Consider the following 461373-nt stretch of genomic DNA (forward strand, 5'->3'; position numbering starts at 1 on the left):
AGCCATCATCGCGTTTAATGCACCTAAAATAATAAATAATTTCATTGCTACCTCTCCTTATATAATTCAGTATTAATAAATGTTTAAATCCGAACACTCGAATAAAAGTATATGCATCTTGATTATTAACCTACATACTTAACAAGCTATTAAGTAATTATGTTTCATTGTTGCTTTTTAAAAATCAAATATGGATTCACCATTGCCAATGTCATCATCTGTCGCTAATCTTTGTTGTTGGTTTGAAGGTTGTGAATATGACTTATTATGATGATGTGCTGAATGCGTATTTACTTTACCACCCATCGCTTCAATTTCAGCAGCTGTCACTTGATGTGTTGACTGCGTAATTTGTGAATGTGGCATTTGATTATGGTTAGCAATACGATGATTCATTTGTTGTTCACCAATATGTGGTGTATTTGATGTTGAAGCATATAAAGATGTTAATATATGTATGGCATACATATGTTTTTCAAAGTCATGGTCATGCTGCGCCTGCTCTGCTTGTACTAATTCTTGCTCAATTCGTGCTATTAAAGTTTCTCTATTCACCATCTACGCCTCACTTTCACACCAATTAATTGGTGATTTTCCTACTGACTCTAAATAGGTATTCGCTTTGGAATACGGTTTTGATCCAAAGAATCCTCTATATGCAGACAGTGGACTAGGATGCACTGATTTTATAATACAATGTTTAGATGTATCGATAAGCTTTATTTTTTGCTGTGCAGGTTTCCCCCACAAAATAAAGACAACATGTTCTTTATAATCAGACACTGCTTTAATAATTTCATCAGTAAATGTTTCCCAACCAATATCACGATGAGAATTTGCTTCACCCTGTCTTACGGTTAAAACTGTATTCAATAACAAGACACCTTCTCTTGCCCAATCTTGTAAATGTGGTGTTTGTCTAACACATCCAATATCATCTGCTAATTCTTTATACATATTACGTAAAGATGGAGGGAATTTTGCGTTAGGTTGCACTGAAAATGCTAATCCATGTGCTTGGTTCGGACCATGATACGGGTCTTGTCCTAATATAACAACTTTGATATTTTCAAACGGTGTTAAATCAAACGCTTGATAAATATTTTCCCTATCAGGGTATACGATTGCAGTCGAATATTCTTTTTCTAAAAAATCATGCATAGCTTTAAAGTCATGTTTCGTTGTTATGTCATGAAAAATTTGCGACCATTCCATTCAATCTCACCTCAGGACATATTTTAACATATCACACTTATCTAAAGTGAATGACATTTTCAAAAGTTACAATAGTATGAATGATTCATTTCAACAATCATCAAATATTGAATGCTTAATATTTTTCAATTAGGTTAAAAATGATATGATGAATACAATATTATTATGTAGGAGTGAAGCTCAATGGCTTTAAAGAAAGTTTTAACAATTGCCGGTTCTGACACAAGTGCTGGCGCAGGTATGCAAGCAGATTTGAAAACGTTCCAAGAATTAGATACGTATGGCATGGTCGCTTTAACTGCCATCGTTACTATGGATAAAGATACATGGTCACACGATGTCACACCATTACCTATGGACGTATTTGAAAAGCAACTTGAAACGGCTTTATCAATCGGACCTGATGCTATTAAAACAGGTATGTTAGGTACTGAGGAGATAATCAAACGTGCTGGAGAAGTATATGAGGCATCTAATGCACAATATTTTGTAGTAGATCCTGTCATGGTTTGTAAAGGCGAAGATGAAGTGCTTAACCCTGGAAATACTGAGGCGATGATTAAATATTTACTACCTAAAGCAACGGTAGTGACGCCAAACTTATTTGAAGCGGGTCAATTATCAGGATTAGGTAAATTAAATTCAATTGAAGATATGAAAAAGGCTGCAACAATTATCTTTGATAAAGGCGCACAGCATGTCATCATTAAAGGTGGCAAAGCTTTAGATCAAGATAAATCGTACGACTTATACTATGATGGTCAAACATTTTATCAACTAACTACAGACATGTTCCAACAAAGTTATAACCATGGTGCTGGTTGTACATTTGCTGCGGCAACAACTGCATTTTTAGCTAACGGTAAGTCACCGAAAGAAGCTGTGATTAGCGCGAAAGCTTTCGTCGCTTCTGCTATTAAAAACGGTTGGAAAATGAATGATTTTGTTGGTCCTGTGGATCACGGTGCATACAACCGTATTGAACATATCGATGTTGAAGTAACAGAGGTTTAATGCTTCGTTCATAAAAAATAGATTAACCACACCTTATGATTTGATTGTCATTGCTGTGCGCCTGTAAAGTTAGCTTTTTGAGTCTAACTTTGGGGCTCAGTACACAATAAAGTCACTTTCGGTGTGGTTATTTTAGTTATTAAATACTTGTTTGATTTTCACAGTTAAATTGTGCAAATAAGTTTTGTAAGAAATCGTTATAGATAGTTTTATTTCAACATATGTATATAATATTCATTTACAGTGTCACGAATCAGTTATCCTAAAAAAACAAATCCTTTCGGAACTTTATTATGCCCTTGTTTAAACATAATGTTTTATCCCGCTCTACTAATTCTGCCATTTTTTTGAAATTAAAAATAACTTCTCAACGACTTTATAAAAATATATTCCTTTTAAAACATGATACATAAATAGTCTTAGTAAATTATACGTTCTATGTCTGATAAAAAGTTGATACTTAAGGTTGATGTCACACATAAAAATGTTATTTATAATATAACCATAGAGTAGCAAAGGAGGTAATATAGGTTATGATTATTTATCGACAGTATCAACATGAAGGCGCACCAGTTTATGAAATTATAACCAAAACGTTTCAGCATGTTTCAATTAAATGTGACGATTCATTTAGTGATACTGAAATATTCAAATTGCTCTCTTTATTACAAGACGATATAGATCATATGAAAGTTAGTTAAATTGACTAATCATTCCAATAATCCAGAATTTATTAAACATTGATATAGTTGTTATTATTATTTTAGATTAATGCATCCCCGTGCAAAGAAAGAAACGTAACCTATATTTATCTCTGTTCCCAATAATAATAACAATACATAACTGATATTAGCTGTCCTTTCATCTCCTAATTAATATGCGTTCATGCAGCTAATATCGGTTATTTTTTTGTGCTCAAAGAAATCTTTATTTTAATCTCTCCATCGTCATTAATTGCTATAATTTCTTGCTCGTGTTCTTCAATGAATTTGATATTTTCATTTATTAAAATAGGTTTAACATAGTTAATTTGACACTGGTTCGCCTCTAATGACATAGCCATCAACATCATTTGACTCACTAATTGTCCTGGCACAATCTCATTATGTATTGGATTATCATCATTTACGAGCGCCAAATATTCATTTATCCATATCTCATTAAACTTCATCTCTACTTCATCGCCTTAATAAAAGTTTGTGTAACCGTTATGACATGTTGATCATTTTTAGTTAATGTTAAAGCCATTGTATAACGTGTGATATTGCGAATCTGTCGGCATTCAATATCTTCTAAATGTCCTACATATATTGTGTCTACTTTTATCTTTTGAGTTTGATTAATTACTGATTTTGTTAAAATCAGTTCGCTATTTGCATATTTTTTAAATAAATCAAATTTTGACCATAATGACGCACACATTAATGGTGGTACTTCTTTACTATAAGGTTGGTTAAAACAATGATAATATGCAGCCACACTATCCTTAGAAAATGACACATTTAATCGCTGGTTAGAATCGAGTAAATAATGCTGCATTTCCTAGACCTCCCCCAATCCCCATAGATGCAATCATACTCTCTTTGTCAAACATATAAAATAATCGCGTCACTAATTGGGCACCGCTTGCACCGTATGGATGACCTGATGCTAATGCACCACCCCATATATTTAATTGCGTATTTGAAATATTTAAAGCTTGTTGGCAGGCAACCACCTGTGCACTGAACGCTTCGTTAATTTCAATGACTTCAATATTTTCTATCGTTAATTGATTTCTTTTTAGTAAGTTGGAAATGGCTGGTACTGGACCAATGCCAGGTAAATTAGAATCAACACCTACCGTAACACCATCTTTAAATAATAAACCATGATCGAAACCTAATTCGTATGCCATATCTTTTTCCATAATAAGCAATAGAACTGCACCATCATTTTTCATACAACTATTCGCAGCGGTAACGGTCCCACCTTTGATTACGGGCTTAAATCGGCCAAAGTTATCTTTCGGAATATGTGATTTTAGACTTTCATCAGTGTTGAATAGTTCTCCTTTAACGGTTATAGGTAATATTTCCTGAGAAATATTTCCATTCTTTACATTTTCCGCTGTCAGTTGATGACTTCGGTAAGCAAATTCATCTTGTAATTCTCTTGAAACACCATACATCTTGGCTACATTTTCAGCACCTTGAATCATTGATGGGTCGCTCATTTCAGGTGCAAATGATGCACGCTCATAAAACTCAGGTAATGCGGTTTCGTACACAGAATGCGGTCGTTTGATTTTCCAAGGTGCTCGACTTGTACTTTCAACACCGCCTGCAATATATACCTTGCCAGCTCCGGCTTGAATCATGCGACATGCATATTGAACACTTTCAAGTCCAGACCCACATTGCCGATCGATTGTGACGCCAGGTATTGAATCTTTGAGCCCCGCTTCAAGCAATGCTTTTCTTGCAATATTGCCACCATTCCCAACAACATTACCTAAAACTACATCATCTATTTTAGATATTACCTCTGGATACTTCTCTTTAAAATGTTGGAATAAAGGTTTGAGCAATTGTTCTGGCTCTAAATGTTTTAAAGTGCCACCATATTTCCCAAATGCAGTTCGTTTAGCTGCAACTATGACTGCTTGATTCATATTATAATTCACCTCTCAAATACATCGACATCATTTTTTCTCTAGCAATTTTACCACTTGCAGTGTAATACATCTTTTCTACATGATGAATCATCGATGGAATTTCATAGCGTTTCACTTTCTTATTTAAAAATTGTTTTACATTTTTATGTGTAAGTGTCACATCACCAGAATAAAGCAATACACCTATTTGACCAAAACGCTCATTTGGAATACCGATGATAATTGCTTCATCAATGCTCGACGATTGCGTTAAAAGGCGTTCAACATGTGCTGGATATATATTTTGACCACCAATAATTAACATATCATGTTGTCGTCCCGTTAAATATAAATACTGCTCTTTTACATAGCCATTATCATTAGTAACAAACCATTCATCATTATTTATACATTGTTCGCTTACATAGCCACTAAACATCATATTACTTTTTACACAAATAGTTCCTATACCATTGTGATCGTGATTCGTTGTTTTCAATTCCACATTTGGAAATAGCACACCTACAGATTCAACTGGTGCTTGCTGATTCAAGTTATAGCTGATAAAACTGGTTTCCGATGTACCAAAAAATTCAATCAAATTTATGTCATTTGCTTGATTTTTTATCTTTTTAAAAATAGAAGAATGCAGCTTATCCCCACTGCTAAAAAATGATTGGATTGTATGTTCATTGTTATAAACTAACAATAATGATTTAATCATCGTTGGAACAAGAAACATAGCAACTTTGTATGATGATATTTTACGACATTGATTAAGTAACCTTTCAGGATGAAAAGTGGTCTGTCCTATAAAAGTACGACCGGAACTTAAAGCAAACAATAACGCATATAATGTTAACGAGTGCGATAGTGGTCCGGGGGCTGCTATTGCATTTTCATTTTTTAACATCAACATTTCATTAACTTCAAAAGAAGCCAACCATGAATCTTCATCACGATAATATGCTTTTGGCAGTCCAGTTGTCCCTGAAGTAAAACCAATATGTAATAAATTGGGGTAGTGCTGTAATTGCGTTGAATCAATAAACATAGGTGAGTCTATATTCTGCATGAGACATGTATCTCCAATTACATCTTTAATACCATATTTTTCAATCAATTGACGATGTATAGTACTTTGCCATTTACCTTCCATCATCATAGGCACTTTATGTAAACGATGCAAAGCTAAATAACAAATAATACTTTGAACCGGTGATTTCATATTAATAGCAACAACAGGGTTAAGTGAATATTTCTGCAAAGATTCAACTGCGCTAGTGATGCGGGCATTTAGTTGACTATATGTAATTGTTTCATCATCTATATGTAATGCTATGTCATTAGGCTTATTTTGAGTATGTGTTTCCAACTGTTCTAAAATTACGTCCATCAATATCCCTCACTCAATGTAAACTTTATAATACATCTTGTTAACATTATATAATGAATAAGTATTTTTATCAGGTAAACCTGCCTATTATAAAAATCAAACTTAAGCCCTAGATAAATTTGATACTGTAGTACCATGTTTTTTATTAGATAAGACGATACTATATGTATATAGAGAAAAGAAGTTATCGCAATCGCAATAACTGACACAAATAAGTCACCCAATCTATTTAAGTTTGTGTTCTCTATAATAATATTGAAGGTTAGAGTCTCAATATTAATTGCGTTGGACAAAATACTCTAAGACATATTTACATCCTAACATTTCAATAGCAAGAGAATTTTAAGTATTCAAAGCTAAACATATGCTTTAAGTCCCCTCTTTCCCCCATTGCGATAATCATTGCAGTGGGGGTTTATGTATATACAAAAACTTTATTTCGGCTAATTACATTCCCTAATTTAAAAAGCACTTTAAAGTTAGTAGCGTTTACTAGCTTTAAAGTGCTTTTATACGATTGATTATTACTTATTTACTGAAATCTCTAATCTTTACGTTCTTTCACCCACCATAATGCTTCTTTTGGGTGTTCTGCATAATAAGCTCTATCTTGCTCGTTATCTACATTTGGATATGAACCTTTGAGAGATTTTCCTGCTGTGCTCAAATGTAAGAATGTGATCACTAAAAACCCAATAACACTGATTGCTGTTAAATAATACGCAGGTGCTAATGGATCACCAGTTTTCGCGACTAACCATGTTGCAACTAATGGCGTCGTACCACCAAATATTGAAACAGAGATATTAAAGGTTACCGATAAAGTTCGATATCTTATATGACTGTAAAACATTGTTGGTAAAGACCCTGGCATTGTCGCTTCGTATGTTGATAAGAAGAATCCTAATCCAAATATACCGATGACTATCACAACAAATGATTGTGAATGTAATAACATAAATGCGATGATACTAAATAATGTTAACCCGCCAGTACCGATTAGAAATACTTTCTTTTCACCTATTTTATCCGCTAACTTACCAAACATTAATGCTAATGGAATCATTATTGCCATGACACAAGTAATTAATACACTAGTTGTCGTTGCATCTAGTTTAATAACTTGTTCTAAGTAAGTTGGTAAGTATGCGGTTACCATATAGTTCGTAACATTGAAGAATACAACAGCTACAAAACACACAAATATATCTTTGTAATAAAATCTGATGATTTGTAAAAAGTTAATGTTGTCTCGTTCTGGTTGTGTTGCAACATCATTTTCGAAAACTGGTGATTCTTCAAGCTTACGACGTAAATATAAGCCGAATAATCCTAGGAATAAACCAAGTAAGAATGGGATTCTCCAACCAAATGATGCCATTTGTTCATCAGTTAAGAAGAAAGTGAGTAAGGCAATCATAATTGACGCAGCTATATAACCTGATAATGTCCCTATTTCTAATCCACTACCTAATGAGTTACGACGCTTATCTGGAGATGATTCGGCTACATATGTCATTGCCCCCGCATACTCTCCACCTGTTGAAAATCCTTGTAGTACTCGTGCAAGTAATAATAGTATTGGTGCCCAAAGTCCAATTTGATCATAACTTGGTAATAATCCAATGGTTAATGTTGAAAATGCCATTAAAATAATTGTTGATGTTAATACAACTTTACGTCCATATTTGTCACCAATAATACCAAATACAACACCACCAATTGGTCTTAATAAAAACGCAATGGCTAATGCTGCGAAAGTCAACATTTGTCGAATGTCTGCACTCTCTACTGGAGAGAAGAAGTTCGCTCCAATGTACGCAGTTGTATATGCATAGACACCAAAATCGAACCATTCCATTGCATTACCGATACCGGTTGCAACAACAGTCTTTTTAGCTTTCTTTGCATCCACCATGTTAATATTCTCTTTATTAAAATCCATGAATTCATACACTCCCTCTTGTATGTTTCATAATTATACGGAGTTAATTAGTTTTGTCAAATTTATAAGAATTTAAACTTTTATATAAATACAAAAGTATGTTTGTTCAAAAATTTCACTTTATCGAATTAAATTCAATGATTTTATACCCTCGTACATTTGAATTAAACAATAATAATTCTTAAATCATCGAACGATTAACTTTTTGGAATTATAACTAAAAATAGCGATAGCATACAACTTCATATAAGTCATATGCTATCGCCATTTTCGACATCGTATTTAAAGTAAGATATTCAATTGACTGCAAGTAATATGTCATCAGTCGGAGTTATTTGTATTAATATCAAATAATTAATTACGCAGACTTTTCTATTTAAACATACACGATTATTAATAAATATTTATTTTAAATTCCTAATCTAAAGCGAAATATTTCTATGTATAATCTAATATTTATAAATATGGATTTTAACCATGGTATTCTCTGTTTTAACAAATTTTATAATACGGTATTAATTTCTGATGGATCATTGATTATAAAATCTGGATTTGAATGAAGTAATGACCTTGCATCATGTGCTCCCCATGTTACTGCTGCAGATGGTACACCAGCATGTTGCGCCATCTCAACATCAAATGTTGAATCACCAATATAAACCGTTTGTTGGCTATTTAAATTGTAGCGTTGCACAATTGTGTGTATGCCTTCAGGATTTGGTTTATATGCACTTACTTGATCGGATCCAACAGCTTCAGTGATTAAATGATTTAACCCTATAGCCGATAAATTTCTTTCTAATACATCACTCTTCTTACTAGACACCACGAAAAGTTTTTTCCCTTGGTTATACAAACTTGTAATGGCTTCAGTTATACCCGCAAATTCATAAATATAGTCCTTTTCAATAGATTGATATGTATGTCTAAATGTATCGATTAACTTTGCTAATGTTGCTTCATCTAATGGTCGGTCTGCTAATTTTAAAAATGATTCTTCAATAGGTATTCCCATATAATGCGATATGTCTTGAGCTGATGGTTCTGTTAAACCACATGCTTTAAATGCACTTTGTGTTGCTACTTCACCACATTTTTTCGTGTCTGCCAACGTACCATCAAAATCAAAAATATAATTTTCAAACTTCAATATTAACACCCCTATTCGTTTATTATTGATATTATACTATAATTTATTATTTAAATAAAAAAATAATCGATAATATTTCTGCCTAGGCATCATATTATCGACTATCTTTGTTTTATTCTAAATTAGCATGATTTTGTTGCATCGTTTGTTCTGAAACATTCATTTCAGTCATCAATCCCATTACAACGCTATCTAAAAATAGTTGAGATGCTTGTTCAAACAAACTTCCTAACGGTTGTGCAGAACCATGTTCATCATATTTTGTACCTGCAGGCAAAACGATGTTCGTCCCAGCTAGATTGCCTATTGCAGAATCTTTATTTGTAGTAATTAATACGATGTCAGCACCTACTGATTTTGCTTTATCTGCTAATAATCTTAAATGTTCCGTGGAACCTGAACCAGAGATAATTACAAATACATCATTCGACTTAATCGCAGGTGTCGTTGATTCTCCAACAACATGTGCCTGTTTGCCGAGCTGATTTAAGCGCATTGCAAAACTATTCGCCACGAATCCTGAACGTCCTTTGCCAGCTACAAATATATGTTCAGCATGTAGTATTTTGGACGCAAACGTTGAAAACTCATCCGCTTCAACATGTGACAAAGTCATCTTTAATTCATCTAGAATTAATTGATAGTCACTAAATTTAGCCATATTACTTACCTTCGATTGCAGCGCGACATTGTTTTGCAGCTTCTACTGGATCATCTGCATTTGCGATTCCGCCACCAACAATAACAAGATCAGGACTTTCAGCGACAATTTCTTTAATTGTATCTGGTTTAATTCCACCTGCTACTGCAACTTTAGAATTTTTAATAACAGATTTAACGGTTCTTAAACTTTCTAATGGTGATTGCCCTTCTGCTTGTAAATCATAACCAGTGTGTACTGCAATATAATCAGCACCCATTTCATCTAGTTCTTTTGCACGTTTTTCTAAATCTTGAACAGCAATCATATCAACTAGTAATTGTTTATTATTTTTATGAGCTTCTTCAATAGCTGCTTTAATTGATGCATCTTCTGCAACACCTAGTATTGTAATTACATCCGCGCCAAATTTAATTGCTTGGCTAACTTCATAATCAGCTGCATCCATAATTTTCATGTCTGCTAATACTTTTACATTACTAATGTTGTCTGCCATATGTTTAACTGCTGGTAAACCTTCGTTGTAAATGATTGGCGTACCGATTTCTACGATATCTACATAATCTTTTACTTTATTTGCTAACTCAGCCGCGTCTTCTTTGTTTAATAAATCAATTGCTAATTGTAATTCCACTAAAAATCATCCTTCCAATGCTTTTTATCTTTCTATTGGAACCTTTCCCGAGGCATTTCTTAATTAAACATTGCAATCAATCCATTTCATCGACATGAATTTTCGCAACGTTTTTCGGGCAAGCTTCGTCGTCTAAATATATCTCAACATTCGGGTGTTTGTGAAGTAATGTGGCTGGAACATCAACAGAAATTTCCTGATTTAATAAATGTGTAATAGCAGCACGTTTCTTTTCACCAAATGCGAGTAAAATGATACGTTTAGCTTGAAGAATATTAGCAAGTCCCATCGAAATGGCTTGCTTTGGAACATCATCTTCGTTTTCAAAATATCGACTATTAGCCTTAATAGTACTTTCAGTCAAATCAACGATATGAGTAACGCTATCAAACGGCGTACCAGGTTCATTAAATCCAATATGACCATTTTCACCAATACCTAAAATTTGAATATCACGTTGACCTTGTTGTTCTAAAACGTCATTATATGTTGACGCTTCCGCATTCATATCATAGGCATCTCCATTCGGAATATGAATGTTCTTTCTATTAAAATAAGGGTATTGTTTGAAAAGCATGTCATCCATATAATAGTGATAACTTTGCGGATGTGATGCGGTTAAACCTACATATTCGTCTAAATTAAACGTGGATACATTGTCTACGTTTAACTGATTTTTATTTAATAACTTAACAAGTTGCTCATACAAATCTGTCATTGTGCCGCCAGTTGCTAAACCAAGTTTACAGTGCTGATTAAATGCCATCTCTTTATATAACTCACATGCAACATAGAATGATGCTTGTTTTTTTGAACCTAAGTTTAATACTTTCATTGTTTACATGCCTCCACAAATTTAATACATTTTAAAAACTTATGAATTCATTCATACACCATTAATATAGCATCATTTTTAATGTTTAACACTTTTCAAATTCCAACAATTTTTTTGATTTTTAAAAGTAAAAAACTAATGCTGTATGATTGCGTAATCCTGAGTCATTCAGCTTCATGAAAATTAATTTATAAATAATTGAGCAATCGTATACAATTATTGAATAGTTTTTAGTAAAATAGAAAGATAAACACATTGATAGTATAAGGAGTGAACGTGTTGGAACCAATTAAAGAACAAGAAGTTATAGATTTACTTGCTTCTTTTGAACATAAACCTGTGTATCTGCATGTTGAAACGACAAATGGGGCCTATGCGAACCATTTCGATCAACGTGTTTTTAATGCTGGTACTTTTTTAAGAAACATACAAGTAACATATACACATGCACAACTAAAAGGTGGTAATAAAGAACCTTATCGCATTGGTCTTAAACTATCAAATGGTGGTTGGGTTTATGTACAAGGTCTAACGCATTTTGAAATCAATGAGCATGATGAATTTTTAATTGCAGGTTTTAATTACGAAGGTCAACTCGCTGCAGCACTTCAAATTAGTGAGCGACCATTTAATTTATAGAGGAGGCATCAACATGACTGACGAAAGACATGTATTAGTAATATTTCCACATCCTGATGATGAAACCTTCTCATCTGCAGGCACATTAGCAAGTTATATCCAAAAAGGCACACCTGTAACATATGCATGTTTAACCCTAGGACAAATGGGCAGAAATTTAGGTAATCCCCCATTTGCAACACGCGAATCATTACCAAGTATTCGTGAGCGTGAACTAGAAGAAGCTTGTAAAGTTATTGGTATTACTGATTTAAGAAAAATGGGTTTACGTGACAAAACTGTCGAATTTGAACCCTATGAACATATAGATGGTATGATTAAATCTTTAATCGATGATACAAATCCATCATTGATTATTTCATTTTATCCTGGATATGCAGTACATCCTGACCACGAAGCAACAGCAGACGCTGTAATTCGAACGGTTGAACGCATACCTAAAGAAGAACGCCCTCGTTTAACTTTAGTTGCGTTCAGTAATGATGCAACCGAAGCACTTGGAGAACCTGATATCCAAAATGATATTACAGATTTTAAAGAACTTAAAATTAAGGCATTTGAAGCACATGCTTCTCAAACAGGTCCATTTTTAAAACAATTAGCAAGTCCTGAAATCGATGGTAAACAACACAGCTTTTTAACAGTCGAACCATATTGGACATATCACTTTAAATCTTAACGGAGGAAAAAAATGACTGAATTTGATTTATCGACACGAGAAGGTCGTTGGAAACACTTTGGTTCCGTAGATCCTATTGAAGGCACGAAACCTACTACTAAGAACGAAATGACAGATTTACAAAGTACACATAAAGATTTCTTATTTGAAATAGAAGAAGTTGGTATTAAAAACTTAGTGTACCCTGTACTTGTTGACCAGTATCAAACAGCTGGCACATTTAGTTTTTCAACAAGTTTAACAAAAGACGAAAAAGGTATTAATATGAGCCGTATTATTGAAAGTGTTGAAAAGCACTATGATAATGGTATTGAACTTGAATTTAATACACTTTATCAGGTGTTATGCACTTTACAAACGAATATGAAACAAAATGCGGCAGGCGTTGATGTTTCTGGGAAATGGTTCTTTGATCGCTATAGTCCAACCACAAATATTAAAGCAGTTGGTAATGCCGATGTCACTTATGGATTAGCAATTGACGGTGATAAAGTTACACGTAAAGAACTTACTATTGAAGCAACTGTCACAACGCTATGCCCTTGTTCAAAAGAAATAAGTGAATATTCAGCGCACAACCAACGTGGTGTTGTCACTGTTAAAACATATATTAATAAAGATCAAGACATAGTTGATGACTATAAAAACAAAATTTTAGATGCAATGGAAGCTAATGCAAGTTCAATTCTATACCCTATTTTAAAACGTCCTGATGAAAAACGTGTGACAGAGCGTGCATATGAAAATCCACGCTTTGTCGAAGACTTAATTCGTTTAATTGCCGCGGACTTAGTTGAATTTGATTGGTTAGAAGGTTTCGATATCGAATGTCGTAACGAAGAGTCTATCCATCAACATGATGCTTTCGCTAAATTAAAGTATCGCAAATAATATCATATGATTAATTCAAACGCGTAACAGTAGTTGCGCGTTTTTATTATACCTCCTAGAGTTGTATATCTCTTTTATAAATCTTCTCATTTGATGTGCCTGAGTCATAAATCAATATCCTAAGCTCTACAATGATATATTGGTAGTATTTGACTGAATAACTACTACCATTATAAATATAAAAATTTGTTGTTTTATAAATAAACACATCTTCTAGTTAAAAGAAGTAATTAAATATTATGTGATATAATTATAAAAAATAGATATAAGTGGTGTTGTAAATGAATTATTTTGTAGGTAATAGTTTAGGTGTTAATTTAACTGGGATAGAAAAAGCAATTATTAATCGTTTAAATTTATTTAAAGAAATGGGAAGACCAGCACAATGTGTATTTCTGTCATGGAATAGATATTTATATAGAAATGCCCAAAATTATATTACTAGCTCTGACTATATCAATATGTATGATTTCTTCCAAGAAGCAACATATTTAGAACGCAATGAACCATTTGACTGGTTGTCATATTGGACTGATGAATGTCATTATACTTTAAAACATGTTGAAAATAGTCATGACTTTAGAATATATGATCAAGAGCGTTTCTTAATGTATGCCCATTTTCAAGATCCTAAATATCGTATATTAGATTATGTGAATCATTTTGATAGTCAAAGACGAAAAGTAAAACGTGATTTTTATGATGTGCGTGGCTTTTTAAGTTGTAGTAGGATTCTTGTTGATAAACAACAAACATTATGTGAATTTTTCTATAATCCAGAAGGTGACACAAAATTAGAAAAGTATTTTTCTTACAAAGATGGCAAACCAGAAGTACAAAAAATTATTGTTTACTATGCTAACAAACAATATTTCTTTAATAATGAAACGGAATTAGGCGCATTTTTCATTAAACAACTATATCAACATGGGGATTTATTTTTCAGTGACCGTAATGTGTATACAGCACCTATTTTCAACTTAACACCTGAGTCAATCCCAGTAGTAGCTGTGCTTCACAGTACACACATTAAAAATATTGATGCATTAGATTCATCGCCATTTAAAAATGTCTATAAAGCGATGTTTGAAAATTTATCTCGATATCGTGCCATTATCGTTTCTACTGAGCAGCAAAAATTAGATGTTGAAAAACGTATTAACCATACTATTCCAGTTGTTAATATTCCTGTCGGCTATAGTGAAACAATTGATACACCAGTCCAAACATTAGATCAGCACAGTGTTAAATTAATTTCCGTTGCTCGTTATTCACCTGAAAAACAATTACATCAACAAATTGAATTAGTTAAACGCTTAGTCCCTTATGTACCGAAAGTAGAACTTCATATGTATGGTTTTGGTTCTGAAAGTAAAAAATTAAATGAATTGATACAAAAATACGGATTGGAAAATCATGTTTATTTACGTGGCTTTTTAAGCAATCTAGACCAAGAATACAGCGATGCTTACTTAAGTTTAATAACGAGTAACATGGAAGGTTTCTCGTTAGCGCTACTTGAATCTTTAGCACATGGTGTTCCAGTTATTAGTTATGATATTAAATATGGTCCTGGTGAATTAATTACTTCAGATTTCAATGGTTATTTAATTACTAAAAATGATGAAGATGCCCTATTTGATAAAGTAAAATATGTGATTGATCATCCTGAAGTACAACAACGACTGTCAAAAGGTAGTTTGGCAAAAGCGCAACAATATAGTAAAGCGTCGTTAATTAAACAATGGGACCAATTTGTTCGTCTAATATAAATGTACTTTACCTTTATTTTTATAAAAAAAAAGCATTTTCCTATGTCATCTAATCAAACTTGTCAGTTCTTATGAACGTGGATTGTTAAATAGATGATTTTAGGAAAATGCTTTTTTCTTTTGACTTAGTTTAAAATTTTTTGCCACTTTGTACTGATAGTAGTTGCATTGTACTGTTGTGCAGATTCTATGCTATTAATTGAAAATTGTTGCATCATTTGGCTATTATTTAATAATTGGTCAACCTTTTCAACCATTTGATTGATGTCACCTGGAGGTACTAAATAGCCATTAAATCCATCTTGAATCAGTTCTGATGGCCCATAATCTACATCATAACTGATCACTGGTGTACCTACTGAAAGCGACTCTAAAATTGCTAAGCCAAAACCTTCCATTTTACTTGTCGATAACATCAGTTCTGCTTTAGCAATCTCTTCATTAATATGCGCCTTAAAACCATGAAATTTAACATGTTCCGATAAATGATAACCTTCTACAAGTTGTCGATATTCTGACAAACCATTTCCATGTCCATAAATATTCAATTGAATTTTGGGATGTTTGGTTACTAATTGCTTGATCACTTCAATTTGATGTGTAATTTGTTTGTTTTCAACGAGGCGAGCAATTGATATGATATGATTTTTATCCTTTTGATTGATGTCAAATTGATACTTTAAGTTTGCCACGTAGCCAACCGGAATATTGATAACTGGTATTTTATTTTCAATATATTGTGAAATATCTTGGCATTGCTTTTCTGTTGATACAACAATCGCTTTATAACGTGTTAAATTATTAAACACTGTTTTATAAAAATTTTTTATATCATTACCGGTGCCGGATAAATGTGTACTGTGGAGCACAACAATAACTGGAATACTTTGATTTAATCCCGCAATAACATTTCCTAATTCATGAGGACGGTCTAATATGATTTGATCATTATTTTTACATAATTGATGGAGAAAATATTGAACTAATTCATCTTCTGTATCAAAAAATTGTTGATGCTGGTCTTCATTTAAGATAACCTTTGTGAGCGTGTTTTTCCCTTTTATATCGTCGAAATATTTTTGGATGACGATTTCCCCATTAGGTGTATAGTAATTTTCGAGTACAATCCGTTGTCCTTCACCTAAAATTCGAGAACAACTTAAAAAGCCTCTTCCATCATACAATTCACGTTTTACTTTTCTTCTTTTATGATCAAAATAATTCACATAGTTTAATTGATGATACTGTTTATCTAAAAAATGAGCATACATTATAAATTGCTCTTCATCATATATTCTGACATCATTTGAATTTTCCACAAATTTCAACGTGTACCTACATGACTTTTCCCAATACTGTATCCAGTTAACTTGCTTTGTCTTTTTATAATTGATTGCTTTTTGAAAATAGTCATACATTGTAAACAGATCATTTTCAATCTGATGTTGCTTCGCATATGTGTATGAATAAGGATTCCATTTAACATATACACATTTTGAAGATATGCCGTGTTGTTTGAACAACTTCAGTCTATTTATTTGTGCTTTTTCTACACCTGTAATTTTACTTTCTAAAATTGTTCCTAAAATGTAATTCATATTATCGCCTCATATAAGTTTTATTCCGTATCTTTATTGTTTATTTTATATGAAAAATACATCTATTGCATGTGTAATCATAAAAAAACCAGGCCACAAGGACCTGGGTCAAATTGTATTATTTGTTTTGTTTTTTGCGACGACCGAATAACAATAATGAACCTAATGCTGCGAATAATCCACCAAATAACGTTGCGTTATTTGAGCCGTTATTTTCACTACCTGTTTCTGGTAATGCTTTGGCTTTATTGTGATGGTCTTTAGTAGCACTCATTGGTTTCACAGGTGTATGTTTTCCTGCATCTGAATCTGAGTCGCTATCCGAATCTGAGTCGCTATCTGAATCTGAATCGCTATCTGAGTCTGAGTCACTGTCTGAATCTGAGTCGCTATCTGAGTCTGAGTCGCTATCTGAATCTGAGTCACTGTCTGAGTCTGAGTCGCTGTCTGAATCTGAATCGCTATCTGAGTCTGAGTCGCTATCTGAGTCTGAATCACTGTCTGAATCTGAGTCGCTGTCTGAGTCTGAATCACTGTCTGAATCTGAATCGCTGTCTGAATCTGAGTCGCTATCTGAATCTGAATCGCTGTCTGAATCTGAATCACTGTCTGAGTCTGAGTCACTGTCTGAGTCTGAATCACTGTCTGAGTCTGAGTCGCTGTCTGAGTCTGAGTCGCTGTCTGAGTCTGAATCACTGTCTGAATCTGAATCGCTGTCTGAATCTGAGTCTGAGTCACTGTCTGATGTATCTTCTTCGAAGTATCCATTATCAAGTGTGAAATCATCATGATCCGTAATTGTTACGTCAACTTCGCCACCATCTGCATCTTTATCATCTTCAGTTGTATTTGTACCTGTTTGTGTTAAGCCAGCAGGCTTTTCAAAAATAACTTTGTATTTACCGCTATCTAAATTATCGAAATGATATTTACCATTTTCATCTGTTTTAGTTGTTCCAATTACTTCGCCTTTTTCGTTTTGCAATGTAACTGTCACATCTTTAATACCCTTTTCAGTTGAATCTTGTTTGCCGTCTTTATTACTGTCGTACCAAACATAATCACCTAAACTATATTTTGGTGTTTTATAGAAACCACTGTCTAATGTCCAATTATCTGCATCTTTAATAACACCTGTTGTTGTTAAACCATTAGAATCTTTATCTTCAGCTGTAGTGTTTTTAACCGTTGGCGTGTAACCTGCTGGTGTTTCAAATTCTACTGTATAGTTACCATTATCTAAATCTGTAAATTTATATTTACCCGAGGCATCAGTAGTAGTTGTACCAATAACTTTTCCAGTACTATCTTTTAATGTAACCTTAACATCTTTGATACCAGGTTCATTAGCATCTTGGATACCATCTTTATTCGTATCTTCCCATACATAGTCACCAAGATTATATTTAGGTTCTTTATAAAAACCAGTGTCTAAAGACATATCATCTTTACCATTAATTTTAACAGTTACAGAACTACCATTTGAGTCTTTTTCACCATCAGTTGTTCCATTTTCTTTTGTTGGAAGATATCCAGCTGGCGTTTCGAATTTAACAGTATAAGTTTCTCCGTCTTTCAAACCACCGAATTCATAATGACCGTTAGCATCTGTTCTTACTGATTTTGTAGTACCGTCCGGGTAAGTTAATGTAACTAAAACGTTTGCCATTGGCTTTTCTTTTGAATCTGTACCTTGAACACCGTCTTTATCAACGTCTTCCCATACATAGTCACCAATTTTGTATAACTTTTCTTCAGGTTTAACAGTACCGTCACCACCACCAGAGTCAGTAGTTGATAAAATAGTATTAGTGTAACCTGCATATGATGAATAATTATATTTATTTGTTGTAGTCATTCTTACACCCTGTTGAACTGCTAAGTCATCCTCAGCACCCGGTGTATATTTACTAACAACTTTAACTATATATGCAGAATCAATGTCACCAAAATTAATATTAGCCATGTTAGTACCATAATTTTTATTAATAGTTACTGAATTGGTAACATCTTCATATTGACTATAATCATAAATTTTATTACTTTGAGGTAATTGTTGACCCGATGCAACTTTATAGACTTTAATTTCCGTATTACTATCAATTATAGTACTACCGTCTCCAGTATAATAATCACCATTATCTGCTACACCACCACTTTTTATAGTAACATTTGTGTTTTTAGCATTTAATTTTAATGGATTCACATAAATAGTCTGTTCTACCTCATGCTTAGTAGTATCTAAATGGCTAAATATAGATTGAATATTTGACTCATCTTTTACAATAGGTTTTTGATATTCAACTTTAACATTTTTACTAGTTTCTTTATCTGCTGTAGCAAATGTTAAATTTAAATTTGTTTCATTTGGGACTTCTTTCTTATCAATATATGAGTTTAGTTCTAATTTTGCATTGACATTCTCATATCTATCAACATAATCAGTAAATTTGTAAGTAATTGTTTTCGTATTTAAATCAAATGTTCCCTTCGCTATTACTTCACCTGATGGATCTGTAATATCAACTGGTGTGAAATCATCCGTAATATCTGAAGGAATTGTATGCTTATCATACTTTACTGTCATTGTATCCCCAGCTTTTACAGCATTATCAATTTTAAAATCGGATGTATAAATAATATGTTCACCGTCATGTGCTTGAATAACACCATCATCTTTAATACCTTCAGTAATCATCTGTTTCGTCACTGTAATTAAATCATTAACATTGTTTGAAGCAACTGCTGCTGGTTGTGCAACTGCAAAGCGTATTTTTGCGTTTACACGTTTTGGTGCAACACTTGTTGGAGCTGTAGCAACTGGTTTAGTTGAACGATCTGTATTGCTATCATTTCTAACTAATTCTTTTAATTTCTCAGGATTATTTTTAAGTTCTTCTTTTGACACATTTACTGGTTCTTTTGGATTAGTTGCATCTGTAACTTGATTGTCTACTTTTGAAGGCGTTGGTTGCGGTTGTGAATTTTCAATATTTGTAGATTCTTGAGGTGTAGTTGGTGTTGTTTGAATTTCACTTGTAGATGGTTTTGTAGTTACATCGTTATTTGTATTATTTGGCGCTTTCTTCTCTTCTAAAATAACAGATGTATCTTCTGTCGCAGTTTTATCAGTTGAAGGTTTAACATTTTCTTTTTCAATGTTTTGAGGCTTAGTTTCAGTTGAAGTTGTAGCATTATTTTGCTGTTGTTGAGTACTAGATGTAGTTGGTGCTTCTTTAGCTTCTTGGTGTGAATCAGTATTTGTTTCTTTCTTAATTGGATTTGTTAAATCATTTTTTTGTGTCGAATTATTTTCAGTTTCTGACACTACTTCTTTATTATCACTAGCCGATGCCTCATCTTGCTTAGCATTTTCTGTACTAGTGTTTTCAGCAGCTTTAGCTTCTTGGTTCCCTAGACCAAAAATCAATGTCGTACCTACTAAAATCGATGCAGTTCCTACAGTATACTTTCTAATCGAGAATTTGTTTAAGCGATTCGAAATCATACCCTTTTTTGTTATTGCCTTTTTGTTATCCCTGTTAATCATATAAATCTCCTTTAAAATATCAATATTTGCAAAAAACTAATATTTTTACATATAAAAATTTGTATTCCCATCGTAATACATTTTTAGATAAAGCACAATACTTTAAATAAATTTATTTATTTTCAACTGTTATTTTACACTTTGGTTTGAATAACTTAATTTTATTGATTTTTAATTATCTATTTACTTTTTATACTAATTGTTTTAAATGGTTTGAAACTGTGTTTAATTGTTTTTCTTATTTGTCTGTACTTTTAATATAAAGATGAATTAAATTTATGTTGATGTATGTTATATCTTTTAAAATATTGCACTATTTAATCTCAAACATAAGATACATTTCATAAATTTTGAAATAAAAAACCAGGCCTCACGGACCTGGTTTGGTTAAGCAAATTACTTATTCTGTTTTTTACGACGACCAAATAACAATAATGAACCTAATGCTGCGAATAATCCGCCAAATAACGTTGCGTTATTTGAGCCGTTATTTTCACTACCTGTTTCTGGTAATGCTTTTGCTTTATTGTGATGGTCTTTAGTAGCACTCATCGGTTTCACAGGTGTATGTTTTCCTGCATCTGAATCTGAATCGCTATCTGAGTCTGAGTCACTGTCTGAATCTGAATCGCTATCTGAGTCTGAGTCACTGTCTGAATCTGAGTCGCTATCTGAATCTGAGTCGCTATCTGAGTCTGAATCGCTGTCTGAATCTGAGTCACTGTCTGAGTCTGAGTCACTATCTGAGTCTGAGTCGCTATCTGAGTCTGAGTCGCTATCTGAATCTGAGTCGCTATCTGAATCTGAGTCACTGTCTGAGTCTGAGTCACTGTCTGAATCTGAATCGCTATCTGAGTCTGAATCACTGTCTGAGTCACTGTCTGAGTCTGAATCTGAGTCGCTATCTGAGTCTGAGTCGCTATCCGAGTCTGAATCGCTATCTGAGTCTGAATCGCTTTCTGAATCTGAGTCGCTTTCTGAATCTGAATCACTATCTGAGTCTGAATCGCTATCTGAATCTGAGTCACTGTCTGAGTCTGAGTCGCTTTCTGAATCTGAATCGCTATCTGAGTCTGAGTCACTGTCTGAGTCTGAGTCACTGTCTGAGTCTGAATCACTGTCTGAGTCTGATTCACTATCTGAGTCTGAGTCGCTTTCTGAATCGGAATCACTGTCTGAGTCTGAGTCGCTGTCTGATGTATCTTCTTCGAAGTATCCGTTATCAAGTGTGAAATCATCATGATCCGTAATTGTTACGTCAACTTCGCCACCATCTGCATCTTTATCATCTTCAGTTGTATTTGTACCTGTTTGTGTTAAGCCAGCAGGCTTTTCAAAAATAACTTTATATTTACCGCTATCTAAATTATCGAAACGATATTTACCATTTTCATCTGTTTTAGTTGTTCCAATTACTTCGCCTTTTTCATTTAATAAAGTAACTTTAACATCTTTGATACCTTTTTCAGTTGAATCTTGTTTGCCATCTTTATTACTGTCGTACCAAACATAATCACCTAAACTGTATTTTGGTGTTTTATAGAAACCACTGTCTAATGTCATATTATCTGCATCTTTAATGACACCTGTTGTTGTTAAACCATTAGAATCTTTTTCAGTATCATTTCCAGTAGTTACTGAAGTTGGTGTGTAACCTGATGGTGTCTCGAATTCAACTTTATAAGTTCCATTGTTTAAATCAGTGAATTGATATTTACCATTTTCATCTGTTGTTACTGTTTTTAAAACTTTGTCGTTTTCATCTTTTAACGTAACTGTTACACCTGAAATGCCCTTTTCATCTTTATCTTGAACACCGTTTTTATTTGTATCTTCCCATACATAGTCACCTAAGTTGTAAGTCGGTTTGTAGAAACCAGAGTCAATAGTATCGTTATCTTTATCTTTAATGACACCTGTTGTTGATGTACCATTTGAATCTATACCTTCATCAGTTCCTGAACCTACTTGAGTTGGTGTGTAACCTGATGGTGTTTCAAATTCAACTTTATAAGTTCCATTTTCTAATCCAGTAAATTGATATTTACCATCTTTATCTGTTTTAGTTGTTTGTAAAACTTCACCGTTTTCATTTTTCAATGTAACTGTTACGCCTGAAATACCTTTTTCAGTTGAATCCTGCTTACCATCTTTATTTGTATCTTCCCATACATAATTACCTAAATTATATTTTGGTGTTTTGTAGAATCCACTATCTAATGTCATGTTATCAGCACCATTAATAACACCTGTTGTTGTTAAACCATTAGAGTCTTTTTCAATATCGCTACCGGATGTTACTGTAGTCGGTGTATAGCCTTCTGGTGTAGTAAATTCAACTTTATAATTACCGTTATCTAAATCAGTAAATTTATACTTACCGTCAGCATCTGTTGTTACTGTTTTTAACACGTTACCGTTTTCATCTTTCAAAGTAACTGTTACACCTGAAATACCTTTTTCATCTTGGTCTTGGATACCATTTTTATTTGTATCTTCCCATACATAGTCACCTAGATTGTATTTAGGTTTGTAAATACCTAAGTCAGCAGATAAATTATCTTTGCCATTAACTGTAATAACTGATGATACACCGTTTGAATCTAATTCTTCATTATTACCTTGTTTTGAAGGGGTTACTTCATAACCTTGTGGTAAATTTGAAAATTCTACACGGTAATCTCCATTAGGTAAGTTTGGAATCAAGTATCCACCTTTGTCATCAGTAATTGTTCTTCCAACTTCTTTATTAGTTTTATTGTCATATGCAACCACTGTTACACCTTTTACTCCAACTTCCCCTAAATCTTGAACACCGTTTTTATTTGTATCTTCCCATACGTAGTTACCAATTTTATATACTTCTTGACCAGCGCCGCCACTTTGGTTATTAGTGAATCCTAAAGCATTACCAGTAGAAACGGATCTATTTCCATCAGAAGTCAAAGTTGCCATTTGAACAAGTGTTGGACTTTCACTAGTTGTATATTCAAATTTTGTATCCACCATAACTACATAAGAATTATTAATGCTACCAAAATCAACATTTACACTGTCATTAGCTCCGTATGTAATCTTATCTTTAAATTGTTCTGTTACATCTATTAGCTGATTTGTATTAACATCATAACCTTTGTTTAAAACATAGTCTTTTGGTGCTTGATAAATTTTAATTTTAGTTACATCTTTATTTATTTGACCTACATTGTCAGGATAATCCTTATGATAAGCTTCAACTTTTAATTTAGCATTTGTTAAAGATTTTTCCGATGGATTTACATAAACAGTCTGTTTATAGTAACCCGGGTCTTCTGCATTACCTGCGTGTGAGACAGTTTCAGTAAATGCTGAACCTATAGAATTATTATCTCTAGAAACATAATCTGGGTATTGAATGTTTGCAGTAGTCTTTGTTGTATCATTCCCAATCGTTACATTAAACTCAACATCGTTTTTACTAACTGGAATTGTATCAGCATCCATATAAATTGAATAATTAATTCCCATTTGTACAGAATTAAATCTATCGACATAATCTGTAAATGTATATGTAATTAAATTATTTGCAGTATCATGTTTTGCAGTTGCAATTGTTTCCCCATTATTTGGATCTTTTATATCACCAATATTTTTAATATCTTCTGGATTCAATCCATATACTTGTACTGTATCTGAGTATTTTATTGTGAAATAATCACCTGATTTAACTTTGTCATCAACTTTAATTTGTGATTTTAATGCTAGATAATCTTGTGGTGGTACGATTTTATTGTTTTTATCTGCATCAACGACAGTTAATGTTGTATTTGATGTGATTAAATCATTAACATTTTTAGAATCTGTTGATGATGGTTGTACTGCTGCCATACGCATTCTCGTATTCAAACGTTTAGGCGCTGTGCTTTTCGGCTTTATTAATTCTGAACTATTTGCATTGTCAGTATTATCTCTTTTTTCTTCTACATTTCTTACTTCTTCACTATTAATTTTTAAGTCATCTTTACTTACATTAATTGGTGCTGACGACATTGTTGCATTTGCAGTTGTGTTATCAGTATTTAATTGCTGTGAATTAACTGTAGTAGTAACTTGATCATCTGAAGTTGCATTATTATCATCAGTTTTTTTAACATCCGACGTTTGTAATTTTCCATTTTCAGATGGTTGAGAGTTATTATTTTTTTCTAAAGCGACACTATTTTCTACTCTAGTTACTTCTTTTTGATTAGCAACTTTATTAATATTCTCATCTTTTAGTTGCTCTGTATCAACTTTACTAGTATTACCGTCATTATTTAGTTGCCCTGTATCAACTTTTTTAGACACTTGATCATTATTTACTGATGTTGCATCTTCCTTCATTTCCTTGTTGGTTACTTCTGCAGCTTTAGCTTCTTGGCTCCCTATACCAAAAATTAATGTTGTACCTACTAAAATTGATGCTGTTCCCACTGTGTACTTTCTAATCGAAAATTTATTTAATCGATTTGATACCATGCCTTTTCTTGTCATTGCCGTTTTATTTTCTCTGTTTAGCATTAGATTACTCCTAATTCATCAAATTTTTAAATAATACAATTGTTTTAAATACAAAAATGTATATCAATATAGTATTACATTTTTAGATAAATCACAATACTTTAATTATTTTTCTTTATCGTAAAACGTTATTTAACATTTGTAGTTAAATAAAAGTTTTTATGAGTTTTGTAATTTTTATTTAATTATCATAAGAAATAGTATTATTTGCCCTTAAAATTAATATCTTAGCTTTTCTAATTCATAGACAATTACATTTCTGTAACAAATTAAATTATATCTATTCCTTAAAGATTTTTTGTTTTATATCTGGAAATTTCTAAACAGAAAAACCAGGCCACAAGGACCTGGGTCATATTGTATTATTTATTTTGTTTTTTGCGACGACCGAATAACAATAATGAACCTAATGCTGCGAATAATCCACCAAATAACGTTGCGTTATTTGAGCCGTTATTTTCACTACCTGTTTCTGGTAATGCTTTTGCTTTATTGTGATGATCTTTAGTAGCACTCATTGGTTTCACAGGTGTATGTTTTCCTGAATCTGAGTCGCTATCTGAGTCACTGTCTGAATCTGAGTCACTGTCTGAATCTGAGTCGCTATCTGAGTCTGAGTCGCTGTCTGAGTCGCTATCCGATTCTGAATCGCTGTCTGAATCTGAGTCGCTTTCTGAGTCTGAGTCGCTGTCTGAATCTGAATCACTATCTGAGTCTGAGTCGCTGTCTGAATCTGAGTCGCTGTCTGAGTCTGAGTCGCTTTCTGAATCTGAGTCGCTGTCTGAATCTGAGTCGCTATCTGAGTCTGAATCGCTGTCTGAGTCTGAGTCGCTTTCTGAATCTGAGTCGCTATCTGAGTCTGAATCGCTGTCTGAGTCTGAGTCGCTGTCTGAATCTGAGTCGCTGTCTGAGTCTGATTCACTGTCTGAGTCTGAATCGCTATCTGAGTCTGAATCGCTATCTGAATCTGAATCACTGTCTGAGTCACTGTCTGATGTTTCTTCTTCGAAGTATCCGTTATCAAGTGTGAAATCATCATGATCCGTAATTGTTACGTCAACTTCGCCACCATCTGCATCTTTATCATCTTCAGTTGTATTTGTACCTGTTTGTTTTAAGCCAGCAGGCTTTTCAAAAATAACTTTGTATTTACCGCTATCTAAATTATCAAAGCGGTATTTACCATTTTCATCTGTTTCAGTTGTACCAATGACTTCGCCTTTTTCATTTTGCAAAGTAACTTTAACACCTTTAATTCCTTTTTCAGTTGAATCTTGTTTGCCATCTTTATTACTGTCGTACCAAACATAATCACCTAAACTGTATTTTGGCGTTTTATAGAAACCACTGTCTAATGTCATGTTATCAGCGTCTTTAATGACACCTGTTGTAGTTAGTCCATCAGAATCTACAGCATCATCAGTTCCTGCATTTACAGTAGTTGGTGTGTACCCTGCTAGCGTTGAAAATTCTACACTGTAAGTCCCATTTCCCAATCCTGTAAACTGATATTTACCATTTTCATCAGTAGTAGTACGATCTAATTCTTTACCGTTACTATCTTTAAGAATGACATAAACACCTTTAATCCCTTTTTCATTGGCATCTTGTTTACCATCTTTATTTGTATCTTCCCATACATAGTCACCTAGATTATATTTCTTTTGGTCGCCATTAGCAGTTGATGAGCCGTTTACACTTGAATAACTGTTCGACCAACTGTATTTAGTTTTGTCTGTATCTAATGTATAATCAATTTTTCCATTATCTGTTGATGTATTATCTGGATAAGCAACTTGTTGAATAATATATTGTTTATTACTATTTGTTTGACCATTCATTAAATCAACTGTTGCAGTCTTATTATCATTGCTGTATGTGATTTTGAATTTATCAGTAACATCTATAAGTTTTGAAGTATCAGGTGTAAAGCTATCAACAAATTGATTTTGATCTGTCACTTCATAAATTTTAAAGTTTTTTGCATCTGGATTAAATTTATAACCTGTTAAAGTACTAACAAATGTTTCTTTTGTGTATGTATTTTTAGGTTGATTTACATAAACAGTCATATTTCGTGATAAATCTTCATTATTGATATAGTTTGTACTTGAAATAAGCGGTTGTGCTTTTTTATTACCATAATCGACGATGATTTCTTCGCTATACGCATCATTACCTAAAGTTACTTCCATTTTATAAGCAGTTTTATCAGTTGTTGCATTTTCACGTTTCGCAAATGCAACTTGTTCAAAGCTACCACTAACATTTGTATATTGATCCACATAGTTCGTAAAAGTATATGTTGTTGTGTTTGTTGTACTATCATAAATACCTTTTGCAATAATATTACCTTGGGCATTATATAAATTTTGAGTTTGTGAAGGTAATCTTACAGAACCCGGACGGAAATACTGTCCATATTTAAATGTAAATGTATCGCCCTCTTTAACAGAATCATCGATTGTGTAATTCGCTTTTAATTTTAAAACATCACTAGAAGTCGCCCAAAATTCAGTTTTACCTGTTGTAGAATTGACATGTCCTTTATCAATAGCAATATCAATATTTGAAAAATGAACTTTATCATTTACATTTGTACCTTGTTGTGGTGCTGCTACTGTGTTCACAGCCATACGGTTTAATGTTCTTGGTTTAATAGTCGTTGTTTTAGGAGTAGCTGAAACATCATTAGCCTGCGTTGAAATATTTTGAGCCGCTAAATTATCTTTATTTGCTGTCGCATCGTTATTTTTTTTAGTTGGTTGTGTAGAAGTTGTATTTTGAGGTTCTTCAGTAGTTTCTTTAACTGAAGTATTATCAGACTCATTTACTTTTGGTTGGTTTGACGTTGTACTTTGTTCAACATTATTTTGTTGACGACTATCAACTTTTTCAGTTGTTTTATTCTCACTTGGAGCTGTCGCTTCATTTTTTGATTGATTTAATTCTCCATTCGTATGTTCTGCCGCTTTAGCTTCATGACCACTTAACCCAAAAATCAATGTTGTCCCCACTAAAATTGAAGCAGTACCTACAGAATACTTTCTTATCGAAAATTTGTTTAATCGATTTGGTATCATGCCTTTTCTATTTGTTGCTGTCTTTTTATTATTCATTTAATAATACTCCTTTAAAATATCAAAATTTGATAAATATAATATTTTGCATATAAAAATTTCTGCCTTTCTATCTTAATACACTTTTCGATAAAGTACAATGTTTTAATTTTTTTCTTTTATTTTACAATGTTATTTATAGTAAATATTAATATGCATTTCAGATTAAGAATTGCAATTTTTAATACTTTTTTTCTTCCATTGTTTTAAATTATTTATCTATATTTTTAAACTTTCCTTTTAATCTAAGCTTGTTTTCAATTCGCTATTACATCTTATTTTATTTAATAACATTGCTCACAATAGTAAACTCAAAGGCTTACTATTGGTGCATTAGAACAAAAAATAGGCATGTGACTTAAAAGCATTCTCAATGAAATACCTTAAGCTACATACCTATTTTTAATGTATATTTACATATTTTTTAATTTATTTTAAATGTTCATATGGGCTATTATTCACAAAAGATACAATTTGATCGACAAATAATCTTGCTCGTAATTGGAATTCACTATCATTTAAGTAATATGAACCATCTTCATTTTTAGCAAAATCAGAATCATGTGTTGCTATTTGAGTTGGTACTGCAATGCCTAGTAAACTTCTGACGATTACTCTTAAATGTGACAATGGCTCTGAACTAACAATTCCACCACTATTTCCTATTAAGCCTACAGGTTTCATTTTAAAATAATCCATATTTAGATGATCTAATGCATTTTTCAATATTCCAGAATATGAACCATGATAGTTTGGCGTTCCTAATATTAAAAAGTCCGCCGCCATTGCTTTCTCTTTTAAATCTTTCATATTTTGTTTGATTTCATCAATAGACGGTGTTGTTCCTGAAAAATCTAATTGATTTAACGGTTTTTCTGCTAAATCGAATATTTCCGCTTCAATATCATGTGTTTTAAAATGCTCAGTTAAGTATCTTGCTAGTGCACTTGTATGTGAATTCACTTGTGCACTGCCAATAATAATTAATCCTTTCATATTTGACCCCTCTTTTTTATTAAACTTGTTGTTCACGTAATAATTTCATAATAGCTTTTCCAACACCACTATTTTCATTCGTATCTGTGACATATTTCGCTATTTTTTTAACTTCTTCAGCACCATTTTCCATCGCAACTGGATAGCCAACTTTCTCTAACATTGATACGTCATTTAAATTGTCACCTATTGCCATGACATCTTTCATTTCAATCCCTAATCTTTCGGCAATTGTTTCTAGCGCAATGCCTTTTTGTGCATCTGAATGCGTTATTTCTATATTTCCTCTCGAAGATGATGATATAGGTAAATTCGGAGATTCAGCTAAAATTTTACTAGCTTTGTCAATTTTTTCTAAATTTCCATCAAATGCTAATATTTTCATAATTAATTCACCAGGTATGTTTTCAATAGCATCATAATTATCAACAACTTTCAACGTACCATTATCTATGCGTCTTTGAATACCATTTTTAATACGCTCAACGTTTGCGTGTTGACCTGCACGCTCAGCAATATCTATGTAAATGTCTAAATCTCTTTGTGGATCTTCAGTATAAATCGCACGACTCGTGTATACTTGATAATAAATACCTGCATCTTTTAAAACATTTGTAATTTTGTGTACTAACGATTTATTAAGGTGTGAAGTGCTCATTACATTGAAAGTTTCATCACGTACTTCAGCACCATTCAAACAAATATATGGTACTGTTAAATCTGTGTCAGCAACTGGTGCTTGTGCTTCATAAAATGCTCGACCTGTCGCGATAACAACCGTTATCCCTTGTTCTTGAGCGTATTTAATCGCATCAATATTAGGTTGAGAAATTTCATGTGCTGCATTAAGTAGCGTGCCATCCATATCAGTGGCTATTAGTTTTATCATTATGTTACCTCGTTTCGTAAATTTAAAATCTTGTTCTTACATAAGAATATATACTCAGTGCACATACTTTTCTATTAACATTTATATTGTCATTAATTTATCATATAATGTAATTCTAACAAATTTTAATTAGTATGTACTATCGTCTAATTGGTGGATTTCTTATTGGCTCTTAAGTTTTTAAAAAATGTTGTTAATAATGTGCTACATGCTTCTTTAAGTACACCTTTATCAACAATTGCACGATGATTAAAATTAGATTGTTGCAATAAATTCATTAAACTGCCACTACAACCACCTTTAGGATCATCTGCGCCATAGACGACTCTTGGAATGCGACTCATTACAATTGTTCCTGCGCACATGACACATGGTTCTAAGGTTACATATAATGTGCAATCTTCTAAACGCCAACTACCTAACACTTTGGCTGCACGTTCAATTGCAATATGTTCAGCATGCGCCGTTGGTTGTTGTAGTGTTTCTCTTAAATTATGTGCTCTAGCGATAACTTCATCATCTTTAGTGATGATAGCACCTATAGGTACTTCGCCTAGTTGAGCTGCCTTTTTAGCTTCTTCAATCGCTAATGTCATAAAATATATATCATTTGTCATTTATGTCCAGATACCTCACTTATGGTACAATACTCAATGTCTATTTTAACATTTGGAGATGTGAATATGAACAAACCTTTTATAGCAATTGAAGGTCCTATTGGCGTAGGTAAATCTTCACTTGCACACAAATTAAGTCAAACTTTAGATTTTTATGAAGAAAAAGAAATCATCACAGAAAATCCATTTTTATCAGACTTTTATGAAGATATCTCTAAATGGAGTTTTCAAACTGAAATGTTCTTTTTATGCAATAGATATAAGCAATTTCAAGATGTAACACAACTAAATCAAGGTGTAGTTAGTGATTATCATATACATAAAAATAAGATATTTGCTAAAAATACTTTGAGTTCTGTTGAATTTCAGAAATTCAGTAAAATTTATGATATTTTAACTGAAGATATGATTATGCCGAATATGATTATCTTTTTAGATGCAGACCTTGATGTGTTAAAATCTAGAATTGCTAAACGTAACCGTAGTTTTGAGCATCAAATAGAAGATGAATATCTGTTAAAGTTAAAAAAAGATTATCGTGAGTATTATGAGTCCTTACAAAGCAATGGTTCAAATGTAGTTTTAATCGATACAACTTCTATTGATTTTCTAAAAAATGAACAAGATTACGAAGATATATTACATATTATATTACCTATGATAGGAGATATTACCAATGAATAATTACGGTATTCCACAAAATGCCATTATAACCATTGCAGGTACAGTTGGTGTTGGGAAATCAACACTAACGCAAGCACTTGCAGATAAATTAAACTTTAAAACGTCTTTTGAAAATGTCGAACATAATCCATATTTAGATAAATTTTACAGCGATTTTGAACGATGGAGTTTCCATTTACAAATTTATTTCTTAGCTGAACGCTTTAAAGAACAAAAGCGTATGTTTGAATATGGTGGTGGCTTTGTCCAAGATCGATCAATTTATGAAGATGTTGATATTTTTGCAAAAATGCATGAAGAAGAAGGCACAATGAGTAAAGAGGATTTCAAAACATATTCAGACTTATTTAATGCCATGGTCATGACACCTTATTTTCCTAAACCTGATGTAATGATTTATTTAGAATGTAACTATGATGAGGTCATTGATCGTATTATTGAACGCGGTCGCGAAATGGAAATTAATACAGACCCTGAATACTGGAAAAAGCTATTTAAACGCTATGACGATTGGATTAATAGCTTTAATGCATGTCCTGTGGTACGTATCAATATTAATGAATATGATATCCATAAGGACCCCGAATCTTTAAATCCTATGATAGACAAAATTGCTCGAATTATTCAAACATATCGACAAGTAGATACACGATAAAAGACTAAAGACATAGCGTATATGTTTATATTCAATGTATATTCCATAGATATCATCGATTACATTATCAATTCTATTGGTTACATTGATTCACATATACACTATGTCTTACTTTTTAAATTAAAGCTTCTAAAATATCTGCCGCACTATTTAAAATAATATCAGCTTCATGTAATTCTTCTTTTGTTGCAATACCTGTTAATACACCTATTGCCATACCTAAATTTGCATTACTAGCGGTTTTCATATCATTAGCAGTGTCTCCTACTATAGCTACTTTCTGAGGATCTACATTATATTGCTCAAATAAAGGCGATAATACTTTAGGATTTGGCTTCTCATAGGCATCCGCTTCGGTAGAAATGATCAAATCGAACAACGAGGTAGGATTGGTATGTGCTAAAAATTGTTCTACACCTTTTTTAGTATCACTCGTAACAATACCTAGTTGATAGCCTTTTGCTTTCAAATCGATAAGTGCTTCTTTAACACCTTCTACCCAATTAATTTCAGGAATACGTTCATCTACCAACTTTTGACTTGTTGACTTGGACCAGTCGGTTGTATCTTGTCCCGTCACATCATTAAATGCCTGAATAATTTGTTGTAAAGATCCTGAACCCATCACTGATTTTGGATCAATAGATTCTTTAATGACACCGAGTTGTCTTAAAGCAGCTTCTTTATTATGTACTGGAAAAGTCTCAAGCAATGATTGTACAAATCGTACCCCTATTTTTTCCCAACTTCTATCAAATTCAATTAACGTACCATCTTTATCAAATAATATCCATTCCATTAATATCAATACTCCTATTTATTTATTTCGTATTATGCTGATTCTATGATGTTCGTTATTCCCCTGAAAATGAACTCGTAGTATTGTTCTTTTTAAATATTGAATTAAATATAATAATAAGTGAAATCCCCTTCAATACTTAACAATAAACATTGTAAACTTAATTTATTACCATGCTTCGCTTCATTGAAAGGGATTTTAGTCATGATTAACTTTTACATTTTGTTTTCATGATCATATTCAATTTTTATTAATATTTTGGTACAACGACTCTCCAACCATTTTTATCTTCTAAAGTACCATTTTGAATACCAGTATAGACGTCGTATAATTTTTGAGTAATTTCACCAGTCTCATTATTATTAATAACGATTTCACGATCTTCATATCTCAATGTACCTACAGGTGAAATAACTGCTGCAGTACCACTACCAAATACTTCTGTTAACTCACCTTTATCATATGATTCGAATAATTCATCGATTGAAACGCGGCGCTCTTCGACTTCATATCCTAAGTTTTTAGCTAATTCGATAATAGATTTACGTGTAATACCAGGTAGAATACTGCCATTCAACTCTGGTGTAATTACTTTGCCATTTTCAACGAAGAAAATGTTCATGCTACCAACTTCTTCGATATATTTCTGTTCAACACCATCAAGCCATAATACTTGGTCATAACCTAATTTATTTGCATTAGTTTGTGCTAATAAACTTGCCGCATAGTTACCTGCAACTTTCGCAAAGCCTACACCGCCACGAACAGCACGTACATATTCATCTTCTACATAGATTTTAGTTGGTTTTAAAGTTTCACCACCATAATATGCACCTGAAGGAGATAAAATAATTAATAATTTATACTGATGTGATGCACCAACGCCAAGTACCCCTTCTGTCGCAAAAACAAAAGGACGAATATATAATGATTGACCTTCACCTTCCGGAACCCATTCTCTCTCTAAATCAACTAATTGCTTAAGTCCTTCTAGCAATTCACCTTCATTGACTTGAGGCATTTCTAAGCGTGCTAACGAGTTATTAAGACGCTTAAAGTTTTCATCTGGACGGAAAAGTGCAACCTCTCCATCTTTTTTATATGCTTTTAAACCTTCGAACACTGATTGTCCATAGTGAACACCTTGTGCTGCTGGCGAAATTTCAATTGGACCATAAGGTACAATCTTCAAATCATGCCATCCTTTATCCGCATCATAATCATAACTCAACATATAATCTGTAAAATACTTACCAAATCCTAATTGAGATGTATCTGGTTTTTCTTTTAATGTTTCGCGTAATTCAATTTTAACTGCTTGTGACATGGTGATTGCCTCCTAATAATATAGTATAAGAATTTGTTTAACATAAATTATAACAATCCCTATTTTACTGTTCAATAAATTTTCTAAAAATTCGAAATTAATTAACACTTTTTCAGAAAGCCTATATCTTTTAGTATAAACGTATTATTTTCATAGAGACAAGTAATCTGTGTTTGAATTATATCTTTTTAATACAAAAAACTCTTTATTTAAAAATGAACTAAGCTCGCGAATTCAATATGTATAATTAATAATATTAGAATTCATGCACTAGTTTATTAAAATAAAGAGTAATTTAAAATATCATTCCGTGTATTAAAGTGAATGGAAATGATTAGTTATTATTTTTAACAGTATCTTTTTGTTCAATAGCTTCTAACATTAATTTAGTCATGCTCACTAAATCATATTTAGGATCAAATCCCCATTCGCCACGTGAACAGCTTGTATCAATAGAATCCGGCCAACTATTAGCGATACCTTGTCTAATAGGGTCAACATCATATTCTAATTTGAAATCTGGGTAATATTCTTGTATTGCTTCTTTAACCATTTCTGGATCAAAGCTCATTGCACTTAAATTATAACCATTCCTTGTTTCTAATTTCGCATCGTCTGCTTCCATAAGTTTAATAATTGCATCAATCGCATCATCCATATACATCATATCCATATATGTCCCTTTATCTATGAAGCTTGTATAATGTCCTTCTCTTACAGCCTTGAAGTAAATTTCAACTGCGTAGTCCGTTGTGCCACCACCCGGTTCTTTAACATGCGAGATTAAACCAGGGAATCTAACACTTCTTGTATCTACACCAAATCGTGTGAAATAATATTGACACAACAATTCGCCAGCTACTTTATTTACACCATACATTGTCGTAGGTTGCTGAATCGTTACTTGTGGCGTATTAACTTTAGGAGTTGAGTCTCCAAATGCACCAATTGAACTTGGTGTGAAAAAGTGCAAATTATAAGTTCTTGCAGCTTCTAATGCATTCATTAATCCACCCATATTTAAATCCCAAGCAAGAATTGGATTTTTCTCAGCAGTTGCTGATAATAATGCTGCCATATGCATTAGACTATCCGCTTCAAAGTCCCTAACTAACTCAAACATACGGTCACGATCTGTTACGTCTAAGATTTCAAATGGTCCATTTTGTACAGGTGAGTCTGCTTCAGGTTCCCTAATATCTGTAGCAAGAACATTATCTGTCCCATAAATTTCTCTGCACTTAACAACTAATTCTGTACCAATTTGTCCTAATGCACCAGTAATCATAATTTTTTTCATAGAAATATCTCCTTTGTCTCTTCTATATAACCATAGTCCATCACAAGAGGACATAATATTCATTTTCATAATAATTATAATATAAAAGCGCTTTCTTGTATATATGACATGTACATTTTGCTGATATTTCTGTAAATGGAAATTCTAGCTGTATTAATTGATTTTAGTAATTTATAGCGTTTAATATTGCTAATTACTGTCAAATTAAATTTTTTATCCCTCAACTCTTAAACTCTGGATATCTTTCATTATATTAGCTTTTTTATAACCATGGATATCATGTAAAGCCTTATAAGCTTTAAATAATGTTTCATACCTTTGTACTTTTTCCGCTTCTGGATTAATTTCGTATAAAATTGGCTCTTTCATAGCATCAACTGCATCATTAATTGAATTATGTGCGCCACCACTGACTGCACCTAATATTGCTGCTCCTATTGCTGGTGCATACTCACTATCCATAACAATTAGTTTTTTATTCAGTACATTCGTATAGATATCCATCATAACAGCATTCTTTTTAGGTATACCGCCACATGCAAATACCTTTTCTACTTCCATATGCCAATCTTGATACTGTTGCATAATCATCTTAGTACCAAATGCTGTAGCTTCTAAATATGCTCTATAAATATCCTCATGCTTAGTTTGTAAAGTTAATCCAAAGATACAACCTGTTAAATTGCTATCACTTAATACACTTCGATTTCCATTATGCCAATCAAGAGCAATGAGCCCACTTTCACCTGGCATTTGATGTTTTATCTTTTCATTCATTAATTCAAATACAGTCATATTTCTATTTGCTGCTTCATCTACATATGACTTTGGTGCTTGCTTAGCGACATACTCAAACAAATCACCTACTGCTGATTGCCCCGCTTCATAAGCAAATAATTCTGGAATAATTGCTCCTTTTACAGAACCTGATATACCTGGCACTTGATGTTGCTTTTCATTTAACATAAGATGGCATGTGCTTGTTCCCATCACCATAGTCATTTCTTTATCTTTTTCAGATCCAATACCTAATAAACTAGCATGGGCATCAATAATAAAAGGACTTACCATAGTGTCTTTTGATAATCCTAATTTCTGTGCCATTTTATCATCCAGTTTCCCTACTGCTTCACCAATATTAACAACCGGTGCAGATACTTTATCTTGAATTACTTTTGATAATTTGGGGTCTACTTTATCAAACAAATCATAATGAAACCCTGTTTCTTCTTCCCAAAATGCTTTGAAACCTAATCCACAATTCGACCGTACATTTTTATTAGTTAATTTATTTACAATCCAATCGCCCGCTTCCATAATATAAGCCGTTTTTTCCATAATTTCTGGTGCTCGATTCATGACTTCCATTATTTTGGGAATCATCCATTCACTACTAACATTATATCCATAATGGCCTAACCACTTATTATTATTTTCAATAGCAGTTTGATATAATTTCTCTGCTTCTTTATATGCACCATGATGTTTCCAAAGTTTCACATACGCATGTGGATTGTTTTTAAATTGTTTTAAATTATGTACCGGGTTAAGGTTTTCGTCAGTAAAAATAATAGTAGATGAAGTAAAGTCTATACCAATACCTACTATATTGACTGGATCTATTTTTGATTCACGTACTATATATGATATTCCTTCTTCCATAATTTCTAAATAATCATTACTATTTTGAAGTGCATATGTATGTGGTATTTTTAAACCATTTAATTCACCCTCAATGACACCATGTGTATATGGTTTCACAAATTTTGATACTACTTGACCGTTAGTTGTATTAATTAAAAACACACGGCCTGAAGCAGTTCCATAATCAATTCCAATGCTATAAGACATCATGTTTCCTCCATATCGCTAGTTGCAGTTATTAGTTTTGCAAGCGTTTTCTTAAATCATACTCATAATAGGTTCTATTTTACAAGTATCACTAAAATTTTGCCAAAAAAAGAGCCCTCATACATTTACATATGGGGCTCCTCTAATTAATATTTAATTATTTATTTTGTATTGCATTTAACATTTCATTAACTGCTAATTTTCCTAACTCATTTGAAGCTAAAGGACTGTCACCTGTTAATAATTTACGATCTTTTAACGTTCTTCCTGTCATATCGTCGTTAACTACTTTTAAACCTTGTTTAGTTAATAAATCAGCAACTAACCATTTCAAACGTCCAGGTAAATAACCTATTTCAATATTTGCACCTTCATCTAATGAGTCAGGGAAAACACAAACAGAGTATCCTTCTAATGGAGATTTTTCTCTGTTAAGACCTGCTGAAAGTAGTGCGGCTGGTCCATGACATAATGTAACTATAAAGCGGTCATTTTCTAATGCCCAATCTAATGTTTGTTGAACGTCCTCACTTTCAGAAATACCAACAACTGCAGCATGCCCGCCTGGGATAAAGACAGATAAATAGTCTGAATCAGGTCCTAATTCATTTTTAATCACATCTGCTAATTTTTTTGGCTGTTTTAATTTTTCTTTCAATTTATTATAAGTGCTTATAACTGCCTCGTCTTCAGTTGGCATAGCCCATAATTCTAATTTAGCTGGATAACCAGATAATGTCGCAACATCAACGTCAAAACCTGCTTCCATTAAATGATGTAAAGGTAATAACATTTCAACAGGATGATTACCCGTAGAGAACATTTTTCCATTTTCCAATAATACATATCTCTCTTCAGCAGCAATCATCAATACTTTCCATTTACCATCTTTATAGGCACCTTTGTGTTCAACACCATCAAAATCTGTTTTAGGTGCTGTATATTGACTAAGGGAATATGGTGATGGGAAAAATGCGTTATCTTCTGCTTTATCTGGCGTTGGTTGCTTACTTAATTTATTTACATCTTGTGACATAGTTTATTCCTACTTTCTCTATATAGTTACTACTAGTATAGACATATGCTACACACTATAAACATGTATTACTATTAAAATGCTTATTATCAAAAATAATCAAAATGAATTTAATCGTAAAAATACAACTAAATTCTACAAGATGCTTTTAAAATTCAAACTTTAATGGTTGACAACACTAAACATTGTTATAAGAACTTACTGTTAATAAACTAAGCATTTATAAAAGAAAAAACCCACGACGATATTTGCCGTGGGAATAAATATATATTAAATTAAATCAAATTCATTTCTTTTCCTACTTTTTCATAAGCCGCAATTGCTTCGTCTAACATGTCTTTTGTATGTGCAGCTGTAGGCATATTTCTTACACGTCCTGTACCTCTTGGCACTGTTGGGAAAACGATAGATTTCACATAGACACCTTCGTCTTTTAAACGCTTACTAAATTCTTGAGTTGTTTTTTCTTCACCAATAATTACTGGTGTAATCGGAGTTTCTGACTCTCCTGTATCATATCCTAATTTTGACAATCCGTTTTTTAAATATTGTGCATTGTCCCATAATTTATCATGTAATTCAGTTGAAGCCATTAACTTTTTAACTGCTTCAGTGATTGCTTTAGTATCCCCAGGTGCTAATGATGTAGAGAATAAGAATGGTCGTGATTGTGCTTTTAACCAATCTATTAACTCTTTTGTACCTGCTACATAACCGCCAACGACACCAATTGCTTTAGAAAGCGTACCAATTTGGAAATCGATTTTATCTTGTAAACCAAAATGTTTAACCGTACCAGCGCCTTTGCCCATAACACCTGAACCATGAGCGTCGTCAACATAAGTTAATAAACCAAATTCTTCTGCAATTTCTACAATTTCAGGTAATTTAGCCACATCACCATCCATACTAAAAACGCCATCAGTGATATACATCACTTTATTGTATTGACCTGATTCAACTGCTTCTTTTGCTTTCGCACGTAAATCATCCATGTCTGAATGGTTAACTCGAATAATTTTAGCTTTTGATAAGCGACATCCGTCAATAATTGATGCATGATTAAGCTCATCTGATAAAATAGCATCATTTTTATTCATAACAGCCGAAATAGCAGCCATATTACAATTAAATCCTGATTGATAAGCTATTGCAGCTTCTGTTCCTTTAAATTTTGCTAGTGTTTCTTCTAATTCGTCGTGTAAATCTAATGTACCATTGATTGTACGAACAGCGCCTGCACCTACACCATGTGTATCAATAGCTGCTTTTGCAGCTGATTTCAAATCTTCATTTGTTGCTAGTCCTAAATAATTATTTGAAGATAAGTTAATGTATGATTTCCCATTGATTTTGATTTCTGGTCCGTTTGCACCTTCAATTGTATCTATTTCATTATACAAACCATTTTCTTTTAGATAATTTATATTTTCCTCTAAAAACTCATGTAATGATTGAACCACAGTATATAATCCCCCTTAAGTATTGTTTGGTAATACCTTTATCATACAGTAATTCTACATAACTTGAAAGCCTTATCATTCATAGATAAAATATCTCAAAGCAATCATTTAGTACGATAATTTCATAAAATGTTATACTATAAACAATATTTTAGAAAGTAGTGATTAGGGTGTTAGATTGGTTTCAACTAGCAAATAATAAAGAAAATAAAACAATTCAACTCAGACGTTATTTACACCAATATCCTGAGTTATCTTTTGAAGAATTTCAAACACATGATTATATTGTTAACCAATTAAGCCAGTTATCTTGTGATATTGAAACTCCTATCGGCCGCAATGGTATCAAAGCCACATTTAAAGGTTTGGGCACAGGACCTACCATTGCATTAAGAGCTGACTTTGATGCGTTACCTGTCGAGGAATTAAACGATGTGCCTTATAAGTCTAAAAATCCAGGATGTATGCATGCGTGTGGGCATGATGGTCATACAGCAATTTTACTTACCGTAGCAGAAATTTTAGATGAACATAAACATTTATTAGAAGGTAATGTTGTATTAATATTCCAGTACGGTGAAGAAATCATGCCAGGTGGTTCTCAAGAAATGATTGATGCTGGATGTCTGGAAAATGTAGATAGAATTTACGGTACACATTTATGGAGTGGTTATCCTACTGGAACTATTCATTCGCGTGCGGGGGCAATCATGGCCTCTCCAGATGAATTTAGTGTCACAATTAAAGGTCGTGGCGGTCATGGTGCCAAACCTCATGAAACCATTGACCCAATAGTAATCATGGCAGAGTTCATTTTAAGTGCACAAAAAATAATTTCACGTACGATTGATCCAGTTAAACAAGCTGTACTTTCATTTGGAATGATTCAAGCAGGCACCACAGATAGCGTTATTCCTGATCAAGCATTTTGTAAAGGTAAAGTTCGTACATTTGACTCGAAAATACAAGAACATGTCATGCATAAAATGGATAAGCTACTACAAGGTTTGGCAATTGCAAATGACATTGAATATGACTTGAATTATATTAAAGGATACTTGCCTGTCCATAACAACGAGAAAGCATATCAAGTTATTAAAGAAGCAACAAATGACTTACATGTACGCTTTAATGAATCAGATTTAATGATGATTGGAGAAGATTTTTCACATTATTTGAAAGTACGACCAGGTGCATTCTTTCTGACTGGTTGCGGTAATGAAAGTAAAGGTATTACAGCGCCACACCATAATCCCAAATTTGATATTGATGAAAAATCATTAAAATACGCTGTAGCTGTATTTTTGAAAATCATTGAATTAGAGCAAGTATTTAAAACAAATTAAGCATTTAAATTAATTGAAAGATATGAATCTGAGACATAAACTAATGTAATGCTCCTTCAAAGTAGACATTGAAAAATGAAAACTTTGAGAGGAGCATTTTACAATGTCCAAGGCTCAACAATTTTATTTAAACTGTATTATCAGTTATAAGTTTTATTAGTCAACCTCTCATCAATTATTGTTCTTCTAAATTGAACAGCCATTACAAAATTTACACATTAAAAAAAGACCCCTCGATTGAGGGATCTTCTTTTTATATAAAATCTAAGAAATTAGAAATTATTTAATGATTTCAGTAACAACGCCTGATCCTACAGTACGTCCACCTTCACGGATTGAGAAACGAGTACCGTCTTCAATCGCGATTGGAGCGATTAATTCTACTGTCATTTCAACGTTATCACCAGGCATTACCATTTCAGTACCTTCTGGTAAGTGAACAACACCAGTTACGTCAGTAGTACGGAAATAGAATTGTGGACGATAGTTTGAGAAGAATGGAGTGTGACGTCCACCTTCGTCTTTTGATAATACGTATACTTCTGCTTTGAATTCAGTATGTGGTGTAATTGAACCAGGAGCAGCTAATACTTGACCACGTTGTACGTCTTCACGAGCAACACCACGTAATAATGCACCAATGTTGTCACCAGCTTCAGCGTAGTCTAATAATTTACGGAACATTTCAACACCTGTAACAGTTGTTTTAGATGTGTCATGTAAACCGATGATTTCAACTTCTTCACCAACTTTGATTTGACCACGTTCAACACGGCCTGTAGCAACAGTACCACGACCAGTGATTGAGAATACGTCCTCAACTGGCATCATGAATGGTTTGTCAGAATCACGTTCTGGAGTTGGAATGTAAGTATCTACAGCTTCCATTAATTCTAAGATTTTTTCTTCGTATTGAGCATCGCCTTCTAAAGCTTTTAATGCTGAACCAGCGATTACAGGTACATCGTCACCTGGGAAGTCATATTCGCTTAATAAGTCACGAACTTCCATTTCTACTAATTCTAATAATTCTTCATCGTCAACCATGTCAACTTTGTTTAAGAATACTACTAATGCTGGTACACCAACGTTACGTGATAAAAGAATGTGTTCACGAGTTTGTGGCATTGGACCGTCAGCAGCAGATACTACTAAGATACCACCGTCCATTTGAGCAGCACCAGTGATCATGTTTTTAACATAGTCAGCGTGTCCTGGGCAGTCAACGTGAGCGTAGTGACGTTTGTCAGTTTGGTACTCAATGTGTGAAGTATTGATTGTGATACCACGTTCTTTTTCTTCTGGAGCGTTGTCAATCATGTCGTATGATTGTGCAACTGAGTCACCATTTTTTGCTAATACAGTAGCGATTGCTGCTGTTAATGTTGTTTTACCATGGTCAACGTGACCGATAGTACCGATATTGGCATGTTCTTTAGAACGATCAAATTTTTCTTTTGCCATTATAAAATCTCTCCTATTCTAATTAAAAATAATATTTAAATTTATCTCTCATGATAGTTTCTCACCATCATGAGAAATTATTTATAGCGATGCAAAAAGAATTTTACAATTCTTTTATAATGCATTCACCCCAAAAAATCAAACTATAAAGATGATAGCTTACATTTAAGCTCACCTTGTATTTTAACCTAGGCTAGCTAGTCAAAACAAGTTATATTATTCACCTTTATTTTTCTTGATAATATCTTCAGCGATTGATTTTGGAACTTCAGCATAGTGATCGAAGTACATAGTGTAAGTACCGCGACCTTGAGTGTTTGAACGTAATGATGTTGCATAACCGAACATTTCTGAAAGTGGTACATAAGCATTAACAACTTGTGCATTACCACGAGGTTCCATACCATCAACACGTCCACGACGAGATGTTACGTCACCCATGATATCACCCATGTACTCTTCAGGCATTTCAATAGTTACTTTCATCATTGGTTCTAAGATTACAGGATCACATTTTTTAGCAGCTTCTTTAAGTGCTAATGATGCAGCAATTTTGAAGGCCATTTCAGATGAATCGACATCATGGTATGAACCATCATATAATTTAGCTTTAACATCAATTAATGGATAACCTGCTAAGACACCATTTTCCATAGCATCTTTAAGACCAGCTTCTACTGATGGAATGTATTCACGAGGAACTACACCACCAACGATAGCGTTTTCGAATTCGAAACCTGCGCCTGTTTCGTTTGGTGTGAATTCAATGTGAACATCACCGTATTGACCACGACCACCAGATTGACGAGAGAATTTACCTTGAACTTGTGCAGATGATTTGAATGTTTCACGATATGAAACCATTGGAGCACCTACGTTACATTCAACGTTGAATTCTTTCTTCATACGGTCTACTAAGATGTCTAAGTGAAGCTCACCCATACCACCGATGATAACTTGTCCAGTTTCTTCGTCAGTGTGTGCATGGAATGTTGGGTCTTCTTCTTGTAATTTAACTAAAGCTTGAGTCATTTTATCTTGGTCAGCTTTAGATTTTGGCTCTACTGATAAGTGAATAACTGGCTCTGGGAATTCCATTGATTCCAAGATAATGTCATTTTTCTCACCACATAAAGTATCACCAGTACCTGTATCTTTAAGACCTACCGCAGCAGCGATATCTCCAGAGTATACAGTATCGATTTCTTGACGTGAGTTAGCGTGCATTTGTAATAAACGACCTACACGTTCACGTTTACCTTTAGTAGAGTTCTTAACGTATGAACCAGATGTCATTGTACCTGAGTACACACGGAAGAATGTTAATTTACCAACATAAGGGTCAGTCATAACTTTGAACGCTAATGCAGCGAATTCAGCTGAATCGTCTGCTTTCGCGATTACTTCTTCTTCAGGGTTGCTAGCACGGTGACCAATAATTGGTTTAACGTCTAGTGGTGAAGGTAAGTAATCAATTACAGCGTCAAGCATTAATTGAACACCTTTGTTTTTGAAAGCTGTACCACAAAGTACTGGGTAGAATTCTACGTTAGTAGTAGCTTGGCGGATAGCTTCTTTTAATTCAGAAACTGAAATTTCTTCGTCACCAAGATATTTTTCCATTAATTCGTCGCTAGTTTCTGCAACTGCTTCGATTAAGCTAGCACGAGCTTCTTCAGCTCTATCTAAGTGGTCTTCAGGAATTTCAATTTCTTCAATTTCAGTACCTAAATCATTTGTATATTTGAAACATTTCATTTCAACTAAGTCAATGATTGCTTCGAATTCGTCTTCCGCACCAATTGGTAATTGGATTGGAGCAGCGTTAGCTTGTAAACGATCATGTAATGTACTTACAGAGTATTCGAAGTTAGCACCTAATTTGTCCATTTTGTTTACAAATACGATACGTGGAACACCATAAGTTGTAGCCTGACGCCAAACTGTTTCAGTTTGAGGTTCAACACCTGATTGTGCATCAAGTACTGTAACTGCTCCGTCAAGTACACGTAATGAACGTTCAACTTCTACAGTGAAGTCTACGTGTCCAGGTGTATCGATAATGTTTACACGGTGACCTTCCCAAGCTGCTGTTGTTGCAGCAGATGTGATAGTAATACCACGGTCTTGTTCTTGCTCCATCCAGTCCATTTGTGAAGCACCTTCATGTGTTTCACCAATTTTGTGGATACGGCCAGTGTAATAAAGAATACGTTCAGTCGTAGTCGTTTTACCAGCATCAATGTGAGCCATGATACCGATATTACGAGTTTTTTCTAATGAAAATTCTCTAGCCATGTATTTTTTCTCCTTCCAGTTTATATTACTGAATAAATACGATAGATATGGCGATGCCCTAAGCATGAACGCTTAATGAAAATTCATTAATATAGAACACACTCAGGGTAAAAGCTTTTATCTTACCAACGGTAGTGAGCAAATGCTTTGTTTGCTTCAGCCATTTTGTGAGTGTCCTCACGTTTCTTAACGGCACCACCTGTATTATTTGCTGCATCTAAAATTTCGTTAGCTAAACGATCTTCCATCGTTTTTTCACCACGAAGACGTGCATAGTTAACTAACCAACGTAAACCTAAAGTAGTACGACGCTCTGGACGAACTTCTACTGGTACTTGATAGTTAGAACCACCTACACGACGAGCTTTAACTTCTAATACTGGCATAATGTTGTTGATTGCTTCTTCGAATACTTCTAATGCATCACGACCACTGCGTTGTTCAACTAGGTCGAATGCTGAATAAAGAATTCTTTGTGCTGTTCCACGTTTACCATCTAACATAATTTTGTTAATTAATTTAGTTACTAACTTAGAGTTATGAATTGGATCTGGTAATACGTCTCTTTTAGGTACTGATCCTTTACGAGGCATAATGTAAATCCTCCCTTCCTTATATTAAATATTTTAAGTTTAAGATTTAATTAAAAACTAAATTCTTAGTTTTTAGGTTTCTTAGTTCCGTATAATGAACGACCTTGTCTACGTCCGTCAACACCTGAAGTATCAAGTGCTCCACGTACAATATGGTAACGCACACCTGGTAAGTCTTTTACACGTCCACCACGTACAAGTACAACACTGTGTTCTTGTAAGTTATGTCCGATACCAGGGATGTATGCGTTAATTTCGATGTTGTTTGATAAACGCACACGTGCATATTTACGTAACGCTGAGTTAGGTTTTTTAGGTGTCATTGTACCTACACGAGTACATACACCACGTTTTTGTGGTGAGTTTAAGTCAGTAAATTTTTTCTTTTTACTGTTGAAACCTTTATTTAAAGCTGGAGAATCTGATTTTTTGATTTTGCTTTGTCTTGGTTTACGTACTAATTGGTTAATAGTTGGCATGTGATATGTCCTCCTCTCTTCACTTTTTAATCCCACACATCCAGGTGGTTCATTTTTAGGTTAAATAAAATTTAGTAAGTTAAACACTTACTAATTCTCATTTAATCAATGCTACTATTGTCGCATTGACGTTAATACCTACATGTTTACCCAAAGCATGTTTGCTTTTGAAAAAAGATACAGGTATATTTTTCTGATTGATTTGGCTTAACACGCGAGTCATTAAATATACTTCAACGTCTTCAGCAATAATCAAAGATGTAACTTGATCTTTCTTTAACGCTTTAAGCGTTTCTTTAAGACCAACTACAAAATGTTGTTTGTTAAAGCGTGCAACTTTTTCCTTAGACAATAATTTATCCTCCAAAGTTCTGCTTGCATCAACCTTTAATATATTAACATTGAACAAGAGAATTCGTCAACATTAAATCAAATAATTTACATAAAAATAACAAGAGGCTAAAGCCTTAGCCTCTGTTATATACTTGTTATTCCGTTACTTCAGTTTGAGATTCAACTTCTGCAACTGGTTTAGCTGTTTTTTCGTATTTTACGTCGCTATAACGTCTCATACCAGTACCAGCTGGAATTAGCTTACCGATAATTACGTTTTCTTTAAGACCTAATAAGTCATCACGCTTACCTTTAATTGCTGCATCTGTTAGAACTCTTGTTGTTTCTTGGAATGATGCTGCAGATAAGAAACTTTCTGTTTCAAGTGATGCTTTAGTAATACCAAGTAATACTGGTTTAGCTGTTGCAGGGCGCTTGCGGTGTTTAAATGCTTCTCTATTTGCATCTGTAAAGTTGTGAATATCAACTAATGAACCTGGTAATAACTTCGTATCACCTGCTTCGATAATTCTAACTTTACGTAACATTTGTCGAACCATAACCTCAACGTGTTTATCGTCGATTTCTACCCCTTGCATACGGTAAACTTTTTGTACTTCTTTTAATAAGTAGCTTTCAGTCGCGTTTAATCCAGCAACAGATAAGTAATTCTTAGGTTCAATAGAACCTTCAGTTAATACTTCACCACGTTGTACTGGTTGACCGATTTCTACAATAATTCTTGAAGTACCTGAAGCAAGATATGATCTTGTTTCATTAGCACCTTTAACAACAATTTCTTGTTGTCTATCTTTTGCTAATTTAATATCTTCTACGACACCTTCGATTTCCGTAATTACCGCTTGACCTTTAGGGTTACGTGCTTCGAAAATCTCTTGAATACGAGGAAGACCTTGTGTGATATCGCTACCTGCTACCCCACCTGTATGGAATGTACGCATTGTAAGCTGTGTACCTGGTTCACCGATAGATTGGGCTGCAATTGTACCAACTGCTTCACCAACTTCAACTTTTTCACCAGTAGCAAGGTTTTTACCGTAACATTTTTCACAAACACCGTGTCTTGCGTTACAAGTAAATGCTGAGCGAATATACATTTGTTCAATACCAGCATCTGTAATTTTCTTAGCAATTTCAGGTGTAATTAATTCATCAGGACGAATGATAACTTCATCAGTTTCAGGATGACGAATTGTTTCTTTAGAATAACGACCTTCAATACGTTCGATAAATGGTTCAATCATTTCTGTACCTTCTTTAATATCAGAAACTAATAAACCTCTATCTGTACCACAGTCTTCTTCACGAACAATAACATCTTGTGCCACGTCAACAAGACGACGAGTAAGATATCCTGAGTCAGCTGTCTTAAGTGCTGTATCGGCAAGACCTTTACGCGCACCGTGAGTTGAGATGAAGTATTCAAGTACTGTTAAACCTTCACGGAATGAAGATGTGATTGGTAATTCGATAATCTTACCAGATGGTGCGGCCATCAATCCACGCATACCTGCTAACTGTGTAAAGTTAGATGCGTTACCACGGGCACCTGAATCACTCATCATGAAGATTGGGTTAGTTTTATCAAGTGATTGCATCAATTCACCTTGAATTTGATCTTTTGCATCTGTCCAAATTTCAACAACTGCATTATATCTTTCTTCTTCAGTGATTAAACCACGATTGAATTGTTTTGTAATTCTGTCGACTAATTTTTCATGCTCATCAAGTATTTGTTGCTTATCAGGTAATACTACGATATCAGCAACACCTACTGTAATACCAGCTTTAGATGAGAATTTGAATCCTAAGTCTTTCATACGGTCTAACATCATTGATGTATCAGTGATGCTAAATCTGTTGAATACTTCTGCAATAATATTACCTAAGAATTTTTTGTTGAAAGGTTCAATTAATTCTTCATTTTCAAAGTATTCTTTTAATCCACCTTCACCTAAAGTTGTAGGATCGATGAAGTATCTGTTTGGTGTCTTTCTTTCTAAGTTTTCTTGCGTAGGTTCATTAATATAAGCAAATGAATCCGGAATGATTTCATTGAATATAATTTTACCTACTGACGTAGCAAGAATCTTTTTGTTTTGTTCTTCAGTAAATGTTGGGTTGTTGAATGAACTTGCATGTACACCAATTCTTGTGTGTAAATGTACAAAGCCATTTGCATATGCTTTTAACACTTCATTTGTATTATTAAAGATTGCGCCTGTATTTACTGCATCTTTTCTTTCTAAAGTAAGGTAATAGTTACCAAGTACCATATCTTGTGATGGTGTAACTACTGGTTTACCATCTTTAGGGTTCAAGATGTTTTGTGCTGCTAACATCAACATTCTTGCTTCAGCTTGTGCCTCTTTTGATAAAGGAACGTGAACCGCCATTTGGTCACCATCAAAGTCAGCGTTATAAGCTGTTGTTACAAGTGGATGTAGACGAATCGCACGACCTTCAACTAAAGTTGGTTCAAATGCTTGAATACCAAGTCTATGAAGTGTTGGTGCACGGTTAAGTAATACAGGATGTTCTCTAATTACTTCTTCCAATACGTCCCAAACTTCATCATCCATGCGTTCGATTTTACTCTTCGCATTTTTAATGTTAGTTGCAATTTCACGTTGAACTAATTCTTTCATTACAAATGGTTTAAATAGTTCAAGTGCCATTTCTTTCGGTAAACCACATTGGTACATTTTCAAGCTTGGACCTACCGCGATAACTGAACGTCCTGAATAGTCAACACGTTTACCAAGTAGGTTTTGACGGAAACGACCTTGTTTACCTTTTAACATATGAGATAAAGATTTTAATGGACGGTTACCTGGGCCAGTAACTGGACGACCACGACGACCATTATCAATTAAAGCGTCAACGGCTTCTTGTAACATACGTTTTTCGTTTTGAACGATGATACCAGGTGCACCTAAATCTAATAAACGTTTCAAACGATTATTTCGATTAATTACACGACGGTATAAGTCGTTTAAGTCACTTGTTGCAAATCGTCCACCATCTAATTGAACCATTGGACGAATTTCTGGTGGGATGATTGGAAGTACATCTAAAATCATCCATGAAGGTTTGTTACCTGAATTACGGAATGATTCAACAACTTCTAAACGTTTAATTGCACGAGTAAGTCTTTGACCAGTAGCTGATTCCAACTCATCGCGTAACAATTTAAGTTCTTCGTCAAGATCAATCTCTTCAAGTAAATCTTTAATACCTTCTGCACCCATTTTTGCAACGAATTGACCTGGGTATTTATCATAATAATCTCTGAATTCAGCTTCAGATAATAAAGTTTTCTTTTCTAAACCAGTTGGACCTGGATCTACAACAACATAAGAAGCAAAGTAAATAACTTCTTCTAATGCTCTTGGTGACATGTCAAGTAATAATCCCATACGACTTGGTATACCTTTGAAATACCAAATGTGAGAAACTGGAGCAGCAAGTTCAATGTGACCCATTCTTTCACGACGTACTTTAGATTTAGTTACTTCAACTCCACATCTGTCACAGACCATGCCTTTGTAGCGAACACGTTTGTATTTACCACAACTACATTCCCAGTCTTTTGTAGGTCCGAAAATTCTTTCACAGAATAGACCATCTTTTTCAGGTTTTAATGTACGGTAGTTGATTGTTTCAGGTTTTTTAACTTCACCAAAAGACCAAGAACGGATTTTTTCAGGTGAAGCCAATCCTATTTTCATATAATGGAAATTATTTACATCAATCAAGGAGCCTACCTCCTTCAATTTAGATTAGCTGTGCTATTTGATTGATTTGCATTTATTTAAAATGGCTTAAAGTACTAAACCGAATCATCAATAAAATTCAGCTTAGTATCTTTTTGCCTGTTTTGTAAATTGCGTATTAATCAGTAACTTCTTTTTGTGTTTCAGGAGCATCATTTTGTTGTAAATCTACTTTGCGTTCTACAACATCATCGTCATCAACGTCTGTCATTTCGATTTCATTATCTTGCTCATCCATAACTTTTACATCTAAACCTAAACTTTGTAATTCTTTCATCAATACTCGGAATGATTCTGGAACACTTGGTCTAGAGATGTTTTCACCTTTAACAATAGCCTCGTATGTTTTCACACGTCCTACTGTATCATCGGATTTGTAAGTTAAGATTTCTTGTAATGTGTATGCAGCACCATATGCTTCAAGTGCCCATACCTCCATCTCACCGAAACGTTGTCCACCGAATTGCGCTTTACCGCCAAGTGGTTGTTGTGTAACAAGTGAATATGGTCCTGTTGAACGCGCATGTAATTTATCATCAACCATGTGCGCAAGTTTCAACATGTACATTACACCTACTGAAATACGGTTATCGAATGGTTCACCTGTACGTCCATCATAAAGTACAGTTTTACCATCACGAGCCATACCAGCTTCTTCAATTGTTGACCATACATCGTCATCGTTTGCACCGTCAAATACTGGTGATGCAACGTGAATACCAAGATTTTTAGCAGCCATACCTAAGTGTAGCTCTAATACTTGTCCGATGTTCATACGAGATGGTACACCAAGAGGATTTAACATGATATCAATCGGACGTCCATCTGGTAAGTAAGGCATATCTTCTTCAGGAACAATCTTAGAAATGACACCTTTGTTACCATGTCGACCACACATCTTATCACCAACATGAATTTTACGTTTTTGAACGATATATACACGTACTAATTGGTTTACACCAGGTGATAATGTGTCGTCGCCTTCTTCACGATTGAATACTTTTACATCAAGAACGATACCGCCAGCGCCGTGAGGTACACGTAATGAAGTATCTCTAACTTCACGTGCTTTTTCACCAAAGATTGCATGTAACAATCTTTCTTCGGCAGTTAACTCAGTTACACCTTTAGGCGTTACTTTACCAACTAAAATATCTCCATCTTTTACTTCTGCACCAATATAAACGATACCACGATCGTCTAAGTTCTTAAGTGCACTTTCAGAAACATTAGGAATATCTCTTGTGATTTCTTCAGGTCCTAACTTAGTATCACGTGCTTCTGATTCATACTCTTCAATATGAATAGAAGTATACACGTCATCTTTCACAAGTCTTTCACTCATGATAACGGCATCCTCATAGTTGTAACCGTCCCAAGTCATGAAACCAACTACTACGTTTCTACCTAATGCCATTTCTCCTAATTCCATAGATGGTCCATCTGCTAAAATCTCGTTAAACTCAACAACATCTCCAACTGCAACGATTGGACGTTGGTTGTAACATGTACCTGAGTTTGAACGTTTAAATTTAGCTAATGGATAGCGATCTAATTCACCTTCATGCTCAACGCCGTTCTCTTCAACTAGACGACGTACAAGAATTTCATTAGATTCAACATGTTCAACACGACCTCTGTGCTTAGCTGTAATAGCTGCACCAGAATCACGTGCTGCAACGTGTTCCATACCTGTACCAACAAATGGTGCTTCTGGATTCATCAAAGGCACTGCTTGACGTTGCATGTTCGCACCCATCAATGCACGGTTTGAGTCATCATTTTCTAAGAATGGAATACATGCTGTCGCTGCTGAAACAACTTGCTTCGGCGATACATCCATATAATCCATTTTTTCTTTAGCCATAACTGTATTGTTACCACGGAAACGACATACAACTTCATCATCCATGAAACGACCATTTTCATCTAATTTAGAGTTTGCTTGTGCTACAACATAGCTATCTTCTTCGTCAGCTGTTAAATAGTCAATTTGATCAGTGATAGCATGTGTATCTAAATCAACTTTACGATATGGTGTTTCAATAAAGCCGAATTCATTTACACGTGCATAACTTGATAATGAGTTAATCAATCCAATGTTTGGTCCCTCAGGCGTTTCAATTGGACACATACGGCCATAGTGAGAGTAGTGAACGTCACGCACTTCCATTTGAGCACGTTCACGTGTTAAACCACCAGGTCCTAATGCTGATAGACGACGTTTATGCGTTAACTCAGCTAATGGATTTGCTTGGTCCATGAATTGTGATAATTGAGAGCTACCAAAGAATTCTTTAATAGATGCAATAACAGGTCGAATATTAATTAATTGTTGAGGTGTGATAGACTCAGTATCTTGAATTGACATTCTTTCACGTACAACTCTTTCCATTCTTGATAAACCGATACGGAATTGGTTTTGTAGTAATTCACCTACAGAACGTAAACGACGGTTACCTAAATGGTCAATATCATCTGTATATCCAATACCACTTAATAAGTTAAAGAAGTAACTCATTGAAGCGATGATATCTGCTGGTGTAATACATTTAACTTCTGAGTCAGGGAAAGCATTACCAATTACAGTTGTCGTACGACCTTCATCATCGTTAGGAACATATACTTTAATTGATTGAATTTCTACTGGCTCGTCTATAACGCTACCATGCAATTCAAACACTTCGCTGTTTGCGTTTGATTCAAGTACATCCATGATTTCGTCGATTTTACGACGATCAAGCACTGTACCTTCTTCAACTACAATTTCACCAGTTTCAGTATTCACAATTGGCTCAGCTAATTTTTGATTGAATAAACGATGTTTTAAATGTAATTTTTTGTTTGTTTTATAACGACCCACGCTTGCTAAGTCATAGCGTTTTGGATCAAAGAAACGTGAATACAATAGACTTTTAGCATTTTCAACAGTTGGTGGTTCACCTGGACGTAAACGTTCATAGATTTCTAATAACGCTTGTTCAGTGTTTTCAGTGCCGTCTTTCTCTAAAGTATTACGTAAATATTCATTGTCACCTAAAAGGTCAACAATTTCTTGGTCACTTGAGAAACCTAATGCACGTAACAATACTGTTAATGGTAGTTTACGTGTTCTATCAATACGCACGTATACAACATCTTTAGCATCTGTTTCATATTCTAACCATGCACCTCGGTTTGGAATAATTGTTGCATCATAGTTTTCACGACCATTTTTGTCGATTTTTTCATTGAAATAAACGGATGGTGAACGAACTAATTGAGATACGATTACACGTTCTGCACCATTGATAACGAACGTACCTGTATCAGTCATTAATGGGAAATCACCCATAAAGACTTCTTGTTCTTTAACTTCTCCTGTTTCTTTAATGATTAGACGCACTTTTACACGAAGAGGTGCAGCATAAGTAGCGTCACGGTTTTTAGATTCTTCTAAATCATATTTTGGTTCTCCTAAACGGTAATCCACAAACTCTAATGACAAATTACCAGTAAAATCTTCAATTGGAGAAATGTCTCTAAACATTTCGATTAAACCTTCTCTTAGGAACCACTCGTAAGATTTAGTTTGAATTTCTATTAAGTTTGGTAATTCTAATACTTCTGAAATTCTCGCGTAGTTTCTACGTTTACGATGTCTTCCATATTGGACAACTTGACCTGCCAAACAGATTCACCCCTCAAAAATTATGTGATCCGCTTTTAGCTAAATACCATAAGCATATTAATAAAAAGACAAAAAGAAAACGGCAACACTAATGATGACACCATTTTCGATTCTATATTTATTCTTAATTAACTTATCTATTTAACGTAAAAGTACACACTTATTGAACATAAATTTTTACATTAAATAACTATAACAGAATATCCATTTCATTTCAAGCTTTTATACTTCTCAGAATGTAATATCCTTTATCTTTATTTACCACTTCTACATTTCCAAAAAGTTCATTCATTCTTTTCTTTGCAGATGGCATACCTTGCTTCTTCTGAATTACAACAAATAGTTCACCGTTCGAGTCTAATCTATGTAATGCTTGCTCGAATATACGATGCACGGTTTCTTTCCCTGCTCTTATTGGTGGATTGGTTAAAATAAAATCAAAACTTTTGTCTTCCACAGCAGACAAAGCATCACTTTCCTTTACGATCACATTATCAATACCATTTAATTTTTTGTTTTTTTCAACTAAGGCTAGCGCTCTGTGATTAACATCTAGCATTGTAATTGAATGATGTGGTGATACTTTAGCAATCATCAAACCAATTGGTCCGTAACCACAACCAACATCGGCAATTCGCTTACTTGGACCAGGTGGATGCGCTTTCAAAAAAGTTTGAACAAGAACATCTGAACCATAATCTACTTTATCTTTCGAAAACACTCCGTTATCAGTTATTAAATCAATTTTATGATGGTTTAATTGATATTGAATACGTTGTTCATTGCTAATTACACTTGGATCTTCATCGTAATAATGACTCATTATTCCACCTCATCTTCACTTTGTAACTCGTCATTATAATTATAACATTTCACTTAGTCTTTAAATGAATAAAACCCCGTTATCAAAATAACGGGGTTTTAACTTCTCAAAGAATCATTATATTATAGCAATACTTGCTATAAAACTTTGATTATTAAGTTTAAGATACTTGAATTATTTTAATTCTACAGTAGCTCCAACTTCTTCTAATTGTTCTTTAAGTTTTTCAGCTTCTTCTTTAGGTAAAGCTTCTTTGATTACTTTAGGAGCTCCGTCTACTAATTCTTTAGCATCTTTTAATCCTAAACCAGTTGCTTCTTTAACAGCTTTAACAACTTTGATTTTAGATGAACCAGCTGAAGTTAACTCAACGTCAAATTCAGTTTTTTCTGCTGCAGCGTCAGCGCCACCAGCTGCACCTGCTACTGCTACTGGAGCAGCTGCAGTTACACCAAATTCTTCTTCAATTGCTTTTACTAAGTCGTTTAATTCTAATACTGACATTTCTTTAATCGTTTCAATGATTTGTTCATGATTAGCCATTTTATAATTCCTCCATTATTTTTAATTTTTTTACGCTAAAAATTATTCAGCGTTTTCTTCTTTTTGTTCTCCAATAGCTTTAACCGCATAAGCGAAGTTGCGTACAGGAGCTTGTAATACTGATAAAAGCATAGATACAAGACCATCGTGTGAAGGTAATGAACCAACAGTTTTAACTTCTTCTGCTGTAATAACATTGCCTTCCATAACGCCTGATTTAATTTCTAATGCTTCATGATCTTTAGCAAATCCAGAAATTACTTTCGCTGCAGCTACAGCATCTTCACTTGAAGTTGCAATAGCAGTAGGACCTGTTAAGAATTCATCTAAGCCTTCGATACCAGCTTTTTCAGCTGCACGACGTACCATAGTGTTTTTGTATACTTTATACTCAACACCAGCTTCACGTAATTGTGAACGTAAGTCAGTAACTTCAGCTACTGTTAATCCACGGTAGTCAACGATTACTGTTGAAACTGAATTTGATAGTACCTCAGCAATTTCATCAACTAATTGTTTTTTAGCTTCAATGATAGCAGACATTCAGACACCTCCATTTAAATTTTTGGTGCTTTTTTTAAAATTAATAAAAAAAGCACTTTCTACCCACGGCAAAAAGTGCTTGAAAGATCATAGATCATCACGTTCAAGTCAATTTTAGCCTCGGCAGGATAAATTTTAAGTTATAAATAACTCCTACTGTCTTAGGTAAAATAATCACAATAAGTAATATAACTTGGAAATTACTTATTGTCAATATATTTTTACAGACTGAAAGATATTTCTTTCAGCCTGTAATTGTTTATATCATTTATTATTTGAAACTTGCAGTATCAATTTTAACTCCAGGACCCATTGTTGTAGTTACAGCAACAGATTTGAAGTATGTACCTTTAGCAGATGATGGTTTAGCTTTAGCTAATACATCTTGTAAAGTATTGAAGTTTTCAATTAATTGTTCATCAGTAAATGAAACTTTACCAATTGATGCATGTACGATACCAGCTTTTTCAGCACGGTATTCTACTTTACCAGCTTTGATTTCTTCAACAGCTTTTTTAACATCCATTGTTACAGTTCCAGTTTTAGGGTTTGGCATTAAACCTTTTGGTCCTAATACACGACCTAATTTACCAACTTCACCCATCATGTCTGGTGTAGCAACTACTACATCGAAGTCGAACCAACCTTGTTGGATTTTTTGAACGTATTCTGCTTCACCTACATAGTCAGCACCTGCTGCTTCAGCTTCAGCAATTTTGTCACCTTTAGCGAATACTAATACACTTTGTGATTTACCAGTTCCGTTTGGTAATACAACTGCACCACGGATTTGTTGGTCATTTTTACGTGTATCAATTCCTAAACGGAATGCAACTTCAACAGAAGCGTCAAAGTTAGCAATGCTTGTTTCTTTAGCTAATTTAATTGCTTCTTCAACACTGTAGTGCTGAGTACGGTCAACTTTACTAGCTGCTTCTTGATACTTTTTACCTTTTTTAGCCATTTATAGTTCCTCCTTTAGTGGTTTTAGCGGAATTTCCTCCCACATTACTTGCTAGATGCAAGTTAAGAGCAGACAACAGAAGAATTAATCATATGAATAAATCAATCATTAATCTAGTCATTCAGATTATATTTATAATTCATCATTATTATCTCTGTTATCTGCTTCATCGTTTAAATCATGTAATCAAATTTAATATTCGTAAAATTATTCTACAACGATACCCATACTACGTGCAGTACCTTCGATAATACGCATAGCTGCTTCTTCGTCAGCAGCGTTTAAGTCTTGCATTTTGCTGTTAGCAATTTCGCGTACTTGATCTTTAGTTACTGTAGCAACTTTAGTTTTGTTTGGTTCACCTGAACCTTTTTCAATACCAGCTGCTTTTTTAAGTAATACTGGAGCCGGTGGAGTTTTTGTAATAAATGTAAATGAACGATCTTCATAAACACTGATTTCTACCGGAATAATTAAACCTGCTTGATCTTGAGTACGTGCATTGAACTCTTTACAGAATCCCATGATGTTCACACCTGCTTGACCTAATGCTGGACCAACTGGTGGCGCTGGATTCGCTTTACCTGCAGGAATTTGTAATTTAACAACTTTATCTACTTTTTTAGCCACGATGTGCACCTCCTTGATATCGTGATGTGGTCACAGGGCTCAGTTTTGCCCTCCCACTCTTAACATTTCGTGACGAAATGGGCGCTCTAAAAGCGCGACCACATAATTTTAACACTTTTCTAATTAAAAAATCAATACTCTTTTTTATCTTTTGGTTAGTTTAATAACTTTAATTGTTAATTAAAGCTTTTCTATTTGATCGAATTCAACTTCTACTGGTGTTTCTCGGCCAAACATATCTACTAATACTGTTAGTTTAAACTTATCTGTTTCAATTTCTTGAACTTCACCAACTTGATTCGCAAATGGACCTGATTTAATACGAACTTGCTCGCCAACTTCGAGTTCAACATCGATAGTCTTTTCTTTAAGACCCATTTGTTTTAAGATGAAGCGAACTTCTTCTGGTAACAATGGATTTGGCTTAGACCCTGCACCTGCAGAACCTACAAAACCAGTAACGCCTGGTGTATTTCTTACCACATACCATGATTCATCTGTCATGATTAATTCCACTAAAACATATCCAGGGAATGTTTTTTTAACAGTCGTTTTAGCTTTGCCATCTTTTACTTGAGTTTCTTCTTCTTCCGGTATGACTACTCTAAAGATTTGTTCAGTCATATTCATAGATTCTACTCTTTTTTCTAAATTCTTTTTAACTTTATTTTCATATCCAGAATATGTATGCACTGCATACCAACGCTTTGCGCCAACTTCTTCAGACATGTCTTCACTCCTCTAACCAAATAATAAATTTTTCAATGCTGTAATTCCTAAATCTAAGGCATAGAAAAAGACTAAGAAGAATATAACAGTAGAAACTACAATTACAGTATATTTAAATAGCTCTTCTTTCGTCGGCCAACTTGTTTTTTCCATTTCAGACTTAACGCCTTTAAAGAAACTTTCTTTTTTAGCCATCTGCTCAACCTCCAAATCCTTTGAACATATTATCAAAGTATTATTTCGAATGTATTTATTTCGATTCTTTATGAATTGTGTGCGCGTTACATTTTGGACAATATTTCTTTAAGGTTAATCTTGTTGCCGTGCCTTCTTGCTTAGGAACATTATAATTTCTATTGCCACAAGCTTCACAATTTAAAGGTATTTTCCTCACAATAATTCACCTTTATTCATTATAATACCAGTATACTATACATAAAATTTATAACAAATGTCAAACCATCAGGAAGTAACACGTTCTAATTCAATTCACGTCCTAAGACGCTTTTCAAATCATTTTGAAATAACGTTTTATTTTATTTTTACATCGTTGTATGGCATTATAAATCACTTTCTCTTTTACATGCATCAGTTGAGCAATTTCTCTCGGCTTATATTGTTCACACATTAAATACATGACATCTTTTTCAAATGCACTCAAATACTTAAACTGACGAATCAACTCTTTAATTGCTAATTTATTCAAATAATTGTTTTCAACATCATAACGCTTTATTGCACATGGATACGTAACTCTATATTCATTAATCAAATTATCCATTCTTTTATTTGTAGCTAAATATTTTCTCAAATAATCATACTTTACAGACGTAATTAAACATTGAACATAATTTGTGAAAGGCTGCTCTGCACTAAAATCAAATGTTTGGACCGACCTATACATCCGTATAAGTATTTCTTGATATAAATCTTCTAAATCATAATGATTAAATCCAAATGTTTTGATGCGCCGTATAATTAATGGTTGTAGATCCATTACTAACTTTTCGAAGTCTTTATCATTTATTGCATTGTTACGTTTGATTGTACTGTCTTGAGTTGTCAAATCATATTTCAAGTATTAAACTAACCCCTTCTATCTAAAATTTAAGGTTAGTTTAATATTGTTACATTCAAAATTTCAAGATGATGGAAATGTCATTTCTTATGATGTCCTCTTCGTATTTTTTCAAATTCTGCAAGGATTTCAGAAGATAACGGAATTCGAGTTCTTGGCTTGTTTTCACTTATATCATCTAATGATTTACTCACATCAATTTCATTTTCTTTTAAATCTCTCCACATTTCGCGAGATGATATTCTATATGCACCTGATCCAAAGATAGCATGTTGCTCACTCATATCACTTGTTACAACTGTAATATGCTTAGTGTGCTTGTCATAAAGTTCATAGACATAACGTTCTATGAAACTATCAGCTGTTTCTTTTTCCTTGGTAAAAATTGTTTTAACGCCATGATACATGTATTCTCTTTCAACACCCGATTGGTCATAAGCATCAAAAACACAAATAATTTCATCTGAAATAACTGCATTATAATTTGCAATTGTATCTATTAATTGCATTCTAGCTTCTTCTAAATTCTCTTTTGCAATGGCGCTTAGCGTTGGTGATTGTCCTATCATATTGTATCCATCAATGATTAAGTAACGTTCTTTCATTATATTTCTCCAACATCATGTCTTTTTCGAAATACTTCGTACATCATTAAACTTGCTGCAACCGAAGCATTCAAACTGTTTACATGGCCAACCATTGGAATCTTAATATAAAAATCGCATTTATCACTTACTAGACGACTCATACCCTGTCCTTCGCTGCCAATTACAATAGCCAATGACATGTCCGCTTCAAGATTTCTATAATCTGTTGCATTATTAGCTTCAGTGCCAGCTACCCAAAAACCATTATCTTTTAGTTCATCGATAGTTTTAGCTAAATTTGTCACTCGAATAACTGGTACATGTTCAATTGCACCTGTTGAGGCTTTTGCAACTGTTTGCGTTAGTGTAACTGAACGACGTTTAGGAATAATAACACCATCAACTCCCGTTGCATCTGCTGTTCTTAAAATTGATCCCAAGTTATGCGGGTCTTCTAAGCCGTCTAATATAAGCACTGTCGATAAACCTTCTTTTTCTTTTTGCTGTTTTAAAAATTGATCGAAGTCAGCATATTCATATGGTGCAATAAGCGCTGCAACCCCCTGATGTGGTGCATTTGCTAAAAAATCTAATTTAGATTTTGGTACAGTTTGAACAATGATTTTTTGATCTTTTGCATTTTTTAAAATTTCATTAATTTGTTGCTTTTTAATTCCTTCTTGAATCAATATCTTATTTATCGGATGCCCAGTAATAATCGCTTCTCTAACAGCATGCCTACCAACAATAACCGTATCTTCCACATTGTCACTACCTTTCGTTTACTATTGTTATTATTTCATTTAATAATGCCTCTAATCGTTCTTCTCTTTTTTCTAAATAAAGAAAACCTATCACTGCTTCTATCGCTGAACTTTTACGATATGTTTGAACATCAGTATTTTTAGCTTTAGTATGACTTTTCGCGTTACGCCCTCGTTTCAAAATATCCATTTCTTCGTCTGTAAACCATTCTTGCTCCATTAAATATTCTAACGTTTGCGCCTGACTTTTGGCAGATACATATTTTTTAGACATTTGATGTAGTTTATTAGGCTTACTTTTAAGCTTTAAAACGATATACGTACGTACATATTGATCTAAGACTGCGTCTCCCATATATGCTAAGGTCAATGGATTCAATAATTTAATGTGATTATCTTGTTGATTATCCACGTTTAAATCTAACCCCTTGAGGTGTGTCTTCTAATATAATGTTTTGTGATTTCAGCATGTCTCGAATCTCATCTGCTCGTGCAAAATCTTTGTTTTTCCTTGCTTCATTACGCTCTTCGATTAATTTTTCAACATCTTCATCTAATAATTCATCTGCTTTTTTAGATTTTAACGGTACACCTAAAACATCGCTGAAAATTTGATAAACTGCTTTAAATTTATCAATTACTTCTGTTGATGTTGTGTTCTCTAGTACATATTTATTTGCAAGTTTTGCTAAATCATACCAAGCTGTAATTGCATTAGCTGTATTAAAATCATCATTCATAACTGTTTCAAAACGATTTAAAATCGCATCAATTTGATCAATATATGTCTGTTGATTTTCAATATTAGTAGCAATTTGTGCGCGCTCTTCAATTAATTGATAACTATTGCGAATACGCTCTAGTCCACTACGTGCTGATTCAACCAATTCTAGATTATAGTTAATTGGACTTCTATAATGTACGCTAATCATAAAGAATCTTAATACATCTGGATCAACTTCTTTAATAATATCGTGAACTAAAATAAAGTTGCCTAGTGATTTACTCATTTTTTCATTATCAATATTAATAAAACCATTATGCATCCAATAATTAGCGAATGGCGCATGATTATGTGCTTCCGATTGTGCTATTTCATTTTCATGATGTGGAAATTGTAAATCTGAACCACCCGCATGTATATCAATTGTAGCTCCTAGCTCATGAAATGCCATTACAGAACATTCAATATGCCATCCTGGTCTCCCTTCACCAAATGGGCTATCCCAACTAATCTCGCCAGGCTTCGCTTTTTTCCACAATGTAAAATCAAGTGCGTCTTCCTTATGCTCTCCTGCATCTATACGAGCGCCCACTTTTAAGTCATCTATGGATTGATGACTTAATTTACCATAACCTTCAAATTTACGTGTTCTAAAGTAAACATCGCCACCACTTTCATATGCATAACCTTGATCAACCAAATCTTTAATAAATTGAATAATGTCATCCATATGGTCCATTACCCTTGGATTTGAAGTCGCTTTTCTAACATTTAAAGCACCAACATCTTCATGAAAAGCAGCGATATATTTTTCTGCAATTTCGGGAACAGTCTGATTTAATTCTTGAGAACGTTTAATTAATTTATCATCTACATCTGTAAAATTTGATACATATTCTACATTATATCCTTGGTATTCAAAGTAACGTCTCACTACGTCATAATTAATTGCTGGTCTTGCATTACCAATATGAATGTAGTTATATACCGTAGGACCACATACATACATTTTTACCTTTCCTGGTTCTATTGGCTTGAACACTTCTTTTTGACGTGTAAGCGTATTATATAATGTAATCATCTTGAATCTCTCCATTCCTAGTCTTTTCAAGTTGTCGTTCTAAATGCTTAATTTGTTCATAAATTGGATCAGGTAGATGGCGATGATCAAATGTTTTTCCAACTCGAACACCATCTTGCTTAACAATATGTCCTGGTATACCAACAACCGTTGAATAACTTGGAACTGATTGTAAAACAACTGAATTTGCACCAATATTTACATTTGAATTTATTTTAATATTTCCTAAAACTTTCGCACCCGCTGCTATTAAAACATTGTCTCCTATATCTGGGTGTCTTTTCCCTCTTTCTTTCCCTGTCCCACCAAGTGTCACGCCTTGATAGATTGTCACATTATCACCAATTGTACATGTTTCTCCTATTACAACGCCCATACCATGATCTATAAATAGACGCTTTCCAATTTTAGCACCTGGATGGATTTCTATACCTGTGAAAAATCTTGAAATTTGAGATATCGCGCGTGCTGCAACATATTTTTTTTGGTTGTATAACTTATGTGCAATCAAATGACTCCAAACTGCATGTAAACCTGCATACGTTGTAATGACTTCTAATGTTGAACGTGCCGCTGGATCCTGCTCAAATACCATTTTTATATCGTCTCTCATTCTTTTTAACAAGATCATTTCCTCCTCAATGATTGAACTACGTAAATACATAATTGAAGTACCTGCGAAATTAAATATCAAAAAAAGCACCACTAACATACAAATTGTATTGTTAGAGGCGCTTCCGCACGGTTCCACTCTGAATTTAGCGAATTACATTAATAAAATTGCGGGCGCTTCCAAATTATCAAGGAAACTAAGTCAACTTAATGCTCATCACTCTCATTATATATTTAATTCATTTTACGAAGGTGCATTCATTAATTTCTACGTTGTACTCACAGCAACCGTACACTCTCTGCATCGTATAAATTTAATTACTAATCCTTCGTTTTATATAAAGTACTCTATTCATATTGTTGTAATTTGTTAATACAACTTTATCATATGTGGTTACGTTATAAAATTCAAGTATATACTACCTTGATCTTGTCTATTTCATTACTTATATTGTTTTAAACGGTTTAGCACTTTTTCTTTACCAAGTACTTCAATTGTATTTGGTAATTCAGGACCATGCATTTGGCCTGTTACAGCAACACGAATAGGCATAAATAATTGCTTGCCTTTTATTCCTGTTTCTTTTTGAACTTCTTTAATTGTCTTTTTAATTTCAGCCGCTTCAAATGGTTCAAGTGCTTCTAATTTACTGAATAAGTGCGTCATTAACTCTGGTACTTGCTCTCCATTGATCACTTGTTGTTCTTCCTCACCAAGAGCTGGCATTTCTTTAAAGAACATTTCTGATAAAGGTACAATTTCACCGGCATAACTCATTTCTTTTTGATAAAGCGCAATTAATTTGCGTCCCCAAGATAAATCCTCTTCTGACGGCACCTCAGGAATCAAATTCGCTTTAATTAAATGAGGTAATGCTAATTGGAATACTGTTTCAGTATCTTTTTGTTTCATATATTGGTTATTAACCCATGCTAATTTTTGCTTATCGAAAAATGCTGGTGATTTTGATAAACGCTTTTCATCAAAGATTTTGATAAATTCTTCTTTAGAAAAGATTTCTTCTTCACCTTCAGGAGACCAACCTAATAACGCAATAAAATTAAATAACGCTTCAGGTAAATAACCTAAGTCACGATATTGCTCAATAAATTGTAAAATTTGCCCATCACGTTTACTTAACTTTTTACGTTCTTCATTAACAATTAATGACATATGACCAAAACGAGGTGGCTCCCAGCCAAATGCTTCATAAATCATAATTTGTTTAGGCGTGTTTGAAATATGATCATCACCACGAATGACATCTGAAATTTCCATGTAATGATCATCTATAGCTACTGCAAAATTGTACGTTGGAATGCCATCTTTTTTAACGATAACCCAGTCACCAATACCATTTGAATCAAATGAAATATTCCCTTTAACCATATCATCAAATGAATACGTTTGATTTTGAGGTACTCGGAAACGAATTGATGGTTGGCGTCCTTCTGCTTCAAATTGTTGACGTTGTTCTTCAGTCAAATGCGCATGTTGACCACCATAGCGAGGCATTTCACCACGAGCGATTTGCGCTTCACGTTCAGCTTCTAATTCTTCTTCTGTCATATAGCATTTATATGCTTTATCTTCTGCTAGTAACTGATCTATTAATGGTTGGTAGATATGTTGACGTTCAGATTGACGATATGGTCCGTAGCCATTGTCTTTATCTACAGACTCATCCCAATCTAATCCTAACCATTTAAGATTATCAAATTGTGATGTTTCTCCATCTTCTAAATTACGTTTTTTATCAGTATCTTCAATTCGAATCACAAAATCTCCGTTGTAATGTTTAGCATACAAGTAATTGAATAATGCTGTTCTTGCATTACCAATATGAAGATAACCAGTTGGACTTGGTGCATATCTTACTCTTATACGATCGCTCATTTTTTTCACTCCTAAATTAAATATCAGATTTTCAAGTTAGTTCATATAAATTGTTCATTTGCTATCTTCGACCGTCATAACAAATGTGTAACTCGTCTTATTGTTAAAACGAAACAATGCTTTTTAACATGACCTTAAAATAATTTCATTGTTTAATCATAACATAATTCCCTGGGTAATATGCTTAAATTTTAAATAGAAAGCAGTTGTTTTTTCAACACTTTAAAAAAGCTATCCCTAAGAATCAAGACTGCACTACATACGCATTTCAACGACTTAAAAATGAATATTATGTACTGTAAAATTAAACTTCAAATTAACTATTCAAATACGTTAAAATTGATTCTAATTTTGTATGTCTTGATTGCTATAAGAATAACTTTATTAATATCTAAAATTTAACACTTAATGAACTTGTTTCAATGATATGTTAGCACTATTTGTATTTTTTGATAACTGATATGTTTTGTATTTATTTATAGTTATACTTCAAATTACAAACTTCGCCATTTCATATACCTTTTAATATCTATTTTGTTTCCGTCAACTACAGTTTTTATAATGATACTGTATCTTCGATTTTTTTAGCAAAAACAATTCTTCCTGAAGATGTTTGCAATAAGCTCACTACTTCTAAATTGACATGACTGCCAATAAGATTTTTAGCATTATCAACAACTACCATCGTACCATCATCTAGATATCCTACTGCTTGACCAGGCTCTTTACCCATTTTTGTCAGTAAAATATGAAGTTGATCACCTTGATGTACATTAGGTTTGATTGCTTCTGATAAATCATTAACATTTAATGCTTTGATACCATGTACATGACATACTTTATTTAGGTTGAAATCTGTTGTAATAATACTTGCATGATATTGTTTTGCTAGTTTTAATAGCATTGTATCAATATCACTATGTGTTTTAGTTGGATGTATAACCTTTGTAGGATAGTCTAAATCATACAATTCATTTAAGATATCTAAGCCTCTTTTACCCTTTTCACGTTTAACACTGTCATTTGAATCTGCAACAATTTGTAATTCATTAATAACACCTTGTGGAATTAAAATATTGCCATCGATAAAACCGCAACGAATGACTTCTAAAATACGACCATCAATAATTGCGCTTGTGTCGATAATTTTTGGTGTAGCACTTTTAGTATGTTGTGACATGGAACGCGCTATATTCTCAGGTAAAAACATTAACATTTCATCTCGTTTTTTAAGGCCAAATTGGAAACCGAAATAACATAGTAATATCGTAATTATGACAGGAATGAAATGATTAAAAATAGAGTTGCCAATTGATTCCAATATAAACGACACCATAACAGAAATAAGTAATCCGATTATTAAACCTATTGTTGCGAATAGTATTTCAACAGCACTTCTACGCATAATAAAATGTTCTAAACCTATTATAGCGTTAGTAACTCGTCTAATAAATACACCAAAAATTAAGAACATAAAAATACTACCGATAATGCCATCTACATAGTGATTTTTTAAAAAGCTGGAGTTTTGTAATCCAAGATCATTTGCAATTTCAGGAATAATAATTATTCCTAATGCGCTCCCAATAATTAAGTAAATAATAATAACCATTAGTTTAACGATATTCACACAATGTCCTCCTTTCTTGATGTTTTATGAATGAAGAGCAAACGACAATGCTTCATGTACAGTAGTTACACCTATTACTTGTATACCTTCAGGATATGTCCATCCGCCTATATTATTTTTAGGAATAATTACACGTTTGAAACCTAGTTTTGCAGCCTCTTGCACGCGTTGTTCTATCCGAGATACACGACGTACCTCACCTGTTAAACCAACTTCTCCAATATAGCAATCTAATCCGTCGACAGCTTTATCTTTAAAGCTAGACGCAGTTGCTACAATTACACTTAAATCAACTGCTGGCTCCGTTAACTTTACACCGCCAGCTACTTTGATATAAGCATCTTGTTGTTGTAATAGATAATTTTCTTTCTTTTCCAAAACAGCCATCAACAAACTTAATCGATTGTGATCAATCCCTGTTGCCATTCGTCTCGGATTGTTAAAAGTCGTTGGAGTTACCAGCGCTTGAACTTCTATTAAAAGTGGTCTAGTTCCCTCCATGGTTGCAACAATTGTTGAACCTGGAACATTTGTTGAACGTTCTTCTAAAAACATTTCAGATGGATTATTTACACCTTTTAATCCACTTTGCTTCATTTCGAAGATTCCCATTTCATTCGTTGAACCAAAACGGTTTTTAACAGCTCGCAAAATTCGATATGCGTGGTGTTCATCGCCTTCAAAATAAAGTACAGTATCAACCATGTGTTCTAGCAATCTTGGGCCAGCAATTTGACCTTCTTTCGTTACATGACCCACTATAAAAGTTGCAATGTTCATTTGTTTAGCAATATTCATTAAACTTTGTGTACTTTCACGAACTTGTGAAACAGAACCTGGCGCAGAGCTGATTTCAGGATGATATATTGTTTGAATCGAATCCACTACTAGTAAATCAGGTTGTTCCTCTTTTACTGTTTGATAAATAACTTCAAGATCTGTTTCAGCTAATACTTGCAATTCACTTGAATCTTCATCTAATCGCTCTGCACGTAATTTAGTCTGACTAAGCGATTCTTCTCCAGTAATATATAGTACTTTTTTCTTTTGAGATAACGATGCACAAATTTGTAAAAGTAACGTTGACTTACCAATACCTGGATCCCCACCAATAAGTACTAACGATCCGCTCACAATACCTCCACCTAATACACGGTTAAATTCTGCTGAATCTGTTAACACTCTCGGCGTTGTTTCATGTTTAATACTATTTAATTTTTGTACTTTACCTACTAATTCCTTGGTTTTCACTCCATGTTTAGGATTGGCTGCTTTTTCAACAATTTCCTCCATTTGATTCCAAGCGCCACAATTAGGACATTTCCCCATCCATTTAGGAGATTGATAACCACAAGCCATACATTCAAAAATCACTTTTTTCTTGGCCAAAATTGCACCTCCACTTTCCTTTGAACAAATCTATTTTAAACGCACATTCCCATTATGACAAATTAAATGTGAGTTACATTTGTTTGTATTTTAACATGACTACTAACGCAAACTGTTTTATCATATTTATTTTTTATGAATATTATAAAATAAACTTACATCATGTTGATAGTAGGTATCTTTCAAAGATAAAATCTTAATAATTTCTTAGTAAACTCTTTTCTCTAGATTTATCACAATATTATATAGACCTATTTTATTTTGACGTAAGTTGCTAGTATCTTCAAACAAAAAACCTTTATAAAAATTCATACCTTTTTACTATCGCTGTATGCTCATTAACTTGTTTCATATAATTCTTAACTATCCTTTGATGATTATTTTATTAGGTTGTTTCGTTGGTGGATACTTTCACGAATTTCTATAGTTCAATGCTACTAAAAAACAGCCCAAAACTTTAATTTGTTTTGGACTGTTTTATAATTATGCTTGCGATGGTGTTTTAGTTTCTGAAGTTTGTTCAGCAATGTCATATTTAAACTCTTTACCATCATGATCTACTGTAACTTTCTTACCTTCAATTTGATTACCATCTAATATTAATTCACTTAAATTATCTTCGATAGTTTTTTGTATCGCTCTAATTAATGGTCTTGCACCATATTCTGGATCATATCCTTCTTCTGCGATTTTATCTTTCGCTTTATCAGTAACAATAATATTTATGTTTTGTTCGGATAATCGATTTGTTAATTTATTAACCATCATAGTTACAATTTCTTTTAATTCTTCTTTTGTTAGTTTATGGAATACAATGATATCATCTACACGGTTTAAAAATTCTGGACGGAATGAATTTTTTAATTCTTTTAACATCGTTTTTCGAATTGTTTCATAATCTTGTCCATCACTTGAACCACCGAATCCAGCAAATCGTTGATCTTGTAATTCTTGTGCTCCAACGTTTGATGTCATTATGATAATTGTATTTCTGAAATCAACTGTACGTCCTTTTGTATCTGTCAAATGTCCGTCATCTAAAACTTGTAATAGAATATTAAATACATCTGGATGTGCTTTTTCAATTTCATCAAATAAAATTACAGAATATGGTTTACGTCTAACTTTTTCAGTTAATTGTCCACCATCATCATGACCAACATATCCTGGAGGAGCACCAACTAATCGGCTCACTGCGTGTTTTTCCATAAATTCACTCATGTCTACACGGATCATCGCATCATCATCGCCAAACATTGATTCAGCTAAAGCTCTAGCTAATTCAGTTTTACCAACACCAGTTGGTCCAAGGAAGATAAAGCTACCAATTGGTCGTTTAGGATCTTTTAACCCTGCACGGGCACGTCTAACCGCTTTACTGATTGAATTAACAGCATCTTTTTGCCCAATAACTCTCTCATGTAATGTATCTTCTAGACTAAGAAGTTTTTCAGATTCTGTTTCGTTGATTTTAGTTAATGGGATACCTGTCCATCCTGCAATGACTTCAGCAATATCTTCTTCTGACAATGAAGTTGACATGCCATTTTGTGCGTTCTTCCATTCATTTTTAGCTTCTTCATATTGCTTTTCAAGTTTTGTTTGTTTATCACGCAGATTAGCAGCATTTTCAAACTCTTGAGCATGTACTGCGGCATCTTTTTCATTTTTAACTTTTTCAATTTCTTGTTCAATTTCTTTTAAATTATTAGGTGTCGTATGACTCTTAAGTCTTACTTTAGAACTTGCTTCATCAATTAAATCAATTGCTTTATCTGGTAAGAAACGATCTGAAACATATCTGTTACTTAATTTAACAGCTGCTTCAATAGCTTCGTCTGAAATATTAATACGATGGTGTGCTTCGTAACGATCTCTTAATCCTTTTAAAATAGCAACTGTATCTACTACTGAAGGTTCATCAACTTGTACAGGTTGGAAACGACGTTCTAAAGCCGCGTCTTTTTCAATATTTTTGCGATATTCATCTAATGTAGTAGCACCAATACATTGTAATTCACCACGTGCTAATGCCGGTTTCAAAATATTCGAAGCATCGATAGCACCTTCAGCACCACCAGCACCAACTAAAGTATGCAATTCATCAATAAATAGGATGACATTACCTGCTTGTTGGATTTCTTCCATAACCTTTTTCAGACGCTCTTCAAATTCACCACGATATTTAGTACCTGCAACTACTGTTCCCATATCTAAAGACATAACACGCTTATCTTTTAATGTCTCTGGTACCTCATTATTCACTATGGCTTGCGCTAAACCTTCAGCAATAGCAGTTTTACCAACACCTGGCTCTCCAATAAGCACAGGATTGTTTTTCGTACGTCTACTTAATACTTCAATTACACGTGTAATTTCTTTATCACGTCCTATAACAGGATCTAATGTACCGTCTTTGGCAATGACTGTTAAGTCACGAGCTAAACTATCTAAAGTTGGAGTATTATTTGACTTACTAGCTTGTGCATTTTTATTACTCATTTCAGGGTTTCCTAAAGCTTTCACAACTTGTGCACGTGCTTTAGTAATATTTAAATCTAGATTTGCAAAAACTCTTGCTGCAACACCTTCATTCTCACGAATCAAGCCTAATAAAATATGTTCCGTTCCAACAAAATTGTGATGTAATTTTCTAGCTTCATCCATCGATAATTCAATGACTTTTTTAGCTCTAGGTGTATAATGCAATGTACCAACATGATCTTGACCATGTCCGATTAATTTTTCAACTTCTTCAATTACTTTATCTTCAGTGATATTAAAACTTTCTAATACTTTTGCAGCAATTCCTTCAGGTTCTTTCATTAACCCCAATAATAGGTGTTCTGTTCCTATATTTGAATGATTTAAACGAATTGCTTCTTCTTGTGCATGTGCTAATACGCGCTGTGCACGTTCAGTTAATCTACCAAATAACATAAATAATGACCTCCTACTTTATATGTTCTCTTAGTATATCTGCTCGTTTTTCTTTTACAGATTTGTCATCTTCTTCATCTAATAAAAATGGTGACTGTATAGCTACCATCAATTCATTAAATTTAAAGTTTTGTAATTCAATGTAATTTAAATCTATACCAAGTTTAACTTCGCTTAATCTATAAGAAGCCTCTTCCATAGTTATCATTCTACAGTTTTGTAAAATACCTAGCGAGCGAAAAACACGGTCTTGTGTTTCTAGTTGATTATAAGTGTCTAACTTTTGTCGTATTTGTTTTTCTTCATGAATGATTTGATTAACAACTTCTGTTAATGTTTCTATGATTTCTAACTCAGATTTACCAAGTGTAAGTTGGTTGGATACTTGATAAGTATGTCCATAAACTTGCGAACCTTCACCGTAAATACCTCTGATTGTATATCCAAAACGATTAATGGTTTGAGCAATCCGTGTCATTCTTTTCATAATAGATAGACCTGGTAAATGTAGCATCACGCTTGCTCTCATACCAGTACCTATATTGGTAGGACATGTAGTTAAATAACCAAGTTGTTCATCATAACTTATATCAAGGCTTCGATCTAATTCATCATCAATTGATGAAGCTTGATTATATAAAGCCTGTAATGTCGTGTCAGTTCCCATAGCTTGAATACGAATATGGTCCTCTTCATTTATCATGACACTTAAAGATTCATCATCATTCACTAATACTGCGGCTGCTGGTTGTTTTATTAGTTCAGGGCTAATCAAATGCTTTGCAACCATTTTCATTTTACTTTGTTGATCCATTTGATCAAGACGCATTAATTCAAAATTTGGCAAGGCATCTTGTACCTCATTTATAACTCTAAATCCATCATTTTCAGTAGCATACATTAGTGGATGCACATGATTTTCTAAATTACGCGCTAACCGAATTCTAGAAGACATAACAATTGGTGTTTCTTCATTACTTTTCATCCATTGGCTGATATTATCATGAATATTATGCGTCATCATGTTGCACCTCACTCTCAGCTTTTAGTGCTTTAATTTCATCTCTAACAATGGCTGCTTCCTCAAAATCTTGGATTTCAACAAGTTTTTTCAAATATTCATTCTTTTCTTCGATTTTTCGCTTTAAAGCTATCTTTTTATGTGAAGAATGTGGTGTCTTTCCAACGTGCTCAAATTGTCCACCTTGAACTCTGCGGACGATATCAATGATGTCATCTTTAAATGTTGCATAACAATTAGCACACCCAAATTTACCAACATGTGCAATATCTTTCAAAGTCATGTGACATGATGGGCAACGTTTTTCTTCTTTAAACGCTACTTCTTGAAAATTGATGCCATGTTTCGTAGCTAAATGTTGTAAAATTTGCTTAACAACAAATGCTTCTTCGAAATTATCTTGATGTTCTTGATATTCAGGTTGTTCATTAGCTTGATTCCACGGATGGTGCCCCTCAGCACAAGTTTGACACACCATTTTTTCTTCTGTTTTATTTTTACTTGTAACTTTAACTTTTAATTCCGCTTCATTAAGTTGACAATTTTCACAAAGCACTTCAACACCTCATTTCATTTAGTAATAATTTATAACTGGTAACAAACGTTTTAAAATATTTGCTCTAATAATATCTCTAGAAACCATATCCATTGATAGCGTTTCTCTATCAATAACTGCTTGAATCATTTTAGCTTCACGTTCATTTATTAACATTTTATCTAAAAGCCCATCAATAATATAATAAGCTTGTTGTTGAGAAATAGAAGGTCCAATCAGCTGAAGCAAATGATTAATATAACCTGTTGCATCTTTATTTTCAATTTTAGTGATTCGGATGTAACCACCACCACCACGTTTACTTTCGATTTCATAACCATGTTCATTAGTGAATCGTGTTTTGATTACATAGTTTAACTGTGATGGTACGCAATCAAAACGCTGTGCGATATTCGCTCTCTGAATTTCAACGACATCCTCATTCGACTCTTCAAATAAACGTTTGATGTATTGTTCTATGATGTCAGACATATTGTGCATGTATATCACCCCTTTTTGACCTTCTTTGACTATATTATATGACCTATTTTGACCTTTTTCAATTAATTTGTTTTTATATTTTCAAAAATTTATGATGTTAGCCCTTCCATTTTATTGTATGATAGATTGTAGAAAAAACTAAAGGAATGAGAAATATATGCATATTCTAATTGGGATTATCGGAATTATCTTCTTTTTAGCACTTGCGTTTCTATTTAGCTCAGACAGGAAAAATATTCGCTGGAAATATGTAGGAATTTTACTTGCAATTCAGCTTATCTTTGCATTTATCTTGCTTAAAACTACAATGGGAATCAAGGTTATTGGTGGTATTTCGAACGGTTTTAACTACTTATTATTAAAAGCTGCAGATGGTGTTAACTTTGTATTCGGTGGTATTCAATATATCGATCCTAAGCAACCACCATTCTTCTTCAGTGTATTATTACCTATCGTATTTATTTCAGCGATTATCGGTATCCTTCAATACACAAAGATTTTACCTTTAATCATTAATGTTTTAGGATTCTTAATTTCTAAAATTAATGGTATGGGACGTTTAGAATCATACAATGCAGTTGCTGCAGCAATTTTGGGACAATCTGAAGTATTTATTTCAATTAAAAAACAATTACCATACATACCTAAGCAACGTTTATACACATTAACAGCTTCAGCAATGTCGACTGTTTCTGCTTCAATTATCGGTGCATACTTTACCTTAATTGAACCTAAATATGTTGTAACGGCTGTTGTCTTAAACTTATTTGGTGGTTTTATCATCGCTTCAATTATTAACCCTTATAAAGTTAATGAAGAAGATGACAAATTATTAGTTGAAGAAACTGAAGAAAGACAACAATCATTCTTTGAAATGCTAGGAGAATATATTTTAGATGGATTTAAAGTAGCTGTCATTGTAGGCGCAATGCTAATCGGTTACATTGCCATTATCGCTCTATTAAATGGAATTGTAAGCAATATCTTTAGTACAGTTTCAGGTGGCGCTATTTCTTGGGATTTCCAAACATTAATTGGTTTTGTCTTTGCACCATTTGCATTCTTAGTAGGTGTGCCATGGCAAGATGCAGTTCAAGCCGGTTCAGTTATGGCAACAAAACTATTATCTAACGAATTTGTAGCAATGCAAGCACTTGGTAAACTTAGTGATTTATCTGAACACGCAAAAGGTGTTACATCTGTATTCTTAGTATCATTTGCTAACTTTAGCTCTATTGGTATTATTTCAGGTGCGATTAAATCACTTAATGACAAAAAAGGAGATACAGTTGCCCGCTTTGGTTTGAAATTATTATTCGGTGCAACACTAGTATCTTTCATTTCAGCTGCAATCGCTGGATTCTTTATTTAACAAATACATCAACATCGAATTAACCCCTTCAAAATTTTGACTATTCTCAGTCTCTTTGAAGGGTTTTTTCTTATGTATATCTTTATCTTTTATCATTTTTAATTTTGACATAAAAAATAACTCCTCCAAAGCTAAGTTTGAAGGAGTAATTTTCTTCTCAACAAATCTATAAATATCAATAATTCGTTGATTTAGCATACATTAAGCTATGCTTTTTTTACAATATGATTAATAAAGTAATCAGTTACTCTATAGTCATCTGTTAATTCAGGATGGAATGATACGCCTAAATATTTACCTTGCTGGACAGCTACAATTTTCTCATTAACCTTACATAGGATATCTACGCCTTGACCTACTTTTTCAATATGTGGCGCTCTTATAAAGACACCTTCAATATCTGTAGCGATACCTTTAATATCTAATTCTGTTTCAAAGCTGTCAACTTGTCTACCGAATGAGTTTCGTTGTACAGTAATATTCAACTTGTTAAGGTATCCTTCTTCACCAACTATATCTTGCGCTAGAACTATTAATCCTGCGCATGTACCAAACATAGGTAAAGTTGAATTTTGTAAAGCCTCTTTAAATCCATATAAATTCATTAATCGACGTAACGTTGTAGACTCGCCACCAGGTAATATTAAGCCCTCGATTTCTTCTAATTGTTCAACTTTTTTAACTGCAATACCTTCATGACCACTTAATTCAATATGTCTAATATGTTCACATACTGCACCTTGTAATGCTAATACACCTATTTTCATATCTTACCAACCACGCTCTTGCATACGTTCTTCTAATGATAATTGATTGATATCTAAACCTTTCATAGCAGTGCCAAGTTCACTTGCTAATCTTCCAATTAGTTCATAGTCTTGGTAATGTGTTGTTGCTTGAACAATTGCTTTAGCAAATTTTTCTGGATCTTCTGATTTAAAAATACCTGATCCAACGAATACACCATCGGCACCTAATTCCATCATTAAAGCAGCATCTTGAGGAGTCGCAACGCCACCAGCTGCAAAGTTAACTACCGGTAAACGACCATTGTCTTTAATTTGTTTTAAAATTTCATAAGGCGCACCGATATCTTTCGCGAAAGTCATAATCTCATCATCATTCATTACAGTCAATCGACTAACTTCTGAATTAACTTGTCTCATATGTCTTACAGCTTCAACAATATTACCTGTACCTGGTTCACCTTTAGTACGTAACATAGCAGCACCTTCACCAATTCTACGCGCAGCTTCACCTAAATTACGACATCCACATACAAATGGTACTGTAAATTGATCTTTTCTTAAGTGATATTCCTCATCTGCTGGTGTTAACACTTCTGATTCATCAATATAGTCAACACCCATCGCCTCTAATACTCTTGCTTCAGTGATATGACCAATACGTGCTTTAGCCATGACTGGAATAGAAACAGCATTCATTACTTCTTCTACAATTTTAGGGTTTGCCATACGTGCAACGCCACCAGCAGCTCTAATATCAGAAGGTACTCGTTCTAATGCCATAACTGCTACCGCGCCAGCTTCTTCTGCAATTCTTGCTTGCTCAGCATTAACGACATCCATAATAACGCCGCCTTTTTGCATTTCAGCCATACCTCTTTTGACTCTGTCTGATCCAATAATTTTACTCATTATACATAAAACCCCTTTTCAAGTTGATTAAATACATTGTAATGTATAAACTGATATTTAAAAAGGTACAAAATAAGACAAATTTAGGAGGTCAGTTATAAAATTGAAAAACACTTTATACCATCAACTTTATGAAAAATTAAAAAAACAAATAATTGAAGGTCAATTTAAAGAAGGTGATAAATTTTATTCTAAAAGACAATTAAGCAAACATTTATCTATCAGCCAAACAACCGTAGAACATGCATATCAACTTCTATTAGATGAAGGTTACATTTATTCAAGACCTCGCTCTGGATATTTTGTGTCCGAAATTGAATCTTTAACAATTTTAAACAATCAACCTATCCCTTCTCTTTTTGATGATGATTCATATAAACCAAAAGCGAGTGATGAAGCTTATGATTATGCTTTTAATTTGGATGAAATAGATACGAAACATTTCCCTATAGAACTTTTCAGAAAGTATTCCAAAGATCTTTATGATACAAATCATTTAAATCAATTACGTAGAGGACACTTTCAAGGAGAATTACATTTGCGGTTTCAACTGGCATTTTATTTATTTACTAATCGTGGCGTAATTTGTGATCCTAATCAAATTATAATTGGTTCATCTACCGAACAATTAGTAAATCAATTAGTCGATTTACTTTATACTTCAACGTTTATTATCGAAAAACCTAGTTATCCACCAATCAAAAATATTTTAGATAAAAAACAAGTTGAATATGAACAAATTGAAGTTGAAGATAATGGAATAAACGTAGATGAAGTTATTAAATCACAAAAAAATATAGTATATATAACGCCTTCCCATCAATTTCCAACTGGATATGTAATGGATTTAAAAAAACGAACTCAATTAATACAATGGGCTCAAGAAAAAGAAGAACGATTTATTATAGAAGATGATTATGATTCCGAGTTTAGATATTTCGGTAAACCTATTCCAGCAATTCAAGGTCTATATTCAAGAGGAGAAAAAGTGATTTATATCAGTACATTTTCAAAGTCTATTTTTCCTAGCTGTCGTGTTGCATATATGGTGTTACCCTATTCTATAATGAAAAAATATCATTCTCAAAATCACATTGAAGGCAACACTGTACCTGTTCATATGCAAAACCTTATTGCAACGTTTATATCTTCCGGTGGTTTTGAAAGGCATTTAAATAAAATGAGACGAATTTATCGTAGAAAACTAACCTATATTTTAAAAAGATTAAAACCATACAAAGAGCAACTTGATATTCAAGGTGCTGAAACAGGTATGCATTTTACAATTACAGTAAAAAATGGATTAACATTACAAGAGTGTCTTGATAGAGCAAATAAAGTAAAGTTAAAATTACAAGTTTATAATTTTGATGATGACCAAGACTATAAGAAAACCCCTAAATTTATATTAGGCTTTGGCGGTATAGACGATGATGCTTTAAAACCGCATGTAGACGCTCTAATAAAATCATTAATTATAAAGTAACACTTCTTTGACAAAAGTTAGTGTTACTTATGCAATAGCTTGTCTATTGTATAATAATTAATTTCCTTTTTGTATCTCGATTTAAAAGATATTAAACATAAAACCTAAAAACAGCAGTAAGATGATTTATGATTAAAAACTATCTTACTGCTGTTCACTTTCTATAATACTTCTGAATGTCTTCACTTATACTTCTAGTTACAGATTTAGACAATCGAAAATGCACATTATTAAATTATCATTTCCAAAACTCAATGCGGCTCATCGCATCCATTTTTTTGCCTGGCAACGTTCTACTCTAGCGGAACGTAAGTTGGCTACCATCGTCGCTAAGAACCTTTCTTGACTTGTGACAATCGCTTGCTTCTTTCCTCTCCTTCGGCTCTCGCTTACTCATTTAGCTCTACTAAACTCGTTACGCTCTTTTCTTGTTTCGTCAGATTCAAACGTTTTCACTTCGCCAAGCCATTTTTCTTTGTGTTAACTTTTATTTTGACGTTTTAGACATAAAAAAAAAGAGACCTTGCGGTCTCAATGTGAAATGCTCCCTTCAAAGTAGACATTGAAAAAATGAAAACTTTGAAGGGAGCTTTATTTATGTCAATAAAACCTAAAGTAGACATAGATGTACTGCTATATATGTTTCAAGAATATGAAAAAGGCGTGTCGTTTCAATACTTAATCGATACATTACAATTAGATATTAATGTCAATACTTTGTATCCTAAGTATAAATATTATAAAACCCATGGTATTGAAACACTACTTACACAAAAACAATACAATCACTATTCAAAGGAACTAAAATTAAAAGTTGTAAATGAATATTTGAATTCAAATCAATCAACCCAAGACATCGCAATCAAATACAATATTCGTAGTTCGACACAAGTCAAAAATTGGATAAAAATGTATACTGTAGGAAAAGAGATTAAGAATCAATCTCCTAAAACTGGGGTGTATATCATGAAAGCAAGAAAAACCACATTTGAAGAACGTGTAACAATTGTTGAATATTACTTGAATCATAAACAATCTTATAGAGAAGTTGCAGAACACTTTAATATCTCATACGGTCAAATTTACCAGTGGGTTCATAAGTATCAAGCACATGGTAAAAATGGATTAGTAGATGGCAGAGGCAAAGGAAAACCCAAATCTATGATGACGCCAGAAGAACAAAAAGAAGCTGAAATTCAAGCATTAAAAGCACAAAATCGATTATTAGAGATGGAAAATGACGTTTTAAAAAAGTTTCAAGCATTGGAAAGAGAGATGATTCAAAGAGAAAACAAATCACGGCATACAAAACGATCGAAGCGTTAAAACATCAATACCCTATCCAACGCTTGTGTCGTATTTTAGGCATTTCTAGAGCGAGTTATTATAAGTGGGTACATTATCAATCGAGTGAACTTGAATTAGAGAATGAACAGCTTAAGCGAGAAATAGAATCAATCTATCATAAGTATAATGGTATTTATGGCTATCGTCGCATTTATATCTATATTCGCTTAAAACTAGGTAAACAAGTAAACCGAAAGCGAATTTATCGTTTGATGAAAGAACTTAATTTAAAAGCAGTAATACGTCAAAAGCGAAAACCTTATCGACGTTCAACGCCACAAATCACATCAGAAAATAAGCTTAATCGACAATTTGACATTGATACGCCAAATAAAGTTTGGTTAACAGATGTAACAGAATTTAAAATCAAAGAAGGTAGTAAGATATATTTGAGTGCCATTTATGACTTAGGTGCTAAACGTATTGTTAGTTATGAGCTAGGCCCTTCTAACAATAATCAATTAGTATTTAAAACATTCAATCAAGCGATAGAAAAAGTAGAAAATACCAAAGGTATTTTATTTCATAGTGACCGAGGTTTTCAATATACATCGAAAACATTTAAACATATGTTGGATGAATGTGGCATGATTCAAAGTATGTCACGTGTTAGCAAATGTATCGATAACGGTCCAATGGAAGGTGTATGGGGTACAATAAAAAGTGAAATTTTTAGAGGAAATAAGCACTTTAAATTTAATAGTGTAGAAGAAGCTACAAAAACAATTCATGATTTTATTCTTTTCTTTAATCATGAAAGAATTACATTAAAAATGGCTGATTCTGTATAACAACAAAACCAACCATTAATTTTAATTATTTAATTGTCTACTAGACTGGGTGCAGTTCAATGCGGCTCATCGCATCCATTTTTTTGCCTGGCAACGTTCTACTCTAGCGGAACGTAAGTTGGCTACCATCGTCGCTAAGAACCTTTCTTGACTTGTGACAATCGCTTGCTTCTTTCCTCTCCTTCAGCTCTCGCTTACTCATTTAGCTCTACTAAACTCGTTACGCTCTTTTTTTGTTTCGTCAGATTCAAACGTTTTCACTTCGCCAAGCCATTTTTCTTTGTGTTAACTTTTATTTTGACGTTTTAGACATAAAAAAAAGAGACCTTGCGGTCTCAATGCGGCTCATCGCATCCATTTTTTTGCCTGGCAACGTTCTACTCTAGCGGAACGTAAGTTCGACTACCATCGACGCTAAGGAGCTTAACTTCTGTGTTCGGCATGGGAACAGGTGTGACCTCCTTGCTATAGTCACCAGACATATGAATGTAGATTATACATTCAAAACTAGATAGTAAGTAAAAGTGATTTTGCTTCGCAAAACATTTATTTTGATTAAGTCTTCGATCGATTAGTATTCGTCAGCTCCACATGTCACCATGCTTCCACCTCGAACCTATTAACCTCATCATCTTTGAGGGATCTTATAACCGAAGTTGGGAAATCTCATCTTGAGGGGGGCTTCATGCTTAGATGCTTTCAGCACTTATCCCGTCCACACATAGCTACCCAGCTATGCCGTTGGCACGACAACTGGTACACCAGAGGTATGTCCATCCCGGTCCTCTCGTACTAAGGACAGCTCCTCTCAAATTTCCTACGCCCACGACGGATAGGGACCGAACTGTCTCACGACGTTCTGAACCCAGCTCGCGTACCGCTTTAATGGGCGAACAGCCCAACCCTTGGGACCGACTACAGCCCCAGGATGCGATGAGCCGACATCGAGGTGCCAAACCTCCCCGTCGATGTGAACTCTTGGGGGAGATAAGCCTGTTATCCCCGGGGTAGCTTTTATCCGTTGAGCGATGGCCCTTCCATGCGGAACCACCGGATCACTAAGTCCGTCTTTCGACCCTGCTCGACTTGTAGGTCTCGCAGTCAAGCTCCCTTATGCCTTTACACTCTATGAATGATTTCCAACCATTCTGAGGGAACCTTTGAGCGCCTCCGTTACCTTTTAGGAGGCGACCGCCCCAGTCAAACTGCCCGCCTGACACTGTCTCCCACCACGATAAGTGGTGCGGGTTAGAAAGCCAACACAGCTAGGGTAGTATCCCACCAGCGCCTCCACGTAAGCTAGCGCTCACGTTTCAAAGGCTCCTACCTATCCTGTACAAGCTGTGCCGAATTTCAATATCAGGCTACAGTAAAGCTCCACGGGGTCTTTCCGTCCTGTCGCGGGTAACCTGCATCTTCACAGGTACTATGATTTCACCGAGTCTCTCGTTGAGACAGTGCCCAAATCGTTACGCCTTTCGTGCGGGTCGGAACTTACCCGACAAGGAATTTCGCTACCTTAGGACCGTTATAGTTACGGCCGCCGTTTACTGGGGCTTCGATTCGTAGCTTCGCAGAAGCTAACCACTCCTCTTAACCTTCCAGCACCGGGCAGGCGTCAGCCCCTATACATCACCTTACGGTTTAGCAGAGACCTGTGTTTTTGATAAACAGTCGCTTGGGCCTATTCACTGCGGCTCTTCTGGGCGTTAACCCTAAAGAGCACCCCTTCTCCCGAAGTTACGGGGTCATTTTGCCGAGTTCCTTAACGAGAGTTCGCTCGCTCACCTTAGAATTCTCATCTTGACTACCTGTGTCGGTTTGCGGTACGGGCACCTATTTTCTATCTAGAGGCTTTTCTCGGCAGTGTGAAATCAACGACTCGAAGACACAATGTCTTCTCCCCATCACAGCTCAGCCTTAATGAGTACCGGATTTGCCTAATACTCAGCCTTACTGCTTAGACGTGCAATCCAATCGCACGCTTCGCCTATCCTACTGCGTCCCCCCATCGATTAAAACGATTATAGGTGGTACAGGAATATCAACCTGTTATCCATCGCCTACGCCTGTCGGCCTCAGCTTAGGACCCGACTAACCCAGAGCGGACGAGCCTTCCTCTGGAAACCTTAGTCAATCGGTGGACGGGATTCTCACCCGTCTTTCGCTACTCACACCGGCATTCTCACTTCTAAGCGCTCCACATGTCCTTACGATCATGCTTCAACGCCCTTAGAACGCTCTCCTACCATTGTCCAAAGGACAATCCACAGCTTCGGTAATATGTTTAGCCCCGGTACATTTTCGGCGCAGTGTCACTCGACTAGTGAGCTATTACGCACTCTTTAAATGATGGCTGCTTCTAAGCCAACATCCTAGTTGTCTGGGCAACGCCACATCCTTTTCCACTTAACATATATTTTGGGACCTTAGCTGGTGGTCTGGGCTGTTTCCCTTTCGAACACGGACCTTATCACCCATGTTCTGACTCCCAAGTTAAATTAATTGGCATTCGGAGTTTGTCTGAATTCGGTAACCCGAGAGGGGCCCCTCGTCCAAACAGTGCTCTACCTCCAATAATCATCACTTGAGGCTAGCCCTAAAGCTATTTCGGAGAGAACCAGCTATCTCCAGGTTCGATTGGAATTTCTCCGCTACCCTCAGTTCATCCGCTCACTTTTCAACGTAAGTCGGTTCGGTCCTCCATTCAGTGTTACCTGAACTTCAACCTGACCAAGGGTAGATCACCTGGTTTCGGGTCTACGACCAAATACTAAACGCCCTATTCAGACTCGCTTTCGCTACGGCTCCACATTTACTGCTTAACCTTGCATCAAATCGTAACTCGCCGGTTCATTCTACAAAAGGCACGCCATCACCCATTAACGGGCTCTGACTACTTGTAAGCACACGGTTTCAGGTTCTATTTCACTCCCCTTCCGGGGTGCTTTTCACCTTTCCCTCACGGTACTGGTTCACTATCGGTCACTAGAGAGTATTTAGCCTTAGGAGATGGTCCTCCCAGATTCCGACGGAATTTCACGTGCTCCGTCGTACTCAGGATCCACTCAAGAGAGACAACATTTTCGACTACAGGATTATTACCTTCTTTGATTCATCTTTCCAGATGATTCGTCTAATGTCGTCCTTTGTAACTCCGTATAGAGTGTCCTACAACCCCAACAAGCAAGCTTGTTGGTTTGGGCTCTTCCCGTTTCGCTCGCCGCTACTAAGGGAATCGAATTTTCTTTCTCTTCCTCCGGGTACTAAGATGTTTCAGTTCTCCGGGTGTGCCTTCTGATATGCTATGTATTCACATATCGATAACATGACATAACTCATGCTGGGTTTCCCCATTCGGAAATCTCTGGATCAAAGCTTACTTACAGCTCCCCAAAGCATATCGTCGTTAGTAACGTCCTTCATCGGCTTCTAGTGCCAAGGCATCCACCGTGCGCCCTTAATAACTTAATCTATGTTTCCATCCTACAGGAAACGCGTTATTAATCTTGTGAGTGTTCTTTCGAACACTAGCGATTATTTCTTATGAATTCAAGCTTATTTAAAACTCTTTATTCACTCGGTTTTGCTTGGTAAAATCTATTTTACTTACTTATCTAGTTTTCAATGTACAATTTCTTTTTAGTCAAGCGCTCGCATACTGCTTTGTTTTCAAAAAATCAAATGCTCATTTACAAAAGTAAACTCCGCTTTAATTTTTCTTAACGCATTGTCTGACAACCGCTTTCTTTAAAAAGAATAGATTGTCAAGCGCTCGCATAAGCAATATCACTTTAACCAAAAAATATTTGAATGTTAAATAAACATTCAAAACTGAATACAATATGTCACGTTATTCCGCATCTTCTGAAGAAGATGTTCCGAATATATCCTTAGAAAGGAGGTGATCCAGCCGCACCTTCCGATACGGCTACCTTGTTACGACTTCACCCCAATCATTTGTCCCACCTTCGACGGCTAGCTCCTAAAAGGTTACTCCACCGGCTTCGGGTGTTACAAACTCTCGTGGTGTGACGGGCGGTGTGTACAAGACCCGGGAACGTATTCACCGTAGCATGCTGATCTACGATTACTAGCGATTCCAGCTTCATGTAGTCGAGTTGCAGACTACAATCCGAACTGAGAACAACTTTATGGGATTTGCTTGACCTCGCGGTTTCGCTGCCCTTTGTATTGTCCATTGTAGCACGTGTGTAGCCCAAATCATAAGGGGCATGATGATTTGACGTCATCCCCACCTTCCTCCGGTTTGTCACCGGCAGTCAACTTAGAGTGCCCAACTTAATGATGGCAACTAAGCTTAAGGGTTGCGCTCGTTGCGGGACTTAACCCAACATCTCACGACACGAGCTGACGACAACCATGCACCACCTGTCACTTTGTCCCCCGAAGGGGAAGGCTCTATCTCTAGAGTTGTCAAAGGATGTCAAGATTTGGTAAGGTTCTTCGCGTTGCTTCGAATTAAACCACATGCTCCACCGCTTGTGCGGGTCCCCGTCAATTCCTTTGAGTTTCAACCTTGCGGTCGTACTCCCCAGGCGGAGTGCTTAATGCGTTAGCTGCAGCACTAAGGGGCGGAAACCCCCTAACACTTAGCACTCATCGTTTACGGCGTGGACTACCAGGGTATCTAATCCTGTTTGATCCCCACGCTTTCGCACATCAGCGTCAGTTACAGACCAGAAAGTCGCCTTCGCCACTGGTGTTCCTCCATATCTCTGCGCATTTCACCGCTACACATGGAATTCCACTTTCCTCTTCTGCACTCAAGTTTTCCAGTTTCCAATGACCCTCCACGGTTGAGCCGTGGGCTTTCACATCAGACTTAAAAAACCGCCTACGCGCGCTTTACGCCCAATAATTCCGGATAACGCTTGCCACCTACGTATTACCGCGGCTGCTGGCACGTAGTTAGCCGTGGCTTTCTGATTAGGTACCGTCAAGATGTGCACAGTTACTTACACATATGTTCTTCCCTAATAACAGAGTTTTACGATCCGAAGACCTTCATCACTCACGCGGCGTTGCTCCGTCAGGCTTTCGCCCATTGCGGAAGATTCCCTACTGCTGCCTCCCGTAGGAGTCTGGACCGTGTCTCAGTTCCAGTGTGGCCGATCACCCTCTCAGGTCGGCTATGCATCGTTGCCTTGGTAAGCCGTTACCTTACCAACTAGCTAATGCAGCGCGGATCCATCTATAAGTGACAGCAAGACCGTCTTTCACTTTTGAACCATGCGGTTCAAAATATTATCCGGTATTAGCTCCGGTTTCCCGAAGTTATCCCAGTCTTATAGGTAGGTTATCCACGTGTTACTCACCCGTCCGCCGCTAACATCAGAGAAGCAAGCTTCTCGTCCGTTCGCTCGACTTGCATGTATTAGGCACGCCGCCAGCGTTCATCCTGAGCCAGGATCAAACTCTCCATAAAAATTATGATGTTTGATTAGCTCATAAATACTAAATAATGTTTGTAACTTATAGTTACGTTTTTTGGAATTAACGTTGACATATTGTCATTCAGTTTTCAATGTTCATTTTCTTACCGACAAGAACTAATTATACATTTTATTAACGTTTAAGTCAATAATTTTTTTATCTTGTCTATTTTATTTTTTAATCAAAATTTGATTAAAAAACTGCCTGGCAACGTTCTACTCTAGCGGAACGTAAGTTCGACTACCATCGACGCTAAGGAGCTTAACTTCTGTGTTCGGCATGGGAACAGGTGTGACCTCCTTGCTATAGTCACCAGACATATGAATGTAGATTATACATTCAAAACTAGATAGTAAGTAAAAGTGATTTTGCTTCGCAAAACATTTATTTTGATTAAGTCTTCGATCGATTAGTATTCGTCAGCTCCACATGTCACCATGCTTCCACCTCGAACCTATTAACCTCATCATCTTTGAGGGATCTTATAACCGAAGTTGGGAAATCTCATCTTGAGGGGGGCTTCATGCTTAGATGCTTTCAGCACTTATCCCGTCCACACATAGCTACCCAGCTATGCCGTTGGCACGACAACTGGTACACCAGAGGTATGTCCATCCCGGTCCTCTCGTACTAAGGACAGCTCCTCTCAAATTTCCTACGCCCACGACGGATAGGGACCGAACTGTCTCACGACGTTCTGAACCCAGCTCGCGTACCGCTTTAATGGGCGAACAGCCCAACCCTTGGGACCGACTACAGCCCCAGGATGCGATGAGCCGACATCGAGGTGCCAAACCTCCCCGTCGATGTGAACTCTTGGGGGAGATAAGCCTGTTATCCCCGGGGTAGCTTTTATCCGTTGAGCGATGGCCCTTCCATGCGGAACCACCGGATCACTAAGTCCGTCTTTCGACCCTGCTCGACTTGTAGGTCTCGCAGTCAAGCTCCCTTATGCCTTTACACTCTATGAATGATTTCCAACCATTCTGAGGGAACCTTTGAGCGCCTCCGTTACCTTTTAGGAGGCGACCGCCCCAGTCAAACTGCCCGCCTGACACTGTCTCCCACCACGATAAGTGGTGCGGGTTAGAAAGCCAACACAGCTAGGGTAGTATCCCACCAGCGCCTCCACGTAAGCTAGCGCTCACGTTTCAAAGGCTCCTACCTATCCTGTACAAGCTGTGCCGAATTTCAATATCAGGCTACAGTAAAGCTCCACGGGGTCTTTCCGTCCTGTCGCGGGTAACCTGCATCTTCACAGGTACTATGATTTCACCGAGTCTCTCGTTGAGACAGTGCCCAAATCGTTACGCCTTTCGTGCGGGTCGGAACTTACCCGACAAGGAATTTCGCTACCTTAGGACCGTTATAGTTACGGCCGCCGTTTACTGGGGCTTCGATTCGTAGCTTCGCAGAAGCTAACCACTCCTCTTAACCTTCCAGCACCGGGCAGGCGTCAGCCCCTATACATCACCTTACGGTTTAGCAGAGACCTGTGTTTTTGATAAACAGTCGCTTGGGCCTATTCACTGCGGCTCTTCTGGGCGTTAACCCTAAAGAGCACCCCTTCTCCCGAAGTTACGGGGTCATTTTGCCGAGTTCCTTAACGAGAGTTCGCTCGCTCACCTTAGAATTCTCATCTTGACTACCTGTGTCGGTTTGCGGTACGGGCACCTATTTTCTATCTAGAGGCTTTTCTCGGCAGTGTGAAATCAACGACTCGAAGACACAATGTCTTCTCCCCATCACAGCTCAGCCTTAATGAGTACCGGATTTGCCTAATACTCAGCCTTACTGCTTAGACGTGCAATCCAATCGCACGCTTCGCCTATCCTACTGCGTCCCCCCATCGATTAAAACGATTATAGGTGGTACAGGAATATCAACCTGTTATCCATCGCCTACGCCTGTCGGCCTCAGCTTAGGACCCGACTAACCCAGAGCGGACGAGCCTTCCTCTGGAAACCTTAGTCAATCGGTGGACGGGATTCTCACCCGTCTTTCGCTACTCACACCGGCATTCTCACTTCTAAGCGCTCCACATGTCCTTACGATCATGCTTCAACGCCCTTAGAACGCTCTCCTACCATTGTCCAAAGGACAATCCACAGCTTCGGTAATATGTTTAGCCCCGGTACATTTTCGGCGCAGTGTCACTCGACTAGTGAGCTATTACGCACTCTTTAAATGATGGCTGCTTCTAAGCCAACATCCTAGTTGTCTGGGCAACGCCACATCCTTTTCCACTTAACATATATTTTGGGACCTTAGCTGGTGGTCTGGGCTGTTTCCCTTTCGAACACGGACCTTATCACCCATGTTCTGACTCCCAAGTTAAATTAATTGGCATTCGGAGTTTGTCTGAATTCGGTAACCCGAGAGGGGCCCCTCGTCCAAACAGTGCTCTACCTCCAATAATCATCACTTGAGGCTAGCCCTAAAGCTATTTCGGAGAGAACCAGCTATCTCCAGGTTCGATTGGAATTTCTCCGCTACCCTCAGTTCATCCGCTCACTTTTCAACGTAAGTCGGTTCGGTCCTCCATTCAGTGTTACCTGAACTTCAACCTGACCAAGGGTAGATCACCTGGTTTCGGGTCTACGACCAAATACTAAACGCCCTATTCAGACTCGCTTTCGCTACGGCTCCACATTTACTGCTTAACCTTGCATCAAATCGTAACTCGCCGGTTCATTCTACAAAAGGCACGCCATCACCCATTAACGGGCTCTGACTACTTGTAAGCACACGGTTTCAGGTTCTATTTCACTCCCCTTCCGGGGTGCTTTTCACCTTTCCCTCACGGTACTGGTTCACTATCGGTCACTAGAGAGTATTTAGCCTTAGGAGATGGTCCTCCCAGATTCCGACGGAATTTCACGTGCTCCGTCGTACTCAGGATCCACTCAAGAGAGACAACATTTTCGACTACAGGATTATTACCTTCTTTGATTCATCTTTCCAGATGATTCGTCTAATGTCGTCCTTTGTAACTCCGTATAGAGTGTCCTACAACCCCAACAAGCAAGCTTGTTGGTTTGGGCTCTTCCCGTTTCGCTCGCCGCTACTAAGGGAATCGAATTTTCTTTCTCTTCCTCCGGGTACTAAGATGTTTCAGTTCTCCGGGTGTGCCTTCTGATATGCTATGTATTCACATATCGATAACATGACATAACTCATGCTGGGTTTCCCCATTCGGAAATCTCTGGATCAAAGCTTACTTACAGCTCCCCAAAGCATATCGTCGTTAGTAACGTCCTTCATCGGCTTCTAGTGCCAAGGCATCCACCGTGCGCCCTTAATAACTTAATCTATGTTTCCACCATTTTTATAAGTCAAACGTTAACATACGGCTTCGTTTTCATTATTTTAAATACTCATTTACATAAGTAAACTCTGCTTTAAAATAATTTACTCATTGTCTGCTAAACGTTTTATTTTATAAAAAGATTTAAACACGTTATTAATCTTGTGAGTGTTCTTTCGAACACTAGCGATTATTTCTTATGAATTCAAGCTTATTTAAAACTCTTTATTCACTCGGTTTTGCTTGGTAAAATCTATATTTTACTTACTTATCTAGTTTTCAATGTACAAATAATGGTGGGCCTAAGTGGACTCGAACCACCGACCTCACGCTTATCAGGCGTGCGCTCTAACCAGCTGAGCTATAGGCCCATTTTTTGAATGCTAAATAAACATTCAAAACTGAATACAATATGTCACGTTATTCCGCATCTTCTGAAGAAGATGTTCCGAATATATCCTTAGAAAGGAGGTGATCCAGCCGCACCTTCCGATACGGCTACCTTGTTACGACTTCACCCCAATCATTTGTCCCACCTTCGACGGCTAGCTCCTAAAAGGTTACTCCACCGGCTTCGGGTGTTACAAACTCTCGTGGTGTGACGGGCGGTGTGTACAAGACCCGGGAACGTATTCACCGTAGCATGCTGATCTACGATTACTAGCGATTCCAGCTTCATGTAGTCGAGTTGCAGACTACAATCCGAACTGAGAACAACTTTATGGGATTTGCTTGACCTCGCGGTTTCGCTGCCCTTTGTATTGTCCATTGTAGCACGTGTGTAGCCCAAATCATAAGGGGCATGATGATTTGACGTCATCCCCACCTTCCTCCGGTTTGTCACCGGCAGTCAACTTAGAGTGCCCAACTTAATGATGGCAACTAAGCTTAAGGGTTGCGCTCGTTGCGGGACTTAACCCAACATCTCACGACACGAGCTGACGACAACCATGCACCACCTGTCACTTTGTCCCCCGAAGGGGAAGGCTCTATCTCTAGAGTTGTCAAAGGATGTCAAGATTTGGTAAGGTTCTTCGCGTTGCTTCGAATTAAACCACATGCTCCACCGCTTGTGCGGGTCCCCGTCAATTCCTTTGAGTTTCAACCTTGCGGTCGTACTCCCCAGGCGGAGTGCTTAATGCGTTAGCTGCAGCACTAAGGGGCGGAAACCCCCTAACACTTAGCACTCATCGTTTACGGCGTGGACTACCAGGGTATCTAATCCTGTTTGATCCCCACGCTTTCGCACATCAGCGTCAGTTACAGACCAGAAAGTCGCCTTCGCCACTGGTGTTCCTCCATATCTCTGCGCATTTCACCGCTACACATGGAATTCCACTTTCCTCTTCTGCACTCAAGTTTTCCAGTTTCCAATGACCCTCCACGGTTGAGCCGTGGGCTTTCACATCAGACTTAAAAAACCGCCTACGCGCGCTTTACGCCCAATAATTCCGGATAACGCTTGCCACCTACGTATTACCGCGGCTGCTGGCACGTAGTTAGCCGTGGCTTTCTGATTAGGTACCGTCAAGATGTGCACAGTTACTTACACATATGTTCTTCCCTAATAACAGAGTTTTACGATCCGAAGACCTTCATCACTCACGCGGCGTTGCTCCGTCAGGCTTTCGCCCATTGCGGAAGATTCCCTACTGCTGCCTCCCGTAGGAGTCTGGACCGTGTCTCAGTTCCAGTGTGGCCGATCACCCTCTCAGGTCGGCTATGCATCGTTGCCTTGGTAAGCCGTTACCTTACCAACTAGCTAATGCAGCGCGGATCCATCTATAAGTGACAGCAAGACCGTCTTTCACTTTTGAACCATGCGGTTCAAAATATTATCCGGTATTAGCTCCGGTTTCCCGAAGTTATCCCAGTCTTATAGGTAGGTTATCCACGTGTTACTCACCCGTCCGCCGCTAACATCAGAGAAGCAAGCTTCTCGTCCGTTCGCTCGACTTGCATGTATTAGGCACGCCGCCAGCGTTCATCCTGAGCCAGGATCAAACTCTCCATAAAAATTATGATGTTTGATTAGCTCATAAATACTAAATAATGTTTGTAACTTATAGTTACGTTTTTTGGAATTAACGTTGACATATTGTCATTCAGTTTTCAATGTTCATCGTGTAAAAATAAATGGTGGAGACTAGCGGGATCGAACCGCTGACCTCCTGCGTGCAAAGCAGGCGCTCTCCCAGCTGAGCTAAGCCCCCATAAAATGGAATTTGAGAAGTAATCGGGAAGACAGGATTCGAACCTGCGACCCCTTGGTCCCAAACCAAGTGCTCTACCAAGCTGAGCTACTTCCCGTTATTCAATTAATTTAAAAATGGCGCGCCCGATAGGAGTCGAACCCATAACCTCTTGATCCGTAGTCAAACGCTCTATCCAATTGAGCTACGGGCGCTAAAATGGTGCCGAGGACCGGAATCGAACCGGTACGGTGATCTCTCACCGCAGGATTTTAAGTCCTGTGCGTCTGCCAGTTCCGCCACCCCGGCAAAATAATGGAGCAGAAGACGGGATTCGAACCCGCGACCCCAACCTTGGCAAGGTTGTATTCTACCGCTGAACTACTTCTGCATTATTTTGCTAAATATAAAAATTAAATCGTAATGAGCCATAGAGGATTCGAACCTCTGACCCTCTGATTAAAAGTCAGATGCTCTACCAGCTGAGCTAATGGCTCAAAAGATGGTGCCGGCCAGAGGACTTGAACCCCCAACCTACTGATTACAAGTCAGTTGCTCTACCAATTGAGCTAGGCCGGCTATATGTAAGAATAAATGGTGGAGAATGACGGGTTCGAACCGCCGACCCTCTGCTTGTAAGGCAGATGCTCTCCCAGCTGAGCTAATTCTCCGATTTGTCATTTGCCTGGCAACGTTCTACTCTAGCGGAACGTAAGTTCGACTACCATCGACGCTAAGGAGCTTAACTTCTGTGTTCGGCATGGGAACAGGTGTGACCTCCTTGCTATAGCCACCAGACAAAATAACTTACTTATTTATGATACACGCTTAATTAATAAGGCGCAATAGTTAATTTTACACTTTGTTGTGAACTTTGTCACATCAGTTTTTAGTGTGTTTCGTCTGTTTTTGACGACTTTTATATATTACTTCATTCAATTGATAAAGTCAACACTTTTAATCAACTTTTTTATTCTTCAAAACTGACATTTCTCGTGCTCTCTAATTCATAACACTTTTAGTATTCTATCATACACATATGTACAAAACCATACACATTCTATACAATTTTAAAGTACTTTTATAGCTGATTAAGATAAATTATACTAATATAGAAATTTTTGTTATAAGATATCTCAATGTCTATCATTAACATTTCTCATCAGAACTAATCTATATACGTATCGTCATTTTCATCTAACAGCTAACTACCTTGTTTAACAGTCAAAAATAGCACCATTATCGTTAACTATTACTATCAAAAACATTCAAACACGAACTAATTACCATAATTAAGAAAACCCTCGCATACACATGTTGTATACACGAGAGCTCTTACTAACAATCAACGTCATTTATTTTTGTCTCATATAAGGGAATAATAATACGTCTCTGATTGATGGAGAGTCAGTTAATAACATAACTAATCTGTCAATACCGATACCAAGACCACCTGTCGGAGGCATACCATATTCTAACGCTTCAATGTAATCTTCATCCATTTCATGCGCTTCATCATTACCTTGCGCTTTTTCAACAAGTTGCGCTTCAAAACGACCTTTTTGATCAATAGGATCATTTAATTCAGTAAATGCATTTGCATGCTCTCTACCTACAATGAACAATTCGAAACGATCAGTAAATCTAGGATCTTCAGGATTTTTCTTCGCTAAAGGTGAAATTTCAGTCGGATGACCATAGATAAACGTTGGCTGAATAAGTGTTTCTTCAACTTTTTGCTCAAAGAATTCATTTAAAATATGACCATATTTCATTGTATCTTTAATTTCAATACCATGTTCCTTAGCTAAAGCTTTAGCTTCTTCATCACTTTTAACTTCATAAAAATCTACACCAGTAGCTTCTTTTACAGCATCAACAATATGCAAACGAGTCCAAGCAGATTCTAAATCAATCGTTTCCCCATTGTATTGTACTTTTGCAGAACCTAATACTTCATTGGCAATATGTCTCACCATAGATTCTGTTAAATCCATAATGTCATGATAATCTGCATATGCTTCATATAATTCAATCATTGTGAATTCAGGGTTATGTCTAGTTGATACACCTTCATTACGGAATACTCTACCAATTTCATATACTTTTTCAAGTCCACCGACAATTAAACGTTTTAAATGCAACTCAATAGCAATACGCATGTATAACGTTGCATCTAATGCATTATGATGTGTTACAAATGGTCTAGCAGCTGCTCCACCAGCAATTTGGTGCATCATAGGTGTTTCTACTTCCAAGAAACCTTTATTATTTAAATAATTACGCATTTCTTGAATGATTTTACTACGATTAATAAATGTACGAGTGCTATCTTCGTTCGTAATTAAATCTAAATATCTTTGACGATATCTCTGTTCAATATCCTGTAAACCGTGGAATTTATCCGGTAATGGTCGCAATGATTTAGTTAGTAGCGTGAATTTCTTCGCTTTAACCGATAATTCGCCAGTATTTGTTTTGAACATTACACCTTCAACACCAACGATATCGCCTAAATCAGCATTTTTCCATAAATCAAATTCGTCATCGCCAACTTGATCTTTACGAACGTATATTTGAATTTGTCCAGCTAAGTCCTGAACGTGTGCAAATCCTGCTTTACCTTTACCACGCTTAGTCATTAATCGTCCAGCTATAGCGACATGACTATCCGCTTCTTTTTCTACCAATTCTTCTTTAGAATACTGGTCCCACTCTTCTTTCAAATCACTAGATAAACCTGAACGGTCAAATTTAGAACCAAACGGGTCTATACCAAGATCATATAATTCTTGTAATTTTTGACGTCGAACCAACATTTGGTCATTCATTTCTTCTGACATAACTTTCTCTCCTTTAACTTGTTGTAATCCTTTAGTATTCCAACTGGTACACTCAAACATTTTCCTTTAAAGTTTTATAAAATATCAGACATTTTTGCTCAACATACATCTCTTTCGATGTTTCTAATACTTTACCATTAACCATTGCACCTTAAAGTTATGATGTGGCATGTTTTCTTATATTCATAACATCAATTTTATCACTTTTTTAATTTTACAAGAGGTTGTAAATGTAATAAAGCAATTTCTGTTTTCGTTTATGAATTACTTATTCATTTAAAATACGATTATCATTAATACAACCCTAAGTAAATGTATAAAAATTATCTTTCACAAACTTCAACAAAAGTCCAAATAAATTACAGCAATTTATCAAATATTGCTTACTTTGATTTTATGAAATAACTTAATTCTAACACATACTAAATCATCATATACTAATTCGAAATCAAATGCATTTAGAGATAATCAAAATGCCGAAACATCTCCAATAATCAATCATCTATTCCTAATAAATATGAATGTTCTCAACAATACATTATTTATATCGCCTTACACTGTCATCGACAAAAACTAAATCTTTCACTTTCAATTTCGAACGTGGTTCTATGACATTTGCTGCTATATCATTTAATGGGATTAAAACAAATGCACGTTCATTCATTCTCGGATGTGGCACCGACAGATTTGGTAAATCTATCATTTCTTCTCCATACAACAAAATATCCACATCTAAAGTTCTAGGACCCCATCGTTCCTTTCTAACACGGTGTAAACATTCTTCTGTCTTCAAACAACATTCCAACAGTTGTAATACTGTGAGTGTTGTTTGAATCTCAACACACAAATTTAAAAAGTTAGGTTGCTCAGTATACCCAACTGGTGCTGTTTCATAAATCGAAGAAATATTAGATACGTTAATACCATCATATTCATTCAAAATCTTTATAGCATCGTTTAACTGGCTTTCTCTATCACCAATATTACTACCTAATCCTAAGTATGCTTGAATCATTTATTCTCCCTCACAATTTCGATACCTACTCCATCATAATGACCCGGAATCGGTGGGTTTTCTTTAGTGATTCTCACTTTCGTTTCCATTACACGATTATATTGTGAATTTATACGATTTGCAATACGTTCAGCTAGATGCTCAAGTAAATTAACGGCCTTACCTTCCATAATTGATTTAACCTCTTCGAACACTTCACCATAATGAACTGTATCAATAACATTATCAGTACGACCAGCTTCAGATAAGTCTACTTTCAAAGTTACATCCACTTTGAAAATTTGTCCTATTTCATTTTCAGCTGATAAAGCACCATGATATCCATAAAAGCGCATACCTTTAAGAAAAATTGTGTCTTGCATTTTCATTCTCCTTTAAAAAATCTATACCTTTAGCTAATTTAGCATTCAACTCGACATTATGAACGCGTACTGCTCTAACGCCTTTCATAATACCATATGCAGTCGTAGCTGCAGTTACTTCATCTCTTTCAACCGGTGTTGTATCATAACCCATCATCTCTTTAGTGAAACGTTTCCGGCTTGTCGCTAATAAAACTGGATATTCTGTTGCAACAAGTTCATCCAGTCTTGCCATAACTTCGGCTTCTTCATTTCTAGTTTTAGCGAAACCTATACCTGGATCTAGCCAAATTTTATTTGAAGGTATACCAGCTATTTTAGCTTGATGTGCTTGTGCTAACAAAGATGTTAACATTTCTTCGACAACCGGTTCATCACGATTACCATTGCCATTATGCATTAAAACAATTTCCGCATCGTATTTGGCTACAACTTGAAACATGCGATGATCATAAAGGCCTGCCCATTGATCATTAATAATATCAACACCTAGCTTTAAACAAGCTTCAGCAACTTCACTACGAAAAGTATCAACCGAAATTTTTACATCAAAACCGACAATCGCTTCAACAACTGGTAATACTCTATTCAACTCTTCTTCCACAGTAATCATTTCATGGCCGGGTCTCGTTGAAACACCTCCAACATCTATAATGTCAGCACCTTCATCCATCATCGCTTTCACTCTAGTTACTGCTGATTCAACATTATTAAATTTTCCACCATCTGAGAATGAATCAGGTGTGACGTTTAATATGCCCATAATTTTTGTTTTAGTCATGTTAACCACCCTTTAATTATGTATTGTTTAACTCTAATAAAATTTACTCCTGCGATTTACTAGTTATTAGTATGTACGTTTATTATCTTATCATTCACTGGATGTTTTTATCAGAAAAATGTTTAATTTAACGCTCATATTTTTAAAATTATACATGGTAGAAAAAAAGAGCAAGTTATCTCAAAAAGATAGCTCACTCTTTTAAATGACATTAATTAGTCATCGAAAGAATATAAAGGTGTTGATAAGTAGCGTTCACCATTACTCGGCAATACTGTTACTACTGTTTTACCTTTTCCTAATTCTTTTGCTTTTTGAATGGCAGCATAAATCGCAGCACCTGATGAAATACCTGCTAAAATACCTTCCTCTTTAGCAACTCGACGAGACATTTCCATCGCTGTATCATTTCCTACTTTAATAATACTGTCATAGATTTCTGTATTCAAAGTACCTGGAATAAATCCAGCACCTAAACCTTGTAATTTATGTGGACCTGGCTCACCACCGCTCAATACTGGAGAAGCCTCAGGCTCTATAGCAACAATTTCGATGTTAGGACATTCTTTTTTCAGAACTTTACCTACACCAGATAACGTACCGCCAGTACCAACACCAGCTAGGAACGCATCGATAGTTTTCCCTTCAAATTGTTGTAATAACTCAGGACCTGTAGTTAACTCATGAACTTCAGGGTTCGCAGGGTTTTCAAATTGTTGTGGCTCGAAGTAACCATGTTCTTCTTTTAATTCTTTAGCTTTTTTAATTGCACCTTTCATCGCTTCTGATCCAGGCGTTAAGACTAATTCCGCACCGTATGCTTTTAATAAATTACGACGCTCTTGGCTCATTGTTTCAGGCATAGTAAATACTGCTTTATATCCTTTAGCAGCACATACAAATGCTAAACCGATACCTGTATTACCACTAGTTGGTTCTACAATTGTATCGCCAGGTTTAATTTTGCCTTCTCGCTCTGCTTTTTCAATCATTGCTAAAGCAATTCTATCCTTTACAGAACCACCTGGATTTTGATATTCCAATTTTACATAAACATCTGCTGCATTGTCATCTACTACATTTCTCAATTTGACTACCGGTGTACCGCCAATAATTTGAGTAATATTATCTACTGGTTTTTGTGCCATTAAGAACACTCCTTTTTAGTTAGTTGTTGAAATCTTAGTTTATTTATCGGATATAGAATTATTTTATCAAATAAATTCTAGAAAGCAAACAAAATTACTAAGGATTATACAACTATTTAGTTCTACATTTCACTAAACCGCTAAAAATAAACATTTTAGCGTATTGATTTAAATTAAATTACGCTAAACTTTCTAGCAACACGTTTAATTCTTCTTCAGTATATTTATATTTATTTCCACAGAAATGACATACTGCTTCAGCACCATGATCTTCTTTGATCATATTTTGAATCTCAGCCTCGCCCAATCCTTTAATAGCATTTAAAAATTTCTCATGACTACAATTACATTCAAATTGAACAGGCATTTTCTCTAAAATTTGCACATGGTCTTCACCTAAGATTTCGTTTAGTAATCCTTCTGGCGTTAATCCTTGTTCAATTAATTTAGAAACTGGTGTCATTTCACTAATTGCTTTTTCTAATTTTGAAATTGTTTCATCTTTAGCACCTGGCATAACTTGAATGATAAATCCTCCTGCTGCTTTAATCGTATTATCAGGATTTACCAATACACCAAGACCTACCGATGAAGGTGTTTGTTCACTTGTAGCATAATAATAAGTAAAATCTTCACCAAGTTCTCCTGAAACAATTGGACTTGCTCCAGAGAAATAGTCTTTCATTCCAACGTCTTTAACAACCATAATAGATCCATTTGTCCCTACTGCTCGTCTTACATCAAGTTTACCTTGCTCATTTAATGGAAAATGAGTTTGTGGATGGTCTACATAAGCACGCACCTCGCCTTTAGCATTTGCATCGGCAATAATTCGTCCAATAGGTCCTTGGCCATCTACAGTGACTGTTAATTTTTGATCACCTTTCAACATTGCGCCCATCATAGCTGTTGCTGTCATTGTTCTTCCCATTGCAGCAGATGCTGTCGGCCATGTATAATGTCTCGTTTGTGCTTCTTGAACAGTTTCAGTTGTCAAAGCAGCATAAGCCCTAATCTCCCCATCAAATGCTAATGCTTTAACAATATAATCGTGTGTCATTATTTCAATCTCCTCTATTACTCTATATTTTAAAAATTACTTTACTTCATAAAATGCAACAATTGTACTTATTCTACACCCATCATTCTAAATAATGAAGCAACTTGTTTGATTATTAATTATTCGTGCCATAATGGGAGTGGGACAGAAATGATATTTTCAAAAAATTTATTTCGTCGTCCCACCCCAACTCGCATTGCCTGTAGAATTTCTTTTCGAAATTCTCTGTGTTGGGGCGCCTGACTAGAATTGAAAAAAGCTTGTTACTAGCGCTTTTTCGTTCAGTCAACTACTGCCAATATAACTTTGTAGAGCATTGAACATTGTTTTATGTCTCAGGCTCGTATTCCTTAAATCATAAAAGTACCTCTTTCTATAACTTTATCATAGAAAGAGGTACTGAATATAATCGATTATTTATTGTCTGGGTGATTTGGATCGTAAGGTTTTTCGATATTTGGGGCTTGTCGATGTGCTGGTTCATCTTTTTCATCAGATTTATCAGCTTCTTTTTTATCCTCAGCAATATCTTTTTCTTCTTTACGATCTTCACTTTCGTCACGTTGTCCATCTTCTAATTGCTCTTTACGAATCTCTTCATAAGATTTACCGAATTTACCATCATTAAATTCAGAATCTTCATCTTTAACAACTTTAGCTGCATCATAATCAATTTCAGGTAATTTACCTTCGTAGAATAATGATTGAATTTGTTCAGCAACTAATGTTTCTTCTGTTAATAATGTTTCAGCAATTAAAATTAATTGTTCTTTGTGCTCTAATAAAATTTGTTTACAACGTTCGTATTGTTCTTTAACGATTCGTTGAACTTCTTTATCAATTTCATATGCGATTTGGCTTGAATAATTAGGCTCACCTTGCATATCTTTACCTAAGAATACTTGACCATTGCTATGACCGAACTGTAATGGCCCTAATTTTTTACTCATACCATATTGCGTAACCATTGAGCGTGCGATTTGTGTTGCACGTTCGAAGTCATTTGAAGCACCTGTTGATACTTCGTTAAAGTTAATATCTTCTGATACACGTCCACCAAGTAAACCACAGATTTTATCTAATAACTCTTGTTCAGTCATTAAGAAACGATCTTGTTTAGGTAGCATCATTGCATAACCACCAGCTTGTCCACGTGGAACGATAGTAACTTTATGCACTACTTCTGCCTCATCAAGTACCATACCGATAATTGTATGACCAGCTTCGTGATGAGCAACAATATTACGTTCTTTCTTAGAAATAACTCGAGATTTCTTAGCAGGTCCGGCTATAACTCTATCCGTTGCCTCTTCGATATCTCTCATGTCAATTTTCTTTTTACCTTCACGTACAGCAATTAAAGATGCTTCATTTAATAAGTTTTCTAAATCAGCACCTGAGAAACCAGGTGTACGTTGTGAAATCGCTTTTAAATCAACCGTTTCATCAAGTGGTTTATTTTTAGCATGAACATGAAGAATTGCTTCACGGCCTTTCACATCTGGACGACCAACTTGAATTTGTCTATCAAAACGACCTGGACGTAATAAGGCTGGGTCAAGGATATCAGGACGGTTTGTAGCAGCTATCATAATGATACCTTCATTTTCACCGAATCCATCCATTTCAACTAATAATTGGTTTAGGGTTTGTTCACGTTCATCATGACCGCCACCAACACCTGCACCACGTTGACGACCAACAGCATCAATCTCATCGATAAAGATGATACAAGGCGCGTTTTTCTTAGCATTATCGAATAAGTCACGAACACGGCTCGCACCAACACCAACAAACATCTCTACAAAGTCTGAACCACTAATAGAGAAGAATGGTGCGCCTGCTTCACCTGCAACCGCTCTAGCAAGTAATGTTTTACCAGTACCTGGAGGTCCAACAAGTAAGACACCTTTAGGAATCCTAGATCCCATTTCTTTGAATTTTTTATTGTCTTTCAAGAAATCAACAATTTCAATTAATTCTTGTTTTTCTTCATCTGCCCCTGCTACATCAGAGAAACGAACACGACGTTTATTATTATCGTACATTTTTGCTTTAGATTTACCAAAGTTCATCATACGACCGCCACTACCGCCACCTTGTGCTTGGCTTAGGAAGAAAATAAATAATAACGCTATGACTACAACTGGAATTAATGTTGAAAGTATACTCACAAAGACACTTTGTTTTTCTTCTTCTTTAATCGTTAATTTTACACCGTTTTGCTTTTTAGCAGCATCAGTAATTTTTTGTAATTCTTTTTCGTTGTTATATAAAATAGTTGATGAATAGTCTTCATCATTTTTCGTTTTACCACTTACCATATAGACATTTTGTTGTGGTTGGATTTCTAAAGTTTTAAGGTCACCTTTTTCCAACTTCTCAGTAAATTGATTATATGTAAGCTGTTTCGGCATATTTCCATTACCGTTTAAATATGAAAATAGACCAAAAATAATAACGCCTATTATTACGATAACTAGCACATTGCGAAAAGCTTTCTGCATGCGTCATTTCCTCCTACTTCCCATAATAAAACTAACAAAAATTGTAACATATGACATGTTTTATAAGCTAGTAATTGAGCTTAACATCAATGTCATTCACACCCTGTGTTAGTTTTATCAATCTCTATATTTTTCAACTTTTTAAGACATATGTCTTGTCTAAAATTAAATATATATGAAATACATTTTTCATATTTTTGAGTCTACACTATTATTTCTCAAACGCATAGTAATAATAACTGAAATCGATTAAAAAATTAATTTGAATACACTTCAGGTTTTAACGTACCGATATATGGTAAGTTTCGGTATAATTCACGATAATCTAAACCGTAACCAACAACAAATTCATCTGGTATTTTTTTACCTACATACTTAGCTTCAATGTCCGCTTTACGACGGTTTGGTTTATCTAATAAAGTAACTATTTCTAATGAATTAACTTTTCTAGATTGTAATAATTCAGTAATTGACTTAAGTGTAGTACCAGTCTCTAAGATATCTTCAATAATTAATACGTCTTTATTTTCAATAGAAGAACCTAAATCTTTAATGATTTGAACTTCACCAGTTGACTCAGTGCCTCCGTGATAACTAGAAACATCCATGAAATCAATTGATAAATGGGTATCAATTCGTTTAATTAAATCTGACATAAACATTGCTGAGCCTTTTAAGATACCCACGCATACTAATGGTTTACCTTGATAATCCTTTGTTAATTGTGCTCCCAATTCCTTACAGATATTTTGAATATCTTCTTCAGTTAACAATACTTCTTTCAAATCATTATGCATAACGCTATTCATCTCCATTTTTACTAATTATAATCCATTGTTTTATTGTTTGTTGTTGATATAAATCTCCTACCGCAATAATGCGCTGTTGTTTATCCAATACGATTGGCATTTGATCCCGAACCCACTGTTGCACTTTACAATCTATAAACAGGCGATTTACTTTCTTATAACCATCGCGCCCATTCAGTTTAAATGTATCGCCACTTTGTCGTGTTCTCACTGTAAGCGGAAATAAACATTTTGGTAAATTAGAATGTATCTCTAATCGATATTTGTTAAAAATATAATTACCTGGCTTTTCAATAGTTTGAACTCTAAAATATGTATCGCCATTATTTTTAGCCATTATTATTAATTTACCATATGCGATTTGAATTATCCATTTATCCGTGAGATTAATACTGAATTGTGCTTTCTTACTACTAAATTGTTTAAACCACTCTTCGTATGTTTTAGCACTAATATTAAACAACTCATAATACTTTGATAATAGGCAATCCAACACAACCATCTTTAATGAGTTTGGCAAGTTATTAAAAGCTTGCCTAGAAACCTCTAAATATTTTGACTGTTCATCAAACTTCACAAATTCTTGAATAAATTGTTTAGCTGAATATTGCAAAATATCATATTGTTCATCATGCCATTGTTTTAATTTTAATAAATGCGATACTTTAAGTTGATTATTTTCATCAATAGCTGGAATAATTCTATTACGAATATCATTTCTAACATATTTGTTATCTTTATTAGATTCATCTTCAAAATATGGTATATGATATCTCTCTTGGAATTGTTTTATTTCTTTTTTAGAGACAGCTAAAAGTGGTCGATAAATCTGATAACCATTTCGCTTCGACAACTCATCAAATCCTAGTTTATTACGCGTTGATTTCCCATTAAAAATGCGATACATAATAGTTTCTAATTGATCGTCCAAATGATGCGCCGTTAGCAATACATCCGCTTCTAATACATTCATCATTTCATCAAACCATTCGTAACGTTTAATTCGAGCTTCATTCTGAATGCTGTTATTTCGATTGAGACTATGCGACAAATCCAACTTTTTGATATGTAAATCGATGTGATGACGTTCGCAGTATGCTTCTAAAAATCTGGCTTCCTCGATTGAAGCTGACCTAACGCCATGATTGACATGTAAACATGTTAGTTTTCTATAACTATCTTTATAATCATTTAGTAGTTGATACAATAAACACATACTATCAATACCTGTAGAAACAGCGACAACAATATGGTCATCAACATGCCAACCATTACTATTTAACTGCATAACATCACCTCACTTTTACAATTTTCAAAAATGGTATAAGTCTTAGTTATATCATTACAAATAAAAGAGACTGCTCCTTATTTAAGAAACAGTCTTAGATTGTCTAACGCTGCAATCGATTATTCGATACGCATCATTCTAAATATATTCCTTATCGAAACAGTCTTTATTTATTTTAATTAACGTCTAGAACCTTTGCCACCGCGTCTAGATTCTGTTTGACGTTTGATTGAAGTTAATTTATCTTCACTATCTTTTAAGAAATTGCTTAATTTCTTTTCAAAATCTTCGGCTTTTTGCACTGGTTTTTGATGACTTGGTTTACTCGTATGTTGTCTACGTGGACGGTCTTTAGCTTTCTTTATTGAAAGACTAATTTTTCCATCATCAGCAATAGATAATACTTTTACGTCTACTTCATCACCAACAGAAAGGTGCTCTTCTACGTTTTCAACATAATTATCTGCGACTTCACTAATGTGAACTAAACCACTTTTTCCTTCAGGTAATTCTACGAATGCACCAAACTTTTTAATACCAGTGACTTTACCTTTAAGCTTATTTCCAACTTCGATTGACATATGTTAAATAAATCCTCCCGATTTGATTCGATTTTCCCTTATTATATCCTTGTTTGGATTTTTTCACAATGTCTATACTCGGATAATTTTGAATCAATTTGGATTTATTTTTTCGAAGATTTTGAGCTAGACGAATCTTTGTCTTCTGGCAACCTAAAAATCACTTCACCTTTGTTGCTTAAGTAATAATCATCACGCGCAATTTTTTCAATATAATCTTTGTCATTCAGATTATTCAACTTTTCTTTTAACGCAATTTCTTCATTTTGTTGCTTTTGAAACTGTGCTTCTTTCGCTTTTCGCTCCTGTGCATCAATATCATTGCGATGTTTTTGGACAACAAGCAAGATTGATAAAACAACAATTATCGCAAGTAATACACCCGCAAATACTGTAATACGCCTACGAACAACACGCATTTTCATTTTTTGACGTTGTTTTTTCTTGTTCTCTTGCGACGTGTACTGATTTTCTATATGTTCTACTTTATTTTTCATTGCTTGTCACCTCCAATTTACGCTTCTTCAAGTCGACGCTCTTCAATGATTTCATACATGCCCTTCGCGTTATCTTTAGATGCATGTTCATTTAATGCAGTTACTTTAACTGTTACTAATTTTTGACCAAAGCGAATCGTCAGCACATCTTCAACTTTAACATCCGATCCAGCTTTAGCAACATTACCATTTATTGTAATTCTACCTTGATCACTTACCTCTTTTGCTAGCGTACGTCGCTTTATTAACCGTGATACTTTTAAATATTTATCTAATCTCATGTATTACTCTCCCCTTTTTCTAGCCACTGCTTTAACGCGGCCTCATCAAATGACTTATCCTTCGTCTTCTCATATAAATTTAAAAAATGCTCTGCAAATACTTTTTCAAATTTAACTCTTGGCTGTTTACCTTCAGCATCTTTCGCCTTAGACCAAATTTCTTTTAAGTCATCGATAGTTTCAGCATTAGCATCACCAAATATGTGTGGGTGTCTACGAATCATTTTAGCATTAAGACTTGTAATCACTTCTTTAATGTCGATATACCCTTCTTTTTTACCAATACTAGTATGCAATAACACTTGTAATAAAATATCTCCTAGTTCTTCAATCATATGCCAATCATCTTCATTGTCAATAGCTTCGAACAATTCGAATGTTTCTTCAAGTAAATAACGCTTAAGTGTTTCATGCGTTTGCACTTTATCCCATGGACAACCTTTATTTTCATCAACTAAAGTATCAATCACTTCCGTTGCAAAATCAAAGTCATGATACAAATATGTCGGTGTTGTGATTTTTGGTACGAATACACTCGTCAAATTATTGAATGCATTTTCATCATGATCCAATTCATATAATGGGCATGTCACAACGTTATCCGCACCATCGCTTCGTGCACCAGTGACAATTTGAACAGGATAATCATCAGGATATCGTTCCATTAAAGTGATTTTCAAATTAGCAGCAATCATTGAACTATAAACTTGCGTAATCAATGTATGCGTTCTAACATTAAGTGTTACTTCTTGTAATGATGTCGCATCTAACAGTGTGAAGCCATCATTTGGATCTACATTAACTGCTTCAAACACATCATCAATAAAGCTTTTCCCACCTAAAACTTTCACATCTATATCAGTATTGTCCTTTGCTAAAGCCAGTAATTTCACTGTAGTTGTCTCAGCAACTCTAGGATGACCCGGAACCGCATAGACAATATCTTTTTCATTAGCAGCTTCAACCAATTGCGCCACAATATCATTATAGACATCTTCAAATTGGTCATGTGCTTCATAAACATGGTCAAAACTCTGAAATGTTAATTCATCTTGCAACGATTCTATAACTGGATGATCTAACGTTCTTGCATAAACTTTATCTTGTGTCATTAAAAATTTATATATCCCTAGCGGCAAATCATCAATGCCATAGTTTCCTAAGCCAACAATCGTAATGGTATGTTCCATCAACGTCTTCCTTTCTTAATTTGATACAACTTTGAACCAAATGGTAAATAAGTTAACTCTTTATATGTCAAAACATTAAATCTAAAAATATAGAAAAACAATGCAATGATACCTAATACTGCTGCACATAATAATTCAATGAGTCCAGTGATTCTACCGTGTGTTGTCACTATGTTTAACACGCATTGAACAACAATCGACATAAATACCATACCTAAAACAACATTGATAAAAAATCGTCTCATCGCATGTAAATGGTATTTTCTCGTGACAGCAATATGGATAATCGTACCGAATATAATTAATGATACAACAGTACTAATGCTCGCACCAATAATGCCACTTAAACGAATCAAAATGATATTAAGTATAAATTTAATAACCAATCCTGCCGTCATACCGACAAAAATTGGTCTCACAGCATGTTGAGCTTGTAATAATGCCATATCCATCATAATTAACGATACACAAATAACCGTAATCATATAAACGCTTAACGTTAAGGTTAAATCATTCGTCTTAAAAAATACACCGTTCATTAAAGGCAATAAATTAATTAATCCTATTCCCGCTGCTGTACTTATTAAAATCGTAATCTTTAATGACGCATTTGCATAACGATTCATAAGTACCTGATTATTCATTTTGATTGCGTCACTTAACAGAGGAATGAGCGCAAAACTAAATGTTGTAGTTACAATCAATCCCATCTGAATAAATGATGCACCACGGTCATAGACTCCTTTTTCAGTTATAGCAACATCGAATGGCACGCGTATCGCTTGAAGTGACTTAATAATAGTAACACTATCAATCACTTGCCATAAAATTACGATTAATTGACTGATAGCGAAAATCAAAACCGAAAGTGCGAACTGTTTCCAAACAATCTTTGCAGTGTTATTTACCATTTTAAACTTAAAAGGTCGGTGCGCTACTAAATAAATTGAAGAACCTAAAAAACCTATCGTTGATGCTAAAATAGCAATTGTACCCGCTTCATATATCGTCCAACCTCTATCTACAAAAATAACAATAGTAACAATGATAATACCTACTCGTATAACTTGTTCTATAACCTGGGAAATAGCCGGAACTGTCATATTATTTGCAGATTGATAATAACCTCTTAACACGCCAAGCATACCTATAAATATAAAGCTTAAACTTGCAGCTTGAATCATAGGTGTTAAATGGCTATCACCCATCATATGTGCAATATTGTTCGCAAACACAAAAATAGCAATAAATAATAACATACCAACTAATTGTATATAAGCGACTGCTTTTGCATATGCTTCGTCACTATGATACTTCCCTATATTTTGTGTAATTGCACTAGGAATGGCATTCATCGATAATATCATTCCTAATGCTACAATTGGATACACTTGTTGATATGCATACAAACCTGTATCGCCTAATATATTTTGATATGGAATTCGATATACAGCACTCAGAATTTTAATGACAATTAATGCAGCAGTTAACACGACAACGCCATTAAATGCTTCTTTATGCTTCATCACTGATTCTCATACTTTCTTCAATGCACTTAACTAAAAACTTCAAACTATCAAGCCATTGATTTTGTTTCGTTAAAGTAATTGTCATTGCATTATTTTGAACACCAACCTTCATTGTTCTACCTAAAGGTTGTGTTGCTTTGAACAGCACTTCGCCATCAATATTTTCAGTGGCTTTTACAGATAAATGAATATCAATTATTTTCCCTTTATCTTTAATCAACGTGATACCTGAATGTAATGCGTGTACTTTTATTTCCACTATATCAAGCAAACGTGCTACTTCAACAGGATAATCATTGAAACGATCAATTAATTCATCTTTTATGTCGATAATTTGATCAAATGTTTCAGTTTTTCTTAGCTTTTTATAAATTTCAATTTTAGCTTGTTCATTTGCAATATATTCTGTTGGCAAATATGCATCCAAGTTTAAATCAACTTCGACTTCTGGCACCTCAGATTCTGGTTCCTTAATACCACGTTTTTCATTTACAGCTTCTTCTAACATTTGACTGTACAAATCAAATCCAACTGTATCAATAAAGCCGTGCTGTTGTTTACCTAACAAATTACCAGCACCACGAATGTTCAAATCACGCATCGCAATCTTAAATCCTGAGCCTAACTCCGTAAATTCTTTAATCGCTTGTAATCGATCTTCTGCAGTCTCAGTTAGTACCTTATTTGCTGGATGTAAGAAGTATGCATAACCAATACGACTTGAACGACCAACACGACCTCTTAATTGATACAACTGACTCAATCCAAAGCGATCTGCATCTTCAATGATCAAAGTATTTGCATTTGGGACATCGACACCTGTTTCAATAATCGTCGTCGTTACTAAAATATCATATTCATTATTGATAAAACTTAACATCGTTTCTTCTAAATCGCGCTCTGTCATTTGTCCATGAGCAACTGCAATGTTAGCATCTGGCATTAACATCTGGAGTTGTTCTCGTTTTTCATAAATGGATTGCACTTTATTATAAAGATAAAATACTTGGCCATCACGGGATAGTTCTCTTTCTAAAGCTTCTTTGATAAAACTCATGTTCTGTTCTAATACATATGTTTGAACTGGGAAACGATTTTCTGGCGGCGTTTCAATCACTGACAAATCGCGCACACCTAGCATACTCATATGCAATGTTCTAGGTATTGGGGTTGCAGTCAATGTTAGTACATCTACATTATGTTTTAATGTTTTAATACGCTCTTTATGGCGTACACCAAATCGTTGTTCTTCATCTACAATCAACAGCCCTAAATCTTTATACTGTATATCTTTACTAAGTAATTTGTGTGTACCAACAACTATGTCAACAAACCCAGTTTTAAGTCCTTCCTTAGTTTGTTTTATCTCTTTTGGCGTTCTAAAACGACTCATTAATTGAATTTCAACAGGAAAATCTTGCATACGCTCAATTAACGTCTCATAATGTTGCTGAGCTAAAATAGTTGTAGGAACTAAAAATGCAACCTGCTTTCCTTCCATTACAGCTTTGAATGCTGCTCTCACTGCAACTTCAGTTTTACCATAACCAACATCACCACATAGCAAGCGATCCATTGGACGCGATTTTTGCATGTCATCTTTAATTTCATCGATAGATTTCGCTTGGTCAGGCGTAAGTTCATATGGAAAATCTAATTCAAATGTTGTTTGCTCAGCTGTGTCTTCCCCATATTGATAACCTTCTGCCATTTCTCTTTCTTTATATAAATCAATCAACTCTTCAGCAATATCTTCAACACTTTGTTGAACTTTAGCTTTTGTTTTTTTCCATTCACTGCCACCGAGTTTATTTAATTTTGGCGTCTTATCTTCCGAAGCTACATATTTTTGAACTTGATCCATTTGATCTACTGGAACAAATAGTTGATCCGTACCTTTATATTGCAATTTAATATAATCACGATGTATTTGCCCTACTTCGAGCGTCTCAACACCTAAATATCTACCAACACCATGATGCACATGAACAATATAATCTCCCACATTTAAATCTTGGTAAGACTTAATTTTTTCAGCATTTGAGATAGCTTTCGTACGTTTTCGTTGCTTTTTCTGTTTTGATTTAAAAAGCTCACGTTCAGTAATGACAACTAATCCCATATCAGGTAGTTCAAATCCTTCAGATAAACTGCCTTCAATAATCACTGCTTGCCCCGATGACATTGAGCGATGCAATTTTGTTATTGATGGAATATGCATTTCACTTAACATCGCTTGCATACGTTCAACTTTAGTTTCGGTTTCGACCAAAACCACGATATGATAATTTTGATTAACATATCGTTGAAATTCAGAACGCATAATGTCATATTGCCCATAAAATTGTTGGACAGGTTTACATGAAAATTTAATAATATGATTTAGTTTTATCGGCATTGTTGTAGCGAATAATGAAAAATAAGTGACAGGATAGCCTTCAATCAATGTTTCAAAATCATCATATTTTATAAAACTTTGTCCTATAAATCCATTACCACTTTCAATAACGTTGCTAATAAACGAATCAGACTCTACTGTTAAACTTTCTTCAGTTTCTTTAATACGATTAAATTCATCAACCGCAATGATTGCATCTTTTTGGAAATAATCAATAATTGTCGAAGGTGTTTCATACATAAACGCTACTAAACGACGTAGTATTTGATGATCAAAGTATGTACTTTCGAATAATTTAAAGCTTTCATACATTTCTTTCAGATCATTGCGCACTGATTTATCTATTTTGGGTCTTGTATTTTCATATGCAGTTTTTAACTCTTCTTTAAGATGGCTGATTACTTCTTCAGTAATGATATAATCACTTGCAGTTGTGATATCGACTTCTTCAATATTATCTTTGGAACGCTGCGTTTCAACATCAAAATCCCGAATAGAATCAATTTCGGTATCAAATAGCTCAATTCTGATTGGTTCCCCAATTAGCGGAAAGATATCGATAATACCTCCTCGCAATGAGAATTCACCAATATGCGATACCACAGATTCCCGCTTGTACCCCATATTAACTAATTTGTTAAGAAATTGGTCCACATCGATATCCTCACCAACACGCAATGTCATTTGGTGATTTTGCCACATTTCAACAGGAGTTAACCACTTTTTCAAACCATTTAAAGGAACGATAAATAACCCTTTCTTACCTTGAGCTAACGCAGTTAAAGTTCTAATACGTTCACTCATCAGTTGAGGGCTTTGTGTTGAAAACTCTTCGGTCATAATATCTTGCACAGGATACTTATACAATTCTTCAGCATCTACAAATTGAAGTAAATCTGTTTCTAATTTATCTGCTTGGTATAAATTATTGGTAATTAATAATAACTGTTGATTACTTTGTGCATATTTTTCAGCAATCATCGTCACTTTAGCTGACGGGGAAAGACCAGTTACTAGTGTGTTTGCTTGTCCAAATACCTGATTAAGGTCTTGAAAATGATTATCTTCTTTTATAAGCGTTGTCAATATTGTCATTATTTCACTTCACCATTAAATTCATTCATAACATGGTCAAATCGTGATGTTTCAACAAACTTTTCAATTGCGCGTGCTGCGTGTTCGATAACTTTTTCCATCGTTACCATTTCATCATTTGAAAAGCGTTGTAAAACATAATCAGGTACCGTCATACCATTCGTTGGTCTTCCCACACCAATACGAATACGTTTAAATTGGTCTGTACCAAGCATTTTAATAATTGATTTCATACCATTGTGACCGCCCGCACTTCCTTTTTGTCTTAAGCGAACTTGTCCTTGTTCTAAATCCAAATCATCATATAAGACAATTAAATCTTCTGGATTAACATTGTAATAATCCATAATCGGTGCAACTGCTTCACCTGACAAATTCATCATTGTCATTGGTTCGATGAATAACACTTTATCTCCGTTCATTCGTTCAATTGTATATGCACCTTTAAACTTTTGTTTATCTAATGAAAAATTATTTTTCTCTAAAATATAATCAACGACTTCAAAGCCGATATTATGTCTTGTAAGTTCAAAACGTTTACCTATATTACCTAGACCTACAATACATTTCATGCGTGTTTACCTCCAACATAATTGTTTCATTTATTATTATAATGACAACATCTATTTTCCGCCATTGCCATCAATTATCATTATTCTTTAGATTAGTAAGTATGTATTTTAAAATCAAGTACATTAAAATTTTTATGATGTATCATTGTTGAGTTTAATGTCTTTTACTCACTAAAATTAATTTAACTTTAGTACAAAGCAATAAAGTTTAATTAAGCTTTATAATAACACAAAAAGCACCATGCTTATATTAAAATAAGCACAGTGCTTGTTTAACAAAGTATAAAAACTTTATGGTAATCAGTTAAACTTACTCTTCAGTTTTCTCTTCGTCTTCTTTGCTTTCGCCAACAACTTCTGGTTCTTCAGTTTGTTGTTCGCCTTCCATAGCTTCGATTTCTTCTTCAGTTGGTTCTTCAGTTGGAGCAACTACTGTTACTACTGATTCAGCTGAATCGTTTTCGATTTTGAAGTCGCCAGTTACTTTAACATCAGCAACAGTTAAGCTGTCGTTAATGTTTAATTCAGTAATGTCTACTTCGATTGCTTCTGGAATATTGTCTGGAGTAGCAGTTACTTCTAAGTTGAATAATGGTTGTTCAACTACGCCGCCTTCTTTAGCGCCTACTGCTTCACCAACTAATTGAACTGGTACTTCAACAGTACGTTCTTCACTCATATTGATTGCTAAGAAGTCAATGTGAGTAATTTGGTTTTTAAGTGGATCGAATTGGTAGTCTGCAACCATAACTTTGATAGTTTTAGAACCAACGCCTAATTCGATAACACCGTTACGACCTACTTCACGGATAACTTTGATGAATTCTACTTCATCAACTTTAACTGACACGTTTTTAGTACCGTAACCGTATACTACTGCTGGTACTTTACCAGATTTTCTTAATTGTTTAAGATCTGAACGTGTTTGTTTACCTTGACGGATGATTGACTTTAATGAAGCCATTCTCATTTCCACCTTTCATTTTTGCTCAAAACGAGCACCTCACTTACCCATCAACATCATCGTTGCTTGCAAGTGTTTATTTATTCGTATAATCACGAACGAAACTATTATACACGTTTGGAATATGTTCGTCAAACGCCTTTTAAATATTAGTCAAATAATACGCTAACTGATTCTCTTTCGTATACACGAATGATAGCTTGTGCGATTAAACCAGCAACAGATAATTCTTTAGTGTTAGATGGTTTGCGATCTTCATCTAAATGAATTGAGTTTGTTACGATTAATTCTTTTATAGCAGAATTTTCGATACGTTCTTTAGCCGGTCCTGATAAAACAGGGTGTGTACAACAAGCATATACTTCTTTAGCATCTTTATCTTTTAATGCTTGTGCAGCTAAAGTGATTGTACCTGCTGTATCAATAATATCGTCAATAATAATTGCCGTACGTCCTTCAATCTCACCAACAATGTTCATCACTTCAGCAACATTTGGTCTAGGACGACGTTTATCTATAATTGCAATTGGAGTTTTTAAAATGTCAGCTAATTTACGTGCACGTGTAACACCGCCATGGTCTGGCGAAACAACGACACATTCTTCTGGGTTAATATTCGGATCATCTTTGAAATGTTTAGCAAGAATTGGCACACCCATTAAGTGGTCAATTGGAATATCAAAGAATCCTTGAATTTGTGGTGCATGTAAGTCTAACGCAATCATACGAGTTGCGCCAGCTGTTTCGATTAAGTTTGCAACTAATTTAGCAGTGATTGGCTCACGGCTACGGGCTTTTCTATCTTGTCTTGCATATCCATAATATGGCACTACAATATTGATTGTTGCTGCAGAAGCACGTTTACAAGCATCAATCATAATTAATAATTCCATTAAATGTAGATTCACAGGATATGATGTTGGTTGAATAATAAATACGTCACAACCACGAATACTCTCTTCGATATTAATTTGAATTTCTCCATCACTAAAACGTTTAACTGAACATTTACCTAGTTCAATTCCTACTTGGTCAGCAACTTCTTGCGCTAATGCTTCGTTTCCTTTCAATGAAAAAATCTTTAATGACGAATTCTTATATTCATTATTTAACATTTATAGTCCTCCAATTATTTACTTACGCAATTACTATTATATATAAAATGTAACTCCATTACTATGCGAATCATTAAATCATAAAGATTACATTAATATTACATAGGATTATCCTTTTATCCTAGCCATTTTAAATACGTAAATGATTATTTCCTATATCCTTCTTTTGTTGTTTGTCTTGCTCTTGCCACAGCTAAACTGTCATTTGGTACGTCATCTGTGATTGTGGAACCAGCTGCCACCAATACATCATCACCAATTGTTACAGGTGCTACTAAATTAACATTGCAACCTACAAATGAATCTTTGCCGACGATAGTTTTAAATTTATTTTCACCATCATAGTTAACTGTAATCGTTCCGCAACCAATATTAGTACGTTCGCCAATTACAGCATCGCCAATATAACTTAAATGTGAAACCTTGGCACCATCTTTAAGATCTGCTTTTTTAATTTCTACAAAATTTCCAACCTTAACATCTGCACCTAATTGCGCGCCTGGTCTCAATTGCGCAAACGGTCCGACCTTAGTATTCGCTCCTACGCTAGCATCATTAACAACAGACTGTTGAATACATGCACCATTTTCAATCGTACTATTGTTAATTTCAGAGTACTGACCAATAACAACATCTTCGCCAATTTCTGTACGACCATTAATTCGTACGCCTGGTTCAATGACTGTATCACTACCAATTGTAACGTCTGGACCAATATAAGTGCTGTCAGGATCGATGATTGTCACACCATTTAGCATGTGATAATGATTCGTACGACGTTGCATCGCATTCTCAGCCTGACTAAGCATTACACGATCATTTACACCCATGATTTCTTCAACATCATTGGTACGATAGACTTCTACGATGCCGCCATCATTTAAAATTAACGACAATACATCAGGGAGGTAATATTCACCTTGCGCATTATCATTTTTCACTTGTGTTAATTTTTCAAACAACGTTTTATTATTAAACGCAAAAATACCTGAACTAATTTCATTAATATCCTTTTCAGCTTGCGTTGCATCTTTCTCTTCAACTATGCGTTCTAAACGACCTGACGCATTTCGAACGATTCTTCCGTATCCATATGGTTGTTGAATCGATGCAGATAATACAGTTGCTTGAGCATTAGCATCCTCGTGATGCGCAATCAATGTTTCTAATGTTTCCTTTGTGATGAGCGGTGTGTCACCACATACAACGATCGTCGTACCTTCCTTGTCTTCTAAGTGTGATTTCGCCATTTGCACTGCATGCGCAGTACCGAGTTGTTCCTCTTGAAAACTGTATAAAGAACGCTCGCCTAAATGTCCTTTTACACTTTCAGCACCATGTCCTACGATGGTTACAACTTGATCGACACCAGAGCCTTTCACACTTTCCAATACATGTTCGACCATAGGTTTTCCAGCAACCTCGTGTAGCACTTTATACTTTTTAGATTTCATTCTTGTGCCTTTACCTGCTGCCAAAATTATCGCGTGTCTTCGCATGAACATTAACCCCCATTAAATTTTACACTTCGTCATTATTATAATTTAATCTGCAATACTCTTTCAACATATAAAAGGCATTGTTTTTAATTCGTTGTAATTTTAAAAACAACTTTTTCCTTACTTCAAAAATACGAGCATCATTCAAACGCAATTTTTATCAGCAATGTATCAATAATTTTCATATCATCATAATCTGTTAACATATATATTTATTAGCCTTTCATTTCATAAAATTAATATTAATACAAACTAAAAAAACTGCCGACAAAGCTTTATGCTTTATCGACAGTATCAAATCAACTTATTGCAAATGTATTACATCGCTAAATATAAAATTGATTAAGCTTCTTCTGAATCTTCTGATGTAGCGTTTTTATCTGGTACTACTTCATCTATTTCATCATATACTTTCATCACTGCATCTTGAATTTCTTGTCTCATATCTGAATTAATAGGATGCGCGATGTCGCGGAATTCACCATCTGGTGTACGTTTACTTGGCATTGCAACGAACAAGCCAGAGTTTCCTTCAATTACACGTAAATCATGAATTACGAAAGCTTCATCTAATGTAATGGAAACGAGTGCTTTCATTCGTCCATCTGTTTGTATTTTTCTAAGTCTTACATCTGTCACTTTCATGTAGTGAGCCCCCCTATAGTATATCTCTCTCTGTTTTATTTAGAAGCTTGATTAAACATATTAATCGAAAATTATAATTCCTTAATTTTACTTACTAATTCAATTTCTACTTTCACATCTTTTGGCAAACGCGCAACCTCTACACAACTACGCGCTGGCTTGTGTTCATTAAAATATTGACCATACACTTCATTTATTTTTTGGAAATCATTCATATCTTTAATGAAAATGGTCGCTTTCGCAACAGAATTCAAATCAGATCCTGCTTCTTCCAAAACAACCTTTAAATTTTCTAAAACTTGTTTTGTTTGTGCTTGAACATCAGCGCTTACGATTTTCCCATCAACATTCAATGGAATTTGACCAGAAGTATAAACCATACCATTCACAACTGTTGCATGCGAATATGGTCCAAGTGCTTCCGGTAATCTTGTTGTGTTAATGATTTTCATAATACTAAAACTCCTTTTATGAAAACTTAGATAAACTGTTGCCAGGTTCTACGTTAAACTCTTGATTATATTCATCTACATCAGATAATTTCACTAAGGAAGTATAATCTTCAATCAATCTTTGTTTAACTTCTTTTGATTCTACAAGTACTGATACCCCTTTTACATGGGCTTTAAACTCATTCATTAAATTCATAACACCATTGATAGAGCCACCAGCCCTCATAAAATCATCGACAACTAAAACATTTGAATTTTCTGCTAAAGTTCTCTTCGAAAGTACCATTGTCTCTATTTTTCTTGAAGATCCTGAAACGTAATTAATTGAAACTGTAGAACCTTCAGTCACCTTGTTGTCTTTTCTAATCACTACTACTGGTAAATTTAAAATATTAGCAACCGCATTTGCCAATGAAATACCTTTTGTCGCAATGGTAACAACAGCATCTAATTTTTCTTCCATGTAAATACTGGCAATTAACTTACCAACTTTGTTTAGTAGCGATGGATTACCTACCAAATCTGATAAAAATAAATACCCGCCAGGTAACAAACGTTCTTTCTCTTCTAATAGAGTAATGACCTCATTAACAACTTCAGTCGCCTCTTCTTTACTCATCATTGGTTTATACGTAACACCACCACTTGCGCCAGCAGTAGTAATTACTGTACCTAACTTTTCTTTTTGGAATGTATTTTTTATAATTTGGACATCTTCACTTATTGAAGACTTCGCCTGTTTAAATTTTTTCACAAAAAAAGTTAATGGAATCAATTTATTCGGATGGTTCATCAAATATTGCGTCATAAAAACAATTCTCTCGCTTCGTTTATATCTCATCTTTTCAACCCTTCTATCCTAATAGTCTAACTAAGTACACTTCATTACAACAACCGTTAACTGCATTATAAATATTTTTTGCTTGGCTTTCTTTTTGTGCTAGCCCATACACAGTCGGTCCGCTTCCACTCATTAACGCACCATCTGCACCACTTTTCAACATATTGTTTTTTAATTTATCGATTTGTGGGTGTTTTGAAACAGAAATTGGCTCTAATCGATTAGACAAACTTTGACATAATTGTTGATAATCTCGATTTTCTAAGGCCTCATAACACATTTTCGTATGTACGTCGTAACGCTTATCTAAATTAATCAACTTAAATATATCTGGTGATGATATGCCTAAGTTTGGTTTAGCAAGAATCACCCAAGCTGAAGGTGGTTTATTTAAAAACTCGATTTTTTCTCCTTTTCCAGTACATAGTGCAGTTTTATTATAAATACAAAACGGAATATCTGTCCCGATTTTACTGCCTAGTAGAGCCAATTCTTCCAAACTCGCCCCTATATTAAAAAGTCGATTCAATCCTCTTAACGTTGCTGCTGCATCAGCCGAACCTCCAGCTAAGCCAGCAGAAACAGGTATTTCTTTATCGATAGAAATTGTTACACCTTGCTTTAGTTGATATTGCTCAATAAATAGTTGCGCTGCACGATATGCGAGATTTTTATGATTAGAAGGCACATAATTATGTTCAATCTCAACAACTATCTTTCGATCTTTTCTTTTATGAAAAGTTAAACGATCATTTAAATCAACTGTTGTCATTATCATTTCAATCTCATGATAGCCATCATTTCTTTTAAAAAGTGTATCGAGCGTAAAATTAATTTTGGCTGGTGCCGTTTCATATATCATTTTTGCGCCCTCTTTTCGTTATCTTAATATGATGATTTTAACATAAAGAGAATTAATATTTGACATTTTAATTTGTTTTTTAGTGTTTTTTTAATAAAAAAGTAATTTTCTCCATCTAATTACTTAGTATTTACTTGTATTTGTGTTTATAAATACAATTATCCATTTACTGAAAAATCTATAAGCGAAACATCAGTGTTAAACATTTTGTAAATAAAAAGAGTATTGAACATAATGCCCAACACTCAAATAATTATCATAATATTTACTTCTTATACTAAGAAACGTCTAACATCTCTATATGTCTTATTTAGTGTGCAATTGATTCGTGATGATTATCCTCTTCAAATGAAACTTGAACATTTTCAGTTAACACATCAGTGTATGTATAAGATACTCTCTCAAAGTTGTGTTTGTCTTGATCTAACTCAACAATGAAAACTGACGGATATGTTTCTTTTAAAATTCCAGAACGTTTTATTGTTTTCTTACGGCCTCCATTGGCTTTCAGTACAATACGATTTCCTACATGACAATCAATAGAATTTTTGATGTCCAAAATTGATTTTGGCATATTGCTCCACCTCGCTACAAGTTACATAATACCATATTTGCAGCGTTTTCGTCAAACAAAATTTAAATTTTAACAATAGTGCTTTGCTTTGTCAATCATTTAATTTTCTAATTGAGGGAATTTTTTCTTTTCTTCATACAATTTAGCAAAATCTTGAATAGATAGCGTTTCACCGCGACGTCTTGGATCAATACCCGCTTGTTCTAACCATTGTATAATCACTTCTTTGTGTTGTTTACCATCTTTAAAATAATTTTGATAGTTATTGTTAATTGTCTTTCTTCTTTGTGCAAATGCTGCTTTTGCTAACTTAAAGAATGCTTCCTCGTTATCTACTGTTACTAACGGTTCAGTTCTCTGCATCAGTTTTACAACTATTGAATCAACATTAGGTGGTGGCATAAATACAGATTTAGGTACCGTTAATACTTTACTAGTCTCTGTATAGTATTGTACGACAATTGATAATGAACCATATGCTTTTGAACCTATTTCAGCATTTAAGCGTTCGCCCACTTCTTTTTGCATCATCACCACGTAGCCATCAATTGGTATATCTTGTTGCATTAAATTTAATAAAATTGGCGTCGTAATATAGTACGGCAGGTTTGCAACAACCATTATTTTTTCGCAATCTTGTAAATGATTTTCAACAGCTTCTTTAATATTCGCTTTTAAAATATCTTCATTAATCACCGTCACATTATCATAAGGTGATAGTGTATCATTTAATACCGGTATTAATCGTTGATCAATTTCAAATGCCAATACTCTTTTAGCATGTCTGGCCAATTGTTCTGTCAACGACCCCATACCTGGACCAATTTCAATCACCCCAGTTTGTGCATCAATATCACTTGCATCAATGATATTATTAATGATATTCACATCTATTAAAAAGTTCTGTCCTAAACTTTTTTTAAAATTAAAGCCATATTTATCTAACAACGCTCGCGTTCTTGATGGTGTTGCAATATCTTTATTATCCAACATTTTCACTTCCTCATTCATCTTCTAAAGCTTGCCTTACATCCGCTTCGGTATAACCAAATGCATTTAACTTTTTCAATAACTGCTTACCATTGGAATGGCCGATTCGCAATTTTCTACTTAAAATTTCTCTACGGCGCCTTGCATCTTTCCCAACGATTAACCCCAACTCTATTAGCACAGATTTATCAATTGATTCATAAGCTTCATCAAAGGGTGAACTAACATGCATTAACGCTTCTTTAATATCAATTAAGTCGGCATGTTCAACACCAATTTTCCCTTTTTTATTTTTAGCTTTTTCTCTATCAATATACGCATGTTTAACACCTTTGACATGTTCAGTAATTGTACTTCTAATTTTATCTCCTGGGAAATCTGGATCTGTTAATACAATAACGCCTCGACTTTGTTGAGCATTTCTAATTACTTCTAAAGTTTGTTCGTTGATGGCACTACCATTCGTTTCAATCGTATCACATTCAACAGCTCGTTTAACACGCTCAGTATCATCTCGTCCTTCTACAACTATAAACTCATTGATTTTCATTTAAAACGCCTTCCTACAATTCTTAATTTCAAAGCTCTAACCATCTCTATCGCACGTATTGCACATGCACGATATTTTAATTTAAAAAAGTGAGAAAGAACCATAGCATATTAAACGAATATAGCATCGTTTACATTTATGGCGGTGATCTTTCTCACTTTTAACTTTATGAATTTAAATTAAACAATTTCTCTGCATTTTTAGTTGTTTGTTCGCACACTTCTTCATAAGATAAGCCTTTTAATTCAGCAATTTGTTCAGCTACTAAAGTTACTCTCGCCGGTTCATTTCGCTTCCCTCTATATGGATGTGGCGAAAGATACGGTGCATCGGTTTCAACAAGCAATCGCTCCATTGACACATGCTTAGCAACTTCTTTAGGCTGTTTAGCATTTTTAAATGTCACTGGTCCACCTAATGAAATATAAAAATTCAGCTTATTAGTTACAATATCTGCAATTTCTGGAGAACCACTAAAGCTATGCATAATCCCGCCTACCTCTTCAGCATGCTCCTCCAATAAGATATCGATACAGTCTTGTGTTGCTTCACGGTTATGAATGATAATTGGTAACTTCAAACGCTTAGCTAAAGCAATTTGCTTTCTAAAAACTTCCTTTTGAACATCTGCAGGAGATTTATCCCAGTGATAATCTAATCCCATTTCACCAATACCAATCACTTTTGGATGCTGAGCTAAAGATTCAATCCACTCCAAGTGTTCTTCTGTAAAATCAATTGCGTCAACTGGATGCCAACCGATAATGCCATATAAAAAATCATACTCATCGATTAATTTCATCGCGCGTTCAATTGTCGATTTGTTAAAACCAACTACAAACATACGATCAACACCTGCTTCTCTAGCACGTGTAATCACTTCACTCAAATCATCATCGTATTGCTCATCATTTAAATGGACATGTGTATCGATTAACATAATTATCTCTCCTAATTTTTAAAAATACAGTTATTTAATCACTGCACCATTTGGAATTGCACTTGGTAAACTTACTAAGGTTAATACACCATCTTTTTCAGCAGATAATATCATACCTTCAGATTTTTGTCCCATTAATTTAGCTGGTTTCAAGTTAGTAACAACTGCTACTTTTTTACCAATAATATCATCTGGTGTATAGAATTTGGCAATTCCTGATACGATTTGTCTTTGTTCAGAATCTAAGTCTACTTGAATTTTTAAAAGCTTATCTGACTTCTTAACATGTTCAGCATCAATAATCGTTGCTGCCTTAATTTCAACTTTATCAAAGTCTTTAATATCAATTTGAGGTTTGCTAGGAATCTCTTCTTTTTCCTCTTCAGTAGCAGGCGGTTGCATTGATTCTTTGATATATGCAATTTCCGCTTCGCTATCCAATCTTGGGAAAATAGGTTTAGGTTGCCCAGTAACCATAATTGGCTCAGTAAGCACACCATATTGCTCTAAACTACTAAATTCCATAAATTGAGGATTGTTAATGTTCAATTGTTCAAAAATCTCTTTCGGCGCATGAGTTAAGAATGGACGCAATAATACAGCTGCATAACGAATATTTTCAACTAAGTGAGCCATAACATTGCCTAACATATCTTTTTGGCTATCGTCCTTAGCTAATACCCAAGGCGTTGTTTCGTCAATATACTTATTCGTTCTACTAATAAACTTCCATACCGTAGATAATGCCACAGAAAATTGCAAACTTTCCATGCTTTCAGTATAACTTTTCACTGTTTCTAAAGCCATAGCTTCCATTTCTTCATCTAATTCATGAAGTGGACCTTGATACGCTGGTAATTCGCCATCAAAGTACTTATTAATCATAGAAATCGTACGGTTTACTAAGTTTCCTAAGTCATTTGCTAGATCGAAATTTGTACGCTCAACAAATGCTTCAGGTGTAAATACGCCATCTGAACCAAATGGTAATTCACGCATTAGATAATAACGTGTGGCATCTAAACCATAGCGATCAATTAAAATATTCGGGTCTACGACATTACCTTTAGATTTACTCATTTTTCCATCTTTCATCAAAATCCAACCATGTGCAAAGACTTTTTTAGGTAACGGTAAGTCTAATGCCATCAATAAAATAGGCCAAATAATTGAGTGGAATCGCACAATTTCCTTAGCCATTAAATGAATATCTGCTGGCCAGTATTTGTTAAATAGTGACTCATCATCTGATAAATAGCCTAATGCTGAAATATAGTTAACTAACGCATCAATCCAAACATAAACAACATGTTTTGGATTAGACGGAACATGGACACCCCAGTTAAATGATGTACGAGAAACAGCCAAATCAGCAAGTCCTGGTTTAATGAAGTTGTTAATCATTTCATTTTTTCTTGATGGTGGTTGTATAAAATCTGGATTTTGGTCATAGAACTCTAATAAACGATCTGTATATTTACTAATATTAAAGAAATAACTTTCTTCTTTTACTAGTTCAACTTCATGTCCAGAATCTGGACTTTTACCACCAATAATTTTACCGTTTTCGTATTGTGGGTCTACTAATTGTGACTCTGTATAGTATGTTTCATCCGGAACAGAATACCAACCTTCATATTCACCTAAATAGATATCACCTTGCTTTAATAAACGTTCAAATACTTGCTCAACGACATGTTTATGACGTTCTTCAGTTGTTCTGATAAAATCATCATTTGAAATTTCAAGCTTAGCCCACAATTGTTTAATTCCAGCAATCATCTCATCCAAATATTCAATTTCTGTCTTACCAGCTTTTTGAGCTTTTTCTTGAATTTTTTGACCGTGTTCATCCGTTCCAGTCAAATAACGAACATCATATCCTTGCATTCTCTTATATCTTGCAATAACATCTCCAGCCACTGTAGAATATGCATGTCCTATATGTAAATTCCCACTAGGATAGTATATTGGGGTTGTTATATAAAATGTTTCTTTAGCCATAACTGTTCCTCCTCGTAATGTCTCACTTCAAATAATATCTAAGATTTCTATGCATTTCAACGGACGCGAACATTTATCTCGTCATCTCATTTTCATCTTATTCAATGTTAAGGTATTTATTACTTTCAATGTATTTATTTTACATTAAAAAACGTCGATGTCATCATTTTTTTATCATAGTCAACATCATTTTATCAGTATCAATGCAAAATGATAACTTACCATTTAAAATTACAGCTTGCGTTTATAAAATCGTTTAAAATTTCATATAATCGATAAAGTGATTAATTTATTTGATGGTAAATATTATATACTTCATTCGTTTTAAGTTGTCGTTCTTCAGCAACTTTTTTAATAGCTTGTTTTGGTTTCATCTGTGAAGTTTGAATATAATGATCAACATGCTCATTGATAGATAAATCATCAAACCACGATATCTCATTATTCGCTTTAGCACCCTCAATCAAGATAACAAATTCGCCTTTCAATGGTACATCGCCTTGCTGAATCAATGCTTGTAATTGTGTTACATCATCAGTTACAATTTGTTCGAACTTCTTAGTCAATTCACGCCCTAGTGATACTTGTCGTGTTGCATCTATCTTTGCAATTGTTTTTAATGTATCTGTCACACGATGCGGTGATTCGTATATAATTAATGTGCTATTTTCATGCATACGTTGCTCTAATACAGCACTTTTTTCTTTCTCTTTTCGTGGCAAAAATCCTAAAAATGTATATACATATGAAGGTAATCCACTAGCCATCAAAGCCGTCAGCCCAGCATTAGGTCCAGGCACAGTCTCTACTTTAATGTTAGCTTCTCTGGCTGCCACTACTAATTCGTATCCAGGATCACTAATTAAGGGCAATCCAGCATCAGATACGAGCGCAACGTCAAGACCTAATTCTAACTGTTCAATGATAAAAGCAGTCTGCTTATCTTTGTTATGTTCGTGATATGACTTTAATGGAGTTGGAATATCATAATGATTACACAGCTTACTAGTTACTCTAGTGTCTTCACAAGCAATCATATCAACACGTTTCAATACATCAACTGCTCTATAAGTAATATCTGCTAAATTACCAATTGGTGTGCCCACTAAATATAATACAGCCATACTATCGCTCCTTAATTAATCGCAATTTCTTTTGTCTGGTATAAGTTTTAATTTCATATTCACGCTTCAATGCTTCAGACTTTGTCTCATACATTTCTTGATAAACTAAATGCACCGGACGTCTTACTTTCGTATATTTGGCTCCTTGACCTCGGTTATGTTTTTCAACACGTGCATTAACGTCTTTAGCGTATCCTGTATATAAACTTCCATCACTACATTTTACAATATATACAAAATGACTATCCATAATATACTTCCTTCATTTCTTCGCTATAATTACCATCTTCATTATAAATATAAAATGGGGGCATGATTTCTAAACCTTGATTTCCACCTTTTCGACCTTCTACAACTATCGTTTGTGCCGATTTCCCTACTTTACTATATATAAAAACGACTTTCTTAGGTTCAATATTTACTTTTCTCATTTCAAACAAGACATCCATGAGTCTATCTGCACGATGTACCATATTTAGCCTGCCACCTTCTTTTAATAAATGACGGGCTGCAATCATGCAATCTTCAAGTGTACACATAATCTCATGTCTCGCTATCTTATGTGCTTCTTTTTGATGTTGGTGTTGCTGATTCTCTTTAAAATAAGGCGGATTACACGTTACTAAAGTATATTGTGAAGGTTTAAATACTTTAGTAACGTTTTTCAAATCCATGTGATGCATTGTTAAATATTCATCAACATCATTGAATTGAAATGTGCGTCGCGCCATATCGACAAGTGTTTTTTGAATCTCAACACCTTCTATATGTCGTGGATGTTTCGCAAACAATAACAAGGGTATCACCCCATTGCCTGAACATAAGTCCAACACTATATCTTTTGTTCTAGGTTTTGTAAAATGTCCTAACAACAAAGCATCCGTTGAAAACGAAAAAACATCATCATTTTGAATAATACTAAAATTTTCTTTGATTAGTTGATCAAATCGTTCATTCTCTTTTAACATTTTTAACTCCTATGAAGACAACCTTTTTCTATTGAGTAATTGAAATCTCTTTTTATATTATATGCCTATCTACATTCGATGTATTTTTGACTTTTAACAGCTACATTTTATAACTAATGATACTGCGTGCACACTTAATAATAACATTTAGTACCGCTATCTCTTATGCAATCACCAAAACTTTATACACAATTAAAGCCTGAAACATGCATTGTCTCAGACTTATCCAAACCATATTCATTTATAATTATAACACTATTTGAGTGTGCTTGATTAATCACTTAAAACTTCTAAACAGAACAGACAATCTTCACCATGTCGATGTTTTCCAAATAATTCGCCTTTACAAATATGAAATCCTTCTCCATACAATATAGCCAAATTATCTTTACTTGGTAATGGCTTTTTCACAGCTTTTGCTGGTTTTGAATTCGCAGTATCAATAGTAGTTGGTTCATCATTGCCCAACACCTTTTTCAAATTATCATTTTCAAGTTGAAGCGCTACATTTTCTTCTACTAATTCAACTGCAAGTGCCTTTAATTCTGAAGTTTCCTTTGAAAGTTGATTGACATTCATTTCTAAACGCATTATTTTTTCAAATATTTCATTGCGATCCAAATGTAATAATGCCTCCTTAATGCATAGTTTCTATTTCTTCTAATTTATATTCAAGTGGCTGTTCATGTCCCTCAAGCTTCACCTGCATAGAAATGTCTAATATATTTAAAGCAACTACTTTCCCGTTACCATCAGGCGTTTCAATTGCTTCACCGATATCAGGTAATTGCGCACGTACTTCCTCATAATAGTCATTTTCATATTTTAAACAACACATCAAACGACCACATGCACCGGAAATTTTAGTTGGATTTAATGATAAATTTTGATCCTTAGCCATCTTAATCGATACTGGTTCAAAATCACCTAAAAATGTAGAACAACATAACGATCTACCACAAGGTCCGATACCGCCAAGCAATTTGGCTTCATCCCTTACACCAATTTGTCTCAACTCGATACGTGTTTTTAAATGTTGCGCTAATATTTTTACTAATTTTCTAAAATCAATACGATCATCCGCCGTAAAATTAAAAATAACTTTCGATTTATCTAATGTATATTCGCAATTGACTAAACGCATGTCCAAACCTTGTTCTCTTACAATGTCTTTACATAGTATTAATGCATTTTCAGCATCGCGTTCATTACAATTAAATTTATCAATATCTTTGTCATCAGCAATGCGAATAATATTTTTAAGAGGTAACACAACATCCTCTTCAGCAATATCCATTAATGGATTTTTAACAATACCCATCTCTATGCCTCTTTTAGATTCGACAACTACCCAGTCATCTAACTCTACTTGTATATCATTAGGTGTATAATATTCTAATTTTCCCGCTTTTTGAAACTGAACACCTATTACATTTGGCATCTAACTCACACCCTTAATTACGATTTGTTCAAATACAAGCGTTGGATTTACATTTTGATTCAATTTCTTATGTGCTTCCGTCAGTTGATCAAACATCAAAATTAATTGATTAAACGACAACTTTTGCGCATATTGATCAATATCATTTTTTAAATCACTATATATTTGTTTATCCTCTACATTTACCTTTGTATGTATGATATCTTCGAAGAAACCATTCACAGCTGCAATAGTTAAAGATTGCAGTTTTTTATTTTTAGCCTGTTTCAATAAATCAATAATACCTATAAGTGCCATTGGCTTATTAGTAAGCAACAATTCACACCAACGTATAACTGATTTCCTTAATGCTAATAAATCAAATTCTTCATTTAAAGCCAGTGCATTATCTATTTGCGTAGTATAAGTACTAATCATTTCAGCTACTGGCTTAGACATGTCTTGTTCAACTAATCTATTTATAAACTTTTCTTTATCAATAGGCTTGAAATATACATGCTGACACCTTGAATGGATTGTGTCTAAAATTTGTTCAGGTTTTGTAGACAATAAAATAGCAATCGTATTGTCCGGTGGTTCTTCAAGAAATTTCAAGATACTGTTTTCCCCTTGAACAGTTAACTTTTCAAAGTCTTCAATGATGTACACTTTATTTGTGCTTTCTATAGGAAGTTGATTCATATGACGCACAAGTTGTTCAACTTGTTCTTTCTTAATTGCATTCTCAGTTGTTGATATATACATAAAGTCTGGATGATTATATGTACTAACCTTTGTTTCACATTGACTATCTGTTTGACATAAAATAAGCTTTGCAAAATTAATCGCAACTTGTTTCATCGTTTGTGCATCATCACCTTCAAATAAATAGGCATGCGATAATTTATTTGAATGATATGCATTCGTCAATTGTTGCTGTTCATCCATTCATTACAAACTCCCTTTTGCTTTTATATAAAAAGGTTGCCAAAGAGCAACTAATTACTGCAACAATAGCGACCATGATTTGTGATTATTCTTAGAACCACAAAAATCAAATCTATTGGCATCTGAACTAGTCGCAGTCAAGCAACCCAAAATTGTTAATAACTTATTAATACACTATTTTAAGTATCTCTAATTGATGATTGTATTATAGAATTAAAATTGATGGAATGCATCAACTGGCATAACAAATACAGTAGCACCGCCAACTTCAACTTCAACTGGATATGGAATGTACGAATCCGCACTGCCTCCCATAGGTGTAATAGGTGAAACCAACTGTTCTCTATTACCACACGTTTGATTAATCACAGACAATATTTCATCTACACGGTCATCATTGACACCACATAAGAATGTTGTATTACCTGCTCTTAAAAACCCACCTGTTGTTGCCAATTTTGTTGCTCTAAAGTTATTTTTAACAAGTTGATCTGCAAGTTCCTGACTATCTTGATCTTGTACGATCGCTATAATCATTTTCATTTTATAACACCTCTTCTAACAATTATATCATATCTTTTCTAAATATTTGATGATAGTTTGATACGTGTCTTCAACAACATTTTCAAGAGGTTGATCTGCATTAACGCTTTTGAACCGTTGTGATTCATTATGAATGATTTCTTGGTAACCTTCAATTACTTTTTCGTGAAACTTTAAATCTTCTTGATCTAATCTATTTTGATCTCTTGAATTTTTAATAATACGTTCGCGACCTACTTCAGCACTAACATTTAAATAAATCGTCAAATCTGGATATAATCCATTTATTGCAAATTCATTTAATGCTCTTACTTCTTCAACGCCAATCCCTCTAGCATAACCTTGATAAGCTAATGAACTATCGATATAGCGATCACACAACACAACCTTACCTTCTTTTAAAGCTGGTATGACCTTTAATACAAGATGTTCTCTTCTAGATGCAGCAAATAACATCGCTTCAGTTCTAATGTCCATATCATTGCCTTCTAATACAATTTTACGTATTTCTTCACCAGTAGGAACGCCGCCCGGTTCTCTTGTCATAATGACATCATAATCTTTTACTAATCTATGATAAACTTCATTAATTACAGTTGTTTTACCTGAGCCTTCTGGGCCCTCAAAAGTTATAAAAGCTGACATTTTATTCATCCTCAACTAAAATTTTATTATTTTTAATTCCTTCAACTATCATTCCAGTTTCCAGATATTCATTTACCAATTCTATCATATTTTCAGTTATTGTTTCTCCTTTGAAAATAATAGGAATCCCTGGCGGATACGGGACAATATGTCGCGCCAAAACTTTACCTTTTGCCTTTTTCAAATCACACCAAGTAACATATTCAAAGCGTTTTGGTTTATAGTTACCTTCAGTTGTTAAAAGTTGTGTTTGTTTAACTTTAGAAACTGATTTTTTCGGTAAAATCATATCTTCAATTTTACGTAAAAGCGAATCAAATAAATACGTATCATCATGATGCCATAACGGCAATATCGCTAATGCTTGATAGTCGTCCGCTAATTCTAAATAGATATGTGCATTCATAAACCAATTTTGAATATCATGACCTGTAAAGCCTTCATATTTTATCAACAGCTTCAACGGATCATCAACTTGAAGCATTTCAAAACCTTTATTCTCCAAACATTCGATTAATTGCGCTCTCTTAGCAAAAAACAAGGTACTATCATATGTTTTATAGAACTGGGCAGCTGACTCTAAACTAGCCATAATCAAATATGAAGGACTAGATGTTTGGAAGTAGCTTAGATATTCTATAATATTTTCTCTATAAGGTGCATTTTTATGAATATAAAGTACCGAGCCCATCGTTAAAGCTGGTAACGTTTTATGAAAAGATTGAACAACATAGTCAGCTTGATAATTTAATGTAGAATCTGGAAATCCTTGCAATCCAAAGTGCGCGCCGTGTGCTTCGTCAATGAGTACAGGAATATTTAATTGGTGCAAAGATTTGATAACCTCTTCTACATTAAATGTTTCACCGTAATAGTTAGGATAAGTCAACACAACAAGTTTGTGACCGTCATTATTCAAACGGCTTAAATTAACTTTATTATAATGATTCGTTAACGGACTTTGATGCGTTTCAATAAAATGCCCTTCTTGTTGGCTAATATCGAGCGCATGTAATACAGATTTATGTACATTTCTTGCCATTAAGATATCGCCTTTTTTCTGTGAAAAAGACTGGATGACAGATAATATTCCCGAAGTGGTGCCATTCACTAAGAAATAACCATCATAATCTGAATGTTTCTCCACCTGCTTCATACTTTTCAAAATGACTTCTTCAGGATGATGTAAATCATCTAATCCAGGTATTTCAGTTTTATCCATTGTCATTGATAATTGAGATAAATGACCGATAGTCATATTTTTATGACCCGGAACATGCAAAGAAATCGCTTCTTCTTGATTTAAACTTTCTAATTTATTTAAAATAGGTTGCTTCATGATATACGCTTCCTTTGTTTACAATGTTTTGGAATTAGTTACTTTCAAAAGTATTAATTATATAGTAACACTTCTTTGACAAAAGTTAGTGTTACTTATGCAATAGCTTGTCTATTGTATAATAATTAATTTCCTTTTTGTATTTCGATTTAAAAGATATTAGACATAAAACCTAAAAACAGCAGTAAGATGATTTATGATTAAAAACTATCTTACTGCTGTTCACTTTTTATAATACTTCTGAATGTCTTCGCTTATACTTCTAGTCACAGATTTAAACAATCAAAAGTGCACATTATTAAATTATCAATTTCACACTTCGCCAAGCCATCTTTCTTTGTGTTAACCTTTATTTCAACGTTTTAGACATAAAAAAAAGAGACCTTGCGGTCTCAATGCGGCTCATCGCATCCATTTTTTTGCCTGGCAACGTTCTACTCTAGCGGAACGTAAGTTCGACTACCATCGACGCTAAGGAGCTTAACTTCTGTGTTCGGCATGGGAACAGGTGTGACCTCCTTGCTATAGTCACCAGACATATGAATGTAGATTATACATTCAAAACTAGATAGTAAGTAAAAGTGATTTTGCTTCGCAAAACATTTATTTTGATTAAGTCTTCGATCGATTAGTATTCGTCAGCTCCACATGTCACCATGCTTCCACCTCGAACCTATTAACCTCATCATCTTTGAGGGATCTTATAACCGAAGTTGGGAAATCTCATCTTGAGGGGGGCTTCATGCTTAGATGCTTTCAGCACTTATCCCGTCCACACATAGCTACCCAGCTATGCCGTTGGCACGACAACTGGTACACCAGAGGTATGTCCATCCCGGTCCTCTCGTACTAAGGACAGCTCCTCTCAAATTTCCTACGCCCACGACGGATAGGGACCGAACTGTCTCACGACGTTCTGAACCCAGCTCGCGTACCGCTTTAATGGGCGAACAGCCCAACCCTTGGGACCGACTACAGCCCCAGGATGCGATGAGCCGACATCGAGGTGCCAAACCTCCCCGTCGATGTGAACTCTTGGGGGAGATAAGCCTGTTATCCCCGGGGTAGCTTTTATCCGTTGAGCGATGGCCCTTCCATGCGGAACCACCGGATCACTAAGTCCGTCTTTCGACCCTGCTCGACTTGTAGGTCTCGCAGTCAAGCTCCCTTATGCCTTTACACTCTATGAATGATTTCCAACCATTCTGAGGGAACCTTTGAGCGCCTCCGTTACCTTTTAGGAGGCGACCGCCCCAGTCAAACTGCCCGCCTGACACTGTCTCCCACCACGATAAGTGGTGCGGGTTAGAAAGCCAACACAGCTAGGGTAGTATCCCACCAGCGCCTCCACGTAAGCTAGCGCTCACGTTTCAAAGGCTCCTACCTATCCTGTACAAGCTGTGCCGAATTTCAATATCAGGCTACAGTAAAGCTCCACGGGGTCTTTCCGTCCTGTCGCGGGTAACCTGCATCTTCACAGGTACTATGATTTCACCGAGTCTCTCGTTGAGACAGTGCCCAAATCGTTACGCCTTTCGTGCGGGTCGGAACTTACCCGACAAGGAATTTCGCTACCTTAGGACCGTTATAGTTACGGCCGCCGTTTACTGGGGCTTCGATTCGTAGCTTCGCAGAAGCTAACCACTCCTCTTAACCTTCCAGCACCGGGCAGGCGTCAGCCCCTATACATCACCTTACGGTTTAGCAGAGACCTGTGTTTTTGATAAACAGTCGCTTGGGCCTATTCACTGCGGCTCTTCTGGGCGTTAACCCTAAAGAGCACCCCTTCTCCCGAAGTTACGGGGTCATTTTGCCGAGTTCCTTAACGAGAGTTCGCTCGCTCACCTTAGAATTCTCATCTTGACTACCTGTGTCGGTTTGCGGTACGGGCACCTATTTTCTATCTAGAGGCTTTTCTCGGCAGTGTGAAATCAACGACTCGAAGACACAATGTCTTCTCCCCATCACAGCTCAGCCTTAATGAGTACCGGATTTGCCTAATACTCAGCCTTACTGCTTAGACGTGCAATCCAATCGCACGCTTCGCCTATCCTACTGCGTCCCCCCATCGATTAAAACGATTATAGGTGGTACAGGAATATCAACCTGTTATCCATCGCCTACGCCTGTCGGCCTCAGCTTAGGACCCGACTAACCCAGAGCGGACGAGCCTTCCTCTGGAAACCTTAGTCAATCGGTGGACGGGATTCTCACCCGTCTTTCGCTACTCACACCGGCATTCTCACTTCTAAGCGCTCCACATGTCCTTACGATCATGCTTCAACGCCCTTAGAACGCTCTCCTACCATTGTCCAAAGGACAATCCACAGCTTCGGTAATATGTTTAGCCCCGGTACATTTTCGGCGCAGTGTCACTCGACTAGTGAGCTATTACGCACTCTTTAAATGATGGCTGCTTCTAAGCCAACATCCTAGTTGTCTGGGCAACGCCACATCCTTTTCCACTTAACATATATTTTGGGACCTTAGCTGGTGGTCTGGGCTGTTTCCCTTTCGAACACGGACCTTATCACCCATGTTCTGACTCCCAAGTTAAATTAATTGGCATTCGGAGTTTGTCTGAATTCGGTAACCCGAGAGGGGCCCCTCGTCCAAACAGTGCTCTACCTCCAATAATCATCACTTGAGGCTAGCCCTAAAGCTATTTCGGAGAGAACCAGCTATCTCCAGGTTCGATTGGAATTTCTCCGCTACCCTCAGTTCATCCGCTCACTTTTCAACGTAAGTCGGTTCGGTCCTCCATTCAGTGTTACCTGAACTTCAACCTGACCAAGGGTAGATCACCTGGTTTCGGGTCTACGACCAAATACTAAACGCCCTATTCAGACTCGCTTTCGCTACGGCTCCACATTTACTGCTTAACCTTGCATCAAATCGTAACTCGCCGGTTCATTCTACAAAAGGCACGCCATCACCCATTAACGGGCTCTGACTACTTGTAAGCACACGGTTTCAGGTTCTATTTCACTCCCCTTCCGGGGTGCTTTTCACCTTTCCCTCACGGTACTGGTTCACTATCGGTCACTAGAGAGTATTTAGCCTTAGGAGATGGTCCTCCCAGATTCCGACGGAATTTCACGTGCTCCGTCGTACTCAGGATCCACTCAAGAGAGACAACATTTTCGACTACAGGATTATTACCTTCTTTGATTCATCTTTCCAGATGATTCGTCTAATGTCGTCCTTTGTAACTCCGTATAGAGTGTCCTACAACCCCAACAAGCAAGCTTGTTGGTTTGGGCTCTTCCCGTTTCGCTCGCCGCTACTAAGGGAATCGAATTTTCTTTCTCTTCCTCCGGGTACTAAGATGTTTCAGTTCTCCGGGTGTGCCTTCTGATATGCTATGTATTCACATATCGATAACATGACATAACTCATGCTGGGTTTCCCCATTCGGAAATCTCTGGATCAAAGCTTACTTACAGCTCCCCAAAGCATATCGTCGTTAGTAACGTCCTTCATCGGCTTCTAGTGCCAAGGCATCCACCGTGCGCCCTTAATAACTTAATCTATGTTTCCATCCTACAGGAAACGCGTTATTAATCTTGTGAGTGTTCTTTCGAACACTAGCGATTATTTCTTATGAATTCAAGCTTATTTAAAACTCTTTATTCACTCGGTTTTGCTTGGTAAAATCTATTTTACTTACTTATCTAGTTTTCAATGTACAATTTCTTTTTAGTCAAGCGCTCGCATACTGCTTTGTTTTCAAAAAATCAAATGCTCATTTACAAAAGTAAACTCCGCTTTAATTTTTCTTAACGCATTGTCTGACAACCGCTTTCTTTAAAAAGAATAGATTGTCAAGCGCTCGCATAAGCAATATCACTTTAACCAAAAAATATTTGAATGTTAAATAAACATTCAAAACTGAATACAATATGTCACGTTATTCCGCATCTTCTGAAGAAGATGTTCCGAATATATCCTTAGAAAGGAGGTGATCCAGCCGCACCTTCCGATACGGCTACCTTGTTACGACTTCACCCCAATCATTTGTCCCACCTTCGACGGCTAGCTCCTAAAAGGTTACTCCACCGGCTTCGGGTGTTACAAACTCTCGTGGTGTGACGGGCGGTGTGTACAAGACCCGGGAACGTATTCACCGTAGCATGCTGATCTACGATTACTAGCGATTCCAGCTTCATGTAGTCGAGTTGCAGACTACAATCCGAACTGAGAACAACTTTATGGGATTTGCTTGACCTCGCGGTTTCGCTGCCCTTTGTATTGTCCATTGTAGCACGTGTGTAGCCCAAATCATAAGGGGCATGATGATTTGACGTCATCCCCACCTTCCTCCGGTTTGTCACCGGCAGTCAACTTAGAGTGCCCAACTTAATGATGGCAACTAAGCTTAAGGGTTGCGCTCGTTGCGGGACTTAACCCAACATCTCACGACACGAGCTGACGACAACCATGCACCACCTGTCACTTTGTCCCCCGAAGGGGAAGGCTCTATCTCTAGAGTTGTCAAAGGATGTCAAGATTTGGTAAGGTTCTTCGCGTTGCTTCGAATTAAACCACATGCTCCACCGCTTGTGCGGGTCCCCGTCAATTCCTTTGAGTTTCAACCTTGCGGTCGTACTCCCCAGGCGGAGTGCTTAATGCGTTAGCTGCAGCACTAAGGGGCGGAAACCCCCTAACACTTAGCACTCATCGTTTACGGCGTGGACTACCAGGGTATCTAATCCTGTTTGATCCCCACGCTTTCGCACATCAGCGTCAGTTACAGACCAGAAAGTCGCCTTCGCCACTGGTGTTCCTCCATATCTCTGCGCATTTCACCGCTACACATGGAATTCCACTTTCCTCTTCTGCACTCAAGTTTTCCAGTTTCCAATGACCCTCCACGGTTGAGCCGTGGGCTTTCACATCAGACTTAAAAAACCGCCTACGCGCGCTTTACGCCCAATAATTCCGGATAACGCTTGCCACCTACGTATTACCGCGGCTGCTGGCACGTAGTTAGCCGTGGCTTTCTGATTAGGTACCGTCAAGATGTGCACAGTTACTTACACATATGTTCTTCCCTAATAACAGAGTTTTACGATCCGAAGACCTTCATCACTCACGCGGCGTTGCTCCGTCAGGCTTTCGCCCATTGCGGAAGATTCCCTACTGCTGCCTCCCGTAGGAGTCTGGACCGTGTCTCAGTTCCAGTGTGGCCGATCACCCTCTCAGGTCGGCTATGCATCGTTGCCTTGGTAAGCCGTTACCTTACCAACTAGCTAATGCAGCGCGGATCCATCTATAAGTGACAGCAAGACCGTCTTTCACTTTTGAACCATGCGGTTCAAAATATTATCCGGTATTAGCTCCGGTTTCCCGAAGTTATCCCAGTCTTATAGGTAGGTTATCCACGTGTTACTCACCCGTCCGCCGCTAACATCAGAGAAGCAAGCTTCTCGTCCGTTCGCTCGACTTGCATGTATTAGGCACGCCGCCAGCGTTCATCCTGAGCCAGGATCAAACTCTCCATAAAAATTATGATGTTTGATTAGCTCATAAATACTAAATAATGTTTGTAACTTATCGTTACGTTTTTTGGAATTAACGTTGACATATTGTCATTCAGTTTTCAATGTTCATTTTTCTTACCGACAAGAATTAATTATACATTTTATTAACATTTAAGTCAACAACTTTTTAAAATTAATTTTCGTTAGTAATTCAAGTTATTTCTTAAGTTGAGTTGTTTTGTTTGCCTCAACAAATAAATACTATACAGGCTTTCAAACTGCTTAACAACAGTAAAAATTACACCTTTACTATCCATTCTGAACGCTCTCATTCTAAAAATCGAACTTAAAAAACCCCTACTTATAGATAGTACGTTTTTTAGAACAAGAAACAGGTTTTTCTCTAAATATATCAATCGAAAAAACCGCAAAACAGAACTTTATTTTTTTACCAGAAATTAAAAATAAATTTACAAGTTTTAAATAATCTCTCAAAACACCGCTTTACAGGCTGATTTAATAAGCTTTAGACCAAAGAAGTACAACTACTAAGCCAGCATCTATCATTTCAATTACAAAAGAATTTCATTTGCCTAGTCATTAACCATCAACCGCATTTATCAAATTAATAGCACCAACACACCACAACAGTATTCCTACTTCGATGATTCAATTCGAATCATTACTATTAGAAGTAACAAATCACAACCAATGGTTTGCTTCCTAAAGATTCCCCACCCCTCAGTAAAACTAGGTAAACCATGCCACCGTCACACCACAAATAAAGTAGTACACCACACCATAAAAAAAGCCACAATGATTACACTGTGACTTTTCTTACTATAGTATTAAATTCTAAAATGTTTAATAGAAGACATTACATTTCTGTTCTACCTGCGATTGCTTTAGATAATGTTACTTCGTCAGCATACTCTAAATCGCCACCTACAGATAACCCTTGTGCTAATCTCGTCACTTTGATACCTATAGGCTTAACTAATCTAGAAATATACATGGCTGTAGATTCCCCCTCTAAGTTCGGGTTCATAGCTAAGATTAATTCGCTAACTTCATCGTTTTTCAAGCGTTCAATCAATGAAGGAATATTAATATCTTCTGGTCCAATTCCATCCATAGGCGAAATAGACCCATGTAAAACGTGATATAAACCTTTGTATTCTCTCATTTTTTCCATAGCTATGACATCTTTGTCATCTTCCACAACACAAATAACTGAACGATCTCTTTGCTTATCTTCACAAATATAACATGGATCATTTTCAGTAATGTGACCACATACGCTACAATATGTTAATTCTCTTTTAACATCTACTAATGCTTTGGCAAACTGAACAACATCGTCTTCTTTCATATCTAAGGTATGAAAAGCCAGACGTTGGGCTGTCTTTGGACCAATGCCTGGCAATTTCATAAAGCTATCAATAAGCTTTGATATAGGTTCTGGATAATGCATCTATGATCACATTCCAGGGATGTTTAAGCCTTGAGTATGTTTACCTAAACGTTCTTGAGTAAGCTCATCAGCTTTATTCATCGCTTCATTAGTAGCTGCTAACACTAAGTCTTGTAGCATTTCAATATCATCTGGGTCTACAGCTTCTTCTTTGATTTCAACGTCGACAACTTCTTTATGACCAGTTACAGTAACTGCAACCATGCCACCGCCAGCTGTTCCTACAATACGCTCTTCTTTAAGTTTTTCTTGTTCTTGAGCCATTTTCTTTTGCATTTTTTGCATTTGTTTCATCATTTGTTGCATGTTTCCGCCACCGCGCATATTCCATTTCCTCCTTGAAAATCAATAAATATTTATCAATAAAATGATGTTTCTTTCATTATACATACGATTATATCGCTTGTCATGTATCACTCTTCATCTATCACATGTACAGTTTCTTCACCGAAAAGATCTTTTGCTTTTTGAGCAATATCTGTTTGTTGTGCTTGTTGCTTTGGCATATCATCGCCTTCGTTTTTACGATTTTGTAAATACTCCGTTCGAACTCTTTGCCATTGATCTGATGGTACACCAACAACTTTAACGTTTTTATTAACGATATTACATACAACACTTTCTATACTACTACGTTTCTCGTCGTCTTTATTGACGATTTCACAATGGATCTCTTCCTCAAATTTCACAAGTACGTGATCTTCACTTGCCGCCACAGGTTCCGAATTTTGCAATAAACTAACGAGTGATTTTTTATCATTGTTTTTGGCATGGTCAATCACTTCTTGCCAATGATCTTTCAACAATTTGATATCTGCCTTATTCGCTTTATCTAGCACTTTTGCAATTTGTTGCATTGAAAATGCATTTTTAGATTTTTGTATACCTCTCGCAGGCTTTTTCGAAGATTTTTGAGTAGGAGCAACACTCACTCCTTGTGCTTTTAGTGTTTTTAGTTCTTGCTCTAACTGTTCCATACGTTGCAACAATACATCTGTGTTTGGCGATGAAGCAATTTGTGCTGGTTCAGCTACATTCGCAATCACTTGTGGTTGACCCTTAATCTGCTCAGCTAATTTTACTAACAATACTTCAAAATGAACGTTTTGATTCACACTAAAACGAATCGACACTAATGTATCATTAATAAGATCAATCATTTGATATAACATATCTAATTCTAAGTTCATCAGTGCTCGATACTCAGTATCTTTCTCAGATGTTTTATTCATAATCGTATCTCTGACAAAATAAATCATATCATTTATTAGGCGATTCACTTCTTTACCTTCTGTTATAAACTGATGGTATTTTTTAAAAGATGCTTGTACGTCACCTTGTACAATATCATCAAACAAGTGATCCAACGCTTCATCATGAACGCTACCCGTAACATTTAGGGCATCTTGTAATGTCAATGTGCCATCGCCGAAAGCAATAGCCTGATCCATAATACTTAATGCATCACGCATACCCCCTTCAGACGCTTTAGCGATAAATGCCAAGGCTTCATCTTCACATTCAATTTGTTGTGCATCTGCTACAAATTTTAAACGTTCAACAATTTGATCTAGGCTAATTGCTTTAAAATCAAAACGTTGTGCCCTAGAAATGATTGTTGGAGGGATTTTATGTGGTTCTGTCGTTGCCAATATAAAAATAGCGTGTGCTGGAGGTTCTTCTAACGTCTTTAAAAGGGCATTAAAAGCACCTGTTGTTAGCATGTGCACCTCATCTATAATATAAACTTTATATTTCGATTCACTTGGTGCATATTTAACTTTGTCTCTAATATTTCTTATTTCATCAACGCCATTATTACTAGCAGCATCAATTTCTATCACATCTGAATTAGTCCCCTGCGTAATGCCTTTACAAATATGACATTCATTACAAGGTTCTCCATCAGTGCTATTTAAACAGTTGATTGCTTTAGCAAACACTTTGGCAATACTCGTTTTCCCCGTACCTCTCGGACCACTAAAAATATATGCATGCGACTGTTTTTCTTTCGAAATCGCATTGCGCAATGTCTTCGTGACATGTTCTTGTCCGACGACATCCTCGAAACTTTGGGGTCTGTACATACGATATAAGGCTTGATAATTCAAGTTAGCACCTCCATAAACAATTACCTTTCATTATAGCATGATAATACCTTTACTTCTTAAATGAACAATTAATAAAAATGTTCTGGAAATTTTACGATTCCGTGTGGTGCATCCGTCAAATTATCCCATAAATATTTTACAAGTAACGGTGCATCACCAGATTCTAATTTAATGTCATGCTCAGCAGCATTTTGATAACCCAACTTTTCAAAGTAGTCAAAACAATGGTCTACAACAACCGTACTATACTCTTGCGCTTTTGCACGCTCTTCTACTGCTTGAACCAAGCCACGACCTAATTTTTGTCCACGCAATTCAGGGTTGACTGATAAAGAAGCAATCGCCAAACCATAATACGTCTTATCATCACTATTCATTTCTACTTCAATTAATAAAACGTGTCCAACGACATCGTTATTTTCATTTTTCGCAATTACTTCTAATTCAAAATTATAGCAAGGAGATTTTCTTAAATGTTTTACTTTCGCACGTGCTTGCCAACTCGTTTCAGGATTATCATCAAAACTTTCTTCAATACTATTTAAAGATTTATCATAATCTAACTCTGTTAAAGTACTTAAATATATTTGCATATGTCCTCCGTAGGCATTTGATTGTCAATAATCATAACGTATCTCATTAATAATTCTATTGTAAGGTACTCCCCCTCATTTCACCATCATTTCTTTATCATCAAATAATAACTTCTTACTTTTTATATCCGTAAAAAATCATTCAAACTGCGCATCCATTCCACTTGAATCAAACTTCATATATAAAAAAGCTACTTCCCACAAACATGTTCCACGTATAATACGCTGAATTGTCTTCAAGAAAGTAGCTTCTATAATTATATATTTTCAACTCTTAATAATCGGTTTAATATTTTTAAAAATAAAAAACCGTGCACCTAAGCATCGAACGTAATTCACGAACGTAACCAAAGTCGTTAGCTAAATCTCGGCTACCCTACGGCACATATGATGATCCACTTAATGCTGCTTCCGTCAGGACCTGACATGGTTCATGGGTTCATATTGCATAGGACCGAAATCTTCAAACACTACGTGCTTTGGGCAGACTTCGCAAAAATACGGCCTCAACAAAGGATTTAAGCCTCGCATAAAGCGGATTTCGAGTACAGGGAACCGCTACCTCCCCACCTAGCACGGCAAGATATATATTACTATATTTTAATAGTTAATTGCAAGTATAAATCATTTATATCATTGTTTACTTTGTACGACGTCTTGAGAAGTCATTAAATTTAAATTCATTTGCAAGATGTTTTGAAATATTATATTGAAACGGCATTGTATTTTCTAAATACACAATACTTCGAACTGTTGCTGAATAAGCCACTGATACATCACCAAACAATTGATATGCTTGTTCATCAAACGGTTCAAAAGTAATAGACTTACTTGAATAACTAATATTAAGATTTAATACCTTTTCCAAATAATCATAAATAGAATCACTCGCAACATCATTACCTATGTCTGAAACAATCGACTTTAGAAAATAATCTTCATCAACAATCTTCACATGTTGGTTAAGCCGACGAGTTCTAACAATATGAATGAGTGATTCACTAGAATTGATGTTTAAAGCATGTTGAACTTCTGGCACTTCATGCGCTTCAACAACCTCATTCACAACAACTTCAGTTAAATATGCGACACCCATTTCTTCTTGCATTTCTTTAAAACTAACAAGTTCAGAAAATGGAAACTCTGTAACCTCTTGATAAATGACAAGTGACCCTTTACCATGAATCTTTTGAATCATGCCGTCTAATGCCAACAAATCTAATGCCTTACGCACGGTCTCTCGAGATGACTGGTACAATTGCACCAAATCATGTTCAGACGGAATTTGTTCACCATATTGAATCTGCCCGTTTAATATATCTTCTTTCAACGCCTCATAAATCTTCATAAACTTTTTTTGTTTCGCCATATAAACGCATCCACTCAATTTATTTTACGCGTTTGTTTCGATTACAATTGCACCAAACCCGCTTATCGTATTATTTTCCACTGTACCAGTTTGAATCACAACACGACCTTCGCACGCCAATCCTTCTGGCAAATCAACAGCCGATGCTGAGAAATTCGCAATTACTAGCCATTGTTGATTCTTATAATGACGTTCATAAACAAATAAATGATCATGATCCATAAAACGTGGCACAATGTCTCCATACGTAATAATATCATGCGTATGTCTTAATTGTATTAATTTTTGATACGTATAGAAAATAGAATCTTTATTCTGAAGTGCTTGTCTAACGTTGACCTGATGATAATTTTCCGAAATATCAATCCAAGGCTTACCAGCTGTAAATCCAGCATTAACATCATCACTCCATTGCATAGGCGTTCTCGAATTATCTCGTGACTTCTGTCCTAAAATCGCTAACACATCCGCTTCAGCATGCCCTTCACTTAACAACTGATGGTAGGCATTAATCGATTCAACATCACGATATTGTGCTATTGATGTAAAATGTGGGTCCGTCATACCAATTTCTTCACCTTGGTAAATATATGGCGTCCCTTGCAACATATGCAGTGCGATAGCTAACATTTTAGCACTTTGTATCCTCATCTCTTCCGACGTATCATCACCAAATCTAGACACTACCCGTGGCTGATCATGATTACACCAGAAAATCGCGTTCCATCCGCCACCGTCATAAATACCTCGTTGCCATTGCATCAGAATTTCCTTTAACTTATGAAAATCAAGCTTCGCATTTGTCCACTTTTCACCATCAACATAATCAACCTTTAGATGATGAAAATTAAAAACACTATTCAATTCTTGGCGTTCTGGCTGTGTATACTTAATACAATTTTCAATCGTCGTCGAAGACATTTCTCCTACAGTCATCATGTCAGTGTTACCAAACGTTTGACGATTTAATTCATGCAGAAACTCATGCACTCTAGGACCATCCGTATAAAATTCTTTACCTATTTTGTCAGAGTCCTTAAATTCACCTTTAGAAATTAAGTTAATGACATCAAATCGAAAACCATCAACGCCGAAGTCTATCCAATGATTGACAATGCGATATAACGATTGACGTACTTCCGGATTATCCCAATTTAAATCAGCTTGACTGACATCAAATAAATGTAAATAATATTCATCTGTCTCAGAATCATACTTCCATGCATTACCTCCGAATTTGGAATGCCAATTTGTTGGAGGCCCATCTTCAGATGCTTTAAAAAAGTAATAATCTCTATATGGATTGTCTTTAGATTTACGAGCCGCTTTAAACCATTCATGCTCCGTCGATGTATGATTGATTACAATATCTAACATCACTTTAATACCTTTTTCATGCGCAACATTAATTAACCTTTCAAAATCATCCATCGTACCGAAGTCCTCATTTATTTCTAAATAATTGCTTATATCATAAGCATTATCATTCATTGGCGATTCATACACTGGTGTTAACCAAATATAATCAACACCTAACAATTTGATATAATCTAATTTTTCTATAATACCGTTGATATCACCTATACCATTTCCTGTCGTATCATTAAATGACTTAGGATATATTTGATATACTACTGACTTTCTCCAATCTATTTCTTTCAACACACGATGACCACCTTATAACATAATAAAAGGCGTCCAAATAACGAACGCCCCTTTTTTATTTTATTAATCTTCAACAATTTCTTTTGCTTTTTGTTTACTAAAATTAGACATCACAATCGTTAATATACATGGTACAACAATTGCAATTCCTGTTACAACAAGATATACATGCCAAAATTCTTTTTGATTGTTGATTTGTCAATTTAAGTGCAACAGTTCATCACATAAAACTTCATAAGGAAACTTCCAATTTAAACACTTTCTTGGTCGATAATTAATTGAGTCTAATGCATAGTTAAGTTGCTCTTGATTTACTTTAGCTAAGTCTGTTTTCTTAGGGAAAAATTCTCTTAGTAAACCATTGGTATTTTCATTTGTACCTCTTTGCCATGCGGAATATGGATCAGCGAAGTAGACATTAATATTAAATTGGTTTTCAATATTTTGATAACAAGAGAACTCTTTCCCTCTATCGACAGTAATAGTTTTAACGGCACCTTTAGGTAGATGTTTGATAAGGTTATTAATTGCCGTCTCCATAGAATTAGAGGAACGATCAGGCATAAGTACACAATAATAATAACGTGATTTTCTTTCTGCGAAAGTAGCAATGCACCCTTTACTTTTGCCTCTGCTGGATACAATTGTGTCAGCTTCCCAATGACCGAATGTATTACGTTTCTTTATTTCCTTAGGACGTTGTGAAATAGGACGGCCAATATTAAACTTACCTCTAGTTTCTTTAGGTTTCTGTCTTTTTCCTTTTTGACGAAGGCATGAAATAAGTTCGAAATTAATCATATTAGAGTTAATCCATCGATAGATGGTTTTAAAACAGATTTGGTTTTGTAATAGACGACCTACGATTTGTTCAGGAGACCAGTGGCATTTTAAATAATATTTAATGATATTACCAAGTTCTGGAGTAAATCGAGTAGGACGACCACAAAGTTTTCTTTTGGTTTCATAATTTTTTTGAGCTGTTTCAGCTTGATATGACTGATTTAAATTATTCCTACTAATTTCACGTGAGATAGTAGATACAGATCGTTTTAATTTACGTGCAATAGATCTTAAAGAATAATTTTCTTGACGTAAAACCTCTATACGTGCGCGTTCAGTTAGTGTAAGATGGTTATAGCTCATGTTGGCACTCCTTGTATGTGTTTTTGTGGTTATTAACATCTTACAACAAAGTGCCAATTATGGGCATTTTTTATGAATTTTTATAGGTGTTGCACTTAATATTACAATCCGTCGAATTGAAATGAATGCCGGTACACCACCAACACCAACTTTTCCAAGTACATTATTCATACCAACGATTGCCCCTAATACACAAGACGTTGATATTGCGGCGATAAATGGATATTTTAAAGGTAAGTTCACACCAAACATGGCTGGCTCCGTAACACCTAACATACCAGAAATACAAGATGTTAATGCTAAACCTTCTTCTTTAACCATTTTACGTCGTTTATAGACAAACCATGCACCAAATGCTGCTGAACCTTGACAAATATTTGAGATTGCAACAATTGGCCATAAGTATGTACCGCCTAAACTGCTACCCATTAATTGGAAATCTACTGCTAAAAACATATGATGCAAGCCAGTAATTACAAGCGGTGCATATAGCAAACCATAAATTGCGCCACCTAACCAACCAGCATGTTGGAATATAAATGTAACACCAGATGTAATACCTGTACCAATCAATAATGCAACTGGTCCAATGATAATAAATGCTAAAAATCCAGTAACTAAAAGCGCTACGGGTCCAACGACCAACATTTTTATCGAATCGTGAACAACTTTATTTAATCCTTTTTCAATTTTAGCTAGAACATAAACTGCAATTAAAACAGGCAACACTTGACCTTGGTAATTCAACTGCTTAATCTCTAAGCCAAATAAATTCCACGTCGGAATATTACCTTTTGCCAAATCATACTGAGATACTAATTGCGGGTGCATTAAAATCAAACCTAAGACTAAACCTAGAATCGGACTACCACCAAATACACGCATACTACTCCAACCAATTAATGCTGGTAAGAAAATAAATGCCGTGTTTGCTATGACGTTTATCATATTTGAAATATCAGCTATTTGTGGATACATCACAATGAGTTCTTTCGGACCAAATAATCCTTTCATTGTAAGTAAATTATTGATCCCCATTAACAAACCAGCTGTCACAATCGCAGGTAATATTGGTATAAAAATATCCCCCAACAATTTAATCAAACGTTGTACTGGATTCCCTTTTTGCGCAGCTGCTTTTTTCGCTTCATCTTTAGAAGCTTCTTGAGCACCTGTTTCATCAATAAACTGCTTATACACTTCATCGACTGTTCCTGGACCAATGACAATTTGATATTGATGGTCTGCTTTGAACTGCCCTTTAACTAAAGCATTATTACTTAACGCTTCCTTATCAACTTTACTTTCATCTTTAAGTACTAAACGCAATCTTGTTACACAATGTGTTGCAGCTTCTAGATTATCCTTTCCCCCAATTGCGGTAACGATGGCTTTTACATCTTCTCTTTTTACAGCCATGAACTTCACTCCCTTAATGTCTTAAAAAGAGTATAACTTGTCTAGACAAGTTATGCAAAGGCTTTCATGAAAATATTTTAATATTTCACAATTATCTAGTTTAGATATTTAAGAAAATCAAATGGCTACGACTACATTTATAGCATGAATTTTCGCTACAATAGCATTATCCATAACCTCCAAACGCATACACTATGTTAAAGAATAAGCTGTATTATCATACCCATACCCAAATAGTAATTTCCATGCCCAAGCAAAGACTCCTACGTACATCACCAAATAAAAAAGACATTCAGCCATGTGTCATTCAAAAGCCAAATGTCCTTTCTATTTCAATGCCTTATCATTTCTATAGCCAAAAATACGACCCATTCAAAGACAAATAAAAAAGGTAAATACTCAAAATTTGAGCACTTACCTTCATTATATATAGTATTTAATATAAATATTGATGGCGGAGGAAGAGGGATTCGAACCCCCGCGAGCCGTTAAGCCCCTGTCGGTTTTCAAGACCGATCCCTTCAGCCGGACTTGGGTATTCCTCCTAAACACAATATTTATCATATATGAACGTTCTGTAAAAGTCAATATTGTTTTTAAGCATTACATGATTACCACAAATCATTGTCTTCCACTACAGTTGACCTATAAAACGAATGTAAAAAATCACTACTTATAATTAATCTATTAGTTGTCTTACAAACCTTTATTTTTAGGTTACAAAGATGGCATGTGACGTTGATAGATACTAAGTCGCTTCCTTTTCAATTCAGCACCATACAACGTCAACGCGAACATCATCATTGTCACACAAAGATTATACACAAACTTTACTCGCTAAATACTGATCTACTGCTTTCGCTACGCCTCTACCTTCTTTAATCGCCCATACAACTAAACTTTGACCACGTCTAGCATCTCCAGCAGCAAATACTTTTTCATTATTAGTTTGATAGTTTGTATCATCAGCCACGATTCGATTTCTATCCGTTTTAATGTTAAAAGCATTCGGTACTGTTGGTTCTGTACCTTCGAAGCCGATTGATAATAATACAAGGTCAGCAGGCCAAAATCTTTCAGGTCCTTCTTTCATGACCATACCATTTTCGCCTTGCTCTAAAATTTGAGTATACAAACCACGTATATGTCCTTTATCGTCAACATCGTAACGCATTGTTTGAACACCATATGCACGTGGTTCCTTACCAAACTTAGCTTCGTACTCTTGGTGCGCATAGTCCATTTTAAACACCGGCATTGCTAAAGGCCATGATGCATTTTCTGTAAACGTAATTGCTTCTGGCAATTTCGTATATTTATTAAATTGAACAATCGACTTACAATTTTCTCTTAATGCTGTCGCTACACAGTCTGCCCCTGTATCACCAGCACCAATGATAATGACATTCTTATCTTTTGCAGTTATTGTTATATCATCAATTTCTCCATTTAACAGTTGCGTTTGTTCAGTTAAATAATCCATAGCGAAATGTATACCATCACCCATGCGTCCTTCTAAAGGTAAATCTCTACCTTTTTGTGCACCAGTACATAATATAATGGCATCATACTCAGATTCTAACGTTGCTTTATCAATATCAACGCCTACTTCAACACCATTAACGAAAGTAATGCCCGCTTCTTCCATTAACTTAATACGACGTCGAACCACATCTTTATCAAGCTTCATATTAGGTATACCATACATTAATAAACCGCCTGATTCTCTAGCACGTTCATAAATAGTCACTTGATATCCTAGTAGATTAAGTTCTTCAGCAGCAGTTAATCCTGCTGGACCGCTTCCAACGATTGCCACTTTTTCATCTCTACGGCGACTCGGAACTTTCGGCGCTACCCAACCATTTTCAAAAGCTTCATCAATAATTGTGCGTTCAATACCTTTAATCGCAATCGATTCTCTATTAATCTTCATCACACAAGCACTTTCGCATGGTGCAGGACATACACGCCCTGTAAAGTCAGGAAAGTTATTTGTTTCGCTTAAGCGTTCATAAGCAGTTTTAAAATCTTGATGATACACAAAGTCGTTCCATTCAGGAATGTAGTTTCCAATTGGACAACCTATTGTTTCCCTACCATACTGTTGTCCGGTTTGACAAAACGGCGTTCCACAATCCATACATCGCGCACCTTGGATAGAGGCATCTTCTTTAGTAAATCGTTGTTGATATGCTTTATGATGCTTCAAACGGTCTACCAGTGATAATTCACCTAAGTACTGTTTGTCATACTTCATAAATCCTTTAAATTCACCCATCGTATCTCCCCCTTTCCTTAATACACAACGGCTGGTTTATGTTTAGCGTCGATTGTTTTACTGTCATCGTAAAATGCAGCTAACATCGCTTCATCTTCATTGTCATGTAATGATTTGTGCAAATGAATTTTTTGCATCATTAATTGATAATCTTTAGGAATAACTTTAACGACGACATCTTCAATGCGATCAAAGTGTTTTAACACATGAATCGCTCTCGTACTATTCGTATGTGACACATGTTCTTCCAGCATTTGCTTAATGAATGCTTTTTCTTCTTGGTGTTTAATCTTTGTAAACGAAAGCGTATCTAGTTGATTATTTTCAACAAAAGCTTCTACATCAGACGGGATAACGTAAGCAATACCACCACTCATACCTTGACCGAAGTTCTTACCTACATCACCTAAATTAATGACATGTCCACCAGTCATGTACTCTAATCCATGGTCGCCGATACCTTCAACGACAACATCTACACCACTATTTCTAATACAGAATCTTTCTCCTGCACTACCGTTAATAAATGCCTTACCACCTGTCGCACCATAGAATGAGACGTTACCAGCAATAATTTCATTTTGTCGTTCTTCAAAAGGTGCTTTGACAATGACCGTACCACCAGATAATCCTTTACCAACATAGTCATTCGCATCTCCAGTATGATGAATCATTAAGCCTTTCGGTGCATATGCTGCAAGACTTTGACCAGCATGACCATTCGTATAAACATTAATTGTATTTTCAGGAAGTCCTGCTTCTCCATATTGTTTCGAAATCTCACTACCTGTAATAACCCCTACATCACGTTGTTCATTATTTACTGTAAAGCTACCTGTATAGCGACGCCCTTCAGCAATATATGGCTTCGTTACCTCATATAAATTTGTTAAATCAAATCCATGCTCAAGATTATGATTTTGTTGAATTTCTTTTGTGTTTGGCCCATCGAAAGGACATAACAGTTTTTCAACATCAATACTAGCCGCTTTGCTATTCGCTTTTAATGTTGATGATCGTTGTAATAAATCAGTTCTTCCAACTAAGTCTTCTACACGTTTCAAACCTAAAGATGCTAAAATTTCTCTTAATTCTTGTGCAATAAAATGCATAAAATTAACAACATGATGTGCTTTACCTCTATATAAAGCACGTAAATCTTTGTTTTGAGTTGCAACTCCTACTGGACATGTATCTTTATGGCATACACGCATCATAATACAGCCCAACACCACTAATGGTGCAGTTGCAAATCCAAATTCTTCCGCTCCAAGCGCACATGCGTACGCTACATCTTTACCAGTTAATAACTTACCGTCTGTTTCTAACTTAACACGACTTCTTAAGTCATTTAGTTTTAATGTTTGATGTGTTTCTGCTAAACCAATCTCCCAAGGAACACCGGCATGCTGTATACTCGTTTTAGGTGAAGCCCCTGTACCACCATCGTAACCACTGATGACAATTTTATCTGCAAATGCTTTCGCCACCCCAGATGCAATGGTACCAACACCTGTTTTCGAAACTAATTTTACCGCGATATCTGCATCTTTATTCGCATTTTTCAAATCATGTATCAGTTGCGCTAAATCTTCTATTGAATAAATATCATGATGTGGCGGTGGTGAAATCAGACCGATACCTGGCGTTGACCCTCTTGTCTTCGCAATCCACGGATATACCTTAGTACCAGGTAATTGACCACCTTCACCAGGCTTTGCACCTTGCGCAACTTTAATTTGAATTTCTTTGGCATGTTGTAAATAATCACTAGTTACACCAAAACGTCCAGAAGCAACTTGTTTAATCGCACTTACTTTGTTGCTTCCATCAACTTGTACTTCATAACGTTTTGCATCTTCGCCACCTTCACCACTATTACTCTTTCCACCTAATTGGTTCATGGCTTGTGCTAACGTTTCATGTGCTTCCGCTGAAATCGATCCATAACTCATCGCCCCTGTATTAAAACGTTTGACAATGTCACTTACCGGTTCAACTTGGTCGATGTCAATCGGTGTACATGCTTTAAATTCAAGTAAATGTCTAATGTGATCTGTTCTATTTTTGTTTACCGCTTCAGAGTATGCTTTAAATTGCGCATAGTCATTTTCTTTACATGCGTGCTGCAATAAGAAAATAGATTCCGGATTAAAAGCATGATGTTGACCTTGTTGTCTCCATTGGAATGTACTACCTGATGCAAGATAATTATCATCACTTTGTTGACGTTCTTTATTTTCAGCATCAATTTGATCAATCGAAATACCAGATAACTTAGACTGTGTTCCAGTAAAATAACGATCAATCACATCATGAGACAAGCCAATCGCTTCAAATATTTGTGCACCTTGATAACTTTGCACTGTCGAAATTCCCATCTTCGCCATTACTTTAATAACACCTTCCGACAATACATCCGTATATGTCTTAACATTATCGACAACGGTGCCTTGTAACCCTTCTGTCAATGTCAGTTGTTCAACTGTACGTTGCGCTAGGTATGGCACAATTGCATTCGCTCCATATGCGAGTAAACAAGCAACATGATGCACTTCTCGTGTCTCACCAGATTTAGCGACTAAACTTGTAGACATACGTAAATCTGCTTTAATAAGTAATTGATGCACATGACTTATTGCGAGTAACATCGGCATTGCAAAGCCATTGCCATCAACTAATCCACTATCATCTAACACTAGAATTTGAGCGCCTTGCTTTACAGCATCCACTGCTTCTCGGCCTAATACTTCTAACGCATCTTCCAAATTCCCTTCATATACCGTTGATAAATATGTTAATTTAAAATGCTCCTGATCAATCGCTGCTAAGTGTGATTCATTCAATACCGGTCTTTTCAATTGAATACGATCTAAAACCGTTTCGTCAGGTGCTAGTAAGTTACCTTCGCCACCTAAATAAGAAAGTTCACTCGTTACGATTTTTTCACGATACGCATCAATTGGTGGATTCGTAACTTGTGCAAACAGCTGTTTAAAGTAATTAAATAGTGATTCTGGTCGCTCGTTCAACACTGCAATTGGCGCATCATATCCCATTGCACCGATAGGATCCTTCTTACCTTCTACAAGTTCCTGAATATACTTATGAATCTCTTCTTTCGTGTATGCAAATTGACGTTGTAATTTAAATAACGTCTCATCTTTCCATTGCGAATCTTGATACTGTATATTTTCAAAATCAAAATCAACTTTATGGTTATCAATCCACGCTTTATATGGTAATTCTCCGGCAATCGCACCTTTTAAATCATTATTTTCAATGACTTTATTCTGTTTAAAATCAACAAGCAATAACTTTCCAGGATTCAATTGACCTTTAAAAGCAACATTACTTTCAGGTACGTCCACAACACCCACTTCAGATGAAAAGACAATAAAGTTATCTTTAGTAATCGTATAACGACCTGGACGTAATCCATTTCTATCTGTAAGCGCGCCAAGTTTGTCACCGTTACAGAACGAAATCATTGTAGGACCATCCCACGGCTCCATTAAATAACTATAAAATTCATAAAACGCACGTACATTTGCATCATTCGCTTCATTATATAACCAAGGTTCAGGTATGAGTAGCATCGCTGCCTTTTCTGGCTCCATGGCTAACGATAAGAACTCTAGCGCATTATCTACAATAGCAGAGTCACTACCATCCTCATCGACAATTTGAAACACTTTATGTTGATCCTCACCAAATAATGTTTCGATTAATTTATGTTGACGTGCTCGCATCCAGTTCACATTACCTTTAATCGTGTTAATCTCACCATTATGCATTAACATACGGTTAGGATGCGCCCTTTTCCAACTCGGGAATGTATTCGTACTAAATCTCGAATGCACTAACCCTAGCTTTGATTGATATAAATCATCCGATAAATCTGTATAGAATTTTTTAATTTGGTCTGATCGTAACCAACCTTTATATACAATTGTTTTGCGTGATAAGCTCGTAAAATACAATTCTAAATCGCACTGAGTCGAATAGAACTCTAATTGTTTTCTCGCTAAAAACAAATGCTTTTCAACATCTTCAATGTCCCTAATATCAATAAACACTTGTTGAATGACTGGCATCGTATCTGCTACATGTTTAGCAATGGCATCTTTATTAACTGGTACATTACGATAACCAAGAATTGATAACCCTTCGCCTTCAAAATATTTTTTAAAAACTACTTCATGTTCAGAACCTAAAATGCGTTCTTTGGAAAAAAATAACCCCACGGCATATTCACCTTCACCTGGGATATCAAAGTCCGTTACATGTTGTTTGAAAAATGCAAAAGGTATTTCAGTCATAATACCTGCGCCATCACCAGTGATGCCATCTGCGCCGACCCCGCCCCTGTGATCTAAACGTCGCAACATTTCAAGCGATTTATCAATGATGTCGTGAGACCTTTTATTGTCCATATTCGCATAAAAACCAATACCACACGCATCATGTTCCTCACGATAGTCATATAAGCCTTTAATTAATTTCTCATTGTGCATGATGCACACCCCTTTTTTAGAATATTCTGATATTAGTTATTAATGATAATTACTATAATCTAAAAAATTTATCTGTTCAATATATAAAATAGAAGATATTCATCTAAAAAATAGAACATTTATCAATAATATTGCTATAATAGTTACAAAACACTCATTTTTGGAGGTGCCTATATCGCTATGGAAATTAAACAATTAAGATATTTTATCGAGGTCGCTAAAAGAGAACATATCTCCGAAACAGCACTTGAACTAAACATTGCTCAATCAGCGATAAGCCGTCAAATTACATTATTAGAACAAGAACTTAATGTGTCATTATTTAAAAAGCAAGGACGTAATATTACGCTCACATCTGAAGGGAAATTATTATTTAATGAAGCTCTGCGTATTATTGAACATTTAGATAGCACGATTGAACAATTTCAAAGTCATGGATTAACTAAAAATAAAAGCATCTACATTGGCTATAATGAGAGTGACGTATCCCACATGTTACTACCACTTATCCAAACGTTTCATTTACAAAATGATACACATGTCATCCCTAATTTATTAGAACATGACACAATTATAAATAGCGTATTAAATGGAAATATAGACATTGGTTTCACGGAACTTACACCAGAAATACGTAAACACAAACAATTACATATGCTACCTTTATTCGAAGAGCACTATCATTTATATGCGCCTTCAGACGATCCAATCACGATGGCGACACACCCACCATTAATTCAGTTTGAGCATAGTCATATTTATTGCTTGGGACCATTTGCCGAATCTGTAAAAAAACAATTGCGTAAGATTACTAAATCAGATGTATACACAATCAGTAGCCAACCACTTGCGCAGTATCTCCTTCGTCAAAAAGAAGGTTACATCATTTCATCACAAAATATACATTTACCAGAATCTAAATCATGTATAGATATAAAATTAGACCATACTGAATTAAAAAGAACGATATGTGCTATTACGAAAGAACCTTATACGAAGAGTGATATTGGTATCTTATTAACACTCATTCAACAATTAATGACTAAAACGTCTACATTCCATTAAGCCATTCGACTCTATCAATGATGATTTTCGTTATACATTTCACAGTAATATCTTTGAAAATAAAAAATTAAGGGCGTATAATCACCATATTAATTCATTCATAGAATTGGGGTTTTGTTTTTGAAATATAGAAATTTATTTACAAAGCCATTTAATATAATTTTAGGTTTGTTCTGCATCGCATTCATTGGTGCTATTTTATTCACATTCAATAATGAGAACTTTTACAACAAACCAATTGGTCAAATTATAGATGTCAAACATGTTTCTTCGACACCTACAAAAGATGCACAAAATAATCGTGATATTAAATATAAAAATCAATTAAAAGTCAAAATATTAAATGGTCAATTTGCTGGAGAAACGACGACGATTAATCATCAGTACGTCAAATCGCAAGCAGATTCTGAGGCATTTCGCACACACGAAAAAGTATTATTACATATTTCTAACAAGCCGAGTGATGCTTATATTATAGAAAAGAAGCGTGATACCTTAACGGTTATCATCACTGGTTTGTTCTTATTAACTGTATTATTGGTTGGTCGCAAAGTCGGACTGCAATCGATTTTATCGTTAATCTTGAATTCTATTGCCATATTAATCGCAATTTACATTCATATTCAACATAGCAATATTAATTTATTCTTACTCATGACCATTGCCATGATCTGTTCAACAATACTCACTTTATTGCTCGTTACAGGCTGGCATATGCGTACACTCATTACCATAGCCAGTACAATTATCGGAACTTTTTTGAGTATAGGTTTAACAGAATTAATCATATATATGACAGATGGTAAAGGCATTAAATATGAAACGATGAACTTTTTATCATTACCACCGAAAGATATCTTCCTAGCCTCAGTGTTAATAGGTTCACTTGGCGCTATTATGGATGTTGCAATTACAATTGCTAGTGGTATGCATGAAATTTTACAGCGTACGCCGCACATTTCAATGAGGAGATGGGCGCTTGCTGGGCGAAACATAGGCCAAGATATTATGGGAACAATGACTAACATCTTATTATTCTCATATTTATCCGGTGCACTACCTATGTTTTTAATCTTTTTAAAAAATGCCAATACAGTGACTTATACTATTTCGATGAATTGGTCGTTAGAAATTGCGCGCGCACTAACAGGCGGTATAGGTATCGTACTTACAATTCCTATCACAATATTGTTTATGGAAATATTTGAAACATTAAGGAGGGCGAAACAATGAATGCTGTATTTATATTGGCGTTATTGCTCCTCTTTCTGATGATAATTTTCGGAGGTAAAAAGGGATTCATCTCTTATTTAACCCTATTTTTAAATTTCGCTATTTTAATTATTAGTATTGTATTGATTATTTTTGGCGTACCGATTTATGTCGTCACATTCTTTTTCTGCATTATTATTGGCGCTTGTAATTTATTCGTACTCAATAGTTACAATGTTAAAACACAAGCTGCATTTATCAGCACTATCGTTACAACAATATTGTTGATTACACTCATTTATTTATCGGTCTACTTCGGTCATCTACAAGGCTTTTCAACCGAACAACAAGATGAAACATATGTGTATTCAATGAATATTGGCATTGATATGATTCAATTTATGGTGTTCACTATTATTCTTGCTGTTATTGCAGCTGTGATAGATTTAACGATTACCATTAGTTCACCCATTTATGAATTGCATCAAGTGAATCCAACACTTACGCAATACGAATTATTCCAATCTGGCATGCGTGTTGGTAGAGAAATTTTAGCGACATCTGCGAACACGATTTACCTTGCCTTTTTTGGTGGCCAACTTGCTTTATTTATTTGGTTTTTCAAACTTAAATATTCATTTGGTCATATTATAAACTCGAAAATATTTGCCCAAGAATTTATTTCTATTATTTTAGGCGGTATTGCCGTTGCAATCAGTATTCCGATTACGGCTTGGATTACGGCATTTTTAATAAAAAGACCATCTCGACAGCGCAAAAATGATGAGTCTATCAATTAATCGCAACTAGCAATATAACTTAAGGTAAGTGACCTGTGGATATATGTCAATTGTTCCCTAGGTCGCTTTTTACTATAGTAAATTGTCCGGTGGTCTATAACAAAAAGCACCTTTATTCATCATTAATTGTTGTGGTCGACGATGAGTAAAGATGCTTTTAAATTTAATTTATTTTATAGTTAGCGCCATAATATGAACAGGTCTTCCGACGAACATACTATCTCCCATATATTGATATCCTTGTTGGCGATAAAGTGCCATGGCATGTGGATTGTCAGTATTAACCGTTAACACAATCTCATTAATATCCTGAAATGTTGAAGTGATAAATGACGCCAATTTTTCCATTACCACTTTACCTATTCCTCTTTTACGATAACGTTGATCAACACTAAATGACCTGAAAAATACTGCATCTTGGTTATCGCTAAATGGTGCGACACCTTTTCCACGATGTAATGTAAAAAAGGCCACACATTGCCTGCCATCCATTACAACGATGGGATACCTTTCATTATCAGACATTGCAGCTGTAATATTTTCCTCTGGCGTTTTAACAAACTTCAAATCACTTTCACTTAATTGAAAAGCTTCTAACATCGAATAATCTTGTGGGACATAATGTCGTAACATGATGGTGTCATTATTTGTCATGTTTACCATCATACGTTTCAATCCAAACTTTGACAGCAGGCGCAATCAACGCATCATTATCTTTATCAATCCAGCGTATATCCGTAATTTCATTATTGATAGTTACGTTTTCCCAATCGATTTTGGTTAATGCGCGAAATCCATTTAACTCAGTTAACATATCCTGTTGTGGATATGCAGGACCTACAATTGTCCCGATATATTCAATTTCATCCATTGTTAATGTTAAATTTAATTCTTCTTTTACTTCTCTTAACAGCGCGTGTACTGGTGATTCACCTTCTTCTATTTTACCACCTGGGAAATAATACTTTTCGCGATTCCTTACTTGAACAAGCAATATTTTATCAGCTGTTTCTTCTACTAAACAGACACATTTAATCATCTTTGACACCCCAACTTTGTGAAATCAATTTTTCAAATTATACTGTACAATTATGTTATCATATATGAGTAGTTATAGCGCAAAACGTTAGCAATTCAGCGCACCCAATTATTCCATATAAACAGAAGATACTAGGGGGAATTATTATTATGGCAAAACGTTCCAAATCACAACGTTTATCAAGTTTACTAAATGTCGCAGGTTTCATAGTCGACGGCTACAATGGCTATAAATATCATGCTAAAAATAAAAAATTAGTATATCTTTCATTAGGTTTAAGCACTGTAGGAACCGTGTTAGACTTTTACATTTCAATTAAGTCACCACGCAAGTTCAAAAAAGCAGTGGCAGTTGTTACTTTAATAACAAACGGTGCTAGATTATTTACAAGCATTCGCAAAGTAAAGCATGAATACTAAATCAGAAAAGGATTGGTCGAACATAGAGCATGACGTTCATTCGATCAATCCTTTTTCTTATACAAAAATTCCTATTACAATAATCACGACTTTGATAGTCACGCCATAAAGTTTAGGATTAAATCCAACTTTTCAGCTTGTGAAATGTAATAGGAATTCATTATATATATTTATATACGTAAGACTTTAGTGAATATATCTATAATTATTTACTTGGTAAGCTGGTACCGTTCTGTAAGTTAAAATACCTGGTGCAGCTGAATAGTTCATTTCTGAAACTAAAATACTACCATCGTTATTTACGCGTTCTACAAACATAACATGACCATAATAACCTACATCTGTTTGAGCGATTGAACCTACAGTAGGTCTATTGTCAATTGTGTAACCATCTGCAGCCGCTGCGTTATCCCAGTTATTTGCATTCCACCAATAAGTGCTAATACCTTTACCAATTTCAGCACGACGATTAAATACATGATATGTACATTGACCCCATGTATATAAGTTTTGGTGATTGAATACTGGTGTATTGTAACCTCTATTTGTCGTTGTAGTAGATCCTGAGTTCGTAGATGCATTACCAGTTACTTTCAATTTTTGACCCGGATAAATAAAGAAATTATTTAAGCCATTAAGTCTCATAATGTTTTGATATGTTGTACCATATTTTGAAGCGATTAATGACAATGAGTCACCTGCTTGTACTGTGTAATATGATCCACCGCTTGAATTCGTTGATGGACGGCTACTATTGCTCGTAGAATTACTTGAGCTTGCAGTACCTGATACTTTTAATTTTTGACCTGGATAAATAAAGAAATTATTTAAACCATTAAGTCGCATAATGTTTTGGTAAGTTGTACCATATTTAGATGCAATTAATGATAATGAGTCGCCTGCTTGTACTGTGTAGTATGATCCGCCACCTGAATTTGTTGATGGACGGCTACTATTGCTCGTAGAATTACTTGAGCCAGATACTTTTAATACTTGATTTGGGAAAATTAGATTAGATGTTAAATTGTTTAATGACTTTAATTTAGCAATCGAAATCCCATACTTATTTGAAATTGCCCACACTGATTCACCCGGTTTTACTGTGTGAGTTGTAGCCGCATTTGCTTGAGTTGCCGCAACAGCGCTAATCGCGCTTGTCCCAATAATAGCTGCAATTACTTTTTTTTGCACTTTAAAATCCTCCTCTTGCATAACTTTCCTAACATTCTTTTTATCCGAATTTATGAATACTACATCATTATACGATTTAATTATGTATAATAGGTTGATGTTTGATGACATTATGATTACAAAAAAATCATATACTGTGTCATCAAATTTTATAATTACCTCTTAAAATTATTACAACTTATTAGATTTTACAATATCTAAATTATTACAATTTCATAATATTTCACTATAAAATGATTACAATCCCTTTCTGTCTTTTGAAACATTTTTATAGGCAAACAAAAACGCCCTACAAACTTAAGCATGAACTATGCTTGTAGGACGTAATATAATTTATTTTGCTAATGACGTTTCTATTGCCTTAATCTCATCTTTAGATAAATTAACAGGTTTCTCTCCATCTTTGACATCTTCCTGCAACGCTTTTTGAGCTTCTTTTGAATGATACAATTCTACGATTTTAGCATATGTTTTGTTATCCAAGTCTTTGTCGTTAACTGCAACAATATTAATATATGGCTTTACAGCATCTGAATCTGATTTTTCCAAGAAAATCGGATCATTTTTTGGATCTTTCCCAGCTTTAGTTGCTACACCGTTATTAATAACTGCAATATCGACATCAGATAAAGCACGTGCAGTTTGTTGTGCATCTACTGCAGTAATTTTTAAATGTTTTGGATTTGACGTTATATCTTTCACTGTACCTGCTAATCCGAAATCTTTTTTCAGTTTTATTAAACCAGCTGCTTCTAATAGTTTAAGTGCACGTGCTTGGTTTGACACATCATTTGGAATGACAACTTTAGCACCATCTTTAACCTTTTTGACATCTTTAATTTTATCTGAGTAAACGCCCAACGGTGCCAAAACTGTTGTACTTAATGCTGAAATCTTTGTTCCTTTATGCGCCTTTTTATATTGATCTAAAAATGCAAAATGTTGGAATGCATTCATATCAATATCACCATCGTTTAATGCTTTATTCGGTAAATTGTAATCGGAGAAGTGCTTAATCTCCACATCAATATCATCTTTTTTAGCTAATTCTTTAACCTTCTCCCAAGCCTTAGTGTCATTTGACGCGACACCAATTGTTACTTTTTTATCATTGTTACTACCACACGCTGCTAATAATACAAGTGCTACGATAACTAACCCAATCAATCTTTTCATTCTATCAATTCCTTTCAAAATCTTCACTATATATCATCAATGTCTACGTATGAATCTAGCTAGGACATTCCCTAGCGTTTGAATCACTTGGACAATAACGACTAATACAATAACGGTAATAATAATGACCGTCGTATCAAATCTTTGATAACCATACACTAAAGCTAAGTCTCCTATACCACCACCGCCAACAGCGCCTGCCATCGCCGTACTTCCAATAAGTCCAATAATCGCAGTGGTAATTGCTAATACTAATGAACCTAACGCTTCAGGAATTAAAAAATATCTAATGATCTGTAGTGGTGAAGCGCCCATCGCTTTCGCCGCTTCAATAATCCCCTCGTCTACTTCCAATAATGAGTTTTCAACAAGTCTTGCAATGTAAGGTGCCACATATACTGTTAAAGGCACGATGGCAGCAGTCGTACCAATGGAAGTACCTACTACTAATTTTGTGAATGGCACAATCGCAATCAACAAAATAATAAATGGTAGTGACCTTAAAATATTGATTATAGGATTTAAAACTTGATGTATCACTATATTGGGCCATATGCCTTGTTTTCGAGTAATTACCAATAAGACACCTAATGGAATACCAATCACTGCTCCTAAAAATAAAGCAATAGATACCATATATAGTGTTTCGTATAATGCTTGTAATAACTGTGCACTGTCTAAATCAGAACCAAACATATGTTAATGCACCTCCTCAAATTGAATATTTTTCTCTTTGAAATATTGATTTATTGCCGTGCCATCAAATTGTTGATCCATATTAAATCGAAGCCACATATAACATACGGTGTTACCTTGTATTTCTGACATGGATGAAAATAAAATTTTAACCTCTCTGCCACAAATTTGAATCAAGTCATTTATAATCGGTTGTGTCATCTGAGTTTCCTCGACGAAGATTTTATAATCTTTAAAATCGCCAACTTGTTTGTCATTCAATCGACGAATCAATGATGGACTTGGCTCAGTCTGTATAACTGTAGACACAAAATTTTGAGCAATCGTCGTTTTAGGATGACTAAACACCTCTTTAACAGTTCCTGTTTCAACCACTTGCCCCTTTTCCATTACAGCAACACGATTACAAATGTCTTTAATAACGCGCATTTCATGTGTAATCATCATAATTGTAATGCCAAAGGTTTGATTGACATTCTTTAATAACGTCAATATCGAAGCAGTCGTTGCTGGATCCAATGCGCTTGTTGCTTCATCGCATAGGAGTATTTTCGGATTAGTAACAAGCGCTCTTGCAATAGCCACCCTTTGCTTCTGACCACCAGATAATTCATCAGGAAATTGGTCTTTTTTATCACTCAATCCTACAAATTCAAGCATTTCCGTTACTCGTTGCTTAATTTCTGTTTTGCTTTTCTTACTTAAAATGAGCGGCATAGCTACATTTTTAAATACCGTAGCTGAATTTAGTAAATTAAAATGCTGAAATATCATACCGATATCTTTCTTAATATCCCTCATCATTTTATCGCTATAATTCGTAATATCATGTCCATCTACAATCACTTGTCCATTCGAGGCAGCTTCAAGATGATTCACGAGTCTTACCAACGTACTTTTTCCTGCACCACTATATCCAATCACACCAAAAATATCATTGCGATTGACCGTAAATGATACGTCCTTCAAAGCATCTATTGTTTGCTTTTTCTTATGAAATGATTTACTAACTTGTCGAAACTCAATCATCATCGCCCCTCCTACAAATTCTTATTAATCCACTAGGAATAAGAGCATTATATGTAAAATTGCATATATCGTCAATACAATTTGCCGAATTTTCTAAAAAATTAAAAAATAATACCTTGTGACAATGACGAATTGTGAGACTACTATGACATTTATCAAATTAAATGAATAAAAATGACCAGCAATCCTCCACAATGCAATTACGAAATATTAACACCACACAAAAAAGCACTAGCATATTCAAGAACAACAAACGTTGAACTCAAAATATATGCCAGTGCTGCTATTATTTATAACGTATCTAGTGCTTGTTTTAAATCATCTACTAAATCTTCAGTATCTTCAATACCTACAGAAATTCTTACAAGTCCGTCTGTAATACCTTCTTTAGCTCGAATATCTGCTGGAATAGATGCATGTGTCATCAATGCAGGTACTGAAATTAAACTTTCCACTGCACCTAAACTTTCAGCTAATGTGTAATACGATGTTGCTTTAATCAATTGTTTGGCACTTTCTGTATTTTTCACTTCAAAAGCAATCACACCTGTATGGCCATCCGCTTGAGCCATATGGACATCATGATTTAAATGACTTTCAATACTTGGATGGAACACTTGTTGCACAGCTGGATGTGCTTGTAACATTTTAATAATTTCAATAACACTGCGATTAATTTGTTCCATACGTAAACCTAATGTTTTAATCCCCCTCACAAGTAAATAACTATCTTGAGGTCCTAAAATGCCACCTGTTGAATTTGAAATAAATGCTAAACGTTCTGCAAGCTTGTCATCCGATGTTGCAACTAAACCAGCAACGACATCACTATGTCCACCTAAATATTTCGTTGCAGAATGTAAGACAATATCGATGCCTAAATCTAATGGATTCTGATAATAAAGTGTCATAAATGTGTTATCAACGACTGAAATCAAACCGTGTTCTTTCGCAATTTCAGCAGACTTTTTAATGTCAGTAACACGTAATAATGGATTAGAAGGTGTTTCAATAAATAACATTTTTGTTGTTGGGCGTATCGCTTGTACAATTGAATCTGTATGCGTTGTATCTACAAAATCCACTTCAACGCCAAATCGTGTAAATACTTTTGTCAATGCGCGATAAGTACCGCCGTATACATCTGAATTTAAAATAATATGATCACCTTTGTCCAACAGCATAACAACTGCACTGATTGCTGCAACACCTGAACTAAATGCAAAGCCATGTTTGCCATTTTCTAATGACGCAATAACGCTTTCTACAGAACTTCTTGTTGGATTCGCAGTACGAGAATATTCATATCCTTGACGTAAATCACCAATATCATCTTGTAAATATGTACTTGTTTGATAAATTGGTGTTGTAACTGCACCTGTATAGTCGTCCGTTGTGTGTCCACCGTGAATTAATTTCGTTTTCTTATTCATAATCATTCTCCTCATAATTAAATATTTCCTTAGACATATATCGATCGCTACCATCTGGAAATACGACAACAATCGTACCTTCAGATAATTGCGCTTTTAAATTCAATGCACCTTGTAATGCTGCACCTGAAGAACTGCCTACCAATAATCCTTCATGCTTTGCCAAACTTTTGACATTTCGAAAGGCATCTTGATCTTTAATCGTAAATATCCCATCTACAAGACTTCTCTCTAAAAATATCGGCCATTTCTCAGAACCGATACCTTCAGTGTCATGTGCATGAGCTGGCCCTCCATTTAACACGGACCCTTCTGGCTCAACGGCATAACATTGCACGTGATGTTGCTTTAAATAACGTGCGGTACCTGTATATGTACCGCCAGAGCCAATACCAGCCACAAAATAATCAATATGCTGTAATGCTGAAGTCAATTCGGGTCCCAATGTATGAAAATATGTATCCGGATTATGTTCGGATTCAAATTGATTCATATAAACGGCACCATATTTTTCAGCATATGAACGTGCAGCTAATTGTGCCCCATGCATACCTTCAGACTGACTCGTTCTTGAAACATCTGCACCAAGCGCTATCATAATATTAATCTTTTCTTCTGAAAAACCATACGGCGCAAAGATCTTACATTTCAAATGATGTCTATTTGCTGCAATAGCTAACCCTATGCCTGTATTGCCAGCAGTCGCTTCAACAATAGTTTGACCTGCACGCACACGCCCTTCTTGAATTGCCATCTCTACTAAATATTTCCCGAGTCTGTCTTTAACACTGCCTCCAGGATTCCATTGTTCAAGCTTGGCATAAATTTTAACTTTATCATCACTATAATGTTCTAACAGTACTAATGGTGTATTGCCAATTAAATCATAAGTAATCATAGATGCACCCTCATCTGACATGCCGATCAAATGAATGAAACCTTTCTTCATGTCTCAATTTTAATTCTTACTTTTCAGATAAGAATTATAAACGACATTTTGTTATTTTGCAATTATCTAAGTTTCGATTAATTCAGAACCAGTACAAAATTTTCAATTCCAAACAAAAAAACACCTGAGCAACACAAATACTTGTGTGTCAGATGCTTCTATATATTAACTAAATAATTGCACGATAAAGACTAAAATAATAACGACAGGCATCGCATACTTAATTAAGTAATACCAACCACTGAATAATCTAAATCGATCTTTACCAAAATATTGTTGTAATAACTTTTTATCTAATAATTGTCCTACGACAAGCGTAGTACCTAATGCGCCTAATGGCATCAATACATTCGAAACGATGAAATCCATATTATCAAAAATCGTTCCCGCACCGAATCTTACATCTTTTAAGATACCAAAAGATAAGGTTGCTGGAATACTAATGATAAATACTAATATACTACCGATCACTGCGACTTTTTTACGTTTTGTATTGTCATTCTTCGTGAAGTTAGAAACATTTAATTCTAATAAAGAAATAGATGACGTTAAAGCCGCAAATAAGAACAGCACTAAGAATCCCAAATAGAATAATGTGCCTAGATGCATTTGACTAAAGACCATTGGCAGTACTTTAAATAATAATCCAGGCCCTTCTTGTGGCTCATAGCCAAAACTATGTAACGCCGGAAATATAGCTAGGCCTGCCAATACAGATACAAAGATATTCATAACAACGATAGAAATAGCTGATGACTTAATCGTCATGTCTTTAGAGGCATAACTCGCATAAGTAATCATACCTGTAGTTCCTAATGATAACGTAAAGAATGATTGACCTAGCGCAAACAAGATTCCATCAGCAGTAATCTCTGACACTCTTGGTTGTAAAATAAATTTCACACCTTCTAAGGCACCATCTAATGTTAAAGACTTAATCACAATGATGATTAAAAAGACAAACAGCAACGGCATCATAACTTTCGATGCCTTTTCTAATCCCTTTTCAACACCTAACATGACAATAATCATCGTAGCGAATATGAATATACCTTGCCCTAGAACGGTTAACCAAGGATTTGATATTACCGCTTCAAAATTCATTTCTTGGAGATGATTGATGCGTTGAAATATAACTAATTGCCATAATACTTGTCCGATGTAAATGACAATCCAACCACCAATAACACTATAGAAGGCAAATAAAATAAACACTGCCAAATTACCGTTCCAGCCAATGATATTGAGCCATTTTTTACCAGTTAATTTACTATATATTTGTGTTGTATATGTCCGTCCCATTTTCCCAACAGTGAATTCCATAATGAGTAATGGTAATCCAACAAAAATGGTGAATATTAAGAACATAGCTAGAAAGGCACCGCCGCCATAGATCCCTGCCATATATGGGAATTTCCACATGGCACCAAGACCGATTGCAGAACCCGCACTAGCTAAAATAAATCCAGTTGATGACTTCCATTGTGATTGTTGTCTTTTCATCATTCACATCTCCTTTAAAGCGTTAAAGCGTCTACGTGTTTAAGTAACACTCTAACATGTATGTAAATAACATGCAATACACCTGCATCAAAATTGTTTCATTAATACGGTAGCGCCTGAGTTTATCATAATATAGGAAATCCCTTGTAACGTGTTGTCATTACGCTACATTAAAATTTCTGGTTCAACGCTGTATACTTGCGCCAACATCTCGCCACATACAACACCATCCATATCCCCAACATCTCGCCACATAACAACTTCAGGTACAATGCCCACAAAATTCCCACAACATCACAATACAAATCAACTTCAGGTATAACTACATAATATTTCCACGACATCACAATACAAATTAACTTTGTCTAAGTTCCCTATACTATCACGCCACAAAAAACACTCAAATGACAAATATAATAACATCGTCACTCAAGTGTTAATTTTTAAAATCTTCAATTATGTTAAAGCATTGAAAAAGCGAATAATATTTTCTTCTAAAATATCTCTGCCTTCTCCATGCGTCATTAAATGATGAGAATCCTTCAGACCATTTAATTCTTTGTCTACTGATCCTAAATGTTCATAAATAAAGTGTGCACTTGTTTCATAGGATGGCGCATCTTTACCACCAAATAATATATTAGCTGGAATTTTAACAACATTTAAATTTGTCATGATATCATCAATAAAATGCTGAAACTTCGTAATTTCACCTTCATAATCATCAATTGCTGCTAATTGCGCACTCGATGCTTGCTGATCTAGATTTAAAATATTCGACATGCGTTGACTATAATAAACTAAATGTTCTATTAAGCCATCATCACTCTTTTCCTTTGGTGCTGACATGACAGCGATACGTTTCAAAGGATAGTGTTGCGCCAATTTTAATGTCATTAATCCACCTAAAGACACACCCGTTGCACTGATAGATTCATAACCTTCATTGACTAAAAATTGGTAAGCTTTCTCAACTTCTTCCCACCAATCATCTACATTATATGTTATGAAATCTTTCAATAATAAACCATGACCTGGATAATTCGGTGCATAACAACTAAATCCTTGGTCATTTAACTCAGCTGCAAGATGCTTCACATCCCGATTTGTACCTGTAAATGAATGTAATAATAATATCGCATGTCCATTTGTGCCTTTTAAATAAGATGGACTCGGTGTTTTAATTCTCATTTTTCTATATACCTCCACTATGTCTAAAGATGTTTGCTAAACGCGTTGTCGTCGATGATTAATAAAGTATGGGTATACCATTAAGAATAACGCTACCCAAATGATTGCTAGTGACGTGCCGCCAATGACATCTGAAAAGTAATGCGCATGAAAATAAAGGCGACAAAATAATATGCTAAGCCATAATATTCCCATAACCAGCGCACTCAACACTTTTGTCATTGTCTTAGCAGCAACTGAAATAATAATGATCATTAAGGCGAAATATAATAATGTGCTGGCGTTAGAATGTCCACTCGGAAATGAAAAGCCTGTATCAACGGCTAAATGATTATATGGTCTTGGACGTAAAACAGTATCTTTAATTAATTTGTTCATGATGACACCTGAAACCAAATATGTCACAAACCAAACCGCTAAATGCCTCTGTTTAATAAACAGTATGATTGTGACGATAATGGAAATCAACACGACACCTTTGACATCTCCAATTTCCGCACTAAACGTCATATAGTAATTAAATAAATTGTTAACATACTGGCGTTGTGGCTCACCGAAATAATCTGTAAACCATGTTAATGATCCCATATCTATATTTTTAAGCCATTCTTGATTTGTCACTACACTGTAAAACATACCTATAAATACAATCAGCGCGATTAAAAATAAAGGCACTGTCATTTTCGGTGATGTTAATTTTTTATCTATCATCTTACAATCTCCTCGTATCATCATTTTCATTTTACAAATGTTATCCATAATATCAATGTGCCACAAATTTCACTTTACCGACAATATCAAAATTATAAAGTTCATATTGTTATGTATATTGCAAATAAAACATTGTATAATTGAAATAACAATATTTTGCTATTTTCAATTTAGTACGATCTATATTTATTATACAGAGGGGGTAGGGCGTATCAATAGAGTAATTTTTGTCTATATAGCGTTAATCATTACATTAGTTAGATTCTTTACCCCTATACATCCATCGTTTTCAAATTTGATTTACTGGATATTTGTATTATATTTTATTCCTATTATACTATGCATTATCGGTTTCAAGGCCGAAAAACTTATTGCAACAATGGTCATTATACCTAATTTTTTAGGTATACTTTATCGATTATATGCCTACGTCACACATATACTCTTTATGTAAAAGGATAGTGGGCATGTCTCGCAACAAATATGCTTGCGTTGACTTGTCACCATTCACAAATTTTATGACATACACCTTTCACGGGCTATATTCAAACCAATGCATACATACACATGATAAACACATCATATAATAGAAAAACAGCACACCCAAATATATGGCGTTGCGCTGTTTAACCAAGCATACTTCTATAGCTTTAATAAGCCTGCAGAAGCATACCTAACCTTCTTAAATATGCTTTTCCAAATTATCCTCAAGTTTGAATACGATAATACGTTCACCTGTAACTGTACTTAAATCACTATGGAAGCTCATCACTTTGATACCTGTAATTTTAAAAATGATATCATTCAAATCTTGCTCACCGGATTCAACTAATTCAGAACGTGTTCGTTTAATATTTAATAATCCTTCATTCGTACTACACACACGATATTCTGCTGGCGTTAAGATACCTTGTAAACTAATAATCACCATATCTCTTAAAATGTCTGATTTAACCGACAAGGAACCTCTGCCAAGGAAATCTTTTTCCCATTGCGTAATGGCTTTACTGATTTCAGCTTCGATTTCACCTTTCGTTCTTTTCATATCACTAACTCCAATAATATTAAAATTGATTACTTCATCTTTGTATCGTTATCACGACATCAACTATAACATTAAGTTTATCATTTTTAGTATATTTTAAGAAGCTAGAACATTGTAGATATGATGATATATTAGTTACTTAGCATCGCAACATTTCATCGTTAAATCCAACTTTTAAAACGCCCTTCCTCATTAACGCTCATTAAACGCAGCCAATGATTAGACACCTTCCTAGCGAAATGCTCATTATTCGCGAGTAGTCTAGCTACAACAAAATCGGGTGCCTGAACAACGACAAGCAAACGAATTGGCGAATGATACATCGTTCGATCAGCAGCCATAACAGATTGCCATGATAAGCCATACATCAGATCACTCGCATTACCTTGCATGACACCAACACCTGACGTGACGGTTTGTGTCGCTTTATTCCCACTTCCGTAAAAATGCGGCGCAACTGTCGACGCATAATATTGTAAATTAATCCATTGTGCCACAAGCGCCGGACCAGAAATGATGGTATTTAACAATTTGCCATCTTTATCTTTACGCCAATCATAATTGTGTAAAAATGTCCGCCCTTCTAAATCAATGCCTTTTGTTAATTGGCGTCGTCCAATTATAAATGATGCATTTTTAGCCAAGCCCCATTCTGGACGTACCTCACTCCAATCACTTGCAAACCGCTGCGCTTCTTCCACTGGATGATTCACACGACCAATCGTTGGCAGTTTGTCCAAACGTTCGCGATTCGCGTGTTCAGAAATCATCGGCATGACGTCATTCAATGATTCATATGCATCTAGAGCTAAAGCTGATAATGTGTCTGGCACATATACCCATGCCAATGTATCAGTAGACGTATGATGTTCTGCTGCCGCAAAAACAGTAGTCTCTGGAATATACACGCCTGCTTGTTTTAATCCTTGTCTGACATTTGGACGATTACATATCATCGCTAATAACTTAGCATTAAAACCGCTTGATGCACCACCACAAGCCCCACATTCAAGTGATGCGTGATGTGGATTATTGTGAGAATGACTAGCATGACCTGCTAACACAACGAACGGCGCAAATGCTTCGGTTAAATCCATCAATTTCAACGCTTGTAACGCGAAATCAATTTGCTCTTGTTCAGTAAATCCAACAGGTAAGTCTGATGTTCTGTCAAACTCACGATCAATCGTTAACTTTGTTTCAGGCTTTTTTAACCATTTTTGTTTTATTTTTTGTAAAGACACGCGACTTTTTCTAGGCATAATCGAATTGACAATGGTACTCAAGCTTAAAAATGGCCCACTTAATTCAGGCAATAACAGACTAGGCATAACATTATTTTTCATCAATTTAAATGTGTAAAACATCGATGACATTGTCTGTTGCTGTTGTCGATAAACATTCATATCGTAGCGGTCTGCAAATTCTTTAATGCGATATGCCGGCGGTACCATGACAGGTAATGAATCATGTTTGAATTGTTCGTCTACGGCATCTTTTTGAATAGGTAATCCAAAAAAACCTGCAATACCAATCGTTTCAAAGGGCCCTGCTGCTTCGATATGTCTACGAAATGGTTCTGAACGAACATCTATACAAAATGCAATTTGCGCTTTCGTTGATGTGCCCACCTGATTTAGCTCGCTATTATTTTCATCAACTGCTTGTGTGGCATTTAACGATACTGAATGTGACTGATTAGCGTTGTCATTTTCAGTAACATTTACTTGGTTTACATCTAATGCGCCCGCCACACTTTCATGACCTGCTTTAATTTTTTGTTTTAACTGAGATTCGTATGTCATTTCCCAGGCAATCAACCATAAATTTTTAAATACATTTTTATTCATAGTTGCTGCAAAATGAATAAACGTTTGAATTTCATTGACGTCATGTTGTAGTAATACATCGCTAGGCATATCACTGTAGTAACACCATGATGCAACAGTTTGCTTAAACCAATTTTCCGATCTGCTTTCACAATCTTTAGTGACTGACTTAAACTCATCACCAACTAGCAATTGTTCGACAACTAACCGAATGGCCAAATAATCCGTTAACAAATGTTGTTCAAAGTGATGCTGTTGTGAGCGGTAGTATAATATACCTGCCCAACCCGGTAACGCCAAAAGATGTCCTTCAACATAAGCTTGGTAGTCTTCCTGCGCTATTGAAAAATGATTTAATACTGACTCTATCGTCATTTTAGGATCATTGGGTAAGCCTTTAATCACTTGGCGCTGTGCTTTAGTAAAACTATGGTCATGTTGCGCTAAATGCAACCATGCATGGTAAAAACTTTGCTCACGCTTCGGCATTGTCCAACTCGATAGAAATTGATCGATATAAAGTTTCGTCCATTTAATCATTTGACGATTCACTTGTTCGCTAAGTGGCTCACCTTGTTCATCTATTATTGCATCACTCATCGGACGTACATCATAGTGATGATATGATTCAGCCATATCACGTTTTGATTTTTCTAATAGTAGATCAGCAACAACATCAACATTTGAATGATTCATGTATGATGCAGGTACGTCTTTTAATGTTTTAATGTTATCAATATAAAGATTGATGTAGTGTTGCGGGATATTGTAGTGATGTTCAAGTAGCATATCAGTAACAAGTTGATTAAAGACACTTTCGTCTAATTCACCGCGTGCCACAGCACTTTCTATTAATGCTTTATTTGGGAAAATATCCACATCGCGAACATCACGTAACCATTTTGCGACATCTTCAAACGTATCCGCTTCTAATCCTTCCCATGGATTTCGTGCTGCAAAAATCGAAATCGGTGATAATGGTGTAATAACACGTTTCGCATTTTCAATGACTGAATTGATATTTAACTGTGTTGTCATACCTTTCACCTCCTATAAATACTTCTTCAAATAATTCGGATGACTTTCTATCGCTTTCGAGCGTGCTTCTCCTAGATTAACTAACCACACGTACAATACCGCAAAAGTCTTAGAGTATCGATGACGCGCTACCCAGATACTTAATAAACTACCAAATATTAATATGACAACACTAATGATGACACTAATTGTAGGCGGCGTTGTCGCATGTGTTGTTATATTTTGTAATACATCGTAAAAATAATTATGTGTGATGATGTAGATAAATGTCACAATTGAAATCAAAATCATGCCAACCAGACGTGCCATACGCCCTTTACTAAAGGCTACCATTTGATTCCAAGATACAAGTAATGACCATGCTAGAATGAGTGCACTTAACACTTCATATGCACTTCTGTCACTACTCATCCAAAACAGAAATGCCACGATAATAGCTAATACACGTCCCATGACAATCCAGCCATAAGCGTCTTTAGCAGATGCTTGTTTTGGAATATTGAATCGCTTCACGATAGAACCTGATTGTAAAAATAATGTTGCTTTAAAAATACCGTGCAATATTAAATGTATAATCGCTGCTGAATATACACCAAGTGCGCATTGAACTAACATAAAGCCCATTTGACTCATCGTAGAGCCCACCAATTGGCGTTTATAGTCAACTTGAACCAAGCTAATACCCGATCCTAACAATACAGAAATGCTTGAAAGGATAAGTAATAATGATAACGCAAATCCATTATCAAATATCGGCGCAAAACGAGTTAGAATAACACCACCTGCATTCACAATTCCTGCATGCATAATTGCCGATACTGGCGTTGGTGCTGTTACAGATTCAATCAACCATCGATGAAAAGGAAATTGTGCTGCCGGTATCATGACAGCTAATACAAGTAGTACATTCGTCAACAATGACCATGTCGGATGCGCTATATGTTGTGGTACCCGCCACTCGCCAGTTGCAATATAAATAGATACAATTGCTCCAACGAATGCAAGCCAACCACATAAAAATGTCATGCTTGATAATTTCGCAGACTCACGTGGCACTTTCCAAAAACGATTAACGTTCATCAGCAATGTTAAACATAATAATGTCATACCCCAGCAGAGTGCCATCAGTCTTAAGTCTTCAGACATCCATGCTAAAGATGCAAACGATGTAATCGCAGTGAACAATGGAAAGTAATGTCTATAATGATGATCACCTAGTAAATATCGCATTGAAAACTTTTGAATAATAAAGCCAAGCGCCATTACAAAGCCAGCTAATAACCAAGATAAACGATCTATTTTAAATGGACCTAAGACATGTTGACCATGAATACCGAAAAAGCCAATGACTGCAAATAATACTGGCATGACTAGTATGTATAAATGTAATTTAATATATCTCATTGGCATAACTGGTGCTAAAAACAACAAGCCACTTATCAATGCAATGATAAGCGCAATAACAAACAGTGAAAATAGCAATTGAAAACTTAACACTGCATAACCTCCTTATTTCTAATCTCTCGCATAATGCTTATGTATAAAAAGAAAAACCTACAATAGTAGATTCTGTACATAATGGCAGAAAATTTACTATTGCAGGTTTCAGTTTAACTAGACACTGCACCATGGTATGTTGATATACCTTGTTACACTGTTCTCTTTAAGCGTGCTCCCATGCACATATGTATATAAAATGTTACTTCTGTCTGTTCAATTCATCTTCATAAATATGCTTTGCCTAGACGAGACCTAACGTGTTATTCGTTTTAAACTTATAACATAAAATATAATTAAATTTCTGCTTCATGTCAAATTCATGACCTTAACCCCACTAAACTAATGATTGTAAAGATTTTGTAAATGCACCTGTACAGTTAGGCAGTATTTCCCGTCCTTTTAAAATAAAAAATTCGCAGTTATGATCATAACAATTCAAGTTAGGAAAAAAATCAATTACGCACAAGATAACTATGTACAATGAAGTTAACTCATAAGCAAAGGAGGTAATCTTAATGGGTATCATCGCTGGCATCATTAAAGTTATCAAAAGCTTAATCGAACAATTCACTGGTAAATAAGTTTTCATAACAAACAAAGGAGGTCTTTCACATGGGTATCATTGCAGGAATCATTAAATTCATTAAAGGATTAATTGAGAAATTCACTGGTAAGTAAGTTATAAAAATATCATAGATATGAACATCTTATTTGAAGGGGGGCCATTCACATGGAATTCGTAGCAAAATTATTCAAATTCTTTAAAGATTTACTTGGTAAATTTTTAGGTAACTACTAATCTCAAACATTAACGATCAACAACTCATCACTATGTTAAATCAACATACAGGAGGACAAAACGATGGCTATTGTAGGTACTATCATTAAAATCATCAAAGCAATTATCGACATTTTCGCAAAATAATTTAAGCGAATTGAATACTTAAAATTCTCAGGCCACTATACCAATAGGGATGGTGGCTTTGCTTTGTGTTGATTTATTGATGTGAGATGAGTCTGGGTAGTTTGTTGCAAATAAATGGTCTTGGTGTTTTTTGTATAGGATGTTCTTAGTGGGACGTACGGAATATTCGTGATCTTTGTAGTCTGACGCGTTATATTTTTGTGGCGTGTTTTATGTTTGATACTCGAGGTCTGAGACATTCATGATTTGGCATGTGAAATCTTAATGATCTTCATGATCTAGCGCATGATATATTGGACGCGTGCAGAATTTCATTGCACGTTTAGGCTGAAACACTCGTGTGACTGTAAGCAGTAATAGTACATTGATAGCTGCATTTGCTTCACTCATTTTTATGACCTTTAAACAATGATTGTACTTTCAATTAACAGTTGGTACGATGGTTTTGTCATTTTTCATCAACGCAAATATAAAAAGGACTAAGACACATACATGTCCTAGCCCTATGGATAAAATGCAAATTTCTGCTTTATCAAAACTATCACACTTTAGATAGATTGAAAACAAAAAGATCCTAAGAACATCTTAACTTTTTATTAATTGTCATAAATTGCAAACAATTAAGCCACAATTTAAAAATGATTACACTTCATTCAACTTATCGTGCCGGTCTAATTTGCCATTGATATGGATCTTCAAATTGTTGCCAATCTGCATCAATTTCTTGCGCATTGACTAAGCATGCATCGAGTTCTTTTGTAATTGCACCTTCATCTAAGTCTGTACCAATAATGACAAATTGTGTATGACGATCGCCATATTCTGGATCCCATTCAGCTGCGACGTCTTGGCGTTCTGCTAATATTTGCGTTTGTTGCGCTTCAGACATACTAGCCACCCAATATGTAACTGGATGAATATTGCAAGATGACCCTGCTTGAGATAATAAACATGCTACATGATTGTATTGTGCTAACCATACGATACCTTTTGATCGAACGACATTATTTGGCATGCTTTCTAACCAATCATTGAACCTTTTAGCATGGAAAGGTAGACGACGTTTATATACAAACGATGATATACCATATTCTTCTGTTTCAGGTGTATGCGATGCATGCCCACCAGACTCAAGTTCTTTGATCCATCCTGCTGACTCGCTCGCTTTTTCAAAATCAAAACGCTGCGTATTCAAGACTTCTTTTAAATCTACTTCAGAATTTGTTGTCTTAATAATTTTAGCAGTCGGTTGCAATGCACTTAACACTTTTTCTAACTTCGCTAGTTCTTCTTCACTTATTAAGTCAATTTTATTAATAATCAATACATCACAAAATTCAACTTGGTCAATTAATAAATCAGCAATCGAACGCTCATCTGTTTCATCAACGCTTTGATCACGATCCATCAATAAATCTTCTGAGTTGATGTCATGGACGAAGCGGTTAGCATCCACAACTGTAACCATTGTATCTAAACGGCAAATCGCTGTAAGATCAATGCCAAGTTCATCATCAATATATGAGAAAGTTTGTGCAACAGGTACTGGCTCTGAAATCCCTGTTGACTCAATAACAATTTGATCGATGCCACCTTTTTTCACTAAACGCTCAACTTCTTTTAATAAATCGTCTCTAAGTGTACAACAGATACAACCGTTAGAAAGTTCGACTAATTTTTCGTCTGTGCGCGATAGTCCCCCACCATCTGCGACAAGATCTTTATCGATATTAACTTCACTCATATCATTTACAATTACTGCGATACGTCGACCTTCACGATTTTGTAAAATATGATTTAACAACGTTGTTTTCCCCGAGCCTAAATAACCACTTAATACCGTAACTGGAATTTTAGCCATATATATACCCTCACTTCAATTTATTTGTAAATAGGAATAATTCCGTTTTACATTATATAGGAGCATTTCACCTTTCGCAATCTTCGATAATAAAAAAATAGTATACTTAATTAAATTATTGAGCACTTTACTTTATAATAGAGACAAAGATATATCTCACGAGAGAGAATCGAGGTGTATAAACATGTTATTTGTCATTTTAGTTTTATATATCATTGGTATTGCATTTATTCTACTCAGTGTTTTTGGTTCAAAGACTGAAGGATTATCTACGAAACATACTTTATATACCATTGGCAGTGCTATTATAACGATTGCTATTTTTATTTCAATTGGCTATGCCATTCAATACTTAACTGCAGCGCTTTATGGTTTGTAAGTTGAAGATGATTTATGGCGGGTAGTTCAGGAGAGGTTAACTTGCGTTGATTTTGATAAAGTGGTCATAGCTTTTGGTACTTGAGGATTTTGTTGTTGCTGTTTGGAATGTGGATATGTTTAATGCGGGACAGTAATTTAAGTTGTGTTTTTACAATTGTGAGTGTGATATTTCGATTAAGAGAGCGTTACTTTACATGGAAATAAAATAAATTAAAAAGAAGCGGCCTAGTGTCAGTTGTGAATACACTGAACATTGGTCGCTTTATTTAGTATAATGATATGTAGTTTAGCTATTAATTTTTTTCAGGTCATCCTTAATGCTGTCTATCTCAGACATGGCACTTTTAACCCAATCTCCTTGAGCTGCGCCTTTAAAATTAGCTTTAAAAGCCTCGCAATGTTGCGCCATTTGTTCAATTAATACTTTTTCTTCACCTTTTAATCCGTTTTCAATATCTTTGTATTTATGCTTATGTTCAGGTGCAATAACTGTGCGAATATTTTCTTTTTGAGCATTCATTTTAGATATGAGATTAAGTGTTTCTACTGTAGTACTTATATCTGGCATTCTTAAGGTCATATCTGGTTCTATTAGAGTCATTTAATCTCCTCCAAATTATCAGTCACTTAGTTTATCTAACTGCTTTTCATAAGACTTTTTTAAGTCTTCTTTATATTCTTCTAATTTCCATTCTTGCTTTCTAATTATCTCATTGATTTCTTGCTCATACGCTTCTATATTTCTCGTCATTTTCCTTTGGGCATCTTCACTATAATTCATTTCGTGCTTCAAATATTGAAAAACATCATAACTACGTTCATTTTCTTTTCGAGTTCTATGCCTAAGTTCATTTAAATTTTGCAGTTCATTCTCTATACGTTTTTTCTCGGATTCATATGATTCTTCTAATTCATTTTTATTATTAATTTGATTAAACATCATAGTAATCCACCTATTTGTGATGCAAGCACTTGATCTTTATCTACGATTTCATTAATACTGAGTCTAACTCTCATAATATAATTTGATACAGAAGACCCTATCGTTGAAAGTTGTCTTTCTTTTGCAGATATCATTTGTTCAGGTTCTCTTACCATACTACTTTCATTCACTTGACCTTCATCTAAAGCATTAAGAACTTCATTTACACTCAAATCTTCACCTACAGCTTTTCCAGCTTTTTGAGCGTCTTCCCAATTTTTTCCAAATTTCTTTTTCTTTTCATTATACATTTTTTTGATTTGATTAATTTCATCGTCTATCAGTTGACTGAATGACTGCGCAATTGTTAAAGCTGTTAAACTGTCTAAAACTTTCTGCTGCGAAGAAGATAATCCTCCTCCATTTGCAGTCATCATATTGGCTCTAAGTAATTCTATACTAGCTAATTTAGAGATAGCATTATTTGAATGCTTTACAAATGACTTATTATTTTCTTCTGCATAACCTTTTAGTTTTTTAAGTTCTTTTTTTATAGCTTTTTGTTCTTCTTCGGTCAGAAAGCCTTCCATTTCATGACCTTTACCATTTTTAAAGACTTTATCATTACCGAAAAAAACATAATGCTTATATTTCTTCAGATTTTCTGTCAATGCATCATTTTCTGCAACAAACCTAGTAATATTACCTTTATAATTTTTATATAATTCTAACAATCGTTTTCCATCTGGGGAATTAGGATTCAAACTAGTTATAGAAATAGGAGCTGGATTATAAACCACAATGTTCGGAATACCATTACTCATTCCTAGAACTACCGCATCTCTTCCACCTAGTGAATGTCCAGTAATAAAATCAATGTCATACTTACTTTTTATTTTATTTATAAATTCTTGTGTATTCGCATATCTATAGTTTTGATCAGATGCAGGAGAATATAATATTTTAATATCTGCATATCCATCTTTAACTGTTTCCAAAGCATTGGTAACATTTTGTCTTGAAAATTCACCTTCTTTTAACTTTTTAAAGGCTTCGCCTTGTATATTAGTCCCAGTCATCCCAAGAGTTACTTTGCCTGTATCTTTATTTAAAAAAGCAGAAGTTGTTACTCCAGTAAGAGAATCAGTGTAACTATCAACATATTCAAGATTAGAAGGGAACATGCCCCTTTCTGCGCTTCTATCTAACTGTTCCTTTATTGCCATCTTACTCAAATTATGATTATTAGCATTTTCAATTTCATACGCCATAAATGATATTGCGCTTGTCGGTTCAGTATCTTTTTTAATTTGCCAACATCTAATTTATAGACACTCTTACTCATTATAGTCTCCTTCACTCGGTTTAAACTCTATACTATCAATACAAGAAACACTTTCTTCTTTGTTCCTATTGAAAATTATCTGTATCTCCTTATATCCAACAGAAGACCCTTTTATATTACCTGCTCCTTTGAACAATAACTTAGGATTTTTATTAGACTTAATATTGAATCGATTTTTTAATTGTTTGATGTTATTATCATCATCATTAATTTTATATTCAGCTGAATAGTTAGGCGCATTAGGATTATAAGAAATATTTGTTATCCTATCCGTATTTAAACTCTTAAATTCACCATATTGAGAAAATAATTTGAAGTTTTCAATTTCTCTTTTTAAATCTTCGTTTTTTACATCTTCAGTTGGAATTATTTTATTATTCACCAATTTAACTGGATACTTTTTTTCGTTTTTTTGAACATCATGATTTTTATCTTCTTTCAATTCTCTTATAATATAACTTCCTTTAGCAGTTCTCTTATTTCTATCTAACTTTAATATCATTCCTCGTGATTTTAAACTCTCGCCTTTGAATTCTGATACAATAGATGAATACAGAACCCACATCCCTTTGTCACCTTTTTCAAATTCGCCATCTCGATAGCCTTCTTTGTCGTATAAATCCTCGAGATTCTTAATTGGATACATATCTAACGTTTTCGCAAAACTCTTTTTGATTTGTTCTTCTTTTGAATCTGTTTTATTTGTTTGTTCCTCTTTTTTCTGTTCATCTTTCATATTTCCACATCCCCCAATAAAAATGATTAAAAGTAATACACTCATGTACAAAGCAATTTTTTTATATACTCCATCATTTCACATCTCTCTGCTTTATTTTTATACACATTTGAATATTTCATACAACTTAATAAAATAGTGATTATTACACTTTTATGTTATCAAACAAAACTAACTTATTCAATTTAATACATGTAATTCATTTAACTTTATTATTAAATGTTCTAACGTTATTTTTTATATTAGTAATTATATTTATCCTCGCTTGGATTAAAGTAGACACTATCTGTGAAGTAAATATTTTCTCCCTTATTTTCAACAAAGGTAAATTCAATATTTTTATATCCAACTGATGAGCCTTTTAGATTACCTGACCCTTTCAATAATAATTTAGGCGCTTTTTGCGTCGGGATATTATATCGCTTACGTAATTGTTCTACATTGTAATCACTGTTTTTCAATTGATATTGTGCAGAGTATATTGGTGCTTCTGGGTTATATGTCACTTCTCCGTCTTTATAGTTTTCCAATTCTTTGAAATTCCCGTATTGTACAAAGAATTTAAATTCTTCAATTTCTTTTTTTACTTTTTCATCAACGATTTGTTTTAATGGAATGATTTTATTATTTTCCATTTTTACAGGATACCTTTTTGTATGATTGTGTGTCATTCCATCGCTATCTTCAACAACTTCTCTAACAATATAATTCCCTTTAGCCGTTCTAGTATTTCTGTTAATTTCTAAAACTACTCCCCTAGATTCCAGATTTTCTCCTTTTAATTGGATTTTCATTTCAGATCTAATAACCCAAGTCCCTTTATCGCCTTTTTTAAATTCGTCATCTCGATAACCTTCTTTGTCGTATAAATCCTCGAGATTTTTGATTGGATACATATCTAACGTTTTCGCAAAGCTCTTTTTAATTTGTTCTTCTTTTGAATCTTCTTTTGCTTTTTCCGCAGTATCGCTTGAACTATTACAACTTATTATAAAAATGCTCAAAATAATAGCACTTATGAACAGTGCAAGCTTTTTTAGATGTCCCATTTTTTCACACCCTAATATTCCTTATCAATACTATTTTTTCGCTGGTTTATAACTTAAAAATTCAATGACTGATAATTTGCTGTTTTCACGTTTTGAAAAGTCAATTTCTAACTTTCTATAACCTACGGAACTGCCTTTCAGGTCACCATCAATATGCATTTTTAATATAGGTGATTTTTCAGTCGAAATATTATAACGACTTCTTAATTGCTTAACATTTTCATCTTTATTGCTCATTTTGAATTCAACATCATAACTAGGAACATTTTCATTAATTGAAACATCACCATTATTATATTTTTTCAATTCTTTAAGATTTGCATATTGACCGAAAAATTTAAAATTTTCTATTTTCTGCTTGAGCTTATCATCTTTTACTTCATCTAATAAAATAATCTTATTATTTTTCATTTCAATTTTATCATTCTTTTCATCTGGCAGTTTACCATTCCGGTAAAATGTAGTAACAAAATAATGGCCTTTAGCGGTTCTAGTATTCCTATCCAGATTTAAAACCATACCTTCATCATCCAATTCACCCGGTTTATTACTTTTAGCGAAATCTGTGTATATCGTCCACATCCCTTTGTCACCTTTTTCAAATTCACCATCTCTATAGCCTTCTTTGTCGTATAAATCCTCGAGATTTTTGATTGGATACATATCTAACGTTTTCGCAAAGCTCTTTTTGATTTGTGTTTCTTTTGAACCTTCTTTTGTTTCATTACCTTTGCCACAACCTGCTATCGCAAACATTAAAATCATAACGCTTATGTACAATGCAAACCTTTTTAAATACCCCATCGTTTCACGTCTCTCTGTTTTAGAATTATTTCTACATCTAATAAACTTTAGCTATCTTCATCAGACGGCCCAAAATTTAAATAATCTCTTAATGTTGTCTCTTGATCTTTAACTTTTGAAAATTTATATTCTATTTTTTTGTATCCAACTGAACTTCCTTTTATATCACCATCTATATGTAACTTTAATATTGGAGCCTTTTTCGTTGTAATTGGATAAATATCTCTAAGTTTTTTTACATTTTCATCACTATTATTCAATTTGTATTCTGCTTCATAACTAGGAATATTTTCATTAGTTGTTATACTTCCATCTTGATAATTTTTTAAATCTTTAAAATCCGCATACTGACTAAAAAATTTAAAATTTTCAATTTTTTGTTTAAGTTTTTCGTCTTCTACATTATCCAAAAGAACAATCTTATTATTTTTAAGTTCAACACGGTATTTTTTCTCATTCTGATTTTTGCTAATATCATCATAAATTTTATTTACAAAATAATAACCTGTTGCCTTTTTGGTATTTCTATTTAGATATAAAACCATGCCTTCGTCATCTATTTCATCCGGTTTGTTACTTTTTGAAAAACTTGTGAGTAAAGTCCACGTCCCCTTATCTCCCTTTTTAAATTCGCCATCTCGATATCCTTCTTTATCATATAGGTCCTCGAGATTCTTAATTGGATACATATCTAATGTTTTCGCAAAGCTCTTTTTAATTTGTTCTTCTTTGGAATCTTCTTTTGTTTTATCACTTTTGCCACAACCTGCTACAACAACTATTAAAAGCAAGATACTTATGTACAATGCAAAACTTTTTATATTTCCCATCATTTCACGTCTCTCTGTTTTATACTTCATTTATATTCTCTTTTCATATAAATAATTAATTATTTTGTATATTTCTCTTTTACGTTACCAAAATATACATATACAATCAATTTAATTTATTAATTAAATTTGTACTTATTATTATGTTGCATCATTTTTTTATTATTGTTTCATTTGAATTAAAATATCTTCGAAATCTACTACTCAATACTAAGGAACACAAGTATCGCACTAAAGATTAATTGCATTTAAACAATATTTGTCACTTTAACTATTTATTAAAAATCATTAAATCGACTTAATAAACGTAATTTTCTCAATATTCAGTGTTATGATGGAGTTACAATTTTTAGAGGAGTGATAGATATGAAATTTAAAAAGGTTTTAGTAGCTACGGCAATGGTAGGTGTATTAGCAACTGGCGTTGTTGGATATGGTAATGAAGCAGATGCGAAAGTGTATTCTCAAAATGGACTCGTACTACATGATGATGCAAACTTCTTAGAACATGAATTAAGCTATATCGATGTGTTATTAGATAAGAATGCTGACCAAGCTACAAAAGACAACTTAAGATCATACTTCGCCGATAAAGGACTACATTCAATCAAAGACATTATCAACAAAGCTAAGCAAGACGGCTTTGATGTTTCAAAATATGAACACGTAAAATAAATTCAATAATGCTTTATAACAAAGCACATAAAAAAACAGCTCAATGACGTAGAAGTCAGTGATTAATTCACTAATTTCATTACATCATTAAGCTGTTTTATTTAATTATTTTTCTAATTTAGGTGTTGTACGTTCAACTTTCTTTTCACCCAATGGATAGAACCAAGTAATCGGGAAATCGTTAGTATCGAATCCAACTATTTTATCGCCGTATAACTTGTAGTAAGCAGGCGTATTTTCAAGTTTTTCGTCAAACTCACGATCCGCTTTTTGTTCAGGTGTTTCTTCAATATCAATCTCTTTAGAAACAAACTCATTACTTAACAAGTCACCTGTAATAGGATCAACCACTGTGAAGTTTAATTTTTCTCCATTTTGTAATCTAAAACCAGCACCATGTGAGTCAAAGCTAAATTCACCTTTTTCATTTACTTGTAAATCAGGGAATAATTGTGCTTCACCTAGTTCAGAGTCTACCTTCACTACTGCATTCGCGAATTTAGTCTTTCCTTTAATTACTTTAGTACCTTCTTTATCAAGAATACCTTTACCTTTGTCTGTATGATATAAGCTTCCATATATTTCATCAACATGTAAATCTTCTTTAACATTATCTAAAACTTTCACTTTGTTGAGTTTAGTATGGTCATATTTAGTTTCTGCTTTATCGATATCTTCTAAGCTCGTTACTTTAGTTTTGAAAATTAAAGGTTTTAATGCATCTTCTTCATCATCAGGTGCAAATGTTAGTGAAATGTCATTACCTTCTTTTAACTCTAAATTATCGAAACGTTTCGTTTTGAAGTCAAAGTTAAAGTATCCTTTGTCATCAATAGGCATCCAGATACCATCTGAACTAGCTTTAGTGTCTTCTTTACTAACTCCGCCCTTAACGCTCTCTTCAAAATTAATAAATTTATTATTAATAGATAAAGCAACTTTACCTTTTACAGACGTATGCCCTTTAATAATACCTGATCCTTCAGTAATAGGTTCGATAAAAACTTGGTGATGTCCATCTTTTTCTTTTAGTTGTTCTTTCGGTATTTCATACGCTTTTTCATATCGCGGTGTTGTGTAAGTAACTTTAGCTTCTGTACTTTCTTCCTCAACGCCAGCTTTATCAGTTGAAGCTTCTTCCACCTCTTCATCTTCTTCATCTTCACCTAAATCAGGGCTTGACGACGAAACCTCAATTTCTTGATTATGAACAATTTTACGATTATTTAAAGGGTACTCAAATTCTCCTTTGTCATTTGCTTCAACAAAACCCAAACCGCCATTTTCTACTGAATCCGCACTTTTCCCATCAACTGTTAATAAAACATAGTGATTTGGTAAAGTAGTTCCCGTTATCTTTTGAGCTCCAGGTTTAATAGTATCTAATTTAACAAAGTTCTTATTAGATTCTACTGTTTTTGTTTCTTTTGAATTTTGTTCAGTCTGTGAAACAACTTTTGATTCTTGATTTGTACTTGGCTTCTCATTAGCCTCTGATGCTTCTGCTTGTCCGTTTGTCATGATATATAACATTGTAATTGCAACAGATACTAACCCGACTTTCATTTTACGTAACTTAAAATTTTCCCTCATGATATACTCCCTCGAATATTAATATAAATCGACTTCAATTTTTTCTATATTTCTACCATCAATTACATCACCCATACGATGAGGCTGTAATTTTTTATTTAATTCAAAAGTATAGTAGCCGCCACCTTTCATAGTAATTCTAATTTTACCGTCTTTAGGCTCTGTCTTATAAAGTTCATGATTTTCAATTAAATGTTTTCTTAATTTGAAATCTAATTCTTTTAATGAAATTTCTTCTTTATTAATTCTATAAGTTTCTGCTTGTCTTGTTGCTGTATTATGTCCTGTTGGTTTAGTTATTTCTAGACCTACATTATTTACGAAATCTTTATAATCGTTTTTATTCGTCTTGGTAATTCCACCTATTGAAATATTTTCAGCTTGTTTACCTGATCCTTCTCTGACTACAAAGACATCTAACCCTTCATAATCATAGTCATAATCTTTAAATCTTTCTTTGTCTGTACCAAGTAAAGTAACTACATTAAGTTGTGTCCCATCAATAATGTTCATTTTATCCTTTTCTCTATAACCACTCACATTTTGAAAATTATATCCTGTTCCACTGTAGTATTTTTTTAATTCTTGCGTGTCGTTTGAAGTAACTGATAATCTGCTTTGCTCACTTGCTTTTACTGGCTGAGCAGTAGTTGTAATCATCCCTGTTGTCAAAATCCCTAGTGCTAAACTTGCTTTAGCAATATTTTTTAATTTCATAATTCTATGCTCCCAATTTTTAGTCTATTTGATTTATTCTATTACGCAATACGAACAATCCTCATTCATTATAATGAGCAACGGTCGTGCTTCACATTAAACTTACTTTAACTAAAAATTAATCATTATTAAGTGATTTAATAAATAGTTAACTAATATCATTCAATTCCTATCGATCTACTCTCTTTTATTTACGAATAACACTTTATCTCAACTTAATCTTTATTTAACTACTTATTCTGTACACAATTTCGACACAAAAAAGACACTGTGCTATCACAGTGCCTAAATTTAATGTTCGTTTTTAATTTACTTTATGTTTATAACTTTTATGTTAAATTACACAAATTTTATTCTTATGCAACCTATGTGTTTATCAAAGTTATAAGAACATCTTTTGTAAAAAGGATTGTTTCTCTTTTTCTAATATTTCAATTTTTATTTTCTGTTTACTAATCAATATATCCATTTTTTTAAAGAAATCACCTATCTTTTCTTGTTCCTCCAATACAGGTATATCTATATTTATATTTTTTAATTGTTTATATTTTAAGTTCCATGTATCTGATGTTAATCCTTGTGAATTAATTTTAAATTTATGAATCATTCTATGTGTTTTAAACTTATATCCAATAAATAATGAGCTAGTATTTTGTGTTGGATAAAGCACAGTATATGCAGGGCTAACAATCCCATTATAATTTGATCTACCACTAGCCCCTTGCCACATTCTCATAGAATTATATGCAATATCATTTTTCCTAACTACTTTATAATTACTTTTATCTTTACTTGAATTATCTTTTCTATCCAATTCACTAAATTTTATAATGCCACTATTTATAGTTACTGAAAGCATTTGACCTTTGTCAGAACGTTCGTTTCTCTCTTTTAAATATTTTTCTATTTTGCTATTTTCCCAATGTGGATAATCTTCACTATTCTCATCTTTGAATCGCAGTTCCTGTGAGAAGATTTTCTGCATATAGCCTTTTTTTTGTTGTTGAAGTAATTCAAGCTTTTGTTCTTCTAATTCAATTTGTCGGTCGAGTTTGCTGAAGAAGTCACCTATTTTTCTCTGTTCTTTAGCCGAAACAGGGTATATGACCTTCATTTTATTAATTGCGCTACCTGATGTTAAAGCTCTAGTTGTCATAGAACTTTTTGTAATCATTTCTTTTCTAAATGAATTAGTAAAAAAGACATATCTTTTAAAATTATTATTTATTAAATCAATTCCTGATTTAGGCCGCCCTCTTAATACAAATCCACTAAACACAGTATTTTCAGGGTCATTTAAAATTACAGACGGATAACCTATTTCACCAATTACCTCACTAGTCCTTGTAAAAAAAACATCACCCTTTTCAACAGAATAATTTTTTAGTTCTTTGCTATTCACATTAACTTTTCCAGTCAGATTATTTGTATTTAAGCTCCTGTTATTAAATACATCTTTGAAGTTAACAATCGACGATCCTGAGCCAAAATATTCTTTTCCTTTATTTAAACCATTTTTAAATTCTAATAACTCGCCAACCTTCTTCTCTTCCCATTCGCCTTCAAACCCTGGGAATCTCAACTCTGGCACATTTTTCGTTTGTGTATTACTCATCTTTCAACACCCCAAGTTCTTTCAGGTATGCATTGATTTCTTGTTCAATTTCTGCGATTTCTTTGTCGATATTTTTCAAATCTTGTTGGACTTGATCTAAATCAATTGGCGCTTCTTCTTCGAATGTATCGACATATCTCGGTATGTTTAAGTTGTAATCGTTATCGGCGATCTCTTGTAATGTCGCGCTGTAGCTATACTTATCAATTGTTTCCTTACGCTTATATGTGTCTATAATTCGTTCGACTTGGGCATCGCTTAAATGGTTTTGGTTTTTTCCTTTTTCAAAATCATTGGATGCATCGATAAATAATACGTTGTCGTCTTGTTGGCGACATTTTTTAAATACTAAGATACATGTTGGAATACTTGTCCCATAGAAAATGTTCGCTGGCAAACCAATCACGGCTTCTAAGTAGTTCTTTTCTTCAATTAAATAACGACGAATGATACCTTCTGCGGCACCACGGAATAAGACACCATGTGGGAGTACAACGGCCATGGTACCTTCATCATCTAGGTAATGTACCATGTGTTGAATAAAGGCAAAGTCTGCTTTAGACTTTGGCGCAAGCTTGCCGTATCCGCTGAAGCGTTCGTCATTTTCAAATTTTGAGTCTGCTGTCCATTTCGCGCTATATGGTGGGTTCGCAATAACCGCATCAAATGTATGTCCTAAAAAGGCTGGATTTTCCAACGTATCATCATTACGGATATCGAAATTTTCATATCGCACATCATGTAACAACATGTTCATGCGCGCTAAGTTGTATGTGGTATTGTTACGTTCTTGTCCAAAATAACGATACACTTTTGCCTCTTTACCAACGCGTAACAGTAATGAACCTGAACCACATGTTGGGTCATATACATGACGTAATTTATCTTTACCGTCTGTGACAATCTTCGCCAGTATCTTAGATACTTGTTGTGGTGTATAGAACTCGCCTGCTTTTTTACCCGCTGTCGCCGCAAAGCGCCCGATAAGAAATTCGTATGCATCACCTAACATATCAATTTCCATATCACTGTGAACGAATGGTAAGTCATCAAGGTTAACCATAACTTTGGAAATTAACGCAGTACGTTCTTTGACATTGTTACCTAAACGCGTTGAACTTAAGTCCATATCGCTGAACAGTCCGATAAAGTCATTTTCACTTTCTTCACCTAGTGTTGAAGTTTCAGCTTTACGAATTGCCGTCGCCAGATGTTCGATATCGAAATCTTGCGTTTCAATTTCACGAATCATCGCACTGAATAAATCTTGTGGCTCAATGAAGTAACCAACTTGATCAATTAATTCTGCTTTTAAGTCTTCACGGTATTCTTCATCTGCCCATGCTTCTTGATATGTAATATCTTCACCTGCCAAGGCATCTGCATATTCTTGTTCCGCTTTTTCAGATAAGAAGCGATAGAAAATCAAGCCTAAAATGTAATTACGGAATTCACTCGCATCCATATTCCCTCTTAAATCATTCGCAATTGACCATAATTTTTTATGTAATTCAGCTTGTTGCTGACGTTGTTTTTCAGTAATAGACATGTGATTCCTCCGCCTTTGCATAAGTAATTTGTCTCTTTGTGTAATAGATTTATTATAACATTTGGTGGTGTCGCGATGTTGAGAATTTTGATGTTGATGGTGGAAATTTTATATTCATGGAGATTGGGATAGGATTCATAACACGCAAACAAAAACGGCTTAACGACGATATCGATTGATGCATCCTTTTGGTAAGGTATACGCACCAATTTACTTTTCATCGTTAAGCCGCTTCAATTACTTTTTATTATTCATAATGATTTACTTTAAATTCACTTCAATATCCTTAATTTGTTTACTATCTATGACTTCCCCCATATGTTTGAATTTTAATTTAGTTCTTAAATCAAGGTTATAAAAGCTACCATCTTTCAGACTAATTTTAATCCTACCATCTTTTGAGAGTGTTTTATAAAGACCGTATTTTTCAATTAGATGCTTTCTCAACTTAAAATCTAACTCTTTCAATGATATTTCTTCTTTTTTAATATCATAAGGGTAACCTTTCACAAAAGCATCTTCACCCTTTTCTTTTGTAACATTTAATCTTGGTGTGCTGACAAAGCCGGATGTTTTATTGGTCTTTGTTACACCACCAACAGTATATGATATGTCGTGCTTGTCTCTTCTTTCTTGAACAAAAAACACATCTAAGCCCGTATGTCTTCGCTGTTGATATTTACGGTACTCATCTCCAGGCAATAATACTTGAGTCTTCATCCCTCTATATTTAAAACGTAAGTTATTTTTACCATGTCTCAAAGCATTAATGTTTTTCATTTCCTTAAAGTTTCCAGTGTAGTATCGGTGTAATGCTTCTTTGTCATGTTTGTTTACTGACTTTTGATTTTGTTTAGCATGACCTGAATGGGCCTCTGTTGTTAAAGTTCCTGTTGTTAAAATCCCTAATGCTAATGTTACTTTTGCTAATGCTGTCAATTTCATATTTATTTACTCCAATCTTAATGTATTGGATTGTTATTATTACGTAATTTGAATCATATACGCTTATTATAACGTCCATCGTTTAACGCGATAATTAACCTCGATTTAAATATGCGTGAATTATTATTAATTAAAAACAAATATATTTTAATGTCCAGGTTAATTAACTTTCACGCTTTACATGTCGTTGTTTTTCCGGATCATCGTTTTCTACAACTAATTGTGTTATTTCTACTCTTTGAAACGCAAAAAACAACTTAACAACAATAATGTATTTAACACAGTTCTTATTCAAAGGTACGGGTGTCAATGCACATTTTATCGTTAAGCCGCTTTTTAATTTTTTATACTATCATCTTTAATTAATTCAAATTCACTTCAATATTTTTAATCTGCTTACTATCCAGCACATCAAACATACGATCAAAACTTAATTTTTCACTTAAATCAATTTCATGTTTCTTTTCGTCTTTCATATTGATAACAATTCTACCTTTATCTGACGCGCCTTTATACAATCTATATTTTTCGACTAACATTTTTCTGATTTTAAAATCAAGTTCTTTCAATGATACTTCTTCTTTTTGAATAAAGAACAACTCTTTTATCGAAAAGCCATCTTTAGGATCAACTTTTTTAACTTGCAGTCCCGGATGACTTACATAGCCAAACACGGATCTCACATTTTTCTTTGTTATACCGCCAACGCTATATATGCCGCCTTTAGTATCTATTAATTCAGGTACTGCAAAGACATCACGGCCATGCGTCAGTTCTTTATATTTATTTCTATCGTCGCCAATTAGAAATACTTTGAAATTTTTATTTCGTTGGTTAAAGTTTAAAACGTTAGACCCATAATAATCTTCACTTTTAACACTAATGTTTGTTGATTCATAGCTTTCTTGAGAATAGTAATCTTTTAGCATATTTATATAATATTTGCGTTGTGTTTCATCCAACTTTACTTTCGCGTTTACAGTTTGACTTTCTGCTGTCATCACACCTGTTGTTAATATTCCTAATGCTAATGTTGCTTTAGCTATTGCTGTTAATTTCATAATTTATTGCTCCAATCTTAATGTATTGGATTGTTATGATTACGTAATTTGAAACATCTGCCTTTATTATAAAGTGCATCGAAACAAACTGACATTAACGTGCGTTTAAATAACTTTGAATCATTGTTAATGAACACCTAATTAATATTCAAAGTACGTGGTTTTAATGAGTGGTATGACTTATTTAGTATACTCGTGACTTGTGTTATCAAATGTAAAAAACAGCCTAACGACGACGTTGCTTTAAATACGCTCCTTTGATAGGATATACATATTTATTCAACGTTTCATCGTTAAGCTGCCTCAAAATTTATTACTTTAAAGTCATTGATTGCTTACTTTAAATTTGGTTAATAGTGACTGATATACCTCTAATGTCTTTACTATTCAACACATCGCCCATGCGCTCGAATTGTAATTTATCACCTAAATCAATTTCTACTTTATTTTCGTCTTTCAAATTGATAATGATTTTACCGTATTTAGATGTACCTTTATATAATCCGTAATTATTAACTAATTGTTGTCTAATTTTGAAATCAAGCTCTTTTAATGAGATTTCTTCTTTTTGGATTAAAAATGAGTCAATTGATGCATCTAAATCTTCACCATTAACTTTATTAACAAATAAAGGTGTATTAGTTTCAGAAGTTTTGTTGTTTTTCTTCGTTACACCACCAACAGTAGATAGTCTGCCGTTTGGATCAATTAATTCTTGTACTACAAAGACATTTTGGCCTTGTAGACCTTCTTTATATTGTTCTTTATCTTTTCCTAATAAGAATAATTGGTGATTTTGATCTTTTGGGTTAAAGCGTACAACGTTAGAACCATTGTAGTTTTCAACCTTACCACTAACATTACTATATTCGAAACTTTCTGATGAGTAGTATCGATGTAAATCTCTAATATCATGTAAATGTTGTACTCTCTCTTGTTTTTCTGCCGCTTGAACTGCTTGACCTTCTGATGTAATGACACCAGTAGTTAATAAACCTAATGCTAATGTTGCTTTAGCTAACGTTTTTAATTTCATAGTATTATTCTCCCAATCTATTTTTAAATTTTGACTTAATATATGTTTATGTGATTAATTCAATTACGTAATACGAACAATCTACTATCATTATATAAGCCGGATACTGCGCTATGAATTAACCGCTTTTTAACTATTCCTGAACCAATGTTAAGCTAATTAATGGAATCCTAACAGTATTAATCATTTTTTATAACTCTATGCTATTTTTTTCACCATTCACACTTTCTTTCAATTTAATTATGTTTTCCACATTGTTTCATGTCACTAGTGCGACACCGTGCGACTATAGGTATCAACTATTTTCACAGTTTTTATTGTCGTTATTATCTTTCATCGACCCACTTCATTTCCGATCGTAACGACACAAAAAAGAAGCTAAGCAACCTATGCTGCCTAGCTCATCTATACTATCCATATTTTACTATTATCCATGTTTCGTTGAATTATCTAATATTGGCTTCTATTTTCTCAATATTTCTGCCATCTATGACGTCACTCATTCGGTTTGTTTGTAACTTTTTATTGAGTTCAAACGTATAATAGCCGCCATCTTTCATTGTCACTTTTATCTTGCTAGCTTTAGGAAACTTTTTATACAGATCAAAATCTTGAATTAAATACTGTCGTAATTTAAAATCAAGTTCTTTCAGCGAAATCTCTTCCTTATAAATGTAGTATCTTTTAACATGCACAGAAACACCTGCACCTACTTCTTTTTTAATAACGAATCTAGGTGCGCTTAAGTAATCATAGTAAGCGCCTTGATTTTTCTTAGTAACGCCACCATATGAATACACTGTGCCGTTGCGATTTTCCGCTTCTTTAACTACAAATATATCTAATCCTGGATTTTTACGTTTTTTAATCCTTTCTATATCTTTACCAAAAATTTGTATTCTTGTGAACTTTCTATTTTTATCAAAGATAAGGTAGTGCTTGCCACCTTTGCTATAACGATAGCCAGTAACATTTTTAAGTTCCTTACTTGCGCGACTATAGTAATCTCTCAAGTCGAAGATATCTTTTGTCACATTTTCATATTTTGATTCATGTTCGCTCGCATTTACAGTTTGAGCCGTTGATGTTATAACCCCAGTCGCTAAAATACTTAGAGCTAAACTGGCTTTCGCAATTGCTGTCATCTTCATAGTTGTATGCTCCAATCGTAATTATTAGATTTGTTCGATTACGTTTATTGAATCATACAGCTTTATTATAGTTGGCGTATGTCTCTATTCATATTAAACCTTGTTTAACTATATTTGAATCATCGTTAATTAAATTAAGGAATCCATAATGTTCGTTAAATAAAAATGACTTTTGTTGTACTTCAACGCTTGATAGATTGGTATTTTTAGACACATTTAGGACATAAGCATGTTATGTGTGGTCAACATCAAATATTCGTCTTCTTATACCACTGTGCAACACGAAAGAAGCTGAGCAACATGTAAATTTTTGTCACTCAACTTCTCGGTACATCGTTCAACGGTTCTATGCAGTATCCATCACGATGATTTTAGATTCACTTCAATTCTTTCGATACTAGTGCCATCTATGACATCTGCCATGCGATGTTCTTGTAATTTTTTATGCAATTCAAACGTGTACTTCCCACCGTTTTTCGTTTTAATAACAATTGTTCCTGAACCAATATTACCGTACAAATTATGTTGTTCAATGAGTTGCTTTCTCAATTTAAAATCAAGCTCTTTCAAGGAAATCTCTTCTTTAGTTATCTTATATTCTGAATCATCGTGTGAGATTTTGCCTTTCTCATCTTTTTTAGTAATGCTTAATTCTGCTTTGTGATCAACTTTTTTACTATTTGTCTTCGTGATACCCCCGACAGAATATTTTTTCAATTGATATTTATTGTCCTCTAAAACGATAAATACATCAATATTATCGTATGGCCCATCTTTATATTTCTTATCATCTTTTCCAACTAAAGCTATTTTATAAATGAACCAATCTGGTATAACATTCATAAACCTAACTGTCGTCCATGGTTTCAGCATAAAGCCAAATTGCTTTTCGAATTCTAAACTCGGTTTCGTATAATATGTTCTTAAATCCTTATATTTAGGGTTTATTTCCTTTTGTGCTTGTTTTGTGGTTGGCGATTGCGGTTGTTTTGTTTCGACATTAGATGAATGCGGTGTTGTTGGGTTTGGTGTTGGTTGTGGCGATTGCGGTTGTACATTTGGTGAAGGCGGAGTTGTTACACTTGGTGTTGGTTGTGGCGATTGCGGTTGTACATTTGGTGAAGGCGGAGTTGTTGTAGTTACGCTTGGTGTTGGTTGTGTTGCTTTTACTTTTGTTGAAGGCGATGTTGTTACTTTTTGTATTTTAGATTTTATTGCCTGTTCTGTTTTAAGTGCTGATGCTACTTCTGCATTAGCCGATTGCGTTGTTACTATACTTGCACCTGTTGTTAAAAGTGATAGTGCTAAACTGGTTTTCGCAATTTGTGTCATTTTCATAGTTGTATGCTCCAATCTATTATATTCGATTGTTCTTTACGTAATTAGAATCATACAACTACATTATAGAAGACGTATCGGTCTATTCACATTAAACCATGTTTAACTATATTTGAATCATCGTTAAGTAATCCATAATTTTCGTTAAATACAGATGGTTTCGAAGCGATTCAACGCTTGCACATTGGGCATTGCATCATTTTCAAGACATTGAGATGTCACTTTTACAAACAAGTGAATAATTTCCCTTAACATCATTACGCAAAACAAAAGAAGCTAAGCAATGATGTAGGTCATTGTCGCTTAACTTCTCATTTCATCGTTCAACGGTTCTATGTAGTATCCATCACGATGATTTTAGATTCACTTCAATTCTATCAATATTTGTACCATCAATAACATCTGCCATGCGATGTTGTTGCAATTTTTTGTGTAATTCAAACGTGTACTTTCCACCATTTTTCATTTTAATAACGATTGTTCCTGAACCAATATTACCGTACAAATTATGTTGTTCAATGAGTTGTTTTCTCAATTTAAAATCAAGTTCTTTCAAGGAAATCTCTTCTTTAGTAATCTTGTATTCTGAAACATCATGTGAGATTGTACCTTTTTTATCTTCTTTAGTAATACTTATTCCAGTTTTGTAATCAACTTTCTTTCTATTTGCTTTTGTGATACCACCGACCGAGTATTTGTCTACGCCATATTTATTTTGTTCTAAAACGATAAATACATCGACATGCCTATGCACGCCTTCACCATATTTCTTATCATCTTTTCCAACTAAAGCTATTTTATATATGAAATAATCTGGAACAATATTCATAAATCTTATTGTTGTCCATTTTTTGATAATTATACCCAACTCATTTTTAAATTCTAAACTTGATTTCGTATAATATGATCTTAAACCTTTAAATTTAGGGTTTATTTCCTTTTGTGCTTGTTTTGTGGTTGGCGATGTTGGTTGTGGTGTTTCGACATTAGATGAAGGCGGTGTTGTTACACTTGGTGTTGGTTGTGTTGATTGCGGTTGTGCATTTGGTAAAGACTGAGTTGTTCCGCTTGGTGCTGGTTGTGTTGCTTTTTGTATGTTAGATTTTGGCGTCTGTTCTGTTTGAGTTGAAAGCGATGTTGATACATTTTCTGTGTTAGACTTTGCCGCCTGTTCAGGATTAGCCGTATGATTTTGTTCTGCGTTCACTGCTTGCGCTGTCGTTGTGATTGCGCTTGTTGATACGTTTATCTTTGCTAACTGTCCTGCTTTAAGTGCTGATGCTACTTCTGCATTGGCCGATTGCGTTGTTACTATACTTGCACCTGTTGTTACAAGCCCTAACGCTATACTCGCTTTCGCAATTGTTCTTATTTTCATAGTTGTATGCTCCAATCGTAATTATTCGATTGTTCTTTACGTAATTAGAATCATACAACTTCATTATAGAGGACATATTGGTCTATTCACATTAACCCTCGTTTAACAATTGTTGAAATATTATTAAGTCATTTAAGCAAAAAATAATGAGTACTTTCGAGGTTTATGTGGTGTTACTATGTATCTTTGAAATGATTTTAAGACATAAAAAAGAAGTTAAGTAACGTTTTATCATCACTTAACCTCACTATTGCAATTTCAATTCATTACGACGACCAGTCTAAGCATTATGCTTTTTTAACTTTGACTTCAATCCTATCAATATCTATGACTTTGACGATATCGGCCATTCGGTCTTCTTGTAACTTTTTATCCAATTCAATTGTATACTTGCCATAGTATTTCATTTGGACAGTAACTGTTCCTGAACTCATTTCACCATAAAGACCATAATGATCAATAAGATGTTTTCTTATTTTAAAATCAACCTCTTTTAATGTCATTGCTTCTTTATCTATTTTAAATGGGAAAAAGTCATAATCATATTCACCAGTGTGATCTTCTTTAATGACTCTTGCTTCTGCTACTTGGTCGACAACTTTATCGCTTGCTTTTGTGATACCACCAATCGAGTACTTTGCACCTTCAAATCTCTTATCCTCATTAACATAAAATATATCAAGGTTGCGATGTACACCCGTATGATAGTGTTCCTTATCTTTGCCAACTAAAGCTAGATTATTAACTGTATTACCTTCTATCATATTCAAAAATTTAGTGCCTGGTTTAGGTTGAATACTACTGATATAACCTGTCACATTTTTATATTCAACACTAGGTTGAGTATAGTACGCTTTTAAATTTTTACTATTTTGGCTTACTTGAACATGTTTATTTTCGGCATGCACCGGTTGTTCCGTTACAGTATTTACACCTGTAGCTAAAATACCCAACACTAAACTTACTTTTGCAATTGATTTCATTTTCATAATTGTATGCTCCAATATATTAGATTAGATTGTTTTATTACGTAAATTGAATCATACAACCATATTATAGGAGCTGTATGCTGATATTCACATTAACCCTTTTTTAACTATTCATAAAATATGATTAAGCTAGTTAAGTAAAAGATAATGCGTGCTGCGACTGTTTGTGTGAGTTTTGTAACTTTGCCCTCAAAAAAGAAGCTAAGCAACAGTACGTCGCTTAACTTCCATATATTTCCATAACAAGCACGATTCAACATAGCGCTTTGTCGTTAGAAAGTATTATTTCATTTCTACTAGAATTTTTTGTATTTGTCTGCCGTCGATAGAATCACCCATACGTTCTTTTTCAAGTTTTTGACTTAAATCGATAGTATGTGATTTGCCATCTTTCATAGTAATTGTAATTTGACCTTGTTTAAGACCATTTGAATACAAGCCGTGTTGTTTGATTGCACGTTCTCGTAATCTATAATCAAGTTCTTTTAATGAGATATTTTCTTTATAAATTTGATACAGACTATTTTGTGGTTCTTCATTACCTTTCTTAATTTCAAGGATTGGAGAGTGTATATAGTCGTAATACACTCCTCTATTAGTTTTTGTTACGCCACCAATCGAATGATTATCAGCTTGTCTACCGTTTCCTTCTCTAACGACAAACACATCTATATCTGGGTTAACTTCTTCATTATATTTATCTTTATCAGAACCAACTAAAGATATTTTATTATATTGTCCATTGTATATAAAATCAATGAATCTATCTTTACCTTCAATAAATCCATATCCAGTTACTTTTTTATATTCAAAACTTGGTCCATTATAATAAAGTTTTAAATCAGCCTCACTTTGTTGTTTAACTTCTGTTTTCGCTTGTACTGATTGTATATTCGACGTTATTACACCTGTTGCTAACATTCCCAATGCTAAACTTGCTTTTGCTATCGCTTTAAATTTCATAATTTTTAGCCCCAATCTATTTAAATTTGATTTTTCAATTACGTAATATGAACAATCTACCTACATTATATTGAGGCGCTATTCCCTTTCAAATTAAACCTCATTTAACTAAACTTGAATCATTGTTAAGGTAATTAATAAAATGCTAACTGTTAATAATCAATTCTTATCCGTCAAGACTCTTTTTTATACAATTCACACTTTAAACCATTTTAATTTTAAAAACTGTAAAACTTTCAGACACAAAAATGACATCATATCGTCGCAGTACCATGTCAAAATTTTCAAAGATCATGGTGACACGCATCAACTAAAACGCGTCATTACGGTATTTTTAACATTAATAACATATGCGTATTTACTATACACGGCGACAATAAATACAGATTGCAATTTTTTATAAAATCAAATGTTTTGAAAATCATCGAATAAGTATTATGTTATGTATATAAAGATTAGGAGATGAAGTGAATGAATATTATGTTAACAGGTGCTACAGGTCATTTAGGCACACATATTACAAATCAAGCCATTGCAAATCACATAGATCATTTTCACATTGGTGTTAGAAATGTTGAGAAAGTTCCAGAAGATTGGCGCGGAAAAGTTTCTGTTCGACAATTAGATTATTTTAATCAAGAAAGCATGGTAAAAGCATTTAAAGGCATCGACACCGTTGTGTTTATTCCAAGTATTATCCATCCATCATTTAAACGTATTCCTGAAGTGGAAAATTTAGTATATGCCGCAAAGCAAAGTGGCGTTGCTCATATCATTTTCATAGGTTATTACGCAGATCAGCATAATAATCCATTCCATATGAGCCCTTATTTCGGATATGCATCACGTTTATTGGCAACAAGTGGCATTGATTATACGTATGTAAGAATGGCGATGTACATGGATCCACTTAAACCATATTTACCAGAATTGATGAATATGCATAAACTGATTTATCCAGCTGGTGATGGTCGTATTAATTATATTACTAGAAATGATATTGCTAGAGGTGTCATTGCTATTATTAAAAATCCAGATACTTGGGGCAAACGTTATTTATTATCAGGCTACAGTTATGATATGAAGGAACTTGCTGCAATTTTATCTGAGGCATCAGGCACAGAAATTAAATATGAACCCGTTTCATTAGAGACATTTGCAGAAATGTACGATGAACCTAAAGGCTTTGGTGCATTATTGGCATCAATGTACGACGCAGGAGCAAGAGGACTATTAGACCAAGAATCCAATGAATTCCAACAATTAGTCAATGATCAACCACAGACACTGCAATCATTTTTACAAGAAAATATTTAATACTAAAGGAGCGTTACAGTGAATATCATCTCGACAATTTTAATCATATTTGTGGCATTAGAATTTTTCTATATTATGTACCTTGAAACGATTGCTACAACTTCCAGAAAGACCAGCGAGACATTTAATATAAGCGTCGATAAATTGAAAGACAAAAATATTAACGTACTTTTGAAGAATCAAGGCGTATATAATGGTTTAATCGGAGTTTTGCTAATATACGGTTTATTTATCAGCAGTAATCCAAAAGAAATATGCGCAGCTATTTTAGTGTATATCATTGGCGTTGCTATTTATGGTGGCCTTTCAAGCAATATTAGTATCTTTTTCAAACAAGGCACATTGCCAGTATTGGCACTTATATCAATGCTTTGGTAAGTATTGGTGTTTTGGGGTTTGGAGATGTAGTCGGAGGTTTGGAGGATTTGAGCGATTTGGGTATGGACTTTAGACTCAGAGTATTTCAACCTAATTATTTCAAGCAGAGGTGACAGTAGCGTTGCCTCTGTTTCCTTATAGAAAAATTATTTAATGAAGAAAATTCATATCTGTTTTAATTTTTAGTTGATAAATACTCCATATATTAGAATGGCTACTTTATCTATTGCATCAATCCTTTAAAACAAAAAACCCATGATTTCGAAATTCCCGTATGGTGGGGTTCCTACTCTCATGGGTCAGTTAACTAAATTATCACTATCAGTTTATAATTTCAATATTATTAACAATATATGTAGTCGCAAAAGGAATGAGGACATGAGGACTTTGGTGTTGATTGGCATTACATAACGCTTCCAAACAAATTATTCGGTAACAATAAGAAACTATTTACACAAATTATTATACATAGTAAAATTATTTTATAAACTTTAAATCAAATTGTACAAGGAGTGAATATCATGGTACCAGAAGAAAAAGGTTCTATTACTTTGTCAAAAGATGCAGCTACCATATTTGCAACTGCAAAATTCAAACCATTTCAGAACAGAATTAAAAATAACCCACAAAAAACAAATCCATTTCTTAAATTACATGAAAACAAAAAATCTTAATCACTTTATTTATAGCATTTCTGATCTCAGAAATTTAATAAAGGACAACGCCCTCTTTCATAACTATATAAGTCAAGAAACCAAGAAATTCCAAACATCTTTAAACCCTTCAATAGCACATTTCCTAAAACATAAAGCAATAACAATGAACGATCAAAATTCCTAACGTACTTATGATGTGTCAGTGAATCGTCTACACTTAATTGAACAAATTCTATGAGAATAGATATTGTTAATTTAAGAAAGTAGGCTATTTTATTACGACAAGAGAAAGAAGATCATTTAGTTCAGAGTTTAAGTTACAAAAGGTTAGATTATATGAAAATGGTAAGCCTAAAAATGAAATTATACGCGAGTATGATTTAACAACCTCAACTTTCTCAAATCCGATAAAACAACACCAAAATACTGGGTCCTTCAATCATCAAGATAATTTAAAAAGTGATGAAAAAGAGTTAATAAAATTACGCAAAGAAGTTCAACATTTAAAAATGGAAAATGATGTTTTAAAGCAAATATTGCTAATCACGAGACGAAATAGAAATCATTTAACAGAATGCGTATCAATATTCAATATCCATTAATGTGCAAAGTCTTAGAAGTACTTATTATGAATCAATAAAAAGGAATAATAAGAGCAAAAAACATGCTGAATTGGATAATCGTTCACTCCCTTAACAAATATATGTACTTTTGAATAACTTGTAATGTAAATCTACTTGACTGATATAAACCTTCATCCACTTTATGAACAATTTTATTTACTAAAGTTTTTTATATTTACGATAATCTTTTACGTTTATCTTCTTATTCAACGGTATCTACAAAAACACTCTATACGTTTCAATTGTATGATTGAATGTATTATAGTGTGCGAAAACTATGCAACACTGCTTTAAACTGATCTGAACGCATCATGTATCTGCTTTAAATCATTTACTTCATCATAATAAAATACAATTACATATATATAATATTTTTATAATTGCAGTGCTTTTTGATTAATTCGCCATGATTATTTTCACAGACTTTAATATCACCATACACAGCAACACCACTGAAACATGTATATCGCATTTTAATTTAATTTCATCCATTTTTTGTGCCTCTAATATAACAATTTTTGTGCGTCATTTAATTCGGTCGCAAAACTTATATCAGAAGATATTTTTTCTATTTCTTGAAACTTTTGTATAAGTTCATCAAATTCTTTTAAATGTACTAAATGATTTAATTAAATATAGTGTATATATATGGCAGCAACAAAATTGATTGTGAAACTATTTATGAAATAAAAAATTTTCTAACTTCAAATATTAGAGTTGATTTAGAAACTGAACTTTTTAAAGACACATTACTTGAAGATTCTAATTTATCTGATTATATAAAGAACCAACTTCCAACGATATGGAGAGACTAAAAAATAGTTTAAATTTATTTAATTTCAATAAAAACTCATAATAATATTTAAGTAAGTTAGATTGCTTTTAGCATTAGGAATTCGTTTATAATTAGATGTTCAATATAGGCTTTTTTACACATACATGAACTATAAAAAGCGGATAAATAGGAGGTCATTGCGAAATTTGTTAAATACAAAATTGATGAGTTCCACCTAATAAAATTGTTGGTTTTATAGTAACATCTATTTTCGTACCATTCATGTTAATTTCAGTGCTAATAATGCTGATATAAAGAAGAATAAATTGATTAGGAGAACACTATTTAATGTCTAAAAATATCAATCAAGCAAATAGTAAATTAAATACGTCAAACAAAAAACTAAAACAAGCTTATTCAAAATCCGATAGTAAAAACTTGAAAGTTATATACATGCCTCATTGGCTAGAGTTTTATTCAATTGCTATACATAGCGATGTTACAAGCAATAAAAAAAGATATTATAAATCATATAGTAGAGGAACAGTGGTATATGTAAAACTAGGGAGTAATATTGGAAGTGAGTTTTCTGGTAATCATTTTTGTGTAATATTAGATAACAAAGACAATAAAGGAAAAGAAACAGTTACAATAGTTCCACTTTCTTCCAAAGGTAATAAAAATTATTTGAAGTTAAACGAATCGGTGCTAAATCTAACAACAACAGATTTAAAAAAAACAGATTATCGATATCAGTAGTAAAGTACAAGCATTAGCCCAAAAATATAGAGATATTGACATTAAACTTAGCACAGAAGATAAAAAGCTTTTGTCTAACTTAAATCAAAAAGCTAATGAACTGTATAGAGTGATAGGTGTTTATTCCAAGCACAAAGGGAAAGATACATACGTTAATATATCAGCAATTACAACAATAAGCAAAAGACGTATAAGCAAAATAAATGATTCTGATCCTACTGGAACGATAATAATTTCAGAAGATGACATGAATGAAATCGAAAAGCAATTAAAGATAAAGTTCTTTTCTAATTGAATTGTAATATTACATCTGATATAATTGGTTTACAAATTCCCGGTAACCATTCCGGCTTCATTCTCTTGAAGAATGACATATTCTCAGCGTTTTAGCTGAAGGTCAGATGATACGTCATCTGGCCTCTTTTTTTATATAAATGCCCTTTAAGTGAAATATACAACAATCTGCAACCAATATAGACATCACAAAACACACAATAAATTACACAATGTGTTATAAGCCACATGTCACTATTATCGTAGCTAGCTGCGTCACTCAAAACGAATACGGAACGCGTTGGTTATTCCAATCATAATATTACTCTGCAAATACACAGCCCTGTAACCGAGTAAATGGATAGAGATTTGAACAAATGAAAACAATCAACTAATGGAAAGGATAAAATATTATGCACAACAAAAATGAATTCAACAAAAAACTGAAAGATTTTATAGGTAGCGATAAACGGATGGCTTTAGTAAAGGGTTATATTAACGAGTATAAATTAACAACTGTTTTAAGAGCTTTAAATAATTCCGATTACACAAAAGGGACGATACACACTCGTTCAATAGGCAACCTAAAACAAATAGTAGATAATCGAATTATTCCTAAAAATATAACTCAAAACACAATCTTCAAATTGAGTAATTTAACCTTAGAGGTTAACCTCTATGAAAGAAACACAATTTATCACGGAGACTTTGCTATTTACTATCCTGTAGAATCTGCTCTAATAATAGAAACAGATACTCCTAGGCTAATTAATCATATAAATAACAACCCAGTCCAAAAAATATTTATAATAACAACAAATGACTGGAGCTTTAATACACTTGAATTAGAAAAAATAGTAGACGAAACTATAATTTATGATTTAAAATAAGAAGATCCTAAACAATATGAAATTTTATATAAAAATAAACACGGAAAATTGCCTTATTGATGAATTAAAACGCAAACTTAGAACACCTTACCCCTTTTCCGTCCTTATTGTAATTTTAAATCATCAAGAGGCTGGGACATAAATCCCTAAAAAACAGCAGTAAGATAATTTTCAATTAGAAAATATCTTACTGCTGTTCTCTATTTATACAATACTTCGTATTGAATGGCTTCGCTTTCCTAGGGTGCCGTCTCAGCCTCGGTCTTCGACTGGCACTGCTCCCTCAGGAGTCTCGCCATTAATACTACGTATTAACATGTAATTTTACTTTTAAATACTTTGAAAAAATAAGACACTTTGCCCAACTTGCACATAAATGTAAAATTCAATAAAATGAATTTTCTGTGTTAGGGCCCACACCCCAACTTGCATTGTCTGTAGAAATTGGAAATCCAATTTCTCTTTGTTGGGGCCCCTGACTAGAATTGAAAAAAGCTTGTTACAAGTGCATTTTCGTTCAGTCAACTACTGCCAATATAACTTCGTAGAGCATAGAACATTGATTTATGTCCCAGCCTGCTATATATAATTATTCCCACTCAATTGTGCTTGGTGGTTTTGATGTAATGTCATAGACTACGCGGTTGACGTGATCTACTTCGTTTACGATACGACTAGAAATCTTTTGTAAGACTTCCCAATCGATGCGTGCGAAGTCACTTGTCATGCCGTCGATAGATGTTACTGCACGGATACCTACTGTGTGATCATACGTACGGTAGTCTCCCATAACACCTACTGATTGAATGTTTGGTAACACTGTGAAGTATTGCCAAATTTCTCTTTCAAGACCTTCTTCTCTAATCACTTGGCGTAAAATCGCGTCTGATTCTCTTACGATTTCTAGTTTATCTTCAGTAATTTCTCCAAGTACACGAATACCAAGACCAGGTCCTGGGAATGGTTGTCGCCATACTAAATGTTCTGGAATACCTAACTCAATACCTAATTTACGTACTTCATCTTTAAACAATGTATTGATTGGTTCGATTAATTCGAATTCCATGTCTTCTGGTAATCCACCAACATTGTGATGTGATTTGATTGTTTGTGCTGTCTTAGTACCTGATTCGATGACGTCTGTATATAGTGTTCCTTGCGCAAGGAAGTCTACACCTTTAAGTTTTGATGCTTCATCATCAAACACATATACAAATTCATTACCAATGATTTTACGTTTTTGTTCAGGATCTGAAACACCTTTTAATTTATTCATAAAGCGATCTTTCGCATTAACACGGATAATATTCATGTTGAAACCTTCACCGAATTGCTCCATAACCATATCGCCTTCACCTTTACGAAGTAAGCCATGGTCTACAAAGATACATGTTAGTTGATCACCTATTGCTTTATGCAATAGTACAGCTACAACAGATGAATCTACGCCGCCACTCATCGCACATAATACACGACGGTCTCCTACGCGTTGACGAATCTTTTCAATTTCGATTTCGATAAAGTTTTCCATTGTCCATTGACCTTTACAATCACAAACACGACGGACAAAATTATTTAATAAATCATTACCATATTCTGTATGACGTACTTCTGGATGGAATTGAACACCATAAATGCGACGTTTCTTATCTTCGATTGCTGCATAGTCTGTACTTGGACTATCAGCGATAACTTCAAAGCCTTCTGGAATTTCAATAACTTTATCAGAATGACTCATCCAAACAGTTTGTTCTGCTGGTAAGCCAGCGAATAACTCATCTGACTTCGCATTAATGATTGCTTTACCGTATTCACGTTCATTGGCACGTTCAACTTTACCACCTAATAATTTAGTAGTTAATTGCATGCCGTAACAAATACCAAGTACTGGAATTCCTAAATTATATATTTCCGGATCAATTGTAAATGAACCTTCTTCATAAACTGAATTTGGACCACCTGATAAGATGATACCTTTTGGATTCATTTTCTTAATTTCTTCAATTGAAATTTCATGATCGTGTAATTCACTATAAACGCCCATTTCACGAATTCGGCGTGTAATTAATTGGTTGTATTGGCTACCAAAGTCTAAGACAAGGATTAACTCTTGTTCTTTTGCCATTTCCATATTTGTCGTTCTCCTTTATCTTAATTAGAATGAGTAGTTCGGTGATTCTTTCGTAATTTGAATATTATGTGGGTGACTTTCTGCTAAACCAGCAGGGCCCATACGTGTGAATTGTGCTTCTTCGCGTAATTCTCTTAAATCGTGTGAACCAGTATAACCCATACCAGCACGCACACCGCCCATTAATTGGTAAATTGTATCTTGTAACGCACCTTTATATGCTGTACGTCCTTCGATACCTTCAGGTACAAATTTCTTAGGCGCTTTGTCCTCTTGGAAGTAACGGTCGTTTGAACCTTTTTCCATCGCACCTAAAGAGCCCATACCGCGGTATACTTTATATTGTCTACCTTGGAAAATTTCTGTTGCGCCTGGGCTTTCTTCAGTACCTGCTAATAAGCTACCTAACATAACCGCATGTCCACCAGCAGCTAATGCTTTAATGATATCTCCTGAGAATTTAATACCACCATCAGCAATGATAGCTTTACCATGTTTGCGTGCTTCAGTTGCACAATCATAAATTGCTGTAATTTGTGGTACACCAACACCTGCTACAACACGTGTCGTACAAATTGAACCTGGGCCAATACCAACTTTAACAATATCTGCACCCGCTTCAAATAAATCCTTTGTTGCTTCTGCAGTTGCTACGTTACCTGCTACTAATGTGATTTCTGGGTAAGTCTTCTTAATATGTTTCACTTGATCGATAACGCCTTTAGAGTGACCATGTGCTGTATCGATAACTAAGACATCCACACCTGCTTCGACTAATTTTTGAGCACGAATATCAGTGTCTTTTGAAATACCGATTGCTGCGGCTACAAGTAGACGACCATGTTCATCTTTTGCTGCATTAGGGAATTCGATAACTTTTTCAATATCTTTAATAGTAATAAGACCTTCTAGACGCCCGTCTTTAACTAATGGTAACTTTTCAATCTTATGTTTTTGGAGAATTTTTTCTGCTTCTTCAAGTGTTGTATTCACTGGAGCTGTAATTAAATTTTCTTGCGTCATTACATCTACAATTTTAATTGAGAAGTCTTCAATAAAACGTAAGTCGCGGTTTGTTAAAATACCTACTAAGTTGCGATCTTCTTTATTATCAACAATTGGTACACCTGAAATACGGTATTTACCCATTAATGCTTCCGCTTCATAAACACTTTCTTCTGGTGTTAAGAAAAATGGGTTTGAAATGACACCATTTTCTGAGCGTTTTACTTTTTGAACTTCGTCCGCTTGTTCTTCAACGCCCATATTTTTATGAATAACACCTAAACCACCTTGACGAGCCATAGCAATCGCCATTTTAGATTCAGTTACAGTATCCATACCAGCAGAAATAACTGGAATATTTAATTTAACTTTGTCTGATAATTGTACGCTTAAATCAACGTCTTTCGGTAAAATATCAGATTGTGCTGGAATTAATAACACATCATCAAACGTTAATGATTCTTTTGCAAATTTACTTTCCCACATTAAAAACAGCCTCCATTTTTCAAATTAATTAGTTATATTATTTCACATTTTCTTCCGTTTGTTTATACTTTATTCCATTAAAAAAGAAATTAAGAATAATTGCAGAGATTGCGCCTAAAACAATTCCGTTTTGGGTCAACCATGCAAATTGTTCACCTAAACCTTTAAATGCTTGTGGTACAGCGCTTATACCAGTACCTAATCCTACTGATACAGCGATAATTAATAAATTGTTTTGATTTTTAAAATCGATATGTCCTAATATACTAACACCATATGCCATTACCATGCCAAACATAGCTATCATCGCACCACCTAACACAGGTAGCGGTATGATATTTGCTAATGCGCCAAGCTTAGGTATACAACCACATATAAGTAATAACACGACCATGCCGTATATAACATTGTTTTTCTTAGCGCCGGATAAAGAAACAAGTCCTACATTTTGCGAATAGGCTGTATACGGAAATGAATTGAATATAGAACCTAACACTATCGCTAGACCTTCCGCAGTATAACCTTTACGAAAATCTTTTCTTTCTAACTTCTTACCGGTAATTTCACTTAACGCATGATAGACACCTGTCGACTCAATTAAACTAACGATAGCTACAATAAAGAACACTAACGTCGATGTCACATCAAAGCTAAATCCTGAGAATCTAAACGGCACTGGGATGCCTAACCAACCGGCATGATTGACTTGATTAATATCGACCATCCCAAGTAAGCCAGCACCTATCGTTCCTAAAACGAGTCCAATTAATATGGCAATACTCTTAATAAATCCAGTTGTGAATCTTTGTAAAACAAGAATAATGATTAATGTCATTAAACCTAACAAAATGTTCTTAACATCTCCATAGTCCTTTGCACCTTGACCTCCAGCTAAGTAATTCATTGCTACTGGCATTAAATTGATACCAATGATAGTAACAACACTACCCGTTACTACTGGTGGGAAGAATTTCACAAGATGTGAAAAGAAAGGCGCGATGATAATAACTAATATCCCTGATAAAAATAGCGAACCGTAAAGTACATCTATTCCTTTCGTTTGACCAATTAAAATCATGGGCGCAACAGCCGTGAATGTACATCCAAGAACGATTGGTAATCCTGTTCCTGTTACTTTATTGGCTTGTAAAAATGTGGCAACTCCACACATAAATATATCTACTGTAACTAAGTAAGCGATTTGTTCAGGCGTAAACTTCAAACTTGTACCAACAATGATTGGAACTAAGATGGCACCTGCGTACATAGCTAAAAGATGTTGAACACTTAGGATTAAATTTTTCATTATTCTTCTCCCACCAATGTCACTTTATTTCCTTCTAGTGAAGCAACCTTGCAGAGAGAAGAAACTGTTAAGCCTGCTTCTTCTAAACGTTGATGCCCATTTTGGAAACTCTTTTCAACAACTATACCAATACCAGCTGTCTTAGCATTCGCTTGCTGTGCGATATCGTATAATCCTAATGAAGCATCACCATTTGCTAAAAAGTCATCGATGATGAGTACAGTATCTTCTTCTGATAAAAATTCTTTTGAAACAATGACCGTACTTGTTTTATTTTTAGTAAATGAATGAATAGATGTTTCATAATAACCATCCGTCAAAGTGCTAGGTTTTGCTTTTTTCGCAAATAAACATGGCACATCAAAATGCAGTGCAGCCATGATTGCTGGTGCGATACCGGAAGCTTCAATGGTTAAGATTTTAGTAATCCCTTTATCTTTAAATTGCTCGTAAAAAGTGCGACCAACTTCATCCATTAACTTTGCATCAATTTGATGATTTAAAAATCCATCGACTTTTAAAATCCTCTCATCAATGACAACGCCGTCTTCCTTTACTTTTTGTCCTAGTAACTCCACTCTTAAAACCTCCTCAGATTTGTGTGAAACATTTTGCTCTTAAATTGGTGCTAGATACAAAAAAATCCCCAAACTAAATAATAGTTTCAGGGTTTATGAGTGAACGAACATGCATCACGTATTGGTCATGCAATCAATGTAAAAGAAGTTTCATCAAATAAACTGTGACCATCATATAAAATGATATAAATCACCCATCATGGTTACAATTTAATGGCTGAAGCTACTCCTAGTATTGTGTTGTTACTCATAGTCATGTCGTTCAAGGCAACATGGTAGAAACTTCTAAAGCCATATTCTTTAGATTATATGAGTTTATGTAAATTATTTAACGATAATAGCAAATTTTCGGCATTTTTTCAATAACTGCTTAGGTAAACTTTTAATAGTTTTATAAATGTACAGAGACGTTTAATGCGAATGAAGACTTATAACTTAATAATGTAAGGGTTTTACTTTATAATAAGAAGGGTAAAAGATTGAATAAACAAATTTTTAAAGGGGCGACAACTATGGCAGATATTACTGTAGTAAATGACACTGGCGAATTATACAACGTAATCAATCAAAAGAAATCTGAAGGTTATTTAGAATCAGAGCTAACAATTATTAGTAAAAGTAAATTACACCTAAATGACTTACACGACTCTGAAATCTCCCTTATCTCAACAAGTGGAACATTTAGTGATAAAATGACTAAACTGTTAACAGGAGAAGATGGTGAACATGCAGTTTTATCACGCTACAACTTAGCGCCTGATGAATTAGAAAAATATAAACAACTTATTTTAGACGATAAAATGTTAGTTGTTGGCGTTCGCGATCATTCATCTCACCAAGAAGTACTAGAAAATAATTCAACTTATGAAGAAGTTGATATTACACATTTTGCTGAAGCATCTAAAGGTCCCAAAGCTTAGTTATCACACTGAATTCAAAATGAGATTACTGTACTGTCTAATTTAAGATAGTACAGTTTTTTATACCATTTAAAAGTTTATGAACAGTCTTTTACAACAGGCGATTATGCTATAATATTATTTAAATTGGGGAGGTGTTCTTATGGAATTTAAAACCATTCAATCTGTCAAAGATCCACATTACAACGAAGCACTTAAACTTTACGATACTAAGTTAAATTTATCTTTAACTGAAGATAAACGTATCATCAAACGCTCATTAGAAAACAACAAAACTGAAAACGATTATGTCTTTATCGTAGGCTTAGAAAACGATGTTGTTGTCAGTCTAGCAACTGCACATTATGAAGCCACAACCAATTCTGCATTTTTAATTTATTTATTTGCAAAAGACCTACCCAACCATGATGAGTTAATGACACAAACATTACATCAAATTGAACATGAATTAAACTTATTATCAAACCTTGTTCATTCTAGAAGTATTAACTTTTTAATGATGGAAGTCCCTAAAGAACCTGCAGATTTAACACAAGATAATGGGCTCATTATTGAACACCGTAGACAGTTTTTATACGAACATCAATTTGAAAGACAAACTGAAATTGATTACATTCATCCAACTAATGATGGTCACACTAAAAAAGTGGACTTATTTTTAAAGAAAAATATTAAACTGACAAAGGATATCTACGGTACAAGTGTTAAATCAAATTATATTTTGAAGTATGTATTTGCAAATGGTATCGCACGTGAAATTATTTATGATTTATTAGAAGAAATGGATTTACGTAAACCATTTTAAACAAACTTGAAATCACTAACAATAACGTTTAAACTATGTATGAAGCAAGACTGACGTTTCACTGCCCGTAGACAAACGTCAGTATACATAAAGTATATGCAGAAAGGACTTTAAAGTATGTTAACTAAAGAATTTGCACAACGCGTAGAACTAAGTGAGAAGCAAGTCCGTAAAATTGTTCAACATTTAGAAGAACGTGGTTACCAACTAAGCAAGACTGAATATCGTGGTCGTGAAGCAACTGATTTCAAAGAAGAAGATATCGAGCTTTTCAAAGACATAGCCGACAAAGTAAAACAAACAAATAGTTATGATCTAGCGTTTGATGAATTAGAAAAAGAAAAAGACTTCCTGCAAGTCATTGTCAAAAACGATGACAAAAACTTACCTACTAATCAAAATGTTGCTCAACTAGTAGAAGATTTGCGTCTAGAAATCCAGAAAATGCGCGAAGAACGTCACCTACTTGGTCAAATGATGAATCAAGTACATCAGCAACAACAAGAATTAAAAGAACTTCAAAATCAACTTACAACTAAAATCGATTCAAATAGCGAATCCTTAAAAGCCATCCAAACATCACAAGAGGCTATCCAAGAAGCACAAGCATCTCAAGCTAAAGTATTGGCTGAATCATCAAATAAAGTTGAAAATAATACTGCTACTGATGAAAAGGCTGAAAGTAAAGATTCGAAGGTTGCTGGAGTGAATACATCAACAGACGCTAAGACGGATACTAAAGCAGAAAATGCAGGCGATGGCACTGCTACTAAAGTAGATAAAGAGGATCAAATTTCTGCAACTGAAGCAATTGAAAAAGCCAGCGTTGAGCAGTCTAAAAATGACAAAGCAGCTGAGACTTCAAATAAAGAAGCTACAGTAGATGCAGAAGCGCAACATGATGCTGAACAACAAGTAGCAGAAGCCCATGCAGAAGCTTCTAAACAAGCTACTTCGAACGATTCATTGGAAGCGAAAGCAGAAAATGACAGCACAGCTTCACAGTCTGAAATGTCAGAACCAAAACCTCAAGAAGAGAAAAAAGGTTTCTTCGCACGTTTATTCAACCTGTAGGGAGTGGGACAGAAATGATATTTTCGCAAAATTTATTTCGTCGTCCCACCCCGGCAAGGTTGACTAGAATTGAAAAAAGCTTGTTACAAGCGCATTTTCGTTCAGTCAACTACTGCCAATATAACTTCGTAGAGCATAGAACATTGATTTATGTCCCAGCCTGTAAGACTCAGTAATATATATCTATGATTTAAAAACTGATCTTTTATAAAACTATAGAACTGTAATTTATTTTCAAATTTAATACTCAATTCATAAAACCTGAAACAATCTGATAAACTCCTTTCAATATCTACTTTGAAGAGAGCATATCAAACTAATTTGTTTCAGGTTTTTTAATTATTCATTATGATTAATATTGAATTTTGAATAAATTTTTGTAGTATGTTACTTTTAAATGGGATGGCTTCTGTGTACTTCTAAATAGATTCATCTTAATAAGCCCATTCAATTTAAATGTTTGGCTGTGTTAGTAAATGACGAATCGCACAAGGGCACACTCATATTCACATTTACTACAAACGCCTTTTTGCTCAAACAAAAATATTTGTTTACGGTAGCTTTTGAACTACCACCTGCACACACGAATCCTCAAAAGATGCTAATTTTGATTCGAAAGAATTTTTTACAACGTGTTTGTTCGAAGCGTCTTTTCAAGGTTGATCATTTATTATCTTTTTTATTCAATAAATATGAGGTTAGCAATTTTTATCAAACCGCCATAGCCACATCTCGATTCAAGGATACATTTGTTTTCTCATATCTTATCTCTCATGACAGTACACGATATATATCTTTTCCAAATATTCATCACTTTTTTCCTGTTAAAATCATTTCTATTATTAACGCTGTAATGACAACTTATTTAATTTATTGCATTTAATGCCCTGCTTCATTTTCAAATATTAACTTTAATCGACTAGCTCATCACACTATTTACCCTTTCCACCTATCACTACTGAATTCAAAACGATTTGTTTACAAATCCCCTTATGCCAACGGTCGAATTTCATCATGTTTACATTTAATTGCAAATGCCCTCTTGAAATAATTTAAAATTAATATTATTCTTAGTATACTGGTCGGAATTATATTCAAAAATTTGAGGAGTGACGTTCATGAATGCTTTTCTTACACTGATTAATATTATTGTATTGGTGATTTTCATCGTAATATTGCACATGATGGCTCGTAAACATATATCTTTTGCGAAACGTGTGTTTACAGCTTTAGGTATCGGCATTGTATTTGGCGTGTTACTACATCTTGTCTATGGAACACATTCGAATGTTATAACATCAACAAGTGACTGGTTCAACATTGTCGGACAAGGTTACGTTGCATTGTTGCAAATGATTGTGATGCCTTTAATTTTCATTTCTATTGTCGCTGCATTCACTAAAATTCAAATCGGAGAAAAATTTGCTAAAATTGGTAGTCTCATTTTTATCTTTTTAATCGGCACTGTCACCATTGCTGCAATTGTCGGTGTTGTGTATGCCTTGATGTTTGGTTTAGACGCATCAACAATTAATCTTGGTAACGCTGAACAAGCACGTGGAAGCGAAATTGCTAAACAAGCGAAAGATTTAACAGCACATACGTTACCACAACAAATTTTGGAATTATTGCCTAAAAATCCATTCTTAGATTTCACTGGACAACGTGCAACTTCCACGATTGCTGTTGTGATATTTGCTTCGTTTATAGGATTTGCTTATTTACGCGTAGCACGCAAACAACCTGATCATGGTGAATTGCTTAAGCGTGCGATTGACGCTATCTATTCACTAGTAATGGCGATTGTGACGTTCGTCTTACGTTTAACGCCATACGGTGTATTAGCAATTATGGCCAACACGTTATCGACAAGTGACTTTGGCGCCATTTGGACTTTAGGAAAATTCTTAATCGCATCGTACGCTGCATTAATTACGATGTATATCATTCACTTAATTATTTTAAGCCTGTTAGGCATTAGCCCTATTCGCTATATTAAAAAGACTTTGGAAGTATTAATCTTTGCATTCACATCACGCTCAAGCGCGGGTACCTTACCACTGAATGTACAAACACAAACAAGACGTCTAGGCGTGCCGGAGGGTATTGCCAATTTCGCTGCGACATTTGGATTGTCGATTGGACAAAATGGTTGTGCTGGCATTTATCCTGCCATGCTTGCAATTATGGTCGCACCCGTCGCTAATGTAGAAATTGATTTACAATTTATTGTAACGTTAATCGCTGTCGTGATTATTAGTTCATTCGGCGTTGCTGGCGTCGGTGGCGGGGCTACATTTGCATCCATATTGGTGTTGTCAACGTTAAACTTGCCAGTCGCTTTAGCCGGCGTGCTCATCTCCGTTGAACCATTGATTGACATGGGTAGAACAGCATTAAACGTGAACGATTCAATGCTAGCTGGTACAGGTACCGCCAAGTTAACTAAACATTGGGACAAAGATACTTTCGAATCAAATGATAATGCTGCATTAACTTCACACTAATTCATTGCAAGAAATACCCGCCCCTTCTAGCTATACTTATCATTTTAAGCTAGAGGGGGCGGGTTATTTTGGTATCTTGCTATCGCTGTATTAAGCCTGATTTTTGCAATTGTTCTAACATATCTAATCTTGCTTTGTTTCCTAGGAACATCTCAATTTGCTGCGACCATGTTTCTTTGCGATTCCCGTTTGTACGTTGATCATAGTACTTGCTGATTGTCTGATCGTAATCTGCCATTTGTGCATACTGTGTTTCCTTATCAGCATGATACTTATTATGATGGAAGACATGGTCAAATGGTAAGCGTGGTTTGGCTGCGCCATTTTCATCTTCTGCAGGTTCCCCTACTGCCATACCAAATAATGGAAAGACATAGTCCGGTAAGTCTAAAATTTCTCGAACTCGTGCAACATCATTTCTCAATGATCCTAAAAAGACAATGCCATACCCCATATCTTCAGCAGTTACCGCAATATTTTCGGCAACTAATGCTGCATCGATTGCACCTACTAGCAAACCTTCCGTTGAACCATATGCATTTTCCATATCAGTTTCAGCATGTTGATCAACTAAATGATGACGATAATAATCAATAACAAAGACGAATAAATAGCCATTTTCTACAACATAAGGTTGTCCAGAAACTTCTCGTAAATTTTCTTTAATCTGCTCATCGTCGATACCAATAATTGAGTATGCTTGTAGGAAACTTGACGTCGAAGCGCTTTGTCCAGCTTCTACCAATTTCTTAACAACGTCTTCACTTAAAGGTTTATTCTTAAATTTTCTAACAGAATGATGCTTTTTCACAAGATTATATACATGATCTGACACGTTACCACTCCTCGATACTTTACAGTTAATTAAAAATCTTCATATTGCAATTGTACACGTCCAAACTTTTTTATAGCAATTATTTGCTTATAAGTTAATAATTGAACTTTCAAAAATATTGTCTCGTACTTAAAAAATCCAGTTTCTCACGCATTACCTTCATCCATCTCGAACAAATATTCTCACACCATTATCAATAAGGTTGACTTAGTTGAGAATACAAATCTTCTTTTTTTACATTTTTTACATTAAAATCAAGATATTAAATATAGACACAACCTTTTAAATCATCGACTACAAAATCCATTATCAAAGCACTTTATATTATCTTTCTTTATTTTAAAAGTAATCATTCACTTTACAAAGTTATCCAGTTGACTATTCTGGATCAAAATGTAATAATGCTAACTAAGAGATTAGAATTATTATAATTAAGCACAATCAATTGATAGTTCTAATTCATACTTAAATTCTTAGGAGGAAGATATTTATGTCATTAATTAACAAAGAAATCTTACCATTTACAGCGCAAGCTTTCGATCCAAAAAAAGATCAATTTAAAGAAGTTACACAAGAAGATTTAAAAGGTTCTTGGAGCGTAGTATGCTTCTATCCTGCTGACTTCTCATTCGTTTGTCCAACTGAATTAGAAGACTTACAAAACCAATATGAAGAATTACAAAAATTAGGCGTAAATGTATTCTCAGTATCAACTGATACTCACTTCGTACACAAAGCATGGCATGACCATTCAGATGCAATTAGCAAAATCACTTACACTATGATTGGTGACCCATCACAAACAATCACTCGTAATTTTGATGTATTAGATGAAGCTACTGGTTTAGCTCAACGTGGTACATTCATTATCGACCCAGACGGTGTTGTACAAGCATCTGAAATTAACGCTGACGGAATTGGCCGTGACGCTAGTACATTAGCTCACAAAATCAAAGCAGCTCAATATGTTCGCAAAAACCCTGGCGAAGTATGCCCAGCTAAATGGGAAGAAGGCGCTAAAACATTGCAACCTGGTTTAGATTTAGTAGGTAAAATCTAAGGAGGCATTACAACCATGCTTAATGCTGATTTAAAACAACAACTTAAACAACTATTAGAACTAATGGAGGGCAACGTTGAATTCGTTGCCAGCCTTGGTTCAGATGATAAATCTAAGGAACTCAAAGAATTATTAACAGAAATTTCTGATATGTCACCTAGACTTTCACTTTCTGAAAAGTCTTTAAAACGTACACCAAGTTTCTCAGTCAATCGTCCTGGCGAAGAAACAGGTGTAACATTTGCAGGTATTCCATTAGGTCACGAGTTTAACTCACTTGTTTTAGCAATTTTACAGGTTAGTGGTCGTGCACCTAAAGAAAAACAGTCAATCATTGACCAAATTAAAAACTTAGAAGGTTCATTCCATTTTGAAACATTCATTAGTTTAACGTGTCAAAAATGTCCTGATGTCGTTCAAGCACTTAACTTAATGAGTGTGATTAACCCTAACATCACGCATTCTATGATTGATGGTGCAGTGTTCCGTGAAGAATCTGAAAACATCATGGCAGTCCCTGCTGTCTTTTTAAATGGCGAAGAATTTGGCAATGGTCGTATGACAATCCAAGATATTCTTTCGAAACTAGGCAGTACGGCAGATGCATCTGAGTTTGAAAACAAAGAACCTTATGATGTCTTAATCGTTGGTGGTGGTCCTGCTAGTGGTAGTGCAGCGATTTACACAGCACGTAAAGGTTTACGTACTGGTATAGTTGCTGATCGTATCGGGGGCCAAGTTAATGATACTGCTGGTATTGAGAACTTCATTACTGTTAAAGAAACAACTGGTTCTGAATTTTCTTCTAACTTAGCAGCGCACATTGATCAATATGACATTGATGCAATGACAGGCATTCGTGCTACAGATATCGAAAAGACTGACGAAGCAATTAAAGTTACGTTAGAAAACGGTGCTGTCCTAGAAAGTAAAACAGTCATTATTGCTACTGGTGCAGGTTGGCGTAAGCTAAACATTCCAGGTGAAGAGCAATTGATTAATAAAGGTGTTGCATTCTGCCCTCACTGTGACGGACCTCTATTTGAAAATAAAGACGTAGCAGTTATCGGTGGCGGTAACTCTGGGGTTGAAGCAGCAATTGACCTTGCTGGTATCGTTAATCATGTTACATTATTCGAATTCGCTAGCGAATTAAAAGCAGACAACGTGTTACAAGATCGTTTACGTTCTTTATCAAATGTTGATATCAAAACAAATGCCAAAACTACTGAAGTTGTCGGAGAAAACCATGTTACAGGTATACGTTACGAAGACATGAGCACCGGCGAAGAACATCTACTTAACTTAGATGGTATCTTTGTTCAAATTGGTTTACTTCCAAACACATCATGGTTAAAAGATGCTGTTGAATTAAACGAACGTGGTGAAATTGTTATTGATCGTAACAATAATACTAACGTACCTGGAATATTTGCTGCTGGCGATGTCACAGATCAGAAGAACAAACAAATTATTATTTCAATGGGCGCTGGTGCAAATGCAGCATTAAATGCCTTTGACTATATTATCAGAAACTAAAGTTTCATTCATTTCACTGACAGTATCTTACATTTGTTAAGATGCTGTTATTTTTTTATCCCGACATAAAATCATGTTATGATAAACTTAATATATACAACGAGGTGTGCAAAAATGCTTGATGTTCATTTTATATACCCAGGAAAATTACAAAATGCATGCGAATATTTTAATTTACCGACCCAAAAAGAAGGATTTGAAGTCACGATTCACGCTTTACGCCCTGAAAATATACATAAAATTTATCATGATATGGATAAGACAGAACAAAAATTTATAGAAACACTTATATCTAATGGTAATCCTGTCACAATTATAAATAAACGCGATGTTAATATTTTAAAGCTAACAAATCATCTAGGTTTTGTTTATCAAATTAATGAAGATGAGTTCTTTGTAAATAATTTATTTTTAAGTTATATCAATTCAGAAGTACTAGATAGTACCTATGGTGAATTCGAATCGTTAGATACAATAAACCATATGAATTTAAATGAAGAAGTGTTACGTGTAAGACAACATACGCGCTTAAACGATGTCACATTAGAACATGCTTTACTGTTAAAAACTAATGACGAGCTAAAAACAATATGCAGGCAGTATGGTATCAAAGGATTCTCAAATAAAAACAAACAAAATCTTGTTGAATTAATTATGACAGCATTTTTCAATAATAATCACATCATTGAACAAGTGTTTTCTAATACTACTCTATTTGAGTTTGACATTCTTTCTAGCATACTTGAAAGTGATGCTAACTACCGATTAAACAATGAACTAATTGAATTTGAAAAGCTACAATTAATAAATTTTGACAACTTTTTAACTAGTCATTTTTATTATTATTACGACTTTGAATATGATTGTCTTATTTTGCCAAATGATGTGCGTAAACATATTGAAAATTTCGTGAATCAAGTCGGCAATGGTGATTTTGAGAAAGCTGTAAATCAATTTGTTGATGAGCAAACAATTGAGAATAGTTTAGCAGAGTTTGAAAACGCGTTAGAATTATCATTTATGGAAGACGAAGTTGACTTAGATATGTTACTTGAACATGACGATTTTGAAGATTTTGGTACAACCGATAGCTTAAGAAGTGATGCAATCACTCAATTGATTTCTAAGATTAAGAAAGGATTAATAGATAAAAAAGATATTTTACCTCTTCGTATTATACTTGGTTCTGTAAACTTGTATGGTATTTTATCAACTAATCATCTACTATATCTCACACAAAGATTTTATGACGCTACTTTTAGTAAAGAAGAGTTGCAATATAGCTTAGATACTTTAGCTGGTACTGAGCTATATTATATTGAAGATGACTTCGTGTTTCACCCTGTGTTATTTGATGTTGTCGAGTCTGAGGCGTCAGGCATTGATATTTCTGATGAAGGATACTATGTACCAGCTTCTGTTGAGGAATTAATCTATTATGATAGACACCACTATTTGAAATCTGATCAAGCAATTAAAGAGTTTACCAGTTATCTACGCAAACAAATCAATATGAAAAATGATATTGAGAAGGAAAAGTATGTGAATGAAATCATTATGCTTTTACGTACAATACCTACGTCTAAATTAGTACAACCAATTATGCAGTTATTTATAGATAATGCTATCCTTAACAACGTTCAAAACGACGCATTATTGATAGAAAAAGCAACTCATGCACGTAATCATTTACGTCTATGGTCATTGCAAGGTCATCGTGACATTCCAAACTAATTCAATGTTACTCTATTAAACATGAATACATATTTTTTCAATTAAAGATAAACTAAGGAGTTATATTACATTATGAAAAAGAGATTACTACTAAGTACATTTTTAGCATCGACATTAATTCTTACAGGTTGCGCGTCCGATCAATCTGATAACGAAGATCATCACACAAGTACTGGCATCCATGCACCTAAAAGCGCTAAAAAATTAGAAACAAAAGATATTTTTAACTCAGATAAGAAAAATAGTGATATTAGTGATGCAGAGATGAAGCAAGCTATAGAAAAGTATTTGTCTGTAAATAGCGATATACTTGATAACAAATATATTATGCAACATAAACTAGATAAACAAATTGACAGTCAAACAAAAGTGACTGAAAAACAAGCAGAAACACTTAGCCACTTATCTAACTTAGCTGTTAAAAATGATTTGCATTTCAAGAAATTTGTCACTGAAAACAATATTCCTAAAGAATATAAGAAACCCGTTGAATTAATGATGAATTACTTCAAAGCTTTAAATAGTACAATCGCCAATGTTAACGAAGATATTGAAAAGCTTAGCTATCAACCGCAAAATAAAATCAATGTAGTCGACGTGCCAACAAAATATGCCGGTGATGTTAATAAAAAGCAACAAGATAAAATTAAAGATTTCTTAAAATCTAAAGGTATCAAGAGTGATGTTATCGATAAATAACTGAAAGCCATCATTGCGACATGTAACACATCACTCATCAGTACATGCGCTTTAATTCATGACAATTCTTTATCTTTAAAAGTGACTAATCTTTGAGACAATACATTTTAACCAATACCATATTGCATCAAGCAGCATATTACTGTTTGATGCTTTTTTAATTGCCTTAAATTCTCTATCCATCCTAAAATCCCCATTAGTTGACGCATTTGACTATATCCCTAACATATTCCATACTTATATTGACTCTATAAACAAAGGATGGTCATGATGAAAGTTCGAATCACTTTTATTATTTTAGCAATTTTATCGACGATTGTTTGCTTGTTCTTAGCAGCAATGCATCCAACAGGTCCAAACACAGTAACTTTCGAACAGCCATATTTATTCACACTCAACATCATTATAATGGTATTAGTCGCATTACCCGCACTTATTTTAGCTATATTCAATAATATGAGTTTTAGAATTTCTTCTGCTATTTTACAATTTCTAGGGGCTATCTCTTGGTTCTTTTTATCATTGATATTATCGCTCACACAATTTACACCTTTTACATTAGCGTCATTTATAACTTCAATTATTTTGTTCATAAGCGCAATTATCACATTAGCTATTGGTGGGAAGTCTTTTGATAAGAATGATTCCCATTAAAATCCAAATACAAAAAAGGTTCTGAAGGCCGCTATAAAACACAGCTTTTCAGAACCTCTATACTTCTATTCAATGATATATGGTTTGCAATTTTCTACCTTTAAATCCACAGCTTCTTCCCTTGAAACTTTGTTAAAATAAACCATCAAACAACGAATGACAACTTGATGTGCAACAATGACGATATCATCTTTTTGTGTATCTTCATTGACAACATGATTCATAAAATGTTCTACGCGTTGATATACATCTTCATAACTTTCTCCTTCAGGCGCTTTTTGTGAAAAACTATGTCGAAAGTCTTTAAAGTTTGGATCATTGAGATATTTTTCATATTTCGGATTCGCACTGATTTCATCTTTATATTCACCCTCAAATACGCCAAGTGAACGTTCTCTTAATAGAGGGGTAGTCGTTGATGCAATGTCATATGGAAAAATATGTTCAAACGTTTGCTGTGTTCTTAATAAGTCTGAAACATATACATGTTTAATCTGTTTCTCTTTAAAATAATCACATAAATCGTCCGCACTTTTTGTGCCAGTATCCGTTAACGGCACATCTAATTGTCCACAAAAATAAGATCTAAAATGTTTATTATCATAATTCGATTTTGATTCGCCATGTCTAACTAAATAAATCGTCATAATATTACTCCTTATCTTATGTATTTCATATCTACCATAACACTTTGACTACTAATTCGATATCAATCTTAATATTCTATTCTAAAAAAAGAATTAATTCATATTTTAAATTAATGACTCTAAAAATAGTATTGTCTTTAATCAAGTGATGTGTTACTATATGGGTGTAGTTCTTAAATGACTACACAGTCTTTTATATTCATGAACATAATACTCCTGGATGGCGCAACCCAACGTCATCCTTTTTTTATTTGTCAAATACTCGTTTTTTTATTTCCAACCTCTTCTCATGTTAATTTATTACTTTTTAATCCTATCTTACCTACATTTTCAAATATTATAATACATATTGACCATTTTCACGCAAATAAAAAAGATGACAACTGAATGCCATCTTTATATTAATTCAACCTAAGTTGAATATTTTATTTTTTACGAACCGCTCTTAAAATTAACGTTACGATTGCAATAAAGATAATTGAACCGATTAAAGCTGGCAAGATGTAAATACTTCCTAATTCAGGACCCCATTGTCCGAATAGTTTGCCACCTACCCATGATCCAATAATACCTGCGATAATATTACCTAAAATACCACCTGGGATATCTTTACCCATAATAGCACCAGCAGCCCATCCAATTAAGCCACCGACAATTAACATTCCAATAAATCCAAACATAATTTTCAGTCTCCTTTTTCTATTTATTTTGCGTTATTCTAAGTAGTACCCATTATTAGACTTTCTAAAACAAATTCAAATTATTTTTATCCAAATATTTTTAAAAGTAGTAATTGAATATCAATTTTATTCAATGTAGCTATCGTTATTTAAAGTCTCTGTACCGGCAATATCATATACATTATTTTTTCTGCCGAATTCATAGCTTGATTATTTTATGTTATAGGACTAGAATATACACATATTATAAGAGCATCTTTGAATTTTAAATCAAGAAGCGAGGTTAATGAACAATGAATATGCATATTTTATATAACTTACGAACTAAACATAATTTAGAAATTGACGAATTAGCACAACAATTAAATGAGAAATATGGTACTAAATATGAAGCACATCAAATTTGGGAATGGGAGAATCATCACCATGAACCTAAATTTAAAGATGCCATGCATTTAGCTGACTTCTTTGATGCACCATATGAAATGTTTTTAGAAAGTAAGGTTAAAGAATATCAGAAACATTTAGAAGAAGTCGATATTCGCATGGATAAATAGATGCAATTAAACCCTCACAACACGTTAGGCATATATCCTTTCAAATCTATACGGGATATATTACATTGCGTTGTGAGGGTATTTTAATAATTAATATGAATTAAGACATGTTGCCATCGTTAGTGTTACGGCATATTTTATTGATCTTGCTCACTCTTTAATACTTTACCGTTCTTAGCATCAACAGTAACTTCTTGTTTTTTATTACCTTTTTTCAAATCGATATTGTAAACAAGTTTACCATCATCTTTTTCAAGTGACCATTCTTTAATATCACCATCAAATTCCTTTTGTCCTTCTTTAATGGCTTTTTTGTAATCTATAGCATCGCTATATTTAAAGTTATCATTTTCATTCACTGTATCTTCTTTTTCAGTCTTTTTGTTAATCACTTTTTTATTTTTATCATCAACAAGTACTTCTGACTCTTCACCAGATTTTTGTTGTGTCACTTTATAAGCCCATTCACCATTAGAATTTTCAAATGAAATTCCTTTCAACTTTTGGCCTTTGTAAGTTTCTTCAGCTTTTTTCACAGCATCTTCTGGGCTTGTTTTAACATCTTTTAATGCAATAACATCTTTTGTTGTATTAGTGTCTTGATTAGTATTTGACTCTGTTGATTTTGTTTCATCTTTTGGAGTATCATTGCCACATGCAGTAAGCACCACCGCTGACATTGATAACACTGCTAATGATTTTAATTTCATAATATCACTCTCTCTTCCTTTTTTTGAAACTCATAACAAAAGCTTATATGCTATATAGATTGTATTACCCCTTGTTTTTAATTCTATTCATAATTATTACAAATATTTTTAAATTAATCGTCATGTGTCACTTCATTTCGTACTCATCTTTAAAATGAACCATGTAATATAAGAATGCTATTATCGACTCAGTTTGTCTAATGCTTTCTTTGGTACTTCTTCCTTTTCTACTTCTTCAAAAGTTTCTACATGATGACCTTTATGTGTAATTTTCAAGTATCTATGCGGTTTAACATCAAATGTAGCAGTATACATTAATTGCGTCTCTTTCCCTTCTTTATTAAAAGCACTTTGACTATAACTTCGGAGTTGATCATCCATTCTAGTAGACACCTCTGTCGTTTTAACATAAGAATCATCTTCCTTTACTAATGGGTTAAATTGATCTGTTATACCATGAGAGTCTATTGTTTTTAAAATGAATAAAGCAGCATAAGCGCCAATGATAGTAAATGCAAGATATGTTATTGTTTTTAAAATCGTTTTCAAAAGATCACCTCTGACAAAATATAAAATAGGATGTCTCTGAAAACAACTTACATAATTGTAATTAAAGTGTAAGTCTTAGGAGAAAATGATGGTATTTGAATCTGAAAGATACGAATCGTTTTTAAACTAAGTTATTTTATAGAGACTTTATTATGGAATTGAATCGTCTACACTTAATTGGACAAATTCTAAGAGAATAAAATTTGTTAATTTAAAATAGTAAGCAATTCAAAGTTATATGTGTAATAGATAAAATAGATATCCCTATAGTGATGCGTTACTAACTATATGTAATAACAATTTAAAAGATAATGTAGTGAAAGAAATACCGGATTGTTTCGACTATCTAATTCAGCATAAAAATACCCAACGAGAAAACGTAATTATAAAAAGGTAAAATCTATAGTGCAGTTTCAAATTGCTAATGGCATGCGTATCGGTGAGCTACTTGCAATAAAAAGAGAAAATATAAACTATGAAGATAAAACGCTAGATATCGATGGTACAATTAATTGGATAACTGATTAAAAATGGAAGCATCCGGAGTAAAAGAGACAACTAGAACAAGTAACAGCTATAGGACTATAGGCCTCACTATCCATAGCATCGACTTACTAAGAACACTTATGCTTTGAATGATAAGTTTATTAATATAGGGTACATATTCACAAATGCAGCTGGTGGTCCTATCGATTTAAACAAAATAAATAACATTATTAAAGGGGGGGCTATCAAAGAGACAACTGAGATTAGTTCTATTAAGAAACCTGCAACGACGCATACATTACATCATTCGCATATATCTACACTTGCTCAATTAGGAATTAACTTAAAAGCAATGCAAGAGCATGTAGGTCATTCAGATTATAAAAAAATCTAGAGATATACACACATGTTACTAATCAGATGGCGAAAGATATGCTGAATAAATTTGAACGATTGGGGAGTTAAAAACTATGAACAGAAAAACACCTAAAACTACTGATGGTTTAATGAGACATATAAGAGACAATAAAGGTATCCAAATAAATGGTAGCACGGAAAAAAACCAGTTACGAAACATCGGCTATTTTCATGGATTCAAAGGGTATAATTTCTTTTTAAACAAAGAAGAAGAACTTAATTTTGAAAAATTCAGCGAATTACACGCTTTATACAGTTTTGATACAGAAATTAAAAACCTTTTCTATAAACACGTTATGTTCTGTGAAACGGCTATTAAAAATAGATTGCTAGAAATAGTTTGTGTAAACTCTGGCTTTGATTTAGATAGTTTATTTCAAAAATCATTAACATATTATAAAAGTTATAGTCCCGGTAGTTCAAAATATAAAAAACATTTAAAAAATACTACTAGACTAAGAAGAGATATTTACGACATGATCCATGAACATTGTAATTCAAAACCTTACATTTATCATTACATACATCAAGATAGAACCGTGCCACTATATGCCGTATTTGAATTATTCACTTTAGGAAATCTGGTATTTTTCACTCGTTGCATGTCCCAAAATTTAAATATAGAAGCTCAAAAACAACTAAAATTATACTCCCCAGCATTTGATCAAAGTAAAGATATACTAGGTGACATCATTGATTGTATGAAAGGCTTAAGAAATGCTATAGCTCACAATGGTGTACTTTATGACTGTAGATTTAAAACTGGAGAGACAAGTAATAGATTAAAAGAATATTTAGCAGTAAAAATGGATATACACAATTTAGATTTCGACAGAATAATTGATTATCTCATTTTATTAATTCTAATTTGTTCTGGTCTCTCTTATTCTAAAGCAGAACTCCAAAGAATTATAAGGCAATTCGAACAAAACCTTGATTTTTTACGATCAAAGATAAGCGAGTCGACTTATGATAAAATTATAGGCGTTCGAGCAAGACCTAAATTAAGAAGTTTAAAGAACTTTATCAATAACCTTGATTTTTATCTAAAAACAGATTAATATTATACATAAATAGCGGTGCATATCTGCGGAATGCACTTGAGGTTAACTGTTACTGACGGTTGCCTCTTTTTTTATGCATCTAAATTCATATTATTTTTGCAATATAAACATATCTTTGTGCAAATTCCGAACACAAAACATTCACATCCTCTTTTTTGCCCTTCATCTTTTATCCCAAAACACAAAAACAACCCCATAAGCCTATGCTTACGGGGTTTTACAATAAACTAAATATTATTGTTCTTCTTTAACATATGGTAATAATGCCATATGACGAGAACGTTTGATAGCTGTAGTCAACATACGTTGATATTTAGCTGAAGTACCAGTTACACGACGTGGTAAAATTTTACCGCGTTCTGAGATAAAACGTTTTAATAATTCAGTGTCTTTGTAGTCGATATGTGTAATACCATTTGCTGTGAAATAGCATACTTTTTTACGACGACGTCCGCCTCTTCTTGGTCCACCTGCCATGATTGTGTGCCTCCTTTGATAATTTTTTCGCTTTAATTTCGTTAATTTTTATTAGAATGGTAAGTCATCATCACTTATATCAATCGGTCCGTTTGCATTTGCAAATGGATTATCAGATTGTTTCGTGTTTGATGAATTATTGTACGAATTGTTTTGTCCTGATTGTTGACCACCGAATCCTTGACCGTAATCTTGGAATTCATTTTGTTGACGTTGGCCACCATTTTGTTGTGCATTTTTAGGTTCAAGGAATTGAACGCTATCACACACAACTTCAGTAACAAACACACGACGACCTTCTTGATTTTCATAATTACGGGATTGTAAGCGACCATCTACACCAGCTAAACTACCTTTAGATAAATAGTTATTTACATTATCTGCTTGTCTTCTAAAAACAACACAGTTAATAAAATCTGCTTCGCGCTCCCCTTGAGCATTCGTGAACGTACGATTTACTGCAAGAGTGAATGTCGCTACACTCACACCTGAGGGAGTGGTTCTGTATTCCGGATCTTTCGTTAAACGACCTACTAATACAACTCTATTTAGCATTTAAACGCCCCCTCTAATTATTACTTGTCTTCGTCTTCACGAATAACCATGTAACGAATGATATCGTCACTGATTTTAGCTAGACGTTGGAATTCGTCAGTAGCTTTGTTGTTATCAGATTTAACACGTACGATGTTGTAGAAGCCATCTTTGAAATCATTGATTTCATAAGCTAGGCGACGTTTACCCCAGTCTTTTGCTTCTAAAACTTCTGCACCTTCAGTAGCTAAGATACCGTTGAAACGTTCAACTAACGCTTTTTTAGCATCTTCCTCAATGTTTGGGCGTACGATGTACATAACTTCATATGTTCTCATTTTATATTTGCACCTCCTTGTGGTCTATACGGCTTATCAATCTTAAAACAGATAAGCAAGGAATAATTTTCATTACTCACAATAAAGAATTATATCATGCGCCATTACTTTTTACAATAATAATTCAAACTACTCTTCATATCATTTTTGACATTAATTCATTTGAAATTTTCTATGATATTTTTAAAAATACACTTCACAAAAGCGAACACATGTTCTATAATGATTGTGAGGTGGTAAGGAATGAATTTAAATATTGATTGGTCTAAAGATTTTCAAGAATTCCAAGAGATACTTAATAGTGGCATTCATCCTGAATGGCTTTATTGTGCAAAGGCTAATCTTGTTTTAGAGCCTGCTTATACTGGCGAAGGCAAACAATTTTTCAGCACTCAAGATATTATTAACGCGAGTAAAATTATTCCATTCTTTTAATAAATTATACGCATAATTAAAAGAGGCGAACAATTGATTCCGCCTCTTCTACATATATACTATTTAATTAACTTCACTCTATCGTTTATACATTAAATCTGAAATGAACGATATCGCCATCTTGCATAATATATTCTTTACCTTCTAATCGTTGTCTGCCCGCTTCTTTAGCGCCACTTTCGCCACCATATTGTACATAGTCGTCATAACTTGTTACTTCGGCACGGATAAATCCACGTTCAAAATCAGTATGAATGATACCAGCACATTGAGGTGCAGTCATACCTTGTTTAAATGTCCAAGCACGTACTTCTTGCACACCAGCAGTAAAATATGTTGATAATCCTAATAATTCATAAGTTGTTCTAATTAATCGATCTAATCCTGGTTCTTCGATACCTAAATCTTCTAAGAACATTTCTTTATCTTCATCATCTAATGTAGCAATTTCTTCTTCAATTTTTGCACTAATAACAATCACTTCAGAGTCTTCTTGCGCTGCATATTCACGAATCGCTTTTACTTTATCATTATCATCATCACCAATTTCATCTTCACCAACATTAGCGATATAAAGCATTTTTTTAGAAGTCAGTAATTGCGCTTGATTCACCCATTTTTGATCTTCTTCATTAAAGTCAATACTACGAGCGGGTTTACCATTTTCTAAAGCTTCTTTAATAGTTGTTAAAATACGCACTTCCATTTCCGCAGTCTTATCTTTTTGACGTGCCAATTTTTCAATTCTAGGTAAGCGTTTTTCAACTGATTCTAAGTCTGCAAGTACTAATTCCATATTGATAACTTCGATGTCATCAATTGGATCAACTCGACCAGCTACATGTGTTACATTATCATCGTCAAAAGCACGAACAACCTGACAAATTGCATCTACTTCTCTAATATGTGATAAGAATTTATTACCTAAACCTTCACCTTTAGAAGCACCTTTAACAATTCCGGCAATATCTGTAAATTCAAATGTAGTAGGTAATGTTTTTTTAGGTTGAACCATTTCTTCTAATTTAAGTAGTCTTGCATCTGGCACTTCTACAATACCCACGTTTGGGTCTATAGTTGCGAACGGATAGTTTGCTGCCAAGGCACCCGCCTTTGTAATTGCATTAAATAATGTTGATTTACCAACGTTTGGCAAGCCAACGATACCTGCTGTTAAAGCCATGAATCATTCTCCTATCTTTGTGTATCATCCTGAGATACGATGATTTTTTTTAGTTTTTTATCAAACGTTTGACGTGGAATCATAATGCTTCGTTGACAATTTTCACACTTAATTCTAATGTCAGCACCCATTCTAATAATTTTAAAACGATTGGTTCCACACGCATGTTGTTTTTTCATTTCTACTATATCATTTATTCCATATTTTGACGCCATTAAATATGACCTCCATGTATTATAAACTACTAAACACCGTTTTCACTATGATTAAAAGGTGTCATTATTGGTTGTGGTGTCTTAATACCTTCTTGTAAAAACATTTTTTGTACTTCTTTACGAATAATACGCGCACCAGAGAAACCTTCACCTGGTATAGTTTCTGCTGAAACCCTTAATATTACTCTAGTATCTTCAAAGGCATCAATACCAATCACAACAGGATCACTTACAAATAAATAATATTTACTACGCAGAGATGTAAATAATTTGTTTAATTTCTTCTCAACATTATCAATATTTTCATCTACAGATACTGGAATTTTAACAATTGCTGTTCCATTTGTAATTGAGTAATTCGTTATTTCACCCATACTACTATTTGGCAAGATTGTAAGTTCCCCAGATATTGTATTAATGCGTGTTGAACGGAGTCCAATTGATTTAACTGTTCCCTCTGCTACAGTTGTACCACCGTTGTTTATCTTAACATAATCACCTACATCAAACTGGTTTTCAAATATAATAAAGAATCCTGTAATTACGTCTTTAACTATAGTTTGAGCACCAAAACCTACTGCTAGGCCTACGACACCAGCACTTGCAATTACTCCTTCAACACTAATGCCAAATTTACTTAAAATGGTAGTTACAACTATAAACCACACAATATATTTAACAACATTTTGCACCAATGATATTAATGTTTTCGAACGTTTTTTATTACCCTTTTTACTCTTGTTTTGTATTTTAAATCCTTGGGCAATCATTTTATCAAGTATTTTAATTACGATTAATGCAACGATAATATATATAATTATCATCGCTAATTTAGTAGCGACACTTTCATATGTTTCAATTTTAGTTAATGGTTCGAATAGCGATGAAATAATACTCATAACTTGATCCATAATTAGCGTTACTCCCTTCTATATAGTCTCAAATAATTTTATTAATATTATTGTATGCTTCCAACCTACTGAAGTCGCATCATCTTCAAAGAATATAGATAACTATCGATATTTCTATAGATTCACAAAGTGATATTATATAAAATTGTGTAACTATTTACCATACTTACGATTTAATTGTTTAATGATTCTCACAAAGTCATCTTGCGATTCAAACTCAAATGAGATTTTGCCGACTGATTTTTTTATCGATATATCTACTTTTGCGCCATACTGTTCTCGCAACTGTCGTTCTTGTTGCTTTATAAATTTAGGCTTAGTTATATCTACTTTGTCTGTTTCCGACTTTGACGAAACATTTTTTAATTCATTAACATGGTTTTCTAAATATCTAACACTCCACTTTTCTTTAACAACCCGTTTCGCTAACCTAAGCATTTGTTGTTCATCTTTAATTGCCAATAACGTTCGTCCATGTGCACTTGTCAGTCGCCCATCTTTTACCATGTCAGCAATCTTTTTCGGTAAATGTAATAACCTCAACATATTCGCTATATACGGGCGCGACTTACTCAATCGCTTCGCTACTTCTTGTTGCGTAATTTTCAAATCTGTCATCAAACGTTGATAACTTTCAGCTTCTTCAATCGCATTTAAGTCTTCTCGTTGTAAATTTTCGATGACCGCCAGTTCCATCATATCTTCATCTGTTAAATCTTTGATAATCGCTGATACGTATTTTAGACCAGCAATTTTCGAAGCTCTAAACCTTCTTTCACCAACTACAATGTAATAACCTTGAACTGTTTTTCTAAGCACAATTGGTTGCAAAATACCATATTGCTTAATTGAATCTGCCAAATCATTTAAATGATTTTCATCGAAAGTTTTTCGGGGCTGATACGGATTCGGTTTGATATCCGATATATCTATTTGCTTAATTTGTTCATCTTTTGTTTTAGTAATACGTTGATCTTCACTTTTTGACAATTCACTCACATCACTTTTTATTTGATAACAACAGTTAAATATATTTTATGTATTCTAAATGAGTCAGACAACCATTAACCACACTTTATTTAAAAAATAATTCATTTTTCAACTTCAAGATACCAATTACAATTTCACAAACAAATTAACTTTTAAATCAAAATTTTCTGAATAATTGTTGACAAATCTTTTTTTACTCTGTAAGCTAATTAATATCTTATAACAGTTTAATGAAACGTAAACACAATAAAGAGGAAAGTAAAACACACCCTGCTTATACAGAGAGTCTTTAGTAGCTGAGAGAAGATTTTGAAAGCGTGTTTGAAAATGGCCTTGGAGTGTTGATGCCAATATGAGGTGTCTACGGGTTCGCCCGTTATAGCGATACAGTATTAACATTGATGTTAAATGGCGTACTGGATTCTTTACGCACGATTTTTTGTTAATAAGTATGGGATAGCACATTACTGTATCCTTACTTAACGACTTAAATTGTGATAATTGTTCAGTAAGCATATTTACTTTTAATGCGTACTGAATAAGGTTATTTCAGCGATGGAATAACAAATAAAGGTGGTACCGCGAAACATAAGCTTTCGTCCTTTTTATCCGATTCATTCGGGTACGAAGGACGGAAGCTTTTTTATTTTTTCTTACTAGGAGGGTCTTAATATGAAGGATACACAGTTAGCCCAAATCACATTAACTGATGATTCAACCGGTGCTATAGCGAATCCAATCCATTTATCTACTGCCTACAAGCATCCAAAACTAGGACAATCGACAGGATTTGATTATACACGTACTAAAAATCCTACACGCTCAACATTTGAAACCTGTTTTGCCAAACTTGAGCATGGTATTGCATCATTCGCTACATCAAGTGGAATGTCAGCCATTCAATTAATATGTAATTTATTTAAACCACACGATGAAATTTTAGTTTCATTCGATTTATACGGCGGCACATTTAGATTATTTGAATTTTACGAGCAACAATACGATATCAAATTTAAGTACGTTGATTTTACAGATTATGAACAAGTTGAAAAAGAAATCACTGATAAAACAGTAGCATTATTCATTGAACCAATATCCAATCCACAAATGATTGCTATTGATGTAAAGCCGTACTATCAACTTTGTAAAGCTAAAGGCTTATTGTCAATTATCGACAATACTTTTTTAACACCTTATCTTTCAACACCATTAGCAGAAGGTGCTGATATAGTCTTACATTCAGCTACGAAATATATTGGTGGACATAACGATGTACTAGCAGGTGTCGTAACCGTCAAAGATGAATCACTCGCGCAAAAGTTGTTTGATTTTCACAACATGACTGGCGCAACACTATCACCAATAGATAGTTATTTGTTGTTACGTGGACTTAAAACTTTGCATTTACGCATTGAGCGTGCGCAATCAAACGCAAGAAAACTTGCTGAAAATGTCAGTCACTTCAAGCAATTGACGAAGTACTATATAGCGGGCAAACTGGCATGCTTAGTTTAAGACTTAACAAGGCCTATAGCGTCGCTAAATTATTAGAAAATTTAGACATTTGCATTTTTGCAGAAAGTTTAGGAGGTACTGAAACATTAGTGACCTTCCCTTACACCCAAACACATGTTGATATGCCAGATGCTGAAAAAGATAAACGTGGCATTGATGAGTATTTAATCCGCTTATCACTAGGTGTTGAAAATTATGAAGACATCGAACGCGATATCATCCAAGCATTAGATAAAGCTCAGATTGGAGAGATTGTATGACACTTTCAAAAGAGACAGAAGTGATATTCGATTGGCGTAGAGGTGTGGAATATCATTCAGCTAACCCACCACTCTATGATTCTTCAACATTCCATCAAACAAGTCTTGGTGGCGATGTTAAATATGATTATGCACGAAGTGGCAACCCTAACCGTGAACTTTTAGAAGAGAAGTTAGCACGATTAGAACAGGGGAAATTCGCTTTTGCTTTTGCATCAGGTATTGCTGCTATTTCAGCAGTACTTTTGACTTTCAAATCTGGTGATCATGTCATCTTACCCGATGATGTATATGGCGGTACTTTTCGCCTCACTGAGCAAATTTTGAATCGATTTAATATTGAATTTACAACCGTAGATACTACCAAGCTCGAACAAATCGAGGGTGCCATTCAATCAAACACAAAATTAATTTATATCGAAACACCATCGAATCCCTGTTTTAAAATTACTGATATCAAAGCTGTTTCTAAAATAGCCGAAAAGCATGAACTACTGGTAGCTGTGGACAATACATTTATGACACCGTTAGGTCAATCACCTTTATTACTTGGCGCTGATATCGTCATTCATAGTGCTACAAAATTTTTAAGTGGACATAGCGATTTAATTGCTGGTGCTGTCATTACTAATAATGAAGCAATGAGTGAAGCACTTTATTTAATACAAAATGGTACGGGCAATATGTTATCTGCTCAAGATAGCTGGACGCTTGCTAAACATTTGAAAACATTTCCAATCAGATTTAAACAATCTGTCGAAAACGCGCAAAAAATCGTGTCATTTTTAATAAAGCAAGATGAAATTTCAGAAGTTTATTATCCGGGACTTACTGCTACTCATTTAGAACAAGCTAAAAATGGCGGTGCCGTTATTGGCTTTCGTTTAGCTGATGAGTCTAAAGCACAACAATTTGTCGATGCACTGACATTACCACTCGTTTCAGTGAGTCTGGGCGGTGTTGAAACGATACTTTCACATCCAGCAACAATGTCTCACGCTGCACTACCTGAAGAAGTGAGACAAGAACGTGGTATCACTTTCGGTCTGTTCCGATTAAGTGTTGGTCTCGAAGATCCTGATGAACTCATTGCAGACATCAAATACGCATTAAAGGAGGCATTCAATGAGTCAATTCCTCACACACTTGAAAGATAATGTTTTAGTAGCTGATGGCGCTATTGGAACTATTTTATACTCTGAAGGTTTAGACACCTGCCCAGAAGCATATAACCTTAGCCATCCAGATAAAGTTGAACGTATCCATCGTTCATATATTGAAGCCGGTGCTGATGTCATTCAAACCAATACTTATGGTGCAAATTTTGAAAAGTTAAAACGATTCGGTCTTGAAGATAAAGTTAAGGCTATACATCAAGCAGCCGTTCGCATCGCAAAAAAAGCAGCAAATAAAGATACGTATATATTAGGCACAGTTGGTGGGTTTAGAGGTATCAAACAAGAGGATATCAGCTTACAAACTATTCTTTATCATACTGAAATTCAAATAGACACCTTGATTGAAGAAGGTGTTGACGCGCTACTTTTCGAAACGTATTACGACCTAGAAGAGCTAACAAATGTCATTTCACGAACGAGAAAGAAATACGACATTCCAATCATTGCTCAATTAACCGCTTCAAACACAAATTACTTAGTTAATGGTCAGGCAATCAATGAAGGATTAAAACAACTCGTTCAATGTGGTGCAAACATCGTGGGACTCAATTGTCATCATGGCCCACACCATATGCAAGAGTCTTTCACACATATTGAATTACCAGAGCACGCATACTTATCTTGTTATCCAAATGCCAGCTTATTAGATATTGAAAATAGTGAATTTAAGTATAGTGACAATGCACAATATTTCGGTCAAGTTGCTCAAAATCTAATTCGCGAAGGTGTTCGTTTAATTGGTGGTTGCTGTGGTACAACGCCTGAGCACATCAAATTTATTAAAGAATCTATTCAGACACTTAAACCTGTTAATGACAAAAAAGTGATTCCGATACCAACGAAAGCACTTTTCAATCCATCTCAAAATAAAGTTAGACAATCATTAACATCTAAGGTTCAAGAACGTCCAACCGTTATTATCGAATTGGATACACCGAAACATTTAGACACGGATAGATTTTTTGAAAATATCGCTAAACTTGAAAAAGCTAATGTAGATGCGGTAACACTCGCAGATAATTCATTGGCAACTGTCAGAATTAGCAACATTGCTGCTGCAAGCTTAATTAAACAATATTACAATATTGAACCACTCGTACATATTACATGTCGAGACCGAAACTTAATCGGCTTGCAGTCTCATTTACTTGGATTATCACTCATTGGCGTTAACGAAATATTAGCCATAACTGGTGATCCTTCAAAAGTTGGTCACCTACCTGGTGCAACCAATGTCTATGATGTTAATTCTAAAGGATTAACTGAACTCGCTCTAAGATTTAATCAAGGTATTAACACTGACGGTGATGCGCTGAAGAAACGTACACACTTCAACATCGCTGGCGCCTTTAACTCTAATGTTCGTAAATTAGATGGTGCCGTAAAACGACTAGAGAAAAAGATAGAAAGCGGAATGTCTTATTTTATAACACAACCCGTGTACAGCAAAGAGAAAATCATTGAAATTTACCATGCCACTAAGCACTTGAACAAACCATTTTTCATAGGCATTATGCCTATCGCAAGTTACAAAAACGCACTCTTTTTGCATAATGAAGTGCCAGGAATCAAGATGTCAGATGAAATTTTACAACAATTTGAAGCAGTTAAAGATGATAAAGCCAAAACTCGTGAACTAAGCCTTAAGCTTTCAAAGGATTTAATCGATACTGTTCATGAATATTTTAATGGTTTATACATTATCACACCGTTTCAAAATGTCGAAGATTCATTAGAACTTGCAGCATACTCAAAATCTATTACTGCTCACAAGGAGGCAATATTATGACAACAATTAAAACATCAAACTTAGGATTCCCAAGATTAGGTAGAAAAAGAGAATGGAAAAAAGCCATCGAAAGTTATTGGGCAAAGAAGATTTCTAAAGAAGAATTAGATCAAACATTAACTGATCTACATAAAGAAAATTTATTATTACAAAAGTACTATCACTTAGATAGCATCCCAGTTGGTGATTTCTCTTTATATGACCACATTTTAGATACGTCATTATTATTCAACATCATCCCAGAACGTTTCCAAGGAAGAACTATCGATGATGACTTATTATTTGATATAGCTCGCGGTAATAAAGACCATGTTGCAAGTGCACTTATAAAATGGTTTAACACTAACTATCATTACATCGTACCTGAATGGGACAATGTTGAGCCTAAAGTGAGTCGCAATGTATTATTAGATCGCTTTAAATACGCGCAATCTTTAAATGTTAATGCTCACCCTGTTATTGTTGGTCCGATTACTTTTGTTAAATTATCAAAAGGCGGTCACCAAACTTTTGAAGAAAAAGTTAAAACGTTATTACCACTTTATAAAGAAGTGTTTGAATCATTAATTGATGCAGGTGCTGAGTACATTCAAGTTGATGAGCCAATCTTAGTTACAGACGACAGTGAAAGCTATGAAAATATTACACGTGAAGCTTATGACTATTTCGAAAAAGCTGGTGTTGCTAAAAAATTAGTCATTCAAACATACTTCGAACGTGCACATCTTAAATTCTTAAGTTCTTTACCTGTTGGTGGTTTAGGATTAGACTTTGTCCATGATAATGGCTATAACCTTAAACAAATTGAAGCTGGAGATTTTGATAAATCAAAAACATTATATGCTGGAATTATTGATGGTCGTAATGTATGGGCAAGTGACATTGAAGCTAAAAAAGTCTTAATCGATAAATTGTTAGCACACACTAATGAACTTGTCATTCAACCATCATCTTCATTATTACATGTTCCAGTATCTTTAGATGATGAAACATTAGATACAAGTGTTGGCGAAGGCTTAAGCTTTGCAACTGAAAAATTAGACGAATTAGATGCATTGCGTCGCCTATTTAATCAAAACGATAGTGTTAAATATGATAAATTAAAAGCACGTTATGAGCGCTTCCAAAATCAATCATTCAAAAACTTAGATTATGATTTCGAAAGCGTGCGTACTTCAAGACAATCACCATTCGCGCAACGTATTGAACAACAACAAAAACGTTTGAACTTACCGGATTTACCAACAACAACTATTGGATCATTCCCACAAAGCCGAGAAGTTCGAAAATACCGTGCAGATTGGAAAAACAAACGCATTACAGACGAAGCATATGAAACATTCTTAAAAAATGAAATTGCTCGATGGATTAAAATTCAAGAAGACATCGGCTTAGATGTATTAGTTCACGGTGAATTTGAACGTAATGACATGGTTGAATTCTTCGGAGAAAAATTACAAGGTTTCCTAGTAACTAAATTCGGTTGGGTGCAATCATATGGTTCACGTGCCGTAAAACCACCAATCATTTATGGTGATGTAAAATGGACAGCGCCTTTAACTGTTGATGAAACAGTTTATGCACAAAGCTTAACAGATAAACCAGTTAAAGGTATGTTAACTGGACCTGTAACAATTCTAAACTGGTCATTTGAACGTGTTGATTTACCACGTAAAGTTGTTCAAGATCAAATTGCTTTAGCAATCAACGAAGAAGTATTAGCACTTGAAGCTGCAGGAATCAAAGTTATCCAAGTTGACGAACCTGCATTACGTGAAGGCTTACCATTACGCTCTGAATATCACGAACAATATCTTAAAGATGCTGTTTTATCATTTAAACTTGCAACGTCTTCAGTTCGTGATGAAACTCAAATCCATACACATATGTGTTATTCTCAATTCGGTCAAATCATTCATGCTATTCATGACTTAGATGCTGATGTTATTTCAATTGAAACATCTCGTAGCCATGGTGATTTAATTAAAGACTTTGAAGATATTAATTATGATTTAGGTATTGGTCTAGGTGTATATGATATTCATAGTCCACGTATTCCAACAAAAGAAGAAATTACTACAGCAATCAATCGTTCACTACAACAAATCGACCGCTCATTATTCTGGGTAAACCCTGACTGTGGTTTGAAAACGCGAAAAGAAGAAGAAGTTAAAGATGCATTGACTGTGCTTGTGAATGCTGTTAAAGCTAAACGCCAAGAATAATCGCAGCATTTATCATATAATAAACTAAAAACGGGTGATTTTATGACACAATATCCTTTATGGCAACAATTAAATACTTTAAAACAAGCAACTTGGGTTGATTTAACGCATACGTTTGATCCGGAAATACCACGTTTTAGTGAGTTTGAAAAAGGCGAAGTTTCAACTTTATTCACGGTTAAAGATCATGGTTTCTATGTGCAACGTTGGAATATTGTAACGCAATATGGTACTCACATTGATGCACCAATTCACTTTGTCGAGAATAAACGTTATTTAGAAGACATTGATTTAAAAGAATTGGTATTGCCGTTAATTGTATTAGACTTTTCAACAGAAGTAGCGAACAACAATGATTTCATCGTAACACGTGCGCATATAGAAGCATGGGAAAAAGAGCATGGTACTATTGAACCTGGCACTTTTGTTGCACTTCGTACCGATTGGTCAAAACGTTGGCCTAATATTGAAACGTTTGAAAACAAAGATGCGAACGGACAACAACATGCACCGGGTTGGGGATTAGATGCTTTGAAGTGCTTAATTGAAGAACGCCGTGTTGAAGCTGTTGGTCATGAAACATTCGATACCGATGCATCTGTGGACGTTGTAAAAAATGGTGATTTAGTTGGCGAACGTTATATTCTTGGTCAGGATAAATACCAAGTCGAGTTATTAACTAATTTAGATCAATTACCAACTCGTGGCGCCATCATTTACGCTATCAGCCCTAAACCAAAAGATGCACCTGGGTTCCCTGTTAGAGCATTTGCAATTAAACCATCAAATGACTAATATTACCCAATAAATCCATAAACAAATAAAAACAGGTTATGCCAACATGTAATTAATACTGTTGTGATAACCTGTTTTCTTATTATTTATACTTTGATACAACTGCAGCGATAGCTTGACCGCCACCAATACACAATGATGTTAAACCAGTTTCAACTTCATCATTCAGTTGATGCAATAATGTCACTAAAACTCTAGCACCAGATGCACCAATAGGATGTCCTAATGCAATAGCGCCACCTTTAACATTCACCTTTTCAGGAGGTAATTTTAATTCACGATCAACAGCTAATGATTGTGCTGCAAATGCTTCATTTAATTCAAATACATCAATATCACTTAATTCTTTTTTACTACGTTTCAAAGCCTTTTCAACAGCGTCAACTGGGGCAATACCCATAATAGCAGGATCTACACCATGACTTCCAAAGCCATCAAGCACTGCCAATGGTTCGATATTTAATTCTTTAGCTTTGTCTTCTGACATGACTAACATCATCGCAGCACCATCATTGATTCCTGATGCATTACCTGCTGTAACTGTACCGTCTTTTTTGAAAGCTGGTCTTAAGCGACTTAATTTTTCAACTGATACATTTTCACGTACACCTTCATCCTTAGTGACAACGATTGGTTCACCTTTACGTTGAGGAATCGATACTGGAACTATTTCACTATCAAATTCACCATTTTGCTGTGCACGTACTGCTTTTTGTTGTGAGTTTACAGCAAATGTATCTTGTTCTTCTCTTGAAATACCATATTGCTCTACTAAATTTTCAGCAGTAATACCCATATGATATTGATTAAATACATCTGTTAAACCATCATATACCATGCTATCAACCATTGATTGATGTCCCATTTTAAAACCAAAGCGACTGTTGTTGACAAGCATTGGTGATTGAGACATATTCTCCATACCGCCAGCTAGCACGATGTCATTTTCACCAGTCACAATAGATTGATATGCTAATTGAATCGACTTTAACCCAGAACCACATACTTTATTCACTGTAAATGCAGGTACTGTTTCTGGCAAGCCACCTTTCATAGCAGCAATTCGTGCTGGATTTTGTCCTTGTCCTGCTTGTAGTACGTTACCGATGATGACTTCATTAATCTCACTTGGATTCAAACCCGTCTCTTTAATAATATGTTCTATTAAAGTCGCACCTAAATCATAGGCTGGCACGTCTTTAAACGCACCTCCAAAAACGCCAATAGGTGTCCTGTATGCTGCTGCTAATACGACTCTCGTCATGTCATATTCATCTCCTTATGATATATACAATTTTATTACTAATACGTCTAATGAACCAATACGCCACTAACATCCAATTTATGAAACCAATTGCTACGTATGTTACATTTTCATTCTTGTTATACATTTAACAAATCATATTATACAATGATGTAATTTGTTTGGGCAATCGGAAACGTAAACGGTTTCACTTTAACATTTCACACTCTTAAATATGCTCTATCATCCTCATCTATAGTACAAAATTATGCTTTGATTTACCACAAATTATCATTAATCATTTCGCGTAATGACTCTAATTAAATGCTATCTATCATTGCATCGCTATTCACAGCTTGTTTCACCATCAATTTCACCATCTACTTTTTCAAACCATGACGTCTCTATTCAAATATTAAATCGCTGATAACTGTTAATGCCGCAACCAGCTCCCTGTCACCCCTCCTTCCATTTCATCGTCAAATCTGCCCCTATTCACTAGAAAAAATAAATAGTATACTTAGTAAATTAATTACACACCTTAAAGGAGTTAAAATTTTATGGTTAATGCATTAACACCAAAACATTTAGCTGAAAAGCGTGCAGGATTCCATGAGTTGTTCTTTGATTTAATTTTCGTCTATGCCATTCAAAAAATTGCACATGTGATTTTAACAACACAAAATGGTTCCATTTCAGCTGATTTATTTTTCAAATACATCGTCATGAGTTTGTTCTTATGGTTAATGTGGTCTCATCAAACATTTTTTACAAATCGATTTGGTCAAGTTACATTCAAAGACGTCTCGTTTATGATGTTTAATATGTTTATCATGGTCTTCCTATCTAACAGCCTATATCCGGACTTTGAAAAGACATTCTTCCCATTCTTCTTATGCGTGGCAATTATGTATTTAAGTATCGGATTACAGTATTTATTACATATACGTACAGGATTAGATTATGGCGATAAGCGTACATGTCAAGCTTTTGCGACCGTAGCCTTTGTGATTTCATTTTTATCATTTCTATCATTAGTACTACCACAAAGTATCCATTACATCCCTGGATTTTTAGGCGTATTCATTGCATCGACAGGACTTATTCCATTTCAAAAATATCTCGTATTATCACCTGTTAATATGATGCATTTAGTAGAACGTTTTTCATTACTGACAATTATCATCTTTGGCGAGGTACTGGTTGGTTTAGCTTCGTCATCATTTAGCATTGATCATTTTAGTTACATTTATATATTCCAATTTATGATTTTAATTAGTCTTTTCGGTGTATATTGGATCATTACTGAAAATTACATTAATCATAAATTGTCATCTATCGGTTTCCGTTTATCGTATACGCATTTATTAATCAATATCGCTTTAGGTGTGATTAATGCCGCAATTGTTTTTAGTAATAACAATAAATTAAATGACTTGTTTGAAATTAATATGATGTATATCAGTGTTTTAATATTCTATATTGGATTATGGTTAATCACGCCTTATTTCCATAACGAATTGACAAATGCGAAGTATATTTCATATTCACTAGGGATACTCGTTATGTCTTATATTGTCAGCCTTTTATTTAAAGGTCACGACCATGTAATGATTATCTCAGTATCAGTTGCAACCTTCTGTATCATGCTGATTTATTTTAAAAATCAACGTCTACGTAATAAACATGAATAAATAGTATTTACCTCGGTCAAAGTATTTGAACTGAATCCAAAAGTGTCGAACTTCACATTATACTTTGTGACAAACTTCAGTTATGATACATGATCGAGGTTTTTAAATATTTCCGAGGAAATCGTTAGCCTATACAATCATCAAATGATACTCATAAATAACATATATTCTCTAACCCCCACTATCTAAAAGGAAATAATTCCCTCACAACATAACCACCTCAAAACAAATAAATCAATCTAGATATGTCACCTATACTTATCACCCCGCATTTCATTCCACACCAAAAAGAACAGATGACAATCGTAAAGATTTATCACCTGCTCTAAATATTATTTCAATGACTAGCTTCACACCAAGAATATTGATTATAGTTCTTGTTTGTTAAAAATTTTAATAGACGATATATAAGAAACACTTGTTATAACTATACCGATAACCGCATATACTATGACAACTAGCCATCCTCCAGTGCTAATTTTTTCAAATTCTAATGCAGATGCACCACTAACCATACCATATATAAAGAAAAAGACCACGAAAGAAATAAGTAGTAGTATAGATGCACATATCATAATGACATTGGAGTTTTCAGCGCCAAATTTAAATGTCAATGGGAAAATGATAGAGTATGCCCCTATGATACCAAAACTCATTAAACCTGACATAATACCAATCATCACACTTTGGGTCACAATCGTAGTCACAACTAATCCAATCATTAAACTTGCACCGAATAAGATTAAATAAAAGGCAAAGTATGACTTAATATAATCACTACGTTTAACCGGTAAAGTAGATACATAATACATCCATCTTGAGTCTTTTTCATGTTTAATATTATCAGTAATAGGTGTAATTAACATAACCCCAGCCATTGCCGAACTCATCAACGGATTAAATACTGCAAAGTATCCCGCAGCTATGATAGCGACTATAAAATAAATATATGTTTGCTTTCTCGTTGCATAAAAACTACTTAGGAACATACCTTTCATTATACTTCACCTCGCATTATGATTTTCGTAGCGTCATCAATGTGTTTTAAAGGTTCTGCATTTTCAATTTCTGCATAATCTTTAACTAAAATTTGATATTTCCCCTTCGATAATCTAGAAGCAATGATTAAATGCTTAGGAATTTCAACATCTTTATCTTCTGTCGTAACAATTCCATATTGTGCTAAAAGTATATCTTTCTGTTCAGTTAAAATCATTCGTCCATCTTTCATAAACACTAATTTATCCGCTAATTGTTCTATATCTTCAGAAATATGAGATGATATTAAGATGCCTCCACCTTGCGCGACAAAATCTTCTAATAGTTCCATTACTTCTTCTCGTCCAGAAACATCCATACCCGCAGTTGCTTCATCTAAGATCAATAGCTTCACATCATGAGAAAGCGCAATCGTCAAAGCTATCTTCATTCGCATCCCTCTTGAAAAAGTTTTAATTTTAGTTTGTAGTGGCAACTCGAAATATTTGATTAAATCAAAGAATTTTTGACTATTCCAAGTCATATAAATAGATTGAAATACTTTATCAATATCTTTAATAGTCAATTTATTAGGTACTCTCAAATCATCAAACACTACACCTATGTGTTCTTTATATTCGACATCATCAATAGCATGTTCTTCCCCAAAAAATGTGATACTACCGTTATCTTTATGTCGATTGCCTACTAGAATATTAATTAATGTCGATTTACCTGAGCCATTTTTCCCAATTAATCCAACTGTCTCATTGGTAGAAATCGTTAAAGATGCATCTTGTAATTTAAAATCCGAAGACTTGTATTGTTTGTTCACACGATCTAAGTTTAACAATGTTGTCATATCCATGCTCCTCTTTGTTTAATTTTAATAAAAACGTCTTCTCTTCAATAAATAACTAAAGGCGTTATATATGAAAATAGCAATGATAAGTAGCAAACTAAAGCTTTGATTAATTCCTGTAGCAATTGAATAAGACCCTATAAAAATAATGGCTAGTATCAATATGGATAAGTTGATTGCATATGTTTTAAATAATGCAATTAATTCTATATGGTGTTCACCTTCATCCAATATTTCCAATCGCTTTTCAGTGTAATTCTTATCTGCAATTTTTGGCATTCTATCATCAAATCTTCTATTAAACAGCGTAAATTGTGTATTGAAAATAGCACTAGCAAAAAATGGTATTAAAAATAATAGTATTCCATTTACTTCAGCTTGTCCTACCACAAAAATAAGCAACACTAACAAGGCAATAACTGTCTGTAGAATACTTAATATACTTCCATTTAAAACATGACGATTCGCAAGCAATTCATATTGATCTGTTTCTTCGTTATCTACCTCTTCATCTACAAGTCGCTTATACTTCAATGCACGTCTTTGATTCATCAAAACAATGATTTCTATTAATATGATGATTATAGTCGCAATAATTGATATTACAACGACATTGTTATGCGTTGCGAACGTCAAATTCTCAATACCCAATCCATCAAAGTTACCTAAAATTCCACCTATGATACCACCTACAAGTCCACCTAGTAAAAGATATCCGATATATCTTAGTATTTTCAAACCTCATCCTCCTCAATAATAAAAATAGTTTCCACCTTTTCATTGAAGATACGAGCAATCTTTATTGCAGTTAATACCGATGGCATAAAGTTGTTTCGCTCAATTAGCGAAATAGTTTGTCTTGAAACACCCGCTTGTTTAGCAAGCTGCGTTTGGTTTAAGCCATCTCGTGCTCGTAATTCTTTCAATCGATTACGCACATCGCATCAACTCCTCAACTACACTGTAAATGATAATTGTCTTTTTGACAACTATATTTGTCAAATCTACACAAAAAATATAAGTGTCCACCTATGTATGACATTTTGAAACACACACCTCAACACCTACAAGTCATAATTGTTTACTTTCGTTACACCTTCCTGCATAATTAACAGCATTCTAATTTTAGTATGATGCACGCATTTTCACTAAATCAAACCATTCAAAGGAGATTATTATGGCATTTAAATTATCTGCAATTCAACAAGCACATCAACAATTTACTGGTGTTGATTTTCCAAAACTATTCAAGGCTTTTAAAGATATGGGGATGACTTACAATATCGTCAATATTCAAGATGGCACAGCAACATACGTACATCAATCAGAAGATGATATCGTTACGTCATCTGTAAAAAGTAATCATCCTGTCGCTCCAAGTTCAAATCAATCTATCGTTCAAGATGTATTAACTAGACATCAACAAGGACAAACAGATTTCGAAACATTTTGTGATGAAATGGCTCAAGCTGGCATTTATAAATGGCATATCGATATTCAAGCTGGTACTTGTACTTATATCGACTTGCAAGAACAAGCTATTATTTCAGAATTAATACCTCAGTAAGTTGTGTTTATAGCAATATTTTAATTATTATATAAAATTTGTTGATAATCATTATCGTTCGGTATAAAGTAAATACTATATACTACTTATGAGTGAGGTTGATTATCATGATAACTAACACTTTTATTTTAGGCATCACAGGTCCAACAAGTCTTGTCGTCATTAGCATTATCGCTTTAATTATTTTTGGTCCGAAAAAATTACCACAATTTGGTCGTGCTATCGGTTCTACTTTAAAAGAATTTAAATCTGCTACAGAAGATTTAGATAAAGAGTCTCACGATACACCCAGTAAGGAATCGAAGCAACAGCGAGAGCAATAGCACTGATGATACATTAATGGTTCACTTTAGCGAACTACGCCAACGGTTAGTAAAAATTTTATTGTCGTTCGTCATTGCGGTCATCGTCGTATATGTTTCATCATTTTGGTGGATGACACCATTCATAACGTATATTACCCGTGCACATGTGTCCTTACATGCATTTTCATTCACAGAAATGATCCAAATATACGTGATGATTATATTTTTCATCGCATTTTGTTTCATTTCACCAGTCATGTTTTATCAATTATGGGCATTCATTGCACCTGGATTACATAATAATGAACGTCAATTTATTTATAAATATAGTTTTTTCAGCGTGTTATTATTCTGTGCTGGCGTCGCTTTTGCATTTTATGTTGGCTTTCCAATGATCATTCAATTCGCGTTAAAATTATCATTAACTTTAAACATTTCGCCTGTTATTGGCTTTAAAGCATATTTGATTGAACTCATACGTTGGTTATTTACATTTGGCATTCTATTTCAATTACCAATATTATTTATGGGTCTTGCAAAATTCGATCTTATAGATACATATTCTTTGAAACATTATCGTAAATATATTTATTTTGCTTGCTTTGTGCTGGCGAGTATCATTGCACCACCAGACATAACATTAAATATATTACTCACATTGCCACTCATATTGCTCTTTGAGTTCAGTATGTTCATCGTTAAATTCACCAGTCGAAATGACTTATCGTCGCAATGACCTTATACGAATCAATACTGCAATACTCACAATGCAACAACATCACAATAGCCAATAAAAGAACAATGTAGCACCTCAGATTATATCAATACTGCAGCTAACTAACATTGCGTTAATCAGAATACAGCATCGGATTACACCGTGATATCCGCAATGCAACGAGAACCAACAATGCTTCGATATCTGCAATACAACGAGAACCAACAATGCAGTGATATCCGCACCTCAACAATGCCGCGATATCCACAATGCTAAGATAATCCGCACCTCAACAATGCGGCGATATCTGCAATGCTTCGATATCCACAATACAGCAACAAAAAAAACAGGCACTCGGCCTGTTTTTTATTTTTTAAATTTAAAGATTAAGATAGCAACTACCATAATATAGGCAGCTTGTGCTATCAATGGTTCGTAACTTGGATAGAATCCTAACCAGTTAATCGTTGGGAATCCTTCAATAACATGTCTTGGCATCGCACCTAATAATTGTAACTTTTGAATACTTACGCCAAGCATTTTGAATCCCATAATAAAAATAAAGATCGACAATACTCTAAATATATAGAATATAGGTATCAATCTGACGATAAATCTAAATAATAGCGCAAAGACAATTAATATCACGATGGCCAAGGCAATACCTATGACAAAATCTTTGGTCGCTAATTCGCCTATCATCCCCATATAGAAAATGATAACCTCAACACCTTCACGCAACACAGATATTAAACCAATCGTCGCTAACAATACCAAATTACCATTACTAATCGCATTGGTATACATATTTTTAATCATATCATTCCAGCGTTTCGCATTCGAACGTTTATGCATCCAAACACCAACGATAAACATTAATATGACCGCAACGATACCTAATCCCGCTTCCATACTCTCACGAAGCATACCGCTATTCCCTAGTGTTTCTACGAATGTAATTGCTAAAACGATACTCAATACAAGTCCGGCAATTGCACCACCAATCACACTTGCAGTACCCTTCTTATCTTTGACATTACGCGTCATAGTAGTCAATGTCATTACAATTAATAACACTTCTAGTCCTTCACGTAAAAAGATAATCATCACATCGACGAAGCTATAACTATGGCCAACAACCTCTTTAATTTGATTGTTTATATCTACTAAACCATCTTTGACATGTGCTTTATTATGTTCGTCTAATACACTTTGATAATATGGTATTTTATCTTCAATTTTCGTATACAAAGCACCGTCTTTAGTTTGAATTTGACCTTCAACATATGGCCAAATTTCTATAAAATGTGTAAGCGCAGCATCAGCATCCGACAATTGATTGTTGTCGATAGCTTTAATCGCCTTCTCTAACTCATCATTTAATTGTGATACATGGTATTGATCATTTGCAGACGTACCACTTTTCTTATCGACATGATCAATATTTGATTTAAAAGTTGTCCAAGCATGTGACACTTTTGCCGTATCTAATGGTGACTTATGAATTGCAATTCTAAGTTGTAATAATGCGACTTCAATTTGTCCATATTGATTTGCGTCATAATTGCGAATCACTGTTTCATTACTAGTCCAAATCTGATTTAAACTATTGTTCAAAGATTCTAATTCCGCTTTATTTTTGTCTTTAATCGCTTTTGTCATCGCTGCATCTTTGGCATCGACTTGCTGTTGCAACAGTTTAATTTTAGAACCCGCATCTTTACTAGCCAATTTCTCTTCATAAGCAATTAATGACTTCGTTAATTGCGAAAGTGTATCTTTTTGATCATCATTCGCTTTTGCATCTTCAAGCTTTCTCACATTTGATTTGACAGCATTACCTTCGCTATTATCTTCAAGCGATAATTTCTTAACTGCACTTACCACTTGCTCAATTGCTTTCAGCTTATTGTCTTTCGATATCGAATTATTAGAAAGTGCAGATTTTGCATCCGTTATCACACTATATACATCACTAATACTTTGTTGTTCTGCTGCCTGACTTTTCAATAACCCAAAGCTAAATACCATAACTAAAGTAATTATCGTCGCTATAATTTTAGTCAAATAATGTTTCACCAAGGTATCCTCCCTTACTAACACCTGGTAATACTAAAAATGAAGCAGAACCTCTATGTGTAATGTATTCATTTAACTTATCATTACTACCTAAATTGTTTTGAATATCGATAAATTGTTGGGTCGCTTTTTGAAAAGCAATGAACAACAAGCCTGTTTCGAAGTTACCTGTGCGGTCATCCGTACCATCAACATAATTAAAGGCTCTACGTAAAATTGACGTATTTGCTTCTTTCGCTAGTCTCGTATGGGCATCTTTATCAATAATATACTCGCCATGACTATCTTTCGCTTTTAAGTCAATTTCATCAAACTCTTTCCCACCTGTTAACGGTGCACCACTATGTCGCTTGCGACCAAATGTAGCCTCTTGTTCTTCCAGTGCAGTACGATCCCACGTTTCAATGTGTATTTGAATACGTCTGACAACACAATAAGTTCCATGTTTCGCCCATCCGTCATCAATAAACACATAATCTTTAAGTTGATTACTCTTTCTAGGATTAATTGTTCCATCTTTAAATGCCATTAAATTTCTAGGTGTTTCCTTACCTTTAGCAGAGATAAAACCAGATTGCGCCCAACGTACCTTAACAATATCTCGAAATGGACGAACTAAATTATGAACCGCATGAAAGGATACTTGCGAATCATTTGAGCATGCTTGAATCATAATATCACCATCGCTGTAATCGTCTATTAACTGATCATTCGGAAAATGCGGTAAATCTTTAAAGGCATCGGGAATTTTACTAGATAACCCAATTTTCTTCATCAAAGACTTACTAATTCCAAAGGTAATCGTTAACTTGCTTGCACCTAATCCAATCGATTCACCAGTATCTACTGGCGGCATTAAAGGATTGTTACTCGGCTTGCCAACTGTATCACCATCCATCATACGATCAGCCATAACCGTCCACTTTTTAAACATTGCCTTAATTGCATCTCTATCTTTTGACTTCAAATCTAATGCAACGAAATTGCATGTTTTTTGCGTGGGTGTAGTAATGCCTGATTGCACTTTACCATAAAATTCATACGCATCTTTTTCCGGATCTTCTGGTGTATTGAACATTGATTTGAAAGACCACATGCTACCAACACCACTTGCGCCAATTGCAACACCGGCACCGCCAATACCTAACATTTTCAAAAATGTACGTCTTGAAAATTGCGTACTATCGTTAACTTGTTCATAATTTGTCATTCAGTAATCACAGCCATTTTACTTAGTGGCTCTCCTAATGCATTAACAGCATCCGCAAATGCTTTACGGTCTTTCTTCGATACTTTTTCAAATGACTCATAACCGCCGTTGTTATCTTTATACTTATCCAATAATTTATTCACTTTATCGAAGTTCATTTGAATATCATCACTTAATTTTTTATCTTTTTTCTCTAAAATAGGTTTAAATAAGTCATAAATTTTTTGTGCGCCTTCAACGTTCGCTTTAAAATCATATAAATCTGTATGTGAATAAATTTCTTCTTCACCTGTGATTTTAGAAGTTGCAACTTCATTTAATAGGTCAACAGAACCTTGTAACATTAATTTTGGTGTGATATCTAATGTATCAGCTTTGGCATGCAATTCTTTTGCATCTTTCAATAATTGTTGTGCGTCTTTTTTAGTCACATCATCAATTTTCTTATCTTCGTATAATGCTTTTTCAATCTTATGATATCCTGACCATTCTTTTTCCTTTTTCTCTTCTTTCATATCTGCAAGACGTGCATCAATTTTAGGATCTAAATCTCCAAATGCTTCTGCAACTGGTTCAGAGCGTTCATAATACATACGAACTTTTGGATATAACGCTTTTGCTTGGGCCATATCATTATTTTCAATCGCTTTAACAAATTTTTCTGTACCTTTTAAAAATTCATTTAACTGTTCATCAGTATATTTATCATATGCTTTTGTTGCTTGTTTTAATTCTGCTTTAACACCATCATCTTTTTTCGATGTCTTTGAATCATCCTTCTTACTATCGTCGTTCCCACATGCAGCAATTAATAACGTTGATGCTAATAATAGCGTTGTTAACTTTTTCATTTTGACACCTCATTATAGAAATTCTATTATCCCCATAGACATGCTCTCATTCGTACTATCTCACACTCCCTAAATGCCAAGATAATACGTGGCTCTTAAAATGATGATTTTAAGGCATCCTCCCATGAACATTATCTAGTTGATAATAATTATCAAAATCATTATATTGTTATAAAATAATACTGTCAACAACCTTTTTAGTTTGAAAATAAATAAAAGAGTAACACTTATATGTAAGTCATCACTCTTTTGTAGTCTGATTTATCATCCTTCATTATATTCTGATTTTAATAAACTATAGATGTAACTCGATGAATAAATACCATTTAGTAATTCATTGTCACGTAACATACCTTCCCTAGTAAATCCCAGCCTTTCAGGAATAGCTTGGCTTTTTTCATTATTAACTGCGGCACTGATCTCAATTCGATTTAATTCAATCTCATCGAAGCAATACTTTATCAATGCCTCAACTGCTTGTGTCATAATCCCATGACCCTCAAATTGTTTATCTAAATAATACCCTAATGAAGTTTTTCTGTGCATGTGATTAATTTCATGTAAACCGATGACACCAACTAGCGTTCCTTCATACCAAATGCCACACTGAAATCCATTACCATCAGCAAATTGCAAAAGTCCACTTTTAATAAATGCACGCGTATCTGATGGTTGCTCGGTTGCATCTACCCAAGGTAACCATTCCCTAAGTGAATTTCTTGAACGATTGACTAAATTGAAAAGCGCTTCTGTGTCATGGGCTTCTAAAATTTTTAATCTTATTTGTTCATTCACTTTCATTCCAAACATACCATCACACCCTCATTTATTTTTCATATAATTCTGTAAATTATCATAATAATAACATATTAATATTACGCCTTGTATCTTAAATTTGTTGTCCTTCCCCAACTTGCATTGTTTGTAGAATTTCTTTTCGAAATTCTCTATGTTGGGGCCCCGCCAACTTGCACTGTTTGTAGAATTTCTTTTCGAAATTCTCTATGTTGGGGCCTCGACAATAAGCATTGTAGTGCCTATTACTTTGGTTGATGCCCTTGATACCTATCACACAACTTAATTTAATCACTACTTTATTAACCATTCCAAATTTATATTTAAAAATACGACAAAACAGTGCTAAAATGCTATTAAAGGAGGCACTGCTCATGGCATCATTGAAAAATAAGCATTTTATGATTGGACTATCATTAACATTTATAGTCGCATTATTTAGCTTTTTAGCAGCTAAATTGCCAATCTTAGATAAGGTTGGCGCATTAACTATCGCGATATTAATCGCTATTCTGTATCGTCACTTTAAAGGATATCCTGAACAATATAGCTCAGGTATTACATTTTCATCCAAATATTTATTAAGATTTGCAATCATCCTATATGGACTTAAACTCAATATATTCGATATTATCGGTCAAGGTAGTAGACTATTAGCCATCGATGTAGGTGTCGTTATTTTCAGTATTGTAATGATGCTCTTTGTCAACAAACTGTTGCGTGGTGACAAAAACATCGCATTATTACTAGGTGTAGGTACAGGCGTTTGTGGTGCTGCCGCTATTGCTGCAGTAGCTCCAATATTCAAATCACGTGAAAAAGATACAGCTATTAGTATCGGTATCATCGCATTGATTGGTACGATATTTTCACTTATATATACAGCTATCTATGCTATCTTTTCAATGACGACAAATGTTTATGGCGCTTGGTCTGGCGTTAGTCTTCATGAAATTGCACACGTTGTCTTAGCTGGTGGCTTTGGTGGTAGTGATGCACTTAAAATCGCACTTCTTGGTAAACTTGGTAGAGTATTCTTACTGATTCCATTAACCATCGTACTTATTTTAATTATGCGCTTCCGTTCATCAGAATCATCTAGCAAGGGTCGAATAAGCATTCCATACTTTTTAATTGGATTTGTCATTATGGCCTTAGTGAATACATATGTAACTATCCCGTCAGTATTGTTAAATATTTTAAATACTGTATCAACAATCTGCTTATTAATGGCCATGGTTGCTTTAGGATTAAATGTTGCATTTAAAGATCTTAAAAATCGTGCACTTAAACCGCTTATGACAATCATTATTACCTCAATATGCTTGTCATCACTTGCCTTTATCGTCGTTCACTGGCTATATAGTTAATATGAAAAGACGCTCAAACACTTACAAATTTAGTGTGCCGAGCGTCTTATTTTTATACTTTAAAAGTCGTATTGGTTATTTTCTTCTTCAAGCACTTGTTGTTGTACTTTGGCAGTTCGCATTGTGGATTGTGCCAACGCTTTTAAACGAAATACAACATCATCATTGACAATTTGTTGATTTGAAAAGTCTTTCTCTTCAATGAATACATACGTTTGCATCGTATGTGCTTTCATGTAACTCAATATTGGTTTTAAATGCATTTCAGGAATTAAATAATGTTTACTAGAACCTGCTGTCGCTACAAGTCCTATTACCTTATCATGAAACGCATTGACTGGAAGTAAATCAAACACATTTTTCAAAGAACCAGGGATGGAAGCTTGAAAAATTGGAAAACCAATAAAAATCACATCAGCCTGCATTAACGACGTCGTTAATTTATATACATCTCCTGTAGTATCTAGATAATTCTTTCCAACACTAAATTATAATTCGAGATCTCGTAAATCCATCAATGCTATTTGGTGTCCCTCATTGATGACTTCTAGTTCATTTTTTAAATCATCCATAGCAATTCTCGTTTTAGAACCTACTGTGGAGCCTGACAATAATACAATATTCATGATGTCGCCCCTCCTATTTTGATAAATGCTTTTTAATCGCTGGTATAATGTCGTTGCCAATTAACTCAATATTCTTCATAACATTTTCAAATGGCACACCGCCAAAATCAAGCTGTGCCATAAAACGTTGATGACCATATAACTCGTGTTGATACAATATCTTTTCAATAATTTGTTGCGGGCTTCCAACCATTAGCGCTTCTCGATAATCTGACGAATTAGCAAATTGCTGTTTCGGATAACCAACGCCACGAATAAATGACATCCCTGTATTCAAATGTGGATAAAATTCTCTCATAGCATCCTGAGTTGTTTTAGCTGTATAAAACAGACTCGCTGTACTTACTGGTAAAGACTTAGGCGAAGCATCGAAACCTGCTTCAGTTGCTGCTTGACGATAAGCATCTATAGAACCTTTAAAGTTCATTGCTGGGCCACCAAGGGTTGTAATCATCATTGGCACACCTTGTTTTCCCGCTTTGATAGCACTTGCAGGTGGACCACCAACAGCACGCCATATTGGCAATGTATTATCGATTGGTCTTGGGAATATTTTCATATTTCTAAGTTCTGGACGATATTTTCCAGACCAAGTAATACGCTCAGTTTTATTTAACTCTAAAAGTAAACCTAATTTTTCTTCAAACAATTCATCATAGTCTTTTAAATCATAGCCAAACAAGTCAAAAACACCTGTTCTTGATGCTCTGCCAGCTACAATTTCGGCTCTACCATGAGAAATCAAATCTAATGTCGCGAAGTCTTCAAATACTCTTACAGGATCTGTTGCACTAATAATCGTTGAAGAACTTGAAACTTTAATATGCTTTGTCGCTTGGGCAATTGCACCTAACACAACCGTATGTGCCTGTGTCGTAAAATGTTCCTGATGACTTTCACCAACTGCAAAAACATCAATACCCGCTTCATCTGCTAATTTACTTGCTTCAATAATTTCATTAATACGTTGCTCATAACTAACTTTTTCACCTTTAAATGGATTCAATAAATGATCACCTAAGGAATACAAACCAAACTCAAGAGGCGTATTTTTATTCATTTCTAATTTTGCCATTAAACATTCTCCTTTATATTTCGTGTAACTTACTTTCAATTTGTTCACGTTCTGCTTCTAAAAAGTCAGGCAAGTTCAATTGACTTCCTAATTGTTCAACAGGTGTATCAATAGTAAATCCAGGCGCTTCAGTCGCAAATTCATACATAATTGAATTATGGCGATAGTATAATGATTTAAAGAAATAGCGATCAATTATACCTGAATTACTTTGTGGTTGTTGTTGTAGTTTCTTGTAAATTGCATCTAAGTCATTCATTTGTGGTGTATTAACTGCAATATGATGGATATAACCTCGTCCAGGTCTTTCACGTTGTCCCTGTTGCTCAATAACTACAAAATCCGAATATAAACCTTGTGGTGCTAATGTCAGCACATCGAATGATTTATTATCTCTTTTGCGATAACCTAAGACATTTTCCAAAAATTCTACCGTACGCGCTGCATTTCTAACTCTTAATTCGACTGGCCCTATTCCTAAAATTTGATATGCTTGAGGTATTTCACTATAAGCGTTATGTTGCCATTGATGTGGTACTTCAAAACTATCATTAACAAGCAGTATGATTTCTAAGTCGTCTTCATCTTTAAAAACAACACCTTCTTGTCCAAGATAGTACAAACGTTCAGACTTAATACCATTATTCTCAAGACGTTTTTCAAAATAATGAAGTGCCGCTTGATTTGGTACTAATAATGAAAATCGATAAATCGTTTCAGTACCTGGCTGCTTATGACCCGCATTGGGAATTTCAAAAAAACTTAAAATTGTTCCGGCTGTACCTACTTCGTCCCCATAAAACAAATGATACATTGAAGGATTGTCTTGATTAACCGACTTTTCAACCAATCGTAATCCAAGGACATTTGTGTAAAAATCCTTATTACGTTTTGCATCTTTTGTATACATGGATATGTGATGATGCCCTACTATATTCATACTATCCCTCCTATTAGTATAAATTTTATACCAACTTATATAAAAAAGATAGTTATATGCCATTTAGCCCTTTTCTGCAAATAAAAATATGTTTGCGCTCCTTCGTAGATACACAGCTAGTATGTATAACGACATAATAATTGCATAATTATAAATTTATGTGTAGCAATTTATTTTTTCTAAATGTTTATAAAATACTTCAATAACTAAATATGTAAGATTTCATAAAAGTATATTGACAACGCTTTCATACATGTCTAATATAAGTTTATCGCACAAAATGCATATAAATACATATTAAGGAGGATTTTATGAATTTTCTTAAACCTGCAAAGCATATTAAGCCTTTGCCAGAAAATCAGATAGATGATACCTATAAACGATTACGTCTCCAAGTATTTCTTGGTATTTTCATCGGTTACGCTGGGTACTATTTATTACGTAAAAACTTTTCATTAGCGATGCCGGCATTGCAAGAGCAAGGTTTTACAAAAGCAGAACTAGGTTTTGCGCTTTCTGCTGTTTCCATCGCATATGGATTTAGTAAGTTCTTTATGGGTACTGTAAGTGATCGAAGCAATGCACGGATATTCTTAGTTCTTGGATTAGTACTCACTGCTATCGTCAATTTGTTAATGGGATTTGTACCGTTCTTTACATCAGGTATCGGTATTATGTTTGTCCTATTATTCTTAAATGGATGGTTTCAAGGTATGGGCTGGCCACCTTCAGGCCGTGTTCTCGTTCACTGGTTTAGTGTAAGTGAACGCGGAAGTAAGACTGCTCTTTGGAACGTTGCGCATAATGTTGGTGGAGGTATTATGGCACCTATTGCTGCTTGGGGTATTACAACAACAGCATTTATCAACTTTGGTTATTTAAAAGGTTTTGAAGGTGTATTCATTTACCCTGCACTCTTAGCACTTATCATTGCCGCAATTTCATATATATTGATTAGAGACACACCTCAATCTCAAGGTTTACCTCCAATCGAAATTTATAAAAATGACTTTGCTACAAGCGATAAGAAAACATTAGAAACAGAATTAACTACAAAAGAAATTTTATTTAAATATGTACTGAACAATAAATGGGTATGGGCAATTGCCTTTGCAAATATATTTGTTTATTTCGTGCGTTATGGTGTACTTGATTGGGCGCCAGTCTACTTAAGTGAAGAAAAACATTTCGACTTAAAAGCATCAGGTTGGGCATACTTCTTATACGAATGGGCTGGAATTCCTGGTACATTATTATGTGGTTACATTTCTGATAAATTATTCAAAGGTCGCCGTGGACCTGCTGGTTTCTTCTTTATGTTAGGTGTCACAGTATTTGTATTAATTTATTGGTTAAATCCTCCAGGCAATGCTTGGTTAGACAATGTCTCATTAATTGCCATTGGTTTCTTAATATATGGACCAGTTATGTTAATTGGTTTACAAGCATTAGATTATGTACCTAAAAAAGCAGCTGGCACAGCAGCTGGATTAACTGGATTATTTGGTTATCTGTTTGGTGCTGTAATGGCCAACATCGTCTTAGGTGCTGTAGTTGATAAATTCGGATGGGATGTCGGTTTTATTTTATTAACAGCAATCAGTGTGTTTGCAATGTTGAGCTTTATCCTCACTTGGAATAAAGTAGGACAAGAAACTGTTCATCATTAAATGATAAAAAATAAAGTCATATGGTTATCTTATCGAAAGATGATATATACATCTCTTATAAGTTCAACCATATGACTTTTTAATTAGTATTCAAAAAAATATTTACATTGCCACTTTTGTGTTTGCTCTGCTCTTTTATTCAATTGATTACACCACTTAGGATAAACTCTAAAAGCCATTTTACCTTTATGCTCAAATGTAGTTAAGATGCCTTTTTCTACCAATAATTCCCTAGGAAATAAGAAATAACCGCTTAATTCTTCATCAATAACTATAATCATTAAGTAATCTGCAAATGCCTCTTTTGAGTATGGTTGATTACAATTGTTCTCGTCTTTTGTCCAACATGTAACAAAATACCCTGCTTTAGTCGGTGTTTTCTTTGCTAACCTACTTTGATATGTTTCCTCTTTAAAGCTAAATGTTAATGCTTCGTAATCTTGATTATATTTTTCTTCCGTTAAATCTTTAACGTCTGATTCTTCACTAAAAATATATTTCAACAGTATTTTAGATTTATACATATGCCAATCTCACTTTATTTTTTCATAATCGTATCATATATTTATTTTTTATTTGAAAAATACACTTCCGACCGAAATATACTCAGCCAGAAGTGTACGAAATATTTAACCTTCTATTAATTCAGATGTATCAACTGTCAAACGATCACGTAATAAATAGACGATTAACATTGCTGCTAAAGCACAAAGTGACTCAGCAATTAATAATGACCAAATGACACCTGTTAGTCCAAACAAAGCATTCATAATAAATAGTACTGGAATGATAACCACACCTTGTAAAATGGCCATAATTGTAGCACCGCGACCTTGACCAGTTGCTTGAAGCATACCAGTAAACAAGAAACCTATACCATTTAATAACAATGATGTCATTGTTACTTTCAAAATAAATGTCGCCATCTCAACAATGGCTTGATCAGTAGTAAATAGTCCGACCATATGATGTCCAATTGTAAATACCGCAATCATACATACAACAAAGATAACGCCGATAGACATGATAACTGCTTTGATAACGTCTTTCATACGACCTTTATTTGACATAAAGTTATATGCAATTAATGGTACAACACCTTCACATAAGCCCATGATAATAAGTTCTGGAAATTGCACAAGTCTAAATGAGATACCATAACTTGCAATCGCGAAGTTTCCATAATGTGCTAAAAATAAATTTAAAACTAATCCTGTGAATCCCATTAAGATACTCATTAAAAATGCAGGAATACCGATTTTAAAGATTTCAGAAAGCATTTCTTTATTAGGTTTCGCAAGTTTAATATTAACTGACACAACGTCACTATTTTTCATAAAATAAATGATAAAGAACAGAGCAGCAGCAACATTACTGATTGCAGTACCCAAAGCTGCACCAACAACGTTTAAATCAAAACCAAAAATTAAAATTGGATCTAAAATAATATTTAAGCCTACACTAGCTAACATACCAATCATAGAAATCATTGGTGCCCCAATTGCACGTGCAAATTGTTCTAATATGAAGAACAAAATTACAAAAGGTGCACTTAAAAACATTACTTTCAAATAATTACTTGTTAAAGCTAACGTTTCACCTCTCGCCCCTAAAATTGCTGCGATTTGATCACTGAATGGTAAAGCAACTAAAATTACGATAAGTCCTAGTGCAATACCACCATAAATAGAGAAACTACTTACAAATTTACTCTTACTATAGTCTTTCGCACCTAATAAACGTGAAATATAAGTTCCTGCACCAACGCCAAATAAATTACCCAACCCCATTAAGATAGCAAATACTGGCAGTGTTAGTGAGATAGCAGAAATCATGTGGCTATCTTCTAAAAATCCTATAAAGTAAATATTTAATATGCCATAAATAACGCTTAATAAAGTCCCTATCATCATTGGCAATGAGAAATGCATCATCGCTTTAAATACTGGCGATTTCTCAAAATAATATAATTGTTCGTCTTTCATTGTTCAATACTCCTTGTCTTTTCCAATAATTAGCTTACTAACAATTAGATATCTAACTATAACATTAAAGATAAAGTGACTGATTTCTACCAGTCACGCTTACCATTTATTGTAAACTAGATAACATTTTAGTTAAGTTTGCTTTCATCTGTTCATTTTCTTCTTCAGATAACTGCGATACGAGTGTTTGCTCCATTTCATCAAATATCGAAGTGAATGCTTCTACAAGTTTAATCCCAGAGGTAGTCAGTCCTATATTCTTTCTTCTCGTATCCTGTGCATCGACATAGCGATAGATCAGCTTTTTACGTTCAAGGTTCCTTAATAAATTACTGACAGTTGGACCTGTTCGTTGTAATGCTTTAGCAATATCATTTTGTGTCAGCCCATCTTGTTGATGTGCATAAAGATAACCTAACGTATGCCCTTGCTCATTTGTAATATCAAATTGCTCTAACTTTTGATCAGCCTTTTGTTTCATCTCATGACTAATCATTCTAAATAAATACGAATAAGTGAATTCCATTTATTGCACCACCATTTCGTTAGATGTCTAACTAAATATACTGCGCCATTTTTAAATTGTCAACATGAATATCTAATTTATTTTAAAAGTTCCTATAAAATCTTGCGCCATAAACATTTTGATATGCAATTTTTCGGATTAAAATATGAAAGAGATTGCATATCTACGTTCTTGAGAAATCGCTTACAATTACAAATAGGAGGATATTACGTTGTTAAGTTATAGACAAATTGAAATTTTGTATCTTTTAATTCATGAGCAAACGTTTATTCCAATCAATACCATTGCTAATCAACTTGGTGTATCACCTCGTACCATTCAATACGATATAGCATATATTGAGCAATATGCTGAAACTTATCATTACCAAGTCAGCCGTAATAAAGCTGCAGGCATCAAAGTAACAACAGCTAACACAACGATATTAAATGAATTAGAGCACAATCTAACGAATCAAATTCATTTTTCAAAAGATGAGCGACTCACACATATCGCTTTAAAGTTATTCGAAACAACTGATCCTGTTTCAACAAAGCAACTTGCGCAAGATGTTAATGTTTCGCGTCGGACAATTGCAGATGATATTAAAATGATTCAAGCCCAACTAGATCAATACCATTTAAAGTTAAATTATGTCCACAATAAAGGATTCAATATTATTGGTGAGGAAGATCATTATCGTAAAGCGTATGCACACTTTATACATCAATATATGAAACAAGCTGCACCTTTTATAGAGGCTGATATCTTTAATTCAGAATCAATCGCATTAGTTCGCCGTGCCATTATTAAGACATTAAATAGTGAAAATTATCATTTAGTTCAGTCGGCTATCGATGGCTTAATCTATCATATACGCATTGCCATTCAGCGTTTAAATGAAAATTTTTCGTTCGATATACCTATCAATGAAATTGATAAATGGCGACATACTAATCAGTATGCTATTGCTTCAAAAATGATAGAAAACTTAGAACGCAGTTGTAATGTCACATTTCCAGAGTCTGAAATTATCTTTATCACGTTACATTTACTAGGCTCTAAAATGACCGAACATACAGCATCTTCAATTACCTTTGAATACCATGATTTATCGCAAAATATACATGAATTGATCACTTGTGTTAGCCAAGAATTAGGCATTGATATGTCAAAAGACAACAAGTTGCATACCAGTCTTATCACACATATCAAACCAGCTATACATCGTATTAAATACGATATGCTACAACCTAATCCTTTGAGGCAAGAAGTTATGCGTCGCTATCCTCAAATCATTGAAGCCGTTAGCAAGCATATTAGCCCAATTGAACAAGATGCTGCTATTCGCTTCAACGAAGATGAATTAACATACATTACAATTCACTTCGCATCAAGTATAGAGCGTGTTGCAACACATAAACAATCAATGATTAAGGTTGTCTTACTATGTGGTTCTGGTATAGGCACGTCGCAACTTTTAAAATCAAAACTAAATCATCTGTATCCTGAGTTTCACATTTGGGATGCCTATTCCATTTATCAATTGGAAGAAAGTCGATTATTGCAAGATAACATTGATTATGTCATTTCAACAGTACCTTGTGAAATCTCAGCTGTACCAGTTATTCATGTCGATCCATTTATCAATCAGCAATCTCGTCAAAAATTGAATCAAATTATCAATGACTCAAGAGAACAACGAGTCATGAAAATGGCAACTGATGGCAAGTCACTCGCAGATTTATTGCCTGAACATCGCATCATTATAAATAAACAACCATTATCAATTGAATCGGCAATTACAGTGGCTGTGCAACCTTTAATCAATGATGGCATTGTCAATTCAAATTATACAGCTGCAATTTTAAAACAATTAGAACAATTCGGGTCATATATGGTCATTAGTCCACACATTGCACTTATTCACGCTGGTACTGATTATGTACAGAATGGTGTAGGTTTCGCACTAACTTATTTCACTGAAGGGATTATTTTTGGTAGTAAAGCTAACGATCCCGTTCACCTTGTAATTACATTAGCAACGGACCACCCCAATGCACATTTAAAGGCATTGGGACAGTTAAGCGAATGCTTAAGCAACGACTTATGTCGACAAGATTTCTTAGATGGGAATATTTTTAAAATTAAACAACACATTGCTTTAACTATGACAAAGGAGGTTTAATAACGTGTCATTAGACATTTTGTCAACAACACGCATCATTGTAAAAGAACAAGTAAATGATTGGACTGAAGCTATAACTATAGCTTCTCAGCCATTACTACAAGAACAAATTATTGAACAAGGCTATGTTCAAGCAATGATTGATAGCGTTAATGAACTTGGACCTTATATCGTTATCGCACCTGAAATTGCAATTGCACATGCAAGACCGAACAATGACGTACATCAAGTTGGTTTAAGTCTATTAAAGTTGAATCAACATGTGGCATTTTGTGATGAAGATCACTACGCATCACTCATTTTTGTATTGAGTGCCATCGACAATCATTCACACTTATCTGTATTACAAAATTTAGCAACCGTACTGGGCGATAACCAAACAGTCCAGCAACTATTAACTGCAACAAACGCACAAGACATTAAAAACATTTTAAAGGAGCATGATTAATATGAAAATTTTAGTAGTATGTGGCCACGGTTTAGGAAGTAGTTTTATGGTAGAAATGAATGCACAAGAAGCGCTTAGGCAACTTAATGCACCATCTGATATCGAAGTTGAACATAGCGACATTATGACAGCAAGTCCAGAGATGGCTGACTTGTTTATTTGTGGTAGAGATTTAGCTGAAAATGCCGAACGTCTAGGGGATGTCTTAGTTCTTGATAATATTTTAGACAAAGCTGAATTACAACAAAAGCTCTCAGAAAAATTACAACAACTTAACATGATTTAAAGGAGGTACGACCTATGCAAGCAATCCTTAATTTTATAGTCGATATTTTAAGTCAACCAGCCATTCTTGTTGCACTGATTGCCTTTATAGGTTTAATCGTTCAGAAAAAACCTGCCGCAACAATCACTTCAGGAACCATTAAAACGATATTGGGCTTCTTAATTTTAAGTGCAGGTGCTGATGTCGTCGTTCGATCTCTTGAGCCATTCGGCAAAATATTCCAACACGCATTCGGTGTGCAAGGTATCGTACCTAACAACGAAGCTATCGTCTCACTAGCCTTAAAAGATTTTGGAACAACAGCTGCACTCATCATGGTCTGTGGCATGATTGTTAATATTTTAATTGCCCGCTTCACTAATTTAAAATATATCTTTTTAACAGGTCATCATACATTTTACATGGCTGCGTTTTTAGCAATCATTTTAACAGTCAGTCATATTAAAGGCTGGCTAACGATTGTTATCGGCGCACTCGTATTAGGATTAATCATGGCAGTCTTACCTGCATTACTCCAACCTACGATGCGAAAAATTACAGGGAATGACCAAGTAGCGTTAGGTCATTTTGGCTCAATCAGTTACTTTGCCGCAGGTGCTGTAGGTCAATTATTCAAAGGTAAGTCTAAATCAACGGAAGAGATTAAATTTCCAAAAGGCTTAAGTTTCTTACGAGAAAGTACAATTAGTATCTCGATTACGATGGCATTACTTTACTTCATCGCATGCTTATTTGCGGGCGTTAGTTATGTACACGAATCTATTAGTGATGGTCAAAACTTTATTGTATTTTCATTAATTCAAGGTGTGACATTTGCTGCTGGTGTATTTATTATTTTAACGGGCGTTCGCTTAATCTTAGCTGAAATCGTCCCAGCATTTAAAGGCATTTCAGAAAAGCTTGTACCAAATTCTAAACCTGCATTAGACTGCCCTATTGTGTTCCCTTATGCACAAAATGCAGTACTAATCGGATTCTTTGTCAGCTTTATTACAGGTGTCATCGGTATGTTTATCTTATTCTTATTTGGTGGCGTCGTCATTTTACCTGGCGTAGTTGCACACTTCTTCTTAGGTGCAACGGCTGCTGTATTCGGTAATGCAAGAGGCGGTATTAAAGGTGCTGTTGCTGGCGCCGCTCTAAATGGTATCCTAATAACGTTTTTACCATTATTATTCTTGCCATTTTTAGGCGAATTAGGTGGTGCTGCAACAACATTCTCAGATACAGACTTTTTAGCTGTCGGTATCGTGTTCGGTAACGCAGTAAAATATATGGGATTATTTGGTGCGATTCTATTTATTATAATCGTAGGTGCAACAGCAATTTTATTAAAAGGTCGTCAAAAGCCACAGCAATAGTGTTAACGTAAAAATATAAAACACCGTCACATATTGAGTGAATGCCCCTTTTATCAAGAGGAAAGCCACTTACTTATGGACGGTGTTTTTGTATTATATTAAATGAAATTTAGCCATACTATCAATTGCTGCTAAAATTGCTTCTTCTTGTGTCGCAATCGGTTCCCAACCAAGTAATGTTTTTGCACGTTCGTTACTTACATTGCGGTTCATATCTAATAAAAGTTTACCTTCTTTAGCTTGATGATTAAATTTAGCACCTAGACTCAAAATAAAGTCTGGCAATTTTTTAGTAGCAACTTTTTGAGCTATTTCAGGTCGTTTTTCTTTAATTAATTTTGCAATTTCCAATAAATCAATTTGCCCATCAGCCGTCGCAATAAATCGTTTACCGCTGGCTTGCTCATTGGTCATTGCCAAAATGTGTAGTTCTGCTACATCTCTCACATCAACAACATTTAATGGAATTTGAGGTACACGTTTCATTGAACCATTCAATAAATTTTCTAATAAATGAAAGCTTCCTGAAACATGTGCATCTAATGATGGTCCAAAAATTGCAACTGGATTGATTGTGGCAAATTCTACTGTCGTATTTTCATTCTCAACAAAATCCCACGCTGCTTTTTCAGCTAACAATTTTGATTTTTCATATACTGATAAGCCTGGTTCATCTTCATTTGTCCAATGACTTTCATTTGTGATTGAATTTTTATCTTTATTACTAAAACCAACTGCACCAAAGTTTGCAGTCATTACCACACGTTTAACACCCGCATGTTGTGCAGCTCTTAAAATACGTTGTATACCTTCAATTGCAGGCTTCGCCATCACTTCTGCATCGTCTGTTTTACCGAAAAACACCGGAGATGCCACACTCAACACATATTTACAATCTTTCATTGCTTCATCCCAATGTTCATCTTGTGATAAATCCGCTTCGACAAACATTAATCGCTCTGTGGAAATGCCATTGTCTTGCATCGTTTTAATTACTTTATCAGCTTTACTTAAATCACGTATCGTCGTTTGTACCTCATAACCTTGTTCTAATAATCGTGAAATAATTCGCATGCCAACAAAACCAGTACCACCGGTCACTAATACTTTATTATTCATCACATAATCTCCTCTTTGTGTCTATTGATTATTCATTATAGCAGTCATTATATTTTGACGTATATAAATAGACTTTGGTAGCTATTATTTAATCTTACTTGTATAAATGAAAATGAATTTATTCCTTTAAAAACTATCATTAACCATTTTCAAATACCCAATCACTAATAAACACAAACGCTATAAATATGATGTCTTTGCTAATTAACTAAATTCATTTTCAATCGTATGTTCAAATCACATAACTACATAGTCACCATTTTAAAAGCAAATACACATGTTCAACGAGAGTGCGACATTAATACCTAAACAATATTAACTTAAAATCATCTCAACCAATGATTCAACCGTAACATTACCAAAATAATAAACGATGTCTAATTGCTTTAACTGATGCGTTAAATCTTCTCTTGTCATTTTTGTTCCTTGTAATGCTTGTTCCACATCTTTTATATCACCTTGTCCAAAGAAATCACCAAAAATTCTACAATCTGCAATACGATTTTGTTCAACAGAAATGGTAATATCTACAGTACCTGATGATAATCTTTCACTTCGATTATATTCATATTTAGGTGACTTCCCATAATTCCAATCCCAATTTTTATACTTTTTACTCGCCAATTCTTCAATCGATTCCCAATCTGCATCAGATAATTCATATCGTTTCGCCTCTTTAATGTCATCGATTCCCAAAATCTGCGTCACCATTAAATTTTTAAATTCTTCAATGGTTATATCCCTATACTTTTCATCCAGTGCTTCTCTAAGATGACCAACACGTGCACGCACAGATTTAATCCCTTTCGATGCAATCTTTTTGCGATTAGGCTTTAACACTTTATCCATTGCTTCATAATTAACATCAAGTAATAGCGAATAACCGCCATAAATACGATTGTTCATTAATGTCATTGCGGCGCCTGACACTTTTTTGCCGTTCAATGTTAAATCATTTCTACCGCTTTGTATCACATCTCTTGCACCTAATGTATGCAACGCCTTTATAGCTGGTTGATAAAATCGTTGAAAATCACCATAAATTGAAGTGTCTTGTTCTAAAATACAACACATATTAACGGCACCTTTATCAACATACACAGCGCCACCACCAGTATCTCGGCGAACTACTTGAATACTGTGTTTATCTATATAATCTTGATTCACTTCTATAGCAGTATTTTGAAAACGTCCAATTTCCACTTTTGGATCACAATAATAAGGGAATAAAATATCTTCATCTAAAAAGATATTCTGGTTAACATAAACTTGCATAGCGAGTGCAATCGCACCATCAGTAATATATTCTCCATTCCTAATCGGTTCTATTAAGTACATCTTTTGTCTCTCCAATGTTGTTATTTTGCGTTGTGCTATCGTTCCGGAGTGCTGTTGTAATCAATGTTGAGATATCCTCAGTTAAATGTATGGTACGTTCTTGAATTGAATTCGGAATGCGATATGCCTTTTTATTCATCGTCATATAAAGGGCATTTTCATTTTTACGTGTCATACGCTGAAAAGGATGTTTCACAAATTGTGGCGTAGTATAACCAATTCCAATTTCCAAATACAACACTTTATCATCTTTATGTTGCTCTAGAAAAGCATTATAACGTTGTAGTTGCGCATGAAATTCAGCATCTTCAACCATGCCAACTTCCGCTTTACGTTTATTCACTTCCATTGGGGCATCACATTTGGGACATCTTGGAATCATCTCCCAAGGTATAAGCATATCTTGTTGCGCAACAACCATTTTACGAATTAAATCATCATTGCGATACGTTTGAGCATGACAATGCTGACTACACTGTTGTAGTATATACTCGCCTTGTATATGAAATACATGCGTCATATCATATTCAGCAGCATCGAAAGCATTGTCTGCATTCGTAGTTATGATATGGTACTGTTTATCTTCCACTAAGGATTTTAATGCGAGATAAGACTGACCTACAGGTTGATCTAAATAGTTTAATGTAATAAAACGACTCTCAAATGCCCAATACTCTTGCCAACTGCCATAAGGATGTAAACTCGCTTGCAACATATCAAAGAAGCGATATTTTTCAATAAAATCTGGGAAATTTTCCGTAAAACGCTCTCCTACATATGTAAACCCGTCAGATGCAGACATGCCTGCACCAATTCCAATCACTATCGCATCTGCTTCATCAATCGCAGTACGCAATACTTCAGCCTGCTTTGTCTTGTCATCCATTAAAAGAGACATTGCATTCCATTTACTACTCTGCATCACGGTTAAATGCCTCCTTATATAGTTGTAAATCCTTATCTGTAAATACATTGAACACGACTTTCAATGTTGAATTTGTTTCTTTGAGATAGCTTTCTACTGTTCGAACAGCAATTTCTGCTGCTTCATCTTGAGGAAAAGCAAATACACCTGTAGATATACAGCAAAATGCTATATGATTTAAACTTTGTTGATCAGCCAATTTAAGACAACTCAAATAGCATTTAGCTAACAAGTCCTGATTCAACTTTGAAACAGGCAATCGACGTATTTGCGGACCAACCGTATGAATTATATACTTTGCTGGCAAATTATATCCACGTGTTATTTTGGCTTTACCTACACCTTCATTGCGCCCTTGTTGTCGAATAATCTCTGCACAATCAAGTCGAACTTGAACACCCGCTTTTGTATGAATAATATTATCAATGCAGTCATGATTAGCTTGCATACATCCTAGAAAGCGACTATTCGCAGCATTAACAATTGCATCGATTTTTAACGTCGTGATATCACCTTGCCAAACAAAGATATTGTCACCTTTTATTGGCTTCAAATCTTTCAAATCCGTAACATGTTGACGATTCAAATCACTTAACATAGCATCTTGTACAGCTAAATATTCATCACTTACAGGTAATGCCGGCCTGACATTTGCTAAACCTCGATATAATTCCCACAAATCTTCAAATGAAGATGGCATTACCAATACGTCATTGTCATTTCTCTCTCGACGCATATCATTGATTAAATATTCAAGTCTCGCTTTATTTGATTTTAACGTTTCCATTTAAGCCTCCGGTAATGCCAGGAATGCTTCTTTATCGACATCATCCAATTTGAACAACCAATTTTCTTCTGGTTTTTCAGAGTTTAAAATTGTCGGTTCTTCTTCCGCTTTTGTATTTCGCTCAATAATCGTTCCTGACAATGGCGTTTGCACATCAATGACCGTTTTCGATGCTTCGATACTCACAATTTCATCATCCACTTTAACTTCATCTGGACTCACGAATTCAACATAACCTACTGTCCCAATATCATCTTGCAATTCAGGTGTCATACTAAACACATACAAATCTCCTACTTTTTCTACCCATAAATAATTGGCTAACTTTTTCATCTTATCTTCATCCTTTCTCTTCTATTTAAAATGCTACAAATAGATTTCCGCGAGTAATTTTAATGTTTTACAACGCTGTTCAATGCCTGGAATAAGCGGTGCTACTAACACCTCATCAACTTCAAACGTAGCAATGAAATCATCTAATTGTGCTTTAACCTGTTCTTGTGTACCTGCAATGATACGTGCTTGATGTGCTTGAATCATCTCTTTGTCTCGATCATTGAGCTTATACTTTTGCGCAGTGTCTACCGATGGAAAATGTTCAAATTCTGCAAATTGTAATTTACCTAATAACCAAACATCTAAGGCATGTTGTAATGCTGCTACTTCCGCTTCGTTATCAGCTACAATGACAAATACAGATGCCATCACCTTTGCGTCCATTTTAATCGTTGATGCTTGGAAATATTTTTTGTAAATATCAATGTTATCCTTCGCTGCATGTATCGCATTTATATCTGGTAGCAAAAATGTTCCAACAGAAAGCCCTATACCTAGTTCGGCAGCTATTTTGGCAGATGTTTCGCTACTACTTAATAACCACATTTCTGGAAAATGATCAATGTGTGGTTGGACACCTAACGTATGCGCACTTGGCTTATCCTTTATTGTAAGATAATCACGTAATAACGAAATCGATTCATCGTAACTATCATATGTAGGATTTATTCCATCTAAAGCTTGCTTTACCATAGTAGTACCCGGATTATTACCAATACCTAAATCAATACGATTTGGATATAACGCTGCCATCATTCTAAAATGCTCAGCAATTTTATAAGGTCGATAGTGCGGCAGCATCACACCACCAGAACCAACTCGTATGTGATTTGTCTGCGCCAATGTATGCATCATCAAAAGTTCTGGACTACTACACGCAAACGCTGGTACATTATGATGTTCTGTAAACCAAATTCGCTTAAAGCCAAGTCGATCTGCTAATTTTGCAAGTGTCACTGAATCCTGCAACGCCTTTTGTGCATCCTTACCTTCATCTATTAAGGCATAGTCTAATACGCTTAATTTAACCAATCCGTCATCTCCAAACTTATCCTGTCATATCAAACCGACATAACATTTTAACGTTCTTAATACCATTCCCTCTTCATATACCCACGTATATGATAACGTTTTTCAATTAACTTTTATATCTTTTCGCTTGTATTTTTCTTTTTCATATTCATATTTTCAGACCTACAAATGACATTCATTAGTTCAATTTTAATTTTAAAAATGCTTTCCATGTACCAATTCTATTCTATCAAGACTGTTCATCATTGATTATTCATTCTTTCCATGGTACTTTGAAAACAATATTGAATAGAAAAGGAATCATAGTATGTACCGATACAAACCACTTTTACAATCAATCCACTTACCTAATGGCATCAAAATTTCGAATCGCTTTGTATTATCACCAATGACCGTAAACGCATCAACAAAAGAAGGCTATATTACAAAAGCAGACTTGGCTTATGCTGCACGTCGCTCTAATTCAGCTGGTATGCAAGTCACCGGCGCTGCTTACATTGAACCTTATGGTCAATTGTTTGAATACGGCTTTAATATTGATCATGATGCTTGTATCCCTGGATTAACTAACATGGCATCTACGATGAAACAACATGGTAGCCTCGCTATTATTCAGCTAGCGCATGCTGGTCGTTTTTCAAATCAAGCAATTTTAAATTTTGGAAAGGTGTATGGACCAAGTCCTATGACGTTGCATTCACCGATTGAACACGATGTTATCGCCATGTCTCATGAGAAAATCAATAGCATCATTCAGCAGTATCGCGATGCTACATTACGCGCGATTAAAGCAGGTTTTGATGGTGTGGAAATTTCGATTGCACAACGTTTGCTGATTCAAACATTTTTCTCAACTTTTTCGAATAAACGTACAGACCATTACGGTGCCGACTCATTAAAAAATCGTGCAAGATTATGTTTAGAAGTTATGCGTGCGGTACAAGAAGTGATTGATAAAGAAGCACCTGACAATTTTATTTTAGGATTTCGAGCAACGCCAGAAGAAACCAGAGGTAGTGATTTAGGATATACCATTGACGAGTTCAATCAATTAATCGATTGGGTCATGGACGTTTCAAACATCCAATATTTAGCAATCGCTAGCTGGGGTCGACATATTTATCAAAATACGTCTCGTACACCAGGTGAACATTTCGGTCGGCCAGTTAACCAAATTGTCTATGAACATTTAGCTGGTCGCATCCCTTTAATTGCAAGTGGCGGGATTAATTCTCCAGAGTCTGCTTTAGATGCTTTACAACATGCAGATATGGTCGGCATGTCTTCTCCTTTTGTCACAGAACCTGACTTTGTGCATAAACTTTCTGAACAGCGACCACATGATATTGACCTTGAATTTTCTATGGCAGATTTAGAAAATTTAGCCATTCCGCGTGCCGCTTTTAAAGATATTGTTAAAATGATGGATTATGGGGAAGGTCTAAAGAAGCATACCCGTGACGCTTTACGTCAATTAGAACAGAATTATCATGACACATCATCAAAAGATAATTTTTCATAGAAATTTAAGACAATGTTATAATGACATCAATTTCAAAAATAAGGAGTCTGTATAGTCGTGACTGAAATTAAAGATAAAGTAATTACTAAAGATGCATTTGAATTACCCTACACAATTATTAAAGCGAAGCATCAACCAACAAAAGGTGCCATTGTCTACATTCATGGTGGCGGTTTAATGTTTGGAAAGGCCAATGATTTATCGCCACAGTATATCGATATCCTTACGGAACATTACGATTTAATTCAACTAAGTTATCGTTTATTACCAGAAGTAAGCCTTGATTGCATCATCGATGACATCTTCACATCATTCGATGCGATTCAATCACAATATTCTAATTGCCCTATTTTTACCTTTGGCAGATCATCAGGTGCATATTTAAGTCTATTAATTGCACGAGACAGAGATATTGATGGTGTTATTGATTTTTATGGTTATAGTGGCATCAATACTGAACCGTTTAAAATGGCAAATAGCTATTACGCTAAAATAGCTCAAAGTGTGAATGAAACAGTACTTGCTCAACTTACTTCACCAACACCGATTATTCAAGATCAAATCGCCCAACGTTTTTTAATCTACGGTTATGCACGTGGTACAGGTGAGTGGATCAATATGATTAACATTGCTGATTATACTGATTCAAAATACAACATCTCACCAAATGAACTTAAAACACTTCCCCCGGTGTTCATTGCGCATTGTAATGGCGATTATGATGTCCCTGTTGAAGAAAGCGAACACATCCACAATCATGTGCCACACTCAACATTTGAACGCGTGAATAAAAACGAGCATGATTTTGATCGTAGACCTAATGACGAAGCAATCACTATTTATCGTAAAGTTGTTGATTTCTTAAACGCTATAACAACGGCGTAATATACCATTATTTTTAAAAACCCAATTTATCATCATGATAAACAGTTATTCAATCAACCATATTATTCATACAATTTATTAAGCTCATAAACAGATACGCCTGTCCCTTTAGTTTTCGCTAATGAGACAGGCGCTTTATTTCACTTTACTATTTTAAAATTCAACACTGTGATGCTACTTATATCTTCCGTGCCATGTTAGTAGCACAAAATACATAGCATATTAAATTACGAATATGAATTTAACTTGCTTTCAATTGTGTTCCTTTACTTTCAGTCGCTTCAACACGCAACAAGTCATTTATAATACCTGTATAGAAGTTGGCGAGTTCTGCACCTTTACGCTTGAAATCCAGGAAATCTACACCGATAAAATCGACATGATCCCATCCTTGTATGATTGGTTTAACTTGCCAGATACCTCTTCGTGTGGCAGGTTCATCATTCGTAACATTAACAAATGGTTGATTGGACGGATGTAATGACGAAATTACTGGTACGACACCATCATTTTTACGCCATTCTTCTCTTGCATCATGACCAATAATTCTACTCGTTGTATCCATTAAGAAAAATGTACCTAAATCAGGATTTTCATAACCTAATGGACCAGTATGAGATGATACACCAGTATAAGTCGTGTACGTAATATTTGGATTCATACTTGTCATGTTGTTCAATTTTGCAGAGCCATTTAACGTTAAATCATACGCAGCATTATCGTCTGATGTCCAAATTTTGCTTTTACTAACGCGTTTTATATAGTCAATGTAACTCTCATTTGGTAATTGTTTAAAGCCCCATTGCGTTAATCCTAAATCGATATTCGAATACTTGTTACCCATAAATCGATTTAAAGCGAACATGATTTTTCTAACAGCTTCTGTATTTCCAAACTTATCAGCTGCTTGTGAACCATTATGTGGTGTTGCTAATGTTGTGATTGATGCAACCATATTGTTATGACCACCAGTGAATAATGGTGATATTTCTCCACCATGCGCTTTATGATAGGCAATTTCTTCTTTGTTACCATTTCTTAAAAACTCTTCCATTAAACGAATTGTTTGACCACCCATACTATGCCCTACAAGATGTACCTTTTTACCAGGTTCCCAATTAGGCATGATTCCTTTATATGTCTTACCATAGCGTTCATGTCCGTATTTAGCTGCATGTGCTGCGCCATAATCTACGCGACCACCTTTGATATAATAATAAAGTTCTACAGCACGATCATAGTTGCTACCAAATGCACTAACACTTGCTTGATGTACATTATAGCCTTGCTTTCTCAATTCTTCGATAACTTTATATTTATTCCCACCCCAATAATTTGGGTATAAAGCAGGTGCATTATCGCCTACTAATCCTAAAAATCCATGTACAAAAACAACTGGATATTTGTTAAGTGGTTGTACTTGATTCGCTTTAAGTGGTCGAACCTTTTTAGCATCTGCTGCTGCATTTGTAGTCGAACGTGTTTTAGGCGCTTGAAGCGCATCTTTGATTAGTTGTTTATTATCAGTATTTTTATCTGTCGGTTTCTCCGGGGAATTTTGACCATCGATATGTTTACTTAAATCGCCAACTTGTGATTTCTGATTACTTTGATGAACATTATCATCTTGCTTTGCATCTATGATTTGATGCGCGGGTTGATGTGTATCTTGTTGATTTGGATGTTTGTCCGTGGTTGCATCTTGTTCTTTTGTTGATTTAGGTGCAGTTTTATCATTAGATGGGGGTGTTGTTGAAGTTGGTGCTGCTTTATCATGATTTGGTATTACCTTTTGTGCCGGAATGGATGGTTGTGATTTATCAACATCATTCGATTGTGACGTTGTCGATTGTGATCCATTACGTTCAGCATGATGGGTATTTTGAATCTGATCATTTTGGCGTTCAGTTTTGTTAGTCGCATTATTTTGATGTGACTGTTTAGAACCTTGTCGTTCAGAATCTTGCTTTACTTGATTATCATTTTGCGTTCTGATTATTTTACTATTTTGTGTTGATTGATGCTTCGATGATTGAAGCATATCTTTACCTTCTGTCACTGTTCCACTTTTACCATTCTCTTTATGCATATCGTCTAATTGCTTTCCTGACTGCATTTGATGTGACGTTATCGCATTCCCTTGTTCTCCCGGTTGATTTAGTGTTTCTTTTTGTGCCGCTGCATTAGTCGTTGGTATTTTTTCCGAGGCTTGTGCTTCATGTGATGTCACAACAAACATTGTAGCCGCTAACACTGACACCACGCCTATTGAATACTTTCTAATACTATACTTTCTTTCTTCTTGTCCTCTTAACATATAATCACCTCAAAAGTATTTTTTTGATCCCCTCTTGAGAATGAAAAACAACTGCACTTTCAATATAACATGACATATATTATTTTTTGATTAAGACTACAAAATTAATAAAAATTTAATAATACGATATTAAATCGATACTAATTATTTACAAATATCTGTATCCTCAAATAATTTATAAATACTTTAATTGTGACGTTGAATCAACACAACAACATTTAAGATAAATATTTTATTAAGCTATATAGTTTCAATCTATATATAATTAGTTAATTTGTATTGGTCTGAAAATAATCCAAACTATACAATTATAGTAAGTTTTCAGATTTTTCTAAATTAAAACAATGATTCATCTCATTAAGGGGAAGATGCATCATACAGTTTTGTGTATTCATTTAAACAAAGGGGTTGCTTTAATGAATCAATATCATTCTAATGCACAACAACCAAGTGCATGGCGTTTTTTTGTCTATAGTTTAGTGGGCATACTATGTTTCTTTATTCCTTTTACGATTAATGGTAACAACACTATTTTCGTCGATCATGTTCATCTAGCCATTCGCTCAATCATAGGTCCACTTATGCCCTATGTTGCACTGATTATGATTTTAATTGGTACAGCGTTACCAATAGTGAGACGTACTTTTATGACTTCAATCACAAACTTGGTCATTACATTATTTAAAGTTGCAGGTGCAATGATCGGTATAATGTATGTATTTAAATTCGGTCCATCAATACTATTTAAAGCTAACTATGGTCCGTTTTTGTTTGAAAAATTAATGATGCCATTAAGTATCTTAATTCCAGTAGGTGCAATTGCGCTTTCTTTATTAGTAGGTTATGGCTTATTAGAATTTGTCGGTGTTTATATGGAGCCTATTATGAGACCTATTTTTAAAACACCAGGAAAATCCGCTATCGATGCAGTGGCTTCGTTTGTCGGCAGTTATTCCTTAGGATTATTGATTACTAATCGTGTCTATAAGCAAGGGATGTACAACAAACGAGAAGCCACGATTATTGCGACTGGCTTTTCAACAGTTTCAGCAACTTTTATGATTATCATTGCTAAAACTTTAGGATTAATGCCTCATTGGAATTTATACTTTTGGATAACTTTAGTCATCACATTTGTCGTGACTGCAATTACTGCATGGCTACCGCCAATCACCAATGAATCAACAGAATATTATAACGGACAAGAAGGAGAACAAGAAGTTGCTATTGAAGGAAGCAGACTGAAAACTGCATATGCAGAGGCGATGAAACAAAATGCATTAACACCATCCCTCGTGAAGAACGTTTGGGACAATTTGAAAGACGGTTTAGAAATGACTGTTGGTATTTTACCTTCTATATTATCGATTGGTTTTTTAGGGCTGATTGTAGCGAACTATACACCATTCATTGATTGGCTTGGCTACATATTCTATCCATTTATTTATATTTTCCCAATTGCTGATCAGGCTGTACTTGCAAAAGCTTCAGCGATTTCTATTGTAGAAATGTTTCTACCATCTTTGTTAGTAACTAAAGCTGCAATGAGTACTAAATTTGTCGTCGGTGTAGTAAGCGTATCAGCCATTATCTTTTTCTCAGCATTAGTGCCATGTATACTAGCAACTGAAATTAAAATACCTGTCTGGAAACTCATCATCATTTGGTTTTTACGCGTGGCATTGTCGCTATTAATCACCATCCCCGTCGCTTTACTTATTTTTGGATAAAGTTGAAAATAAAATCACTATCATAAACAAACAAAACGAGATGAACCCATTACATTCATTCAGCCACCTAAGATAATTAGGTACCTTTAATTAATGATGGTCATCTCGTTTTTTATCGTTATCATTTAATCTTCCATAATTTGAACAAAACGTTTCGTAATTTCTTTTGGTCGTGTTATCGCACCACCAACGACTGAACAATGAACGCCTAAGTCCATCACGCGTTTATACATATCCGGTGTAATGACATTACCTTCCGCAATAACTTTTGCATCAACACTTTGTAGTACATCTTTTAGAAATTGGAAGTCATTTTGATAAAGTAATTGTCCTTGCGTATAACTAGTATAGCCATGTAACGTCGTGCCAATATAATCAAAGCCAAGTCGTGCCGCATTTTTAGCTTCTTCAACGGTCGCGATATCAGCCATGATTTCAACGTTCGGTGCATGTGTTCTAATATATGATACTAATTCGTCTAACGTTTCTTTCGGACGTTGCTGTAACGTTGCATCCAATGCAATGACTTCACATTGGCTTTCTATCAGTTCATCAACTTCTTTTGACGTTGCTGTAATGAAAACATCTGAGTGATCATAGTCACGTTTCACAATGCCAATAACTGGTAAATCTACCGTTTCTTTAATTGCTAAAATGTCTTCCTTAGTATTTGCACGAATACCAACAGCACCACCTTCATACGCAGCTAATGCCATTTTCGACATAATAAAAGATGAATGCAATGGTTCATCTGGTAGTGCCTGACAAGATACTATTAATCCATGTGGTAACATTATTCCTCACTCCATAAGTCGTTTTTTCACGTAAAGTCATTTACAATATATCATTAAGATAATTTTTATCAATGCTTTTTACTATCTTGAAAATATTTTTCATATATAATAGTAATCATTAAGATGAAGGGGTGACACAATGAAATTTGAGAATCGTGTTCAACGTTATCAACATTTATTTACAAAAACTGATAAACGCATCGTCAATTATATAAGACAAAATGGCTATAGCGATGCCTTTTCAACGATTAACTCCTTAGCCCATGCGATTGGTACATCACCAGCAACGATGACACGCTTTAGTCATAAGCTGGATTATGAGAATTTCCAAGATTTAAAATTTAATATTCAACAAGAAATGACAGAGACAGTTATTGAAAATAGCCCAATTATTCAAAGAATTCATAAATATCATCAACAAATCATTCAACAAACTGGTGAATTTATTGATAACGACATTATCCAAACCTTTATCGACAAACTTCAATCAAGTCGACATATACTCTTTGCTGGACTAGGTAGCTCTGGTTTATCAGCGACTGAATTTTATTATCGTATGATTCGTATGGGGCTAAAAGGTAATGTTACTACCGATTCACATTTAATGAAAATATCGGCATCCCTACTATCTCATTCGGATATGTTTATTGCTATGTCAAATAGTGGTAATACTTCGGAATTAATTTCTGCAGCGGAAGTCGCCAAATCTCATGGTGCATATGTCGTTGCCATCACAAATTTCGAAGGTAGTAAACTTACAGATTGTGCAGATTTAGTACTTTTAACAACGGATCAATCGCGTAATACCGACCATCAATTTATCAACACACAAATTGCGACACTCTTTTTAATCGATATCGTGAGCTATCATTTATTAGAAAATACGAATCTGAGTCAAACTTATCAACATACTAAATCTATTATCCTAGACAACAAATAACTAGTAGTATATTCAAATCCACCTGCAACTGTAGACAATCATCGTGATTGTCCCAACGAGTTGCTAGGTGCTTTTTTAATTTCAATACCAAATATTTTTTACATTTTCTAAAATTTTAATATCTCAGCTTCTTCAATTTAATATGCCCGTGTCACACTGTTGGTTGATATAGTTTAGATTGGTCATGGATATAACATAATCTGTGGAACTAACAACAGCTCTCATCTCTCGTAACGGTTTCAAATTCTATTTTAGAATGACTCCTTCTTTCAACCATCATTGCAAACAGCCATATAATGCTGCATCATTTTTACTCTTAGTCGTTTGTATTGGTGCATAAACATAGTCTTTTGGTAAATAGTGTGCAACTTTCGGCTCGATATATTTAATGAGATTGTCTCCTTGTTCAGATATACCGCCACCAATTAATATAAGCCCTGGATCATACATGACTTGTATTTGGGCAATCCCTTCTGCTACATCTTCTGCCCACTCATTCAATATTTGTTTTGCAATATCATCACCTTCTTCAGCTGCTTCAAACAATACTGGCACATGTGTGCTTCTCGTAAATCCTCCGTCAATCATGCGCTTTTTCAATGCACTCGTTGCAGCACGTTGCTCAAACGTTGTATTTTCAGTTGGACGATACAATAAATACCCAACTTCATTTGCCTTATGAAGTTCACCATTATCAATATGGCCTTGATTATTTTTGTACGCACCACCAATGCCTGTACCAAGCGTCATACAAAAGATCCGTTCTGCTTGATATTGATGTAATTTCAATTCTCCTAGTAATGCAGCGTTTACATCATTTTTTACTTTGACATAAGGAGACAGTGATTTTAATAATCGCTTAAAATTAGTACCTTTATAATTCGGAATGGTTGGCCCTGCGTATACAATTTCGCCTTTTTGTTCATCAACAACGCCTGCTGATGAAATACCTATGACAGGTTGGATCAAATGATATTGCTTCATATATCCTGTTACAATCTCATATACTTTGTCAGTAATAAGCTCACTTTTGTTGTCCGGCGTTGGTATTTGTTGATAGTCAAACATATTCAATTGCTTATCAATAACTGCCGATTTAATTTGAGTGCCTCCAATATCGATTGCGATGTAATACACCTTACTCACTCCATTTCTATTGATTTTGAAAAAAATTTTCATTAATTATACATAAATATGACTACAATTTTCAAAAAGATATTGTTACATTTTATGATAGCGTTTACAATTATAGCTGTAAACTATATTATCAAATGATTTTTGGAGGGACTTCATAATGAACAAAGATTTAAAAGGTTTATATGCAGCGTTACTCGTTCCTTTTGATGAAAATGGTCAAGTAAATGAACAAGGACTTAAACAAATTGCTCAAAATGCCATTGAAACTGAAGAATTAGACGGTCTTTATGTAAATGGTAGCTCAGGCGAAAACTTTTTATTAAATACAGAACAGAAGAAGCAAGTTTTCAAAGTTGCCAAAGAGGCAGTTGGGGATAAAGTGAAATTGATTGCTCAAGTAGGTTCGTTAGATTTAAATGAAGCCATTGAACTCGGAAAATATGCCACAGAACTCGGTTATGATGCACTTTCTGCCGTAACACCATTCTACTATCCATTTACTTTTGAAGAAATTAGAGATTACTATTTCGATATTATCGAAGCAACACAGAACAATATGATTATTTATGCAATACCAGATTTAACAGGTGTGAATATTTCTATTGAACAATTCAGCGAGCTTTTTAATCACGAAAAAATTGTTGGTGTTAAATATACAGCGCCAAACTTCTTCCTACTCGAACGTATTAGAAAAGCATTCCCAGACAAATTAATCTTATCTGGCTTTGATGAAATGTTAGTTCAAGCTACGATTTCTGGCGTAGATGGTGCAATTGGTTCTACATATAACGTTAATGGTCGCCGCGCTAGAAAAATCTTCGACTTAGCAAGACAAGGTCAAATTCAAGAAGCTTACCAACTACAACATGATTCAAACGACATCATCGAAACAGTGTTATCAATGGGGATTTATCCAACATTGAAAGAAATACTACGTCACCGTGGCATTGATGCAGGATTACCGAAACGTCCATTCAAACCTTTTAACGAAGCACATCGACAAACATTAGATCAACTCATTGCAAAATACGATTTATAGACATCAAAGAATCAATACATTGTAAAGGGGATGTTGCCCATGAAAGAAGTTGGGTTTGGCACACTAAACTGGGTTGCCGTTATCATATATCTACTAGCTATGTTACTCATTGGCGTTTATTTTACTAAGCGCGCGAGCCAAAGTACGAATAGTTTCTTTACTGCAAGTGGTCGCTTGCCATCTTGGGTAGTTGGGTTTTCAATTTATGCCACTACATTAAGTGCAATTACGTTTATGTCTACACCAGAGAAAGCATTTTTAACAGATTGGTCATATATTGCAGGTAACATCGCTATCGTAGCAATTATTCCATTACTCATTTATTTCTATGTTCCATTCTTTAAAAAGTTAAAGGTAACATCTGCATATGAATATCTAGAAGCACGTTTCGGACCTAGCATTCGTGTTATTGGCTCATTATTATTTGTCGTTTATCATCTAGGGCGTGTAGCAATCGTTATCTACTTACCAACATTAGCGATTACATCTGTATCAGACATGAACCCTTATATCGTTGCATCACTCGTTGGTTTACTATGTATTTTATATACATTTTTAGGTGGTTTCGAAGGTGTGGTTTGGAGTGATTTCATTCAAGGCGTCATTCTATTAGGCGGCGCTTTAGTTATCATCATTCTTGGTGTTATGAACATTAAAGGCGGTTTTGGCACTGTCTTTGCAGATGCGATTGAGCACAAAAAATTAATTAGTGCAGACAATTGGAAACTGAATACTGCAGCAGCTGCCATTCCAATTATTTTCCTAGGAAATATTTTCAACAATTTGTATCAATACACGGCGAGTCAAGACGTCGTGCAGCGTTATCAAGCTTCTGATAGTTTAAAAGAAACAAATAAATCGTTATGGACAAATGGTATCCTAGCTTTAATTTCAGCACCCTTATTTTATGGTATGGGTACAATGTTGTATTCATTTTATGCACATGAAGCTGTTTTACCAAAAGGCTTCAATACATCATCTGTAGTGCCATATTTCATTTTGACTGAGATGCCACCATTTGTAGCAGGATTACTTATTGCAGCCATTTTCGCAGCTGCACAGTCTACCATTTCATCTAGTTTAAATTCTATATCTGCTTGTATTTCAATCGACATTAAGCAACGCTTCTTCGGAAAAGGTAGCGAACGACACGAAGTTAACTTTGCACGTTTCATTATCATCATTGCAGGTATTTTCGGTTTTGGAATGTCACTATACTTAATTGCTTCTAATTCAAATGACTTATGGGATTTATTCTTGTTTGTAACTGGATTATTCGGCGTTCCATTGGCTGGTGTATTTGCAGTTGGTATTTTCACTAAACGTACGAATACATTCGGTGTTATTTGTGGATTAATATTGGGTATCATCTTTGCTTATGTCTATAATGGTGTTGGCAAAGGTAACTCACCTTTCTATGTATCTACCATTTCATTTACAGTTGCTTTTGTCTTTGCTTATATACTTAGCTTCATTGTCCCTTCAAAACATAAAAAAGATATAACGGGATTAACAATTTTTGAAAAAGATAAACCATCAACATACATTTCAAAAACGGCTACGAAAAAGTAGATTGTTATGATAAAACCCCGTCACTAAGTTATGATGCGCTGTTGCGCCACCTTGGTGATGGGGTTTAGCTTTGCCATGAATTTAATTTAGATACTTCGATTAATTTATAATACTAGGCCAATGATTGATCCTGAAATGATTGAAGCTAGAGTTGAACCAAGTAACAGCCTCATTGCAAAGGATGCAACTTTTTCTCCTTGTTTATCACTAATGCCTTTAATTGAACCTACGATGATACCAACCGTACCAAAATTAGCGAAGCTTACTAAGTAAACTGAAATGATACCTTGTGTTCGAGCAGATACATCACCCAGGACATTTTTAAAATCAAGCATTGCTACAAACTCATTTGTAATTAATTTGGTCGCCATTAAAGAGCCAGCTGGAACAGCTTCGCTCCATGGAATCCCCATTAAGAATGCGATTGGTGCAAACACATAGCCAATAAGCTGTTTAAAGTTCAAACCAACACTACCAAACATGATATTAATTGCTTCCATTAATGAAATAAATGCTAACAACATTACGGCTACTACAACAGCGATTTTAAACCCATCCATCGCACTATCACCAATCATTTGGAAAAAGGCAACTTTCTTAGGTTTCCCTGTTTTTCCATTCAATGTTTTAGTTTCTGTGGATTTCGTTAAGTTATCAATTTCAACATCAGTATCATCAGATTTATAGGGATTGATTACACTGGCGATGATAAGCGCACTAAAAATATTTAACATTACTGCTGTAACTACGAACTTAGGCTCAATCATCTGCATATATGAACCCAACATTGCCATACTAACAGCACTCATACCAGATGTCGCAATTGTATATAATTTTGCTCTAGACAACTTTGGTATAATATCTTTTATAGTTAAATACACTTCTGGCTGTCCAAACATCGCTGTCGAAATAGCAAAGTAACTTTCTAAACGCCCCATTCTCGTTATTTTATTAATAGCAATACCTACATATTTGATAATAAATGGTAATACCTTAATATAATTAAAAATGCCTATTAATACAGAAATGAACACTAATGGCAGCAACACATTTAAAAAGAATGTAAAGCCATTTTTATTTTGTATATCTCCAAAAACAAAGTTTATACCTGCTTTACTAACATTTATTAACCCTTCAAAAAAAGAACCTAATGCAGTTAAGATTGTTAAACCAATCGTTGTGTTCATCATAAATATCACAATCAACACTTGAATAAATATCATTATTAACGTCTTTTTGAAGTCTATGTTTTTACGATCATAACTGAATAAAAACGCAACAAATAGTGCAAATGCTATCCCTGTGATAGCGAATAAAATATTCATGTATCATCACCTACAATAATTTATTAACAGCGACAGCAATTTTAGCACCCAACACCGCATTGTTTTCAACAAGTTTTATATTTGCTGCTAAACTTTTACCATTCGTTTTTTCTACAATTTTCCCTAACAAGAACGGTGTGGCGTCCTTACCTTTAATACCTTGATTTTCGGCTTCAACAACAGCTTCATTTATGATTGCCTCAATATATGCTTTTGATAAGGCATGCTCATATGGAATTGGATTAGCAACAACAATGCCACCTTCAAGATTTAACTGCTGTTTTGTTAAATGAATGTCAGCAAGTCGTTCTGGCGTTTCAACCGAACTTGTTAACTTAACACCGCTTTCGCGAGTGAAGAATGCTGGCAATTCATTCGTTTGATATCCAATAACTGGAACGCCTTTTGTTTCTAAATATTCCATCGTCTTAGGTAAGTCTAAAATTGATTTGGCACCTGCACAGATAACAGTGACATTTGTTTTAGACAATTCTTCTAAGTCTGCTGAAATGTCCATCGTATGTTCTGCACCTTTATGGACACCCCCAATACCTCCAGTAACAAAAAATTGAATACCAGCCATTGCAGCACATATCATCGTCGTCGCTACAGTAGTAGCACCAATACGCTTCATCGCAACAACTTCTGCTAAATCCCTTCTAGATACTTTAGCAACGTCTTTACTAGTTGCCAGTATTTCTAAATCTTCGCTTTCTAAACCAATTTTAATTTTGCCATCTATAATGGCTATGGTTGCTGGAATGGCACCATTATTCCTGATAATTTGCTCTACTGTTGTTACCATTTCAACATTTTGTGGGTACGGCATACCATGCGAAATAATTGTTGATTCTAATGCTACAATCGGTTGATTGTTCTCCCGTGCTTGCTGAACTTCTCGAGAATACTCAATATACTTTTGTAAATTTGCCATTTTTATAATCCTCCATATCGTGATAAAGTTGCTGTTGATCTAGGTTTTGCCTAACTGTATATTTCGTTTCTATCGTTTTCTTTGCATTAACCATACCAGCAATTAATATATCTTCAGTAGACATCCCATTTAACCAGCTATACACTACTGCAGCACAGAATGAATCACCTGCACCTGTAACATCTTTCACACTATTTGATGGCATAACTGACTTGATGATTTCTTCCTCACCACTTCGATAAATGAGTTCTTTCACGCCATTTGTCACAATAACATTTTTAACACCTAAATCATTCCAGCGTTTAGCAGCTATTTTTAAATCATCAGTAGATTCTATTTTTAAATTTAAGTATGTTTCTGTTTCATCTTTATTCGTGATAATCCAATCAATAGCATGTAATGAATCAGGCATATTTTTCATTTTTGGGGAAGAAACCGTGGTGATAACTAATTTGATTTGATGTTTCGTGGTATAGGCACATAAGAAGTTTAATGCCTCTTTGCCTAAATTCAAATCGACAATAATGCACTTAGCCTTTTTCAATAAGTGTGAACGCTTAATTAAAAATTCAGGCGTAATGTAGTCAAACACTTCCATATCTGCTAAGCCATATGTCATGTCGCCTTCTTTACTAATTAAAGCTGTATATGAACCTGTACTCGCATTTTCAAATTGTTGAACATGATCCAAATTCATAAATGGTGTGGACAATCGTTTAATCATTTCCCATTCACTATCTTGTCCACTAGCAGATAAAAAAGCGACCGTTTCGCCAAGCCTACCTAAGTTCTCAGCAATATTTCTTGCTACGCCACCAATAGAGCGTGTTGACGTTACAGGATTTGATGTTTCTGCAACTAAATCTTTATGCACATAAAACTTACGATCTACATTCGCTGCGCCAATACAAACAATAGGATAATCTTCATTTAAAACATATGCCTTTCCCATAACATATTCCTTTTGTATTAATCCTGAAATAATGTTTGCTACGCTGGGTCTAGATAATCCAATTGCCTCAGCAAGTTCACGTTGTGAAATAAACGGATTATCTTTAATTCTTTTTAAAATTTCTTTCTCAGAATCGCTCATAACATCCCTCCTCATATTGACTTAAAATACTTGAATCAGTGAATTTACAAAAATATCGTAGCATGCAGTTATTTCTGTTGTAAACGCTTACATTTACCGTTATATCAATGATATTTGTTTATAAAATACGCATAATTTCGTAAAAAGTAAGTTCATTCCATAAAGTAAAAGGCACCTACGAAAATGATAAGTGTTTATGTGGCGTGATATTTGTCGACTATAAATTATGACATTTTTATGTCTTATATTTTTCTATAAAAAAACGTGACTCATTATCGATTTTTTCATCGACTGAATCACGTTACTATGTTTTATTTGTTTTTACTATTCAATATGATGATGCTATGCGTCAACTGCACCTCGATTAATCATGTCTTGCTTAGTAACAATTGGATATTTTTTAAATACGATTGAACCAAGATAACCTGCAAGCGCACCTACAATCGCCATTACTACACCATAAATTACAATAGTCATTGGATGATTAAATCCAAACATTACTAAAAATCCTGCAATCGGTGTAGCTGTACCTGTCGCATCGTTAATTAAACCTGACATAGCAATAATTAAACCAGCAATCGCACCACCAAAGAAATTTGTAATATAGATTGGAATTGGATTGGCTGATACAATATCTGCTTGTGATAAAGGTTCAATACTTACTGCAATCGTAGACTTACGATCACCTAATTTTAAGCGATGGAATAGCGTCCCATTCATAAATGCCGAACTAAATGCTGCCATGGCACCAATAGCCATAGGTACACCCGTTAAACCTAATAATGCTGTCAATGCCATTGAACTCAATGGCGCTGTGCCGACAACCGTAATAATACCACCTAAAATGATACCCATGATAATTGGATTCGTATTCGTACTACTTTGGATAATATCACCAATTCGAATCAATGTACTATTCACTACTGGCGTTAATAATACTGCAATAAGACGAGCTAATGGCGCTAAGATGACAATCGATCCAATTAAGTCGACACCATCCGGCACATATTTCTCTGTATATTTCATCACATATCCAATCATATAACCCGCAAAGAAACCTGGTAATAAATCCATACCACCGCACGCGGCTGCTATAACTAATGCATATACTGGTGACACACCGATAGCTAATGCTGTTAATCCAGCGGCAGCGACACCACCTAGACCTCCCGCAGCGTCTCCTAGCTCTTCTAAAAATTTAATACCGAATACTTCACCACCAACATATTTATTAAATGCTTCCACTAAAAATGTTGCGATTGCTGCATTTGCTAATGCTCCCATGGCGCGCATACCATTAGGTGCTTTATATGTAAATAATGTAAAAATCACTAAGACCAAAAATAAAAATAAAGTACCTATTAATAAATCCATAACCATTGACCCCCATTACGATAATTTTATATTCAATCCCCATATTTAAATATTGAATACTTAGAGGCCATTTTACTACAAAAAATATTATATTTCACGGAATATTTCTAATTTTCGATAATAATTATTATTAATTGAATGTGAAAGTTTATTCAAATAATACATAAACATAAAAATACCGGCACATGATGTACCGGCTTAATAAAACTATTCTACTGTTTCATTTTCAAGATTAAGGACGCCATCTTTCATATGATATGAACGATCACAATATGCTTTAAGTCGTTCATCATGTGTAACAATAATACATGCTTTCTTTCTTTTTTTGGCTTGATCACGTAGAATTTTAATGACTTCAATCGCATTTTCAGTATCTAACGCCGCGGTAGGTTCATCCGCTAAAATAATCGACGGATTCGTATATAACGCTTTGGCTATCGCCACACGTTGTTTCTGACCACCTGAAATTTCTGAAGGTAACTTATTAAGCAATGATGTTAGACCTAATTGTGACATAAGTTGCTGATAGTCTTCATTAGACATAACATTCTTATTTTTCTTTTTCAATAATGTAAATTGTTGCTTTACCGTTAAAAATGGTACAAGATTTGTAGCTTGTAAAATAAAACCTATCTCAGACATTCTAACTTTTGCCAATGCTTTTTGCTTCATTGTCGTAATATCTTGGTTATTGATTAAAATGTGCCCAGATGTCGGTGTTTGTAAAGCACCTGCCATAGTTAGAAATGTACTTTTACCAGAGCCAGAAGGTCCAACTAATGCTACAATATCACCTTTATTTATCTCAAAATTTGTATCTTTAACCGCTTCAATGTTACGATTCCCATCTTTAAATGACTTTGTTACATTTTCAAATTTCAACATTTGCTACACCTCCTACCCAATCGCCTTTAACGGATCTATTTTTCTAATTGTTAAAATGGAGAATAAACTTCCTAATACAGAGACAATCATTAACACAATTGCAAATACGAGCAATGTTAGTACATCGAATTTGACAGGTACTGCATCAGGTAAAAATGCACCTGTAACGCCTGTTAACAGTAAGCCAAATGCCGTACCAAATAATGCTAATATGAGCGTTTGTGAAATAACTACGTTCGCTAAATAGCCATTCGTAAATCCTTGAGCCTTTAATATGCCAAATAAACTTGTTTTTTGTAATGTCATGACATATAAGAATATACCTATAACTGTAGCTGAAATGACAAATAAGAATGAAATCATAAAGTTTAATGTTAAGTTCTGTGGTTTATAACCTGGTAAATTTTCAATAAAGTCATTAATACTTACCGCTTCAAGCTCTTGGTTTAATTTTTTGTCTTTCCAATTTGTATCACGTACAACAACTGCATTAATTTTATCTCCAGTCAATCTAGGATTGATTTTGGCAATGGTAGCGTCATTCGTGAAAATGACTGGTGACGCATTATATTTTGCACTTTCTGTAAAACCTACGATATGCAATTTTTCATCTGATTGAGATAGTGATAATGTGTCGCCAATTTTAAATCCTTTATTTTTAAGTGTTTCATCAGCTAACACTTCATTATCTTTAGTCGCTTTATGCCCTTCTATTAAACTCGGAACTAAAAATGATGACTTTTCAACACCGAACACTAAGACATTGTCTTTTTGATGACCATTAGAAACTATTTCTCCTGTTTGCTTCAATGTAGCTTGTTTCTTGTATTTATTTTCAATATCTTTCTTGTTAAAAACAGATTGTTGCACAGTTTGATTGGCATCTTTATTTAGAACAATGGCATCTGCTTGCCACTTATCAATGCCTTCTTTATTCATATTGATAAGACCATTCGCCAATCCAGATAATAAAAATAGCAAGTAACTAATCATCGTTAACACACCAATAATTAGTCCAAACTTCAATTTGTTGCGCCGTATTTCATTCCAAGCTAAAAACATGCATTTCTCTCCCTACTACTATGATTTAAACATTGTTTATATTCTTAGATGCACGTACGTCGTGTTGCGCTCTGTAATGTTATACATACACTTATCCTTCATTATACCCGAACTTTTTATATTAAAAGCAAATTTATGGAAAATGCAATTAATTGTCTATTATTTTTGTACGGTACATTTAAAATTAAGGATCAATTTAAAAACGCCTACATATACCTTTAAGTACATGTAGACGTCCAATTCATATATTATTTAATTTCGCCTGTTTTAGGATCGAATTGCTTAATAGCATTTTTACGTAATTTATCTTTTGCTTTGTCACTTGCTTTATAGTTATTGTTGTAAATCGTAGCTTCCCAACTACCATACATTGGGTTAGGGAAAATGATATATTTCTTACCGAAATCGTCTTTATGTTTTTCAATTAATGCTTCACGAGATTCAGCTGTAGCTTCTTTTGGATCTGTAAAGTCTAATAAATTATCTCCAAATAGCATGACAAGTTTATGATCCTTTTGAACTATTTGTCTGCGTGATTCTTTACTCTTATCATCTTTACCTTTTAGTAAAATATGACTCTTCTTAGCTTGAGGGATACCTTGTTGTTTTAAGTTCTTTTGTGTTGCCTTTAAATCTTTTTCTTTATCTCTATCAGAAATATAGTAGATATCGACACCTTTTTTGTCAGCATATTTCAAGAATTCTTTTGCGCCATAGACAGGTTTAGCTTTAGCAGCTTGTACCCATTCATGCCAACCTTCTGGGAAAGGTTTATTGTGTATTGATGCATAGCCTTGATATGGAGAATTATCTAAAACTGTTTCATCTAAATCCAAAGCAATAGCTAACTTATGTTTACCCTTATTCTTTTTAATCTCTTTATCTAACTGAGTCTTTGCACTGTTATAACCTTGTAAATATAATGCTTTTGCTTCAGCTGAATTTTGATACCAAGCCACTGCCATAATATTTTGATTACCAAGATTCGCCTTTTGTGATGCTGGTATAGAAGCTTGTTGTGTTTGTTGAACTTCAGCAGAACTTTTGGCAAACGCTGTAGAATTTGTCGTTTGTGGTGCCGAAACTGTAACCGCTACCGATAATGATGCTATTGCAATATACTTTGAAATTTTATTCATCTTATCACCTCATGATTAATATTTAAAATACAGTTAAAATTATAAATGCATTTATTTAATATTGCTATACTATGAAAAGATATTTAATATTATTTCTTGAAAAGCTAACAAATATGTGAACATTTCATATAAGCATGATTTAATGGGAGACCTATCACATGAGAGAGATTTGTGATTTATCACGTAATAAACTTTAATTCATTTGAGTGACTAGGCCTTCCTATCAGTCATATTCACTCATCCACGTATCATTATGTGTACAGTGTGCTATCTCTTGTTTACCTATTGGAACAACCATAAACTCATCCATAGTTTACCTTTTATAAATAGCAGTCCTCACTCATACAATTTCTCATAAAAATCACAACGCTCCAACGTATTTCCAACTTACTTTCACCTATTTTAATTCATAAAAACGACACTTTAATTGTCATTATCCAATAATAGCAAGACGTTATTATTGCAATCTTTTTTATAAAATAATAGAATCATAGTATTGTCATTTAAAGATAAAGTAAGAACGTTTTTATTTTTCAGATTTTTTAAATTATTATGAATATCTAGTTTTAGGAAGGAAATTACATTGAAAAAACAAGTTATTATTTCGGGCCTCATGTTATTTTCACTATTTTTTGGAGCCGGAAATTTAATATTCCCGCCCATGCTCGGCCATACAGCGGGTCAAAATATGTGGATTGGTATGCTAGGCTTTGCTCTTACAGGCATATTACTCCCCTTTATTACTGTTATTGTTGTTGCATTTTATGATGAAGGTGTTGAAAGTGTAGGCAATCGTATACATCCATGGTTCGGGTTTATTTTTGCTGTCGTGATTTACATGTCTATCGGAGCATTTTACGGTATTCCACGTGCTGCAAATGTCGCGTACGAAATTGGTACAAGACACATTTTACCTGTGCACAACCAATGGACTTTAATTATATTCGCAGCAATCTTTTTTGCTATCGTTTACTGGATTAGTTTAAATCCATCGAAAATCGTTGATAATTTAGGTAAATTATTAACACCGTTATTACTATTAATGGTCGCTCTATTAAGTATTGCTGTCATTTTCAACCCTGAATCTGTACTAAGTGCACCTAAGGATAAATATATAACACATCCTTTCATTTCAGGAAGTTTGGAAGGCTATTTTACAATGGATCTTGTTGCTGCGTTAGCTTTTTCCGTAGTCATTGTCAATGGCTATAAGTTTAAAGGCCTCACAGATCGCATGAAAATTTTAAAATATGTCTGCTTTTCAGGTCTTATTGCAGCCATATTACTTGGAATGATTTACTTTGCACTTGCATACGTTGGGGCATCAACAGCTCCAGGAAACTTTAAAGATGGTACAGATATATTGACGTACAACTCATTACGAGTATTTGGTTCGTTCGGTAACCTCGTATTTGGAATGACGGTTATTCTTGCATGCCTAACAACATGTATAGGACTCGTCAACGCTTGTGCAACATTTACTAAGAAACATGTACCTAAGTTTTCTTATAAAATATTCGCACTTGTTTTCTCCATCATAGGATTTTTATTTACAACACTTGGTTTAGAAATGATTTTAAAAATTGCTGTACCATTGTTGACATTAATATATCCCGTGTCTATTGCACTTGTACTGATATCATTTGCTAACATGTTTAGCACATTCAGATTCAGTTGGGCCTATCGACTCGCAACTGTTATTACATTGATTATTTCAATTTTACAAATACTAAATAGTTTCAACTTATTACACGGTGTTATTTTGAAATGGTTTATGATGTTACCTTTAGCAGATATCGATTTAGCTTGGCTTGTACCATTCATGCTCTTTGCTATTATCGGTTTCATCATCGATGTATTTATACGTCGTCCGAAACAAGCGACAACTTAATAAATGCTCACTGCCTAGTAATGATTGACCCATCGTTACTAGGCTTTTTTATATGAAATTCATGACTTTTCAGTGATACCGTCTGTCTATTAATTATTTTAAAATAAATGATTTGTTAAAAAATCCTAGCTGTTATTCAAAAATATTAGTTTTTAAAATTAATTTTGTGAAATTAATTTTGTGAAATTATTCACAAATAAGGCGATTCATAGTATACTCTGATTAACAAATGAAAAGTGAGGATGTCATTGTGAAGGAGAAACATATTAAATGGGATAAAATATTTTATGGGGACGACTGGGTAAATAACGTAGTCGAAACGATAAGAACGAAAGATATATTACAAAGCGTTTATTTAAAACGTTATCTATTACGCGCGATGATGGCAGGATTTATTATCGGGATTATTACGGTCTTCGTATTATCAGTTAAAGCAACACACGAACCAGATTTACCGCCAGGCATTGTGAATATGGCCAGCGCCATTACATTCAGTTTTGCGTTAGTACTCATTTTATTTACAAACTCCGAACTACTAACCAGTAACTTCATGTACTTTACTGTAGGCCTGTATTATAAAGTAATTAAACCGACTAGAGTATTGAAAATATTTTTATTGTGCTTTGCAGGAAATATTTTAGGTGCTGCTATTTTATTTAGTTTCATGCGTTTTTCAAATGTAATGACGCCAGATATGTTAAATCAATTATCAGCAGTTATAGAACATAAAACGTTGTCTACTGGGTTTGTAAGTATATTAATGAAAGCGATATTCGCCAACTTTTTTATTAATATTTCATTAGTTATCGCCATGCAAATTGACGATGTACTTGCAAAAATGTTTGTCATGATGTTCGGTGTTACCATATTCGCCTTTATGGGTTATGAACATGTCGTTTACAACAGTTGCTTGTTTATGGGAGGCTTAATTTATCAAGTTGATACATTGCACTTCATTCCTGCTATTTCAAATATTGCTGCCGCTTTTATCGGTAACTATATCGGAGGCGGTCTCATTATAGGTTTATTCTATGCTTACTTGAATGATCATCATCAATTTTATAAAAATAATTAACTCTATTTGAACAATGCGTTAGTCGATGCCTTTAATATTTAGAAGTGCATTGTCTAACGTATTTTTTTAAAGTTCGTCAATGGTTTTTGTCCGATGCTATGAGCATTATCAAATACAAAATGCTCTCTTAAAAGCAGTTATTGACTGAAAATCTACTTCTAAGAGAGCAATTTATTTAATTGGTTAATTTATTAAAAACTAACAGAAATATAATTACTTAAGAAATCTTGAAATTTCAATATACGATGTTTATGATAAGTCGCTTATTTCATCTTTAGGCTTGTTATTAGTAAGGAGTTTAATACCACTGACTAACCATAAAGCAAATGTAATTATGTTACCACTTATTACAGCTCCAATAATCAACAATATTCCACTCATTTTTTTGTTTTTAGATGCTTTAAACATACCGATTGCACCTAAAATAATTGAAATGATTCCAAATATGAATAGGAATAAGAATAATACAGTGAAAATTGCTGCTGCTGTTTCTGCATCAACTGGGTCAACCTCACCATTAACTGTTGTTGACACATCTGTAGTCATTACACCTGATGCTGCTAAAACCATCAATAGTAAACTAAATACCGTTGCTAAACCTTGAACAACAATTCCTATTATTGTCATTATTTTGATCGATTTTTCCATTGCCTTACTCCTTTATTATTATTTACAAACTTACGTTTGTGTTCTTATATATAAATATTTAAATTTATATCGTGTTTATTGTAAAAATTATTATCGCTAAAGCTCATTTATTTTTTGAAACTGGTTAAAAGTTTTAAAGAAAGCATACGTTATTTTTTTTCCACTTCTACATTTTCATCTTCATAATCTGCTTTATGGTCTTTCATATACTTAATTGGGTCTATTTCTCTATTAATCTCTGCCTTACCATCTTTTATTTCATATGCGAAATAATACATTTTTTCACGATCTTTATACAATTGAATACCAATAACAATGACTTTACCATTTTTATAGACATGTGTATTACTGTCTTCTTGTTTAATGTCTGTTTTAATAGTGTTTTGTACTTTCGAGGCAATTTTATTCATTTGATTCTGTTCTTTGTACACTTTATCAATATCTTTTTTGATACTTTTCACCTTTATTAGAACAACCTGCTAATACAATTGCTAACATTAAAAATACTACCAATATTCTTTTCATCATTTTTCTCCTTAGATGGCTGTCATTTTCCACACACTACAATACTGATAATATGCTTTATCATTGTGATGTTTGAACAATGTTTAGCCAATTGTTATCAACTTAAAATTCGTTTAAATGTTTGACGCAAGATTTTGATTAATTATGATATTAAAGTCTTCTTAATATAAACATCTATTTCAGTGTTAATTTACAACTATCTACTGAAAATTATGTCATCATAATAAATTATGCAATAAGTATTTGATACCTTTACATTGCTATGTATCTCTAAAAATTGCTCCCACACATTTATTTTATACCCAAATATTTAACTATTTATAATTATAGTAAAAAACATTTTAATAGTATATACTTTTCTCATATTTTTTTGATATAAGTTTTAAAAAATAAGTCGATGTACATCAACTTTATAAAATACACTACAATAACCTTTTCAATTAATGACAATTTTAAATTTATATCGTGATTTGTTAATTAGTTGAACTTATTTATCCATGATGTATGGATACCGATAAGCTAATTGACTTTTTAAGTTGCAAATAATCTTATTTTTTACCTTCTTCTTTGAATCAAATGTAAAACGAGGTTGGTTTTGCACAGCCTTTTATAACATGTCTGCTACTCTTGCTCTTTAACATACTTCTCTACTGCTCGAATTTCTTCCATTTCATATTCCATTTCTGGTAAAACACCAAACTTTTTATACATATAGTAGTTTTCCTTTCCTGATGGGCCAAAACCTAATTTAATCCAATCTATATAATCAAAAGATACGTTTAAATCACCTTCGCTTGTAAAGTCAAATTCACATGATGTCCATGGTTCTAAATCTTCTTATTTAAATAAATCCCTTAAATTCATAAACAAGTAATAAAGATTCATCCATAAATCATCAAATATTTTTTCTGAAATATTATAATCTCTAGATATATCCGTGTAATAATTCAATTCATCGCTACCTGGTTTAGTATAATTAAAAACGACTTCTCCACCTTCATCATCTAGGTAGGCAATTGTATATACCTTTTCCCACTCTACTGGTATCATCCCACTAATCTCATTTGCAATTTTATTGTACATTTCACTTTGTTTTTCTTCGAAAGTCATGTTATCTCCCCTATAGTTCAGCTTCTTCTTGCTCTTTAATATATTGCTCGATTTCTTTAATTTCTTCCATTTCTGGTATAACCCCAAATTTTTTGTACATATAATAATTTTCAAGACTCAATTGATCAAATTCTGTATTCTTTCAATCAATATAATCAAATGAAACTTTTAATTTACCTTCGTTTGTAAAATCAAATTCGCATGATGTCCATGGTTCATGTCCTTCTTCTTTAAATATATTTCTTAATTTTTTAAATGATCTATAAAGTTCCATCCATAAATCATCAAATATTTCTTCCGAAACATTATAATCTCTAGATATATTCATGTAATAATTCAATTCATCGCTACCTGGTTTAGTATAATTAAAAACGACCTCTCCACCTCTATCATTTACATAGGCTATTGTATATACCTTTTCCCATTCTACAGGTATCATGCCAACAATCTCATTTGCAATCTTGTTGTACATTTCACTTAGTTTTTCTTCGAAAGTCATGTTATCTCCCCTATAGTTCAGCTTCTTCTTGCTCTTTAACATAATCTTTTATTTTTTCAACCCAATTTATGGCATATTCTTTTTCAGGCCAAATTCCAAATTTTTTATACATATAATAATGTTCTCTTCCCATTGGCCCAAACTCTGAATTCGCCCAATCAATATAATCAAATGAAACATTCAATTTGCCGTCTCTTGTAAAATCAAATTCGCATGATGTCCATGGTTCATGTCCTTCTTCTTTAAAAGTTTCTCTTAACTCATCAAACATTCGATAAACTTTAAACCATGAATTCTTAAAAATATCTTTTGAGACATTGCAATCTTTAGGTATGTCTGAATAGTAATTCAATTCATCGCTACCTGGTTTAGTATAATTAAAAACGACCTCTCCACCTCTATCATTTACATAGGCTATCGTATATACTTTTTCCCACTCAACCGGTATCATTCCACAAATCTCATTTGCAATTTCATTGTACATTTCACTTAGTTTTTCTTCGAAAGTCATGTTATCTCCCCTAATCTCTACTTTAATAATAACGATATATTTATAAATACATTCAAATAACTTGAAATTCTATTTTTACAATTCAGTAAAATCTAAATATATCCATCCATTTAAATTTCGTCCTAAATTGGTTCATCATCTTGAAACTATATAATCGCCTTGTATCCATGAGAGTTTTTATTTACGATACTCGTTTCTATTTTTCGAAAATGGAAACAGAATCGTGATTTTCAACGCAAATAAATGAAGGTACAAATTTATCAAACTGGTTTAAGTTACTCATGTTTATCTATCCTTCATTTATCGTTATTAAAATTTAGATTTCCTTTCTAAACCATTACATTTTCAGTTGGAATTTTTATATTTTAATATTGTAAAAATCACATTTTACATTCATTGTCATTATCTTTTTATCTTCAAAGTATTTGAAGTCTTTTAGATTCAGCTACATCTATTATGTATAAATCATTAGGACGGATTTCTTTTAAACCCGTCCCATTTTAAATTAATATATTCTACTGCTTTAATCTTGATTGCTGTATTTTATAAACGAATACTGTACCGATTGTAAATAAAATGATAGCCATGATGAATATTGGTATTCCAAACATCTTAAAAGGTTCACCATAAAGTTTTATTCCAATTTCCATAAACCTAGCTTTCATTACGAAGTAAAATAAGATAGACATAAATATAAATACTGCATATGTCCCAATGATTGATAAAATTATCGTTGGTTTTGATATAGATTCAAGTGCTTTAGAATTTTTATGCGGCGTATAAACAAATAGCCACATGACATTCAGTGCCAACATTCCAAAGCTACCTAAACATAAAATAAATCCATAAACACTTGTTAAACTTAAAATGCCTGCAATTGTTAATAGTATCCACCAAGTATATTTCATGCTATGACACTTCTTTTCCTATTTTGTTATATCTTAAAACAGAAACCCCACTTATTAACCAAACAATAAATGTTAATAAATTGGCACTGATAACTGCACCAATAATATACAAAATACCACTCGCTTTATTATTCACAAACAACTTTTTCATAGCTATAATGCCTAATAAATCTGAAACTAAAGAAACAACAAATAATATTGCGAATATTGTCACGAATGTTGCTTGAGCAGTTTCTGGGCTTTGTATAGTTTGTTCACCATTAACAGTTGTGGTCAATTCTGGCTGTATAATGCCTGTTGCTGATAAAATTAAAAATATTAAAAATAACAATGTTAAAAAACTTTGAATAATAATTCCAATTAAAGACGTCACTTTGATTAATTTTTCCATTTTCCTACTCCTTTAAATTATTTTACTTTAATATCTTTATAATCTGATTGGTGTTCTTTCACGTATGTTTTAGGATCAATATCTCTCTTATAAAAAATTTTGTCGTTTTTAAACTCGTAAGTCGCGTAAAACATTTGATCTTTATCTTTAAATAACTTATAGCTTATGATAATTAATTTGCCATCATTAAATACATAAGTATTTACTTTATCCTTATTAAATTCAGGATTAACTTCATTACTCTTTTTAACCATCTCTTTATGAGTTTCTTGTTGAATTTTCATTACTTTATTAATTTGACTTTTATATTTATTTTCATTTTGATTATTGCCACAACCATAATTGATTATACTCATCATTATAATTAACATTCCTATAATTAATCTTTTCATCGGTTACTCCTTAATCATCTATTTTTAATAAAAAAGTCTTTCAACTCTATCGGTTTTCGATTAGGTTTTATAAAAAATTCCCAAAAGTGATAGGCCGGCTGTCCGGATTTTTTATTTTCTCTAAATGAGCGAACATGTAAAAATCTAAAATAGAATGGAATCGCATATAATCCTGGAATCATATACAAAATCGACAGTACTTTTGTAACTTTCACTCTATTAGCTAATTCAATATTGTTTTGATCATATTGATAGTTTTTCAATAAAATAAAGTAAAAAATAATTTCTAACAAAATGGTAATTGCATATGCAACCATAATTGAAATATAACAATAAAAACTTACTCTATCGCCAAAATCCCTACCATACTGCAAACGATTATTAATTATACCTGCAATAACTGGTAGAAACGCCAGTAAAATCATCATTGCAAATGGAATAACTTCAAATGATAAAAATATTTTGTTTATTTTCTTTATTTTTTCCATTACTGCTCCTTTAATTAGTTAATTTTTCAATAGCAGCAGCTATTGAATCCATTGCATTTTCTAGTACAGATAATGTACTATCTAATGAATTAACTTCATTTTGCATCTCGGTAATTTTATCGATAAGTCTATCGATATTATGATCAATATTTTTTATACAATTTGTTATTGAACCACTTATGAGTTCACTCTCACTTTCAATTTCGAATGATTCTTCCTAGAAATATCAGCAATTTTAAATTGCAGCAAACTAAGATTAAACAAATCTTATTGCTTAACCTCTTTCCTATAATTAACTTTCTTGGCTTTTAATATATTGCTCGATTTCTTTAATTTCTTCCATTTCGTATTCCATTTCTGGTATAACCCCAAATTTTTTATACATATAATAATTTTCACGGCCCAATTGATCAAACTCTGTATTGATCCAATCTATATAATCAAAAGATACATTCAATTTTCCGTCTCTTGTAAAGTCAAATTCGCATGATGTCCATGGTTCATGTTCTTCTGTTTTAAATAAATTCCTTAAATTCTTAAACAAGTAATAAAGATTCATCCATAAATCATCAAATATTTCTTCCGAAACATTATAATCTCTAGATATATTCGTGTAATAATTCAATTCATCGCTACCTGGTTTAGTATAATTAAAAATGACCTCTCCACCTCTATCATTTACATAGGCTATCGTATATACTTTTTCCCACTCTACTGGTATCATCCCACTAATCTCATTCGCAATCTCGTTGTACATTTCATTTAGTTTTTCTTCGAAAGTCATGTTATCTCCCCTATATTTCAGCTTCTTCTTGCTCTTTAATATATTGTTCGATTTCTTTAACTTTATTAATTTCATATTCCGTTTCTGGTAAAATTCCAAATTTTCTATACTTATAGTAATTTTGTCGACCTATTTGACCAAATTCTGAATTTATCCAATCTATATAATCAAATGAAACTTTTAATTTACCTTCTCTTGTAAAGTCAAATTCGCATGATGTCCATGGTTCATGTCCTTCTTCTTTAAATAAATTTCTTAATTCCTCAAACAAATCATATAAATCCATCCATAAATCATCAAATACTTGCACAGAAATGTTATACTCCTTAGGTATATCGGTGTAATAATTCAATTCATCGCTGTTTATTTTAGTATAATTAAAGAATACTTCACCTCCTCCATCATCTATATAAGCCATTGTATATACCTTTTCCCATTCTACTGGTATCATGCTACTAATTTTATTCGCAATTTCATTGTACATTTCACTTAATTTTTCTTCGAAAGTCATGTTATCTCCCCTATTGTTCAGCTTCATCTTGCTCTTTAATATATTGCTCGATTTCTTTAACTTCTTCCATTTCATATTCCATTTCTGGTATAACCCCAAATTTTTTGTACATATAATAATTTTGACGGCCCAATTGATCAAACTCTGTATTGATCCAATCTATATAATCAAATGAAACTTTTAATTCACCTTCTTTTGTAAAATCAAATTCGCATGATGTCCATGGTTCATATCCTTCTTCTTTAAATATATTTCTTAAATTTTGAAATTGTTTATACAACTCATACGCTGAGTCCATAAATTCTGATTCCGATATATCATATTTATTTAATACACTAGTATAGTAGTATAATTCATTGCTTCCAGGTTCTGTGTAATAGTAGAACACTTCTCCACCTTCATCATCTATATAAGCCATTGTATATACTTTTTCCCACTCTATCGGTATCATCCCACTGATCTCATTCGCAATCTCGTTGTACATTTGACTTAACTTCTCTTCGAAAGTCATGTTATCGCCCCTATGTGTTCGAAATATCTCTTGATTAAGCTATTAATTTATTCTCTACACTTATTTCCGTTAAATAAAAAGCATTAAACAACACCCAAATGTCGCTTAATGCTTCTTCAAATTCATTTTACTTATCTTAAACCTAAATATGCTAATAAATTTAAAACAAAAACAATTATTGTTACGATAATTGCAATTTTCAATAACTTCGAACCTTTTTCTGCATCGTATTTTTTGTAATTAATACTACAAACAATACTTCCAATACCAAATAGCGGTGTAACTACTGTTAATACAATAAATACCCATGTTGCAATTTTTAAGCCATTGCCTTGTTTTTGGTTTTCCATCTCATTAACTCCTACTCATTATTTTGTCTTTCAATTTATTTAACTATTTATAATTATAGTAAAAAAGATATTAATAGTATATACTTTTTACATATTTTTCAAAAATCATTAAGATTTTTCTATCGATTAATTAATATCCATCAACAATTATAACCAAAAAAATTATTGAAAATTTCTTATGAAAGTACAATAGTAGCTATAATAATCCAAGTCGTAACAACTAATGGCACTATCGTCTTGAATAAGAATATACCGTATTTTTTCTTACGATATATATCCAGTACTAGCCAAATTAAAATGATAATAACTCCTATAAAAATAAAAACTGGATTCATCGATATAGCATCTGCCTGTAACTCAGGTTGCATTCTTAATTTAGTAATTATTAACAAGGCAATTGCAATAATGAAAAAGTAGATACCTCTTATCTTTGATGTCTGTAAATCTAATTCCTGTTCTTCAATGACATCTTTTGATTCGCCTATTTCTTTTGCAATTATATAATTTACTAACTTAGGCTTCACCCACAAGCTCTTAATTGCATAGTACATATACACAAATGACCCAAAATTCATGAATGCTAAAAAGTTACTTAAATCATTATCAACAAAACTCGCACCTACAAAATAATAAAATATTAACGTTGTCAAAATAACTATATCCAATATTAAGCCTATTATTGAAAAACCTTCACTTTTAAATAAACTAGCAATCATCGCTATATAAAAGAGTGCAAAAACTGTTAATAAAATAAAAATTATCATATATTACCTCTACTGATTATTAATTAATCATTTTCATACACTTTGGCCTTTACATCAATCCAACCTTGTTCACCGCTAAAACTTTTTCTCATTGTGTGATAATAAGGCGAAGTAAACGTTAAATTGTTGTCAGAAGCAAATTCGTTCATATCCTCAAGTAACGCTATTTCATCTGTTATAAAATTGTTGGAAGTGATACGACCATGTAACATGTTATCTAGACAAAAATATGTTCTATATGATAGTTCTTCATTTGATTTAAAACATTTTCCAACTGAAATAAATAAATCAATATTCATCCTTTTTTGCAAGTCTATTTGCGTGACTGCAAAGGTTAATGGCCCTGTAATTGTTTTACCTTTAGAAATTGCAAGATTTGTAAAGTCTTTTAATATATCTTCATAGTCATCCATAGTCACATCAAAATAAGTTTTGTAAGCTACATTTTTCATCATAATATATGAGTATCCATTTTTATCCATATACTTCACTCTCATCCAAATCTACTTGAGCATAAATTTCAAAAGCCGTACCACCAAAATAATCTACCATTACATGATAATATGGTTGATTTAGGATCTTAATATTATTTTCGTTAGCTACATATTCAATTTCTTTATAAGCTCTTTCAAATTCCTCTTCTTCAAAACACTTAGTTGATAACGTAGGTCCTACCTCTAAACAATCAATATATTTGATGTTCAATTCAGGTATATCTTGAAGTTCATCATTAAGAGCTATATATGCTGTATATTTATATTCACCCAAACCTGCTAATTCTCTTTGGAAAATTATAGGACCAGTTGGATATATATCTTTGTCCATGAAAAATTCATTTACTGTATCTAATGCATTTAACCAATTATCATTTTTATCAATTTCAAATGTAATCTTCACACAAAACGGCATAATTAACATTCCTACTTCCATTAATCATCCACTCCGTTTTCGATATCTTTTTTTACACTCTTATATAATGCATAGTTAAAATATGATCTAACCAGCAATAAATCAACAGCTATATTAATTAAGATACTTAGAGTTATAAATTTCTCTTCATCTGCAGTATTAGGAACGACTGTTCTGATATAGAAAAGTCCTCCAAAAGCAGATAACTTTATAATAATTGCTATAACATTAACTGTTTTATTTGGATTTTCACTATCAAATTCATTTTTATAAAACAAAAATAGAGCAAACCACGATACAAATAGCATTAATATAATACCTAACCAGTAATTAAATACATCAAAACCATAGCCTGCTACCCCAAAAACATAAATAGAGGCAACAAGTAGTACCATTGAATACCCAGCTACAACATTTAATGTTAAATAACGAATAACGTTTGATTTTTCAACCTTAACTTCTCCACTTTTCTCTTGGAAGTACATTAAAATAAATACAACTGCTGCAAATATTAGAAATACATCTAAATATATTGGCAATTTCCCTTGAAGGTTTCCATAAAAATACATTATCAAATCAAAAAATAATGAAAACAAAATCACAAAAATTATTAATGGTGTCAGATAAGCTCTCTTTATATTTCCTACAATCTCTTGTATTTTCATTTGTCTGCCCCTTTCTTATCCGAAAACTGTTTTAAATCCTGAAGTTACTTTTCCAAATCCACTTTTAACTTTGTTAATACCCGAGTTAATACCATCTTTAGCTAATTCTGTTGCAGACTTATCAAGATACGGTATTTTATAATCTAAAGCTATACCCACTGCTGCTCCAGCTAATGCACCTGCAACTGTTCCTACTACAGGTAATGGTATTGCCGTTCCAACAGCTGCACCTGCAGCTGCACTTGCACCAATAGCACTTAAATCTACCCCCATACCAACTAATTTTTCTTGCCAAGATTTCTTTCCTATGTTGTCAGTAATTGCAGTAATAAATCCTAATGGTTTTAAAGCCTTGCCTCCTAGTTTCAACAATTTGCCGAGTTTACCAATGATATTTTTGTTAGCAAAGTCTAATTTAAACTCTTTGATTCCACCCTTAATATCTTCATTCCAGAATTTACTCATATTTTTCTTTAATGCTGTCTTAGATGTTAAATTTTCTTTCTTAAAGAAGGTTTCTCTTATATTTTGTGGTACAAAGGTATTTTTAAATTCTGTGACTGCTGCTTTTTTCATATCAGCTGTATCAAAAAATTTCTTTGCATCTCCAAATGTATATTTAAAGTTCTTATCTTGCAACCCCTTTTTTAATATTTGAGCACTTACACTTTGATACCCTTGGACTTTGCTCATCCAATTTACTAAATTTCCTTTTTTAAAAGGATTATTACGGGCAAATTCACTTGCCATTTTTACTGCATTTTTTATTTTAATATTACCTCTATCTGTATTTAATACCAATGACATTCTTTTTAATTGGTTTTTATTCATTTTGTTAATTAATTTATTAATATCTCGTGTTTTCAGATATTCTTTATATCCTCTTAAAGCACTGCCATTCCCTACAGCTTTGATAGCATAGTACTCGCGTCCAGCTTGGGTAATTATGTCAGAAGCTGCTTTACTTAGACCTGGTGTTTTATAAAGATTTTCACTTAACGTTTCCATGTAAGTTTGCCATCTTACTAACTCTTCACTTGTTTTATGCCTTGCAATTGCACCTTCAATTTTTCCACTTGTAGAACTAATTCTTGCACGGTTTGGCTTCATGTTTTTGACATATGAATTTACACCACTTAATTCAGTTATTAAGTTATCTGTCTTATCACCATCTATAGAATTGTTGGCGTCGAAGGTCGTTAATCTTTCCACCGTTTGATCAATATCTTTATTAAAATCTCCCATTTTATTGGCCAAGTTTTCTGTCTTTATTTTTTTGGCTGTTGTTAAATCTGAAACATCTGAAATAGCTCCGTTTGCATCTTTAGAAGATTTGAAAACATCTTTTAATGCATCATCAATATCTTTTTTGTATTTTTTTATTTCGTCTTCATCCAATATAGCTGAAGCATTATTATCAACTTCACTTTGGAATTTACGTATAGATTTCGCAATATCTGATTTAAAATCTTTGTTTATTGTTTCAATCTTTTTTATTGATTGTAAATGAAATGTCTTACTATAGTTTTTGACACTACTTGCTGTCTGACCTTCGAATCCTTCAGTATTTATAAGGTTGTTTATGCTACTGCTAAGCGTGCTAACCTTTGTATTTATTGCACTTAAGCTTGAATCAATAGACTTTTGCATATTGTGCACTTCAGACATATCAACTTTGTACCCCATAATAAATTTCCCTCTCTATTATTATAATTTTGATTTAAGTGCATCTATAGCTGCATTTATAGTACTGATTTCTCCTTCGACTCCCTTGATTTCTTCTTCTTTATCCTGAATATCTTTTTTAATAGCCTTCTTCGCATCATCAAAGTCTTGTTCAACTTTTTTTAATTCAGAATCGACATCTTTCTTTTTGCTGTCACTTTTAGTCCTTCTTTCTCCTTTCCAATCTGAAGTACTAATTTCTACTTTGTTATAACTACTCTGTCCTTTGTTAAAATCTTCTCCTGCTGTATCCAATTTTTTCGAAGCGTCTTTCAACCTTCTTAAATCCTCTTTTAAATCTGTTAGTTGTGCTTCTTTACTTGCTTTTTCTCTTTCTTTATTAGCAATTTGCCTTCTTATTTCTCCCTTATTACTCATTTTTCTCACCCGTCTTGTTTAATTATTTATTAATTTGTCCTGCTATTTCTCTATCGTTTTCAACAATTTCTGTTACCGTTGTATCCATAGCCGTCGTATCTTGTTCAATTATGTTTTCATAATTAGATAGAGCTGATTGATAATCTTCAAACATATTTACATATTCTTTAAAAGTAACGAGATTCGTTTTACTTAAATTTACATTCCCATTTGATTGTTTTAAGCCTTGTCCATTTGTTCGAATGCTTGAAATTTCTTTGCTGACAGAGGCTTGGTTTAACTTTATCAACTCTATCCCTCCATTAGTTTTATTTTTTGATATTCTTGATTATTAATGTAATACATTTCTCCCACTTTTAATTCTGGTTCACCAAATCGATCTTTAACTCTTATAAATTCTTGTTCCGATATCTTATGACTAATCAAAGCTTGATTTATAGTTCTTACCATCATTTTACTTTCTCTATCAAATGCACCAATTGTATCTGAGTATAGTCCACTTGCAATAATGATAATATTAACTTTTTGACCTTCATTAAATAACACACGAATTTCATCTTCTGTCATTCCAGTTAATTGATTGAATCGTTTAATATTATTTATAAATACAATCTTGCATTCCTCTATACTTTTCTCGCCATTTTTCCTTGCTTCTATTTCTTGCTTAAATCCTAATCTAATGTTGCTCAAATCTGATGGTGCTGAATAATAAGAGGTTACATCTTCTGAATACTGGCTCATATTATCTTCTGCATCAACCAAGATAACAAATTGGTTTTTACTATATACTGATAAACTAGACATTATAACATCATTCATTTTTTCCATCTCAGTTGGTTTAATTGCTGTTACAATCGAAGAACTTGTCAGATCTAAACTAACTAGTTCCACATCCTCAAAGTCTAATCCTAATGGTAATTTGTGTTCTTCATGAATGATTTTTTCCAAATCATATGCTTCTCGAATATCTTCCATAAATACCTTATCTGGCATCATTGGAATATGTTTTGGATAATCTCCTACATAGAATTCTTTCATTTGTGCTACTTCATTTTTAATGCGCTCGTTATATGTTTGTCCTTCTGCTAATTCAAATGGTTGCGCAATTTGGAACTGTGTGAAGTTATCATCATTTATTGCAGCTCTACCTTTAACATCTTTCACACCTTTTTTATAAGAACCAATAATATTTGTTAATTCATTGTTTTCAAAGAGGTACAGCGCAACTCTTGTTTTAATGTTAGTAAATATAGCTGATTTTATTGCACTTGATCTTGATCCTGAAAGAATGATGTATACCCCTAACGCTAAACCTTCACGTGTTACCTTAGACATCATTTCTTCATATTCTTCCATAAATGGTGATTCTTTCACCGTGTCGTAGTTATCGATAATTAAGAAAACATTTGGAATTGAATTTCCAGTTTCTTTATTATATTGCTCTATATTAACTACTCTCTCTTGACTTAATAGTCTTTTTCGCTCAGAAATAATATCATGTATCTTCCGTATCGCCTTCGCAATCTTGTCTTCTTGATCTACTGTAAAGTAATCAGCGACATGTGGTATATCTGTGACTGGCATCAAACCATTGGTACCGAAATCGAACAAGTACATATGTGCTTGATCAGGACGATGGTGTCTTGCAACATCGAAAATAATGTTGTGTAAGAACGTTGTTCTACCATATCCTGGACTTCCGATTAACGCGATGTGCCCAGCTTTTTTCAATTGCAATACCATCGGTCCTTGATATTGTTCTTCTGGTACGTCTTTAAGTCCTAATGTTAATTCCACTTCTTTTGCATCATCTGACCATAATTTTCTGAAATCTGTTTCTACTAAATCTTCTTGATATACATTTTCTGGTAATGGTGGTAACCATGGACGCTTAACTTCTTCAATTTCTAATCGTGTTGTAATAGATTCGATATGATCGATAACCGCTTCTAACTCAGTTTGATTTTCTTTTGTTTCTTCATCTTCAAGTCCACTCAAGTCTTTGTTGATTGCTTGAAGTTGACCATAGTCATTAATCATGTAAATCGTCTTATCTTCAACTTCTAATTTATCGCCTTCAATGTCATATGTTGCACCACTCCATGCAGATTGGAATAATTCATAAATTTCATTATTACCAACTTGTAAATACGCACGACCTGGTAATGTAATGTCTGCTGCATCTGGTGTTTTTAAAATTTCATTACTGTCTTGTCTATCTTGTACTTTTAATGCCAATTTAAATTTAGAGTTAGACCAAATTTGGTCATCAACAACACCCGATGGTTTTTGTGTCGCAAGTATTAAATGAATACCTAACGAACGTCCAATACGTGCCGTTGATACAAGTTCTTTCATAAAATCAGGTTGTTCTGATTTTAATTCTGCAAACTCATCGGAAATAATGAATAAATGTGGCATTGGTTCTGTCGCAACACCTTCTTTAAATAACTTATGGTATTGATTAATATGGTTAACATCATGCTCTCCGAATAAACGTTGACGTTTTCTCAATTCGGCTTTGATTGATGTTAAGGCACGCATCGCTTCATCGCCATCTAAGTTTGTAATCGTACCAACTAAATGGACTAAATCTTTAAATAAGTTCGCCATACCCCCACCTTTATAGTCAATCAATAGGAATGCAACTTCATGAGGGTGAAAATTAATAGCTAAAGATAAAATGTATGATTGAATAATCTCAGATTTCCCTGAACCAGTGGTACCAGCAACTAAACCATGTGGCCCGTGTGCTTTTTCATGTAAGTTCAATGATAAAATGTCATCTTTACCTCTTACACCTAAAGGTACTGCCATCGTTTTGTATGTTTCGTTTTGTCTCCATCGATTAACCACATCAAGCTGATCTACTTCTTTCACGTTATACATCTCTAAAAATGTAATACTATCAGGAATTGCATTTTTCAAATGTTCGACGTGTATCAAATTCGCCAAACGTCTCGCGATATATTCTTTATCAACGTTATCAATATTTTCAGGTGTAAATTTCAATTGAACTAATTCTTTTTCTTTCGTAATCAGTTCGCCTTCAGTACGAGACTTGATATCAATAATGGTATCTACATGCTCTGGCAAACTTTCAATCACATCTTCAACAAAGATTAATGAAATACCATATTCTGATAAATCTTGGTTTACATATTCTAAAATGACATGATCAATAATTAATGACATATCTGTAATGACAAACACTAATTGCGGTGTGAAAATAATTTGCTCATTACTTCTGCTGCGTTCACGCACAGCTTGGATACGTTCTTTAATCATGCTATAAATTGACGTTAAAATTTGGTCACGTGTTCGTTGATTGTAAACAAACCCTCTAATGTTTTGACCTCTCAATGTCATATGTGGCAACCAACGTGCCCATTTCAATGTTTCAACTTCATCTTCACGTGTCACAAATAGAAACTCTAAATCATGATAACTATGGAACGTTGACAATTGGATTAGCATTTTCTCCAATTCTTCTAAAATGAGATGTCGTGCACCAATATATGCAATTGGTCCATGATTTAAATCATTGATTAATGGTGCTTGTTCTACATCTGTGTAAAATTCATACAATTCTTTAGCATCGTCGAATAGTTCATCACGACGTTGGTTAAATTCTTCTTCTTGGTAATCTAATTTGAATGACTTTTCTACATTCGCAATACCTAACTTATAATGTAAGAAATCGTGATGATGCGATGTTTTTTCATATATTCTTGGTGCTTTCGTTTCAACGATATCTTTAATTTCAGCAACCGTTGGATAATGATAATTCAAACTAAAACGTTGTGCTTTAATCGCTTTATTAATCTCTTTAGATTTATTATCCAAATAAGCTTTGTAATCTTTCTCTCGTTTTTCAACATCTTTGTTATACTTTTTCTTTTCAGAGAAATACGTTGTAATACCAAATACTATCGTTACTGTACTCATACCAATCATCATTAAAATATAAATACCAATTGGTCTCACTAAAAAGATGACAACAGTTAAAGCAATCATTACTAATGGCGGTATAATGGAACGCCATATCACTGTATTGTTCTTCTGTATTGGTTGTGGTGGTCTTTCAATCTTAATATCATCGGTCGGTTCACGGTGAATAATCCTTGGCGAACGATGGTACGTATTGTAATCATCTGCCTGTGCATGTGGCATCTCTTGTGTTAAGCGAATTAATGACGATGCCACTGTATTCTGACTCAATACATTTAAACCATCAGCTTGTACTTCGAGCCATATCCCTTCAACATAAATATGATCACCAATGTAAGCTTTGTTCGTTAATTGCTCTTGTAGTTCATAGTTAATATACACATCTGTATTTTTATCGTGCACGATGCGCACATATTGAGTTTCTTGTATCGATTGAAAATCTTTAATAATGATGGCATTCATCAAACTTTGAATGACCATGTCATCATATGCATTTGATCCAATCGTCATCGTATCTTGAATCGAAGGGTACGCAAATGATGCATAATCAGCTTCTGTATAAAGCTGTAATGTAATGTCATCAAGGTCACCTTTTCTAACAAGCACCTTATTAATAGAAGTATGATTCGCTTGCCAAGTACCTTGATTATTTTGTTCTAAATGAATGACTTCGCCTAACGATTTCAACGTAATATCTGCACGCTCGTCTTCGCTAATAGTATATGTCTTACCATCTCGCAAATTGAGCATCTTCAATTGTTTGTTATATTTTATAATCAATTTATGCATTGTCTTTGCCTCAGTCCTATACTATTTTTTTCTTTCAGCTTCTTGGCGTTTTTCTTTATCTTTTTGTGCTTGTTCTTTTTGTTTCTTTTCGTTCTCTTCTTGTTGCTTTAATTTCTCATCTTTCGCTTTTGCTTTCTCTTCTTCAGATTTCGCTTTTTCATCTTTAACTTGTTTTTCTTTGTCTAAAATATCTTGCAATTTATCGTTATACTTTTTCGTTTCTTCAGAACGTTTATCATTCGATAAATCTCCGTTATTTTTAATCTCATTTAACTTATTAATCAACGCTAACTTTGTAATATCGTTATCATCTAAATAAGTGGCAATATTAATCGCTTCATCAAGATGTCCTTGTCCTAATTCCATCCAATATAATAAGTAGTCTTTGTTTGAATTTGGTGTCACGTTATTAAGTAAATTTTCTTTCTTATCTTTTTCTAAACCTTGTTTATTTGTTTGGATATAACTTTTGGCATAAATGTAAAGTGCTTCTTTATCTAATTTTTTACCATCTAAATCATCATACGTATTTAGTACTTGCGTATAATCTTCCTTTACAAATGCTTGGTATCCTTTTTCAATACGCTCATTATGCTTCATTACTGAAAAATATAAAAAGGCTAAAAATGCAATTAATAAAACACTTAACGTTGTCATACCGATAGCAACCCATTTGAAAACGGTATGTCCTACTTTGCGTACATATGCATAATTTTGACTATAATCTTGTTCTTGTTTCTGATACTGTTCATCTAAAAATGCCGTTAGTAAATCTAACGTTGCCGCTTCAATAACTTTAGTTTCAAATGGCGTTCCTTTATGTAGTTCTAAGTTTCCTTCAACTAAAGCATCAAATGATTGTTTCTCATTGAATGCACAGATAACCAGTGCTTTATATCTTGTTAAAAATTCAGCTTCTGACACCGGTAATGGATCAACAACATTTTGTAAACCTCTTGTTTTAGCAATTGGTAATCCATCTCTTGTGAAAAATAATTCATCTGGTGCCAACACAAATGTGTAACGTGTACGATTTACTTCTTCTAAATTTTTGATATTGAGTAAGTAACGTAATTTTTCATTTTTAGTAAATGATTTAATATTATCAAAAGGTGTATGATTGTCATTAATGTCATAATGTATTTGGAAACTATCACGTAGTTCAGTTAATTCAGCATCTATAAAATATGGAGAATGTTGTTCTAATAAGTACATTAAATGAAAATGTTCTGGTTTAATTGAAGACTTAGGAATCTCTCTCATATCTAAGCGTAATTTTGTTTTAGCTGCTTCTTCAGCATCTAAAGGTGTTAACATATCTTGCATTTCATTTTTAGGGTCATGATTTTTAACCATCTATTTTTCCTCCTATAGTAACTTCAAAATATCTCCATCAGCGATTTGATAATCAATAAGTCGGTCGTTTTCAACAAGTAATTGACCTTTCGTCATCACTTTAATTTGTGTATTGACATCAAATATTGAAATGTCCAAACTATCCAATACTAAAGCTATTAAATTTTTTATCGGTAAATATGCTGGTACTGCTAAGTCATATGTGCCGTAATTATAATTAGTAAAATCAAATGTTACTTTTACGTGCTGATTCATTTTTCGTTCGTCTCCCTTTATGAATTGAAAAAATGACAAATCCTAAAGTCAAAAAAGCCCCTACAGACATCAAAATGTACGGGAATATTTTTTTCTCCTGCTTGTTTTGAATATAGGGGCTTTTATCACTCTCCGAAGTCTTTTCTAAGTTAGATTTGGAAAATAACACTTTTTTAGTTTCATTCAAGCGAGTCGAGTGACTCGCTTGATTTTGAAACATATCATTTTTTATTTGTTGTTGTCGTTCTTTTTTCTGCTTAACAATCGCATCATTAACCGCTTTGCTGTCTTTATTAAATAGCGTTGTATCATATTGATTTAAATCATTATTGATTCGCTTTTCCTCTTCTTGTTGCACGTCAATATTAAGTCCGCCATTATTGCTAGATGCTGTTAAAAAAGTTAAAGCAATCACGCTATTCATCAACATTAGATTAATCTCTCTTTCTTAAAGTGTTTTATAAACATGTTCAGTACAAAGCCAATAATCACAAGTACTGTTAATATTACTAGCGCCAAGCCTATAGGATGCTCTGCATTTAAATAATTGAAGAACATGTTATCGATATAAGATAATGGTGAAATTTTATTAGTCACACCTTGTCCAGCCGCTTTCAAATTATTCATAGCTACAAAGTATAGACCCAATGCAGCAATCATTAAGAACATACCGATAGATTTTACCTGTCTTAGTAAATACGTATTAATAAGTACGAAGACCATCATAGTTAAAATCACCATTAAGATGAATTTCGCTCTATAGCCAGCTAATACATGGAACTTATTCATTGCAATTAAACCGACAATTAATCCTTCTACTAAACCAGTTGCACCAATAACACCAGACGTAATCGCATTATTCCAAAGATTGTTTTTACTACTATAATCATCTTTGATGAAATTCATTTGTCCTTTAGCACGTTCATAGCTATAGAAAATATATGCTGTAATCATTGATAGTAAATACATCAATAATACGAATAATGTCGGTGAAATCACGTCTGTATTACCATTATTAGCTAAAACATTTTCTAAGTTTTTCTTTTGAACCGGATTACTCATAAATGCTTTTAATGCTTGGTTTTGTCTGTCGCCATCTTTAGAATTTTGTAATACTTTTTTAAACTCTTTAGCGAATAACTCATTATCTTTATCGTTTTTAGCCATTTGACGGTTCAAATCATTCGCTCTTACGCCTAATGCTCGACCTGTCGCATGTAGTTTATTCACATTATTATCTAATTGATTTAATTGTCCACTAACTGAATCTGCAATTGTTTTTGATTCTTGTGTATCTGATAGCAATTGCGTACTTTTCTCAGAAATTCTACTAATTTCTTTATCTAAATTTGAAGACATCGTATTAAATTCATCATTTTTGCCTTTATCAATTTTTGGTTCTTGTGGCTCTTCAGCAAAAGTCTTTTTAACGTTTTCTAACTGATCAATCAGCTTAGAAATATCTTCTTTATTTTTTGTTGTATTCTTTTTGTTATTTAAAATGTCATCAATCAGTTTGTCTGAGTTTTCTTCCATTGAATCAATTTGATGTAACACAGCTACTTTATCGTCTTTGAAACTTTCCATGTCATTGATAACTTGGTCAACCATCATATCAATTAAACGTTTGTTGTCGAATGGTTTATCTTCTCTGCCTTTTGTATCTGTGTACATTTTATAATGCGCATCAAACCTAGATAATGCACTCAATTGCTGGCTTAATGCATCTTTCGATAAGCGACCATCAAGGTTATGATTCAATGTTACATCCACAACACTCGTTGCTTTCTTATCATTTGGTTCATCTTGACGATTTGCTTGTCCAAATAACAATTGTAAATGCATTGTTTTATCTTTTAAGAAATCTTTCTCAGCATCCTTTTTCAATTTAGCAACGCCATTGACTTCAACTTTATATTCCTTGTTAGATGTATCGAGTTGAACACTTTGATCCTTAATGTCATATTTTTTACCATTAATTTTAATGTCGCCTTCAAAATTAAAATGAGGATCTGTTGCAACAGTTAATTGATTAATATCATTACTTTTAATCGTTTCAGTACGTTGCACTTTCACACCATCATTAATCAAACTACTTGTGTCTTGCGCAACTTGGTTATCGTAATCTGTTAAATTAATGTGTTCTGCTAACGGTTTTTTCAAATTATATTCGTTTTTATAACGTTTTGCTTCTTTGACAATTGCTTCGTATTTATTAGCTTCATCCTCATTTAAACCTGCAGCTATAAAGTCTTGTTTAGACATGTTATAGATAAATGTTGTATCTGAATCAGGTTCTTTGACAATATCATCATGAAGTTGTTTCTCTAAGTTTTCAGCGAATTGAGCATTGTTCATTTTAATGCTATTTAGCGCATCTTGTAAGTCTTTGTTGTTTGCAAGCTCATCTTGGAGTGATTCTGTTAATTGCTTACGATAGTCTTCAATCATACCTTTTGAAAATGGTGACTCTTGTGATTGAATGATTTCTCTTAATTTATCTAAGTTTTCTTTAACAGTTTGTTTATATTCTTCTTTACCTGTATCTTGCATACTTGATTGTTGATCAATTTGGCTGTCCATCTGTTTTAATGCATTGATATAGTTATCAAGTTCCACGCTATCTTTTTGCGATTTATAATCTTGTAACATTTTATCCATCGCTGTATTGTGTTCGTCAAATAATGAATTTTGTTTTTCAATTAAAGTCGAAACATTATAATCTGTGTTCACTCTGAATGTATCTGAATTCGCACTCAGTAATGATTTATTGTATGTTTGGAACCATTTTGTAATATCTTTGTTTGCAGAAATCGAATTTACAAGCGTATCTGTAAATAATTCCGGGAAGTCGTTAATTGGATTTAATAAGTAATTCGAGAATTTACTATTCACACCATGTTCACGCGTCATAATAGCGCCAACATTTTTTTGTGCATTATGTAAATTATCAATGATGCTTGTTAAATAAATTTCGACCAAGTTTTTGTTAAAGTCGTTAAGTACATTACTTACAACTTTTTCTGTGTTTTTAGCTACTTCTTCTTTTTGTCCTACAGCTGTTTTATACTGTAGTGATATTTTCGATGGTGTTTTAGCGTCTAATTGCATTGCCAATTTTGAAAAGTTTTCTGGGATAACAATCATGACTTGGTATCCGCCATTTTTCAAACCATACTCAGCAACGTTTCTTGTTACTGTTTCAAATTTATAGTTTTTCTCATTTGCTAACCTTTTAATAAATGCTTGACCCAGCTCAACCTTTTTACCGTTATATGTCGTTGGTTGATCCTCGTTAACAATTGCGATATGTATTTTATTATTTTTATTACTTACACTTTGGGATCCTTTTTCTGATTGATCTCCATATTTTGTTTGAACAAAAAATATCATACTAACTATGGCAATTATAATAATTAAAGTGACAATTAATGCATAAATCCAATTTTTCTTTTTCATGCTTATTTCCTTTCAGTTGTTTTCTTAAAAAATGATAAGCAAAGCCACATTAGAAAATGTGACTTTGCCAATTTCAGAATGCTTATTGCAAACCGAAATTATTAGAAAGTTGTTGGTCTTGCTCTTGAACGGCATCAGCAGTGCTATTCAATTGTTGTTTAATTTCTTCTAATAATTGTGCAAATTTTTCTACTTTAGGACTAAGTTGTTGGAATTGCTCTTCGAAACGGCTGAAAGCTTGACCTTCCCAGTTCGCTGCAATTTCACCTTGTGCACGTGTTAAATCAGATAAAATTTGACGGATTTGGTCTGAACCTTGCCCGTAAGATTGCGATTTTGCTCTGATTTCCTCTGGACTCATCTTAATCATTGCCATAACTAGAAACCTCCTGAATATTTTAAGTTTATCAAAACTTTTTAGGGACACTATTTTTTGAAAAAGTGCTCATTACTCAAATAATATATAAATTATTAGTATATGTATATAGTTTTTTAAGTATTTTTAGCTTTTTTTAAATAAATATATTGAATATACCCATATATTTTTAATTAACCATTCATTTTTGTAATATAAATGTGTATACTAAAATTAAATTAAATACATAAAGGATTAAATGGTTATTATGAAGAAAACAATTTTACTGACGATGACAACTCTTACTTTATTTAGTATGTCGCCTAACTCGGCTCAAGCATACACGAATGATAGCAAAACATTAGAAGAAGCAAAGAAAGCACACCCAAACGCACAGTTCAAAGTGAATAAAGACACCGGCGCGTATACTTATACTTATGACAAAAGCAACGCGCCAAACAACAATCATCAAAATCAGTCACGTACAAACGACAATCATCAACACGCAAATCAACGTGATCTTAACAACAATCAGTACCATTCTTCATTAAGTGGTCAGTATACGCACATTAATGACGCAATTGATTCACACACACCGCCTCAAACGTCACCAAGCAATCCTTTGACACCAGCAATACCGAATGTTGAAGACAATGACGATGAATTAAATAACGCTTTTTCAAAAGATAACAAAGGGCTTATTACAGGCATCGATTTAGACGAATTGTATGACGAATTACAAATCGCCGAATTTAATGACAAAGCAAAGACTGCTGACGGTAAACCTTTAGCTTTAGGTAACGGTAAAATCATTGATCAGCCTCTTATCACAAGTAAGCACAACTTATATACTGCTGGACAATGTACATGGTATGTCTTTGATAAACGTGCCAAAGATGGACACACGATTAGTACATTTTGGGGAGATGCTAAAAACTGGGCAGGCCAAGCTTCAAGCAATGGCTTCAAAGTAGATAGACACCCAACACGAGGATCAATTTTACAAACAGTAAACGGTCCATTTGGCCATGTAGCCTACGTTGAGAAAGTTAATATTGATGGAAGTATTCTAATTTCAGAAATGAACTGGATTGGTGAATATATCGTTTCATCAAGAACCATCTCTGCTTCAGAAGTTTCATCATATAATTACATCCATTAAATTAATCATGACATCAATAAAAAGCGACCAGTTCGCAGTTTACAATTCGTAACACTGCAAAATTGGTCGCTTTATTTTGTATGTTATTCGATTATAAAATATGATGTCTACCTTCAAAATTGCAATAACTTGTCACCTTAAAGTTAACCGACATTTTCAAGAATCATTATGTAATCAAACTATTTTTTGTAGTTTATTAGATTTTCAATAACTTATTAAACATTATTATAACTAAAATTCTATTAATTTAAACAAATTTTAAAATAAACCATTTAATAAAATGTATTGTTCTGATATGATTAACTCATAAATAATTGGGAGGAAGCAAAATGTCTAAAAAGTTAAAAATTATAATTCCTATTATTATTGTCTTATTATTAATAGGTGGAATCGCATGGGGAGTTTATGCATTTTTTGCAAACACACCGAAAAATACATACTTAAAAAGTGAACAACAAACTGCAAAAATGTATAAAGATTATTTTAATGACCGTTTTGAAAACGAAGTGAAGTTCCAAGAAAAGATGAAAGATAATTCATTTTTATCTTCATTAGAATTAAGCGCAGATGCATCTGATGAAATTGTTAAAGGGCTTGGTATTCCTAAATCTGTTGTTAATGCTTCGAAAATTAAAATGTCATATGGACATGATCCTAAAAAAGAGAAATCAATGATTAATCTTGAACCAACAATAGCAGACTCTGCATTAGGGAAATTCCAGTTAGCTGCAGATAAAGATAAGCATTATTTCGAATCACCATTATTTAAAGGGAAATATAGTGTTAATAATTCTGATTTATTATCAACTTATTCAAAACTTACAGGTGAAGATGAAGAAACAGCAAAAGAAAATGGTATTACAAACCAACAACTAAATTTAAATACTCTTTTCAGTAATGCTCAAGCACAACAAAGTGACTACAGCAAAATTGCCGAAAAATATTCCGAACTTATTGTCGACAAATTAGATGACGATAATTTTGATAAAGGTAAAAAAGAAGAAATTAAGGTTAATGGTGAAAAGTACAAAGTTAGACCTGTCACGTTAACACTTAGCAGAGCTGACACTAAAAAAATTACATTAGCTGTATTAGAAGAAGCTAAAAAGGATAAAGACCTTAAAAAATTAATGGAAGAACAAGGTACTACAAAAGACTTTGAAAAAGACATTAAAAAAGCAATTGACGATGTCAAAGAAACTAAAAAGGATGAATTTGCTAAAATTCAATCTAAAATTTATACCGAAAAACATACGATTGTAAAACGAGAAATTACTATTACAGACAAAGAAAATAATAAAACTAAAATCAAAGGTACTAATACTTTAGAAGACGATAAGTTAAAACTAGATTACGCACTTGATTTCGATCAAGATAAATACACGTATGCTGAAGCGAAATATACAATTAAAGGCGTATCTTCTAAGGAAAAAGACAATAAATACAGTGATAAATACGAATTTGGTAAAAAGACAGAATATGATGAATCAAAAATCAAATTAGATAACCAAGAAAAAGTAGATGGCACAAAACGTCAAGATAAAGGTAAAATCACTGTCGCGTTAGATAAATATAGCGACGAAAATGAATTCACTTTTGAAAATAATATAGATTCTGACGTAAAAAATAACACTCAGAAATCTACGTTAAATATCGGCATCAAATATGCTGAAGAACCAATTAATTTCATTTTAAAATCTAGCACAAAATTGAAAGCAGATATTGATTTTGATGATAGTGGTGCGAAAGATTTCAATAGTCTATCTTCAAAAGACCGTGAAAAACTTGAAAAAGAAATCGAAAAAAATGGCGGCAAAATGTTTGAATCAATTTTAAAAAAGGCATCTAAATAACTAAAATATAAAAATAAGATTGGAAGGTCATCTTGCCTTTCAATCTTATCATTGGAGGAGTGGTTAAATGAAAACAATACATTTGTTTCGCATCTACCACTCTTTTTTATTGAAAAAGTGGTATTTGATTATCTATTTACTATTTATATTAGCGGCACTCCTTATTACATTAACGACAATCCAACATGTAACAGAAGATGACAATCATTTTAATATAGGTGTCGTAGATAAAGACCAATCAAGTGAAACGAAATTAATCTTAAACTCTATTGGTAAAGGGAGTAACCTAGGTAAAAATGTGAGCATTAAAGCATATGATGATAAGCAAGCACATACTTTGCTAAAACAGCAGAAACTTCAAGGCTATTTTGTTTTTGATAAAGGTATGACCAAGGCATTTTATAAACAAGGTGAACTACCAATTTCAGTATATACATATGATCAACAATCCATGAAAAGTGTCGTGCTATCTCAGCTAACAGATTCTGTTTACCAACGCCTTATGCGGTCAATGGGTGGCATCTTAGCTTTTCAAGACCTAGCACCGAAAGCATCACATTCTGACAGTATCAATGTTATGACTGATTTGCTGATTACAGGATTAAACCGTTCAGGTGCATTTAACTTAGAACCGATTCATTTATACGATACGGGCAGTTATTATGCAATTACAGGATTTTTAACAACGGTATTCATCTTTGCACTATCTTTATTTACAGTTTTGAAAATGAATCAAGATACTGTATTGAAAGCGCGATTGAAAATGTTTCATTTTTCTAAAGAGCGTTTATTAATCATTCGTGCGTTGATAACATGGTTTTATACTATGTTATGGAGTATCGTTGGTGTAGTTTGGATTGTGTTCAGTATTCCGAATACCTTTGAATTATATAATTGGCCAACGTTAGCCATTCATTTAAGCTATTATGTTACCTTTTTAATACTGTGGTTATTAATCATCGAACTTTTAACAACAGGCTTGTTGAATAGTATTAGTAAAGTCATATTAGCTATTGTCATCCTGGTGTTATCTGGTTTAACAATACCTACGATTTTTTTACAACATATAGCAAATGGCGTTTTCAATATTCAACCGTTCGCAGTTGTAACAAATCAATTGTTAGAAATTATTTTAAACAACTACATTTTAGAACTGCACCCTAGTTTCTATCTTAGCTTCATCGCACTTTTGATAATTAATTTAGCTGTATTGGTTTGGAGGTATCGTCAATGAAGCCTTATATACAACTTGTTGTGTTCAAGCAATGGTTACAATACATCTTGCTCGTAACAACCATTGTCATCGCACTCGTACTTATTGGTATGGGTTACCGTGTAGCACATGACAACTTCAAAATACCGATTACCATTCAAGATTTAGACCAAACCACTGCATCAAAATCATTCGTCAATAAAATTAAACAATCTGACTATGTAACTATTAAAAAAGTCGATGAAGATGAAAGCTATATTGAAGATGATGTTACTAAAAAGGAAGCTATTTTAAGTATGCAAATTCCTAAAGGTTTCTCTCAAAAATTAAAAGAGAACCGTTTGAAAGAAACGATACAGTTATATGGTAGAGATGACTTTATAGGTGGTATTGCTGTAGAAATTGTCAGTAGCTCATTATATGAACAGCAAATTCCTAACATTATTTATGAACACCTTGAGGATATGAAACAGCATCAATCCATCGATGCTATCAACAAGTCCTATCATAAACATATACCTGAATCTAAAATCAAATTTGTGTCGCTTACTAAACAAGCACAACACTCTATTTCAATTAGCTTAATCTTTGCGGTGATTTTATTTGTTAGCGCTGTTCAAGTAATACTTCATTATCGTTTAAACCAACAAGCAGCATTGCAACGATTATCACAATATCATTTAAGCCGTTTCAAACTATATAGTACTTATGTAATGACACATACTATTTTGTTATTGTTGGTACTATTGGCAGTTAGTCTATATTTGTCTCAACCACTCAGCTTAATATTTTACTTAAAATCACTGCTACTTATATTGATTTATGAGATAGGTATCGTCTTTATCTTATTCCATATTCAAACAATAAGCCATCGATTATTCATGACATTTATATATGCACTTGCTATGGGTATCGTATACTTGAGCATTTTCATGTAAAGGAGCGTAACTGATGATAGAAATTAATAACCTTTCAAAGCGTTACCGCAACAAACAGATTTTCAATCATTTAACCATGTCCTTTGAAAGTAATCGTTTAACCGTATTACTTGGTGATAATGGCGCTGGAAAATCAACATTACTTCGTATGATTGCTGGTATTGAAAAAGCTAATGATGGAACTATCAACTATTTCGGCGAAAAATGGAATCAAAGACAAATACAAAATCACATCGGTTATGTGCCACAAGACATTGCGTTATTTGAGCACATGACAGTGGCTGAAAACATTAAATTTTTTAAATCACTTTGTAAAAATCCAATTAACGATACAACTATCAACGAATATTTACAGCAATTAAACTTTGATGATACGTCTGCCAAAGTATCTACATTGTCCGGTGGGAATAAACGTAAAATTAATATATTAGTAGGTTTACTAGGTCAACCTCGAATTCTTATTTTAGATGAACCGACAGTTGGTATTGATTTAAAATCTAGACATGACATCCACCAACTACTTAACATTATGAAATCTAAATGTTTAATTATATTAACTACCCATCATTTAGATGAAGTTGAAGCACTTGCAGATGATATCAAGTTAATTGGCCAAGATCCTTTTTATCAACATGTTTTAGAGGACAAGCAATGGGCTTATACCTATTATTAAAACGAAAAAATCCCAAGTTGCGTATGATATCGTAACTTGGGATTTACTGTATTATCTACTTTGTAAGTATGACGTTGGGTCTACTGCATATTGATTACCGATGCCACCAGACATACGTTGGAAGTGTACGTGAGGTGCTGTTGAATTACCCGTACTACCTGAATATGCAATTTGGTCACCAGCTTTGACTTTATCACCAGCTGAAACAGTTAAACGATTATTATGCATATACCATTGGTAGTTATTACTGTTCGCTTCTTTAATCGTTACTTGATTACCGCCACCATAGTTACTCCAACCTGCTTGTACTACTGTACCATCAGTTAATGAGTAAACTGGTGAATTTTCAGGCATTGCATAGTCGACACCGTAATGCGCACCACCACCGTGATATTGTCCATATGGTTGTAGTTGTTTACGACTTGTTAACCAGCTTGCGTCTTTCGCATGACCACTAGCTGTCGCTTTACTTGCTGATCCGCCATTTTGATTAGATGTGCCATTAGGGTAATTGACCTTTCCATTACCATTATGACTGTTATACGCTTGGTTGTTGTTACTATGTGAATAATAGCTCGCGTCTGGACCTACATTTGATTGATAACCATATTGATTAATATGCTGTTGGCTTTGACTCGCTGTGTAGTCATTGTTATCTCCTGCTGTTGCTTGATTCACATATGTTTGACCGCTTCCATTGGCATTTGCATTTTTTGGATAACAGTTATAAAAATAATGCTTATGTCCTTGTGCATCTACGAATGTATAGCTATATTCTTTATTATCAAACATTGCTTGATTCCAGTTACCATCAGGTGTGTGATGATAATCCCCATTAGAATCAATTGTATAATAAGTACCATAAGATACGTCTTGTGATTGTGTTGACATTTGTGTATGTGCTTGTTGGGTGTTTGTCGTTTCTGCTGCATCTGCTTGATGCGCCATTGTAAATGTAGCGAAGCCCATCGTTGCAATCGCTGCTGCTGTTAATTTTTTCATGTATAAAACATCCTCCATTAAAGTTAAAGTTAGTTTTCAATTAAACTGTACTGCACATACTAAAAGAATTAGACAACTGAGTAAAGGATTTAATTCTCATTTTCCAACTATTTAATATTCCCGAAATGTTTTACTAAACTCATTACATTGTCATTACAAAATAGCCATACATTGATATTAAAATGACATCTCTCACTGCGTTCGCTTAAGCTTTTATAAATTTTCAAAATTAACAACTAATCATTCGTCCATGTTCGCGGTTCAACGCTAATGTATGATAGTAATCATCCATCAAATCATATCAACCAAATTCCATTTTCAATCGCTATTGATTGTCATTCAACTTTCTAATAGTGATATGCTTCTCAGGCTTAAAAATCATCATATCTTTTCTATTAATTAGATCATCTGTGAGCTTTAATGCTACTATTTCATTGCTGCCATAATACTTAATATATAACGTTCTTGTAGTTAAATTTATTACGGTCTGATACATCGTATAGTGATTGTCAGCATCATGCGGACGTACAATTCCAATCGGTATATTTACCGCATCTAATAAATAAAATGCATTCATTAAATCCATTTCTTTATCATTGTTTTGAGCAATGTTTGCTTTCATAAATGCCATTCTCACAAAGCGCTCAGTTGAAGTAAATCCACCTGGCAATCCAAATGTACCTGCTTCATTGCCTAAAGGTTCAATCGATACACCTTCCAATAACTTTGCTGTTGCTGGATAAGGAGAAATATTGATATATTGTCTTAAATTACTATAATGCCAATCTAAGTCTGGATGATTTGTTAAGACACCAATAGGGTTATCTTTTATAACCACTTCACCCTCTTTAAATGAAACTTCGGCTGAATGTCCAGTTACATCGGAAACATGATAATGCAATGGCGGAACTTCACCGATATCATTTAAATATACCGCTACAACATGTATTTGGGATGCTTGTTGTTTCATATCTTCAATGCTTGTTGTATATCCCAAAATCCATGTCACAATTTCATTTTGCGTAATATTCATCGCGTCCGCTTTGTGTGTTGATCCATATGAACTATAACCTCGGAAATATTGTGTTGAAATGGCAACGCCATGTTCATTAACACCATCACCATAAATAAAACCTTCCATATCTGTTCCTGTGCCAATAAAGCCATATTGGGTTTGGCCTGTCGTGCCAGTGCGAGATGTCCAACGATAATTTCTAGGCGTCACTGCTGGCGAACCATCTAATGGATAATCATAATCCATCGTGCGTCCAAGAAGTACTTGATTATTTAAAGTTTGTATTGTGAATCCTGTGCACATTGTTCTCACTCCTCTGTACCTTCATTTACTTTAATCACTTTCAAATAAAGCTGTTTCACTTAAACATATTATAAAAAATCAATCATACAAGCAATTAATTGATATTCATTCTCAATAACTGTGGTATGATATGTAAGGAAATCATGACTTATGTGTGAGTGAACGATCATCTATACATCCGTTCACCTCATCTCATGACTTTCTATATTTAATTTTTACAAGGAGTGACATCTGTGAATAACACACAATCTTCACCACGCAGTAATATTATTATTGCGATTATGTTGTCTGCATTAACATATTGGTTGTTTGCACAATCATTTATTAATATAGGACCTCTCGTTGGTCAAACGTATCAAACCTCTCCTGCCGTGTTAAATTTATCTATTAGTTTAACTTCCTTCGCCACAGGTATCTTCATGGTAGCTGCAGGTGATATTGCTGATAAAATAGGACAACTGAGAATGACATACATGGGTCTCATAATCAGTATGTTTGCATCTCTTCTATTAATTATATCGGACATCACTGCACTGCTCATCATCGGTAGAATTTTACAAGGTCTATCAGCAGCTATCTTGTTACCTTCAACAGTTGGCGTTTTAAATAATCAATTTAAAGGAGAACATTTAAGACGAGCGATTAGTTATCTAATGATTAGTACTGTTGGGGGCATTGGCCTAGCTGGTGTTATCGGCGGTTTAATTGCCACAAATTTCGGATGGCAAACGAATTTCATCATTAGTATAGGCATTGCTTTCATTGCCATATTACTTCTAAAAGGCACACCTGAAAAAGTAAGTCAACATAGCCACCGTCATCCATTCGATTACAAAGGTATGTCGATTTTCGCTGTTATGATTGGTAGCTTTACATTATTGTTAACACAAGGATTCGAACAAGGTTGGTTTAGTACATTTTCATTCATTTGTCTGAGCATTTTTATCATCACTACGCTGATATTCATCATCATCGAACGTCGACATGAAGTACCTTTTATTGATTTCTCAGTATTACGCAACCGTCCGTTCATTGGTGCATTTTTAAATAACTTTGTTTTAAATAGCGGTCTAGGCGTAACAGTGGTCTTTTTCATATATGCTCAAACACACCTTGGTTTATCAGCTGCGCAATCTGGACTTGTTACATTGCCATATGCCATTGTGGCAGTTGCGATGATTCGTTTAGGTGAAAAAGCAACATTACGTTTCGGTGGCAAATTGATGCTCATCATTGGTCCGTTGTTCCCTGTCATCGGCATCACTATTATTAGCATGACATCACTTCAACCATCACAATATATCATTGCTGTTGTTATTGGGTTTGTCATTTGCGCAATTGGAAATGGTTTAGTCGCAACACCCGGCCTTACAATTGCAATTTTCAGTATGCCAAATGAAAAAGTTGGTTTAGCTACAGGATTATATAAAATGAGTGGTACATTAGGTGGCGCCTTTGGTATAGCACTAAGTACTACAGTTTTCAGTATGTTACAACTAAACTATGCACCAAGTGTAGCTGCAACTGTAACATTCATCGTCAGCATTGTATTAATGATACTCGGCTCATTGTCTGCATACATGATCATTCCAAAAACAGTTAAATCTTAAATATAATAGAAAAATTATGTTTCGAAATATCTTTATCACTTTAAAATGATATACATCAAATTCTATAAAAATAAGCGAAGAACATTTTTCATTGTTCTTCGCTTATTCTAATTATTATTCACTATCAATTAGACAAAATGGCCATTTTCAAATATCACGCGTTGTTTCTGACCTTGAATATATTTATTATAATTGTCCTTTTGAAAATCAGTTAACATTAATTTAGATGTACCGTATTTTAACACTTTTTGCATTGTTTCTATTCTCATTTTTCTAAATAACCATCCATCTTTTAACACAATACGATTAACAGCATCATATGATAATTCTACTGTTTCTTTAATTTCAAATGTCTTGAATGAAATAATCGTGCACATTAAAAACGTATCGCCAAAGTAATAAACATCTAAATCATCGCGTTTATGTTGTCCAACTAACAAACGACCATATTCGAACTCTTTTTCTGGATATTTCAATTCTAAAAAACTAATAATCTCTTCTTCTTTTAATTTGAATTGCATTTAAAAACATCCTCTCTTAAGTTTTAACAAGCCTTAATTAAAAATTTTTTCAATCACATAGTTCAATATACATCATTTTGTTATGTTTTTTAATACTTTTTTCAAAAACAAATATTTTATTCTTTAAAATAATGACTTTTGTATTTTTCATCACAATAAACATTTTAAAATTCTAGTTATCATAACCATTAAAAGGTATTAACCTTAATAATATATTCTCTCGCCTCAACCTTAATCGCATACTATAGGCGTCTGTTTGTAGACAATAAAAGTCATTCACGTCTTCATATGTCATCAAATGTTTATCATGATATGATGAATATAATAATCGGGTATATAACTGTATGATTAATTACACAATAAAGAGAAGGAATATAATATGAAAAAAGTGTCAATTAAAGATGTTGCTAGAGAAGCTGGTGTATCAGTCACAACTGTGTCACATATTTTAAATCATAATGATAGTCGTTTTTCCGCAACAACGATAAAAAACGTACATGCTGTTTCAGAACGTTTAGGCTACGCCCCTAACAAACATGCAAAACAATTGCGCGGCAGTAAAATTCAAACTATTGGCGTCATTTTACCTAGCTTAACAAATCCGTTTTTCTCAGCACTGATGCAAAGTATTCATGACCATAAACCATCTGATGTTGATTTATGCTTTTTAACATCTACAGCAACTGATTTGTATGACAATATTAAACATTTAATTGATCGAGGTATTGACGGATTAATTATCGCACAATACATTTCATCCCCGGACGCCCTAAATAACTATCTAAAGAAACATCATGTACCTTATGTCGTACTGGATCAAAATGACCATCAAGGCTATACAGATTTTGTTCGGACAAATGAATATCAAGGCGGACAACTTGCAGCACAACATTTAATAGAACTCGGTCACAACAATATGATGATTGTTGCACCATATGACATGATGGCGAATATGTCGACTCGTGTCGCTGGATTTGTTGATACTTTGCGCGCGAATCAATTGCCAGAACCACAAATCGTCCATACTGAATTATCTAAGCGTGGTGGGCTAACCATTGTTGATGACATCATGGTTCAATCTGCCACTGCAATCTTCGCTATTAACGATGAACTCGCTATTGGCATTTTACGAGGACTAATTGAACATGGCATCAGTATCCCGAAAGATATCTCATTAATAGGTTATGACGACATTGATTATGCAGCGTACGTCTCGCCACCTTTAACTACTGTGGCACAACCTATAACTGATATTGGCAAAACATCTTTAACCTTATTACTTCAACGATTACAGCACTTAGATAAATCCATTGATATGATTGAATTACCAACGACTTTAAAAATTCGTGCAACAACTGGCTATCATCTTTCAAACTAACTACGTATCTTCCGAAATATACTCATCATTGTTAGGCCCTTAGCGTTGCTTTAATGCTGAGGGTTTTTAATCATAATTATTTCACTATGAAATTAAAATAATAATGTATGAATTTTCAAATATGATTTAAACGTTTTCAGCTTTTATGAAAACGCATGCATTTTACAAATAAAAATGGTACGATGGCACTGGTAAAACGTTTTACTAAAAACAAATCGTGAGGTGTATAACATGAGCATTGTTGCATTACTTATCGGGTTAGGCCCCTTAATTGGCTGGGGCTTCTTCCCAACAGTCGCTTCAAAGTTTGGTGGTAAACCTGTACATCAAATTATCGGTGCTACTGTAGGTACGTTAATCTTCGCTATTATATTAGCCGTAGTCACATCAAGTGGCTTTCCTACTGGAACCAATTTGCTATTCGCCTTATTATCAGGTGCAGGATGGGGATTCGGACAAATCATTACATTTAAAGCGTTCGAATTAGTCGGCTCATCTCGTGCCATGCCAGTCACAACAGCATTCCAATTATTAGGCGCATCTTTATGGGGTGTCTTTGCATTAGGAAATTGGCCAGGCATTGGTCATAAAATCATTGGATTTACAGCTTTAGTCGTTATTCTAATTGGTGCGCGTATGACAGTTTGGAGTGAACGCAAAGAAGCAAGTAACGCCAAAAATTTACGTCGTGCAGTGGTACTTCTGTTAATTGGTGAATTTGGATACTGGTTATATTCAGCTGCACCGCAAGCAACTTCTATTGATGGCCTAACTGCCTTTTTACCTCAAGCAATGGGTATGGTAATTGTTGCAGTCATTTATGGCTTTATGAATATGAAAGCAGAGAATCCATTCCGTAATAAAATTACGTGGTTACAAATTATTTCAGGTTTCTTCTTTGCATTTGGTGCCTTAACATATCTTATTTCAGCACAACCTAATATGAATGGTTTAGCAACTGGATTTATTCTTTCTCAAACATCCGTTGTGCTTGCTACATTAACTGGTATTTATTTCTTAAAACAACATAAAACGTCAAAAGAAATGGTTATTACAATCATCGGCTTAGTACTCATTTTAGTAGCCGCTTCTGTTACAGTATTTATAAAATAAGGAGTGTAGATGTCATGAAAAAATCAGCTGTTTTAAATGAACATATTTCAAAAGCAATCGCGACAATTGGTCATTTTGATCTATTAACAATTAATGACGCTGGCATGCCAATTCCAAATGATCATAGTCGTATCGACCTAGCTGTCACAAAAAACTTACCGCGCTTTATTGATGTCTTAGCTACAGTGTTAGAAGAAATGGAAATCCAAAAAATATACTTAGCAGAAGAAATAAAAGAACATAACCCTACACAATTGCAACAAATTAAACAATTGATTTCATCGGAAATCGAAATCATTTTCATTCCTCACGAAGAAATGAAAAGTAACTTAGCTCACCCATTAAATAAAGGTAATATTCGTACTGGTGAGACAACGCCCTACTCTAATATTGCATTAGAATCGAATGTTACTTTTTAAAAATTATAACTTGAAAGGAGCATACACATGACCAACAAAGTTGTTATTTTAGGTTCAACGAATGTCGATCAATTTTTAACAGTTGAAAGATATGCACAACCAGGCGAAACATTACATGTTGAAGAAGCACAAAAAGCATTCGGCGGAGGTAAAGGTGCCAACCAGGCTATTGCCACTGCACGCATGCAAGCAGACACAACATTTATTACTAAAATTGGCACTGATGGCGTTGCTGATTTCATCTTAGAAGATTTTAAAGCGGCTCATATTGATACGTCATATATTATCAAAACAGCTGAAGCAAAAACGGGCCAAGCCTTTATCACTGTGAATGCAGAAGGACAAAACACCATCTATGTTTATGGTGGTGCGAATATGACGATGACACCTGAAGATGTTATTAACGCAAAAGACGCTATAATCAATGCAGACTTTGTCGTTGCACAATTAGAAGTACCCATCCCGGCTATTATATCTGCATTTGAAATTGCCAAGGCACATGGTGTGACGACTGTATTAAATCCTGCACCAGCGAAAGCATTACCTAATGAATTATTGTCATTAATCGATATTATTGTGCCAAACGAAACAGAAGCCGAATTGTTATCTGGGATTAAAGTAACAAATGAACAATCTATGAAAGACAATGCCAATTACTTTTTATCTTTAGGCATTAAGACTGTTTTGATTACGCTAGGTAAGCAAGGTACATATTTTGCTACTAAAAATCAAAGCCAACACATCGAAGCTTATAAAGTAAATGCGATTGATACAACTGCTGCAGGCGACACATTTATTGGTGCATTTGTCAGTCGCTTAAACAAGTCGCAAGATAACTTAGCAGATGCTATTGATTTTGGTAATAAAGCGAGCTCACTCACTGTACAAAAACACGGCGCGCAAGCATCTATTCCTCTACTAGAAGAAGTAAATCAAGTTTAAATGAATCAAACACAGCTATGATATGAAGGTTTAGCATATAACATGCAACATTCGTATATCATGGCTGTGCTTTTTTATCTTTATAAAACATCATCTATTAGAAATAATTTTCCACTAAACCTATGCTTGAAGACTCATGTTTAGTTATAAATGAAGTGACAATTTTTTGTAATCTTGTTAACTTCCAAATTATCGCATATAAATATGCTATATTAATGATAATAATTATCAATTAAAAGGAGGTTATGTTATGTCCAAAGAAGCTGGTCATACATTTTTAGCTAAATTAGGAAAAACTCGTCTACGCCCCGGTGGTAAAGAAGCAACAGATTGGTTAATACAACAAGGGGCATTTTCACAAGATAAGCAAGTGTTAGAAGTGGCATGTAATATGTGCACAACATCTATTTATCTAGCTCATACATACGGCTGTCACATTCAAGGCGTTGATATAAATAAGAAAGCATTAGAAAAAGCACAGGAAAATATTTCAGCAGCAGGTCTTGAATCATATATTCAAGTTCAACAAGCGAATGCTGTTAAATTGCCCTTTGATGACAATCAATTCGATATCGTTTTAAATGAAGCAATGTTAACAATGTTACCCATCGCCATAAAGGAAAAAGCATTACGCGAGTACTACCGAGTCTTAAAGCCTGGGGGTATCTTGTTAACACATGATATTGTCATCGTTAATGAATCACATGCCACACATGTAGTTAAATCATTATCTGCAGCAATTAATGTCAATGTCTCACCGCAGACGAAACTTGGCTGGTTAGATTTATATCATCAAGCTGGTTTTAATCATGTACATTATCATACTGGTCCAATGAGTTTAATGACACCAAAAGGTTTAATTTATGACGAAGGTATTGTTGGAACTATAAAGATTATCAACAATGCTTTAAAAAAAGAAAATCGACCAATGTTTTGTAAAATGTTTAAAACGATGACTAAATTGCGTAAAGATATGAATTATATTACTTTTGTCGCTAAAAAAGAGCACTAAATATAATGCCACTAACTGTACTTTATATCTATGTTTGACTGTTACTTTAATTTCTTTGTGACACTAATCATCTACTTAACAATATCGTTATCGTTGATTAGTAGGTCATCAATTTTGGTTAAAGGCTTTTATAAATACTCAAACATTAACACTATACATACTTAGTTAGTGGCATTATTTTTTTCTTAAAATTTTAACATCACGGGATTAGGACAAAAATGATATTTTCGCAAAATTTATTTCTGTCCTTCCCCAACTTGCATTGCCTGTAGAATTTCTTTTCGAAATTCTCTATGTTGGGGCCCCGCCAACTTGCATTGCCTGTTGAAATTGGTGTTCCAATTTCTCTGTGTTGGGGGCCTGCCAACTCGCACATTATTGTAAGCTGTATTTCCGCCAGCTTCTATGTTGGGGGCCTGCCAATATAACACTTTAGGGCCTACCATATTAATTTATGTCTCGGGCTCTAACCCTAAAATACTTATAATGTACCTTTATAATTTATCTCCATTTGATGCTATCACTTGTTGATACCAATAGAACGAATCTTTTTTCAAGCGTTCCATCGTGCCACGACCATCATTATCTCGATCAACATATATTAAACCATAGCGTTTCTTCATTTCACCAGTTGTAAATGAAACAATATCAATGATTCCCCACGGTGTATAACCGATTAAATCTACACCATCTTGATCAACTGCTTCTATCGCTGCTGTAATATGTGCTTTTAAATATTCAATGCGATAATCATCATGAATATGTCCATCTACCACTTCATCAACTGCACCAAAACCATTTTCCACAATAAAAAGTGGCAACTGATAACGATCATATAACACATTCAATGTATATCTTAAGCCATCTGGATCAATCGCCCAACCCCAATCACTCGTTGCGATATGCGGATTCTCCACAGAATGATTCAAACCACCGTTGACGATGTTGTTTTCAACTGTAGTATCAACATCATGTTTTACAGCCGTAGACATGTAATAACTAAAGCCAATATAATCAACCGTGCCCTGCTGTAAAATACTGTCGTCCCCTTCTTGCCATCCAAAATCATATCCTTTTCGTGCCAACATTTTTTTAGCATAGCTTGGATAATAACCTCTTACTTGAACATCCGGGAAAAAGAAACGTAAGCGATTCGCAATTTGTGCTTCCATCATATCTTTCGGATGACACGAATATGGATAAATGGGTACATGTGAAATCATTGTTCCAATCTTAAATTTCGGATTAATCTCTTTACCAAGACGAACCGCTAAAGCACTGGCTAAAAGTTCATGATGTGCTACTTGATACAAGACTTCTTCAGGATTATCATTTTCTGTCAATGCTACCCCAGAATTCGTCCATAAAAAGATAGGATTTGATGTGTCCATCTGATTATTTATTTCATTAAACGTCATCCAATATGTCACTTTATCTTTATATCTTTCAAATACAACACGCGCAAAATGCACAAAATAATTGACAACTTCTCTATTTCTAAATCCACCATAATGTTTCGCTAAATGAAGTGGCATCTCAAAATGTGATAACGTCACAACAGGTTCAATACCTTGTGCAATTAATTCATCAAAGATACGATCATAAAAGGCAAGTCCTTCTTCATTTGGCACATCTTCATCCCCATTCGGAAAGATACGTGTCCAAGCAATCGACGTACGTAAACATTTCAATCCCATTTCTTTAAACAAGGCAATATCTTCCTTATAACGATGATAAAAATCAATACCTTCATGATTTGGATAATAGTGATTGGGATCTATAGATTCTGTAATCTGACGTGCTTTACCATGTGCACCACTCGTCATAACATCAATTACACTTAACCCTTTACCACCTTTATCATATCCACCTTCAAATTGATTGGCGGCAAGAGCGCCACCCCACATAAAATTTTGCGGTAATTTTGTCATTATTACAACACACTCCTAGTTTTTAAATATTTTAAAAATAACATCTTCAGTCGTAATGATTTCATTCATTGTCAGTTCTACTTTTCCTAAATCGGCAGAATTGCTAATAACGACAATAACGTCAGCATTGTAGCCTTGTTGTTGTATATATTGCTGGTCGAATTGTAACAACGTTTGCCCTGCTTCAACACGATCATTTTGCTTTACAAAGCACTCGAATCCTTTACCTTCCAAGTCAACTGTATTCACACCAATATGAATGACTATGTCCACACCGTCTTCTGATTGAATACCAACTGCATGCTTAGTTGGTACAATCATAGATACTAAACCATTGAACGGTGCGATTACTTTGGATTCTTCATGAGCTTTGATTGCCAAGCCTTCGCCTACCATTTTCTCTCTAAAAATTGAATCTCTTACTTCTTTAAGTAAAATACGACGACCAGCGATTGGTGCTTTCACTAAAATTGGTGTTGTCACTTTTGCTTGCGCTTTCTGTTCTGTTTCTTGAGTATCCACAGCATCATGATTCGTATCTTCTTGATGCTTGGCGTCGTCCATTAACAATTGTAATTGTTGATATACATATTTTACTTCTTCATTAAATACGATAACTAACTGTGTTTCATTTTCATCAACTGACGCCACGCCATCTATTTGTGTTACTTCATTAGCAGTAGAAGGAATTGCATGATGCATATGAATGGTCATGCGTACCGTATCATACGATACATTAACAATATTTTCGACACCCCCCACAGCTGTAAGGATGTCTTGAGCATAATCTTTATATTTATTGCCCATAAGTATTACCCCCTCAACTTGATAATAGAATGGAAATATATGACTTATCATAATTATAATTGTACCGGTTCAATTTGTAAACGCCGATACAATTATAATATTTTGTGCTATAATAATTACAGACAAAGTGAAACGAGGACAGAATATTGTTAAAGTATGAACATATTGCTAAGCAACTTAATGCGTTTATACATCAATCTAATTTCAAACCCGGTGATAAATTGCCAAGCGTGACGCAATTAAAAGAACGTTATCAAGTAAGTAAGAGTACTATCATTAAAGCATTAGGCTTATTGGAACAAGATGGTTTGATCTATCAAGCACAAGGCAGTGGTATTTATGTGAGAAATATTGCAGATGCAAATCGTATCAATGTTTTTAAGACCAATGGTTTTTCTAAAAGTTTAGGCGAACATCGAATGACAAGTAAGGTACTTGTTTTTAAGGAGATTGCAACGCCACCTAAATCTGTACAAGATGAGCTCCAATTAAATGCAGATGATACCGTCTACTATTTAGAGCGATTAAGATTCGTGGACGATGATGTTTTATGTATCGAATATTCTTATTATCATAAAGAAATCGTGAAATATTTAAATGATGATATTGCTAAGGGCTCTATCTTCGATTATTTAGAATCAAACATGAAACTTCGTATTGGTTTTTCAGATATTTTCTTTAATGTAGATCAACTCACTTCAAGTGAAGCTTCATTACTACAATTATCTGCAGGTGAACCATGTTTACGTTATCACCAAACGTTTTATACAATGACTGGCAAACCTTTTGATTCATCTGACATCGTATTTCATTATCGTCATGCACAGTTTTATATTCCTAGTAAAAAGTAATACAAACATCAAAACGTCTATATTCCAGTTATAAACCGGAGTATAGACGTTTTATAGGACATAATTTCTTTAAAAACAGTGAGAAGTACATTTTCAATCAGAAAATTACTTTTTACTGTTCTTTATATATACATAATCTAAGAACTTATAGTTTGAATCCTATTGTATAATATCTCTTCGTCTCAAACGTTAAAACACACTAAGATCACTCAGTAATAAGATGATCTATACTCTGTATTTTGGTTTTAAGTGTCTGTATCCCCTTATAAAAATAACTACTAATATAATGACACCTACTGTGAATATAATGTCCCAAGGCATTCTACCCCACATGATTGCTTTTACAAGTGGTTGTTCATAAAATGACGTTAGTCTTGAATGCCAATAACCATGTTCTAATGCATCTTTAAGTTGGATATAACCTACTGGCATTAATGTAATGAACACCATACCTGCCAAGCCAACATTTAAAGCCCAACATGATATTTTAATCCATTTTTCAACTTTCGGTGTCCAAAATTCTTTTTTAGTAATATTTTTAAAAACATACAACGCAATTGCAATTGAGAACATACCATACACGCCAGCCATAGAACCATGGGCATGTGCTGCAGTCCATTGCGTACCATGTTCAAAGTAGTTAACTGCTGGTGTGTTAATTAAAAAGCCTAATGCTCCAGCACCAATTGCATTCCACAATCCTGTTGAAGCAAGAAAAATAAATGTACCTTTGTAAGGAAAAGCGATGTCACTTTTCTTATATAAGCGATAGTGTGTGTATGCTTCCCAAATTAATAAACAAAGTGGCACGACTTCTAATGCTGAAAAACAAGAACCCAGTGCTAGCCATATGGAATGATCACCTTGCCAATAGTAATGATGACCCATACCAACAATACCTGTACCTAGTAATAGGATTAATTGAAAATATAATGCACGAATCGTCGTTTCAATGGTAGTTAATTTCATATTAACCATTAAGAAACCAATCAACACTACGGCAAATGCTTCAAATATACCTTCAACCCATAAGTGAACAATCCACCATCGCCAGTAATCTGCAAACGTCACATGTGAATTCGGCATTATAAATAATGATGCAAGATAAAATAACGGAATTGCAATTGCTCCAACAAACAATAGCGTCAATAAGTGACGTTTATCATGATTCGCTTGTACTTTGTTGCGAATAGCTGGTAAAAACCCTCGACAAAGAATGATAACCCATAAGACCATACCTACTATAAATAATATTTGCCAAAATTTACCTAATTCTATATATTCCCAACCAAAGTGCCCGAATAGCCACCAATGAGAATCAATCCAACCTAAAATATGACCCCATTCTCCAATCATGCTGCCCATCACAACTATGATTAAGGCCCAAAACAAGATATCTACTAATACGCCTTGTTTCTTTGGTTCTTTGCCCAATACTTTAGGTACAATGTATATTCCTGCTGCTAACCAAGTCGTAGCAACCCAGAAAATAACTAATTGCACATGCCATGTCTTCGCAATATTAAATGGAAAGAGCCTTTGTATTTCTATACCAAAAAATTTATTCTCTACATAATAATGTGCCAGTAATTCGCCTAATAATATTTGAACCAAAAATAGTAACATGACAACGACTAAATATTTCCCAACTTTTCGCTGACTATCAGTGATTTTACTATCTACTTCAATCTTTGGTAGTTCCCGTTCCGACTCATACGTCGGCTTCATGTCAAATTCATAACGCTTTTGAATATATATAATGAATGCCAAGCCTGCAATCAGTAATGTTACAGATATAGCAGTCCATAAAATTCCTGCACTAGGCAACGTATTTCCTGCATCCACATCGTATGGCCAATTATTTGTATATGAAAATGTTTTTCCAGGTCTATCTGTTGATGATAGCCAAGCACCCCAGAAAAAGAATTGACTTAAATGTTCAACTTTATTTCCTGCGACCATATAATCATCATTTTGAAACTGTTTAATCATATTTTCATTTAACCCTACTTGTTTAGGGTTATTAACAAACTCTTTTTTATAATAATCTTGCAAATATTTTAGACCGTATACTTGTCCTGGCGTTAATACAAGTTGATCTTCTTTTTCAGAATAACGATTAATCCGTATTTCTTTCATCACTTTATCTTTAACTACGGCTAACTCTGCATGATTTAATTTATGAAGTTGCTTATGATAAATATCTTGTGCATAATATTTACGCATACCAATCAGGTAATGATGTAATGCCTCTGCTGTATAATCTGGGCCTAAGTAGGAACCATTGCCCAGGTAGGAGCCATAATCTGTTAACCCATATTTCTCATATATCGCTTGCCCACTGATTAGCTCGCCTTTTGTAACAAGCGTATGACCTTGTTGATCTACTATCTTTGTTGGACGAGGTGCTTCATTTTTAAAAATATACCAACCACCTACTAGTAAAATTGAAAACACAATCACTAAAATCGTTAGTAGCACTTTAACTAAACGTTTATATGAACTTTGCATACTCATTTATAAAATCTCCTCTTAATTGCATTCTTACATATAAGCATACGCCGTTTTTTTATAAAGTGTTGATGACATTAAGTAATTTCAAGAATTTGTCGAAAAATATTTAATTGAAATTTCACAAATGATATAACTTACATTTTAATTCTTAGTTAAATTAATTCGTTCTATCATTTTTCAAAAGCCGCAATACATAAAACGAACGCCTAAATACCATAAAACCTAGTAAAAAGTAATAAATACATAAAAACGTCTATATCCCAGTTATAAACCGGAGTATAGACGTTTTTTTACGATAATAACAATGGCTCAAATTGCTATTATCTTGCTTAGGTTTTTCGTTTTAGAAGAATATTGCTACAAAGACAGGCACAACTGCTACAACAACTACACCAACTAACACTAAAGCTATACTTGCCATTGATTCTTCTACAGGTCCTAATTCTTTGGCTGGTGCTACACCTAATGTGTGACCACTTGTTCCAAGTGCTAATCCTCGGGCAATAGGGTTAGTAATTCGGAAAAGCTTCAAGAATTTATTACCTAGGGCATAAATAATGACACCATTTAAAATAACTGCTAATGATGTTAATTCTTTTATACCACCGATACCAGCTGATACTGGTAACGCAATCGCTGTAGTTGCTGCTTGAGGTAACATTGATAAAATAACATCATTGGCAAATTGTGCTAACTTCGCAAAAGTTAAAATAATTAATAACGCTACAACTGTACCGATACCAATACCTCCGATGATACGATGCCAATGTTTAACAAGCACTTCACGCTTTTTATATAACGGAATCGCAAAACAGATTGTTGCTGGTTCTAAGAAGAAGTAAATAATGTCTCCACCTATTTTGTAAGTTTTATACGGAATTCCTGTTAAATAGAGGAAGGCCACACCAAATACCATACTGACAAATAGCGGTGCGAATAAGAAGAAACGATTTGTTTTTTCAAATAATATGGTTGCTAAGAAAAATGGTATAACGGATAACAGTATTCCGAAGTAAGGTGTGTTTAGTGCTAAGTGGTTAATCATGAGCTTGTGCCTCCTCTATTTTGATCTTTTTTGTGACTTTGTCACCTTTAGATCTCGAAGTAACTTTCATAATAATTTGTGTGACATAGCCAGTACAAATAAGTAATAGTATTGTTGAGACGATTATTAGTCCAATGATTAAAAATGGTGCTTGGCTAATGACACCTAAAGAGTTAACAACTGAGATACCGGCTGGTACGAAGAGTAAGCCAATGTTATTTGTTAGTGTCGTTCCTACTTTTTCGACTTCGCCTAACTTAACAGCACCAGTACATAATAATACAAATAATAATACTAAACCGATTACTGATGCAGGCATAGGAATTGGCATAAATGATTCAATTATTTTCGATACAAAGAGTACTAAAGCAATTACAATGACTTGGTGAAAAAAGTGTGCTGGTTTTGATGCGTCTTTTTGTTGTTTCACGACCATTGCCTCCTACGTTTGATTTAACTAAAGTATAGATGGCTCACTTTGATTTGCGTGAATTTTAGTCCGAAATACAAAATATCATAGGTAAAATGCATAAAAAAAAGGATTACTGTTAAAGTAATCCTATCGACGCTTTAAAATCTTTCATAAATGAACGTCCAACTTGCATCTTGACACCATTTGTCAATATTACCATATAAGTGTAGTTAAACCATTGTTGCACTTCTTTAATGTGTTTCGTGTTAATAATATATGAACGATGAATACGTATGAAATAAGCGGGATTCAATCGTTTTTCATAACGATTCAATGGCTCTGTTGTTTCGTATTTATGATTCGTTGTATGTATGGTTGTAATACCATTATGTGTGCCAATCCCAATAATATTTTGTTGCTTTAACATGTGAATTTTATCGTCAATTTCAACAGGTAAACTTTGATCAAAATTCGCCGACATATCATTCGCAATTGCATTTGCGCTATTATCATCTTTGGCTTTAGTCGCACGAACTTTATTGACTGCTTGTTCAATACGTTTTTGACCAAACGGTTTCAAAATATAGTCTGTCGCATTTAATTCAAATGCCTGTACTGCGTATTGGTCATGTGCAGTTGCAAAAATAATCGCAGGTGGCTCTTTCATCTTTTGAATTTTAGCTCCTAATTCGATACCATTTTCATCCATTAAATTGACATCTAAAAATATAATGTCATATTGATTTATCAGTAGTGCTTCCAATGTTTCTTTTACATTTTCTGCCTCATTAATTTCTTCAAAACCACCAATTTCATTTAATAAATATGTTAATTCATTACGTGCTAATGGCTCATCATCTATGATTAATGCTTTCATATTTATTCCTCCTCTTGTCTTTCATAAGGAAGTACACACCAAAAAGTGGTACCGCTCGATGTCGATTCAAATTGTAATGCTGCGGATTTTCCAAATAATCCTTTTAGGCGTAAGTTTAAATTTTCTAAAGCACTACCAGTTCCAGATTCTGATTCTACAGATGTTTCTCCCAACAAATGCATTTTATCTTTAGAAATACCCTGACCATTATCTTGTACAATAATACGTACATGTGTTGCAGTTTCTTTAATCACTGACACGTCAATATCGTTACCTTGCTTTCGATTCGTAAACGCATGTTTGATAGCATTTTCAACTAAAATTTGAATTAAAAATGGTGGTACAAGCACATTGCGATATTTGTCTTCAACATTAATATTGATATTAAATCTTCCTGGATAACGTGCTTGTTCGAGTGATAAGTATGCACGCACTTGACTTAACTCTTTATCTAAAGTAATCGTATGTTGCTTTGAGCCTTGTAAATTCGCTCTGAAAAAATAACTCAATTCTAATAGTAACTCTCGTGCCTTTTCGCTATTTATTCTAACTAAAGCTGAAATCGTGTTAATTGAATTGAAGAAAAAATGTGGACTCACTTGTGCCTGTAATGACTTAATCTCAGCATCTTTCAATAACTTACTTTGCGTTTCGGCTTCACCAAGTTCAATTTGGCTACTAAAAATATTTGCCAATCCTTCTGCAAGTTGACGTTCCACAAAAGTTAAATCATTAGGGTTTGTAAAATACATCTTCAATGTACCGACGATAGAACCATGCATCTCAAGTGGTATCACGATAGCTGCTCTAAGCGGGCAATTCGGATGACTACAACCAATCTCTTCTTTAGTATGAACTTCTTTCAACTTCCCTGATTTCAATACATCTTTAGACAGACTTGTTAATATTTCATTTGTTGGTATGTGATGATCACTACCTGCACCTACATGCGATAAAATTTCATTTTTGCTTGTAATTGCTACGGCAGATACTTTCATTAAATTTTTAATAATCATCGCAATTTGCTGTGCCGATTCTCTATTCAATCCTTCTTTAAAATACGGCAATGTCTGGTTCATCAATTGCAGTACATCATGTGTTTGAACAGCCTTCATTTGCTCCTCTTGCTTTAATGTTGAAATGATAATAGACATAAAAATCGCCGTACCAACGCTATTAACAATAATCATTGGTAGTGCAATTAATGATATGAGGTCAACCGCATATGCTTTGTCGTGGGAAAATGTTAAAATGCTCAACATTTGAATCATTTCCATAACAATTCCAATCATGGCACTTTTTGCAATACTCGGGTAACGCTTGCGTCTTTGAGCTTGTAAGCCAAAATAACCAGCAATTATACCGATAAATATAGATGATATAAGATAAACTTGTGCATCCGCCCCACCCATATACACTCTGAAAATACCTGAAATAACGCCAACAAATAGACCTACAAAAGGGCCACCAACTAATCCTGCGACACCTATCGTTAATACACGTGTGTTAGCTAAAGATACATCATCATCTAAACGGAAGTACACACTTCCTGACAAACTATGTTGATGATCGATGACGATACCAGTTAAATTAGACATTAAGGCAAACAAACTGAAAATAATACATAATTGCCAACGTGCTTTCCATGTACGTCGACGATTCATTAAGTTTTTAAAATATGGAATATTCATCAACACATAGGCCAAAATAATAATTAAACCTACACGCTCAAGTAATAACATTGTTAGCGATAGCACGATAGCACCTCAGTGAATTATAATTATGTTTATTTTATCATAATAGTGCATGTAAAATTCATGAATAAATTATTAAAAAATCACGCTACGATTTAATTATCTACAGCATTAAAATTTCATATCATTTCTTATACTATATTGATCATTTTTCTTTTCAAATAATGATGTTCATGTCACTATTATGACTTTTATACATAGCGAAAAACTGCTGGACTTATTTTTGCCAACAGTTTCTAATCGCGTTATTTAGTTATGATACTTTTTTAAATAATACGTGATTCTCTAAATGTACGTGTTCATGTGTTAACACTTCAAGTGCTTTTAATCTCTGATAAACGAGTCGCCAAGTACCACACGCTTCTATCGGAGGTTCATAACTAGATGTTAATTCGCTCATTTTTACTAACAATTGTCCCGTTGCAATGTGGTCTGAAACTAAATCATCTATCACAGTATTAATATCGTCTACTACCTCACCTTGCTCATATTTAATGAGTTTTGGAAAATCGACATCGTCTTCTTTTTGCATATGCTCTAACATGCCATTTTTAAATGTATCGTATGTTTCTTTTAACTCAACTAAATATGGATGGTTAGGTCCATGTACTTTCGATAACTTCGTCACATAAGGTGTTAAATTTTTAAATTCTTCTCTTAGAGGTTCATGATATGCTGATTGAATATATTGAATAAGTGATGAAACATTTAAAAATTTAGGATTAAGCGAACCTGGTGTATTCGTTTGTTCAACTTCATTGAGACGCTGTAATAATTCGTTCAAATCTACATTTTTCTTTTCTAAGGATGCTGCTTCTATACTTACTTGTCCGCCGCAACAAAAATCTATTCCCACACTTCTAAAAATATCCGCTGCTTTCGGATAATCAGTTACTACATCTGCTACTATGTCATTTTTATTTATCATTATAGATAACCTCCTCATTTCCAGTGTATACAATTTAATGTATTTGAAAATGATAAACGAGGAAATGTCATAATCATGTCATAAACAGTAAAATAAAACCCTCAAATCATGTTAGTTCACAATGATTTGAGGGGTTTTATTATTTATTTAGTGGATAAGTGATATGTGCAGTATTTAACTTAACAATATTTTTGAAGTCTCGCTTCTTAATATCTTTGCTAAGTAAGATTTGAACTTCGTTTTCTGATGTTTGGCTTAACATTCCCATCACCATGTCGTCTTTTAGCACGACACTAGCCATACCTTCTTCAAATACATAACCACGATCCAGACCAGTTAAAATGATTTTGTTTTTACCTTTTAACTTCATTGAGATTGAATCCGTTAATGTAATAGCTGTAAAGTATAACGAAATGTTATTAAAGTCTTTTGTGAAATACGGTGTTAATCTATAAAAATCATTATTCAAATGAATTAATGCACTTGTTTCTGCAGTATAAGCATATTTATTACGTTGATTACCAACACGCACTTCAAATACTTCCGTACCTATTTGGACTTCTAAGAAAACATCCCAAATTTTTTCTTTAGGTAAATACGCTTTAATATCTTCTAACATAATGTTAAAACGATATTGTTTATTCGCATTGACACTTAAAGGTACATACATTGTGTGCTTCTTGTTTCGTGAATGTAATTTAAGTCTGACATCATAATGTCCTTCGCCAATCATAAATTCATTTAGCGTTAGCTCTGTAACAATTTTATGATTATCAAATTTAAATGCTGTCATTTTCACTTTTGGCTTAGCGATATCAATGCCTTCAAAGTATGGTTCGCCTTCATTGAATTGAATGTTTAATTTACCATCTACAATATCAAAACGGTAGTATTGACCTTGACGGTAACTTTCTTCTACAGTTCTATAGTTGTCTATATCTTTCGCTCTCGCGTAGTGCAACAATGGTCGTAATTTACTCATCACCAATGCATCTACACGTTCTGGAACTGCTTGTATAAAGTCTCCTAGAGCATTAATCCATTGTGGTTGATCTTCTAGTTTAACTTTAAGTGAGAAGCCATTCGTACGAGAAAAACTAAAATGACGATTTAAAAATTCTGCTAAGATTTGATCTTTATGGGCTTCTTCTAAATCTGCATTTAATATTTCTACAGCAATCAATCTCATGACTTCGTAAAAGTCTTCAGGTGAAACATACGCACTACTCATATGTTCACCTTCACGCTTTGTAGCATAATAATACGCTTTATCACTTAACACACTGATTCGATTTGCATTCAAATATGCTTTCATTGTAAATAATTGATCTTCTGCACTCTTTAATTCTTCTGGAAAATAAATGTCATTATCTTTTAGTAATGCTGTTCTATAGATTTTAGTCGGGCTTAAAGTATAGATAATTCTTGAATTTAACAAAGTAACTTCAGGTGCTGTTTCTTTAAACATAGATTGTGGTACACCACGACCATTAACACCTTTCATTTTAATCAATAAGACATCTGAGTGATGTTCATCAATAAATGCTGCTGCATCCTTTAAAGTCTCTTTGTTTATATAGTCATCGGAGTCCACAAATAATACAAATTCACCTTCTGCTTGTTTTAACGCCACATTTCTAGGTTTACCTGGACCACCAGAATTTGTTTCGAGTTGACTTACTTTCAAGTTCAATTTATTGCGATACTTTTCAACTATTTGTAACGTTTGATCTGTTGAACAGTCATCAACTACAACCACTTCAAATTCAGTTTTCGGAAAATCTTGTTTCGCAAGGCTATTGAGTAATTCTGTTATATACTTTTCTGAATTGTATGTTGGAACTATTACTGAAAATTTCATCATTATACCTCTCCCACTTTGACTACTATATAAACTTAGCTACCAAATAAATTTCTGACTAAACGCTCACTTGATCGACCATCTTGATATTTAAAATGTTTATCTAAGAATGGAATGACTTTTTCTCCTTCATAATCTTCATTGTCCAAGGCGTCCATTAATGCGTCAAATGATTGCACAATTTTACCTGGAACAAATGATTCATATGGCTCATAAAAATCACGCGTCGTAATATAATCTTCTAAATCAAATGCATAGAAAATCATTGGCTTTTTAAATACTGCATATTCATATATTAAAGATGAATAGTCACTAATTAATAAATCTGTTATGAACAGTATATCATTAACTTCTCTAAAGTCAGAAACGTCAACAAAATATTGTTTATGTTTGTCTGCAATATTAAGTCTATTTTTCACAAATGGATGCATTTTAAATAATACAACCGCGTTATTTTTTTCGCAATATCTTGCTAAACGTTCGAAATCAATTTTGAAAAATGGGTAATGTGCTGTACCATGACCACTACCTCTAAATGTTGGTGCGAAAAGAATGACTTTCTTACCTTTAATAATTGGTAATTCATCTTCCATCTCTTGTTTGATCTGTGTCGCATAAGCTTCATCAAATAGTACATCAGTACGTGGAACACCTGTAGGCACTACATTTTTCTCTTTAATACCAAATGCTTCAGCGTAGAATGGAATATCGGTTTCAGATGATACATAAGCTTTTGTATAGCTACGATGATTTAATGAATCAATAAATGGTCCACCCTTTTTACCAGTACGACTAAAGCCAACTGTTTTAAAGGCACCAACGGCATGCCATACTTGAATAACTTCTTGAGAACGTCTAAAACGCACTGTATAAATCAATGGGTGAAAGTCATCAACAAAGATGTAGTCTGCCTTCCCAAGTAAATATGGCAATCTAAACTTGTCGATGATGCCACGTCTATCTGTAATATTCGCTTTAAAAACAGTGTGAATATCATACTTTTTATCTAAATTTTGACGTAACATTTCGTTATAGATGTATTCAAAGTTTCCAGACATCGTTGGTCTAGAGTCTGATGTGAACAACACCGTATTCCCTTTTTTCAAGTGGAAAAATTTCGTCGTATTAAATATCGCTTTAAAAATAAATTGTCTTGTATTAAATGATTGTTTGCGGAAATACTTACGTAATTCTTTATATTTACGAACGATATAAATACTTTTAACTTCCGGAGTCGTTACAACAACATCAAGGACAAATTCATTAACATCGCTAGAAATTTCAGGTGTAACAGTATAAACCGTTTTCTTTGAAATGCCGCCTTTTCTAAATTCTTTTAGGTAAGTCTGCAATAAGAAATTGATTTTACCATTTTGTGTTTCTAATTCGTTGTATTCTTCTTCTTGTTCTGGCTTTAGATTTTGATATGCATCATTAATCACATCTGGGTTTAACTGTGCAATATAATCAAGTTCTTGCTCATTCACTAATAAGTACTTATCTTCAGGTAAGTAATAACCATTATCTAAGATAGCTACATTGAAACGACAAACGAATTGATTCCCATCTATTTTGACATCATTCGCTTTCATTGTACGTGTCTCAGTTAAATTTCTTAATACAAAATTACTATCTTCTAAATCTAGGTTTTCACTATGTCCTTCAACGAATAATTGAACACGCTCCCAATAGATTTTATCTATATATATCTTACTTTTAACCAACGTTAATTCATCCTTTTCTATTTACATAATCCATTTTAATACTGTTTTACCCCAAGATGTAGACAGGTCTGCTTCAAAAGCTTCTGTAAGATCATTAATTGTTGCAATTTCAAATTCTTGACCTTTTAACAACGCTAATTTATCTACAATATCTGGGTATTGAATGTATAAGTCTACAACATCTTGGAAATCTTTTGAACCACTTCGACTACTACCAATCAACGTTAGTCCTTTTTCCAATACGAGACGTGTATTAACTTCTACTGGGAACTCACTTACACCTAACAGTGCAATGCTTCCTTCTGGTGAAATATAATCAATCATTTGATTTATTGCTGATTGGCTACCACGCCCACCAACGCACTCAAATGCATGATCAAATGTTAAGCCTTCAGGTATTTTATTAATAAAGAAGACATCATCAACAAATGAGAAGTGACTCAATTTATAATCTGTTTTACCAAAGACATATATTTTAGACTCTGGATATAATTTACGTAATAAAATGGCTGTAATGTAACCTAAGTTACCATCACCCCAAATACCAAATGTATTTTTATTTGAAATAGATTTCTTTTCAAAACGACGAATAGCATGCAAACTTACTGTTACAAGCTCTGTATATGAAATAATACTTAAATCAATATCATCAGGTAGTGGTACAGCTCTATCATGATTTAGCAACACAAAATCTTGCATAAACCCATCATGTCCACTTGATCTGAAGTAGCTCGATTTTAAATAGTTTTCAGCAATGACATCGTCTTTTTCTGTCGGTGTATTCGGTACCATAACTACTTTTGTACCTTTATTAAACACACCTTTACTGTCAAATACGACCTCACCAACACCTTCATGAATTAAAGACATTGGCAATTTCTGAGATAAGACATTCTCATCACGGCTACCAGTATAATATCTTTGATCGGCAGCACAAATTGACATATATAAAGGACGTACAATGACATAGTCACTGTAAATATCTACGTTGTTATACGTAACTTCAAATTGTCTAGGTGCAACTAATTGATATACTTGATTAATCATCGGCAATACCACCTCGAATAATAGCATTCGCTACTTTTAAATCGTAAGGTGTTGTTACTTTAATGTTATATAACTCACCTTTTACAAGTCGAACCGGTTTGTTTGTTTCTACAATAATCTTACAAGCATCAGATAAAATACTCTTTTGCTCATCACTCAACTGTGCATAGCTTTCTTTTAATAAATTAATATTAAACGATTGAGGTGTTTGACCTTGGTACATTTCATTACGCACTGGAATTGCATCAATCGTTTGATTATCTTTAGATGTAACAATCGTATCTATAGCATCAATCACTGTATCTACTGCACCGTATTCTAAAGCAGCTTGAATATTTTCTTTAATAATACGATGCGTTAAAAATGGTCTAACTGCATCATGTGTCACAATGACATCGTCATCGTTAATACCATTTGTTGATTCAATATGTTTAACGATATTCATAATTGTATCGTTACGATCGCTACCACCTTGAATGACTTCAATTCTTTCATCAGAAATTTTGAATTTTCTAAGTGTATCTTTCGTATGCGTCATCCATTGTTGTGGCGTCGCGATAATAATTTTTTCAAAATCATTAATTAAAATAAATTTTTCTAATGTATGGATTAAAATCGGTTTGTTGTCTAAATCTAAAAATTGTTTAGGTAAAGGTACGTTACCCATTCTTGAGCCTATACCTCCAGCTAGAATACCAGCGTATTTCATAAAATACTTCCTCCATTCAACTATATCTATATTTAATTATTTAAATTTCGTTGCATTTTTCAATTGAAAACTCATTTTAAAATCAAAACTCTAAATGTCTGTGTATTACTTAAAATTATACATATTTTGCTTATATTTTAGCATATTTTGTTTAAAACTATATTACATTATATCAGACGTTTTCATACACAAATAATAACATACAAGCAAACATTTCGTTTATTATTTATATCACTTAACTAATTAATTTATAATTTTTTATTGTTTTTAAGTTATCACTTAAAAATCGTTTGGCAAATTCGTTGTGACGCGTGTCCATCTTCTAATGAACAGAATTTTTGATAAAATACCGTTCGTGCTTCAATATACTCATTTGCAGTCTCATCGATTTGTTTTAATGCATCAATGAGTGCTGTTTGATTTTGAACAATTGGACCTGGCAACTCTTTTTTATAATCCATGTAAAAACCTCTAAGCTCATCGCCATATTTATCTAAGTCATACGCATAGAAAATTTGCGGACGCTTTAATACACCGAAGTCGAACATGACAGATGAGTAGTCGGTAACTAACGCATCGCTGATTAAGTATAAATCCGAAATGTCTTCATAATCTGAAACGTCTTTCACAAAATCATCATGTTCATCAATACGTGTCACAACTAAATAATGCATGCGTAATAAAATGACATAATCATCATCCAGCGCTTGACGCAAAGCTTCTATATCAAAGTTAACATTAAATTGATATGAACCTTCTCGAATCGCTTCATCGTCACGCCAAGTTGGCGCATACATAATCACTTTTTTATCTAATGGAATATTTAATCTTGTCTTAATACCGTTAATATATTCAGTATCATTGCGCTTATGTGATAATTTATCATTTCTTGGATAACCTGTTTCCAAAATCTTATCTCGACTAACATGAAATGCATGTTGAAATATCGATGTAGAATATGGATTAGGTGACACTAGATAATCCCAACGTTGGCTTTCTTTTTTAAAGCCATCTTGGTAATTTTGAGTATTTGTTCCTAGCATTTTAACATTACTAATATCCAAACCAATCTTTTTCAATGGCGTGCCATGCCATGTTTGTAAGTACGTCGTTCGCGGTGATTTGTATAACCAATCTGGTGTACGTGTGTTAATCATCCACGCTTTCGCTCTTGGCATCGCTAAAAACCATTTCATTGAAAACTTTGTAACATATGGTACATTGTGCTGTTGGAATATGTGTTCATATCCTTTTTTTACACCCCATATTAATTGGGCATCGCTATGTTCAGTTAAGTATTCATATAATGCTTTGGGATTGTCGCTGTATTGTTTACCATGAAAGCTTTCAAAATAAATTAGATTCTTGTTTGGCAATTTTGATAGTAATTTAAAAGTCGTATATATACTGTGTTCTATCAATTTTTTAATTGTAGTTTTAATCATGTCGTACCTCCGACGTGTTTTTGTAATTATATTAATATGTATGAGCAAGCTCATTGTAACCATGCCTATTATAGCATTTCAGCATAAAATACATTTAACCATTACACTTGTCGTTAATTATCATACGAAATACATGATTAATGTACCACTTTAACATAACAAAAAATCGTTATCCATTCATAACGTATGTGTTTTCACATTTATGAATTAGATAACGATTGGATTGATTATTTTATTTTACAAAATGACAATTCAGTTGGAACAGGCTGGGACATAAATCAATGTTCTATGCTCTACGAAGTTATATTGGCAGTAGTTGACTGAACGAAAATGCACTTGTAACAAGCTTTTTTCAATTCTAGTCAGGGGCCCCAACAAAGAGAAATTGGATTTCCAATTTCTACAGACAATGCAAGTTGGGGTGTGGGCCCTAACACAGAAAATTCATTTTATTGAATTTTACATTTATGTGCAAGTTGGGCAAAGTGTCTTATTTTTTCAAAGTATTTAAAAGTAAAATTACATGTTAATACGTAGTATTAATGGCGAGACTCCTGAGGGAGCAGTGCCAGTCGAAGACAGGGGCCCCAACACAGAAGCTGACATATAGTCAGCTTACAACAATGTGCCGGTTGGGGTGGCTGAGACGGCACCCTAGGAAGGGACCCGTCATCAAAAATTCTATTTATAGAATTTTACAGTAATGTGCCAGACGGGCAAAGCGAAGCCATTCAATACGAAGTATTGTATAAATAGAGAACAGCAGTAAGATATTTTCTAATTGAAAATTATCTTACTGCTGTTTTTTTAGGGATTTATGTCCCAGCCTCTTATGCATGAAAAATCAAAAGGTTATTCTCATTGTATAGTCCTGCTTCTCATCATGACATGTTGCTCACTTCATTGTCATAACCCTTCTTGAAAACTATGCCTTATGATCATTTGCATGGCAAGTAATATATGCCAACATTAGCGTCTAAACAAATCTTTGACTAAACGTTCACTTGAGCGACCATCTTGATATTTAAAATGTTTATCTAAGAATGGTACAACTTTTTCAACCTCATAATCTTCATTGTCCAAAGCATCCATTAATGCATCAAAGGATTGTACAATTTTACCTGGAACAAATGATTCATATGGTTCATAGAAATCACGCGTCGTAATATAATCTTCTAAGTCAAATGCATAGAAAATCATTGGTTTTTTAAATACTGCATATTCATATATTAAAGATGAATAATCACTAATCAACAAGTCTGTAACAAAGAGAATATCGTTAACTTCACGATAATCTGACACATCGATAAAGTATTGTCTATGTTCACGTGAAATATTGAGTCTATTTTTTACGAACGGATGCATTTTGAATAACACAACTGCATTATGCTTCTCGCAATATCTTGCTAAACGTTCAAAATCAATTTTAAAAAATGGATAATGTGCCGTACCGTGACCATTACCTCTAAATGTCGGTGCGAATAGAATAACTTTCTTACCTTTTATAAGTGGTAATTCATTTTCCATCTCTTGTTTAATTTGTGTTGCATAAGCTTCATCAAATAGTACATCAGTACGTGGTACACCTGTTGGTACAACATTTTCTTCTCTAATTCCAAATGCTTCAGCATAAAATGGAATATCGGTTTCTGATGATACATAAGCTTTTGTATAGCTACGATGATTTAATGAATCAATAAACGGACCACCTTTTTTACCTGTACGACTAAAGCCAACTGTTTTAAAAGCACCAACGGCATGCCACACTTGAATAATTTCTTGTGATGGTCTAAAGCGAACCGTATAAATTAATGGATGGAAATCATCGACAAAAATATAATCAGCCTTACCAAGTAAATATGGCAATCTAAACTTGTCTCTCCATTTACGTCTATCCGTAATATTCGCCTTAAATACCGTTTTAATATCATAATCAAAATCTACTTTTTGGCGTAGTAACTCATCATATACATATTTAAAGTTACCTGATAAATTCGGACGTGAATCTGATGTGAATAATATTGTTTTGCTTCTTTTAATATGTAGTAACTTTGTAATATTAAAAATAGCTTTAAATAAGAAACTTCTACTTTCAAATGAAGCTTTATGGCCTTGTTTATGAAGCCAGTGTGCGCTTGTCGCAATGACCCCTGATTTCTCTTGAGGTAAGGTGATGTCAATATCAAATACAAATTCGTTAACGTCACTTGCTATTTCTGGAGTAATGGTATAAACCGTATGTTGTGATACGCCACCTTTGCGGAAAACTTTAGCTTCGTTGGCTAACACATAGTTTGCTTTTCCATTTTGTGTAGTCAGCTCATTGTATTCTTCAATTTGCTCTTCATTTAATGCCGCATAAGCTTGATCAATAATATTTGGATTAAGTTGTCCAATATACTCTAACTGGTCATGATAAACAAATAAATATTTATCCATTGGTAAATAATACCCATCGTCTAATATTGCGACATTGAATCTACATAGAAATGTATTACCGTCTATTTTCATTTCATTTGCTTCTAATGTTTTTGTTTCGGTTAAATTCCTCAGAACAAATTGTCCTGATGTTAAATCTACGCCTTCACTATGTCCTTCAATATATAACTGAACACGTTCCCAGTATATGTTATCAATATGTATTGCTTGTTTCGTTTTTGTCATTGTTATTCCCCCATCGGTTTATTAAATCGTCCATTTCAATACTGTTTTTCCCCAAGATGTCGATAAATCCATTTCAAACGCTTGGACGATATCTTGCATCGTACATACATTAATTTCATGTCCTTTTAATAAGGCTAACTTTTCAACAATGTCTGGGTACTTACGATATAAATCAACAACTTGCTCAAAATCTTTAGAGCCGCTTCGACTACTACCAATCAACGTTAATCCTTTTTCAAGTACTAATCGTGTATTCACTTCCACGGGTAATTCACTTACGCCTAACAAAGCAATACTGCCTTCTGGTGAAATATGTTCAACTATTTGTTGAAGTGCAACTTGACTTCCTTTACCTCCAACACATTCAAATGCATGATCAATTTTAAGATCATCTGGTATTTGATTTACTGTAAAGATGTCATCTACAAATGAAAAATGACTTAATTTATAGTCTGTCTTACCAAATACATAAATTTTAGCTTCTGGGTACAACTTACGCAGCAAAATAGCAGTAATATAACCTAAGTTACCATCACCCCAAATACCAAAGCTGGTTTTCAAAGGTATAGATTTACGTTCAAATCGTTGTATAGCATGATAACTTACTGACACTAACTCTGTGTATGAAATCGTACTCAAATCAATGTCATTAGGCAGCGGAACGATACGATCATGTGCCATCACAACGTAGTCTTGCATAAAACCATCATAACCACTAGATCTAAAATAACTAGAGGCTAAGTAATTCTCCGCAATCACGTCGTGTTTTTCTGTAGGTGTATTCGGCACCATTACTACTTTCGTACCTTTTTCAAATACGCCTTTACTATCGAATACAACTTCACCAACAGCTTCATGAACTAATGACATTGGTAATTTTTTGCGCAGTACATTTTCATCTCTTCGACCTGTGTAATACCTTTGATCAGCTGCACAAATAGACAAGTATAAAGGTCTTACGATGACATGATTACCATAAATATCAACATTATTATATGTGACGTCGAACTGTCTCGGTGCAACGAGTTGATATACTTGATTAATCATCGGCAATATCACCTTGAATAATGGCATTTGCTACTTTTAAATCATACGGTGTTGTCACTTTAATGTTGTATAGTTCTCCGCGTACCAATTTAACTGCATGTCCAGATTCGACAATGATTTTACATGCATCTGATAAGATTTCTTTTTGTGCACTACTTAAGGCGCGATAACTATCTTGTAATAATTTAATATTAAATGATTGTGGTGTTTGGCCTTGATACATTTCATTCCTTACAGGGATACTGTGTATGTTCTGTTTATCTTTAGACATTACAATCGTATCAATTGCTTCAATGACTGTATCTACTGCACCATATTTTGCTGCTACTTCAATGTTCTCTTTAATAATACGTTGAGTTAAAAATGGTCTTACGGCATCATGAGTTACAATCACATCATCATCGTTGATACCCTGCGTATTGCGAATATGGTCGATAATGTTCATAATTGTTTCGTTTCGATCCGTACCACCTGCAACTACTTTGACACGTTGATCTGTAATGTTATATTTTTTTAAAATATCTTGCGTATGCGAAATCCACTGTGCTGGCGTTGCGATAATAATCTCATTAAATTCACTCACTAAAATGAACTTCTCAATTGTATGAATTAAAATCGGTTTATTATCAATATCTAAAAATTGTTTTGGTAATGGCACGTTTCCCATTCTCGAACCAATACCTCCTGCTAAAATACCTGCATAAATCATGTTGTCCTCCATTCTGTCATTACATCATTTCCATTTATACATTACTGACCTATGCCCGCACATAAGCCCAACCTATTGCTCACTTTCCTCTTTTATTAAGCCAAAGGCAGTTGTCACAATAGTGTGATAATTTTTTATAAAAATGTATTTTTGTAACTGACCATTCTAAGTTGTTTTGCCATGCAGTTAATCATTAACACTGACGATATTAAATTGTTAAAGGTATTAATGTTTACTCTTTTTCAAATTCATTATTACTGCCATCATTTTACCATATATTATAATAAATTTATCTTATTAAGTGGCTGTACTTGATTTTCACTTTAAAAATTATCAAATATTGCCATCTCATTTTAAGTATACAAAATGCAAAACAACCGATTCACAAGCATATTTCACACAAGTAAACCGGCTATTTAGCAACGTATATTCGAAGATGAATTATTTCGATAGTATCTGTAGACCAGACGGCATTCGCACTTTCATAGCTATAACTATACCAGCGTTTTCGTCCTCAAAGGTGCATACTAATAAATCGTAAACATGACTTTATCAAATCGTTCTTTCTTGTTAACTAATTTATCAAATGTCTCCGGGCCTTTTTCTAACGGTAAAAAATGAGAAATAATAGGCTTTACATTAATATCTTTCGTCTTCATATAATGTAAGGTTGCCGTCCACTCTTTCCCCGGAAAATTACTGGACAAACAGTTCCAAGAGCCACATACTGTCAACTCGTTACGCAGAATTTTTTCAAAATGAACGCGATCAATCTCAATATCATCATATGGTATTCCGAGTAATACCACCTCGCCACCTTTTTTAGGTAGCGTCAATATTTGACCAATCGTAACTTTAGCACCTGATGATTCTATAGCTATATCGATTTGATTGGCGTAATGATTTTCGATGAATTTCTCAAGATTTTCTTCTTTTGAATTGATGGTTTGATGTGCGCCCAATGATGTAGCAATATCTAGTTTATGCGCATCTATATCTATAGCGATGATATGCGCAGCACCAAATATTCGTGCCCATTGAATAGCTAACAATCCTATACTGCCACACCCCATTACTGCAACAGTCATACCAGGTTGTATATTCGATTTATAAAACCCATGCGCAACAACGGCTGATGGCTCAACCATTGCTGCTTCAATGTAATCAACATTGTCTGGTACCTTTAAAACATTTTGCGCTGGCAATTTGACATATTCCGCGAACGATCCAGGTTCATATGAGCCAATGACGAACAACTTTTCACATCGTGCATATTCACCTTTTAAACAATACTCGCATTGATAACAAGGTATGGCTGGGCAACCTGTCACTTTGTCGCCTACATTAACATGCGTAACATCACTTCCAATGGCATCTACAACACCTGAAAATTCATGACCAAATGGCATACCTTGAATGTATGGCCCCATTTTTTTGTATCGTGACGTGTCTGAACCACATATTCCAGTCGCTCGTACTTTAACAATAACGTCATTCGCACTTTCAATGACTGGCTTTTCATTATCCTCATACCGTAAATCTTCCACGCCATATAATTTCAAAGCTTTCACTTGTAAATCACCTCAACTTTGATTTAATTCACAACTTTTTTCTTTTTAAAAATACCTGTCGCAAAATAACCTGCAATGACGATAGAATTACTTACAAGTAGATGTTCCATATAAAAATCAGTGATTTGTCTCAATGGCCCAAGCATAAAAGTTAGCATTGATTCTACCATATTAATTCTCTCCTTCATTTTCATCTAAATCGAGCGGCTTAAGTAATGCTTTAATACCTTCGCCAGATTTTAAATGTTGATACGCCTCGTCCCATTTCGAAATATCATATATTTTTGTCACCAAAGCTTCAGCATTTACTAAACCATCCGCCATAAGTTGCAATGAAGGTTCCCAATCTGCCGGCTTTTGACTTCTACTACCAACAACTGTTATTTCTTTTTGAATCACTTTTTCCATATCAAATGTAATTTCAGCATCCTTAAAAATACCTATTTGACTGTAGAAACCTTTTTTGCGTAAAATATCCAAACCTTGTCGTGCTGCTGGAACTGCACCTGAACATTCAACAACAACATCTGCACCGTATCCGTCTGTAATTCCATTGATATACGTTTTTAAGTCTGTTTGTTGTAAATTGACTACATAATCCATGTGCAATGCTTCTGCTTTATCTAATCTGACTTTGTCATTGTCCAATCCAGTTACCACAACAGTTGCGCCTTTACTTTTCAACACTTGTGCTACAAGTAATCCGATTGGCCCAGGTCCCATTACAACTGCTACATCGCCTGAATTGACTTGAATCTTAGAAACGCCATGATGTGCACATGCTAATGGTTCTGTCATAGCTGCAGACTGATACGACACTTCGTCTGGAATATGATGCAAACTTTCTTCACGTGCAATGACATAATTAGTAAATGCGCCATCAACTTGTGTTCCAATACCTTTTCGATGGTTGCATAAATTATAGTCTTTTGATTCACAGTATTCACACTCATTACAAACATAGAATGTCGTTTCAGAAGTGACACGGTCACCAACTTTAAAATCTTTAACGTCTGCTCCAACTTCAACGATTTCACCAGAAAATTCATGACCTAATGTCACTGGAAAATTAACTTTATAATGACCTTCATAAGTATGAATATCTGTGCCACAAATTCCTGCATAATGTACTTTAATCTTTACTTTATCATCTAGCGGTGTTGCAACTTCTTTATCAAGAAGTTCTAAGTTGCCATGTCCTTCTCTTGTTTTTACTAAAGCTTTCACCACAAACACCTCGATTTTTAATTGAATAGACTAAATAGTTTAAAGATAAGATAGTTAACGATATTACCACCTTGATCAATACTTGAAATTTCAGATGAACCTTTTGGCATTTGTACATTCGTACCTTTCGCCATATCTGTGAAAATAGGTGCTACGTCTGTTGCAATATATAGTGAAATTGCAATCATAATCGTACCCACAATGACAGAATGAATAATGTTTCCTCTTGCTGCACCAACAATAAACGCGACAACAAATGGTATAGTTGCTAAGTCACCAAAAGGTAATACTTGGTTTCCTGGTAAAATAACGGCTAATAAAACAGTGATAGGTACTAAAATTAATGCTGTCGAAATAACCGCTGGATGACCTAATGCTACAGCCGCATCCAATCCAATATAAATTTCACGTTCGCCAAAACGTTTATTTAGCCATGTTCTTGCAGACTCTGAAACTGGCATTAAACCTTCCATTAAGATTTTTACCATTCTAGGCATTAATACCATTACTGCAGCCATTGACATTCCTAAATTAATGATGTCTCCAGGTTTGTAACCTGCTAACACACCAATACCTAAACCTAAAATTAATCCGACAAAGATAGACTCTCCAAATGCGCCAAAACGTTTTTGAATTGTTTCAGGATCAGCATCTAACTTATTCAGACCGGGTACTCTTTGTAACAATTTAACTAAGTAAATACCTGGTGCATAAGAAATTGTACTTCCTGTAGCAATCGATACACCTGGTAAATCAAAGAACTCACTCATCATCGGTGCTGTCCAATCTGCTACTTTCAAACAGATAACTTGGAAAATAACTGCTGCTAATAACGCTTGCCAAATACTGCCTGATACGGCATAAACCATTGCTGCTGTAAACGTATAATGCCAAAAATTCCAAATATCTACATTCATCGTCTTTGTCACTTTAGTTACTAGCAATACAACGTTAACAATGATTCCGAGTGGAATAATAAATGCTGCGACAGATGATGCCCACGCGATAGATGATGTTGCTGGCCAACCTACATCAATCACATTCAGACTGACGCCTAAATTTTTAACCATCGCTTGTGCTGCTGGCCCTAAATTTTTAACTAATAAATCGATGACTAAGAAAATCCCTACAAAAGCCACACCTATTGTTAAACCAGACCTAAATGCCGCTCCAATTTTCTGCCTAAAGAATAGGCCAAGCAAGAATATGACAACCGGTAAAATAACAGTTGCACCTAAATCTAAAAATCCCCTTACAAAATCAGTGAAGTAACTCATATTTAAACCCTCCCTGTTATATATGCATTGTCACGATACTTTCCGATTGTGATTACATTTGACGTTACAGTCATTTCAACGACAACCCTTGCTACATTCGACTGCAATCCCTTTGAATTACAGTCACTGCGTTTCTATGTCATCTACAATCATTTGTCGTGATAGTCATTTATATGCAATTTGCATATATTTATATGTTATTGACCCACGTTACATATCAATTCAGTTATTTTTGTAACTCTGTTAAGATTTGTTGTTTTGTTTCTTCAATACCAATACCAGTTAAGAAATTACGTGCGTTGATAACTGGGAATTTATATTCTTTCTTTGTCATTGCAGTTGTAACTAATAAATCTGCAGTGTCTTCATAAGGTCCAACTTCTGTAATTTTGATTTGTTTAATATCTACTTTAATATTGTGTTCCTTTGCCATTTCCTCAATTGCATTATTTACTACTGTTGACGTTGCAATACCTGCACCACACGCTACTAATACTTGTTTCATTTTCAATTCCTCCAATTAATTTTTAGTTATATTTCAAATAATCATTGATTAGTGTTGCTAAAATTGTTTCATCTTTCGTTCGTAGAATCTGCTCCAATTTTTCTTCACTTTGAAAAATTTGCATCAACTGTTGTAACAGCTTAAGTTGATCATCTACTTTATCCATTGCTAACATAAAAACGATTTTCACTTCTGTCTGTTGATCAAGTGTTCCCATTTCAATAAACGGCACTTCTTTTTCTAGAACAGCCACACCTATCGTTCTATGGTTAATATGTTCGACATCTGTATGCGGTATAGCAACCGAACATAGATGCGTTGGTAAACCAGTAGCAAACTCTTTTTCTCTGTCGATGACTGCATCTTTAAACGTTGACTTTACGAACCCATTTTGAAATAACACATCTGACATTTGTGACAATACAGATTCTTTATCAGTTGCCGACAAATTGAGCATTATATTTTCTTTATGCACTAATTGCTGTCCCATCCATTTTCCCTCGCTTCTTTATTTGAATAATTTTTTAAAATCTCATTTACATCAGAATTTTTGCGACTTTGTATGATGCGCTTAATTGCGTCATTGTTTTGCGCCACATCTCTCAATTGTAGTAACGCTCTTAAGTGTGTCACTTTATCAACAGCAGCAATAGGTACAATAATATGGATTGCTGTGCCATCTGACATGTATATTGGTTCTTGTAATATCAACATACTCATCGCTGTTTTATGTACATGCTTTTCAGAGTATGCATGTGGAATAGCAATATTTTGCATGATAACCATATACGAATCATCAAATGCCTGTTGCATCTCATGAATATATTTAATATCAATAAAATGATTAGCAACTAACACATCACTTGCTTTAGCAATAGCTTCATCAATATTTTCAACATGATGTATTCTTTTCACGTGCCTTGCTGGTATCAAGTCAGCTAAATCTAATGTCTTATTTTGTGTGACAATCGATCCATTAATGGTTGAAATTGAATTATAATTCGCAATAAAATCTTCTAAACCATCACGTAGTTCTGTAATGTCATTAACTGTCGTAGTGCGTTCAATTAATGCCATTAACTTGTTTATTTCCTTATCAATGTCAGCCGATTCCTTATTAATGTACTTCATCACTTCTTTACGTAACTTTCGTTGCTCATTTTCAGATAAAGCTACTTTTGTGATAAATAATTTTTTATGTGTTAAGACAAACATTGGTGAAAAGACGATGTCATAATCTAATGTGTAATTTTCAAATGTTCTAAGTGAAATCGCATCTAAGAAAATAATTTCTGGAAATAAGTTTCGCAACTCGTATAACATCATTTGTGATACTGACGTACCTTGTGTACACACGATAATAGCTTTTATCTTGCCATCGAAGTTTTCATCTTGACGTCTCAAACTACCTCCAAACAACATGGTTAAATATGCTATTTCATTATCAGGCAATGATTTTCCGAAATATTCAGTTAACGATTGACATGATTGTTTCACCATATGAAATAAGGATTGATAATTTCCTTGTAAAGGATTTATTAATTCATCACGATCCGTTAAGTTATATTTAATCCTATAAAAAGCAGGCGTTAAATGTAACAAGAGTTGCTGTGATAATTTCTCCTTATCTTCAATGTTAATAAAAGTAATTTGTTCAAAATGGTGAATCATTTGATCAATGGCCATCGTTAAATTCGATATGTTATCTGATTCCTGCAAATCAGTCCATTGCACACTTGTTGAAAGTAAGTGTAGCGTCAAATATAACTTTTCCGCTTCTGGCAAATCCGGCTCATGTTGCGTCATAATCTCCGTTGCTTGATATTCTTTCGTATCCCTCAAATACTGATAATTAATATTTAATGGATTAATCACATGACCACTTTGAATTCGTCTACGAATCACACAAAGGACGTAAGGCAATGAACTCAGTGATTTGTCTATAAAGCGACTCTTCAAAAATTGTTCTACCTGTTTGATCTTGTCTTTTTGATATGCGATATCTTCGAATGTTAAGTTGAGCGCCTTTAAAACTTCACTTTTAGTAATATCATGATTTAACCTTTGATCAATCAACTTAATGAAGAAACGGCGAACTTCAAATTCATCACCAACAATTTCATAACCATGTTTTCGAGAATACTTAAGTGACAAACCATGATCTTCCAATTGCTCTTTCACATGATTTATATCGTGAATGACAGTATTTTTACTGACTTGTAAATCAATTGAAAAATGGTTTAGAGACATTGCGTTTTCCTTACTAAAAAGCATGAGCATTAAATAATAACGACGTGTTTCTATGCTAAAAATGACATTGTTGCCGTTTAACATTTGCTGCTCCGATACATCTCGTTTGAATAACGTCATGATTTCAGAACTTACAATAAAATTTCCTTGGCTTGTTCTTTCAAGTTTTGGATAACCCTCTTGTTCAAGCCACAAATTGATTTTTTGAATGCGATATCCTAGTTGTCTACGAGACAAACCAAATATCGATTCAAGTTCTTTACCATGAATAGTAGGATTCAATACAATTTCTCTGAGTATTTGCTGATTATCCCCGTTCATGTTCGATCCTCCTTTGAGCATCTGAGCTCAATTTATCATCAATCGTCACACCGATGTACACTCGTTGAACACATATTTTCAAAATGAGTATGTACATCATTGTGATGTTTCGACAACATTCCAATTATATCGGTATTTTTTGTGATTTTAATCTTTTAAAATAAAGCAATTGAAATTTTTGCATATATTTTTGTATTTTGTGTTTTTTGAAGCATTTTTAACATACATATCTCAATCATTATCAAATTGCCATGACCATTGTAATCCAATACAAAAACCCTAAGGACGCTTAAATCAGGCACCTTAGGGTTAACTGTATCTATTTAATTAAGTATTATTATTCGTATGTACGTAACTTATGATCTATCAAGTTCCACACTTCTTCAACATCAACTGCTGTAGCAAAATAGGCATTGGCAGGCTTACCTGTAACATGATTTAAATCTACAGCCATAGTGCCATAAGTTAGTGGACTTTGATGTTCAATGTCGATATTAACGGGTACCATTGTAAACAATTCTGGTTGTAACAAATACAAAATTGTACAAGCATCATGTATTGGACCACCGTCCATATTAAAGTGAGTCTTGTATGTCTTCTTAAAGAATTGCAATAATTCTACGACGAACTGTGCAACAGGATTATTGATACTTTCAAAGCGTTCAATCACGTGTTCATCGGCTAAAACTTGATGTGTTACATCTAAACCAAACACATTTATAGTAATCCCACTTTCAAAAACACGCTTCGCTGCTTCAGCATCTACCCAAATATTGAATTCTGCTGTAGGCGTCCAATTTCCAAATGTACCACCACCCATCAAAGTAATAGATTCAATATGCTCAGCGATTCTTGGCTCACGAATCAATGCCGTTGCTACATTCGTAAGAGGACCTGTCGCTACAATTGTTACAGGTGTATCACTCGTCATCACTTTGTTAATAATCACATCTGATGCTGGCATTGCAACTGCTTGACGTGATGGTGTCGACGGTAGTTTCGGACCATCTAATCCAGATTCCCCATGTATTTCAGAAGCAAAGGCAACTGGTTTAATTAACGGCCTATCCGCACCTTTCGCTACTACTATATCTTGGCGTCCCATAATATCTAATACGTTCAAGGCGTTTGTCGTGTTCTTGTCAACTGATTGATTACCTGCGACTGTGGTTACAGCTAATATCTCTAGTGGACTGTCAATTGCCCCCGCTAAAATTAATGCTATTGCATCATCGTGTCCTGGATCACAATCCATAATAATCTTTCTTTTCATTATATATATCCACCTTTCTTAAGTTGTTATCGATAGCTTATGTATATTTATTTATGTGGTGAATCATGTTTATTTTGAAAAATAGTTTTAACTTTCACATAGTTTTGGATACAAACACTATTTATCTATTTTATGGCTTATAAATTTATCCGATATGCCTTGTCACCCCACCTCGCTAAAAAATAGGATATCTACAGAACTATACCGACTTTTGTCAACTCATTTTCACCACAATATAAACAGCAATTTATATGATTGTTACATGATTCAAACAATTTTTATGAAAAATATTTTCATACACAGAATATATATTGATATTAAATTTCTCAAAAGCTATATTGAGAATAATTAGGAGGGATGTTGATGAAATCTTTATTTGAAAAAGCACAGCAGTTCGGCAAGTCCTTTATGCTACCTATCGCAATCTTACCAGCTGCAGGTCTATTGTTGGGTATCGGTGGTGCATTAAGTAATCCAAACACCGTTAAAGCATACCCTATTTTAGATATTACCTTATTACAAAATATTTTTACATTAATGTCAGCTGCAGGTAGTATTGTTTTCCAAAATTTACCAGTCATCTTTGCAATTGGTGTCGCAATCGGATTATCTAGAAGCGATAAAGGTACTGCAGGTTTAGCTGCACTGCTCGGTTTCTTAATTATGAACGCAACTATGAATGGCTTATTAACTATCACGGGCACATTGGCAAAAGATCAGCTTGCACAAAATGGACAAGGCATGGTGCTCGGTATACAAACGGTTGAAACCGGTGTTTTTGGCGGGATTATCACAGGTATTATGACCGCAATACTTCACAACAAATATCACAAAGTGGTATTACCACCGTATTTAGGTTTCTTTGGTGGCTCTAGATTTGTCCCTATTGTCACAGCATTTGCCGCAATCTTTTTAGGTGTATTGATGTTTTTCATTTGGCCAAGCATACAAGCCGGCATTTATCATGTGGGTGGATTTGTAACGAAAACAGGTGCCATCGGTACTTTTGTTTATGGCTTCATCTTAAGATTGTTAGGTCCACTCGGTTTACATCATATTTTTTACTTACCATTTTGGCAGACGGCACTTGGTGGTACTTTAGAAGTCAAAGGTCACTTAGTTCAAGGTACGCAGAACATCTTCTTTGCTCAACTTGGTGATCCAGATGTGACGAAGTATTATTCAGGTGTGTCACGCTTTATGTCAGGCCGTTTTATTACGATGATGTTCGGCTTATGTGGTGCCGCACTTGCAATTTATCACACGGCTAAACCTGAACATAAAAAAGTTGTCGGCGGTTTAATGTTATCCGCTGCACTCACTTCATTTTTAACAGGTATTACCGAACCTTTAGAGTTTAGTTTCTTGTTTGTCGCACCTATTCTTTATGTAATCCATGCCTTCTTTGATGGATTAGCATTTATGATGGCAGACATTTTCAACATTACAATTGGTCAAACCTTCAGTGGAGGCTTTATCGATTTCTTACTTTTTGGTGTGCTACAAGGTAATAGTAAAACAAACTACCTATATGTCATACCTATTGGAATTGTGTGGTTCTGTTTGTATTACATCGTTTTCAGATTCTTAATTACGAAATTTAATTTCAAAACACCTGGTCGTGAAGATAAAGCTGCAGCACAACAAGTTGAGGCTACTGAAAGAGCACAAACTATTGTTGCTGGTTTGGGAGGCAAGGATAACATTGAAATCGTTGACTGTTGTGCAACGAGACTACGCGTTACACTTCATCAAAATGACAAAGTCGATAAAGTACTACTCGAAAGTACTGGTGCCAAAGGTGTAATCCAGCAAGGCACTGGTGTGCAAGTAATTTACGGTCCTCACGTTACAGTTATCAAAAATGAAATTGAAGAATTGCTCGGGGATTAAGACTAACCGAAATATCAACAGAACTAATGGCAACGATGTACGGAGTAAGAAGTGACATCGCTGCTTTTATTTTTAATGTTGCATTTGAAACATTAAGTTCATCATGCACTGTAGTGAGTCCGCAAATCGCCTCTGCTAGACAATCATCTTAATGCTATGATTAAAGCTTAAGTGCCAGATTTAAATTTAATTTCAACAACGACTTTCACTACATTAAAAATAGGGCTACTCGACACGTATAGTTGTATCAAATAGCCCTTTATACAATTTTTTGGGGTAAGGTTTTACAATTTTTGGAATGGTATAGATTTTATAAAAAGTTATTTAAGTTCTTCTGCTTCAGCCATAATATCTTTTAATGTTTTAGCTGAATGTGCGAACTTGCTTTGTTCTTCGTCGTTTAATGGGATTTCTACGACGTTGCGAATACCGTTTCTATTGATGACTGCTGGAACACCAATATAAACATCTTCTTCATCATATTCGCCTTCTAATAATGCTGATACAGTCAATACAGCATCTTCATTTCTGAAAATCGCTTCAGTAATTCTAGCTAATCCCATTGCAACACCATAATAAGTGGCACCTTTAGCTTGAATAATGTCATATGCTGCATCACGTGTTTGAACAAAAATTTGTTCAATTTGCGCTTTGCCCTCAGGACGTTGTTCAAGTAATGTCTTCAAAGGTTGACCCGCAATATTAGCGTGTGACCATACTGGTAATTCAGTGTCACCATGTTCACCAATAATTTGAGCATCGACGCTACGTGGCGCAACATCGAACGCTTCGCTTAACAATAATCTAAAGCGTGCAGAGTCTAAAATTGTACCAGAACCTATAACACGTTCTTTAGGTAAACCAGAGAATTTCCATGTTGCATACGCTAAAATATCAACAGGATTTGTAGCTACCAAGAAAATACCATCAAATTTTGATGCCATTACTTCACCAACAATTGATTTGAATATTTTCAAGTTTTTAGATACTAAATCTAAACGTGTTTCTCCAGGTTTTTGTGCAGCACCAGCACAGATGACAACTAGATCCGCATCATGACAATCACTGTATTCGCCAGCTTTCACACGAACTGTTGTTGGAGAATATGGTGTGGCATGTTTTAAATCCATAACATCTCCTCGAACTTTTTCAGTGTCTAAATCAATGATGACTAATTCATCAACAATGCTTTGGTTCACTAATGAAAATGCGTAGCTTGAACCTACTGCACCATTACCTATTAATACAACTTTGTTCCCTTTAAATTTGTTCATTACAAAAACTCCCTTATGATTAATTCACTAACATACGTGTAGTTTCAAATATGTTAGTTTAATGCTGCTTATTGACGATACAAAAGCAAATAAACATCTCTTTTATTTTCAACGCATAACTTAAAAGGTCATGTGTCATCCGCTTTTAAGTTTGTGATTTATTTCACATATAAAATGTAACATGCATTAAGTACTGGGTCAATATTAAATTGTGATTTATTTCACATTTTATTTTAATTTTTACACCTTTTTAATTTGTATACGATTACATCTTAGATGTCTTTAGTCTTCGTACTTCGCCAGTGATTATTTACACTTTCACATTTTTATTATCATGTTTACTTTTTTCTAAGAAAACAACAATGTTTTTTGAATTAGTCAAATAAATGCGCGCAATCGTCGGTGTACAAACAGACAATTGTACACAATGCTTATTGATAAGTATTTAAAAAATTAAAAATGTCATACAATTATCAAATTTGCCATTTTATTTATATTTTCTCAAACCAATTAATTGAATATCGGAATTTTTAGTAGAATAATCAAAATAGACAGATTAAAGGAGGAGTATCATGCTTACAGAACAAGAGAAAGACATTATCAAACAAACGGTGCCATTGCTTAAAGAAAAAGGAACAGAAATTACGTCAATCTTTTATCCAAAAATGTTTAAGGCACATCCTGAACTTTTAAATATGTTTAATCAAACGAACCAAAAAAGAGGCATGCAATCTTCAGCATTAGCACAAGCTGTAATGGCCGCAGCGGTTAATATCGATAATTTAAGTGTTATTAAACCAGTTATTATGCCAGTTGCATATAAACACTGCGCGCTACAAGTTTATGCTGAACATTATCCAATTGTGGGGGAAAATTTATTAAAAGCCATTCAAGACGTGACAGGATTAGAAGAAAATGACCCTGTCATTCAAGCTTGGGCGAAAGCATATGGCGTTATTGCGGATGTGTTCATCCAAATTGAAAAAGAAATTTATGATCAAATGATGTGGATTGGTTTTAAACCATTCAAAATTACCAATATTAAACAAGAATCTGAAGACATTAAATCATTTACAGTTGAAACTGATGCATATGACTTTAGTCAATATGTACCAGGCCAATACATCACAGTTGATGTTTCTAGTGATAAACTTCCATATAGAGCTAAACGTCACTATTCTATCGTATCAGGTGATAAAAATCATTTAACCTTTGGCGTTAAACGTGATGTCACAACAGAACATGAAGGCGAAGTTTCAACAATTTTACACGATGAGATTAAAGAAGGCGATATGATTAATTTAGCTGCACCTGTAGGTGGATTCGTATTAGAGAATACGACTGAACCACAACTTTTCTTAGGTTCAGGTATTGGCGTCACACCTTTAGTAGCAATGTATGAAGCTGCCTCTGCCAAAGGTTTAGATACTCAGATGGTTCAAGTTGCTGAAAATGAACAACATTTACCTTTCAAAGACAACTTCAACAGTATTGCAAATCATTATGACAACGCTAAATTATATACCCACTTAAAAGGCGAACAAGGTTATATCGGTGCTGAAGAATTAAAAGCATTTTTAGCAAATAAACCTGAAATTTATATCTGTGGTGGTACAAAATTCTTACAATCTATGATCGAAGCACTTAAATCTTTAAATTACGATATGGATCGCGTACACTACGAAACATTTATTCCAAGACTAAGCGTTGTAGTATAACTGAGAAAAGAGGTTAGTGCTCATATGAAACTTAATCAACGTTACGTTAAAGTATTTGCATTATATTTCGCGAGTATTGTTACCGCAAATATTGTTGTCAAAAATAACAATTTAATCAAAACATTGATTCAAACACTTGCCGGTTACACCGTCTTTGCAGTTGGTTTGAAGTATTTAACTAAACGTAAAAATAAATGACATCTATACAAAAACAGCTATGACTTTACTTTGTCATGGTTGTTTTTTAATTGGGAGTGGGACAGAAATAATATTTTCGCAAAATTTATTTCGTCGTCCCACCACAACATGCATTGATGTATGCTCACTGAATTTCATAAGAAAGGAGTTCACAAGATGACCGTAGATATTGGACGGATTTATGACAATAAAGATAATACAGACGCTATTCGTATCCTAGTCGATAGAGTCTGGCCAAGAGGTATTTCGAAAAGAACTGCTAACCTAGATTATTGGTTAAAAGACATTGCCCCTTCTACTGAGTTACGACAATGGTTCCAACATGATCCTAAACTTTATGGTGCTTTTAAAGAAAAATACGAAAAAGAATTGCGTGACAATGAGACGCAAAAAGAAGCTTTTGAAAAATTAAAGGCAATTGTAAATCAACATCATCATGTTCTATTGTTATATTCAGCAAAAGATACTAAACATAACCAAGCTGTAGTACTACAGCAGTTGCTCAATACTTAGATATATATGTTTATCGTGGATCACTATACATGTCGCTAACTTCATTTCTAATATTTATTTTTAAAAAGTGTAATTACTACAATTAATTGAACTTTAATAATTACTGAACTTGAACAACATTTTACTTCAACAAAATAAAGTTTTAAAATATTAATTGTTGGGTTTTACATAGTAATTAGAAAGAGAGTGTTAATGAAATGAAGTTTAAAAGACTAGCAACTATATTTTCAGCAGTATTAGTGTTATCAGGATGTGGCTCAATGCATTCATCTGGCAAAGACTTAAATATTTCGTTACCGTTAAAAACAAAGTCTATTGCACCTTATGAAACAGATGTACCAGTTAAGATCGGTGCTGCAGAATCATTATTTAAAACAAATGATCAAGGAAAAATAGAAAAAGTATTAGTGAAATCGTATCATCAACCAAATGATACAACGTTAGATATAGAATTAAAAGATAATATTAAATTTCAAAACGGTCAAAAATTGACTGCAGAAAAAGTGAAATCTAGCCTTGAAAATAGCATGAAAAAAAGCGACTTGGTCAAATATTCATTACCAATATCATCAATTACCGCTAAAGGTCAAAAACTAACAATTAAAACCAGTTCCGCTTACCCTGAACTTGTATCTGAATTAGCTAATCCTTTTATGGCAATTTATGATACAGATGCTAAATCAGATGTTAATCAAACTCCTGTTGGTACAGGCCCTTACCAAATTAAAGATTATAAGCAATCTCGAAAAATATCATTGTCGAATTTTAAGGACTATTGGCAAGGTAAACCGAAACTTGATCATATTACTGTGACGTACCAAGAAGACGGCAATAATCGCGTCAGAAATTTAGAATCTCAAAAAGATGATTTAATAACTGATGTCCCAGTTAATAAAGTTCAAGACATAGAAAATAATCAAAATTTAAAAGTGTCAAAAGAATCTGGATTTAGAACTTCTTTACTTATGTATAATCATACTAATAAAAAAATGACTAAATCCGTTCGTGAAGCATTAGATCATATCATTGATAGACAAGGTATTGCAGATCATATTTATCAAGGTTACGCGAAACCTGCAACGAGTCTATTTAATGATAAAATTCCATATATTAAAGAACCTAAGTTAACCAAACAAAATATCGAACAAGCAAAAACGTTATTAGCTAAAGATGGTTACACAAAAGAACACCCTTTAAAAATTAAGTTAATTACGTATGACGGTCGTCCAGAGCTATCGAAAATTGCGCAAGTATTACAATCAGATGCTAAAAAAGCAAATATTGAAATCGACATTAAAAGTGTTGATGACATAGAAGGTTACTTAAAAGACCGTTCTGCATGGGATGCAACAATGTATAGTTTCGGAACGATTCCTCGTGGAGATACAGGCTATTTCTTTAATCAAGCATATAAAAAAGATGGTGCTATTAATAAAGGAGACTACAATAATAACAACGTTGATGATTTAATTAATCAATTGAATCATACTGTAGATGTTAAGGAACGTCACAATATTTCTAATGATATTATTAAATTATCAAGTCGAGATGTACCTAACAGTTATATTGCTTACAACGATCAAATAGTTGCTGCTAACTCTAAGGTTAAAAATTATAAAGTAACACCTGAAGGTATCTATTTAATCGATTATCGAACTACGATTGAACGATAAGGGAATGTGGGACATTGATTTATGTCTCAGCCCCGCTTCAATAAAAACCACGCCGAAGTCATTCTAGATGATGATGGCGTGGTTTAATTTGCTTATATGATTGTATTACTTTCTGTTTGATGAATTTCAATAAAATGATTATTACATACTTTCAGCGAATCATGTTCATTTTATATAAACCTAATTGTCACTATTTGTTTAACGTGAAACACTTTTTTAACTCCAAAAAGTATTCCACTTCCACTCTTTTAAAGACAAATTATAAAAATAGCTTATGTCACAAACATATGTGCAACATAAGCTTTAATTATTATTCGTCTACTTTTTTCTGTTGTTCTTTAAATTCTTTCTGCAGTAAATTCACTTGTTTTAAACCTGCCCCCATTAAAATGAATACAAGTATCCACACAATAACGATTAAAATAAATATTTTCAACGTATCACTGCCAAGTATAGTTAAAGATGTATCCCAAATGCCATGTAAACCAACGGCTGATAAAAAGAATATTAAAAAGCGTTTATCAAATATATCTTTGAATTCAAAGCCATGCTGTTCTTTCGCAATAACTATTGCAGCACCAACAATCGCTGACCAAACTAAATGACCACCAATCGCAGTCCACGCACGTGTGAAGACAATATCTAATAATGGGACATTTTCCCCTAAAGCGAAATTCAAAATATAACCTGCTGATTCAAAAACTGCGAACCCTGCACCAATAGCAGCACCGATTAATAATCCATTCAAAATCTTATTTGTTTTCAATTTATTGACGAAATAAACAATAATGAGCGCTTTTCCAGTTTCTTCAACTAATCCTACTAAAAATGCATCGAAAAATGTTAAAGAACCAAACCTTTCGAATTGATCACTAAAAACGACAAATCTATATAATACCATCGTACTTAGTAATGAAAATACGCCGCCAATAAAGAACATGATAATAACTTCAAAAATGCTAATATTTTTAAACGCATTTGATTCATAAAAAAAGAACAAACCCGATAATGGTACTGTTAAAGCCCCTATAAAAATGAGACCCGGAATCGCGTTAGTGTTATTAAAAATTGCTGCCATGACCCATAATCCAATAAATGTTACTGTGAAAGCGATGAATACTCGAGAAAAGAGCCATGGCTTCCCCCATTCTTCTGATATGTCACAAATTGCTGGCGTAGTTTTAGCAGTACCCGCAATAAATATTTCATCTGCTTCGTTTTTAGTATGTGGCTTAAATACTTCAGAAAACATATCTTTTAAATTAAGATTTAAGCTTTCATCATTGCCAGCTAGTCTACCGATTGATTTGGTTGCATTATCAAATAAACTTCTTGCTTCATTTTTTAAATCTGTATTTTGCGCTGTTTCATGCGCTTTGGCTTCCATTTGTTTATCGATAGATTCATTATGTATGTCGGATGTCTTAGTAGATTGTGTACTTGCTGATGACATCCCTTCTTCACCTGTATTAGGTGCAACTGATTGCGTTTGTGTTGTCTCTTCTTTTTCTGTATTTCTTTGATGATTAAGACCTTCCATAGACTAACCTACTTTCACTTTTCATAATAAAACTATTTTAATTTAATATTGATGGATTTTCCATATATTTATATAACTACTTTGTTCGATTGTGTACATTCGTTTTTTTACTCATTTTAAAATACAACTCACATCTTACGCTTGAGTAATAAAATCAAGTATTCGGAAAATGGCCTGCCTATTCTGTTTAGGCACCTCAAAGGCTAATATGTCCTCCGCCGATTGCTCTAAAATAGAATGATTGATGTATTGGGCATCATTTAGTACTATTTCTCTGACATCGTCTGGACCAGGCTCAAAATGAAATTGTAATCCAATCACATGATGATCGATGATAAATCCTTGGTTTCTAATATGGTTCCCCGAAAATAATAATTCTGCTTGTTGCGGTATTTGAAACATATCTTCATGCCAATGTAGTGCCTTCAATCGACTTGGTATATTCGGAATGATTTCTGATTCTAAGTAAACATCGTCCCAACCTACTTCCTTTACTGGTGATTTTAACACCGCATAACCTAATGCTTTCGAAATTTGTTGTGCACCAAAGCAAGCACCATAAATTGGTTTGTTTTGTGCCATCAATACTAAAATTAATTGGCGCTCTGATTGAATCCAAGGCATCTCATCGTCTGGATTCATTGGCCCACCAAGTATCACTAACATATCCGTTTCTTCCGCAAGAGGTAGCACGCCATCATTCATATATGGATGATAAATATAGACTTCGTGCCCTCTTTCCTTCGCCCACTCACCTATGTATCCAACACCTTCATTTGGTGTATGTTGTAAAACATTGACTCTCATATGTTTAACATCTCCTTCAACTCTCCAATGATTTTATCAGTTACATTATACACCACTAATTGTACGCTGATCACCCTCGCCTTACTGATGCATCAAAATGATAATTAGTCTTTGCATTTTTTAAATAAACATGGGTTACTTTTTATATTCCGAGCAATATTTTTATATAAGTATTTTAATGATATTCAATTCATTACAAACCCTTGATATTACAATTGTTATCGACTATTAAAATGTGTCTATACTGTGTCTATTATCAGAATAAAAAGATATTTCTAATTGATTTTAAACGTCGTTATGTTATATTTCTTGTAAGGGTTTACACAAAGTGTAAAAACGCTATATTTTATCAAATGTGATGGAGGTGACTTGCTTGAAACAAATCACATGGCACGACTTACAACATATCATTAAAGATGATGATGTGATTGGTTTACCAGCATTAGCTGTAGCCAACTTACCCGCCGAAGTTCTACGTGCTGTGTTAGCGCAACATGACACATATCATACGCCCAATGATTTAACATTTATATTAGCGAATGATATCCATAGTTTAGGTGTCGCACCGGATTTAGATGATTTTATAGAACGTCGCATGATTAAACGTGTCATTATGAGCATTTTAACGGCTTCTTCCAAAACGGCACAAGCAATGAAAAATAATGACATTGAAGCTTATTTTTTGCCACAAGGTATCATTGCAACTCATTATCGTCAGAGTAATCAATTATTACCGGGAGTTATTACTAAAATCGGATTAAACACAGCTGTTGATCCTAGATACGGTGGCGGTAAAGTAAATACACGAACAACTGATGATTTAGTTTCATTAGTAACTATCGACGATGAAACATACTTACACTACACATTCCCTAGCGTTGATGTGGCACTACTGAGAGGAACATACGCAGATCAACAAGGTAACATTTATTTAACTCAAGAATCTTACTTGAGCGAGTGTTATCATGTCGCATTAAACGCAAAAGCCAATCATGGGAAAGTTATTGTACAAGTTAAAGATTTAGTTGACGACTATCAACTAAAGCCGAATGAAGTTGTTATCCCAGGAAATCTTGTCGATTATGTATACGTCACAGAAGATGAAAAGAATCACCGCCAAGTAATTCAGAGTCATTATTTACCAGCCTTGTCTGGAGAAGAACGGATTGATGGAATACCTGAACCCGCATTACCTTTTAATAGTCGCAAGTTGATTCTCCGACGTGCTGCTCAGTTTTTAACTTATGGCGATACAATTAGCATCGGTTATGGCATCAATAATGAACTCTCTAATTTATTGCATGAAGAATGTGTTGAACATGATGTGCAACCGATTCTAGATGTTGGCATTTTCGGTGGATTCGTTGGGAGTCGTGAACATTTTGGTATGAATTACAATGCAGATGTGCGCATGCCTCATGATCGAGCATGGGATTTTATTTATAACAATGGTGTATCAGTTGCCTATCTTAGCTTTGCTGAGGTTGATCAATACGGCAATGTCAACGTGTCTTACTTCAATGACCGACTAAATGGATGTGGCGGCTTTATAGACATTACACAATCTGTAAATAAAATTATCTTTTCAGGTACTTTTGTAGCTGGCAGTCATGTCTCATGTCATAATCAACGATTAAACATTGAAACTGAAGGACAAAACCAGAAATTTGTATCAGATGTGAGCCATATCGACTTTAATGCACAATATTCACAATCACTCGAGCAAGAAGTCTATTTTGTTACTGATCGTGCAGTATTCGAGCTCACCAATCAAGGCTTGAAACTAATTGAAATTGCACCAGGTCTTGATTTGCATAAAGATATTTTGAATCAAATGGCTTTTAAACCAATTATTGCTGATCATTTAAAATTAATTGATACCAGCATTTACAAAGAAAAATGGGGAGAACTTAAACAATCAATTCATAAAGTATGAAAGTGAAGCTAAAGGGGGTATACTAATGAATTTCGATTGGATAAAAACGCGCTCAGACTTCGATGATGACAAGCCTGCCGTTATTGATCACGCAAAACAAACATCTTGGACATACCAACAACTCAATGCACGCGCTGATAATATGGCACATTATTTAACATCTCAAGGTGTTAAAAAAGGCGATGTTATCGGTATTTTTGCGCCAAATGATATTGCAATATTAGATTTATTATTTGCTTGTTTTAAAACAGGTGCGGTTTTTTTACCATTGAATTGGCGGCTTAACCCAAAAGAAATTGCAGCCATTGTGGAAGATGCACAATTAAAACTGCTCTTCTATGCTGAAAAACATTTAAGTTCACTCACCGATATTGACCAAAACTTATTGCATATGGATATTGATGTAGCGCAATATGATGAAATCGTAAATCCAGATTATCACCAACCTTTTCAAGCAACACCTGTTGAACCACAAGATCTTGCAGCATTAATTTATACAAGTGGTACAACCGGATCACCTAAAGGTGTGATGTTCTCATATGAATCATTTGTTCATAACGGCGCAAACTTAGAGCTAACGTACAAGTTCAATTCAAACTATATTACGATTGTATCAACACCAATGTTCCATGTTTTAGGGTTTAACGATACTGTATTACCAGTATTAATGTCAGGTGGAACACTTATTCTTCAACGTTACTTTAACGGCGAAGAATTGAATGACATGATTGCACAATATCACCCTACATTTATTATCATGATTCCGACAATGTATTATAGTACGCTACGTGCTAGTAATTTTAATCCTGAAAATTTTAAAGCTATGGATTATATCATCCAAGGTGGTTCACAACCATTACCAAGTATCCAAGCAGCTTTTAAGCAATATGGCATAAACATTATTAATGGCTATGGCTTAACTGAAGCACCGCTTGTACTTGTTAATACACCGGAAAATTCAAAACGTAAACCAATGAGTATTGGTAAAGCAGTCATGTTTGTTGATGCACGTATCCTTGATGATAACGGTGAAGAAGTACCTACTGGTGAGATTGGCGAACTTGCAATTAAGGCTAAAAATGTCACGCCAGGATATTGGAATAAACCAGCAGAGACTGCTAAAGCGTTTCATGGTCGTTACTTATTGACAGGAGATTTAGCGAAGATGGACGACGATGGCGATATATTTATTATTGACCGCAAAAAAGAATTAATCATAACTGGTGGCGAAAATGTCTTACCATCCGAAGTCGAAAATGCTTTAGCGGAGCATCCACTAGTAGACCGGTGTGTGGTCGTTGGCTATGATCATCCAAAATATGGTGAGTCAATTGCTGCAGCCATTATACTTCGTGAAGATGAACCTCATTACGCTGAAATTTTAGATCAACATATGCGAAGTCGTTTAGCAGGTTATAAAGTTCCAAGAATGTATGTACCAGTGACACATATGCCGTTAAACAGTACGCAGAAACCAGATAAACTTGCGATTCGACAAATGATGAATGACAAAGTCTCACAAACACTTTAAAGGTGATAAAAAATTTTTAGCATTTAGTGTAAGCGTTTACAAATAAAGCGTGTTGTTTTGAATTAAATGCATTTCACATTAGTATTCATATTATTTTTAGGAGGAATTTATATGACATTTGAAAAAGAAACAGTCTTAAAAACATTATTTCCTGAAGATGTACTTAGTATTGCTAAAGGTTTAACAGACGGTGAAGTCGAATTTTTACAACAAGTAGATTCATTGCTAGAAAGTAAGTACCGTGAAAATATTAATCAACATTGGATAGACGCTACTGTACCCGAGGACTATTTTAAAGATCTGGGAGAATTAAATTATTTTAACAATCCATTACTATACAAGGATCGTCCAAACGCCAAAATGCCTAGTCAACTATTTCAGTTTTTCATGTCTTACCTACTCGCGCGATTTGATATTTCCTTAGCTACCCTACTCGGTGTTCACCAAGGTTTAGGGCATAACACTTTCTATTTCGGAGGTAGCAAAGAACAAATTGCGAAATATGTACCTAAATTACAGTCACATGAACTGCGTACATGCTTTGCTTTAACTGAACCAGAACACGGTTCGGACGTTGCGGGAGGTCTTGAAACAGTCGCTGAACGCCAGGGCGATACTTGGGTTATCAATGGTGAAAAGAAATGGATTGGTGGTGCACATGTATCTGATGTCATTCCAGTATTCGCAGTAAATAAAGAAACTGGCAAACCCCATTGCTTTGTAGTCAGACCAGAACAAGATGGCGTCGATATTGAAGTCATTGATAATAAAATCGCACTTCGCATTGTTCCTAACGCCCTAATTAAATTAACTAATGTCAAAGTAGATGAAGCGGATCGCTTACAAAACATAACAAGCTTTAAAGATATTGCCAAAATTCTTTATTCAACAAGAGCAGGCGTTGCTTATATGGCTACAGGTGGTATGGCTGGCGCTTTACGTGCCACATTAGATTATGTCACTGAGCGTAAGCAATTCGGCAAACCAATTAGTAAATATCAGTTAATACAAGAAAAGCTAGCAATGATGCAAGGTAATTTAGCTCAAGCAATGGCAACATGTGCTCAATTAGCTAATATGCAAGCACATGGTGAATATGATGAGGTTGCAACTTCAACCGCGAAGATGATGAATGCCTTACGTTTGCGTGAAACAGTAGCTATGGGCCGTGGTATTACAGGTGGTAATGGCATACTAGCTGACGATTATGATATTGCACGTTTCTTCTCTGATGCAGAAGCGATTTACACATACGAAGGCACACATGAAATTAATGCCTTAGTAATTGGACGCGCTTTGACTGGAGATTCTGCTTTCGTATAAATAGCAAAGAATTATATGTGATGCAGTAATTTCACTAAAAAAAGACTTATTTTAAGCATAAAGCTTTTTCCTTAAATAAGAGGCTAAGATGACTGTCAAAGATACTTAATTAATTTTATAAAATAGCAACGTTATTCCAATTATCTTAATGGTTATCTTATCCTCAACTAAATTGGAGGAATCACTATGACAATTAATAAAGTAACCGTTCTTGGCGCAGGCACAATGGGCGCTCAACTGGCAGCACTCTTTGTGAATGCTGGACTTAAAGTAAAACTATTAGATATTGTAGTGGACAAAAACGATCCAAATCTCATTGCGAAAAAATCTTACGATAAAATTACAGATAAGAAACGACCGCTACTATTCGACTTAAATCTAGCGAGTCATTTAACATATGGTAATTTTGATGATGACTTGGTAAATGATGATGCTGATTTATATATCGAAGCAGTCAAAGAAGATATTGAAATTAAGCATGCTGTTTGGCAACTAGTTCTACAACATGCTAAAGAAGATGCTTTATTCGCTACAAATACATCAGGTATTCCAATTAATGCGATTGCTCAAGCATTTAACGAGAAGGATCAAGAACGATTCTTTGGTCTACATTTCTTTAACCCACCACGTATTATGAAATTAGTGGAGTTAATACCTACGTCACACACGAAGGAATCTATTATATTAGATGTAAAAAATTTCGCGCAAAATGTGTTAGGTAAAGGTGTCATTGTTGTCAATGATGTGCCTGGCTTTGTCGCAAATAGAGTCGGCACGCAAACAATGAATGATATTATGTATCGCGCCGAGCAACACAAGTTAAGCATTGTAGATGTGGATGCTTTAACTGGGCAAGCGATTGGTCGTCCTAAAACAGGTACATATGCCCTATCTGACCTAGTCGGTTTAGATATTGCAGTGTCTGTAATTAAAGGCATGCAACAAGTACCTGAAGAAACACCTTATTTTCATGATGTCAAAATTGTAAATACGTTGTATGAAAATGGCGCACTCGGACGTAAAACAAAACAAGGATTTTACAAAAAGGATAAAGAAACTAAAGCTCGACTTGTTTACGATGTTGAAAAACAAGATTATGTACCTGTATCGCAACCACAATTACCAATTTTAAATGAATTTAATAAAGACTTAGTGCATAACCTTGATGTCATATTCAATGCGCAAGACGAAGCGGGACTATTTTTATGGGAGACATTACGTAATAATTTCTATTACTCTGCTATCAATGTACCTAAAGCTACCGATGATTTCCGAGACATAGACCGTGCGCTTGTCTGGGGGTTCAACTGGAAACTTGGTCCATTCCAATTATGGGATGCAATGGGATATGAACGTGTTAAAACACGTATGGAAGACGAACTTGGAGACTTACCACAATGGATTAGTGATTTAGACGGTGGCTTTTATAAACAAGATGAGACCATTGAATATGCAACGCCTGTTTCTCACTTCGTAAAAGATGAACTTTGGGATAAAGGTGATGCCAAACTTTCCGTAACTCATAATGATCAACTGTTACTGAAATTACAAAGTAAAAATAATGTCATTACCGATGAATTCAACGATGCGTTAGTTGATGCGATTGATTTACTGGAAAATGAACATTACACAAGTATGGTTATTTATGCAGATGGTAATAATTTCAGTGTGGGCGCTAACCTTTTCTTAATGAAAAAGGCGCATGAAGACGGTCTTGTAGATGATGTCGTTGCACAATCAATTGATAAATTACATTATAGCTTTAATCGTTTGAAGTATAGTTTGAAACCAGTAGTCACAGCTGTTCAAGGTCGTGCCTTAGGCGGTGGTTGTGAGCTTGTACTTTACTCACCTATTGTTGTCGCTGCAAGTGAAACTTATATCGGTCTTGTTGAAGCAGGTGTTGGCTTATTACCGAGTGGAGGTGGCCTTGCAGAAATGGCTGATCGCATATTACGCACATCGCATAAGTTTGATGACAAACAAGCTTCCATGACAAAAGTACTGACGAATATCGCATTTGCGAAAGTCTCTACAAATGCCTTTGAGGCACGTCGTTATGGTTATTTACGTGATACAGATACGATTATTTTCAATACAGCACAACGTGTCGAAGTTGCGCTCAAACGTGCGAAATATGAAGCAGAAACAAACTATATTCCGAATCCTAGACATCAATATATCGCTTTAGGCGAAGACTTCAAAGCATTGATCCAAGGACAATTAGATGCGCAAAGACACGGTCATTTTATTAGCGACCATGATTATCATATCGCCTTAAATATCGCCACAATTTTATCGGGTGGTGATTTACCAAGAAATACATTTATCAATCAACGTTACATTCAATCGTTGGAGAAAATTGGCTTTATTGACTTACTAAAATCTAAAAAATCATATGAAAGAATTGCGCATATGTTAAAAACTGGTAAGCCATTACGTAATTAAAAGATAGTCATTAAGAGAGGATGATAACCATGCAAGAAGCATACATTGTAGCTTATGGGCGTTCAGCCGCAGCGAAAGCAAAGCAAGGCGCATTATTCCACGAAAGACCTGATGATGTCGCAGCCAAAGTATTACAAGGCGTATTGAAACGTATTGACGGAAAATTCAATAAGAATATGATTGAAGATGTCATTGTTGGTACGGCTTTTCCAGAAGGATTACAAGGACAAAACATTGCACGAACGATTGCATTGCGTACGGGATTATCTGACACTGTACCGGGTCAAACAGTGAATCGCTACTGCTCATCAGGATTACAAACCATCGCGATTGCAGCCAATCAAATTATGGCGGGTCAAGGAGATATACTTGTAGCTGGTGGCGTTGAATTGATGAGTGCCGTACCAATGGGTGGCAACGAGCCCACAAACAATCCTACCTTACAATATGATGATATAGGTGCGTCATATCCTATGGGTTTAACTGCTGAAAATGTAGCATCCCAATTTGACGTATCACGCGAAGATCAAGATGCTTATGCTGTCAGAAGTCATCAGCGTGCCTATGACGCACAACGTGATGGTCGGTTCAAAGATGAAATTATTCCAATACAAGTAAACTCAGTTGAATATACAAACGTAGGACCAAAAGTACACACAAATATCTTTGACCAAGATGAATTTATACGACCTGACACCACGATGGAGGCATTAGCCAAATTACGTACAGTATTTAAAGCTGACGGCACTGTGACTGCGGGAACATCTGCCCCACTTTCTGATGGTGCAGGATTTGTAGTTTTAATGTCTGGAGATAAAGTGAAAGAACTAGGCGTGACACCTATTGCACGATTCGTTGGTTATAAGGCAGTAGGCGTTGACCCGAAAATTATGGGTATTGGGCCTGCATATGCGATTCCTGAAGTATTGTCACTCAGCAATCTATCTGTTGAAGACATTGATTTAATCGAATTGAACGAAGCATTTGCTTCTCAAACGATTGCATCTATTAAAGAAGTAGGTCTAGATATATCACGTACGAATGTGAATGGTGGCGCTATTGCTTTAGGTCATCCATTAGGTGCTACAGGCGCAATGTTAACCGCGCGTTTACTTAATGAAATGGGTAGACGTCCCGATAGTCGTTACGGCATGGTTACGATGTGTATTGGTGTCGGTATGGGTGCAGCTGCTATATTTGAGTATGTGCGTTAGAATGGTTGATTTTGAATGAAGCGGATTCGTTTTGTTATTGAATGAAGTAGGCTGAAGTTGAAGCGGATTGAAGCAGATTCGTTTTATTATTGAAACTGTGTGAAATATAGTGATTGAACCAAAAAGTGGTTTAATAGGATAGCGGGTATTTCCGTTTTAGAATTTAACATTTACACGTCTAATTTTAATCATTGTTTTAAATTTTATGAATCGAAGCCCTTTGATTTAATAATATTTGCTACTACTAGTAACTTATCTGATTGTTCATGTTTAAAATAAAGAAAACCACTCACATCAGTGTGTGTTCGAACTAGACTTGTAAGTTCCAGTTCGGTACGACTTTCTAAAGCAATTATTATTGCTGTGATTGTCGTATGTCACATAGATGTGCGTGGTTTATTTTAATAGGTTAGTAATATATTAGGTCATGTTATGTTTAAGACTATAATGAATAAATAATTTAGAAATATGCTTCCGATTGTTCGATGCTTTAATTCAGTTAGAAGCATCATAGAATGCATGATTACTGTTGTAAAGATACATAATGTTTTGTATTGACTGTATGTCTATGGATAGAGTTATAAACTTATTTTGTTACTCTAGGACCATATGTCGCAGTACCATCTGCATGTGTTGTTACATTGTATGCATTTGTTTTACTTGGCTTGTTTTGTGTTGGGCGAGCTCCGTATGACACTTGACCGTTTGCATGTGTTGTTACGTTATATGCGTTCGTTTCGCTTGGCTTGTTTTGTGTCGGACGAGCTCCGTATGATACTTGGCCGTTTGCATGTGTTGTTACGTTATATGCGTTTGTTTCGCTTGGCTTGTTTTGTGTCGGGCGAGCGCCATATGATACTGTGCCATCTTGATTTGTCGTTACGTTGTATGCGTTTGTTTCGCTTGGCTTCTTGTATGTTGGGCGGGCGCCATATGATACTTGGCCGTTTGCATGTGTTGTTACGTTGTATGCATTTGTTTCGCTTGGCTTGTTTTGTGTCGGGCGAGCGCCATATGATACTGTGCCATCTTGATTTGTCGTTACGTTGTATGCATTTGTTTCGCTTGGCTTGTTGAATCTTGGTCTCGCTTCATATCCAAATGTTCCATCGTTGTATTCACGGATACCTGTACCAGCATCTCTATATTTCACATACTTAGGTGTTTTGTTAAATTGAGGTCTCGCTGGATAATGTGATGCTTCTGTTGTTTCAGTTGCTTGAGGTTTAACTTCAATATCACTTGATTCTCCTTGAGTACCTTTTAACGTTGATTCAGTACCTTGTGGTTTTATTTCAAGTTTAGTTGAGTTTCCTTCAATACCTTTTAAAATAGGGTTCGGTGTCGTCGGTTGAGTATAATTATCGCTTAAAGATGGTCTGTTTTGTTCCATTGTTGGGAAATCTGGACCTTGAACGATTTCACCTTGTAACGTTTTATTTTCCATCGTTAGATATTCCGGACCTTTTACAATTTCACCTTGAATTGTGCCCTGTGGAATTTTAACTAGTGGTTGCGCAATTGGTAATGGTGCTTCTTCAGTTGTACCAACTGTAATTTTATCCTCTTGCTGGTTTCCAACTTTAGGTAATTGAGGTTCTTCAACTTTCTTCTCTTCTTTTACAACAGGAGATTTTGTTTCAGATTCACCGTAATTTTTGACGGTTCTTGTTTTCCAAGATTCGTCAGCGTTTGCGACTGCTTCTCTTGTTTCTTTGACTAATTTATCGAAGTTATCTCTATTTTCAGGCTTATTAGTATAGTCATGAATATTCGGATTAAATTTAGTTATGTTTAATGGTCTATTCATGTTTGTATCCATAAAGAAATCATCAATAATAGAATTTAAATCATCCATCATTTCTTTTCTTATTCTTTCATTCGTAATTCTAACAGGATCTTTAGCATCACCAAGAATTATATCTAGCTTTGCTCTTAATTCTTTAGCATTATGACCATATTGGCTATGATTAAAATATGCTGCGTATAATGTGTCAATCTCGCAAACAAAATCATATATTCCATTTGTTACTCGGTTTTCAGTTGCTTCATCATAAGGTAATAAATCCTTTTGTTTAGATTGAATATTTTTCACTTCACTATTAAACTCATCAACAGCTTCTTTTAATGATTGATGTAACTCATTGTATTCTTTCTTCGTTAATCTATATAAATCAAAATCGTCAAATTTAATCTTTTTTAAACTAGAATGTGGATTTTCACTTTTATGTTTTTCAAACCATTTTTTGTATGCTTCATATTGTGCTTTCTTTTTTTCTAATAGATAATGATCTTCTCCCAAAACTCTAGTCATCAATTTATCTATCGCTTGCTTATACTCTTTCTCACCATATTCGTATTTATTAGTTAATTCCTTAGCGTAGTATATTTGATCCCCTAATCTGTTTAAAATACTACCTAGATACCAATCTGGAATTGGTGTATCGTATTTACTGTTCTCATTCACTCTTGATTCTTTACTATAATCTTTAGTTACTATCGCATCTGCTTTGTTATCCCATGTAAATAAGCTAGATGCAACTGCTAATGCGCCTAGCGAAATTATTTGCTTTTTCATAATTTTTTAATTCCTCCAAAATGTAATTGCCCAATCTACATTAAAGAAACAAAATATTAAAAGACATTAACTATATATTAACTAGAATAAACAAAGCATTAACTATCTTTTTGTTATAGTTAATTAGCTTTGCAATATACAATAGTGTATAATTTTTTTGATTAATGTACATCAAAGGAGTAACAAAGCATGACAACACAAATGAAAATCAAAACATATTTAGTTGCTGGTATTAAAGCGGCGCTCCTTGATACGACTGGTATTAAATTAGCAAGCAAATCTGAAACTACATCACATACGTATCAACATCAAGCGCTTGTAGATCAATTACATGAATTAATAGCAAACACTGACTTAAATAAATTATCGCACCTAAATTTAGATGCGTATCAAAAACGCGATATTTTAGCTGCACACTATATTGCTAAATCAGCTATACGCACTAAAAATTTGGATCAAATGACTAAAGCGAAACATAGATTAGAAAGTATTTACGATTCAATTTCTAACCCTTTGCATTCACAAAACAATTAATAATTCACCAATAAATCATGTAAGTGTTTGTGACGCCAAATTTCCTTATAAATCCTTGTCATATGATTATAAACGAATGAAACGATTGCCTATACCATAGATGGCAACGTTAAAAAGACCTCTGAAGATATCATCTTGATAACTTTAGAGGTCTTTGTTTATATTACTCAAATAATATTCTTATAGAACGATCGAAGTATGTTTCGTCTTTCTTTTCTTCTTTAATCTGATCAGCTAATGCTGGGTCATCTGTGATAATACCATCAACATTGGTTTGTAAGTATTTCGTTAAATCTTCTTCGCCGTTAATGGTCCAAGTATAGACTTCTTTATTTTCCGAGTGTGCTTGATTAACAAGTCTTGGCGAATAAGAAAAATCTTCGATGACAAAGAAATCTAAAGATGTTTCTTTAAAATGACCAAACTGCAACGGAATGATATAACCACACTTGAGATATGGCGCTTCTTTTTTCAACTTAGTCATCACATCATAATCCAATGACATCACACGATATTGATGTTCAACACCATGCTTTTTCAAAATATCAATAACACGTTGTGTATAATCTGCTGGTTCTTTACCATGTGGCTTTAACTCAACTAGTAGTTTCACATTTGATTGTTTAGCCGTTTCAATAAATTCGTCTAAGGATACAAGTTTTGCTTCATGTCCATTTTGACGCATTTTCAAACCGACGACATCTTTGAAATTAGATTCAGAAATATTTTTATTAACACCTGTTAAACGTTTCAAATTGTTATCATGACTAACAACAAATTGTTTATCTTTCGTCATAATTGTATCTAACTCAACGTATTCGACATTCGCTTTTGCAGCAGCTTTCAATGACGGAATAGAATTTTCAACGCCTTTATCTTCGAAACCACGATGGCCAATAATGGAGATATTTGTATTGATAGTATTATTGTAAAGTAAGTACATGTTATAACCGATAAAACACGTCACTGCAAGCACCATTGAAATTATAAAGAACCTAGACTTCCGTTTCGGTTTTGGGTATTTAAATTCTAAGCCCGGCTGGTCTAATACATTCTCTTGTTTTAAGTGCAGTACTAACACACTGATTAATGATAATTTCGTAAATAAATAATAGAAGAACAATGAGCTTTTCAATACAACAAATAAAATTGATGAGACTAAAAACTTCTCTCCTTCTTCATCTACACAAATAGCAAGATATGTTGCTCCTGAAATAATTAATGTTAAAATCGCACCAATGATGAGTTCCAATATAACTATTTCTATAACAAGTCGAAACTTATTTCGCTTCGTAATTTGCCAACTTAGTCTCATATTTTTAAATAACGATTGGCGGTTTAAAATCGTTAACGGTAAGGTAAATATTAATTTAAAATTTAATATAAATACAGCAATCATAAAGGTACCGTAAATGATTATACCTTTCGTCGTTTTCATAAGTTCTTCCGTTAAAAATTTAGGTATGTAAATATTTTTTGTTAATACTGAACTTAGTCCTAGGTTGGCAATGGGTATCATTAACATTAAATAAATGACAAAGAAAATAACTGGTACACCTATGAGTTTACGCACATTGACAAAGGCATTTTTAAAAATGGATTTAAATGTAATAATCTGTCGATCAAAGCCGGCATAAACCATATAAACTAACAATGAAAACTCTACATAAATCAGAAAGGCAACACTTAATATGAATATAATAAGAAGTATCACACTGGCAGGGTGACTTACGATTTCCATCCAATTGTTAATCGTAAGTTGGCTTTGCCCAGCTACTTTTAACATCATATTAAATAGTAAAATTAAGTATGTACTACTAATAAAAATCATGATTAACTGCAATAGTAAGGCATTAATGCTAAAACGCCCTTTATTTTGATACAGTAATTTAAATACTGCCCATATATCTTTACTAATTCTCTTCATAATCACGCTCCGCATTGCTTTAATATTAAGTTTCATCTTAATATTTTTCATTACTCAGGGTCAATAAAAATTTGAAAAGACTCATATTCGTATGCAAGTAGCAAATAATAACCCATTCGATGATATTGGAACCCCATCTTTAACAAGGCATCACATTCTTTATCAGCATAGCTACTTACAAATGCGTCTTCCTTCAACCATTGTTGGACTTGTCTCATATATTTACTACGTCTTGTTAATAATCAATACTCAATTGAAAAAGAAGCATATGCCCCTTCACTCTTGAAGTTGCATATGCTTTCTTTTCGGTCTGAATTGTATTTATAATTCAACGGGAATTTTCCCTTTGAAGTTAACATAACGGTAGGCTGCTTTAACAGCTTCATCATCGGGCGCTTCGACATCTTCTAATTCATATGCAATGCCCAATGTTTTCCACTTATGAACACCTAACTGATGATATGGCAGAATTTCAAACTTTTCGACGTTATCAAGAGAATTAATAAATTCCCCTAGTTTAATTAAATCGTCTTTATCATCAGAATAACCAGGCACAAGGACATGGCGAATCCATACAGGTTGTTTCATATCTGACAGTTTGCGCGCGAAGTTAAGGATGTGTGTATTAGGCTTTCCTGTCAATCTAATATGTTTGTCATTATCAATATGTTTTATATCTAATAATATCAAGTCTGTATGTTTTTGTAATTCTTCAAAATGCCTTTGAAATGCTTTTGTATCATTAGCACATCCAGCCGATGTGTCTAAGCAAGTGTGCACACCATTTTCTTTTAATTCTGCAAATAATTTTTCTAAGAATGGCATTTGTAACAATGGTTCGCCACCACTGACTGTTACACCGCCACCCGATGCATCAAAGTATGGTTTGTATGGTAATATTTCATTCACCATTTCATCAACTGTGACTTCTCTTGATGGCTCACTAATTTTCCAAGTATCTGGATTGTGGCAATACAAGCATCTAAGTAAGCATCCTTGTGTGAATAATATATATCTTAATCCCGGTCCATCGACAGTACCTAAACTTTCGACAGAATGTAAGTGTCCCTTAAGCATAGTGCTCCCACCTTAAATTTTGTTACATACTTTCATGGAATGTACGAGAAATTACATCTAATTGTTGTTCACGTGTTAATTTAATGAAGTTAACAGCGTAACCAGATACACGGATTGTTAACTGTGGATATTCTTCTGGATGTTCCATTGCATCTATTAATGTTTCACGGTTAAATACGTTAATATTTAAGTGGTGACCACATTGCATTGCGTAACCATCTAACATACTAGTTAAGTTACGGTTTTGATCTTCTGGTTCTTTACCTAATGATTTTGGTACGATACTGAATGTATTTGAAATACCATCTTTACAGCAATCGTAAGGAATCTTAGCTACAGAACTTAATGAAGATAATGCACCTTTTTGGTCACGGCCATGCATTGGGTTTGCACCTGGTGCAAATGGTTCGCCAGCTTTACGTCCGTCTGGTGTGTTACCAGTTTTCTTACCGTATACAACGTTTGAAGTAATTGTTAATACACTCATTGTATGTTCTGAATCACGATATGTTTTATGACTACGTAATTTAGTCATAAAGCGTTCTACTAAATCAACTGCGATATCATCTACACGGTCGTCATTGTTACCGTATTTAGGGAAGTCGCCTTCGATTTCAAAGTCTACTACAAGACCTTCTTCGTTACGAATTGGTTTAACTTGTGCATATTTAATTGCAGATAATGAGTCAGCTGCTACTGATAAACCAGCGATACCTGTTGCCATTGTACGTACAATTTCTGTATCATGTAATGCCATTTCAATACGTTCATAGCTGTATTTATCGTGCATGTAGTGAATAACATTTAATGAGTTAATGTAAACACCTGCTAGCCAATCCATCATTTGATCAAATTTCTTGAATACTTCGTCATATTCTAATACTTCGCTGTTAATACCTTCGAAGTTTGGACCAACTTGTGCACCAGATTTTTCATCTTTACCACCATTGATAGCGTAAAGTAATGTTTTAGCTAAGTTCGCACGTGCACCGAAGAATTGCATTTGTTTACCAATTGTCATCGCTGATACACAACATGCGATACCATAGTCATCGCCATAGCTTTCACGCATAATGTCATCATTTTCATATTGGATAGAACTTGTTTTAATACTCATTTTTGCACAGTATGTTTTGAAGTTGTCTGGTAAACGTACTGACCATAATACTGTTAAGTTTGGTTCTGGTGCTGGACCTAAGTTATCTAATGAGTGTAAGAAACGGAATGAGTTTTTCGTAACAAGTGGACGTCCGTCAATACCTACACCACCGATAGATTCAGTTACCCAAGTTGGGTCTCCAGAGAATAATTCATTGTAATCAGGTGTACGAGCAAATTTAACAATACGTAATTTCATGATGAAGTGGTCAATAATTTCTTGAACTTCGCTTTCAGTAATAACACCTGCTTTAAGGTCACGTTCAGCATAGATATCTAAGAATGTTGATGTACGACCTAAACTCATTGCTGCACCGTTTTGTTCTTTAATTGCAGCAAGGTATGCTAAGTATAACCATTGAACTGCTTCTTTGAAGTTTTCTGCTGGACGGCTTAAATCGAAACCATATTTTTGTCCAAGTTCTTTTAATTCTTTTAATGCACGATATTGTTCTGATAATTCTTCACGTAAACGAATTACATCTTCTGACATTTCTGTAGACATCGTGTTGAAGTCGTGCATTTTTTCTTCCATTAAGAAATCTACACCATATAAAGCTACACGACGATAGTCACCGATAATACGTCCACGCCCGTATGCATCAGGTAAACCAGTGATTACACCTGCTTTACGGCAGTTCAACATTTCTCTAGAATATGCATCGAATACACCTTGGTTATGTGTTTTACGATAATCTGTAAAGATTTTTTCAGTTTCTTCGTCTAATTCGTAACCGTAAGCTTCACAAGCTGCTTTCGCCATACGAATACCACCGAATGGTTGCATTGAACGTTTGAATGGCTTTTCAGTTTGTACACCTACAATTGTTTCTAAATCTTTGTCTAAATAACCAGCATCATGAGATGTGATTGTTGAAGCTACTTTCGTGTCCATATCCCACATGCCGCCACGTTCACGTTCTTCTTTCGATAACTGCATTACTTGTTCCCAAAGTTTAGAAGTTGCTTCTGTTGGTCCTGCTAAAAATGAATCATTACCTTCATAAAGAGTGTAGTTTAATTGGATAAACTCTCTTACATCTACGTGTCTGTTCCATCTTCCATTTTTAAATCCTTGCCAAGCTGTTGCATGATTTTTATTTGTTTCTAACATACTAAACGCCTCCATCTGTATAATGTTGTGAATTTGAAATGCTATGTTAACGTTTTCATAGTCATTGTAGCATGTTTGTTGTGATTTTTTTCACATAAATTATGTACAATTTTCATCAAATGTATGTCAAAACATAGAAACTGTACTAATTTGTGTAACAGTAATATGCTAATTGCATTCTGTTACACAACAGTTATAATGTTCACTATTTTCATTACTTTAAAAGTTAATTTAGGAGTATATATTTGTTTATAAAAAATGATTGTTAATAAGCGTTAAATCAATACTTAGAAAGATTTACTTTTATATATGAAGAGACAGGATTAAATACTTTTATTGACGTAAAAATTTACTTTTGAACCGTTCAATATCTTGCCAATTTTTATATAACAGCTTCAAATAAAATATAACAGTTTGACTTTACAGCTTCGGTAAGTCGTCTTGACAAACAAAAATTATGTGCTATCACAACATTTGCAACGTCTTAACAAGTCATCTATAAACATTTCTAAATATTTAACATTACTTATGCGTCATTTATTGCTAAAATTATTGTATTAAAATATACATAGAATTGATGGGATATCATGAAATCAAAAATTTATATCTTGCTATTATTTCTCATTTTTTTATCAGCATGCACTAATACGCGTCACTCTGAATCAGATAAAAATGTATTAACAGTTTATTCTCCGTATCAATCAAACTTGATTCGTCCAATTTTAAATGATTTTGAAAAACAAGAGCATGTCAAAATTGAAATTAAACACGGATCTACTCAAGTACTGCTTTCAAACTTGCATAATGAAGATCTTTCGGAGCGTGGTGATGTCTTTATGGGTGGTGTGTTGTCAGAAACAATTGATCATCCAGAAGATTTTGTTCCCTATCAAGATACATCTGTAACACAGCAATTAGAGGATTATCGCTCGAACAATAAATATGTTACTAGCTTTCTATTAATGCCAACAGTTATAGTAGTTAATTCAGATTTACAAGGAGATATTAAGATTCAAGGTTATCAAGATTTATTACAACCTATACTTAAAGGTAAAATTGCGTACTCAAATCCAAATACAACAACGACAGGCTATCAACATATGCGCGCTATTTATAGCATGCATCATCGAGTAAGTGATGTGCATCAATTCCAAGACCACGCGATGCAACTGTCAAAGACGTCTAAAGTCATTGAAGATGTTGCAAAAGGTAAATATTATGCAGGTCTAAGCTACGAACAAGATGCACGCACATGGAAAAACAAAGGTTATCCTGTATCAATCGTTTATCCAATTGAAGGAACAATGTTAAATGTTGATGGTATTGCTTTAGTTAAAAATGCACACCCTCATCCTAAGCGTAAAAAGTTAGTGCAATATTTAACAAGCCGCTCAGTACAACAACGATTAGTTGCAGAGTTCGATGCCAAGTCAATTCGAAAAGATGTTAGTGAACAAAGCGATCAGTCTATCGAAAATCTTAAGAACATACCTTTAATACCGAAATCTAAATTACCGGACATTCCGCATCATAAATTTTTGGAGATGATTCAATGACGGCATACAAACCTTATAGACATCAATTGAGACGATCGTTATTTGCGTCTACTATTTTTCCAGTATTTTTAGTGATTATTATTGGACTAGTAAGCTTCTATGCCATCTATATTTGGATTGAGCATCGTACGATTCATCAACATGTTGATGAAAGTCAGTCATCTTTACATCATACTGAAAAGCAAATTCAGACGTTTATTACACAGCATAATAATTCGTTTCAAGAGCTCGATTTAACAAATCATCATGATGTTACCGCTACAAAACGTGAATTATTAAAATTAATACACCAACAGCCCGCAACACTTTATTATGAATTATCTGGACCAAATCAGTTTATAACCAATAATTATGAACATTTAAACACTAAAAATATGTATTTATTTTCAACGCATCAGCTTAAATTCAAAAATAGTACATATATGCTTAAAATTTATATAGCTAACACCCCACGTTTAAGTGAAATTAAGAAAGATAGCCGACAATTCGCACTTATCGTTGATCAATATGACAATATTTTATACGCCAACGATGACCGTTTTACTATAGGTGAAAAGTATAGACCGCAACAATTCGGATTTATGAATGAATCTGTAAAATTAAACCATGCTGACCATCGTCTCATTATTTATAAAGATATACATGAAAACATTGAAGATGGTATCACGTTGTTAATTGTTATGGCCGTAGTTCTTGTTTTACTAGTAATATTTGGTTTCATTAGTGCAGATAATATGGCTAAACGACAAACAAAAGATATCGAAACGATTATTCAAAAAATTTACTATGCCAAAAATCGTCATCTAGGTACATATACGCCTTTAAAAAACAACAGTGAACTAGAAGAAATTAATAATTATATTTACGATTTATTTGAATCAAATGAGCAACTGATCCATTCTATCGAGCATACAGAACGTCGCTTGCGTGATATTCAGTTAAAGGAAATAGAACGCCAATTCCAACCTCATTTCCTATTCAATACGATGCAAACAATACAATATTTAATTACGTTATCTCCGAAATTAGCACAAACTGTGGTCCAACAATTATCGCAAATGTTACGTTACTCATTACGTACAAACTCACATACAGTGGAATTAAACGAAGAGTTGAACTACATTGAACAGTATGTTGCGATACAAAACATCCGTTTTGATGACATGATTAAGCTCCATATCGAAAGTTCTGAAGAAGCGCGTCACCAGACAATTGGTAAAATGATGCTTCAGCCACTCATAGAAAATGCTATTAAACATGGTAGAGATACTGAGTCATTGGACATTACTATACGCCTGACATTGGCACGTCAGAATTTACATGTTTTAGTTTGCGACAATGGTATTGGGATGTCGTCATCTCGCCTGCAATATGTACGCCAATCTCTTAATAATGATGTATTTGATACTAAGCATTTGGGATTAAATCATTTACACAATAAAGCAATGATTCAATATGGTTCACATGCACGACTCCATATTTTTTCAAAGCGTAATCAAGGTACGTTAATTTGTTATAAAATACCACTTTCAAGGGGGAATGTAGATGTTTAAGGTAGTTATTTGTGATGATGAGCGAATTATTCGAGAAGGTTTAAAGCAAATCATTCCTTGGGGAGACTATCATTTCAATACAATATACACTGCTAAAGATGGTGTTGAAGCATTATCACTAATTCAACAACATCAGCCAGAATTAGTAATTACTGATATTCGTATGCCACGTAAAAATGGCGTCGATTTACTCAATGATATTGCGCATCTAGATTGTAATGTCATCATATTATCGAGTTACGATGACTTTGAATATATGAAAGCCGGCATTCAACATCATGTTCTTGATTATTTATTAAAACCAGTAGACCATGCACAATTAGAAGTTATTTTAGGAAGACTTGTCCGTACCTTATTAGAGCAACAATCACAGAACGGCCGTAGCTTAGCACCTTGTCATGATGCCTTCCAACCATTATTAAAAGTAGAATACGATGATTATTATGTAAATCAGATTGTTGATCAAATTAAGCAATCTTATCAAACGAAAGTGACTGTTTCAGATTTAATTCAACATATCGATGTTAGTGAATCGTATGCGATGCGAACATTTAAAGATCATGTTGGTATTACAATTGTCGATTATTTAAATCGCTATCGTATTTTACAATCTCTACAATTGTTAGATCGACATTATAAGCACTATGAAATTGCAGACAAAGTAGGCTTTTCAGAGTATAAAATGTTTAGCTATCATTTTAAAAAATATTTACAAATGTCGCCAAGTGATTATTGTAAGCAAGCAAAATAGATTAGCAAATAACTAATGATTATGGCGCATCCATTTTGTTCTATGAAAAAGCGGACTGATAGAGAAGTTTTCACTTTTCTTTCAATCCGCTTTTTAGAGAGTCTAAATATAAAACAATACTCCCTACAATATTGACACCGCTATATGTCTTTATTGTAGGGAGTAAATTCATTGAGTCACCCTAAGTCGGGCAAATAAGGATACTTCATAACAGGGAATTATGATCTGCCCCGAGACATAGAGATGATATATTTGCAAGGGTAGAAGCAGTATCTTTCATCTCTTCACGCACATGCCGTCGGGGCAGGATTGCCAACTATACTGCAATAAATTGGCGATACTTTTAATCCGATTGATATTAGATTTTTAAACTTCTAATTTTCTTTTCTTCATAGAAAGCAACGATTCCTAATAGAATCATGCCTAGGAATAATGCAACATAGAAGACGATGAAAACATCTGTCCATCCACTTAATGTATATCCAAAGATGTTTAAACCGTTACGTGTTGGATCAGCAATAGCCGCCAAACCAACTTTTGCCATTGAGTCACCGAATAGATACGCGAATGAACCTGTCATTCCGTTTGCTACACTGATGGCATTTTTAGGAACAAAACCAGTCAATGATACACCAATTAATAATTGCGGACCAAAGATTAACGCACCTAATGCAAACAATGAAATGTTAACCATCATTACACTTGTAGCATTTGTGTAGAATAAGACAACAAATGTAATCATAAACATACAGCCAATAGCTACAATTGCACGACGACCTTTTAATAAGTCTGATACGTAGCCCCATAATAAACTTGCAACTAAAGCACCAATTTCAAAGTAGAATATCGTATTAACTGCATCGCCTTTACTAAAGTGTAAATGCTCTGACACATATAACGGTGCCCAGTTATCAATACCGATTCGTACAATGTATACAAAGACGTTTGAAACACATAGAATCCATATAACAGGATTTCCCAGGATATATTTTTTAAAGATCTCCCATTTTGTCATACCTTGAGAATCAATATTTTCTTTATCAACCGGCTCTTCCCAAATTTCTTCAGCACGATTCCATCCTAATTCTTCTGGATCATCTTTTCCGATAAATAATGTTGCGATACCAATAAGTAATGCAATCACCGATGGGAAAATGAACATCCCTATAACATTTCCATGGAAGAATACATTAGCACCCCAAAGTGCAACACCACCTGCAATGGCACCACCGATATTATGTGATGTATTCCAAAACCCTAAGTATCGGCCACGTTTCGTTCTTGGCGCCCATCTTGAAATCGTTGAATAACTTGCAGGTCCACCAACTGATTGGAACACCCCGTTAAGTCCCCAAAGTACAATTAATAATCCCATTACTGAACCAAAGTAACTTAAAACAAATCCCATAATTAAAACTGTAATCGCAGATAAGATAAGTAAGAATGAGATAATACGTTTTGTGTTACGTCCATCGACAAAATATCCAAGTAATGTTTTCCCTAAACCGTACGTGATACTAAATGCTAATCCGATATAACCAAGTTCTAATGTAGATAATCCAATTTCCTCTTTTAAAAACGGTTGTGCCGCCTTAAAGTTGTTTCGAATTAAATACATAGCCATATAAACAAAGAACACTACGAAGAAAGCTTGCATGAAGTTTCTAAGCCATAATTTACGTTGTACCGATAATGGAATGCCTTTGTTCGGAATCTTATGGATATCAAAAAAGTTCATCTCTGTCACCTCAATCATTTTCGTTAAGTCAAATATATCACGTCGGTGTAAGCGCTTAATATCCTTAAAATTATTAAATTATCCAAAATACTGAACATAAACACATACTTAGAAACATATTTATGTACTAAAATTAATAAATAGTTAATAGTATTTGACAAGTTTTATCTATAAAATACTTTATGTTGTCAAAATCAACGCTTATACATATGACATAATGACGGAGGACATCATGATTCTATCTATATTACTTATCTTTTTCTGTATCAGACTTGTCAGCTTAAAGATATCTATTAATCACTCAAAACAATTAAAAGCAGACGGTGCAGTTGAATATGGCGTTAAAAATTCGAAGTTTTTAGCAATAACACACGTTTTAATTTATGTATTGGCTGGTGTAGAGGCATTTATTAATAAAGATACATTTAGCTTTGCAAATGGTATTGGCTTAGTTATATTAATCTTTGCTTATATCATGTTATTTATGGTTATTAAAACTTTAGGTGGTATTTGGACATTAAAATTATTCATTTTACCTAACCATCCTATTATTAAATCTGGATTATATAAAATTACAAAACACCCAAATTACTTCTTAAACATCATTCCTGAATTAATCGGTGTATTATTATTAACACACGCAACATATACAACTATTTTATTAGTACCGTATGCGTATTTCTTATATGTACGTATTAAACAAGAAGAGAAATTAATGAATATTTAAAAATGAAAGCCTGTCATCACATTAGTCGCCATCGACGTCCATCTTTAAAGTGCGTTCTGAAATATTATATTCAGAAACCTTTAAAGTATGTCGTGTCTATGACCATTGTGACAACAGGCTTTTTTATTATCATATACCTCACTATTGAAAAGCTTATTTACTCTTTTCAATAGTGAGGATTGTTATTGTGAATGGGTATGACCATCGCTATATACTTATATAAAGTACACCTTCTTTACAAACAATGAACTTGATTTAAGGTGTGAAATTTTTGGCAATGGCTTGGCGATATATGCATTTATTCAACACTGCCACCAGTCTTACTTCAGACAAACTTCAGACTAACCTCGAATTCGTATTATGCCCACCACATGTCTGCTGGCTTGTCGTAAATATTAACAGATTTCAAAGTTTGACAAGCTTTTTGGAAACCTTCTTCTACTGACATAATAGGATCTTCATGTTCAATACTTAATACATAATCATATCCATTAATAATAAGTTGGCTTATGATATCTGCCCATACATATGGACTATGTCCATAACCAACTGTACGGAACGTCCATGCTCTTGTTGCAACGTTACCATATGGTTGCATATCAGTTAGACCATACATATTTACATTTTCTTGATTAATATACGTATCTTTAGCATGGAAGTGATGAATTGCATTTGCTTGGCCTAATATGCGAATCGCAGCAATTGGGTCGATACCTTGCCACCATAAATGACTAGGATCTAAGTTAGCACCGATGTATTCATTTGTAGCCTCACGTAACTTCAACATCGTATATGGTGTATGAACTAAAAATCCTGCATGCAACTCTATGGCAATTTTTACATCTTGCTCTTTTGCAAACTCAGCTAAATCTTGCCAATATGGTATCAACTTTTCATTCCACTGATAATCATAAATTTCAGAGTAGGCTGTTGGCCAAGGTGTAACAGGCCAATTAGGCTTTTTAGCGGTATCATCTGATCCTGCAATGCCAGAAAATGTATTAACAACTGGCACGTCTAATAGATTTGCTAAACGGATTGTTTTACGTAACGTTTCATCCGCTTCTTTCGCTTCTGTCGGATCTGGAGAAATTGGATTGTTATGACAACTGAAACCACTTATTTGTAAGCCTCTGTCTGTGATTGACTTCATAAATGCTTGTCGCTTGTCTTCATTTTCTAACAACTCATCTAACTTACAAAATTTATCTCCTGGGTTACCACCTGTTCCAACTTCAATCATATCCAATCCAGATTCTGCGACATAATCTAACATATCTTCGAAATTTTTATCGTAAAATAATACTGAAAATACACCTATTTTCATTGAAAAGCACTCCTTCTTTTTATATTGAGAATTTTGTATTATATATAATAATCATTAAAGTTGTATGCTCTTGTTATCAAGATCGCTACGATAAATCGCTTCTATAAGGGCATTTACATTGCGTGCTTCTTCCGGTTTTACCACAATCTCTTCTATCCCTAAACACGCATTGACAAAGTTACGCGCCTGTCTCTCACCAGCAATGTCTTCGTTATGCTCAACATTAGCTTTGCTTTCAAAAATAGTTCCAAAGCGGGGCTCATATATTTCAAATGGAAATAAATTGATACCGCCATCTTCGCCTGATAAACTAACGTGTACCTTATCTTCCTTTATATTTGCAGACCACGAACATTCAAACTGCATGCTTGCTCGATTGGCAAATGTCATATAACTAGTAACATGATCATCGACATCAAATTTAGTGTGATCAAATGTTCCCCAATCATTAATTTGATTCGGTTGTTTGCTCAATTGATTATATGTTTTTCCTAGCACTTCATGCGGCACCATATCTTTACCTAGTAGCCACAAAGATAAGTCTAACAAGTGGCAACCATAATCGATTAAACTACCGCCACCTTGCAATGCCTTATTGGTAAAAACACCCCACCCAGGCACTTTACGCCTACGCATCGCTTGTACACGTGCTACTAAAGGTTTTCCAACCACACCTGATTCAATTGCTTTTTTAGCAGTAATTGCCACATCTGTGTGACGATAATGATATGCGACAGTTAATAATTTGCAATTTTTATTAGCCGCTTCAATCATGCGGTCACACTCTTCCGTCGTCATCGCCATTGGCTTTTCACACAATACATGGACACCATGGTTCAATGCCTCTATAGAAAGATCAGCATGGAATTTATTAGGTGTACAAATGACCACCGCATCAACAAGTTTAAACAGCTCGCTAGGTGTCTCAACTGCATGAGGTATATTAAAGCGCTTCGCAACATCAATCATCTGCACTGTATTAATATCTTGTACTGCAACTAATGAGACTGTGTCTTTGAGTTTCAGCAATGCTGGAATATGACGGTCTTGTGCAATACCACCAACACCTATCACACCAACTTTTAATTTTGTCATGATGTGCCTCCTTACCGTATGATGTTATTCAAAGTAAATTGCTTTGCCTGATTTTGCAGACTGATAAATCGCTTCAAGAATTTTTGTAACTACCATTGCTTGTTCCGGTTTCACAACTGGTTCAGTATCATTTACAACTGCATCAATCCAAGCTTTTGCTTCTTCTTCAGCTTCATCCACTTCATTACCTTCATAAAAGTCGACGCCTTTGTTTTCCAATTCAACGTGTTTGGTATAAAGTGTGCCCATATCTTCACCATGAATACGTAGACCATCCTTCATATCAGCACCTGCTTTCGTTCCTGATAATGAACATTTTGCCTCATCCACTTCTAAAGAATTAATCGCCCAAGCGGATTCTAAAATGATCGTCGCTCCGTTCTTCATTTTAATAAAGCCAAACGCAGAATCTTCAACTGTAAATTCATCTGGATTCCATGAACCCCAAGCGTTTGCCGCATCATGCTGTTTATTTAATTTATGGAATGTTGAACCCATCACTGATTCTGGTTCATAATTATCCATCATCCATAACGTTAAATCTAAAGCGTGTGTACCGATATCGATTAATGGTCCTCCACCTTGAGCTTCTTCGTCTAGAAATACACCCCATGTTGGTACTGCTCGACGACGAATAGCATGTGCCTTTCCGAAATAAATGTCACCTAAGTCGCCACGTTGCGCTGATTTATATAAAAATTGACTATCTGGTCTGAAGCGATTTTGATAACCTATTGTTAATTTTTTACCTGTTGATTTAGCTGTATCTATCATTTTTTGAGCTTCTGCTGTCGTTTTAGCCATTGGTTTTTCACACATCACATGTTTACCGGCATGCAACCCTGCTACAGTAATTTCACAATGCGAGTCATTTGGCGTACAAACATGGATAACATCAATCGTGTCATCTTTTAACAATGCTTTGTAATCATCATAAACCTTTGCATTGTCAGTACCGTATGCTTCTGCCGCACACGCTGCTTTCGAAATGTCTACGTCACAAAATGCGATCATTTCAACATTTTCAACTTTTTGTAAACTTGGCATGTGCTTGCCATTCGCAATACCACCACACCCAATGATTCCAACTTTAATCGTCATCATAACGTCCTCCTTTAAATCTTTATCGTCATTAGTACGTATGTCGAGCCTTAAACATCAATCAACGTTCTAGGCTATTTTTAGATACATATTAGCTGTGGCTAATTTGTAAGAGCCACTACACAATAAATTCATTAGTGGTTCTTTATCATTTCTGCCCCGCTCCCAATTTCAAACTAACCTTTTGTCGCACCTGTTGTTAAACCTGATACTAAGTAGCGTTGCAAGAACAAGAATACGATTGCTATAGGTACTGCAATCATAATTGCCCCTGCTGCAAACACTGTGAAATTATTTGCATACTTATCATTAATAAAGTTGAACAATCCAACTGCTAATGTGAATTTTTCAGGACTTCTTAATAGTATTTTAGGTAATATAAAGTCCATAAATGGCCCCATAAAATTGAACAAAGCAACAACTGCTAAAATTGGCTTAGCTAATGGAAGCATAATTTGTAAGAAAATACGCATATGGCCAGCACCATCAATTTTGGCAGATTCATCAAGTTCTTTTGGAATCGTATCGAAGTAACCTTTCACTAAAAAGGCATTCATCGGTATAGACCCACCAATATATACAAGTGTTAGTCCAAATAAAGAATCTAATAATCCAATTGTATTTAGCAAAATATAGATTGCGACCATTGCCATTAATACAGGGAACATTTGTAAAATCAAAAATGTAATCAGCCCGTATTTACGACCAACAAAGCGATATCTAGAAAAAGCATATGCTGTTAACGTGACAAATATCACACTAAACAGTGCATTTGCAGATGCTACGATAAGCGTATTTTTATACCAAGTCAGGTATTGACTACTGTCATCGAATAGTAAGAATGCATAATTTTTAAATGTTGCATTGTCTGGTATCATTTTGGCACCATACAAGTTCGTACCTGGATTAAGGGAAATGCCAAATGTCCACAGTAGTGGATATAAAATGATGACAAACATCATCGCTATAAAACTGTAAATACCGATTGCTTTTAATATGTTTTTCTTCTTTGTCATCTTATAAACCTCCCTCATCTTTAAACGTACTTGTACGTCTGAATTGAATAAATGCGACAATAGCAACAATAAATCCAATAATTAATGACACAACTGCACCCATGTTAAAGTTGTTAAACTCAAATGTCAGATTATACACCCAAGATATCAAGATATCTGTACTACCAGCATTCTGCCCTGACACTGGTGGACCACCTTTATTAAATAGATAAATAAGATTAAAATTATTGAAATTACCTGCATATTGCATAATTAACAATGGCGCTGTGGCGTAAATGACATGCGGGAATGTGATGTTTCTGAACTTTTGCCAACTAGACGCACCATCCATATCTGCTGCTTCGTACCAATCTGATGAAATACTTTGCAGTACACCAGTGAACAGTGCAAAGACGAATGGGAAACCAAGCCATACTTGAATACCAATTAATGCCACTTTTGACCAAAATGGATCACTTAACCATGCTGGTGCAATACCTAATAAAGGTTGCAATATATCATTATTTATCGCACCAAATTCATCATTAAATAACGCTACAAATATTAAAATTGTCACAAATGATGGTACAGCCCAAGGTAGGATTAACACAGTGCGGATAAATTTCTTACCTTTGACGACAGGGTGATTTACAATAATTGCCAAAAACAGCCCTAATGCAATTTGAAGTGTCGTTGCAACAAGCGTCCATACTAATGTCCAAGTAATAACACTGAAAAATGTTTTACGCCAAACGCCAATTGTGAATAACGTTTTAAAGTTATCTAAACCAACCCATTCTAATGTGTGTCTCGGAGGCGCGTTGTATAAATTGTAGTTTGTAAATGCTACTCCAAACATAAATATTAATGGAAATACAACTACAAATATCAATAAGAATGTACCTGGTGAGATTAGTAAGTATGGGAACGTCTTGTCCCATGTTGCAACCATACGTGCCTTCGGATCCTTTATTTCCTCATTGCGATTAAATCGTTCAGCATTACGATATGCATCTAAAATATTAATGACATATAGCATGATTGCAAAAGCAACGAGTAAGATAGAAATAATACCTTGTGCAAGTAAGACACGAGAATCGTCTAACTTAGGTACTGTCCCTAATGTGAACAATCCCCAAAAACCAATATTTAAAAAGCTATAAAATACAGAAATAAAACTGATGAAAAAGATAAAAAATATCGTCCCTTTAATGGGTCTTTTATTATAAAACTGTCCCAAACCAGGTATAACAGATAATAATGCCGCTAATTTAGGGTTACGTTTCGTCATAACTAATCTCCTTTCTTATCATTTTGTGACGGATGAAGAATCTTAATATTTTGCGTTATATCATTCGTCGCCTCATCTAACGCTTGTTTAGGATTCTTACCATTTGAGATAAATATGCTTGCATTGCCCATCGGTTCCCAAACTTGTCGCATTTCAGGAATATTAGGCATCGGTTCAGCATGACGTGCTTGCTTTTCAAACACTTTTAAATTTGGATTAGATGATTTTACGTCAACACGTCCAGTAATTTCGCTCATTTCATCTGTATATTTTTGTAATGTATCTTTACTAGTGATATACAACATTAAATCTTTAGCCCAATACTTATGTTTACTATATTCAGATAAATACCAACCACGTACACCGAGAAATGGTTTCATAGGTTTGCCACCATCTGTAGGCAATGTTGTTACTCCTAAATCTTTACCAAACGTTTCTTGATATTCATTAATGTTCCATGGTCCAGTGACAAATTGTCCTACTTTTCCTTCTTTAAAAAGACCAATCATGACATCATGTGTTGCTGCCTTAGGAAGATACCCTTTGTCGTACCATTTTTGTAATCGTTCAGCATTCTTGACGACATGTTTTGAATTTAGTCCTAGCTGATGAATATCATATTCACTGCCATTTTTCTTGAAAATATAATCATCATTGCCGAATAAAAACGGATAATTAAAATAGAAATTTTTAGCATCAAATAGCATACCGTATTGTTTCTTTTTACTATCAGTTAGTTTGGCAGCATTAGCTTCAACTTCTTCTAACGTTTGCGGTGCATTTTTCACTAATTTTTTATTATAAAAAAGTGCGGTTGTTTCAACGATAGCTGGCAATGCTAATTGCTTATTGTCATAATTCATCGCTTTAAGTGCTTGCTTATTGAAGCCTTTCAACTCATCTTTTGATAATTTGATTTCAGCAGCTAAGCCTTGTAGATAGGCACTTCCAGTATTATCATGTGCTAAGAAAAAGATATCTGGACCTTTTCCAGCAGGAGCGTCTAGAGAAATATTTTCTAGTTGATCATTTTGACCAATATTTACAAGCTTTACTTTTATGCCAGTTTTTTTAGTATATTGATCCGTAATTTTTTTATAAAACGCCATTTGCTTGTCGCCATCCACCCACATCGTAAGTTGGTTAGGCTTGTCTTTAGAATTATCTTTATTCAATGCTTTATCAATATCTTCTTTCGAACGATTAGGGCCACATGCAGTTACGATTAATAACATTACCACGGCTAACGTGATATATTTTAAAATTTTAGACATGAATACTCCCCCTTAGACGATACGATTTCCTGTTTTTTCATCAAAAAAGTGACACTTATTCATATCAAATGCTAGTGTAATCTTGTCGTTCGCCATCACTTGTGTTCTTGAATCTAATTTAGAAATCAATTCCATTCCTTGGAATGTGCTATGTACCATAATTTCTGAACCTAACAGTTCGGATACAACTACTTCAGATTCAAATTGTGTCTCTGGAGAGGTTTGAATAAATATTGGTTCTTCATGAATGTCTTCAGCTCGAATACCTAAAATAATTTCCTTATCTAAGTAGCCAGCAGCTTTTAACTTTTCAAATTTTTTATTATGTAATTTAAAATGGTGTGTTCCTACCTTCAATCCATCCATTTCAACTGTGGCATTCAACATATTCATTGCTGGTGAGCCGATAAATTGCGCCACAAAAATGCAATTAGGGGCATCATATATTTCTCTAGGTGTGCCGACTTGCATAATGTCGCCATCTTTCAAAACAACAATTCGACTAGCCATCGTCAATGCTTCAGTTTGATCATGCGTAACATAAATTGTCGTAGTATTAAGTCGCTTATGTAATTTCAATATTTCTGTGCGCATTTGTACTCGAAGCTTCGCATCAAGATTCGATAATGGTTCATCCATTAAAAAGACTTTCGCATCCCTAACAATAGCTCTGCCCAAAGCAACACGTTGACGCTGTCCACCAGATAACGCTTTTGGTTTACGACCAAGATACTCAGTTAATCCTAATATTTCAGCTGCTTCATTAACTTTTTGTTCAATCTCTTTTTTATTCACTTTACGTAGCTTTAGCCCAAATGCCATATTTTCAAAAACAGTCATATGTGGATATAATGCATAGTTTTGAAATACCATCGCAATATCTCTATTCTTTGGTTCAACATCGTTCATGCGTTCCCCATCAATATAAAAATCTCCAGATGTGATAGACTCTAGTCCAGCAACCATTCGTAATGTTGTTGATTTACCACATCCCGATGGTCCAACAAATACAATGAATTCTTTGTCAGTAATATGTAGATTAAAATCTTTCACTACAGTATTGTTGTTATCATACGTCTTTTTAATATGCTCTAACTTTAGTTCTGCCATGTTATGCCTCCCATACTTTGTTTACAGTTTGATTGTGCAATACACTTTGTGAAAACGTTTGCACAAATACTTACATAAATCATATAGTCACTTATTATTAATGTCAATCATAAATTGTAAACGTTTACATTACTGTCAGAATTAAACTTTTATACAGAAAATTGATATAGCACACAACTATTTTTAGTGTGTCAATAATGATTTTTTACGTGCGAAATTTCACTGCCAATGCTAACAACCTTGTCTTACATTTTAAATAATATCTAAATCAAACAAGTATGACTTAGCATTTCGATTTTCATTGAAAAAAGCAACCATTATGTAAGTATTATACTCACACAATGATTGCTTGATTTTTTAGACTGCGGGCACTCTTCTATAACTACAAATCATATAGGCTACGTTCCCCATCAGGTAACTGATCGATAAACGGTTTAGGATCTTCTGCATATGCATTACCTACGCCACCCTTCATTCTTTGAAAATGTAAATGTGCGCCTGTCGTTTGTTTACCTGTATTGCCTGAATATGCAATAATATCACCTGCTTTGACTCGATCACCTACTTTGACATTATATTTGTCTAAGTGTAGATACCACTGGTGATATTCTCCATTATCTTCGGCAATCTGTAATACCTTGCCGCCTAATTCATTATTAAAGATACGTGTTACTTTACCATTCGTCGGCGCTTTAATTGGTGTACCTTTTGGCAATGCAAAATCAATACCATAATGCTTACCATCAAATGGTGAATGTTGATATTTACCAAAAGTCTCAGTAATCCGACTCCCTCTAAAAAAGTCTTCCAATTTTGAGTGTCCTTGTCCTTTATGATTTTGTGTCAATTTATCGGTATATTGGTTAAACCATTTTTGTATGTCATCTATATAAATAATCGTAAATAATAGTGAAAGAAAAATGATAATTGTTGCCAAAATACGTTTTGGTCGCTTTGTCATAGTGGCATCCATCCTTCATATATTTTGGGTATTAAGTATATATTCTAAATCAACTATTTCATAATTAAATGCACTCATACTTTAGTAGTACTGCAAAATATAGATGAAGAAAATGATGGTAATTTGAATATTTTGATTGATATTAAATTTTATACCTAGTATAATAATTATACTTAAGAAAATAACAGAAACAGAGGAGAATTTTCAAATGGCAAAAGTATTATATATTACAGCACACCCTTTTAATGAACTGGTATCAAATTCTATGGCGGCTGGTAAAGCATTTATCGAAACATATCAACAACAACATCCTGAAGATGAAGTGAAACATATTGATTTATTTGAAACTTATATTCCAGTTATTGACAAAGATGTATTAACTGGTTGGGGGAAAATGAGTAATGGCGAAACGTTAACTGATGATGAACAAATGAAAGTTTCAAGATTGAGTGACATTTTAGAAGAATTTTTAAGTGCAGATAAATATGTGCTTGTAACGCCTATGTGGAACCTTTCTTTCCCACCTGTAGTTAAAGCATATATTGATGCTATTTCAATTGCAGGTAAAACTTTTAAATATTCTGCTGAAGGACCACAAGGTTTACTAACTGACAAAAAAGTATTACACATTCAATCACGTGGTGGATATTATACTGAAGGACCTGCTGCTGATTTTGAAATGGGTGACCGTTATTTAAGAACAATTATGACATTCTTAGGTGTGCCATCATATGAAACAATCATTATTGAAGGACACAATGCCGAACCGCATAAAACTGAAGAAATTAAAGCAACTAGTATTAATAATGCTGAAAAATTGGCAACAACATTTTAATTGTTATCTACACTGTGTGACTAATCAAACGTCATACAGTGTTTTTTTGATTTTCTTACAATCCTTTTCAACTTTTTATATACATCTATTGTTTTTACAAATTTAAATTTTGACATTCACTTTAGTTATGATGTAAATATTTTTAAAACATATGATAGTGTTGATGATATATTTTGAGAGTAGATATGAAAGTATGAAGACACATAAAAACTTCTGGTTAAACTTAGTAGCGAACATTAATACTTATGCTGTAATTATAGAAACATCCAAATCATCTATTAAAATCCCACATTATAAAAACACCTCACATAACTCGTTCAACTGTACCAAACCACATCACGTTAGATTTTAGACTAACTATTGTGATGTACATCAAAAACGAATATGTGAGGTGTTGTATATTTACAAAGGTGACTAGCGTTTCGTATAGCATTTCCAACATTACTACACTCAAGCGTCACGCTAAAGTTCGAAATCGAATCCTTTCTTTCAACAAAAGTCCTTATCCACTACAAACTTCATATCAAGCGTATAAACTATCTTGTGATACTATCTCGATCATATCTATAGTATGCATTTGTGTTCCGTTTCACTGAAGTATATGTATCATCAGTTAAGTATAAACCGTCATCCTTCAATGTTACTTGATAACCTTTCTTTCGTGCTAACCAGGTAATATCTATATAATTTTCTCCTGCGTTTTCATAACTTCTTAAATCTTCAATATGTGCACTAACTTCAGAGAAGATGATTCTAACGACACTTTCATCAACCCAATATTTGTCATGCATCCATCGCACTTGATCTGCCAATAAAGGTAACTGCACATCATTGAAATATACACGATATACATTACTACCATACATTTGACGATATGGTAATGGTTGTTTTCTAATTGATAATACCTCACCACCCATCACTGTACCTTCCCTCGTATCATCAGCACCTCCCGATGCGTCACGTGTATTCAAGTCAACATGTAGCCCATGTACATCTCCAATATAGGCATCTGGTTTATGTTCCATTGCATGTCCACGTGCAATCAATGCTAAAATTGTAGATTGTGAAAATTGAGGCTCCCATTCAATGCGATTAGGATGGCTACTATAAATTCTAGGTTCATCTATAGCCTGCTGAATATCCATGCCAAACACTAATACATTGATTAATGTTTGCGCAACACTAGCAATGATACTTATAGCACCAGGTGCACCTACTGTTAATATTGGCTTCCCGTGATGCATCACAATCGTTGGAGCCATGTTACTTAGTGGTCGTTTATAAGGTGCAATTTCATTGATCCCACCCGTCACAACATCAAAACCATCCATTGTGGTATTCAATAACACGCCGTAGCCTGGAATCGTGATACCCGATCCGTAAATCATACCGATTGATGTCGTAAATGAAGCAATATTACCTTCCTTATCAATCACACAAAAATGAGTTGTTTCGGTATGATTTTCTTCAACATCTGTATGACTAATGCAATCAGACACAACACCATGCTCTATATCAATATTTGCTTTATTGCTATCAATGAGCTTACTGCGTGCTTTTAAATAATCGTCATCAATTAATGACTGTACAGGCACCTCATGAAAATTATCATCCGCCAAGTATTGCGCGCGATCACTATATGCTAAATGCATCGCCTGTATCAAATGATGCAAGTAATCAACAGATCTTGGACCCATAGATTGTAAATCGACATGTTCTAATAACTTCAATATTTGAATTACCGTGATACCGCCAGAACTAGATGGTCCCATTGAATAAATGTCATAGTCTTTAAATGTCGCACTGATTGGCGCTTTAATCTGAATATCATAATTGGCTAGATCCTCTAAAGTGATTGTCCCACCACATGCTTTGACAACATTGACTAATTGTTTCGCAATGTCACCTTTATAAAATGCATTAAACCCTTGTTCTCTTAATATTTGAAATGTCTTACCTAATTCGGGTTGTACAATCCAATCACCTTCACGCCAATATTGATTTTCATGGGTAAATACTTGTGCCGTTTCGTGATACTTTGTCAATCGCGCGTGTTGCTGGCGCGAATATTTTTCAGTAGCCCAATTAGCTGAATGACCTTCAATGGCTAGTTCAATTGCAGGATTAATTAAATCTTCCAATGACAATTTAGCATAACGCTTGTGAATATAATCAAACAGCTTTGGAATTGCTGGCACAGCGACAGTTTTACCATGTGTAGTCATATCAAAAAATGATTTATATTCGCCTGAATCATCTAGATAAAATTGTTTGTCTACATGTGCAGGGGCTGTCTCACGCGCATCAAACGCAGTTATACTGCCAGTACTTTGCTCATAATATAGCAAGTACCCGCCACCACCAATACCTGATGCAAATGGTTCTACCACATTCAATGCCAGTTGAATTGCAATCACGGCATCCATAGCGTTGCCACCTTGATTTAATACATCCTTACCAATTTTAGCCGCAAGAGGATGTGATACGGAAATTAACCCTTCTTTAGATGTTTTTGTCTGTTTGTCATTTAAGTTAATGACCATACTATATCCTCCTACTTTCTGTTAAATATTTAAAACATTATTGATTAATGGCTTTTTCTACTTTTTCTAAATCTTGACGTTGCTCGTTACCAGTATCGACAAGTGGTGTAATCGGTGATGCAATTTTAAATTTATCGCCACGATAAAACTTAATAAATTGATCCTGATCTATCGCATTAACTACTGCTTGTCTCAAGTTTGGATGCGTCTTAAATATACCTTTTTTAATATTTAGCATTAAAAAGACTGACTTACGTCCATTTTTGCGAATAATGCTTAAATTTTTATCCGACTTAATTAAATCAAAATGTTTTTGATTCACATCTGCCAACATATCAATTGAATGATTTCTAAGTTCTGACAATGCATTATTCGGGTCACCATTAAACTTCAATGTAATATTTTTAATTTTAGCTGGTCCATAACTACCTTTTTCTGTTTCGTTGAATCCTGGATTACGTTGAAACGTTGCTTGATATGCATTTTTCTGTGTCATAATGTATGCGCCACTTGCATAAAGCGCATTTTTTCCATCTGAATTTGCAGGAATGGTACTGCTATCCCCATATCCTTTTGGATATTCTTGATTTACTTGATTAACAAATTTTTTAGATAAAATGCCTGCCGAAGAGTGTGTTAAGTAATTTACCTCTCGAGGCATCGATTGATCTGTCGTAATTTTAACAATTTGATAAATACCGTCTTTATTATTTACTTTTTGACCATCTGTCGTTAACGATTTGACGTTATACGCTTTAATCAACTTATCATAGATGGAATTATCGTCCTTGTCCTTCTCTTTACGCAACTGATCGATGTCCTCATCTTTTAATATCTTGATGTCATTTATATGTTTGTGCATATTGTAAGTATTATTGTTAGGCACAGACTTTTTATCACGTGCTCTATCTAAAGAAAACTTAACATCTTCAGCCGATACACGCTCTCCAGTATTACGTGCTTGTCCATTAACCACTTTCGCAAAATAATCATCATCTCTTAATAAGAAATAAAACGCTTTATTGTCCTTATTCACAGCATAATCACGACTTAACGAACCTTTCGTTGTTAAGTGGTCATTTTCATCTAATAATAATAACCTTGTGTACATATTCATATTAATTGAATATACTGACGGCGCAATTGAACGTATTGGATCCAATGTAGGAATTTCACCGTCTTGTTGTGTCATCACAAGTGGCCGCGTATCTCGTTCTCTACTATTGTTGTAATCAAATTGTTGCCATATTAATGCACGTGAATTTGGCAATCCAACACTATTTTTATCTAACACTTTATTGTCATATACTAAATTCTTTTTTGATCCATATAAAGGCGCCATATACCCTTTATCAAATACAACTTCATCTTCAATTTGCTTATATGTTTGTTTAACATCTGCTTCATTTTGAGTAGAAGCTTTATTTAACAACTGGTCTACATGTTTATCTTTCAATAAACTATTTGATCCTGTAGAACTAAATAATGCCGTCATAGCATAGTTCGGGTCACCGAATACTGTCATCCAGTCATCGATTTGGATATCATAATTGCCGGCTTGACGTTGTGTACGATAGCTACCATAATCTGGTTGGATATTCATCTTCACGTTAAATCCTGCATTTTCCAATTGATCTTTGACGATATTCATATCATTTTCATAACTTGCTTGTCCTAGGAAATGTATCGTTGGTCGCTCGCCTTTCACTTCAACTTTCGATGACTTTTGAGCCACTTCTGATTTCGTAGGGACACCACAACCACTTAATACCAACGCTAAAACTATAATTGCGATACTAATGATTTTCTTCACATCTATCCCTACCTTTTTAATGAATTCTTGGATCTAGCGCATCACGCACTGCATCACCTATAAAATTAAATGCTAAAACGACGAACATAATACAAATACCAGGTACAATAGCTAAATTACTGTGCGTTTCCAAGTAGTTACTACCGGTACGTAAAATGTTGCCCCATTCAGCTACATCAGGTGTAACACCAAGTCCTAGGAAACTTAAACTACTTGTTGTTAATACAACCACACCTATATTTAATGAAAAACGTACAATCATAGGCGCAATCGCATTCGGCAAAATATAACGCCATATGATATTCCAAGTGTTTTCACCAGTGATACGTGCTGCATCTACATATTCCATGCGTTTAATTTCTAAAACACTGGCACGCATTGTCCGTGCAAATGATGGTATATTACCGATACTTAAAGCAATAATTAAATTTGGAATACTTGCTCCAAACGATGCAATAATTGCCACCGCTAACAATAATGATGGAATTGCAAACACTACATCTAAAATTCGCATTATTAAATTATCAATATGATTAAAATAACCTGCGATAGTGCCTAGTAACACACCAAAAACAACTGCAATAACTACTGAAATAATTGAAATTGAAAATGTCAGCTTCGTTCCGACAACTACGCGTGTAAATAAGTCTCTACCGAAATCATCAGTACCAAACGGATAGGCTAGACTCGGTCCATGTAACAGTGCGTTGAACTGATTTTTAGTAGCCAATGTCGTATCAAATGTAAATTGTGACACAATTGATAATGTCAGCATATAGACTAAAATAAGTAACCCGATAATCGCAATACGATGTCTAGTAGTTTTTCGTATAAACGATTCCCAGCCATTATAACTATGTATTTGCGATGTACGTTGGTAACGTCTAATACTTACAAACATTAATAATGTAAATACGTTCCCTGTTAATGTCATCAACAATAACAACACTTCGACGATACGTCGCCATAGGTCATGATGCTTCCATGTTTGTTCCGTTGTTAAGATGATAATTAAAATGATGGTTAAAACGATTAGCAATGTTTCAGCAATATAGAACGTATCGGCCACATAACCTTTAAAAAGATTTAATGCACTCGTTAATATAACTAAAATATAAGTTGCAATAGCATAACTTGCGAATAGTTTTAAGGAAGCTATCTTTGTTGTAAGTTTTACCATATGCCTCACTTCCTTTCGTTAATTTCACTACGTAATTTTGGATCGATTAAAGCATAAAATATATCAATAATTAAGTTTGCTAAAGATATTACAATTGATATATATACGACCCCACCCATGACTGCTGGGATATCAGGTATTAGTTGTTTTTGGACGATATAACGACCGATACCATTAATGTTAAATACTTGCTCCGTCACTGCTGAACCGCCTAGTAACTCTGCCACTAGAAGACCAACTAGCGTTACAATTGGAATAATGGCATTTTTCAAAATATGTTTAATAACCACTTGTGTCGTCGATAATCCTTTTGCATAAGCAGTTAAAACATAATCGCTGCGCATTACTTCAAGTACAGAAGACCTTGTCATACGCGTGATAGAAGCAGCAATACTTGTTCCAATGACAAGTACAGGTAAAATCAACGATATTGGATGTTCTGGCATATAAGATGGTGGCAAAATATCCAATTTCAATGAGAACGCTAAAATGAATAATAACCCTTGCCAGAAACTTGGAATAGACAAACCAATTAATGCAATTATCATTAACGTGATATCAAGCCAACTATTTCGCTTCATCGCACTGATAATACCAATTGGTATTGCAATAATTAATGCCACAATTAGCGCTAATACTGCGACAATTATTGTAATTGGAATTCTTTCGCCAACTGCTTTAGTCACAACATCATTCCCTTTGTAAGTCGTACCTAAGTCAAAGGTAAAAACACCCTTGATGGTATCCCACAATTGAATAAAATAAGGTTCGTTAAGATGATGTAATACATTGAATTGATGTATCTGTGCCTTTGTTGCATTTTGTCCCAGTATGCTATAAGCCGCATCAAGCGGTGAAAAATACAGAATGCTAAACACACTGACAATAACACCAATGATGACAATCACAGCCATGACAATTCGCTCAAAAATATATCTAACTAATGGCTGTAAATAAATAGTCAATAAGATGAACATCGGTAACGCCAATATCACTTTGATAATGATGAACTTATGAAATAATACATTTTCAAAGTATGTTGAAAAATGTGCTTGTTCAATATTCTTTGAATTCGTATTAGAACTTTGTGTCTTGAATATTTTTAATGCTTCTTTATGTATTTGTGTGGATGACTTTTGCTGCGATAAATATTTATATTTTTGATGTAACGCCTGTTCGATTTCTGAAATTTCAGAATTATTAGCGTAAAAATTTTTTCTCTTAGCAGAAAAGAAAAACTTTATCACTGCATATAAAAATAATGGCAAGCTTAATACCGATAATACAAACTTGTAAAATGCCTTGTGATACAACGACTTAAAAGATTCTAAATAAGTAATTATGCTAATCACTCCTTGTAAAATAATCTTGAGTAGATTACTATGATATACAAAAGTATAGAATAAATTTACACATTTGTGAATAGGGAGGCACAACATCATGTCAAATTTATTAGAAGTCAACAGTCTGAATGTACAATTCAATTATGATGAAACTACAGTTCAAGCGGTAAAAAACGTCTCTTTCGAATTACGAAAAAAACATATCCTAGGTATTGTTGGTGAATCAGGATCAGGAAAAAGTATTACCGCTAAATCTATTTTAGGGCTACTACCAGATTATCCGGATCACACGTTAACAGGAGAAATTATTTTTAATGGGCAATCGTTAACTAATTTATCAACTTCAGCGTTACAACAAATTCGAGGCAAGGATATTTCAATGATTTTTCAAGATCCACTCTCTTCGTTGAATCCAAGATTAACGATTGGCAAACAAATTACAGAAGTACTATTTCAACATAAACGTGTATCTAAATCTGAAGCAAAGTCGATGACAATAGACATTTTAGAAAAAGTAGGTATAAAACATGCAACTCGACAATTTGATGCTTATCCGCATGAACTTTCTGGTGGTATGCGTCAACGTGTCATGATAGCAATGGCATTGATTTTAAAGCCACAAATTTTAATCGCAGATGAACCAACAACGGCATTAGATGCCAGTACACAAAATCAATTACTGCAGTTAATGAAGTCCCTTTATGAGTACACAGAAACGTCTATTATTTTTATCACTCACGATTTAGGTGCTGTGTATCAATTTTGCGACGATGTGATTGTAATGAAAGATGGAAGTGTCGTTGAAAGTGGCACGGTTGAAAGTATTTTTAAATCGCCACAACATACCTATACGAAACGCTTAATAGATGCGATTCCTGATATTCATCAAACGCGTCCGCCAAGACCGTTAAACAATGATATTTTATTAAAATTCGATCGCGTGAGCGTGGATTACACATCACCGAGTGGCAGCCTATACCGAGCAGTTAATGATATTAACTTGGCTATTAGAAAAGGCGAAACGTTAGGCATTGTCGGTGAATCAGGGTCAGGGAAATCGACATTAGCTAAGACGGTCGTCGGTCTAAAGGAAGTGTCAGAAGGCTTTATTTGGTATAACGAATTACCATTAAGTTTATTTAAAGATGATGAATTGAAATCTTTACGACAAGAGATACAAATGATTTTCCAAGATCCATTCGCATCTATTAATCCAAGATTTAAAGTCATTGATGTGATTAAACGACCACTAATCATTCATGGGAAAGTCAAAGATAATGACGACATTATTAAAACTATCGTATCGTTGTTAGAAAAAGTTGGCCTAGATCAAAGTTTCTTATATCGCTATCCACACGAATTATCTGGTGGGCAACGCCAGCGTGTAAGTATCGCAAGAGCACTTGCTGTAGAACCTAAAGTGATTGTTTGCGACGAGGCAGTATCAGCTTTAGACGTTTCAATTCAAAAAGATATCATCGAGTTATTAAAACAATTACAGTTAGACTTCGGCATCACTTATTTATTCATCACACATGACATGGGTGTTATCAATGAAATATGTGATCGAGTTGCAGTTATGAAAAATGGCGAAATCGTTGAACTTAATAACACAGAAGATATTATCAAACATCCGCAATCAGACTATGCAAAGCAACTTATTTCAGAAGTAGCAGTTATTGCTAAATAAAAGTCATGCGTTGTGCAACTTTATCACTGTATGGTCTGGAATAAATCGGGCAACATCTGATGTGTTATGTTAGATGACTTTGTCATACTAACTATATTGTGCTATGTTAGGGCTCGGCACCATATCAAGTGTTAGATGCTTTGCCATGATTTAAGGGTCACACCCATACTTTGGGCATTTTAACGCATGATAAATCCCCCGCCACTATGTGAAGTGCGGGGGATTATTTGTATCCTTAAGAAAATGATATAGTTTATTTTTATCTTTCTTTGTCATTTTTGCGAAATATAACAAGAACTTAATTTCAGTCGGAGCTGCTAAAAATTCATCTTTGTATTCTTTCATGTTGCCTCTTTTTTTCAACTCAAAAATCATATTGTTATGCAGTTTCGTCATTGGTATTTCTTTAAACACGTCAAATAACACATCATACTCTGTGAAATCATTATAAGTTGGCACATCCATATGATTTTGTGCAATAACTCTTTTTCTTTCTTCTTTTCGTAAAAAGTTGTACATCGCTTTTGAGTTTAAGAGACTATTGTTTTCTTTTGGTTTTTGAACTTCACTCAGTGTATTTCTAGATGTTAATACTAAAATTCCGACTGTTGTATCTTTGTATCTAGCCATAACTTTATTCAAGTGTTTGTCATTTGTAATGACTACTACATAATTAAATACTTCATAATAATCATTAATTTGATTATCCAATCTATCCAACTTATCTAATTCTGTTTTAATCTCGTAGACAACGCCTTTACCATTTAACAATATAAAATCAGCAATACTATTTCCTATAGGCATCTCAGAAAGTGCAGTAGTTGTATTAACAGAATGTAGTCCTAAAAGGAGTTTATTAAGCATTGTGTTTTTATAAAAATATTCGTTACGATAAGACTTTTTAAGATAGTTATATAAAGACTTCATTTTCTGTATTACATTGATATTTTTAGGCCCTTGTATATAAAAATCATATGCCTCATCAACAACATCACTTTTATTTTTGATTGCAATTTGATGTAATATCTTTTGACTAAAAACACGATTAATCATATTTCTATTATCCATAGCTACGCACCTCCTTCAACATACATTTAATACTTATCCTGTTAATATTATAAACTATTTTAAATGCCTATAGACATTATTTCTATACAAATACGATGATAAAATTGTATTGAAACCAAATGATGATTGCCAAACACATGAGCCTTTTCTAATGAAATAATAATGCCCCCTACACTAATCTAGCGAGGGGGCTGAATCATTACACACCGTATTTTTCAGTTGTTTCTGCCACGAAAGATTCAATGGCTTTTCTTGCTTTACGTTTTTCTTTCAATGGCAAATCACCAATCATTTTTTTAAGGTGATGTGGGTTTACAACACCACTATACTGGTAGTCATTTGAAATTGTTTTTAGGGCTTGTTCATCGATAGATCTCTCTCCAGCAAATCCTTTGAACTCCGCTTCTTTTTTAATACTTTCGAAATTAACATATTCTTGATCGATATCATCATCCTTATTTAAAGAAGGTACAACATTGTCGATGAATTCTCTAATTAGATCTCGTTTTAACCTCAATGTCGGATCATCTGCATGATCTAAAATACGTCTAATTTGTTCTTGGTTACGACGTTGTTCCGCTTTGTCTTCAAGATCAATTTGTCTCAATATATTCATAATATAATTCACATTAATCGTATCATTACGCATCATTTCTATTTCGAAATCAATATCATTTAAAATGGATACTTTATTTTTCTCAGCCGTCGCTCTTTTTACTTGATCGTACACGGCTAAATATTTACTTTTATAGTCTTCATTCTCTTGTTCATCCATTCCAATTTCATCAATTGTAAACTCAAACTCGTCAAATGCTTTTAAACGTAATATTATTTTAGCTAATAAACGATAAGCTTCAACAAAGCGCTTTAGCTCTTCTTCATCTTGAATGTCATCAACCATGTGTGGTGTCGGCACAATCATTTTAAGCTCACGATAAGCGTCAATAAATTCTTTTTTATACTCTTCATAACTACGCATTAAAATTGTATCCGTATCATTTGTTTGTGAGAATACTCTCAGTGCATCGTCTGTCTCTTTTTTCAAGTCACGATAGTTTACAATTTTACCAAATGGCTTTGATTCTTTTTCAACCCTATTTGTACGTGAATACGCTTGAATTAAATCATGATACATTAAATTCTTATCAACATATAAAGTGTTCAGTACTTTACTATCAAAACCAGTTAAGAACATATTAACAACGATTAAGATATCAATTTTACTATCTTTAACGCCCTTTTTAACGTTTTTTGAAATATGGTTAAAATACTCATTAGTTGTGTCTGTTGAAAAATTCGTCTCGAACTTTTTATTATAATCACTAATCATTATCTCTAATTTTTCACGTGAATGATATGGCACTTCACCATCACGATCATCTTCATTAGGTTTAAACGTAAATATACCAGCTACCGTTAATGGTTGTTCCAACTTTTTGTTAAGTCGCTTAAATGTCTCATAATATTTAATAAGCGCGTGAATACTTTGAACTGTAAATATACTTGAATATTGACGATTACGTGTATATTTATCATGATTATTGATGATATGTCGTGTTACTAATTCCACACGTTTATCCGCTAACCATACTTCTTCCGTATCAATTGCTTCAACCATGCTGTTATCTTCTGCTTTTAAAGCTTTATTTTTAAAAGTATTAATATAGTCAACTGAGAAACCAAGTACATTACCATCATGAATGGCATCTCTAATTAAATACGTATGTAAACATCTACCAAAAATATCTGCAGTTGTTCTACCATCTTGACTACTATTTTCTGGGAAACGTGGCGTACCAGTGAACCCAAAATATTGGGCATTTTTGAAATGTTGTTTAACTAGACGATGCATGTCACCAAATTGACTGCGATGACACTCATCAATAATAAATACAACTTTATTTGTTTTATACTGTTCTAATAAATGGGCATTACCTTGAATCGCTTTAGCCATTTTTTGAATCGTCGTTACAATAAGTGGCAAACTTTTATCATTTAGTTGGCGTACCAGTTGCGAGGTATTAAATGTTTTGTCGACAGCACCCTTAGCAAATTTATTAAATTCCTCTTCTGTTTGACTATCCAAGTCTTTACGGTCAACCAAAAAGATAACTTTCTTAATGTCATCTTGTTGTGATAAAATCTGACTCGCTTTAAAAGAAGTCAACGTCTTACCACTTCCCGTTGTATGCCACACATATCCATTATTCCCTGTCTCAGTCGCTTGTTGAATAAGTGCTTCTACCGCATACACTTGATACGGACGCATTGCCATCAGTATTCTATCTGTTTCATTAATAATCATATAGCGTGATATCATCTTAGCTAATTGACAAGGTCTCATAAATGACTCAGCAAACGATTGCAATGTATTGATTCGGTTATTCTGTTTATCACTCCAATAAAACATGTGACTCTTCAATAGTTCGCTATCATTATTAGAAAAGTATCGCGTTTCAACACCATTACTAATGATAAACATTTGTATGTAGCGGAATAAGCCTGTGTAATTTTGTTTACGGTAACGTTTTACTTGGTTAAACGCCTCATTAATATCAATGCCTCGACGTTTCAATTCAACTTGGACAAGGGGTAGTCCGTTGATTAATATCGTTACATCATAACGTGCTTTATATGTATCCTCGACCGATACTTGATTCGTCACTTGAAACTTATTTTTACACCAACTTTTCGTATCTAAAAACGACAAATAAATCTCAGACTCATCATCACGTCTAAGTGGTAATTTATCACGTAAAATACGGGCACTTTCGAAAATACTTTTCCCATCAATCATCGTTAACAGACGTTGAAATTCTTTATCTGTTAAGGGATTGCCTTCTAATTTGTCCGCATGACGCTCATTTAAAATCGTTCTAAAATTATCAAGCAATTGCTTATTATCACGTATCGTTACTCTTTCGTAACCCAATTGTTCAAGTTGATTCATCATTTCATTTTCTAATGCGTATTCACTTTGGTATGCCATTCATATCCCCTTCCATACACTTTCTATTGCTCTAAATATATCATAAACTTTAATGAAAAATGTTTGTTTTTTATCTTCAAACGTAAATTTATTCTAATTTTATTGTCTTATATTTTAATATTTGTGTTTGAGGTAAGTCGTATACTAAAATTTGAATACAAATAATCAAATCATTGATAAATTTTTTGCCTACGATTAATGGAGGGACTTGAATGGTGTTAATTACCTATCAAATCATTTTATTTTTAATTATCAGTCTAAGTTATTATTTAACTTTAAATCATTTCATGGCAGTCACTGTAGGTAACTTCACTTCAATATTCGGCATGTTCGCAGCCATACTCTTTATGTACTACTACCTACTCTATAAAAGTCCCGAATACAATCAACGCAAACGATTTAAACATTTCATTCATATCACTAATTTGATAATAATTACTTTTAGCACCTTCGTATTAGTTCATTTAGCATTAAAATTATTCTTCAACATTTAATTTCTATACTATGAAAAAAGCAAAGCTCAAACCTGAACTTTGCTTTAATTTGTCACACTTTTATCATTTTCAAAATAACTTCTATGCCAGTTTTACAAACTTGTATCAACAATTTTTCATCAAGCAACTAAATCACATCAAAAACTTCAATTGTTTACGTTGCAACTAACTTTATATTAGAACGCACACAATATCTAATGTTTAAAATCTATCGTCGCAAGATGCTTCCTGTAATTATCAAGTGCCATTTTCGATTGGGTTATACAATCTAGAATCGCATGATAATTTAATGCTACAAATCGATAGTACAATATATCTACCGTGAATAACTGTGCAAATAGTGACGTTGTAGCCGCCATACGCATTTCATTTTCATCAGTTCTGCCATAAATCAATGCATAGTCTGCAATTTGAGCCACTGGATTATTAGCTGTACTAGATATAGTTATGATGGGAATACTGTAATGTGTGGCCACCTGTGCAATTGACTGCAATTCACTATGACTACCTTGATTCGTCACAAAAATCATGCAATCTCTATCATCATGCGTCGCAAATGTTGACACAAGTAAATGCGTTTCATGTAATAACCTGACATTTAAGCCAATACGAGATAACTTTTGAAAAAGATCACCAATAGTCAAACTCGATGCGCCAAATCCAAATAAAAATATTGTCCTGGCATTTTTCAACACATCACAAATTGCATCAATTTGCGCATCCATAATATTAGTAGCTACAAATCGCATCGTATTCGTTGCTCTAGCAATCATTTTATTTTTCAAAGTTTCTACAGATTCATTTTCAATCAATTCTAAATGTGGATTGGTTGCAATATCTTCGGGTAAGTATCGAGATATCGCAATCTTTAGCTCTTGAAAACCTTGATGTGTCATTTTCCGACTAAATCTAACAATTGATGCTGTACTAACATTCGTAACATCTGCTAAATCATTCACAGTCATATCAATGATTTTATGTGGATTCTTTAAAATGTAATCAGCGATTATCTTTTCTGTCTTCGTAAAATCACTCAACTGCTTATCAATGCGATATAAAATATTTGTCATCATTAATCACCCAACAAATCTGTCTGTCGCATCGCCTTTGTCGTTCCAAATAAATATGTACAAACGAATCCACCAGCATACGCAGCAAGTAATCCTGCAATATAACCTAAATACATATTATCTGAGATTAATGGTAATAGTGACACACCACTTGGGCCTATTGCTTTGGCACCAATATGTCCAATTCCACCTATTACAGCGCCACCAATACCACCGCCAATACAAGCAGTTAAGAAAGGTCGACCTAATGGCAAAGTCACACCATAGATTAATGGTTCTCCAATACCTAGGAAACCAACTGGCAATGCACCTTTTAAAGTATTACGTAATGTTGTGTTGCGTTTACATCTTACCCAAAGTGCTAATGCGGCACCTACTTGTCCAGCACCAGCCATCGCTGCAATTGGCAATAAGTAAGTAGCACCAGATTGGTTAATCATTTCTATATGAATTGGCGTAAAAATATGATGAAGCCCTAACATAACTAACGGTAGGAAGCTTGCACCAATGATAAATCCACTAAATACGCCACCAATACTAATAATTCCGTTAACTACTGAAACTAAACTGTCTGAAACAAAACCTGCTAATGGCATAAAGATAAAGATAGTTAATAGTCCTACAATCAACAATGCAATAGTCGGCGTTACAATAATATCAATCGCATTTGGCACAATTTTATGCAATCTCTTTTCGACAATACTTAAAATCCAAACGGCAAAAATAACACCAATAATTCCACCTTGTCCAGGTTGCAATGGTTCTCCAGTGAAAACATTCATTAAAATATTTTTACCAGCAATACCCGTTAATAACGTTGTACCACCAATCACGCCACCAAGTCCTGGTGTCGCACCAAATTCTTTAGCCGCATTAATACCAGTGAAAATAGCTAAGTATGCTAACATACCGTCTTTAATGACATTAAATACTGTTATAAGTTGCGTAATCCAAGCACCTGAAATATAGCCTGCCACCATTAAGTTACTCAGTACTGCTGCAATACCACCAATTAATCCAGCTCCAATAAATGCAGGAATCAACGGTATAAAGATATTGGCAATTGATTTCAATACTTTATTCAACTTACCATTCTTTTGTTTTGCTTTATGTGCTTCTTTATTTGCCTTTGCTTTATCAGCTGCATATGATTTATAGTCCATTTTTTCACTATCATTGTGATTGTGTGGTATTGGGTCACCTAGTTTAACACCACTTAACTCAGCCATATGATTAGCCACTTTATTGACTGTACCAGGTCCAACTACAACTTGAATGCGTTCATCGTGTATAACACCCATGACACCATCAATGTGCCTTAGTTCTTGGTCATCTACTTTATTTTCATCTAATACTTTAATACGCACACGTGTCATACAGTTCATGACACTATCTATATTATCCATACCACCTACTGCAGCAATAATTCGTTCTGCAAGTTGTTGTTCTTTGGTCATTTAAATCCCTCCTAAGGTTGTCTATCTCTGATTGCTCGTTTAACAATGTCACCATTGTTTAATAACCGTCTTGTTGCTTCTTCCTTAGAAATGCCACACATACCCATAACTGTCGCAACTTTCACATCATGCTCAGATACCTGATATAACGCCATTGCTTCATCATATGTGATAGCACATATTTCTTGAATAATACGCACTGAACGGTCGATCAGTTTTTGATTGGTTGCTTTAACATCAATCATGAGGTTATCGTAAACTTTTCCGACACCAACCATTGTGATGGTTGAAATCATATTTAAAATTAATTTTTGTGCTGTACCAGACTTTAAACGCGTTGAACCAGTTAATACTTCTGGACCAACTTTAACTTCTACTGGATACTGCGCAATTTCACTTATAACTGCATGTTCATTGCATGAAATAGATACTGTTGTAGCACCGATTGTATTAGCAAATGTTAAACCGCCTATAACATATGGCGTTTTGCCACTCGCGGCAATTCCTATAACGACATCTTTTGATGTTAAATCTATATTTTTCAAATCTTCTTCCGCTAATTTTTTGTGATCTTCCGCACCTTCTACAGCCATCGTCATAGCATGTTGTCCACCAGCAATAATACCTATAATTTCATGAGGATCAGTATTGAATGTAGGTACACACTCCGCTGCATCTAAGACACCCAATCGTCCACTTGTACCTGCACCGATATAGATCAATCGTCCACCCTTTTTATACTGTGCAATTGTTTTTTTAATTACTTTTGTCAATTGTGGTATTGCCTTTCGAACTGCTAACGGGACTTGCTGATCTTCTTTATTCATCGTAATTAATGCCTCTTCCACAGTCATTTCATCAAGATGCATCGTCGCTTCATTACGCGCTTCGGTCGTACTATTTTCCATCACTTCTTACACTCCCTAGTTTTTTGAAAATCAAATGTATCATTCGGCTCGATACAACTTAACAGTGGTAAGTCTTCTTTAATAATTTGTGCAACAACATTCACACTGTCATGTGCACTAAGCGTTTGTCTCACAATTTGCATTTCACCTTGATAACGTCCGTTATTCAAATTATCAACGGTTACTGAACCAATGCGTCGTTGCGTCGTAAACTGTGGTTGAATCGAATGCGGACATATTTGTCTTGACGTTTCCGAACGAATGACATTCTCCGGATTATCCGGACGTACTTTATGACACATATCGAAAAGGTAAGTCACTGTCGTATCAAACACTTCTTCAATACATAACGTGAAATGCCTATGCTTACAAAAATCTATAAGTTGTTTTGCCTGCCTTATTTCAATCAATGAGTCTCCAACTAACACTTCAGATACACCAGTTTCTTGTAATAATTTAGCTGCAACGACAGGATGACTATGTCTCGTTGCTTCAATTGTTGGCAAGCCTTTATGCAAAGGACCTCGCAAACCACTCCCTACAATAAAACCATATATTTGTGCCTTTGGATTAAATTGATAAATGAGTTCATTTTTCTTATTGACCAAGTCAACAGATAATCCCGTATCTGGTCTTGGATAATAGTTATGGCAAAATGAAAGTAATGTAAAATCATTCAATTGTTGATGTAAGCTTGTTAACAATTCCCGGGAAATAATACTTGCATTCAAACAGCACTTTAAACCCTGTGCCATTATCGCTTCGATTGCCTCAATTGATGTACTATGATCGATACGAATCATAAATTGTGCATCATATTGTCGAAGATGCTCATAAAAAGATGGTGTTAATATAGATGGATTAGCATCTATGAGGTAAGTCACTTGTTCATGTTTTAATAAATTGAGTAGTTTTGTGAAATAATGATATTTTGTCTCGTCATCTTCTTCTGGTATTTGTACAGATGTAAAAATCATTTGGTAACCTTGTTTAATCATTCGCTTAATATACGCTTCATCTAAAGGTTGTCCTAAATACACTGAAAAGCCTGTCAAAGTAGCCCTCCTTAACAATATAATTATTAGGAAAATATAGTTGAGTTGTGTAATCGCTTACATTTTACTATAAGAGAAAACACATTACAATATTAATCAGATAAAGCCTGTTCATTGTAATAATCTTACATATTTCTGTCACAAGTTAATTTTTTTAAACGACATATTTTTCTTATCATTTAACGCTCGAAAACAGTTGCTATTGCTGAATTGTTACAACAACTTTTATACATTTTATTCAGGATTATCTTATATTATGTTTTAATAATAATCTGTGAACAATTAAGAGATTTGAAATTGAATTTAATAATTGTATTGAAAACGCATACTTCACCATGCTAAAATAGGAGTCGCAAACAAATAAGATTCAATAAGATGTGATGGTAAGCTAGATAAACTAACGTATCCGTTTTATATACTACTTAGTCAATTGCTTCTTTTACATTAATTACATACACCAACGTGTTACTAAGTAAGATTAGGCATGAGTTAAATTAAGCTGTGATGGTTACCAACACAGTCTATTTGCTCGTGTCTTTTTTATTGAATCTTAAATAATAAATACAACTTTGGAGGTTGGACAAGTGAGGAAGAAACTTTTCGGTCAATTGCAACGTATTGGTAAGGCACTAATGTTACCTGTTGCGATTTTACCAGCAGCGGGTCTGTTATTAGCTATCGGTACAGCTATGCAAGGCGAAGCATTACAACACTACTTGCCTTTTATACAAAATGGTGGCGTACAAACTGTCGCTAAATTAATGACAGGTGCTGGTGGTATCATTTTTGATAACTTGCCTATGATTTTCGCATTAGGTGTCGCAATCGGATTAGCTGGCGGTGATGGTGTAGCAGCTATCGCAGCATTCGTCGGTTACATAATCATGAACAAAACAATGGGTGACTTTTTACAAGTAACACCTAAGAACATTGGTGATCCAGCGAGTGGTTACGCTAGCATTTTAGGTATCCCAACATTACAAACAGGTGTGTTCGGCGGTATTATAATCGGGGCCCTGGCAGCTTGGTGTTATAACAAGTTCTATAACATTAACTTACCATCTTATTTAGGTTTCTTCGCTGGTAAGCGTTTCGTACCTATTATGATGGCTACAACATCATTTATTTTAGCATTCCCAATGGCATTAATCTGGCCAACAATCCAAACAGGATTAAATGCATTCAGTACAGGATTATTAGACTCAAATACTGGTGTTGCCGTATTCTTATTTGGTTTCATCAAGCGTTTATTAATTCCATTCGGTCTACATCACATTTTCCACGCACCGTTCTGGTTCGAGTTTGGTTCATGGAAAAATGCAGCAGGTGAAATTATTCACGGTGACCAACGTATCTTTATCGAACAAATTCGTGAAGGTGCACATTTAACAGCTGGTAAATTCATGCAAGGTGAATTCCCTGTTATGATGTTCGGTTTACCTGCAGCAGCTTTAGCAATTTATCACACAGCTAAACCTGAAAACAAGAAAGTAGTAGCCGGTTTAATGGGTTCTGCTGCTTTAACATCATTCTTAACTGGTATTACAGAACCTTTAGAATTCTCATTCTTATTCGTAGCACCATTATTATTCTTTATTCACGCAGTACTTGATGGTTTATCATTCTTAACATTGTACTTATTAGATCTTCATCTAGGTTATACATTCTCAGGTGGTTTCATCGACTACTTCTTACTCGGTATACTACCTAATAAGACACAATGGTGGTTAGTCATTCCTGTAGGTCTTGTATACGCAGTCATTTACTACTTCGTATTCCGATTCCTAATTGTAAAATTAAAATACAAAACACCAGGTCGTGAAGATAAACAATCACAAGCGGCTACTGCTTCAGCAACTGAATTACCATATGCAGTATTAGAAGCTATGGGTGGCAAAGCAAACATTAAACATTTAGACGCTTGTATCACACGTCTACGTGTTGAAGTTAACGACAAATCTAAAGTTGATGTTCCTGGTTTGAAAGATTTAGGCGCATCTGGTGTATTAGAAGTCGGCAATAATATGCAAGCAATTTTTGGTCCAAAATCTGACCAAATCAAACATGAAATGCAACAGATTATGAATGGTCAAGTAGTAGAAAACCCTACTACTATGGAAGACGATAAAGACGAAACCGTTGTTGTTGCAGAAGATAAATCTGCAACAAGCGAATTGAGCCATATCGTGCATGCACCATTAACTGGTGAAGTAACACCATTATCAGAAGTGCCTGATCAAGTGTTCAGCGAAAAAATGATGGGTGACGGTATCGCTATTAAACCTTCACAAGGTGAAGTTCGTGCACCATTCAACGGTAAAGTACAAATGATTTTCCCAACAAAACATGCAATTGGTCTTGTATCAGATAGTGGTTTAGAACTATTAATCCACATCGGTTTAGACACTGTTAAATTAAACGGAGAAGGCTTTACTTTACATGTTGAGGAAGGTCAAGAAGTTAAACAAGGTGATTTATTAATCAACTTTGATTTAGACTACATCCGCAATCATGCAAAGAGTGATATTACGCCTATTATCGTTACACAAGGAAACATTACAAACCTTGATTTTAAACAAGGTGAACATGGCAACATTTCATTTGGCGATCAATTATTTGAAGCTAAATAATGCTTACTATAAACAGGTGCGTATACCTTCATAAGGTGACGCGCCTGTTTTTTCATTGCGATTGTGTTTTGCAGCATCATTGATAGTTCGCTCTCCCCTTAAATTTTGAATTTTAAAATCATCAATTAAATCCCCCTTCATACTCATTTCCTAAAAAATATTAATTGCTCACTATTGTTAGCGTTTTCACAACAAAGTCAACTTCCTTGACCTTACACTATATTCGAGGCTATCATTTTAAGTGTAAATATAGAGAAAAGGTGGTTTTTTTATGAAACAACGCATTGGAGCTTACTTAATTGACGCTATTCATCGAGCAGGCGTCGATAAAATTTTTGGTGTTCCTGGTGATTTTAATCTCGCTTTTCTAGACGATATTATCAGTAATCCCAATGTAGATTGGGTAGGAAATACAAATGAATTAAACGCAAGTTACGCAGCGGACGGTTATGCCCGTCTTAATGGACTCGCTGCATTAGTTACTACATTTGGTGTTGGCGAATTAAGTGCCGTCAACGGTATCGCAGGTTCGTATGCTGAACGCATACCTGTCATTGCGATTACAGGTGCGCCGACACGTGCTGTTGAACAAGCCGGTAAATATGTACATCACTCACTTGGTGAAGGTACATTTGACGACTACCGAAAAATGTTTGCACATATAACCGTTGCACAAGGTTATATCACACCTGAAAATGCAGCAACTGAAATACCACGCTTAATTAATACAGCAATCGCCGAAAGACGCCCAGTTCATTTACATTTACCAATCGATGTCGCAATCTCTGAAATTGAGATACCGACACCATTCGAAGTAACGGCAGCCAAAGATACTGATGCATCAACATATATAGAGTTATTAGTATCTAAATTGCATCAATCGAAGCAGCCTATCATCATTACTGGACATGAAATTAACAGTTTTCACCTCCATCAAGAATTAGAAGATTTTGTAAATCAAACACAGATACCAGTAGCACAACTTTCATTAGGAAAAGGTGCTTTTAATGAGGAAAATCCATATTATATGGGTATTTACGATGGGAAAATTGCCGAAGATAAAATACGAGATTATGTGGACAACAGCGATTTAATTTTAAATATTGGAGCCAAATTAACAGATTCAGCAACAGCAGGATTTTCATACCAATTCAATATCGATGATGTCGTTATGTTAAATCATCACAATATCAAAATTGATGATGTTACAAATGATGAAATATCTCTATCATCATTACTACAACAATTGACCGATATATCATATACGAATAACGCATCGTTTCCTGCATATCATCGTCCAACATCACCCGATTATACTGTTGGCACAGAACCATTAACACAACAAACTTATTTTAAAATGATGCAAAATTTCTTAAAACCAAATGATGTCATTATTGCTGATCAAGGTACATCATTTTTTGGTGCTTATGATTTAGCATTATACAAAAGCAATACTTTTATAGGGCAACCGTTATGGGGTTCTATCGGCTATACATTACCTGCAACATTAGGTTCACAATTAGCAGACAAAGATCGTCGTAACTTATTATTAATTGGCGATGGCTCATTGCAACTAACTGTTCAAGCTATTTCAACTATGATTAGACAGCATATTAAACCGGTATTATTTGTGATTAATAATGACGGCTATACGGTAGAACGACTTATTCACGGCATGTATGAACCTTATAATGAAATTCACATGTGGGATTATAAAGCTTTACCAGCTGTATTTGGTGGTAAAAATGTTGAAATTCATGACGTTGAATCATCAAAAGATTTACAAGAGGTATTTAATACAATTAATGGCCATCCCGATGTGATGCATTTTGTCGAAGTCAAAATGTCTGTCGAAGATGCACCGAAGAAACTGATCGATATTGCTAAAGCTTTTTCACAACAAAATAAATAATTTCATCGTATTCAGGGTATAAGTTTAAGCGAATATATTATTAAATGAAAAGGACTCTGATATAAGATGATTAATTTTGATAAAACCGCTTTAGTGTTAATCGACCTGCAACAAGGTATTCTTAAAATGGATTATGCGCCACATACAGCTGAAAATGTTGTTCAAAATGCTAACAAATTAATTGAAGCTTTTAGAAAAAACAATGGCTTTATCGCCTTTGTTCGCGTGAATTTCTATGATGGTAAAGATGCATTGCAACCAAATGCAATGATCTCATTACCACCAAAAGAAGGCGATGACTACAGCCATTTCCATTATTTACTAGACAAAAGAGATGACGATTTTGTCATAGATAAACGACAATTTAGTGCATTTGTAGGAACGGATTTAGACTTACAGTTGAGACGTCGAGGAATTGATACAATTGTTCTTGGCGGTGTAGCAACACATGTTGGTGTAGATACGACAGCACGAGACGCCTATCAATTAAACTACGATCAGTATTTTGTTACAGATATGATGAGTGCACAAAACGAAACGCTACATCAATTCCCAATAGATAATGTATTCCCATTGATGGGACAAACCATAACCACAAACGACTTGCTAAATATATTGAACTAAACATTCACTTCCCCCTTCGATTATATTGAAGGGGGTATCTTTATTTCACAATGTATTAATACGTCGGGTTGTCTAACCTCCACTATATAAACATATTCTATATCTGTTAAACCGTTCTTAACCTATGCCCTTACTACATAAAAAACAGTATTTATTCCGGAATTTTCAAAAAATTTAGTATTTATTACAAAATTATGTATCACTTTAGGTTTAATTTTTGATATTATCTTAATTAAGTAGATTTTTATAAGTTCTAAAAAGGAGAACAAATACATATATGAAGAAGAAACTAACATTTAAAGAAAACATGTTTATTGGTTCTATGTTATTTGGTTTATTCTTTGGTGCCGGCAACCTTATCTTCCCAATACACTTGGGTCAAGCTGCTGGTTCTAACGTTTTTATCGCTAACTTAGGATTTTTAATTACAGCAATTGGCTTACCATTTCTAGGTATCATTGCTATTGGTATTTCAAAGACATCTGGTTTATTTGAAATTGCATCGCGTGTTAATAAAACATATGCTTATATTTTCACGATTGCCTTATATCTAGTTATCGGACCATTTTTCGCCTTACCTAGACTGGCAACTACATCATTTGAAATTGCATTTTCGCCATTTTTATCACCAAAGCAAATCACTTTATATTTATTTATTTTCAGCTTCGTCTTCTTTGTGATTGCATGGTTTTTTGCGAGAAAGCCATCAAGAATTTTAGAATATATCGGTAAATTTTTAAATCCGGTATTCTTAGTATTATTAGCAATTATTTTATTATTTGCTTTTATCCATCCATTAGGTGGCATATCTGATGCACCTATTAGTAAACAATATCAATCAAACGCCTTATTTAACGGCTTTTTAGATGGATACAATACCTTAGATGCGCTAGCGTCATTGGCATTTGGTATCATCATTGTTGCAACGATTAAAAAGTTAGGTATCGAAAATCCAACTGATATCGCTAAAGAAACAATTAAGTCTGGTACTATCAGTATCATTATGATGGGGATCATTTATACCCTACTAGCAATCATGGGTACATTAAGTATTGGTCATTTCAAACTTAGTGAAAATGGTGGTATTGCCTTAGCGCAAATTACGCAATACTACTTAGGTAACTACGGTATCGTCTTGTTATCACTCATCGTTATGGTTGCTTGTTTAAAAACAGCTATCGGTTTAATTACGGCATTTTCAGAAACATTTGAACACCTTTTCCCTAAAATGAATTACCTAGCGATTGCAACAGTTGTGAGCTTTATCTCATTCTTATTCGCGAATGTTGGCTTAACTAAAATTATTATGTACTCAGTCCCAGTGTTAATGTTCTTATATCCATTAGCAATTGCCCTGATTGTACTAACATTATTTAGCAGCAAATTCCATCATTCAAAAATTATTTATCAATGTACCATTTTCTTTACAATGATTGCTGCATTAGTAGATGGATTAAAAGCTAGTCCAGAGTTCATTTCAAGCACATCATTCTCACAAACTTTGATTAATTTCAGCCAAAAATATTTACCATTATCAGACATTGGTATGGGCTGGGTTGTTCTCAGTTTGATTGGTTTCATTATCGGCTTCATTATTTATAAAATTAAGCATCGTAAAATTCCACAAGCATAATACTATGCCACAGTCATATGTTAAACATATGCTTGTGGCATTTTTTATTCATACTACATTAAACTGCACTCGTATACATACATATTAATGATTATCCACGAAAAATATTAGTACTTTCATTTTACGAACCACATTAATGCATACACAACTTTATCTTTATATTATTAAATTTACATTTGACACTTATATTGAACAACTGTAATATATTAATATTAATTCTTTAAATTGTATAAATATAAAGGAGGGCGACCGATGAATTCAATCATTGAATTAACTGATTATTATAGCTCTAATAATTATGCACCACTGAAGCTTGTAATTACTGAAGGGAAAGGGGGCAAAGTTTGGGATACTGATGGCAAACAATATATAGATTGCATTTCGGGTTTTTCAGTTGCAAACCAAGGCCATTGTCATCCAACAATTGTTAAAGCGATGACAGAACAAGCTTCAAAGTTGTCTATCATTTCACGTGTCCTTTATAGTGACAATCTCGGGAAATGGGAAGAAAAAATTTGTCATCTTGCTAAGAAAGACAAAGTACTCCCCCTTAACTCTGGTACTGAAGCTGTTGAAGCAGCCATTAAAATTGCTAGAAAATGGGGCTCTGACGTTAAAGGCATCACTGACGGACAAGTTGAAATCATCGCTATGAATAACAATTTTCACGGTCGTACACTTGGCTCATTATCACTATCTAACCACGACGCATATAAATCAGGATTTCACCCCCTACTTCAAGGTACTAAAACAGTAGATTTTGGAGATATTGAGCAATTAACACAAGCTATTTCACCAAATACAGCAGCAATTATTTTAGAACCAATTCAAGGTGAAGGTGGCGTTAATATACCACCGAAAGGATATATCCAAGCTGTGCGTCAACTATGTGATAAACATCAAATATTATTGATTGCAGATGAAATTCAAGTTGGTCTTGGTAGAACTGGGAAATGGTTTGCGATGGAATGGGAGCAAGTCGTTCCAGACATTTATATTTTAGGTAAGGCATTGGGTGGCGGCTTATACCCTGTATCTGCTGTGCTTGCAAATAATGATGTCATGCGAGTTCTAACACCAGGTACACATGGCTCAACATTTGGTGGTAACCCTTTAGCCATTGCAATATCGACGGCAGCGCTTGATGTACTTAAAGATGAACAACTGGTTGAACGATCAGAACGCTTAGGTTCATTTTTATTAAAAGCGTTGCTACAACTTAAACATCCTAGTATTAAAGAAATTAGAGGTCGTGGTTTATTTATTGGCATCGAACTTAACACAGATGCCGCACCTTTCGTTGAACAACTGATTAAACGTGGCATTTTATGCAAAGACACGCATCGTACTATCATTCGATTGTCACCACCTCTAGTCATTGATAAAGAGGAAATCAATCAAATTGTTGCAGCTTTTCAAGACGTTTTTAAAAATTAACAATTAATCATTTATATATGATATAGGAGGGATTCATGATGATTAAAGTAGGTATCGTTGGCGGTAGCGGTTATGGCGCAATTGAATTAATTCGATTATTACAAACACATCCTCATGTAACGATTGCACACATCTACTCACATTCAAAAGTAGATGAGCCGTTGAAATTAACATTTCCACATTTACAACATATTATGCAACATTTCGAAGCACTTACAGTGGACAATAATGACTGTGATGTAATTTTCTTTGCTACACCAGCACCCGTGAGTAAAACATGTATCCCTCCTTTAGTAGAAAAAGGAATTCATGTTATTGATTTATCTGGTGCATTCAGAATTAAAAACCGTGAAATATATGAAGCATATTACAAAGAAACTGCTGCAGCACAAGATGATTTGAATCATGCTATTTACAGCATTTCAGAATGGCAATCTTTAGATAACAATGGAACGAAACTCATTTCTAACCCTGGCTGTTTCCCTACAGCAACGTTATTAGCATTACATCCACTTATTAGCGAAAAAATTGTAGATTTGTCATCTATTATTATTGATGCTAAGACCGGCGTGTCAGGTGCTGGTCGTTCATTATCACAACGTGTTCATTTTTCAGAAATGAATGAAAATCTAAGCGCTTATGCAATCGGAAACCATAAACACAAACCGGAAATCGAGCAATATTTATCTATCATTGCGGGTCAAGATGTATCAGTCATATTTACACCACATCTCGTACCAATGACACGAGGTATTTTATCAACAATATATGTCAAATTATCATCTGAATATACGACTGAATCATTACATAAATTAATGACCTCTTATTATGCTAATCAGCCATTTGTCAGAATTAGAAATATTGGGACTTTTCCAACCACAAAAGAAGTACTCGGTAGTAACTACTGCGATATCGGTATCTATGTAGATGAAACAACGCAAACAGCAATTTTAGTATCAGTGATTGATAACCTTGTCAAAGGGGCAAGTGGTCAAGCCATTCAAAACTTAAATATATTATATGATTTTGAAGTTACGACTGGCCTAAAACAATCACCAGTTTATCCATAAGGGGTGTTAGAATGAAACATCAAGAAACGACATCACAACAACATAACTTTTCAATTATTAAACATGGCGATATCAGTACACCTCAAGGCTTCACGGCCGGTGGTATGCACATCGGTTTACGCGCTAACAAAAAAGACTTTGGCTGGATTTACTCATCGTCTTTAGCAAGTTCAGCTGCCGTATATACTTTAAACCAATTTAAAGCTGCACCACTTATTGTCACTGAAGACACTTTACAAAAGTCTAAAGGGAAATTACAAGCACTTGTTGTTAATTCAGCTAATGCAAATTCTTGCACAGGTCAGCAAGGTATCGATGATGCACAACAAACTCAAACATGGGTTGCTCAACAACTTCAAATACCATCTGAGCATGTTGCTGTTGCTTCAACTGGTGTTATTGGAGAATATTTGCCAATGGATAAAATTAAAACTGGTACAGAACATATTAATGATGCTAATTTTGCAACGCCAGGTGCGTTTAACGAGGCAATTTTAACAACTGATACATGTACAAAGCATATCGCTGTATCACTAAATATTGATGGTAAAACCATTACAATTGGTGGCAGTGCTAAAGGATCAGGTATGATTCACCCAAATATGGCTACCATGCTTGCTTTTATAACAACCGATGCATCAATTGAATCGAATACACTTCATCAATTATTAAAATCTTCGACTGACCATACATTTAATATGATTACTGTTGATGGCGATACAAGTACAAATGACATGGTATTAGTCATGGCAAATCAACAAGTTGAACACCAAATACTTAATCAAGACCATCCACAATGGGAAACATTTGTTGATGCCTTCAATTTTGTCTGTACATTTTTAGCTAAAGCTATAGCCAGAGATGGCGAAGGCGCAACAAAGTTAATCAGTGTCAATGTTTCAGGCGCTAAATCAATATCAGACGCAAGAAAAATCGGTAAAACTATCGTAAGTTCAAATCTAGTAAAATCAGCTATTTTTGGCGAAGATGCCAATTTTGGTCGAATCATTACAGCTATTGGCTATAGCGGATGTGAAATTGATCCTAACTGCACATATGTTCAACTGAACCAAATACCTGTCGTGGATAAAGGTATGGCTGTACTATTTGATGAGCAAGCTATGTCGAATACATTAACTCATGAAAATGTCACAATTGACGTTCAGCTTGGTTTGGGTAACGCTGCAGCGACTGCATACGGTTGTGATTTATCCTATGATTATGTGCGTATTAACGCATCATATCGAACATAAGGTGGTGTTGGTTAGATGAAATTTATTGTCATTAAAATTGGTGGCAGTACACTAAGTGACATGCATCCATCAATTATTAACAACATTAAGCATTTACGATCAAACAACATCTACCCCATTATCGTTCACGGCGGTGGCCCATTTATTAATGAAGCATTATCAAACCAGCAAATCGAGCCACACTTTGTTAATGGCCTAAGAGTGACTGATAAAGCAACCATGACTATTACTAAACACACGCTCATTGCAGACGTTAACACTGCATTAGTAGCTCAATTTAACCAGCAGCAATGTTCTGCAATAGGCTTATGTGGTTTGGATGCTCAATTATTTGAAATTAAACGTTTTGATCAACAATATGGATATGTCGGGGTTCCAACCACTTTAAATATAGACTCATTGTCTTATTTATGTACTAAATTTGTACCTATCATCAATTCGATTGGTTTCAATAACCATGATGGAGAATTTTACAACATAAATGCAGACACACTCGCCTATTTTATTGCAGCATCATTAGAAGCACCCATTTATGTACTAAGTAATATTGCTGGCGTGCTAATCAACGATGTTGTTATACCTCAACTACCCTTAGCCGATATTAATCAGTATATTGAGCATGGTGATATTTATGGAGGTATGATTCCCAAAGTGCTTGATGCTAAAAATGCTATTAAAAATGGCTGTCCTAAAGTTATCATTGCATCAGGAAACAAGCTAAATATTATCGAAGCTATTTACAATAATGATTTTGTTGGGACAACGATACTAAAATCATCAGTATGACTTTGAATATGACCACTCAATCTTGTATTTTTCGGCTTCGAAACATAGTTGTACCTAATTTGTTTAATGATTATGCAGCGTCACCTTTTCACCTGTCTCATTTCACAAAAGAATTCTTAGAATACAGTATGATACAATATGAGATGAAAAACACTATAAGTGATTTTCAAATTTGTAACTCGAAATATTTTATATTTTAAAAGTTTTTCATTGTGATTATTTTCACAAAATACTATAATGAGGATAGTAAATAGAGAGGAGTCCTTAAGTTGACAAAACGACAAATGGGTATATTCATTTATGCTGGAATTATCGGTGGCTTGTTATCTGGAATTGTAAAATTAGGTTGGGAGGTCATGTTTCCACCTCGCACACCAGAACGTAATGCAACGAACCCACCTCAAGAGTTATTGCAACAATTAGGATTTAGTAGTGAGTTTACGCATCAAACATATACATTTTCAAATATGCAATTGCCTTGGGTAAGCTTTATTGTCCACTTTAGTTTTTCTATCGTCATTGCAATTATTTACTGCATATTAGTTAAAAAATACGCTTACTTAGCAATGGGACAAGGTGCTGTTTTTGGTATTGCTATTTGGGTATTATTCCACCTTATCATTATGCCAATCATGCATACTGTACCTGCTGTGTGGGATCAACCATTCCAAGAGCATCTGTCAGAATTCTTTGGCCATATCGTCTGGATGATGACAATTGAATTAGTGCGACAACATTTTGTCTATCGCTATAAATTAAATTAATACACTGACTAACATTAACGTGAGTTTTAAATCATCGTTTGAGTATGATGATTGATGCTCACGTTATTTTATTAACTGACATGATATAATTCTAGCCAACTTACATGAGCATTAAAGTCTCAAATGCGTCGTAACAAGCCATTATTTTTGGCAATTTCAATATTGCTCAGTATATTTTCACCTTATCACTTACTTTAATCTCGTCATGATTTTGAATGATGCCATCGTGTATTCACCTTTCATTTTTCCAATAAAAAAACATCTAACAGTAAACATTTAGGCAGTATAGTTTAAAATCACTGCCAAATAAAACTGTTAGACGCCATGTTTAACTACTCAATAACTGAAATACAGACACTTTTTTATAACCCCAGGGTGCCTGTCCTAAGAAACATACCTGTACCATAAACTGATCAAAAATAAATTGTTTGAACTTCACTTCACGTGATTGATAAAAGTGTGATTGCGTCATATCATAAATGTCCAATCCTTTGATTAAACCTTCACCAATCAATTTTGTAAAACTTTCTTTTTGTGTCCATATTTGATAAAAATCATTTAAACTACATATTTGATGTGCTTCGTTTGTAGAGAAACACGTCACTAATGTACGCCAGTCTAAACGTTGTGATATCTTTTCGATATCAATACCAACTGGTTCTTTATCGACAACACACACGATATAAGGATAACTATATGATAAGCTCACATAGATGGGCTGTCCATCACGATTGTGTTGAACTATATCTGCCTTACCTCGTGGCGAAATGTGATAATGCCATTCATGTGGTAATAACCCTGTGTCATGTTGAATTCCATATTGCACTAAAATATCTCCCAATCTGTGCATGAGTTTATCTTGATTGTATCTATAGTTGACTGTACGCGGTTTTTTATATGACCAACGACTTTGTGATATTAATTCTTCAATACTTTTCAAGTTACTCTGTAATTGCATTACAAATACTGTCATAACTTTCCCTACTTACTTATTGAATATTGTTTTGATATATTGTGCCCAATGATACAGCCAATTGTTAGTTATCGTTGGCCATTTTTCACTGATGTGATCCATTATTTTTAATGTTAATTTTGTATCTATCATTGCTAGTTGTTGTTCACGGTCAACACTAGTTAATCCAATCGTTTCGTACATGTCTTGTTTCTGTAAAATTTCATTAAATGATTCATCGCTGACGAGTTCAATTTCTTTGCACTTAACACATTCTAATAAAGATTTCACCGGCATTTTATTAGGTGATAACACATGGTAAATGATTTGTGGCGTGTTGACCTGTGCTAATGCGACAATTTGTCTTGCAGTCGTATCCACAAAAGAAAAATCTACAGGCATTTCAGCGAGGCTAACCCCGATACAATCCAGTTGTAACAAATCATTCATTACCATTGAAAAACGGTTAGTCTTTATATTTCTCATATGCCATCTTCCATTGTATGGACTCGTCAAATTACCAACACGTACAATTCGACCATCTAAGCCATTTTTTACAGCTTCTAATACTTTTAATTCACTATAAAATTTACTCCGTGTATATGGTGATGTTAGTAGTTGTCCTTTATAGACATCCGCTTCTGAAAATGTCACATCTTCTGTATCTATATCAAAATAAGTTCCCACACTTATCGTAGACACATATATTAACCTTGCATGATGTTGTTGTGCCAAACGTATGACATCAACAGTACCTTGAACATTTACTTTTTCAAATTCATCATCATCACCAAAGTGATCTGTACGAGCACCTGCATGAATAATTGTATCCATGTTTTCTGGTAAAACAACATCATCCATACACTCGAAATCACCAACAATGACTTCAATGTTTGATAACATCATTTCAACCGTCTCTTCTGAAAAATAATCATTTAAATTCGTCATCAACTTATACCATGCTATTTCCTCATTATCAGCACGTATGAAACAATAAATGCGATGACTGTATCCTTGTAGTGCTTCAATCAGATAAGCACCTAAAAACCCTGTAGCGCCAGTCAATAGTGTTTTTCCTAGAGGTCGATGACTTAGACTATCCTCTAAAATACCCAAATTATAACGAGACATAACAATCTTTTGTAATTCCGAAAGATTATCCGGTAATGCAACTAATGATTGTTGATTTTGGTGCATATAATTAACAATCTGTCGCACGGTTTTATATTGATATAATGTCTGCATTGAAATATGATGGCCAAATCGTTTTAAATGCGAGACAACTAACATCGCCTCTAATGAGTTACCACCAAGTTCAAAGAAATCATCGTCAACACCGACATCATTTTGTTTCAATACCTCTCCGAATACATCAACAAATGTCTGCTCAATTTCATTAGATGGTTCGCTATATACTTTATTAGACTGTTGTATAGGTGATGGATTTGGCAAACGCGTAGTATCCACCTTGTCATTCGTGGTTAATGGTATACAATCGATATACGTTATAGTCTTAGGAATCATATACTTAGGCAGATGATCATTTAAATATTGCTTCAAATCCTGCTCCATTTGTTGTTCTCCGACATAATAAGCATTCAATATATCATGCGTATCAAAGTGACTAACTGTGACAACACAATCAGATATACCACGAATAGCTAATATTGCATTTTCAATTTCATCAAGTTCAATACGGTACCCGTTAACTTTCACTTGTTTATCTATTCTTCCCAAAAATTCAATTTGACCATCAGATGTATAACGTGCTAAATCACCACTATGATACAACTTTCCTTTACCAAATGGATTATTTTGCCATTTATCAGCCATTAATTCCGGACGATTAATATATCCTATCGCTAAACTATCACCTGCAATACACAACTCGCCTGGCATACCAATACCGCATAACAAACCATCTGACATAATATACACTTGGATGTTAGATAAGGGTTTGCCAATTGGAATCGTCTCAGGTATCAAATCACCACATTGATGTGACCAATACGATGTGATGACTGTTGACTCAGATGGTCCATAGGCATTGAAATACGTGCCACAATGCTTCTCAATATATTTAACAAAGGATGCCGTACTAGTTGCCCCGCCTGTAATCAATTTTTCAATATAAAAGTCTTCCATAACACTACACATCTGTAATGGAATCGACGCCACCGTCACACGATGCTTATTAATGAGTTGTTGTAACTGTTCTGGATTAACACGTTCCTCTCTATCTGGAATCACAAGCGTATGACCATTTAACAAACAACAATAAATCTCCATAACTGATGCATCAAAAACAATATTTGCATGTTGCAAAAATACTTCATTGTCGCCTAATTGCAATTCAGTTGACCATGCATGCACTAAATTCAACAAATTTCGTTGTCGTATGGCAACCCCTTTAGGCATCCCGGTCGTACCAGATGTGTAAATAGCATACATCTCATTATCTAACATCGCTGTGTTTTCGAGTTGATCGCCATGTAAATCATCATATTGTTCATTTTCCTTTGATTCAACAAAACCTTTAGCATTTTCCAATTGAATGACTGGTAATGTCGTTTCAATTTCAACGCCGTAAGACATGACTGCAGTTACTTTAGCATCCTCCAAAATTGCACCTTGTCGCTTTTTCGGAAAATCAATATCGATAGGTATATAAGATGCACCTACTTTAACTGTCGCCAACATCGCCGCAATCATTTCAAAACTACGTTCTGTTATTAAAGCAACTCGTTGACCCTTGCCCACACCATTTGATAGGAGCATGTGCGCAATAGCATCTACATAGTTGTGTAATGTTTCATACGTCATTGTCAAATCATTCATGACTAGCGCAACATGATTACCTTGTCGTGAGACAACTTCATCAAAGTAACTTATGATAGATTTATTTCCCGGGACATTAAGCATTCGATCGTTAACATGCGTATTGACCCAATTTAAAAGTTCCTCCGTGCCGTTTGGTATATCACGAATTTGTAGTGTATCTTGATGCTTCAAAATATAATCAATCATAATCATACATTGATTACCCATGTGACGAACTGTTTCTGAGTGATATAAATCGGTATTATACTCGATATTGATTGTATAGTCATCGCAATCTTCTTCAATGATGAAAGATAAATCAAATTTCGCCGTCACCGATTTGGGTTGAATGTGTGTTAATTTACTATGCCCAAAATGAGCATGATTCGTTTCATTGTTTTGTAGTACTAACATGACATCAAATAATGGATTCCGTGAGGCATCATGTGATTGATCTAAGTCATTTACTAAACATTCGAATGGGTATTCTTGATGCTCGTATGCCTCCAAACTCATTTCCTTAACCTCTTGTAAAAACTGTGTCCACATTTTATCAAGTGACGGTTGCCCTCTATATACCAACGTATTAGCAAACATGCCTAGCATTTGCTCCGTGCCTTTATGCATACGCGCACTCATGACACTACCGACAACAACATCATCTTTTCGAGCATATCTGCTTAACAACGTCATGACCACACTCATAAAGAACATAAAATCAGTAATTTGATGCTTTTCTACATACTTTTGAAGTAGCTGTCTCATTTGTTGATTCATTGTAAATGACATCATTGCTCCATTTGTCGTTTTAATATTTGGTCTAACATAGTCTGTCGGTAAGCTTAAAATAGGTACTTCATCTTTGAATTGAGATAACCAATATTGTCTATGTTTCGTCATATCACGATGCGACATCCATTCACTATAGTCTTTATATTGCAATTTAAGTGGTAACAATAATTTATGTTGATATAATGCGTTAAGATCATTCATTAATTGTATATTACTCATACCATCATTAATAATATGATGTGTATCTATAAACAGGTATGCATGTAATGGACTTCGAATGTATCTCACTCTAATTTGGCTTGGCTTTTCCAAATTAAAAGGTGCCACAAATTGGCGCATGATTTCTTGTTCATCCGTAAAATGCGTGTTAACTTCTTTAAAGTCAGCTACAACATCTGCCACAATACGTTGTCGAACCTCATCATCTACAACAATATATTGTGTTCGTAGAATCTCATGTCGCGCTATCAAATGCTGAACTGCTTGTCGCAATTGAGCTACATTAAGTTCTGATGATAACCGCCATAAAAAAGGTATGTTATACACCGTATCTTTATGGTTTGATTTCCATAATAAATACATTCGCTTTTGTGCAGAGCTCAACACATAATCATCTTTAACTATAGCTTCAGGAATCACTTCATAGTTTTGTTCTTGAACCTTAGCAATCGCTTGCGCTAGTTCAAATACAGTTGGCTTTTGTAATAAATCACCAATTTGTAATCGTTTCCCAGTAGATGCCTCTATCCGATTCACCACTAACGTTGCTTTTAAGGAATGGCCACCTAATTCAAAGAAATTATCATGAATACCTACTTGATTCACATGTAAAATATCTGCAAAAATTTGGCATAGCAAGTGTTCGGTATCTGTACTCGGTGCTACATAGGCATCCGTATCGACATAGTCCATGATAGGCAATGCCTTCTTATCTAATTTCCCATTAATAGTAATAGGAATTTGCTCAATATGCATAAAATTAACTGGTATCATGTACTCAGGTAAGGTCATACGTAATTGTGATTTAATCTTATTATGTGATAATGTATGCATCGCTTCATAATAAGCAACGATATACTGGTCTTGATCATGATTTTGAACAATAACAACAGCTTTATTAATACCTTGTATACGCTCGAGCGCATGCTCAACCTCTGACAACTCAATCCTAAATCCTCGAATCTTAACTTGTTTGTCCTTTCGATATAAATAATCTATGTTGCCATCGGGTAACAAACGTACGATATCACCACTTCTATACATCAGCTGATTTATATTTGAATCTTTGATAAATTTATCTGCTGTCAATTCTGGCTGATTTAAATAACCTGCAGCCAACCCAAAGCCACTTGTACATAATTCTCCAGGAATACCAACGCCACACCGACGCTCGCCTTGCATGATATAAACATGAGTACCAAGAATCGGTTTACCAATAGGAATACGATTTGGAACTTTGTTAGGTATATTATACGTCGTTGTAAATGTTGTATTTTCAGTTGGTCCATAACCATTAATAATTTGAGGATGCTTCGGTCTTTGATTAAGCAAATCCACCCACTTAGCATTCAATACTTCTCCACCAATTAATAAATACTTTAACGGTACCAATACTTCTATTCGTTCACTAGCAATCTGATTAAATAATGAGGAGGTTAACCACATAGTATTGACGTCATTTTCATTGATTAATTGTTCTAACGCTATTGGATTTAATAATTGTTCTGTTTTAGCAACAATCAGTTTTCCACCATTTAGCAATGCACCATATATTTCAAATGTTGCAGCGTCAAAGGCTATAGTTCCTGATAACAAAATCGTCGTCTTTTCATTTAATGGTACATAATGATTTTGATGGACCAAGCGAACAATACCTCGGTGCGGAATTAGTGTCCCTTTAGGGTTACCAGTTGTCCCCGACGTGTAAATAACATACGCATGATCTTCTAACGTGTTACATTTAGAAAGATTATCAATATTTTTCCACGCTATCTTGTTCAAATCAATGTGATTAATATCTCGTTTACCATTTTCATATACTACTTGATATGTGATAACAACTTTAGGCGTTGCATCTTTTAAAATGTACTCCTGACGATCACTTGGATAGTTCGGATCAATTGGCACGTAAGCCCCACCAGCTTTCAACACACCTATCATCGCTACTATCATCTCAATACTTTTTTCAGCTATGACAGCGACACGATCATTAGGTTCAACACCATACTGGTTTCTCAAACGTTGTGCTAAATCATTCGCGCGTGCATTCAATGTTTGATATGTTATAAACACTCCGTCAAATTGCACAGCGACATAATTCGGTGTTGCTTCAACTTGTTGCTCAAATAAGGTAACAACTGTTTGCGCATCATCTATCTCAGGTAAACTTAAATTGATATCGTCATATAATTGAATATCACGTTCTGTCATCAAATTAAGTTCATCTACAGTTGTTCGTTTATTTCCATTTTCTTTAGTAATTTGCAAATAAATATTACGAACTAAGTCACTCAGCGTCTCGATTGAGAGCAAATCATATGCTGCACTGTTATATATAATTTTGAACCCGTGTTGATGTGGAAAAATTTCAATATCCGCTAAAGATGTATGTGCATCATGTATTTGATGTACATCCTCAATAACATCATTACAACAAGACATCATTTGATGATAACAATGAAAAATAGTCTCTAATGAAAGCGAAGACTTCGCGCACTGTAATTGCGACATATTTTGCAACACACTTTTATTAAAATCTGTTGTAAAGCGTTGACATACATCTTTTGCATCGATTGTTAACGTTAATGGCACAATATTTCCGTGTAAATCATTTGGTAAATGTGATGGTACATGTATACCTAATGTGACATCATGTTGTTGACTCATTATATGATTAGCTAAATACACACTAACAGCCAACGATGCCATATCTATTGATGTCATATCATCAATCAAATACGTTTGATATAAAGCTTGCTCAAATGGATGCTTAATTGGTAAATAACTATCGATATGGATGTCAGAGTTATTCTCTAGCCGAAAATAGTTTGAGTCTAATGCTATATGCGATGCATCTTGATTGTCTTTATCATCATTTCTATTTAAATGTGCATGCTGTCGAGTATTGTTAATAACAGTATTGCCACGATATGCATTGCATAAATCATCAAGAAAAATATCAATTTGACTATCATCGAAAATGGACACATGAAAATCTAATAATATATATGCAGCATCAGCGAACTGAAACAATTTAAATTTGAATAAAGGTGAATCATTAAAATGGTAAGTACTTAATTCTTGCTTAAAAAAAGCTTCTAAATCATAGTTTGCGGAAGAAGATGGAACTTGTTTTATCTCAATAAAAGGCAGAAATTCATGAAGTATCATTGTTAAATTGTCATCGGTAGTAACATCAAAAAAATGTCTTATAGATGCATGTTGTTGCACAATTGTCGATAATGCATACATCATTTTAGTAGCTTCAATATTTTTAGCGAGTTTAACCCAATACGCATTACGGTGTGTCGTTGATTCTGTATTATTTTTGTATATACGAAAATATTCCTGTTGAAATCTCAAATTGCCCATAATCATAAAAAGTCCTTCTTTCATATCATAATACTCATTACTTACTGAAATTGCATGATGATATGATAACCGACGAAATGTTAATTAACTCGTTATGTAATGATTAATATAAAACACCATTCGCAACATATGAGCGATATATTCTACCCTAAAATACATCTTGTATCATCGTTACAATTGGTATATTTTTCAATGTAAATTACATACATATTCGATAACTAGCACACTACAACTCGTTAATCACTTTCTCTTATTCATATCTCATTGCAAGTTCAATATTGTTGTTACAAAATATCCATGAAGCAAGTTTATATTAAACAAACAACTCGCATAAAACAATTGTTATCCTTAAATTTTAACAAATTCTTAATAAATTTATCTCTATTTTAATTACGACCAAATTAATAGGTTTTCAATATAAAAAGATGCATAGAATAAATATTTAAATAAATTCAATTTGTATTCACTTGTTTTTGTCCCCCGAATACACCAGCAACAAGCATGCTAGCACCAATTGTTAAAACTATAAACATATACAGTCCCATTTGTAATGTCGTTAAGAAAGCACCCAACACAATCCCTAACCTAGCTAGTGTTTCTGAAAAATGAATGCCTAATGCATTAACTGCACTATATGTTCCTCTTTTAGCTTTAGGAATAATTTTAAAGCGTTGTTCTGAAACTATAGGCGAATAAATAATTTCACCTACAGTCGCAATTATCATAAAAACAACTAATAAGCCAAACTGATTAAGATAGGTTAGACCACTATAGCCAACAATATAAATCAGCAAACCAGTGATTAAAGCTTTTTTAAAATCTATTTTCAATACAATTTTCGAGATTGAATACGTGAGTAAAATGACGACGACCGTATTAATCATTAGCAAGATTGCTAACATCTTAGCACCTGTAATATCATATGAACCTATACTTATTGTTTCAAACTGATCCTTTAGTCTAATAGCAATATATGAGGAGATTGAAAATTCACCCATCATGATGATACTGAACCCCGAAATCAATAACATATAATTACGGTCTTTCAAAACTAATTTATAACTGCGAAATATATTCATTATTTGTAATTTTTGATAACGACTTGCATGTTTCTTGTCATCACTTTGCTTTACTTGATTTCGGTCTTGAGGTAACCAAATATATAAAATAAACAGTACAATTAAAAATATACAAGCTGCTATTAAGAAAAGCAGTAACATACTGTAGCCATACATCAAGCCACCTAACAATGCTCCAATAGCTACCGATAAGTTCGTCATCCAATAGCTAATCTTGTAAATATAATGTTCCACATCTTCGGTAATTGCATCCATAATTAACGTGTCCATAACTGGAAATTGCAATCCCCAAACAATTGTAAATATGGCGTATGCAACACAAAAACCAATAATTTGCCACAATTGATGTGACCCAAATATGCCCATGAACACAAGCATTATCACCATCGTCGCTTGATAAATAAGTACTAGCAACTTTTTCGGAAATATCTCAATAAGGTAACCAGATATAATAGACAATGGAAATTTTAGAACCACTAAACCAACAAGGTATATACCGACAATTGATTGACTTAACATATCTGTTAAATATAGTGCTATAAACGGTATAAATGCTGTCGTAATAATTAGCTGTAAAAAATTGCTAATCAATCGTACTTTCAAAGTCGTACTTAAACGTTTCATTGATAACTACACCCCTATCCACATATATGCACACTACCATTTATATAAAATCTATTATTTGATTATACGTTGAATCAAAGAATTTTTAGTTATACAAAGTTATTTAACAAACAAATGTATCGACTTTACAATGCATCTTGCATATAATGCCTCAAAAAAATTAGCACTATATGACTATATATTATTCCAAATGAGTAAAATTTATCAACATTTGCGTAAGTGAACACATATGTGCGTAAACGTTAAATCATTGTCCTAACATAGCCGTGACTATACTTAGATGTAATCATAAAAAAACTACTGCCATCTTTACAACAGCAGTAGTACTTATATGATTCATTTATATAAAATTGAAAGCGTTAATCGCTAGCCCAGCATCCTTATTCTATTTAGCTGTATAACTTTTACTAGCAATACGACCACTTGCAACAATAATATCTTTATCTTGGAAAGGTTCATGATTGAAGAAACGCTCTAAAATATCTTTAACTCCATCTTCAATACGTTTTTGTGCTTCTAAAGTCATACCTGAATAGTGAACTGTCATAGCATTTCTAGGCATTGTTCTCCATGGATGATCAGCAGGTGCAGGTTGTGGATACCAAACATCACCAGCATATCCTTGTAAATGCTCAGATGCTAACGCTTCAACTAACGCATCGCGATTTACAATTTTACCACGTGCAGTATTCACTAAATAACTGTGTTTTTTCATACGACTTAAAACATCTTTATCAAATAAGTTATCAGTTTCTGGTGTTAATGGTGCATGAATTGTAATCGCATCACTTGTTGAAACAAGTTCATCAAAGCTTACAAATTTAGACAATTTATGGTCTTGTTGATTGATTGGATCATAGTGTTGTAATGTTACATTAAATGGCGCTAATCTTTCAGCAACAAGTTGTCCAATTCGTCCAAATCCAAAAATACCAATTGTTTTGTGTTGTAATTCATGCGCATGATTACCTACTTGAGACAAGTTCCATTCACCTTCTACTGATTGACGATGACCTTCTTCATAGTTTCTAAGAAGTATTAATAAATCCATAACTGCATGTTCTGCCACACTAACTGTATTACTTCCTGTAACTTCAACGACACCAATGTTATGTTCACTTGCTGCCGCTAAATCTACATGGTCAGATCCTACACCTGCTGTAATTGCTAATTTCAAGTTCGGTGCTTTTTCAATACGTTCACGAGTCATATATGCAGGATAAAATGGCGCACTAATAATCACATCCATATCTGGTAAATGTTTATCTAAGTCTTCACCATTATCTGCTAATATAATGAACTCTTGTCCTCTTTCCTCTAAAAATGTTTTTAATCCTAATGCTTTTTTAGTATTAAGTAATTGATTGTCTTGACCTTCTACTGCTTCTGGAAATAACGCTACGATTTTCATATCCATCTCTCCTAAATGATAAATTTTGACTTCCTTAAAGTACGTGTTGCATGTTGCTTGTTTTAAAAATATGACAAAAAAACGGCACTGTTTGACATACCACCCCCTTGAATTATTGTTAAATTCAAAGCGAAGTTAGCAAACAGCACCGCGTACCTTACACCAGCAACACTTATTCTATTGACTTATCGAAAACAAATATTGAAATGACTTCATCATCATTCAAATCAATATCTGTAAATAATTTTACAAACTTAGCGCCTACAACACTTTCCATCTCATTTACATCTATTTCTTTATACATCTGTTTAATCTTCTCTGTGCGTGTATAATGGAGCATCGATTCATTGCGTTTGTCGTTTAGGTAAAAACTCTCAACTTTACTCAAAACACCTGTCATATGTGCAATCGCCCAATTATCTTTAAACGACACTCGAATACTGTTGGGTCCTTTACCCACGTATTCTTTACGATAAGATCTTACTAGATTCGAGAATTGTTGTTCTTTAGTATGCGTATCTATAGTATTCACCTTCTCTAAAATAAGAAGTTCATTAATTGTTCACATTTTCATTATACACCTTATTAACACTTTTTCAATGATAACGATTATTATTACGAAATGTATATTTTCCTAGTTAAAAGGATATAACAAATTAACAGAAAATGTTTATAAACTAAGATTTATATTATTTTAAAAATTGTTTCAACAAGCGCATCTAAACAACAAATCAGCATATCATACTTACCCCTTCAACTCTGCCTCAAGTTTACCTAAATGTCTTAATGTTGGCGTTAATGCCGCAAAGAAGAATCCTTCTTTTAATTTACGTACTTGTGGCGAATATGGTGTGTACGCTCTTGAACCACCATTGACAACAGAAGCTTGATTTACATCTAACAATAAGTAGCCAATGTCCTTCTTCAATGATATTAATTCATTTAAATGTGAAGTTAAGTTACCGTCATCTAATATTGCATAATATTCCTCTCTAAGTTGACGATAGCGTTTTTTAAAACCTTCAACATCATACTCTAAATATTGATTTATTCCGTTTTGCGCATTTGAAAATGCATCAATTAACTCTAAAGAACTTTTAATTGAGCCTAATCCTATTGGAATTTGGTAAGCAATAAATTGCGGGCGAATAGTTGCCGCAAACTGCTTCGCATCATGCGTGATAATTTGTGATTGTGGCACTGCGACTTGATTCAAAGTAATTTGATACGTTGCTGAGCCGTTTACCCCTAAAAAATTTGTTTTTTCAACAAGCGTGATACCATCTTGATTGGCACGTAGAATGAACATGACAAATTCATCTGATGATTCATGCTTCGAAATCGCACCAAAATAATGGTCTTCTTGAATATTACTTACAGCTGGCATACGTCCACTGACAACCAATTGTCCATCAACATAAGTGTGTTCAAGGTTCAACTTTTCTAAATCATTAAATGACTTCATCGGATTAGACAATCCGGTAGCACCTAATATTTCTCCAGATAACAATTGCTGTTGTAAGTCATTATTTAAATGTGGCTGTGTGGCATTTTCTAAATACGTTGAAAAAGCCAATTGGCACCATAAACAAAATCCTGTTGTCAAACAAGACTGCGATACAGCTTCGATTACTTCAGCATTTTTTCTCAGTGTCGCTTCACCAAAATAGCCATCTACAAATAATTGTTGGATAAATGTTCTCGGATAATACGTCCCTTCATCAACTTCTACTAAATGAGGATCTAATTGTTCTTTGATAAGTGTTTCTAAAGTCATCATCATCTCTCCTTATTCACCAAATCTTCTAAGTATAAACTGCTCAATATAACTAATGAATCGATCAATAATAAAACCAAATAATCCGATAAAGAATATTGCTGCTAAAACATCTTCTAAGTTCAACATATTTCGTGCATCAACGATTAAAAAACCTAATCCCGATTGTGCACCAATCATTTCACCAGAAACTAAAAATATCCAACTTGTTCCTACCGCCATATGTATCCCAGCCATGATTTGTTTAAATGCCCCGGGAAATAATATATTGCGATACAATGACCACCCAGTTAAATTTAAATTTGCCGCTATTTTTAAATATTGAGGTTCAATGTCTCTAACGCCTTTAATGGTATTGAACACAATTGGAAAAAAAGCAGCGATAAAAATAATCGCAATCGCTGGCAAACTACCAATACCAAACCATAGAACAACAAATGGTGCCCAAGCTATCGGAGATATCGGCCTAATCAATTGAAATAGCGGTTCGATAGCGTTGTATAGCCAACGATTCCTTCCAAGCAAGAAGCCCAATGGAATAGCAACCAACAATGCGACAACAAAGCCCGCTACAAATCTCCATAAACTAATTGCTAAATGTTGGAAAATTTCTCCAGTAACAATGAAAGTCCATATGCTTTTTCCTACAAGAGCAGTACCAGGTAACAATACAGGTTGGTAATGCCCAATAATAATGACCATTTCCCAAATGCCTAAGAAAATAATAAATGTGATAATAGGTAATATAATTTTATTAATTGTGAGACGTGTCATGAACGTGATGCCTCCTTATACAATGACGGTTCAACAAAGTCATCATATGCAGGTGGATTAAACAAATGATGTTGTTTTACCAATGTCGTAATTTCTTGATATCCGGATGGCTTAATTGTTAAATCACCATAGGATGTCCATGCCGCTGACTGTGTTAAAACGTCACGACTTTGTTTAAAATGATGCGTCATAATGTCTACACTTTGCTTGCGATCATTCATTTTAAAGCCAGACTTTTTATAATCTTGTACAAATGCTTGCGCTACAGCCTTGTGTTGATCAAGCAATTCGCCTCTCAGTACTAGCACACAGCAATACGCATCAGGTATAACGTCATCACCATGTTTCAAAGTCTTACCTTTGCCTAACTTTTCCCCCAGTGCACCGAATGGTTCGGCTACAGAATACCCTGTAATTCTGTGTTCACTTAATGCGGCTGGCATTTCTGCTGGCGACATTTCATGATAGCTAAAATGCCCCGGTTTAATCTTTAATTGTTCTCGTAATGCTTCAAGTAAGAGATAATGTGTTGAATAACGATGCGGTATACCAAAATGGTAATCATCGCCATTATTATTAAATTCATTTAAGTGCATACCTTTTTGTCCCATAATGACATTGCCTTCATGATGCCCCAATGCCACAGCTTTTATATTCGAGCCCTTCTGCTTTGATTTCATCGCGAGCTCTATTAAAGTTGATGCACCATCAATACGACCACTGTTTAATGCGTCCATTAAATCTGGCCAATTATTGAATTTAACTAATTCTAATTTATATTTCGGATGATTGTGTTGTGATAATAATTTTTTAGTCATCATCAAATTAGCTGAATGTGTAATCGGCAAATATCCAATTTTAATCACTTGCTGATGTTGGGCATTATTAGACGGTTCTTTAGACGCCCTTTGCCAATCACATCCTGTAATTATAAAGATTCCAATGATGACGATTATGCTTAACCTTTTCATCGTCACTCACTCCTTATAAATAATATTCAGGTTCAACTTGATGATGATTCAATGCAAATGTTTCCATAATTTCATTACGAATCTTAAGTAGGTGGCTATCATTACGACTGCGTGGATGTGATGCTGTAATTTCATATTGAGAAATAATATTGCACCCTTCACCTAACAGAACAATGCGGTCGGAAAGATAAATAGCTTCATCAATATCGTGAGCGACTAAGATAATAGTTGATTCCGTTTTATGTTTTAGTTGTACTAGTTGATCCTGAAGTTTATAGCGTGTAAATGCATCTAATGCACCTAATGGCTCATCCATCAATATAACGTTAGGCTTATGCACATGCGCTCGACATAGTGCCACACGTTGTTTCATACCCCCGGACAGTTGCTCGGGAAAATGCTTTCCTCTGCCTTCTAAATCAACTAATTTAAGCTGTGCGTTAATCTCTTCATCACTAATTTTCTGTTGGAATCCAATCCTAATGTTGTCATTAATCGTTTTCCATGGCAGCAGATTATGATGTTGAAATAGCATTAAACAATCTGGAGACGGCTGTTGTTTAATTTCGTTATCAATAATGACACGACCAGATGATGGATGAATAAATCCACCGATGATATTGAGTAAAGTAGACTTCCCGCAACCACTTTTCCCTATAAAAGTGACTATTTCTCCCTTGCTAATGTCCAAATTAAAGTTATGAATTACTTTATGTGATCCAAAGTGATGTTGTAATTGTTGTATTTTAATCATGACAAGCCCCCTTTTAATCCCTACCATTTTAATAAGAATTAAATGTATATCTAAAGGGCTATGCCAAACACAGCCCTTAAATCGTGAATTGTTATATCTATAGATGATTATGGTTTGGTATGAGTACTCTTATAACATAAGCGTTATTCAATTAACGACGTTATATTAATTTCAGCTCTACTAAATTTCAATAAAATGATTGTTTTAGACAAAACTTGCATTTAGTTCATTAGTTTCGTCATATCAACTACTTACATTTATAGCATTGAGCTATTCTAATTAACTGCAATCGAAATCCACGCCAAACCTATATACATATATATCATCAACTTGTTGTCTTATTAAAGTTTTTCGATGCCATCAATCGGTGTATCAACTGCTTTGCGCGCGCGACGTACCGCTTCTTCATCAGGTGCGTTGTATAAACAAATACATTTAGACATATCTTCACATACATATGTGCGTTTAAATTCAACTTCTGGCACTTCTTCATAATGAACAGAATTTTTCTTTTTACGTGCTAAATATTGATCCATCGTAATGCCTTCCGGAATGTTCCAAGTTACAAGGTAATCAACATGTGCATCACCATTTTTTACTTCATCTAAATCTTTACCAACTAAGCGTACTTCTTTGACTAATTGAATGCTAATACCTGCTTCTGTTAAAAATTGTTTAGCTTCTGCTTCGTCATTTGCTTCCACAATAAAATAACCATGAGTTAAATTTTCAGTAGCTTGTACTTCAATTAATGTTGGAATTGTCTTCGTAGATAGTGATGATGCCTTTGCTTCTAGTTCTTCTTTCGTTGATGCAAAATCAAGATTGTTAGCTTCTAATAAAAATAATGTCATTAATAAGACCTCCTATAACAATGGTTGAAAAAAATATTACTATAATTCTTATCGGATTACAAGGATATTGAGCGATTTTTTAAAATATTTAGATAAAATTCTGTAAAATATATTTTCAAAGAGTATAAAAATAATGTTAGGGTATAAGTAAATAAAGATATATATAGGGGGCTATCATTATGGATAAAGAATCTGTCGTAGCAAGTTTAGCAAGAAACAAAAAGATTGCTGTAGAAACAATGACCGGTCAAAGGTACATCATAGAACGCATTTTACATACAAATGATGAAAAACATATTCATATTTTGAAACCTAAAGATGTCGTGTTAGATGTAGATACCATCAAAGACATCGACGAAAATCATTTAGATGATGCAACATAAGTATAAAACGAAACATGCGCCTATGACATTGATTAATGTTTTAGGCGCTACAATGTTTTATTTATGTTAGTTTGTCGAAGTATGGCTCATCTAATGGATTCAATTGCAAGTTTTCAATTTGCAACGTTGAATGTGCAATGCCATATTTTTCTTTCAACAATGATGATACTTGATCAATCGCTTGATAATCATCCCCCTCATATTTTTTATCTAACACAACATGGGCACTTAATGAATAATGTTCTGTTGTAATACTCCACAAATGAAATTCATGTACATCTAATATGCCATCTATGTTTTTTATATCTGCTATAATTTGATCAGTATCCAAATGTTGAGGCACACTTTCCATTAAAATTAACCACGCATTACGCGTAATTTTATAACCACCACGTAAAATGATGAGTGAAATTACAATACTAATGATTGAGTCAATGATGCGCCATCCTGTAAAGTAGATCAATACAACTGCAACGATGACACCAATAGAGTTCAATAAGTCTCCCATGAAATGCCATAATGCACTTTGAATATTGATATTGTCTTCTTGTTTTAAAGACCTTACAAGGATAACAGTCAAAATAATATTGACGAGTAAACCAATACTAGCAATCATAAACATAATGCCACTTTCAATGGGTTGCGGATAAATAATACGTACAATAGCTTCATATAAAATCCAGATTGAAATTACAATTAATGCTAAACCATTTAAAAATGCCGCTAATATCTCAAATCTTAAATATCCGAATGTGTAGCGTGCAGTCGGCTTCTTACTAGCAAAATAAATTGCCAACATTGACAAACCGAGTGCTAATACATCACTAAGCATATGAAATGAGTCTGACAGCAATGCTAATGAATTAGATACTAAACCTCCAACAAATTCAATCACTGTAAATAATAGTGTGATGATAAGTGATGCCCATAGCGTCTTTTTAGAACTTTGTTGAATTTTTTGATGATCGACATGATGAAAATATTTGTATCTGTTTATCGTATTCGCCTTTTTCCCGTTCATAGTTTGCCACTCCTAAATAAATGCGTCGTATTTAATGTAGTTGCTTTTAATAACAATTATTTATAGCTTCTCAGGTTAGTATTAATGCTTCCGTAATTAACCATAATTTATACATCATCGTACTTTACATGACAACTCATTAATCTTTACCCTTTATACCTTTATGTAATATCACCTTGGAAAAACTTTTACAGCACACTCGCGCTTTGCTTTATCCCTATCATATAGAAATTTTTAAACATTTCCGATATGATTGTGCTAATTACATAAAAATGACAAAAAAGTTTCTCAAATTCATTTGTTTTATTTCATCAAGTCCAAAAATAACAATAGTATTTTATGATTGTTCCACATATTAAAACAAACGATACATTTGCATATAGAACTTCATATTTCAAAATCACCTTAATTCATAAACAACTCTGTCCTTATAATAGCCGCATCGCAAATTAGCATAAGTAAAAACAGCAGTAAGATGATTTGCAATTAAAAACCATCATACTGCTATTATTTTAGTCATTATATCCTAGTATCATTATGCAAGTTCCTAAATATTTTGTTTCGCTTAAAATCTAAACAACTCCGTAAACATGCTAAGACTTACCGCTAGACTGCCTACAAACACGCTTCAAAAATGATATTTATTCTAGTACAAACCTTTTAAAGCATTGCTTGTATCAATATAAATATTTTTAACTTGTTGATAGTTACTTAACGCACCTTTATAAGTTTCTCGACCGATACCTGATTTTTTATAACCACCAAATGGTGCGCCTTCTGGTACTTGGTTGTAAGTGTTAATCCAAATACGTCCTGTACGAACAGCTTTAGCAATATTTAATGCACGTGTGATATTTTGAGAAAATACGCCGCCAGCTAAACCATACTCTGAATCATTAGCTATATCAATTGCTTCTTGATCATCCTTCACTTTAATCACTGTTAAAACTGGTCCAAATATTTCTTCTTGCGCTAATTTATGATGATTATCTGGCACAGCAATTAACGTTGGTTCAAAGAAGAATCCTTTATCTAACCCATTTTCAGTTAAACGATGACCACCTGCTAAAATTTGTGCATCTGATTCTTTTGCTGCATCAATATATGATTGAATTTTATCTAATTGATCCTTACCAGTTTGACTACCCATTTGTGTAGCTTCATCTTGTGGATCTCCAACTTTAATATTTGAAAATGCCTCTTGTAAACGTGGCACCAATTGATCATAAATTTTTTCATGAACTAATAATCGAGAACCTGCACTACATACTTCACCTTGGTTGAATAAAATACCTAACTGAATACCTTCAACTGCAAGGTCTAAATTAGCATCATCTAATATGATATTGGCGCTTTTACCACCAAGCTCTAAAGTAGCAGGTACTAGATGTTTCGCTGCAGCTTCGGCAACTTGATAACCTACATCAGTTGAGCCCGTAAATGATAATTTATCTACCCCATCATGATTGAAAATTGCATTACCTGATTCTGAACCTTTACCCGTTAGTATATTGACAACACCATTAGGTAATACCTCTTGGAAAATTTTAGCAACTTCCAATAAACTTAATGGTGTTGAAGACGAAGGTTGAATCACAATTGTATTACCTGCAGCAATGGCTGGCGCAATCTTCCATGCAGCTAATAGCATTGGGAAGTTCCAAGCAACAACAGCACCTACGACGCCAATCGGCTCATGTCGTACGATACTCATTGTGTCTTTATCGATATCATTCACTGTACCTTCTTCTGTTTCAATAACACTTGCGAAATAATGGAAATGTCTTGCAGCAAATGGAATATCAATTGCTGTTGTCTCACGAATCGGTTTACCATTATTTAATGTTTCAATCATTGCAATTTTATCTTTTTGTGCCATTAATTTATCACCAATATCACGCAACATTTGTGCACGTTCTGATTTAGAAGTTAATGACCATGATTCAAATGCCTCTTGCGCCACTTTGACTGCATGATCGACATCTTTATCTTTTGCTCTTGTAATATGTGATAGTGTTTCTCCAGTTGCTGGATTAGTCACTTCGATTGTCTCGTCACTGCTACCTTTAACAAATTCCCCATTGATAAATAAACCATAATTCTCTGCTATATAATCTCGAACGTTTACTGCCATATTATCTCTCCTTTGTTTATTGGCTATAATATAAATCTCTTAGCATCATATTTAATAATGCTTTTAAACGATATGATTCACATTATATAGTAAGCGTTTACATTTTATAAAATAATCAGCTCACAGAAGTCTCATTTTTAAAACTTTTGCGTCGTTTTTGCACATAAAAATAATCTTATTTTCGAAAACATATTGCACTTTTCAAAAATAAAACACATAATATAACTATAATACTTGAGAATAATTCTCATTAAATAGTTTGGTTGTTATGAAAGTCGCGCTTAAAATGCGTTAATGGGACAAGGATAATTCAACAACGTTTCATCTTACTGAGTCATTGCACTTATCATACACATTATATTTAGCATGAGTTATATTACTAAAACAATATTACATGCGCATTAGTACTAGAATGGAGTTTTTTCAATGCGACTTATTTTAATCGTCATTGGCTTAATATTTACAGCGCTTGGTATTGCAGGTGCCGTATTACCTTTACTGCCAACGACCCCTTTTTTACTCGTAGCAGTTTTTTGTTTTGCTCGAAGTTCAGATCGCTTTTACAATTGGCTTATTAATCAAAAAATTTATAAAGAATATGTAGAAAACTTTTATTTACATCGAGGCTACACGCTACAACAGAAAATTAAAATTTTAATTAGCTTATACATTGTAATAGGTTTTTCAATTTATATGGTGGATGTTCTTGCAGTCCGTATAGGATTAATCATAATGGTTATCATACAAACCGCTGTACTCTTTACATTTGTAAAAACATTACCCAAATCAAATAATAAAATAGAGGAGTGATTGCCCATGTTTATGGCAGAAAATAGATTACAATTACAAAAAGGCAGTGCGGAAGAAACGATTGAACGTTTTTACAATAGACAAGGTATTGAAGGCTTCCAACAAATGTTTGTCACTAAAACATTAAATACCAAGGATACAGATGAAGTTAAAATCTTAACTATTTGGGAATCTGAAGATAGCTTTAATAATTGGTTGAATTCCGATGTATTTAAAGAAGCTCATAAAAATGTACGTTTAAAAAGTGATGACGATGGACAGCAAAGTCCAATATTATCAAATAAAGTATTCAAATATGATATTGGCTACCACTATCAAAAATAAACATATTAAAAACCCCTAGTCACCGCTGGTTGTCTAAACCAACTTAATGATTAGGGGTTTTTTATTATTTGCGACGTAAAGGTACGAATTCATCCGGCTTGTCTGAACGCAATCCAAAATAATATTCTATTGCTTCACAAATACGTCGTGATGCTTGTCCATCACCATATGGATTATTCGCTTGACTCATACGTTGATACGCTTCATCATCCTCAATCAATTGTTTCACATTTCGAACAATATTGTCATAATCTGTGCCAATTACTCTCGATGTTCCCGCCTCAACGCCTTCGGGACGCTCTGTATGATTCCTTAATACCAACACAGGTTTTCCAAATGTAGGAGCCTCCTCTTGAATACCACCAGAATCTGTCAGCACGAGGTACGATTGATTTGTAAAATTATGGAACTCAAGCGCATCTAATGGCTCAATTAATTCAATCCGATTTCTCCCAGATAAATATTTTTCGGCAATCGCTCTTACCTTTGGATTACGATGCATTGGATAAATGAAGACAACATCTTTATATTCATCTGCCAAATCTCTTACTGCTTTAAAAATCTGATGCATCGGTTCTCCAATATTTTCACGACGATGCGCTGTTAGTAAAATAACTTTCTTGCCTTTATGTTTATTAATAATCGTTGAAACAAACTCATTTTGAACTGTTGTTGACAATGCGTCAATAACTGTATTTCCGGTAATAAAGATACTCTCTTTGTCTTTGTTTTCAAAAAGTAAATTTTTAGCTGCAATTACTGTTGGCGCAAAATTCAATTCAGCAATATTACTTACCATGACTCGATTTAACTCTTCAGGAAATGGTGAGTATTTCTGATGTGTTCGAAGTCCAGCTTCTACATGTCCGACCGGAATTTGATGATAAAATGCTGCCAAGCTTCCTACAAAAGTCGTTGTAGTATCACCATGTACTAAAATCATATCCGGCTGTTCCTCATTAATGATGCTATCAAGTTTAGCAAGCGCATTCGCCGTAATGCCCGCTAACGTTTGTTGATCTTGCATAATATTTAAATCATGATCAGCTTGAATATCAAATATACTTAACACACTATCTAACATATCTCTATGTTGTGCTGTAATCACAATGTTCGCTTCAAAGTTCCCATTATGATCAATTTCTTTTACTAATGGTGCCATTTTTATTGCTTCGGGTCTCGTACCGAAAATAACCATAATTTTTTTCATAACATTATCCTCTCTGAAGTTCAAACACATGACAGCTTATCTTTCCTTAATCATGTATGCCCTAGTTTGACACATTTTATTTGTCGATAAAATTAAATATATTGCCATAATTATAATACGATACATCTTCAAATGATGATTTCACAACATTTTTTGTATCAAAAATCACTTTATGCTTCATTTTATCAAAATGACTGTCCGATAAATTTTTAAATTCTGAGTGGTCACTTAAAATCAATACTAGCGATGCGTCTTTGACAGCATGTGACATATCATGTTCCACAAAATCTAATTCAACATGTGGATCATAAGCACATACTTCTATGTCTGGTTCTTGATTTAATAGCTCATAAATATCAAATGCTGGTGATTCTCTTATATCATCAACATCACCTTTATAAGTTAAACCAAATACTGTGACTTTATTCCCGCTCAACGCTTTGATGATTTGCTTCGTTGTATCAACAACATAGGACGGCATTGAATTATTAATTTCACGTCCAGTTTGAATTAACTTTGCATTTTCAGGGTCTTTAGCAATAATAAAGTACGGATCAACAGCTAAACAATGACCGCCTACACCTGGACCAGGTTGATGGATATTAACACGCGGATGTTTGTTTGCCATTTCAATCACATCTAATACATTAATATTTAAGTTGTTGCAAATTTTTGTTAATTCATTAGCTAAAGCAATATTCACGTCTCTATATGTGTTTTCCATTAGCTTACTCATTTCAGCAGTACGTGCATCTGTTTCAATCATTTCTCCCTGAACGAATGTGCGATAGACACGTTTCCCCGCTTCAATACAAGCTTTAGTCACACCGCCAATGATGCGATTGTTATGAACTAATTCTTCTAAAATTTTTCCTGGCAGTACACGTTCTGGACAATGCACTAAATAAATATCTTCACCTATTGTAAACCCTAAATTTTCAATGACTGGTTTTACAAAATCATCCATCGTTTTAGGCGCAATTGTCGACTCTACAATAATGGTATTTCCTTTTTCTAAAAATGGTAAAATACTATCTAATGCACGCATAACTAGCGAAATGTCACATGACCGGTACTGATCATCATTATTCGGTGTCGGAACGGCAATGATAAAAACATCAGATGCTTCTGGCGTTGTAGATACCTTCAATTTTCCCGATGACAGTACCTCTTCATAAACCTCTTGTAATCCAGGTTCTTCAATACTAATTTGACCACTTTGTAACTTATCAATCGTTTGCTGATTAATATCAACACCAAGCACATCGACGCCATGCTTTGCAAACATAATTGATGTTGGTAAACCAATATAACCTAAGCCAACTACTGTTAACTTCATACTATAACCTCCAAATAAAACGATTTGTATGTTGATTTTATTTAATAGATGACTTATGCCTTATCTTTGGTTGTCGTTTCATCCATGATGTCCGCAATAACAAGTGACATTTTTCCAGGAATAACTTCAAGCGCATTATTATTTTCATATAAAGTATTGCTGTATGTTAAATTGCCGAATAATTTTCTAAAGACCGACAACTTATTAAAATACTTATTTAGCATTGAAGGCATGTTGATCAATAGCGTTTTACGATGCGATTGGCGACGTATTTCATACATTACTGACGATGTATCAAAGTAAAAACTATCTTGAGGATGATACACGCCTGTCACTTCTAATGATATTAATTGATCAATAAATGCTGTCAGATGTTTAATATATAATGCACTCCGCTGATTATTAATATTTGGAATGATTGGCAATCGCTTTGACAATTGCATTAACCGTTGGAAATTTCCTGGGCAATGTGCACCATAAATCATTGGTGGTCTCACAATTGCTACTTTAAACGAATCACTAATCAACTCTTGTAATGCTTGTTCAGCGAACTTTTTGGAAATACCATAGTTGGTCGTAGGGTTCATTGGTGTTTGTGTATCAATTTGATCTGATTTACCAACCTGACCTTCTTTTCCATAAACTGCCATAGTACTCATAAAAATAAATTGTTTAACGTCTTCAGCTTTAGCCTTTTGTGCCAATTGTTTCGTAAGCAACATATTCACTTGCATATAATCAGATAGCCTTGCTTGAGGTGAATTGTTGTGAACCAAAGCTGCTGTATGAATTAAAACATCATAACCTTTGAACGAGGTCGACTTCCATAATTGATTCCTAACATTAATTTGATCCACTTGATGTCCTTGTTCAATAAGCTTATCTTTTAAAGCATTACCGATATATCCATGTACGCCTGTAATTAAAATATTTTTTCTCATTAGTGATGCACACCTTCTGAAGTAACGATATTTTTAATTGTTTTATATATGATATACATATCAAGCATCATAGATTGATGTGTTAAGTAATAATGATCATACGCTACTTTTTGATCATCAGTAATATCATCTCTCCCCATCACTTGAGCTAGCCCTGTTACACCTGGTCTAATCGTATGCACGTTCGCTTTTGTACGTTTTTCAATTAATTCGTATTGATTATAAAGCGCTGGTCTAGGACCTACAATTGACATTTCTCCTTTTAAAACATTCAATAATTGTGGCAATTCATCAATAGAGGTTTTACGAATGACCTTCCCTGTCTTTGTTATATACGCTGTTGAATCCATTAAATCAGTTGCAACATTAGGTGTGTCTATTTTCATTGATCTAAACTTATAAATATTAAACAATTCATTATTAATCGTCGGTCTTTTTTGTTTGAAAATGGCTGGTCCGGGTGATTCCATTTTAATTAGTAATGCTGTAATTAACAGAATCGGACTTAAAACTACTAAACCATATATTGAACTCACTACATCGAATAATCGCTTCATAATTATCTCCTCACTTCAACAGATTGTAATACTTCATAGTATTAATTTCTCTCGTATATTTATCTTTAAACAGTTGATGTGCGCGCTCACCCATCTCGTGCAATTCCTTACTCGAGTGAGTGTTGATGAAGTTATAAATGGCATGTGCATCGCCATTATCAATTTGGATACCCGCATCATATTGTTCAACATGTTGAACGATATCAGATTGCTTATCCATGATGAGTACCAACGGCTTCTTAGCTGCAAGGTAGCCATAATTCTTGCTCGGCACGCCTAAACCGACGCCTTCTTTAATCAGCGATGCAATACATACATCCGCAATTTTTAATACGTCAGCATAGTCTGTACCTGTTAAAAACTCAAACATTTTAACATTTTCAATACGATGGTCTTCTATTGCCGTTTTGACATCTGCAAATTTCTTACCATGACCACAAAGTATTGTTAACGTTTGAGGCTGATCCTTATTTAATTTTAAAAATGAGATAAGTGTCTCCATATCCTGTAACTGCCCCATATTACCGCTATACAATAAAATTTTGTCGTATTGCTCACGGTAAGCTTTAAATGTGTCATTATAGATACGATTGTCTTGTAACTGACGCATGTCATACCAGTTAGGAATCACATGAATATTGTCAGGATTTTTAGAAATTTGATGATTTAGTAAGTAGTTTTTCATTTCCGTACCAAGGACAATGACATTTTCAGCATTCTTGTAGACATGTTTATTAATGTAACGCATCAGTTTATCAATCATGCTACCTGGACGTGTTGCACCTGTCTTAATCGCATTATCAGGTGCTATATCATACACCACAAAAGAATATTTTTTCTTAAGCAATCTGTGTAGAACGTCTGGTATTAATGGCAAGATTGGTGGATTAGAGTAAACAAGAATCTGATCATATTTCAACATTTTAGGTATATTAATCACGAATTTTGAAAATAAACTAAAGAAATTGATGATCCTTCCAACCTTACTTTTGTTATTAAACCTCGAATACTTGAGACGTCGAATGCTAATACCACGATGCATCTCGGTTTTAGAAACCTGTTTATGATTACTATATTCATATGGCCATCCACACATGACATCGACATTAATGTGATTCGCAATTAAATCTTCCGCCAATTGTGTTGGTAACGTCGCTGAAGATACATATTCCGGATAAAAATACTGACATAAAATCAAAATCTTTTTTTCACTCATCTAATCGACGTCCTTTTTATTAATGAATTTAGACTAAGAATTTTTGAACTGTTTATTTTTAGCAAAATAATAGAGTGCTATGAAAAATATCATGTACGATACGATTAAAACAACTGTATTAATAGATACAAAGTTTAAAAAAGTTAAATTAAGCATTTTTGATATAACAAATGTTGCAGTAGTACCTATTAAAAATAACGCTTGCAGTATTAATTCTAACTGTTGTTTTTGTAATACAATCACAGAAAGTGATACCGTTGATACAATCAGCCTTATAACAAATAATGGAATAACAATTTTTATAACTGTAATTGCGTCAACCCAGCTATGTCCTAATAATATATTGACTAATTCTTCACTGAACAAATAAAGTGGCACATAAAGAATTATAGAAACTATAACCAGTATGGAACTAAATTTAAGTAATAAATTTCGGAAGTTACCATATTCAATATAATAGTCATTAGCTTGTTGCATAAATATTTTTGATAACCCTAATGAAATAATTGTCACTGGTATGCCTAGTACTCTTATGGCCATACCATAAATACCTACTTCTGTATTGGTATACAAAATACCTATAAAGAACACAACAACCGAGAAAGACAAACTATTTAATAATATTGATGGTGTTGAATAAACTAACTGATTTTTATTTTCTAAAAATAATGCTTTAGTTTCTTCTTTATCTCTCACAATATTAAAGTGCTTTTTAAACGTTTTATATCCTAGTGTAATGCCTGCGATATAGGATAATGAAAAACCAATAATTAATCCTAGACTTCCTAATGCTAAAAGTCCGAAAATAATTTGAAGTAAAGCCATTGATCCAGCTCTAAACACATTAATCAAACTTAACACTTTATATTTTCTTTCCTTATTTAGATAATTTGTAAAAATGTTTGTTAAACTTACCAAAAACAACATAATAATAATGAAAATAAAATCTAATATAAAGTTTGGGTATAACCATGCACTAATCGCAAATATTGGTATCAGTATTAATAAAATAAGCAATGATATCAAAAAACTGATTTGTGAAAGTATATTAGCACTACGGTCATTTTTAGTATTCACAATCAACAAATCGTATCTTGCATTTATTATTGGTATTAAAATCATTGCGATATTTGAAAAAATTGTAAACTCACCAAATTCTGTAGGTGAATATAGTCTTGTAATAATTGGGGTAGTGATGATTAATATGACTTGAGTGATGCCACTGCTTAAAATCATTAAGAACGAATCGCCAATAAATTTATTTAATCTCATAATTAACCTCAGATTTTCTTGATGACTTTCGCTGGATTGCCACCTATAACAACGTTACCTTCTGGAAAACTTTTTGTTACAACCGACCCAGCCCCTACAATTGTATGTTCCCCCAATTCTACTCCTGGTAATATAACTGAGTTCATTCCAATCCAACTATAATTCCCTATTTTGACATCTTCACCTGGTGCATGTGACTTCAAATTTTTAATATTATGATTAGCTGTAATAATACCTACGTTTGGCGCTATATAAACACCTCTACCTATATATATAACTGCTGAAAAATTATTAAAATACGTCCCGGGCGATTGGAAAATATGAATATCATTTTTATCAAAAACAATGTTATTAGGGTTATGCATTCTAACAGTTATATCTGCAGGAAATGGCAAGCTCGTATTTATTCCTAACAACTTGAACGGAACAGCTTTCCATGCCCATAACCATCCAGCCACTTTATTTTCAAAATAATATCCAGTTAAATATTCTTTCTTATAAAATAATAATAGTGGTGTATTCATTAATCTAAATATTTTCGATTTCATAAATGTTTTTACAATCATTCTATCCCTACTTTTTTAGTAAATTTTTTTATTATAATGCCTGGGATAATAGCTATAACATATACAACTAAAATCATAGAAATCAATGTGATTAATGGTGTCGGGTGACTAAAAATACTCGTAATAAGTCTCATATAAATATATGTACCAATAAATATCACTTCTAACGAATGACTCTTCCGAATAATATACTCACTCAGAAATGCAAAAAAGATATTTGCAATTAAATTCAAATAGAAGAATAAGGGTCCAAAATAAATAATTCCATATCCAGCACTCGAAATTAGATGACCAGTCAATTGTTTACTACCATATATCAATTGGTTAAAAAGTTGGCTAGTAATCAACTGCTTTTTATCTACAAAGAAATTAAACCCAAAAACAGCTCTAGTATTATCAAATAAATATTGTTTAAACGAACCATTATAGTAATTCAAATAGTCTATAGAAGCTGCAATATTGCTAGGTCCATAAAAATATGACTGCAACGTGTCAACTATCTTAAGATTACTTACACTCGTACTATTTAACGCCTCGCTATATGAACTATAATTAAACACATACAATTCTTTATATAGTGTCATCAATGCTAATACGAAAATACCAACAGATATAATAATGATATTGATACGTCTTTTGTGCTTAGAAAACAAGAGTGACACCACTGTTAAAACAGCAACCATCGTATAAAGTTGATAACTTCTTCTTTCACCAACAATTAAACTAATATTTAAAATCCCTATAGCTAGCGGCAATATAACATAAATAATTTTAGGATTCTCTTTATACTTTTTATATGAAGCATATGCGATTATTAAGAATAATAACGCTAAGGCAAGTTGAAATAGCATTACAAAAAGGACATTTAAACCACTTGTTGCTTCGGTTCCTCTTCCCATTGCATCTGTTTTAATAATTAAAAATGATATGTTTTTGCGCACTTCGGGAAAAGCTACAAAAATCCCACAAATAACAAGACCAAACACAATGTAATAAATTGATGATCCAGAAAGTGTAAAGCTATTTCTTGATACCACTTCATGTTTGAATAATTTAGATAGTATCAATATAAATAGCGAGCCTATGATAAACTCCACACTCATATAAATAACCGCTTGATTAAAATAATCTTGTCCTAATGGTAAATTATCTATAGTTGAATCCTGGAAAAACACTATCATAGCAGGTATAAATACTAATCTAAGAAAACCTAAAACATCGTATACAATTTTCGAAAATTTAAAATTCGGATTATTTGAGAAGCTTATAAAGAGCTTTCCTACTCCATAACTTATAGGTGCTAAAAACAATAAAGGTTTATCACCTAACATAAGGCAAGGAAACATTAAAATGGCAATAACATATGAAGTGACATTATATATCTTATTCACTAAATATCCTGCCTATCTCTTGATAGAACTGTTTATTATTTTCAATTACATCGTTTCTATAAGCTTCTCTTTTATGATTAATGTCCATTACATTCAAATTGTTATACCAATCCATCAATTCATCACCAATACCTTTTAAATTTTCTGGATTAACACTAAAACCCAGTCCGAATTTATTAGCTTCTGTAGCGGTGAATGTATCATCTGTTGTAATAATAGGTTTGTTTAAAAACAACGCATAATACATTCTTATGGATAAAGCAGTATCTAAAGCAATATTTTTATTACCAAACAAATTATTAAGTATATCAATTTCATTTAAATATTTCGGTGTTTCTTCCAAGTCAAAACCGCCAGAAAATGTAATATTATTAATAAAATTTTCTCGAGCAAAGACTTCTAATTTTTCCGACCCTGTTCCAAAATATTGCATATGGAACCTTGAATCATTTGCCAGTTCCTTTATCAATTTTTGATTTATCTCATTAAATCTGACATTACCAATAAAACCTATATTAATTGGCCATCTTTTTTTGAATTCATCGGTCACATTACTTTCTCTAATAATACTCATGTTATAACTATAAATAATTCTATATTTTTCAGATTTAGGTAAAAATTTAAGAAAACCTTCTGAAGATAATGTTGTCAGCCTGCTAGCATCAACGATTTTTTTCATTCTATACTTAATAAGTTTATTATTTTCAAAAAAGTAGTCCCTTATATTTAAAATGAATTTATTTTTATAGTGTTTTTCTAAAAAACTTTTAAATAAGTGTCCTGTATAACTTCCCCATACTATGACAAAATCATAATGATTTTCTTTGAGAATTTTCATAGCGTATGGCCTAAATCGATAGTAAGCAATAGCTTTTTTGATAAATGTCCAATCTTCTTTAATATCTACTTTATATTTATAGTAATTATTGATGCCTTGGATATTTTCTTCGATATCATATTTGTCAGTGTATATAATGTCCACCTCATTGATATTCAAATCAATGTGGTTTAAATAATGTGATAATAATGACATATGCTTAATGTTAGTAGCGCCAAGAATCGCTATCCTCATCGTCATTTCCTCCAAGTATTTCGATTGATAATATCTTTATAGCTTTGAATAATTTTAACTACTTTTGTCGAAACGTTAGTGTCTTTATAATCAATAGCATCAATCATCGGTTCGTTATTGTTTTGCATCTCTCTTGCTAGTTCAACGGATTGGATTAGATTGTTATAGGTAATACCACCTATAATAACCGTACCTTTATCTAGTACTTCCGGTCTTTCTGTGGAAGTTCGAATAAGGACACCAGGGAACTTCAAAATAGACGACTCTTCTGACAATGTTCCACTATCTGATAGCACAACAAATGCATCTTTTTGCAATGCATTATAATCAAAGAAACCAAATGGCTTTAACTGTTTAACTAATGGATCAAATTCAAATTTACTTTCTTCAATTTTCTTCCAACTTCTTGGATGCGTTGAATAAATCACAGGAATTTTATACTTTTTGGCAATATCATTTATCGCATTCATTAATGATTTAAAATTCTTTTCATTATCGATATTCTCTTCTCTATGCGCAGATACTAAAATGTATTGTTGCGGTTCTAATCCTAGTTTATTTAAAACGTCACTGTGATTAATTTTATCTCGATGCGCTTCTATCACTTCTGTCATCGGTGATCCTGTCACAAAGATATTCGCTTTATTGAAGCCTTCATCTAATAAATACCGTCTGCTATGTTCTGTATAAGGTAGATTCACATCACTGACATGGTCAACAATTTTACGATTGATTTCTTCAGGTACATTCTGATCAAAGCATCTATTACCCGCTTCCATATGGAACACAGGAATTTTTAATCGTTTAGCAGATACTGCTGCTAAACAACTATTTGTATCACCAAGAATTAAAAGTGCATCTGGTTGTTCGCGTAATAAAACGTCATATGTCTTCGCAATAATATTCCCCATCGTTTCTCCGAGGTTACTTCCAACTGCCTCTAAGTAGTGGTCCGGTTGTCTTAATTCCAAATCATCAAAGAAAATTTGATTCAATGTATAATCATAATTTTGACCAGTGTGTACTAATATCTGATTAAAATATTGATCACATGCTTTAATCGTTGATGATAAACGAATGATTTCAGGCCTTGTACCAACTATTGTCATTAATTTTAGTTTTTCCATGCGCTATACCTCCAAGAAATACGTATCTGGCTGATTTGGATCAAACATTTCATTCACCCACATAATAGTTACCATATCTGTGTCGCCTAAATTTTCAATATTATGTGTGTATCCTACTGGTATGTCTACAACTTCTAATTTGTCGCCAGAAACGTAATATTCAATGATTTCATTATCATTAACATGTCTAAAACGAATTACCCCTTTACCTGATACGACTAGAAATTTTTCGTTTTTAGTATGATGCCAGTGATTACCTTTAGTAATTCCTGGTTTAGAAATATTTACAGAAACTTGACCACGATCCGGTGTTTTTATAAATTCTGTAAAAGATCCCCTATCATCCACATTCATAAGTAAGGGATAACTAAAGTCTGTACTAGGTAGATAGCTTAAATACGTACTATACAAATCTTTTTCAAACAA

398 protein-coding genes, 10 tRNA genes, 10 rRNA genes, 1 other RNA gene, 15 pseudogenes, 1 riboswitch and 2 other annotated features (2 of these 437 running past the window's edge) are annotated in these 461373 nt (G+C 34.2%); of the genes and pseudogenes, 111 read left to right on the forward strand and 323 right to left on the reverse strand.

Features of this window, described 5'->3' with window-relative positions; genetic code table 11:
• The 3 genes from NST10_RS07160 to NST10_RS07170 all read right to left on the reverse strand — a co-directional run.
• Positions 1-45, reverse strand: the 5' end (the start) of a protein-coding gene (locus NST10_RS07160; RefSeq protein WP_000765183.1) for a DUF423 domain-containing protein. Its footprint begins 324 nt before the window's first position; 45 of the gene's 369 nt are visible here — the first part of the coding sequence; the start codon lies at positions 43-45; the stop codon falls past the left edge of the window.
• A 132-nt stretch (positions 46-177) separates the two neighbouring features.
• A complete protein-coding gene (locus NST10_RS07165) occupies positions 178-558 on the reverse strand; it encodes a DUF5327 family protein (RefSeq protein ID WP_000248114.1) in 381 nt (126 codons plus the stop codon).
• Entirely contained in the window at positions 559-1215 is a 657-nt protein-coding gene (locus NST10_RS07170) for a uracil-DNA glycosylase (protein ID WP_000455258.1), read from the reverse strand. It abuts the gene before it with no gap.
• Positions 1216-1398: 183 nt separating this feature from the next.
• On the opposite strand from NST10_RS07170, the gene thiD reads away from it, so the two are divergent.
• Positions 1399-2229 carry a bifunctional hydroxymethylpyrimidine kinase/phosphomethylpyrimidine kinase gene (gene thiD, locus NST10_RS07175; protein ID WP_339209164.1) on the forward strand — a complete coding sequence of 277 codons (831 nt, stop codon included), beginning with the start codon at positions 1399-1401 and terminating at the stop codon, positions 2227-2229.
• A gap of 533 nt (positions 2230-2762) precedes the next feature.
• Positions 2763-2930, forward strand: coding sequence for a C1q-binding complement inhibitor VraX (gene vraX, locus NST10_RS07180; RefSeq protein ID WP_000587960.1), 168 nt, complete (start codon positions 2763-2765; stop codon positions 2928-2930).
• A 200-nt stretch (positions 2931-3130) separates the two neighbouring features.
• Here the strand turns inward: vraX and NST10_RS07185 are convergent, their stop codons facing one another.
• The 9 genes from NST10_RS07185 to nagB all read right to left on the reverse strand — a co-directional run bounded on the left by NST10_RS07185 (position 3131) and on the right by nagB (position 11485).
• Complete coding sequence (locus NST10_RS07185) at positions 3131-3400, reverse strand: hypothetical protein (protein WP_000671097.1); 270 nt, start codon at positions 3398-3400, stop codon at positions 3131-3133.
• 2 nt (positions 3401-3402) lie between these two features.
• Positions 3403-3768 (reverse strand): protein VraC, encoded by a 366-nt coding sequence (locus NST10_RS07190; RefSeq protein ID WP_001165054.1) that lies wholly within the window; start codon positions 3766-3768, stop codon positions 3403-3405.
• The gene (locus tag NST10_RS07195; RefSeq protein WP_001070682.1) at positions 3743-4882 is read right to left on the reverse strand and encodes a thiolase family protein; all 1140 of its coding nucleotides are present in this window, start codon (positions 4880-4882) and stop codon (positions 3743-3745) included. Before NST10_RS07195 ends, NST10_RS07190 begins: the two co-directional genes overlap by 26 nt.
• 1 nt (position 4883) lies before the next feature.
• On the reverse strand, positions 4884-6260 hold the full coding sequence (locus NST10_RS07200) for a long-chain fatty acid--CoA ligase (protein WP_000382588.1): 1377 nt from the start codon (positions 6258-6260) through the stop codon (positions 4884-4886).
• A gap of 544 nt (positions 6261-6804) precedes the next feature.
• Positions 6805-8205 carry an MFS transporter gene (locus NST10_RS07205; protein WP_000347063.1) on the reverse strand — a complete coding sequence of 467 codons (1401 nt, stop codon included), beginning with the start codon at positions 8203-8205 and terminating at the stop codon, positions 6805-6807.
• A 502-nt stretch (positions 8206-8707) separates the two neighbouring features.
• A complete protein-coding gene (locus NST10_RS07210; RefSeq protein ID WP_000667395.1) occupies positions 8708-9355 on the reverse strand; it encodes an HAD family hydrolase in 648 nt (215 codons plus the stop codon).
• A 112-nt stretch (positions 9356-9467) separates the two neighbouring features.
• Entirely contained in the window at positions 9468-10016 is a 549-nt protein-coding gene (gene hxlB / locus NST10_RS07215) for a 6-phospho-3-hexuloisomerase (RefSeq protein ID WP_001051591.1), read from the reverse strand.
• A 1-nt stretch (position 10017) separates the two neighbouring features.
• Positions 10018-10650 carry a 3-hexulose-6-phosphate synthase gene (hxlA, locus tag NST10_RS07220; protein WP_000422864.1) on the reverse strand — a complete coding sequence of 211 codons (633 nt, stop codon included), beginning with the start codon at positions 10648-10650 and terminating at the stop codon, positions 10018-10020.
• 76 nt (positions 10651-10726) lie between these two features.
• Complete coding sequence (gene nagB / locus NST10_RS07225) at positions 10727-11485, reverse strand: glucosamine-6-phosphate deaminase (protein WP_000866426.1); 759 nt, start codon at positions 11483-11485, stop codon at positions 10727-10729.
• 276 nt (positions 11486-11761) lie between these two features.
• On the opposite strand from nagB, the gene NST10_RS07230 reads away from it, so the two are divergent.
• From NST10_RS07230 to NST10_RS07245, 4 genes are all read left to right on the forward strand, one after another.
• Positions 11762-12124, forward strand: a complete 363-nt coding sequence (locus NST10_RS07230; protein ID WP_001574742.1) for a YojF family protein — start codon at positions 11762-11764, stop codon at positions 12122-12124.
• Between the two features lie 13 nt (positions 12125-12137).
• Positions 12138-12803, forward strand: coding sequence for a bacillithiol biosynthesis deacetylase BshB2 (gene bshB2, locus NST10_RS07235; RefSeq protein WP_000129072.1), 666 nt, complete (start codon positions 12138-12140; stop codon positions 12801-12803).
• Between the two features lie 12 nt (positions 12804-12815).
• Positions 12816-13694, forward strand: a complete 879-nt coding sequence (folE2, locus tag NST10_RS07240) for a GTP cyclohydrolase FolE2 (protein ID WP_000134231.1) — start codon at positions 12816-12818, stop codon at positions 13692-13694.
• Between the two features lie 281 nt (positions 13695-13975).
• Complete coding sequence (locus NST10_RS07245) at positions 13976-15466, forward strand: glycosyltransferase (protein WP_001106108.1); 1491 nt, start codon at positions 13976-13978, stop codon at positions 15464-15466.
• A 125-nt stretch (positions 15467-15591) separates the two neighbouring features.
• On the opposite strand, the gene NST10_RS07250 is transcribed toward NST10_RS07245, so the two are convergent.
• The 7 genes from NST10_RS07250 to tadA form a co-directional block, all read right to left on the reverse strand.
• A complete protein-coding gene (locus NST10_RS07250; RefSeq protein ID WP_339209175.1) occupies positions 15592-17064 on the reverse strand; it encodes a glycosyltransferase in 1473 nt (490 codons plus the stop codon).
• A gap of 118 nt (positions 17065-17182) precedes the next feature.
• The gene (sdrE, locus tag NST10_RS07255; RefSeq protein WP_111015059.1) at positions 17183-20614 is read right to left on the reverse strand and encodes an MSCRAMM family adhesin SdrE; all 3432 of its coding nucleotides are present in this window, start codon (positions 20612-20614) and stop codon (positions 17183-17185) included.
• A 396-nt stretch (positions 20615-21010) separates the two neighbouring features.
• Positions 21011-25153, reverse strand: coding sequence for an MSCRAMM family adhesin SdrD (sdrD, locus tag NST10_RS07260; protein ID WP_339209179.1), 4143 nt, complete (start codon positions 25151-25153; stop codon positions 21011-21013).
• Positions 25154-25515: 362 nt separating this feature from the next.
• Entirely contained in the window at positions 25516-28272 is a 2757-nt protein-coding gene (locus NST10_RS07265; RefSeq protein WP_061390750.1) for an MSCRAMM family adhesin SdrC, read from the reverse strand.
• Between the two features lie 429 nt (positions 28273-28701).
• Entirely contained in the window at positions 28702-29268 is a 567-nt protein-coding gene (locus NST10_RS07270; RefSeq protein ID WP_000677261.1) for an NADPH-dependent FMN reductase, read from the reverse strand.
• 19 nt (positions 29269-29287) lie between these two features.
• Positions 29288-30157, reverse strand: coding sequence for a Cof-type HAD-IIB family hydrolase (locus NST10_RS07275; protein WP_339209184.1), 870 nt, complete (start codon positions 30155-30157; stop codon positions 29288-29290).
• Positions 30158-30303: 146 nt separating this feature from the next.
• Complete coding sequence (gene tadA, locus NST10_RS07280) at positions 30304-30774, reverse strand: tRNA adenosine(34) deaminase TadA (protein WP_000180278.1); 471 nt, start codon at positions 30772-30774, stop codon at positions 30304-30306.
• A gap of 66 nt (positions 30775-30840) precedes the next feature.
• Here tadA and NST10_RS07285 point away from each other — a divergent pair, with 66 nt between their 5' ends.
• Together NST10_RS07285 and NST10_RS07290 are read left to right on the forward strand one after the other, a co-directional pair.
• The gene (locus tag NST10_RS07285; RefSeq protein WP_001039519.1) at positions 30841-31458 is read left to right on the forward strand and encodes a deoxynucleoside kinase; all 618 of its coding nucleotides are present in this window, start codon (positions 30841-30843) and stop codon (positions 31456-31458) included.
• Complete coding sequence (locus NST10_RS07290; RefSeq protein ID WP_001067261.1) at positions 31451-32113, forward strand: deoxynucleoside kinase; 663 nt, start codon at positions 31451-31453, stop codon at positions 32111-32113. The genes NST10_RS07285 and NST10_RS07290 overlap by 8 nt, the downstream gene beginning before the upstream one ends.
• Before the next feature lie 115 nt (positions 32114-32228).
• On the opposite strand, the gene NST10_RS07295 is transcribed toward NST10_RS07290, so the two are convergent.
• The 6 genes from NST10_RS07295 to NST10_RS07320 all read right to left on the reverse strand — a co-directional run bounded on the left by NST10_RS07295 (position 32229) and on the right by NST10_RS07320 (position 39889).
• Entirely contained in the window at positions 32229-32912 is a 684-nt protein-coding gene (locus NST10_RS07295) for an HAD family hydrolase (protein WP_339209191.1), read from the reverse strand.
• A gap of 250 nt (positions 32913-33162) precedes the next feature.
• A complete protein-coding gene (locus NST10_RS07300; RefSeq protein ID WP_000076025.1) occupies positions 33163-34239 on the reverse strand; it encodes a branched-chain amino acid aminotransferase in 1077 nt (358 codons plus the stop codon).
• Between the two features lie 334 nt (positions 34240-34573).
• A complete protein-coding gene (locus NST10_RS07305; RefSeq protein WP_000723304.1) occupies positions 34574-35539 on the reverse strand; it encodes an NAD-dependent epimerase/dehydratase family protein in 966 nt (321 codons plus the stop codon).
• 213 nt (positions 35540-35752) lie between these two features.
• Positions 35753-37390, reverse strand: coding sequence for a ribulokinase (locus tag NST10_RS07310; protein WP_000122332.1), 1638 nt, complete (start codon positions 37388-37390; stop codon positions 35753-35755).
• 157 nt (positions 37391-37547) lie between these two features.
• Positions 37548-38426 (reverse strand): glyoxalase III HchA, encoded by an 879-nt coding sequence (hchA, locus tag NST10_RS07315; RefSeq protein WP_000076412.1) that lies wholly within the window; start codon positions 38424-38426, stop codon positions 37548-37550.
• A gap of 275 nt (positions 38427-38701) precedes the next feature.
• A complete protein-coding gene (locus NST10_RS07320; protein ID WP_000250820.1) occupies positions 38702-39889 on the reverse strand; it encodes a glycine C-acetyltransferase in 1188 nt (395 codons plus the stop codon).
• Positions 39890-40059: 170 nt separating this feature from the next.
• On the opposite strand from NST10_RS07320, the gene NST10_RS07325 reads away from it, so the two are divergent.
• The gene (locus NST10_RS07325) at positions 40060-41235 is read left to right on the forward strand and encodes a M20 family metallopeptidase (RefSeq protein WP_339209194.1); all 1176 of its coding nucleotides are present in this window, start codon (positions 40060-40062) and stop codon (positions 41233-41235) included.
• A 279-nt stretch (positions 41236-41514) separates the two neighbouring features.
• Here NST10_RS07325 and tuf read toward each other — a convergent pair whose 3' ends face one another.
• From tuf to NST10_RS07465, 28 genes are all read right to left on the reverse strand, one after another.
• Positions 41515-42699, reverse strand: a complete 1185-nt coding sequence (tuf, locus tag NST10_RS07330; RefSeq protein ID WP_001040568.1) for an elongation factor Tu — start codon at positions 42697-42699, stop codon at positions 41515-41517.
• Positions 42700-42915: 216 nt separating this feature from the next.
• A complete protein-coding gene (gene fusA / locus NST10_RS07335; RefSeq protein ID WP_000090315.1) occupies positions 42916-44997 on the reverse strand; it encodes an elongation factor G in 2082 nt (693 codons plus the stop codon).
• A 122-nt stretch (positions 44998-45119) separates the two neighbouring features.
• Positions 45120-45590, reverse strand: coding sequence for a 30S ribosomal protein S7 (rpsG, locus tag NST10_RS07340; RefSeq protein ID WP_001137495.1), 471 nt, complete (start codon positions 45588-45590; stop codon positions 45120-45122).
• 65 nt (positions 45591-45655) lie between these two features.
• Positions 45656-46069 (reverse strand): 30S ribosomal protein S12, encoded by a 414-nt coding sequence (gene rpsL, locus NST10_RS07345; protein ID WP_001142337.1) that lies wholly within the window; start codon positions 46067-46069, stop codon positions 45656-45658.
• 97 nt (positions 46070-46166) lie between these two features.
• Entirely contained in the window at positions 46167-46421 is a 255-nt protein-coding gene (locus NST10_RS07350) for a ribosomal L7Ae/L30e/S12e/Gadd45 family protein (RefSeq protein ID WP_000031892.1), read from the reverse strand.
• A gap of 136 nt (positions 46422-46557) precedes the next feature.
• Positions 46558-50154: a DNA-directed RNA polymerase subunit beta' gene (gene rpoC, locus NST10_RS07355; protein ID WP_001819727.1), complete on the reverse strand. Its 3597-nt coding sequence runs from the start codon at positions 50152-50154 to the stop codon at positions 46558-46560.
• 163 nt (positions 50155-50317) lie between these two features.
• Positions 50318-53869: a DNA-directed RNA polymerase subunit beta gene (gene rpoB / locus NST10_RS07360; RefSeq protein WP_000918664.1), complete on the reverse strand. Its 3552-nt coding sequence runs from the start codon at positions 53867-53869 to the stop codon at positions 50318-50320.
• A gap of 214 nt (positions 53870-54083) precedes the next feature.
• Complete coding sequence (locus tag NST10_RS07365) at positions 54084-54692, reverse strand: class I SAM-dependent methyltransferase (RefSeq protein ID WP_000020304.1); 609 nt, start codon at positions 54690-54692, stop codon at positions 54084-54086.
• 174 nt (positions 54693-54866) lie between these two features.
• Positions 54867-55235 (reverse strand): 50S ribosomal protein L7/L12, encoded by a 369-nt coding sequence (rplL, locus tag NST10_RS07370; RefSeq protein ID WP_001273587.1) that lies wholly within the window; start codon positions 55233-55235, stop codon positions 54867-54869.
• A 42-nt stretch (positions 55236-55277) separates the two neighbouring features.
• Positions 55278-55778, reverse strand: coding sequence for a 50S ribosomal protein L10 (rplJ, locus tag NST10_RS07375; RefSeq protein ID WP_001273085.1), 501 nt, complete (start codon positions 55776-55778; stop codon positions 55278-55280).
• A 37-nt stretch (positions 55779-55815) separates the two neighbouring features.
• Positions 55816-55962: a sequence feature (ribosomal protein L10 leader region), on the reverse strand.
• 87 nt (positions 55963-56049) lie between these two features.
• Positions 56050-56742 (reverse strand): 50S ribosomal protein L1, encoded by a 693-nt coding sequence (gene rplA, locus NST10_RS07380; RefSeq protein ID WP_001074619.1) that lies wholly within the window; start codon positions 56740-56742, stop codon positions 56050-56052.
• 207 nt (positions 56743-56949) lie between these two features.
• A complete protein-coding gene (gene rplK, locus NST10_RS07385; RefSeq protein ID WP_001085792.1) occupies positions 56950-57372 on the reverse strand; it encodes a 50S ribosomal protein L11 in 423 nt (140 codons plus the stop codon).
• A 180-nt stretch (positions 57373-57552) separates the two neighbouring features.
• Complete coding sequence (gene nusG, locus NST10_RS07390; protein WP_001288302.1) at positions 57553-58101, reverse strand: transcription termination/antitermination protein NusG; 549 nt, start codon at positions 58099-58101, stop codon at positions 57553-57555.
• A 12-nt stretch (positions 58102-58113) separates the two neighbouring features.
• Positions 58114-58296 (reverse strand): preprotein translocase subunit SecE, encoded by a 183-nt coding sequence (gene secE, locus NST10_RS07395; protein WP_001074473.1) that lies wholly within the window; start codon positions 58294-58296, stop codon positions 58114-58116.
• Between the two features lie 55 nt (positions 58297-58351).
• On the reverse strand, positions 58352-58495 hold the full coding sequence (rpmG, locus tag NST10_RS07400; RefSeq protein WP_001791441.1) for a 50S ribosomal protein L33: 144 nt from the start codon (positions 58493-58495) through the stop codon (positions 58352-58354).
• A gap of 114 nt (positions 58496-58609) precedes the next feature.
• Positions 58610-59179, reverse strand: coding sequence for an RNA polymerase sigma factor (locus NST10_RS07405; protein WP_000872867.1), 570 nt, complete (start codon positions 59177-59179; stop codon positions 58610-58612).
• Positions 59180-59259: 80 nt separating this feature from the next.
• Entirely contained in the window at positions 59260-59784 is a 525-nt protein-coding gene (locus NST10_RS07410) for an NYN domain-containing protein (protein ID WP_000664740.1), read from the reverse strand.
• Complete coding sequence (gene rlmB, locus NST10_RS07415; protein ID WP_000390332.1) at positions 59784-60530, reverse strand: 23S rRNA (guanosine(2251)-2'-O)-methyltransferase RlmB; 747 nt, start codon at positions 60528-60530, stop codon at positions 59784-59786. Before rlmB ends, NST10_RS07410 begins: the two co-directional genes overlap by 1 nt.
• 7 nt (positions 60531-60537) lie before the next feature.
• A complete protein-coding gene (locus NST10_RS07420; RefSeq protein ID WP_000370181.1) occupies positions 60538-60942 on the reverse strand; it encodes a Mini-ribonuclease 3 in 405 nt (134 codons plus the stop codon).
• Positions 60935-62335, reverse strand: coding sequence for a cysteine--tRNA ligase (gene cysS / locus NST10_RS07425; RefSeq protein WP_000631982.1), 1401 nt, complete (start codon positions 62333-62335; stop codon positions 60935-60937). Before cysS ends, NST10_RS07420 begins: the two co-directional genes overlap by 8 nt.
• Positions 62319-62966 (reverse strand): serine O-acetyltransferase, encoded by a 648-nt coding sequence (cysE, locus tag NST10_RS07430; RefSeq protein ID WP_001805237.1) that lies wholly within the window; start codon positions 62964-62966, stop codon positions 62319-62321. Before cysE ends, cysS begins: the two co-directional genes overlap by 17 nt.
• A 423-nt stretch (positions 62967-63389) precedes the next feature.
• Positions 63390-64844 carry a glutamate--tRNA ligase gene (gene gltX / locus NST10_RS07435; protein WP_001283787.1) on the reverse strand — a complete coding sequence of 485 codons (1455 nt, stop codon included), beginning with the start codon at positions 64842-64844 and terminating at the stop codon, positions 63390-63392.
• 556 nt (positions 64845-65400) lie between these two features.
• Entirely contained in the window at positions 65401-66474 is a 1074-nt protein-coding gene (locus tag NST10_RS07440; RefSeq protein ID WP_001028366.1) for a PIN/TRAM domain-containing protein, read from the reverse strand.
• Between the two features lie 24 nt (positions 66475-66498).
• Positions 66499-67863, reverse strand: a complete 1365-nt coding sequence (gene radA / locus NST10_RS07445; RefSeq protein ID WP_001085222.1) for a DNA repair protein RadA — start codon at positions 67861-67863, stop codon at positions 66499-66501.
• 483 nt (positions 67864-68346) lie between these two features.
• Positions 68347-70803 carry an ATP-dependent Clp protease ATP-binding subunit gene (locus tag NST10_RS07450; RefSeq protein WP_000897132.1) on the reverse strand — a complete coding sequence of 819 codons (2457 nt, stop codon included), beginning with the start codon at positions 70801-70803 and terminating at the stop codon, positions 68347-68349.
• 13 nt (positions 70804-70816) lie between these two features.
• Positions 70817-71824: a protein arginine kinase gene (locus NST10_RS07455; protein ID WP_000149503.1), complete on the reverse strand. Its 1008-nt coding sequence runs from the start codon at positions 71822-71824 to the stop codon at positions 70817-70819.
• Positions 71814-72380, reverse strand: coding sequence for a UvrB/UvrC motif-containing protein (locus NST10_RS07460; protein ID WP_000882071.1), 567 nt, complete (start codon positions 72378-72380; stop codon positions 71814-71816). The genes NST10_RS07455 and NST10_RS07460 overlap by 11 nt, the downstream gene beginning before the upstream one ends.
• Before the next feature lie 18 nt (positions 72381-72398).
• Positions 72399-72860: a CtsR family transcriptional regulator gene (locus tag NST10_RS07465; protein ID WP_000551762.1), complete on the reverse strand. Its 462-nt coding sequence runs from the start codon at positions 72858-72860 to the stop codon at positions 72399-72401.
• A gap of 157 nt (positions 72861-73017) precedes the next feature.
• Between NST10_RS07465 and NST10_RS07470 the strand changes: the two genes are divergently transcribed.
• Positions 73018-74232, forward strand: a complete 1215-nt coding sequence (locus NST10_RS07470) for a NupC/NupG family nucleoside CNT transporter (RefSeq protein WP_000547794.1) — start codon at positions 73018-73020, stop codon at positions 74230-74232.
• Between the two features lie 206 nt (positions 74233-74438).
• Here the strand turns inward: NST10_RS07470 and pdxT are convergent, their stop codons facing one another.
• Both pdxT and pdxS read right to left on the reverse strand, forming a co-directional pair.
• On the reverse strand, positions 74439-74999 hold the full coding sequence (pdxT, locus tag NST10_RS07475; RefSeq protein ID WP_064138212.1) for a pyridoxal 5'-phosphate synthase glutaminase subunit PdxT: 561 nt from the start codon (positions 74997-74999) through the stop codon (positions 74439-74441).
• A 3-nt stretch (positions 75000-75002) separates the two neighbouring features.
• A complete protein-coding gene (gene pdxS, locus NST10_RS07480; protein ID WP_000034728.1) occupies positions 75003-75890 on the reverse strand; it encodes a pyridoxal 5'-phosphate synthase lyase subunit PdxS in 888 nt (295 codons plus the stop codon).
• A 103-nt stretch (positions 75891-75993) separates the two neighbouring features.
• Here pdxS and NST10_RS07485 point away from each other — a divergent pair, with 103 nt between their 5' ends.
• Positions 75994-77376 (forward strand): PLP-dependent aminotransferase family protein, encoded by a 1383-nt coding sequence (locus NST10_RS07485; RefSeq protein WP_000799248.1) that lies wholly within the window; start codon positions 75994-75996, stop codon positions 77374-77376.
• A 570-nt stretch (positions 77377-77946) separates the two neighbouring features.
• Positions 77947-79514, forward strand: a protein-coding gene (locus NST10_RS07490; protein ID WP_094409958.1) for an IS3-like element ISSau2 family transposase whose coding sequence is annotated in 2 segments (ribosomal slippage) — positions 77947-78622 and positions 78622-79514 — 1569 coding nt in all. Because the reading frame shifts where the segments join, the coding sequence is not laid out codon by codon here.
• Positions 79515-79878: 364 nt separating this feature from the next.
• Here the strand turns inward: NST10_RS07490 and rrf (NST10_RS07495) are convergent.
• From rrf (NST10_RS07495) to gltB, 72 genes and pseudogenes are all read right to left on the reverse strand, one after another.
• A 5S ribosomal RNA gene (gene rrf / locus NST10_RS07495) occupies positions 79879-79993 on the reverse strand.
• A gap of 72 nt (positions 79994-80065) precedes the next feature.
• A 23S ribosomal RNA gene (locus NST10_RS07500) occupies positions 80066-82988 on the reverse strand.
• Between the two features lie 423 nt (positions 82989-83411).
• Positions 83412-84963, reverse strand: a 16S ribosomal RNA gene (locus tag NST10_RS07505).
• A 210-nt stretch (positions 84964-85173) separates the two neighbouring features.
• Positions 85174-85288, reverse strand: a 5S ribosomal RNA gene (gene rrf / locus NST10_RS07510).
• 72 nt (positions 85289-85360) lie between these two features.
• Positions 85361-88283: ribosomal RNA gene (locus NST10_RS07515) — 23S ribosomal RNA — on the reverse strand.
• Between the two features lie 289 nt (positions 88284-88572).
• Positions 88573-88649: transfer RNA gene (locus NST10_RS07520), tRNA-Ile, on the reverse strand.
• A gap of 93 nt (positions 88650-88742) precedes the next feature.
• Positions 88743-90294: ribosomal RNA gene (locus NST10_RS07525) — 16S ribosomal RNA — on the reverse strand.
• A gap of 121 nt (positions 90295-90415) precedes the next feature.
• Positions 90416-90491: transfer RNA gene (locus tag NST10_RS07530), tRNA-Ala, on the reverse strand.
• Positions 90492-90514: 23 nt separating this feature from the next.
• A tRNA-Pro gene (locus tag NST10_RS07535) sits at positions 90515-90588 on the reverse strand.
• A gap of 20 nt (positions 90589-90608) precedes the next feature.
• A tRNA-Arg gene (locus NST10_RS07540) sits at positions 90609-90685 on the reverse strand.
• Between the two features lie 5 nt (positions 90686-90690).
• Positions 90691-90779, reverse strand: a tRNA-Leu gene (locus NST10_RS07545).
• A gap of 7 nt (positions 90780-90786) precedes the next feature.
• A tRNA-Gly gene (locus tag NST10_RS07550) sits at positions 90787-90861 on the reverse strand.
• A gap of 33 nt (positions 90862-90894) precedes the next feature.
• Positions 90895-90967 (reverse strand) — tRNA-Lys (locus NST10_RS07555).
• Positions 90968-90973: 6 nt separating this feature from the next.
• Positions 90974-91049 (reverse strand) — tRNA-Thr (locus NST10_RS07560).
• 16 nt (positions 91050-91065) lie between these two features.
• A tRNA-Val gene (locus tag NST10_RS07565) sits at positions 91066-91141 on the reverse strand.
• 12 nt (positions 91142-91153) lie between these two features.
• Positions 91154-91268, reverse strand: a 5S ribosomal RNA gene (rrf, locus tag NST10_RS07570).
• The 16S, 23S and 5S rRNA genes sit together here with 9 tRNA genes alongside, the layout of an rRNA operon.
• A 557-nt stretch (positions 91269-91825) precedes the next feature.
• A complete protein-coding gene (lysS, locus tag NST10_RS07575) occupies positions 91826-93313 on the reverse strand; it encodes a lysine--tRNA ligase (RefSeq protein WP_001288202.1) in 1488 nt (495 codons plus the stop codon).
• Positions 93314-93365: 52 nt separating this feature from the next.
• Positions 93366-93458 carry a hypothetical protein gene (locus tag NST10_RS07580; RefSeq protein ID WP_016186812.1) on the reverse strand — a complete coding sequence of 31 codons (93 nt, stop codon included), beginning with the start codon at positions 93456-93458 and terminating at the stop codon, positions 93366-93368.
• A gap of 393 nt (positions 93459-93851) precedes the next feature.
• The gene (gene folK / locus NST10_RS07585; protein ID WP_000613720.1) at positions 93852-94328 is read right to left on the reverse strand and encodes a 2-amino-4-hydroxy-6-hydroxymethyldihydropteridine diphosphokinase; all 477 of its coding nucleotides are present in this window, start codon (positions 94326-94328) and stop codon (positions 93852-93854) included.
• A complete protein-coding gene (folB, locus tag NST10_RS07590) occupies positions 94325-94690 on the reverse strand; it encodes a dihydroneopterin aldolase (RefSeq protein ID WP_001154303.1) in 366 nt (121 codons plus the stop codon). Before folB ends, folK begins: the two co-directional genes overlap by 4 nt.
• On the reverse strand, positions 94668-95471 hold the full coding sequence (gene folP, locus NST10_RS07595) for a dihydropteroate synthase (protein ID WP_000167936.1): 804 nt from the start codon (positions 95469-95471) through the stop codon (positions 94668-94670). The genes folB and folP overlap by 23 nt, the downstream gene beginning before the upstream one ends.
• Positions 95472-95686: 215 nt before the next feature.
• On the reverse strand, positions 95687-96619 hold the full coding sequence (gene cysK / locus NST10_RS07600; RefSeq protein WP_339209253.1) for a cysteine synthase A: 933 nt from the start codon (positions 96617-96619) through the stop codon (positions 95687-95689).
• Between the two features lie 178 nt (positions 96620-96797).
• Positions 96798-97679 (reverse strand): Hsp33 family molecular chaperone HslO, encoded by an 882-nt coding sequence (hslO, locus tag NST10_RS07605; RefSeq protein WP_000148605.1) that lies wholly within the window; start codon positions 97677-97679, stop codon positions 96798-96800.
• 413 nt (positions 97680-98092) lie between these two features.
• Positions 98093-100186, reverse strand: coding sequence for an ATP-dependent zinc metalloprotease FtsH (gene ftsH / locus NST10_RS07610; protein ID WP_001167888.1), 2094 nt, complete (start codon positions 100184-100186; stop codon positions 98093-98095).
• Between the two features lie 257 nt (positions 100187-100443).
• The gene (gene hpt / locus NST10_RS07615; RefSeq protein WP_000551283.1) at positions 100444-100983 is read right to left on the reverse strand and encodes a hypoxanthine phosphoribosyltransferase; all 540 of its coding nucleotides are present in this window, start codon (positions 100981-100983) and stop codon (positions 100444-100446) included.
• Between the two features lie 4 nt (positions 100984-100987).
• Positions 100988-102283, reverse strand: a complete 1296-nt coding sequence (gene tilS, locus NST10_RS07620; RefSeq protein WP_001176721.1) for a tRNA lysidine(34) synthetase TilS — start codon at positions 102281-102283, stop codon at positions 100988-100990.
• 179 nt (positions 102284-102462) lie between these two features.
• Entirely contained in the window at positions 102463-102864 is a 402-nt protein-coding gene (locus tag NST10_RS07625) for a S1 domain-containing RNA-binding protein (protein WP_000021445.1), read from the reverse strand.
• 104 nt (positions 102865-102968) lie between these two features.
• Positions 102969-103361 (reverse strand): cell division protein DivIC, encoded by a 393-nt coding sequence (gene divIC / locus NST10_RS07630; protein ID WP_000792417.1) that lies wholly within the window; start codon positions 103359-103361, stop codon positions 102969-102971.
• A gap of 17 nt (positions 103362-103378) precedes the next feature.
• Positions 103379-103642 carry an RNA-binding S4 domain-containing protein gene (locus tag NST10_RS07635; protein ID WP_001234988.1) on the reverse strand — a complete coding sequence of 88 codons (264 nt, stop codon included), beginning with the start codon at positions 103640-103642 and terminating at the stop codon, positions 103379-103381.
• Entirely contained in the window at positions 103639-104832 is a 1194-nt protein-coding gene (locus tag NST10_RS07640) for a MazG nucleotide pyrophosphohydrolase domain-containing protein (RefSeq protein ID WP_303661757.1), read from the reverse strand. Before NST10_RS07640 ends, NST10_RS07635 begins: the two co-directional genes overlap by 4 nt.
• On the reverse strand, positions 104832-106358 hold the full coding sequence (locus NST10_RS07645; RefSeq protein ID WP_000680751.1) for a polysaccharide biosynthesis protein: 1527 nt from the start codon (positions 106356-106358) through the stop codon (positions 104832-104834). The genes NST10_RS07640 and NST10_RS07645 overlap by 1 nt, the downstream gene beginning before the upstream one ends.
• Positions 106348-109854, reverse strand: a complete 3507-nt coding sequence (gene mfd / locus NST10_RS07650; protein ID WP_339209274.1) for a transcription-repair coupling factor — start codon at positions 109852-109854, stop codon at positions 106348-106350. Before mfd ends, NST10_RS07645 begins: the two co-directional genes overlap by 11 nt.
• A complete protein-coding gene (gene pth, locus NST10_RS07655; protein ID WP_000649791.1) occupies positions 109854-110426 on the reverse strand; it encodes an aminoacyl-tRNA hydrolase in 573 nt (190 codons plus the stop codon). The genes mfd and pth overlap by 1 nt, the downstream gene beginning before the upstream one ends.
• A 310-nt stretch (positions 110427-110736) precedes the next feature.
• Positions 110737-111390 carry a 50S ribosomal protein L25/general stress protein Ctc gene (locus NST10_RS07660; protein ID WP_000157650.1) on the reverse strand — a complete coding sequence of 218 codons (654 nt, stop codon included), beginning with the start codon at positions 111388-111390 and terminating at the stop codon, positions 110737-110739.
• A 149-nt stretch (positions 111391-111539) separates the two neighbouring features.
• Positions 111540-112505, reverse strand: a complete 966-nt coding sequence (locus tag NST10_RS07665) for a ribose-phosphate diphosphokinase (RefSeq protein WP_000933773.1) — start codon at positions 112503-112505, stop codon at positions 111540-111542.
• Between the two features lie 146 nt (positions 112506-112651).
• Positions 112652-114004 carry a bifunctional UDP-N-acetylglucosamine diphosphorylase/glucosamine-1-phosphate N-acetyltransferase GlmU gene (gene glmU, locus NST10_RS07670; protein WP_001252534.1) on the reverse strand — a complete coding sequence of 451 codons (1353 nt, stop codon included), beginning with the start codon at positions 114002-114004 and terminating at the stop codon, positions 112652-112654.
• Between the two features lie 22 nt (positions 114005-114026).
• Positions 114027-114158, reverse strand: a complete 132-nt coding sequence (locus NST10_RS07675) for a hypothetical protein (protein WP_001789654.1) — start codon at positions 114156-114158, stop codon at positions 114027-114029.
• Positions 114159-114346: 188 nt separating this feature from the next.
• Complete coding sequence (gene spoVG, locus NST10_RS07680; protein WP_000868996.1) at positions 114347-114649, reverse strand: septation regulator SpoVG; 303 nt, start codon at positions 114647-114649, stop codon at positions 114347-114349.
• Between the two features lie 71 nt (positions 114650-114720).
• Positions 114721-115101 carry a RidA family protein gene (locus NST10_RS07685; protein WP_000691774.1) on the reverse strand — a complete coding sequence of 127 codons (381 nt, stop codon included), beginning with the start codon at positions 115099-115101 and terminating at the stop codon, positions 114721-114723.
• 16 nt (positions 115102-115117) lie between these two features.
• Entirely contained in the window at positions 115118-115942 is an 825-nt protein-coding gene (gene purR, locus NST10_RS07690) for a pur operon repressor (RefSeq protein WP_001269643.1), read from the reverse strand.
• Between the two features lie 13 nt (positions 115943-115955).
• Positions 115956-116804, reverse strand: a complete 849-nt coding sequence (gene ispE, locus NST10_RS07695; RefSeq protein ID WP_000638875.1) for a 4-(cytidine 5'-diphospho)-2-C-methyl-D-erythritol kinase — start codon at positions 116802-116804, stop codon at positions 115956-115958.
• A gap of 310 nt (positions 116805-117114) precedes the next feature.
• On the reverse strand, positions 117115-117378 hold the full coding sequence (locus tag NST10_RS07700) for a Veg family protein (RefSeq protein WP_001126664.1): 264 nt from the start codon (positions 117376-117378) through the stop codon (positions 117115-117117).
• 99 nt (positions 117379-117477) lie between these two features.
• A complete protein-coding gene (gene rsmA / locus NST10_RS07705; protein WP_000886499.1) occupies positions 117478-118371 on the reverse strand; it encodes a 16S rRNA (adenine(1518)-N(6)/adenine(1519)-N(6))-dimethyltransferase RsmA in 894 nt (297 codons plus the stop codon).
• Between the two features lie 10 nt (positions 118372-118381).
• Positions 118382-118918 (reverse strand): ribonuclease M5, encoded by a 537-nt coding sequence (rnmV, locus tag NST10_RS07710; RefSeq protein WP_000700080.1) that lies wholly within the window; start codon positions 118916-118918, stop codon positions 118382-118384.
• 166 nt (positions 118919-119084) lie between these two features.
• Positions 119085-119858, reverse strand: coding sequence for a TatD family hydrolase (locus NST10_RS07715; protein WP_000904312.1), 774 nt, complete (start codon positions 119856-119858; stop codon positions 119085-119087).
• A 30-nt stretch (positions 119859-119888) separates the two neighbouring features.
• Positions 119889-121862, reverse strand: a complete 1974-nt coding sequence (gene metG, locus NST10_RS07720; protein WP_001051120.1) for a methionine--tRNA ligase — start codon at positions 121860-121862, stop codon at positions 119889-119891.
• Between the two features lie 284 nt (positions 121863-122146).
• Positions 122147-122986, reverse strand: a complete 840-nt coding sequence (rsmI, locus tag NST10_RS07725; RefSeq protein WP_000279925.1) for a 16S rRNA (cytidine(1402)-2'-O)-methyltransferase — start codon at positions 122984-122986, stop codon at positions 122147-122149.
• 1 nt (position 122987) lies between these two features.
• Entirely contained in the window at positions 122988-123236 is a 249-nt protein-coding gene (locus NST10_RS07730; protein ID WP_000377064.1) for a GIY-YIG nuclease family protein, read from the reverse strand.
• Positions 123229-123954 (reverse strand): tRNA1(Val) (adenine(37)-N6)-methyltransferase, encoded by a 726-nt coding sequence (locus tag NST10_RS07735; protein WP_000910696.1) that lies wholly within the window; start codon positions 123952-123954, stop codon positions 123229-123231. The genes NST10_RS07730 and NST10_RS07735 overlap by 8 nt, the downstream gene beginning before the upstream one ends.
• A gap of 273 nt (positions 123955-124227) precedes the next feature.
• Positions 124228-124575 carry a DNA replication initiation control protein YabA gene (gene yabA, locus NST10_RS07740; RefSeq protein WP_000375686.1) on the reverse strand — a complete coding sequence of 116 codons (348 nt, stop codon included), beginning with the start codon at positions 124573-124575 and terminating at the stop codon, positions 124228-124230.
• Between the two features lie 16 nt (positions 124576-124591).
• A complete protein-coding gene (locus tag NST10_RS07745; protein ID WP_339209305.1) occupies positions 124592-125395 on the reverse strand; it encodes a stage 0 sporulation family protein in 804 nt (267 codons plus the stop codon).
• On the reverse strand, positions 125396-126322 hold the full coding sequence (locus NST10_RS07750) for a DNA polymerase III subunit delta' C-terminal domain-containing protein (protein ID WP_000344324.1): 927 nt from the start codon (positions 126320-126322) through the stop codon (positions 125396-125398).
• Positions 126323-126535: 213 nt separating this feature from the next.
• Positions 126536-126865: a cyclic-di-AMP receptor gene (locus NST10_RS07755; protein WP_000781979.1), complete on the reverse strand. Its 330-nt coding sequence runs from the start codon at positions 126863-126865 to the stop codon at positions 126536-126538.
• A 27-nt stretch (positions 126866-126892) separates the two neighbouring features.
• Positions 126893-127510, reverse strand: coding sequence for a dTMP kinase (gene tmk / locus NST10_RS07760; protein WP_001272126.1), 618 nt, complete (start codon positions 127508-127510; stop codon positions 126893-126895).
• Position 127511: 1 nt separating this feature from the next.
• A complete protein-coding gene (locus tag NST10_RS07765; RefSeq protein ID WP_000812850.1) occupies positions 127512-128849 on the reverse strand; it encodes an aminotransferase class V-fold PLP-dependent enzyme in 1338 nt (445 codons plus the stop codon).
• Between the two features lie 421 nt (positions 128850-129270).
• Positions 129271-129385 (reverse strand): 5S ribosomal RNA (gene rrf, locus NST10_RS07770).
• A gap of 72 nt (positions 129386-129457) precedes the next feature.
• A 23S ribosomal RNA gene (locus tag NST10_RS07775) occupies positions 129458-132380 on the reverse strand.
• A 423-nt stretch (positions 132381-132803) separates the two neighbouring features.
• Positions 132804-134355: ribosomal RNA gene (locus tag NST10_RS07780) — 16S ribosomal RNA — on the reverse strand.
• Between the two features lie 570 nt (positions 134356-134925).
• A pseudogene (locus NST10_RS07785) lies at positions 134926-135001 on the reverse strand (hypothetical protein).
• 208 nt (positions 135002-135209) lie between these two features.
• On the reverse strand, positions 135210-135806 hold the full coding sequence (gene recR, locus NST10_RS07790; RefSeq protein ID WP_000559156.1) for a recombination mediator RecR: 597 nt from the start codon (positions 135804-135806) through the stop codon (positions 135210-135212).
• Positions 135807-135812: 6 nt separating this feature from the next.
• A complete protein-coding gene (locus NST10_RS07795; protein ID WP_001213992.1) occupies positions 135813-136130 on the reverse strand; it encodes a YbaB/EbfC family nucleoid-associated protein in 318 nt (105 codons plus the stop codon).
• Between the two features lie 89 nt (positions 136131-136219).
• Positions 136220-137917: a DNA polymerase III subunit gamma/tau gene (dnaX, locus tag NST10_RS07800; protein WP_001109044.1), complete on the reverse strand. Its 1698-nt coding sequence runs from the start codon at positions 137915-137917 to the stop codon at positions 136220-136222.
• A 68-nt stretch (positions 137918-137985) separates the two neighbouring features.
• Entirely contained in the window at positions 137986-138510 is a 525-nt protein-coding gene (locus NST10_RS07805; RefSeq protein ID WP_001167834.1) for an N-acetyltransferase, read from the reverse strand.
• Between the two features lie 138 nt (positions 138511-138648).
• The gene (locus NST10_RS07810) at positions 138649-138750 is read right to left on the reverse strand and encodes a hypothetical protein (RefSeq protein WP_001791573.1); all 102 of its coding nucleotides are present in this window, start codon (positions 138748-138750) and stop codon (positions 138649-138651) included.
• Positions 138751-138819: 69 nt separating this feature from the next.
• Positions 138820-139089: signal recognition particle sRNA large type (gene ffs / locus NST10_RS07815), an RNA gene on the reverse strand.
• A 61-nt stretch (positions 139090-139150) separates the two neighbouring features.
• Entirely contained in the window at positions 139151-139879 is a 729-nt protein-coding gene (gene treR, locus NST10_RS07820) for a trehalose operon repressor (protein ID WP_001118676.1), read from the reverse strand.
• 24 nt (positions 139880-139903) lie between these two features.
• The gene (gene treC, locus NST10_RS07825; protein WP_339209324.1) at positions 139904-141544 is read right to left on the reverse strand and encodes an alpha,alpha-phosphotrehalase; all 1641 of its coding nucleotides are present in this window, start codon (positions 141542-141544) and stop codon (positions 139904-139906) included.
• A 198-nt stretch (positions 141545-141742) separates the two neighbouring features.
• Positions 141743-142690: an IS30-like element ISSau1 family transposase gene (locus NST10_RS07830; protein WP_000121211.1), complete on the reverse strand. Its 948-nt coding sequence runs from the start codon at positions 142688-142690 to the stop codon at positions 141743-141745.
• Between the two features lie 108 nt (positions 142691-142798).
• Positions 142799-144109: pseudogene (treP, locus tag NST10_RS07835) on the reverse strand (PTS system trehalose-specific EIIBC component); the annotation flags it as partial.
• A 452-nt stretch (positions 144110-144561) separates the two neighbouring features.
• A tRNA-Ser gene (locus tag NST10_RS07840) sits at positions 144562-144654 on the reverse strand.
• 272 nt (positions 144655-144926) lie between these two features.
• Positions 144927-146390 carry a glutamate synthase subunit beta gene (locus tag NST10_RS07845; protein WP_000503579.1) on the reverse strand — a complete coding sequence of 488 codons (1464 nt, stop codon included), beginning with the start codon at positions 146388-146390 and terminating at the stop codon, positions 144927-144929.
• Between the two features lie 17 nt (positions 146391-146407).
• Positions 146408-150907, reverse strand: a complete 4500-nt coding sequence (gene gltB / locus NST10_RS07850) for a glutamate synthase large subunit (protein ID WP_000551353.1) — start codon at positions 150905-150907, stop codon at positions 146408-146410.
• 180 nt (positions 150908-151087) lie between these two features.
• Here gltB and NST10_RS07855 point away from each other — a divergent pair, with 180 nt between their 5' ends.
• The 3 genes from NST10_RS07855 to NST10_RS07865 all read left to right on the forward strand — a co-directional run bounded on the left by NST10_RS07855 (position 151088) and on the right by NST10_RS07865 (position 153984).
• The gene (locus tag NST10_RS07855; protein ID WP_000403921.1) at positions 151088-151972 is read left to right on the forward strand and encodes a LysR family transcriptional regulator; all 885 of its coding nucleotides are present in this window, start codon (positions 151088-151090) and stop codon (positions 151970-151972) included.
• A 114-nt stretch (positions 151973-152086) separates the two neighbouring features.
• Positions 152087-153205, forward strand: a complete 1119-nt coding sequence (locus NST10_RS07860; protein ID WP_001794550.1) for a YibE/F family protein — start codon at positions 152087-152089, stop codon at positions 153203-153205.
• Entirely contained in the window at positions 153202-153984 is a 783-nt protein-coding gene (locus NST10_RS07865; protein ID WP_000994677.1) for a YibE/F family protein, read from the forward strand. Before NST10_RS07860 ends, NST10_RS07865 begins: the two co-directional genes overlap by 4 nt.
• 168 nt (positions 153985-154152) lie before the next feature.
• On the opposite strand, the gene NST10_RS07870 is transcribed toward NST10_RS07865, so the two are convergent.
• Together NST10_RS07870 and NST10_RS07875 are read right to left on the reverse strand one after the other, a co-directional pair.
• Positions 154153-154638, reverse strand: coding sequence for a GNAT family N-acetyltransferase (locus NST10_RS07870; protein ID WP_001793733.1), 486 nt, complete (start codon positions 154636-154638; stop codon positions 154153-154155).
• Positions 154628-155023, reverse strand: coding sequence for an NUDIX domain-containing protein (locus NST10_RS07875; RefSeq protein WP_000588518.1), 396 nt, complete (start codon positions 155021-155023; stop codon positions 154628-154630). The genes NST10_RS07870 and NST10_RS07875 overlap by 11 nt, the downstream gene beginning before the upstream one ends.
• 149 nt (positions 155024-155172) lie before the next feature.
• On the opposite strand from NST10_RS07875, the gene NST10_RS07880 reads away from it, so the two are divergent.
• A complete protein-coding gene (locus NST10_RS07880; RefSeq protein ID WP_001129473.1) occupies positions 155173-155442 on the forward strand; it encodes a hypothetical protein in 270 nt (89 codons plus the stop codon).
• A gap of 186 nt (positions 155443-155628) precedes the next feature.
• On the opposite strand, the gene aaa is transcribed toward NST10_RS07880, so the two are convergent.
• The 10 genes from aaa to NST10_RS07930 all read right to left on the reverse strand — a co-directional run bounded on the left by aaa (position 155629) and on the right by NST10_RS07930 (position 165321).
• Positions 155629-156633: an autolysin/adhesin Aaa gene (gene aaa / locus NST10_RS07885; protein ID WP_001170274.1), complete on the reverse strand. Its 1005-nt coding sequence runs from the start codon at positions 156631-156633 to the stop codon at positions 155629-155631.
• 333 nt (positions 156634-156966) lie between these two features.
• Complete coding sequence (gene gmpC, locus NST10_RS07890) at positions 156967-157809, reverse strand: dipeptide ABC transporter glycylmethionine-binding lipoprotein (RefSeq protein WP_000825534.1); 843 nt, start codon at positions 157807-157809, stop codon at positions 156967-156969.
• Positions 157810-157845: 36 nt separating this feature from the next.
• On the reverse strand, positions 157846-158505 hold the full coding sequence (locus NST10_RS07895) for a methionine ABC transporter permease (RefSeq protein ID WP_000467992.1): 660 nt from the start codon (positions 158503-158505) through the stop codon (positions 157846-157848).
• Positions 158506-158508: 3 nt separating this feature from the next.
• Positions 158509-159534 (reverse strand): methionine ABC transporter ATP-binding protein, encoded by a 1026-nt coding sequence (locus tag NST10_RS07900; protein ID WP_000569267.1) that lies wholly within the window; start codon positions 159532-159534, stop codon positions 158509-158511.
• Between the two features lie 290 nt (positions 159535-159824).
• Entirely contained in the window at positions 159825-160967 is a 1143-nt protein-coding gene (locus tag NST10_RS07905) for an aminotransferase class I/II-fold pyridoxal phosphate-dependent enzyme (protein WP_001036658.1), read from the reverse strand.
• Positions 160960-161865 (reverse strand): cysteine synthase family protein, encoded by a 906-nt coding sequence (locus tag NST10_RS07910; protein ID WP_000634110.1) that lies wholly within the window; start codon positions 161863-161865, stop codon positions 160960-160962. Before NST10_RS07910 ends, NST10_RS07905 begins: the two co-directional genes overlap by 8 nt.
• Before the next feature lie 216 nt (positions 161866-162081).
• Positions 162082-163419, reverse strand: a complete 1338-nt coding sequence (locus NST10_RS07915) for a sodium-dependent transporter (RefSeq protein WP_339209332.1) — start codon at positions 163417-163419, stop codon at positions 162082-162084.
• A 165-nt stretch (positions 163420-163584) separates the two neighbouring features.
• The gene (locus tag NST10_RS07920) at positions 163585-163698 is read right to left on the reverse strand and encodes a hypothetical protein (RefSeq protein ID WP_000513423.1); all 114 of its coding nucleotides are present in this window, start codon (positions 163696-163698) and stop codon (positions 163585-163587) included.
• Between the two features lie 177 nt (positions 163699-163875).
• A complete protein-coding gene (locus NST10_RS07925) occupies positions 163876-164610 on the reverse strand; it encodes a carboxylesterase (RefSeq protein WP_001220806.1) in 735 nt (244 codons plus the stop codon).
• A 36-nt stretch (positions 164611-164646) separates the two neighbouring features.
• The gene (locus NST10_RS07930; RefSeq protein WP_000565823.1) at positions 164647-165321 is read right to left on the reverse strand and encodes a phosphatase PAP2 family protein; all 675 of its coding nucleotides are present in this window, start codon (positions 165319-165321) and stop codon (positions 164647-164649) included.
• 37 nt (positions 165322-165358) lie between these two features.
• Here NST10_RS07930 and NST10_RS07935 point away from each other — a divergent pair, with 37 nt between their 5' ends.
• Positions 165359-165775 carry a hypothetical protein gene (locus tag NST10_RS07935; protein WP_078055748.1) on the forward strand — a complete coding sequence of 139 codons (417 nt, stop codon included), beginning with the start codon at positions 165359-165361 and terminating at the stop codon, positions 165773-165775.
• 228 nt (positions 165776-166003) lie between these two features.
• On the opposite strand, the gene NST10_RS07940 is transcribed toward NST10_RS07935, so the two are convergent.
• The 3 genes from NST10_RS07940 to NST10_RS07950 form a co-directional block, all read right to left on the reverse strand.
• On the reverse strand, positions 166004-166366 hold the full coding sequence (locus tag NST10_RS07940; RefSeq protein WP_000831495.1) for a DUF2294 domain-containing protein: 363 nt from the start codon (positions 166364-166366) through the stop codon (positions 166004-166006).
• Between the two features lie 161 nt (positions 166367-166527).
• Positions 166528-169233: a YbcC family protein gene (locus NST10_RS07945; protein WP_000211555.1), complete on the reverse strand. Its 2706-nt coding sequence runs from the start codon at positions 169231-169233 to the stop codon at positions 166528-166530.
• 12 nt (positions 169234-169245) lie between these two features.
• Complete coding sequence (locus NST10_RS07950) at positions 169246-170730, reverse strand: NADH dehydrogenase subunit 5 (protein WP_000948285.1); 1485 nt, start codon at positions 170728-170730, stop codon at positions 169246-169248.
• A gap of 518 nt (positions 170731-171248) precedes the next feature.
• On the opposite strand from NST10_RS07950, the gene NST10_RS07955 reads away from it, so the two are divergent.
• From NST10_RS07955 to NST10_RS07970, 4 genes are all read left to right on the forward strand, one after another.
• Entirely contained in the window at positions 171249-171314 is a 66-nt protein-coding gene (locus NST10_RS07955) for a phenol-soluble modulin PSM-alpha-1 (protein WP_014373781.1), read from the forward strand.
• Between the two features lie 31 nt (positions 171315-171345).
• Complete coding sequence (locus NST10_RS07960) at positions 171346-171411, forward strand: phenol-soluble modulin PSM-alpha-2 (protein WP_014373780.1); 66 nt, start codon at positions 171346-171348, stop codon at positions 171409-171411.
• Between the two features lie 52 nt (positions 171412-171463).
• Positions 171464-171532 (forward strand): phenol-soluble modulin PSM-alpha-3, encoded by a 69-nt coding sequence (locus NST10_RS07965; RefSeq protein ID WP_099119694.1) that lies wholly within the window; start codon positions 171464-171466, stop codon positions 171530-171532.
• Between the two features lie 63 nt (positions 171533-171595).
• Complete coding sequence (locus tag NST10_RS07970) at positions 171596-171658, forward strand: phenol-soluble modulin PSM-alpha-4 (protein WP_014532416.1); 63 nt, start codon at positions 171596-171598, stop codon at positions 171656-171658.
• Positions 171659-171919: 261 nt separating this feature from the next.
• On the opposite strand, the gene NST10_RS07975 is transcribed toward NST10_RS07970, so the two are convergent.
• The gene (locus NST10_RS07975; RefSeq protein ID WP_001287492.1) at positions 171920-172048 is read right to left on the reverse strand and encodes a hypothetical protein; all 129 of its coding nucleotides are present in this window, start codon (positions 172046-172048) and stop codon (positions 171920-171922) included.
• Between the two features lie 268 nt (positions 172049-172316).
• Positions 172317-173519: a GTP-binding protein gene (locus tag NST10_RS07980; protein WP_001062991.1), complete on the reverse strand. Its 1203-nt coding sequence runs from the start codon at positions 173517-173519 to the stop codon at positions 172317-172319.
• Between the two features lie 118 nt (positions 173520-173637).
• Between NST10_RS07980 and NST10_RS07985 the strand changes: the two genes are divergently transcribed.
• Entirely contained in the window at positions 173638-173898 is a 261-nt protein-coding gene (locus NST10_RS07985; RefSeq protein WP_001794548.1) for a hypothetical protein, read from the forward strand.
• Between the two features lie 288 nt (positions 173899-174186).
• Here the strand turns inward: NST10_RS07985 and NST10_RS07990 are convergent, their stop codons facing one another.
• From NST10_RS07990 to NST10_RS08020, 7 genes and pseudogenes are all read right to left on the reverse strand, one after another.
• Positions 174187-174501, reverse strand: a complete 315-nt coding sequence (locus NST10_RS07990) for a hypothetical protein (RefSeq protein WP_000172546.1) — start codon at positions 174499-174501, stop codon at positions 174187-174189.
• A gap of 18 nt (positions 174502-174519) precedes the next feature.
• Entirely contained in the window at positions 174520-174843 is a 324-nt protein-coding gene (locus tag NST10_RS07995) for a hypothetical protein (protein WP_000971498.1), read from the reverse strand.
• Positions 174840-176167: pseudogene (locus NST10_RS08000) on the reverse strand (hypothetical protein). Before NST10_RS08000 ends, NST10_RS07995 begins: the two are co-directional and overlap by 4 nt.
• Complete coding sequence (locus NST10_RS08005; RefSeq protein ID WP_001819714.1) at positions 176160-176948, reverse strand: tandem-type lipoprotein; 789 nt, start codon at positions 176946-176948, stop codon at positions 176160-176162. The pseudogene NST10_RS08000 and the gene NST10_RS08005 overlap by 8 nt, the downstream one beginning before the upstream one ends.
• 197 nt (positions 176949-177145) lie before the next feature.
• A complete protein-coding gene (locus NST10_RS08010; protein ID WP_339209341.1) occupies positions 177146-177952 on the reverse strand; it encodes a tandem-type lipoprotein in 807 nt (268 codons plus the stop codon).
• Positions 177953-177982: 30 nt separating this feature from the next.
• Positions 177983-178756 (reverse strand): tandem-type lipoprotein Lpl1, encoded by a 774-nt coding sequence (lpl1, locus tag NST10_RS08015; RefSeq protein ID WP_339209343.1) that lies wholly within the window; start codon positions 178754-178756, stop codon positions 177983-177985.
• Positions 178757-178803: 47 nt separating this feature from the next.
• On the reverse strand, positions 178804-179586 hold the full coding sequence (locus NST10_RS08020) for a tandem-type lipoprotein (RefSeq protein ID WP_001814080.1): 783 nt from the start codon (positions 179584-179586) through the stop codon (positions 178804-178806).
• A gap of 366 nt (positions 179587-179952) precedes the next feature.
• Between NST10_RS08020 and spn the strand changes: the two genes are divergently transcribed.
• A complete protein-coding gene (spn, locus tag NST10_RS08025; RefSeq protein ID WP_000669514.1) occupies positions 179953-180261 on the forward strand; it encodes a myeloperoxidase inhibitor SPIN in 309 nt (102 codons plus the stop codon).
• Positions 180262-180366: 105 nt separating this feature from the next.
• On the opposite strand, the gene NST10_RS08030 is transcribed toward spn, so the two are convergent.
• From NST10_RS08030 to NST10_RS08045, 4 genes are all read right to left on the reverse strand, one after another.
• On the reverse strand, positions 180367-181854 hold the full coding sequence (locus tag NST10_RS08030) for an FKLRK protein (protein ID WP_001208900.1): 1488 nt from the start codon (positions 181852-181854) through the stop codon (positions 180367-180369).
• An 18-nt stretch (positions 181855-181872) separates the two neighbouring features.
• On the reverse strand, positions 181873-182571 hold the full coding sequence (locus tag NST10_RS08035; RefSeq protein WP_000769147.1) for a superantigen-like protein SSL11: 699 nt from the start codon (positions 182569-182571) through the stop codon (positions 181873-181875).
• A 382-nt stretch (positions 182572-182953) separates the two neighbouring features.
• Positions 182954-184186, reverse strand: a complete 1233-nt coding sequence (locus tag NST10_RS08040; protein ID WP_000072632.1) for a restriction endonuclease subunit S — start codon at positions 184184-184186, stop codon at positions 182954-182956.
• Entirely contained in the window at positions 184179-185735 is a 1557-nt protein-coding gene (locus NST10_RS08045) for a type I restriction-modification system subunit M (RefSeq protein ID WP_339209347.1), read from the reverse strand. The genes NST10_RS08040 and NST10_RS08045 overlap by 8 nt, the downstream gene beginning before the upstream one ends.
• 59 nt (positions 185736-185794) lie before the next feature.
• On the opposite strand from NST10_RS08045, the gene NST10_RS08050 reads away from it, so the two are divergent.
• Entirely contained in the window at positions 185795-185914 is a 120-nt protein-coding gene (locus NST10_RS08050; RefSeq protein ID WP_031788484.1) for a hypothetical protein, read from the forward strand.
• 82 nt (positions 185915-185996) lie between these two features.
• Here NST10_RS08050 and NST10_RS08055 read toward each other — a convergent pair whose 3' ends face one another.
• The 8 genes from NST10_RS08055 to NST10_RS08090 form a co-directional block, all read right to left on the reverse strand.
• A complete protein-coding gene (locus NST10_RS08055) occupies positions 185997-186680 on the reverse strand; it encodes a superantigen-like protein SSL10 (RefSeq protein ID WP_000778504.1) in 684 nt (227 codons plus the stop codon).
• Between the two features lie 362 nt (positions 186681-187042).
• On the reverse strand, positions 187043-187741 hold the full coding sequence (locus NST10_RS08060; protein WP_000778481.1) for a superantigen-like protein SSL9: 699 nt from the start codon (positions 187739-187741) through the stop codon (positions 187043-187045).
• Between the two features lie 340 nt (positions 187742-188081).
• On the reverse strand, positions 188082-188777 hold the full coding sequence (locus NST10_RS08065; protein WP_000769829.1) for a superantigen-like protein SSL7: 696 nt from the start codon (positions 188775-188777) through the stop codon (positions 188082-188084).
• 446 nt (positions 188778-189223) lie between these two features.
• A complete protein-coding gene (locus tag NST10_RS08070; protein ID WP_000784258.1) occupies positions 189224-189928 on the reverse strand; it encodes a superantigen-like protein SSL5 in 705 nt (234 codons plus the stop codon).
• A 360-nt stretch (positions 189929-190288) separates the two neighbouring features.
• Complete coding sequence (locus NST10_RS08075) at positions 190289-191266, reverse strand: superantigen-like protein SSL4 (RefSeq protein WP_000784528.1); 978 nt, start codon at positions 191264-191266, stop codon at positions 190289-190291.
• A 346-nt stretch (positions 191267-191612) separates the two neighbouring features.
• Positions 191613-192644: a superantigen-like protein SSL3 gene (locus NST10_RS08080; protein WP_000702714.1), complete on the reverse strand. Its 1032-nt coding sequence runs from the start codon at positions 192642-192644 to the stop codon at positions 191613-191615.
• Positions 192645-192931: 287 nt separating this feature from the next.
• A complete protein-coding gene (locus NST10_RS08085) occupies positions 192932-193633 on the reverse strand; it encodes a superantigen-like protein SSL2 (protein ID WP_000782834.1) in 702 nt (233 codons plus the stop codon).
• Positions 193634-193915: 282 nt separating this feature from the next.
• The gene (locus tag NST10_RS08090) at positions 193916-194596 is read right to left on the reverse strand and encodes a superantigen-like protein SSL1 (protein WP_000668994.1); all 681 of its coding nucleotides are present in this window, start codon (positions 194594-194596) and stop codon (positions 193916-193918) included.
• A 471-nt stretch (positions 194597-195067) separates the two neighbouring features.
• On the opposite strand from NST10_RS08090, the gene NST10_RS08095 reads away from it, so the two are divergent.
• From NST10_RS08095 to NST10_RS08110, 4 genes are all read left to right on the forward strand, one after another.
• On the forward strand, positions 195068-195913 hold the full coding sequence (locus NST10_RS08095) for an SDR family oxidoreductase (RefSeq protein WP_001024392.1): 846 nt from the start codon (positions 195068-195070) through the stop codon (positions 195911-195913).
• Between the two features lie 18 nt (positions 195914-195931).
• Positions 195932-196291, forward strand: coding sequence for a DUF1304 domain-containing protein (locus NST10_RS08100; protein WP_001021628.1), 360 nt, complete (start codon positions 195932-195934; stop codon positions 196289-196291).
• 521 nt (positions 196292-196812) lie between these two features.
• On the forward strand, positions 196813-196965 hold the full coding sequence (locus tag NST10_RS08105) for a hypothetical protein (protein ID WP_000248838.1): 153 nt from the start codon (positions 196813-196815) through the stop codon (positions 196963-196965).
• A 257-nt stretch (positions 196966-197222) separates the two neighbouring features.
• On the forward strand, positions 197223-197549 hold the full coding sequence (locus tag NST10_RS08110; RefSeq protein ID WP_001799349.1) for an IS3 family transposase: 327 nt from the start codon (positions 197223-197225) through the stop codon (positions 197547-197549).
• 68 nt (positions 197550-197617) lie between these two features.
• Here the strand turns inward: NST10_RS08110 and NST10_RS08115 are convergent.
• Both NST10_RS08115 and NST10_RS08120 read right to left on the reverse strand, forming a co-directional pair.
• A pseudogene (locus NST10_RS08115) lies at positions 197618-198021 on the reverse strand (mobile element-associated protein); the annotation flags it as partial.
• 52 nt (positions 198022-198073) lie between these two features.
• Positions 198074-198187 (reverse strand): annotated as a pseudogene (locus NST10_RS08120) (pathogenicity island protein); the annotation flags it as partial.
• 506 nt (positions 198188-198693) lie between these two features.
• Between NST10_RS08120 and NST10_RS08125 the strand changes: the two are divergent.
• Both NST10_RS08125 and NST10_RS08130 read left to right on the forward strand, forming a co-directional pair.
• Positions 198694-199399 (forward strand): annotated as a pseudogene (locus NST10_RS08125) (type II toxin-antitoxin system PemK/MazF family toxin).
• Positions 199400-199790: 391 nt separating this feature from the next.
• Positions 199791-200267: a hypothetical protein gene (locus tag NST10_RS08130; protein WP_339209353.1), complete on the forward strand. Its 477-nt coding sequence runs from the start codon at positions 199791-199793 to the stop codon at positions 200265-200267.
• A gap of 589 nt (positions 200268-200856) precedes the next feature.
• Here NST10_RS08130 and guaA read toward each other — a convergent pair.
• From guaA to xpt, 4 genes are read right to left on the reverse strand one after another with little or no spacing between them, the layout of a single operon-like run.
• On the reverse strand, positions 200857-202398 hold the full coding sequence (gene guaA, locus NST10_RS08135; protein WP_000424963.1) for a glutamine-hydrolyzing GMP synthase: 1542 nt from the start codon (positions 202396-202398) through the stop codon (positions 200857-200859).
• Positions 202399-202422: 24 nt separating this feature from the next.
• On the reverse strand, positions 202423-203889 hold the full coding sequence (guaB, locus tag NST10_RS08140; protein ID WP_000264071.1) for an IMP dehydrogenase: 1467 nt from the start codon (positions 203887-203889) through the stop codon (positions 202423-202425).
• Positions 203890-203926: 37 nt separating this feature from the next.
• Positions 203927-205195: a xanthine permease PbuX gene (gene pbuX / locus NST10_RS08145; protein ID WP_000793023.1), complete on the reverse strand. Its 1269-nt coding sequence runs from the start codon at positions 205193-205195 to the stop codon at positions 203927-203929.
• Entirely contained in the window at positions 205195-205773 is a 579-nt protein-coding gene (gene xpt, locus NST10_RS08150; protein ID WP_000421416.1) for a xanthine phosphoribosyltransferase, read from the reverse strand. The genes pbuX and xpt overlap by 1 nt, the downstream gene beginning before the upstream one ends.
• 230 nt (positions 205774-206003) lie before the next feature.
• A riboswitch (purine riboswitch) is annotated at positions 206004-206106 on the reverse strand.
• Positions 206107-206285: 179 nt separating this feature from the next.
• Here xpt and NST10_RS08155 point away from each other — a divergent pair.
• From NST10_RS08155 to NST10_RS08165, 3 genes are all read left to right on the forward strand, one after another.
• Positions 206286-206693: a general stress protein gene (locus NST10_RS08155; RefSeq protein WP_339212069.1), complete on the forward strand. Its 408-nt coding sequence runs from the start codon at positions 206286-206288 to the stop codon at positions 206691-206693.
• Positions 206694-206835: 142 nt separating this feature from the next.
• Positions 206836-207498, forward strand: a complete 663-nt coding sequence (locus tag NST10_RS08160; RefSeq protein WP_000394700.1) for a hypothetical protein — start codon at positions 206836-206838, stop codon at positions 207496-207498.
• Positions 207499-207615: 117 nt separating this feature from the next.
• Positions 207616-208572: a hypothetical protein gene (locus NST10_RS08165; protein ID WP_000956150.1), complete on the forward strand. Its 957-nt coding sequence runs from the start codon at positions 207616-207618 to the stop codon at positions 208570-208572.
• Between the two features lie 932 nt (positions 208573-209504).
• Here the strand turns inward: NST10_RS08165 and NST10_RS08170 are convergent.
• Positions 209505-209606 (reverse strand): hypothetical protein, encoded by a 102-nt coding sequence (locus tag NST10_RS08170; RefSeq protein ID WP_001789518.1) that lies wholly within the window; start codon positions 209604-209606, stop codon positions 209505-209507.
• A gap of 84 nt (positions 209607-209690) precedes the next feature.
• Between NST10_RS08170 and NST10_RS08175 the strand changes: the two genes are divergently transcribed.
• Positions 209691-211079, forward strand: a complete 1389-nt coding sequence (locus NST10_RS08175; RefSeq protein WP_000991010.1) for an L-cystine transporter — start codon at positions 209691-209693, stop codon at positions 211077-211079.
• 79 nt (positions 211080-211158) lie between these two features.
• On the opposite strand, the gene nfsA is transcribed toward NST10_RS08175, so the two are convergent.
• Positions 211159-211914, reverse strand: a complete 756-nt coding sequence (nfsA, locus tag NST10_RS08180; protein WP_001279733.1) for an oxygen-insensitive NADPH nitroreductase — start codon at positions 211912-211914, stop codon at positions 211159-211161.
• A gap of 490 nt (positions 211915-212404) precedes the next feature.
• Between nfsA and ahpC the strand changes: the two genes are divergently transcribed.
• From ahpC to NST10_RS08205, 5 genes are all read left to right on the forward strand, one after another.
• Positions 212405-212974, forward strand: coding sequence for an alkyl hydroperoxide reductase subunit C (ahpC, locus tag NST10_RS08185; protein ID WP_000052781.1), 570 nt, complete (start codon positions 212405-212407; stop codon positions 212972-212974).
• A 15-nt stretch (positions 212975-212989) separates the two neighbouring features.
• Positions 212990-214513, forward strand: coding sequence for an alkyl hydroperoxide reductase subunit F (gene ahpF / locus NST10_RS08190; protein ID WP_000930503.1), 1524 nt, complete (start codon positions 212990-212992; stop codon positions 214511-214513).
• 114 nt (positions 214514-214627) lie between these two features.
• Positions 214628-216247 (forward strand): hypothetical protein, encoded by a 1620-nt coding sequence (locus NST10_RS08195; RefSeq protein ID WP_000887770.1) that lies wholly within the window; start codon positions 214628-214630, stop codon positions 216245-216247.
• A 72-nt stretch (positions 216248-216319) separates the two neighbouring features.
• Positions 216320-216946: an NDxxF motif lipoprotein gene (locus tag NST10_RS08200; RefSeq protein WP_000746688.1), complete on the forward strand. Its 627-nt coding sequence runs from the start codon at positions 216320-216322 to the stop codon at positions 216944-216946.
• A 270-nt stretch (positions 216947-217216) separates the two neighbouring features.
• Complete coding sequence (locus tag NST10_RS08205; RefSeq protein WP_001793753.1) at positions 217217-217600, forward strand: hypothetical protein; 384 nt, start codon at positions 217217-217219, stop codon at positions 217598-217600.
• Between the two features lie 65 nt (positions 217601-217665).
• Here the strand turns inward: NST10_RS08205 and NST10_RS08210 are convergent, their stop codons facing one another.
• Positions 217666-218247, reverse strand: a complete 582-nt coding sequence (locus NST10_RS08210) for a histidine phosphatase family protein (RefSeq protein WP_339209371.1) — start codon at positions 218245-218247, stop codon at positions 217666-217668.
• Positions 218248-218424: 177 nt separating this feature from the next.
• On the opposite strand from NST10_RS08210, the gene NST10_RS08215 reads away from it, so the two are divergent.
• Positions 218425-218634 carry a hypothetical protein gene (locus tag NST10_RS08215; protein WP_000211680.1) on the forward strand — a complete coding sequence of 70 codons (210 nt, stop codon included), beginning with the start codon at positions 218425-218427 and terminating at the stop codon, positions 218632-218634.
• A gap of 38 nt (positions 218635-218672) precedes the next feature.
• On the opposite strand, the gene NST10_RS08220 is transcribed toward NST10_RS08215, so the two are convergent.
• Positions 218673-218927: a GlsB/YeaQ/YmgE family stress response membrane protein gene (locus tag NST10_RS08220; protein ID WP_000466746.1), complete on the reverse strand. Its 255-nt coding sequence runs from the start codon at positions 218925-218927 to the stop codon at positions 218673-218675.
• A gap of 293 nt (positions 218928-219220) precedes the next feature.
• Between NST10_RS08220 and NST10_RS08225 the strand changes: the two genes are divergently transcribed.
• Positions 219221-219484: a helix-turn-helix transcriptional regulator gene (locus NST10_RS08225; protein WP_001055897.1), complete on the forward strand. Its 264-nt coding sequence runs from the start codon at positions 219221-219223 to the stop codon at positions 219482-219484.
• A 137-nt stretch (positions 219485-219621) separates the two neighbouring features.
• Here NST10_RS08225 and NST10_RS08230 read toward each other — a convergent pair whose 3' ends face one another.
• Entirely contained in the window at positions 219622-220194 is a 573-nt protein-coding gene (locus NST10_RS08230; RefSeq protein ID WP_000769723.1) for a PepSY domain-containing protein, read from the reverse strand.
• A gap of 180 nt (positions 220195-220374) precedes the next feature.
• Complete coding sequence (locus NST10_RS08235) at positions 220375-220743, reverse strand: YxeA family protein (RefSeq protein WP_000849155.1); 369 nt, start codon at positions 220741-220743, stop codon at positions 220375-220377.
• 292 nt (positions 220744-221035) lie between these two features.
• Between NST10_RS08235 and NST10_RS08240 the strand changes: the two are divergent.
• Both NST10_RS08240 and NST10_RS08245 read left to right on the forward strand, forming a co-directional pair.
• A pseudogene (locus NST10_RS08240) lies at positions 221036-221694 on the forward strand (site-specific integrase); the annotation flags it as partial.
• Between the two features lie 5 nt (positions 221695-221699).
• Positions 221700-222707: an Abi family protein gene (locus tag NST10_RS08245; RefSeq protein WP_001080636.1), complete on the forward strand. Its 1008-nt coding sequence runs from the start codon at positions 221700-221702 to the stop codon at positions 222705-222707.
• 237 nt (positions 222708-222944) lie between these two features.
• On the opposite strand, the gene rpsR is transcribed toward NST10_RS08245, so the two are convergent.
• From rpsR to rpsF, 3 genes are read right to left on the reverse strand one after another with little or no spacing between them, the layout of a single operon-like run.
• Positions 222945-223187, reverse strand: a complete 243-nt coding sequence (rpsR, locus tag NST10_RS08250) for a 30S ribosomal protein S18 (RefSeq protein WP_000897044.1) — start codon at positions 223185-223187, stop codon at positions 222945-222947.
• A 51-nt stretch (positions 223188-223238) separates the two neighbouring features.
• Complete coding sequence (gene ssb / locus NST10_RS08255; RefSeq protein ID WP_000934799.1) at positions 223239-223742, reverse strand: single-stranded DNA-binding protein; 504 nt, start codon at positions 223740-223742, stop codon at positions 223239-223241.
• A gap of 20 nt (positions 223743-223762) precedes the next feature.
• Entirely contained in the window at positions 223763-224059 is a 297-nt protein-coding gene (rpsF, locus tag NST10_RS08260; RefSeq protein WP_001261460.1) for a 30S ribosomal protein S6, read from the reverse strand.
• 243 nt (positions 224060-224302) lie between these two features.
• Here rpsF and NST10_RS08265 point away from each other — a divergent pair, with 243 nt between their 5' ends.
• On the forward strand, positions 224303-224494 hold the full coding sequence (locus tag NST10_RS08265; protein WP_001052483.1) for a hypothetical protein: 192 nt from the start codon (positions 224303-224305) through the stop codon (positions 224492-224494).
• An 85-nt stretch (positions 224495-224579) separates the two neighbouring features.
• Here NST10_RS08265 and ychF read toward each other — a convergent pair whose 3' ends face one another.
• The 4 genes from ychF to NST10_RS08285 all read right to left on the reverse strand — a co-directional run bounded on the left by ychF (position 224580) and on the right by NST10_RS08285 (position 227802).
• Positions 224580-225677: a redox-regulated ATPase YchF gene (gene ychF, locus NST10_RS08270; RefSeq protein WP_001218732.1), complete on the reverse strand. Its 1098-nt coding sequence runs from the start codon at positions 225675-225677 to the stop codon at positions 224580-224582.
• A gap of 11 nt (positions 225678-225688) precedes the next feature.
• Positions 225689-225892 (reverse strand): DUF951 domain-containing protein, encoded by a 204-nt coding sequence (locus NST10_RS08275; RefSeq protein WP_000157348.1) that lies wholly within the window; start codon positions 225890-225892, stop codon positions 225689-225691.
• Positions 225893-225921: 29 nt separating this feature from the next.
• The gene (locus NST10_RS08280) at positions 225922-226803 is read right to left on the reverse strand and encodes a mechanosensitive ion channel family protein (RefSeq protein ID WP_000373076.1); all 882 of its coding nucleotides are present in this window, start codon (positions 226801-226803) and stop codon (positions 225922-225924) included.
• A gap of 153 nt (positions 226804-226956) precedes the next feature.
• Positions 226957-227802 carry a ParB/RepB/Spo0J family partition protein gene (locus tag NST10_RS08285; protein ID WP_001573568.1) on the reverse strand — a complete coding sequence of 282 codons (846 nt, stop codon included), beginning with the start codon at positions 227800-227802 and terminating at the stop codon, positions 226957-226959.
• Positions 227803-228030: 228 nt separating this feature from the next.
• Positions 228031-228400 (forward strand) — a binding site (T-box leader).
• 65 nt (positions 228401-228465) lie between these two features.
• On the opposite strand from NST10_RS08285, the pseudogene NST10_RS08290 reads away from it, so the two are divergent.
• The 5 genes and pseudogenes from NST10_RS08290 to NST10_RS08310 all read left to right on the forward strand — a co-directional run bounded on the left by NST10_RS08290 (position 228466) and on the right by NST10_RS08310 (position 235555).
• Positions 228466-229568: pseudogene (locus NST10_RS08290) on the forward strand (PLP-dependent transferase).
• Positions 229565-230725 carry a cystathionine beta-lyase MetC gene (metC, locus tag NST10_RS08295; RefSeq protein WP_000175858.1) on the forward strand — a complete coding sequence of 387 codons (1161 nt, stop codon included), beginning with the start codon at positions 229565-229567 and terminating at the stop codon, positions 230723-230725. Before NST10_RS08290 ends, metC begins: the two are co-directional and overlap by 4 nt.
• Positions 230694-232535: a bifunctional homocysteine S-methyltransferase/methylenetetrahydrofolate reductase gene (locus NST10_RS08300; RefSeq protein ID WP_339209397.1), complete on the forward strand. Its 1842-nt coding sequence runs from the start codon at positions 230694-230696 to the stop codon at positions 232533-232535. Before metC ends, NST10_RS08300 begins: the two co-directional genes overlap by 32 nt.
• On the forward strand, positions 232532-234760 hold the full coding sequence (gene metE / locus NST10_RS08305) for a 5-methyltetrahydropteroyltriglutamate--homocysteine S-methyltransferase (RefSeq protein WP_000207619.1): 2229 nt from the start codon (positions 232532-232534) through the stop codon (positions 234758-234760). Before NST10_RS08300 ends, metE begins: the two co-directional genes overlap by 4 nt.
• Positions 234761-234802: 42 nt before the next feature.
• Complete coding sequence (locus NST10_RS08310; RefSeq protein ID WP_000195908.1) at positions 234803-235555, forward strand: cyclase family protein; 753 nt, start codon at positions 234803-234805, stop codon at positions 235553-235555.
• A gap of 82 nt (positions 235556-235637) precedes the next feature.
• Here the strand turns inward: NST10_RS08310 and NST10_RS08315 are convergent, their stop codons facing one another.
• The gene (locus NST10_RS08315; protein WP_000199080.1) at positions 235638-236819 is read right to left on the reverse strand and encodes an acetyl-CoA C-acetyltransferase; all 1182 of its coding nucleotides are present in this window, start codon (positions 236817-236819) and stop codon (positions 235638-235640) included.
• 539 nt (positions 236820-237358) lie between these two features.
• On the opposite strand from NST10_RS08315, the gene NST10_RS08320 reads away from it, so the two are divergent.
• Positions 237359-238492, forward strand: coding sequence for a low temperature requirement protein A (locus tag NST10_RS08320; protein ID WP_000245695.1), 1134 nt, complete (start codon positions 237359-237361; stop codon positions 238490-238492).
• A gap of 368 nt (positions 238493-238860) precedes the next feature.
• Here NST10_RS08320 and NST10_RS08325 read toward each other — a convergent pair whose 3' ends face one another.
• The 4 genes from NST10_RS08325 to NST10_RS08340 are packed head-to-tail and all read right to left on the reverse strand — an operon-like array spanning position 238861 to position 241270.
• Positions 238861-239490: an ABC-2 transporter permease gene (locus NST10_RS08325; RefSeq protein WP_000677718.1), complete on the reverse strand. Its 630-nt coding sequence runs from the start codon at positions 239488-239490 to the stop codon at positions 238861-238863.
• The gene (locus tag NST10_RS08330; RefSeq protein ID WP_000209478.1) at positions 239490-240332 is read right to left on the reverse strand and encodes an ABC transporter ATP-binding protein; all 843 of its coding nucleotides are present in this window, start codon (positions 240330-240332) and stop codon (positions 239490-239492) included. Before NST10_RS08330 ends, NST10_RS08325 begins: the two co-directional genes overlap by 1 nt.
• A 24-nt stretch (positions 240333-240356) precedes the next feature.
• Positions 240357-241070, reverse strand: coding sequence for a DUF3169 family protein (locus NST10_RS08335; RefSeq protein WP_000698754.1), 714 nt, complete (start codon positions 241068-241070; stop codon positions 240357-240359).
• Positions 241067-241270, reverse strand: coding sequence for a helix-turn-helix transcriptional regulator (locus NST10_RS08340; RefSeq protein WP_001246011.1), 204 nt, complete (start codon positions 241268-241270; stop codon positions 241067-241069). Before NST10_RS08340 ends, NST10_RS08335 begins: the two co-directional genes overlap by 4 nt.
• 239 nt (positions 241271-241509) lie before the next feature.
• Here NST10_RS08340 and NST10_RS08345 point away from each other — a divergent pair, with 239 nt between their 5' ends.
• The 3 genes from NST10_RS08345 to tatC all read left to right on the forward strand — a co-directional run bounded on the left by NST10_RS08345 (position 241510) and on the right by tatC (position 242940).
• Positions 241510-241899, forward strand: coding sequence for a DUF1398 family protein (locus NST10_RS08345; protein ID WP_000874686.1), 390 nt, complete (start codon positions 241510-241512; stop codon positions 241897-241899).
• Positions 241900-241997: 98 nt separating this feature from the next.
• Positions 241998-242222 carry a twin-arginine translocase TatA/TatE family subunit gene (locus tag NST10_RS08350; RefSeq protein ID WP_001794540.1) on the forward strand — a complete coding sequence of 75 codons (225 nt, stop codon included), beginning with the start codon at positions 241998-242000 and terminating at the stop codon, positions 242220-242222.
• A gap of 16 nt (positions 242223-242238) precedes the next feature.
• Positions 242239-242940 (forward strand): twin-arginine translocase subunit TatC, encoded by a 702-nt coding sequence (gene tatC / locus NST10_RS08355; protein ID WP_001573569.1) that lies wholly within the window; start codon positions 242239-242241, stop codon positions 242938-242940.
• A 345-nt stretch (positions 242941-243285) separates the two neighbouring features.
• On the opposite strand, the gene NST10_RS08360 is transcribed toward tatC, so the two are convergent.
• From NST10_RS08360 to NST10_RS08375, 4 genes are all read right to left on the reverse strand, one after another.
• Positions 243286-244998, reverse strand: coding sequence for an FTR1 family protein (locus NST10_RS08360; protein WP_000683719.1), 1713 nt, complete (start codon positions 244996-244998; stop codon positions 243286-243288).
• Positions 244979-246208 carry an iron uptake transporter deferrochelatase/peroxidase subunit gene (efeB, locus tag NST10_RS08365; protein WP_000186228.1) on the reverse strand — a complete coding sequence of 410 codons (1230 nt, stop codon included), beginning with the start codon at positions 246206-246208 and terminating at the stop codon, positions 244979-244981. Before efeB ends, NST10_RS08360 begins: the two co-directional genes overlap by 20 nt.
• Positions 246205-247059 carry an iron uptake system protein EfeO gene (gene efeO, locus NST10_RS08370; RefSeq protein ID WP_000737195.1) on the reverse strand — a complete coding sequence of 285 codons (855 nt, stop codon included), beginning with the start codon at positions 247057-247059 and terminating at the stop codon, positions 246205-246207. Before efeO ends, efeB begins: the two co-directional genes overlap by 4 nt.
• Before the next feature lie 264 nt (positions 247060-247323).
• A complete protein-coding gene (locus tag NST10_RS08375; protein WP_000467645.1) occupies positions 247324-247869 on the reverse strand; it encodes a GNAT family protein in 546 nt (181 codons plus the stop codon).
• Between the two features lie 359 nt (positions 247870-248228).
• Between NST10_RS08375 and NST10_RS08380 the strand changes: the two genes are divergently transcribed.
• Positions 248229-249224: a YeiH family protein gene (locus tag NST10_RS08380; RefSeq protein ID WP_000157627.1), complete on the forward strand. Its 996-nt coding sequence runs from the start codon at positions 248229-248231 to the stop codon at positions 249222-249224.
• A gap of 59 nt (positions 249225-249283) precedes the next feature.
• Here the strand turns inward: NST10_RS08380 and NST10_RS08385 are convergent.
• The 3 genes and pseudogenes from NST10_RS08385 to NST10_RS08395 form a co-directional block, all read right to left on the reverse strand.
• Positions 249284-249850 (reverse strand): annotated as a pseudogene (locus NST10_RS08385) (NADPH-dependent FMN reductase).
• A gap of 13 nt (positions 249851-249863) precedes the next feature.
• Positions 249864-250925, reverse strand: a complete 1062-nt coding sequence (locus tag NST10_RS08390) for an LLM class flavin-dependent oxidoreductase (RefSeq protein WP_001086108.1) — start codon at positions 250923-250925, stop codon at positions 249864-249866.
• Between the two features lie 13 nt (positions 250926-250938).
• Complete coding sequence (locus NST10_RS08395) at positions 250939-251865, reverse strand: VOC family protein (RefSeq protein ID WP_001028218.1); 927 nt, start codon at positions 251863-251865, stop codon at positions 250939-250941.
• 311 nt (positions 251866-252176) lie between these two features.
• Here NST10_RS08395 and glpT point away from each other — a divergent pair, with 311 nt between their 5' ends.
• Positions 252177-253535: a glycerol-3-phosphate transporter gene (gene glpT / locus NST10_RS08400; protein ID WP_001010115.1), complete on the forward strand. Its 1359-nt coding sequence runs from the start codon at positions 252177-252179 to the stop codon at positions 253533-253535.
• A gap of 83 nt (positions 253536-253618) precedes the next feature.
• Here the strand turns inward: glpT and NST10_RS08405 are convergent, their stop codons facing one another.
• From NST10_RS08405 to mepR, 3 genes are all read right to left on the reverse strand, one after another.
• Positions 253619-254059 (reverse strand): MepB family protein, encoded by a 441-nt coding sequence (locus NST10_RS08405; protein WP_000278303.1) that lies wholly within the window; start codon positions 254057-254059, stop codon positions 253619-253621.
• A gap of 105 nt (positions 254060-254164) precedes the next feature.
• The gene (mepA, locus tag NST10_RS08410) at positions 254165-255520 is read right to left on the reverse strand and encodes a multidrug efflux MATE transporter MepA (protein WP_000651040.1); all 1356 of its coding nucleotides are present in this window, start codon (positions 255518-255520) and stop codon (positions 254165-254167) included.
• Between the two features lie 106 nt (positions 255521-255626).
• Positions 255627-256046, reverse strand: coding sequence for a multidrug efflux transporter transcriptional repressor MepR (gene mepR, locus NST10_RS08415; RefSeq protein ID WP_000397416.1), 420 nt, complete (start codon positions 256044-256046; stop codon positions 255627-255629).
• Between the two features lie 211 nt (positions 256047-256257).
• Between mepR and NST10_RS08420 the strand changes: the two genes are divergently transcribed.
• Genes NST10_RS08420 through NST10_RS08435 form a run of 4 tightly spaced genes read left to right on the forward strand, consistent with a single transcriptional unit; the run spans position 256258 to position 260308 of the window.
• Positions 256258-258213, forward strand: a complete 1956-nt coding sequence (locus NST10_RS08420) for a BglG family transcription antiterminator (RefSeq protein ID WP_000954284.1) — start codon at positions 256258-256260, stop codon at positions 258211-258213.
• Positions 258214-258217: 4 nt separating this feature from the next.
• The gene (locus NST10_RS08425) at positions 258218-258661 is read left to right on the forward strand and encodes a PTS sugar transporter subunit IIA (protein ID WP_000050762.1); all 444 of its coding nucleotides are present in this window, start codon (positions 258218-258220) and stop codon (positions 258659-258661) included.
• A 1-nt stretch (position 258662) separates the two neighbouring features.
• On the forward strand, positions 258663-258947 hold the full coding sequence (locus tag NST10_RS08430; RefSeq protein ID WP_000699538.1) for a PTS sugar transporter subunit IIB: 285 nt from the start codon (positions 258663-258665) through the stop codon (positions 258945-258947).
• 14 nt (positions 258948-258961) lie between these two features.
• Positions 258962-260308, forward strand: coding sequence for a PTS ascorbate transporter subunit IIC (locus NST10_RS08435; protein WP_001147973.1), 1347 nt, complete (start codon positions 258962-258964; stop codon positions 260306-260308).
• A gap of 93 nt (positions 260309-260401) precedes the next feature.
• On the opposite strand, the gene NST10_RS08440 is transcribed toward NST10_RS08435, so the two are convergent.
• The 7 genes from NST10_RS08440 to NST10_RS08470 all read right to left on the reverse strand — a co-directional run bounded on the left by NST10_RS08440 (position 260402) and on the right by NST10_RS08470 (position 266057).
• Positions 260402-261427 (reverse strand): aldehyde reductase, encoded by a 1026-nt coding sequence (locus tag NST10_RS08440; protein WP_001060938.1) that lies wholly within the window; start codon positions 261425-261427, stop codon positions 260402-260404.
• A 315-nt stretch (positions 261428-261742) separates the two neighbouring features.
• Complete coding sequence (locus NST10_RS08445) at positions 261743-262765, reverse strand: lipoate--protein ligase (protein WP_000280814.1); 1023 nt, start codon at positions 262763-262765, stop codon at positions 261743-261745.
• Positions 262743-263687 (reverse strand): NAD-dependent deacetylase, encoded by a 945-nt coding sequence (locus tag NST10_RS08450; RefSeq protein WP_001191936.1) that lies wholly within the window; start codon positions 263685-263687, stop codon positions 262743-262745. Before NST10_RS08450 ends, NST10_RS08445 begins: the two co-directional genes overlap by 23 nt.
• Positions 263677-264477 (reverse strand): protein-ADP-ribose hydrolase, encoded by an 801-nt coding sequence (locus NST10_RS08455; protein ID WP_000449073.1) that lies wholly within the window; start codon positions 264475-264477, stop codon positions 263677-263679. Before NST10_RS08455 ends, NST10_RS08450 begins: the two co-directional genes overlap by 11 nt.
• Entirely contained in the window at positions 264478-264810 is a 333-nt protein-coding gene (locus NST10_RS08460) for a glycine cleavage system protein H (RefSeq protein ID WP_000731878.1), read from the reverse strand.
• Between the two features lie 33 nt (positions 264811-264843).
• Positions 264844-265845, reverse strand: a complete 1002-nt coding sequence (locus tag NST10_RS08465; protein ID WP_000240069.1) for an LLM class flavin-dependent oxidoreductase — start codon at positions 265843-265845, stop codon at positions 264844-264846.
• Positions 265846-265958: 113 nt separating this feature from the next.
• A complete protein-coding gene (locus NST10_RS08470; RefSeq protein WP_001803958.1) occupies positions 265959-266057 on the reverse strand; it encodes a hypothetical protein in 99 nt (32 codons plus the stop codon).
• Positions 266058-266152: 95 nt separating this feature from the next.
• Here NST10_RS08470 and NST10_RS08475 point away from each other — a divergent pair, with 95 nt between their 5' ends.
• Positions 266153-267367 (forward strand): NADH-dependent flavin oxidoreductase, encoded by a 1215-nt coding sequence (locus tag NST10_RS08475; RefSeq protein WP_000286469.1) that lies wholly within the window; start codon positions 266153-266155, stop codon positions 267365-267367.
• Between the two features lie 57 nt (positions 267368-267424).
• A complete protein-coding gene (locus NST10_RS08480) occupies positions 267425-268252 on the forward strand; it encodes an alpha/beta hydrolase (protein ID WP_000136022.1) in 828 nt (275 codons plus the stop codon).
• Between the two features lie 241 nt (positions 268253-268493).
• Here NST10_RS08480 and lip2 read toward each other — a convergent pair whose 3' ends face one another.
• Positions 268494-270569: a YSIRK domain-containing triacylglycerol lipase Lip2/Geh gene (gene lip2 / locus NST10_RS08485; protein ID WP_339209424.1), complete on the reverse strand. Its 2076-nt coding sequence runs from the start codon at positions 270567-270569 to the stop codon at positions 268494-268496.
• Between the two features lie 416 nt (positions 270570-270985).
• Between lip2 and NST10_RS08490 the strand changes: the two genes are divergently transcribed.
• Positions 270986-272299 carry a YjiH family protein gene (locus NST10_RS08490; protein WP_001077712.1) on the forward strand — a complete coding sequence of 438 codons (1314 nt, stop codon included), beginning with the start codon at positions 270986-270988 and terminating at the stop codon, positions 272297-272299.
• A 125-nt stretch (positions 272300-272424) separates the two neighbouring features.
• Here the strand turns inward: NST10_RS08490 and NST10_RS08495 are convergent, their stop codons facing one another.
• Positions 272425-273093 carry an N-acetylmannosamine-6-phosphate 2-epimerase gene (locus NST10_RS08495; RefSeq protein WP_000936720.1) on the reverse strand — a complete coding sequence of 223 codons (669 nt, stop codon included), beginning with the start codon at positions 273091-273093 and terminating at the stop codon, positions 272425-272427.
• Between the two features lie 139 nt (positions 273094-273232).
• On the opposite strand from NST10_RS08495, the gene NST10_RS08500 reads away from it, so the two are divergent.
• The gene (locus tag NST10_RS08500; protein WP_000667382.1) at positions 273233-274033 is read left to right on the forward strand and encodes a MurR/RpiR family transcriptional regulator; all 801 of its coding nucleotides are present in this window, start codon (positions 273233-273235) and stop codon (positions 274031-274033) included.
• Positions 274034-274309: 276 nt separating this feature from the next.
• On the opposite strand, the gene NST10_RS08505 is transcribed toward NST10_RS08500, so the two are convergent.
• Positions 274310-275170 (reverse strand): ROK family protein, encoded by an 861-nt coding sequence (locus tag NST10_RS08505; protein WP_000291432.1) that lies wholly within the window; start codon positions 275168-275170, stop codon positions 274310-274312.
• A gap of 157 nt (positions 275171-275327) precedes the next feature.
• On the opposite strand from NST10_RS08505, the gene NST10_RS08510 reads away from it, so the two are divergent.
• Complete coding sequence (locus NST10_RS08510; RefSeq protein WP_001030738.1) at positions 275328-276209, forward strand: N-acetylneuraminate lyase; 882 nt, start codon at positions 275328-275330, stop codon at positions 276207-276209.
• Between the two features lie 39 nt (positions 276210-276248).
• On the forward strand, positions 276249-277781 hold the full coding sequence (locus NST10_RS08515; RefSeq protein WP_000665741.1) for a sodium:solute symporter: 1533 nt from the start codon (positions 276249-276251) through the stop codon (positions 277779-277781).
• A 104-nt stretch (positions 277782-277885) separates the two neighbouring features.
• On the opposite strand, the gene NST10_RS08520 is transcribed toward NST10_RS08515, so the two are convergent.
• From NST10_RS08520 to NST10_RS08535, 4 genes are all read right to left on the reverse strand, one after another.
• A complete protein-coding gene (locus tag NST10_RS08520; protein ID WP_001022980.1) occupies positions 277886-279106 on the reverse strand; it encodes a NupC/NupG family nucleoside CNT transporter in 1221 nt (406 codons plus the stop codon).
• 10 nt (positions 279107-279116) lie between these two features.
• The gene (locus NST10_RS08525) at positions 279117-280040 is read right to left on the reverse strand and encodes a pseudouridine-5'-phosphate glycosidase (RefSeq protein WP_000002080.1); all 924 of its coding nucleotides are present in this window, start codon (positions 280038-280040) and stop codon (positions 279117-279119) included.
• Positions 280015-281133 carry a carbohydrate kinase gene (locus NST10_RS08530; RefSeq protein WP_001283968.1) on the reverse strand — a complete coding sequence of 373 codons (1119 nt, stop codon included), beginning with the start codon at positions 281131-281133 and terminating at the stop codon, positions 280015-280017. The genes NST10_RS08525 and NST10_RS08530 overlap by 26 nt, the downstream gene beginning before the upstream one ends.
• A 342-nt stretch (positions 281134-281475) precedes the next feature.
• Positions 281476-282465, reverse strand: coding sequence for a PTS sugar transporter subunit IIC (locus tag NST10_RS08535; protein ID WP_001822575.1), 990 nt, complete (start codon positions 282463-282465; stop codon positions 281476-281478).
• Here NST10_RS08535 and NST10_RS08540 point away from each other — a divergent pair.
• Positions 282416-282556: a hypothetical protein gene (locus tag NST10_RS08540; RefSeq protein WP_011446983.1), complete on the forward strand. Its 141-nt coding sequence runs from the start codon at positions 282416-282418 to the stop codon at positions 282554-282556. The two genes, NST10_RS08535 and NST10_RS08540, sit on opposite strands and share 50 nt — an antisense overlap.
• A gap of 158 nt (positions 282557-282714) precedes the next feature.
• On the opposite strand, the gene NST10_RS08545 is transcribed toward NST10_RS08540, so the two are convergent.
• The 3 genes from NST10_RS08545 to NST10_RS08555 all read right to left on the reverse strand — a co-directional run bounded on the left by NST10_RS08545 (position 282715) and on the right by NST10_RS08555 (position 285593).
• Entirely contained in the window at positions 282715-283392 is a 678-nt protein-coding gene (locus NST10_RS08545) for an ABC transporter ATP-binding protein (protein ID WP_000911024.1), read from the reverse strand.
• 12 nt (positions 283393-283404) lie between these two features.
• Complete coding sequence (locus NST10_RS08550; RefSeq protein WP_000477931.1) at positions 283405-284454, reverse strand: ABC transporter permease; 1050 nt, start codon at positions 284452-284454, stop codon at positions 283405-283407.
• 248 nt (positions 284455-284702) lie between these two features.
• A complete protein-coding gene (locus NST10_RS08555) occupies positions 284703-285593 on the reverse strand; it encodes a 5'-nucleotidase, lipoprotein e(P4) family (protein ID WP_001033875.1) in 891 nt (296 codons plus the stop codon).
• Between the two features lie 583 nt (positions 285594-286176).
• Between NST10_RS08555 and brnQ (NST10_RS08560) the strand changes: the two genes are divergently transcribed.
• Positions 286177-287484, forward strand: a complete 1308-nt coding sequence (gene brnQ / locus NST10_RS08560; protein WP_000745110.1) for a branched-chain amino acid transport system II carrier protein — start codon at positions 286177-286179, stop codon at positions 287482-287484.
• Positions 287485-287734: 250 nt separating this feature from the next.
• A complete protein-coding gene (locus tag NST10_RS08565; RefSeq protein WP_000659770.1) occupies positions 287735-288559 on the forward strand; it encodes a formate/nitrite transporter family protein in 825 nt (274 codons plus the stop codon).
• Positions 288560-288808: 249 nt separating this feature from the next.
• On the opposite strand, the gene NST10_RS08570 is transcribed toward NST10_RS08565, so the two are convergent.
• The 26 genes and pseudogenes from NST10_RS08570 to esxA form a co-directional block, all read right to left on the reverse strand.
• On the reverse strand, positions 288809-289207 hold the full coding sequence (locus NST10_RS08570) for a DUF4064 domain-containing protein (protein ID WP_000415673.1): 399 nt from the start codon (positions 289205-289207) through the stop codon (positions 288809-288811).
• Between the two features lie 149 nt (positions 289208-289356).
• Positions 289357-289732: pseudogene (locus tag NST10_RS08575) on the reverse strand (DUF4467 domain-containing protein).
• Positions 289733-290353: 621 nt separating this feature from the next.
• Positions 290354-290842, reverse strand: a pseudogene (locus NST10_RS08580) (TIGR01741 family protein).
• A gap of 10 nt (positions 290843-290852) precedes the next feature.
• A pseudogene (locus NST10_RS08585) lies at positions 290853-291341 on the reverse strand (TIGR01741 family protein).
• 10 nt (positions 291342-291351) lie between these two features.
• A complete protein-coding gene (locus NST10_RS08590) occupies positions 291352-291852 on the reverse strand; it encodes a TIGR01741 family protein (protein ID WP_000141995.1) in 501 nt (166 codons plus the stop codon).
• Positions 291853-292367: 515 nt separating this feature from the next.
• Positions 292368-292760 carry a DUF5084 family protein gene (locus NST10_RS08595; protein ID WP_000878110.1) on the reverse strand — a complete coding sequence of 131 codons (393 nt, stop codon included), beginning with the start codon at positions 292758-292760 and terminating at the stop codon, positions 292368-292370.
• Position 292761: 1 nt separating this feature from the next.
• Positions 292762-293151 carry a DUF4064 domain-containing protein gene (locus NST10_RS08600; protein WP_000413100.1) on the reverse strand — a complete coding sequence of 130 codons (390 nt, stop codon included), beginning with the start codon at positions 293149-293151 and terminating at the stop codon, positions 292762-292764.
• A gap of 17 nt (positions 293152-293168) precedes the next feature.
• Positions 293169-293543, reverse strand: coding sequence for a DUF4467 domain-containing protein (locus NST10_RS08605; protein ID WP_000825544.1), 375 nt, complete (start codon positions 293541-293543; stop codon positions 293169-293171).
• Positions 293544-293557: 14 nt separating this feature from the next.
• A complete protein-coding gene (locus tag NST10_RS08610; protein ID WP_000411304.1) occupies positions 293558-294031 on the reverse strand; it encodes a DUF5083 family protein in 474 nt (157 codons plus the stop codon).
• 292 nt (positions 294032-294323) lie between these two features.
• Complete coding sequence (locus NST10_RS08615; RefSeq protein ID WP_000141953.1) at positions 294324-294815, reverse strand: TIGR01741 family protein; 492 nt, start codon at positions 294813-294815, stop codon at positions 294324-294326.
• Between the two features lie 10 nt (positions 294816-294825).
• Positions 294826-295326 (reverse strand): TIGR01741 family protein, encoded by a 501-nt coding sequence (locus NST10_RS08620; protein ID WP_000142018.1) that lies wholly within the window; start codon positions 295324-295326, stop codon positions 294826-294828.
• A 10-nt stretch (positions 295327-295336) separates the two neighbouring features.
• Positions 295337-295837 (reverse strand): TIGR01741 family protein, encoded by a 501-nt coding sequence (locus NST10_RS08625; protein ID WP_000142078.1) that lies wholly within the window; start codon positions 295835-295837, stop codon positions 295337-295339.
• A gap of 131 nt (positions 295838-295968) precedes the next feature.
• Positions 295969-296187, reverse strand: a complete 219-nt coding sequence (locus NST10_RS08630; RefSeq protein WP_000431306.1) for a hypothetical protein — start codon at positions 296185-296187, stop codon at positions 295969-295971.
• Between the two features lie 176 nt (positions 296188-296363).
• On the reverse strand, positions 296364-296951 hold the full coding sequence (locus NST10_RS08635; RefSeq protein ID WP_000583207.1) for a DUF5080 family protein: 588 nt from the start codon (positions 296949-296951) through the stop codon (positions 296364-296366).
• 23 nt (positions 296952-296974) lie between these two features.
• Positions 296975-297433 (reverse strand): DUF5085 family protein, encoded by a 459-nt coding sequence (locus NST10_RS08640; RefSeq protein WP_000360004.1) that lies wholly within the window; start codon positions 297431-297433, stop codon positions 296975-296977.
• Positions 297426-297881: a DUF5085 family protein gene (locus NST10_RS08645; RefSeq protein ID WP_000451775.1), complete on the reverse strand. Its 456-nt coding sequence runs from the start codon at positions 297879-297881 to the stop codon at positions 297426-297428. Before NST10_RS08645 ends, NST10_RS08640 begins: the two co-directional genes overlap by 8 nt.
• The gene (locus NST10_RS08650; protein WP_000701500.1) at positions 297881-298525 is read right to left on the reverse strand and encodes a DUF5079 family protein; all 645 of its coding nucleotides are present in this window, start codon (positions 298523-298525) and stop codon (positions 297881-297883) included. The genes NST10_RS08645 and NST10_RS08650 overlap by 1 nt, the downstream gene beginning before the upstream one ends.
• A gap of 15 nt (positions 298526-298540) precedes the next feature.
• Entirely contained in the window at positions 298541-300211 is a 1671-nt protein-coding gene (locus tag NST10_RS08655) for a T7SS effector LXG polymorphic toxin (protein ID WP_000540848.1), read from the reverse strand.
• 21 nt (positions 300212-300232) lie between these two features.
• A complete protein-coding gene (locus NST10_RS08660; RefSeq protein WP_000066177.1) occupies positions 300233-300628 on the reverse strand; it encodes a DUF5082 family protein in 396 nt (131 codons plus the stop codon).
• 22 nt (positions 300629-300650) lie between these two features.
• A complete protein-coding gene (locus NST10_RS08665; protein ID WP_000593835.1) occupies positions 300651-300917 on the reverse strand; it encodes a TIGR04197 family type VII secretion effector in 267 nt (88 codons plus the stop codon).
• A 2-nt stretch (positions 300918-300919) separates the two neighbouring features.
• The gene (gene essC, locus NST10_RS08670; RefSeq protein ID WP_000549309.1) at positions 300920-305368 is read right to left on the reverse strand and encodes a type VII secretion protein EssC; all 4449 of its coding nucleotides are present in this window, start codon (positions 305366-305368) and stop codon (positions 300920-300922) included.
• A 21-nt stretch (positions 305369-305389) separates the two neighbouring features.
• Positions 305390-306724, reverse strand: coding sequence for a type VII secretion protein EssB (gene essB, locus NST10_RS08675; RefSeq protein ID WP_000240329.1), 1335 nt, complete (start codon positions 306722-306724; stop codon positions 305390-305392).
• A gap of 12 nt (positions 306725-306736) precedes the next feature.
• The gene (gene esaB / locus NST10_RS08680; RefSeq protein WP_001071606.1) at positions 306737-306979 is read right to left on the reverse strand and encodes a type VII secretion protein EsaB; all 243 of its coding nucleotides are present in this window, start codon (positions 306977-306979) and stop codon (positions 306737-306739) included.
• Positions 306951-307409: a type VII secretion protein EssA gene (gene essA, locus NST10_RS08685; protein WP_000928937.1), complete on the reverse strand. Its 459-nt coding sequence runs from the start codon at positions 307407-307409 to the stop codon at positions 306951-306953. Before essA ends, esaB begins: the two co-directional genes overlap by 29 nt.
• On the reverse strand, positions 307409-310438 hold the full coding sequence (gene esaA / locus NST10_RS08690; RefSeq protein ID WP_339209460.1) for a type VII secretion protein EsaA: 3030 nt from the start codon (positions 310436-310438) through the stop codon (positions 307409-307411). The genes essA and esaA overlap by 1 nt, the downstream gene beginning before the upstream one ends.
• A gap of 82 nt (positions 310439-310520) precedes the next feature.
• The gene (esxA, locus tag NST10_RS08695; protein WP_001240826.1) at positions 310521-310814 is read right to left on the reverse strand and encodes a WXG100 family type VII secretion effector EsxA; all 294 of its coding nucleotides are present in this window, start codon (positions 310812-310814) and stop codon (positions 310521-310523) included.
• Between the two features lie 247 nt (positions 310815-311061).
• Between esxA and NST10_RS08700 the strand changes: the two genes are divergently transcribed.
• The 5 genes from NST10_RS08700 to NST10_RS08720 all read left to right on the forward strand — a co-directional run bounded on the left by NST10_RS08700 (position 311062) and on the right by NST10_RS08720 (position 316632).
• A complete protein-coding gene (locus NST10_RS08700; RefSeq protein WP_339209468.1) occupies positions 311062-311955 on the forward strand; it encodes a CHAP domain-containing protein in 894 nt (297 codons plus the stop codon).
• 329 nt (positions 311956-312284) lie between these two features.
• Complete coding sequence (locus NST10_RS08705; protein ID WP_000038530.1) at positions 312285-313808, forward strand: DUF6583 family protein; 1524 nt, start codon at positions 312285-312287, stop codon at positions 313806-313808.
• 67 nt (positions 313809-313875) lie between these two features.
• On the forward strand, positions 313876-315042 hold the full coding sequence (locus tag NST10_RS08710) for an ABC transporter permease (protein WP_000848773.1): 1167 nt from the start codon (positions 313876-313878) through the stop codon (positions 315040-315042).
• On the forward strand, positions 315039-315959 hold the full coding sequence (locus NST10_RS08715; protein WP_000806123.1) for an ABC transporter permease: 921 nt from the start codon (positions 315039-315041) through the stop codon (positions 315957-315959). The genes NST10_RS08710 and NST10_RS08715 overlap by 4 nt, the downstream gene beginning before the upstream one ends.
• 13 nt (positions 315960-315972) lie before the next feature.
• Positions 315973-316632 carry an ABC transporter ATP-binding protein gene (locus NST10_RS08720; RefSeq protein ID WP_000570080.1) on the forward strand — a complete coding sequence of 220 codons (660 nt, stop codon included), beginning with the start codon at positions 315973-315975 and terminating at the stop codon, positions 316630-316632.
• A gap of 51 nt (positions 316633-316683) precedes the next feature.
• On the opposite strand, the gene lytM is transcribed toward NST10_RS08720, so the two are convergent.
• Both lytM and NST10_RS08730 read right to left on the reverse strand, forming a co-directional pair.
• Positions 316684-317634, reverse strand: coding sequence for a glycine-glycine endopeptidase LytM (lytM, locus tag NST10_RS08725; RefSeq protein WP_000736790.1), 951 nt, complete (start codon positions 317632-317634; stop codon positions 316684-316686).
• Between the two features lie 325 nt (positions 317635-317959).
• A complete protein-coding gene (locus NST10_RS08730; protein WP_000337379.1) occupies positions 317960-318952 on the reverse strand; it encodes a linear amide C-N hydrolase in 993 nt (330 codons plus the stop codon).
• A gap of 233 nt (positions 318953-319185) precedes the next feature.
• On the opposite strand from NST10_RS08730, the gene NST10_RS08735 reads away from it, so the two are divergent.
• Complete coding sequence (locus NST10_RS08735) at positions 319186-320562, forward strand: MFS transporter (RefSeq protein WP_001066551.1); 1377 nt, start codon at positions 319186-319188, stop codon at positions 320560-320562.
• A 128-nt stretch (positions 320563-320690) separates the two neighbouring features.
• On the opposite strand, the gene NST10_RS08740 is transcribed toward NST10_RS08735, so the two are convergent.
• Positions 320691-321083, reverse strand: coding sequence for a hypothetical protein (locus tag NST10_RS08740; RefSeq protein WP_001159764.1), 393 nt, complete (start codon positions 321081-321083; stop codon positions 320691-320693).
• Between the two features lie 49 nt (positions 321084-321132).
• Positions 321133-321312, reverse strand: a pseudogene (locus NST10_RS08745) (NADH-quinone oxidoreductase subunit L).
• Between the two features lie 150 nt (positions 321313-321462).
• Between NST10_RS08745 and NST10_RS08750 the strand changes: the two are divergent.
• The 4 genes from NST10_RS08750 (at position 321463) to rbsK (ending at position 324935) form a co-directional block, all read left to right on the forward strand.
• The gene (locus NST10_RS08750) at positions 321463-322461 is read left to right on the forward strand and encodes a LacI family DNA-binding transcriptional regulator (protein ID WP_000757884.1); all 999 of its coding nucleotides are present in this window, start codon (positions 321463-321465) and stop codon (positions 322459-322461) included.
• Positions 322462-322692: 231 nt separating this feature from the next.
• On the forward strand, positions 322693-323574 hold the full coding sequence (rbsU, locus tag NST10_RS08755; RefSeq protein WP_000029204.1) for a ribose transporter RbsU: 882 nt from the start codon (positions 322693-322695) through the stop codon (positions 323572-323574).
• Between the two features lie 14 nt (positions 323575-323588).
• Positions 323589-323993: a D-ribose pyranase gene (rbsD, locus tag NST10_RS08760; RefSeq protein WP_339209484.1), complete on the forward strand. Its 405-nt coding sequence runs from the start codon at positions 323589-323591 to the stop codon at positions 323991-323993.
• Positions 323994-324020: 27 nt separating this feature from the next.
• On the forward strand, positions 324021-324935 hold the full coding sequence (gene rbsK, locus NST10_RS08765) for a ribokinase (protein WP_000182742.1): 915 nt from the start codon (positions 324021-324023) through the stop codon (positions 324933-324935).
• A 97-nt stretch (positions 324936-325032) separates the two neighbouring features.
• Here the strand turns inward: rbsK and NST10_RS08770 are convergent, their stop codons facing one another.
• Positions 325033-325167, reverse strand: a complete 135-nt coding sequence (locus tag NST10_RS08770; RefSeq protein WP_031788454.1) for a hypothetical protein — start codon at positions 325165-325167, stop codon at positions 325033-325035.
• Positions 325168-325185: 18 nt separating this feature from the next.
• Between NST10_RS08770 and NST10_RS08775 the strand changes: the two genes are divergently transcribed.
• Positions 325186-325947, forward strand: coding sequence for a class I SAM-dependent methyltransferase (locus tag NST10_RS08775; protein ID WP_000031265.1), 762 nt, complete (start codon positions 325186-325188; stop codon positions 325945-325947).
• A 494-nt stretch (positions 325948-326441) separates the two neighbouring features.
• On the opposite strand, the gene NST10_RS08780 is transcribed toward NST10_RS08775, so the two are convergent.
• Complete coding sequence (locus NST10_RS08780; RefSeq protein WP_000163995.1) at positions 326442-327878, reverse strand: 6-phospho-beta-glucosidase; 1437 nt, start codon at positions 327876-327878, stop codon at positions 326442-326444.
• A gap of 15 nt (positions 327879-327893) precedes the next feature.
• Positions 327894-328685 carry a glucose PTS transporter subunit IIA gene (locus tag NST10_RS08785; protein ID WP_000527262.1) on the reverse strand — a complete coding sequence of 264 codons (792 nt, stop codon included), beginning with the start codon at positions 328683-328685 and terminating at the stop codon, positions 327894-327896.
• A 146-nt stretch (positions 328686-328831) separates the two neighbouring features.
• Between NST10_RS08785 and NST10_RS08790 the strand changes: the two genes are divergently transcribed.
• Complete coding sequence (locus tag NST10_RS08790) at positions 328832-329536, forward strand: GntR family transcriptional regulator (protein WP_000922328.1); 705 nt, start codon at positions 328832-328834, stop codon at positions 329534-329536.
• Between the two features lie 225 nt (positions 329537-329761).
• On the opposite strand, the gene NST10_RS08795 is transcribed toward NST10_RS08790, so the two are convergent.
• The 23 genes and pseudogenes from NST10_RS08795 to NST10_RS08905 form a co-directional block, all read right to left on the reverse strand.
• Positions 329762-332053, reverse strand: a complete 2292-nt coding sequence (locus NST10_RS08795) for a cbb3-type cytochrome c oxidase subunit I (RefSeq protein WP_000062636.1) — start codon at positions 332051-332053, stop codon at positions 329762-329764.
• A gap of 340 nt (positions 332054-332393) precedes the next feature.
• Positions 332394-333095 (reverse strand): antiholin-like protein LrgB, encoded by a 702-nt coding sequence (gene lrgB, locus NST10_RS08800; protein WP_000607067.1) that lies wholly within the window; start codon positions 333093-333095, stop codon positions 332394-332396.
• Entirely contained in the window at positions 333088-333531 is a 444-nt protein-coding gene (gene lrgA, locus NST10_RS08805; protein WP_001792906.1) for an antiholin-like murein hydrolase modulator LrgA, read from the reverse strand. The genes lrgB and lrgA overlap by 8 nt, the downstream gene beginning before the upstream one ends.
• A 112-nt stretch (positions 333532-333643) precedes the next feature.
• A complete protein-coding gene (locus NST10_RS08810; RefSeq protein ID WP_000645453.1) occupies positions 333644-334384 on the reverse strand; it encodes a response regulator transcription factor LytR in 741 nt (246 codons plus the stop codon).
• Positions 334385-334386: 2 nt separating this feature from the next.
• Positions 334387-336141: a sensor histidine kinase gene (locus NST10_RS08815; RefSeq protein WP_000950282.1), complete on the reverse strand. Its 1755-nt coding sequence runs from the start codon at positions 336139-336141 to the stop codon at positions 334387-334389.
• A gap of 250 nt (positions 336142-336391) precedes the next feature.
• Positions 336392-337066: an iron-sulfur cluster repair di-iron protein ScdA gene (gene scdA, locus NST10_RS08820; RefSeq protein WP_000608835.1), complete on the reverse strand. Its 675-nt coding sequence runs from the start codon at positions 337064-337066 to the stop codon at positions 336392-336394.
• 139 nt (positions 337067-337205) lie between these two features.
• Entirely contained in the window at positions 337206-338930 is a 1725-nt protein-coding gene (gene tarS / locus NST10_RS08825; protein ID WP_000975347.1) for a poly(ribitol-phosphate) beta-N-acetylglucosaminyltransferase, read from the reverse strand.
• Positions 338931-338962: 32 nt separating this feature from the next.
• Positions 338963-340651, reverse strand: coding sequence for a teichoic acid ribitol-phosphate polymerase TarL (tarL, locus tag NST10_RS08830; RefSeq protein WP_000240920.1), 1689 nt, complete (start codon positions 340649-340651; stop codon positions 338963-338965).
• A gap of 21 nt (positions 340652-340672) precedes the next feature.
• The gene (locus NST10_RS08835; RefSeq protein WP_000610203.1) at positions 340673-341698 is read right to left on the reverse strand and encodes a ribitol-5-phosphate dehydrogenase; all 1026 of its coding nucleotides are present in this window, start codon (positions 341696-341698) and stop codon (positions 340673-340675) included.
• Positions 341691-342407, reverse strand: a complete 717-nt coding sequence (locus tag NST10_RS08840) for a D-ribitol-5-phosphate cytidylyltransferase (protein ID WP_000872486.1) — start codon at positions 342405-342407, stop codon at positions 341691-341693. The genes NST10_RS08835 and NST10_RS08840 overlap by 8 nt, the downstream gene beginning before the upstream one ends.
• Positions 342408-342682: 275 nt before the next feature.
• Complete coding sequence (tarF, locus tag NST10_RS08845) at positions 342683-343852, reverse strand: teichoic acid glycerol-phosphate transferase TarF (RefSeq protein WP_000598264.1); 1170 nt, start codon at positions 343850-343852, stop codon at positions 342683-342685.
• 969 nt (positions 343853-344821) lie between these two features.
• Positions 344822-346516 carry a teichoic acid ribitol-phosphate polymerase TarK gene (gene tarK, locus NST10_RS08850; protein ID WP_000169001.1) on the reverse strand — a complete coding sequence of 565 codons (1695 nt, stop codon included), beginning with the start codon at positions 346514-346516 and terminating at the stop codon, positions 344822-344824.
• Between the two features lie 21 nt (positions 346517-346537).
• The gene (locus NST10_RS08855) at positions 346538-347563 is read right to left on the reverse strand and encodes an alcohol dehydrogenase catalytic domain-containing protein (RefSeq protein WP_000610169.1); all 1026 of its coding nucleotides are present in this window, start codon (positions 347561-347563) and stop codon (positions 346538-346540) included.
• Complete coding sequence (locus NST10_RS08860) at positions 347556-348272, reverse strand: 2-C-methyl-D-erythritol 4-phosphate cytidylyltransferase (protein ID WP_000638469.1); 717 nt, start codon at positions 348270-348272, stop codon at positions 347556-347558. Before NST10_RS08860 ends, NST10_RS08855 begins: the two co-directional genes overlap by 8 nt.
• A gap of 527 nt (positions 348273-348799) precedes the next feature.
• Complete coding sequence (locus NST10_RS08865) at positions 348800-349843, reverse strand: galactitol-1-phosphate 5-dehydrogenase (protein WP_000645611.1); 1044 nt, start codon at positions 349841-349843, stop codon at positions 348800-348802.
• A gap of 23 nt (positions 349844-349866) precedes the next feature.
• Complete coding sequence (locus NST10_RS08870) at positions 349867-350013, reverse strand: hypothetical protein (protein ID WP_000230358.1); 147 nt, start codon at positions 350011-350013, stop codon at positions 349867-349869.
• A 1-nt stretch (position 350014) separates the two neighbouring features.
• Positions 350015-351070 carry a zinc-binding dehydrogenase gene (locus NST10_RS08875; protein WP_000646194.1) on the reverse strand — a complete coding sequence of 352 codons (1056 nt, stop codon included), beginning with the start codon at positions 351068-351070 and terminating at the stop codon, positions 350015-350017.
• A gap of 17 nt (positions 351071-351087) precedes the next feature.
• A complete protein-coding gene (locus NST10_RS08880; RefSeq protein WP_000120115.1) occupies positions 351088-352347 on the reverse strand; it encodes a PTS galactitol transporter subunit IIC in 1260 nt (419 codons plus the stop codon).
• A 226-nt stretch (positions 352348-352573) separates the two neighbouring features.
• The gene (locus tag NST10_RS08885) at positions 352574-352852 is read right to left on the reverse strand and encodes a PTS sugar transporter subunit IIB (RefSeq protein ID WP_000815795.1); all 279 of its coding nucleotides are present in this window, start codon (positions 352850-352852) and stop codon (positions 352574-352576) included.
• Positions 352853-352874: 22 nt separating this feature from the next.
• Positions 352875-353342, reverse strand: coding sequence for a PTS sugar transporter subunit IIA (locus tag NST10_RS08890; RefSeq protein ID WP_000531477.1), 468 nt, complete (start codon positions 353340-353342; stop codon positions 352875-352877).
• Positions 353327-355423 (reverse strand): BglG family transcription antiterminator, encoded by a 2097-nt coding sequence (locus NST10_RS08895; protein ID WP_001012732.1) that lies wholly within the window; start codon positions 355421-355423, stop codon positions 353327-353329. The genes NST10_RS08890 and NST10_RS08895 overlap by 16 nt, the downstream gene beginning before the upstream one ends.
• A 124-nt stretch (positions 355424-355547) precedes the next feature.
• A pseudogene (locus tag NST10_RS08900) lies at positions 355548-355651 on the reverse strand (hypothetical protein).
• A 109-nt stretch (positions 355652-355760) separates the two neighbouring features.
• The gene (locus NST10_RS08905) at positions 355761-356696 is read right to left on the reverse strand and encodes a nucleoside hydrolase (protein ID WP_000823233.1); all 936 of its coding nucleotides are present in this window, start codon (positions 356694-356696) and stop codon (positions 355761-355763) included.
• Positions 356697-357059: 363 nt separating this feature from the next.
• On the opposite strand from NST10_RS08905, the gene NST10_RS08910 reads away from it, so the two are divergent.
• Positions 357060-358589, forward strand: a complete 1530-nt coding sequence (locus NST10_RS08910; protein WP_000838204.1) for a PTS transporter subunit EIIC — start codon at positions 357060-357062, stop codon at positions 358587-358589.
• 320 nt (positions 358590-358909) lie between these two features.
• Here NST10_RS08910 and NST10_RS08915 read toward each other — a convergent pair whose 3' ends face one another.
• Positions 358910-359863, reverse strand: coding sequence for an L-lactate dehydrogenase (locus tag NST10_RS08915; RefSeq protein ID WP_001031880.1), 954 nt, complete (start codon positions 359861-359863; stop codon positions 358910-358912).
• Positions 359864-360173: 310 nt separating this feature from the next.
• Positions 360174-360281, reverse strand: a complete 108-nt coding sequence (locus tag NST10_RS08920) for a hypothetical protein (RefSeq protein WP_001791329.1) — start codon at positions 360279-360281, stop codon at positions 360174-360176.
• Between the two features lie 154 nt (positions 360282-360435).
• Here NST10_RS08920 and NST10_RS08925 point away from each other — a divergent pair, with 154 nt between their 5' ends.
• From NST10_RS08925 to nikA, 4 genes are all read left to right on the forward strand, one after another.
• The gene (locus NST10_RS08925) at positions 360436-361581 is read left to right on the forward strand and encodes a globin domain-containing protein (RefSeq protein ID WP_000954802.1); all 1146 of its coding nucleotides are present in this window, start codon (positions 360436-360438) and stop codon (positions 361579-361581) included.
• A gap of 24 nt (positions 361582-361605) precedes the next feature.
• Complete coding sequence (locus tag NST10_RS08930; RefSeq protein WP_000773985.1) at positions 361606-361779, forward strand: hypothetical protein; 174 nt, start codon at positions 361606-361608, stop codon at positions 361777-361779.
• Positions 361780-361935: 156 nt separating this feature from the next.
• Positions 361936-362292, forward strand: a complete 357-nt coding sequence (locus tag NST10_RS08935) for a DUF488 domain-containing protein (protein ID WP_000215220.1) — start codon at positions 361936-361938, stop codon at positions 362290-362292.
• Between the two features lie 197 nt (positions 362293-362489).
• Positions 362490-363965: a nickel ABC transporter substrate-binding protein gene (gene nikA / locus NST10_RS08940; protein ID WP_183902810.1), complete on the forward strand. Its 1476-nt coding sequence runs from the start codon at positions 362490-362492 to the stop codon at positions 363963-363965.
• Between the two features lie 310 nt (positions 363966-364275).
• Here the strand turns inward: nikA and NST10_RS08945 are convergent, their stop codons facing one another.
• Both NST10_RS08945 and NST10_RS08950 read right to left on the reverse strand, forming a co-directional pair.
• The gene (locus NST10_RS08945; RefSeq protein ID WP_001801269.1) at positions 364276-365418 is read right to left on the reverse strand and encodes a PrsW family intramembrane metalloprotease; all 1143 of its coding nucleotides are present in this window, start codon (positions 365416-365418) and stop codon (positions 364276-364278) included.
• A gap of 222 nt (positions 365419-365640) precedes the next feature.
• Positions 365641-366312 (reverse strand): type 1 glutamine amidotransferase, encoded by a 672-nt coding sequence (locus tag NST10_RS08950; RefSeq protein ID WP_001265703.1) that lies wholly within the window; start codon positions 366310-366312, stop codon positions 365641-365643.
• 358 nt (positions 366313-366670) lie between these two features.
• Between NST10_RS08950 and NST10_RS08955 the strand changes: the two genes are divergently transcribed.
• From NST10_RS08955 to NST10_RS08980, 6 genes are all read left to right on the forward strand, one after another.
• Positions 366671-368248 carry an acyl CoA:acetate/3-ketoacid CoA transferase gene (locus NST10_RS08955; RefSeq protein WP_001793786.1) on the forward strand — a complete coding sequence of 526 codons (1578 nt, stop codon included), beginning with the start codon at positions 366671-366673 and terminating at the stop codon, positions 368246-368248.
• A gap of 25 nt (positions 368249-368273) precedes the next feature.
• Entirely contained in the window at positions 368274-369779 is a 1506-nt protein-coding gene (locus NST10_RS08960) for a class I adenylate-forming enzyme family protein (protein WP_001008395.1), read from the forward strand.
• A gap of 111 nt (positions 369780-369890) precedes the next feature.
• Positions 369891-371102, forward strand: a complete 1212-nt coding sequence (locus NST10_RS08965) for an acyl-CoA dehydrogenase family protein (protein ID WP_000142189.1) — start codon at positions 369891-369893, stop codon at positions 371100-371102.
• Positions 371103-371288: 186 nt separating this feature from the next.
• On the forward strand, positions 371289-373550 hold the full coding sequence (locus NST10_RS08970) for a 3-hydroxyacyl-CoA dehydrogenase/enoyl-CoA hydratase family protein (RefSeq protein ID WP_000154506.1): 2262 nt from the start codon (positions 371289-371291) through the stop codon (positions 373548-373550).
• Between the two features lie 29 nt (positions 373551-373579).
• Positions 373580-374764, forward strand: a complete 1185-nt coding sequence (locus tag NST10_RS08975; RefSeq protein WP_001154633.1) for a thiolase family protein — start codon at positions 373580-373582, stop codon at positions 374762-374764.
• A gap of 297 nt (positions 374765-375061) precedes the next feature.
• The gene (locus NST10_RS08980) at positions 375062-375169 is read left to right on the forward strand and encodes a hypothetical protein (protein ID WP_031774836.1); all 108 of its coding nucleotides are present in this window, start codon (positions 375062-375064) and stop codon (positions 375167-375169) included.
• Positions 375170-375567: 398 nt separating this feature from the next.
• On the opposite strand, the gene NST10_RS08985 is transcribed toward NST10_RS08980, so the two are convergent.
• Positions 375568-375843, reverse strand: coding sequence for a hypothetical protein (locus NST10_RS08985; protein ID WP_339212074.1), 276 nt, complete (start codon positions 375841-375843; stop codon positions 375568-375570).
• Between the two features lie 8 nt (positions 375844-375851).
• Positions 375852-377342 (reverse strand): annotated as a pseudogene (gene coa / locus NST10_RS08990) (staphylocoagulase); the annotation flags it as partial.
• A gap of 189 nt (positions 377343-377531) precedes the next feature.
• On the opposite strand from coa, the gene NST10_RS08995 reads away from it, so the two are divergent.
• The gene (locus tag NST10_RS08995) at positions 377532-377876 is read left to right on the forward strand and encodes a complement inhibitor SCIN family protein (protein ID WP_000211594.1); all 345 of its coding nucleotides are present in this window, start codon (positions 377532-377534) and stop codon (positions 377874-377876) included.
• A 163-nt stretch (positions 377877-378039) separates the two neighbouring features.
• Here the strand turns inward: NST10_RS08995 and NST10_RS09000 are convergent, their stop codons facing one another.
• The 4 genes from NST10_RS09000 to pflB form a co-directional block, all read right to left on the reverse strand.
• A complete protein-coding gene (locus NST10_RS09000; RefSeq protein WP_339209536.1) occupies positions 378040-379803 on the reverse strand; it encodes a glycerophosphoryl diester phosphodiesterase membrane domain-containing protein in 1764 nt (587 codons plus the stop codon).
• A 50-nt stretch (positions 379804-379853) separates the two neighbouring features.
• Entirely contained in the window at positions 379854-380021 is a 168-nt protein-coding gene (locus NST10_RS09005) for a hypothetical protein (protein WP_001250276.1), read from the reverse strand.
• A 103-nt stretch (positions 380022-380124) separates the two neighbouring features.
• A complete protein-coding gene (gene pflA / locus NST10_RS09010) occupies positions 380125-380880 on the reverse strand; it encodes a pyruvate formate-lyase-activating protein (protein WP_000911657.1) in 756 nt (251 codons plus the stop codon).
• Positions 380881-380902: 22 nt separating this feature from the next.
• The gene (pflB, locus tag NST10_RS09015) at positions 380903-383152 is read right to left on the reverse strand and encodes a formate C-acetyltransferase (protein ID WP_000894660.1); all 2250 of its coding nucleotides are present in this window, start codon (positions 383150-383152) and stop codon (positions 380903-380905) included.
• Between the two features lie 587 nt (positions 383153-383739).
• On the opposite strand from pflB, the gene NST10_RS09020 reads away from it, so the two are divergent.
• From NST10_RS09020 to NST10_RS09030, 3 genes are read left to right on the forward strand one after another with little or no spacing between them, the layout of a single operon-like run.
• A complete protein-coding gene (locus NST10_RS09020; RefSeq protein ID WP_000837114.1) occupies positions 383740-384708 on the forward strand; it encodes an ABC transporter substrate-binding protein in 969 nt (322 codons plus the stop codon).
• Positions 384705-386261 carry a sensor histidine kinase gene (locus tag NST10_RS09025; RefSeq protein WP_000127979.1) on the forward strand — a complete coding sequence of 519 codons (1557 nt, stop codon included), beginning with the start codon at positions 384705-384707 and terminating at the stop codon, positions 386259-386261. Before NST10_RS09020 ends, NST10_RS09025 begins: the two co-directional genes overlap by 4 nt.
• The gene (locus NST10_RS09030; protein WP_000477517.1) at positions 386254-387012 is read left to right on the forward strand and encodes a response regulator transcription factor; all 759 of its coding nucleotides are present in this window, start codon (positions 386254-386256) and stop codon (positions 387010-387012) included. Before NST10_RS09025 ends, NST10_RS09030 begins: the two co-directional genes overlap by 8 nt.
• A 358-nt stretch (positions 387013-387370) precedes the next feature.
• Here NST10_RS09030 and uhpT read toward each other — a convergent pair whose 3' ends face one another.
• Positions 387371-388750, reverse strand: coding sequence for a hexose-6-phosphate:phosphate antiporter (gene uhpT, locus NST10_RS09035; protein WP_001008722.1), 1380 nt, complete (start codon positions 388748-388750; stop codon positions 387371-387373).
• A gap of 232 nt (positions 388751-388982) precedes the next feature.
• Here uhpT and NST10_RS09040 point away from each other — a divergent pair, with 232 nt between their 5' ends.
• The gene (locus tag NST10_RS09040) at positions 388983-389477 is read left to right on the forward strand and encodes an isoprenylcysteine carboxyl methyltransferase family protein (RefSeq protein WP_000603755.1); all 495 of its coding nucleotides are present in this window, start codon (positions 388983-388985) and stop codon (positions 389475-389477) included.
• A 358-nt stretch (positions 389478-389835) separates the two neighbouring features.
• Here the strand turns inward: NST10_RS09040 and NST10_RS09045 are convergent, their stop codons facing one another.
• From NST10_RS09045 to NST10_RS09080, 8 genes are all read right to left on the reverse strand, one after another.
• Complete coding sequence (locus tag NST10_RS09045) at positions 389836-390804, reverse strand: sugar phosphate isomerase/epimerase (protein ID WP_000690411.1); 969 nt, start codon at positions 390802-390804, stop codon at positions 389836-389838.
• Positions 390805-390858: 54 nt separating this feature from the next.
• A complete protein-coding gene (locus tag NST10_RS09050) occupies positions 390859-391899 on the reverse strand; it encodes a Gfo/Idh/MocA family oxidoreductase (protein WP_000163803.1) in 1041 nt (346 codons plus the stop codon).
• A gap of 24 nt (positions 391900-391923) precedes the next feature.
• Positions 391924-393000: a Gfo/Idh/MocA family oxidoreductase gene (locus NST10_RS09055; protein ID WP_000153458.1), complete on the reverse strand. Its 1077-nt coding sequence runs from the start codon at positions 392998-393000 to the stop codon at positions 391924-391926.
• A gap of 176 nt (positions 393001-393176) precedes the next feature.
• Positions 393177-394016 (reverse strand): sugar ABC transporter permease, encoded by an 840-nt coding sequence (locus NST10_RS09060; protein ID WP_000162661.1) that lies wholly within the window; start codon positions 394014-394016, stop codon positions 393177-393179.
• 1 nt (position 394017) lies between these two features.
• The gene (locus NST10_RS09065) at positions 394018-395286 is read right to left on the reverse strand and encodes an ABC transporter permease subunit (RefSeq protein ID WP_339209565.1); all 1269 of its coding nucleotides are present in this window, start codon (positions 395284-395286) and stop codon (positions 394018-394020) included.
• Positions 395287-395288: 2 nt separating this feature from the next.
• On the reverse strand, positions 395289-396560 hold the full coding sequence (locus tag NST10_RS09070; RefSeq protein WP_000034978.1) for a maltodextrin ABC transporter substrate-binding protein: 1272 nt from the start codon (positions 396558-396560) through the stop codon (positions 395289-395291).
• Between the two features lie 12 nt (positions 396561-396572).
• On the reverse strand, positions 396573-397670 hold the full coding sequence (gene ugpC / locus NST10_RS09075; RefSeq protein ID WP_000818914.1) for a sn-glycerol-3-phosphate ABC transporter ATP-binding protein UgpC: 1098 nt from the start codon (positions 397668-397670) through the stop codon (positions 396573-396575).
• 382 nt (positions 397671-398052) lie between these two features.
• Positions 398053-398631: a M23 family metallopeptidase gene (locus tag NST10_RS09080; RefSeq protein WP_000166911.1), complete on the reverse strand. Its 579-nt coding sequence runs from the start codon at positions 398629-398631 to the stop codon at positions 398053-398055.
• A 208-nt stretch (positions 398632-398839) separates the two neighbouring features.
• Here NST10_RS09080 and NST10_RS09085 point away from each other — a divergent pair, with 208 nt between their 5' ends.
• Positions 398840-399466, forward strand: a complete 627-nt coding sequence (locus NST10_RS09085) for an FMN-dependent NADH-azoreductase (RefSeq protein ID WP_001151462.1) — start codon at positions 398840-398842, stop codon at positions 399464-399466.
• Between the two features lie 536 nt (positions 399467-400002).
• Here the strand turns inward: NST10_RS09085 and ggt are convergent.
• The 4 genes from ggt to NST10_RS09105 are packed head-to-tail and all read right to left on the reverse strand — an operon-like array spanning position 400003 to position 406486.
• A complete protein-coding gene (gene ggt, locus NST10_RS09090; protein WP_339209574.1) occupies positions 400003-402009 on the reverse strand; it encodes a gamma-glutamyltransferase in 2007 nt (668 codons plus the stop codon).
• A gap of 37 nt (positions 402010-402046) precedes the next feature.
• Complete coding sequence (locus NST10_RS09095; RefSeq protein WP_000720821.1) at positions 402047-403822, reverse strand: ABC transporter substrate-binding protein; 1776 nt, start codon at positions 403820-403822, stop codon at positions 402047-402049.
• Between the two features lie 16 nt (positions 403823-403838).
• Positions 403839-405002 carry an ABC transporter permease gene (locus NST10_RS09100; RefSeq protein WP_000240107.1) on the reverse strand — a complete coding sequence of 388 codons (1164 nt, stop codon included), beginning with the start codon at positions 405000-405002 and terminating at the stop codon, positions 403839-403841.
• A 5-nt stretch (positions 405003-405007) separates the two neighbouring features.
• Positions 405008-406486: an ABC transporter permease gene (locus tag NST10_RS09105; protein WP_001799604.1), complete on the reverse strand. Its 1479-nt coding sequence runs from the start codon at positions 406484-406486 to the stop codon at positions 405008-405010.
• Here NST10_RS09105 and NST10_RS09110 point away from each other — a divergent pair.
• Positions 406443-408035 (forward strand): ABC transporter ATP-binding protein, encoded by a 1593-nt coding sequence (locus NST10_RS09110; RefSeq protein ID WP_000067363.1) that lies wholly within the window; start codon positions 406443-406445, stop codon positions 408033-408035. The two genes, NST10_RS09105 and NST10_RS09110, sit on opposite strands and share 44 nt — an antisense overlap.
• 204 nt (positions 408036-408239) lie before the next feature.
• Here NST10_RS09110 and NST10_RS09115 read toward each other — a convergent pair whose 3' ends face one another.
• Together NST10_RS09115 and NST10_RS09120 are read right to left on the reverse strand one after the other, a co-directional pair.
• Positions 408240-409103 (reverse strand): sce7726 family protein, encoded by an 864-nt coding sequence (locus tag NST10_RS09115; RefSeq protein WP_000370339.1) that lies wholly within the window; start codon positions 409101-409103, stop codon positions 408240-408242.
• Between the two features lie 199 nt (positions 409104-409302).
• Complete coding sequence (locus NST10_RS09120) at positions 409303-412092, reverse strand: type I restriction endonuclease subunit R (protein WP_000331344.1); 2790 nt, start codon at positions 412090-412092, stop codon at positions 409303-409305.
• 212 nt (positions 412093-412304) lie between these two features.
• On the opposite strand from NST10_RS09120, the gene NST10_RS09125 reads away from it, so the two are divergent.
• Positions 412305-412586, forward strand: coding sequence for a hypothetical protein (locus tag NST10_RS09125; protein ID WP_001573602.1), 282 nt, complete (start codon positions 412305-412307; stop codon positions 412584-412586).
• 194 nt (positions 412587-412780) lie between these two features.
• Here NST10_RS09125 and NST10_RS09130 read toward each other — a convergent pair whose 3' ends face one another.
• From NST10_RS09130 to mupG, 4 genes are read right to left on the reverse strand one after another with little or no spacing between them, the layout of a single operon-like run.
• Positions 412781-413656, reverse strand: a complete 876-nt coding sequence (locus tag NST10_RS09130; RefSeq protein WP_000181832.1) for a MurR/RpiR family transcriptional regulator — start codon at positions 413654-413656, stop codon at positions 412781-412783.
• 2 nt (positions 413657-413658) lie between these two features.
• Positions 413659-415113: a PTS transporter subunit EIIC gene (locus NST10_RS09135; protein ID WP_000159755.1), complete on the reverse strand. Its 1455-nt coding sequence runs from the start codon at positions 415111-415113 to the stop codon at positions 413659-413661.
• An 11-nt stretch (positions 415114-415124) separates the two neighbouring features.
• Positions 415125-416021 (reverse strand): N-acetylmuramic acid 6-phosphate etherase, encoded by an 897-nt coding sequence (gene murQ / locus NST10_RS09140; protein WP_000432017.1) that lies wholly within the window; start codon positions 416019-416021, stop codon positions 415125-415127.
• Positions 416021-417076, reverse strand: a complete 1056-nt coding sequence (mupG, locus tag NST10_RS09145) for a 6-phospho-N-acetylmuramidase (protein WP_000145567.1) — start codon at positions 417074-417076, stop codon at positions 416021-416023. The genes murQ and mupG overlap by 1 nt, the downstream gene beginning before the upstream one ends.
• A gap of 584 nt (positions 417077-417660) precedes the next feature.
• Between mupG and ptsG the strand changes: the two genes are divergently transcribed.
• Positions 417661-419706: a glucose-specific PTS transporter subunit IIBC gene (ptsG, locus tag NST10_RS09150; RefSeq protein ID WP_001227718.1), complete on the forward strand. Its 2046-nt coding sequence runs from the start codon at positions 417661-417663 to the stop codon at positions 419704-419706.
• On the opposite strand, the gene NST10_RS09155 is transcribed toward ptsG, so the two are convergent.
• Positions 419685-419786 (reverse strand): hypothetical protein, encoded by a 102-nt coding sequence (locus NST10_RS09155; RefSeq protein WP_000979527.1) that lies wholly within the window; start codon positions 419784-419786, stop codon positions 419685-419687. The two genes, ptsG and NST10_RS09155, sit on opposite strands and share 22 nt — an antisense overlap.
• Positions 419787-419977: 191 nt before the next feature.
• On the opposite strand from NST10_RS09155, the gene NST10_RS09160 reads away from it, so the two are divergent.
• The 8 genes from NST10_RS09160 to NST10_RS09195 all read left to right on the forward strand — a co-directional run bounded on the left by NST10_RS09160 (position 419978) and on the right by NST10_RS09195 (position 429185).
• Positions 419978-421618, forward strand: coding sequence for an alpha-keto acid decarboxylase family protein (locus NST10_RS09160; RefSeq protein ID WP_000813536.1), 1641 nt, complete (start codon positions 419978-419980; stop codon positions 421616-421618).
• Positions 421619-421684: 66 nt separating this feature from the next.
• A complete protein-coding gene (locus tag NST10_RS09165; protein ID WP_000606761.1) occupies positions 421685-422242 on the forward strand; it encodes an isochorismatase family protein in 558 nt (185 codons plus the stop codon).
• A gap of 277 nt (positions 422243-422519) precedes the next feature.
• Positions 422520-423875, forward strand: a complete 1356-nt coding sequence (brnQ, locus tag NST10_RS09170; RefSeq protein ID WP_000728178.1) for a branched-chain amino acid transport system II carrier protein — start codon at positions 422520-422522, stop codon at positions 423873-423875.
• 252 nt (positions 423876-424127) lie between these two features.
• A complete protein-coding gene (gene rocD / locus NST10_RS09175) occupies positions 424128-425312 on the forward strand; it encodes an ornithine--oxo-acid transaminase (protein ID WP_001084444.1) in 1185 nt (394 codons plus the stop codon).
• Positions 425313-425350: 38 nt separating this feature from the next.
• Positions 425351-426382, forward strand: a complete 1032-nt coding sequence (argC, locus tag NST10_RS09180; protein ID WP_339212077.1) for an N-acetyl-gamma-glutamyl-phosphate reductase — start codon at positions 425351-425353, stop codon at positions 426380-426382.
• An 11-nt stretch (positions 426383-426393) separates the two neighbouring features.
• Entirely contained in the window at positions 426394-427635 is a 1242-nt protein-coding gene (argJ, locus tag NST10_RS09185; protein WP_000682595.1) for a bifunctional glutamate N-acetyltransferase/amino-acid acetyltransferase ArgJ, read from the forward strand.
• Positions 427636-427650: 15 nt separating this feature from the next.
• Complete coding sequence (gene argB / locus NST10_RS09190; protein WP_339209591.1) at positions 427651-428421, forward strand: acetylglutamate kinase; 771 nt, start codon at positions 427651-427653, stop codon at positions 428419-428421.
• A gap of 284 nt (positions 428422-428705) precedes the next feature.
• Positions 428706-429185, forward strand: a complete 480-nt coding sequence (locus NST10_RS09195) for a YagU family protein (protein ID WP_001819665.1) — start codon at positions 428706-428708, stop codon at positions 429183-429185.
• Positions 429186-429513: 328 nt separating this feature from the next.
• Here the strand turns inward: NST10_RS09195 and NST10_RS09200 are convergent, their stop codons facing one another.
• From NST10_RS09200 to NST10_RS09245, 10 genes are all read right to left on the reverse strand, one after another.
• The gene (locus tag NST10_RS09200; RefSeq protein ID WP_000215724.1) at positions 429514-430158 is read right to left on the reverse strand and encodes a 4'-phosphopantetheinyl transferase superfamily protein; all 645 of its coding nucleotides are present in this window, start codon (positions 430156-430158) and stop codon (positions 429514-429516) included.
• Positions 430159-430170: 12 nt separating this feature from the next.
• On the reverse strand, positions 430171-437346 hold the full coding sequence (locus tag NST10_RS09205; RefSeq protein ID WP_000605274.1) for a non-ribosomal peptide synthetase: 7176 nt from the start codon (positions 437344-437346) through the stop codon (positions 430171-430173).
• Positions 437347-437792: 446 nt separating this feature from the next.
• On the reverse strand, positions 437793-439043 hold the full coding sequence (locus NST10_RS09210; protein ID WP_000826855.1) for an MFS transporter: 1251 nt from the start codon (positions 439041-439043) through the stop codon (positions 437793-437795).
• A 385-nt stretch (positions 439044-439428) separates the two neighbouring features.
• The gene (locus tag NST10_RS09215) at positions 439429-440454 is read right to left on the reverse strand and encodes an NAD-dependent formate dehydrogenase (RefSeq protein ID WP_000706134.1); all 1026 of its coding nucleotides are present in this window, start codon (positions 440452-440454) and stop codon (positions 439429-439431) included.
• A gap of 172 nt (positions 440455-440626) precedes the next feature.
• The gene (locus tag NST10_RS09220; protein WP_001092006.1) at positions 440627-440986 is read right to left on the reverse strand and encodes a DUF2294 domain-containing protein; all 360 of its coding nucleotides are present in this window, start codon (positions 440984-440986) and stop codon (positions 440627-440629) included.
• A 213-nt stretch (positions 440987-441199) separates the two neighbouring features.
• Positions 441200-442231 carry an acyl-CoA/acyl-ACP dehydrogenase gene (locus tag NST10_RS09225; RefSeq protein ID WP_000171661.1) on the reverse strand — a complete coding sequence of 344 codons (1032 nt, stop codon included), beginning with the start codon at positions 442229-442231 and terminating at the stop codon, positions 441200-441202.
• 12 nt (positions 442232-442243) lie between these two features.
• Positions 442244-443005, reverse strand: a complete 762-nt coding sequence (locus tag NST10_RS09230; RefSeq protein ID WP_339209597.1) for an ABC transporter permease — start codon at positions 443003-443005, stop codon at positions 442244-442246.
• Positions 443002-443976 (reverse strand): ABC transporter substrate-binding protein, encoded by a 975-nt coding sequence (locus NST10_RS09235; RefSeq protein WP_000826658.1) that lies wholly within the window; start codon positions 443974-443976, stop codon positions 443002-443004. The genes NST10_RS09230 and NST10_RS09235 overlap by 4 nt, the downstream gene beginning before the upstream one ends.
• A gap of 13 nt (positions 443977-443989) precedes the next feature.
• Positions 443990-444730, reverse strand: coding sequence for an ABC transporter ATP-binding protein (locus tag NST10_RS09240; RefSeq protein WP_000590840.1), 741 nt, complete (start codon positions 444728-444730; stop codon positions 443990-443992).
• Positions 444731-445071: 341 nt separating this feature from the next.
• On the reverse strand, positions 445072-445584 hold the full coding sequence (locus NST10_RS09245) for a DUF4242 domain-containing protein (protein ID WP_000171926.1): 513 nt from the start codon (positions 445582-445584) through the stop codon (positions 445072-445074).
• A 179-nt stretch (positions 445585-445763) separates the two neighbouring features.
• Between NST10_RS09245 and NST10_RS09250 the strand changes: the two genes are divergently transcribed.
• On the forward strand, positions 445764-445967 hold the full coding sequence (locus tag NST10_RS09250; protein ID WP_000356967.1) for a hypothetical protein: 204 nt from the start codon (positions 445764-445766) through the stop codon (positions 445965-445967).
• A 61-nt stretch (positions 445968-446028) separates the two neighbouring features.
• Here the strand turns inward: NST10_RS09250 and NST10_RS09255 are convergent, their stop codons facing one another.
• Positions 446029-446988 (reverse strand): cation diffusion facilitator family transporter, encoded by a 960-nt coding sequence (locus NST10_RS09255; RefSeq protein ID WP_001013476.1) that lies wholly within the window; start codon positions 446986-446988, stop codon positions 446029-446031.
• Positions 446989-447634: 646 nt separating this feature from the next.
• Positions 447635-449122: an aldehyde dehydrogenase family protein gene (locus NST10_RS09260; protein ID WP_000290401.1), complete on the reverse strand. Its 1488-nt coding sequence runs from the start codon at positions 449120-449122 to the stop codon at positions 447635-447637.
• Between the two features lie 426 nt (positions 449123-449548).
• On the opposite strand from NST10_RS09260, the gene NST10_RS09265 reads away from it, so the two are divergent.
• Both NST10_RS09265 and isdI read left to right on the forward strand, forming a co-directional pair.
• Entirely contained in the window at positions 449549-449932 is a 384-nt protein-coding gene (locus NST10_RS09265) for a YbaN family protein (RefSeq protein WP_001237003.1), read from the forward strand.
• Between the two features lie 6 nt (positions 449933-449938).
• On the forward strand, positions 449939-450256 hold the full coding sequence (isdI, locus tag NST10_RS09270; RefSeq protein WP_303661507.1) for a staphylobilin-forming heme oxygenase IsdI: 318 nt from the start codon (positions 449939-449941) through the stop codon (positions 450254-450256).
• Between the two features lie 64 nt (positions 450257-450320).
• Here the strand turns inward: isdI and cap8P are convergent, their stop codons facing one another.
• The 11 genes from cap8P to cap8F form a co-directional block, all read right to left on the reverse strand.
• Positions 450321-451466 carry a type 8 capsular polysaccharide synthesis protein Cap8P gene (gene cap8P, locus NST10_RS09275; protein ID WP_000723445.1) on the reverse strand — a complete coding sequence of 382 codons (1146 nt, stop codon included), beginning with the start codon at positions 451464-451466 and terminating at the stop codon, positions 450321-450323.
• Positions 451467-451542: 76 nt separating this feature from the next.
• The gene (gene cap8O / locus NST10_RS09280) at positions 451543-452805 is read right to left on the reverse strand and encodes a type 8 capsular polysaccharide synthesis protein Cap8O (RefSeq protein WP_000779509.1); all 1263 of its coding nucleotides are present in this window, start codon (positions 452803-452805) and stop codon (positions 451543-451545) included.
• A 53-nt stretch (positions 452806-452858) separates the two neighbouring features.
• Entirely contained in the window at positions 452859-453746 is an 888-nt protein-coding gene (gene capN, locus NST10_RS09285; RefSeq protein ID WP_001230690.1) for a capsular polysaccharide type 5/8 biosynthesis epimerase CapN, read from the reverse strand.
• Positions 453746-454303 carry a type 8 capsular polysaccharide synthesis protein Cap8M gene (gene cap8M, locus NST10_RS09290; RefSeq protein WP_000825097.1) on the reverse strand — a complete coding sequence of 186 codons (558 nt, stop codon included), beginning with the start codon at positions 454301-454303 and terminating at the stop codon, positions 453746-453748. Before cap8M ends, capN begins: the two co-directional genes overlap by 1 nt.
• A gap of 10 nt (positions 454304-454313) precedes the next feature.
• Positions 454314-455519: a type 8 capsular polysaccharide synthesis protein Cap8L gene (gene cap8L / locus NST10_RS09295; RefSeq protein WP_339209612.1), complete on the reverse strand. Its 1206-nt coding sequence runs from the start codon at positions 455517-455519 to the stop codon at positions 454314-454316.
• A 33-nt stretch (positions 455520-455552) separates the two neighbouring features.
• Positions 455553-456791: a type 8 capsular polysaccharide synthesis protein Cap8K gene (gene cap8K, locus NST10_RS09300; protein ID WP_339209614.1), complete on the reverse strand. Its 1239-nt coding sequence runs from the start codon at positions 456789-456791 to the stop codon at positions 455553-455555.
• A gap of 8 nt (positions 456792-456799) precedes the next feature.
• On the reverse strand, positions 456800-457357 hold the full coding sequence (cap8J, locus tag NST10_RS09305) for a type 8 capsular polysaccharide synthesis protein Cap8J (RefSeq protein WP_000636151.1): 558 nt from the start codon (positions 457355-457357) through the stop codon (positions 456800-456802).
• Positions 457354-458748, reverse strand: a complete 1395-nt coding sequence (gene cap8I, locus NST10_RS09310; RefSeq protein ID WP_001034059.1) for a type 8 capsular polysaccharide synthesis protein Cap8I — start codon at positions 458746-458748, stop codon at positions 457354-457356. Before cap8I ends, cap8J begins: the two co-directional genes overlap by 4 nt.
• On the reverse strand, positions 458741-459820 hold the full coding sequence (cap8H, locus tag NST10_RS09315; protein ID WP_339209618.1) for a type 8 capsular polysaccharide synthesis protein Cap8H: 1080 nt from the start codon (positions 459818-459820) through the stop codon (positions 458741-458743). Before cap8H ends, cap8I begins: the two co-directional genes overlap by 8 nt.
• 2 nt (positions 459821-459822) lie before the next feature.
• Positions 459823-460947, reverse strand: coding sequence for a type 8 capsular polysaccharide synthesis protein Cap8G (gene cap8G, locus NST10_RS09320; protein WP_000413167.1), 1125 nt, complete (start codon positions 460945-460947; stop codon positions 459823-459825).
• A gap of 3 nt (positions 460948-460950) precedes the next feature.
• Positions 460951-461373: the 3' end of a type 8 capsular polysaccharide synthesis protein Cap8F gene (cap8F, locus tag NST10_RS09325; protein WP_001028294.1), read on the reverse strand. The gene runs 687 nt beyond the window's last position; only the last 423 of its 1110 coding nucleotides appear in the window; its start codon lies beyond the right edge, outside the window; its stop codon occupies positions 460951-460953.

Origin of the sequence: Staphylococcus sp. FSL W8-0305 (assembly GCF_037966415.1) — a bacterium.
Lineage (GTDB): Bacteria > Bacillota > Bacilli > Staphylococcales > Staphylococcaceae > Staphylococcus > Staphylococcus aureus.

What these genes read in the sequence shown, in the direction of transcription:
- NST10_RS08175 (WP_000991010.1), top strand. Translation starts at nt 209,691, where the DNA reads ATGAATGCTTTTCTTACACTGATTAATATTATTGTATTGGTGATTTTC.
- cap8H (WP_339209618.1), bottom strand. Translation starts at nt 459,820, where the DNA reads ATGAGGATAGCGATTCTTGGCGCTACTAACATTAAGCATATGTCATTA.
- NST10_RS09030 (WP_000477517.1), top strand. Translation starts at nt 386,254, where the DNA reads ATGTTTAAGGTAGTTATTTGTGATGATGAGCGAATTATTCGAGAAGGT.
- NST10_RS08550 (WP_000477931.1), bottom strand. Translation starts at nt 284,454, where the DNA reads ATGTTTTTAGCTTGGAATGAAATACGGCGCAACAAATTGAAGTTTGGA.
- NST10_RS08220 (WP_000466746.1), bottom strand. Translation starts at nt 218,927, where the DNA reads ATGTTTGGATTTATTGGAATGTTAATTGTCGGTGGCTTAATTGGATGG.
- ahpF (WP_000930503.1), top strand. Translation starts at nt 212,990, where the DNA reads ATGCTTAATGCTGATTTAAAACAACAACTTAAACAACTATTAGAACTA.
- NST10_RS08740 (WP_001159764.1), bottom strand. Translation starts at nt 321,083, where the DNA reads ATGCAATTCAAATTAAAAGAAGAAGAGATTATTAGTTTTTTAGAATTG.
- NST10_RS08395 (WP_001028218.1), bottom strand. Translation starts at nt 251,865, where the DNA reads ATGAATATAGTAGGGCATCATCACATATCCATGTATACAAAAGATGCA.
- cap8L (WP_339209612.1), bottom strand. Translation starts at nt 455,519, where the DNA reads ATGAGTGAAAAAAAGATTTTGATTTTATGTCAGTATTTTTATCCGGAA.
- NST10_RS08950 (WP_001265703.1), bottom strand. Translation starts at nt 366,312, where the DNA reads ATGAGAGTCAATGTTTTACAACATACACCAAATGAAGGTGTTGGATAC.
- cap8G (WP_000413167.1), bottom strand. Translation starts at nt 460,947, where the DNA reads ATGGAAAAACTAAAATTAATGACAATAGTTGGTACAAGGCCTGAAATC.
- NST10_RS08545 (WP_000911024.1), bottom strand. Translation starts at nt 283,392, where the DNA reads ATGTTGAAATTTGAAAATGTAACAAAGTCATTTAAAGATGGGAATCGT.
- NST10_RS08020 (WP_001814080.1), bottom strand. Translation starts at nt 179,586, where the DNA reads ATGGGAAATATAAAAAGTTTTGCATTGTACATAAGTATCTTGCTTTTA.
- thiD (WP_339209164.1), top strand. Translation starts at nt 1,399, where the DNA reads ATGGCTTTAAAGAAAGTTTTAACAATTGCCGGTTCTGACACAAGTGCT.
- divIC (WP_000792417.1), bottom strand. Translation starts at nt 103,361, where the DNA reads ATGAAAAATAAAGTAGAACATATAGAAAATCAGTACACGTCGCAAGAG.
- NST10_RS07465 (WP_000551762.1), bottom strand. Translation starts at nt 72,860, where the DNA reads ATGCACAATATGTCTGACATCATAGAACAATACATCAAACGTTTATTT.
- NST10_RS08720 (WP_000570080.1), top strand. Translation starts at nt 315,973, where the DNA reads ATGATAGAAATTAATAACCTTTCAAAGCGTTACCGCAACAAACAGATT.
- NST10_RS07285 (WP_001039519.1), top strand. Translation starts at nt 30,841, where the DNA reads ATGAACAAACCTTTTATAGCAATTGAAGGTCCTATTGGCGTAGGTAAA.
- NST10_RS08195 (WP_000887770.1), top strand. Translation starts at nt 214,628, where the DNA reads ATGCTTGATGTTCATTTTATATACCCAGGAAAATTACAAAATGCATGC.
- NST10_RS09005 (WP_001250276.1), bottom strand. Translation starts at nt 380,021, where the DNA reads ATGAGACAAGTCCAACAATGGTTGAAGGAAGACGCATTTGTAAGTAGC.
- NST10_RS09115 (WP_000370339.1), bottom strand. Translation starts at nt 409,103, where the DNA reads ATGGATAATAGAAATATGATTAATCGTGTTTTTAGTCAAAAGATATTA.
- folE2 (WP_000134231.1), top strand. Translation starts at nt 12,816, where the DNA reads ATGACTGAATTTGATTTATCGACACGAGAAGGTCGTTGGAAACACTTT.
- NST10_RS08860 (WP_000638469.1), bottom strand. Translation starts at nt 348,272, where the DNA reads ATGATTTATGCAGGTATTTTAGCAGGAGGTATTGGTTCGAGAATGGGA.
- NST10_RS08200 (WP_000746688.1), top strand. Translation starts at nt 216,320, where the DNA reads ATGAAAAAGAGATTACTACTAAGTACATTTTTAGCATCGACATTAATT.
- NST10_RS08935 (WP_000215220.1), top strand. Translation starts at nt 361,936, where the DNA reads ATGACCGTAGATATTGGACGGATTTATGACAATAAAGATAATACAGAC.
- pflA (WP_000911657.1), bottom strand. Translation starts at nt 380,880, where the DNA reads ATGCTTAAGGGACACTTACATTCTGTCGAAAGTTTAGGTACTGTCGAT.
- NST10_RS08610 (WP_000411304.1), bottom strand. Translation starts at nt 294,031, where the DNA reads ATGGAAAAAATAAAGAAAATAAACAAAATATTTTTATCATTTGAAGTT.
- brnQ (WP_000728178.1), top strand. Translation starts at nt 422,520, where the DNA reads ATGAAGAAGAAACTAACATTTAAAGAAAACATGTTTATTGGTTCTATG.
- NST10_RS08645 (WP_000451775.1), bottom strand. Translation starts at nt 297,881, where the DNA reads ATGGAAGTAGGAATGTTAATTATGCCGTTTTGTGTGAAGATTACATTT.
- NST10_RS07865 (WP_000994677.1), top strand. Translation starts at nt 153,202, where the DNA reads ATGAATGCTGTATTTATATTGGCGTTATTGCTCCTCTTTCTGATGATA.
- NST10_RS08090 (WP_000668994.1), bottom strand. Translation starts at nt 194,596, where the DNA reads ATGAAATTTAAAGCGATAGCAAAAGCAAGTTTAGCATTGGGAATGTTA.
- sdrD (WP_339209179.1), bottom strand. Translation starts at nt 25,153, where the DNA reads ATGCTAAACAGAGAAAATAAAACGGCAATGACAAGAAAAGGCATGGTA.
- rsmI (WP_000279925.1), bottom strand. Translation starts at nt 122,986, where the DNA reads ATGGCTGTATTATATTTAGTGGGCACACCAATTGGTAATTTAGCAGAT.
- NST10_RS08895 (WP_001012732.1), bottom strand. Translation starts at nt 355,423, where the DNA reads ATGAACGGGGATAATCAGCAAATACTCAGAGAAATTGTATTGAATCCT.
- NST10_RS09120 (WP_000331344.1), bottom strand. Translation starts at nt 412,092, where the DNA reads ATGGCATACCAAAGTGAATACGCATTAGAAAATGAAATGATGAATCAA.
- NST10_RS08460 (WP_000731878.1), bottom strand. Translation starts at nt 264,810, where the DNA reads ATGAAAAAGTTAGCCAATTATTTATGGGTAGAAAAAGTAGGAGATTTG.
- NST10_RS08095 (WP_001024392.1), top strand. Translation starts at nt 195,068, where the DNA reads ATGAATATTATGTTAACAGGTGCTACAGGTCATTTAGGCACACATATT.
- NST10_RS08955 (WP_001793786.1), top strand. Translation starts at nt 366,671, where the DNA reads ATGGAGGTGACTTGCTTGAAACAAATCACATGGCACGACTTACAACAT.
- tadA (WP_000180278.1), bottom strand. Translation starts at nt 30,774, where the DNA reads ATGACAAATGATATATATTTTATGACATTAGCGATTGAAGAAGCTAAA.
- NST10_RS08490 (WP_001077712.1), top strand. Translation starts at nt 270,986, where the DNA reads ATGAATCAATATCATTCTAATGCACAACAACCAAGTGCATGGCGTTTT.
- NST10_RS08960 (WP_001008395.1), top strand. Translation starts at nt 368,274, where the DNA reads ATGAATTTCGATTGGATAAAAACGCGCTCAGACTTCGATGATGACAAG.
- NST10_RS08470 (WP_001803958.1), bottom strand. Translation starts at nt 266,057, where the DNA reads ATGGAAAGCATTTTTAAAATTAAAATTGAACTAATGAATGTCATTTGT.
- cap8O (WP_000779509.1), bottom strand. Translation starts at nt 452,805, where the DNA reads ATGAAGTTAACAGTAGTTGGCTTAGGTTATATTGGTTTACCAACATCA.
- NST10_RS09235 (WP_000826658.1), bottom strand. Translation starts at nt 443,976, where the DNA reads ATGAAAAGGTTAAGCATAATCGTCATCATTGGAATCTTTATAATTACA.
- treR (WP_001118676.1), bottom strand. Translation starts at nt 139,879, where the DNA reads ATGGCGAAACAAAAAAAGTTTATGAAGATTTATGAGGCGTTGAAAGAA.
- NST10_RS07945 (WP_000211555.1), bottom strand. Translation starts at nt 169,233, where the DNA reads ATGACAACACAGTTAAATATCAATTCAGTCATTGAAAATGCGAAACGT.
- murQ (WP_000432017.1), bottom strand. Translation starts at nt 416,021, where the DNA reads ATGGAAAATAGTACGACCGAAGCGCGTAATGAAGCGACGATGCATCTT.
- pdxT (WP_064138212.1), bottom strand. Translation starts at nt 74,999, where the DNA reads ATGAAAATAGGTGTATTAGCATTACAAGGTGCAGTATGTGAACATATT.
- NST10_RS08885 (WP_000815795.1), bottom strand. Translation starts at nt 352,852, where the DNA reads ATGAAACAAGTATTAGTAGCGTGTGGTGCAGGTATTGCAACGTCAACA.
- lrgB (WP_000607067.1), bottom strand. Translation starts at nt 333,095, where the DNA reads ATGATTAACCACTTAGCACTAAACACACCTTACTTCGGAATACTGTTA.
- NST10_RS08855 (WP_000610169.1), bottom strand. Translation starts at nt 347,563, where the DNA reads ATGATTAATCAAGTATATCAACTCGTTGCACCGAGACAGTTCGACGTC.
- lrgA (WP_001792906.1), bottom strand. Translation starts at nt 333,531, where the DNA reads ATGGTCGTGAAACAACAAAAAGACGCATCAAAACCAGCACACTTTTTT.
- NST10_RS07195 (WP_001070682.1), bottom strand. Translation starts at nt 4,882, where the DNA reads ATGAATCAAGCAGTCATAGTTGCAGCTAAACGAACTGCATTTGGGAAA.
- pdxS (WP_000034728.1), bottom strand. Translation starts at nt 75,890, where the DNA reads ATGAGTAAAATTATTGGATCAGACAGAGTCAAAAGAGGTATGGCTGAA.
- NST10_RS08245 (WP_001080636.1), top strand. Translation starts at nt 221,700, where the DNA reads ATGAACAGAAAAACACCTAAAACTACTGATGGTTTAATGAGACATATA.
- NST10_RS08500 (WP_000667382.1), top strand. Translation starts at nt 273,233, where the DNA reads ATGAAATTTGAGAATCGTGTTCAACGTTATCAACATTTATTTACAAAA.
- NST10_RS09225 (WP_000171661.1), bottom strand. Translation starts at nt 442,231, where the DNA reads ATGACTTTAGAAACACTTATCAAAGAACAATTAGATCCTCATTTAGTA.
- secE (WP_001074473.1), bottom strand. Translation starts at nt 58,296, where the DNA reads ATGGCTAAAAAAGAAAGTTTCTTTAAAGGCGTTAAGTCTGAAATGGAA.
- NST10_RS07640 (WP_303661757.1), bottom strand. Translation starts at nt 104,832, where the DNA reads ATGGAACATACCATTACGATTGTTGGCTTAGGAAACTATGGCATTGAT.
- NST10_RS09100 (WP_000240107.1), bottom strand. Translation starts at nt 405,002, where the DNA reads ATGGTAAAACTTACAACAAAGATAGCTTCCTTAAAACTATTCGCAAGT.
- NST10_RS08005 (WP_001819714.1), bottom strand. Translation starts at nt 176,948, where the DNA reads ATGAGTGTATTACTTTTAATCATTTTTATTGGGGGATGTGGAAATATG.
- NST10_RS07305 (WP_000723304.1), bottom strand. Translation starts at nt 35,539, where the DNA reads ATGAAAAAAATTATGATTACTGGTGCATTAGGACAAATTGGTACAGAA.
- cysE (WP_001805237.1), bottom strand. Translation starts at nt 62,966, where the DNA reads ATGATCTTGTTAAAAAGAATGAGAGACGATATAAAAATGGTATTTGAG.
- isdI (WP_303661507.1), top strand. Translation starts at nt 449,939, where the DNA reads ATGTTTATGGCAGAAAATAGATTACAATTACAAAAAGGCAGTGCGGAA.
- NST10_RS08655 (WP_000540848.1), bottom strand. Translation starts at nt 300,211, where the DNA reads ATGGGGTACAAAGTTGATATGTCTGAAGTGCACAATATGCAAAAGTCT.
- NST10_RS08430 (WP_000699538.1), top strand. Translation starts at nt 258,663, where the DNA reads ATGAAAATTTTAGTAGTATGTGGCCACGGTTTAGGAAGTAGTTTTATG.
- rbsD (WP_339209484.1), top strand. Translation starts at nt 323,589, where the DNA reads ATGAAAAAATCAGCTGTTTTAAATGAACATATTTCAAAAGCAATCGCG.
- NST10_RS08040 (WP_000072632.1), bottom strand. Translation starts at nt 184,186, where the DNA reads ATGAGTAATACACAAACGAAAAATGTGCCAGAGTTGAGATTCCCAGGG.
- NST10_RS08075 (WP_000784528.1), bottom strand. Translation starts at nt 191,266, where the DNA reads ATGAAAATGACACAAATTGCGAAAACCAGTTTAGCACTATCACTTTTA.
- NST10_RS07270 (WP_000677261.1), bottom strand. Translation starts at nt 29,268, where the DNA reads ATGAAAGGATTAATTATTATTGGCAGTGCACAAGTGAATTCACATACA.
- NST10_RS08710 (WP_000848773.1), top strand. Translation starts at nt 313,876, where the DNA reads ATGAAAACAATACATTTGTTTCGCATCTACCACTCTTTTTTATTGAAA.
- NST10_RS08310 (WP_000195908.1), top strand. Translation starts at nt 234,803, where the DNA reads ATGACACAATATCCTTTATGGCAACAATTAAATACTTTAAAACAAGCA.
- NST10_RS07200 (WP_000382588.1), bottom strand. Translation starts at nt 6,260, where the DNA reads ATGGACGTAATTTTAGAACAGTTGGAAACACATACTCAAAATAAGCCT.
- NST10_RS08320 (WP_000245695.1), top strand. Translation starts at nt 237,359, where the DNA reads ATGGTTAATGCATTAACACCAAAACATTTAGCTGAAAAGCGTGCAGGA.
- NST10_RS09040 (WP_000603755.1), top strand. Translation starts at nt 388,983, where the DNA reads ATGATTCTATCTATATTACTTATCTTTTTCTGTATCAGACTTGTCAGC.
- NST10_RS08660 (WP_000066177.1), bottom strand. Translation starts at nt 300,628, where the DNA reads ATGAGTAATAAGGGAGAAATAAGAAGGCAAATTGCTAATAAAGAAAGA.
- sdrE (WP_111015059.1), bottom strand. Translation starts at nt 20,614, where the DNA reads ATGATTAACAGGGATAACAAAAAGGCAATAACAAAAAAGGGTATGATT.
- NST10_RS08890 (WP_000531477.1), bottom strand. Translation starts at nt 353,342, where the DNA reads ATGGGACAGCAATTAGTGCATAAAGAAAATATAATGCTCAATTTGTCG.
- cap8K (WP_339209614.1), bottom strand. Translation starts at nt 456,791, where the DNA reads ATGAGATTAAATAAATTTATTGGCGATTCGTTCTTAATGATTTTAAGC.
- NST10_RS09020 (WP_000837114.1), top strand. Translation starts at nt 383,740, where the DNA reads ATGAAATCAAAAATTTATATCTTGCTATTATTTCTCATTTTTTTATCA.
- NST10_RS07915 (WP_339209332.1), bottom strand. Translation starts at nt 163,419, where the DNA reads ATGAAAAGACAACAATCACAATGGAAGTCATCAACTGGATTTATTTTA.
- rpoC (WP_001819727.1), bottom strand. Translation starts at nt 50,154, where the DNA reads ATGAAAATAGGATTGGCTTCACCTGAAAAAATCCGTTCTTGGTCTTTT.
- NST10_RS07895 (WP_000467992.1), bottom strand. Translation starts at nt 158,505, where the DNA reads ATGTTTGGTTCTGATTTAGACAGTGCACAGTTATTACAAGCATTATAC.
- NST10_RS07830 (WP_000121211.1), bottom strand. Translation starts at nt 142,690, where the DNA reads ATGAGCTATAACCATCTTACACTAACTGAACGCGCACGTATAGAGGTT.
- NST10_RS08705 (WP_000038530.1), top strand. Translation starts at nt 312,285, where the DNA reads ATGTCTAAAAAGTTAAAAATTATAATTCCTATTATTATTGTCTTATTA.
- ssb (WP_000934799.1), bottom strand. Translation starts at nt 223,742, where the DNA reads ATGCTAAATAGAGTTGTATTAGTAGGTCGTTTAACGAAAGATCCGGAA.
- ahpC (WP_000052781.1), top strand. Translation starts at nt 212,405, where the DNA reads ATGTCATTAATTAACAAAGAAATCTTACCATTTACAGCGCAAGCTTTC.
- guaA (WP_000424963.1), bottom strand. Translation starts at nt 202,398, where the DNA reads ATGGAAATGGCAAAAGAACAAGAGTTAATCCTTGTCTTAGACTTTGGT.
- cap8P (WP_000723445.1), bottom strand. Translation starts at nt 451,466, where the DNA reads ATGAAAAAAATTATGGTTATTTTCGGTACGAGACCCGAAGCAATAAAA.
- tarS (WP_000975347.1), bottom strand. Translation starts at nt 338,930, where the DNA reads ATGATGAAATTTTCAGTAATAGTTCCAACATACAATTCAGAAAAGTAT.
- NST10_RS07875 (WP_000588518.1), bottom strand. Translation starts at nt 155,023, where the DNA reads ATGATTAAATGTGTCTGTTTAGTAGAAGAAACAGCTGATAAAATATTG.
- NST10_RS08780 (WP_000163995.1), bottom strand. Translation starts at nt 327,878, where the DNA reads ATGACAAAATTACCGCAAAATTTTATGTGGGGTGGCGCTCTTGCCGCC.
- cysK (WP_339209253.1), bottom strand. Translation starts at nt 96,619, where the DNA reads ATGGCACAAAAACCAGTAGATAATATTACTCAAATTATTGGCGGTACA.
- NST10_RS07685 (WP_000691774.1), bottom strand. Translation starts at nt 115,101, where the DNA reads ATGAAAATCATTAACACAACAAGATTACCGGAAGCACTTGGACCATAT.
- glpT (WP_001010115.1), top strand. Translation starts at nt 252,177, where the DNA reads ATGAATTTTCTTAAACCTGCAAAGCATATTAAGCCTTTGCCAGAAAAT.
- pflB (WP_000894660.1), bottom strand. Translation starts at nt 383,152, where the DNA reads ATGTTAGAAACAAATAAAAATCATGCAACAGCTTGGCAAGGATTTAAA.
- NST10_RS08345 (WP_000874686.1), top strand. Translation starts at nt 241,510, where the DNA reads ATGGCATTTAAATTATCTGCAATTCAACAAGCACATCAACAATTTACT.
- NST10_RS09080 (WP_000166911.1), bottom strand. Translation starts at nt 398,631, where the DNA reads ATGACAAAGCGACCAAAACGTATTTTGGCAACAATTATCATTTTTCTT.
- NST10_RS08510 (WP_001030738.1), top strand. Translation starts at nt 275,328, where the DNA reads ATGAACAAAGATTTAAAAGGTTTATATGCAGCGTTACTCGTTCCTTTT.
- NST10_RS08595 (WP_000878110.1), bottom strand. Translation starts at nt 292,760, where the DNA reads ATGAAATATACTTGGTGGATACTATTAACAATTGCAGGCATTTTAAGT.
- NST10_RS08160 (WP_000394700.1), top strand. Translation starts at nt 206,836, where the DNA reads ATGGAATTTAAAACCATTCAATCTGTCAAAGATCCACATTACAACGAA.
- NST10_RS07205 (WP_000347063.1), bottom strand. Translation starts at nt 8,205, where the DNA reads ATGGATTTTAATAAAGAGAATATTAACATGGTGGATGCAAAGAAAGCT.
- nagB (WP_000866426.1), bottom strand. Translation starts at nt 11,485, where the DNA reads ATGAAAGTATTAAACTTAGGTTCAAAAAAACAAGCATCATTCTATGTT.
- rnmV (WP_000700080.1), bottom strand. Translation starts at nt 118,918, where the DNA reads ATGAAAATCAATGAGTTTATAGTTGTAGAAGGACGAGATGATACTGAG.
- NST10_RS07765 (WP_000812850.1), bottom strand. Translation starts at nt 128,849, where the DNA reads ATGAAGCAACCTATTTTAAATAAATTAGAAAGTTTAAATCAAGAAGAA.
- NST10_RS07450 (WP_000897132.1), bottom strand. Translation starts at nt 70,803, where the DNA reads ATGTTATTTGGTAGATTAACTGAACGTGCACAGCGCGTATTAGCACAT.
- NST10_RS08625 (WP_000142078.1), bottom strand. Translation starts at nt 295,837, where the DNA reads ATGACTTTCGAAGAGAAGTTAAGTCAAATGTACAACGAGATTGCGAAT.
- NST10_RS08520 (WP_001022980.1), bottom strand. Translation starts at nt 279,106, where the DNA reads ATGAATATTTTATTCGCTATCACAGGGATAGCATTTGCACTATTTGTT.
- NST10_RS07730 (WP_000377064.1), bottom strand. Translation starts at nt 123,236, where the DNA reads ATGGATAGTCATTTTGTATATATTGTAAAATGTAGTGATGGAAGTTTA.
- NST10_RS08605 (WP_000825544.1), bottom strand. Translation starts at nt 293,543, where the DNA reads ATGAAAAGATTAATTATAGGAATGTTAATTATAATGATGAGTATAATC.
- NST10_RS08965 (WP_000142189.1), top strand. Translation starts at nt 369,891, where the DNA reads ATGACATTTGAAAAAGAAACAGTCTTAAAAACATTATTTCCTGAAGAT.
- NST10_RS08450 (WP_001191936.1), bottom strand. Translation starts at nt 263,687, where the DNA reads ATGCAGAGTAGTAAATGGAATGCAATGTCTCTTTTAATGGATGACAAG.
- NST10_RS08035 (WP_000769147.1), bottom strand. Translation starts at nt 182,571, where the DNA reads ATGAAATTAAAAAATATTGCTAAAGCAAGTTTAGCACTAGGGATTTTG.
- NST10_RS08630 (WP_000431306.1), bottom strand. Translation starts at nt 296,187, where the DNA reads ATGGAAAACCAAAAACAAGGCAATGGCTTAAAAATTGCAACATGGGTA.
- folK (WP_000613720.1), bottom strand. Translation starts at nt 94,328, where the DNA reads ATGATTCAAGCATACTTAGGATTAGGTAGTAATATTGGTGATAGAGAA.
- spn (WP_000669514.1), top strand. Translation starts at nt 179,953, where the DNA reads ATGAAATTTAAAAAGGTTTTAGTAGCTACGGCAATGGTAGGTGTATTA.
- NST10_RS07880 (WP_001129473.1), top strand. Translation starts at nt 155,173, where the DNA reads ATGGCAAAACGTTCCAAATCACAACGTTTATCAAGTTTACTAAATGTC.
- NST10_RS08515 (WP_000665741.1), top strand. Translation starts at nt 276,249, where the DNA reads ATGAAAGAAGTTGGGTTTGGCACACTAAACTGGGTTGCCGTTATCATA.
- NST10_RS08785 (WP_000527262.1), bottom strand. Translation starts at nt 328,685, where the DNA reads ATGGGCAATAAATATAAAGATTATGCTCAAGACATCCTTACAGCTGTG.
- NST10_RS08010 (WP_339209341.1), bottom strand. Translation starts at nt 177,952, where the DNA reads ATGGGACATCTAAAAAAGCTTGCACTGTTCATAAGTGCTATTATTTTG.
- NST10_RS07310 (WP_000122332.1), bottom strand. Translation starts at nt 37,390, where the DNA reads ATGTCTTATAGCATTGGAATTGATTATGGAACTGCTTCAGGCCGTGTG.
- nusG (WP_001288302.1), bottom strand. Translation starts at nt 58,101, where the DNA reads ATGTCTGAAGAAGTTGGCGCAAAGCGTTGGTATGCAGTGCATACATAT.
- NST10_RS09085 (WP_001151462.1), top strand. Translation starts at nt 398,840, where the DNA reads ATGGCAAAAGTATTATATATTACAGCACACCCTTTTAATGAACTGGTA.
- NST10_RS08225 (WP_001055897.1), top strand. Translation starts at nt 219,221, where the DNA reads ATGAATATGCATATTTTATATAACTTACGAACTAAACATAATTTAGAA.
- ftsH (WP_001167888.1), bottom strand. Translation starts at nt 100,186, where the DNA reads ATGCAGAAAGCTTTTCGCAATGTGCTAGTTATCGTAATAATAGGCGTT.
- rplA (WP_001074619.1), bottom strand. Translation starts at nt 56,742, where the DNA reads ATGGCTAAAAAAGGTAAAAAGTATCAAGAAGCAGCTAGTAAAGTTGAC.
- NST10_RS08930 (WP_000773985.1), top strand. Translation starts at nt 361,606, where the DNA reads ATGAAACTTAATCAACGTTACGTTAAAGTATTTGCATTATATTTCGCG.
- NST10_RS08405 (WP_000278303.1), bottom strand. Translation starts at nt 254,059, where the DNA reads ATGTATAAATCTAAAATACTGTTGAAATATATTTTTAGTGAAGAATCA.
- NST10_RS09250 (WP_000356967.1), top strand. Translation starts at nt 445,764, where the DNA reads ATGGATAAAGAATCTGTCGTAGCAAGTTTAGCAAGAAACAAAAAGATT.
- NST10_RS09065 (WP_339209565.1), bottom strand. Translation starts at nt 395,286, where the DNA reads ATGACGAAACGTAACCCTAAATTAGCGGCATTATTATCTGTTATACCT.
- NST10_RS09240 (WP_000590840.1), bottom strand. Translation starts at nt 444,730, where the DNA reads ATGATTAAAATACAACAATTACAACATCACTTTGGATCACATAAAGTA.
- NST10_RS08155 (WP_339212069.1), top strand. Translation starts at nt 206,286, where the DNA reads ATGGCAGATATTACTGTAGTAAATGACACTGGCGAATTATACAACGTA.
- NST10_RS07750 (WP_000344324.1), bottom strand. Translation starts at nt 126,322, where the DNA reads ATGGATGAACAGCAACAATTGACGAATGCATATCATTCAAATAAATTA.
- ggt (WP_339209574.1), bottom strand. Translation starts at nt 402,009, where the DNA reads ATGGTCATTAACTTAAATGACAAACAGACAAAAACATCTAAAGAAGGG.
- metE (WP_000207619.1), top strand. Translation starts at nt 232,532, where the DNA reads ATGACAACAATTAAAACATCAAACTTAGGATTCCCAAGATTAGGTAGA.
- NST10_RS09200 (WP_000215724.1), bottom strand. Translation starts at nt 430,158, where the DNA reads ATGACAGTATTTGTAATGCAATTACAGAGTAACTTGAAAAGTATTGAA.
- NST10_RS08750 (WP_000757884.1), top strand. Translation starts at nt 321,463, where the DNA reads ATGAAAAAAGTGTCAATTAAAGATGTTGCTAGAGAAGCTGGTGTATCA.
- NST10_RS07265 (WP_061390750.1), bottom strand. Translation starts at nt 28,272, where the DNA reads ATGAATAATAAAAAGACAGCAACAAATAGAAAAGGCATGATACCAAAT.
- NST10_RS08055 (WP_000778504.1), bottom strand. Translation starts at nt 186,680, where the DNA reads ATGAAATTGACAGCATTAGCAAAAGTAACATTAGCATTAGGGATTTTA.
- NST10_RS07580 (WP_016186812.1), bottom strand. Translation starts at nt 93,458, where the DNA reads ATGGTTAATGGTAAAGTATTAGAAACATCGAAAGAGATGTATGTTGAG.
- NST10_RS07995 (WP_000971498.1), bottom strand. Translation starts at nt 174,843, where the DNA reads ATGATGTTTAATCAAATTAATAATAAAAATGAATTAGAAGAATCATAT.
- lpl1 (WP_339209343.1), bottom strand. Translation starts at nt 178,756, where the DNA reads ATGGGGTATTTAAAAAGGTTTGCATTGTACATAAGCGTTATGATTTTA.
- NST10_RS09160 (WP_000813536.1), top strand. Translation starts at nt 419,978, where the DNA reads ATGAAACAACGCATTGGAGCTTACTTAATTGACGCTATTCATCGAGCA.
- guaB (WP_000264071.1), bottom strand. Translation starts at nt 203,889, where the DNA reads ATGTGGGAAAGTAAATTTGCAAAAGAATCATTAACGTTTGATGATGTG.
- esxA (WP_001240826.1), bottom strand. Translation starts at nt 310,814, where the DNA reads ATGGCAATGATTAAGATGAGTCCAGAGGAAATCAGAGCAAAATCGCAA.
- tilS (WP_001176721.1), bottom strand. Translation starts at nt 102,283, where the DNA reads ATGCAGTTAAATAGTAATGGTTGGCATGTTGATGACCATATTGTTGTC.
- NST10_RS08030 (WP_001208900.1), bottom strand. Translation starts at nt 181,854, where the DNA reads ATGAGGGAAAATTTTAAGTTACGTAAAATGAAAGTCGGGTTAGTATCT.
- tarK (WP_000169001.1), bottom strand. Translation starts at nt 346,516, where the DNA reads ATGACAAAAACGAAACAAGCAATACATATTGATAACATATACTGGGAA.
- folB (WP_001154303.1), bottom strand. Translation starts at nt 94,690, where the DNA reads ATGCAAGACACAATTTTTCTTAAAGGTATGCGCTTTTATGGATATCAT.
- esaB (WP_001071606.1), bottom strand. Translation starts at nt 306,979, where the DNA reads ATGAATCAGCACGTAAAAGTAACATTTGATTTTACTAATTATAATTAC.
- NST10_RS08880 (WP_000120115.1), bottom strand. Translation starts at nt 352,347, where the DNA reads ATGAGTTACTTCACTGATTTTGTAAGGGGATTTTTAGATTTAGGTGCA.
- NST10_RS07245 (WP_001106108.1), top strand. Translation starts at nt 13,976, where the DNA reads ATGAATTATTTTGTAGGTAATAGTTTAGGTGTTAATTTAACTGGGATA.
- capN (WP_001230690.1), bottom strand. Translation starts at nt 453,746, where the DNA reads ATGAGAAAAAATATTTTAATTACAGGCGTACATGGATATATCGGTAAT.
- rbsK (WP_000182742.1), top strand. Translation starts at nt 324,021, where the DNA reads ATGACCAACAAAGTTGTTATTTTAGGTTCAACGAATGTCGATCAATTT.
- NST10_RS08210 (WP_339209371.1), bottom strand. Translation starts at nt 218,247, where the DNA reads ATGACGATTTATTTAGTTAGACATGGCGAATCAAAATCGAATTATGAT.
- NST10_RS09265 (WP_001237003.1), top strand. Translation starts at nt 449,549, where the DNA reads ATGCGACTTATTTTAATCGTCATTGGCTTAATATTTACAGCGCTTGGT.
- hchA (WP_000076412.1), bottom strand. Translation starts at nt 38,426, where the DNA reads ATGTCACAAGATGTAAATAAATTAAGTAAGCAACCAACGCCAGATAAA.
- NST10_RS08080 (WP_000702714.1), bottom strand. Translation starts at nt 192,644, where the DNA reads ATGAAAATAAGAACAATTGCGAAAGCGAGTATAGCGTTAGGGCTTGTA.
- NST10_RS07905 (WP_001036658.1), bottom strand. Translation starts at nt 160,967, where the DNA reads ATGAATAAGAAAACGAAATTAATTCACGGTGGACACACAACGGACGAC.
- NST10_RS07715 (WP_000904312.1), bottom strand. Translation starts at nt 119,858, where the DNA reads ATGTTAATCGATACACATGTCCATTTAAATGATGAGCAATACGATGAT.
- NST10_RS08105 (WP_000248838.1), top strand. Translation starts at nt 196,813, where the DNA reads ATGGTACCAGAAGAAAAAGGTTCTATTACTTTGTCAAAAGATGCAGCT.
- metG (WP_001051120.1), bottom strand. Translation starts at nt 121,862, where the DNA reads ATGGCTAAAGAAACATTTTATATAACAACCCCAATATACTATCCTAGT.
- NST10_RS09110 (WP_000067363.1), top strand. Translation starts at nt 406,443, where the DNA reads ATGTCAAATTTATTAGAAGTCAACAGTCTGAATGTACAATTCAATTAT.
- tuf (WP_001040568.1), bottom strand. Translation starts at nt 42,699, where the DNA reads ATGGCAAAAGAAAAATTTGATCGTTCTAAAGAACATGCCAATATCGGT.
- NST10_RS08280 (WP_000373076.1), bottom strand. Translation starts at nt 226,803, where the DNA reads ATGGATCAAGTTATGAGTATTATTTCATCGCTATTCGAACCATTAACT.
- NST10_RS07700 (WP_001126664.1), bottom strand. Translation starts at nt 117,378, where the DNA reads ATGCCAAAATCAATTTTGGACATCAAAAATTCTATTGATTGTCATGTA.
- NST10_RS09135 (WP_000159755.1), bottom strand. Translation starts at nt 415,113, where the DNA reads ATGACCAAAGAACAACAACTTGCAGAACGAATTATTGCTGCAGTAGGT.
- NST10_RS08810 (WP_000645453.1), bottom strand. Translation starts at nt 334,384, where the DNA reads ATGAAAGCATTAATCATAGATGATGAGCCATTAGCACGTAATGAATTA.
- ispE (WP_000638875.1), bottom strand. Translation starts at nt 116,804, where the DNA reads ATGATATATGAAACGGCACCAGCCAAAATTAATTTTACGCTCGATACA.
- NST10_RS07185 (WP_000671097.1), bottom strand. Translation starts at nt 3,400, where the DNA reads ATGAAGTTTAATGAGATATGGATAAATGAATATTTGGCGCTCGTAAAT.
- NST10_RS07930 (WP_000565823.1), bottom strand. Translation starts at nt 165,321, where the DNA reads ATGATAGATAAAAAATTAACATCACCGAAAATGACAGTGCCTTTATTT.
- NST10_RS07275 (WP_339209184.1), bottom strand. Translation starts at nt 30,157, where the DNA reads ATGATAAAACTAATAGCCACTGATATGGATGGCACGCTACTTAATGCA.
- NST10_RS08730 (WP_000337379.1), bottom strand. Translation starts at nt 318,952, where the DNA reads ATGTGCACAGGATTCACAATACAAACTTTAAATAATCAAGTACTTCTT.
- mepA (WP_000651040.1), bottom strand. Translation starts at nt 255,520, where the DNA reads ATGAAAGACGAACAATTATATTATTTTGAGAAATCGCCAGTATTTAAA.
- NST10_RS08970 (WP_000154506.1), top strand. Translation starts at nt 371,289, where the DNA reads ATGACAATTAATAAAGTAACCGTTCTTGGCGCAGGCACAATGGGCGCT.
- NST10_RS08590 (WP_000141995.1), bottom strand. Translation starts at nt 291,852, where the DNA reads ATGACTTTCGAAGAAAAACTAAGTGAAATGTACAATGAAATTGCAAAT.
- tmk (WP_001272126.1), bottom strand. Translation starts at nt 127,510, where the DNA reads ATGTCAGCTTTTATAACTTTTGAGGGCCCAGAAGGCTCAGGTAAAACA.
- NST10_RS07660 (WP_000157650.1), bottom strand. Translation starts at nt 111,390, where the DNA reads ATGGCTTCATTAAAGTCAATCATCCGTCAAGGTAAACAAACACGTTCA.
- NST10_RS07645 (WP_000680751.1), bottom strand. Translation starts at nt 106,358, where the DNA reads ATGAAGCATAAAGAAGCATTTAATGGCGTTGTCGTGTTAACTGCTGCA.
- mepR (WP_000397416.1), bottom strand. Translation starts at nt 256,046, where the DNA reads ATGGAATTCACTTATTCGTATTTATTTAGAATGATTAGTCATGAGATG.
- NST10_RS07300 (WP_000076025.1), bottom strand. Translation starts at nt 34,239, where the DNA reads ATGTCACAAGCAGTTAAAATTGAATTACGCGAAACATTAAAAGAAAAA.
- glmU (WP_001252534.1), bottom strand. Translation starts at nt 114,004, where the DNA reads ATGCGAAGACACGCGATAATTTTGGCAGCAGGTAAAGGCACAAGAATG.
- NST10_RS09215 (WP_000706134.1), bottom strand. Translation starts at nt 440,454, where the DNA reads ATGAAAATCGTAGCGTTATTTCCAGAAGCAGTAGAAGGTCAAGACAAT.
- NST10_RS07935 (WP_078055748.1), top strand. Translation starts at nt 165,359, where the DNA reads ATGTTATCCATAATATCAATGTGCCACAAATTTCACTTTACCGACAAT.
- NST10_RS09230 (WP_339209597.1), bottom strand. Translation starts at nt 443,005, where the DNA reads ATGACACGTCTCACAATTAATAAAATTATATTACCTATTATCACATTT.
- NST10_RS08600 (WP_000413100.1), bottom strand. Translation starts at nt 293,151, where the DNA reads ATGGAAAAATTAATCAAAGTGACGTCTTTAATTGGAATTATTATTCAA.
- NST10_RS09070 (WP_000034978.1), bottom strand. Translation starts at nt 396,560, where the DNA reads ATGTCTAAAATTTTAAAATATATCACGTTAGCCGTGGTAATGTTATTA.
- NST10_RS08570 (WP_000415673.1), bottom strand. Translation starts at nt 289,207, where the DNA reads ATGGAAAAATCGATCAAAATAATGACAATAATAGGAATTGTTGTTCAA.
- rpsF (WP_001261460.1), bottom strand. Translation starts at nt 224,059, where the DNA reads ATGAGAACATATGAAGTTATGTACATCGTACGCCCAAACATTGAGGAA.
- NST10_RS09025 (WP_000127979.1), top strand. Translation starts at nt 384,705, where the DNA reads ATGACGGCATACAAACCTTATAGACATCAATTGAGACGATCGTTATTT.
- spoVG (WP_000868996.1), bottom strand. Translation starts at nt 114,649, where the DNA reads ATGAAAGTGACAGATGTAAGACTTAGAAAAATACAAACAGATGGACGA.
- NST10_RS08925 (WP_000954802.1), top strand. Translation starts at nt 360,436, where the DNA reads ATGCTTACAGAACAAGAGAAAGACATTATCAAACAAACGGTGCCATTG.
- cap8M (WP_000825097.1), bottom strand. Translation starts at nt 454,303, where the DNA reads ATGAAGCGATTATTCGATGTAGTGAGTTCAATATATGGTTTAGTAGTT.
- gltB (WP_000551353.1), bottom strand. Translation starts at nt 150,907, where the DNA reads ATGCACAATGAGAAATTAATTAAAGGCTTATATGACTATCGTGAGGAA.
- NST10_RS08275 (WP_000157348.1), bottom strand. Translation starts at nt 225,892, where the DNA reads ATGGCGTCAAAATATGGAATAAATGATATAGTAGAAATGAAAAAACAA.
- NST10_RS09060 (WP_000162661.1), bottom strand. Translation starts at nt 394,016, where the DNA reads ATGACAAAGAAGAAAAACATATTAAAAGCAATCGGTATTTACAGTTTT.
- nikA (WP_183902810.1), top strand. Translation starts at nt 362,490, where the DNA reads ATGAAGTTTAAAAGACTAGCAACTATATTTTCAGCAGTATTAGTGTTA.
- NST10_RS07755 (WP_000781979.1), bottom strand. Translation starts at nt 126,865, where the DNA reads ATGAAAATGATTATAGCGATCGTACAAGATCAAGATAGTCAGGAACTT.
- NST10_RS08975 (WP_001154633.1), top strand. Translation starts at nt 373,580, where the DNA reads ATGCAAGAAGCATACATTGTAGCTTATGGGCGTTCAGCCGCAGCGAAA.
- NST10_RS07735 (WP_000910696.1), bottom strand. Translation starts at nt 123,954, where the DNA reads ATGTTAAAAGAGAATGAACGATTTGATCAACTAATCAAAGAAAATTTT.
- purR (WP_001269643.1), bottom strand. Translation starts at nt 115,942, where the DNA reads ATGAGATATAAACGAAGCGAGAGAATTGTTTTTATGACGCAATATTTG.
- NST10_RS07170 (WP_000455258.1), bottom strand. Translation starts at nt 1,215, where the DNA reads ATGGAATGGTCGCAAATTTTTCATGACATAACAACGAAACATGACTTT.
- NST10_RS08065 (WP_000769829.1), bottom strand. Translation starts at nt 188,777, where the DNA reads ATGAAATTAAAAACGTTAGCTAAAGCAACATTAGCATTAGGTTTATTA.
- ugpC (WP_000818914.1), bottom strand. Translation starts at nt 397,670, where the DNA reads ATGGCAGAACTAAAGTTAGAGCATATTAAAAAGACGTATGATAACAAC.
- efeO (WP_000737195.1), bottom strand. Translation starts at nt 247,059, where the DNA reads ATGAAAAAGTTAACAACGCTATTATTAGCATCAACGTTATTAATTGCT.
- NST10_RS08380 (WP_000157627.1), top strand. Translation starts at nt 248,229, where the DNA reads ATGGCATCATTGAAAAATAAGCATTTTATGATTGGACTATCATTAACA.
- ychF (WP_001218732.1), bottom strand. Translation starts at nt 225,677, where the DNA reads ATGGCTTTAACAGCAGGTATCGTTGGCTTGCCAAACGTTGGTAAATCA.
- NST10_RS08915 (WP_001031880.1), bottom strand. Translation starts at nt 359,863, where the DNA reads ATGAACAAATTTAAAGGGAACAAAGTTGTATTAATAGGTAATGGTGCA.
- NST10_RS08775 (WP_000031265.1), top strand. Translation starts at nt 325,186, where the DNA reads ATGTCCAAAGAAGCTGGTCATACATTTTTAGCTAAATTAGGAAAAACT.
- NST10_RS09195 (WP_001819665.1), top strand. Translation starts at nt 428,706, where the DNA reads ATGGGTATATTCATTTATGCTGGAATTATCGGTGGCTTGTTATCTGGA.
- pbuX (WP_000793023.1), bottom strand. Translation starts at nt 205,195, where the DNA reads ATGAAAAATTTAATCCTAAGTGTTCAACATCTTTTAGCTATGTACGCA.
- NST10_RS08525 (WP_000002080.1), bottom strand. Translation starts at nt 280,040, where the DNA reads ATGGCAAATTTACAAAAGTATATTGAGTATTCTCGAGAAGTTCAGCAA.
- argB (WP_339209591.1), top strand. Translation starts at nt 427,651, where the DNA reads ATGAAATTTATTGTCATTAAAATTGGTGGCAGTACACTAAGTGACATG.
- NST10_RS08265 (WP_001052483.1), top strand. Translation starts at nt 224,303, where the DNA reads ATGAATTTAAATATTGATTGGTCTAAAGATTTTCAAGAATTCCAAGAG.
- NST10_RS08635 (WP_000583207.1), bottom strand. Translation starts at nt 296,951, where the DNA reads ATGATAATTTTTATTTTATTAACAGTTTTTGCACTCTTTTATATAGCG.
- NST10_RS07975 (WP_001287492.1), bottom strand. Translation starts at nt 172,048, where the DNA reads ATGAGTGAAGCAAATGCAGCTATCAATGTACTATTACTGCTTACAGTC.
- NST10_RS08085 (WP_000782834.1), bottom strand. Translation starts at nt 193,633, where the DNA reads ATGAAAATGAAATCAATTGCAAAAGTAAGTTTAGTGTTGGGTATTTTA.
- tatC (WP_001573569.1), top strand. Translation starts at nt 242,239, where the DNA reads ATGGTTCACTTTAGCGAACTACGCCAACGGTTAGTAAAAATTTTATTG.
- NST10_RS08165 (WP_000956150.1), top strand. Translation starts at nt 207,616, where the DNA reads ATGTTAACTAAAGAATTTGCACAACGCGTAGAACTAAGTGAGAAGCAA.
- uhpT (WP_001008722.1), bottom strand. Translation starts at nt 388,750, where the DNA reads ATGAACTTTTTTGATATCCATAAGATTCCGAACAAAGGCATTCCATTA.
- NST10_RS08060 (WP_000778481.1), bottom strand. Translation starts at nt 187,741, where the DNA reads ATGAAATTAACAGCAATAGCTAAAGCAACATTAGCATTAGGAATATTA.
- NST10_RS07295 (WP_339209191.1), bottom strand. Translation starts at nt 32,912, where the DNA reads ATGGAATGGATATTATTTGATAAAGATGGTACGTTAATTGAATTTGAT.
- esaA (WP_339209460.1), bottom strand. Translation starts at nt 310,438, where the DNA reads ATGAAAAAGAAAAATTGGATTTATGCATTAATTGTCACTTTAATTATT.
- NST10_RS09245 (WP_000171926.1), bottom strand. Translation starts at nt 445,584, where the DNA reads ATGACATTATTTTTATTAGAAGCTAACAATCTTGATTTTGCATCAACG.
- NST10_RS08530 (WP_001283968.1), bottom strand. Translation starts at nt 281,133, where the DNA reads ATGAGCGATTCTGAGAAAGAAATTTTAAAAAGAATTAAAGATAATCCG.
- NST10_RS08910 (WP_000838204.1), top strand. Translation starts at nt 357,060, where the DNA reads ATGAAATCTTTATTTGAAAAAGCACAGCAGTTCGGCAAGTCCTTTATG.
- rpsR (WP_000897044.1), bottom strand. Translation starts at nt 223,187, where the DNA reads ATGGCAGGTGGACCAAGAAGAGGCGGACGTCGTCGTAAAAAAGTATGC.
- NST10_RS09125 (WP_001573602.1), top strand. Translation starts at nt 412,305, where the DNA reads ATGGTGTTAATTACCTATCAAATCATTTTATTTTTAATTATCAGTCTA.
- NST10_RS08945 (WP_001801269.1), bottom strand. Translation starts at nt 365,418, where the DNA reads ATGTCATCAGCAAGTACACAATCTACTAAGACATCCGACATACATAAT.
- lip2 (WP_339209424.1), bottom strand. Translation starts at nt 270,569, where the DNA reads ATGTTAAGAGGACAAGAAGAAAGAAAGTATAGTATTAGAAAGTATTCA.
- NST10_RS07410 (WP_000664740.1), bottom strand. Translation starts at nt 59,784, where the DNA reads ATGAAAGAACGTTACTTAATCATTGATGGATACAATATGATAGGACAA.
- argC (WP_339212077.1), top strand. Translation starts at nt 425,351, where the DNA reads ATGATTAAAGTAGGTATCGTTGGCGGTAGCGGTTATGGCGCAATTGAA.
- NST10_RS07940 (WP_000831495.1), bottom strand. Translation starts at nt 166,366, where the DNA reads ATGAAAAGAACGAAAGGTGAAATCGAAGCTGAAATCAGTAAAGCCATT.
- NST10_RS08440 (WP_001060938.1), bottom strand. Translation starts at nt 261,427, where the DNA reads ATGAATAATAAAGTATTAGTGACCGGTGGTACTGGTTTTGTTGGCATG.
- rbsU (WP_000029204.1), top strand. Translation starts at nt 322,693, where the DNA reads ATGAGCATTGTTGCATTACTTATCGGGTTAGGCCCCTTAATTGGCTGG.
- cysS (WP_000631982.1), bottom strand. Translation starts at nt 62,335, where the DNA reads ATGATTACATTATATAATACGCTTACACGTCAAAAAGAAGTGTTCAAG.
- NST10_RS07805 (WP_001167834.1), bottom strand. Translation starts at nt 138,510, where the DNA reads ATGCAAATATATTTAAGTACTTTAACAGAGTTAGATTATGATAAATCT.
- NST10_RS08905 (WP_000823233.1), bottom strand. Translation starts at nt 356,696, where the DNA reads ATGAAAAGAAAGATTATTATGGATTGTGATCCAGGACACGATGATGCA.
- NST10_RS08325 (WP_000677718.1), bottom strand. Translation starts at nt 239,490, where the DNA reads ATGAAAGGTATGTTCCTAAGTAGTTTTTATGCAACGAGAAAGCAAACA.
- NST10_RS07990 (WP_000172546.1), bottom strand. Translation starts at nt 174,501, where the DNA reads ATGACTCTAATAGAACCAGATATGACCTTAAGAATGCCAGATATAAGT.
- NST10_RS07795 (WP_001213992.1), bottom strand. Translation starts at nt 136,130, where the DNA reads ATGCGCGGTGGCGGAAACATGCAACAAATGATGAAACAAATGCAAAAA.
- hpt (WP_000551283.1), bottom strand. Translation starts at nt 100,983, where the DNA reads ATGCATAATGATTTGAAAGAAGTATTGTTAACTGAAGAAGATATTCAA.
- metC (WP_000175858.1), top strand. Translation starts at nt 229,565, where the DNA reads ATGACACTTTCAAAAGAGACAGAAGTGATATTCGATTGGCGTAGAGGT.
- NST10_RS07250 (WP_339209175.1), bottom strand. Translation starts at nt 17,064, where the DNA reads ATGAATTACATTTTAGGAACAATTTTAGAAAGTAAAATTACAGGTGTA.
- NST10_RS07455 (WP_000149503.1), bottom strand. Translation starts at nt 71,824, where the DNA reads ATGACGCATAATATTCATGATAATATCAGCCAATGGATGAAAAGTAAT.
- gmpC (WP_000825534.1), bottom strand. Translation starts at nt 157,809, where the DNA reads ATGAAAAGATTGATTGGGTTAGTTATCGTAGCACTTGTATTATTAGCA.
- NST10_RS07900 (WP_000569267.1), bottom strand. Translation starts at nt 159,534, where the DNA reads ATGATTGAGTTTCGACAAGTTAGTAAATCATTTCATAAGAAAAAGCAA.
- efeB (WP_000186228.1), bottom strand. Translation starts at nt 246,208, where the DNA reads ATGACAAATTATGAACAAGTTAACGATAGTACGCAATTTTCAAGACGT.
- NST10_RS08045 (WP_339209347.1), bottom strand. Translation starts at nt 185,735, where the DNA reads ATGTCTATTACTGAAAAACAACGTCAGCAACAAGCTGAATTACATAAA.
- NST10_RS08540 (WP_011446983.1), top strand. Translation starts at nt 282,416, where the DNA reads ATGGCGCGCATACCATTAGGTGCTTTATATGTAAATAATGTAAAAATC.
- NST10_RS08795 (WP_000062636.1), bottom strand. Translation starts at nt 332,053, where the DNA reads ATGAGTATGCAAAGTTCATATAAACGTTTAGTTAAAGTGCTACTAACG.
- recR (WP_000559156.1), bottom strand. Translation starts at nt 135,806, where the DNA reads ATGCATTATCCAGAACCTATATCAAAGCTTATTGATAGCTTTATGAAA.
- tarF (WP_000598264.1), bottom strand. Translation starts at nt 343,852, where the DNA reads ATGATTAAAACTACAATTAAAAAATTGATAGAACACAGTATATATACG.
- essA (WP_000928937.1), bottom strand. Translation starts at nt 307,409, where the DNA reads ATGTTGATGAATAGCGTGATTGCTTTAACTTTTTTAACAGCATCTAGC.
- NST10_RS07845 (WP_000503579.1), bottom strand. Translation starts at nt 146,390, where the DNA reads ATGGGTGAATTTAAAGGATTTATGAAGTATGACAAACAGTACTTAGGT.
- NST10_RS09155 (WP_000979527.1), bottom strand. Translation starts at nt 419,786, where the DNA reads ATGATGCTGCAAAACACAATCGCAATGAAAAAACAGGCGCGTCACCTT.
- NST10_RS07910 (WP_000634110.1), bottom strand. Translation starts at nt 161,865, where the DNA reads ATGATTACTTATGATTTAATTGGCAATACACCATTAGTACTGTTAGAA.
- NST10_RS08835 (WP_000610203.1), bottom strand. Translation starts at nt 341,698, where the DNA reads ATGATTAATCAAGTATATCAATTAGTTGCACCTAGACAATTTGAAGTT.
- NST10_RS07190 (WP_001165054.1), bottom strand. Translation starts at nt 3,768, where the DNA reads ATGCAGCATTATTTACTCGATTCTAACCAGCGATTAAATGTGTCATTT.
- folP (WP_000167936.1), bottom strand. Translation starts at nt 95,471, where the DNA reads ATGACTAAAACAAAAATTATGGGCATATTAAACGTCACACCTGATTCA.
- bshB2 (WP_000129072.1), top strand. Translation starts at nt 12,138, where the DNA reads ATGACTGACGAAAGACATGTATTAGTAATATTTCCACATCCTGATGAT.
- NST10_RS07665 (WP_000933773.1), bottom strand. Translation starts at nt 112,505, where the DNA reads ATGTTAAATAATGAATATAAGAATTCGTCATTAAAGATTTTTTCATTG.
- argJ (WP_000682595.1), top strand. Translation starts at nt 426,394, where the DNA reads ATGAAACATCAAGAAACGACATCACAACAACATAACTTTTCAATTATT.
- NST10_RS07635 (WP_001234988.1), bottom strand. Translation starts at nt 103,642, where the DNA reads ATGAGATTAGATAAATATTTAAAAGTATCACGGTTAATAAAGCGACGT.
- NST10_RS08375 (WP_000467645.1), bottom strand. Translation starts at nt 247,869, where the DNA reads ATGTTTGGAATGAAAGTGAATGAACAAATAAGATTAAAAATTTTAGAA.
- NST10_RS08615 (WP_000141953.1), bottom strand. Translation starts at nt 294,815, where the DNA reads ATGACTTTCGAAGAAAAACTAAATGAAATGTACAACGAGATTGCGAAT.
- NST10_RS08840 (WP_000872486.1), bottom strand. Translation starts at nt 342,407, where the DNA reads ATGAAATACGCTGGTATTCTAGCTGGAGGTATAGGCTCAAGAATGGGT.
- cap8J (WP_000636151.1), bottom strand. Translation starts at nt 457,357, where the DNA reads ATGATTGTAAAAACATTTATGAAATCGAAAATATTTAGATTAATGAAT.
- NST10_RS07980 (WP_001062991.1), bottom strand. Translation starts at nt 173,519, where the DNA reads ATGGCTAAAATTCCAGTTACGGTATTAAGTGGTTATTTAGGCTCGGGG.
- NST10_RS08640 (WP_000360004.1), bottom strand. Translation starts at nt 297,433, where the DNA reads ATGGATAAAAATGGATACTCATATATTATGATGAAAAATGTAGCTTAC.
- NST10_RS08205 (WP_001793753.1), top strand. Translation starts at nt 217,217, where the DNA reads ATGAAAGTTCGAATCACTTTTATTATTTTAGCAATTTTATCGACGATT.
- rpsL (WP_001142337.1), bottom strand. Translation starts at nt 46,069, where the DNA reads ATGCCAACTATTAACCAATTAGTACGTAAACCAAGACAAAGCAAAATC.
- NST10_RS09130 (WP_000181832.1), bottom strand. Translation starts at nt 413,656, where the DNA reads ATGACAAATATTTTATATCGCATTGATAAGCAGTTGAGTGATTTTACG.
- vraX (WP_000587960.1), top strand. Translation starts at nt 2,763, where the DNA reads ATGATTATTTATCGACAGTATCAACATGAAGGCGCACCAGTTTATGAA.
- NST10_RS07625 (WP_000021445.1), bottom strand. Translation starts at nt 102,864, where the DNA reads ATGTCAATCGAAGTTGGAAATAAGCTTAAAGGTAAAGTCACTGGTATT.
- NST10_RS08230 (WP_000769723.1), bottom strand. Translation starts at nt 220,194, where the DNA reads ATGAAATTAAAATCATTAGCAGTGTTATCAATGTCAGCGGTGGTGCTT.
- NST10_RS07470 (WP_000547794.1), top strand. Translation starts at nt 73,018, where the DNA reads ATGCATATTCTAATTGGGATTATCGGAATTATCTTCTTTTTAGCACTT.
- NST10_RS07165 (WP_000248114.1), bottom strand. Translation starts at nt 558, where the DNA reads ATGGTGAATAGAGAAACTTTAATAGCACGAATTGAGCAAGAATTAGTA.
- NST10_RS09255 (WP_001013476.1), bottom strand. Translation starts at nt 446,988, where the DNA reads ATGAACGGGAAAAAGGCGAATACGATAAACAGATACAAATATTTTCAT.
- NST10_RS08475 (WP_000286469.1), top strand. Translation starts at nt 266,153, where the DNA reads ATGTACCGATACAAACCACTTTTACAATCAATCCACTTACCTAATGGC.
- NST10_RS08315 (WP_000199080.1), bottom strand. Translation starts at nt 236,819, where the DNA reads ATGACGAGAGTCGTATTAGCAGCAGCATACAGGACACCTATTGGCGTT.
- NST10_RS07870 (WP_001793733.1), bottom strand. Translation starts at nt 154,638, where the DNA reads ATGACAAATAATGACACCATCATGTTACGACATTATGTCCCACAAGAT.
- NST10_RS08455 (WP_000449073.1), bottom strand. Translation starts at nt 264,477, where the DNA reads ATGGAAACGTTAAAATCAAATAAAGCGAGACTTGAATATTTAATCAAT.
- NST10_RS09050 (WP_000163803.1), bottom strand. Translation starts at nt 391,899, where the DNA reads ATGACAAAATTAAAAGTTGGTGTGATAGGTGTTGGTGGTATTGCACAA.
- mfd (WP_339209274.1), bottom strand. Translation starts at nt 109,854, where the DNA reads ATGACAATATTGACAACGCTTATAAAAGAAGATAATCATTTTCAAGAC.
- NST10_RS08390 (WP_001086108.1), bottom strand. Translation starts at nt 250,925, where the DNA reads ATGGCAAAATTAGAAATGAATAAAAATACGCCTCTTGAGTTTGGTTTG.
- NST10_RS08870 (WP_000230358.1), bottom strand. Translation starts at nt 350,013, where the DNA reads ATGGTAGAATCAATGCTAACTTTTATGCTTGGGCCATTGAGACAAATC.
- NST10_RS09260 (WP_000290401.1), bottom strand. Translation starts at nt 449,122, where the DNA reads ATGGCAGTAAACGTTCGAGATTATATAGCAGAGAATTATGGTTTATTT.
- NST10_RS08700 (WP_339209468.1), top strand. Translation starts at nt 311,062, where the DNA reads ATGAAGAAAACAATTTTACTGACGATGACAACTCTTACTTTATTTAGT.
- NST10_RS09165 (WP_000606761.1), top strand. Translation starts at nt 421,685, where the DNA reads ATGATTAATTTTGATAAAACCGCTTTAGTGTTAATCGACCTGCAACAA.
- rocD (WP_001084444.1), top strand. Translation starts at nt 424,128, where the DNA reads ATGAATTCAATCATTGAATTAACTGATTATTATAGCTCTAATAATTAT.
- scdA (WP_000608835.1), bottom strand. Translation starts at nt 337,066, where the DNA reads ATGATAAATAAAAATGACATAGTAGCAGATGTAGTAACTGATTATCCG.
- NST10_RS08650 (WP_000701500.1), bottom strand. Translation starts at nt 298,525, where the DNA reads ATGAAAATACAAGAGATTGTAGGAAATATAAAGAGAGCTTATCTGACA.
- rplJ (WP_001273085.1), bottom strand. Translation starts at nt 55,778, where the DNA reads ATGTCTGCTATCATTGAAGCTAAAAAACAATTAGTTGATGAAATTGCT.
- NST10_RS08995 (WP_000211594.1), top strand. Translation starts at nt 377,532, where the DNA reads ATGACAACACAAATGAAAATCAAAACATATTTAGTTGCTGGTATTAAA.
- NST10_RS08495 (WP_000936720.1), bottom strand. Translation starts at nt 273,093, where the DNA reads ATGTTACCACATGGATTAATAGTATCTTGTCAGGCACTACCAGATGAA.
- NST10_RS07855 (WP_000403921.1), top strand. Translation starts at nt 151,088, where the DNA reads ATGGAAATTAAACAATTAAGATATTTTATCGAGGTCGCTAAAAGAGAA.
- essB (WP_000240329.1), bottom strand. Translation starts at nt 306,724, where the DNA reads ATGGTTAAAAATCATGACCCTAAAAATGAAATGCAAGATATGTTAACA.
- NST10_RS08445 (WP_000280814.1), bottom strand. Translation starts at nt 262,765, where the DNA reads ATGTACTTAATAGAACCGATTAGGAATGGAGAATATATTACTGATGGT.
- NST10_RS08215 (WP_000211680.1), top strand. Translation starts at nt 218,425, where the DNA reads ATGACTACACAGTCTTTTATATTCATGAACATAATACTCCTGGATGGC.
- hxlB (WP_001051591.1), bottom strand. Translation starts at nt 10,016, where the DNA reads ATGGCTAAATTTAGTGACTATCAATTAATTCTAGATGAATTAAAGATG.
- NST10_RS08555 (WP_001033875.1), bottom strand. Translation starts at nt 285,593, where the DNA reads ATGAATAAAATTTCAAAGTATATTGCAATAGCATCATTATCGGTAGCG.
- rsmA (WP_000886499.1), bottom strand. Translation starts at nt 118,371, where the DNA reads ATGTTGGATAATAAAGATATTGCAACACCATCAAGAACGCGAGCGTTG.
- NST10_RS08130 (WP_339209353.1), top strand. Translation starts at nt 199,791, where the DNA reads ATGCACAACAAAAATGAATTCAACAAAAAACTGAAAGATTTTATAGGT.
- NST10_RS08070 (WP_000784258.1), bottom strand. Translation starts at nt 189,928, where the DNA reads ATGAAGATGACAGCAATTGCGAAAGCCAGTTTAGCTCTAAGTATTTTA.
- NST10_RS07925 (WP_001220806.1), bottom strand. Translation starts at nt 164,610, where the DNA reads ATGAGAATTAAAACACCGAGTCCATCTTATTTAAAAGGCACAAATGGA.
- NST10_RS09205 (WP_000605274.1), bottom strand. Translation starts at nt 437,346, where the DNA reads ATGATTATGGGCAATTTGAGATTTCAACAGGAATATTTTCGTATATAC.
- NST10_RS08300 (WP_339209397.1), top strand. Translation starts at nt 230,694, where the DNA reads ATGAGTCAATTCCTCACACACTTGAAAGATAATGTTTTAGTAGCTGAT.
- gltX (WP_001283787.1), bottom strand. Translation starts at nt 64,844, where the DNA reads ATGAGCGATCGTATAAGAGTAAGATATGCACCAAGTCCAACTGGTTAT.
- lytM (WP_000736790.1), bottom strand. Translation starts at nt 317,634, where the DNA reads ATGAAAAAATTAACAGCAGCAGCGATTGCAACGATGGGCTTCGCTACA.
- pth (WP_000649791.1), bottom strand. Translation starts at nt 110,426, where the DNA reads ATGAAATGTATTGTAGGTCTAGGTAATATAGGTAAACGTTTTGAACTT.
- NST10_RS07290 (WP_001067261.1), top strand. Translation starts at nt 31,451, where the DNA reads ATGAATAATTACGGTATTCCACAAAATGCCATTATAACCATTGCAGGT.
- NST10_RS08330 (WP_000209478.1), bottom strand. Translation starts at nt 240,332, where the DNA reads ATGACAACATTGTTAAACTTAGATCGTGTGAACAAACAATACAAGTCT.
- NST10_RS08715 (WP_000806123.1), top strand. Translation starts at nt 315,039, where the DNA reads ATGAAGCCTTATATACAACTTGTTGTGTTCAAGCAATGGTTACAATAC.
- hslO (WP_000148605.1), bottom strand. Translation starts at nt 97,679, where the DNA reads ATGACACACGATTATATTGTTAAAGCATTAGCATTTGATGGGGAGATT.
- NST10_RS08620 (WP_000142018.1), bottom strand. Translation starts at nt 295,326, where the DNA reads ATGACTTTCGAAGAAAAATTAAGTGAAATGTACAATGAAATTGCGAAT.
- NST10_RS07365 (WP_000020304.1), bottom strand. Translation starts at nt 54,692, where the DNA reads ATGAGTCATTATTACGATGAAGATCCAAGTGTAATTAGCAATGAACAA.
- NST10_RS09210 (WP_000826855.1), bottom strand. Translation starts at nt 439,043, where the DNA reads ATGAAACGTTTAAGTACGACTTTGAAAGTACGATTGATTAGCAATTTT.
- fusA (WP_000090315.1), bottom strand. Translation starts at nt 44,997, where the DNA reads ATGGCTAGAGAATTTTCATTAGAAAAAACTCGTAATATCGGTATCATG.
- rpsG (WP_001137495.1), bottom strand. Translation starts at nt 45,590, where the DNA reads ATGCCTCGTAAAGGATCAGTACCTAAAAGAGACGTATTACCAGATCCA.
- NST10_RS09045 (WP_000690411.1), bottom strand. Translation starts at nt 390,804, where the DNA reads ATGAAAATAGGTGTATTTTCAGTATTATTTTACGATAAAAATTTCGAA.
- NST10_RS09055 (WP_000153458.1), bottom strand. Translation starts at nt 393,000, where the DNA reads ATGACGATTAAAGTTGGAATCATTGGGTGTGGTGGTATTGCGAATGGC.
- NST10_RS07745 (WP_339209305.1), bottom strand. Translation starts at nt 125,395, where the DNA reads ATGCCAAATGTAATAGGTGTTCAGTTTCAAAAAGCGGGAAAATTAGAA.
- essC (WP_000549309.1), bottom strand. Translation starts at nt 305,368, where the DNA reads ATGCATAAATTGATTATAAAATATAACAAACAATTGAAGATGCTCAAT.
- lysS (WP_001288202.1), bottom strand. Translation starts at nt 93,313, where the DNA reads ATGTCAGAAGAAATGAATGACCAAATGTTGGTTCGACGTCAAAAATTA.
- rplL (WP_001273587.1), bottom strand. Translation starts at nt 55,235, where the DNA reads ATGGCTAATCATGAACAAATCATTGAAACGATTAAAGAAATGTCAGTA.
- NST10_RS09000 (WP_339209536.1), bottom strand. Translation starts at nt 379,803, where the DNA reads ATGAAGAGAATTAGTAAAGATATATGGGCAGTATTTAAATTACTGTAT.
- NST10_RS08435 (WP_001147973.1), top strand. Translation starts at nt 258,962, where the DNA reads ATGCAAGCAATCCTTAATTTTATAGTCGATATTTTAAGTCAACCAGCC.